Origin of the sequence: Corallococcus sp. AS-1-6 (genome assembly GCF_020037015.1) — a bacterium.
Lineage (GTDB): Bacteria > Myxococcota > Myxococcia > Myxococcales > Myxococcaceae > Corallococcus.
On record NZ_JAIQDE010000001.1, the window covers coordinates 341,726 to 687,731 of the forward strand.

Sequence of the window (346,006 nt, forward strand, 5' to 3'; positions counted from 1 at the left end):
GCGCAGGAAGCCGCCCGTCGTCTCCAGGTTCAGCGGCGCAGGCGTGGCCCGGCACGCCTCCCACAGCCGCGAGAGCAGTTCCAGGAGCGGGCGCGCCTCCGCGTCCATCGCCAGGTCGCGCGCATCCTCTTCCGACAGGGCCTCCAGGAGCGGCGTGGGCCCCAGCGCCGCGCGGGCCCGGGGGTCCATCGTGGCCAGCAGGTCCGCCACGTCCTCCGCGCGCCCGTCCCGCACGCAGCCGTCCAGCGCGTGCACCAGCACCGCGTGCACCGCCACGCAGTCATGGAGCGCCCGGTGCGGCTGCTGCGAGCCCAGCTTCGCCCACCGCATCAGCGACTCCAGCGAGTGGCTGGGCAGCTCCGGGTGCAGGTAGTGCATGAGCTCGCACGAGTCGAGCACCGGCACGCCGCCGAGCACGTCCGGCAGGAAGCCCTTCTCGAACGGGGCGTTGTGCGCCACCACCGTCCAGCCCTTGAGCCGCTCGCGCAGCAGGGCCCGCTCCGCGTCGAAGCGGGGCTGCCCGGCGAGCTGCGCGTCGGAGAGGCCGGTGAGCCGGCGGATGGTGAGGTTCAGCGGGCGCGAGGCCGAATACAACTGGGAGAAGCGGTCCACCTCCCGGCCGTGCTCGAAGAAGAGGCAGCCCACCTCGATGACCTCGTCCACGCGGGGGTCGAGCCCCGTCGTTTCGAGGTCCAGGAAGACGTGCCGGGTGAAGAGCTCCGAGCTGCCCATGCAGGCGCGTGAGCCTACCCGCCCGGGCGGACATCGCCAGTTAACGGGCGGAGGCGCTACTGCACGAAGAAGCGGCCGGTGGCCTCACCCGTCGGGCACCCGTAATGGAGCATCCCGGAGCGACGGGGCGTGAAGGCAATCTCCACCAGCGTGTTCAGCGGCAGCTTCACGTCGATGCCGTAATCCGCCATCACCAGCGAGGTGGCGCACGTCGCCTCCGTCCTGCGCGTCACCAGCAGCGTCACCGGCCTGTCCTTGCGGAGCAGGACGAGCGAGGAGGGCTCGAAGCCCTTCTCCGTGACGGACACCTCCAGCATCAGCGTCCCGTTCACCACGTGCCCCTCGTCCTGGATGGCCATGTAGCCGTGGCGTGCCTCGTGCTCGTCCGCTCCCGGCGCCTTCGCGGCGGGGGGCTCCTTCGAGCACGCGGGCTGCGTCACCCCCGCGAGGACCGCCGCCACGGTGAGCACGAGGACGCGGAACGAGGACGGGCGCATGCGGGGGGCTCCGGAAGGCGGGTGGGGCCTTCAGTCCACCACGAACGTGCCCGCGATCATCTTTCCCATCGCGCAGCCGTACTTCAGCGTCCCGGACTGGTTGGGCGTGAAGGCGATCTCCACCGGCGTGTTCAGCGGCAGCTTGGTGTCGATCTTGTACTCGTCCATCACCAGCTCGGTGGCGCACGTCAGGTCCGTCTTGCGCGTCACCACCAGCTTCACCGGCTCGCCCTTCTTGAGCTGCACCGGCGAGGGCTCATAGCCCTTCTCCGTGACGGCCAGCTCCACCACGTGCACGCCGTTCTCCCGCCGTCCCACCTCCTGCGCGGCGGGCGCGCCCGGCTCCTTCGTGGAGGACTCCTTGGAGCACGCCTGCTGTGACGCCCCCGCGAGGACCGCCGCCGCGGTGAGCGCGAGCCAGGGCTTGATGATGCGGGAGAAGAAGGGGCGCATGGACGGGGTCTCCTGGGGGAGGAAGGACACGGGCGGCCCGCCACTGAAGGCAGGGCCGCCCGGACATAACGGCGCCGCGAGCCGCTTTCAGCCCTCGGCGTCGGGCTTGGAATCCGCCGCGTCGCCGGAAGCATCCTCGGCGGGGGCGGGGGGCGCCTCGAAGCGCAGGAGCGCGTGCAGCGGGATGAACAGCTCGTGCCCGGGCTCTCCCAGCAGCACGTCGAAGCGGCCCACGCGGAGCAGCGGCGCCTCCACCGTGATGCCGTTGCGCAGCACCAGCTTCACCGTCTGCCCGATGTGCGGCAGGAACGGCCGGGGGTCCGAGTAGGGGCGCTTGTCCGGCTGCCGCGCCACCTGCGCCGGCTTCTGCGTGAGCTTCGCGTCGCGCTCCAGGTTCGGCATCAGCCGCTCCCAGTCACCCCTGCGCGCGATGAGCACCACCTGGAGCTTCTCCAGCCGGCCCGTGCGCTCGAAGGTGAAGGCGATGGCCTCCTCCGCCAGCAGCGTGTCCAGGAGCGACCGCTCCGCCAGCACCACGGACAGCTCGGTCTTCTGCTCGATGAAGGCGCCCAGGAAGTCCGCGACGAGCGCGTTGTCCACCTGGCCGCGCGCCTGCTTGATGGCCGCCTTGCGCTGGCTGCGCTCCTTGCGCGCCATGAACTCCTGCACGGTGAGGCCGCTCTGCAGGATGCCGAACGCGTCTCCCAGCGACAGGCCCGGCGTCTGGCCCATCAGCTCGTAGACCTGGTCGAAGCGCTTCGCCTCCTCGGCGTGCAGCTTGCGCCAGATGCGCGCCTTCATCTTCCCTTCCAGCTCACCCTTGGCGATGCGCGCCGGCACGTGCTCGCGCGTGGCCAGCGCCAGGATCTGCTCCGGCGTGGGCGGCGGACGCGGCGTGCTGGGGCGCGGCGCGAAGCGGCCCGGAGGCCCGCCCGCGCGCGGCGGTCCACCCATCCCCGGACCCCGGGGCGGCGGACGTGAGGCGGCCCCCGGCGTGAAGCCCGGCGCCGTCGGACCCGAGGGCCGGGGCGGCGGCGCGGAGGCCGTCGTCACCGCGCCCGCCGGACCCGCCGGGCCTGCCGCCGGACGGGGCGGGGGCGCGGACGGCGCCACGGGCGTGGACGGCCGGGGCGTGGGGGAGAGGCCGCTCGGGCGGGGCGCGGGCGCCACGCCCGGGGTGGGGCGGGGGGCCGGCGTCGCGCGCGGAGCGCCCTCCGCGCTGGGGGGGACCACCGGGGCGGAGGGCGCCACCGGCGTGGGCCGGGGCGTGGGCCTCGGCGTGGGGGAGGGGGTGGGGGCAGTCGAGGACGGAGTCACCGGGCCGCCGGGCGTGGAGCCCGGCCTGCGGATGACTTCGACTGCGGGGAGCACCCGCCGTGTCTTCCTGTCGTTCACGGTTGTACGTTACCTGATGCGCGGAGCCCGGGCATGCCCGGGCTCACGGCTGGGGGGATGCTGAAAAGTCCACCTTCCACCCGGACGGTTCCCTCACCATCCGGACCTCGCCCGACCTTCCCGCCGAGCGCACCGCCAAGGTCGCCACGTCGCCCTCCTGCCGGAGCAGCGAAACCTCCTGAACATCCGGCGGCACCGGGACATTCGCGAAGAACAGCGCGAGCGGCTCCGGCTTCACCATTCCCCCAGAGGCGTCGCTCACCTGCTGAGCCCGCGTCTTCAGGACCTGCTGGGTCTGTTGTGACAGCCCGGCGTACGCCTTGGGCAGCTCTCCGCGCTGCACGTGCCGGTGGAACGTCTGGTAGGCCCCCACGGGGGTGTCCGGCTGCAGCCGGCTGCAGCCGCCCAGGGAGAGGAGGGCGAACAGCAGCCAGGTCGTCATCGCGAGCGGGCGCATGGGGCCTCCGATTTAGGTCAAACCGTCGCCGTGGGGAAGCGGGAGGTGCGTCACGCCGCGTGCTGGTGGACGCGGTTGCGGCCCGTCCCCTTGGCGGAATAGAGGCTCGCGTCCGCCGCGCGCAGCAGCGCCTCCGTGCCCGGCAGGTCGTCCGCGGGCACCGTCGCCACGCCCAGCGACGCGGTCAGCTTCACCTCCTGCGACATGCCGTCCGGTCCCGTCCACGTCAGCTCCAGCCGCTCAATCGCCTCGCGCACCCGCTCGCACGCCCGGAGCGCGTCCTGGGGGGCCGCCTCCGGCAGCAGGGCGATGAACTCCTCGCCGCCGTAGCGGGCCAGCAGGTCCACCTCCCGCAGCGTCGCGCGCGCCGTGTGCGCCACCGCGCGCAGCACCTCGTCCCCGAAGGGGTGGCCGAAAGTGTCGTTGATGCGCTTGAAGTGGTCGATGTCCAGCATCACCAGCGACAGGGGGGAGCGGTAGCGGCGCGAGCGCATGAACTCCTCGCTCAGCCGCTCCTCGAAGTAGCGCCGGTTGAACAGGCCCGTGAGCGCGTCCGTGCGGCTGAGCGCGAGCAGCTCCTGCCGGCGGCGGTCCAGCTCGCGGTTGGCCCACTCCAGCTCGCGGTTCTTCTCCAAAAGCGCGTCCTGCAACGCCTTGAGCCGCAGCATGGACTTCACGCGCGCGCCCAGCTCCAGCATGTCGAAGGGCTTCACCAGGTAGTCGTCCGCGCCCAGCTCCAGCCCCTCCACCTTGCCCGCCGCCTGCCGGGCCGTCATCAGGATGACGGGGATGAAGCCGAAGCCGCCCTCGCCCGCGTTCGCCTTGACGATGCGGCACACCTCCACTCCGCCCAGGCCCGGCATCTCCACGTCCATCACGATGAGGTCCGGCCGGCCCGCGCGGATGGCGGACAGCGCCTGCGCTCCGTCCAGCGCTTCCTTGAAGACGTAGCCGTGCGGGGACAGGCCCTCGCGCACGTGGCGGATCTGCGCCGGATCATCGTCCACGATGAGCACGGTGCGCCCGGCGAAGTCGTTGGCGGGGCCGTTCCTGCGCACGCCCTCCGGCATCCGTTTCCTTTCGGCTTCCGGCATGAGGCGCCCACCCCCCAACAGGCTGCGGTCGTGGCCCAACGTCACGAGTGTTCCCCGGGGCGGGAACCCCGTGGGTGGATTCTCCTCCGGGTGGGGGGCGCTGCCAAGGGCCCTGCCGGGCACCCGCGGGCCCGGAGGACGCCGGGCGTCCAGGGCCTGACACGCGCCAGACGGGCTAGGGCGCGGGTTTCACCAGGCGTGCGCGGTACACGGGTTCCCCGGACGCCAGGTAGCGCCGCTCGCGGGTGGAGGGCACCTCCTCCGGGTCGTACGGGTGGAACACCCCGGCGCCCAGCGGGTTGTGGAAGCCCGCCGCCTCCAGGATTTCCAGCATGGCCACCGCGCGGTCCTGCACGTCGGTGCGCATGTCGAAGCGGCCGCCGGGCTTGAGCAGCCCCAGCATCACCTTCGCGAACTCGGGCTGCACGACGGCCCGCTTGGCGTGCGAGCGCTTCCACCACGGGTCGGGGAACTGCAGGTGGATGACGTCCAGGGACGCGGGGGCGAAGATGCGCGGCACCACGAAGCGCGCGTCGGATTCGATGACGCGCAGGTTCTTCATGCCCGCCTTCTCCGCGCGCGCCTGCGTGTCGCGCGCGTACTTCTTGCGCCACTCGAAGGCCACGAAGCGCACGCCGGGGTTTCGGCGGCAGTACTCCAGCGCGTGACCGCCCGCCCCGGAGCCGATCTCCAGCTCCAGCGGCCCCGTGAAGCCGAACTCCGCGTCCCAGTCCGGGGGCGCTTCCAGGGGGACGAACTTGAGGCCGACCGGATCAGGGAGCAGGGCAGGGCGCATGGCGGGGACGGGGCCTCTAACCATGGAGCCGCGTGGGTTGGCCAGGGCAAAAGCGCGCGGGGTGGTATAGGGAAGGGCCATGAAGGTCTTCCAGTCCGTGTCCGAGGCGGGCCGCCAGCTTCAGGGGCAGGCCCTCGCGCTGGGCAACTTCGACGGCGTGCACGTGGGCCACCAGGCCCTCTTCGCGGAAGCGCTTCGCCACGCCCCCGCGAACGCGCTCACCTTCCAGCCCCACCCGGGCAAGGTGCTCCAGCCGGACCTGGCGCCCAAGCTGATCACGCTCCTGCCGCGCAAGCTGGAGCTGCTCGCCGCGTGCGGCCTGTCCCACGTGGTGGTGCAGTCCTTCACCCGCGACTACGCGCGCTCCACGCCGCAGGACTTCGAGGCCGCCCTCTTCGACACGCTGGGCGTGGGCCACGTCGTCGTGGGCAGCGACTACACCTACGGCGCCCAGCGCGCCGGCACCGTCGCCACCCTGCGCGACGCCGCGGCGAAGCGGGGCGCCCAGGTGCACGTCGTGCAGCCGGTGAACGTGGACGGCGTCGTCGCGTCCTCGTCGCGGATCCGCGAGTACATCCTGGAGGGCAGGGTGGGCGCGGCCAGACGCCTGCTCGGCCGCCCGTTCGACCTGGATGGCACGGTGGTGTCCGGCGCGGGCCGGGGGCGCACCATCGGCTTCCCCACCGCCAACGTGGACACGCAGAACGAGCTGCGGCCCGCGCCCGGCGTGTACGCCATCCGCGTGCGGCTCCTCGCGGAGGCGGATGGGCCCTGGCGGCCGGGGGCGGCCAACATCGGCGTGAAGCCCACCTTCGGTGGCACGGAGGTCACCATCGAGGCGCACCTGCTGGACTTCACCGGCGACCTCTATGGCAAGGAGCTGCGGGTGCAGTTCCTGGAGCGGCTGCGGCCCGAGCAGCGCTTCGGCTCCGCCGCCGAGTTGGTGGGTCAAATCAAACGCGACGTGGAGGCCGCCCGCACCGTGGTGGCCCGCGGCGACGGGTAGGGGTTCCAGAGCCGAGGGGCGCGCCCTCCCGGAAGCGGGCGCCGGACAGCAAGGGAGCACGCCAGGGCGCCTTGACAGGCCGCGCATCGGTTTCCTCTAATCCGGGAGGATCCGTGCCAGGGCTTCAGGCCCCTGACGCACGGGCTCATTTCCCCCCGCGGGTCCCGCCGACAGCCGGGACCCTGGCTGTTCCCTCCTCACGCTCAAAGAGGCATCCCAGAAATGTCCGGTCGACTCGGTGAATTGCTGGTGCGCGAGAACCTCATCTCCGTCCAGCAACTCCGCAAGGCGCAGGAGGAGCAGCAGAAGAGTGGCGCGCGCATCGGCACGGCGCTCATCAAGACGGGCGCCATCGAGGAGTCGAAGCTCACCGACTTCCTGTCGAAGCAGTACGGCGTGCCGGCCATCAACCTGAAGGACTTCGACATTGATCCGGACATCATCAAGCTCGTGCCCAAGGAAGTGGCCGAGAAGCACCTGGTGATCCCGGTCAACCGCGCGGGCCCGTCCCTCATCGTGGCCATGTGCGACCCGTCCAACATCTTCGCCGTGGACGACCTGAAGTTCCTCACCGGCTACAACATCGAAGCCGTCGTCGCGTCCGAAATCTCCATCCGCGAGTCCATCGAGCGCTACTACGCGGAGAAGGGCCCCTCGCTGGAGGACATCGTCGGCGACGTGGGCGACGACATCGAGGTCGCCAAGGAGGAGCAGGAGAACGTGGATGAGATGGCCAGGGCCGCGGACGACGCGCCCGTGGTCAAGCTGGTGAACCTCATCCTCATGGACGCCATCAAGAAGCGCGCGTCCGACATCCACATCGAGCCGTACGAGAAGGACTTCCGGGTCCGCTTCCGCATCGACGGCGTGATGTACGAGGTGATGCGCCCGCCCATGAAGCTGCGCAACGCCATCACCAGCCGTCTGAAGATCATGGCGTCGCTGGACATCTCCGAGCGGCGCCTGCCGCAGGACGGCCGCATCAAGATCAAGATCGGCGGCGGCAAGGAGATGGACTTCCGCGTGAGCGTGTGCCCCACGCTCTTCGGCGAGAAGGTCGTGATGCGCTTGCTCGACAAGAGCAACCTGCAGTTGGACATGACCAAGCTGGGCTTCGACGCGCAGCCCCTGGCCTGGTTCAAGGAGGCCATCGACCGGCCCTACGGCATGGTGCTGGTGACGGGCCCCACGGGCTCCGGCAAGACGACGACGCTGTACTCCGCGCTCTCCAGCCTCAACGACGTGGGCACCAACATCTGCACCGCGGAGGACCCGGTCGAGTTCAACTTCGCCGGCATCAACCAGGTGCAGATGCATGAAGACATCGGCCTGAACTTCGCGGCCGGCCTGCGCTCCTTCCTCCGCCAGGACCCCGACATCATCATGATCGGTGAGATCCGCGACTTCGAGACGGCGGAGATCGGCGTGAAGGCGGCGCTCACGGGCCACCTGGTGCTCTCCACGCTGCACACCAACGACGCCCCGGGCACGGTGAGCCGTCTGCTCAACATGGGCATCGAGCCGTTCCTCGTGACGGCGTCGCTCAACCTCATCCTCGCCCAGCGTCTGGCGCGCCGCCTGTGCCCCGCGTGCAAGCGCCCCGCGGAGAAGGTGGACGAGCAGGCCCTCATCGACGCGGGCATCCCGCCGGACAAGATGGGCACCTTCACCATGTACGAGAAGGTCGGCTGCCGCGAGTGCAACGACCGCGGCTACCGCGGCCGCGTGGCCATCTACGAGGTCATGCCCTTCTGGGACGGCCTCAAGGAGCTGGTCATCAACGGCGCCTCCGCCGCGGAGCTCAAGCAGGAGGCCATCCGCCTGGGCATGAGCAGCCTGCGCATGAGCGCGCTCAAGAAGCTCATGGACGGCATGACGACGCTCGAAGAGGTCGTGGGCAACACCGCGCCGGACCGCTTCTAGTCACCCCACCTCCTCTCCCCACTTCTTCCTCCGACAGGACACGCATCCGTGGCCAACCTGCACCAGCTCCTCAAGGCGATGGTCGAGAAGGGCTCTTCCGACCTCCACATCACCACCGGCTCGCCGCCGCAGCTCCGCGTGGACGGTGAGCTCGTCCCGCTCAAGACGGCGCCGCTCACGCCCGTGGAGACCAAGCAGCTCTGCTACTCCATCCTCACGGACGCCCAGAAGCACAAGTTCGAGGAGGAGAACGAGCTGGACCTGTCGTTCGGCGTGAAGGGCCTGTCACGCTTCCGCGCGAACATCTTCATGCAGCGCGGCGCCGTCGCCGGTGCGTTCCGCACGATTCCCTTCAAGATCTTGACGTTCCAGGAGCTGGGCCTGCCGCCGGTGGTGGCGGAGCTGGTGAAGAAGCCGCGCGGCCTCATCCTGGTGACGGGCCCCACGGGCTCCGGCAAGTCCACCACGCTGGCCTCGATGATCGACAAGATCAACACCGAGCGTCATGAGCACATCATGACCATCGAGGACCCCATCGAGTACCTGCACCCGCACAAGAACTGCCTGGTGAACCAGCGCGAGGTGGGTGCGGACACGCGCAACTTCAAGACGGCCCTCAAGTACATCCTCCGCCAGGACCCGGACGTGGTGCTCGTCGGCGAGCTCCGCGACCTGGAGACCATCGAGGCGGCGCTCACCATCGCGGAGACGGGCCACATCTGCTACGCGACGCTGCACACCAACAGCGCGGTGCAGACCATCAACCGCATCCTGGACGTCTTCCCGCCGTACCAGCAGCCCCAGGTGCGCGCCCAGTTGTCCTTCGTGCTGGAGGGCGTGATGAGCCAGGCGCTCGTCGCCAAGCAGGGCGCTCCGGGCCGCGTGCTGGCCCTGGAGGTCATGGTGCCCAACCCCGCCATCCGGAACCTCATCCGCGAGGACAAGGTCCACCAGATCTACTCGTCCATGCAGGTGGGTCAGGCGAAGTACGGCATGCAGACGTTCAACCAGGCGCTGGCCGCCCTCCTGGCGCGCCGGCTCATCTCCCAGGATGAGGCCTTCGGCCGCTCCTCCGACCCGGAGGAGCTGCGCAACATCCTCGCGACGGGCGGTGGGCCGGGCGGAGCCCAGCGGCCGGCCGGGGGAGCGGGCGCCCGTTAGTTTTGGGGCATGAAAATCACAGGTTAGACTCCTCGCCCTCCCCGGAGGTCCCGTCATGGCAGCACCAGCAGTGCAGCAGAAGGCGACAGCGTCCAAGAAGAACACGGCCCAGTTCCTCTGGGAGGCGAAGACCAAGAGCGGGGAGAGCAAGAAGGGCGAGATGGAGGCCTCGGACATCGAGGCCGTCAACGCGCGCCTGAAGTCCCTGGGCCTCAACCCGACGAAGGTGCGCAAGAAGAGCGCGCTCGACGGGGAGATCAGCCTGCCCGGCCTGGGCGGCGTGACGGGCAAGGACATCCTCATCTTCACCCGCCAGTTCGCGACGATGATCGACGCGGGCCTGCCGCTGGTGCAGTGCTTGGACATCCTGGCCAGCCAGATGGACAACCCCGCCTTCAAGAAGGTGGTGTTCGCCATCAAGGGCAAGGTGGAGCAGGGCAGCACCTTCGCGGACGCGCTGAAGGAGCACCCCAAGGTCTTCGACGAGCTCTACGTGCAGCTCTGCGCCGCGGGCGAGGTGGGCGGTATCCTCGACACCATCCTCAACCGGCTCGCCGCCTACCGTGAGAAGAACGAGAAGCTCAAGGCGAAGGTCAAGGGCGCCATGACCTACCCGACGGTGGTCATCCTGGTGGCCATCGGCGTGACGGCACTGCTCTTGCTCAAGGTGACGCCCGTCTTCGAGAAGATGTTCTCGGACTTCGGTTCGCAGCTCCCGGGCCCCACGCAGGTGGTGGTGGACCTGTCGAAGTTCGCGCAGGCGTACTTCCTCCACACGGTCGCGGGCATCGCCGCCATCGTCTCCGCCTTCACCTGGAGCTACCGCCAGCCCCGGGGCCGCAAGTTCTGGGACAAGACCTTCCTCAAGCTGCCCCTGTTCGGCGACGTGCTCCGCAAGGTGGCGGTGGCGCGCTTCACGCGCACGCTGGGCACGATGATCTCCTCCGGCGTGCCCATCCTGGACGCGCTGGACGTGACGGCGAAGACGGCCGGCAACCGCACGGTGGAAGAGGCCATCTACTACGTGCGCGGGAAGATCGCCGAGGGCAAGAACATCGCGGGTCCGCTGCTGGAGACCAAGGTGTTCCCGTCCATGGTGGTGCAGATGATCGGCGTCGGTGAGGCGACGGGCGCCATGGACACCATGCTCAACAAGATCGCCGACTTCTACGACGACGAGGTGGACACGGCCATCGGCGCGCTGACGTCGATGATCGAACCCATCCTGATGGTGTTCCTCGGCGGCGTGGTCGGCGGCTTCCTCATCGCCATGTACCTGCCCATCTTCTCGCTTGCCGGCGCGATCAAGTAACGCGGTGCCGGGAAGCGCGGCGCGAAGCGCGGCCCCGGGGCTGCGCTCGCGCCTGGTGTGGCTGGTGTTGTTCCGCACCGTCGCCGCGAGCCTGTCGCTCGTCGTGACGGTGGTGCGGTTGATGACCCAGCCCGTGCAGGAGCCCAGCCGCGCGGACTCGCTGTCGTTCGCGGTCATCGCGGGCGCCTACCTCCTCACCGTGGTGACGGGCCTGCGGCTGCGCCGGGGCACGGCCGGGCGCCTGGACGCCACGGTGCAGGTGGTGGGCGACGTGCTCATCGCCACCGGGCTCGTCTACCTGAGCGGCGGCGCGGACTCCCCGCTCACGTTCCTCTACAGCCTGGCCGTCATCGGCGCGGCGGTGGTGCTGGACTGGCGCGGCGCGCTGGTGGCCGCTGCCGTGTCCACGTTCGCCTTCACCGCGCTCCTCCTGGTGATGCGGCTCACCACGCCCGCGGGCGGCATCATGGTGTCGCCCTCGCGGGTGCTCTTCGTGCTGGGCAGCAACGCGCTGGCGCTGGTGCTCATCGCCGTCCTGTCCGGCTACCTGTCGCGCCAGTTGTCCGCCACCGGCGGCGCGCTGTCCCAGAGCGAGGCGGACCTGCGCCGGCTGGGGCGGCTCCAGCAGCTCATCCTGTCCTCCATGCCGTCGGGGCTCGTCACCTGCGACATCCACCGGCGCGTCACCTTCCTCAACACCGCGGGCAGCGGCATCCTCCAGGAGGACGCCCTCGCGTGCGTGGGGCAGCCACTGGAGAAGCTGCTGCCGGGCGTGTCCGTGCTGGCGCCGCGCTCCATCCGCAGCGAGTTGCCGGTACAGACGCCGGGCGGCAAGCGGGTGCTGGGCCTGTCGGTGTCACCCCTGGAGGGGGAGGCGGGCGCGCTGCTCATCGTCTTCCAGGACCTCACCGACCTGCGGCGCATGGAGGAGGACCTGAAGCGCACGGACCGGCTGGCCAGCCTGGGCACGCTCTCGGCGCAGCTCGCGCACGAGCTGCGCAACCCGCTGGCCTCCATGCGCGGCTCCGCGCAACTGCTGGCGCAGGAGCAGTCGAAGGACCCGGTGGTGCAGCGGCTCACCGGCATCCTCACGCGCGAGTCGGACCGGCTGGCGCGGCTGGTGGAGGACTTCCTGCGCTTTGCCCGCCCGCCCCAGCCGCAGCGCCGCCCGGTGGCGCTGGACACGCTGGTGTCGGAGACGGTGGACATGCTGCGCGCGGACCCGCTCACGCGCGAGGTGACCCTGGAGGTGCGGGTGCCGCCCCAGCCGCTGACCGCGCCGGTGGATCCGGATCAACTGCGCCAGGTGCTCATCAACCTGGTGCGCAACGGCTGTCAGGCGGCGGGGGCGCGGGGCACGGTGCGCGTGGCCCTGGCGCGGGTGGACGAGGAAGCGCAGATTCGGGTCTGGGACTCGGCCGGCAGCATCACGGAGGAGATGATGGGACACCTGTTCGAGCCGTTCTTCACCACGCGGAGCGGTGGCACCGGGCTGGGCCTGTCCACCGCGCACTCCCTCATCCGCGCGCACGGCGGCACCATCCGCGTGAGCTCGCACCCGGCCGAAGGCACCGAGTTCCTGGTGGGGCTGCCGCTGTGAGCGCGCTCCATGAGGGGAGCCCGCGCGGCCACGTGCTGGTGGTGGACGACGAGCTGTCCATGCGCGAGTACCTCGAAATCCTGCTCGTGCGGGACGGCTACGCGGTGACGAGCGTGCCCGCGGTGGCGGCCGCCTGCGAGGTGCTGGCCCGGGACTCCGTGGACCTGGTCATCTCCGACATGAAGCTGGGCCCCGGCGGCAGCGGACTGGACGTGCTGCGGGCGGCGCGCGCGCGCAAGGAGCCGCCGGAGGTGGTGCTCATCACCGCCTTCGGCACGCCGTCCTCCGCGGTGGAGGCCATGCGCGAGGGCGCCTACGACTACATCTGCAAGCCCTTCGACAACGAGGAGCTGCGGCAACTGGTGCACAAGGCGCTGGAGAAGCGCGCGCTGCGCCAGGAGAACAGCACGCTGAAGGAGCGGCTCCTGCCGGGCCTGGGCGGGTTGATGGTGGGCTCGAGCCCCCGCATGCGCGCGCTGTGGAACCTGGTGGAGAAGGTGGCTCCGGGGCGCAGCACGGTGCTGGTGACGGGGGAGAGCGGCACCGGCAAGGAGCTGGTGGCCCGGGCCATCCACCTGCGCGGCCAGCGCGCCGCCCAGCCCTTCCTGCCCTTCAACTGCGGCGCCCTCAACGAGGGCGTGCTGGAGAGCGAGCTGTTCGGCCACATGAAGGGCTCCTTCACCGGCGCCACGCACGAGCGTCCGGGCCTGCTGGTGTCCGCGGGCGAGGGCACGGTGATGCTGGACGAGGTGGGGGAGATGCCCCTGTCCACGCAGGTGAAGCTCTTGCGCGTGCTGCAGGAGCGCAAGGTGAAGCCCGTGGGCAGCGCGGCGGAGATTCCCTTCCACGCGCGCGTCATCGCCGCCACCAACCGCCGGCTGGAGGCGGAGGTGAAGGCAGGGCGCTTCCGGGAGGACCTCTTCTACCGGCTCAACGTCATCACCTTGGAGCTGCCCGCCCTGCGCGAGCGCCCGGACGACATCGCCCCGCTGGCGACCCACTTCCTGGCGCGCCTGGCGGAGGAGCTGGGCCGCCCGGCGCTGCGGTTCGCCCCGGAGACGCTGGCCCTGATGGAGCGCTACGCGTTCCCGGGCAACGTGCGCCAGTTGCAGAACATGGTGGAGCGCGCGGCCACGCTGTCGGACTCGGACCTGTTGGGGCCCACGACGTTGCCGCCCACGGTGCGCGGCGAGGCGGAGCCCCAGGCCCGCTCCGGCGAGGCCGGCGAGCCCGCGATGGGGCCGGGCTTCAACCTGGAGCGCCACCTGGACGACAGCGAGCGGCGCCACCTGCTGGCCGCGCTCAAGCAGGCGCAAGGGGTGAAGACGCGCGCCGCGGAGCTGCTGGGGCTGTCCTTCCGCTCCTTCCGCTACCGGCTGGCCAAGCACGGCCTCACCGATGAGCTGGACGAGCCGACGCCTCGGGCCTGAAGCCCGGGGCCGCCGTGCTTCACGTCAGCGGAAGTCGCGCCGCTCGAAGATGACGGTGGCCAGGGCGATGAGCACGCCCGCCCACGCGACGCTGTAGGCGGCGCCGGACAGGAAGGTGCTGGCGTCCACCGGCAGCGCGTACGTGGCCTGCGGACGGAAGTTCACCCGCTCCAGGTTGGGCAGCGCGTAGTAGATGCTCTTGCCCAGCACCTGGATGAACGTGCTCTCCGAGCGGCTGGCGATGGCGTACAGGTCGCCCGTCAGGTGCCCGGTGAAGTACAGGCCCGTGGTGGCGATGGCCGACACCGCCGGCCCCGCGAAGCTGGAGAAGAGGATGCCCACGCTGCTGATGACGAGCAGCTCGAACCACAGCCCGGCGCTCGCCAGGAGCTGCGTGGAGGTGATGTTCGCGCCGAACATCACCAACTGAAGCAGGAAGACGAGCGTCATCGCCACCAGCAGCACGCCCAGCGTCAGCATGGTGCCCGCCAGCCGCGCCAGCAGGAACCGGGTGCGTGACACCGGCTTGCTCACCACCAGGAAGATGGTGCGCCGCTCGATTTCGCGGCTGAGCAGGCTGCTCGACAGGAACACCGACAGAAAGACGAGGATGATGCTCATCATCCCCAGGCCGAAGTCCGTCAGCACGCGGTCGAACGTGGTGACCGTGACCTCCGTCACCAGCGTGGACGAGAAGAGCACCACCGCGGCGAACACGCCCACCACCACCGTCACCCGGTTGCGGCGCGCCTCGCGAAAGCCATTCCACATCATCGCGCTGAAGGCGCTCATGTATTGATCTCCCCGCCCACGGTGGACGCGCGCCCGGACTCCTTGAGCGCGTTCATGAACAGTTGCTCCAGCGAGAACCGCGCCGGCTGCACCTGGTTCACCCGGCCCCCGGCGCCCAGCACGCCGCTCAAGAGCCGCTGGGTGTCCACGTCCGACACCTGGAGCAGCACGCGACCGTCGAGCGCCTGGAGCGACTCCAGGGGAACGCCCAGCCCCTTCACCGCGTCCGGCGCCATGCCCTCCACCACGACCTCCACGGTGGGCACCTGCGCGGACACCAGCTCCCGGACGCTGCCTTCGCGCACCAGCCGTCCGCCCACCAGCACCGCCAGCCGGTCGCACAGCGACTCGACGTCCGGGATGATGTGGCTGCAGAAGAGGACCGTGGTGCCCTTCTCCCGCTCCGCCAGGATGAGGTCGCGCATCTGTCGGCGGCCCAGCGGATCCAACCCGCTCGTCGGCTCATCCAGGATGAGCAGCTTCGGCCGGCTCACCAGCGCCTGGGCCAGCGCCACGCGCTGCACCATGCCCTTGGAGTAGCGGCGGATCTGCAGCTTCTCCGCGCCCGCCATCTCCACCGAGCCCAGGACCTCCTTGACGCGCACGTCCAGCTCCTGGCCGCTCAGGCCCGCGAGCTGTCCGGCCAGTGTCACGAACTCCCGGCCCGTGAGGTACTCGTACGGGGCGGGGTTCTCCGGCAGGAAGCCCACCAGCCGCCGGGTGGCGGCCTCATCCACCGGCTGGCCGAAGATGCGCGCGACCCCGCTGCTGGGGCGCACCAGGTTCATCAGGATCTTGATGGTGGTGGACTTGCCCGCCCCGTTGGGCCCGAGCAGGCCGTAGATCTGCCCGGCACCCACCTGGAGGTCCAGCGACTGCAGGGCTCGAACGGTGCGGTTGAACCAGAAGCCGACCTTGTAGGTCTTGGCCAGCCCCTGGGCCAGGATGGGAGGGGCGTCAGGATGGGGAGTCGTCATGGCGCTTGGGTCGTCCGGGGCTTGGGCAGGATGCGTTCGCCCGTTTCGGTCTTCTCGTCCTCGATGAGCTCCAGCCGGAACTTGGAGGCGTTGGAGTAGGCCCGGCCGTCCTCCCCCAGGAAGAACTCCCCGCCCAGCGGATCCTCGGGAATCATTCGCAGGTCGCCCGCGGTCACCAGCGCGGGCAGCGTGTCGGGCAGGCGCCCCTCGCGAGCGCGATACCGGGCGATGGCCGCGTCGATGCCCCGGAGCACGCGCTCCTGCTGGATCTCCTGGATGCGCTGCTCGTAGAAGGCGCGGGACTCCTCGTCCTCCGCGCTGTCGCGCAGCGCGAGGGTCAACGACATGCTCGCGTCGAAGTCACCGGACTGCGCGTACAGCCGTGTCGCGAGCGCGGCGTAGTAGGGCGGGGCTCCCTCCCACCGGGACATCTCCTGGATGAGGTCCGCGGCTTCCTTGTACTTCCGCTCGAAGAACATCAGGTTGTACGCGAGCTGGAAGGTCAGGGGCTGGTCGTGCGGGATGTTCGCCACGCCCTTGCGCAACAGGGCCGTGGACTCCGCTGTGTTGAGGTAGCCGCCCTTGCCCGTGTAGACGGGGATGGTGAGGCCTCCGTAGAGGTACGGCTGCCGGAACTTCGGATCCAGGTCCGTTACCAGCTCCGCGTAGTCGGAGACATGGAGGTAGTCCTCCGCCCGCACCGCGCTGCCAATGCGGTTGAGCATGAGGATCCAGAAGTAGTCCGTCACCAGGCCCTTCTGCGCGGTGAACAGCGCCTTGAGCAGGTCGGGGCGTGGGAGAAGGGGGCCGCCACCTTGCCTGCGTAGGGGGACGGGGGGCGCGGACAGGAGGGCTACCAGCAGCAGTCCCGGAACGAATCGCAGCAGGGGCAGCTTTCGCATGGCCTCACGAAACGACAACGGGACGCCCGAAATGCCCGGGCGCCCCGTTGAATTGTGCCATGCCGAGCCGCTTCGGTGAATCAAATGAAGCGGGCCCGGCAGGCTTGCACGGCGTGCAGCGAATTAGCCGCCGCAGCTCACGTCGTTGAACGCGTTGGTGGGCTCGCCCGCGACCAGGTTCAGGCCGTTCGGGGTGTCCTCGTCGATGCCGCAGGGGTTCTGCACGGTGGCCTCACCGGCGACCGTGGCGGAGGTGATGCCCCAGGTGTCGCCCTCGGGATCGTTGTCCACGTTGCCGATCGCCGTCGCGTTGAACGAGCAGTTCGGGCAGTCCTCGATGGTGGGGTTCACGCCCACCGCGTTGACGGCGTCCGCGGCGGCCGGCGCCGTGGGGAACTTCAGCGCGTCCTGGCCGATGCAGCCGGCGGTGGCGCCAGCGCGACGCGCCGTGGGGGTCGCGTCGACGGCGGCGGCGCAGCCCGTGGCCATGCCGTAGCTGTAGCGGTTGCCGGCCTCGGGATCGAACCCGATGACCGTGAAGTTCACCTGGTACTTGTCCTTCTCACCGAAGTACGCCTTCTGGGCCGTGAAGATGGCCTTCAGGTTCGTCTTCGCCTCCGACTGCTTGGACTTCGCCTGGAAGCGGATGAAGTTCGGGATGGCGATGGCGGCCAGGATGCCGATGATGGCGACCACGATCATCAGCTCGATGAGGGTGAAGCCACCCTTCTTCCGGAAGAGACGGTTCATCATGATTGGGGACTCCGCGGTGGGCAGAGGGGGGTTGGACGACGTGCGAACTCTTAGCACGAAGAGTGCCACGCCGAACAATCCGCCCAACCCCCGGGATTCCCAGGGCAGGCGAGCCGGGCAGGGGTTGGATCACTCGCGGGCCTGCCAATTTTTGTCACTGCCGCTGACGGTTTTCGTCCTTCATCGCGCAGTCGCCAGCTCCGGAAGCGGCGGGTAGGATTCCGGCTCCGTGACGTTCACCTACGCGCCGGGCTGGGCCGAGCCCCTCTTCATCCTCTTCCTGTTCATCCTCGGCCTGTGCATCGGGTCCTTCCTCAATGTCGTCATCGCGCGGGTGCCCGAGGGGCTGAGCATCGTGCGACCCGGGTCCCGCTGCCCGAAGTGCGGGCACGTGCTCTCCTGGTACGAGAACATCCCGGTCCTGTCGTGGCTGGGGCTGCGCGGGAAGTGCCGCGGCTGCGGCGCGCCCATCTCCCCGCGCTACGTCCTGGTGGAGCTGCTCACGGGGCTGCTCTTCCTCGCGTGCCTCAAGCGCTTCGACTGGACGTACGCGCTGGTGCCCGCGCTCGTGCTCGTGTTCCTGCTGGTGCCGCTCACCTTCATCGACCTGGAACATTGGATCCTCCCGTTCTCGCTGACGCTGCCGGGCATTGCCGCGGGCGTGCTGCTGGCCATCCCCCAGGGCGCGGAGGCGGTGGGGCAGGCGGCGCTGGGCGCGGCGGTGGGGTTCCTGAGCTTCCGGCTGATGGAGTACGTGGGCTGGCGCGCGTTCAAACGGGAAGCGCTGGGCGGCGGGGACAAGTTCCTCGTCGCGCTCCTCTGCGCGTTCCTGGGCTGGCAATCGCTCCTGGGCATCCTCTTCTTCGCGTCGCTCCAGGGCTCCATCGTGGGCGTGGCGCTGCTGGCCCTCACGGGAAGGGCCGGCCCGCGCGGCGCGCCGGAGGCGGAAGGCCCGGCTTCTCCGCAGGGCCCGCAGGCCGACGCGTCCGTGACGCCCTCGCCGCGGGCGGCTCCAGCACAAGAGGAGGCGGAGGAGCCCGAAGCCACCATGACCTGGGACTTCACGAAGCCCGGCCTTCCTTTATGGAAGCGCGTGGTGCTCGTCCCGGTGTGCCTGTTGGTCCAGCCCATCCCGGACGCGCCGCTGGATGACGCCGGGGAGGAGGAGGAGTGGGTCCCCGGTCCCACCAACATCCCCTTTGGCCCGTGGCTGGCGCTGGCGGGGCTGGAGCTGATGCTCCTGGGGCCGTGGCTTGCGCGCGTGCTGTCTCCGGAGGTGGCGATGATGCTCGGAGGGGCGCGGTGAAGCGCCCCGCGCCGGTGCGGGGATGAAGTGGCGCATCGCCAGCGTGGCGTTCCTCCTGGGCTCGCTGTCCACGGGGCTGTCATGGCTGACCCTGCAGCCGGTGCTGATCCGCCTGCTGGACACGGCGCGCAGGCTGGCGCTGCCGGGGTCGCTGGACATGGAGAGCCTCGCGCGGATCCGCGCCTTCCTGCCGCTGGCGCTGGGGTTGGATCTGCTGGTGCTGACGCTGCTGGCCTATGGCGTGCTGGACCTGGCGGTGGGCCGCCCGCTGCGCGCCATGGAGAAGTCCGTGGAGCAGTTGGGCCGGCTGCAGTTGGACGCGCCGCTCTCCGGCCAGGGGGGGCCGCTGCTGTCGCGCATCCGGCGCGAGCTCCAGCGCATGGCGGAGGCGCTCCGTCAGGAACAGGCCCTCACGCGCGCGCAGTTGGAGGCGCTGCGCGAGGCGAACGCCCGGCTCGCGAGGGCGCAGACGGAGCTCGTCGCCTCCGAGCGCCTGGCCACGGTGGGAAAGCTGGCCGCGGGCGTGGCGCACGAGGTGGGCAACCCGCTGGCGGGCATCCTGGGCTACCTCTCCCTGGCCCGCTCCCGGGCGCAGGGGCCGGAGCTGAAGGACTTCCTGGAGCGCATCGACCATGAGGTCCTGCGCATCGACCGCATCGTGCGGGGGCTCCTGGACCTGGGCCGCCCGGCCAGCACCCAGCCCGGGCCGGTGGACGTGGGGCAGGTGGTGGAGACGTGCGTGCGGCTGGTGCGCGCCGGGCCGGAGCTGGACCGGGTGGAGGTCACCCTGGACGTGGCGCCCGGCCTGCTGGCCCGCGCGGATCCGGGCCCCCTGTCGCAGATCCTCATCAACCTGCTGCTCAACGCGGCCCAGGCCATGGGAGGGGAGGGGCGTGTGCGCGTCTCCACCCGGCGCGAGGACGCGCAACTGCTGGTGGAGGTGGAGGACAGCGGCCCGGGCCTGTCTCCGGAGGTGCGCGCGCGCCTCTTCGAGCCGTTCTTCACCACCAAGGGCCGGCAGGGCACGGGCCTGGGACTCGCGGTTTCCCTGAACCTGGCGCAGGGCATGGGCGGCCGGCTGGACGCGCGAGACGGGGCCGGCGGCGGCGCGTGCTTCCGGTTGTCGCTGCCAGCGGCCTGACGGCGGGGCCGGACGGCATATGATGGGCATCCCCCATGCCCCTCTTCCGCACCGTCCTCGTCGCCGACGACGAGCCGTCCATCCGCCACATCCTCACCCTGGTGCTCACCGACAAGGGCTATGACGTGCGCGCCGTCTCCGACGGGGACGAGGCCCTGCGCGAGCTGTCCACGCGCGCCTACGACGTCCTGGTGACGGACGTGCGCATGCCCAAGCGCGACGGGCTGTCCGTGCTCAAGGCGGCGCTCGCGGAGCAGCCCGGCCTCACCGTGGTGGTGATGAGCGCGTACGGCTCCCAGGAGCAGGCGCTGGAGGCGGTGCAGGCGGGCGCCTACGACTACGTCCAGAAGCCCTTCAAACCGGAGGAGATCGTCCTCGTCCTGCGCAAGGCGGAGGAGCGCGAGCGGCTGCTCCGCGAGAACCGCCGGCTGCACGAGGCCCGGCTCCCCGGCGCCTCCGGGGACCACATCCTGGGGAGGAGCGCCGCGCTCCAGGCGGTGCTCAAGCAGGTGGCGCGCGTGGCGCCCGTGGACACCACGGTGCTCATCTCCGGGGAGAGCGGCACGGGCAAGGAGCTCATCGCGCGCGAGCTGCACGGAAAGAGCCGCCGCGCCGCCATGCCCTTCGTCGCCGTCAACTGCGGCGCCATCCCCCACGGCCTCCTGGAGAGCGAGCTGTTCGGCCACGCGAAGGGCGCCTTCACCGACGCGCGCACCGCCCGCCGGGGCCTGTTCTCGGAAGCCGACGGCGGCACGCTCTTCCTCGACGAGGTGGGCGAGCTGCCCCTGGGCGCGCAGGTGAAGCTGCTGCGCGTGCTGCAGGAGGGGGAGATTCGCCCGGTGGGCGAAAGCCGCGTGGAGCGCGTGGACGTGCGCGTGGTGGCCGCCACCCTGCGCGACCTGGGCAAGCTGGTGGCCCAGGGCGACTTCCGCGAGGACCTCTACTACCGCCTCAACGTGGTGAACCTCACCCTGCCGCCCCTGCGCGAGCGCCGCGAGGACATCCCGCTGCTCGCCCACGCCTTCCTCCAGCGCTTCAACCGCGACTTGAACCGGGACCCTCCGGTGGAGGGCTTCACCCCGGAGGCGGAGGCCCTGATGACCGCCTACGCCTGGCCGGGCAACGTGCGCGAGCTGGAGAACGCCATGGAGCGCGCGGTGCTGCTCGCGGAGGGCACCCACGTCGCGCCCGGCAGCCTGCCGGAAAAGCTGTGGGCGGCTTCCGCACCCGCTCCGGCCGGGACGGCTCCGCCGCTACAGGATGGCAGCGACCTGTCGCTCAAGCGCGCCATCCGGGAGCTGGAGGAGTCCTACATCCGGGCGGCGCTGCGGCGCACGAAGGGCAACCGCACCCGGGCGGCGGAGGTGCTGGACATCAGCCACCGGGCGCTCCTCTACAAGATCAAGGAGTACGGCATCGACCCGGACGCGGAGGGCTCCCGGACCTGAGGGCAGGAAAGACGCCCGGCCGGCGACCCTTGAGGAATCCTCCAGCGCCATTTGACGGAACGCCGCCGGGGCCGGAAAATCGGGCCTCCGCGATGGTGGGCCAGGGGGCGCGGTCGTGGCTGGCATTCACGGCGCTCCCCCGTCCGCAGGGCGGCCGGGCGCCAAGCACTTTTTAGGAGGGGTATCAAGCCGGTGCTACGCTGGCACCCTCTCCGATGGAGTTACGCATGGCGAAGGGCAAACTGGCACTCGGGCTGGATATCGGGTCGACGTCGATCAAGATGATCATGCTCAAGGAGCAGCGCAAGCGCGGTGAAGTCGGCTACGCGCTCCAGAGCTTCGGAATGAAGCCGCTGCCTCCCGAGGCCATCGTGGACGGCGCGTTGATGAACTCCACGGCCATCGTCCAGGCCGTCCAGGAGCTGATGTCCGAGCTGAAGGTCAAGGGCAAGGACGTCGCCATCGGCGTGTCCGGCCACTCGGTCATCATCAAGAAGATCCAGATGCCCCGCATGAGCCAGGAAGAGCTCGAGGAGAGCATCCAGTGGGAGGCGGAGCAGTACATCCCCTTCGACGTGAAGGACGTGAACATCGACACGCAGATCCTGGACGGCGGCGGCAACGACGCCACCGGCCAGATGGACGTGCTGCTCGTCGCCGCCAAGAAGGACATGATCAACGACTACACCACCGTGGTCTCCGAGGCGGGACTGGCCCCGGTGGTGGTGGACGTGGACGCGTTCGCCGTCCAGAACATGTTCTCCACGAACTACGAGCTGCCGGACAAGGAGACCGTCGTCCTCATCAACGCCGGCGCCTCCGTGGTGAACATCAACATCATCGCCAACGGCGTCACCGTCTTCACCCGTGACGTGACCATCGGCGGCAACCAGTTCACCGAGGAGATCCAGAAGCAGCTCAACGTCTCCTACGAGGAGGCGGAGGCGCTGAAGATCGGCGGCAACCGCGCGGACGCGGACGCCGTGGTGCCCCAGGACGTGGAGCGCGTGCTCTCCAGCGTGGCGGAGCAGGTGGCCGGTGAAATCCAGCGCTCGCTGGACTTCTACGCGGGCACCGCCGCGGACTCGAACTTCACCAAGGTCTACCTCTCCGGCGGCACCGCGAAGATCCCCGCCCTGTTCAAGACCATCGAGGCGCGGACCGGCGTCCCGGTGGAGATCCTCAACCCGTTCCGGAAGATCGAAGTGGACAACCGCAAGTTCGACCCCGCGTTCATCATGGACGTGGCGCCCATGGCCGCGGTGGCAGTGGGACTGGCGCTCCGGCGCCCGGGCGACAAGCTGGGCTGATACCGCTCTGGCCACGAGGAACTCACGCACATGATGATCCGAATCAACCTGCTGCCCGTCCGGGCGGTGAAGAAGCGGGAGATGGGCCGGCAGATCCTGGCCCTCTACGCCGCGGTGCTGATCGCCGCGGTGGTGGGCAATTACTTCTGGTACGCGGACCGCGACGGCGAGCTGCAGCGGGCCAACCAGGGCATCGCCCAGACGCGCGCGAAGATCGCGGAGCTGGAGAAGGTCATCGGCGAGGTGACCAACATCAACGCCCGCAAGACGGAAGTGGAGAAGAAGCTCGCGGTGCTGGACGCGCTGCGCAAGGGCCGCAACGGGCCGGTGCGCATGATGGACGCGCTGTCCTCGGCCATCCCCAAGAAGGTCTGGCTGAAGAACTTCGTGGAGTCCTCCAACAGGGTCACCATCGACGGCTCGGCCGTCAGCCACGACGAGGTCGCGGAGCTGATGCGCGGTCTGGGCAGCATGGTGTGGACGCCCAAGGGCATGGGGCGCCTGGTGGATCAGGGCCGCAATGCCAGCAAGACGTCGCGCGTGGAGCTCTTCAACACGGAGACCGCCAGCGTGGAGGAGTTCTCCGCGAGCGACATCAAGCCCTTCTTCGGCAACGTCGAACTGACCAACGCCGTGCAGAGCAAGCCCGGTGCGGCCGGCACGGCGACGTACGTCGACTTCAAGCTCACCCTCACCGCCAACTACGCCATCTGATTGGCGGCGAAGGACCCCTGTCATGGAAAAATACCTGGATCAACTGGCGAAGGCCCCCCCCGCGGCGAAGTTCGGCGGGCTCGCGGCCATCGTCGTCGTCTTGACCGTGGCCAACTTCTTCACCCTCATCCAGCCCACGGAAGAGAACATCGCCCGCCGCGCGACGGAGCGCCGCAAGCTCGACCTGGAGCTCGCGGAGAAGAGCGAGATCGCCCAGAACCTCAACGAGCGCCGCCGTGAGATGGACGTGCTCGAGCAGAAGCTGGCGGAGGCCCTCACGGAGCTGCCGGAGCGGCGCGACATGGAAGAGCTGCTCGCGCAGATCAACGACATCGGCAAGAAGTCCGGCCTGGAGATCGCCCGCGTGGAGCCCGGCAAGGAGTACGTCGAGGGCAACGAGTTCTTCGCGCGCATCCCCATCAAGATGACGGTGAGCGGCAACTACCACGAGATCGCCATGTTCCTGCAGGAGATGGCGAACATGCGCCGCATCGTGAACGTCAACAACATCAAGCTCGATGGCGCGGCCCTGAAGAACGAGAAGGTCGTTCTCCAGAGCAGCTTCCTGGCGACGACGTTCCGGTTCGTCGACACGAAGGCCGCCGGTACGAAGCCCGCCGACAAGAACAAGAAGAAGAGCAACTAGAAACTTGATCCGCCCGGCAACAAGGGCGACAAGGGATGACGCGGATGAAGACGTTCAAGTCCACGATGACCGTTGCGGTGATGGCCCTGACCCTGTCCGCTTGTGGGGACACGCCCAAGGCCAAACCCCCTGCTCCTGCCAAGGCCGCCGCCCCCGCGCCGGCCCCGGTGGCGGAGAAGACCGAGGCGTCGGCGGCGCCAATGTTCGTCTACACCTACAGTCCGGTGGGCAAGCGGGACCCGTTCCGCAGTCCGCTGGAGGAGCTCGGGCCGGTGGCGCGTGACGCACCGGAGCGGGCCTGCAATGAACCCCTGTGCGTGTTCGACCTCGACCAGCTCAAGCTGGTGGCGGTCGTCACGGGGGACGCCAGCCCGCTGGCGATGGTCGAGGACCCCCTGGGTCGCGGCCACATCGTCCGGCGCAACACCCGCGTGGGGCGCCAGGGCGGCAAGGTCACACAGATTCTCCGGGACTCGGTCACCGTCACCGAGGTCTTCACCGGCGCCAAGGGCGAGCTCATCAGCAATCCGGTGAGTCTCCAGCTCAAGGCGGATGGCGTGAAGGACCCCGCCTACAACCTGATGACGGGCAAGAACTGGGAGTAGCGCCCCACGGCGCGCCCGCGGGCAGTCGTCGCCCGCTTCCAACTTGTTGAGGGGACGCATGCTCGAGCAGAGCGCTGTGACGAGGGGCAAGTGGATCATGGCGGCCGCATGGGCGGTCGTCCTGGCAAGCGCCAAGGTGTACGGCGCGGATCTCAATACGCTGAGGGACCTGCAGGTGTCCCGGACGGGAGCCGGTGCCCAGGTCGTGGTGACCGGGACCCGGCCGCCCACCTTCACCGTCTTCCGGCTCAGCGGGCCGGAGCGGCTGGTGGTGGACCTGTCGTCCGCGGACGCCACCGGCATCAAGGGGCACCATGACGGCACCGGTCCGGTGTCCGGCGTGGTGGCCGCCCAGTTCTCCGACGCGCGCGCCAGCGTGGGCCGCGTGCTGGTGGCGCTCGATCAGGCCTCCCAGTACGACGTCCGCGCGGAAGGCAACCGCGTGGTCATCTCCGTGGACGGCTCGCCGGTGGCCCCCGCCGCCGCGACCGCCCAGGCTCCGCAGGCTCCAGCCGCGGCGAAGCCGGCGGATGCCGCGCCGGTGAAGGCCGAGCCCGCGCCGGTGGTGGAGGCGATGGTGGCGGTGGTGCCGGAGGAGGGGACCTCTTCCAAGGCCGCCCCGTCCCAGGCGCCGGGCCGTGAGAACGTCGTCGCCACGGAGGCGGATGAGCGCGAGGTGGCCCACCCGGCCCAGCGCATCACCCGGCTGTCCCTGGACGGCGAGTCGCTGCGCGTCGCCGCCGACGGCGACATCGCCCGCTACGAGGTCCTGGAGCTGGTGGACCCGCCGCGCCTGGCCGTGGACGTGTACGGCGTGGGCCTGAGCGCGAAGGCGCCCAAGGTGAAGGGCAACCTGCTCAAGGACGTGCGCGTGGGCGCCCACGAGGACAAGGTGCGCCTGGTGCTCGTGGCCAAGGGCGACATGCCCGCCTACCGCGTGGACCGCGCCGAGCGCGGCCTGGAGGTGGTGCTGGGCGGCGCGGTGGCGCGCAAGTCCAAGCCCGCCCAGCCCCGCGACGCGGTGGCGGAGACGGAGCCCCTGCGCCCGCAGCCCCTGCCCGTGCAGGAGACGGCGAAGCCGCAGCCCGCGGTGGCGCAGGCCGCGCCGCAGCCGGCGGTGGTGGAGGTCAAGGACCTGTCCTTCGACGAGAGCCCCTCGGGCGGCCGCGTGCAGCTCAAGCTGTCCGGCGCGACGGCGTGGAAGGTGGACCGGCCGGATCCGCGCAGCGCGGTGCTGACGCTGGAGAACGCGCGCCTGCCCAAGAAGCTGGAGCGCAGCCTGGACACCAGCGCGCTGGACACGCCGGTGAAGATGATCAGCGCCTTCAGCGTGCCGGGCGAGGGCCGCAAGGTGCGCCTGGTGGTCGCCGCGGACGGCGCCATCGAGGAGAACGTCACCCAGGGCGCCAACAGCCTGAGCTGGCGGCTGGACGTGCAGGGCGTGAAGACGGAGGAGGTGGCCGTCACCCAGCGCACCGCCGGCTTCACGGCGGAGGCCCCGGCGTACGCGGCGGAGGGCGCGCCCCAGCAGGCGCGCTACCGCGGCAAGCGCGTGTCCTTCGAGTTCAAGGACATCGACATCCAGAACCTGCTGCGCGTCATCGCGGAGATCTCCAAGCGCAACATCGTCGTGGCCGACGACGTGTCGGGCCGCGTGACCATCCGCCTGCGCAACGTGCCCTGGGACCAGGCGCTGGACCTCATCCTGCGCACCAAGCAGTTGGGCCAGGAGCAGGTGGGCAACATCATCCGCATCGCGCCGCTGAAGACGCTGGAAGAGGAGGCGCGGCTGCGCCAGGAGCGCAAGAAGTCGCTGCAGCAGCAGGAGGACCTGCTGGTCAGCCTGGTGCCGGTGAACTACGCGGTGGCCGGTGACATGTCGGCGCGCGTGAAGGACGTGCTCAGCGACCGCGGCTCGGTGACGGTGGACACGCGCACCAACGTGCTCATCATCAAGGACATCCGCTCCAACACGGAGAAGGCGCGCGCCCTGGTGCGCAGCCTGGACACGCAGACGCCGCAGGTCCTCATCGAGAGCCGCATCGTGGAGGCGAGCACGTCCTTCAGCCGCAACCTGGGCGTGCAGTGGGGCGGTCAGACGCGCCTGTCGGCGGCGTCCGGCAACCCGACCGGCCTCATCTTCCCCAGCACCGTGGGTGTCACGGGCGGCGCGGGCGGCACGGCGGCGGGCGTTCCGGCCCAGCCCAACTTCGCGGTGAACCTGCCGGCGGCGGTGGGTCAGGGCCTCGGTGGCGCCATGGGCTTCGCCTTCGGCTCCGCGGGCGGCGCCGTGCAGCTCAACCTGCGCCTGTCCGCGGCGGAGTCCGAGGGCACGGTGAAGACCATCTCGTCGCCCAAGGTCACCACGCTGGACAACAACACGGCCCGCATCAGCCAGGGTCTGTCCATCCCGTTCAGCCAGACGTCGGCCGGCGGCGTGAACACGACCTTCGTGGAAGCGCGCCTGTCGCTGGAAGTCACGCCGCACATCACCCAGGACGGCAGCATCCTCATGTCCATCGCGGCGCAGAACAACCAGCCGGACCCGTCCAACACGGGCGCCAACGGCCAGCCGTCCATCCAGCGCAAGGAGGCCAACACCCAGGTGCTGGTGAAGGATGGCGACACGACGGTCATCGGCGGCATCTACGTGCGCCGCGGAAGCTCCTCGTCCGACTCGGTGCCCTTCCTGTCGAAGATCCCCGTGCTCGGCTTCTTCTTCCGGAGCACCCTGGAGACGGACGTGCGGCAGGAACTGCTCATCTTCATCACGCCCCGCATCCTCAACCGGCAGACCATCGCGCAGAGCCTCTAAAGGCACCGCGCCTGATTGGGAGACACTCCAATGAAGCCCTTCTTCATCGCGGCGGCCCTGTCGCTCGGGCTCTGCTCGTGCTCTGAAAGCGCCCCCGTCGTCCAGATCCTCCAGACCATCCAGCCGGACGACAGTTGCGACTTCGGCGCCAACGATACCGGCATCGCGGCGGGTTCGCTCAACCTGGCCTACCGGAACGCCTACGTCCTGGGGCTCATCGTCAAGTCGACCTACACGGCGACGCCCATCGAAGTGAACGGCGTTCCCCTGGAGCCGGAGACCGACGTCGGTGGTTCCGCCGCCGCCTTCGTGGACACGCTCAAGCTGTCCTACTCCTCGACGCCGAGCATCAACATCCCCGACGGAGAGGTCCCCTACACGGCGGTCATCAACCCCGCGTCGGACGAGAACAAGCTGGTGGTCAACCTGATGACGGCCGAAGCCGCGACGGCCCTGCGGACCGCGCTGTCCGGGACCGCGACGGCCACGGTGCGGGTCACCGTGCAGCTCGCGGGCAAGTTCGCGTCGGGCGGCAAGACGTTCGAGTCGAACGAGATCGTCTACGGCATCGACGTCGCCAACGGGACCCCCGCGCTTCCGGCCTGCTCCGGGACCGAGACGCCCAATGTCCCCGCCGGCCCGTGTGGCTCCGGGGCCGGTCAGGACGGTCAATATCCCTCGTGCCAGCCCGCGGCGGCCCCGGGCGTTGGGGGCTAGATGGCCTTCCGCACACACCTTGAAGCGGTGGTGAACCAGGTGGACGGAGCCCTCGCGTGCAGCGTGATGGGCTTCGACGGCATCTCCGTGGAGACGTTCCAGAAGGACGAAGCCACGGAGCTGGACGTGTCCGGCACCTGGGTGGAGTACGCCAACCTGCTCACGCAGTTGAAGAACGCGGCCGAGTCCCTGAAGACGGGCACCGTCACCGAGGTGTCCGTCAACAGCGAGAAGGTCCTCACCGTGATGCGCCTGCTGACGCCGGAGTACTTCCTGGTGCTGGCGCTGCGCGCGGACGGGAACTTCGGCAAGGGGCGCTATGTGCTGCGCGTCACCGCGCCGCAGGTGAAGGCGGAGCTGTAGCCGCGCACGTCCGCCCGGGCAGGGGCTTGTCGAGCCTGCCCGGCGACGCAGCGTGCCTCCGCTTTCCTCTTTGCAGGAACCAGGGCATGGGCTAGACACCCCGGACTTTCGCCTTTACGTCTGTATGAAGGAGTCGGTCCCATGGCCGGGTTTGTCGACACGTCCGAATTCCGCAATGGTTTGAAGATCTTGTGGGAGGACAAGCCGTACGTCATCGAGTACTTCCAGCACGTCAAGCCTGGAAAGGGCTCCTCCTTCACCCGCACGAAGATCCGCAGCCTGCTGGATGGCCGCGTGCTGGAGCCCACGCTGAAGTCCGGCGACAAGGTGGGCACCCCGGACATCGAGTCCAAGGACATGCAGTTCCTGTACGTCCAGGGTGACGAGTACCACTTCATGGAGAAGAAGACCTTCGAGCAGACCTTCCTCACCAAGGAAGGCCTCGGGGAGTCGGTCAACTTCCTGAAGGAGAACCTCGACGTCGAGATCCTCTTCTGGAACGGCAAGGCCATCAACGTGACGCTGCCGAACTCCGTGGACCTCAAGGTCACCAAGTGCGACCCGGGCGTGCGCGGCGACACCGTGTCCGGCGCCATGAAGCCCGCGACGCTGGAGACCGGCTTCACCGTCAACGTGCCCCTGTTCATCAACGAGGGCGACGTGCTGAAGATCGACACGCGTGAAGGTGGCAAGTACCTCACCCGCGTCGCCACCGCGGGCTGAGCGCCGCTTCCCTTCACCTGTCGACCCGGGAGGGGTCTGAATGGCAACGAAGCGCAAGGCAACCCGGTCGGCCGAGTCCTCGGGCGCGGCCTCCGGGCGGGATTCGGGTTCCACGTCGCTGGACGTGGAGGCCCTCCGGCAGATCGTCGAAATCCTGGAGGCCTCCGACGTCACCCGGCTGGTGTGGACGAAGGGACCGGAGAAGCTCTACATCCGCCGCGGTCACGCGCCGGAGACGACCATCGTGCACCACACGGCGCCCTCGGGCCCCGGGGTGACGGTGTCGCCGCCGGTGGAGTACGCCGCTCCGGCCGCGCCTCGTGCGGCCCCCGCCGCCGCGCCCTCGGCTCCGGCCGCGGCGCCGGCGCCGGAGAAGCCCGCGGAGAAGCCGGGTCACCTGGTGACCAGCCCGTTCGTCGGGACGTTCTACCGGACCCCCGCGCCGGATCAGCCCCCGTTCGTGGACGTGGGCACGGTGGTGCGCAAGGGGCAGGTGCTCTGCATCGTGGAAGCGATGAAGTTGATGAACGAAATCGAGTCCGAGGTCTCCGGCCGCATCGCCGAGGTCCTCGTGGAGAACGGTCGCCCGGTGGAGTTCGGCCAGGCGCTGTTCCGCATCGAGCCGGCCTGAGTCTGCTGACCCGTCAGGCGCGTCCTGTCCCTTCCGGGCGGGACGCGCCCCAGGCCCTCGCGTTAGGAGCACGGCCGTGTTCAAGAAGGTACTGGTCGCCAACCGCGGGGAGATTGCCCTGCGGGTCATCCGCGCATGCCGTGAGCTGGGCATCGCCACCGTGGCGGTGCACTCCACCGCCGACGCCAACGCGCTGCACGTGCGCTTCGCGGACGAGGCCGTCTGCATCGGGCCGCCTCCGTCCAAGGAGAGCTACCTCAACGTGCCGCAGTTGCTCTCCGCGGCGGAAATCACGCGCGCGGACGCCATCCACCCGGGCTACGGCTTCCTGTCGGAGAACGCCGAGTTCGCGGAGGTCTGCGAGAACTGCAAGATCCGCTTCATTGGCCCGCGCCCGGAGATGCTGCGGCTGATGGGCAACAAGGTGCGCGCGCGCGCCGCGGCCCGCGAGGCAGGCATGCCGCTGCTGCCGGGCAGCCCCGGCACGGTGAAGGACCCGCGCGAGGCGGAGGCGTTCGCCAAGGAGATCGGCTTCCCGGTCATCCTGAAGGCGGCGGCGGGCGGCGGCGGCAAGGGCATGAAGATCGTCCGCGAGCCGGGCGTGCTCGCGCAGGCGTTCTCCACCGCGCAGGCGGAGGCGCTGGCCTCCTTCAACAACGGCGACCTCTACATCGAGCGGTACGTGGAGAAGCCGCGCCACATCGAGATTCAGATCGTCGCGGACGAGCACGGGAACATCATCCACCTCAACGAGCGTGAGTGCTCCGTGCAGCGGCGGCACCAGAAGCTCATCGAGGAGAGCCCGTCGCCCGCGCTCACGCCGGAGCTGCGCCAGCGCATGGGCGAGGTGTCCGTCGCGGCGATGAAGAAGCTCCGTTACAACAACGTGGGCACCATCGAGTACCTGCTCGACGAGCGCGGCGAGTTCTACTTCATGGAGATGAACACGCGCATCCAGGTGGAGCACCCCGTGACGGAGCTGGTCATGGGCGTGGACCTGGTCCGTGAGCAGATCCGCATGGCCTACGGGCACCCCCTGCGCTTCAAGCAGGAGGACGTGCAGATCCGCGGGCACGCCATCGAGTGCCGCGTGAACGCGGAGGACCCCGTCACCTTCGCGCCGTGGCCGGGGAAGATCACCGGCTACAGCGTGCCGGGCGGCTACGGCGTGCGCGTGGACTCCGCCGCGTACGAGAACTACACGGTGCTGCCGCACTACGACAGCCTGCTGTCCAAGCTCATCGTCCACGCGGAGGACCGCGAGACGGCCATCCGCCGCATGCAGCGCGCGCTCTCCGAGTACGTCGTGGAGGGCATCCGCACCAACATCCCGTTCCACCGGGCCGCACTGGCGGAGGAGTCCTTCCAGGAGGGCAACTACGACACCCGGTTCGTGGAGCGCCTGCTGGCGAGCGAGACGGGTTCGCGCCGGCTGAAGAAGGCCGTGGAAGAGACGCCGTAGCGCCTGGCCGTGAAGGCGTGGAAAACCCGCCGGGCGTGCGAGCGTCCAGGCGGGTGATCCATCCCTGGGGGAGGGCAGGCTGTTTCTTGACCCGCATCGGAGGATTCCGTTAGCCTCCGATGCTCCCCCCCAGAGAAGGACTGAAACCCGCGAAGTTCCTCGGGGTTTCTGCCTGCCGGAAGCGCACGCTCGATGGACAAGAACAAGATCATCGAAGCCGCCGCGAAGCTGGTCGCGAAGGGCGCGTACGACAAAGCCATCAAGGAGTATCAGAAGGTCCTGGAGGTCGACCCGAAGGACATCCGGGTCCTCCAGAAGATGGGGGAGCTGTACCAGAAGAAGAACGACAACGCGCAGGCGGCGCACTTCTTCACCAAGGTCGCGGAGAGCTACTCCTCGGATGGCTTCTTCCTCAAGGCCGTCGCCCTCTACAAGCAGGTCCTCAAGCTCAACCCGAACCTGCTGGAGGTGAACCTCAAGCTGGCGGAGCTGCACCAGCAGCTCGGGTTGATGTCGGAGGCGATGGCGTACTTCCAGATCGTCGCCAACCACTACGACAAGGCGGGCGACACCAAGTCGAGCCTCGACACGCTGAAGAAGATGGTGGATCTCGACCCCGAGAACGTGGCGTCGAAGATCAAGCTCGCGGAGCTGTACGCGCGCGAGAACATGACGAAGGAAGCGGCGCAGGAGTTCAAGCGCGCCGCGGAGTACCTCAAGCGCAACGCCCGCGCGGACGACTGGCTCCGCGTCGCGGAGCGCCTCTCCGCGCTGGAGCCGGACAACCTCCCGCTCGCGAAGGAGCTGGCCTCGTCGTACCTGCAGCGCGGCGACCAGAAGCGCGCGCTCGCCAAGCTCCAGGTGTGCTTCAAGGCGGATGGCCGCGACGTGGAGACGCTGACGCTCCTGGCCCAGGCGTTCCAGGGGCTGGGCCAGGTCTCCAAGACGGTGTCCGTCTACAAGGAACTCGCGAAGATCCACCAGGAGCGCGGCCGCACCGCCGAGTCCGATGGCGTGTGGACGCAGATCGAGCTGCTGGATCCGCAGGATCCGGATCTGCTCGCGCGCCGGGGACCCGTCGCCGAACCGGAGCCGGAGCCCGCGCCCGCCGCCGTGCATCACCACGAGGAGCCGGCCGCGCCCGCGTGGAGCGCGCCCGCCCCCTCGGCGCCCCCGTCCCGTCCCGCGCCCGCCGCGCCGCCCGCAGCCGTGGCACCGCCCGCGCCGGCGGGGATGAGCCGCGAGCAGCTCGCCAAGCTGCTGACGGAGACGGACGTCTACGTGAAGTACGGGCTCCACGACAAAGCGCTGGAGCACCTGCGCAAGGTCTTCTCCGTGGATCCGGAGAACCTGGACGCGCACGAAAAGGCGTACCACATCTACGTGGCGGCCAATAACGGCGCGCAGGCGTCCGAGCAGTTGCTCAACGTGCTGCGCCTGTGCACGCGCCGCGCGGACGTGCAGCGCGCGCAGCCGTACCTGGCGACCATCCTCCAGGAGAACCCGGCGCATCCCGAGGTGCCCGCCTTCCTGTCCGTGCTCCGCGCGGAAGGGGGCGTCGTGGCGCCGGCGATGACGCCGGGCGTGGAGTCGCTGGAGGAGGACGCCATCCTGGTGGACTCCAACGAGGACGAGATCCTCGTCGCGGATCCGCCGGAGGACGCGCTCGCGCAGCCCTCGGGTGACGAGCTGGCGCTCGCGGCGCTGAGCCACGGGTCGGACTCGGACGAAATCGTCGACGACGAGGTCGCGGAGACCACGTTGAGCGGCGAGGAAGCGGTGATGGGCGAGCCCATCAGCTCCGCCGAGAACACCGTCTACGACCTGCCGCCGCAGGACGACCTGGTGATGGGGTCCGACGAGGACTCGCTGGTGCTCGCGGACGAGCCGGGCCTGGGTGGCCTGGATGCGTCGGACGACGAGCCCCTGGTCGCCCAGGACGACGCGCTGGCGTACGCGGCGGACGCGGGCGGCGACGAGCCCATGGTGCTCGCGGACGAGCCCGGCGGCATGTCGCTGGGTGACGAGGAGGAGGCGCCGCCCACGCGCATCCTGTCCCCGTCCCGCGCGCTCCTGGAAGAGGCCGCGCCGGACACGCGCCAACTGCCGACGCTGGACGACAGCGGCGACGACGAGGCCCTGGTCGAACCCGGCATGTCGCTGGGCGAGGACGACGACGCGCCCACGCGCGTGGGGCTCGCGCCCCTGGATGCCTCCGCGCTGGACGACGCGGGCCTGGACGAAAGCTTCGCCGCGCCGGCGGAAGAGCCCGCCTACGCGGAGGGCATGTCGCTGGGCGACGAAGAGGAAGACGAGCCCACGGCCGCGCACATGGTGCTCCCGTCGGTGGAGGGGCTGTCCTACGACGAGCCCCAGGCCGACGCGTTCGAGGAGGCGCCGGAGCCGGAGCCCGAGGCCCTGGCGGACGCTCCGGAGCCCGAGCCGGAAGCGGAGCCCGAGGAGGAGCCTGCCTCCGAGGAGTGCGACGAGGCGTCGTTCTTCCTCGACCAGGGGCTGCTGGAAGAGGCGCGCGAAATCCTGGAGACGGTGGCCATCGCGTTCCCGGGCCACGTGCGCGCCGGCGAGCTGATGGCGCGGCTGGAGGAGCTGGAGGCCGGCGGTGGCGCGGCCCCCGAGGACGACGCTCCCGCCGAGCCCGTGCACGTGCCCTCCGTGCAGCCGGTGACGGAGGCCTCGCTCGACGACGGCGCCGGTGGCGGCGACGCGTTCGACCTGGCGGCGCAGTTGGCCGGCGAGCTGGACGACCTGGGCGGCGAGTCGCTGGCGGCGGTGCCCCCGGCGGACGAGGACTTCCAGTACTCGGTGGACGAGGTCTTCGCCGAGTTCAAGAAGGGCCTGGCCAAGGTGGTGAAGCCCGAGGACGTGGACACGCACTACGACCTGGGCATCGCCTACAAGGAAATGGGCTTGCTGGACGACGCCGTCCACGAGTTCGACGTGGCCCGCCAGGGCTGCGTGGGCACCCCGCGCGAGCTGGACTGCCTGACGATGATTGGCATGCTGCACACGCTGCGCGGCAAGCCGGAAGAGTCCGTGGCGGTGTTCAAGGAAGGGCTTTCCAACGTGCTCGCGACGGGCGAGGTGGCGAAGGCGCTGGGCTTCGAGCTGGCGAGCGCCTACGACGCGCTCAACGAGCAGGGCAAGGCGCTCTTCCACTTCCAGCGTGTGGCCGCCATGGACGCGAAGTACCGCGACGTGGGGTCGCAGGTGACGCGGCTGTCCGCGCTGACCGCACCGGAGGAGGACCCGCTGCCTCGCGCCGGAAAGGGCCCGGCGACGCCGGTTCCCGCCGCGGGCGCGCAGAAGGCTCGTAAAGTAGGGTACGTGTAGCGCGTCCCCACGAGGCCCGGCGAGCGATGACGACCTACCTCGATTTCTTCGAACTCACCCAGGAGCCGTTCTCCAACGCTCCGGTGAGCCGCTTCTATTACAACTCCGCGCAGCACTCGCAGGCCCTCACGCGGCTGATGCACGCCGTGGGCTACATGAAGGGCCTGTCCATCCTCATTGGCGACATCGGCGCGGGCAAGACGACGCTCGCCCGGCGCATGCTCGACTCGCTTCCGGAGTCCGAGTACGAGGCCGCGCTGCTCGTCATCATCCACTCGGGCATCACCGCCCAGTGGCTCCTGCGCCGCATCGCGCTCCAACTGGGCGTGGAGAACCCCGCGCAGGAGAAGCTGGCGCTCCTGTCGCAGCTCTACCAGCGCCTGCTGCAAATCTACGAGTCCGGCAAGAAGGCCGTCGTCCTCATCGACGAGGCGCAGATGCTGGAGACGCGCGAGCTCATGGAGGAGTTCCGGGGGCTGCTCAACCTGGAAGTGCCGGAGCGCAAGCTCATCTCCTTCGTCTTCTTCGGCCTGCCGGAGATCGAGAAGAACCTGAAGCTGGATCCGCCGCTCGCCCAGCGCGTGGCGCTCCGCTACAAGCTGGAGCCCTTCACGGCGGAGTCCACGGAGGCGTACGTGAAGCACCGGCTGCGGCTCGCCGGCTGCCCGCGGATGCCCTTCACGCCGGAGGCGCTGCTCGCCGTGCACGAGCACTCCGGCGGCACCCCGCGCGTCATCAACACCCTGTGCGACAACGCCCTCTTCGAGGCGTTCCTCGCGCGCTCGGAGACCATCGGCGCGGAGCTGGTGCACCGCATCGGCCAGAACCTGGGGCTCCAGGGGGGCTCGGCTGCCTCCCAGGCGAGCGAGCGGGCGAGCGCTCCCGCCACGTCGCTGCCCCGGACGGCGAACACCAAAATCGACCTGGCGGAGATCGACCGCTACCTCGAGGGACTCGGTAAGCTCTAGCGGCTTGTCCCTCCCCAGCCGCAACAGTGCAGCGCGCAAGGCGCTCTTGTTGGTGCTCCTCGTGGTGTCGGGGAGCATCCTGCTGTTGCGTCAGCCGTTCACCTGGGACGCCGCCTGCACCGTGGCGCGCAGGCACCTGCCGGACCTGCTGGGCGTGGACGTGGGCATCGGCCGGTGCGAGCTGGATCCGCTGGGCTCGCGCGTGGTGCTGCACGGCGTGTCGGTGTTCGCGCCGGGCAGTGACACGCCGCTGTTCGCCGCGGACGAGGCGGAGGTGGCGCTGGGCTTCCTGTCGCCCCTGTCCCGCCGCTTCATGCTGGGCCACGTGCGCGTGCGCCATCCGCGCGTGGCGTTGGACCTGTCCCGGCCCTCCACGGCCCCGCCTTCCTCCGACGGAACGTGTCCGCTCACGCCGCTGACCCGCGTGGGCGTGGGGCGCGTGGACATCACCGGCGCGGAGGTGCGGCTCGCGCTGCCGGACGGGCGGGGCGTGGAGGTGGAGAACCTGGACGTGGGGTGGGTGGAGCACTGGGGCGTGATGGAGCTGGAGGTGGGCGCGCGGCGGGGCCTGGTGCGCCTGGGCGCGGGCGGCGGCGAGCTGACGCTGGGGAAGCTGGGCTTCACCGGCGCGCTGGACCCCGACGAGGGCCTGCTGGACGTGGAGCGCGCGGAGGTGACGCTCGACGACGTCACCGCCACGGTGTCCGGCCGCGTGGAGACGCTGTGCCACCCGGTGCTCGCGCTGGACGCGCAGGTGTTCCTGCCGCTGCGCACGCTGTCGCAGGCGAAGCTGCTGCCGCGTCCGGCCACCGGGCACCTGTGGACGCGCCTGTCCGTCACGGGGAAGCCGTCCTCGCTCGCGGTGGGCGCGGACCTGTCCGCGAGCAACCTGGCCTATGAGCAGTACGGCCCGGTGAGCCTCAACGCGCGCCTGTCGTACGCGGGGGACAGCGTGCGCGTGGAGTCGCTGGAGGCCCCGCTGGGAAGCGGCAAGGTGAAGCTGTCGGGCGCGTTGAAGCTCACGCCGGAATTGCCCGTGGACGTGACACTCCAGACGGAGGACGCGTCCTTCGGGCGCATCCTGGAGCGCGCGGGCGTGGCGGGCTCGTGGGTGGACTTCCCCGCGACGGCGAACGCGCACCTCACCGGGACGCTGCTGCCCCGGCCGTCCCTGTCCGGGCCGCTGGACCTGCGCAGCGGCCGCTTCGTGCTGGCCACGCGCGCGTTCGACGCGCCGGTCAGCGCCGGCAAGACGCTGCTCACCTTCGAGCGGGGCCGCGCGCAGACGGCCGTGAAGCTGACGGGGGACCGCGTGTCCTTCAGCCGCCTCACGGTGGAGTCCGGGCGCTCGCGCGTGCACGGCGACGTGACGCTCTACTTCGACACCGTGCGCGGCCTGGACATCCAGGGCAACGGCGAGCTGGAGCTGTCGGACTTCGGCCACATCGCGGAGCTGCCGTGGTCCGGGAGGGGCTCGGCGAACTACTCCATCGTGGGGCCGTACTCGGACGTGAAGGTGGACGCGAGCCTGTCCCTGCGCGACTTCACCTTCTGGGGCTTCGGCCTGGGCGTGACGCAGGCGAAGCTGTCGTACTCGAATGGCCTGCTGTCCTTCCCGTCGCTCACCGGCCAGAAGGGGCGCACGCAGTACTTCGGCAACGCGAAGCTCACCTTCGCGCGTCTGTTGCACCTGCACCTGGACGTGACCGTGCCGCAGGGGCGCACCGAGGACCTGGTGGACCTGGTGGCGGGCCTGAGCCCGTCCATCGCCGTGGTGCAGGGCCAGTTCGCGGGCGCGGCCTCGGGCCGCGTCGAAATCGACAGTCCCCTGGAGAAGCTGGAGGGGCTGGTGGCATTCGACCTGCGCGACACCACGTACCTGGGCCGCCGGCTGGGCGCGGGCTCCGCGCGGCTGCGCTTCGTGGACGGCAAGGAGATGGTGCTGGAGCGCACCGTGCTGGACGGCAGGCTGGGGCGCACCTGGGTGGAGGGCTCCTTCGGCTTCACCGGGGGCGCGCTGGACTACCGCTTCGGCGGAGAGAACCTGTCGCTCGCGGAGGCCGTGGGGCAGGACACCGCGGAGGAGATGGGCATCCAGGGCACGCTCGCGCTCGCGGGCACCGTGGCGGGCTCGGCGGACAAGCCCGACATCCAGGCCACGCTGAAGGGCCCGCGCATCACCTTCGCGTCGCGCGACCTGGGCGCCATGGACCTCGCGCTGCACCAGGAGGGCAAGCAACTGCGCATCACCGGGCGCCCCTTCCGCGACGCGCAGGGCTACCTGAACATGACGGTGAAGGAGCCCTACCTCTTCGACTCCACCGTCGACCTGCTGCTGCCTGAAATCAGACCGCTGCTGCCGCAGACGCCGGCGCTGGCGGGCGTCACCGGCATGCTCGCGGGGCGCGTGACGGTGCAGGGCCCGCTGTTGCAGCCGGAGGGCTACTCGGTGGGGGCCACGGTGCGGGAGCTGTCGCTCGCGCGGGGCGACCTGCGCGGCCGCAACCAGGGGCCCATCGTGCTGACGTACCTCAACGGCCGGCTGGACGTGCAGCCCTTCCGCTTCAGCGGCGCGTCGGTGGACGTCACGCTGGGCGGCTGGATGAGCCGGCGCGCCATGAACATGAGCCTGCGCGAGGGGCGCATGGACGTGCGGCTGCTGGAGCCGCTGCTGCCCGGCATGGAGCGCGTGGGCGGCCAGCTCCGCGTGGACGCGGAGGCCACGGGGCCCCTGGACGCGCCGTCGGTGGTGGGCACCGCGGAGCTGTCCGACGTGCGGCTGTCCATGCGCGACCTGCCGCTCACCGTGCGCGGCATGTCCGGCCGCCTGGAGATGACGGGCCAGCGCGTGCTGCTGGAGCACCTGCAGGCCCAGGTCAACGAAGGTCAGGTGTCCGCGCGCGGCGACATCCGGCTGGAGCGCTTCGTGCCCAAGCGGCTGGCGCTGACGCTGCAACTGGACGCCGTGCCGTACCGGATGACGGAGGACCTGCCGCTCACCGTGTCCGGCCTGCTGCAGGTGGTGGGGCCGCCCACGGGGCCCACCGTCACGGGCGGGCTGGACATCATCAAGCTGCGCTACCAGAAGCCGCTCGACATCGAAGCGCTGCTCAAGACGATGCAGAAGAAGCCGAACCTCGCCGTGGGCGGCGGGGGCGAGCGCGCGAGGGACCCCTTCTTCACCTGGGACGTCAACGTGCACTTCGGCGACGTGCGCGTGGACAACAACCTGGCGAAGGCGCGGCTGTTGGGTGACGTGCGGCTCACCGGCACGGACGTGAAGCCGGGGCTCCTGGGCCGCGTGGAGGCGGCGGAGGGCAGCCAGGCGTTCTTCCGCAACAACCTCTTCACCATCGACCAGGGGCAGTTGGAGTTCCGCGACGCGTCCGGCATCGACCCGGTGTTCGAGGTGCAGGCGCAGACGTCCGTGCGCGAGTTCGTGGTGAAGCTGCACGCGTTCGGCCGGCCGGCCAACCCGCTGGTCGTGCTGTCCTCGGAGCCGGTGCTCACGGAGGGGGACATCCTGTCGCTGCTGACACTGGGGGTGACGAGCGCGGACAAGGACACGGCCGCGTCGGCGAGCTACGGTCTGGCGGCGGAGGCCCTCTTCAACGTGTCGGGACTGGACCGGCAGGTGCGCCGGTTCCTGCCCAGCAACCCCGTTCTCCGGGATTTGTCCCTGCAGATCTCCACCACCTACAACGACGCCACCCGGCAGGCGGAGCCCACCGCACAACTGGAGTCGAAGTTCCTTTCCGAGCAGCTTAAAATCGGGATGACCCAGCCAGTGAGTGGGCGAGGCACCCGGGCACGCGCTGAGTACCGCTTCGACGACCGTCTTTCCGCACAGGCCCAGTGGGACAACGAGAACAGCCAGGCGTCGTTCGGAAACCTCGGGCTCGAGCTGAAGCTGGGCTGGGAGGTCGAGTAGCCGCGCTGGCCGCGGTGCTGCTCCTCGTGTGCGCGCGGCCCGCCTTCGCCGCGCCCCCGGGCCACGACGATGACGCGCCGGAAGTCGTGGCCGTGGAGCTGCACCTCCCGGAGGGCATGGCCCCGGACGGGCTCTCGGGGCTCGTCACCGTGCGCAAGGGACAGGCGCTGACGCCGGGGGCGGTGCGCAGGTCGGTGGAGCAGTTGTTCGCCACGGGGCGCTTCGCGGACGTGGTGGCGCTCACGCAGGACGTGCCGGGTGGTGTACGGCTGGTGTTCCAGCTCTCGCCCCTGCCGCGGCTGTCGCACGTGGCGGTGCGGGGCAACCAGGTCCTCACGTCCGGAGAGCTGCTGGAGGCGAGCGGGCTGCTCCAGGGCGGGCCGTTGGACCCGGAGGAGCTGGACACCGCGGCGGACGCCGTGCGCGAGGCCTACCAGCGCAAGGGCTACGACGCCGTCGACATCCAGGTGGAGGAGCGGCCGGTGCCCGCGGGCGGCGTGGCGGTGACGCTGGTGGTGTCGGAGGGCAAGCCCACCCGCGTGCGGCAGGTGACCTTCTCCGGCAGCCCCGCGCTGCCGCTGCCGCGCCTGGTGGAGGCGCTGGGGATGAAGCCCGGAGAGGTCTTCGACCGGGCGAAGCTGGACGGCGGCCTGGAGCGGCTGCGCGTGCTGCTGCGCGAGGGCCAGCACTGGCGGGCCTGGGTGGGCACGCCCGCCGTCGTCGTGGAGGACAGCGAGGCCTCCGTGGCGGTGCCGGTGTCCGCGGGCCCCGCGTTCCACCTGCGCTTCGCGGGCAACCGCCGCTTCCCGGACTCGCTGCTGGCGCGCGTGGTGGCCTACGACGGCGAGGAGGCGATGGACGAGTCCGTGGCGGCGCGGCTCGCGCGGCGGCTGGAGGCGTTCTACCGGCGGCGCGGCTTCCACGACGCGCGCGTGCGGGCGCTGGAGGTCCTCCGGCCGGACGGGGAGGCGGCGGTGCTGGGCTTCCAGGTGGAAGAGGGCGCCCCGCTGCGCGTGACGGACGTGCGCTTCCGCGGCAACGCGGCGCTGTCCTCCGCCGTGCTGCGCTCCATGCTCACCAACCAGGTGGCGGCGCTGGAGACGTGGCCGGAGCTGGACCTGCCCATGCGCGAGGACCCGCTGGAGACGGAGGGGCGCGAGCGGCGCCAGGACCCGCGCGGGATGTCTCCGCCCGACCCGTCCACCGTCTACGTGGAGGACGCGTGGCTGGAGGCCGCGGACGCGATGACGATGGCCTACCGCGAGCAGGGCTTCGCGTCCGCGCAGGTGACCTTCCGGGGGCTCACCCTGGACGTGGCCCGTCACACGGCGGAGGCGGACTTCGACGTGGAGGAGGGGCCCCAGGCGTTGATCCGCGCGCCCATCTTCCTGGGCATCCCGCTGGAGGTGGACCCGGTCTGGGTGAACCTGCTGCTGCCCGTGGGCACGCCGCTGAGCTTCGAGAAGGTGGAGCAGGCGCAGGTCGCGCTGGAGCGGGGGCTGGGCCGCGAGGGCTACCTCTTCGCGCACGTGAGCAACTCCGTGTCGGTGGAGGAGAACGGCACCTCCGCGCAGGTGACCTTCCGCACGGACCCGGGGCCGCGCGTGCGCGTGGGGCAGGTGCTGCTCCAGGGGCTGACGCGCTCGGACCCCGACGTGGTGCTGGCGCAGTTGGATTTGAAGCCCGGACAGCCGCTGTCCGTGGAGGCCCTGGCGGAGGCGCAGCGCCGGCTGTCGCGGCTGGGGCTGTTCCGTCAGGCGGAGGTGTCGCTGGCGGACCCCAACCGCCGCGAGGCCTCCAAGGACGTGCTGGTGACGGTGCAGGAGCGCCCGCGCATCGACGGCGAGGTGTCCGGCGGCTACTTCCTGGTGGACGGTCCGCGCATCACGCTGGACACGGCGTGGCGCAACCTGGACGGCCGGGGGCTGAACCTGCTGGCGCGCGGCAAGGTGAACTACGCGGGCGCGAGCGCGGAGGCGCTGTCGTCCTCGCGGCTGCCGGCCGGGTGCTCCACGGGGGAGCTGTCCGGCGAGGCGTGTGAGTCCGACCTGGACGGCTTCAGCGGCCTGGGCGGGCGCGGCAACCTGGCGCTGTCCCAGCCCCGGCTGTCCTTCCTGGCGCCGCAGGAGATTGGCGCGCGGCTGGACCTGATTGGCGAGCGCGTGCACCGGCCGTCGTACCTGTCCACGCGGTTCGCGGCGGTGATGGGCGTGGACTGGGCGCTGGCGTCGTGGGTGAACGTGTCGCTCCAGTACGAACTGGAGAACAACCGGCTGCGCTCGCGCGGGGGCGTGCTGGAGCTCATCAACCGCGCGGACCAGGAGCGCCTGCGCTACCCGTACGGCGACTTCGCGCTGCACTCGCTGCGCCCGTCCATGACGTTGGACTTCCGCGATGATCCGGCCAACCCCCGGCGCGGCATGGTGCTCAGCAGCAGCGTGGAGTTCATGCGCGGCCTCAGCGTCCACCCCACGGACGTCGCGGGCAACCGGGTGCCGGAGTTCCCCATCGACGGCGTGAAGCTGTCCGGCAGCGTGAGCGCGTACGCGCCGCTGGGCCGCCGCGCGAGCGTGGCGGTGAGCGCGCGCGCGGGCACCATCGTGCCGCTGACGCAGGGGGCGCAGAACATCGGGTCCAAGCTGTTCTACCTGGGCGGCTCCTCCAGCCTCCGGGGCTTCCGCGAGGACGGCGTGCTGCCGCAGGACGTGCGCGAGGTGCTGCACCAGCGGCTGGCCGCGTGCCGCGCCGTCATCTCCCCCGCGGGCTGCCCGGATGACTTGAAGGCGGTGCTCGCGGGGCAGGTGCCCGCGAGCCAGGGCGGCGAGCTCTTCACCCTGGCCAAGGCGGAGCTGCGCGTGCCGGCCATCGCCGCGGTGGACCTGGGGCTCTTCTTCGAGGCGGGCAACCTGTGGCAGGACCGCACGCTGTTCGACCCGGGCGTGCTGCGCTACGCGGCGGGCGTGGGCCTGCGCTACGTGACGCCCGTGGGCCCGCTGGCCTTCGACGTGGGCTTCAACCTGGACCGGGACGAAGCGCTCAACGAAGCGCCCACGCAGTTCCACTTCAGCATCGGGACGTTCTGACCGGAGGCCTTCGTCCATGCGGACCCACCGTGCGCGGCGTGGAGTGATGGGAGGCCTGGCCCTGTGGGGCCTGTTCGCGCTCGCGTGTCAGCACGGGCCGGACGCGGCCCAGAAGGCGCCGCGGCCCGCGTGGATGCCGCCGGAGGGCAGTTGTCCTCGCGGCGCGCAGCTCCAGATGGAGCGGCTGGGGCTGAAGGTGGGCGACCGCATCCCCGTCATCGTGGACAGCATCCAGGACCACCCGGGGCCGGCCCGGTACAACTACAGCTTCGTCATCGCGCTGCCGCAGGCGGAAGGGGAGGCGAAGCTGCCAGGGGCGCGCATCGGCGGGCGGCTGTACGTGACGAAGCACCGCGTGTTCGGCCGGTACGACCGCATCTTCACCCCGGAGAGCGGCGCCACGTCCGTGCCCTTCTGCGGCGTGCTGCTGGACACGCGCTGGGACCGGGACGGCGAGGGGCTCATCGCGTACCCCAGCCCCATGAAGGGCTTCTCCGTGGTGCAGGACAACACGGGCGTCATCCAGGTGGTGGACCGCTACCCGTGAGGCCCGCGCGTCAGTCGACGTGCAGGGTGTAGAAGCGCTCGTCGGAGAAGAGCAGGTCCGCGACGCCGAGCAGGAAGGTGAAGTCGCCCGGGCTCGTGGGCTTGCCGGAGAGGATGCCGTCCTTCGTGTCCAGGAGGATGCCCGGCGGCAGCGCTCCGCTCTTCACGCTCCAGTTGCCCGTGCCGCTGGCGCGCACGTCGTAGATGTAGTCAGAGCCCACGCGGCCCTTGGGCACGGCCTTCGACATCAGCGTGACGGTGCCGGGAGCGCTCGTGAGGGTGATGGAGAGCGAGCCGGTGGCGGACTGGGGCGGCGTGTCGCTGTCCGTCACGACCACCGTGAACGTCGTCTTCCCGGCCTGGGTCGTGGTGCCGGTGATGAGGCCGTCCGCCGCGAGCGTCAGCCCCGCCGGCAGTGACTGCCCCTGCGCGAGCGCGAAGGTGTACGGCCGCTTGCCGCCGGTGGCGGAGACGCGCTCGGTGTAGTCGCGCTTGTTGATGGCGTCCGCCAGCGGCTCCGGCCCCGCGACCCGCAGCAGCGGACGCACGTGCAGGGTGAGGCTGCCGCTGGCGCGCTTCGTCGGGGTGCTCAGGTCGGTCACCTCCACCGGGAGGACCTGGTCCCCCGCCTGCTTGGGCGCGCCGGTGAGGCGGCCTTCGGTGTCGAGCAGGATGCCCGCGGGGAGCGGGCCGGTGGCGTTGAACGTGTACGGCGGGGTGCCGCCCCGGGCCTGGAGCTGGCCTGAATAGGGCATGGACTCGACCGCCTCAGGCAGGAGGGACTCCAGCGCGAGCGCGGAAGGGCCCGCGTCCGTCGCGCCGGCATCCACGTCCGTGCCCGCGTCCGTCGCGCCGGCATCCACGTCCGTGCCCGCGTCCGTCGCGCCGGCATCCGCGTCCGTGCCCGTGCCCGCGTCCACGTCCGTGCCCGCGTCCGGCGGGTCCACGGGCTCGGGGTCGTCGTCACAGGGGCCTCCCTCGCCACAGGCCGGCAGACAGCGGTTCTCCGACGGGAGGCACGACGTGCCGGAGGGGCAGCCTCCCGGCGCATCGCACGCGGCGAAGCGCGACAGGTCCGGCGCGAACGTGCACGCCCCCACCGTGAGGACGACAGCACCGGTCAGCGCGGCGAGCAGGTTCCTCATGGCAGCTCCCAGATGAAGGACACCGCGCCGCCCACGCCGAGCAGCGCGCCCACGCCCAGCAGTACATTGGAGGTCCGCGCCTGGCGGCGGCCCGCTTCGAGCCGGGACTCGAAGCAGTCCGCGAAGGACTGGCCGGCCGTGGCGCACTCGCCGCCGTTCCTCGACACCTTGGACTCCGTGCTCCGCGCGGCAAGTCCGAAGCCCACGCCCGCGAGGAGCGCCGCGCCGCCCGCGCCCCACAACACCCTGGGCAGCACGCGCGAGCGCTGGGGCTCCCGCGTCGCCTGCGCCGTCACCAGCGGCGACCACACCTGGTGGAGCGCCTGCCTCGCGCGCGCGTCCGCTTCGCCCGGCGTCGTGGCGGGGGCTTCGAACTGCGCTCGCGTCTCCGGGCCTCGCGCGTCCGTCACCGTGAGCGCCACGCTGCGCTTGCCCCCCACGCCCAGCGCCACGCCCCGCACCAGCCTGCGCACGCCCAGCGCCGACGCCTGCGCGCTCCGGCACTCCGCGTCGCCACACGCCGTCAGCGCCGCGCCCGAGCCGCGCAGCCGCGCCAGCGTGTCCTCGCGCGACTCCAGGCACGCGTCCGGCAACGCGGCCACCGCGCGCCGCGTGGCGTCCTCCAGCTCGCGCGCGTCCTCGGACGGCAGGGCCAGCCTCTCAAAGGGCATGAGCACCACGCGCGTGTTCGCGTCGCAGGGCGCGGACATGCGCAGCAGCATCAACAGCAGGGATGCGGGCAGGCTCATGGCACCAGCGCGGCGTCCGCTTCGTCCGGCGACGGCGTGATGCCGAGGCTCGCCATGTAGCCCCGGTAGAAGCGCGGTCCGAAGGGCACGGAGAAGAGCTTGTCGCGCATCGCGTCCTGCACCGCGCCCCGGGCCGCCACGCTGGCGTCGTGCCAGGGCAGGCCCCCCGCGTCCACCACCTCCGACGCGCGGGTGATGGCGAACGGCGCCTCCCGGCCGCTGCCGCGCAGGTAGTAGCCGCGCCCCACGGGCAGGGCCACCACCAGCGGACGCTCGCGCTCCTTGTGCAGCTCCACCACGCGGATGCCGCGCGCGTCCTCCACCCACAGCCGGCCCGCCAGGCCCGTGGGCACCATCAGGTAGCCCAGCGACGCGGCGTCCCCCAGGTCCGTCAGCGCGAACGCGCGGTTGAGCGCGGGCGGCTGGATGAACACGTTGGGCTGGCCCCGCACGTCGTTCGTGCCCTGGCTCGCGGCGGCCACGAAGGCCCGCAGCTCCGCGTAGTCCACCTTGCCGTCCCCGTTGACGTCGCCCGCGCCCGACAGCGCCGAGCGCACCATGTGGCTGAAGACGCCGGAGCGGATGGCGCTCCACTCCTGGCTCTCCTGCTCCGAGGCCGTGGACAGCACCACGCCCACCTGCGGGAATCGCGCCAGCTCGCGGTTTCCCAGGAGCCCCTTCACCGCGTCCACGTACGCGGGGCCCACCGGCAGCGCGCCGCGCGAGTGGACGAAGAAGTAGGAGTCACACGCGTCCACGATGAGCTGGAGGAAGGAGGCCTTGCTCGGCGAAATCACGCGCTCGTACAGCTCCGTGCGCGTCAGCGGCCCGTCCAGCAGGCTGACGGCGCCTTCGCCCGCGGCGCCGCGCTTGCCGTGGCCCACGAACACGAAGGTCAGCACCGGCACGGCGCCCTTCGCCCGGTCCTCCGCCATGCGGGCGTTCAGGCGGGAGAGCGCAGCGGACAGCGCGGGGTGCGTGGGCGGGCGCGTCTTCGCGGCGAGCCCCGGGTGCAGGGCCTGGGTCTCCGCGTCCAGCACGCTCAGCAGCACCACCTCCCGCGAGCGGGGCGCGAACAGCTCGTAGTACCGGGCGCCGTCATCGTCCGCGTAGCGCAGGGGCGCCTGGGACCGCTCCGTGCCCGTGTTGCTGGCCACGATGAGGGCGTAGTGCACCTGCTCCGGCGCGGCGCCCGTGGCGGTTCCGGCCAGCAAGAGGAGCACCCCCAGGACCAGGGGCCTGTGAGAGGGCATGGACATCAAGGGTTTGCGCGATGCGCTGTGCGAAAGAATGCCACGGGGCGCAACCGACAATCCACCGGTGGCCGCTCGCGACAACATGCGGATGACGGGACCGCGACGGACGCGGTAAGCCCTTGAGGGATGGAGTGGGATGACGACACGTTGCGCCGTTTTCGCGAAGGCACCCCGGAGGTGTTGGCGGAGGTGTATCGCGCGCACGCGGAGCCGCTCGCCCGACTGCTCAAGGCGGCCGCATGGCGGGGAGCCTTCACCCGTCTGAGGAACGCGATGGAGCTGGAGAACACGCTGCTGGAGACCTTCGCCCGCGCCTTCGAGCCGCGCACGCGCGCGGCCTACAACGGCACGCGTCCCTATGCCCACTTCCTGATGGGCATCGCGCGCAACGTGCTGCTGGAGCAGTCGCGCGAGCGCGAGCTGGTGGGGCGCGACGAGGCCTTCGAGGGGCTCACCGAGGCCTCCTCCGACGAAGGTGGGCTGGACGAGCTGCTGGAGGACCGCGAGGTGGAGGCGCTGCTCGCGGCGTTCAAGGGCGGCCTGTCACGTGAAGAACACCGGCTGTTCGAGCTGCGCTTCGGCGAGGGCCTGCCCCAGGAGGAGGCCGCCACGGCGCTGGGGCTCACGCGCATCCAGGTGCGGCGGCGCGAGTTCGGGTTGAAGTCCCGGTTGCTGGGGTTCCTCCAGTCGAAGGGGTACCTCGAGGACCTGGAGACGCAGGGCTGGAGCTTCTTCAAGCGGCGGGGTGCGCGATGAGTGGATGTGACGACCGCCGGGCGAAGCAGGCCATGGCCGCGCTCTTCGAGAAGGGCCGGGACGGGCTGGACGCGGAGGGCTTCCAGCGCCTGCGCGCGCACCTGGCCACCTGCCCGGACTGTCAGGAGACGTACACGCGGCTGTCGCGCGTGGAGTCGGTGCTGGAGCGGCGGGCGCTGCCCCAGTCCCGGAGCGCGCACCTGGAGCAGGCGCTGTTCGCCAGACTTCAACCCGCCCCCGCGCGCGCGGTGGTGACGTCCGAGCGCAGGCGGTGGTTCTCATCCCCGCTCTTCATGCCCCTGGCGCTGGGCGCCGCCGCCGCGACGGTGGCGCTGGTCGTCGTAGCGCCAACCCTGGAGCGCCAGGCACCGCGGGACGCGCCGGAGTGGCAGGCGCGCTCGTCCGCCCCGGGCGAAGGGGCCTGGGGCGTGCGCGCCTTCTGCGTCTCGCCCGAAGGCACGGTGCTGGCGGAGGCCCGGCCCGGTGGGACGCTGACGTGCGCGGAGGGCAACGCGGTGCAGTTCAGCTACACCGCGCCGGAGCGCGCGCGCCTGTCGCTGGAGGGTTTGCCCGCCGGTGGCGAGCCGCTGCGCTTCTTCCCGAGCGAGGGCCCGGCCCCGGAGGTCGCCGCGGGCGTGGACGTCACGCTGCCCTTCAGCACGCCCGTGCAGGGCGGATGGCTGACGGGCCCGGTGCCCGTGCGCGCGCGCTTCACGGACGCGCAGGGCCGCACCGTCGCGGACACGCAGGTGACGCTCCAGCCTCGCTGAGCCGCCCCCGCGAGCGAACAACCCCCCTCCCGTGCGAGCACAGGAGGGGGGCGGGGACTGCCGTGTCTTGTGGGGACCGTGAGTGACTCACGGACGCTGGACGCGGCGGTCCACTTTCCATGTCCGCGCACTTCCCAGGTGTGTCGCGAGCGCCGCCGCGTGGATCGCCGCCCGCCGGACTGTTCTGTACTGGCCGAAGCCGGAGCGCTGGCGGGGCAGGGGGTCCATGCCGCCCCTGGCGGTGACAGTGTCCGGAGCGTGGACGGGCCCGGGGTGGGGGGCCGGTATACAGTCCACGACGTGTTCTACGCGTGTGTGCGGGCGGTGGTGGCGCTGGCGCTGCGGCTCTTCTACCGGGTGAAGGTGAACGCCCCGGGCGAAGCGCCGTCCGGGCCGGTGCTCTTCGTGGGCAACCATCCGAACGGGCTCATCGACCCGGCGCTGGTGTTCATCCTCACGCGGCGCCAGGTGACGTTCATGGCCAAGGCGCCGTTGTTCAAGCTGCCCGTCATCGGCTGGCTGTTGAAGGGGCTGGACGCGCTGCCGGTGTACCGCAAGCAGGACGACCCGGCGCAGATGGGGCGCAACGAGGGCACGCTGGAGGCGGCGAAGGGCGCGCTCGTGCAGGGGCGGGCCATCACCATCTTCCCGGAGGGGAAGAGCCACTCGGAGCCGGAGCTGGCGGAGCTGAAGACGGGGGCGGCGCGCATCGCGCTCAACGCCGCGCGCGAGGGCGCCCCGGTGCGCATCGTCCCGGTGGGGCTCACCTACGCGGAGAAGAACGTCTTCCGCAGCGAGGTGCTCATCGACCAGGGCGCCCCCATCGACGTGACGGCCTTCCTGCCGGAGGACGCGGCGTCGGAGCAGGACGCGGTGCGCGCGCTGACGGAGCGGGTGGCGGAGGGCCTGCGCGCGGTGACGCTGAACCTGGAGCAGTGGGCGGACCTGCCGGTGGTGCGGGTGGCGGAGCAGCTCTACGCCTTCCGCCAGGGCGGCGCGCTGGACGCGGAGCGGCTGCGGCTGTGGGCGCGAGGGGTGCGGCTGTTCCGGACGCAGGAGCCGGAGCGCTACGCGCGCCTGCATCAGCACCTGTCCTCGTTCGGCCACCGGATGTCGCTGGTGCAGGCGTCGCGGCCGGAGGAGCTGTCCGTGGAGTACCGCCCGGGCAACGTGGTGCCGTTCGCGGTGAGGACGCTGGCGCGCCTGCTGTTCGGGCTGCCGCTGTTCGCGCTGGGGCTGGCGGTGTTCGCGCTGCCCTATCCGCTGCCCCGGATGGCGGCGCGCAGCGCGGAGCTGGACGTCCAGGCCACGGTGAAGTTCCTCACCGCGGCGGTGGTGTCCGTCGTGTGGTGGTGGGGCCTGACGGCGGTCGCGGCGGTGTGGGGCGGGTGGGCGTGGGGGTTGGGGACCTTCGTGGCCATCCCGCCGCTGGCGCTGTTCACGCTGTCGTTCGCGGAGCGCTGGGACGCCACCCGCCATGACCTGGAGCTGTTCTTCACGCTGGGCAACCGGAAGCGGCTGAAGGCCCGGCTGCTCGCGGAAGGGGAGCGGCTGGCGGTCGAGGTGGAGCGGCTGGCGGAGGAGTACCGGCCGAAGCTCGACGGCACCGTCGCGCGGTAGCAGGCGGCGTGGGCGGACCGGAAGATCCGCCGATGCCGTCGAAAGCCCCGCCCTCCTGTGGGCCCGGGTCCGGTCGTTAGGTTCCTCCTCCAAGGGAATCAACACCAGGAGCAGGGCAATGGCGGCATACGACGTGGTCATCGTGGGAGGCGGCCCGGGTGGGCTCAACGCCGCGCTGTATCTGGGGCGCGGGCGCAAGAAGGTGCTGCTCTGCGACGCGGGCCCGCCGCGCAACGCGGCGGCGGCGCACATGCACGGCTTCGGTTCGCGGGACGGCATCCCGCCCCCGGAGTTCCGGCGCATCAGCCGCGAGCAGTTGAAGGCCTACCCCAACGTGGAGGCGCTCGACACGCGCGTGGGCTCCGTGGAGAAGCACGAGGGCGGCTTCCGCGTGGCGCTGGGAGACGGCACGTCGGTGGACGCGCGGCGCCTGCTGCTGGCGATGGGCGTGGTGGACGTCATGCTGGACATCCCCGGCTACAAGGAGCTGTGGGGGCCCAGCATCTTCCAGTGTCCCTACTGTCACGGCTGGGAGGTCCAGGACCAACCGTTCGCCATGCTGGCGAAGAACCCGCAGTACCTGGACGGCGCCCCCATCATCCAGAACTGGTCGAAGGACCTCATCGTCTTCACCCACGGCGCCTTCGAGGTACCGCCGGAGCAGCGTGAAAGACTCCAGGCCCTGGGCATCCCGCTGGAGGAGCGGAGGATCCGCGCGCTGCACGGGAAGGACGGGCGCCTGGCGGAGGTGGAGCTGGAGGACGGGACGCGCATCGCCCGGAGCGTGATGTTCTCCGCGCCGCCGCAGCAGCAGCACGAGTTGGTGACGCGGCTGGGGCTCGCGCTGGATGACCTGGGCTACGTGAAGGTGGGCCCCACGGGAGAGACGTCCGTGCCCGGCGTCGTCGCGGTGGGCGACATGACGACGCCGATGCAGGCGGCCATCGCGGCGGCCAGCGCGGGCACCATCGCCGCGGCGATGATGAACCACGCCCTCATCCTGGAGGACGCGGACCGCCGCTACACGGAGGTGACGGGGAAGCCCGCACCGTCACGGCAGAAGGGGCACTGAGACGACGGGCCGTCAGTGCGCGGACGGCGCGCGGTGCTGCTTGCGCCACGCGGCGGGCGTGAGCCCCTCCGCGCGCCGGAACAGGCGGATGAAGTGCGTGGGGTCGGCGTAGCCCACGCGCTCCGCGATGATGTCCACGCGCTCGTCCGTGGACATCAGCCGCCGCCGCGCCTCCGCCATCCGCCCGGAGATGATCCACTCCACCACGCTGCGGCCCGTGGCCTGCTTCAGCGCGGTGGTGACGTGCGCGGGCGAGCGGCCCACGGCGGCGGCCACCTCGCGCAGCGAGATGGGCTCCAGGCAGTGCCGTTCGATGTACGAGAGCGCTTCCCCCGCGAGCGTCGGACGCGACTCCACGGGCGCCCACGTGCTGGAGCGGGCCACCTCCGCGAGCACCAGGGAGAAGAGGCTGCGCGTCACCTGCTCCCCCAGCGCGCGGTGCGGTGCGCGCGTCTCCGCGCGAAGCTCCGACAGCAGCCGCACCAGGTGCTCCTGCCGCCCGGACGGAATCGGCACCACGGCGGAGGCGCCCTGGCGCACGCGCTCGAAGGGCTCCAGCAGCGGCCCCACCTCCGTGTGCGTGAAGGCGGACGGATGGAACCCGAGCCCCCAGACCTCCGCCCGCTCGGACACCACCGTGCGGTGTTTCTCCCCCGCGGGGATGAGCATCACGTCGCCCGCGGACACCGTCAGCCGGGTGCGCTGGTCGATGACGGCCCGCCCGCCCGTGTAGAGCGCGAGCACGGCCTGCGGGTGAGAGGCGGCATGGGGGGAGGGCGCCTGCTGGGCATGGCCGCATGCGACGACCAGGGTGGTCGACGGCACCTCCCAGACGTGCACCGGCTGCGAATGCACGACCGCCACGAGCGCCTCGCTTCCTTCCCTGGCGGGCAGGGAACCTGCCCACGCCGTTGCCCCGGGCTCGGATGCGCTCCGGGCCCGGGCGTTTCAACTCAAACCTGCTGCGCGCGGGGCACGGCGTCCCGGAACAGCCTCGCGCCCACGAGCAGCGCCAGGCCGCCCAGCAGCACCGGCACCGCGTTGATGGCGATGGCGGTGTGGAGGCTGGACATGTCGGCGATCTGCCCGATGAGCGTGGGCGAGATGGCGTCGCCCAGCATGTGGATGCACAGCACGTTGAGGCCCATGGCGAAGGCGCGGAACGCGGGCGGCACGCAGTTGACGATGGCCGCGTTGATGGGGCCGCTGTTGAGGAAGATGAGGAACTGCGCCACGCCGATGGCCGCGAACGTCAGCGTCGTGTCCTTCAGGTTCACCGCCAGGTACATGCACGGCGCCGCGAGCATCAGGCCAATGCCGGACAGCCACAGCCCGCCGCCCGCGCGCTTGCGGTCCATCTTGTCGCCCAGCAAGCCGCCGGCCACGGTGCCGGTGAGGCCCGCCACCGCCGTGATGGCGCCGAACACCAGGCCCACGCGGCCCGGGTGCTCCAGCCACAGTTGCCGCTCACGCACCAGGTACGTGGGCATCCAGAACGCCAGGCCGCCAATGGAGAACGTCATCAGCGTGTAGCCCGCCGTCGTGGCCCAGAAGGCCATGTTGCGGCCCAGCCCCTTGAGGCCCTCCATGAAGGGCAGCTTCACCGCCGCGTCCGGCCCGTCCATGGCGCCGCGCTGGGGCTCCGGCATGAAGAAGGCCATGGCGCCCAGCACGAGCCCCGGCACGCCGCCCGCGAAGAACGCCGCGTGCCACGAATACGTCTGCGTCAGCCACCCGCCCAGGCCGTAGCCCATGGCGGAGCCCACCGGGATGGCGATGTAGAAGTACGACAGCATCCGCGTGCGCTGCTCGCGCGGATACAGGTCGGAGATGATGGACGGCGCCACCGCGCCATAGCCCGCCTCTCCAATGCCAATCACCGCGCGCGCCAGCAGGAGCGCCGTGAAGCTGGACGCCAGGCCGCTGGCCCCCGTGGCCAGGCTCCACAGGATGACGCCGCCCGCGACCAGGAGCCGGCGGGGGATGCGGTCCCCCAGGAAGCCGCCCAGGGGCGACGCCAGCATGAACACGATGATGAAGACGGTGCCCAGCAGGCCGGACTGCGCGTCGTTGATGCCGAAGTCCTTCTGAATCTCCGGCAGCGCGACGGCGATGATGTACCGGTCGAGGTAGTTGACCAGGTTGATCAGCGTGAGGATGAACAGCGCGTAGCCCGCGCGCACGGACTGCGTGGCGTGCGAGCGGGACGGAGCGACGGGGGAGGAGGCGTTCATGAGCGGGGGGCGCCGGAGCTGGAGCCGAAGCGGTACGCCAGCAGGCCCCAGCGCAGGCCGCGGTCGCTCACGCGGCACGCATCCAGGCCCAGCGCCTTCACCGCTTCGCGCAGGATGAGGGCCCCCGCGGGGATGACGTCCGCGCGCTTGGGCTGGAGGCCGGGCAGCGTCCGCCGCGCGTCCAGGGGCATGGCGCACAGTTGGTCCGTGAGCGCGTCCAGTTCGCCCCGGGACAGCGTGCCGCCGTGGACCGCCTCCGCGTCGTAGGTCGCCATCTGGTGCCGCACGGCGTACAGCGTCGTCACCGTGCCGGCCACGCCCACCAGCAACGCGCCCGGGGGCGGCGGGGGCAGGGCGGAGAAGGTGTCGCGCAGGTGCGCCTCGATGCCGCCGCGCTCATCCGGGGACAGCGGGTCGGTGCGCACGTAGCGCTCCGTGAGCCGCACGGCGCCCACGTCGAAGCTGTGGCGGAAGGCGACCGTGCCCGCGTCGCTGCCGTAGATGAACTCCGTGGACCCGCCGCCGATGTCCACCACCAGCAGCGGCCCCGCGGCCTCGGTGGCGAAGTCCTGGGCCACCGCCGCGAAGGACAACTGCGCCTCCATCTCCCCGGGGATGATCTCCACCGTCACGTCCGCGCGGGCCTTGGCCTGCGCGATGAAGTCCGCGCCGTTCTTCGCGTCGCGCGCGGCGCTGGTGGCGGACACGGCGATGGCTTCCGCGCCCAGCTCGCGGGCCTCGTTGGCGAAGGCCACCAGCACGGAGAGCGTGGCCTCCATGCCTTCGGAGGACAGCACGCGGCTCGTGTCCACGCCCCGGCCCAGGCGGGTGATCTCCGCGCGCTCCACCACGGCCTGGAAGCGCCCGTCCGGCTGGCGGTCCGCCACCAGCAGCAGCACGGAGTTGGTCCCGATATCGATGGATGCGAAGCGAGGCATGCCGCGAACACTACTCAACGCAGCAGCGCTTCCAAAGCGCGCGCCAGGGCCTCGTAGTCCGCCGGGGTGTTGTAGAGCTGCGCGGACAGCCGCAGGTGCCGCCGGGGCGCCCGGGGCCAGGCGGTGACGGGGATCTCGATGTGGTGCTCCTCGAACAGGCGCACGTGGAGGGGGTCCACGTAGAGCGGCGGCTCGGGGCGCTCCGGGAAGCCGTCCGGCAGGGCCACGCACGCCATGCTGCCCACCATGGACTCCGGGCACAGCGGCGCCGCGTTGCCCAGCTTCGCGTCCAGCCGCCGCCGGGCCGCCAGCACCTTCTCCCGGTTGGACTCCATCACCTCCGGCCACCCGCCCGGGACCAGCCCGCCCACGACGCGCAGGGCGGTGGGGATGCACAGGAAGGGCGTGGGGTCGAGCGTGCCCACCCAGTCGAACTCCAGCCGGAAGCGCGAGCGGTCCGTGCGCGGCGAGTTGTGCCCGTGGCTCACCACCAGCGGCTTGAAGCCCGGCTGCAGGTCGCGGCGCACGTACAGGAACGCGGCGCCCTTGGGCGCGCACAGCCACTTGTGGCAGTTGCCCGTGTAGTACGCCGCGCCCAGCGCCTGGAGCGCCAGCGGCACCATGCCCGGGCCGTGCGCGCCGTCCACCAGCGTCTCCACGCCCCGCTCGCGCATGCGGCGCACCAGCTCCGCCAGCGGCATGACCAGCGCCGTCTGGCTGGTGATGTGGTCCACGAGCAACAGCCGCGTGCGCGGCGTCACCTGAGCCATCACCGCGTCCACCACGGACTCCGGCGAAGTCACCGGCCAGGGCAGCTTCGCCACCACCACCTTCACGCCCTGCTCCGCGGCGGCCACGTCCAGCGCGTTCCTGGACGCGTTGTATTCGTTGTCGGTGGTGAGCAGCTCGTCGCCGGGCTGGAAGCGCAGGTTGCGCAGCACGGTGTTCACGCCCGTGGTGGCGTTGGACACGAACGCCAGGTCCTCCGCGTCCGCGCCCACGAAGGCCGCGAGCACCGCGCGCGCCTCGTCCAGGAGCGGCTCCGCCTCGCGGGCCAGGAAGCGCACGGGCTCCGCCTCCAGCCGCGCCCGCAGCTCCGACTGGTGCTGGAGCACCGCCGTGGGGCAGGCGCCGAACGAGCCGTGGTTGAGGAAGACGACCTGGGGGTCCAACCCCCAGTGGGCCTTGTGGGCGGGGAGGGGAGCGCTCATGGAGCGCGCAATGCACTCCGGCGCGTCCCCCCTGTCAACGGACGCCCGCCGTGGCGGACTACTTCGAAGCCGGGGCGGTGCCCCAGTCCGGGGTCAGCCAGTAGCCCTTCTCCATGGGCAGCGGCACCTGGTTGTTGCCGTCGGAGGTCATCACCCACAGGTGCGCGCCGCCGTTGCGGTTGGTGCTGAACATGATGAGCCGGCCGTTGGCGGAGAACGTGGGCTCCTCGTTGTTGCCCTGGTCCTGCGTGAGGCGCGTCACCTTGCCCGTGTCCACGTTGACGGTGAAGAGGTCGAAGGCGTTGCGCTCGTCGCGCGCGGTGAAGGCGATGAGGTCCCCGCGCGGCGACCAGTCCGGCGTCTGGTTGTAGTTGCCCTGGAAGGTGAGCCGCTTCACGCCGGAGCCGTCCGCGTTCATCACGTACACCTGCGGGCTGCCGCCCCGGTTGGACACGAATGCGATGCGCTTGCCGTCCGGCGACCAGGTGGGGCTGGTGTTGAGGCCGTAGGGCGTGTCCGTGACGGCCTTCGCGCCGGAGCCGTCCGCCGAGGCGACGTAGATCTGCGCGCTCTCACCCTCCGCCAGCGCGTAGGCGATGCGCTTGCCGTCCGGCGAGTACGCGATGCCCGTGGCCATCTGGCCTTCGGTCACCAGCGGCTTCGCCTCGCCGCCGGGGGACTGCACGTAGATGTCCGGCCGGTTCTTCCGGTAGGACGTGTAGGCCACCTGGCCGGACGGGCTGAGCGTGGGGAGGATGTGCGTGCCGCCCCTGGTGAGCGCCTGCGCGTTCATGCCGTCCCAGTCCGCCACGTACACGTCGCGGTTGGCGCCCGCCTTGCGCACGTAGGTGATGCGCGACAGGAAGGGGCTCGCCTCGCGGGTGAAGTGCCGGTAGAGCGCGTCCGCCAGCGCGTGCGCCAACTGCCGGGGCTCACCGGCCGGCGCGTCCTTGGCCACCTTCAGCTCCTCCTTGCCCGTGGCCACGCTGAACAGGCGCAACTCGCCGCGCAGCGCGCCGCCGTCCTGCGCGAGCGACACCTTCACCAGCGACTCCGCGCCCACGTCCGCCCAGCGGCTGAAGTTGATGCTGCCCGCCGTCATGCCCTCCTTGGCGTCCGCGGTGAAGCCCGCGCGGTCCAGCACCTGGAAGATGCCGGAGGCGGTGAGGTCGTACGTGAAGGCGGAGTCGAAGGTCTGCGCGGACTTCCTGTCCGCGCCCTCCTGCACCACGGGCGCGGGGGCCGCGAGCGGCAGCGGGCGGAAGTTCGCGCCGGAGATTTCGATGACGGGCGCCTGCGCCAGCACCAGCGCGGGGACGAGGAGGAGCGACAGCAGGAGGGCTTTCATGGGCTGAACACCAGGACGACGCCGTTCTTCTGGAGCGCGTCGCGAAGCGCGTCGGGGGGAGGAGAGAAGGGAGATGCCTTGCGCACGGCGGCCACCACCGCCGCGTCGAACAGCTCGTTGCCGCTGGCCTTGGCCAGGCTCACGTCCAGCACTTCGCCCGCGCGGCCCAGCCTCATGGCCACCTGCGCCTTGAGGTACAGGCGCTCCGCGTCGGGGATGGTGTCCGCCACGTTGTAGTGACGGCGCACCTGGGACTTCAGGAGGCCGTAGTACCGCTCGCCCTCCGCCACCGCGGAGTCACCGTCCGGGTCGCCGTCCTCGGCGCCCTCCAGCTCCTCCGGCTCCGTGGGCTTCGCGGACTTGTCGAACGCGCCGAAGAGCTTCTTGCGCCGGTCCTCCGCGCTCGCCTCCCCCTTCTGGGGCGCGGGCGCCGGGGCGGGCTTCACGCCGGGCACCGCCACGGCGGCGGGGGAGGGCGCGGGAGTCTCCGCGGGAGGCGTGGGCGTGGGCTTGGCCACGACCTCCTTGGGCGGCGGCTGCGCCACCTCCTTGCGCGGCAGGAGCTTGGGGTCGCGCGGCTTGCCCAGCCGCACCAGCGACGCGTTGATGGGCTTCTGGTCCAGGTTCACCTTCGGCGCGGACGTGAAGTTCGCGTAGAGGAGCGCCGCCGCGACCACCGCCACGTGCCCGACCACGGAGACGACGAGGAAGCGCGACAGCCGCGTGGGCCGTGAAACCAGCAGGCTGTGGGAGACCGCGGAACTCATGGGCTAGCGCTTCGCCTCCTTGGGCTTGCCCTTGGCGGGGGCCTTGCCGGAGTTGGACGCCTTGGAGCCCGTGGCGGGTTCCGTGATCATCCCCACGTTGGAGATGCCCGCGCGCTGGGCCGCGGCCATCACCTCCACCACCACGCCGTACGGCACGTCCCGGTCCGCGTGCAGATACACTTCCTTGTCCGCCTGCGCCTTGGCGTTGGCGGCGAGCTTCGTCTCCAGCTCCTCCAGCGCGACCTCCGCGTCCCCGATGTAGACCTTGCGCCCCGCGTCGATGGAGAGGACGACCTTCTTCTCCGTCGCCTCCACCGGGGCCGCCTTCGTCTCAGGGAGGTTCACCTTCACGCCCTGCTGGATGAGGGGCGCCGTCACCATGAAGATGATGAGCAGCACCAGCATCACGTCCACCATGGGCGTGACGTTGATCTCGCTCATGGTGGTGCGGCCACCGCCGCCCTTGCCTCCGCCCATGCCCATGTGACGGGTCCCCTAGCGGAAGAAGTGCCGCTTGATGATGTTGAGGAAGTCCGCGGAGAAGTTGGACATCTCCGTGTCGAAGACCTTGATGCGGCTGACGAACGAGTTGTACGCGACCACCGCCGGGATGGCCGCGAACAGCCCCGCCGCCGTGGCGAACAGCGCGTTGCCCACCGGCGCGGCCACCGTGGCCAGCGTCGCGTTGCCCTGCTCCGCGATGTTGTTGAACGCGCCCAGGATGCCAATCACCGTGCCGAACAGCCCCACGAATGGCGACGCGGCGCCCACCGTGCCCAGGAAGGACACGCGGTTCTCCAGCTCCGTGATCTGCGCCGTGGCCGCGCGGTTGAGCGCGCGCTCCACGTTCTCGATGCCGCCCAGCTTGGCGCTCATCGCGGCCTCGGCGCCGCCGTCCTGGGTCCCCGTCTGCGCCAGCTTGCTCAGCTCCTCGTAGCCCGCGCAGAACACCTTCGACAGCGGCGAGCCCTCCAGCTTCTGGGCGGACTGGTAGATGGCCTCCAACCGGGACGCCTTCCAGAACGTGTCTAGAAAGGTGAGCGACTGGGCGCGAGCACGCGACAACTGGGTGGCCTTCATGGCGATGAGGGCCCAGGAGGCGACCGACACGCCCATGAGGAGGAGGAGCACCGCGAGCTCGATGAACGACGCGTCGCGGATGATCTCCACGTAGTTCATGGCGCCAAAGGCCAGGGGCAGGTGGGGTATCATGGGGTCCAGCGCGTAACATTCCGTCCTCGGGTGGGTCAAACCCGCTTACGACGCCCGGTTGCTTTGGACGGCACTGAATAATTCCCGGGGTTGGTCGTCTGGAGGGTTGTTCCGGGCCGACGACCTCAACCATCCCGAACCACGGATGCCCATCATGAACGCGAGAACGCTCGCCGCATTCCTCTGTCTCTCCTCTGGCCTCACCGGCTGCATCGTTGAAAGCAACCACCCGCGCTACCCCGGTGACGTGCGGATGTCGTGGAGCTTCGACGGCGCCACCTGCGGCCAGATGCGGAACATCGACGGGGTGGACATCTACATCGACGGGGAGATCCTGGAGAATGGCGGCCAGTATCCCTGCTCGGCGAACGGCTTCGACGGCATCGTCCTGCACGACTTCGCGCCCGGCACGTACTCGTTCAGCGCGGAGGCGGTGGACTACGACGGCGTGGCCGTCTACTCGTACCGCGGGACCTTCACGGTGGACGGCAACGTGGCCGTGCCCATCAACTTCAACACGGGCCGCACCGGCGCCACCTCCTACGCCTATGTGAACTGGCTGTTCCCCACGGAGGCGGGCACGTCCTACCCCACCTGCGGCCAGGCCGGCGTGGCCTATGTGGATGCCCGCGTGGATGACGGCCCGTGGGGGCGCTTCAACTGCAACGAGGGCAGCCAGGGCCGCTACGTGGAGACGCCGGAGCTCGCCCCCGGGCAGCACTACCTGGAGGTCGTCGGCGTCGACGCGTACGAGCGGCCGCTCTACTACTACGGCGGCGGCTTCACCTCGCAGGCCGGCATCCCGGCGTCCATCACGGCGAACACCTGGGTCATTGGCGGCGCCGCGGTGGGCTGGCAGCTCTATGAAGGCGCCACGCGGCTGAGCTGCGGGCAGGCCGGCGTGGCGGAGGTGGGCATCAACTTCCAGGACGTGCACACCAACGAGTGGGTCTACGGCGAGGCGGGCCAGTGGTTCTCCTGCAACGAGTCCCCGGCCATCTTCGAGTTCCTGCGCCCCGGTGAGTACTTCGTGTCGCTGCAGGCGAACGGCACGGGCGGCCGGCGCTACATCTCGCCCCGGGGTGCGGACATGCTGAGCCTGCGCGTCTACGCCCACGACTTCCCCAGCGCGTCGGAGGCCGCCATCGCTCCGCTCGACCGCGTGCAGTAGTCGCTGGGGCCCACCCGGAACGGGCCGCACGAAAGGGTCGGAGGCCTTCCAGGCTTCCGGCCCTTCGTGCGTTCCAGGGGGCGTTGGCATCAAACGTGATAGGGACTCACCCCATGCGGCAAGACAGCCACGGTCCCATCGGCGTGTTCGACTCCGGCATCGGAGGCCTCACGGTCCTCAAGGCGCTCATGGCGCGGCTCCCCCACGAGCGCACGCTGTACCTGGGGGACACGGCGCGCGTGCCCTACGGCACCAAGTCCGGCGAGGTGGTGACGCGCTACTCGCTGAAGAACGCGGAGTTCCTCCTGGAGCGCGGCATCAAGCTGCTGGTGGTGGCGTGCAACACGGCCTCCGCCGCGGCGCTGCCCGCCCTCCAGGCCGCGCTGCCGGTGCCGGTGCTGGGCGTGATTGAGCCCGGGGCCCGCACGGCGCTCCAGCGCACCCGGGGCGGCGGGGTGGGCGTCATCGGGACGCCGGGCACCGTGCGCTCCGGCGCGTACCAGCGCGCGCTGGAGGCGGGAGACCCGAAGGTCTCGGTGAAGGCGAAGGCGTGCCCGCTCTTCGTGCCCCTGGCGGAAGAGGGGTGGACCCACGGCGACGTGCCGCTGCTGGTGGCCCGCGAGTACCTGGCCGGCTTCGCGCGCGACGGGGTGGACACGCTGGTGCTGGGCTGCACCCACTACCCGCTGCTCAAGGGCGTCATCGCGGAGGTCGTGGGGCCGCACGTGTCGCTGGTGGACTCGGCGGAGGCCACGGCGGAGGCGGTGGCGCGGCTCCTGGGGGAGAAGGACCTCCTGGCGCCAGCGTCCGTGGGCGCGCCCGAGCACGCCTTCTTCGTCACCGACGTGCCGGAGCGCTTCGTGGAGGTGGGGGCCCGCTTCCTGGGGCGCCCCATCCCTTCCGCGGAGCAGGTGGACCTGCGCTTCTAGGCGGCCTGGCCGCCCCTGGCCCGGCCCTCAGCGCACGGGGGGCGTGGAGACGCTCGCCGTGGGCTCCTCCGCGGAGGACTTGAGCAGCTCCTTGGCGGCCTGGAGGACGGGCAGCTCCTGGGCGCCGTCCACGGCGACGAGCGCCTGGGCGGCCTCCGTGCCGATGTCGTCCTGGCGCGGAAGCTGGCCGGTGGCCCAGGTGATGAGCCGCTCCATCAGCGGGAAGAAGTGGATCACCTTCAGCGGCCGGTTCATCCAGCCCACGGTGATGCAGTAGTACTGGTTGAAGGGCTTGGTGTGGTGGATGCGGTGGTGGTCCGGCGGCAGGATGAGGTGCACGCGCTGCAGGAAGCCGATGATCGCGGGCGGCTCATCCAGGTGCGACCACTTGTGGAACTGGTTGGTCGCCATCACCCAGAAGATCATCGCGCCCAGGAACGCGGCCAGGAACACCCAGCCCGGGCCGGCGAGCGGGATGGCCACCGCCAGCGCCGCCACCGGCAGCGACACCAGGCAGTTGTTGCCGTTGGTCTCCACGAAGTCGTGGCGGGTGATGGCCTTCTCGTCCACGTGGTGCTCGCGGAAGGGGCGGATGAACGCCTTGCCCAGGATGGGCATCTCCGTGGAGCCCCACGTGTCGCCCATCCAGTGGACCACGCCGGACACGAAGTCCGCGGCCAGGTAGCCCAGCACCACCGCCAGGGTCAGCATCCACGGCCCGGTGTGGTGGGTGCTCCAGAGCTTGTAGACGAGCGCGCTCTCCAGGCCCACGAACGCGATGATGGAGGCGATCTCCATGGCGCGGATGGCGGGCGAGTAGCCCTGCGCGAGCGCCTGGGCATCCTGCAGGCGGACCTTGTCCGCGATGGTGTCCGGCTTCTTCATCGGTGGTGTTCCGGTCCGCGGCAGGGAGGAAGGGACTGACGGCGCGATCGTCAGAGGGGTTTACGTACCCCAGGGCGTTTCGGCTTTTCAACAGAGGCGCCCATGCCCGCCAGGCTGGTGTCCCCGTGCGGATCCGTACACCGAGCGTCGCGGGAGGTGGCGGACGCACACCCCGGGAAGCGGGCAGGCACGCGTAAAAGAGGTGCGGGACGCGTGACGCTTACCTTGTGAAGCCTGGACCCCGCTGCTACGGTGCCCGACCTCGGCAATGGCGAAAACCTTCGAAAAAGCCGTCACCGGCTTCAATCACAACATCAAGCACAAGGGGAAGGTCTACCACGTCCAGACCGAGGACTCGGGCGTCAACAACCCCCACATCATCACCCACCTGTTCGTGGGCGGGAACATCCTCGCGTCCAAGAAGACGTCCTACGCGGACATCCTCAACGCGGAGAACCTGGCGGAGGTCGTGCGCGAGTTGATGGAGGAGCAGCACAAGGAGATGCTGCGCAACCTCATCAACGGCGTGTACGACAACTACGAGTCCACGGTCCGTTCGTACCAGCCGGGTCAGCTCGCCACGGACGCGGAGATGGCCGCGCAGCCGAAGCTGCCGCCGCAAGCGCCCGCGCAGCCGCGCCCCCCCACGCCGCCTCCGCCGCCCGCCGCGGCGACCGGCTCGCAGCTCCCTCCGGAAGTGGCCGCCGCGCGCGCCCTCAAGGAGAAGCCGCGCATCAACGAGGTGGGCGTGGAGACGCTCTTCGGAGAGGACCTCATCTCCGAGAAGAGCCTGGACGAGGTCATCCTCAGCTACCTGGCGAGCGAGGGCGAGCCCTCCTAAGGCCGCACCCGCGGTGCCACCCCCTGGCCACGCCCGGCCCGTTCCTGGGCGGGCTCCGGGGGCGTGGTACGCTGCCCGGAGGGCTCGCGCTTCTCCGGTCATGATCCAGTTCTTCCACGTCTACAAGGCGTATCCCGGCGATCCGCCGGTGTTGCAGGACATCAACCTGAACGTGGAGAAGGGCGAGTTCGTCTTCCTCACCGGCCCGTCCGGCGCCGGGAAGACGACGCTGCTCAAGCTCATCTTCTGCGGGGAGAAGGCCACCAAGGGGCAGATATTGGTGGGCGGCAAGAACATCGCGCGCATCCGCGAGTCGGCGGTGCCGTACCTGCGGCGCAACATCGGCGTGGTGTTCCAGGACTTCAAGCTCCTGCCCCACCGCAGCGTCGCGGACAACGTGGGCTTCACGCTGGACGTGCTGGGCGTGCCCCGCCCGGAGGCGCGGGAGAAGGTGCTCCGGATGCTCAAGCGGGTGGGGCTGGAGCACAAGGCGAACTCGCTGCCCCTGCGGCTGTCCGGTGGAGAGCAGCAGCGCGTGGTCATCGCGCGCGCGCTGGTGAACGACCCCACCATCCTCCTGGCGGACGAGCCCACGGGCAACCTGGACCCGGCGCTCACCGTTGAAATCATGGACCTGCTCACGGACATCAACATCCGGGGCACCACGGTGATGGTGGCCACGCACGACGCCACGCTCCTGTCGCGCTACCAGAAGCGCACGGTGCGCCTGGAGCGCGGGCTCATCGTCTCCGACGAGGACGGCGTCAAGGCGGCGCGGCGGATGCTGGTATGAGCGTGCTGTCGAAGGCGGCCTACTTCTGGCGCTCGGCGGCCGGGGGGCTGAAGCACTCGCCCTTCGTGCACTTCATCGCCGTGTCCACCATCGCCATCGCGCTGTTCGCGGCGGGGCTGGCGCGGGGCGCGTCGCACGTGGTGGACAACCTGCTCGCGTCGCTGGGCGGCGAGGTGGAGGTGACGCTCTACCTGGCGCCGCAACTGGGCGAGGACGAGGTGCACGGCGTCCACACGCGCGTGGTGGAGCTGAGCCACGGCGAGGTGACGGTGGTGCCGCCGGAGGCGGCGCTCAAGCGGCTCAGGAGCGAGCTGGGCGACCTGGGCGAGGCGCTGTCGGAGCTGCCGGAGAACCCGCTGCCCGCGACGCTGGAGCTGCGCGTGCCGGAGGCTCGCCGCTCCCCCGCGGCGCTGGCGGCGCTGGCGAAGGAGCTGCGCGCGCTGCCCGGCGTCACCGGCGTGGACTACGGCGAGGCCGCGGTGGAGCGGCTGTCCGCCATCGCCCGCGCGCTGAGCTTCGGGGCGCTGGTGGCGCTGGTGGTGGTGCTGGGGACGACCATCGTCATCGTCGCGGCCACGCTCCAACTGGCCATCTATTCGCGGCGCGAGGAGATTGAAATCCAGAAGCTGGTGGGCGCCACGGACCGCTTCGTGAAGGCGCCGTTCCTCCTGGAGGGGCTGCTGCAGGGGCTGCTGGGCGCGCTGCTGGCGGTGGGCGGGCTGTGGCTCTTCGGGCGGCTTCTGGGGCCCACGCTGGGCTCGCTCTTCGCGTTCCTCCTGGGGCCGGGCGTGGCCGCGCCGTGGGTGGAGACGCGCACCGCGCTGGAGCTGCTCGCGGCCGGCTGCGCGCTGGGGCTGGGCGGCAGCTTCGTCGCGGTGGGGCGCTTCCTGCGCGTATGAGACCGGGCGCGGAGGGCACCGCGGCAGGGCTGTGGTCGCGTCTCGGGGCGGCGCATCCCTGGCGTCGCGGCGGAGCGCTGTCCTCGCGCATGCGGCGCTTCACGTGGCTCTGGGCGCTGCTGTGCGCGAGCGCCGCGTTCGCCCAGCATGACGAGGAGTCGGAGCGCGCGGCCATCCGAGAGAAGCTGGCCGCGCAGCGCGCGACGCTGGCCCTGGTGGAGGCGAAGAAGCTCTCCGTGCTGGAGGGCATGGAGCTGATGGAGGACATGGCCGCCTTCTCCCGCCGCCGCGTGCGCGCGCTGGAGGGCGACCTGAACCTCTTCCGCCGCCGCGTCGCGCTCGCGGAGCGCGAGGAGGCCGTGCTGCGCGAGGCCCTGCGCGCCCAGTTGCGCCGGCTGTCCCCGCGCCTGCGCACCCTGTACCGGCTCCAGCGCCGCCGCCCGCTGGAGGTGCTCCTGTCCGCGGACGACTTCGCCGCGCTCATGTGGCGCGCCCGCGCGCTGGAGGCCAGCATGGCGGGCGACCTGGAGCTCCTGCGCACCGTGCAGCACGTGGCCACCCTCCAGCGGCAGGCGACGCTGGAGCTGAAGCGGCTGCACACGTCCCTGGCGCAGCGCGTGGCCTTCCTCCAGCAGCAGTCCAAGCAGGCCCAGGCGCAGCAGGAGGCGCTGGAGGAGGTGGTGGGGAGGCTGGCCGGCGAGGCGGAGCTGGCGAAGCGCGCCGTGCGCGAGCTGGAGGGCGCGGACGCGGAGCTCGCCCGCATGCTGGCGGACCTGCACGAGGCCCCCGCGACGAGCGGCTTCGGCGCGCTGAAGGGCAAGCTGCCCCGGCCCGTGGCCGGCATCGTGGAGGTGGGCTTCGGCCGCGTGGTGAACCCGCGCTTCAACACCGTCACCGTGCAGAAGGGCGTGGACATCCGCGCCCCGGCGGGCACCCCCGTGCACGCGGTGGCGGAAGGGACCGTCGTCTACGCGGGCTGGCTGCGCGGCTACGGCAACCTGCTCATCGTCGACCACGGCGACGACTTCCACACCCTGGTCGCCCACCTCTCCACCATCGCCGTCGCCGTGGGCGCTCGCGTGGCCCCGGGGGACGTGGTGGGGGAGGTGGGGGACACCGGCTCCCTCAAGGGCGCCTACCTGTACTTCGAGGTCCGCCGCGCCGGGCAGGCTGTCGACCCCGCCCCCTGGCTGGCCCCAGCCACCGCGGCTGCCGGGGCGCCGTGACACTGTCCGCTCTGATGCGCTGCGTCCAAGGGGCGGGCGCGTTAGAAGTGGGTGGTCATTGGTGGACGAAGGAGGCCCTCGCGTGGACCTGATGGGTGGGATGCAGGAAGCGATGCGCCGCGTGCTGGTGGCGCGGGGCGTGGCGTCGGAGATGGTGAGCGTGGGTGGGCAGGCGGTGCACCACTACGCGCTGGAGGGGCAGGGCAAGGGGCCTCCGGTGGTGCTGGTGCACGGGCTGGGCGGATCCGCCAACGGCTTCGGCCGCACGTTCTTCGGGCTGGCGAAGCGCTTCTCCCGCGTGCTCGCGCCGGACCTGCCGGGCCACGGCTTCTCCGGCGAGTACTGCGGCGGCCCCACCTGCGTGCGCAGCCAGTTCGACGTGCTGCGCGCCTACTTCGAGGACGTGGTGAAGACGCCCGCCCTCGTGGTGGGCAACTCGCTGGGCGGGGCCATGGCCGTCAACCTAGCCTCCGAGCATGCGGCCTGGGTGAAGGCGCTGGCGCTGGTGGCCCCCGCGGGCGCGGAGCTGACGCCGCAGGCGCTGTCGGCGCTGCTGGGGCACTTCGCGGTGAAGTCGAGCGCGGACGTCCGCGCCCTGACGCGCAAGCTCTTCCACCAGCCGCCCCTGGGCGCGCTGCTGCTCGCGCCGGCGCTGCGCAAGCTCTACACGACGCCCACGGTGCAGGCGCTCGCGGCGGACGCGCTCGCGACGCAGGCGAGCATCGCGCCCCAGGCGGTGCGGGACCTGAAGATGCCGGTGCTCTTCCTGTGGGGCGGCAGCGAGCGGCTCCTGCCGCCGGAGATCCTCGCCTGGTACCGGCAGCACCTGCCCGCCCAGGCGGAGGTGCACGTGGTGGAGGGCTTCGGCCACGTGCCGCAGATGGAGCGGCCGGACGCGTTCGTGTCCCACCTGGTGGGCTTCGCGGACCGGACCCGCCTCTAAGGGCGGGAATCGTCCGGCGGGCCGGGTGTAGACTCGGGGGCCTTGCGACGGCCCCTTCCACCCGACCCCCGAGGACGCGCTCCCGTGACCCGTTTCCCGAAGCCGTGGCGCGTGGGATTCGCCGCGCTCCTGTTGTGGGGCGCGCCCGTGCTCGCGCAGAAGCCGGGGGACGCGGCCGACCGGGAGGAGTCCGCGTACCGCCAACTGGAGCTGTTCGCGCGGGTGCTCTCCTACGTGGAGAACAACTACGTGGAGAGCGTGGACCGCAAGACGCTCATCCAGGGCGCCATCCAGGGGATGCTCGACACGTTGGATCCGCACACCGTCTTCATGCCTCCGGAGGTCTTCCGGGAGATGAAGATCGACACGTCCGGCGAGTTCGGCGGCCTGGGCATTGAAATCGCGCGCAAGGGCGACCGGCTGGTGGTGGTGGCGCCCATCGACGACACGCCCGCGGCGCGCGCGGGCATCAAGGCCGGGGACGAGCTGCTCGCCATCGACGGGGAGAGCACCCAGGGCATGGACCTGGGCCGCGCGCTCCAGAAGATGCGCGGGCCGGCGGGGGGCCGCGTGCTGCTCACGCTCATGCGCGCGGGCTTCAACGCGCCCCGGGAGCTGGCCATCCTGCGCGACCACATCCGCATCGTGTCCGTGGAGAGCGCGCTCTACGACGGCATCGGTCACGTGAAGGTGAAGAACTTCCAGGACCGCACGGACCAGTCACTGAAGAAGGAGCTGGACCGGCTGCGCGCGCTCAACGGCGGCAGGGAGCTGGACGGGCTGGTGCTGGACCTGCGCAACAACCCCGGTGGCCTGTTGGATCAGGCCGTGGCCATGAGCGACCGCTTCCTGCCGGGCAACCTGCCCATCGTGTCCACGCGCGGGCGGGACGGCCGCAACGCCTCCGAGGAGAGGAGCCGCGACCGCGACACGGAGAAGGACTACCCGCTGGTGGTGCTGGTCAACGCGGGCAGCGCCTCCGCGTCGGAGATCGTCGCGGGCGCGCTCCAGGACCACGGCCGCGCGGTCATCATGGGCACGCAGACCTTCGGCAAGGGCAGCGTGCAGACCATCATCGAACTGGAGGACGGCTCCGGCCTGAAGCTCACCATCGCGCGCTACTACACGCCCAAGGGCCGCAGCATCCAGGAGAAGGGCATCACCCCGGACTTCCTGGTGCCGGAGGACGCCTCCGGGAAGGCGGCGAGCGAGGCGCCCCGGGAGAAGGACCTGCGCCGCCACTTCAAGGCGGAGCCGTCCCAGACGACGTCGGAGGTCGCCACCCAGCCCCGGACCCTGCCCGCGAACCTGAAGGACTGGGCGGTGACGGCGAAGCTCGCGGATCCACAACTGAAGGTGGCGCTCAACTACCTCCATGGGTTGGCGCCAGGGCCCGCGTCCCGGGCCACCGGGAGCACCGCGGGTCGCTGAAACCCCCTTTCGAGGTGGCGTTCCGCCTCGCAGTGCGTGTAATGCGCACAGCAACGAGGGAGACCGGATGCGACGTCCTTTCAATCGCGCGCTGCACGCGACGCTCAGTGGCTGGCTGGTGGGAGTGCTGGCCGTGGGCCCCGCCGCCGCGCAGCAGCAACACGTACCGCTGCGGCTGATGCCGCGAACGCTGCCGACGGCGGCGGGCCCCCGCGTGGCGGTGGTGGCCATTCCCGTGGATGCCTCGCTGGAGGGTGAGGCGCTGGCGCTGGCGCACTGGGCGGAGCAGGCCGTGGCCCGCTCCGGCCGGCTGGAGCTGGTGCGGCTGACGGACGCGCTGGACCCCCAGGGCGCGAGCGCGCGTCAGGCGAAGGCCGTGGAGGGCAACGCCGCGTTCAAGGACGGCGCGAAGGCCTACGACGAACTGGACACCGTGAAGGCGCTCCAGAGCTTCGACAAGGCGGTGAAGGCCTACGAGCAGTCGGACCTGTCGCGCGCGTTCCCGCTGCTCAGCCGCGCGCGGGTGATGAAGGCCGCGACGCAGGTGGCCAACGGGGAGAACAAGGCCGCGGAGCTGGAGATGCGCGGCGTGCTCGCGGTGGATCCGCGCGCCACGTTCAATCCCAACTTCTTCCCGCCCGAAGAGGTCGCCTTCGTGGAGAAGGAGCGCAAGGCGCAGGTGGAGGGCGCGCAGGCCACGCTGAACGTGAGCACGCAGCCCGCCGCCGCGCAGGTGTTCGTGGACGGCACCTACCGGGGCGTGTCCCCGCTGGCGCTCACGGGCCTGACGCGCGCGGACCACTACGTGACGCTGGTGGCGCCGGGCTACACCGTGACGGAGGGCCGGGCGCGCGAGGGCGAGTCCTCCTTCTCCCTCACGAAGCTGCCGGTGCAGCAGCGCTATGCCGCGCTCGTGGAGCGCATCGCGAAGAACGCCGACGACGAGGAGCGGGACAAGGCGCTGCAGGAGCTGGGCGCGCTCGCGGACGTGCCGCAGGTGCTGGCGCTGCTGGTGCGCGGCGGTCCGGGCAACGCGCCGCTGACCGTCACCGGCCTGCGCATGGACGTGGCGGACGGCCACAACCTGTCCTACGCGCTGGGCCAGGTGCCGCGCGGCGAGGCGATGGCCACGGGCTCGGAGGCGCTGCTGACGGGGCTGGTCGGCCAGGACGCGGCGCGCGTGGACGGCAAGCCGGTGAAGCACTTCGCCAGCGGCGGAGGCGTGAGCCGCCGCACCGCGGGCTACGTGCTGCTCGCCACGGGCGTGGCGCTGCTGGCGGGCGGCATCTACTTCGGCCTGGAGGCCTCCTCCAAGGCGGACGCGTTCAAGACCGCGCCGCAGGGCAGCACGCGCGCGGAGGACCTGAAGAGCACCGGCAAGACGTACGCGCTGGTGGCGGACATCGGCGTGCTGGCGGGCCTGGTGTCCGCGGGCGCCGGCAGCTACCTGGCGTTCTACAAGAAGGGTGGGGGCTCGTCGTCCAGCGCCCCCGCGAGCCCTCCGGCCAAGGCCGCCGCGCCGGTCCGCGAGGAGAAGCCCCTGGAGCAGGCGCTGCCCATGCCGCCCCCGCCCGCCACCAAGGCGGAGCCGGCCCCCAAGGCGAACGCCACGCCCACGCCCGCCGCCGAGCCGGCTCCGGCGAACAATCCCCCGCCCCCTGTCTTCGAGCCGCCCCCGACGCCGCCGCCCGCGCCGCCCGCGAAGAAGATGACGCGCAAGGAGCGCGAGGCCGAGGCGAAGCGCCAGCGCGCGGAGGAGGCCCGCCTCAAGCGCGAGGAGGAGCAGCGCCAGAAGGAGGAGGAGGCCCGCCGCAAGCAGGAGGAAGAGGCGAAGCGCAAGGCGGACGAGGAGGCGAAGCGCAAGGCGGAGGAAGAGGCCCGGCGCAAGCGCGAGGAAGAGAAGAAGCGCCCCAAGCTCGACGAAGACGATCTCCGGAACTACTAGCCATGCGCCGCCTTTCATCGCTCATCGTTCCCTCGGCCCTCGTCCTGGGCCTGTCCGCCTGCAGCCTGCTCGTCAGCTTCGACCCCGAAGGGCAGCCCTGCGACCGCGGCCAGTGCCTGGAGGGCTACGTCTGCCGCGACCAGGTCTGCACCGCCGAGGACGCCACCCCCTCCGACGCTGGCACGTCCGACGCCGGCACCACCGACGCCGGTGGTGACCCGGACGCCGGCCTCGAGGATGGCGGGCTGCTGTCCGACGGCGGCGCCGGCGACGGGGGCTGAAGTCCCTCTTGCCGGACCCGGCCTCGCGTCCCCTGCCTCCAGGGGCGCGGGGCGCGGCGCCCTGTCAGCACTCCCGCACGTGGCCCGGGGGCCGCGCCGTGTCCCCCCGGACACGGCCGCCTGCCGCCCCGGGCCCCGGGAAACCCCCGTCATTCCAGTCACTTGAACGCGACGTCCGCGCCGGGGAGCACTTCCGGTGCGTGGCATCATCCGTGCTCTGACGCGGGCCCAAGGAGGCATCATCGACATGGGCAAGCGCGTGGGAGTGCTGATGGGCGGGTGGGGCGAGGAGCGGGAGATTTCGCTCAAGACGGGGGAGGCCGTGGTGGCGGCCCTGGAGACCCTGGGGCACACCGTCACCCGCGTCTTCGCGGGCCCGGGCCTGGACCGGGCGCTGCGCGCGGCGGACATCGACGTGGCCTTCCTCGCGCTGCACGGCCGCATGGGCGAGGACGGCCGCGTGCAGGGCCTCCTGGAGCTGCTGGAGATTCCGTACACCGGCTCCGGCGTGCTGGCCTCCGCGCTGGCCATGGACAAGCCCATGGCGAAGAAGCTCTTCCAACTGCACAACCTGGCCTCGCCGCGGGGCTACCGGGTGGCCCGCGAGGACGCGGAGCGCGCGCTGGCGCTGCACGGCGACAGCGGCTTCCCCTGCGTGGTGAAGCCCGCGAAGGGCGGCTCGTCCGTGGGCCTGTCCGTGGTGCATGACGCCGGGGCGCTGGTGCCCGCGGTGGTCCAGGCGTGCCGCTTCGGCGGCGAGGCCCTGGTGGAGCGCTTCGTCCAGGGGCAGGAGGTGACGGTGGGCATCCTCGGCGACAGCGTGCTGGGGAGCTGCGAGGTGTCCTACCCGCGCGAGGGCTTCGACTACGAGGCCAAGTACAAGGGCGGCGGCGCCCAGTACTTCCTGCCGCCCCGCCTGTCCGACACCCGCCGCGTCAACGTGGAGACCCTGGCCCTCGCCGCGTACCGCGCCCTGGGCTGCCGGGGCTACGGCCGCGTGGACCTGATGTGCTCCGACACGGAGAACGACGTGGTGCTGGAGGTGAACACCCTGCCGGGCTTCACCCCCACCAGCCTCCTGCCGAAGATCGCCGCCCGCGCGGGCCTGGACTTCCCCGCGCTGGTGCAGGGCGTGCTGGACCGCGCCACCCGCGACGAGTCCCACGTCGCGGAAGGCTTCGCTGTCGCGCCCGCCGCTCCCGTGCCCCTGCGCGCCGCGCGCTAGGTCCTCTGGCGCTCGGAGCACCTGGGACGTCGTCCCGGCATCGCCCCGACGCAGGGAAGAAGGGGGTGACAACCTGCGTCAAAACCGCCGCTGAAGGCCTCTCGAATCCGGGGAATAGTTTGACACGACCCGGGTGGCTCCCTATTGTCCGCCGGCGATCAGTAGCCGGAAGGTCAAAGCCCTGTCTTTTCGGGCACATACGGGGCGGGGCTCAGCAGACCCACAGGCGGCGGTCAGCGTGAGCGGTCGGTCGGCATGCCGCCACGTCTGGTAGGACCGCTGGCGCCAGTGCCAGCGGGAGGGGCTGAGCGTCACCGATGACCACCGTCGAGATCATCTTCCTGGCAGTCTACTTCAGCTTGCTGAGCGTGCTGGGAGTCTACGGCTCCCACCGCTACCGCATGGCGTTTTTGTACTACCGCCACAAGTTCAAGCTGCCGACGCCCAACGGCACGCTGAAGGCGCTGCCACGCGTCACCATCCAGTTGCCCATCTTCAATGAGATGTACGTGGTGGAGCGCCTGGTGGAGTCGGTGTGCCGCATCGACTACCCGCGCGAGCTGCTGGAGATCCAGGTGCTGGACGACTCCACGGATGAGACGTGCGCCATCGCGCGCGCCTGCGTGGAGCGCCACCGGCAGAAGGGCCACGACATCGTCTACATCCACCGCGTCAACCGCCAGGGCTTCAAGGCGGGCGCGCTGGAGAACGGCCTCAAGCTGGCCACGGGCGAGTACGTGGCGGTGTTCGACGCGGACTTCGTCCCCAGCCCGGACTTCCTGATGCGCACGGTGCCCTTCTTCGCGGACGCGAAGGTGGGCATGGTGCAGGTGCGCTGGGGCCACCTGAACCGTGAGTTCTCCATCCTCACGCAGGCGCAGAGCATCTTCCTGGACGGGCACTTCATCATCGAGCACACCGCGCGCAACCGCGCCGGCTGCTTCTTCAACTTCAACGGCACCGCGGGCATCTGGCGCCGCAGCACCATCTCCGACGCGGGCGGCTGGCAGCACGACACGCTCACGGAGGACCTGGACCTGTCCTACCGCGCCCAGCTCAAGGGCTGGCAGTTCATCTTCCTGCCGGAGGTCATCTCCCCCGCGGAGGTGCCGGTGGACATGAACGCCTTCAAGAGCCAGCAGCACCGCTGGGCCAAGGGCTCCATCCAGACGGCGAAGAAGCTGCTCCCCACCATCCTCAAGAGCGACCTGCCGCTGCTGGTGAAGCGCGAGGCCTTCTTCCACCTCACCAACAACATGGCCTACCTGTTGATGGTGCTCCTGTCCGTGCTGATGCCCATCAGCATGGTGGTGCGCTTCCAGCACGGCCTGTACGGCACGCTGTTCCTGGACCTGCCGTTCTTCATCACCGCGACGGCCAGCGTCTGCGTCTTCTACGTGGCCGCCCAGCGCGAGCGCGGCGTGAAGGGCTGGGAGCGCTTCAAGTACCTGCCCTTCCTGATGAGCCTGGGCATCGGCCTGGCCATCAACAACGCGAAGGCCGTGGGCGAGGCGCTGCTCAACCAGCAGTCGGGCTTCGCGCGCACGCCGAAGACGGGCGCCGAGGGCAAGAGCGTCAAGGCCGTGAAGAAGAGCTACCGGGGCAGCAAGACGCTGATGCCGGTGGTGGAGCTGCTCTTCGCCGCCTACTTCACCGGGGCGCTGTGGTTCGCCATCGACTCGCGCATCTACACGTCGGTGCCCTTCATCATCCTGTTCCTGGCGGGCTTCCTCTACGTGGGCGTGTCCAGCCTGCTGCAGGGCCTGGCGGGCCGGGCGAAGGCGCCGGACGCCGCCCCCGCCGTGGCGTCCTCGGAGGAGCAGCCGCGCCAGGCTGCCTGAGCCGTCCGCGCCTCGCTTCCCGCCGTCCCCCTCGCGCCGCCGCTTCCCTCCTGGAACTCCAGGGCGGGGAGGGCGGCGCGGTGCTTTTTCCCGCTACAGGCCCGCGTCGGGCGCGCCGCGCAGCAGCACCTGCTCCTGGCGCACCGGCGCGGGGCCGGAGGTCGCGGGGCGGCAGCCCTCGTCGATGGCGGTGCTGGAGGCGGCCCTCAGCGTGAGGCCGGCGTCCGTGCAGGCCACCGCCTCCGTGGGGAAGGCGACGGGGCAGGGCGTCCCGGAGACGCTGAAGCCGGTGGCGCGCGTCTCGCCCACGAAGCCCTCCGGCGTGCGTGTGAGGACGATGCCCACCGAGCCCGCGTCCGGGGACTCCATCCCGCCGTCCGCCCACGCGCGCACCACCGCGAGGGACAGGGTGCGGCCGTCGTCCTGGCCCAGGTAGCGGAAGGCCGGGTTCTGCGCGTGGTGGTAGTCCCCGGACAGGTCCTTCTCACAGCCGGGCGGCACGTGGATGGGCGGCGGCACGGAGGCCGTGGAGGTCTCCACCCGGGGTGGGGCCTTGCCCGGACAGGCCGCGAGCGAGAGGACACAGAGGCCAAGGGGGAGGGTGACGAGGGCGCGGTGCATGGGGGTCGGATATTCTCCCAACGCACGGCCCGGTGGGACGGTGTTTGCTTCCCCTGGGATGACTCTCTAACCTTCGGCCGACATGAGTCTTCGCCGCTTCGCCATCCTGTCGCTCGTCGCCACCCTGGCGCTGCCGTCCGCGGCGTTCGCCCAGGACATTGATGACCTCCTGGGCCCCTCGGAGACGAAGCCCACGACGCCCAAGGGCACCAGGCCCAAGACCGCGAAGCCGCCGAAGCCGACGGCCAAGCGCAAGACGCCGCCCAAGAAGGAGAAGCTGGGCACGCGCAAGGGCAAGACGGGCAAGAACGCCGCCACGGCCACCGTCGAGGACGCGGCCCCCGCGAAGGCCACGCTCGCGCTCAAGCTGGGCAGCAACGCGCGCGGCGCGAAGGTGACGGTGGACGGCCAGGAGGTGAACCCGCAGACGCCGCTGGAGCTGACGCCGGGGGAGCACACCGTCATCGCCCGCCGTCAGAACTACTCGGAGTTCAACCAGCAGGTGACGCTGTCGCCGGGCCTGACGACGGAGCTGGTCATCTCTCTGGACGCGGCCACGGGCTTCGCCACCCTGCGCGCGGACGTGCCCCGCGTGGTGGTGTTCGTGGACGGGACGCGCGTGGGCACCACCCCCATCGAGAACCACCCCCTGGCGCAGGGGCCGCACGAGATCGAGTTCCGCGGGCCGGGGCTCAAGGACGTGAAGAACATCAGCGTGCGCGCCGGCCAGCTCTACGTCGTGGAGGGGCGGCTGCGTCCGTCCTCGGACACCCCGGCGGCGGCGGTGGCGCAGGCGGAGGACGTGCCGCGCTCGACGGTGCTGGAGCCCTCGAAGCCCGCGTCGCCGGTGGAGCAGCCGGGCCTGGCGCTGGGCACCGAGCAGCCGCCGGAGGTGAAGGAGAGCACCAGCAAGGCCTGGTACCAGAAGTGGTACGTCTGGGTGGGCGTGGGCGTGGTGGCCGCCGCCGCGGGCGCTGGCGCCTACGCGGCGACCCGGGGCCCCGCGGCGCTCACCCCGAACGAGGTGTGCGGCGGGACGTGTGACGGCGACATCGGGTTCTCCGGCCTGCGCCCGGCGATGCCCGCGAACGGCGTGCGCTTCTGACGACGGGCGGGGCGGACGTGCTCGTCCGCCCCGGCTCTGGAAGTCCCGGGGCCGCTTCAGTGGCCCCGCAGGTCGTCCTCGGCGCGGCCGGCGCCGGGCTCCAGCCGCAGGAAGACGTTCGTCACTCGGCCCACGCCCCAGTAGTCCAGCGCGGTGGCGCGGAGGCGGAAGGGCTCGGACTCCGGCAGCAGGGCGGACAGGTCCACCTCGTTGGGCTCGAAGCTGAAGGCTCGCCGGCCCACGTTGTCCACCTGCTCGTTGCCAATGAAGACGCTGTCCGCGAAGCCCACGGCGGCGCGGCGCGACACCTTCCCCTTCGTGTCCAGCACCTCCAGCAGCAGGAAGTTGTCCACGGCGAAGCCCTGCGTGCAGGCCGCGTCCCCGCAGAGGCTCGCCTTGGCGCCGTCCAGCAGCAGTTGAGGCGACTCGCCGGTGGCGACGACGCGCGGCGTGCGCTCGCCCTCGCGGGTGTCCACCTCCACGTCCTCGCGCCGCTGCTCCAGGCGGGCCGTCTCACGCTCCGGCGTGGCGCTCAGCAACTGGACCGAGCGCGGTGCGGGCGGCGCGGCGGCGGTGGACGAGGGGACCTGCTTCGCGCAGGCCAGGAGGCTCAGCGCGGCGGCGGAGAGGGTCAACGTTCGCGAGTGGCGCACCCGGAGGCTTGTAGCGAGCGGCCCTGGACGGGGTCAATTAGCATGCCCCCATGCGGACCTTCCCCGGATGGTGGCTGCTGTGCGCGTTGGCCGCGGGCCCCGTGGCCGTGGCGGCACCTCCCGCCCCCGCCGCCCCCGCCGTTCCGGGGGTGGGCAGCGTGGCGCCGGAGGTGCAGTTGTGCCTCCAGCACCTGAAGCCGGAGGAGCGGGACCGGGCCGCGCGGGCGCTGGGGCCGCTGGAGTCCGTGCCGCTCTACCGCGTGCAACTGGAGGTGGAGCCGAAGGAGCGGCGCGTCTGGGGCAAGGTGCAGGTGGAGCTGGTGGCCAGGGGCCCCAGGCCGGTGACGGAGCTGTACCTGCGGCTGACGCCCAACACCCGCTCCCGCCAGGTGACGCTCTCCGGCGCGAAGCTCAACGGCAAGGCCGTGGCGCTGGAGCTGGGGCCGGAGCCCACGCTGCAGCGCGTCCCGGTCGAGCCGCCGGTGCCCCCGGGCGGCACGGTGTCGCTGGAGGTGTCGTTGAAGGGCACGGTGCCCCGGGCGGCGCCGGGCGCGGAGTCGCTGATGGGCGCGGGCGGGCTCCTGGGCGGCGGCGCGAAGGGGGGACCGGATGACCACGGGGCCTTCTCCGCCACGGCGGACGTGGTGAGCCTGGTGGGCGTGGTGCCGCAGGTGCCGCCGGTGGATGAGCAGGGGCAGCCGTGGGCCGGCCCGCAGGGCACGGGGGACCTGGCGCTGTACGAGCCCGCGCACGTGCTGGCCACGCTCACGGTGCCGTCGGGCTGGGCGGCGCACGCCACCGGGACCCCCATGGGCGCGGTGCCCGAGCGCGACGGCCGGGTGCGCTACAGCTTCGCGGCGGCGGCGGTGCGCGACTTCCCGGTGCTGGTGACGCGCGGCTACCAGTCCGCCACCGCCACGGTGAACGGCGTCACGGTGGAGAGCCACTTCGCGGCGCGGGACGAGGCGGTGGGCAAGCGCGTGCTCAAGTACGCGTCGCAGGCCCTGACGGAGTTCGAGAAGCGGCTGGGCCCGCTGCCCTACACCCACTTCCGCGTGGTGCAGGCGCCCCTGAGCGGCGGCGCGGGCGGCATGGAGTTCCCGGGGCTGGTGACGGTGGGCACGTCCCTCTACCGCGCGAAGCAGGACCCGCTGTCCCTGCTGGTGGGCATGCCCGGCATGGAGGCCTTCCAGGAGCTGCTGGACGCGCAGGGCGGCGCGGGGATGCTGGCGCAGGTGGGCTCGCAGGTGGGCGCGTCCCTGGAGCGCACGCTGGAGTTCACCGTGGCGCACGAGGTGGCGCACCAGTACTTCGCGGGGCTCGTGGGCTCGGACCCCATCCACGACCCGGTGGTGGACGAGTCCCTGGCGCAGTACGCGGCGCTCCTCTACATGGAGTGGGCCCACGGCCCGGAGGCCGCCGAGTCCCTGCGCAACGAGGCCCTGGTGATGCCCTACCAGTTCTTCCGCATGACGGGAGGCCGCGACGGCCGCGCGGACCGGCCCACGGGCGACTTCGACGGCGGCGAGCTGGAGTACGGCGCGCTCGTGTACGGCAAGGCGCCGCTGCTGCACCACGCGTCGCGCAAGCTGGTGGGGGACAGCGCCTTCTTCAAGGCCCTGCGCGCGTACGTGGACACGTACCGCTTCAAGTGGGCGTGCAAGGCGTGCTTCACGCAGGAGCTGGCGAAGGCGAGCCCCGCGAACGCGAAGGCGCTGACGCGGCTGCGCACCCGCTGGTGGGAGGAGGCCCACGGCGACGAGGACCTGGGGGCGGCGGACCTCCAGGGGCTGATGGAGGCCATGGGCGGCGGCATGGGCGGCGTGAAGCTGGACGCCCAGACACAGGAGCTGCTGGAACAGCTCCTGCCCCAGTTGATGGGGCAGTAGGACGCTTCAGTCGAACAGCGCCTGCACGAACTCGCGCGGCTCGAAGCGGCGCAGGTCGGCGATCTTCTCGCCCACGCCCACCCAGACCACGGGCAGCTTCAATTCGTCGCAGATGCCGATGATGACGCCGCCCTTGGCGGTGCCGTCCAGCTTGGTGAGCGCGATGGCGCTGACGCCCACGGCCTCGTGGAACTGCTTGGCCTGCTGGATGGCGTTCTGCCCGTTGGTGGAGTCCAGCACGAGCAGCACCTCATGGGGCGCGCCGGGCAGCGCCTTGTCCATCACGCGCTTGACCTTCTTGAGCTCCTCCATGAGCGGGGCCTTGGTGTGCAGCCGGCCCGCGGTGTCCGCGATGATGACGTCCGCGCCCTCCGCCTGGGCCTTCTTCACCGCCTCGAAGATGACGGCGCTCGGGTCGCCGTTCTCCGGGCCCTTCACCAGTTGGGCGCCCGCGCGCTCGGCCCACACGTCCAGTTGCTCCGTGGCGGCGGCGCGGAAGGTGTCACCCGCGGCGAGCACCACCTTCTTGCCCTGGCCGGTGAGCTGCGCGGCCAGCTTGCCGATGGTCGTCGTCTTCCCGGCGCCATTCACGCCCACCACCATCACCACGTGCGGCGGGCCACCGCCCTCCAGCGAGCGCGGCACGGGCAGGTCCACCATGCGTGCCACCTCGTCGCGGATGGCGCCCTTGATGCGCTCCGGGTCCTTCAGCTCCGCGCGCTTGAGCTTGTCGCGCGCCACCTCCACCAGGTGGTCCGCGGTGCGCACGCCGATGTCGGCGGTGAACAGAATCTCCTCCAGCTCCGACAGGACGGACTCGTCCATGGCGCGCTGGCCGCCGAACAGGCCGTTGAGGCGCGCCATGAAGCCCTGGTTCTTCGTGCGGTCCAGCCCCTGCGCCAGCGTGCGGCCGCCCTCGGCCTCCACCTTCGCGCGCGCGGCGGCCTCTTCGGCCTGACGGGCGGCCTCCGCCCGGGCGGCCTCCTGGGCGATGGCCTCGTCGCGCAGGCGCACCGCTTCGACCTGCTCCCGCTTGCGGCGCTCGCGCGTCTCGTCGTCGAGCGCCTTCTTGGCGCGGTACTCGACGCGCTTGGCCTCCTCCTCGCGCTCCTTGAGGGCGCGGACCTGCGCCTCCAGCCGGGCCTTCTCCGCCGGGTCCTTCGCGGCGTGGGCGGCGAACGAGGCCGTCTCGCGCTCCCGGCGCAGCTCGTCCATGCGCGCGTGGGCGTCATCCAGGTCGCGGCGCCGGGCGAGCTCCGCCTCGTTGGGCGGCAGCTCCACGCGCAGCTCGGGGCGCTCCGCGGGAAGCTGGGGCGCCTCCGCCTCGGGCTTCCTGGGGGCCTCCGGCACGCGCTTCCGGCCGAAGAGCTTGCGCGCCGCGACGAGCGCCAGGACGACGAAGACGGCCGCGCCGCCAATGCCGACAATCTCCCCGCCGGTGAGCCCGGTGTCCGGCGGGGTGCCCGTGCCCGGCTGCGTCGTCCCGCCGCCGGGAGTGGGGGCGGGGGAGGGGGCGGGGGGCACCTGCGCCAGGAGTGCGTCGAGGGGGCTAAGGGTCTTCATCGCCGCTCCGCATACACCAACACGCAGTTGGATGCAGCGCCCGTGGCCGGGTAGAACGGCCCTCCGTCATGCGCCTTCCGCCCCTGAACGTCCTGTTGACCGCCTCCGTCCTCCTGGGGACTTCCAGCGCCTGCATCGTGGAGGCCCCTGGCGGGGCCAGCGACCAGGAGCGCCGCGCGGCCACCGTCGCCCAGGTGCCCCCGCTGTCCATCCGCAGCGGCGCCAACCTGGGCGGCAAGGTGGAGGTGGTGGGCGCGTCCGTGCAGCCGGGCCGCATCCCCGCGGGGGACCAGGCCCGCGTCACCGTCTTCTTCAAGGTGCTTCAGCCGCTGGAGGAGGACTACCTCGTCTTCGTGCACGTGGAGGACGCGGACGGGCGCATGGAGCGCCTCAACGTGGACCACAAGCCCGCGGGCGGCCTGTACCCCACCACGCAGTGGAAGGTGGGGGAGACGGTGAAGGACGAGTTCGTCATCGCGCTGCCGCAAGGGGCGACGCCGCGCGCGCTGAACGTGTGGATGGGGTTCTGGGAGCCGCGCAACGACAGCCGGCTGCCCATCACCAACCCGCAGGCGGTGCGCAACGACGGCAAGGGGCGCCTGCTGCTGGCGCAGGTCCCCGTGGGCGGGTGACAGGGAAAAAAACCGGAGCGGCCCTGTAAGCCGGGTTCTGTCCCCACCCCTTTCGGGATGGGCGGCGAACATTCATCTAGGGCCCTGGTTGCCCAGGGACCTCATCAGCGAGCAACCCGAACGCATGGGACGGGCCATCCCTGTCCCCTTTCGGGGACGCGCTCCTATTGGCTCTTGCTCCAGGTGGGGTTTACCGTGCCGTCCGAGTCACCCCGGACGCGGTGCGCTCTTACCGCACCGTTTCACCCTTACCCGCCCCCTCGCGGGAACGGGCGGTCTGTTTTCTGTGGCACTTTCCTGCGAGTCGCCTCGACTGGCCGTTAGCCAGCACCCTGCCCTCTGGAGCCCGGACTTTCCTCCCGCCATCCATGCCTGCGATGGCCGGCGTTCACCCGGACCGCTCCGGCACTCCGGGGGATACAACAGCCAGCCCGGGCGGGTCCACCTTCAGGATGAGGCGGTGTCGTGCGTCCGCCTTCGCGAGAGGGGGGGCGGCATGGAAGCGGTCATCTTCACGGGCATCCAGGGGGCGGGGAAGAGCAGCTTCTACCGGGAGCGCTTCTTCGCCACGCACGTCCGCCTGAGCCTGGACATGCTCAAGACGCGGCACCGGGAGAAGGTGCTGCTGCGCGCGTGCCTGGAGGCGAAGCAGCCCTTCGTGGTGGACAACACCAACCCCACGGTGGCGGAGCGCTCCCGCTACATCGCCGCCGCGAAGCAGTTCGGCTTCCGCGTGGTGGGGCTCTACTTCCAGTCGAAGGTCGCGGACGCGCTCCTGCGGAATGATCAGCGCCCGGAGGCGCAGCGCGTGCCGCTGGTGGGCGTGCTCGGGACGTACAAGCGATTGCAGGTCCCCAATCCCGAGGAGGGCTTCGACGCGCTGTTCTTCGTCCGGCTGGGGCCGGACGGTTTCACCGTGGAGGAGTGGCAACGTGAAGTTCGATGAACTGGACGCGAAGATGCGCGTGTTCGAGACCGCGCACGACCTGTGCGTGCTGCCCGGCGTGTTCATGGTGGCGCGCATCGATGGACGCGGCTTCACGCGGCTGACGAAGGAGGTGCACGCCTTCGAGAGCCCCTTCGACGTGCGCTTCCGGGACCTGATGGTCGCGACGACCGGGCACCTGATGGACTGCGGCTTCCGGGTCGTCTACGGCTACACGCAGAGCGACGAGATCTCGCTGCTCTTCCACCCGGACGAGGACACCTTCGGGCGCAAGACGCGCAAGCTCAACTCCCTGCTCGCGGGCGAGGCGAGCGCGAAGTTCTCGCTGCTCCTGGGGGACCTGGGCGTGTTCGACTGCCGCATCTGCGAGCTGCCGAACGCGGCGCTCGTGCGCGACTACTTCCGCTGGCGCAGCGAGGACGCGGTGAGGAACGCGCTGAACGCGCACTGCTACTGGAGCCTGCGCCGCGAAGGGAAGAACGTGGCGGAGGCCACGGGCATGCTCAAGCGCCTGTCGGTGGCGGAGAAGAACGAGCTGCTCTTCCAGCGGGGCGTGAACTTCAACGACGTGCCGAGCTGGCAGAAGCGCGGGACGGGGCTCTACCGGGAGACGTACACGAAGGAGGCCCGCGACCCGAGGACGGGCGAGACGGTCCTCGCGGAGCGCCGCCGCCTCAAGGTGGACTACGAGCTGCCGATGAAGGATGCGTACGACGCCTTCATCCTGTCCCTGCTGGAGGGCGCGGGGCGATAATCCTCCGGATGACTTCGATCTCCTTCCGGGTCTGTTCGGGTGTCGTCCTCTTCGTGCTCATGGTGGGCTGTCGGAGCGCGAAAGAGGGCGGCATCCGTGTGGAGCCCGTGCCCCCGCCTGAGTCGGTGTGGCTGCCGGCCGGGCGCTTCGAGATGGGCTCACCGGCGGGCGAGCCGGACCGCGATGTGGACGAAGGGCCCCGGACGGAGATCGCGTTCGAGCGCTTCCGGATGGACGTGACGCCCGTGACGGCGCGGGCCTTCGCGGCGCGACGTGAGCAGGTGCGCGCGAAGGATCCGCAAGCGCGTTGGTGGACCGACGCGGAGACGCCGAACGGGTGGCTTGGCCGCTGCAACCTGGACTCCGCGCGCACGGAGCATCCCGTGAACTGCGTGGACTGGCGCGCCGCGCGGGCCTACTGCGAGCTCGTGGGGGGAGCGCTGCCCACGGAGGCGGAGTGGGAATACGCCGTGCGTGCCTCGACGACCTCCACCTTCTGGTGGGGAGCGTCGTTCGACGCGCAGCACGTGGTCGGCTCGGTGTCGTGCGGGGCGCGGGGTTGCCTCGGCGGCACGGCCCCGGTGGTCCAGTCCGGGCCGCGATGCAATGGCTGGGGGCTCTGCGACATGGCCGGGAACGTGTGGCAATGGACCTCCACCGGCTACCAGGAGCGGCTGGGCGAGGACGCGCCTCCGGATGCCTCTGGCATGCCGGAGAAGCCTGTCCACCGGGGAGGCGCCTGGCTCAATCACATCCCATCCCTGTTCCGGTCCGCCCACCGGGGCCTCGCCTATCCAAAGAATGGATTGACGGGAGTGGGGTTCCGCTGCGTGCACCGGCCCTGAGCGACTTGGCGTCGGTGTGCGGGGACACTCGGGGTGTCGCGGAGCCAATCATTGCCGTTGGGGCCGTATGTCCTGGATGGCAGTGGCCCCCGGGGTCGTGAGGCGCTGTCCTACCCGGGGCGGGGGATTGCGCGCGTTCGCCCGGGTGCCGCAGGATTCGCGCCCACGCGCCCGGGTGCCTTCGCGGCACGGCGCGGCGGTTTCGAGGGGGACGCACATGGTCATTTTCGGTTCGAGGCTCTACGGCAAGGTCGATGAGATTCCGGGCGTCGGCTACGTGGCGACGAAGTTCGGTCACATCAACTTCGTGCCGCTCATCCCGCTGGAGGGATGGCTCGTCGTCGCCGAGGAGGGCAATGGCTGGCGGGGAACGGCCATCTCCATGAGCGGCAAGTCCGTGCTCACGGCGTGGGCGCGCCTGCTGTTCCTGGTCGTGGGGATCATCTCGCTGCTCACCGGCATCTTCACCTTCGCCGGGAGTCATTCGGCGGATTCTGTCTTCAGCGGTCTGCTCGGCCTGGCCTGCATCGGCGGCCTCATCGCTTCGTACAGGTGGAGGTGGGTGACCCACGCGTCGCCGGAGCGCGCGATGGAGGTCGCCCGGGAGGCGGGGATCAGCGAGGAGGGATTGAGGCAGCTTCGCAACCTGTACGCCGCTCCGCAGGCCTCCACCGTCGCCGCGCCCGCGCAGCCGTGGACGCCGCCGGAGTCCTAGTCCGCCGCTCGCGGTCCTTCGCCGAAAGGCCTTGGGTTCTCCTCGCATGAGTCATGTCGTTGGCATCGATCTGGGCACCACGCACTCCCTGGTGGCCGCGCTCGACAGCGCGGGCCGTCCCAACCTCCTGACCAACCGGTTGGGGCAGCGCCTCACGCCGTCGGTGGTGGGGCTGGACGCGGAGGGCCGGCTCCACGTGGGCGAGTCCGCGCGAGCGCAGTTGCTCGTGCATCCGGAGCGCACCATCGCGGAGGTGAAGCGGCGCATGGGCCGCGACCTGCCGGTGACGCTCGGGGACCGGCGCTACAGCCCCACGGAGATCTCCGCGCTCATCCTGCGAGCGCTGCGCGAGGACGCCGAGCGGGCGCTGGGCGGCGCGGTGACGGAGGCCGTGGTCACGGTGCCCGCCTACTTCAGCGATGCGCAGCGACAGGCGACCAAGGACGCGGGGGAGCTGGCGGGGCTCAAGGTAGAGCGGCTGCTCAACGAGCCCACCGCCGCGGCGCTCGCGTACGGCGTGAACCACCTGGACGCCGAGCAGTACGTGCTGGTGTACGACCTGGGCGGCGGCACGTTCGACGTGTCGGTGCTGGAGATGTTCCAGGGCGTGCTGGACGTGAAGGCCTCCGCGGGCAACAACCAACTGGGAGGCAGTGACTTCGACCAGGCGCTGGCCGCGTGGCTGGGCGCGGAGTTCGAGCGCGCCCACGGCGTGTCGCTGGCCGGGAACCTGGCGGCGCAGGTGCGGCTCAAGGCCGCGGCGGAGGCCGCGAAGATCGCGCTCACATCCGTGGAGGCCACGCCGGTCATCGTGCCGTTCCTCGCGCCGGGCCGGGGAGGCACGCCCGCGTCGCTGGAGGTGGAGGTGACGCGCGCGAGGTTCGAGGCGCTGATCACCGGCCTGGTGCGCTCCACGCTCGATCCGATGGAGAGCGCGCTGAAGGACGCGAAGCTGGCGAAGAAGTCCATCGCGGAGGTGGTGCTGGTGGGCGGCAGCTCGCGCGTGCCGCTGGTGCGCCGGCTGGTCGCCGAATACTTCGGACGCGAGCCCCGCGACGGCGTGCACCCCGACGAGGCGGTGGCGCTGGGCGCCGCGCTGCAGGCGGGGCTGAAGACGGGCGCGGTGAGCGCCGCGCACGGCATCATGATCACCGACGTGTGTCCCTTCACGTTGGGCGTGGAGGTGCAGGCGACGGTGGGGCGCGAGCGGGTGGGCGGAGTGTTCTCGCCGCTCATCCCGCGCAACACGACGGTGCCGGTGTCGCGCACGGAGACCTTCGCCACGACGGCGGACGGGCAGCGCGCGGTGGAGATCCGCGTGTTCCAGGGCGAGGCGCGGCTGGTGAAGGACAACCTGCTGCTGGACGCGTACACGGTGGAGGGCGTACCGCCCGGTCGCGCGGGGACGGAGAAGGTCGCGGTCACGTTCACGTACGACATCAACGGCATCCTGGACGTGACGACGCGGGTGGTCTCCACGGGCAAGGAGGCCACGCTGGTGGTGGACAAGCGCTCGCAGCGCCTGGGACCGGAGCAGCGGCTGGAGGCCAAGGAGCGGCTGGCGCGTGAATGGGGCGCGGCCCCGGCGGCGCCGGTGTCCGCACCCGTGACCGCGCCTGTGTCGCCGGAGGCGGACGCGGATGCCTTGTTGAACGCGGCGACCGAACGGACCGCGACCGCGCCGGAGCATGTCCGTCCCCGGCTGGAGTCGCTGTGCAACGCCTTGCGCGAGGCCCGCGCGAAGGGCGACCGGGGTGCCGCGGCCCGTCTGGATGCCGAGCTCACGGACCTGCTGTTCGACCTGGGTTGAGCGCGCGTGCTCCTGACTGAGCTCAAGCGCGCGGTGGTGCTGCGTCCGGCCGAACCCTCGGCGCGGCTGGCATTGGCCGAAGCGCTGTTCCAGGAGCGTGACTTTCGCGGGTCCGCGGAGCACGCACGCAAGGCATTGGACCTGGGCGGAGGTGGGCCCGCGCGCCGCCTCCTGTGTGGAGCCCTGGCGCGCGACGGTAAACGGACGGAGGCGAGGACGCTGCTGGAGGCGGCCGTTCGCGAAGCGCCTCGCGATGCATCCCTGCGCGTGGAGTTGGTCACCTTCCTGGAGGAGGAACGGCCGGACGACGCGCTCGTGCATGCGTTCGAGGCCACCGAAGCCGCGCCCGGTGAGCTGGAGGCCTGGCGCGCCGTCATCCGTCTGTGCGAGCGCACGAACCGGCCTACCGAAGCCATGCCCGCGCTCAGGCGGGCCCGTCTCCTTGCACCGGAGGATCCCCGCCTCGCGGAGTCGGTGCTCGGGGCGCGAACGGCGCTCGGACTTCCGGCCAGCACCGCCATGCTGGACGCGCCTCCCCTGGAGCAGGCCTCGCAGGCGCTCAAGCTGCCCACGGCGCGTGCCGCGCTCTCCGAGGCGAAGCTCGACGCGGCCGTTGAAGCGCTCTCCCGGGGCGCGTTCGCGGAGGTGAAGCGGCAGCTCGTCATCGCACCCGCGGCGACCCGGGCCAGCGCCGCCGCGGCCCTGCTCCGCGCGGAGTTGCTGTGGCTGGAGGGACGGCCCGCCGCCCAGGTCGAAGAGGCCCGTCGCGCCGTGCTCGACATGGCGGGGGCACCGGGGGCCGCGGCGCTGCGCCTGGGGGACCTGCGGCTCGAAGCGGGTGCGCTGGACGCGGCACAAGCGCTCTACGCCCGAGCGGGTGCGAATGGAGAGTCCCTGGCGGCGGCGGGCCGCGACGCCGAAGTCGCCGAACGCCGCCGTCTGCTGGCGCGTGACCTGCCCGCGGTCGGGCGCGTGGGCGTGCTCGGCTGGCATCCCGGGGGCGGGCATGTCTCGCCGCTGGAGGCGGTGGCGGTCCCCGGGCGCGGCGTGCTGCGGTGCAGTGGCCGCGTGGGGCCCGAAGGTCAGGAGGCCGCGGACGTGGCCTTCAGCGTGGTGCGTGCGCGCGCTCCCGCGCTGAGCCTGGGGACGCTCACGACCCGTTACGACCTGCACCTGCACTACACGGACACGGAGGTCGGCAAGGACGGCCTGTCCTCCGGGCTCGCGCTCTCGCTGGCGGGCCTCTCCGCGTACACGCAGCGCCCGCTGCCCGCGCGGCTGGCCGTGACGGGCGAACTGACGCTGAACGGTGAAGTGCGACGGGTGGGCGGCGTGCACGAGAAGTTGGTGGCCGCGTACCTCGAAGGCATGCGCGTGGTGCTGCACCCGCGCCGCAACCTGGACGACGTGGCGGCGCTGCCGCCCGAAGTGTCCGGACGCCTGCGATTGATCGCGGTGGACAGCTTGGATGAGGCGTGGCGGCTCGTGAACGCGACCGCGAACACGCCAGGACTGGAGCGAAGGTGAACAACGAGCCCCGCCAGAACCCCTACGAGGTGCTGGGCGTCGAGAAGGACGCGGATGCGCGCGCCATAAAGAAGGCGTACTTCGAGCGCGTCCGGCAGAACCCGCCGGAGACGCATCCGGAGGAGTTCCGGCGCCTGCGCGAAGCGTACGAGCTGCTCTCCGACCCCGAGGCACGCCAGGCCTTCGACGCCAGCGCCGCGCAACAGGCGGACGGCCCGGAGGCGGCGAAGAACGCCGCGCTCCAGGAAGCCATCAGCCTGTTCGAGGCCGGCGACAAGGCCGGCGGCCGGAGGCTCCTCACCGAGCTGCTCAACGAGCAGCCGGACTTCCACGACGCGCGCATCCTGCTGGGCCGCCACTTCCTCTACGAGGGTGACGCCAAGGAGGCGCTGGCGGAGTTCGACGCCCTGCTCGCGCGGGCACCGGACCACTGGCAGGGGCACCTGCAACGGGGCTGGGCGCTGCTCCGGCTGGAGCAGATGAAGGAAGCCGCGGATGCCTTCTGGCGCGCGGGCAAGCACGGTCCATCGGAAGTGGGCCCTCGGGTGGCGCTGGCGGACTGCCTGGAGGCGATGGGGCAGGTGGCGGACTCGCTCAAGGTGCTCGAGCAGGCGCAGTCGCTGCCCGGCATCTCGCGGATGGACGTGCTCGCCCTCAAGGTGCGGCGCATCGCGACGATGCTGGAGTTCGGCCAGGACGCCGACGCCGCGAAGGAGCTGGAGCGGCTGGACGCCGAGCTGCCGGAGGACGCCGACCCCGAGCTGCGCCGGTGGACCGGAGGGCAGCTCTCCTCGGCCGCCGCGCACCTCTTCGCCCAGCAGAAGTCCAAGGGCGCGAACCAGTTGCTCGCGTTCGGCCGGCGGTTCAACCCGGAGAGCGCCACGGAGGTCGCGTATCCCACGCGCGTCATCCTGGACGTGGACGCCCTGCCGCCCGTCACCCGCGAATGGCTGCACGCGGAGGCCGAGCGGACCGACGGCTGGCGCGCCGTGATGACCTGGGTGATGCCGGCCATCCTCACGTTGGGCGCCGCCGCCGCCACGGCCTTCCTCCTGGCCTTCATCTCCTTCGGCATCTCCGAGCGCGATGTCTGGGATTGGGTCTGGTGCGCGGTCTTCGCGGCCGTCTTCTCCGGCGTCACCTGGGCCCTGGCGCGCAGGCTCCTGCGGGTGATGGCGAGCCCCTATGGGCGCTTCAACACCATCCATCCCCTGCACCTCATCCAGGTGGCCATCGACCGCATCACCGTGTGGCCGCTCGTGCACCTGCAGGACCTGCAGTTGGTGAACCGCCACGTCAACGGCGCCTACCAGTTCACGGCCATCGAGCTGCGCTTCAACGACAAGCGCATGACCCTGCCGGTGCACGGCCGTGAGAAGGCGGAGGCGCTGGCCCAGGAGCTGATTGCCCGGCGCCGCCGCGTCCTGGAGTTGCTGGGCCGGGGCATGCTGGACGCGGAGAGCGGGGTGGAGCACCTGCCTCCGGCGCTGCTGGCGCGCGCGGACACGAAGGGCCGCGTGCGAGCGGAGAACGCCCGCTCCGCCTGGCCCGGCGTGTTCGCCGCCGCGGGGGTGGGCGTGTTGCTGGTGGCCGGTGCCGTGTGGCCGCAGCGGCAGACCGCCTCGGCGCACGCCTGGACGCGCGTCGCGTCCCAGGGGGACCTGAGCTCCATGCTCAAGTACCTGCGCGAGCAGTCTGACTCCCGCTTCACCCCGCGGATCCAGGCCCGGGTGGACGCGGAGCTGGACAAGGCGCGCGCGCGGCTAGTGGAGCGGTTGGAGCCGGGCAGCGCCGCGGCGCCATCCCGCGAGTTCTTCGGAAGCCTGCTGGACGCCGTCCAACGCAAGCACAGCCGCCGCGTCAACGTGGAGTGGGAGGCGCCGGCCGGGACGCGGACGTCGGCTCGGGAGGACCCTTCGGACCTGCTCGTGAGCGCCTGGCAACGGACGGTGGATGAAGCGCTGGGGCAGGGCGTCCTCGTCGTGGACCAGGGGCGGGGGCTGCCGGTGAACGGACCGCCGGTGCTCACCCTGCGCGTGCGGGAGGCGCTGAGGCCCGGAGCGGGAGGCGCGTCGTCGCAGCGGGTCTGGTCGGTGGCCCAGGAAGGGCTCGGAGCGGATGCGCCGGCTCCGCCGCTGGAGTTGGTGGCCGACGCGGCGGATCCGCGTGCCCTGGAGGTCCTCTTCCGCGCGTGGGTGGACCGCTGGCACCTGCCCGGCGCGGGAAATCGCCGTCCGCTGTTGCTGACCGCTTCGACGCTCGTGCAGGAGGCCCGGCCGTGAGTGCACCTTCGACTTCTCCTCTCCGGGGCTGGTTGTTGCTGGGCGGCATCGGTGTCTGCGCGCTCGGCATCGCGGCCTCGACCCGGACTCTCAATACCGATGCGAAGGTGGTCTTCGTCAACGGGTTGGACGTGCCGGTCACGGTCACCGCGGGCCCCGCGCACTTCACGCTCGCGCCGAACGCTCACCACAGGTGGCAGTTGCCCATTGGCCCGTTGGAGGTGGACATCCAGGGGAAGCAGGGCCGGCTGGCGCAGGAGACGGTGTTCGTGACGGGCGAGGAAGGCCTCTTCGTCTACAACGTGCTGGGCGCCGCGCCGCTCTATACGACGACGGTCACCTACTCGGTGAACCAGAACTCCAAGCAGTCGGACGCCACGCCCCAGGTGCTGGCGGGCACGTCCTTCCGGCACGTGGGGCGTATCGATTACATGCTCACCGAGCCGCCAGAGCGCATCACCATGCGCAAGGAGGACGGCAGGTCCACCCTGCGCACCCATCTGGGGCGAGCGAAAGGGGGATGGAAGTCGAGCTACGGCTGGCTGATGGCCCTCCACCGCACGGCCGATGCGGCCCGCCTGGCGGAGGGGCTCTGGAAGGCCCTGCCGGAGACTCCGGAGGTGGAGTACGCGGCCAACGCCGCGAAGCTCCTGGCCGCGCGAGAGGAGGGGCTCCTCGCGTCGCTCGCCGCCGCGCGAGCCCAACGCGACGCGCATCCCGAGGACATGGACGTGCAGCGGCTGTGGATGCACGACATGCGCAGGGCCGACCGCATCGACGATGTCCGGGCCCATTACCAGGCCGCGGTGGAGCGCGAGCCCGGCTCGTTGCTCCTGGGCATCCTGCTCGCGCGCCTGGAGCCGGAGCCCTCGGGGACGGAGCGGCTGAAGGCGCTGATGCGCGAACATGCTGGGGAGCTGCTCCTCCGTCGGGCGCTGGCGGTGCGCCACACGCGTCAGCAGCGTTGGGCGGAGGCGCTCCCGTTGCTGGAGGCGATGGAGCAGGAGGACCCCGACTACGCGCGCTACCTGAGCACGCATGCGGAGACGCTGGTGGCCCTGGGCCGCCGCAAGGAGGCGGCGCGCAAGCTGTCGGAGCATCTGCTGCTGCAATCCCAGGACAAGGAGGACCGGCTGGACCTGGAGGACGTGCGGCTCTACGCGAGGGTGGTGGGGCACGCGTCACAGGAAGGTTCCGCGAACGAGGTGATGCGGCAGCTCGTCGAGAGCGCCCAGAAGGAGCGGCCGGAGGGAGTCGTGGCTGTGTGGCTCGAGGCTTCGCTCGGGCAGCAGGTGGACGCGGAGAAGCTGCGCGCGGTGCCTCCGGAGCATGGGCTCGCGGGCGCGGCGCGGGTGTTGATGGCGCTCGCCGAGGAGCCCGAGTTCGCGGCGAGGGCCGCCGCCAGCGTGGACTTCCTCGGCTTCCGCCAGCTCGACACGGAGACGGGCATCCTGTTGGCGGCGGAGTTCGAGAGGCTGGGGGACGCAGCGCTCGCGGTGAAGCTGCTGGACGTCTCCAACGCGGACCTGGGCTACGGCGAGCTGCAGGACGTGCTGAGCGGCAAGCTGCCGGTGGACGCCATCACGACGTTGGACTGGGGCGAGCGCGCCGCGCTGCACCTGGTGCTCGCGCGCCAGTTGGATGCCCGGGGCCAGGACTCCAAGGCGGCCTATGCGCTCGTGAAGAAGGAGGCGCTGTTGCCCGGCGCGGTGAGCATCGCGCTCCAGAACTGGGACCACCCCAAGCCGTCCCATACCGTGGCGGGGGACACGATGCCCTGATGCGGGCTGCATCCGCTCGTCGAAGCGTTGAGTGCTTGAACTTTTTGGGGCTACATGTGCTGGGCGCGCGCCAAGTTTGCGCGCGCCCAGCGATCGACTTGGACGGCTAGTCGTCCTTGTTCATCATGTAGTCCAGGTCGTCCTCGCACTCCTCACACCACGAGTCTTCGTGCATCACTCGACCCGAACCGCACTTCCCGCAGGGGAACAGCTCCTCTTCATCGAGCCCGCCCCTGCATCGATGGCAGTAGGTCGGAGGGCGTTCGTTGTAGGTGAGGAGCATTCCCTTCTTATCGGTCGCGTAGAGCATCGGCATGCCGCAGTCGCACCGGGCCACCTCGATGTACCTCGCATGTAACGAGGGTTGGAGATCGAGATCAGGATCAACGACGTCCGTCCAGCCGTACTTCTCCAGGAAGTCGTCGCACTCTTCGATGGACCAGCCCGTCTGTGTCGAGAGGCGAGAGAGCTGTCCAGCGTTGCGACGGAGGAGAGTGATGCACTGCTGAAAAGTCCGCTGAGTATTCCTCTGCAGACGACGTGCTCGCGTATTCAATGAGGCCATGGCCGTTTCCTTTCGGTCTCGACCGGCTGAACCCCGCACGCTCAACCGGTCACGATCGGACACGGTTGACTTCATTCTGCACCACTAACTGCTGTCACCGCGCAGGCCACACTGGCCCGCTTCTCCTCTCCCACGGTGCGGGCGAAGAAGAGCATCGAAGGGTCGGTAACGAACCCCGCCGAAATACTAACTGGGTCAAAAGGCTTCGGCAACCCGTGTGGCAGTTCCTGCCAAGTCTGCCGAATGATCCATCACGCGGCGAATTACGGCTCAGCGATGCCGTGGAATCCGTTGTGATGCGCGGTTCTTCTCGTTCGTGCCTCTATCACCGTGACGAGGAGTGACGCCCGCGCTCCGGGCTACATGCGCTCGTCGATGGCGCGGTTGCTCATCTCGTCCGCCTCCGCGTTCTGCGCGCGGGGGACGTGGGCGAGCCTCACCTTGCCGAAGGTGGCCAGCAGCTTCTGCGCCTCCTGGAACAGGGGCTTCAGCGTGGGGCTCTTCACCTGGTACTTCCCACCCAACTGACGGATGAGCAGCTCGCTGTCCGCGAAGACCTCCACCTCGCGGGCGCCCAGGCTCTTCGCGTGCTGCAGGCCGATGAGCAGGCCCATGTACTCGGCGTAGTTGTTCGTCTGGTGCCCCAGGAACTTGCCCAGGCGCGCCACCACCGCGCCCTCGGCGTTCATCAGCACCGCTCCCGCGCCGGCGGGGCCCGGGTTGCCTCGCGCCGCGCCGTCCGAATAGACGCGCACGCGGTTCAGCGTCCCTCCCGCCGCGGGCGTCACGACCTCGATGCCGGGCGTCGTGGACTCGGGCGCGGGCTCTGAAGCGGCAGCCCCGGCCTCGCGTGGACCGCCGCCCAACTGCTCGGCGGCTTCGTCCAGCAACTGGCCCAGGTGCTCGCGGGTGAGCCCGCGAAAGGCGCGCACCGTCGCCGTCAGCGGCTCCTCACGGGCGATGTGACGGAGGACGTCGACGAGCGAAGGGGTCGGCATGGGGAGGGGACCGAAAGGTGACGCGCCGCCGCTACTTCTCGGCGGCTTCCTTCGGCTCCTGCAGCGCTTCGACGGCGAAGATGATGCGGTTGCACGAGGGGCACACGTCCGTGCCCAGCGAGGTCCGCAGCATGTTGTACATCTGCGGGGGCAGGTTCATGTTGCAGCCCTGGCAGGTGCCCGCCACCACGCCCACCATCGCGGGCAGCTTCTTCTTGCGGATGACCTCATAGCGGCGAAGCAGGGTGGCATCCACGTTCGCGGCGACTTCCGCGCGGCGCCCCTCCAGCTCCTTCACCTGGGACTCGGACTCGCCCAGCTTCCCGCGCAGCTCCGTCATCCGGCCCGACAGGCCCTGCTGCTTGGTGGCGTAGTCCGCCTCCTTGCCCTTGATGGCCTCGCGCGCCTGACCCAGCTCCTTCACCTTCTCAGTCAGCGCTTCGGACTGGGTGAGGATGCCCTTCTTCGCGATGTCGATTTCGCGAGCGAGCGCCGAGTACTCACGCGTGGAGCGCTGGTCGGACAGGCGCGCTTCCCACTTCTTCACCTTGTCCTTCTCGTCCGTGATGTTCTGCTCGAGCAGGGCCTTCTGCTTCTCAAGGTCGGCGACGCGTGTCCGCTCGGCCTCGATGCCATTGCGCGCGACCCCCAGCTCCCGCTCCAGCTCGGAAATCTGGCGGGGATGCACGTCCGCCGCCTTTCGGAGCGAGGCGACCTCGAGGTCCACCTTCTGCAGCTCCGCCAAGGCCTTCAGTTTCTCCCGCAAGTTGCTGCCTCCCACACGGCCGCACCGACGCGCGGCTCGGCTCTTGTACCAACAAGGGTGCTGGGGTTCCAACGCGTAATTGGGGACGCCTCCATCCCGTGTTCCCCACCTGCCTCTGGAGCGTTTGAATCCGCTTCACGCACCCGTTAGACGGGGCACGTGTCCAGCCTCCGACTCCGCCCCCTCCTGGCCCCCGCGCTCCTCCTCGCCGCCACGGCCTGCCGCGAAGCCCCGCCCCCGCCGGCCCCCTCTGTCGCGCCCCCCGCCGCCGCCGCGCCGCGCCCCACCGGGCCGGTGAAGTGGGGCGAAATCGAGGGGCGGGTGGTGCTGACCGGGACCCCTCCCCAGGCCTCCAGCGCGCCGACCTCCGCCACCGTCGCCAGCGTGTGCGGCGACCAGGCGGAGGACCGCTCGCTCGTGGTGGGGGGGGAGGGCGCCCTGGCCCACGCCGTCGTCTCGCTCCAGGACGGCGCCGGGCTCGCCGAGCCGGAGATGCCCGCGCCGCAGCCCGTGCTGGACCAGAAGCAGTGCCACTACGAACCGCCCGCGCTCGCGGCGAAGGCCGGCGGCGAGCTGCTGCTGCGCAACTCCGACCCGCTGGTGCACAACGTGCGCGCCCAGGCGGGGACGAACCGCTCCGTCTTCAACGTGGCCATGCCCCTGGAGGGGATGACCCTGCGCCGCCCCCTGCCCGCCGAGCCCGGCACCGTCCAGGTCCGCTGCGACGTGCACCCCTGGATGCGCGCGGTGGTCCGCACCTTCAACCACCCGTACTTCACCACCACCACCCCGGACGGGCGCTTCCGGATGCGCGTCCCGGAGGGGTCCCACACGCTCGTCTTCTGGCATGAGCGGCTGCCCGAGGCGTCCCGGACCGTCACCGTCCGCGCCGGGGAGACCGTCCAGGTCGATCAGACCTGGGGCGTGGAAGCACTGCGTCAGGCCGGCTCGGGGAAATAGGGCGCCCCTGACACGGTTGTCGCGTCCGGTCCCGGCGCAACGAAGTCATCGGCCAGGGGTTCCGTCCAAGTGCCGGGAAGCACGCCCCTTGTTCAGACTTCTGTCTTGGTGGCAAAATTGCTTTGTCGGAAGCCAACACTTCCGCCCGAGGGGGAGTCGTCATGCATCAGACCAGGAAGCAAGCCACGGTGTCCGCCGAGGCGGAGCGCCTGCCCGTGGGGGCTCGCCGCAAGGGCGCCCGGCCGGCGGGCATGCAGGAGATGGGGCCCAACCTCTACGAGAAGATCCAGAGCGCGCTCACGGAGCTGTCGCTGATGTCGTCGCACGAGCGGCTGAACGGTACCTGAGCGGTGACGTCCCGGAGCGGTGTGGCCCCTGGGGAGGGGCCCCCGTCTTCCGGGGGCGCCGTTGTCGGGCCCGGTGACTGCCTCGGGGCGCGCAAACGGCAACGGGGCCCGCCCGAACCGCTCGGGGGACCCCGGATGATGCGAACCTCTGAGCGCGACCCTACAGGTCGTCGTCTTCGGCGGGCTCGGCGCCGGCCTCGGCGTCCTCGTCGTCACCGAAGGAGTCGAGGTTCTCCTCGTCCTCCTCGGCCGCGGGCGTCTCCTCGGGCTCGGGCTCGATGACCTTGGGCGCGGCGGCCAGGCGACCACGCCGGCCCTCGGCGGGCTTGGCGACCACGTTCTCCCGCTGATCCGCCCCGCACTTGGGGCAGATGGGGTCCGGCTTCTTCATGTCGTAGAACTTCGTCCCGCACTTGAAGCACGTGTGCTTGGTCCCGAGATCCTTCGCCGGCATGCGCCACCCTCGTAGAGCCTGGAGTGAAACAGAGGGCGGCTGAATAGTTGGGCCGAAGAAGAGAGTCAACCGTGTGTTTGCGCGGGAGATTTCTGGCGGTAGCATCCCCGCCGGTTTCCCCCGAGAGCCGGACGCCCCCTTTGAACTTCACCTGCGACAATTGCCAGAAGCGGTACTCCATTGCGGACGAGAAGGTCCGCGGCAAGACGGTCAAGGTCCGCTGCAAGAACTGCCAGAACGTCATCACCGTGGAAGGGCCCGCCGAGGAGGAGAGCACCCGCGTGGTGTCGCTCGCCGACGTGGAGCGCATCCGGGCCCAGGAGCGTTCGCTGGCGGGAGGCGCCGCCGCCGCGCCCGCGCCTGCCCCCGCTCCGGCACCGGTGGCCGCCGCGGCAGCTCCTGCGCCCCTGGCCAGACCTCCTGCGTCGGCTCCCCAGACCCCCTGGGACGATGAGCCCACGCGCACCGCGCCTCCCCGCCAGACGGCCGGGGCTCCGTGGTTCGTGATGGTGCGCAACAAGCAGGAGGGCCCGCTGGACGAGTCGGCCGTGGCCGAGTGGATGGCCGCGGGCACCATCAGCGCGCGCAGCTTCTTCTGGCGCCAGGGCATGCCGGACTGGAAGCGCGGTTCGGACATCCCGGAGCTGGCCGCGCTGCTCGCGCCCGCCGTGCCGCCGGAGCCGCCGCCTCCGCCCCCGGAGCCGCCGCCCGCGGTCGTCGCGCCGCCCGCGCGCGCCCCCGCCCGCCGGGAGCCGGAGCCCCAGCAGCCCTTCTACGCGGAGAACGAGCCCGCCCCGTCCGAGGACGACAACAACGACGGCGGCTTCGAGCGCGACGGCGACGAGGACGAGGGCACGCTCTACGGCGACAAGCGCGCCGCGCCCGCCCCGGTGCCCACGCCCGCCCCGCGCCGCGCGGTGGCTGCGCCCGCGGACGAGTCCCCCGCGGCGAGCGGCGCGCCCCTCAACGAGCTGTTCTCCGACCTGGACCTGCCCGGCAACCGGGGCGACGGCTCGGACGAGGAGGACCCCGGCCAGGATGAGACGCGCGAGGACCCTCGCAACGACGAGGAGGAAGAGGACGCGCGCGAGGCGCAGGACTCGAAGGCCGCGCGCAAGCGTCCGGTGGTGCCGGCCCGCCGTGGCAGCCCGCTGAAGGTGGTGGCGCTGGTGCTACTGCTGCTCATCGTCCTGCCGGCGGTGGCGCTGTTCGGCCTGTCGGCGGCGGGCATGCTGCCTCCCGCCCTCGCGGACATGGTCAACAAGGTGACCGGCAAGGCGTCCGCGCCCGCTCCGGCCCCGCGTCAGGCCACTCCCGCGCCGGGGGGCGCCGCCAAACCGGCGACGCCTCCGGCGGCCGCTGAACCCGCGACGCCTCCGCAGGGTGCCGCGGCGGGTGGCGAGGCCACGGCTCCGGCGGAAGGTTCCGCGCCGTAGCCATCCTGTGAGGCGGGCCTGCTTTCCGCGCGACGCGGCGGGCAGGCCCTCCCGCCACGTCCTGTTCCGGCCGGGAAATCCGGCACGTCGAGCAGGACGGCCCGGTTCAGAGGTCGAAGTCGCCCGCGGGCGGCTTCTTGCCGCGCATCGCCTGTTCCCTCGCGGCGCGGACTTCGGCGCGCAGGGCTTCGGTGGCTTCGGCGTCCACCGTCCCCGTCTCCAGGTCCACGACGTCCCCTTCGCGCACGCCGGAGGGCAGGGTGTCCAGCGCGCGGGTCACCTGCTGGCCGTCCACCACCAGCACGGCGACGTCGTCCTCGATGCGGTCCACCGTGGCCCTGGACCGGGGCTTCGTCTTCTTCTTCGTCACGGGTCGCAGTCTCCCGCGGGCTTGCGGCCCGACTTCAATGCCGCGTCACGCGTGCTCCACGTGAGCAGGTTCTCTTCGTTGATGAGCCGCACGCTCCGGCAGGTGGCCTTGTGGAAGATGCGCTTGTTCTTGCTCGCCATGTAGCTGCCCGTCATGGGCGTGCTGCTGGACGAGCGCACCGCCTTCGGAGGCGCCTCCTCCGTCCGCGTGCCCTTGCGCGCGACAGGCAGGTCATCCACGTCCGTCACGTTGCCGACGCGGGCCTTGCTGTCACGCGGTGCCTCGACGACACGCGCGGGCTCCGTCCGGGCGGCTGGGGCCGGCTCGGTGGGGGCCGGCTTCACCGCGGGCGCGGGCTTCACCGTCCGCACCAGCGCCGGGCGCGGATCCAACCCCGGGAAGACGCGCCGCGTGCCTCCGGGCTCCCCCGGGGTCGGACGCTGGAGCGACAGCTCGAACTGCTTGCCGTCGCTCACCGCGTGCACCTCGCCGTTCACGTCCGTGCGGAAGGCCCGCGCGTCCACGCCGCGCAGCCGCGCGAGGAGCTCCTTCACCTTCGGGCTCCTGCCCAGGCTGTCATCCCCGCTGAGCACCGCCGCCTGCGGCCGCACCTCCTCCAGGTACGCCTGCGAGTTCGCCCCCTCCACACCGGGCGAGGCGACCTTCAGCAGCGTGGCGGAGGACAGGAGCCCGCGCTCCAGCAGCCGGGCCTCCGTCTCCGCGCGCGCGCCGCCCGCGAAGACCACCGATGTGTCCGCGTACGTCAGGCGCAGCACGATGGAGTTCGCCGCGTTGCGCCCCTCCGCGTCCGGGGCCTCCTTCAGGAGCGGCTCCGCGGGCGCCCGGGGCCAGAGCACCGTGAGGTTCACCCCGTCCTCCAGCGTCAGCCGGACCAGCTCCTTGGGCGCGGACGACGGCGGCGCGGGCGAGAGGATCTGCACCCCCCGCGAGCCCACCGCCGTCAGCAGCGCGTCGTAGGCCTTGGACGTGTCCGGGAGCTGCGGCTCCATCAGCCGCCGCGCCCCCACGCGCTTGAGCACCGCCTCCAGCGCGCCGTGGTGCCTGGGGTCCGGCTGGGTGAGCACCACCAGGTCCAGCTCCCGGCGCAGCAGCTCCGGCAGCCGGTTCACCAGGTGCGACTCGGCGGACGCGGGCCCGGAGTCCACCAGCACCGTGTTGCCTCGCGGCGTGACGATGAGCGCGGCATCCCCCGCGCCCACGTCGAAGAAGTACACGTGGAGCTTCCCGTCCGGTGCGCCGCCGAAGTAGCGCGACTTCTCCGGGGGCTTCTGCGCGGCCGGCGCGGGCGGCTGCTGCTGACAGGCCAGGGAGGCGAGCAGCAGCCCCACCCCCAGCGCGATGCGGGCCTTCATGGATGACAATCCTCGGCGGGGCGGCGCTCACGCAGGGCGTCGGCGCGGCTTGTGTAGACGGTGCGCTCGTTCTTCGAGCGCTTCAGGGTCTTGCAGCTCTCGCGGTGGAACACCTTGCTGCCCTTGAGCGACACGTAGCGCTCGCCCGTGGCTTCGGACGCGCTCGCGGGCGCCGGGGGCTCCACGGGCGTGCGCGTCCGGGGCGCGCCGGGCTCCGGCTCCTTCTCCGTGGAGCGGCCGGAGCGTCCGTGCGGCGTGGGCTGGATGGGGCCGAGCGCCACCGGGCTCCCCGCCTGCTGCGTCCCGGACAGGCTCGTGGCCCCGGTGCCCTTCGTCGAGCGCAGCGTCACGGTGGTGCCGTCGCTCACCGCCAGCACCTCGCCGTCCTGGTCGGTGCGGAAGGCGCGGGCGCGCACGTCGCGCAGGCGGCCCAGGACCTCCGGGCTGGGGTGGCCGTAGTCGTTGCCCACGCCGCAGGAGATGACCGCCGCCTGCGGCTTCACGCGCTCCAGGAAGGCCGCGGTGGAGGAGTGCTTGCCGCCGTGGTGCGCCACCTTCAGCACCGTGGCGGTGAGGTCCACGGGCTTCTGGAGCAGCACCTCCTCCGTGGGCGGCTCCGAGTCCCCCGTGAAGAGGAACGCCGTCTTCCCGTAGGTGAGCTTGGTGACGATGGAGTTCGCGTTCGGGTCCGAGCGCGTGTTCGCGAGGAACGACTCCTGGGGCACGCGCGGCCAGAGCACGGTGAGCGCCACGCCTTCGCCCAGGCCCACGGTGAGCAGCGTCTGGGGCGCCTGGGGGTTGGGCTCCGGGCTCATCACCTGGCCCACCTCGTGGCCCACGAAGTCCAGCAGGTCGCGGTACGCCTCGCTCGGGTGGTCGAAGCCGGGGTCCATGAAGCGCTTCGCCCCCACCGCCTTCACCGCCGCGCGCAGCCCGCCCAGGTGGTCCAGGTGCGGGTGGGTGAGGATGACCAGGTCCAGCGGGCCCTTCACCAGCTCGCGCAGCCGCGCCGCCAGCCGCGCGCCGGCCTCTGGAGGCCCGCCGTCGATGAGCACCGTCTTGCCCGTGGGCGACACGATGAGCGCCGCGTCCCCCTGGCCCACGTTGAGGAAGTAGACCGAGAGCCGGCCCGGGGCGGGGGAGGGGAGGGCCGCGTGGCCCGGCACCGCCGCGAGGAGGAGGACAAGGAGTGCGAGCAGCCGCGCGAAGACCTTCACGGGTTGGAACTCTACAGCCCCGCTCCCCTTCGCGGCACCCCGTGCGTTGACCGGGCACCTCCTCCCCCCGCGAGCGCTTCCCCGAGGGCCGGGAGTGGGCTAAGGGGCGCGGCATGCCGTCCGACGCCGAAGCGTTCTTCACCGTCCTGGAAGAGCTGGTCGACCAGGCCCGTCATCGTCTGCACGCCTGGAAGGTCCAGCAGGAGGCCGTGCCGCCCGCGGCCGCCGCCGTCCTGAACCCGGAGGCCCCGCGCCCACCCGGCGTGAAGACCGCCACCGCGCGCGTGGACCCGGCCACCCTCGTGAAGGCCTCGGACCTGGCCCCGTACATCGACCACACGCTGCTCAAGCCGGAGGCGCGTACGGAGGACATCGTGCGCGTGGCCGAGGAGGCCCGTCAGTACGGCTTCGCCACCGTGTGCGTGAATAGCTGCCACGTGGCCACCGCCGCGCGCGTGCTGGCGGGGGCGACGGCCGTGCCCATCGCCGTGGTGGGCTTCCCCCTGGGCGCCGCGCTGTCGTCCGCGAAGGCCTTCGAGGCGCGCGAGGCCATCCGCGCGGGCGCCCGTGAAATCGACATGGTGCTCAACCTGGGCGCGCTCAAGGCGCACGACTACCAGCGCGTGCACCAGGACATCGCCGCGGTGGTGGAGGCCAGCCACCCCGTGCCCGTGAAGGTCATCCTGGAGACGGGCCACCTCACGGACGAGGAGAAGGTCGTCGCGTGCGCGCTGTCCAAGGCCGCGGGCGCCGCGTTCGTGAAGACGTCCACCGGCTTCGGGCCCGGCGGCGCCACGGTGAAGGACATCGAGCTGATGCGCGCGGTGGTGGGCGACGACGTGGGCGTGAAGGCCTCCGGCGGCGTGCGCTCCGCGGAGGACGCCGTGAAGCTCATCCGCGCGGGCGCCAACCGCCTGGGCGCCTCCGCGTCCGTGGCCATCGTCACCGGGCAGATCTCCACCGCGCAGTACTGACCCCCTCCGGAGCCGCGCACCGTGACCCCGAAGCAGCGAGAGGACTTCCTCCAGCAGTTGCTCGCGCTCCACGCGGAGCTGACCGGGAAGGCGCCCATGCGCATCGAGCCCAACCGCACCGACGAGGCGCGCGTGGGCGGCGACGAGGACGAGCAGCCCCTCAACGAGATGATGCAGGCCATCGCCTCCAGCCGGAACCGCAACACCGACGGCACGCTGGCGCGCGTGGTGAAGGCCCTGGGCAAGCTGCGCGAGGACCCGGACTCCTTCGGCGAGTGCGAGGAGTGCGGCGACGAGCTTCCCATGGGCCGCCTCAAGGCCATGCCCTACGCGGAGTTCTGCGTCGCGTGCCAGAACAACAAGGACGGCCCCAAGGGGCCGGTGCGCCGCAAGCACCTCACCGACTACAAGAGCTGAAGCACCCCCCCTTCTTCAACGACGAGGCAACGCGCGATGGACACCACCGGACTCAGGGAGCGGGCGGAGGCCTGGCGCAGGGCGGATCCGGATCCGGAGACCCAGGCGGAGCTGGCCAATGTGCTCGCGACGCAGGACTGGGCGGACCTGGCGGACCGCTTCTCGCAGGACCTGGAGTTCGGCACCGCCGGCCTGCGCGGCGTGCTGGGCGCAGGCCCCAACCGGATGAACCGCGCCGTGGTGCGCCGCACCACCGCGGGCCTGGCGCGCTACCTCAAGGCCACCGTGCCGGACGTCACCACGCGCGGCGTGGTGGTGGGCCGTGACGCGCGCCGCTTGAGCCGCGAGCTGGCGGAGGACACCGCCGCCGTGCTCGTCGCGGAGGGCATCCCCGCGCACGTCTTCCCGGAGCCGGTGCCCACGCCCGTCACCGCGTTCGCCGTGCTGCACCTCAACGCCGCCGCGGCGGTGATGGTGACCGCCAGCCACAACCCGCCCGAGTACAACGGCTACAAGGTCTACTGGGGCAACGGCGCGCAGATCGTCCCGCCGCAGGACGTGGGCATCGCGGACGCCATCGCGAAGGTGGAGCCCGCCAACGAGGTGCCCCTGCTCACGCCCGCGCAAGGCCGCGCGAAGGGCCTGTGGCGCGACCTGCCGGAGGACGAGGGCCACGCGTACCTGCGCGCCATCCTGGACCTGCGCCTGTACCGCAAGGGCAGCGACACGCTGTCCATCGTCTACACCGCCATGCACGGCGTGGGCGGCGCGTGGGCGGCGCTCGCGCTCAAGGAGGCCGGCTTCCCGCGCGTGACGCCCGTGGCCGAGCAGCAGCAGCCCGACGGCCGCTTCCCCACCGTGCGCTTCCCCAACCCCGAGGAGCCGGGCGCCATGGACCTGTCGCTCGCCACGGCGGAGCGCGTGAAGGCGGACCTGGTGCTGGCCAACGACCCGGACGCGGACCGGCTGGCGGTGATGGCGCGGGATGCCTCCGGGAAGCTGCGCCTGCTCACCGGCAATGAGGTGGGCGTGCTGCTGGGCCACTACGTCCTCACGCAGGGGACGAAGCGCGCGCGCCCGCACGTGGTCACCACCATCGTGTCCTCCACGCAGTTGGGCGAAATCGCGCGCGGCCTGGACGCCGCCTACGACGAGGTCCTCACCGGCTTCAAGTGGATCGCCAACCGCGCGCTGGAGCGCACGGCGAAGGAAGGCACCCAGTTCGTCTTCGGCTACGAGGAGGCGCTCGGCTACACCGTGGGCACCGCCACGCGCGACAAGGACGGCGTGGGCGCGGCCCTGGTGGTCGCGGACATGGCCGCGTGGTGCGAGGCGCGCGGCGTGACGGTGCTGGGCTACCTGGAGGAAATCCAGCGCCGCTTCGGCCTGCACGTGGGCGCCCAGCGCAACGTGACGCTGCCGGGCGCGGCCGGCGCGCAGACCATCCGCGCCATCATGCAGGCCTTCCGCGCGTCGCCGCCCGCGAACATCGGCGGCACCCCGGTGAGCGCCGTGCGCGACTACCAGAAGGGCGAGGGCGGCCTGCCCCCGTCCAACGTCGTCGCCTTCGCGCTGGAGGGCGGCGGCCGCGTCACCCTGCGCCCCTCCGGCACCGAGCCCAAAATCAAATACTACTTCGAGCACAAGGAGACGCCCGCCCCCGGCGAGCCGCTCCCCCAGGCCCGCCAGCGCGCGGAGGCGAAGCTGGCGGCCCTCATCGACGCCTTCCTGGCCCTGGCCCGCGAGCGCGGCCAGCCCGCCTGATGAGTCCTGAATCACCCTTCAACTCAACCCACCGGGTCGTGGCCTCCCGTGCCGCGGCCCATCGCTGAAAGGAACCTCGTGAAGCGCATCATTCCTGGTTTCCTCCTGGCCGTGCTCCTGGCCCTCCCCGGCACCGCGATGGCTCGCGGTCAGGGCTGGTCCCTGCTGGCGGCGGAGACCGTCGGCTCGGGCCGCAACATGTTCAGCGCGCAGATCGGCTTCCCGGGCCTGTCGCTGGGCCTGCTGCACGGCGGCTCGGACACCGTGGATATCGGCGGCAAGTTCAGCTTCAACTGGGGCCGCGAGGGCCTGGTGGACGCGTCCGACGCGGGCCTCAAGCTCCAGGGCTGGCTGCGGGTGATGATCGCCAAGACGGACAAGGTGGCCTTCGCCATCACGTTCCAGCCGGGGCCGTTCGTCTACTTCCCCCGGGGGAACACGATGTTCGGCATGGCGCTGCCGGTGGCGTTCGTGGTGGGCATCCCCGTGGGCAGCGCGCTGATGATCAACGCGGGCCTCGACGTGCCGTTCAACGTCTACATCGGCGAGGGCATCGGGCCGGTCATCCCCATCCTCTTCGGAGGCGGCCTGGAGTACTTCGTGAACAACAACTTCAACGTGAACTTCAACCTGCGGATGGGGCCCTCCATCGTCCCGCGCTTCGACGACAGCTACTTCACGATGGAAGCGCTGGCGGGCGTGGCCTACCGCTTCTAGCCGTACGTCACGCGGGCGGGGACGGGGTTCCCCGCCCGTGTGGTGGCTACAAGGCGGCTACCAGGAGGACGTCTGCTCGGGCAGCTCCACCGTGAAGGTGCTGCCCAGGTTGACGCGGCTCTTCACGGTCAGCTTGCCGCCCATGCTCTCCACCAGGGTGCGCGCCACCGTGAGGCCCAGGCCCACGCTCTTCTCCGGGGCCTTGGTCGTGTAGTACGGCGAGAAGATGGCCTGCAGCTCGTCCTCGAAGATGCCGATGCCGGTGTCCTTCACGAAGATCTGCGGGCCGAACTCACCGAACATGTCCGGCAGCTCCACGCCCACCTGCACCACGCGCGGACGGTCCTTCACGTCCTCCACGGCGTCCACCGCGTTGCAGACCAGCTCCGCCACCACCTGCTCCACCTGACGGCGGTTGAACACGACGGCGATGGGGTCCTCCGGCAGCACCGCGCGCACGTCCGCGCGGCCCAGACGCCCGGCGGCGCGCAGGCGCGACACCACCTCCGGCACCACCTCCCGCAGGTCGAAGCGCTGGATGTCCTTGGGGCCCGTGGGGCCCAGGGACAAGAGGTGCTGGCCGTGCAGGCGCATCTGCTCGCCCGCCACGCCCAGCTTGAGCAGCTCCTCCGTGTCCGGCGGCAGCCCCTGGGCGGCGCGGGTGCGCACGTGCTCCAGCGCCCGCTGCAGGCCCACGCCCAACTGGTCCATCTGCGTGGCCAGGTCCGCGGCCAGCGTGCCCACGCGCGCCAGGCGCTCCATGCGCACCCAGCGCGTGCGCGGGTCCTGGAGCACTTCCGGGACGCCGCCGTGCTCGCGGTGCGCCTTGAGCTCCAGCAGGGTGTGGACGCGCACCTTCAGCTCCAGCGGGTCCAGCGGTTCAGTCGTCAGCAAGTCGTCCACACCTGCCTCCATCACCTCGCGGCGCGTCTGGCGGTCCGCGGAAGGCGTGAGCATGAGGATGGGGAACTGCGGCGGGGAGAGCGCCTCTCGAAGGCGCCGGTACGCGGCCAGGCCCACCGTGCGGGCCCGCTCCACGTCCAGCAGCACCAGGTCCGCGGAGTGGCGCGACACCGCCTCCAGCGCGGCCGTCGTCCCGCTCGCGGGCAGCACGTCGTAGCCCGCCGGCGTCAGGATGGAGCGCACCCGCTCCACGCCGCCGGACTCCACGTCGACCGCGATCACTCGCGGGCGCTGGGGTGACGTCGAGCCTGTTGCCGTCGTCTGCATGTTCATGCCACCCCAGCCTGGAAACCGGACCGGCCAACGCCCGCGGGCGCTGTCCCGGCTCCGGGGGACCGCGTTCCGGAATCGCTCAGGCCCACATGCTGCGCCTGCTCGGTATCCAGTCCGCAATCCGACATGGTCGCACTCCCATGCCAGCGGCATGCCGGACGTCCACCCAACGGCAGATCAGCCCACACTGGAAAGACCGAAAACCTTGATCCAATAAGGTCAGGGGGTTGGCGGCCCGCCGGCGGATGACCTGACGCATCAGGGCAGGTGGCCGCTTCAGATTTGGCAGGTCCAACCTGACCAAAAGTGATTTCCGACCCGGGTCCTGGACTACCCGTTCCCTCTCAAAATGGTCAGCGGGATTCCTGCTCGAACGGAATGCCGAGCGCGGCGGGGGCGTGGCCCCGCTGGCCCTGGAGCGCCAGGACGAGGAGGGTCAACAGGTAGGGCAGGGCGAGCAGGAAGCCCTGGGGCACCAGGTCGAGGAGCCAGGGAGCGCTGGAGGCCAGGCCGATCCGCAGCGCGTTGCCGGCGGCGAAGAAGAGCGCGGCGGCGAAGGCGCCCAGCGGCGTCCAGCGGCCGAACACCATGGCGGCCAGGGCCATGAAGCCCAGGCCGGAGGGCGTGTGCTGTTCGAAGCGGTCCAGGACGGTGGTGGACAGCACCGCGCCCCCCAGGCCCGCCATCATCCCGCCGCCCAGCACCGCGCCCCAGCGCAGGGCGGGCACGGACAGGCCCAGCGTGGCCACCGCGTGCGGCTTGTCGCCCACGGCGCGCAGGCGCAGGCCCAGCGGCGTGCGCGACAAGAGCAGGTGGAAGAGGAATGGCAGGGTGAGCGCCAGGTACGTGGGCGCCGCGTGGCCGGACAGCGCGCCCAGCAGCGGGACCTGGGACAGGCCCGGGATGTTCCAGCGCGACAACTGGGTGATGGAGGGCGTGCCGTTGGGGCCGAAGAACGACTCCAGCAGGTAGGTGCCGCCGGCCATGGCCACTAGGTTGAGGGCCATGCCGGAGACGACCTGATCCGAGCGCCAGCGGATGCTGAGGAAGCCATGCACCGCGGCGATGCCCGCGCCCGCGGCCATGCCCACCCCCACCGCGAGCGGCGTGGGCATCACGAGCGCCGCCACGGCCGCGCAGAAGGCGCCCGTGCGCATCATGCCCTCCACGCCCACGCTCACCACGCCCGCGCGCTCGGAGAGCATGGCGCCCAGCGCGGCGAACACCAGGGCGGGGGCCGCGTCCAGCGTGGAGAAGAGGAGCGAGTGGAGCACCTCAAGCACGGGGCACCTCCACTCCCGCCTGGGCCTGGGCCTGCGCGCGCTTCTGGCGCCGCGCCAGCAGGGCGAGCCACACCATGCGGCCGGCGACGAAGAGCAGCGCGAAGCCCTGGATGAGCTCCGGGAAGCTCTTGTGCACGCCGAGCAACTGCATGCGCGTGCCGCCCGCGCGCAGCACGCCGAAGACGGCCGCCGCCAGCGCCGCGCCCAGCGGGTGGTTGTTGCCGATGAGCGCGATGGCGATGCCGTCGAAGCCGTACGGGGCGCCCAGCGAGCCCGGGTAGCGGCCCTCCGTGCCCAGCACCAGCACCGCGCCGGCCAGGCCCGCCAGCGCGCCCGCGAGCGCCATGGCCCCGCCCGCGCGCCACAGCGTGGGGATGCCCGCCGCGCGGGCCGCCTCCGGGGTGAGGCCCACGGCGCGCGTCTCGTAGCCGGAGCGCGTGCGGGTCAGCCACACCCAGACGCCCAGCGCCGCGGCGAGCGCCAGCGGGAAGCCCAGGTTGAGGCGCGAGCTGTCCCCCAGCAGCCGGGGAAGCTGCGCGGAGGGGAGGATTTCGGCGGTGCCGGTGATGGACGACGCGCCCTCCGCCACGGCGCGCAGCGGACCGATGACGAGCCAGTTGTCCACCAGGCTCACCGCCACCCAGTTGAGCATGATGGTGGAGATCACCTCGTGCACGCCGCGCTTGAGCTTCAGCACGCCCGCGATGCTCGCCCACGCCGCGCCCGCCACCGCCGCCGCCGCGAGGGCCAGCGGGACGTGCAGCGCGCCGGGCAGCGCCACGTGTGCGCCCACGAGCGCCGCGGCGAGCGCGCCCCAGATCATCTGTCCCTGCGCGCCGATGTTGAACAGGCCCACCTTGAAGGCCACCGCCACGGACAGGCCGGTGAGGGTGAGCAGCGCGGCCTTCATCGCGGCCTCGCCCAGGGGGCGCGTCACGGAGGTGGCGCTGCCGCCGTCCAGGAACGCGGGCCAGTTGCCCACGCCGCCCCAGAGCATCTGGACATAGGCGCGCGTGGCGGTGTCCGCGTCGCGCGTGATGGCGATGAGCAGCCAGCACACCGCGAGCGCCAGCAGCACGGAGAGCACCGACGGCAGCACCTGCCGCGCCCGCTCACCCATGGCTTGCCTCCGCGCCCAGCATGCGGCGGCCCAGCTCGCGCTCGTCCAGGTCCTTGCGCGGGAAGTGCCCCGTCACGCGGCCTTCGTAGAGGACGTAGACGCGGTCGGAGAGGGCCAGCACCTCCTCCAGGTCCAGCGACACCATCACCACTCCCGCACCCCGGGCCTTCGCGTCACGCAGGCGCTCATGCACCTGCGCCACCGCGCCGATGTCCAGCCCGCGCGTGGGCTGCACGACGACGAGCAGCTCCGGTCTGGCGTCCAGCTCGCGCGCCACCACGACCTTCTGCTGGTTGCCGCCAGACAGCGCCTGGAGCGCCACCGTCGGGTCGTTCGGGCGCACGTCGTAGCCGGTCAGCAGTTGCTCCGTGCGCTCGCGGCGGCCCTTGAAGTCCACCCACGGCCCGCGCGCGAACGGCGGCTGGCGGTGCCGGCCCAGGGCCACGTTCTCCTCCACCGTCATCGCCTTCACCACCGCGCGGGCCAGGCGGTCCTCGGGGACGTGGCCCACGCCGCGCGCCTTCGCCAGCGCCGGGGTCAGCCCCACCAGCGGACCGCCGAGCAGCGTGCCCTCGCCGCCGTCCAGCTTGCGCAGGCCCGTGAGGACCTCGGCCAGCTCGCGCTGTCCGTTGCCGTCCACCCCGGCGATGCCGACGATTTCGCCCGCGCGCACGGTGAGGCTCACGCCCTGGAGCGCCGGACGGCCGTTGTCACCCGTGGCCCGCAGGTCCTTCGCTTCGAGCACGACCGGGCCCGTCGAAGCCGCGGCCGGCTCAACGGGCGCGGGGGGCAGCGCCGCCGCCGCGCCGGTGGTGCCGGTGCCCGTCAGGTGGGTGGCCGTGACAGCCGTCGCGGGCACGCCGGTCATCGCGGCGCCCCTGGAGCCTTCACCCACCATCAGCGCGGCCAGCGCGGAGACGGTGGTCTCGCTGGCGCGCACCTCCGCCACGGTGCGGCCCCGGCGCATCACCGCCACGCGGTCCGCCACGCCCAACACTTCCTTCAGCTTGTGGCTGATCAGCACCACCGTGCGGCCCTGCGCCACCAGCCCGCGCATCACCTGGGACAGCTCGTCGGACTCCTGCGGCGTGAGCACGGCGGTGGGCTCGTCCAGGATGAGCACCTGCGCGCCCCGGTGCAGCGCCTTGACGATCTCGACCTTCTGCTGCGAGCCCACCGTGAGCGTGTCCACGCGGGCCCGAGGATCCAACTGGAAGCCGAAGCGCTTCGCCGTGGCCGCCACCTCGTCACAGGCGCGGTCCAGGTCCAGCAGGCCTCGCTTCGTGGGCTCGCGGCCCAGCACCACGTTCTCCGCCACCGTCAGCGTGGGCACGAGCATGAAGTGCTGGTGCACCATGCCAATGCCCTTCGCGATGGCGTCGCGCGGGCTCTTGAAGCGCACCGGCTTGCCGTCCATCAGGAACGTGCCCGCGTCCGGGTGGTACAGCCCGTAGAGCACGTTCATCAGGCTGGACTTGCCCGCGCCGTTCTCGCCCACCACGGCGAGCAGCTCCCCCGGGACGATGTCCAGCGACGCGTCCTCCAGGGACACGCACGACCCGAAGCGCTTCGCGATGTGCTGGAGGGAGATCAGGGCTGCGCGACCTGGAAGGAGGACAGCTCCGCCTGCGTGCCCGGCACGGCAATCTTCCCGGCCAGCACCTGCTGCCGCAGCGTCTCCACCTTCTGGAGCGCCTCCGCCTTGCCCGGGAACTCCACGCGCACGTCCGCCATGCCCACGCCGTTCTCCTTGAGCCCCAGCACCTGCTCACCCGCCGTGAACCGGCCCTCCACCAGGTCCTTCGCGGCCTGGTACACGGCCAGGTCGCTGTGCTTCACCATGGACGTGAGGATGGCGTCCGGCGCCAGGTGGGACTGATCCGAGTCCACGCCGATGGCGAACACCGTCTTGCCCGCCGCCCGGGCCTCCTTCACCGCCTGGATGACGCCCAGGCCGTCCGTGCCCGCCGCGTGGAAGATGACGTCCGCGCCCTTGGCGATGAGGTCCTGCGCCACCTCCTTGCCCGCGGACACGCTGTTGAAGCTGCCCGTGTAGACGGCCATCAGCGCGTCCGCCGCCTTCGCGTTCGTGGTGCGCACGCCCGCGCGGTAGCCCACGTCGAAGCGCTTGATGAGGGGGACTTCGATGCCGCCCACGAAGCCCACCTTGTTCGTCTTCGTCACGAGCCCCGCCAGCGCGCCCACGAGGAAGCTGCCCTCCTGCTCCTTGAAGAGCACCGTGCGCACGTTGGGCAGCGACTTCGCCTTGCCCTGCGCGTCCAGGAGCTGGCTGTCGATGAGCAGGAACCTGGCCTCCGGGTTCTCCGTGGCCACGTCACGCACCGCGTTGGCCAGCAGGTACCCGTTGCCGATGGTCAGCTTCGCGCCCTGCTCCACCAGCAACTGGAGGTTGGGGGCGTAGTCCTCCTGCGCCTTGCTCTGGAGCACCAGCGGCTGCACGGGCAGCGGCTTCACTTCCGGTGCGAGCGCCGACAGGTCGGAGGAGATGGACTGACGCACTTCGCCAGCGGGGGCGTCCACGTACCTGCCGCCCTCGTACTTCTTGCCGGCGGCCCACAGCTCCAGGCCGCGCAGGGACGCGTCGTTGAACGAGTGGTCACCCCGGCCGCCCACGTCGATGACGAGCCCCACGACCACGGGCTTGCCCTCGGGGGGCTTCGCGGCGGTGGAAGTCTGGGAGGGGGCCTTGGGGGCGTCCTCGGACTTCTTGGAACAGGCGCACAGGAGCGCGGCCAGGGCGAGCACGTGGAGTCGACGGAGCATCATGAGGCTGGCTATCTACCAGATGCGGCCAGGGCTTTCCTTCTGCTATGGCCTTGCCCCGTGCAACCCTACGAGCTCATCAAGGCCAAGCGCGACGGCGGCAAGCTGGACCCGTCCGACATCCAGGCGTTCATCCAGGCGTACACCGCCGGCACCGTGGCCGACTACCAGATGGCCGCCATGTGCATGGCCATCTTCTTCAAGGGGCTGGACTCCCGGGAGCTGGGGGCGTGGGCCCGCGCCATGCTCCACTCCGGAGAGGTCCTGGACCTCTCCGACACGCCGGCCATCAAGGTGGACAAGCACTCCACCGGCGGCGTGGGCGACAAGGTGTCCCTGAGCCTCGCCCCCCTGGCGGCGGCCTGCGGCGTGCCCGTGCCCATGATTTCGGGCCGCGGCCTGGGCCACACCGGCGGCACCCTGGACAAGCTGGAGTCCATCCCCGGCTTCAACGTGAACCTGTCCACCGCGGACTACCGCCGGCTGGTGCGCGAGGTGGGGTGCTGCCTCATCGGCCAGACGGCCCAGGTCGCCCCCGCGGACAAGAAGCTCTACGCGCTGCGCGACGTGACGGCGACGGTGGACTGCATCCCGCTCATCGCGTCTTCCATCATGAGCAAGAAGCTGGCGGAGGGCATCGACGCGCTGGTGCTCGACGTGAAGGTGGGCAGCGGCGCCTTCATGAAGACGGCGGACGACGCGCGCGTGCTGGCCCGCACCATGATTGGCCTGGGTGCGGAGATGAACCGCAAGGTCGTGGCCCTGCTCACGGACATGGATCAGCCCCTGGGCCGCCAGGTGGGCAACGCCCTGGAGGTCCGCGAGGCCGTGGACATGCTCCGCGGCGAGGCGCCCGACGACTACACGGAGATCACCTACGCCCTGACGGCGGAGATGCTGGTGCTGGGCAAGAAGGCCGCCAACGTGGAGGAGGCGCGCGGGATGCTGCGCCGCTCCGTGGAGGACGGCAGCGCCATCCGGAAGCTCAAGGAGATCGTCCAGTCGCAGGGCGGTGACCCGCGCTCCATCGACGACTACTCGCTCCTGCCCACGGCGAAGGCCACGACGGACGTGGTGGCGCCGCGCGACGGCTTCGTCACTGGCATCCACACGGAGGGCGTGGGGCTGGCGGCGGTGGCGCTGGGCGCGGGCCGGCAGCGGGTGGACAGCAAGATCGACCCGGCCGTGGGCTTCACGCTGCTCAAGAAGGTGGGCGACGCGGTGAAGCAGGGCGAGCCCGTGGTGCAGGTGCACTACAACGACGCCGGCCCCGTGGAGGACGTGAAGGCGCGCCTGCTCGCGGCCTACCGGTTCGGCGACCGGGCGCCCGCGGCCCGCCCGCTGGTGCTGGAGCGGCTGGAGTAGTTACGCAAGCCCCATGGCCCCCACGTTCCGCGACCTGCTGTCGGAAGTGAAGAAGGAGATCCGCGAGGTCTCCCATGAGCACGTCCACACGCTGCTGGGCTCGGGCGCGAAGGTGAAGCTCGTGGACGTGCGCGAGGCCGACGAATACGCGGGTGGCCGGCTCCCCGGGGCGGTGCACATCCCCCGGGGCTACCTGGAGCTGCGCATCGAGGAGAAGGCGGACCGCGACGAGGAGCTGGTCCTCTACTGCGCGGGCGGCACCCGGAGCGCGCTCGCGGCCCGCACGCTGCGGGAGATGGGCTACACGCGCGTGTCCTCGCTCGCGGGCGGCTACAACCGCTGGAGCGACGCGGCCCTCCCGGTGGAGAAGCCCGTCGTCCTCTCCCCCGAGCAGAAGGAGCGCTACCGCCGCCACCTCATCCTCCCGGAGGTGGGGGAGGAGGGGCAGGCGAGGCTCCTCAAGTCGAAGGTGCTGCTCCTGGGCGCGGGTGGGCTGGGCTCGCCGGCGGCGCTGTACCTGGCGGCGGCGGGCGTGGGCACGCTGGGCGTGGTGGACGCGGACGTGGTGGACCTGAGCAACCTCCAGCGCCAGGTGCTGCACACGCTGGAGCGCCGGGGACAGCCCAAGGTCCAGAGCGCGAAGGCCGCCCTGGAGGCGCTCAACCCGGACGTGAAGGTGGTGCCGTTCCAGGAGCGGCTCACCACCGCCAACGTGGAGCGCATCCTCGCGGACTTCGACCTGGTGCTGGACGGCGGGGACAACTTCCCCACGCGCTACCTGCTCAACGACGCGTGCGTGCTGCTGGGCAAGCCCAACATCCACGGCTCCGTGTTCCGCTTCGAGGGGCAGGTGACCACCTTCCTGCCCGGCCAGGGGCCCTGCTACCGCTGCCTCTACCCCGCGCCGCCCCCGCCGGAGCTGGCGCCGTCGTGCGCGGAGGCGGGCGTGCTGGGCGTGCTGCCCGGGCTCATCGGGATGCTCCAGGCCACGGAGGCCCTGAAGCTCCTGCTCGGGGTGGGGGAGCCCCTGGTGGGGCGGCTCGTCACCTTCGACGCCCTGGGCACGCGCTTCCAGGAGCTGCGGCTGCGCCGCGACCCGGAGTGTCCGGTGTGCGCGCCGGGAGCGAAGGTCCAGCTCATCGATTACGAGCAGTTCTGCTCCACCGGGGCCTGAGCGGCCAGGAAGCTGCATTTTCAGGAGCAACGGAGCGGACGGGCCCGCGTATGATGCGCGGGCCTGGACCCGGGGCGGTGGTGGAACGCGACCCGGGTCGGATACGAGAGCGGCAGCGGCAGGGAGACGACGGCGATGTCCGAGCAGAACGAGAACCAGGACACCAGGACGACGGAGGACCGGCGCGACTCGCCCCGCGTCCCCATGCGCCTGAAGGTCGGCTGGGATGGGGCGGATGGCTTCCTGGAGCGCGCGGGGGACCTGTCCCTGGGCGGCGTGGGCTGGGTGGGCGAGGCCCTGGACGAGGGCAAGGACGTGATGGTGCGCTTCACGCTGCCCTCGGCTCCCGAGGAGGCCGTGGTGAAGGGCAAGGTGCTGGGGCCCAAGCCCGGCGCGGCGGGCCTGGTGGTGCGGGTGAAGTTCGTGGACCTGCCGGTGGAGCTGGAGCTGGCCATCGCCCGGCACCTGGACGAGCAGGCCAAGGGCGGGGCCTGAGACAGGCTCCGGGTTTCAGGCGGGACGGGGGCCCATCCAGGGCCCTTCGTCCGGCGAAGGAGGGCGGCATGGCGGAGGAGATTCCCTGGGAGCGGCTGTTCGAGGAGGCCCTTCGGGTCCGCCAGCGCGCGCACGTGCCGTACTCGAAGTTCCCCGTCGGGGCCGCCGTGCTGTACGCGGACGGCTCCATCGTGGCCGGCTGCAACGTGGAGAACGCCACCTATGGCCTCACCGTCTGCGCGGAGCGCAACGCGTTCGCCGCGGGCGTGGCGCAGGGCCGCGAGAAGCCCGTGGCCGTGGCCGTCGTCGTGGACACCCCGGAGCCCTGTCCCCCGTGCGGCATGTGCCGCCAGGTGATGGCGGAGTTCGCCGGACCTGACCTTCCGGTGCGAAGCCGCACCCTCAACGGGCAGGAGGCGCGCTACCCGCTCAGCGAGCTGCTGCCGCACGCCTTCACCCGCTCCTTCCTCTAGGACCCCCCTCACGTGGACTTGCTTCTCACTGGCGCGACCGTCGTCACCATGAACCGCGACCGCGAGGTGCTGCCTCGCGCGGACGTGCTCGTGCAGGACGGGCGCATCGCGAAGGTGGGCCGGGGCCTGAAGGTGAAGGGCGCCCGCCGCGTCCTGGACCTCACCGGGCAGGTGGTGATGCCCGGCCTCATCCACGGCCACCTGCACGCCTGCCAGACCCTGTTCCGCGGCCACGCGGACAAGCGGGAGCTGCTGGACTGGCTGAAGGAGCGCATCTGGCCCATGGAGGCGGCGCACGACGCGGCGTCCCTGCGCGCCAGCGCGGACCTCACCTTCGCGGAGCTCATCCGCTCCGGCTCCACGGCGGCGCTCGACATGGGCACCGTGCACCACTACGACGCCGTCTTCGAGTCCGCGCGCGACAGCGGCTTCCGGCTGGTCGGCGGCAAGGCGATGATGGACTCCGGCGCGGAGGTGCCCGCCGGCCTGCGCGAGACGACGGCGGACTCCCTGTCGGAGAGCCTGGCGCTGATGGAGCGCTGGCACGGCACCCACGACAACCGCCTGCGCTACGCCTTCGCGCCGCGCTTCGCCCTGTCCTGCTCGCCGGAGCTGCTGCGCGAGGTGGGCCGGCTGTCGCGGGAGAAGGGCGTGCGCATCCACTCGCACGCCAGCGAGAACCGCACGGAGACGGACGTCGTCCGCCAGGTGACGGGCCAGGACAACATCGCCTTCTTCCACGGGCTGGGGCTCACGGGCCCCCAGGTCACCCTGGCCCACTGCGTGTGGGTGGAAGGGGAGGAGCAGCGGCTGCTGCGCGAGTCCGGCACGGTGGTGTGCCACTGCCCGGGCTCCAACCTGAAGCTCGCGTCGGGCTACGCGCGCATCCCGGAGCTCTTGAAGGACGGCATCCCCGTGTCGCTGGGGGCGGACGGCGCCCCGTGCAACAACACGCTGGATTTGTTCCACGAGATGCGGCTCGCGTCCGTGCTGCACAACCCGCGCGTGGGCCCGGTGGCGATGACGCCCATGCACGTCCTGGAGATGGCCACGCTGCACGGCGCGCGCGCCCTGGGCCTGGAGGACGAGGTGGGCTCCGTGGAGGCCGGCAAGCGCGCGGACCTCACCGTGGTGGACACGCGCGGCTTCCACTTCTGCCCGCTGCCGGACGACGTCACGGGGCCGCTGGTGTACTCGGCGCGCTCCACGGACGTGTCGCACGTGCTCATCGACGGCAAGCTGGTGCTGCGCGAGGGCGAGTTGACGACGCTGGACGCGAACGCGGTGCTGTCCAACGCCCGCGCGCAGGCCACGAAGCTCTTCGCCCGCGCGAAGCTGAAGGCGTCCTAGCGGCGCTGCGCGGCCGAGGGGTCCGCGGACGGCTGCGAGGCCGGCTTCGAGCGCGGCAGGCGCAGCACGAAGGACGTGGCCCAGCCCTCCGCGTCCTCCACCGCCAGCCGCCCGCCGTGGGCCTCCGCCGCCAGCCGGGAGAAGTACAGCCCCAGGCCGTAGCCCCGGCGGCCCTCCTTCTCGCGGTGGCCCTGCATGTACTTGTCGAAGAGGGACTCGCGCGCCTCCGGCGGAATGGCGATGCCGTCGTTGCGCACGGCCAGCCACTGGAAGCCCTCCGTCTCACCGGCCTCCAGGCGCACCCGCCCGCCGGACGGGGCATAGCGGAGCGCGTTGGTGGCCAGGTTCTCCACCACGCGGATGAGCAGGCCCGCGTCGCCCACCAACTGGAAGCCCGGCGGGCACGACAGCTCCAGCCTGATTTTTCGCAGCCGGGCCGCGCCGTCCAGCGAGCGGCGCACCTCGTCGAAGAGGGGCGCCACCGGGAAGGGCTGCTTGCGCGGGGACAGCCGGCCCTGCTCCAGCCGGGGCACGTCCAGGAGGTCGGAGATCATCCGGTCCAGGCGCGCGGTGACGGCCAGGCCCGTGCGCACGGACTCCACCATCGGCGTGCCGACGGGCAGCTCCTGCTCCATCCACGACAGCGACAGCGTCACGGCGGACAGCGGCGAGCGCAGGTCGTGCACCAGGAACTGCATCAACTGCTCCTGGTGGGCCTGGAGCGCCTCCAACTGGGCGTTGCGCGCGTGGGCCTCCGCCAGCATCCGCTCGATGGTGCGGTGGGCGTCCTCCACGTCGTGGGTGCGGCGGGCCTCCAGTTGCCGGGCCACCTCCGCGTGCGACAGGTCCATGGCCAACTGCCGCAGCCGCCCGGTGCCGTAGTGGCTCACCGCCGCCACCAGCACCAGCGTCACCGCGGCCACGGCCATGGCGCCCGGGCCCACGCCCGCCTGGGCCATGAGGAAGGCCTGGGCCAGCGACGCCAGCCCCGCCGCGCCGTAGACGAGCCAGGGCATCAGCTCCAGGCCGGACAGCGCCACCACCAGCGCGAACAGCCCCAGGCTGAAGCCCGCCACGCCCGCGGGGAAGGGCGACACCGGCAGGGCCAACTGCTGGAGCCCGAAGACGAGCCCCACGTCCACCAGCGACTGCACGACGCCCAACTGCTTCGTCAGGGGCCTGGCGCGCAGCGCGAACAGCAGCGCCACCACGCCGCCGTAGCAGAGCAGGAGCGGCGGGTAGTGCGCCCAGTCCCGGGCGCCCGTCAGCCACAGCCCCAGGCTGACGGCGAAGAACACGACCGTGCCCACCAGCCGCACCGCGGCCCCGGCGCCCAGCACACGCCGGCGTTGGGCGGCCACCACCCGCGCGAGCTCGTCTTCAAAGGCAACGGGAGGGGTTGGTTCCATGCGACACACTTGTTTTCCCCGCTTCCTCCCCACCCGGCAAGTTCATGGCCACACCGTCTTTCGCGACCCCGGGGGGACCCTTTAAGGGACGGGGAGTGGCCGTCCGGGAGCCGTCCGGTGGCCCTGGACCCGGCCGGGCTGGCGGGCGGCGGCCTGGCGGTGGCGGTCCGGGGGCAATCATCCGTTCCCGGCGGGCGTAGTCACGGTGACACGCGCCGGGCGGCTGGATGCTTGTGGGCGGCGGAGTTCGTGTAAGGTGACTGGGATTACGCACAGGCGGAGGTGAGAGCCGACATGTGGCAGCGATTCAAAAGAGCGATGCGGAGCTTCGCGGGCTTCTTCGTCTCCTCCATCGAGGACCCGGAGCTGATCCTCGAGCAGAACATCCGTGACCTGAACGACCAGGTCCCCAAGATGAACGAGTCCATCGCCATGGTCCGGGCGAATGTGACCCTGCTGGAGAAGGAGAACCAGAAGTACCAGCAGGACGTGCGGGAGCTGACCGCCAAGGTGAAGGCCGCCATCCAGGCGGGCCGTGACGACCTGGCCGGCACCTACGCGACCAAGCTGCAGGCGGAGAAGGAGGCGCTCGCCCGCAACGAGCAGCAACTGGACATCGCCAAGCAGGCCTACGAGAAGGCGCTGAACGTCAAGAAGGCGTTCATGCGGGAGAAGGACAAGAAGACCCACGAGGCGATGAACGCCATCCGGGACGCGCGCCGCGCCAAGTGGCAGGCGAAGGTCGCGGACACGATGGAGTCCTTCACCGTCGCGGGCGTGGACTCCACGCACGACGAGATGCTGCGCAAGGTCCAGGAGAAGACGGCCATCAACGAGGCGCGCATGCAGATGGCGCTCGACACGGTGGACCACCAGGGCGCGCTCATCGAGGAGGAGGCCGAGAAGCTCCAGGCCAACGAGCTCGTCAAGCAGATGAAGATGGAGATGGGCCTGCTGGACAGCCCCGCGCCGGTGTCGGACGTGGGCGCGGGTCCGGAAAAGACCATCGGCAAGAAGGTGGAGATCAAGTAGGTCTCCGCCCATGAAAGGGGCCGGCGCACACGGATGAAGCTGCACCGCGGACCCGGCCTCTTTCTCTTCCTCGCGCTCTGTGTCCTGGGCGCGGGGTACGTGTTCGCCTCGCGGGCGGGTTACCTCGACCGCCTGCAGGCGCGCTTCTTCCCCTCCACGCGTGAGGCGGTGCGGCTGTCCCCGGGCGACTTCCCGGCGGGCGTCGCGGCCCCGGTGGCGGACGTGGCGTCGGTGCCCTTGCGGCCCGTGCTCATCGGCTTCACCCCGCGCGGCTCGGCTGCCGCGCTGCTCGTCGCCACCGGCGGCGCCACCACCCTGGACAACCCCGCCACGCCCCCGGGCGCCGCGCAGGGGCTGCTCAAGACGGCCTACGCGCTGGACGCCCGCGCGGTGCTCTTCGCCCGCGAGGAGGAGCTGAGGCAGGCCCTGTCCGTGGGCGCGGAGAACGGCGGCGTGGACATGGCGGCCCTGTCGGTGGACCGGCTGGCGTCGTGGGCGCCCACGTTGAGGGACGCGGCGCCGCGCACGGTGCTGCTCGTGGGGCGCAGCCGGGGCCAGGAGGCCATGGCGGCGGTGGGCGTGCCGGACCTGGCCAGCCTGCGCGGCAAGCGGGTGGGCGTGTATCCGGGCGGCTCGTCGCACTACTTCGCCCTGTGGGTGCTGGCGCGGGCGGGGCTGCGCACCTCCGACGTGCGCTGGGTGGACCTGCCCTCCACGCTGGACGCGGGCCGGGCCCTGCGGGAGGGGCGGGCGGACGTGGTGGTGGGGCTGTGGGGCGACGTGGAGCTGGCGGCGAGGGACCGGGGCGGCAAGGTGCTGGCCACCACGGCGGACGCCCCGCACCTCTTGGCCACGGTGCTGGTGGCCCGGGGCGACTTCGCGGCGCGCTACCCGGACGCGGTGCGGCGGGTGCTGCGGGGGCTGCTGGACGCGGGGCAGGGCGTGCTCAAGGACCCGGCGGCCGGGGCACGGCTGCTGGGCGAGGTGGCGCCCTACCTGGGCGACCCCACGGAGGCCATCCGCAGCGCGCCGCCCGCGACACTGGCGGACAATCGGGCCTTCTTCGGACTTTCCGGCGAGGCGCCGGTTACCTATGACGAGCTGTTCCAGAGCGCCGCGGCGCTCTTCCAGAAGCTCAAGCGCGGGAACGCGCCCCCACCGGCGGAGGACACGCGGGACCTGGGCGCGCTGAAGTACGTCTCCGAGGCGCGGGGGCCCTGACAGGGGCCGGAAGAGGGAAGGGGAGTCGGACGTGGCGAAGACACCGAACTACATCAAGGCCGCGTTCCTCCTGCCGGCCAACCTGGTGGGGCTGACGACGGCGGCCATGTCCAGCGCCGTGACGCAGGAGCCGCTGCCCATGATGGTGGCCCTGGGCGTGGAGGGCGTCTACCTGGCCGTCCTGTCGTCCATGAAGCGCTTCCAGCGCGTCGTGCGGTCGCGGCAGCCGGACAACCCGGAGGCCGCGCGCGCGGCGGTGGACGCGCTGCTCGCGGACCTGGCGCCGTCCCAGCGCGACCACTACCAGCAACTGGTGGGGCTGAAGGAGAAGATCCTCGCCAACTACCGCAAGCTGCCCGGCGGGCGCGTGCTGGCGGCGGACAGCGAGCCCAAGCTGGACGCGCTGCTCACGTCCTTCCTGCGGCTCATCTCCGCGCTCAACCAGTACCGCACGTACCTGAGCGGGTCCGACCGCGAGCACCTGACCTCCGAGGTGGCGGCGCTGGAGGCGGAGGTCGCGGACGAGGCCAACCCGCGCCTCAAGGACGTGAAGGGCAAGCGCGTGGAGATTCTGCGCAAGCGCCTGATGCGCTTCGAGCAGGCGGGCGAGAGCCGCGAGGTGGTGAGCCACCAGTTGGCCGGCATCGAGGACCTGATGCGCCTGACGCACGAGCAGTCCATCGCCATCCGCGACCCGGAGAGCGTCAACCGGCAACTGGACGTGCTCTCCGCGGAGACGGAGGCCACGGACGAGACCGTGCGCCAGATGGAGCGCTTCCTCGACTTCACCGAGGAGGTCTCCGCGCCCCTGCCGCACGGCGGCACGCGGGTGCGGTAGGCCGGGCACGGGCCCGGACGGGTACCTGTTCACCGTGGCACCTTGCGACCCGGGCGGGGGCCTTTGACGGCGCACGAATAGATTGACTCTCCGGCGCAGGCATCCTGTCCTGCCGCCCATGCTCCGCCGCGTTGGATTCCTTCCGTTGCTCCTGCTGTTGGTCGTGTTCGCCGGCTGCTCGCGCTGCGGGAAGGAGGCGGCCGGGCCCGCGGATTCGCCCCGGGGCGTGTCGCGCTACCTGCCGCGCACCGCGCAGGCGGCCGTCGTCATCGACGACCTGGGCACGCTGGGCGAGAAGCTCGCGCGCTTCCAGAACCTCAAGGTGGCCTCGTTCGTCGCGCAGCTCCAGAACTTCCCCTCCGCGGAGCGCTACGTGTCCGCGGTGATGCGGCAGGTGGGCGTGGACCTGCGCAGCCGGAAGGCGCTGGAGGACGCGGGCATCGACCCGAAGCGCGGCGCGGGCGCGGCCTTCCTCGGGGGCACGCAGGCGGTGTCCGTCATCGGCGTGAAGGACGCGGACAAGCTGAAGACGACCTTCGCCACCTTCGCCCGCACGCGCCTGGGCGCCTCGGAGGAGAAGGAGACCAAGACGGACGCGGGGCGGCTGGTCACCTTCCACCGCCCGGGCTCCACGGAGCCCATGCTGGGCATGCTCTTCCTCAAGCACGACCTGGTGCTGCTGTCCGCGGGCGCGTCCGTGTCGCGCCTGTCGGAGCTGGCGGCGCTGCCGGAGGAGCAGTCGCTGGCGAAGGAGCCGGTGCTGGAGGCGTCCCTCAAGCGGCTCTCCGGCGACCGCGACTTCCACGTGTGGCTGCCGGGCGGCATGGGCCTGCTGCCCGCGGGCAGCGTGCAGGGCATCACCTTCACGGGCCACATCGAGGACCGCGCGGTGACGCTGCGCGCGGACGCGCCGTGGCCCGACTCGCAGGCGTCGCTCGCGGCGCTGGAGCCCAAGGGCGGTGAGGCGCTCTCGGGCTGGCTGCCGCAGGACAGCTTCTTCGTGGCGCGCTTCCGCGGCGACCCCGCGCATTTGGACGGCGTGTGGCCGTACCTGGCCGGCTCGCAGGTGACGCGCGCGGTGCAGGAGGCGGGCTTCAACGTGAAGACGGAGGTGCTGGACAACCTCAAGCCGGGCATGGTGCTCGCGCTGTCGCTGTCGCCCAACGTCAACCTGTCCTCGGGCATGCCGGAGCTGGACCTGCGGCGCACCAACCCCTTCCGCTTCGTCAACCTGGTGGCGCTCGCGGAGGTGAAGGACGTGGCGAAGGGGCAGGCCACGCTGGACAAGGTGCCCGGCTTCGCGGGCGGCTTCGGCGCGAAGGTGGAGCCCACGGACGTGAACGGCCAGAAGGCGTACCTCACGTCGTACCGCGCGGGCGAAGGCGCGCACTTCGCGCTGTCCAGGGACGGCAAGTTGGTGCTCGCGGCGCCCAGGGCGCGCCTGGAGTCCACCCTGGCCTCGCTCGCGCAGCCGGCCGGCACGGGCCCCGTGTCCGAGGACCTGAAGTCCGTGGGCAAGGACGCCGCGCTGGTGGTGCTGCTGGACCTGCGCCGGCTGGCGGACGCGGTGAAGGCGCTGCCGTCCGCCGCGTGGGGCATTGGCGGCTTCGCCATCAAGGCCACCACGGTGCGCTGGCTGGACGCCACGGACGACCTGCGCGCGGTGACCCTGGCCCTGTCGCGCAAGGACAAGGCGCTCCAGGCCGAAATCTCCCTGCGGCTGACGCCCGCGCCTGGCCCCACCACGACCACGACGACCCCGGCCACGCCTTGATCCACGCGCGCGATGTCGTGAAGGAGTACGAGGACGGCGAGGGCTCGCGCGTGCGCGTCCTGGACGGCGTGTCGCTGGACGTGCAGGCCGGGGACTTCGTCGCGGTGGTGGGCGCGTCCGGCAGCGGCAAGTCCACGCTGCTGCACCTGTTGGGCGGCCTGGACGTGCACTACCAGGGGCAGGTGGAGGTGGGCGGCGTGAAGCTCACCGGCCTGCGCGACCAGGAGCTGGCGCGCTTCCGCAACACGCACGTGGGCTTCGTCTTCCAGTCGTTCCACCTCATCCCCAACCTGTCCGCGCTGGAGAACGTGCTGTTGCCCTCGCACTTCGGTCCGGCCACTCCGGACGGGCGCAAGCGCGCGAGCCAGCTCCTGGAGCGCGTGGGCCTGGGCGCCAAGCAGGACCGCGCGCCGGTGCGGCTGTCCGGCGGCGAGCGCCAGCGCGTGGCCATCGCCCGCGCCCTCTTCGGCGGCCCGAAGCTGCTCCTGTGCGACGAGCCCACGGGCAACCTGGACGCGGCCACCGGCGCGGGCGTCATCCAGCTCTTCCAGGAGCTGCACAAGGAAGGGCTCACGGTGCTGACGGTCACCCACGAGGAGCGCATGAGCGCGGTGGCGCGGCGGGTGCTGCGGCTCAAGGACGCGCGGCTGGTGGAGGAATCCCCCACGTCGGCGGCCCTGGCCTCGCGAGGTGCCCCGTGAGGTTCGACGCACTGTCGCGACTGGTGAGGTTGTCCCTCGCTCGCGAGCGCAAGGGCGCGTTCTTCTCCGCCTTCGGCGTGGCCATGGGCGTGGGCGCGCTGGTGTTCTTCGTGGGCCTGGGCCTGGGCGTGGGGCGAGTCATCCGCGAGCGCATCTTCCCCACGGACTCACGGCTGGTGGACGTGGTGCCCCCGGCGGTGTCGCTGGGCCTCCTGGGCGGCGGCAAGCTGGACACGGCCGCGGTGGAGCGCCTGGCCGCGCTGCCCGGCGTGGAGACGACGTACCGGAAGATGAACGTCCGCGTGCCGGCGGTGACCCGCTACGACGGCGTCTTCTTCGGCTCGCGCCTGCGCATGGGCATGGAGGTGCTCGCGGTGGGCGTGGACCCCGGCCTGGTGCAGAAGGACGTGGGGCTGCCGGAGGCGAAGGACTTCAAGGACCCGGGGGAGGGCAAGGCCATCCCCGCGCTCATCTCCACGCGCCTGCTGGAGCTGTACAACAAGACGTTCGCGCCCGCGCGCAAGCTGCCGCAGTTGTCCGCGGAGATGCTCATCGGCTTCGGCTTCCCGGTGGAGTTCAACCGCTCCTACGTGGCCGCCACGTCCGGCGGGCCCAGCACCACGCAGCAGGCGCAGGTGGTGGGCGCGTCCGACCGGGCCATGCTCGCGGGCATCACCATCCCGCTGGACACGGCGGTGCGCATCAACCGCGCTTCCGGCGCGGACGCGGACAGCTACTCCGGCGTCACGCTGGTGGCGGCGGACCCCTCCCGCGTCCCGGAGCTGGTGGAGGCGGTGAAGGGGATGGGCTTCGAGATCGATGATCAGGAGCGCCGGCTGGCGGAGAACGCGGGCGCGGCGGTGGCGCTCACCACGTCCGCGCTGGCGCTGCTCTCCATCCTCATCTGCGTGCTGGCGGCGGTGAACATCGCCCACGCCATGTCCTCCTCCGTGCGCGCCCGGGCCAAGGAGATTGGCGTGATGCAGGCGGTGGGCGCCTCGCGCGCGGACGTGCGCGCCATCGTGCTGGCGGAGGCCGGCGTGGTGGGCGTGCTGGGCGGCGCGGCGGGCACGGCGGCGGCGCTGGTGCTGGCCTTCCTCGTGGATCGGCTCGCGAAGGGCTACCTGCCCAACTTCCCCTTCAAGCCGGAGAGCTTCTTCTCCTTCCCCGTGACCGTGGTGCTGGGGGGCGTGCTCCTGGGGCTCGTGGCCGCGCTCGCCGGGGCCTACTTCCCCAGCCGCCGCGCCGCCGCCACGGATCCGGCGAGGACGCTGGCGGGATGAGCGGCCCTTCGCGCAAGACGCTCCTGACCCACGTCCTGTGCCTGGGGGCGCTCGGGTGGATCTACGGGGGTGACCTCTCGGATGCCCTGCGCGCCCGGACCGCGGAGGTCTCCGCGCTCCTGACGCCGCCGTCCGCCGTGCGCGCCAGCGTCGTGCTGGGGCTCGCGGGCGTGGGCCTGGCCGTGTTCGTCGCCGGATGGCTGCGCAAGAAGCCGGAGGGCTTCAAGGGCTACCGGCTCGTGCCCATCCTGCTCGTGCTGGCGCTCTTCCTGGACCTGGTGCTGGCGGAGGGCCGCACGCCGCTGGACCCGCCGGAGCTGGCCTCGGTGGCGCTGCAGCGCTTCCAGAACGAGGCCCAGAAGCTGGCCACGGTGGAGGCCGTGCCCACGCGCTCCCAGGTGCTACAGCCCCTGGTGGACGCGCTGGGAACGCCGCCGTACCTGGAGCGCGGCACGCCGGTGCCGGCCTATACACTCCAGGTGCGCACGGACTGCGAGGGCCCGGTCCGTGACGCCCCAGGCGCCCGGCCCGGCACGCTGCTCTACTGCGTGGCCCGGGACGGCAAGCAGGCCTGGGTGACGCTGGTGGGGCTGCCCGCCGAGGTGCGCTTTGGTGCGCCCGCCATGCTCTCCCACCGGGGCGAGCCGCGCGTCGCCGTCGTGCGCGCCCAGCTCCCTCCAGAGCCAGATGAGACCGAAGGCGTTCCGGGCATTGACCTGGAGATCCCCACCGTGGATGGGGGCGCGGCGGCGGCGCCTTCACCCTGATTCGGGCCGATCCAGGCCCGCCTGCCGGGCAAGCGGGCGGAAATAGGTCCGCGCGCGCGGTTGACCCTTTGGAGCCGCGATCGATAGGCTCCCTGCAAGGACTCGACCCCCACTCAAAGTGACGACCTCTCAACCGAAGCGGCAACCCATCCCGTTCGGGAAGTATCTCCTCCTGGACCGCGTCAACATCGGCGGCATGGCGGAGGTCTGGCGCGGCAAACAGTTCGGCGCCAGCGGCTTCGAGCGGCTCGTCGCCATCAAGCGCATCCTGCCGAACATCGCCGAGGATGAAGAATTCATCTCGATGTTCATCGATGAGGCGAAGATCAGCGTCCAACTGACCCACGCCAACATCGCGCAGATCTACGAGCTGGGGCAGATCGCCAGCAGCTACTTCATTTCGATGGAGTACATCCCCGGCAAGGACATGCGGGCCATCTTCGACCGCTGCCGGAAGAAGGGTGAGCCCGCGCCCGTGCCGCTGGTCGCCTTCTGCGTGGCGAAGATGTGCGAGGGCCTGGACTACGCCCACCGCAAGAAGGACGGGATGGGGCGCGACCTCAACATCGTCCACCGCGACATCTCGCCGCAGAACGTGCTCGTGTCCTTCGAGGGCGAGGTCAAGGTCATCGACTTCGGCATCGCGAAGGCGGCGGGCAAGGCGACGAAGACGCAGGCCGGCATCCTCAAGGGCAAGTTCGGCTACATGAGCCCGGAGCAGATCCGCGGCCTGCCGCTGGACCGGCGCTCGGACGTGTTCGCCATTGGCGTCTGCCTCTACGAGATGCTCACCGGCGAGCGCCTCTTCGTGGGCGACAGCGACTTCAGCGTGCTGGAGAAGGTGCGCAAGGCGGAGGTGCCGTCCCCGTCCACGTACAACCGGCGCATCCCGGAGGCGCTGGAGCGCATCGTCCTCAAGTCGCTCGCGAAGGACGTGGACGAGCGCTACCAGTACGCCAGCGAGCTGGGCGATGACCTCCAGCGCTTCCTGCTGACGAACGACTCCATCTTCGGCCGCAAGGACCTCATGCAGTACATGAAGTCCACGTTCGCCGAAGAGGTGGAACGCGAGAAGCAGCGCCTGGCCGAGTACGCGGACATCCGCGCGCCGGACGGCATGCTGGCGGCCATCGAGGCGGGCTTCAGCGGCCCGTCCCCGGTGCCCACGCAGAGCATGACCAACATCCCGGCGGTGGCGCCCTCCGCGCCCGCCGTGGAGCCCGTCGCCGCGCCGCCGCCGCGCGCGTCCAACTCCGGTGGCGCCGCGCAGGGGGCTCGCCGCTCGCCCACGCTGGCGGCGCTGCCCAAGCTGACCGCCGCGCCGGCCGCGCCCTCGCCCAAGGAGGACGAGGAGCTGGCGACGCAGATGGTGGACCGCGACGCCGTCTTCAACGACGCGCCGGAGCCCACCACCCAGCCGGGCGCCGCCATTGGCCGCGCCGTCACGCCGCTGGAGTCCCCGGCCGCGCCCGCGGACGACGGGGAGGACGTGTCGGGCCGCACCGCCGTCATCCCGCCGCCCTCGACGCTGCCCCAGCCTCCGGCGCCGCCGCGCCTGTCGCAGAACAGCGCGCCGGTGCTGACCGCCGCGCCGCCGCGTCCGTCGCTGACCAACGTGCCCACGCTGATGTCCAACGACGCGCCCGCGCCCCGGCCGACGCCGAACCGGGGCAACGACGGCGCGCTGCCGCGCATCGTCCGGCCGGACTCGCCGCCGGAGCCGGCGCCGCCCGCGCCGCGTCCGCCCGCGCCCCCCGTCCTCAACAACGGGAACGCGCCGCGCCCGCCCTCGAAGGAGGCCCGCCAGAAGAACGCGCCCGAGCCGGAGGCTCCCGCCCGGGGCGGGGGCTTCAAGGGCATGGACAAGCGGCTGCTCTACGGCGCCGTGGGGCTGGCGTCGCTGTTCCTGCTGGTGGGCGTGGCCCTGGTCTTCTCCCCGAGCAAGCCCGCGCAGGGCTACGTGATGGTGGAGCTCAAGACGCAGGAGGCGAAGGACCGCGCGATGGTGTCCATCAACGCGGGGCCTCCGGAGAAGTTCCCCTCCAACGGCTTCGTCCTCAAGCCCATGTCGGTGGGCAACGTGCTGGTGGTGGTGACCGCGGACGGCTACGAGGCCTTCAACCAGTCCGTCATGGTGGCCGAGGGCACCAACGCCACGCAGGTCCCGGTCACCCTCAAGCGGCAGGCGCGCTCGGTGGTCGTCATCTTCAAGACCCAGCCGGAAGACGCGGAGGTGAAGATCGACAAGCAGGTCGCCCGGAAGCAGGGCGAGCGGGAGCAGGTGCTCCAGGACTTCTCGCTCAGCAACGACACCCCGCTCGTGGAGGTGTCCGCCCCGGGCTACCAGCCGTTCATCCGGAAGCTGACGGTGAACAAGGACGGCCTGGACGTGGTGGCGACGCTGGAGCGCGCGCCCGTGGAGGTGCGGGTCGAGTCCACGCCCCCGGGCGCGGCCATCTTCCAGGGCAACAAGGACCTGGGCGCCGTCACCCCGGCCACCCTCCGGGTGCCGTGGGGCACGCGAGAGCTGACGCTGAAGGCGAAATGCCACGCGGACGAGGACGTATCCGTGGGGACGCCGTCCCCGGCGGGCTCCACGGTCAAGGTGGAAGCGACCCTGAAGAAGCAGGCGCGCTGCCGCGATTAGCGGCGCCGCGGTCCTGATACTTAAGGTAGGCCTGGGGGTCCTCCCCCCGGATGTCCCTGGGGGGAGCGGCGCCGGAGGGATGTCCGTGACGAAGGTGCGTAAGGTGAACAAGGCGGATCCGCTGGCGGATCTGCCCCGGTGGGCGCAGCAACTGGCGCGCAAGTACTACACGAAGACGGTCAGCACCTTCCTGCTGTACGGGGCCGTGAGGGACCTGCAGCCCCTGCAGCTCGAGGACGGCGGGCGCGGCTTCGGGACGCTGAAGACCTTCCTGTCGGAGGAGCTGTTCGGCGGGCGAGACCACGTCCTCTTCTACGACCGCTCGTCGGGCATCCGCTCGGCGACGCCGGAGACGCAGAAGGACCTGTCGCGGGCCATGACCGGCTACGACGCCATGTACGGCACGGACTTCTCCAAGGTCCTGCCGCGCGACCCGGGCCGGGCGCTCCAAATCTTGGAGAACTTCCTGCGCATGCGCCTGAGCGAGGGCCGCTCGATGGCGCTCATCATCGACTTCGCGGAGACGCTCGTCCCGGGCGGGGAGATGAGCCACCTGTCCGCGGAGGACCGCTTCGTCGTGGCCACGCTGGACAAGTGGGCGCACGACCCGCAGTTCCTGGCGGGCGACGTGTCGGTGGTGCTCCTGGCGGAGAACCTGTCGGACGTGTCGCCGCGCATCAGCCGCAACCCGTACGTGGCGCCCATCGAGCTGCCGCTGCCCACGGAGGAGGAGCGCCTGGAGTACGTGCGCTCCAAGCTGGAGGGCAAGAAGCTCCAGTCCGTGTCGGAGGTGCCGCTGGCGGGCCTGGCGAAGATGACGGCGGGCCTGTCGCGCATCAACCTGGACCGCGTGCTGACGGAGGCGCTGGAGCGGGAGATCCGCATCACGCCGGAGCTGCTCAAGGAGAAGAAGAAGGAGCTCATCCAGGCGGAGTGCCACGGCCTGCTGGAGTTCATCGAGCCCGCGCACACGCTGGACGCGGTGGCGGGGCACGCGCCCGCCAAGCAGATGCTGCGGCAGGCGGCGTCCGCGCTGAAGAAGGGCCGCATCGAGGTCATGCCCATGGGCTACCTGGTGAGCGGACCGGTGGGCACGGGCAAGACGTTCATGGTGAGCTGCTTCGCCGGGGAGATTGGCATCCCGGTGGTGAAGTTCCTGAACTTCCGCAGCCAGTGGCAGGGCGTGACGGAAGCGAACCTGGAGAAGATCTTCAACCTGCTGAAGGCCCTGTGGCCGGTGGCGGTGATGGTGGACGAGGCGGACACCTTCCTCGGCAACCGCGACTCCGGCGGGGACTCCGGGACGAGCAGCCGCATCTTCGGCTCCATCGCGTCCTTCATGGGCAACACGCAGTACCGCGGCAAGATTGTCTGGTTCCTGCTGACGGCGCGGCCGGACCTGCTGCCCATCGACCTGAAGCGCCAGGGCCGCGCGGAGGAGCACCTCGCGCTCTTCTATCCGCAGACGGACGAGGAGCGGAACGAGCTGTTCCAGGCGATGAGCAGGAAGACCGGCGTGTCCGTGGAGGGCGTGGAGTCCTTCGCCGCGCTCATCCCCGGAGGCGTGCGCGCCTTCAGCGGCGCGGACATCGAGGCGGTGATGGTGCGCTCGAAGTTCCGCGCGCTGGCGGACGGGCGCGACCAGGTGACGAAGGACGACCTGGCCGCGGTGCTGGCGGACTTCGTGCCGCCCAGCTACCCGCTGGAGATTGAAATGCAGAACCTGGTGGCGGTGCAGGAGTGCACCAGCCGGGCGCTCCTGCCGGAGAACTTCCGCAAGCTGGACCGCGACTACATCAGCAAGCGCGTGCGGGAGCTGAAGATGCTCCTGGAAGAGCAGTAGGCGTCGAGCCGTAGGCCGTCAGCCCACGGTGACGGGGACGCCCAGGTGCGGGTCCTGGAGCGTCTCCACCACCGCGATGCGGTCGCCCACGGCGAGCGCGTCATGCAGCACGAGGATGTCCTCGTTCGCGTGACGGATGCAGCCGTGGGACACGTCGCCCCCGAGCAGGGCGGGGGCGCTGGTGCCGTGCAGCTCCTCGCCGCTGCGGCGGCCATCCGCCCAGGACAGGTCCAGCAGCCGGGCGCCGAACACGTGCCGGTCGTTCCACAGCCGCGCGCCCGCGTCCTCGGTGGCGACCTGATCCAGCTTCGCGCGGACGACCTTGAGGCCCGGGTGCGTGGGCGTGGCGGCGGTGCCCACCGCGTTGGGGAAGATGTCCACGAGCTTCCCCTCCGGGTCGAAGAGGAACGTGCGGTGCTCGCGCAGCGCGATGACCACGCGCACGGCCTGGCCCGCGTAGAACGAAGAGGGCAGGGCGCGCGACTGTCCCCGTGAGCCCGGAGCCGGAGCGAGCGCCTCCAGGGCCTTGAGCGTGGCGGCGTCGAGCACGCCGCTGGAGCGCAGGCCCGCGTGCACCTGGAAGTTGCGGAGCGCGCGCGCCGTGTCCGGGCCGTAGCGTCCGTCCGCGCCGCCGTACAGCGCGAACCCCATGTCCAGGAGCGCGCCCTGCACCGCGCGAAGCCCCTCGCCCTTCGCGCCCGTGCCGAGCACCGTCACACCGGACGCCACGTCCGCGAGCTGGGACGACCCGGCGAAGCGCGGATGCGCCAGGGCGCTTGCCGCTGGAATCTCCATGCCCGCGAAGTCGGCCGGAGGCTCCATGACGCCCAGGCCCCCGGCCGTCACCGCGCGCGCGACGACGGTGGCCGCCGTGCCTGTCACGGTGTCGCGGGAGCGCTCCCTGGGGACGGACACTCCGTCGGACGGCGGGGCAGGGGAAGGCCCACGCGGTGCCGGACCCACGGCCGGAGCGGGCCCGTTGAATCGCGTCAGCGAGTTGCCCCCGGTGACCGTCCTGTCCCCCGGACGTTCGACTCCACGGGGCAGGACAGGCGCGGGCCCGCGCGTGTCGGGCGTTTCAGGGGGACGAAGCGGTGACTCTCGAAGCAGTGCGGATGCGAGCATGGCGCCGGGGACTGCAAGGCCCCGGCCGCCGCGCCATGCCCTTCAAGCCGCTACGGCGCGCTCAGCGACAGCAGCTTGCCGGTGGGCACCGTGCGGTGGTCCTTGATGTGGTTCCACTTCATGATGTCCTCGACGGACACGTTGTAGCGCTGCGACACCGACCAGAGCGTCTCGCCCTCGGCCAGCGTGTGCACCTTGCCCTTGGGGCCCACGGGCGCCTGTCCCGCCACGGCGTTGGCCACCACGATGGTGCCGCCGCGCTCCTCCACCTTCGCCGGCGCCGCGCCCTTGGACTCCGGCGGCCACACGGCCAGCAGCGTGCCCAGCGACAGCGTGCGGTTGCGCTTGGGCAGGTTGTTCCACTTCTTCAGGTCGTCCACCGACACCTGGAAGCGGTTGGCGATGAGCCACAGGCTGTCGCCCTCCTGCACGCCGTAGGTGATGCGCGTCTTGCCGTCCACCTTCTCCGTCTTCACCGGGCCCGCCGCCACGGGGCCGCGGGGCGTGCCCGCCGGGACCTCGTCCTCCGGCCGCGTCGCCACCACGCCGCTGCGCCGCGCCTGCGCCACCTTCGCCGCCAGCGCGCCGGACGCCACCGCGCCACCGCCCGCGTCGCCGCTGCCACCCCGGGCGTTCGCCGGCACCGGAATCACCAGCTCCGCGCGCACCTTCAGCACCCGCGCGCTCTTCAGCCGGTTCATCTGGAGGATGGCCTCCGCCGCCGTGCCGTACTTCTGCGCAATCTGCGACAGCGTGTCGCCCCTCTTCACCGTGTGCACCCGGAACGTCAGCCGGTCCGCGGGCGACAGCTTCGCCAGGTTCTGCGCGAAGAGCGTCGTGGTGCCGCGCGGCAGCTTCAGCGTGTAGGGCTTCGCGGCCGTCGCCGGAGGCGTGCACCAGCGCTTGAGCTCCGGGTTCAGCTCCTGCACCTCCGTCACGCTCACCCCGGCCGCGCGCGCCACCACGTCCAGGTCGGTCGCGTCCGTGAGCTTCACCTCGTCGTACTCCAGCGTGGACTCGTACTGGAACTCCTCCTCGGAGAAGCCGAACGCGGTGGGGTTCTTCGCCACCAGCGCCGCGGCGATGAGCTTGGGCACGTAGTGCTTCGTCTCCTTCGCCAGCCCGCGCTCCTCCGCCAGCACCCAGAAGTCCTTCGTCCCGTAGCGCTCCACCATCTTGCGCACCCGGTACGAGCCCGTGTTGTAGCCCGCCCACGCCAGGTACCAGTGGCCCAGCTCGCCGTAGAGGTCCTTCAGGTACGCCGCCGCCGCGTGGGTGGCCTTGATGGGGTCACGCCGCTCGTCCACCCAGAAGTCCTGCTTGAGGCCGTACTGCTTGCCCGTGCTGGAGATGAACTGCCACGGCCCGGCCGCGTGCGCCCACGAGTACGCGTTCGCGGAGAAGCCGCTCTCAATCATCGCCAGGTACACCGTGTCCCGGGGCAGGCCCTTCGCCTCAAGAATGGGCTGCATCACCGGCAGGTAGCGCGTGGAGCGCGCCATCCACTTGCGGAACCACTTGCGGCCGGGGCCCTGGAAGAACTGGATGTACTCGGCCACCCGCGGCTGCATGTCCACCGGGATGTCGTAGCGGTCCTTCACCTGCGAAATATCGAAGTTCGCCAGGTCGGTGATGCGCGCCAGCGGCGGGGCGGTGTCGTCCTCGCGGAAGGTGGGCTCCTCCAGCGCGTCCAACATTCGCAGCCGCAACGGGTTGGTCAGGCCCAGCCGCCGCAGCGACTGCATCATCTCCGCGCTCGGCTTCGCCTCCGGGTCCAGCGTCGCGCCCTCCAGCGCGCGCAGCTCCTCCAGCTCCGCGGACTCGTTCTCCACCTCCTCCGTCTCCTCGCCCTCCTCCATGGGAGCGGGGGGCGTGGCCCGGCTGGCGTTCGCCGTCAGCGAGGGAGCCTGCGAGGAGGGCACCGCATGCACGCCAGGCGGCGGCACCGGTGACGGCGCCACGCCCTGCGAGGAGGGAACCGAGGCCAGGGCAAGCAGGAGCAGAGAAAGCGGCATGGGAACGCCAGGCGAGGTCGCCCAGAAGCAGGCGAAGCCCGCAGTATTCGCCAGCTTTCTTGACAGTCAAACAACAAGTCGCTCGGTACGCCCCCGGGAAGGACCCACCGTAGGAGCGAGCGACCCTATTTCGCCGGTGGCTCGCCTGCCTGCCCGCTCTTGCCGGTTCCGCCGTGGCCGGGACCGAGGATGCGGGGCAGGTAGGTGGCGAAGTCGAAGTGCGGCGAGTTCTCCGTGTTGTGGCAGGTGACGCACACGGCCTCTCCCGGCTTGCCCACGATGGTGGCCGGGCTCGGCGAGTCCACGTGCTGGGAGCCCGGGCCGTGGCAGCTTTCGCAGCCCACGTCCTCGCGGCCCGCCACCTTGTCCAGCCGGCACACGCCGCCGGGCTTCTGCCAGGCGGTGATGTGGCAGCCCACGCAGTTGAGGTGGTGCTGCTTGCCCACCTCCTCCAGCGTCTCCCACGCGTGGTGGTGCTTCGTGCGCTGCCACACGGCGGTCGCGTCCGCGTGGCAGTCCTCGCACGCCGCGCTGCCGACGAAGCCCGCCTGGCCCTTCGGGGGCGCCGGGCAGTCCTGGCCGTGCGCCTTCGCCCACGCGAGGTTCAACTGGCCCACGTTCGCGTCGTACGCCTTCACCAGCGCCTGCGCGTCCGGCGCGGTGGGCAGGTTCGACTCCAGCGGCAGGAAGCGCAGCGCGAAGCCGTTGACGCCGTCGGTGGGCGCGGGCGGCGCGGTGAGCAGGCCCTGCTTGCGCGCGGAGAGCTCGTCGCGCTTGCCCTGCTTCAGCGTCTTGAGGTTCGGGTCGATGCCGGGCCGCGAAATCTCCTTGTCCAGGAGCGCGATGCGCTGCTCCAGCGCCGTCACCTCGCGCTCCACGTCCCCCTGCGAGCGCTGCGGGACGAAGGGGCCCTTCGCCGGCGCGTACGTCAGGTCCACGCGCAACAGCGAGCGCCCCTTGCTCTGCAGCGCCACCACCGGCACGTCGGAGCGCACCAGCCGGTTCTCCTCCGCGGAGAACTCACCGGCGCTGTGCGTGGCCACCACCAGGTTCGCGGCCAGCCCCGGCAGCGCGGCGGCGACCTGCGCGGCCTCCAGCGGCTGGTCCAACAGGCCCACCACGAAGTCCGCGCCCTGCTCGCGCGCCTGCTGGCTCGCCTTCACCAGCGCCTCGCCGGACGCCGCCGCCACCACGCCCACCTTGCGCGGCCCCGCGTCCAGCACCTTCACGCCGCCCGCCGGAATCTCCGGCAGGCCCAGGCCCTGGCGGAAGGCCGCGCCGCGCGTGTCGTCCAGCTCGCCCGTGGCGCGCGCCGCGATGCCCATGGTGCGGAACGCGTCCGCGAGCGCCTTCGCCTTGAGCTCCTCCTGCGGCACCTGCTCCGCCTGGAGGTGCGTCTCCCCGAAGAGGCTGTTGCCGCCGTCGATGTAGAGCACCGGCTGGCCGCCCCTGCGCGCCTCCTGCACCTGGAACGCCGCCCGGCCGATGCCGCCGCGCATGTTCTCGCTGCAGCCGCACGGGCCCAGATAGCCGCGCGTGTCCGCGGAGAGGAGCAGCACGGCGCCCGGAGGCGCGGCGGGAGCGGGGGAGGCGGTCTGCTGCTGCCCGGGAGCGCTGTTCGCGCCGCTCTCCGGGGCGCGCGGCTCCTGGCGTCTGCAACCGGCGAGGAGCGCGCTCACGAGCACCGCGAGGACGGCCGCGCGCATCGTCATCACCAGAGGATGCTCTGCACCAGTTCGTCGATCTTCTCGCCCATCGCCTCCAGGCCGTTCACCTTGGAGAGACAGCCGTCCGCGCCCACCTGCTCGGCCAGCTTCGACAGCTCGTCGTCCGGCAGGCTGGAGAACAACACGATGGGGATGTCCTGCGTGTTGTACTCGTTCTTCAGCGTGCGGCAGATGTCCGTGCCCTTCGCCTCCGGCATGTGGATGTCCGTGAGGATGAGGTCCGGCCGCCAGCTCTGAAGCGTTTTCTCAAACTCCATGAGCGTGGAGGTGGCCACGACCTCATAGCCCCGCGCCTCCAGGACGGCCTTCTCCATGGCGAGGGTGATCTCGCTGTCGTCAATGAGGAGGATTCTTCGCTTCTCTTCGGACACGGCGACCTTCCTTGGGGGTCGGTTCTAGCCCACCACCCAGCGGCGCACCAATGCTTTCCCGTGTCGCGTTCCAGCACGGCTTTTCTGGATTCAACCCCGGGCGTCCCAGCGGCCGGGCGGGCTCGGAAACACCCACCGTCTTTCCCGGGCAACCCGCCCGAAAAAGGGTAAGGAGGCGCCCATGAAGCGCCATGCCTCCCGGGTCCTGGTGGCCCTCCTTCTCCTGGGGTGCGTCCTTGGTGGCCTCCCCGTGCTGGCCCTCGACAACGGCCTGGGGCAGGTCCCGCAGGACCTCGACCGCACGTCGCCGCGCGCCACGGTGCAGGGCTTCCTGGACGCGGTGCATCGCGGGGACTACGCCCGCGCCGCCTTCTACCTCTACCTGGACCACCTCCCGGAGGCCGAGCAGCCCCTGCGGGGCGCCCAGCTCGCGCGGAAGCTGAAGTTCGTCCTGGACCGGGAGCTGTCGGTGGACACGTCCGTCCTGCCGAAGACGCCCGAGGGCGAGTCCCCCAGCTCGCGCTTCGTGTCGCTGGGGGCCATCCCGCTCAAGGGCGAGAGCGTCCCCATCCGGCTGCAGCGCATCGCCGTGGAGGGCACGCCCACCTGGGTGGTGTCGGAGCCCACCGTGAAGATGGTGGACCCGCTCTTCGAGGAGTACGGCCCGCTGCTCACCGAGACGCTCCCGGCCTTCTTCTTCGAGCGCACGGTGCTGGGGCTGGAGCCGTGGCAGTGGCTGGGGCTCGCGGTGACGCTGCTGTGCGCGTGGATCTTCTCCTACCTCCTGGAGAAGCTCCTGCTGGCCGCGGGGCTGCGGGTGGCGCGCTGGACGCGCATCGCCTGGGACGACCAGATTGTCGGCGCGGGCCGGGGTCCCCTGCGGCTGCCCTTCTTCGCCATCCTCCTGGCGCTGGGCACCTCGTTCCTGCTGCTGCCTCCCAAGCTGAAGCTGCTGAGCGACCGGGTGAGCTACTCGCTCACCATCGTCGCGGTGGCGTGGTTCATCCTGCGCTTCCTCCGGGTGTCGGAGGCCTACGTCCAGAGCCGCGTCACCTCCGAGTCCAGCCCCCACCGCCGCGCTCGCTCGCTGCGCACGCAGTTGGCCGTGCTGCGCGCCGTCTTCGAGGTCGCCACCTACGTCATCGCCGCCGCGCTGCTGCTCATGCAGTTCGAGGTCGTGCGCAACGTGGGCGTGTCGCTCCTGGCCTCCGCCGGCATCGCCGGCCTCGCCGTCGGTCTCGCCGCGCAGAAGTCGCTCGCGTCGCTGCTCGCCGGCATCCAGTTGTCCATCACCCAGCCCGTCAGCATCGGGGACAACGTGCTGGTGGAGGGCGAGTTCGGCACGGTGGAGGAGATCACCCTCACGTACGTCGTGCTGCGCATCTGGGACCAGCGGCGCATGGTCATCCCCATCAACCAGTTCCTGGACAAGCCGTTCCAGAACTGGAGCAAGGGGTCCCCGGAGATCATGGGCACCGTCATCCTCCAGGTGGACTACATGGCGGACATCGACGCGCTGCGCGCGGAGCTGGACCGCATCCTCGCCAACGAGGGCAAGGAGCTGTGGGACGGGCGGGTGAAGACGCTGGTCGTCTTCGACGTGATGGACAAGACCCTCACCGTGCGCGCGCTGGTGAGCGCGGCGAACTCCAGCAAGCTGGGCGACCTGCGCTTCCTCGTGCGCGAGCGGCTGGTCGTCTTCCTGCGCACCCGGCCCCAGTGGCTGCCCATGGTGCGCAGCGAGTCCCGCCCCGCGCCGCAGCCCCCGGCCTCCCGGGACGAGCAGGAGGAGGCCATCCAGGGCGCCCCCGAGCCCCGTTCTTGAAGGAGGGCGCCCGTGAGAGCCCCAGGGAAAACAGGCGCTTGCACGGACGCTCACCGCGCGATGAATATCTCGACCCACGCGGCGTAAGACGCGCGTAAGAGCAATCGCACCCTCGCTGGGGAGTCCAAAGAGATGAAGCGTCCTGTCACGTTGTGCGGAGCCCTGGCGCTCCTGGCCGTCGCCGCGCCGCTCACCGCGAGCGCCCAGGAGCGGGGCCGCACCGACGGGCCCGAGGAGTCGGAGTACGGCACGGGGGGCTACGGCGACAACCGCCGGGGCGTGTCGCTCCAGTTCGACTGGGGCGCGGCCATCAACTCCCGGGAGAACCCCGCGGGCGCGCCGGAGGGCCCGCCGCTGTACGTCGGCGCCACCGTGTCCCTCTGGGGGGATGACTGGTACCGCCTGGACGTCAGCGGCGGCTACGTCTTCGACGGTGGGCGCTTCATCGGCAACGTGGGCCCCACCTTCCGAAGCTGGGGCTGGCCGGTGGCCTTCACCCTGGGCCTCAAGGCGGGCGCCATCGTCATCCCGGAGGGCGAGGGCCTCCGCTTCGCCATCTCGCCGCAGGTGGGCGCGGAGCTCTTCCTGGACCGCCGCGACCGCGTGCTCATGGGGCTGCACTACTCGCCGGACATCCCCATCGGGGGAGGAGGAGTCACGAACCGGTTGTTCATGAACGTCGGATACCGGTTCTGACGGACACGCCATGATCGCTCAACTGCTCGCCGCCGCTGTCGCGTTGACCTCGGCCCAGGCGCCTCGCGCCGCCTCGCCGTCCGTGGCGCTGCCGTTCCCGTCCGGGGACGTGCAGACCTACAACATCATCCAGTGGGACCCGAACCAGTTGCCGCGCATCTATGAGCGGTCGGATCAGCTCCCGCTCACCGACGAGGAGCTGACCAAGCTGTCGCAGGCCGGCTTCGAGCCCGCGCAGTTGGTGAAGATGATCGAAGAGCGCCGCTGCGCCTGCGACGCGAGCGCGGACGGCCTCATCCGCCTGAAGAAGGCGGGCGTGGACAAGACGGTGCTGGCGGCGGTGTCGCGCCATGGCCTGGCGCCCAACCGGCAGTTGGACATCCTGGTGACGCTGGACTTCACCGGGGAGAGCCGCACCGCGCGCGAGGCGTTCCTCTACTTCTTCGTGGACGACGGGGACATCACCCGCGTGTTCTCCGCGAACCTCCCGGAGCTGCTCCAGCGCCGCAACAGCCACGAGACGATGGTGGACCGCAGCGACATCATGGTGGCGCGCACGGTGCGCCGCATCCAGCTCGCGGGCCACGTGCCGCTCAAGACGTACGGCGCGCACCGCGTGATGGTGGCCGCCAGCGCCAGCCCCACGCTCACGCACCCCTCGCAGCTCACCCCGCAGGAGCGCGCGAAGGCGCAGACGTACACCTTCGACTATCCGCGCGCGTCCCTGCAGAGCCTCTGCCGGCTGACGGCCGGCTACCGCCGCGACGCGGTGCTTGCCTACAAGTGGAACTTCGAAGGCAGCCGCTTCGAATGCGAATGGAACTAGGAGTCGACCCCACCATGAACACCCGCCGCCTGTTGCTGTCCGCCCTCGTCGCCGTGTCGCTCGCCGGCTGTGGAGGCCCCCGCGCCTTCACGCGCGGCACCTACGAGGACCCCAACACCATCGAGATGCTGGGCGACCGCTTCAACGAGAACGACCTGCAGCTCATCGCGAAGAAGATGGCCGAGTCGCTCGCCAACTCCCCGCGCTTCGCCCAGGCCCCGCCGCAGGGCCAGGCCCTGCCCATCGTCCTCGTGGGCAAGCTGCGCAACAGCACCAGCGAGCACATCGACATGCGCTCGCTGGGGGACAAGATCCAGACGGCGCTCGCGCAGACGGGCCGCTTCGCGCTGGTGGACCAGCAGGCGCGCCAGGACATCGCGGAGGAGTACGAGTACCAGCAGTCCGGCTACGTGAACCCGAACGCCGCCAAGGCCCCGGGCCAGCAGGCGTCGGTGGACTTCCTGATGACGGGCGACCTCGCCTCCATCATCCAGGAGGTCGGCCGCGACAAGCTCGTCTATTACAAGATGACGGCGAAGCTGAACGACGTGCGCACCGGCACGATCGCCTGGACGGACGAGAAGCAGATCCGCAAGAAGTTCGAGAAGCAGGGCGTGAGCTGGTAGCCGTCCGCCGTGTCCAACCTCCCCGACATCGCCCCCCAGGCCCCGCGCGCCTCCGCCTCACCGGCGGCGCGTTGGGGCCTGCTGTTCGTCCTGGCCTCCTCCCTCCTGGGGACGGGCTGCGCCAGTGACTACGTGGCGCGCACGGCCTCCGCGCGCTCCGCGTACCAGGCCTCCGACTATCCGCGCGCCCTGCGTGCGCTGGACGACGAGCAGAAGGAGGCCCCCGAGCGCGACCAGCTCCTGCTGCTCCTGGACAAGGGCATGGTGCTGCACGCGTCCGGGCAGTGGGAGGAGAGCACGAAGGTGCTGGCCCAGGCGGACGAGCTGAGCGCGCTGCTGGACGTCACCTCCGTGAGCGAGGAGGCCGGCATCCTGCTCAGCAACGAGCGGCGCCGCGCCTACCGGGGCGAGGACTTCGAGAAGCTGATGATCTCCGTCCTCCAGGCGCTCAACTACGCGGAGCTGGGCCGGGACGAGGACGCGCTCGTGGAGGTCCGCCGCGTCAACGAGCGCCTGGAGAAGATGATCACCGAGGAGAAGAAGCCGTACGAGCAGCTCGCCATCGCGCGCTACCTGGGCGGCGTGCTCTACGAGGACCAGCACGAGTGGGACTCGGCCTTCATCGACTACATGAAGGCGTACGAGCTGGAGCCCCGGCTGGGCGGGCTGGTGGAGCCCCTCTTGCGGCTGGCGAAGAAGACGGGCCGCGACGACGCCTACGCGATGCTCTCCCAGAAGTTCCCGGACGTGGCGCACGACGCGCTCGGCCCCGGCGACGGGCAGCTCGTCGTGGTGGTGGAGGCGGGCCTGTCGCCCCAGAAGGAGCGGGCGTCGCGCGACTACGGCGACTCCGGGGACCTGATTGAAGTGCCCGTGTACCGGGACCGCGGCGGCACACCGCCGGTGCGGGTATCGGTGGAGGGCCAGGCGCAAGCGGCGGTGACGGTGACGTCGCTGTCGCGCGTGGCCCAGGTGCACCTGAACGACCGCATCGGCCGCATGCTGGCGAAGCAGCTCGCGGGCGCGGTGGCGAAGGCGGGCGTGGCCGCGGGCGTGGGCGCGCTCACGAAGAGCAAGGAGCTGGGGCTGCTCGCCTTCCTGGTGCTCAACGCGGGCAACCAGGCCGACCTGCGCTCCTGGCTTTCACTGCCGGCGGAGTTCCAGGTGGCGCGATTCCGGCTTCCTCCGGGAAAACACACCGTCCAGGTGGATGCCCCGGGCCGGCCCACCACCCACCTGGTGGAGGTGAGGCCGGGGCGGGTGGAGGTGCTGGTGGTGCGAAGCTACTGACGGCGTCGTTTTGGGAGTAGGGTGCGCGCCCCATGTCGCCGGTCGTGGCAGAAGTCGTCCTGTACTCCTTCATCGTCGTGGCGAGCGCGCTGGCCGGCGCGGGCGTGGTCATCTTCAATGACCGCTCCACGCGGCTCGTGACGTTCCTGGCCTTCGCGGCGGGCGTGATGTTCGGCGCGGCCTTCTTCCACATGCTCCCGGAGGCGTACGAGGGCGGCGGCTGGTGGGCCTTCGCGCTGGTGCCCATGGGCTTCCTCTTCGTGCTGGTGCTGGAGCGCTACCTGGTGGCCCACACCTGCGAGGAGCCGCCGGACTGCGCCGAGCACGTGCACGGCCACGCGCTGGGCCTCAGCGCGTTTTTGGGCCTGTCCACGCACACGCTCTTCGACGGCATCGCCCTGGGCTCCTCGGTGAAGGAGGGCGTGGGCGCCATGGCGCTGCTGGCCATCACCGCGCACAAGGTGCCCTCGTCGCTGTCGCTCGCGTCCATCCTCCAGGCGGAGGGCAAGAAGCGCGGCACCATCCTGGCGTACACCGCGCTGTACGGCCTGATGGTGCCGGTGGGCGCGGTGCTCTACTTCGGCTTCGACGCGGTGATGCGCTTCCAGTCGCTGGCGCCCAAGGCCCTGGCCTTCTCCGCCGGCACCTTCCTCTACATCGCCGTGTCGGACCTGCTGCCGCACGTGAACAAGCACGGCAGGGACAAGCCCGGACGCAACCTGGTGGCATTGGCAGCCGGGTTGCTGGTGATGTTCGTGCTCGCGCGCGTCCTGGGGCACACGGAGCACTGACGGCACCATGGAACGACGCAAGGACTGGTACGAGCACCCGGAGTACTACGAGGCCATCTTCGGCACGGACACCGTGCGGGAGGCGGACTTCCTCCAGGCGCTGAGCCGGCGCTTCGGCACGGGAGGCAACCAGTGGCTGGAGCCCGCGTGCGGCGCGGGCCGGCTGGTGGCGGAGGCCGCGCGCCGGGGCCTGAAGGTCGCGGGCTATGATTTGTCGGAGGCCATGCTCGCGCACGCGCGCAAGCGCCTGTCCCCGGCGGAGCGCCGCCGCGTGAAGCTGTCCCAGGCGCGCATGGAGGACTTCTTCGACCCGGCGCTGGAGGGGCGCGTGGACCTGGCCCACACGCTGGTGTCCACCTTCCGCTACCTGGACAGCGAGAAGGCCGCGGTGGAGCACCTCACCGGCACCCGCCGCCTGCTCAAGCCGGACGGCATCTACGTGCTGGGCTTCCACCTCACGGACTACGCGCGCTCCGGCCCGGAGCACGAGCGCTGGGTGGGGCAGGTGGGCGCGGACAAGGTCGTGTGCAACACGCACGAGGGCCTGCCGGAGCAGCGCCTGCGCCGCTCGCCCATGCGCAACCGCCTGCGCGTCACCGGGCCGGACAAGGACTGGCTCATCGAGACGACGTGGTACTTCCGCACGTACGACGAGGCCCAGGTGAAGCGCCTGTTCCGCAAGTCCGGCCTGCGCGTCGCGGCCACGTTCGACTTCGACTACGACCTGGACTCGCCCGTGGGGCGCGGCAGCCCGCGCCTGGACCGCGTCTTCGTGCTCAAGCCGGACACCGCCTCCAAGGCCTGACGCCGCGCGCCCCGCCGGGGTGTCGTTCGGTGGATGGAGCGCCCACGCCGGGTCGCGGGCCTCCGGTGCGCGGGTGCTAGCCTCTTGCGCCATGGAACCCTCCGTGGCGGCGGGGACAGGGGCGGCGCCGCCTGCTTCGGCTTGCGCATGGTCAGCGTCTGGCGGGGCTGGAGCCTGCCCCACTTCTCCCTGACTGGTATGGAATGACCCGGCTGCCCGCCTGGACGGAGGGCCGGGTTCGTCAGGCCTCGGGGGTCGAACGGCAGGGGTCCTGCGTCCTGTCCGGACGCGCTTGCGTTCCAGTCGGACGCAGCCTGGAGGGGGGCCTCCTCGTGACCCCTCGAAATCATTGGACTTCCATTCTGGCACGACATCCGCAATGCGTCCCGCCCATACGCTGGCAACGGCGTGTACCGCATCCGGATGCACCCGGAGCGCGGAAGGAGGGGCCGCTCCTTCCGCGCTCTCCATCTGAACCCGCACCTCCCCGTCATCTCCGATAGAGTCCGCGTCTGTTTTCTGGACGGCTTCGCCGGTCGGCGGTGGCGCGGCTTCGGCACGAGAGGCGAGGGGATGCAAGACGAGTTGGCGCAGCTCATGGCTGCGCTTCGGGATTCCAGGGACTTCGAAACCGCGGCGGCTGCGACGTTGCGCCGGATGCTGGCCGTGGCGGAAGGCGCGGTGGCGGCCAGCCGCTATGCGGGCCGGGCCCGGGTCCTGCGCGGCATCGTCCACCTCCGCCCCGGTGAAGCGTACCGCCGGCTGGCGGCGCTGGACGTGGGCGCGCGCGAGGTGACGGACGCGGGCGTCGGGACGCCGTTCTTCACCTCCGCCACGGCGTGGCGCGCGGTGGTGGAGCACCGGTGCGCGGTGTCCATCGACGTGAACATCGGCACGGTGCAGCCGCACGCGCCGGACGCGCCGGTGACGGGCGACCCGGGCCTCGCGGGCTTCCACAGCAACGAGAGCAAGCAGCGCTTCCTGGGGCGCCACGCGACGCACGTGTGCGTGCTGCCCCTGCGCACGCCCTCGGGCATGGAGGGCATGATTTCGCTGGAGGCGGACTGTCTGGCCGCCATGGGGCAGGAGTTCGTCTGGCGCGACGCCGGGGACCTGCTCCAACTGCTCACGGACATCGCCGCGCCGTACCTCACCGCGCTGCCGCAGCGGCCGGTGGCCACGCCGGAGGTGGACGAGTTCCTCCCCGTGGTGGGCCGCTCCATGGCGGAGCTGCTGCCCATCCTCCGCACCTTCGCGCTCCAGGACGAGACCATCCTGGTGAGCGGGGCCACGGGCGCGGGCAAGTCGCGCCTGGCGCGCTGGTGCCATGAGCGCTCCGGCCGCCGGGGCAAGCCCTTCGAGACGCTGGACCTGGTGACGGTGCCGGAGGACCTCCAGATGGCGGAGCTCTTCGGCTGGAAGAAGGGCGCCTTCACCGGCGCGGTGCGCGACGCGCCGGGCGTGGTGGCCCGCTCGGACGGCGGCACGCTGTTCATCGACGAAATCGACAAGCTGTCGCTGAAGGCGCAGGCGGGCCTGCTGCACCTGCTGGAGTCGCGCAGCTACCGGCCGCTGGGCGAGGGCACCGGCGAGAAGCTCGCGGACGTGCGCTTCATCATCGGCACCAACGCGGACCTGCACGCGCAGGTGCGCGCCGGCCGCTTCCGCGAGGACCTGTACTACCGCGTGAACGTGCTGCCGGTGCGCATGCCGCCGCTGCAGGACCGGCAGGACGAGATCCCCCTCTGGGCGCGGTACATGGTGAACCGCCGTCACCGCGAGCGGCTGCCGGACGGCTCCGCGCGGCTGGCGCCGGAGGCGGAGCTGCTGCTGACCACCAGCTCCTGGCCGGGCAACCTGCGGCAGCTCGACAACATCGTGCGGCGTGCGTACACGCTGGCGATGGTGGAGCACGCGGGCGGCACGGGCGACCTGGTGCTCCAGGAGAAGCACGTGGCGCGGGCGCTGGACTACGAGCAGTCCCCCGGCGGCCGGCCGCTGCCGGAGGCGCTGCGGGCCGCGGCCCAGGCCTTCGTCGGCGAGGCGCGCCGGCGCGGCACGCCGCTGGACCTGGACCACGCGGACGGCTTCCGCGGGCTGGTGCTGGGCCTGGCCATCCGCCAGGTGGGCCGCGACGAGGCCTTCCGCCTGCTGGGCCGCGAGAGCCTGGTGAAGAACCGCAACCACCACAAGGCGCTCAAGCGCGAGCTGGAGAAGGTGGACGGCCTCTACAAGGCGCTGGGCGAGGACGGCTCCCCGTTCTCCGACCTGCTGGAGAACGAGGACGCGGACTGACGAAGGGGGCGCGCCTTCAGTGGATGGCGCTGCCCAGCGGCTGGTAGTTCTCGTCGCGCAGGCCCACGAGCACGCTGGTGCCGTTGTCCGTCACCCGCAGCTCGCCGTAGCGCGCGTTCGCGTAGCGCTCCGCGTGGCCCTCCTGGAAGAAGAAGGCCTCCGCGCCCAGCCGCATCTGCGAGTTGCGGATGCGGAAGCGCAGGCGCACCTCGCCGGGCGCGAGCGTGGAGGCCGGCGGCTCGTAGCGCACGAACTCGCCCACGTTGTGCTCGTCCAGGCGCAGCACCACGTTGCCGTCCTCCTGGGGCTGCTCGCGGCCCTCGCGCCAGCCCTGGTTGATGGCGTAGTCGAGCACCATGTAGTCGCCCTGGATGAGCGAGCGAGGATCCACCGGCGCCAGCCGCAGCAGCACGGGCTGCCCCCGCGCGAGCACGGTCTCCTTCTGCACGACGAGGAAGGCGAGCGCGACGAACACCAGCGCGAGCCCACCGAAGATGACGGCGCCGCGTTTCATCGGGCCTCCGTGAGGGCGGCGGGCTGCCGCCGCAGGAAGAACTGCCGCACGCCCAGCAGCACCAGCCCGCTGCCCGTGAGCGCCAGGGCCTTGGCCAGGAGCGTGATGCGCAGGTCGTAGTAGTAGTACGCGCCGAACGTCAGCAGGAACGCCACCGCCAGCCCCAGCATCACGCGGCTGCGGCGGTGGAAGCCGAGCGTCAGCATCAGCACCGCCACCAGCACGCCCGGCGTGTTCAGCGTCATCCCCGTGAGCAGCACGAGCGCGCAGACCGCGGGAATCCAGACGCGCTGCTCCCGCGCCAGCCCCAGCTCGCGCAGCACCCGCCACCCCGTCCACAGCAGGAGGAGCGCCAGCAGGAGGGCGAGGTACGCGCTCGGCACGAACTCGCTCTCGAAGCGGAAGACGTAGCGGAAGCCCTCCTGCGAGCTCTCGAAGCTGCGGAACAGCAGCCACCCGGGGACGGCGCACGCGAGCGCGAAGGCGATGGGGCCCACGCGAGCGCCCAGGGGCCCGCGCCGCAGCAGCGGCTCGAAGAGCAGGGTGCCGGAGAGCGCGGCGGCGCACAGGAGCATCCACGCGTCCACGCCCGCGCCCCCCACGGCGTCGAGCGCGAACACGCCGACGGACACGCAGAGCCCCACCGTCGCCAGGAAGTAGAGGATGAGGTCCGGGAACACGGCGAGCAGCGCGATGGACGCTGCCGCCCCCGCGAACGCGAGGGTGAGGGTGTCTTGTTCCAACTGCCCCAGCCCCACGAGGAACGCGCCCACGCCCGCCATGCACAGGGCCAGGGCGAGCTGCTCCATGAAGGGGCCCTGGGTGCTGCGGCGCAGGAACACCGACGCCACCGTCAGCACGAGGCCCAGGCCGGTGAGCGCCACCTCCTCCTTCCACAGGCCCACGCAGGCGAAGAAGCTGAGCAGGAAGGCGGCGGACAGCCACGCGCCTCCTCCGGCCAGCGCCTTCACGAACCAGGGCGAGGCCCCCAGCGTCTTCTGACGGATCTCCAGGGCGGTGCGGGCGCGTGCGTCCACCTCCGCGTCCACATGGCCCTCGGCCTTGAGCCCCGCCAGCACGTCTTGGATGGTCGGTCGCAGGGACATGGTCAGGTCTCCTCCGAGACGCCCGTGGCCTGCGACTCGTGGCGCAGCCAGTACACCGCCAGGCCCACCTCGCCAATGAGCACCAGGGGCAGGATGAAGAGGGTCAGCTCCTCGGCGTGCATGGACTCCATGAGGAAGTAGCCCACCGCCGTGGTGACGAGCGTGATGACGCTCAGCGCGGCCACGGTGAGCAGGAACAGCTCCCCATGCAGGTGCCGGTGCAGGGCGTAGATGGCGACCAGCGCTCCCAGCACCAGCGGCAGGGACAGGGCGGACTCCAGCGAGCGGTCGTGCTTGCTCACGATGAACAGGATGCCCAGGGTCACCAGCGGCATCAGCGTCATCAGGGACAACACGCGGGGCATCCACCGCCCCTGGAGCCAGGACACCTTCCGGTGGGCGAAGTGCTCGTACGTCGCCCAGGCGAACCCGTTGAGCAGCCCCAGCACCAGCGCGAGCCGCGCCTCGTAGGAACCGAAGCGCGTCATGCGCTGGCCCCAGAAGAGGATGACGCCCGTGTTGACGAGCACGAGCTGGAGCATCCACAGCGGCGTGAAGCGCGCCAGCGCCACCCACGGCAGGATGAGCACGCCCCAGCCGATGAACAGCTCATATGGATCCGCGCCCGTCTGGTACGCCTGCCCGTACACGGCCAGCAGCGGGCCCACCAGCACCGCGGCCGCGAGCAGCGCGAACTGGCCCGCGGGCCGGTCGCCCAGCCGCCACGCACCCACCGCCGCCCCAGCGATGCCCAGGCAGATGAGGCCCAGCTTCGAGAAGCGCCCCAGCTCCGCCCAGTTGAAGGCGAAGAAGTACACCACGCCCGCCAGCACCAGCAGCGAGCCCAGGGCCATCAACGTCGTGGACAGGAACGCGCGCCACGCGGGCCGCGACGGCGAGGCGACCGCCAGATGCAGCGCTCGCCCGTACGCGTCCGGGCCCAGGATTCCGGCGTCCGCCAGCGCGTGCAAGCGCTCCGGCGTCGCCTCCAAGTCGAGAAAGTCTTTCGGCACGGCCGGGCACTGTACCCGGTTCACGTGACGCCGGGGACACCGCGCCCGCTCACGGCCCGGAGCGCTCCGCGTCCAGGAAGGCCTTCAGCTCGGGGAGCACGCGCTCGGGATGCTCCAACTGCGGACTGTGTCCGCACGCCACGCGCAGCACCCGGGCCTGGGGAAGGCGGCGCGCGGCCTCATCCGCCATCGAGACGGGCAGCGTCTCGTCGCGCTCGCCCCACATGATCAGCACGGGGACCTTCACCTCGCCCAGCCGCTCGCGGCGGTGGAACAGCGGCCCCGTCAGCGGCACCAGCGCGTTGAAGGCCTGCGCGGCTTCGGGCCTCCCGCCGGGCACGCTCAACAGCTCGTAGCCCAGCGCGCCCAGCTTCTCTCCCAGCGGCGTGGGGGGCGGCGGCAGCATCCGCGCCATCGCCCAGGGGCCCAGGTTGCGCGCCAGCCGCTCCGGCCCCGCGCGGAAGAAGAGGCGCGAGGCGCGCGGCATCTCCGGGCCCAGCCCCATCGCGTCCACCAGCACCAGCCGCTCCACCGGCACCGCGCCGCGCAGCGCGAGCTCCAGCGCCACCAGCCCGCCCAGCGAGTGGCCGACCACCGACACCGGCCCCGGCGCCACCATCCCCAGCGCCTCCTCCACCGGCGCCGTGAAGAAGCGCACCGCGTCCTCCGCGGTCTTCACGTGCACGTCGGCCGGGGTGGACTGTCCGAAGCCGGGCAGGTCCAGGGCCAGCACCCGGTGGTGCCGGGCCAGCGCCGTCAGGTACGGGAACCAGTGGGTCGCCGCGTTCCCACGCCCATGGAGGAAGACGACCGTGGAGCGCGCGCCCTCGGGGGGGCCCCCTTCGAGGATCCGCACCGCGCCACCCCCGGGCAGCCAGTGCACCTGGGGCGCCACGGCCGGGGCCAACTGGGCCAGGAGCCCCGTCTCCACCGGGCCCACGGGGGGCGTGGCGCCCGGGGCTCCGGGGCGGCCGGAGGCGTCCCAGCGAGGGGGGAGGGCGGAGCGGCGGGGCGGGGGCGGGCGGGACATGGGAGATGACCCTTTACGGCACGGGGCGGCTTGACGGAATGTCCGGCCCAAAGCGGTGTTGAGCCGGACGCCCGGGAACCCTAGGCTGCCCGCCGCCCAGGCCGACAGAGGGGACATGAACACCGACATTCGCGCGCTCACCGAACGCGTGCAGCAGGAAAGCAGCTTCGTCGAGGTCCTCAACCAGGAGACCGGCAAGGTCATCGTCGGGCAGCGGTACATGCTCGAACGCATCCTCATCGGCCTCTTGTGCAACGGCCACGTCCTCCTGGAGGGCGTGCCCGGACTCGCCAAGACGCTGACCGTGCGCACCGTGGCGGACTCGCTCAGCGCCACCTTCATGCGCGTGCAGTTCACGCCCGACCTGCTGCCGGCGGACCTCGTCGGCACCATGATCTACAACCAGCAGACGGCCGCCTTCACCGTCCGCAAGGGGCCCATCTTCGCGAACATCGTCCTCGCGGACGAAATCAACCGCGCCCCCGCCAAGGTCCAGTCCGCCCTCCTGGAGGCCATGGCCGAGCGCCAGGTCACCATCGGCGACCAGACCTTCGGCCTGCCTTCACCGTTCCTCGTGCTGGCCACCCAGAACCCCATCGAGCAGGAGGGCACCTACCCCCTCCCCGAAGCGCAGGTGGACCGCTTCATGCTCAAGGTGAAGGTGGGCTACCCGACCCGGGATGAGGAGAAGGTCATCATGGACCGCATGGCCGGCGGCTCGTCGCCCAAGGCCCAGCGGGTCATCGCGCTGGAGCACCTGGTGCGCGCGCGCGAGCTCGTCCACGCCATCTACATGGACGAGAAGGTGAAGGAGTACATCCTCAACGTGGTGTTCGCCACGCGCGAGCCCGCGCGCTACGGCCTCAAGGACCTGGCGGACTACATCCAGTTCGGGGCCTCGCCGCGCGCCACCATCGCGCTCGCGCAGGCGGCCCGCGCGCACGCCTTCCTGCGCCACCGCGGCTTCGTCACCCCGGAGGACGTGAAGGCCATCGCCTTCGACGTGCTCCGCCACCGCATCGCGATGACCTACGAGGCGGAGGCCGAGGAACTCACCCAGGAGAAGATCATCCAGCGCGTCTTCGACCGCGTGGAAGTTCCCTGACCAGGCCCCGGTAAGAGCGCGCCCGTGCTGCCCAAGGACCTCATCCGCCGCATCCGCAAGCTGGAGATCCGCACCCGCAAGGTGGTCTCCGACATGCTGGCCGGCCAGTACCACTCGGTGTTCAAGGGCCGCGGCATGGCCTTCTCCGAGGTGCGCCAGTACCAGCCCGGCGACGAGATCCGCTTCATCGACTGGAACGTCACCGCGCGCATGAACGAGGCCTTCATCAAGGTCTTCACCGAGGAGCGCGAGCTCACGGTGATGCTCCTGGTGGACGTGTCCGCCTCCAACGAGTTCGGCTCCAAGGACCGCACCAAGGCGGAGGTCGCCGCGGAGGTGGCCGCGCAGATCGCCTTCAGCGCCATCGCGAACAATGACCGCGTGGGGCTCATCCTCTTCTCGGACCGGGTGGAGAAGGTCGTCCCGCCGCGCAAGGGCCGCATGCACGTGCTGCGGCTGGTGAGCGACATCCTCACCTTCAAGCCCAAGGGCCACGGCACGGACCTGTCCGCGGGGCTCACGTACCTGACGCAGGTGTCCAAGCGGAAGGCGGTGACGTTCCTGGTGTCGGACTTCATGGCCACGGGCTACGAGAAGCCGCTGCGCCTCGTCGGCCGCCGCCACGACCTGGTGCCCGTGGTCATCGAGGATCCGCTGGAGCACCGCTTCCCCGCCCACGGCCTGGTGGAGATGGAGGACCCGGAGACGGGCGAGCGCTTCGTCGTGGACACCAGCTCCACCGCCGTGCGCGGCAGGTTCATGCGCGCCATGCAGGCCCAGCGCGACGAGCGCCGCAAGCTGTTCAAGAAGCTGGAGCTGGACCACGTGGAGCTGCGCGCCGGGGATGATCACGGCAAGGCGCTGGCGAACTTCTTCCGCGCGCGGGCCCGGAGGATGGCGGCATGAGACACGCGCTCGTCCTCGCGGCCGTCCTCCTCGTCGGCTCGCCGGCCGTGTGGGCCCAGGCCCCGGCTCCTGGCGCCCCCAAGGCCCCTGTCGCCCTGGAGACGGTGGCGCCCACGGGCGCGTCCGCGCGGGTGGAGCCGGAGTCGGTGCACATCGGCGAGCCCTTCACCTACCAGGTGACGCTCACGCACCCGAAGGACCAGCGCTATGAGCTGGTGGCGCCCACGGGGGAGGGCCCGGTGGAGCTGCTCCAGCAGACGCGCCAGCGCCAGGACCAGGCGAACGACGCGACCACGACGTTCGGCCTGCGCTTCTCCGCGTTCGAGCTGGGCGACGTGCGGCTGCCGGACCTCACCTTCGACGTGGCGACGCCGGAGGGGCCGCGCCGCTTCGTGCTCAAGGGCAAGACGGTGGAGGTGACCTCCACGCTGCCGCCGGACGCGCAGGGGCAGGGCGCGGAGCTGTTCGACTATCAGCCCCCGCAGGAAGTGCCCATCCGCTCCTGGACGCTGCTCTACGTGCTCGCGGTGGTGTTGGCGGTGGCCGTCGCGGCCTGGCTGCTGGTGCGCTGGTGGCAGCGCCGGCCCAGGAGCGAGAAGCTCGTCCCCGTGCTGCCGCTGGACGTGCGCGTGCGCCAGTCCCTGGACGCGCTCAAGCGCGAGGACCTGCCCGGCCGCGGCCACGTGAAGGACTTCTACTTCCGCCTCTCCGAAATCGTGCGCGGCTACCTGGGCGAGCGCTACGGCTTCGAGGCCCTGGAGTGCACGTCGTCCGAATTGATGGCGTCCCTGCGCCGGCTGCCCACGCCGGGTCTGCCGGAGGACGCGCTGATGCGCTTCGTCTCCGAGTCGGACATGGTGAAGTACGCCCGCGCCGACGCCTCCCCCGAGTCCTGCAATCAGGCGCTGGCCTTCGGCTACGACCTGCTCGCCAGGACGTACGTTCCTCCCGCTCCCCCCAAGCCCGATGCTGCCCCCGGACCTCGCGTTCAATAACCCGGAGGCGCTCTGGGCCCTGCTGCTGGCGCCGCTGCTGCTGGCGCTCGCGTTCTGGGAGCGCAAGCGCCGCGCCACGCTGCGCTTCTCCGCCGCGCACGTCTTCGCGAAGGGCGGGCGGGGCTTCCGCACGTACCTCCTGCCGCTCCTGCCCATCCTGCGCGTGGCGGCGGTGGTGGCGGCGGTGGTGGCCATCGCCCGGCCGCAGTCGCGCGACTCGCGCGTGCGCGACCTGTCGGTGGAGGGCATCGACATCGTGGTGGCGCTGGACCTGTCCACGTCCATGGAGGCCGGTGACTTCCGTCCGCAGAACCGCCTCAACGTGGCCAAGGAGGTGCTGACCGACTTCATCTCCGGCCGCGTGAACGACCGCCTGGGCCTGGTGGTGTTCTCCGGCGCCGCGTACACGCAGTCCCCGCTGACGCTGGACTACGGCGTGCTCAAGGAGGTGCTCAAGCAACTGCGCACCCGCGTGCTGGAGGACGGCACGGCCATTGGTGACGCCATCGCCACGTCGCTCAACCGCTTGCGCGACTCCGACGCGAAGAGCCGCGTGGTGGTGCTGATCACCGACGGCGACAACAACGCCGGCAAGATCTCCCCGCTGGACGCGGCGAACATGGCCGCGTCGCTCCACATCCCCATCTACACCATCCTCGTGGGCAAGGGCGGCAAGGTGCCCTTCCCGCAGGGCACGGACCTGTTCGGCAACACCGTGTGGCGCGAGACGGAGATCCCCATCAACCCGGAGCTGATGCAGGACATCGCGGACCGCACCGGCGGCGAGTACTACCGCGCCACCGACCCGGAGGGCCTCAAGCAGGGCCTGCAGAAGGTGCTGGACGCGCTGGAGCGCTCCAAGCTGATGGAGGGCGGCGCCAGCGCCACGTACAAGGAGAACTTCCACCCGTTCCTGCTGGTGGCCTTCGGGCTCGCCGCGCTGGAGCTGCTGCTGCGCGCCACCGTCCTGCGGGTGTTCCCATGATGCCCACGGTGGAGGCCTGGCGCTTCACGCTCCTGGGCTATCAGGTGGGCCTGGCGCAGCCGCTGTTCCTGGGGCTGCTCCTGGTGGGCCTGCTCCTGGGGCTGCTCGCGCTGCTCAAGGCGCTGGGCCGCAGGACGCGGCTGTCGGCGCTCATCGCGGAGCGCCACGTGACGGCGCTCGCGCCCGGCGTGTCCGTGTGGCGGCCGGCGGTGCAGGGCGGCCTCTACGGGCTGGGGCTGATGCTGTTCGGGCTCGCGCTCGCGCAGCCCCAGTGCGGCACGAAGAGCGAGCTGACGAAGCGCCGGGGCATCGACGTGGTGGTGGCGCTGGATGCGTCCAAGTCCATGCTCGCCAGGGACGTGCAGCCCAGCCGGCTGGACCGCGCGCGGCTGGAGCTCAACACGCTGCTGGACGAGCTGAAGGGCGACCGCGCGGGCCTGGTGGTGTTCGCGGGGGACGCGTTCGTGCAGTCGCCGCTCACGTCGGACTACTCGGCGGTGAAGCTGTTCCTGCGCGCGGTGGATCCGGACGCGATGCCCCAGGGCGGCACGAACGTGGGCGCGGCGCTGCGGCTGGCCAAGCAGGTGCTGGACAACGCGGACCGGGGCTCCAAGGAGCGCGTGGTGGTGCTGCTGTCGGACGGCGAGGACCTCACGGGCGACGTGCGCGAGGCCACGGAGGCGCTCAAGGACGCGCGCGTGCAGGTGCTCGCGGTGGGCGTGGGCTCGGACTCCGGCGAGCCCATCCCCGTCTACGACCGGCGCGGCGAGTTCGTGGACTACAAGAAGGACTCCAACGGCGACACGGTCATCACGCGCCTGGACCGCGCGGGCCTCACGGCCATCGCGGACGCCACGGGCGGCGCCTTCTTCTACCAGCCCAACGGCGTGGCCATGGGGCAGGTGGTGGAGCGCATCGACCAGTTGCAGAAGAGCGAGCTGGAGAGCCGCGTGACGGTCCGCTACGACGAGCGCTTCCAGTGGTTCGCCGTCCCCGGGCTGGTGCTGCTGGTGCTGGGCATGGCGCTCATCCCTTCGCGCCGGAGGGCCGCATGAGCACGCAACCGATGCGGCGGCGCGCGGCGCGCGCGATGGCGGTGGGGCTGGCGGGGCTGCTGGCGCTGCCGGGGCCCGCGTGGGCGGTGGGGCCGCTGGAGAAGGACCACCCGCTGGTGCAGCGCGGGCGCGAGGCCTACGCGGCCGGACGCTACGAGGACGCGCTGAAGGACTTCGAGGCCGCGAAGAAGGAGCGGCCCAATGATCCGGCGGTGGAGTTCAACCGCGCGGACGCGCTGGCGAAGCTGGGCCGCAACGCGGAGGCGCGCGAGGCCTTCAAGCAGGTGGCGGAGTCCTCGCGCCAGCCCGACCTGGCGCAGAAGAGCTGGTACAACCTGGGCAACCTGGCGGCCACGTCGGGCGACCGCGCGGAGGCGCTCAAGTCCTACCGCAAGGCGCTCACGCTGGACCCCACGGATCCGCAGGCCCGGCACAACTACGAGGTGGTGCTGCGCGACCTGCCTCCGCCGCAGAACGGCCCGGATGGCGGCACCGACGGAGGCCAGGACGGCGGCAACGACGGCGGACGTCCGGACGCGGGCGAGGATGGCGGCCAGAAGGGTGACGGCGGCACGCCGCAGGACGGAGGCCAGGACGGCGGTCCGGATGGCGGCGCGGACGGTGGGGCCGACGGAGGCGAGGACGGCGGCGGCCAGGATGGTGGTCAGGACGGCGGCGCGGACGGAGGCGGCGGCGATGCCGGCCCCGGCGACGGTGGCGCGGACGGGGGCCAGGACGGCGGCAGCGGCGACGGGGGCTCCCGCGACGGCGGCGCGGACGGTGGGGCCGACGGAGGCCAGGACGAGGGCGAGGGCGACTCGCGCGATGGCGGCGCGGACGGCGGCAGCGAGGGCGAGGAGGAGACGGAGTCGAAGCCGCGCGACGGCGGAAGTTCGCCGGGCGACGTCGACCGGCAGGAGGCCGAGCGCCTGCTGGATGCGATGAAGCAGAACGAGAAGAATCTCCAGCTCTGGCGTTTCCAGCAGAAGAAGAAGCAGAGGAAGCCCAATGAGAAGGACTGGTAGCGGGCGCATGGCGCTGCTCGCCGTGCTCGCCCTGCTGGCCACGGCGCCAGCGTGGGCGGCGGACATCGAGTTCTACCAGACGGTGGATCGCACCGAGGTGGGCACCGGCGACACCTTCAAGCTCACCGTGGTGGTGGTGGACGCGCCGTCCAACGCCCAGGTGCGCCTGCCCGAGTCCAACGACTTCGAGGTGCTCTCCTCGTCGCGCGGCAGCCAGCGCTCCATCTCGTTGTCCGGCGGCGGCCCCGCCGTCATCCAGGACATCACGCGCCACGAGTTGCTCATGCGCCCGCTGCGCGCGGGCAGGCTCACCCTGCCGCCCGCCACGCTCACCGCGGGAGGCCGCACGTACCGCACGGACGCCGTGCAGTTGACCGTGCGCGAGGGCCGCGTGGGCAACGCGCCCCAGGCGCAGCAGGGCGGCCGGCCGCAGTTGCCGGATCCGTTCCGCAACTTCCGCAACATGCCGGACCCGTTCGGGGACGACGACTCGGACCTGCGGGACGACGAACCGGTGATTCCGCGCGGGGACTCGGACCTGTTCCTGCGCGCGAGTCTGGACCGCGACGACCTCTACGTGGGCGAGCAGGCCACACTGTCGCTCTACATCTACTCGCGCGTGGACCTGTCCAGCGTGGACGCGGTGACGATGCCCAAGCTGGAGGGCTTCTGGACGGAGGAGGTGGAGAGCCCCACGCAGCTCACGGGCGAGCAGAAGGTGGTGGACGGCATCCCGTACCGCGCCTACCTGCTGCGCCGCCGCGCGCTGTTCCCGGTGAAGTCCGGCACGCTGCTCATCACCCCGGCGGAGGCGGACATCACCACGGGCTTCCTCTTCGCGGGCCACCGCGTGCACCGCGTCTCCAACGGGCTGAAGGTGAAGGTGCGGCCCCTGCCGAACGGCGCGCCGCCCGACATGTCCAACGCGAACGTGGGCTCGTGGCGCCTGTCGCTGGACGTGTCGCAGACGCGCGTGGAGCTGGGGCAGCCCATCACGGTGAAGGTCATCCTGGAGGGGCAGGGCAACGTGAAGAACGTCACCCCGCCGAAGCTCACCGGCCCGGCCGCGCTGAAGATCTACGAGCCCACGACGACGGACCGGCTCACGCCCAACCGCAACCGCATCCAGGGCCGCCGCGTGGTGGAGTACCTGGTGATGCCGCAGCGCACGGGCACCTTCACGTTGCCGGAGCTGCGCTTCCCGTACTTCGACCCGTCGCGGCGCCAGTATGAGACGGCGCGCACGGACCCCGTGACGCTCACCGTGGAGGCGGGCGCGGGCGGCGTGTCCTCGCTGCCGTCGACGATGACGCCCTCGCAGGTGGCGGACGCGGCCAACGAGCAGAAGAACGTGCTCGCCACCGGGGGGCTGCGTCCGGTGCGCGCCCGGGCCCACTTCGTGGGGCCGTCCCAGCCCGTGTGGATGCGGCCCTTCTTCGTCGCGGGCGTGCTGGCGCCGCTGGGCCTGCTGGCGGGCGTGGCGCTCGCGGGCGGCATGCGCGGCCGGCTGGCCACCCGCTCGGAGGCGGGCAAGGGCCGTCAGCAGGCGAAGGCCGCGCGCAAGCGGCTGGCGGAGGCGGAGAAGCTCAAGGCGGGCGCGGACGCGGGCGCGTTCTACGTGGAGGTGGAGCGGGCGATGGTGGGCTTCCTGGCGGCCCAACTGGGCCTCCCCGTGGGCGGGCTGACGCGCGAGGCGCTCGGGGAGAAGCTGGCGGCTGCGGGCGTGGACGCGGAGCGGCGCGCGCGCGTGCTCTTCGTGCTGGAGGCGTGCGACCTGGGCCGCTACGGCGGCGGGGTGGAGCCGGGCGAGCGGCGCAAGGTGCTGGCGACCGCGGCGGCGGTGATGGAGGGCTGGGCGTGATGAGCGACGCGGCGACGCAGGGCTACTACACCGCCGAGGAAGCGGAGGCCGTCTTCCAGCAGGCCAACGACGCGTATGGCCGCGAGGACTACGCCAGCGCGCAGGCCCAGTACGAGAAGCTGCTCGCCCACGGCTTCGGCGGGCCGGACGTGCTCTACAACCTGGGCACCACGCACCTGGCCCGGGGCGACCTGGGCCGCGCGGTGCTGGCGCTGGAGCAGGCCCGGAAGCAGGGCGGACGCGCCGAGGACCTGGAGGCCAACCTGGCCCTGGCGCGGGCGCGGCAGGTGGACAAGGTCGTGGGCGCCGCCGCCGACGAGGCCTTCCTCCCCCGGCTGGCCGCCGCGACGGACGGCGCGGCCGTGGCCTGGGTCTTCTTCGTCGCGTGGCTGGTGGGCTTCGCGCTGCTGCTCTTCCGGCGCGCCTTCCCCTCGATGCGGAGCACGGCGGTGGCGGTGGTGGCCGGCCTCTGCCTCACGGCGGCGGTGCCGGCGGCGCTGCTGTTGGGGGCGCACATCTGGGTGCACCAGAACGTGCACGAGGCCGTGGTGTTGGCGCCCACGCTGGTGGCGCGGGAGCTGCCTCGCTCGGAGGGGCGCTCGCTCTTCGAGGTGCACGCCGGCCTGAAGGTGCAGCTCCTGGAGGAGACGGGGAAGTACGTCCGCATCCGCCTGCCCAACGGCCTGGAGGGCTGGGCCGAGCGCGACGGCGTGGCCGAAATCTAGGCGGGGCCGGAGCGACCCTGCCCGGAGGGAAAACCGGCAGGGGACCGCTTTCGTACAGAGGGCTGCCGGGAGGCGTCGCTTCGCTGGACGCCGCCAGGGCAATGGCCTACGAGGGGCCCCGAGGAATCATGGCTGGCAACGCGCAAGCGCCATTCCACATCCTGCTCGTCGAGGACGAGCCCGTCATCCGCGAGCTGGTGCGCTCCATGTTGAGCGACGGCGCGGTGGACGTGGTGTGCGCGGCCAATGGCCTCGAAGGCCTGAAGCTGGCCCGCGACCGCGACTTCCACCTCATCCTGATGGACGTGGTGCTGCCGCAGTTGGACGGCGTCTCCGTGTGCCGCATCCTGAAGAGCGACCCGGTCACGGCGAAGGTGCCGCTCTACATGCTCACCGCGAAGGCGAAGAAGGCGGACGTGGAGAGCGCGACGCTGGCGGGCGCGGACGGCTACATCCACAAGCCCTTCCGCGGCGCGGAGCTGATGGACCTGGTGGAGCGGCTGCGCGCGGCCCGCTCGGCCGCGGACTGACGCGCTCCACCGGCTGCCTTACGGCAGGTGGGGGTGGAGGAAGCGGGCCAGGGCGATGAGGTCGTCCCAGTCCAGCTCGCCGAACTCCAGCGCGACGCCGTCCACCTCCCGGCGGCGGATGGTGCACATGGTGACGAACTCCCGGTCGCCCGGCAGCGGCAGGGCGATGGTGAGCGCGCGCTGCGAGTCCGCCGGGTGGGCCTGGAGGAACAGGCCGTTCATGGAGATGTCGCGCGCCTGCGCCGTCACGGTACGGCCCGACAGGAGCACCTTCACCTGGAGCCGGGCTTCGACGCGCGGGTGATAGCGCTCGCGCTCGTTCGGACGGGGACCATTGGAGGGGTTCATCATCGGGGGCTCACCTTCGGGTGCGACAGGACGCGACAACTGTGAAGCAGGTTGGCGCGGTGGCAAGTTTTCGGGTCTTCCCCAGCCGTCCCGCGCCGTGGACGTGGAGCGCGCGCACTGGAGACGCCTGACGCGAAGGTGATGGAGCGCGCCCCTGTCGTTTCAAGGGGTTGGCCCCTGGCACGGACGGTGGAAGGCAGCCCCGGCGAATCCCTGCCGGAGGCACCCCTTGGAAGACCGTCGCATCCCGTCGTTGAGCATCGCCCCGTCCATCGCGCGCCAGACGCCGAAGACGGAGTTCGGCCCCACGCTGGCGCGAGCGGCGCGCGAGGTGGTTCGCACGGGCGCGGGGCTCGTGGGCGGCATGTTGCCGTCGGGGGCCATCTCCAGCGCCGTGGTGTCCTCGCTGGCGGGCACGGTGTCCGCAGCGGTGCCGGCCGAAGCGGTGTCGTCGGTGCCGGCGGCGGGCGGCGCTTCCGCGATGTCGGCGCGCGCGAGCACGGCGGGGATGGCGGCTTCGACGGGGAGCGCGGCGGCGGGGCAGGGGGACGCGTGGGACCTGCTGGAGGCCCAGAAGCTGATGGCCGCGGACGGCCAGAAGTTCAACATGGCCTACCTGTCGCTCCAGAACGAGATGCAGAAGGAGAGCCGCGAGCACAACGCCCTCTCCAACATCATGAAGGTCCGCCACGACTCGGCGAAGGCCGCCATCAACAACATCCGCTGAGGCGCGTTCGCGATGGCCATCGACAAGTTGGGAGCCGTGGGCGGCGCGGGTCCGTCGCCCGCGGTGGAGTCCGGCAGGGAGACGTTCGGCAAGGTGCTGGAGGGTGTGCGCACGCCCCCGTCGCGCCCCGTGCCGGTGACGACGGAGGGGCCGCCGAAGCCGGTGCGCACGCCCACCGAGGCCACCGCCGGCACGTCGCGTGCGGACGGCGTGGAGCGGGCGAAGGCGGGCTGCGCGGAGGTGAAGCCGGGGGCCCGCGTGGACTCGGCCCAGGCCGCGCGCGGTCAGCAGGCGGTGGAGGTGCTGGACCGGGTGGGGCAGGCGCAGCAGCGGCTGGACCACATCCTGAAGCTCGCCGAGTCCGGCCGCACGTTCAGTCCCGCTGAGCTGCTCGCGCTCCAGGCCCACGTCTACCGCGCCAGTCAGGAGCTCGATCTCGCCGGCAAGGTCGTCGAGAAGGCCACCGGCGGCGTCAAGCAGGTCCTCCAGACCCAGGTGTGAGGAGTCCTCTCTTCCATGCGTTCCGCTCCCCTTCGTTGTCTCTGTCTCCTCCTGCTCCTGGGCGCCTCGGCGTGCCGGGAGCGCATCCAGCACGGCCTCGACGAGCGTCAGGCCAACGAGCTGCAGACGGTGCTCGTCGAGCGGGGGCTCGACGCGCGCAAGGTGCCCGAGCCGGGCAAGAAACCCACCTGGGCCATCGAGGTGACGGACGCGCAGTCCTCGGACGCGGTGCGCATCCTGGCGGAGCTGGGGCTGCCCCGGCTCGCGGCGGAGACGGGCTGTGACGTGTTTGGCGGGAGCGGGCTGGTGCGCTCGCCGCTGGAGGAGCAGGTCTGCCGCGTCCGGGGCATGGAGCGGGAGCTGGAGAAGACGCTCCAGACGGTGGACGGCGTCCTGCTGGCGCGCGTGCACCTGGTGGTCCCACCGCCGCCGAGGCCGGGACAGGCGCCCGCGCCCTCGAAGGCATCGGCCATGCTGCGCACGGCGCCCGGCGAGGCAACCCGCGTCCGCAAGTCGGCGGACACATTGCGTGAGCTCATCGCGGGAGGCGTGGAGGGGCTGTCACCGGAGGCGGTCTCGCTGCTGGTGGACGAGGTGACGACGCACGTGGAGGCGCCGTCCCCGAAGGGAGGTCCCGTCCCGCTGCGGCTGCGCGTGGTGCTCGCCCTGCTGGGCGTGCTGGTGACGGGGCTGTCCGGAGCGCTCGTCTGGACGACGCTGCGCTGGAGGCACTACCGGGCCCTGTCGGAGCAGCCGCCCGCGGCGCCGCCTGCACCGCCCACGCCCGCGAGGCCGGTGGTGACCCCGGGCTCCACGCGCAAGCTGGCCTGAGCACGCGCCATGGACGTCACACGTGTGGGACGGGTGCTGCGCCAGGCCCGGAAGCTCCTGCCCGCGAGGAAGGAAGCCCCGCGGGCCACGGTGGCGGAGGTCACGCTGCCCGCGCTGTCCCTGCCGTTGGAACGCATCGCGCTGGTCGTCTGTGTCCTGGCGCGGGACCGCGCCGCGGAGCTGCTGGGGGGACTGGTGGACGCCGAAGCGGGCAGGGCGCTGCGCCACCTGGAGCGCTTCGCCGCCATGCCCTCCGCCCAGCGGCAGGCCAAGGTGGCGCTGGAGTTCGGCGAGCGGGCGGACGGCGCGCACCGTCTGGCCCTCTTCCTGGAGGCAGCACCCGAAGCCCTGCGCCAGGAGGCCCTCCGCGGCCTTCCGCCGTACCACCGCAGCCGCTTTCCCCAGTGGGAGGGCGCCGCATCGCGAGCGGATGCTGCTCCGGCCCTGACCGCGCTGGCGGAGCGGCGCATCCGCGAAGCCCTGCGCTGAGCGTCCCCGGGCATGGAGGGCCATCCCGAAGACGGACCTCCACCCCCTGCCAACACCTTGATTCCACGAGCCGGCCCCCTGGCCACGGCCGTGCACAGGGGACGTGTGTCCCATCGCCGTCCTGGAGCTCCGGATGCAAACGAACCCAGTCAGGTCCCCCAGCGCCGCGAAGAAGCCCACGCGACCGTTCCGCCCGGGAGCGCGCCGGCTGACGCGCGCCCACCTGGTGTTGGACCAGCGGCCCCAGGTGGGGCGCTGGGGCGCGGAGCTGCTGCGCGACGTAGGCGCGGCGCTGTCGAGGGACCTGGGGGCGGCGGTCAAGGTGGAGGGGCACCTGGTGCCGGCGGCGGTCCAACCGGAGCGCGAGCTGGCGGTGGGAATGGTGTTCGCGCTGGTGGAGCTTTCGGCGGGGGGCACCGCCATCGTGGAGCTGGAGGTGCCGCTGGTCTTCGCGGCGCTGGCGAGGCTGGCGGGGACGGGGCCGCGGCCGGCTCCCGTGGCGGAGCTGACGCGGCTGGAAGAGTCCACGCTGGTGTACCTGCTGCTGTCGGCCCTGGCCGCGATGCGCGGGCAAGGCGAATGGGTGCGAAGGCTGGGACCTCGTCTGTCCGCGGTGTCGATGCGGCGCGCTGACGTGCTGACGCGGGTCGACCCGAGACAGCCCTATGTGGCGGTGTTGCTGACGGCGACGGTGGAGGGCGCGACGGTGGGCGGCCGGGTGCTCCTGCCCGCCCGTGCCGTGCAGACCGCGTTCCAGGAGCTGCCCGTGGAGTCAGCAGGCGCGGTGGCGCCCCAGGTGCTGGCGGCGTCGATCCCCGCGCGCTGCCTCATGGGGCGCAGTCCATTGCAGGCCTCGGCGGTGGATGCGCTGGCCGCGGGAGACGTCGTGCTCATCGAGGGCGTGCGTCTCCGGGACGGTCGGGTGGAGGGCCAGGGCCAGTTGATCACCCGGGGCTTCGCGCTCCGGGGTGGGTTTCTCGCGGAAGGATTTTCGACGGGGAGCGTGCACTCGCGCGCGGCCCGACAGGAGTCGGACATGGTGGCGACGAACAAGCGGAGCGAGGCGATGCCGCCGCTCCCGGTGGATGTGGAGATCGAGCTGACCCGGTTGATGTTGCCCCTGGCCGAGCTGGCGGCGCTCAAGCCGGGCACGTTGCTGCCGCTGCACGTGAACGCGAGCAGCCCGGTGCTGTTGCGCGTGGGCGACCGCGTGGTCGCGCGCGCGGAGTTGGTGGAGATCGAAGGCGAAGTGGGCGCCCGCATCCTGGCGTTGCTGCCGTGAGCGCAACCGTGAACACGCTGCTGTCCTCCTTCTCGCCCCGCGGCAGGTTGCTGTTCGCGTCGGCCCTGCTCGTGGGGCTGGCGACGCTCGCGCCCCTGGGGGGCCTGTCGCTGGTGGGCACCTCGCGCCTGCTGATGGGCTCGATGGCGCTGGCCGGACTGGGCTGGGTGCTGCTTCGCAAGGGAGGCGTGGCCAGGAGTGCCGACGCGGCCTCTCCGGCGCCCTTGAGCATCGTCTCGAGGACGGGGCTTTCCCAGCGCTGTGGCCTCGCGCTCGTGGAAGCGGAGGGACGGCGGTACCTCGTGGCCTACGGCGACACCTTCGCGCAGATCCATGAGACCCACGCCAATCCCATGCCGGCGATGAAGTCCCGGTTCGACCTGGACCTGGAGCCGACGGTGCTCTTCCCCCGTGCGCGACAGCCCAGGACGGCGTGCGGCGCGCTCCGGAAGCGGGGTGGGGGATGAAGGCCCTCGGATGGGGATGCGGCGTGCTCCTGCCCGCGAGCGCCTTCGCCGCGGAGCAGTCCCTGTCGCAGGCGTCCTATGCCGGCAGCCCGCTGGCGATGATGGGGATGCTCGCGCTCCTGTCGCTGCTGCCGTTCGCGGTGCTGATGCTGACGAGCTTCTCGAAGATCGCCGTGGTGCTCTCCCTGGCCCGCTCGGCGATGGGCACGCAGCAGGCACCGCCGACGCTGGTGCTCACGGGGCTGGCGGTGGTGCTGACGGGGCACATCATGGCGCCGGTGATGGAGCGCATGTACGACGCGGGACAGGCGGCGTACGACGAGGTGCATTCCGGAGCGCAGGTCCTCTCCGCCGCGAAGCAGGTGACGGAGCCCCTGCGCGCCTTCCTCATGAAGCACGGCGGTCCGGAGGAGCGGGCCCGCTTCGTGGACCTGGCCCGCGAGCTGCGTCCTCCGGAGGAGTCCGAGCAGGTGCAGGAGACGGACCTGTTCGTCGTCATCCCGGCCTTCGTCATCACCGAGCTGAAGGAGGCCTTCCAGATTGGCTTCATCGTCTTCCTGCCCTTCCTGGTGCTCGACATGGTCATCGCCAACGTGTTGCTCGCGTTGGGCATGCAGACGTTGTCGCCGGGCCAGGTGAGCCTGCCCTTCAAGATCCTCCTCTTCGTCGCCGTGGATGGCTGGGCCCTGCTCGCGCGGGGACTCATCCTCGGCTACCGGTGACGCCATGACCCAGGACGTCCTGCTCACCCTGGGGCGTGAAGCCCTGCTGTTGATGGTGCTCGCGTCGCTGCCGCCCATCGGCGCGAGCCTGCTGGTGGGCTTCCTGATGAGCCTCTTCCAGGCGACGACCCAGTTGCAGGAGAGCACGCTGTCGGTGGTGCCCAAGCTGTGCGCGGCGGTGCTGTCCCTGGTGCTCGCGGGGCCGTGGATCGCCGGACAGCTCACGCGCTTCACCCACCAACTCTTCATGCTCATCGCGGAGGTGGCGCTGTGAACCCGGAAGCGTTGGGCGAACAGCTCCTCGCCCTGGGGCCGCACATGGTCGCGGTGGCGCTGTGCGCGGCGAGGCTCGTGCCCATCGCGTTCCTCTGTCCATTGCTGGGAGGCCAGGCCGCGCCGACGACGGTCCGGCTGGGACTGGTGCTCGCGCTCTCGCTCTTCCTGCACGTCGAGGCGGGCGTGGAGTTCCGCGGCACGGTGGAGACGCCGGTGGTGATGGCGGCGCTCGTGGTGCGTGAGCTGGCCTACGGCGTCTCCGTGGGGCTCGTGGCCGCGCTGCCCTTCGACGCGGCGAGGATGGGCGGCCGGTTCATCGACCTGTTCCGGGGAACCTCCGCGGAGGCGAGCCTGCCGCAGGCGGGCAGCCGTGAGTCGGCCACGGGCGACGCGCTGTACCACCTGCTGGTGGCGCGGGTGGTGTCGGGCGCGCTGTTCCCCGTGGTGCTCTCCGCCCTGCTGCGAGGCTTCGGAGTGGTTCAACTGGGGGCCTTCGTGCCCACGGAGGCCTCGGCCCTGCACGTGGTGGTGATGGTGGGCGGCGCCATGGCCACGGGGCTCGCGGTGGGCGCCCCGGTGGCCGCCGCATCGCTCGCGGTGGACTGCTTCCTGGGCATGGCTTCGAGGGCCGCGGCCCAGGTGAACCTCCAGGAGCTGGGGGCTCCGCTGCGCATCCTCGGAGGCGGCGCGCTCTTGTGGCTGGGCGTGGGCCTGCTGTGTGAGCGGCTGCTCGCGGGCGTGGCCTCGACGGAGGGCGCGCTGGCGCTGCTGGGCGAGGTCTCCCGGTGAGCGGCGAGAAGACGGAGCAGCCCACCGCGAAGCGGCTGCGAGAGGCCAGGCGCAAGGGGCAGCTTCCGCGCAGCCGGATGTTGACCTCCAGCGCGACGACGCTGGGCGGGCTGCTGGGCTTCATCGCCTTCGCGCCCGAGGGCTTCGCTCGGCTGAAGGACTGGACCGCGCGGTTGATGCTGGAACAGACCGCCGCTGGCGCCTGGGAGGACGGGGCCTGGGCCGCCGCGCGATTGTGCGGCCCTGCCCTGGGCGGAGCGCTCGTGGCCTCGCTGGCGGTCTCCGTGGCCACCGTGGGCTTTGAAATGGACGCCCGCCATGCCGCGCCGAAGCTCGAGCGCATCAACCCCGCCGCGGGCCTCAAGCGCCTCTTCAGCGTCCGGCCGCTGCTCGAAATGGGCAAGGCGCTGTTCGTGGCGGCGCTGCTGGGCCTCATCGTCTGGAACGAGGTGGAGGACGTGGGCCCCGATGCCTTGCGGACCGCGTGGCTCGAGGGGACCCGGGGAATGGAGTTCCTGGTCGGCCGATTGGCGGCGCTGGTGACTCGACTGGCGTGGGTGGTGCTGGGGTGCGGCGCCGTGGACTACGCGCTCGCCCGCCGCCGTCACCTGCGCGAGCTGATGATGACCCGCGAAGAGGTCAAGCGGGAGCACAAGGAGAGCGAGGGCGACCCGCGTCACAAGGGCCAGCGGCGGGCCCTGCACCGCCAACTGGCGCAGGGCGGTCCGGCACGTGGAGTGCAGAAGGCCACCGCCGTGATCGTCAACCCCACGCACATCGCGGTCGCGCTCCGCTACGACGCGGGCGAATGCGACGCGCCCTACCTCGTGGCCAAGGGCCGCGAACAGGACGCGCTCGCGCTCAAGGAGGAGGCGCGCCAGCGGGGCATCCCCGTGGTCCGGGACGTGCCGCTGGCCCGCAGCCTCATCCACTTCGACGTCGGAGAGTCCATCCCCGAGGAGCTGTACCAGGCGGCGGCCGTCGTGTTGCGGACCGCGATGGAGCTTCGCGAGCCGGACGACCGTCCACGGAGACAGACGTGATGCCCCCATTCCTGAAGGTCTTGCTGAAGGCCCGTCAGTCCTCAGACGTCGTGCTCGCGGTGGCGATGGCGGCGGTGCTGGGGGCGCTCATCATCCCGCTGCCGGCATGGCTCCTCGACATGGGGCTCGCGGTGAACCTGGCCGCGGCGGTGGCGCTGCTGGTCGCGGCGCTGAACGCGAAGGACGCGCTGCGGGTGACGTCGTTCCCCACGCTGCTGCTCTTCACCACGCTGTTCCGGCTGTCGCTCAACGTGTCGTCCACGCGTCTGGCCCTCTCCGAGGGCCACGCGGGCGAGGTCATCCAGGCCTTCGGCGAGTTCGTGGTGCGAGGCGACTACGTGGTGGGCGCGGTGGTGTTCGCCATCCTCACGCTGGTGCAGTTGCTGGTGGTGACCAAGGGCGCCGAGCGCGTGGCGGAGGTGTCCGCCCGCTTCACGCTGGACGCCATGCCCGGCAAGCAGATGTCCATCGACGCGGACCTGCGCGCGGGCGCCATCGACCAAACGGCGGCCCGGCGCAGGCGGCGCGACCTGGAGCGCGAGTCCCAGATGTTCGGCGCCATGGACGGCGCGATGAAGTTCGTGAAGGGCGACGTCGTCGCGGGCCTGGTCATCGTCGCGGTGAACCTGCTGGGCGGCACCCTCATCGGCGTGTTGCAGAACGGCCAGTCCTTCTCCGAGGCCGCCGCCACCTTCGCCCTCATCGCCATCGGCGACGGGCTCGTGTCCCAGGTGCCCTCACTGTGCATCGCAGTGGCCGCGGGCCTCGTCGTCACGCGGGTGGCGTCGGAGAAGGAGGAGGACTCGCTCGGCACGGAGATCGGCTCGCAGTTCTTCGGTGACTTCCGCACGCTCGCCACCGTCGCGGGCCTGTGCGTCGCGCTGGCCTTGATGCCGGGCATGCCGCACCTGACCTTCCTCGCGTTGGCGGCGGGCCTCGGCGGGCTGGGGTATGCGCTGCGGCGCAAGAGCCAGTCACCGGAGAAGTCACCGACGAAAGAGGGCGCCTCCCCGGAAGCCGCGATGCCCGCTGGCGCCGCGGGCAAGCCGCCGGAGAGCGCGAAGGCACCCGTGGGGGTGACGCCGCTCACGCTGGACCTGTCCTCGCAGTTGACGCCGCTCGCGGAGGCTGACGGAGGCGCCTTCGTGCACACCGTGCTGAACGCCGTGCGCGACGAGCTGTTCTTCGAGCTGGGCGTGCGCATCCCTGGCATCCGGGTGCGGACCCACGCCGCCTACCTGGGCCCGGGCGAGTACCGCATCCTGCTGGACGAAGTGCCCGCCGGTGGCGGCGTGGTGCAGCCCGGCGCCCTGTACGCGCTCGTTCCTCCCGGCGAGCTGGCCTTCCTGGAGGTCCAGGCGGAGGCGTCGGTGGAGCCCGCCAGCGGGCGGCCCATCAGCCGCGTGGGGGAGGGGGCCCGTTCCCGGCTGGAGCTGGCCCAGGTGCCGGTGCGCAAGCCCTCGGAGCTCATCGCGGACCACCTGCGGGCCGTGCTGCGCCTGCGCGCCGCGGCGCTGCTGGGACTCCAGGAGGTGCAGGGACTGCTGGAGGGACTGGAGGCCCAGTCGCCCGTGCTGGTGAAGGAGGCGCTGCAGAAGGTGCCGCTGCCGCTGCTGGTGGACGTGCTGCGGCGGCTCGTGCAGGAGCAGGTGAGCATCCGCGACCTGCGCGCCATCCTGGAGGCGCTCGTGGCGCCCACCACCGAAGGCGACGCCACGGCCCTGGCCGAGCGCTGCCGTCAGGCCCTGCACCGCTACCTGAGCCACCAGTTCGCGCCCACGGGCCCGCTGTACGCGTACCTCGTGGACCCGGAGGTGGAGGAGGTGCTGCGCGCCAGCGGTCCCCGGGGGCCCGCGCCGGAGCCGGAGCGCATCCTGGAGATTCTGGAGGGGGTGCGGCTCATCGCCAACGGGGGCCGGGCGGTGCTGCTCGCGGCCCCGGACATCCGCCGGCCGCTGCGCAAGCTGTGCGAGGGACCGTTCCCGGACGTGGCGGTGCTCACCTACGGTGAGCTGGACGGGGACCTGCAGATTCGCCCCATCGGCCGGCTGTCGCCGGTCGCCGTGGGGCGCTGAAGCCTAGAGGGTGCCGGTGCCGCTGCTGCCCTTGAACTCGGAGGAGGGCGGCAGGTCCGACTGGGCCTGCAGCGGCGCGGGGCGGTTGACCCGGTCGCGCAGCTCCTTGCCCGTGCGGAAGAGCAGGCCGCGCTTGGGCTTCACCGGGATGACCTGGCCCGTCTTCGGGTTGCGGCCCTGGTAGCCCTGGTAGTTCTTCACGTGGAAGGCGCCAAGCCCGCGGATCTCGATGTTCTCCCCGCGGCAGAGGGCGTCCTTCATCGACTCGAAAATCGTCTCGATGGTCGCCTCCGCCTGCTTCTGGGTCACGCCTCGTTTGGCGACGAGGATGTTGATCAGATCGGACTTGAGCATCGGACGCTCCCGCAAACCCCGTGACCCCTTGGTGACAGGGCTCTCTGGCCCGTGGTCGAGTCCCGAATACATAACAGAACACCTCCTCCTTGCAAGCCGGGTAGGCTCCCAACCCTCTAAAAACGTTACGGATTTCCGCCGCTGGCCGCTGCCTTGGGGGCCTCTGGGGCGGGCGGGGCGAGCAGCCCCGGGCGCAGCGGTGTCACCAGGTCCAGCCACCGGGTGCGGCGCAGCAGGTCGACCCCGGCACAGTCGGCCGCCTGGAACAGCGGTTCGAACTGTTCGAAGCCCGGGGCCCTGGGCCCCGTCCAGGTCTCCGGGCCGCCGGAGATCATCACCCCGTGCACGGCGAGCGTGGTGTCGGCGAGGGTGATTTCGGCGGGATCCCTCGTGGGGCGCAGGCCGCCCCGCCGCGCCCGCTCCAGCAGGCGGGCCTCCACCAGACGGTCCACCACCTCGTGCACCAGCGACTCCGGCACGCGCAACCGAGTGGCCAGCTCCCGGGGCAGGGGCGGGGTGCGGCCATCCACCCAGCACAGGGTGACGTCCTGGGCGACGCGCGCGGCCACCAATTCGTGCGCGCGCGGGTGGCCGCCGAAGGCGAAGAGTGAGTCGCGGAAGGAGACGTGCTCCACCGCGTAGGACAGCCGGGCGCCGAACAGCATCACCAGCCAGCTCACGTACACCCAGGCGAGGAACAGGGGCAGGGCGCCCAGCGACGCGTAGAGGGGGTTGTAGAGGAAGCTGCGCGCGGCGAACTCGGCGTACACCTGCTTCGCCAGCATCCAGCCCAGGCCGGCCACCAGTCCGCCCGCCAGCGCCGAGCGCACGCGCACGTGGGCATACGGCGTCCAGAGGTACAGCAGCGTCAGGCTGCCCATGGCGATGAGCGTGGTGCCCACCCCGATGAACAGCGGCGCGGAGGGGGCGTAGGTCTGCAGGAGCACGCGGACCCGGCCCGTGCCGGAGAAGGAGATGGCCAGGAAGATGGGGCCCAGGAGCAGCAGGCCCGCGTAGATGGCCAGCCGCGTGAGCCACGGGCGCTGGCGCCGGATGCCCCACAGCTCGTTCACCGCGCCGTCGATGTGGCGCAGCAGCGAGCCCGCCGACAACAGCACCGCGAGGAAGCCCACGCTGCCCACCGCGATGGAGTCGCCCGGGTGCAGGAACCGGTCGAGCAGGGCGGCGGACTCCTCGCTGACCCCCGGCGCCAGCACCTCGGAGATGACGAAGCGCAGCTTCCGCTGGAACTGCTCCTGGTGCAGCGTGCGCAAGAGCACGATGCCCACGGTCAACAGCGGCACCAGCGAGAACATGCTGATGTACGTGAGCGCGGCGGCGCGCAGGCGCAGGTTCTCGCCCATGAAGCCGCGCGCCACGGTGCGCCCCGCGAGGAAGATGTCCGCCGCGAAGCGGCCCGCCGACGTGGCCCCGAGGGGCGCCCACGCGCGGGCCGCTGTCTGGACCGCCCAGGCCCGCGCGCGCACCAGCGAACGCCGCACGCCCCACGACAGCTTCCGGAGCCTCACGACGCCCTCCCGGCGCGCTTCCAGCCCGGTGCGTCCAGGTCGCGGGAGTCCAGGGGCGTGCGAAGGCGCGGAGGCGAGCGGTTCATCCCAGGCGATTCAAATGGGGCCGGGGACTCGAGTGACACCCCCCAGCGTGGAAGTGCCACCGTAGCCAAACCCCGCCCCGCTGAACCAGCCCTCCCACCCCGCCCGAACGGACGGTGTCCGCACATGCACGGACCTCGGCCGCCCGGCTGCCCACCCTGCGAGAGGCCGTGCCCCGGCTCCAATGCGAAAGGCCCGGCGGGATGCACCCACCGGGCCTTCGCGGTCACTCACGGTCCGGACTCAAGGGCCCGGTGTCGCTGATGCGCTCAGCCTTCGCTGCTCCCGCCGGACGGCTCGGACGAGCCTCCGCCGGACGCCGCGGGAGGCGCGCCGCCACCATTGCCACCATTATGGTTGCCGTTGCCCTGGCCACCGCCGGAGCCGCCGCCGCGCTCGGAGCGCTCTCCGCGTTCGCCGCCACGGTTCTCACCGCCGCCGCGCTCGCCGCCACGGCCCTCGCCGCCGCCGCCGCGACGCTCCCGGTCCCGGTCCCGGTTGCGGTCACCGCCACGCTCGCCGCGCTCGGGACGGCGGCCCTCGCGACGGTCACCGCCGCCGCGCTCGCCTCCGCGTTCCCCGCCGCGCTCACCGCCGCCGCCGCGCTCACCACCGCCGCCGCGGTTCTCACCGCCGCCGCGCTCGCCACGGTCGCGGTCCCGGCCACCGCCCCGGCGGCCCTGGTCCTGACGGCCGCCGCCGTAGTTGCTCTCCGGGCGGCGCTGCTGCATCGCCAGCTCGCCGTCACCGGAGCCCGGCGATGAGGCCACCTTGTGCTCGGGGCCCGTGGCCGACCGGCCGTAGATGTCGTACTGCTCGCGGTGGTAGTTCTGCTGCGCCTTCACCTGGATGGACTTGTTGTAGCGGTCCATCAGGTGCCGCAGCTCGTTGCGCTCCTCGCCCTGGAGCAGGCGCGCGACCTCCGCGTTGCAGTTGATGACGAGCGTGGAGTCCTTGTAGCCCGGCGCCTCGCGGCGGATCTCCCGGAAGATCTCGTACGCCACCGTGGTGGCCGTCTTCACGAAGCCCTTGCCGTCGCAGTACGGGCAGTCCTCGTGCAGCACGCGGCCAATGGACTCGCGCACGCGCTTGCGCGTCATCTCCACCAAGCCCAGCTCGGAGATGCGCAGCACGTTCGTCTTGGCCTTGTCCCGGCCCAGCGCCTCCTGCAGCGACTTGAAGACCTTGTCGCGGTTCTGCGCCTTCTCCATGTCGATGAAGTCGCAGATGATGATGCCGCCGATGTTGCGCAGCCGGAGCTGGTAGACGATCTCCTTGGCCGCCTCGACGTTGATCTTGGTGATGGTCTCCTCGAGGCTCTTCTTGCCGACGTAGCGGCCCGAGTTGACGTCGATGGCGGTGAGCGCCTCCGCCTGGTCGATGATGAGGTAGCCGCCGCTCTTCAGCCACACCTTGCGCTGGGTGGCGCGCTGCAGCTCCTGCTCGATGCCGTAGGCGTCGAAGACGGGCTCGTCCGTCTCGTGCAGCACCACGCGGTCGCGCAGCGCCGGGTCCTGCGCGGTGACGAAGCCCTGGATGCGCTCGTACTCCTCCGCGTCGTCCACGACGAGCTTCTCCACGTCGTGGGCGAACAGGTCGCGCGTGGCGCGCAGGATGAGGTCCAGGTCCGGGTGCAGCAGGCCCGGTCCGCCGCGCTTCTCGTTGCGGCGCACCACCTGGTTCCACACCTCGATGAGGAACCGGATGTCGCTCTCCAGCTTCTCCTGGGGAACGTTCTCCGCCACGGTGCGCACGATGAAGCCCGTGCCGGGCGGCCGCAGCCGGTCCACGATTTCGCGCAGCCGGCGGCGCTCCTTCTCGTTGGAGATGCGGCGGCTGATGCCCACGTGGTCCACCGTGGGCATGAACACCAGGTGACGGCCGGGGATGGAGATGTGCGAGGTGAGCCGCGCGCCCTTCGTGCCGATGGGGTCCTTGGAGATCTGGACCACCACCTCCTGGCCCACCTTCAGCAGGTCTTCAATCTTGTCCGTCTTGCGCTGCTTGGGCTTCTCCTTCTCCTCGTCGCGCTTCTCGCGGCGGGGCTGCTCCTGGCGGCGCTTGTCCTTGTCCTTCTCGCGGCCGTCCCGGTTGCGCGGCTCGCGGGCCTCGCGCGCCTCACGCGGGGTGCGGCGCTCGCCTGAGACCTCGGCGGGGCGGGCGGGCTCGGCGGCGGGGGAGGGGATGAGCTCCCCCAGGGCGGCCGCGTGCGGCGGCGGCTCGGCGGCGCTGCCCTCCGTCGCGGGCGCCACGCCGGACTCGGCGGCGGCGATGGCGCTCTCCGCGGGCGTCTCCTGCACCACCGCGGGGGCCTCCACCGCGGCGGGCGTGCCGTTCTCCGTCAGCGGCACCGCCACGGCGGCGGTGGACACCTCCACCGGGGACTCCGGCGAGGCGCCCTCGGCCGGGGTCTCCTCGATGACGGCCACGGCGTCCGGGGCGGCCTGGGCCTCCACCGGGGCCGGGGCGGCCTCCAGGGCCGGCTTCACGGCCTCGGGCGCCTCGACGTGGGACGCTTCGGGGGACTCCGGCTGGGGGACGGCCTGGGCCTGGACGTCCAGCGCCAGCGCGCCGTCATGCGCCAGCACCGGCGCCGGGGCGCCCGCGGGGGCTTGCGTGCCGGCCGGCAGCGCGTGCGTGGCGTCCGGGACCGTGGAGGCGGCGGCCTCGACGGCGTCGGCCTCGGATTCGGTGGGGACCTCCGGGGCGTCCTCGTGCTCGCCCTCGGTCAACTCGAACTGCGCGCGGGCGAAGTCCGGGTCGTAGACGACGTCGCTGACGTACAGGAAGGCGGCCTTCTCCAACCCGATGTCCACGAAGGCCGCCTGCATGCCCGGGAGCACCCGGACGACGCGACCCTTGTAGATGTTTCCGACGACGCCCTTGTCCTTCTTACGCTCGAGGTAGAACTCCGCGATATGGCCGCCCTCGACGAGGGCCACCCGGGTCTCCCGACCCGCGGCATTGATGACGAGCACACTGCTCATGGATGAATCCTGGTAGCGCGCGCGGTAGGGGGGACCTCACCGGACGGGAGGCGGCGAGACGCCACACCTCCGAGCACGCCGCGAGGGGAGAGGCGGCCAGCGGCCCCCCGGCGTGTGCACGCCTTCCGGAGGACCCGGAGGGAGAACGCATCACCTGGGTGGGGGACGAGGACATCGCCGCCTGCTCCTCCGAGTTCATGTCGCCCCGCATTGCGACCGGCACCGTGCCGGGCGGGGCTGCTTCTCTTCACGCGCTCGAGGCTCCCCCCACGCCCGTGCCGTCCGCCCCCTCTTCCGCACCCGGTCGGTGCCCGTCAGTGGGCCACCTTGGGGGGGTGTCTGGGGGCCCCGGAGCAGCAGGGGTCCGGAGGAAACCGGAAGCGCAACCCGTCGAAATTCCTGCCTGGGCGTGATGTCCCGCCAACGCGGGGCGTCACACAACCGCCCAGAAACACGGAGAGTTTTCCACGCCCCTCCAGGTGTGTAAAGGCCCGATGCGCCCGTTCATCCACTGTCGGGCAGATGGAAGGCGGGCCCGCCCGGCGGGTCCCCGGGCGCTCGGAAACGGACGTTCAGGCCTGGGCGGGGGCCTGCTTGCGCCCCTCCGGCTTGTCCAGCTTCCCGCGCGGACGCCGCACCAGCCTGAGGCCCGTCCAGGTCTCGTCGATGATGCAGATCTTGTTGTCCACCAGGCCGATGTCGAGCGCCGCCTGGCGCACGAAGTCCTCGGACAGGCGCGTCTTCACGCCCTCGCCGGCGGGCCAGCAGACCCAGATGCCGCCGTTGAGCGTGGTGGCGCGCGACAGCGCGGGCAGTCGCTGCACCAGCTCCGTGGCGTCGGAGGTGAAGAAGAGGATGACGTCCAGCCCCGTCTGGGCCGTGACGAGGAACTCCACCCCGTCCGGCAGCGGGTTGAGCTTCTGCACGAAGCCCCGCGGGGGGTTGATGACGGAAACCTTGGTGCCGGACCGGATGCCCAGCATGGCCGGCAGGGAAGCCAGCGCGTAGGGCGTCATGATGTGCGCTCCACGGTGAAGGTGCGGAACTCGCCAGAGGCCTGCCCGTCCGTGCGCGCCACGTCCGTGACGCGCGCCGTGCGGGGACCCGTGTGACACCAGCGGATGAACTCTTCCAGCGCGCCCGGTTCGCCTTCCACCGTGGCCTCCACGGAGCCGTCGCCCCGGTTGCGCACCCAGCCGGAGAGCCCAAGGCGCAGCGCCTCCTGGCGGGCGCTCTCCCGGTAGGAGACGCCCTGGACCGTGCCCTGGATGCGCAGGGTCGCCCGGCGCTGCGTGCTCATGCCTCTGGCCTCATGCTCTGACGTCCCCTTCTAGCAGCTTCAGGAACGCCTGCTCATCCAGGATTCTTACGCCCAATTCCTGCGCCTTCTTCAGCTTGCTGCCCGCGTCCTCGCCCGCGACGACGAAATCGGTCTTGCGCGAGACACTTCCAGAGACCTTACCCCCGCGCCGTTCGATTTCCTCCTTGGCCTGCTCGCGCGCAAGCCGCTCCATGGTGCCGGTGAGCACCACCGTCTTGCCCACGAAGGGGCCGCCCGTGGCGACCGCCGGGGGGGCCGGGTGGACACCCGCGTCCAGCAGGGCCTGGATGGCGGCCTGGTTCTGGGGCTCCTGGAAGAAGGTGTGGATGACCTGCGCCATCACCGGGCCCACGTCCTTCACCCGGCTGATGTCCTCCAGGCTGGCCGTGAAGAGCGCCTTCACGTCCGGGAAGGCCTCCGCCAGGGCGCGCGCCGTGGAGTCGCCCACGTGGCGGATGCCCAGCGCGTACAGGAAGCGGCGCTGGGTGGTGTTCTTGCTGCCCGCGATGGAGGCCAGCAGGTTGTCCGCGCTCTTCTCCCCCATGCGCTCCAGCTCGAGGAGCGAGTCCCGGGTCAGCGCGTACAGGTCCGCGAACGCCTTCACCTGGCCGGACGTGACGAGCTGCGTGGCCAGCTTGTCCCCCAGGCCTTCGATGTCCAGGGCGAGGCGGCTGGCGAAGTGGCGCACCTTCTCCACCAGTTGCGCGGGGCAGGACGCGCCCGTGCAGCGGATGATGGCGCCGTCCTCGTCCTTGGCCGCCACCGCGCCGCACACCGGGCAGTGGGTGGGGAAGGTGAAGGGCTGGGAGTCCTCCGGGCGCTTGGACAGCACCACGGAGACGATCTCCGGAATCACGTCGCCCGCGCGGCGCACGAAGACGGTGTCGCCCTTGCGCACGTTCTTGCGGCGCAGCTCGTCCTCGTTGTGCAGCGTGGCGCGCGACACCGTCACGCCGCCCACCTTCACCGGCTTCAGGTGCGCCACCGGCGTGAGCGCGCCCGTGCGGCCCACCTGGATGCCGATGTCCTCCACCGTGGTGGACTCCTCCTCCGGCGGGAACTTGTAGGCCACCGCCCAGCGCGGGCTCTTGGACACCTGGCCCAGGCGGCGGCGCAGGTCCTCGTCGTCCACCTTCACCACCATGCCGTCCACTTCGAAGGGCAGGGCGTGGCGGCCCTTCAGGGACTCGTCGTAGCGCTGGCGCACCCCGTCCGCCCCGTCCGCGTGCTGGTAGCGGTTGATGGGCAGGCCCAGCGTCTTCAGGTACTCCAGCTTCTGGGTGTGCGTCTTGAAGGCGGGCACGCCGTCGCCGGGCACGCACTCGTACAGGTAGACGGACAGGGGCCGGGCGGCGGTCTCCTTGGGGTCCAACTGGCGCAGGCTGCCCGCGGCGGCGTTGCGCGGGTTGGCGAAGAGGGACTCGCCCGCCTCTTCGCGCTTCTCGTTGAGCTTGCGGAAGTCCTCCTTGCGGATGAAGACCTCGCCGCGCACCTCCAGCCGCCTGGGCACCTTCACGCCGTCCTGGGGGAACAGCTCCAGGGGCAGGCTCTTGATGGTGCGCAGGTTGCCCGTGACGTCCTCGCCGGTGGTGCCGTCGCCGCGCGTGGCGCCCTGCACGAAGCGGCCGTCCTCGAAGCGCAGGGAGATGGCCAGGCCGTCCAGCTTGGGCTCGCACACGTAGCCCACCTGGGACAGGCCCGTCAGCTTGCGGATGCGCTCGTCGAACTCCGTCAGCCCGGCGTCATCGAAGATGTTCGCCAGGGACAGCATCTGCGTGGTGTGCACCACCTGCCCGAAGTCCTCCACCGCCGCGCCGCCCACGCGCTGGGTGGGCGAGTCCGGCGTCACCAACTGGGGGTACTGCTCCTCCAGCCCCTGGAGCTCCCGCATCAGCGTGTCGTATTGGGCGTCGCTGATTTCCGGCGCGTCCAGCACGTAGTAGCGGTGGTTGTGGTGGGCCAGCTCCTGACGGAGCGCTCGGGCGCGGGCTTCGGCTTTCGGGAAGGTGTCCACGGGGTGTGTCCTTACCCCAATTCAGGGGCGCGGCCAGTTGCGCACGCCCCGCGTTGGAGGAAGGGGACTCTACCGGCACCACCTGACAGGGCCGCCCGCCGCCCCCCGGGAAGGCGAACCCGGGCACGCGTGTTCACGGCAAGGAGGCGCATCCGCCCGCCCCATTAGGCCCGAATTTCAGCTACATAGCGGATTCCCTGTTGGCAAGACCCCCGCCCTCCAGTGCAACCCCCTGAAAAACGGGACAGAGCCAGGCACGGATGCCTTGACAGCTCTGGAGGCGGTCAATAGTTTCCAGCGCGGTTCCTGGCGCAGGGGTTCCCCCGGCGCCGTCTCTTCCCAACCACAGGCCCACGCGCCCTCCGGTCCGTTCCCAGGACTTGGGTGGTGCTGCCCCCTGGAAGGTGCTTCCGAGCGCCGCGCGGACGGACTCGCCGTCCCGCGTACAGCCTGCCCGAGCCTTCGGGCGATTCCCCCTCAGTCCGTTGCGCAGACCGTCATGGCCAAAGCCCGTTCCCCCCGAGAGAAGGTAGTCGAGCCGGAGTTCACCGAGGAGAAGCCCCGCCGCAAGCGCGCGGCGGCGAAGGAGGCGGAGAAGCCCGCTCCCCGGTCGCGCCGCGCGCCCGCTCGTCGTGAAGAGGCTCCCGCCGAGGAGGCCGAGGCCCCCGAGGTCGCCGCGGAGGCGCCCCGCCCGGTGCTCACGCCCATCTCCCGTCCCGTGCGCGACGACGAGCTCCAGGAGCTGCGCGGCACGGAGGAGGAGGCGCCCGCCGAGGAGGCCGCTCCGGCCGCCCCGCAGGAGTCCGCGGAGGGCCCCGCCATCACGGAGGTGCAGCGCGACGGCACCCCGATGCAGGTCATCAAGCTCAATGACCTGAAGCGGATGAAGATCGTCGACCTGGCGAAGATGGCCCACGACACGGGCATCGAGGGCTACCAGGGGCTCAAGAAGCAGGACCTCATCTTCGCGCTGCTGGGCGGCATCGCCGACAAGCGCTTCGAGGTCCACGCGGAGGGCGTGCTGGAGCTCTTGAGCGACGGCTTCGGCTTCCTGCGCAGCGCGGACAGCGACTACCAGCCGTCCCCGGACGACATCTACGTGTCGCCGTCGCAGGTGCGCCGCTTCAACCTGCGGCCCGGCGACACGGTGACGGGCCCCATCCGCCAGCCCCGCGAGGGCGAGCGCTTCTTCGCGCTGCAGAAGGTGGACAAGGTCAACTTCGCGGACCCCATGTCGGACGCGGCGCGCGAGCGCATCCTGTTCGACAACCTCACGCCGCTCTATCCGACGCGCAAGCTCAAGCTGGAGCACGAGTCGTCGGAGATGACCACGCGCATCATCGACATGTTCTGCCCCATCGGCCTGGGCCAGCGCTGCCTCATCGTGGCGCCCCCGAAGGCCGGCAAGACGGTGCTCCTGCAGAACATCGCGCACGCCATCAGCCGCAACCACCCGGACGTCTACCTCATCGTGCTGCTCGTGGACGAGCGCCCGGAGGAGGTGACGGACATGGAGCGCAGCGTGCGCGGCGAGGTGGTGTCCTCCACCTTCGACGAGCCCGCCACGCGCCACGTGCAGGTGGCGGAGATGGTCATCGACAAGGCGAAGCGCCTGGTCGAGCAGAAGTACGACGTCTGCATCCTGCTGGACTCCATCACCCGTCTGGCGCGCGCCTACAACACGGTGGTGCCCGCGTCCGGCAAGATTCTGTCCGGCGGCGTGGACGCCAACGCGCTCCACAAGCCCAAGCGCTTCTTCGGCGCGGCCCGCAACATCGAGGAGGGCGGCAGCCTCACCATCATCGGCACGGCGCTCATCGACACCGGCAGCCGCATGGATGAAGTGATTTTCGAGGAGTTCAAGGGCACGGGTAACTCCGAAATCGTCCTGGACCGGAAGTTGATGGAGAAGCGCATCTTCCCAACGCTCGACATCAACAAATCCGGCACCCGCAAGGAGGAGCTCCTCTTGTCTCCGGCGGACCTGGTGCGCATTACGGCGTTGCGCCAGGTGCTCCACCCGTTCACCCCCATCGACGCGATGGAGTTCGTGCTCAAGCACATGCGTCCGACGGCGGCGAACGCGGAGTTCCTGGGCTCGATGAACCGGTAGTTCCCTTCCGGCCCAAGGAGCCCCCATGCGTCGTGCCCGCCTCCCGCTGCTCGTCGCCCGCGCTGTCGCGGGCCTCACCCTGGGGCTGTTGGCGGGCTGCGACCTGGGGGTGGAGGACCTGCCCATTGGAGACACCCCGCCGGTGCTCTCCAGCCAGGTCTGCTACGACGACTCGGACTGCGTGGCGAACGCGTGCTGCGGTGAGGGCACCGCCATCACCCACCGCGACGTGGGGCCGGACTGCGCCGGCGTGCGGTGCGACGGGACGTGTCCCCCCAACAGCGTGGACTGCGGCCGGTGCATCCCCACGTGCCGCGAGGCGCGCTGCGCCGCCGCCTGCCAGTAGCGGCGCGGCCCCTGCCTCCCGTTCAGCTCGCGAGCCCGCCGGCCATGTCCACCGGCGGGTCCCGCAGGGGCAGCGTCACGCGGAACGTGGTGCCGCCGCCCGGCGTGTCCTCCACGTCGATGCGGCCCTGGTGCGCCTCCACCACCTGGCGTGACACCCAGAGCCCCAGGCCCAGGCCGCCGTAGTGGTGCGTGGACACGGCGCGCTCGAAGCGCTCGAAGATGCGCTCGCGGTCCTCCGGCTTGATGCCGATGCCGTGGTCCACCACGGACAGGCGCACCACCTCTCCGTCGGGCTGAAGCGACACGTCCACCGGGCGGCCCCGGCCGAACTTCAGCGCGTTGGCGACCAGGTTGTGCACCACCTGCGAGATGCGGGACGGGTCGAAGGTGCCCGTCACCGGGCCCTTCACGTCCACGGTGAGCGGCGTGCCGTCACGGCGCGCCTCCTCCTCCGCGAAGCGCGTCACCTCCACCAGCAGGTCGCCCAGGTCCACGTCCGTGCGGGTGAGCTTCAGCCGGCCGCTGGTGATTTGCGACACGTCCATCAGCACGTCCACGAGCATCGCCAGCCGGCGGATGAAGGACCGGGCATGCCGCAGGCGCTCCACGGCCTTGGGCGGCGCGTCCCGGCCCAGGCCGCGCTCCACCAGCTCCAGGTGGAGTTGGAAGGCCGCCAGGGGCGTGCGCAGCTCGTGCGCCGCCACGGAGAGGAAGTCGTCGCGGGCGCGCAGGGCCTCCGCCAGGTTCTCCGCGCGGGCGCGCTCGTTGGCCATCTCCCCGCGCATCCTCGCGAGCTTCAGGTTGGACGCGATGCGCGCCAGCAGCTCGCCCGCGGAGAAGGGCTTCACCAGGTAGTCGTCCGCGCCGGACGTCAGGCCCTGCACCGTGGCCTCCTCTCCGGCCTTCGCGGACAGGAGCAGGATGGGCAGCTCGCGCGTGGTGGGCGCGGCGCGCAGGGCCTTCAGCAGGCCCATGCCGTCCAGCTTCGGCATCATCACGTCCGACAGCACCAGGTCCGGCGGCCGGGCCAGCGCGGCCTCCAGGCCCTTCTGGCCGTCCGTCGCCACCTCCACGTCGTACTCCGGGGAGAGCACGCGCTGGATGTAGTCGCGCATGTCCCGGTTGTCATCCACCAGCAGGATGCGCGCGCGGGGCAGCGCGTGGCCGTCCGCGGACGCCGGGTGATGGTGGTGCGAGGACTGCGTGCGGTCCTTGGGCTTCGCGTTGCTCCACAGCAGCGCTTCCTCCACGTAGGCGGACGTGGCCTCGCGCGCCGCGGAGCGCGGCCGGGCGGTGGTGCGGATGCGCTCCGGCGGCAGGTGCGCGTGGCCCAGGGGCAGCTCCACGCGGAAGGTGCTGCCCTCGCCCTCCGTGCTGCTCGCGGACACGCTGCCGCCGTGCAGCCTGGCGAACTCCTGCACCAGCGCCAGTCCAATGCCGCTGCCCTCCACCGTGCGCGACGGCGAGCCCGACACGCGGTGGAAGCGCTCGAAGAGGCGGGGCAGCTCGTGCGCGGGGATGCCCGAGCCGGTGTCCTCCACCTCCAGGGACACGCGCTGCCCGTGCTCGCGCAGGCGCAGCGTGACGCCGCCCTGGAGCGTGAACTTGAACGCGTTGGAGACCAGGTTGAGGACGATCTGCTCCCACAGGTCCGGCGCCACGTAGACGGGCTGGGACAGGGGAGGGCAGTCCACCGTGAGCTTGAGCCCCGCGCGCTCCATGGCGGAGCGGAAGCTGGACGCGGCGTCCTTCGTCAGCGCGGCCAGGTCCGTGGGCGCGAAGCGCTCCTCCTTCGGGCCCGCCTCCAGCTTCGACAGGTCCAGGAGCGCGTTCACCAGCTTGAGCAGGCGCCCGGCGTTGCGGTGCACCCGCTCCATCTCCTTGCGGACCTCGTCCGACAGCGGGCCCGCGCGCCCGGCGAGCAGGTCCTCCGTGGGGCCCAGCATCAGCGTCAGCGGCGTGCGGAACTCGTGGCTGACGTTGGCGAAGAACTCCGACTTGAGCCGGTCCAGCTCCCCCAACTGCTCGTTCGCCACGCGGAGCTGCTGGTTCGCCTCTTGAATCTGCTGGGCGCGCCGGAAGATTTCGCCCTCCATCTCGTCCGCGCGGGCGCGCAGCTCGGCGTGCTGGCGGCTCTGCTCCTCGTCCAGGTGCCTCAGGCGGATGAAGTCGGTGACGTCCTCCACCCGGTGGATGACGTAGCGCACCTGCCCGTCCTCGCCGAACACCGGGGTGTTCAGCGGGCTCCAGTAGCGCGGCTCGAACCCGCCGCCGGCCTCCGCGGGCCGGGGGAGGTCGTACTTCTGGACCGCCATCGCGTCCGCGGTGCGCGCCTTCACCGTGCGCTCCAGCGACGCGCGCAGGTTGGTGACGCCGTTGGCCCGCGGGTCGTCCGGGTTGTCCGGGAAGACGTCGAAGATGACGCGGCCCAGGATGTCCTCGCGCCGCGTCCGCGTGACGCGCAGGTACGCATCCGTCACCGCGACGATGACGAACTCCGGCGTCAGCACCAGGTACGGGTTGGGCGCGGCTTCGAACAGGCTCCGGAAGTCCGGGGCCGGTGAGGGGCTGGGGGGCATCACACGTCCTCAGAGGCGGAGGCGTGCGTGGAATTAGTCACTCCCTCCCGGGATGGCCAGGGGGGAAAGTAGGACCCGGCCCCGGGTCTTTCCACCGGTGGACGCTTGGGACGCCCGCGCGTCCCGCCCCGTTGGAGAAGTTCAGGCCGCGGGGGCGGCGTCCGTGGAGGCGACCGCCTGCTGGGGCGTCGCGGCCACCAGCGGGGGCGGCTGCGCCTTGAGGCGCGCGAAGTCGAAGCAGGCCACCGCGATGGAGGCCACCGGCACCGCGAACAGCGCGCCCCAGAGGCCGAAGAGCTTCTCGCCCGCGATGAGGGAGAAGGCCACCACCACGGGGTGGATGCGCGCGGCCTCGCCCATGATCTTCGGGTTGAGGAAGTACGCCTCCAGCGCGTGGATGCCGATGATCCACAAGAGGAGCGCGACGCCTTTCTGGAAGCCGTCCGCCAGCGCGATGAGGACGATGGGCACCGAGCTGATGATGGTGCCGAAGATGGGGATGAGGCTGAAGAGCGTGGCGATGGTGGCCAGCAGGAACGCGAACTTCACGCCGAACAGCAGCAGGCCCAGCAGCGTGAGGCCGCCGTTCACCAGGCAGATGGTGACCTGTCCGCGCACCACGCCGGACAGCGACTTGTCGATGCGCGCCACCAGCGTCTTCGCGTCCGGCAGCAGCTCCGCGGGGATGAGCGTGCCGAAGTAGCGGCGGATGGCCTGCGCGTCGATGGAGAAGAACGCGGCGACCATCAGGATGAAGAACAGCATGAAGACGCCGGCCAGCACCTCCGTGACGATGCGGCGCGACACGTTGACGATGTCCGCCAGGTTCTCCTTCACGAGCGACGTCACGCGCGCCACCGCGTCGGTGAGCATCTGCTCCAGGTCCAGCGCCAGGCTGAAGCCGCCCGCGGACCCCGCCGCGCCCTCCATGGCCCGGTCCGACAGGGCCACCGGGATGCCGTACGTGTTGAGCCACCCTTCCGCGCGCTGCGCGAGCCCCTGCACGTGCTCCGGCGTGAGCGCGCTGGCGAAGCCGGCCATCTCCCGGCTGATGCGCACCACCTCCCGGTAGAGCTGCGGCACCAGCGCGACGAAGAAGAGGTACACCGCGAGGAAGAACCCCGCGTAGATGAGCAGGATGGCCACCCAGCGCGGCACGTAGCGGCCGGCCACCTCCAGCCGGGTGATGCGCGCCACCAGCGGCTGCACCAGGTACGCGATGAGCGCCGCGCCCGCGAAGGGCATCACCACCGAGCGCAGGGCGAAGAGCGTCACCGCGAGGGCCACCCACAACCCCGCGAGGAGGATCAGGCGCTTGCGGCGTTCGTCGGGGGCGGTGGCTTCCACAGGCGGCGACATGCACCCGGGCTTAAGGCAGCGGCCTCCCTCCTGACAAGCTCCCGGGACGAAAGCTTCCACGCGGCCCGGCTCCTATGCCCCCCAAGGGTCTGGAACCCCTCGGATGGAGGCAGGCGGGCGGCCGGGGGCTCACGCCTGGGGCAGCCGGAACCGGTCGCCCAGGCGGGCCTCCACGCGGTCCAGGCAGTCGCGCATCAGGGGGCGCTTGATGCGGCCCTGGGTGGCCTCTCCCAGGCCCAGCATCTGTTCGGTGAGCCAGCGGGTGAGGAAGAGCAGGGGGACGCGGTCGTCGGGGCCCAGGCCCCGCTCCAGGTAGCGCTTGTTGCGCAAGTAGTCGTCGAAGGCGTCGAACTCGCGGGCCAGGTCCCACTTCGCCAGCCGCAGGGCCTCCGTGTAGACGGCCGGGGCGGGGCGCCGGGTGGCCTCCTGGAACAGCGGGGCGAACTCGCCCAGGGTCGCGGGGTCCAGGTCCTGGACGGGCGGGGGCCAGGACTCCAGGTCCTTGGCGAGCAGCCGCGCCACCTCGTCCAGCAGGTGGTCCACGAGGGCGACGGGCTTGAGGTCGAAGAGGTGGTCCCAGCGCGAGGGCATGTGTCAGGGGCTGGCGGCGGCGGCGGGCAGGGCCACCGGAAGGGGAGGGGACGGAAGCACCGCGACGGGCGCGGCCACGGGGGCGTCAGCATAGCCCAGCGCCAGCTCCCGCTGGATGACCTCCCACACGGCCCGGCGCGTGAGCAGCTCGCCGTGGGGCACCACGCCGGACAGCTCCACGTTGAAGACGTTGGGCTGGCCCTCCACGTCCAGCACGGACGAGGGGTAGCGCGCGATGACGTCGTCGCGCGAGTAGATGGACACCAGCCGCACGTGGCGCGGGAAGGCGCCCACGTTGAGCTCCTTGATGAAGCGCGACGTCGGGGTGAGCTGCCACATGCTGCGGCTGAACCAGCCCAGCGTCGCGCAGCCCAGGTAGGCCATGCGCGTGCCCTTGTGCGGGGTGCCCAGGGTGATGAGGCTCCTGACGCGCGTGTCCCCGCCCAGCCGCTTCACGTAGTACGTGCCGATGAGGCCGCCCTTGGAGTGGCCGATGATGGTGAGCGGCCCCATGCCCGGGTGGCGCTCGTAGAGCCGGTCCACCTTGCCCTGGACCTTGCGCGCCAACTCGTCGATGCGGTGCGTGTTGAAGCGGTCCATGGTGCCGCCCAGGTGGATGGACCAGACGCAGTAGCCCTCGCGGCGCAGGCGGTGCTCCAGCACCTCCAGGACGCGGCGCGTGCTGAAGAAGCCGTGCAACAGGAGCACCGGCTTCTGGCAGCGCTTGAAGTCCGTGCGGCGCACGACCTGGTTGCCGCGTGGATCCAGATCCACGTAGCTGGCCAGGTACTTCAACTGGCACTTCAGCTTCCGGTACTGCAGCACGAACGGATTCATCCCCAGCCCCCGTCCTGGAACACGGAGCAAGCTAGGGAGCGGGTCTTCCCACGGCCTGGAGCAGCGCCCGTCCGGTCAGGTGAAGTGTTGGAGAAAATTCATCAGTACCCGGTGCGCGTGTGGCGTCGGGGTGATGCCGGACAACAGCCGGGGGACGTATTCGCCCTCGGGGACGCCCTTCTCCTGGGCGAGCGCGTCCAGCTTGTCCTCGCGGGCGAGGATGACCGCGCGCATGGCGTCCGTGGGCATCTCCGGGTGGAACTGCACGCCGCGCACGTTGTTCCGGAACGCGAGCGCCTGGTTCGCGGTGTTGGCGTTGCCCGCGAGCACCGTCGCGCCTTCGGGTAGGCGCGCGACGATGTCCTCGTGGGTGGCCTGCACCGCGAAGCGCTCCGGCAGGCCGGTGAACAGCGGATCCGCGCGGCCCTCGGGTGAGAGCGCCACCTCCACGGTGCCCGTCTCGCGGCCGTTGGGGTTGCGCGTCACCTTGCCGCCGTAGGCCTCGGCGAGGAGTTGTTGGCCAAAGCACACGCCGAGCACGGGGATGCCCTGCTCGCCCGCCTCCACCATGAAGGCGCCCGCGCGCTCCATCCACGGCTCGCGCTGCGTCACCGACAGGGGCGAGCCCGTCATCATCACCGCGTCGTAGCCCTTCGCGTCCTTCGGCAGCGGCGCCCCCCGGTGCACGGGGAGGATGTCGAAGCGCTGACCGGACAGTCCAATGGTTTGCAGAAACCACCGCTCGTAGTCGCCCACGGAGAGCTGGACGGAGGTCGCCGCGTCGCCGGCTTTCAGCAGGAGGACGTTCTTCATGGGGGCAGCTTGCCGCGTCATGTCTCCATTCCTACCGTGTCCAGCCGTCCGTGTCCGGTGCCCGCCACTTCCAGGTCGCTCGCGCGCCGTGCTCACCCGAGGCCTCGTCATGACCGACGCTCGTTCGCTTACTCCCAAGCTCCCCGTGCTCAAGCTGCTCATCGACGGGCAGCAGGTGGACCCCGTTGAAGGCGGCACCTTCGCGGTGGTGAACCCCGCCACCGGCCAGAAGATCGCGGACGTGCCCGCGGGCACCGCCGCGGACGTGGACCGCGCGGTGAAGGCCGCGCGCCGCGCCTTCGAATCCGGGCCGTGGGGGAAGATGACCGGCCGTGAGCGCGGCAAGCTCATCCGCAAGCTGGCGGACCTGCTCTACGAGCGCCGCGAGGAGTTCGCGCTCGTCGAGTCGCTGAACAACGGCAAGACCTTCAAGGACGCCATCCGGGGTGACGTGGCGCCGGCCGCCGCGACGCTCGCGAACTTCGCGGACATGGCCAGCACCATCACGGGCGAGGTGCTGCCCGTGGACGGCCCCTTCCACACCTACGCGCTCAAGGAGCCGGTGGGCGTGGTGGGCGCCATCGTGCCGTGGAACTACCCCACGTGCATGCTGGGCTGGAAGCTGGGCCCCGCGCTGGCCGCCGGCTGCACGGTGGTGGTGAAGCCCTCCGAGTACACGCCGCTCACCGCGCTGAAGCTGGGCGCGCTGGCGCTGGAGGCGGGCTTCCCGCCCGGCGTCATCAACGTCATCACCGGCCTGGGCGACCCCGCGGGCGAGGCCATCGCGCGGCACCCGGACGTGGACAAGATCTCGTTCACCGGCTCCGGCCGCACCGCGCGCCGGCTGCTCCAGGCGTCCGCCGCGAGCAACCTGAAGAAGCTGACGCTGGAGCTGGGCGGCAAGAGCCCGCAGATCATCTTCCCGGACGCGGACTTCGACCGCGCGGTGGACGCGTGCTTCTGGGGCATCTTCGGCAACAAGGGTGAGACCTGCAACGCGGGCAGCCGCGTGCTGGTGCATGAGAAGGCCTACGACGCCTTCGTCGCGAAGCTGGTGGAGAAGGCGCGCACGATGAAGGTAGGCGACCCGCTGGACGCGACCACGGAGATGGGCGCGCTGGTGAGCCAGAAGCAGATGGACGTGGTGCTGGGCTACATCGAGAGCGGCAAGCAGCAGGGCGCCAAGCTGCTCGCGGGCGGTGGCCGCGACACGGAGGGTTTCAAGGCGAAGGGCTGCTTCGTGAAGCCCACCATCTTCGGCGACGTGAAGCCGGACATGAAGATCGCCCAGGAGGAGATCTTCGGCCCGGTGCTCAGTTGCCTGCGCTTCCGCGACGACGCGGAGGCCATCGCGATGGCGAACAGCACGCAGTACGGCCTGGCCGCGTCCATCTGGACGGGGGACGTCGCGAAGGCGCACGCGCTGGCGAAGCAGGTGAAGAGCGGCGTGGTGTGGATCAACTGCTTCAACGAGTTCGACGACGCTGCTCCCTTCGGTGGCTACAAGGAATCCGGCTGGGGCAAGGACCTGGGCCACCACGCGCTGGACGGCTACCTCCAGACGAAAGCCGTGTGGACGAAGCTGCCGTCACCCTGACGCGCGCGTGCACTCCCCTCCATTCCACCGCTTCACCGCCGCATGACGAAGAAAAGGAAGGTCCGCATGGCGTCGCGTCCCAAGGCCAAGGTGCTCACCCATCCGGCGATGGCCCGCCGGGCCCGCGCGAAGGAGCGGAGCGAGGGAGGGCCGCGAGCGGTGTCCGGACAGCAGGGGGACATGGACGCCCTGCGCCGGTGGATGGACGAGAAGGGCGTCCGCAAGGTGAAGCTGGGCGCCATCGACGTGGATGGCGTCTTCCGCGGCAAGTACGTCTCGCTGGAGAAGTTCTACAGCGCCGCGAAGGGCCACATGGGCTTCTGCGACGTCGTCTTCGGCTGGGACCTGGGCGACGAGCTGCTGGACAACACGAAGGTGACGGGCTGGCACACGGGCTACCCGGACACGCCCGCGAAGGTGGACCTGTCCACCGCGCGCATCATCCCGTGGGAGCCGGACACCGCGGCGTTCCTGCTGGACTTCGTGAACCCGGACGGCACGCCCTTCGAGGCGAGCCCGCGCCAGCTCCTCCAGAAGATGGGCCAGCGCGCGCGCAAGCTGGGCTTCCTGCCCAAGTTCGGCGCGGAGTACGAGTTCTTCCTCTTCAAGGAGGGCCCGCAGAGCCTGCATGAGAAGGGCTTCAAGGACCTCACGCCGCTGACGCCGGGCATGTTCGGCTACTCGTGGCTGCGCACGTCCATGAACGCGCCGCTGGTGCACGCGCTCATCGACGGGTGCAACGCGTACGGGCTCAACATCGAGGGCTTCCACACGGAGACGGGCCCCGGCGTCTTCGAGGCCGCCATCCGCTACGACACGCTGGAGCTGGCGGCGGACCGCGCGGCGCTCTTCAAGACGGTGGTGAAGGAGATCTGCGCGAGGCACGGCGTGTCCGCGTGCTTCATGGCGAAGGTGGACCCGAAGCTGCCGGGCTGCTCCGGCCACGTGCACCAGTCGCTGTGGAACCTGAAGGACGAGGAGAACCTCTTCCACGACCCGTCGCAGAAGCACGGGATGAGCAAGCTGATGCGGCACTACATCGGCGGGCAGGTGGCGCTGATGCCGGAGCTGACGGCGCTCTACTGGCCCACCATCAACAGCTACAAGCGCAGCGTGGAGAACACCTGGGCGCCCACCACCGCGACGTGGGGCCTGGAGAACCGCACCTGCGCCATCCGCGTCATCGGTGACAGCGGCAAGTCCATGCGCATCGAGTACCGCCAACTGGGCGCGGACATGAACGCGTACATCGGCATGGCGGTGAGCCTGGCCGCGGGCCTGTGGGGCATCGAGAACGAAATCGAGCCGCCCGCGCCCGTGCTGTCCAACGCCTACGAGGCGAAGAACACCAAGCCGCTGCCCCGCAACCTGAAGGACGCGGTGGCCCTGCTCAAGAACAGCGAGCGCGCCCGCGAAATCCTGGGCGACGGCTTCGTGGACCATTTCGTGCGCACCCGCGAGTGGGAGGTGCGCCAGTACGAGCGGGCGGTCACCTCCTGGGAGCTGGAGCGCTACCTGGAGCTCATCTGATTTCGAAGGAGGACCGTTCATGAAGCCTTTCGACATTCCCTCGGAGCCGCGCGTCACGGAGATGGCGTGGCCCACGCGCATCGTGTTCGGCGCGGGCGCGCTCCAGAAGCTGCCCGCGCACGCGGCGCGGTTGAACATGAAGCGCCCGCTGCTGGTGACGGACGCGGGCGTGGTGAAGGCGGGGCTCGCCGCGCGCGTGACGGACGTGCTCAAGGGCGCGGGGCTGGACTGCGCGGTGTTCGACCGCGTGGAGCCCAACCCCACGGAGAAGGACGTGTTCGCGGGACTGGAGGCGTACCGCGCGCACAAGGCGGACGGCATCGTCGCCCTGGGCGGTGGCAGCGCGCTGGACGCGGGCAAGCTGGTGCAGTTGCTCACCACGCACGAGCCGCCGCTCAGCCGCTACGACGACGCGAAGGGCGGCGACCAGTACGTGCGCGACGACCTGCCGCCGCTCATCGCCATCCCGACGACGGCGGGCACGGGCTCCGAAGTGGGGCGCTCGGGCGTGGTGACGCTGGCGGACACGGGCCGCAAGACGGTCATCTTCAGCCCGCACCTGCTGCCGAAGGCGGCGGTCATCGACCCGGAGCTGACGCTGGGCCTGCCCCCGTCCGTCACGGCCGCCACGGGCATGGACGCGCTCACCCACTGCATCGAGGCGTATGTCGCCAATGGCTTCCACCCGCTCGCGGACGCGGTGGCCATCGACGGGGTGATGCGCGTGGGGCGCTCGCTGGTGACGGCGGTGAAGGAGGGCCGCGACCTGGCGGCGCGCACGGACATGATGGTGGCCGCGATGGAGGGCGCCATGGCCTTCCAGAAGGGCCTGGGCGCGAGCCACGCGCTGGCGCACGCGCTCACGCCCATTTCCCACGTGCCGCACGGTCTGGCGAACGCCATCGTCCTGCCCGCGGTGATGGAGTTCAACCGCGCGTCCTGCACGGCGCGGCTGGCGCGCATCGCCACGGCGCTGGGGGACACGACGAACGCGCGCGAGGAGGTGCTCGCGGCGAACGCCATCGACCGCGTGCGCAAGCTGGCGGCGGCCGTGGGGATCCCCACGCGGCTGCGCGACGCGGGCGTGCAGGAGAAGGACCTGGGGCACATCGCGCAGAAGGCGTTCCAGGACGCGTCCCACCAGGGCAATCCGCGCGCCGTGACGGAGGCGGACCTGCTGGCCATGGCCCGCGAGGCGTACTGAAAAGCGGCTTCACTCCGGCTTGATTTCAGAGTGTTTCAGCGGGGCCTTTTCCGAGGGAAACGGGAGGGGCCCCGTGCCTTTGGAGCGGTTGAATCGGGCAGGGACTCCTCCGTCAGAAGGTTCAGAACGCAGCAACAACGCGGCTCACGGAGGCAGGTCATGAAGACGATGCTCAAGAAGATGGTGGTGGCTGTGGCGCTCGTCGCGAGCTCCCCGGTGATGGCGGCGGACTTCCACGGCGCCTCTCCCTTCGTGAGCCGCCAGGACCAGGCCCGCATGGAGCGCGAGCGGCAGGAGCGGGAGCGCCTGGCGCGGCTGGAGCGGGAACGGCAGGAGCAGGCGCGGATGGAGCGCGAGCGTCAGGCCCGGCTGGAGCGCGAACGGCAGGAGCGCGAGCGTCAGGCCCGCATCGAGCGGGAGCGGCGGGAGCGCGAGCGTCAGGCCCGCATCGAGCGCGAGCGGCGGGAGCGGGAGCGCCTGGCCCGGATCGAGCGGGAGCGCAGGGAGCGGGAGCGCCTGGCGCGGCTGGAGCGCGAGCGGCAGGAGCGGGAGCGGCTGGCGCGGCGCGACTCGCACTACCGGGGCGGCTGGGTGAACTAGGCGACCATGGTGGCACCGCTTGAAGCAGCACGGAGGCCCGGGGGCGGAGATCCACCCTCGGGCCTCTTCGCGTCTGGAGCTCAGCGGGGGCCGGACTCCACGGTCCGCGTGCGGGCGCCGGCGTCGGGGTCGGTGCTTCCCGCGTCCGCGACGGCGGCGGTCTCCGGCGTGAACTCCAGCGTCTCCACGAAGATGTGCCCCGGCAGCCGCAGGTCCATGGCGGTGATGCGCTCGCGGTCGCGCAACTCGTAGAGCTGCCGAGCCACCCAGTTCGCCTGCACGGGTTCGTCGGTGAAGAAGACGTAGACGCGCACCTTCCCCTCCTGCACCGGCACGCGGAAGCGCGTGTTGGCGACGGGCTGGTTCGCGTCGCAGCGGATGGAGCGGTTCTCGCGGGTGAGCGTGAGCTGCCGGATGACGCCCTTCTCGGACATGGTGAAGAGCAGGCAGTAGGGGAGCTGTCCCTCGAAAGGGATGATCTCCATCGTCGCGGGGCCCGTGCGCTTCACCAGCGCACGCGTCACCTTCACGGGCTTCGCGTCGTCGCAGCTCACGGAGCCCGCGCCCAACGCCATCACCGTCAACAAGCCCGTCCAGCGCGTCACGTGTTCTTCCCAGGAAAGGTGGAATGCAGCGGCCGCGAGCCTACCCCTCCTGTCCGCCTACGGAGCGGCTTCACTCGGACTTGATTTCGGAGTGTTTCAGCAGGGCCATCTTCCGATGGCGAGGTTGAATCGAGCAGGCGCTCCTCCGTCCGTAGGGTCAGAACGCAGCGACAACGCGGCTCACGGAGGCAGGTCATGAAGGCGATGCTCAAGAAGATGGTGGTGGCTGTGGCGCTCGTCGCGAGCTCCCCGGTGATGGCGGCGGACATCCACGCCGCCAGCCCCCTCGTGAGCCGTCAGGACCAGGCCCGCATGGAGCGCGAGCGGCTGGAGCGCGAGCGGCAGGCCCGGCTGGAGCGCGAGCGGCAGGAACGCGAGCGGCAGGCGCGGGAGCGGCAGGCGCGCCTGGAGCGGGAACGGCAGGAGCGGGAGCGTCAGGCCCGGCTGGAGCGGGAACGGCAGGAGCGCGAGCGCCTGGCCCGGCTGGAGCGCAGCCGCTACGGCGGTGGCTGGCTGAACTAGGCGGCCACGGTGGCACGGCTTGAAGCAGCACGGAGGCCCGGGGGCGGACATCCACCCTCGGGCCTCTTCGCGTCTGGCGCTCAGTTGGCCAGCGGCTCCATGGTCAGCGCGCGGGTGCCCGCGTCCTGGGCCGTGCCTCCGTCGGAGGTCACCACGCCGCCCGCGCCCACGATGCCGCCCGTCTGCTCCGGCTCGCCCGTCTCCGGCGTGAACTCCAGCGTCTCCACGAAGACGCGCCCCGGCAGCCGCAGGTCCATGGCCGTGACGCGCTCGCGGTCGCGCAGGTCGTAGAGCTGCTGCGCCACGGAGCCCGCCGGCACGCGCTCGTCGGAGAAGAAGATGTAGATGCGCACCTTCCCCTCCTGCACCGGCACGCGGAAGCTGGTGTTGGCGACCGGCCGGCCCGGGTCGCAGCGGATGGAGCGGTTCTCGCGCGTGAGCGTGAGCTGCCGGATGACGCCCTTCTCGGACATCGTGAAGAGCATGCAGTAGGGGAGCTGCCCCTCCACGGGGATGATCTCCATCGTGGCGGGGCCCGTGCGCTTCACCTGCGCGCGCGTCACCCTCGCGGGCGGCTTCGCGTCGTCACAGCCGACGAAGCCCACGCCCAGCGCCATCACCGTCAACAAGCCCGTCCAGCGCGTCATGTGTTCCTCCCCGGGAAGGTGGAATGGCCGACAGCCACGAGCCTACCCCGGCGCCACGCCTTTCCGTCCTGTCCGCTTTTCGTGGACGCCCGGGAGGCCGCCGAGTGCACGGTCGTGCACATGGCCCCCTGCGTCATGCTGGCCCGCTGCTACTCCGGGCGCTGGTAGACGATGACCTGCGGCGTTTCGTCCAGGTACAGCCCGGTGACGGGCGTGCGCGTGCCGAAGGCCTGCCACGTGAGGAACTCGTGCTCGCGGAACTCCTGGTGGTACTGGTACGCGACGATGTCCGCGTCGAACGGGCTGTTCACCGGCCGCACGTCCGGACGCAGCATGCCGTTGCGCTGGTAGTCGCGGAACGAGAAGCCGTTCACCTCGTGCAGGTAGATGCGCGCGCCCGGCTTCGCGTGTTCGTTGATCCACGGCAGCACGCCGGTGACGTGGCTGGACCAGAACTGCCGCTGCATCCCCAGCGTCGCAGCGCCCGGCAGCCCGCCCGCCAGCTCCGAGTACGCCGCCGTGCCGTACGGGAACACCCGCACCAGCCCCAGCAGCGCGGGCACCAGGAGCAGCGCGAACACCGGCACCGTCACCCCCCACGGTGACACCGAGGGCCGCCGCGCCTTGAGCACCTCCCACAGCGCGAAGCACCCGCGCGCCACCGCCGCGCCCGCGAGGATGCCCAGGAAGGGCATGGACGGGAACCAGTGCTTCACGCCGCCGAAGTGCGGCACCTGCGGGTGGCTGATGATGAGGATGGACGTCACCGCGTTGACGCCCACCAGCGCCTCCGACGCGGTGGGCATCCGCACCCAGTCCCGCGTGCGCGCGCTCAGGCTCAGGAGCGCGCGGCCCACGAGCGCCACGAAGCCCGTCACCATGGGCGCGAAGAGGCTGGTGGGCACCGTCAGCGCCGTCTTCACCACCACGTAGCTGAGCGGGAAGGGCGGCCCGCGCATCAGCGTGCCCAGGTAGAACCAGGCGTAGTGGTTGTGCGTCGCGTGGAAGGCCAGGTACCACGCCGTGCGGTCCACCGGCGCGTGCCACAGGTAGGGCCAGTGCAGGTAGAAGAGGACCGGGCCCAGCACCGCCATGGCCGCCAGCGGCACCAGCGCCCGCGTCACCGGTGGGCTCACCCGCCCCAGGTCGCGCAGCAGCACCACGCTGCCCACCGCGAGCCCCACGAAGAACAGCGTGTGCGGGCTCAGGAGCAGGAACTTCTTCTGGAACCCGGCGGGCCCGCCCAGGAACACCACCAGCAGGCCGTACAGCACCGCCACCGCCGCGAACAGGCCCACGAAGCGGACGAGCCGCACGCGGGCCTCCGGGGCGCCCTCGCTCGCGTGCCACGCGCGCCACAGCGCGAACGGCGTCAGCACGAACGGCAGGAAGAGCGCGTTGTGCTTCGTGGCGATGGCCAGGCCGAACGCCACGCCGCACGCGATGCCCCAGCGGGTGCTCTCCAGCGCGCGCCAGAAGCAGTACACGACGAGCAGCCACATCGCGGCCACCGGCATGTCGAAGCACGCCAGCTCCGCGTTGAAGTACTGGCGCGGCACCAGCAGGAAGGAGAGGGCGGCGAACCACCCCGCGGTGCGGCCGTACAGCGCGCTGCCCAGGAGGAAGCACAGCGCGGGCACCAGCGCCGCCATCGCGAACGCGGGCAGCCGGTACGCCGTCGCGTCGCGCATCACGCCCAGCGTGTCGTGGAAGAGCAGGTGGCTCAACCCGAACAGCGTCTTCATCAGCGCCGGGTGCTCGTGGTTGTAGTCCCACAGGCGCACGATGGCGCTGTCCGTGAACGCCTGCGCGGGCGAGTGCAACAGCAGCCGGAACCACTGCGAGTAGCCCTCCGCCGCGGCGAAGTAGACGCTCTCGTCGCGCGTGAAGCCCACGGCGGCTTCCGTGCTCCACAGCGCCGCGAACGCCAGCACCCACAGCACCAGCGCCGTGAGCTTCTCCTCGCGCGTCGCGGGGCGTCCGGTGCCCAGCGCGCTCATGGCTTCACCCCCACCGCGGGCTCCAGCGCCATCACGTCCAGGCACACCTGCCGCGACTCCGCGTTGTCCGCCTGTGTCCAGACCTTCACCGTGCGCGGCGGCCCGGGCGGCAGCACCACCTCCGCCTTCTGCACGCCCTCGCGGCCCGGGGGAATGGGCACGTACATCAGCCGCTCGCCCGTGACCGCGTCATCCACGCCCACGTACGCGGTGGACAGGCGCGGGTCCTTGGGGTGCGCGAACTCGAAGATGATGCCGCCCTCCATCCGCAGCCCCATGCCGGAGGGCACGTTGGCGAACTCCGCCACGAGCCGCTGCGCGCCTTCGGGCGCGTGCATCCACAGGCAGTGCCGGGGCTCGTAGAAGATCTCGTGCCACTCCGGCGCCACGTACAGGTGCGGCGGGCCGGGGCAGCGGTGCACGCGCCCGTCGAAGGGGCAGTCCTTGCGCGAGCCGTCCGGCTGCTCCAGGTACACGCGCGCCGCGCTCGCGGACTCGCTCGCCACCCAGTGGCGCGGGCGGTAGCGGCCGTTCTCGTAGAGGCGCAGCGACAGCGGGCCCATGCGCGACCCGGGGCCCAGCGCCTTGCGGCCGGGGAGGAAGGCCGCTTCGAACGCGCCCTCGTCGGAGCGGGGCAGCTCCGGCTGGCCCAGCACCCAGATGCGCGGGTGCGCGCTCAAGTCCGCGCCGTCCGACTCCAGCCACCCGTACACGGGCACGGAGGGCGGCACGAAGAGGCGGGCGCGCTCGGTCCACCAGGGGAACAGCAGCACCGCGTCCCCGGGGCGCGCGTCGCGGGCCAGCACGTCCGCCACGGCGCGCTCATCCGCGTCCGTGGGCAGCCGGCCCGGGAGCCGCAACTGGAAGGCCAGGCACAGGAGCGCGACGAGCAGCAGGGCCCCCAGCTCCACCAGGGGCAGGGCGCGCAGGGCCTTAGGACTTGGCAAGACGGATCTTCTGCTCGCTCTTTTCGCGGCAGAAGGTGCAGAAGATGTGGTCGCCCTGGTTGAAGGACGGCGTCCAGGGTGGGTACATCGAGCAGCGCGGATCCAGGCAGTGGTGCAGCTCCCAGAGCGTGCCCAACTGGTGCAGCGCGTGCCGCGCGATGGGCTTGAAGTCCTTCTCCAGGTCCTTGAACGGCGCGATGGAGAGGATGGCGCGGTCCTTGCCGTACCTCGCGAAGCCCGACGTGGGCGCCTTGCCGCTGGGCAGGTCCCGGTCCTTCAGCTTGCGCGAGGTGAGCAGCAGCACCTTGTCGTCCTTGTAGGCCCGGATGCCCTTCACCTCATCGAGCAGCTTCTCCGCGTCCAGGGGCTCGGACATGCCCGCGGGCACTTCCGCGGAGCCGCTGTGCTCGCTGCCCACGCCGAAGGCCGTGTAGAGCGTGCGGTTGAACTTGGCGAGCTGCTTGTCGTCGAAGGGGTCCAGCGTCACGACGCGAATCACGGGGCGTCACCTCGGCGGGAAGGCCCTCGCGGCGTGCCGGGCGCGCTGGGACGCGCGCCGCGGGCGGCCGGGAGGGCCGTGGGGTTCACTCGTCCTCGGGCGGCTTCGCCTTGGGAGGACGGCCACGCTTCTTGGGCGCGGCGGGCTCCGCGGGCGCGGCGCCTTCGGGCGGCTTCGCCTTGGGCGGACGGCCGCGCTTCTTCGGGGCGGCGGGTTCGGCACCCTCCGCCACCTCCGGCTTCGGCTTGGGCGGACGGCCGCGCTTCTTCGGGGCGGCGGGCTCCGCGCCCTCGGCCGGCTTGGCCTTGGGCGGACGGCCGCGCTTCTTGGGGGCGTCCTCGGCCCCCTCCTCGCCGCCTTCCTCCTCGCCACCCTCCTCGGAGGACTCCTCCTCGGACTCGGACTGCGGCTCCTCGTCCGAGGGCAGGTCCAGCTCTCCGCCCTCCAGACCCATGAGGTCGCCGTCCAGGTCCATGTCGTCCTCGTCGCCACCGGGCCGCGCGAACTCCGCGGCGGTGCGCTTGGGACGCTCCTTCCCGGGCGGGAAGAGGACGATGTCGATGGAGTCCTCGGCGTTGGCCTCGGCGGTGCCCAGCGCGGCGGCGACCTCCGACACCAGCAGGTGCCGGGCGTTGTCGTAGAGCTCGCGCTCCTTGGTGGGCAACGGCCGCAGCTCGCTGAGGACCTGGAGGCCCTTGACGACCTCCGCCAGCCCCAGGATTCCGCCCTGGGTCATGCGGTCCAGGTTGGTGCGCGCGCGCTGCTTCCAGTCCAGGTCCGCCTTGTCGCTGTCCGAGCGGAGGAACGCGTAGATCTCCTCCACGTCAGCGGGACTGGCCACCTTGCGGACGCCAATGGAGACAATCTTTCCCTGCGGCACCATCACGACCGCGCCGTCTTCCTCCCGGCGCATGGTGACGAAGGTGAGGCTCTGGCCCGCCACCTCCTTCACGTCGATGGCGGCGACGCGGCAGACCCCCTGGTTGGGGTAGACGACCCGGTCTCCAACCTGGAGCTGGAGTGCAGCGGACCCTTCTGGCATGGCCCCCTCGTGGGCGGGTGTGATGAGCACCGAAGCGAGCGCCGGTCGTAGCACCGTGCCCCGCCGGATGCCACGAGATTACCGGGGAAGCGGTGTCGTCCGGTGGGCATTGCGCTGCGCTTCCAACAGCTTGGCCATGACCTCGTGCGCCCGCGAGTCCAGGACCGCGTCGATCTGGGCGTCGGTCGGCCCCTCGTCCACCGTGCTTCCGGGCCGCGCGTCCACGCGGGTGGAAAGTCCCACTGTCGCCATCACCGCGAACCCCAGGGCCAGCACCGCCAGCAGCTTCTTCATGAGCGTCCTCCGTGGCTGCCCAGGGTAGGGGCGGCCTCCGGATGATCAATTTTTCGGCTACAGGCTGGCGGTGCCCTGTAGCGGCCCGTCGCGCGCGCTACTGGTGCAGCGGCGCCACCGGCGTCACCTCCAGCGTGAGGCCGCCGGAGTTGTCGTGGACGTCGTCGTCCGGGAACGCGAGCCGCAGCCAGCTCGCGCCGCGCATCACCGTGGGCTGGTTGACCTCCAGCACCTCCAGCGTGCCCGGGGCCACGGCCGGGGACGGCCCCGCGCCGTGCAGCGCGAGCACGCCGTCCACCGCGCCGCCGCCGAAGCCGCGCGTGCGCGCCGGCTCCCCGGACGAGCGCACGACGACGCGGTAGGTGGTGGACGGATCCAGCTCCCGCAGGGTGAAGCCGTCATGGGGGGACAGCGAGACGGCGTGCCGGCGCGCGTCCAGGAGCAGGGTGGTGATGGCGCCGCTCGCCTGCTCGCGCACGTGCACCTGGAGCGCGCCGCGGTTGTCGTCGGGGCGGTCGTCCCAGAGGAACACGTAGAGGACGGAGGCGTCGCGCACCAGCACCTCGTCGGCGCCCACCAGGCCGAAGCTGTCGCGCGCGGCCAGCGCCGTGCCGCCCTCCAGGAAGTACACGGCCTGGGCCACCGGCAGCGGGCCGCCCACCGACACGCGGCCCTCCACGCGCAGGCCATAGGCGCGGGTGGGGTCCAACCGCAGGCGCGCCGCCTGGGACGAGGGCACGCGCAGGGCGTGCGCCGCCGGACTGAGCGCGAACGGGCCGCCGGAGGAGTAGCGGGCGATGGACGCGGGCGTCTCGGCCGGACCCGCGGGGGGCAGGGCGCGCGCCGTGGCCGCATGCTTCGGGGCGAGCCGCGCGTGGACCGCCAGCGTGGTGCCGCGCTCGGCGTGGATGCGCTGGCTGAAGGGCACCATGCCCGGCAGCAGCACCTCCAGCACGTGGTCGCGGTCCGACGGCAGTTGGGTGATGAGCGTGGGCGTCGTCTCCACCAGCGTCCGGCCGTTCACGCGGATGGTGGCGCCCGCGGGCGAGGAGCTGAGCTCCACCGCGAACGTGTTGGAGCCGCCCATCATCAGCCCCAGCCACGTGGCCACGAGCGCCGCCACCGCCACCGGCGCGCCGCGCACCGCCCAGCCTCGCAGGGAGCGGTGCCACGCGGGCGGCGGCTCGGGAGGCATCGCCTGCGGGGGCAGGGGCTGCGTCGTCAGGTCGCCCCGGGGCTCGCGGGGCTCCCCCCCGGGCTCGGAGTCGTGGCGGGGTACCTCCGGGGGCGTGGCGATGGGCGGCGGCTCGGCGACGCCGCTCCAGCGGCCCACCCGCGCGATGAACTCGCGCGGCAACTGCACCGGGCGGCCGGCCTCCACGAGCTCCGGCTCGAAGAGGTAGCCCATGAAGTGCCCCAGGTCGCTGGCGGACACGTCCGGCGCGGTGACGTGGAGCTGGCGCGCCAGCGCCTCCGCGAAGGCCTGCGCGGTGGGGTAGCGCTGCTCCGGGCTGGTGGCCATCGCGGTGAGCAGGATGCGCTCCAGCGCGGCCGGGATGTTCGGCGTCCACTCGCGCGGGCGGGCGAAGTCGCCCTGGGCAATCTTCCGCAGCACGTCCTGGAGCGAGCCCTCGAAGGGGCGCCGCCCGCAGAGCATCTCGTAGAGGACCGTGCCCGCGGCGAACACGTCCGTGCGCGCGTCCAGCGCCTCGCCGCGCGCCTGCTCCGGAGCGAAGTAGACGTACTTGCCCTTCGCCGGATCCACCTTGGTGTCGGAGCGCCCGGCGAGCCGCGCCCGCGCGATGCCGAAGTCCACCAGCTTCACCTGCCCCTCGAAGGAGAGGAGCACGTTCTGCGGGCTCACGTCCCGGTGGACGATGTGCAGCGGGCGGCCGTTGTCATCCAGCCGCGTGTGCGCGTACGCCAGCCCCCGCAGCATGTCGATGGCCACCAGCACCGCCAGCGGCGGCGGCAGCGCGGGCAGCCCCTTCTCCCTCGCGCGGCGCAGCACGCGGGAGAGCGGATGGCCGTCCACCCACTCCATCGCGAGGAAGTACTCGCCCTCCACCTCCCCGAAGTCGAAGATCTGCGCGATGTTGCCGTGCGACAGCCCCAGCGCGATGCGCGCCTCGTTGATGAACATGGACACGAACGCGCTGTCGTCCGCGTAGCCGGGGAGGATCTTCTTGATGACCACCGGCTTCGTCACGCCCGCCACCGCCGTCATCCGGGCGCGGTAGATCTCCGCCATGCCGCCCGTCGCGATGCGCTCGAGCAGCTTGTACTTGCCGAACTGGAAGCCGGCGGAAGGCGGCACGTTCGAATCGGCTCCGGTGGAGGGGAGTCCTTCGCAAAAACCGCGAGACGCTATCATGAGGCCATTCAGACGCTCCGGGTGGAATATTCTGCTACGCCCGCCAGCCCGTTCCCGTAACCCTGCATTCTTCCTCTTGGTGTGGAGCAGCCTCACATGGGGTGGTTGCCGGGAGTCTCCGCCCGCCGGACCCACACGCGCGGTGGCCCAAACGCCCTCACTCGCAGTGGATGCGGGGGCCCCTTCAACCGCTCCCGTGGACGCGGGCACCTGGGCGGACGCGACCGTCACGGCCGTGGCCGCGCCCGTCTGGGGCGAGCCCCTTCCGGACGACGTCCTGCGCCTGGAGCTGTCGGGAGAGCAGGTGCGCCTGGGCGCGGAGGCCTTCACTCCGGCCCGGGCTCCGGACTCGGCCCGGCTCGCGGAGCGGGTGCGGGGCAGGGACGTGCTCATCGCCGTAGGGGACGTGGACACGTTCCTCGCGCAGGTGTCGGACGCGCTGGCGGTGCTCCGGACGCAGGCGGACGGGGTATGGCTCCAGCACCCGGACGCGCCGGTGGCCTACCGGGTGGTGCTGCGCGACGAGCAGGGCTTCCGGGCGTGGCTGGAGGAGGTGGCGCCCGGCAAGCTGCGCGTCATCCAGCGCGCGGACGGCTTCGAGCTGACCACCAGCGTGGGCAAGCTGCCGGGGCCGGACCGCAACGGCCCGTCCGTGCCGGTGCGCGGCGGGCGCCAGGACATCGCGACGCTGCGGCGGGAGCTGGCCCGGCTGAAGACGCGCTTCACCACTTCGGATGACCTGTGCCTCGTCCCGTCGTTCGGCACGGAGGTGGTGCAGGTGGCGCGGGCGCTCGGCGGCACGTACGTCGCGCCGCGGGAGGGGCTCTTCGACACGCTCTGCCTCGTGTACCCCACGCCCCGCGCCGCTCCGGACGCGGATTCCCCGTAGGACGGGGGCCCTGAAGCCTCCCGCCTGGCGGGCGGGCACGCACCCCGGGTGGAGTCCCGGGTCGCATTGAGGCGGTGGGGCCTCGCCGCTACTACCGGTGACGTGTCGCGCGCCCTAATGTGCCGCGCGCCTTTTTCCCGAAGGCTTCGGAGGGACATGCTCCCTCCCCGGAGGTCGTCGATGGTCGCCGCAACCGAGCCCGCTTCCCGCCCCCAGGATGTCCTCGCCGGGGGCACCTTCCTCTTCCAGGAGGTGGGCTCCACCCGCATCCTCACGCCCGAGACGTTCTCCGAGGAGCAGCGGCTCTTCTTCAAGACGGCGCTCCAGTTCTGCCGCGAGCAGGTGCTGCCCCAGGCCGAGCGCATCGAGGGCAAGGACAACGCGCTCCTGCGCGACCTGCTGCGCCGCGCGGGCGAGCTGGGCCTCCTGAGCGTGGACATCGCGGAGACCTACGGCGGCACGGGCCTGGACAAGACGACGTCGCTGCTGCTGGCGGAGGCCATGAGCCTTTTGGGCTCCTGGTCGGTGACGTCCAGCGCGCACACCGGCATCGGCTCGCTGCCCATCGTGTGGTTCGGCAACGAGGCGCAGAAGGCGAAGTACCTGCCCAGGCTCGCCTCGGGTGAGTGGGTGGCGGCGTACGCGCTGACGGAGCAGGGCAGCGGCAGCGACGCGCGCGGGGCGAAGACGAAGGCGGTGAAGTCCGCGGACGGCAAGCACTACGTCCTCAACGGCTCCAAGCTCTACATCACCAACGCGGCCTTCGCGGACGTGTTCGTCGTCTTCGCGCAGGTGGACGGCGACAAGTTCACCGGCTTCATCGTGGAGAAGGACACCCCGGGCCTCACCGTGGGCCCGGAGGAGCACAAGATGGGCATCCGCGGCTCGTCCACGTGCCCGCTCTACTTCGAGGACGCGCAGGTGCCCGTGGAGAACCTGCTGGGCGAGCTGGGCAAGGGCCACCGCATCGCCTTCAACATCCTCAACTACGGCCGCCTGAAGCTGGGCGCGGGCGTCATCGGGAGCATGAAGCTGCAACTGCAGAGCGCGCTGCGCTTCGCCCAGGAGCGCAAGCAGTTCAAGGCGCCCATCGCCACCTTCCCGCTCATCCGCGAGAAGCTCGCGCGCATGGCCACGCTCGTCTACGCGGTGGAGAGCATGACGTACCGCACGGCGGGGCTGGTGGACGGGCGCCTCGCGTCCAAGGAGCGCTCGGACGCGGACTACGACGCGCACGTCATCGCCGCCATGGAGGAGTTCGCCACCGAGGCCTCCATCATGAAGGTCTTCGGCTCGGAGGCCATCGGCTTCCTGGTGGACGACGCGGTGCAGGTGCACGGCGGCGCCGGCTACATCGAGGAGTACCCGGTGGAGCGCGCCTACCGCGACGCGCGCATCAACCGCATCTTCGAGGGCACCAACGAAATCAACCGGATGCTCATCACCGGCATGCTGCTCAAGCGCGCCGTGAAGGGCGACCTGCCGCTGTTCGCGCAGGCGCGCGCCGTGGCGGAGGAGCTGGGCCGCGGCGAGCGCCCCCGCGCGGGCCGCCAGGACGCGCTGGCCAACGAGGAGATCGCCGCCGAGTGCGCCAAGCACCTGGCCATCCACGGCATGCGCCTGGCCGCGGAGACCTTCGGCACGGAGCTGGACAAGCACCAGGAGGTCATGGCCGCGCTGGCGGACGTGGTGATGGACGCGTACGCGCTGGACTCCATGGTGACGCGCACCCGTCAGGCCGCCACCGGCGGCGTGCAGGACCCCGTGCGCGTGGCGCTGGTGCGGCTGTACGCGATGGAGTCCACCGCGCGCGCCTTCGAGCGCACCCGCCGCGCGCTCTGCGCCACGCTCAAGGGGGACGCGCTCACGCTGGAGCTCAAGCGCCTGTCCGCGCTGGACGCCTTCACGCCGTATGATCCGGCGGAGCTGCGCGAGGCCGTCGTCGCGGGCCTGGAAGAGGCTGGCGGCTACCCGTACAACCCGCTGTAACCGGCGGGACCGCGCGGGTGCCCTGGAAGCAGCGTCAGGGCATCCGCGACACGGCATCCAGGCCGAAGCTGACCCGGGCCCGCCAGGGCGCGGGCGGCAGGTGCTCCAGCGCCATCAGGTCCTCCAGCCGCTGGAGCATGTCCGGCCGCAGCCGGCCGAACGTCGCGCCGAAGCCCGGCGTCACCGCCTGCGCCACGCCCTTGCGCGGCACGGACGACGTCCACGCCACCTCGCCGTGGAGCAGGAGCGGCCCCTCCGTCATCTCCATCTCCATGAAGAAGGGCGTGCCCACCTGCACCTCGCGGGGCAGGGCGGGGGCGTCCACCTCCAGGCCCACGCCGCCCCGGGAGATGTCGCGCACGTAGAAGAACGGCGCCCGGGGGTCGGCCTCCCTCGCGCGCAGGTGCAGCGGCAGGCGCGGGAAGCGGCGCAGCCCGTTCTGCTCCTCCTGGGCGAAGATGAACTGGAGCACCGCGTCCAGCGCGCTGCGATCCTCCGCGCCGTCGTAGCGCACGGTGAGCAGGAAGCGCTCGCCGGGGCGCGGCTCCACCTTGACGACCTCGCCCAGCACCTCCACCGGACGCGGCATGCCGCCCGCGTGCAGCTCGAAGGTGAAGCGGGTGCCCAGCGGAAGGGCCCTGCGCGTCTCCAGGGTGACGCCGCCCTGACCCACGCTGCGGGTGTACTCGCCGACCAGCGACTGCGGCGTCTTGTAGGCCACCTTCAGTCGAACGTTCGTGTTCACGCGCCGCCAGTCTCAGCCTGGGAGCGGAAGAACTCAAGTTTACCCCATCCTCAAAGGTAGGCCGCGCGGCGTGTGCCCTGGCGGATGTCCGGCCCCGGGCGCGCGGTGTTCCAGCCTGTTGCGCGCTTTCTTGACCCCCCTGGGGGGGGCGCGTATGTATGCCGGCCGCAGAGGGGTAAGAAGTGGGAAGGAGTGGTGGTCCGTCCCGTGTCGGGCTGAAAAGGTGGATCGTCCCGCGTGTTCCGAGGCGTCTATGAGCACCAGATCGACGCGAAGGGGCGCACCAGCCTCCCGGCGAAGCTCCGGGAGACGCTGGTGGGCGCCTACGACGAGCGGCTCATCGTCACCACGGCCCTGGACCCCTGCCTCCACGCCTACCCGGTGCGGGAGTGGGAGGCGTTGGAGACCGCGCTCGCCCGGCGCAACCCCATGGAGCCGGGGGTCAAGACGTTGATGCGGCTGTACGTGGCCAGCGCGCAGGAGTGCCCGCTGGACAAGCTGGGGCGGCTGCTGATTCCGCCGTCGCTCAGGGCGTACGCGAAGCTGGAGAAGGACGTGGTGTGGGCGGGGATGGTGAAGGTGATTGAGCTTTGGAGCCAGGAAGGCTGGGCGAAGGCGCAGGAGGACGCGCGCCAGGAAGCCACCTCCCCGGACGTGTTGCGGGTGCTGGGCGAGCTGCGCCAGCCGTAGCCAGGAAGTCGACAGCTTCAGGTTTCGCAAAGAGAAGGGTGGGCAGGCGCATGGACCAGGTGCAGGAGGTTCGTCGGAACAGGGCGGTGGTGGCGGCGTCCGAGCGCGTGGAGACGCTGATGCTGGAGGGCGAGCTGGAGGAGGCGGACCTGCTCAAGCTGTGCGAGGACCTGATGCACCGGCTGCACCGGGGCACCCGTCAGGTCGTCCTGGACTTCGCGGACGTGTCGCACCTGAACTACCGCGGCGTGCGCCCGCTGATGGCCCGCACGGACGCGTTCCGCCGCGCCGGTGGGGACGTGAAGCTGTCCGGGCTGTCGCCGTACCTGGCCGCCATCTTCCGCGCGGCCGGCGCCCACGACGCCTTCGAGCTGTACCCGCACATGAACGATGCCCGGGCCGCCTTCCAGCTCGCGCGCGCTCCCTTCGTCTGACCCCGCACCCAAGGCCCCCTCCCGTGGACTTCCAGCACCAGACCGTCCTGCTCCACGAGACGGTGGAGCTGCTGAACCCGGCGGAGGGCAAGGTCATCCTCGACGGCACGCTCGGCGGCGGGGGCCACACCCAGGCGCTGCTCGCCCGGGGCGCCACGGTGGTGGGCGTGGACCGGGACCCCGTGGCGCTCGCCGCGGCCACCGCCCGCATGGGCGGCAACCCGCGCTTCCAGGCCCGGCAGGGCAACTTCGCGGACCTGCCCCGCGTGGCGCACGACCTGCTGCCCGTGGACGGCGTGCTGGTGGACCTGGGCGTGTCCTCGCCCCAGTTGGACGTGGCCGAGCGCGGCTTCTCCTTCATGAAGGACGGCCCGCTGGACATGCGCATGGGCGACAGCGGCGTCACCGCCGCGGAGCTCATCGCGGAGACGGACGAGCGCGACCTGGCGAAGCTGCTCAAGGACTACGGCGAAGAGCCCTTCGCGCGGCCCATCGCGCGGGAGCTGAAGAAGGCGCTGCCCCAGCGCACGCTGGAGGCCGCGGAGGTGGTGAAGCGCGCCGTGCCGCGCAAGGCGTGGCCGGACCGCATCCACGTGGCCACCCGCACCTTCCAGGCGCTGCGCATGGCGGTGAACGGCGAGCTGGAGGCGCTGGACGCGCTGCTCGCCGCGCTGCCCTCGCTGCTCAAGGTGGGGGGCCGCGCCGCGGTCATCTCCTTCCACTCCCTGGAGGACCGGAAGGTGAAGGAAGCCTTCCGCGCCCTGGTGGGCGGGTGCACCTGTCCGCCGGGCTTCCCGGTGTGCGTGTGCAACAGCCAGGGTGACTTCGCCCTCGTGTCCAAGAAGGCCGTCGCGGCTTCCGAAGCGGAAGTCGAGGCCAACCCCCGCTCTCGCAGCGCGCACCTGCGCGCGGTGGAGAAAATCCGATGAGCAAGGCCCTCTCGCGTCCCTCCGTGTCCGTGGCTGGCGTGCTGATGCACCTCTTGCCCGCCGTCATGCTCTTCACCCTGTTCGCGGCCGTGGGCATCCTCCACGTCACCAGCCGCGTGCTGGTGGTGGACATGGGCTACCGCCTGTCCAACGCGGAGGGCGAGAGCCGCTCGCTCACCCGGGAGAACGACCGGCTCAAGCTGGAGCTGGCCACGCTCAAGGCCCCGACCCGCCTGGAGCGCGTGGCGCGTGAGCAGTTGGGCATGGCCATGCCCAAGGGCAGCGCGGTGGTGTCCCTCGCGGACGAGCGCGTGAAGGGCTCCAGCACCGCGCAGGCCCGCTCGGCGGCCCCGGCCGTCCGCGTGGCGGAGCGGGGGACCGGGCGGTGAGGGACCTCAAGAGCGCGCGGCTTCCGGAGTCGAACACGAAGGGGCTCAGGCTGCGGGTCCAGCTCCTGTTCGGGCTGTTCCTCGCGCTCTTGGGCACGGCGTTCGGCCGCGCGGTCTACCTCCAGGTCTTCCAGCAGGAGAAGCTGCGCGGCCTGGCGCAGGACCAGTACGTCCGGCAGATCGACATCCCCGCCCGGCGCGGAGACATCTACGACCGGCGCGGCACGCCGCTCGCGCAGAGCGTGGAGGTGGACTCCATCTGGGTGGACCCGTCCATGCTCCCCGACGTGCCGCAGGCGGCCCGCCAGCTCGCCCGCGCCGTGCACCTGGACAGCCGCGACCTGACCGCGCGCCTGTCCCGCGCCAAGCGCTTCGCGTGGGTGAAGCGCCAGGCGAAGCCCCAGGAGGTGGAGGCGGTGAAGGCGCTGGGCCTGCCGGGCCTGGGCTTCACCAAGGAGCCCAAGCGCTTCTATCCCCAGCGCGAGCTGGGCGCGCACATCGTGGGCATGGTGGGCACCGACGGGCACGGCCTGGAGGGCCTGGAGCTGGCCTTCGAGGACGAGCTGTCCGGGCAGAACTCGCGCACCTCCGGCTTCCGCGACGCCAAGGGCCGCAAGCTGATGGTCCAGGGCGCCATGGATCCGCTGGAGCGCCAGGGCGCCACCGTGACGCTCACGCTGGACCGCCACCTCCAGTACGTGGCGGAGAAGGCGCTGGCCAAGGCCGTGGACGACGCCAAGGCGACGGCGGGCATGGCGGTGGTGCTGGACCCGCGCACCGGGGAGCTCCTGGCGCTGGCCAACAACCCGCGCTTCAACCCCAACACGCCGGAGGACGGCGTGAAGAACGCCATCCGCAACCGCGCCGCGCTGGACGCCTTCGAGCCCGGCTCCACGATGAAGGCCTTCGTGGTGGCCGCCGCGCTGGAAGAGAAGGCCATCACCCCGGACCAGTTGTTCTTCTGTGAGAACGGCGCCATGCGCATCGGCCGGCACACCATCCGGGACACCCACCCGCACGGCTGGCTCAACGCCCAGGGCATCCTCCAGGTGTCCTCCAACATCTGCGCCGCGAAGGTCGCCGAGGCCCTGGGCCGCGAGAAGTTCGTCGCCGCCTACCACGCCTTCGGCTTCGCGGAGCGCACCGGCCTGGCGCTCACCGGCGAGAGCCGCGGCGTCATCCCGTTTCCGAAATCGGACATCTCCCTGGCCACCCAATCCTTCGGCCAGGGCATGACCTCCACCGCCGTCCAGCTCGCGGCGGCCTACGGCGCGCTGGCCAACGACGGCGTCCTGATGCGCCCGTACCTGGTCTCCAAGGTCGTGGACCCGGACGGCGTGGTGCTCCTGGAGAACCAGCCCACGGAGCTGCGGCGGGTCGTCTCCCAGAGGGTGGCGCGCCAGGTCGTGGGCATGCTCGAGAGCGTGGTCGTCAAGGGAGGGACCGCGCCCAAGGCCGCCATGGACGACTACCGGGTGGCCGGAAAGACGGGCACGGCGCAGAAGGCGGACCCCGTGGCACGGGGGTATTCCGACAAACGCATCGCGTCGTTCGCGGGCATGGTGCCAGCCGAGGCCCCGCGCGCCGTGATTCTCGTGGTGGTGGACGAACCCAAGACAGACGTATACGGGGGGAACGTGGCTGCCCCTGCCTTCAAGGAAATCGCTACCGCCGCCATGGCCCACCTGGCCGTGCCCCCGTCCCGGACGGTGGCACCCGCCGAGGTGGCCGCGGCCGCCGCGCCCGTGGTGCCCCCTCCGGCACCGAAGGCGCTGGCGAAGGCCGTGCCCTCACGGGCCGGCCTGGAGGATGCGGTGACCGAGACCCCGGAGCCCGGCACGGTGCGTGTGCCGGACGTCCAGGGACAGGCGGGACGGGAGGCCGTGGTGAAGCTGCTCGCCTCGGCGCTGGAGCCACAGTTGCAAGGAAGTGGACGAGTCGTATCTCAGACCCCCCCCGCCGGTGCGCTGGTGGAGAAGGGGGCCCGGGTGACGCTGGAACTGGCGACGCGGCAATGAGGCCGTGTCCTTTCCAGGCCCCGCAAGCAATGCGTGTGAAGGGGAAGAGATGAAGCTGACGGATGTCCTCGCAGGGTGTGGAGCCGAGCAGACCTCGGGCGGCCGTTCCGCGGTCGACGTCACGGGAGTGACGCAGGATTCGCGGCGCGTGAAGCCGGGGGATCTCTTCATCGCCGTGCCGGGCCTGAAGGAAGACGGGGCCCAGTTCATTGGTGAAGCCGTGTCGCGCGGCGCCGTGGCCGTGGTGTCGGAGAAGCAGGGGCAGTCCTCGCAGGTGCCGTTCTTCAAGGTGAGCAGCGCGCGCAAGGCGCTGGCCCTCATCGCGGCCAACTTCCACGGCCGCCCCGCGGACAAGCTGACGCTCCTGGGCGTCACCGGCACCAACGGGAAGACGACCACCACGTACCTGCTGGAGGCCATCCTCGCCACCGCCGCCATGTACACCGGCTCTCCGGCGCCGGGCGTCATCGGCACGCTGGGCTACAAGTTCGGCGGCAAGACGACGGAGCTGGCCAACACCACCCCGGACCCGCTGGAGCTGCACCGCATCTTCCGCGAGATGGTGGACGCGGGCGTGGAGACGGTGGTGATGGAGGTCTCCAGCCACGCGCTCGCGCAGGAGCGCGTGCACGGGCTCACCTTCAAGGCCGCGGGCTTCAGCAACCTGTCGCGCGACCACCTGGACTACCACAAGGACCTGGAGGAGTACTTCCAGGTGAAGCGCAAGCTCTTCGTGGAGAACCTGGGCGCCTCCGGCACCGCGGTCGTCAACGGCGACGACACCTTCGCCAGCCGCATCTACACGGAGCTGCGCAACCAGAAGCGCATGGCGTGGAAGTTCAGCCGCACGGGCGCGGGGGAGATCTCCGCCGCGGACGCCACCTATTCGCTCAAGGGCATCGAGGCCACCCTGAAGACGCCCGCGGGCGACATCAAGGTGAAGAGCAAGCTCCTGGGGCCCCACAACCTGGAGAACATCATGCTCGCCGCCGGCATCGCGCTGGGCGCGGGCATCAGCCGCTCGGACGTGAAGAGCGGCATCGAGCTCGTCACGGGCGTGGCCGGCCGCATGGACCGCGCGGAGAACCACCGCGGCGGCCCGGCGCCCGCCGTCCTGGTGGACTACGCGCACACGGATGACGCGCTCAAGCGCTCCATCGAGGCGGCGCGCGCGCTGGCCAAGGGCCGCGTCATCGTCGTCTTCGGCTGCGGCGGCGACCGCGACAAGGGCAAGCGCCCGCTGATGGGCACGGTGGCCGCGGAAGGCGCCGACCTGGTGATGGTGACCAGCGACAACCCGCGCACCGAGGACCCGGAGACCATCATCTCCGAGGTGACGCCGGGCCTGGAGAAGGGCGGCCTGCGCCGCATCTCCGAGGGCAAGGCGAAGAACGGGGAGAAGGGCTACCTGGTGGACGCGGACCGCCGCGCCGCCATCGAGCAGGTCATCAACCTGGCCAAGGACGACGACGTCGTCCTCATCGCCGGCAAGGGCCACGAGACCTACCAGACGGTGGGCACCGAGAAGCTCAAGTTCGACGACCGCGAGGTCGCCGCGCGCGCGCTGGCCAACCGCATCCCGGGCTGAACCGGCTCAAGGCCACACCCCCCCTCCATGGCCGCTCGATTCTCCGATGACGAGGTGGTGCAGGCGACGGGTGCGACCCGGCGCGGGGATCCCGTGGAAGCGGGCTTCCCCGCGGTCTGCACCGACACGCGGTCGCTCACCCCCGGGTGCCTCTTCGTGGCGCTGCAGGGCGAGCGCTTCGACGCCCACGACTTCGTGGACGGTGCCCAGCGCCAGGGAGCGGCCGGGGCGGTGGTGAAGCGGGGGAGGGCGCTGCCGGCCCTGCCCCCGGGCTTCGCCCTGTACGAAGTGGACGACACCCTGGCCGCGCTCGGCGGCCTGGGCGCGCTGCACCGCCGCCGCTTCCGCATCCCGGTGGCGGCGGTGGGGGGCTCCAACGGGAAGACGACCACCAAGGAGATGGTGGGCGCCATCCTGGCCACGCGCGGCCCCGCGCTGAAGACGGAGGGCAACTTCAACAACGAGGTGGGCGTCCCGCTCACGCTCTTCCGGCTGGAGCCGTCCCACGTGGCGGCCGTCATCGAAGTGGGGATGAACCAGCCGGGCGAAATCGAACGGCTCACCCGCAAGGTCCAGCCGGACGCCGGGGTCATCACCGTCGTCCAGCCGGAGCACCTGGAGGGGCTGGGCAGCCTGGAGGGCGTGGCGGAGGCGGAAGGGGAGATGTTCCGCGAGCTCCTGCCCCAGGCGACGGCCGTCGTGAACCTGGACGACGCGCTCATCGTGCGCCAGGCCGCGCGCAGCGGCGCGAAGCACCTGACGTTCGGCCGGGCGGAGGGGGCGGACGTGCGCCTCACGGCGGTCCACACGCTGGGCCGCGACGGCATGGTGGCCACCGTGCGCTACCAGGGGAAGGACTGGCCGGTGCGCCTGCACTTCGTGGGGCCGCACAACGCGCAGAACGCGACGGCGGCGTTCGCGACGGCGCTGGCCCTGGGCTACTCCCCCGAGGAGTGCGTGAGGGGCCTGGAGTCCGCGCGGCCGTACGCGCGCCGGCTCAACATCGTGGATGGCCGCAACGGCATCACGGTGGTGGACGACTGCTACAACGCCAACCCGGCCTCCATGGAGGCCGCGCTCGTCACGCTGGGCACGCTGGTGCCCGAAGGTGGCCGGGCGGTGGCGGTGCTGGGCGACATGCTGGAGCTGGGCGCGGGCGAGGCGGAGGAGCATGCCCGGCTGGGCGAACTCGTCGTGCGGCACGCGAAGCTGGTCGCGTTCTTCGGCCCCCGGTCCGCGGGCGGCCTGGGCAGCGCGGACATGGGAGATTCCGCCGCCCACTTCACCGAAGTGGAGCCGTTGGTGGCGTGGTTGACGCCCCGGCTTCAGCCCGGTGACGTGGTGCTGGTGAAGGCCAGTCGCGGCATGCGGCTGGAGCGCGTGGTGGCGGCCCTCACGGGCGCGGCCCCCCCCGGAGGGAGTCACTAGTGCTGTACCTTCTGTACGAGCTCATCCAGAACACCGAGGCCGGGCGCGTCCTCAACTTCCTGCGCTACCCGACCTTCCGCATCATCGCCGCGGGCGTCTTCGCCCTGCTCCTGGGGATGCTCATCGGTCCGCGCCTCATCGCGCGGCTGCGCCTGAAGCAGCACGGGCAGAGCAACGTGCGCGAGGACACCCCGGACAGCCACCAGAAGAAGAAGGGCACGCCCACCATGGGTGGCGCGCTCATCCTCATCTGCATCGCGGCGGGCACGCTCCTGTTCGCGGACCTGAAGTCGCGCGGCGTCTGGGTGATGATCCTCCTCACCTTCGGCTACGGCTTCATCGGGTTCCTGGACGACTGGCTGAAGCTGTCCAAGCGCAACTCCAAGGGGCTGGCCGGGCGCAAGAAGATGGCGCTGCAGACGCTCTTCTTCCTCATCGCCATCTTCGGCCTGATGTGCACGTGGACGAAGGCGGACGGCTCCTTCGGGCCCACGCTGCTCATCGACACGCGGCTGACGCTGCCCTTCGTGCCGTCCCATTGGTTCAACCCGGACCTGGGCTGGTTCTACGTCGTCTTCGCGTGGATCGTCATCGTGGGCACGTCCAACGCGGTGAACCTCACGGACGGCCTGGACGGCCTGGCCATCGTGCCCACCATCGTGTCGGCGGTGACCTTCTGCGTGCTCTGCTACGTGGCGGGCACCACGCTGCACATCGCGGACACGGAGACGGTGAACGGCGTCGCCAGGCTCACGGCCACGCCGCTGTACCGCTACCTGGGCATCCTCCAGGTGCCGGGCGGCGCGGAGCTGGCCGTCTTCTGCGCGAGCATCGTGGGCGCGGGCATCTCCTTCCTCTGGTTCAACACCTACCCGGCGTCCGTGTTCATGGGCGACATCGGCTCGCTGGCCCTGGGCGGCGCGCTGGGCGGGCTGGCCGTGTTCTCCAAGAACGAAGTGGTGTCCGCCATCATCCACGGCATCTTCTTCGCGGAGGCGCTCTCCGTGATGATCCAGGTGGCGTCCTTCAAGATGACGGGCAAGCGCGTCTTCAAGATGGCGCCCGTGCACCACCACTTCGAGCTCAAGGGACTGGCCGAGCCGAAGATCATCGTGCGTTTCTGGATTGTCGCCATCCTCTGTGGTGGCGTGGCCCTGCTGTCCCTGAAACTGCGCTAGTCGCTTTCCCGTAGAGGTCGGCCCGCCCATATGAACCCCTCGCTGTCCGGTCGGAAGGTCGCGGTGTTCGGGCTGGCCAAGAGCGGCGTCGCGGCGCTGCGGCTGCTGGTCCAGCACGGCGCGAAGGTGACGGCGCTGGACGCGCGCTCCGAGGACGCGCTCGGCGACGTCGCGAAGGAGCTGCGCGCGAAGGGCGTGGAGCTCGTCACGGGCGCCACGCCCCCGGGGCTGCTCACCCGCCAGGACCTGGTGGTGGTGAGCCCGGGCGTGCCGCTGTCCCTGCCGGAGCTGGAGGCCGCGCGCACGTCCGGCGTCCCCGTGTGGGGCGAGATCGAGCTCGCGGGCCGCTTCCTCACGGGCACGCGCCTGCTGGGCATCACCGGCACCAACGGCAAGAGCACCACCACGGCGCTCACCGGCGAGCTGTACGCGAAGGCGGGCCTGCGCACCTTCGTGGGCGGCAACCTGGGGCGCCCGCTGGCGGAGGCCGCCATGTCCCCCGGGGACTGGGACGCGCTGGTGGTGGAGCTGTCCAGCTTCCAGTTGGAGGGCATCCACCAGCTCAAGCCCACGGGCGCGGCCATCCTCAACCTCACGCCGGACCACCTGGACCGCTACGCCAACCCCGCCGAGTACGGCGCGGCCAAGGCGCGCATCTTCATGAACCAGGACCCGGGCAGCGACTTCGCCGTGGTGAACGCGGACGACGCGGCGGTGATGGGGCTGGCCACTTCCGCGCGCGCGCCCGTGTACGGCTTCAGCCTCACGGGCCGCCCGGTGGTGGCCGCGCCGAGGCTGGCGGGGCTGGCCATCGCGCGGCCCGGCGGCTTCGAGCTGGAGTTCGCGGGCGAGTCCTACACGCTCACCAACCGCTCGCTCCGGGGCGCGCACAACGCGCAGAACGCGATGGCGGCGGCGCTGCTGGCCCGGCTGGGCGGGGTGGCGAAGGACGCGGTGCAGGCGGGCCTGGACAGCTACCCGGGCCTGGCGCACCGGCTGGAGAGCGTGCGCGTGCTGGACGGCGTGGAGTGGGTGAACGACTCCAAGGCCACCAACGTGGACTCCGTGCTGGTGGCGCTCAAGGCGTTCGCCGGGGACGTGTGGCTCATCGCGGGCGGCAAGGGCAAGGGCGCGCCGTACGCGCCCATGGTGGAGGCGGGCCGGGGCAAGGTGAAGGGCGTGCTCACCATTGGCCAGGACGCGGACGCGCTGGCGCGGGCGTACGCGAACGACGCGCCGGTGCACGCGTGCGGCACGCTGGACGCGGCGGTGGCGAAGGCGCGCGAGCTGGCGAGGGCGGGGGACACGGTCCTCCTGTCCCCGGCGTGCGCGTCGTACGATCAGTTCAAGAACTTCGAGGACCGGGGCGACACGTTCAAGCGCCTCGTCGGGGCGCTCTGACCGTGATGAAGACCTCTCCTCCGGCCGCCCCCGTGCGGTTCGATCCGATCCTGCTGTGCGCGGTGCTGGCGCTGGTGGCGCTGGGCCTGGTGATGACGTACTCGGCCAGCGCGGTGCTCGCGCAGGACAAGCTGGGTGACAGCCTCTACTTCCTCAAGCGCCAGGTGTCCGCCGCGGGCCTGGGCCTCGTGGCCATGGCGGTGGCCATGAAGCTGGGGTGGCGGAAGCTGGCGCGGCTGGCGTACCCGCTCCTGCTCATCGCCATCGTGCTGCTCATCGCCGTGGCCATCCCCGGCATCGGCACCACGGCGGGCGGCGCGCGGCGGTGGATCCGCCTGCCGGGCTTCAGCCTCCAGCCGGCGGAGATCGCCAAGTTCGCGTGGCTCGTCTACCTGTCCTATTCGCTGGCGAAGAAGCGGGAGAAGGTGGCCACGTTCTCCATCGGCTTCCTGCCGCACCTGGCCCTGTGCGGCATCCTGGTGCTGCTGTGCATGCTCCAGCCGGACTTCGGCAGCAGCGTGCTCCTGGTGTTCATGCTCTTCGTGCTGCTGTTCGCGGCGGGCACGAAGCTGTCGTACCTGGTGGGCTCCGTGCTGCTCGCGCTGCCCCTGGCCTTCGTCGCCATCGCGACCAGCCCCTACCGCATGAAGCGCATCCTCGCGTTCCTGGACCCGTGGGCCCACCGGCACGACGTGGGCTACCAGGTGGCGGAGTCGCTGATGTCCATCGGCTCGGGCGGCATCACCGGCCTGGGGCTGGGGGACGGCCGGCAGAAGCTGTTCTTCCTGCCGGAGGCGCACACGGACTTCATCTTCTCCATCCTCGGTGAGGAGCTGGGGCTCATCGGCGTGGGGCTCCTGGTGGTGCTCTACGCCATCGTCCTGTGGCGCGGCATCCGCGCGGCCCTGGCGGCGGGGGAGACCTTCGGCACGTACCTGGGCCTGGGCATCAGCTCCATCATCGCGTTCCAGGCCACGGTGAACATGTGCGTGGCCATGGGCCTGTTGCCCACGAAGGGCCTGACGCTGCCGTTCGTGTCCTACGGCGGCACGTCGCTGGTGGTGCTGATGGGCTCCGCGGGCGTGCTCCTGTCGCTCAGCGCGAACACGCAGGGCGCGACGCGGCCGGTGCGCACGGGCACGACGGACCTGCGGGAGGTGACGGCGTGAAGGTGCTCATCGCGGGCGGCGGCACCGGCGGCCATCTGTTCCCGGGCATCGCGCTGGCGGAGGAGGTCGTCACGCGCCACCCGGCTAACGAAGTGGTGTTCGTGGGCACGGAGAAGGGCCTGGAGGCGCGCGTGGTGCCCAAGGAGGGCTACCCGCTGGAGCTGGTGAAGGTGCAGGGGCTCAAGGGCAAGGGGCTCCTGGGCCTCATCAAGGGGCTGCTCGCGCTGCCCCTGGCGTTCCTCGCGTCGTTCCGCATCCTGTCGCGCCAGAAGCCGGACGTGGTGGTGGGCGTGGGCGGCTACGCGAGCGGGCCGGTGGTGCTGGCCGCGTGGCTGATGGGCATCCCCACCGCCATCCAGGAGCAGAACGCGCTGCCGGGCCTCACCAACAAGGTGCTGGGCCGCATCGTGAAGGTCGTCTTCACCGCCTTCGAGGAAGCGCGCGCGTTCTTCCCCGAAGCGAAGGTGCAGATGATTGGCAACCCCATCCGCAAGAAGCTGATGGACAACTACCTGCGCAGCAGCGCCGCGCACGAGAAGTTCTCCGTCCTCATCTTCGGCGGCAGCCTGGGCGCGCGCGGCCTCAACACCCGCGTGCTGGAGGCGCTGGACTCGCTGGGCGACGTGAAGGACCAGCTCTCCATCGTGCACCAGACGGGGAAGCTGGACCTGGAGACCGTGAAGAAGGGCTACGCGGACAAGGGCTTCGCGGACGTGGCGCAGGTGGTGGAGTTCATCGACGACATGTCCTCCGCCTACGCGAAGGCGGACCTGGTCATCTGCCGCGCGGGCGCCACGTCGCTGGCGGAGCTGACGGTGTGCAAGAAGGCCAGCATCCTGGTGCCCTTCCCGCACGCCACGGACAACCACCAGGAGGTGAACGCCCGCGCGCTGGTGGACGCGGGCGCGGCCATCATGTTCCGCGAGTCGGAGCTCACCGGGCAGAAGCTGGCGGAAACGCTGCGCGGCCTGATGACGGACCCGGCGAAGCTCAAGCAGATGGCGAAGAAGGCGGGCATCCTCGGCCGCCCCGCCGCCGCGAAGGAGCTGGCGGACGTGTGCGTGGACCTCACCACCCAGGCCTGGGGCCCGGGCGGACGCGACCGCGGACAGAAGGACGTGAAGAAGGCACCCGGGAGCAAGGCATGAGCAGCAAGACCGTCAGCAACAAGCCCGGCAGCCTCTTCAAGACGCGCCACGCGGCGCACGTGCACTTCGTGGGCGTGGGCGGCATCGGCATGAGCGGCATCGCGGAGGTGCTGCTCAACCTGGGCTACCGCGTCTCCGGCTCGGACCTGCGCGAGAGCGACATCACCCGCCGCCTGGCGAAGCTGGGCGCCACGCTCTACGAGGGCCACCGCGCCTCCAACCTGGTGCACGCGGACGTGGTCGTCATCTCCTCCGCGGTGCGCAAGGACAACCCGGAGGTGGTGACGGCGCGCCAGCGCAAGATTCCCGTCATCCCCCGCGCGGAGATGCTCGCGGAGCTGATGCGCCTGAAGTACGCGGTCGCCGTCGCCGGCAGCCACGGCAAGACGACGACGACGTCCATGGTGGCCACGGTGCTGTCCGCGGCGGGCCTGGACCCCACGGCGGTGGTGGGCGGCAAGGTGAACGTGCTCGACTCCAACGCCAAGCTGGGCAAGAGCGAGCTGATGGTGGTGGAGGCGGACGAGTCCGACGGCAGCTTCCTCAAGCTGCACCCGTCCATCGCGGTCGTCACCAACATCGACCCGGAGCACATGGACCACTACGGCGACCTGGAGACGCTCCAGTCCGCCTTCGTGGAGTTCTGCAACCGCGTGCCCTTCTACGGCCTCAACGTGCTGTGCCTGGACAACCCCAACGTCCAGGCGCTCCTGCCGCGCATCGAGAAGCGCTTCGTCACCTACGGCAGCTCGCACATGGCGGACTACCGGCTGGAGGGCATCTCGCTGGACGGCTTCACCACCACCTTCCGCGCCTTCCGCCGGGATGAAGACCTGGGCGAGTTCCGCGTGCGCATGGTGGGCGCGCACAACGCCTTCAACGCGCTGGCGGTGGTGGCCATCGCGGAGGAGATGGACATCCCGCTGGAGACGGTGCGCTCCGCGCTGGCGGAGTTCGGCGGCGTGCAGCGCCGCTTCACCGTGCGCGGCGAGGTGGGCGGCGTCACCGTGGTGGACGACTACGGGCACCACCCCACGGAGGTCATGGCCACGCTGTCCGGCGCGCGCCGCGCCTTCGGCCGCCGGGTGGTGGCCGCCTTCCAGCCGCACCGCTACACGCGCACGCACGACCTGATGAAGGAGTTCGCCACCGCGTTCAACGACGCGGACGTGCTCTTCGTCACCAGCGTCTACGCGGCGGGCGAGGAGCCCATCCCCGGCGCCACCGGCGACGCGCTGGCGGAGGCCATCCGCGCGCACGGCCACCGCGACGTGACCTTCGTGGAGAAGCGCGCGGACGTGGCGAAGGCGCTCCACGAGCGCGTGCGCGAGGGCGACCTGGTGCTGACGCTGGGCGCGGGCGACATCACCCAGGTGGGCCCGGACCTGCTGAACCTGATGGGCGCGGCGAAGGGCGGGTAGGGGATGCAGCCGGGGCAGGTGACACCGCTCGCGGCGCGCGTGGCGCGGCTGCCGGGCCTGGACGTCAAGCCGGGCGAGCCCCTGGCGCCGCTCATCAGCGTGCGCGTGGGCGGCCCCGCGGAGGCGCTGGTGCGGCCGCGCTCACCGGACGCGCTGGTGGACCTGCTGCGCCTGGCCCGCGACGAGGGCATCCCCGTGACGGTGCTGGGCGGCGGGGCCAACACGCTGGTGGGGGACGGCGGCGTGCCGGGGCTCACCGTGAAGCTGCCCCCGGATTTGTTCCCGGAGGCCCTGGACGTGGGCCCGGACGACGGCCGGGTGACGCTGGGCACGGGCGCGGCCATCGCCCGGCTGGTCAACGTGATGCGCGCGCAGGGCCTGGTGGGCGCGGAGTTCCTCGCGGGCATCCCCGGCACCCTGGGCGGCGCCGTCACCATGAACGCCGGCACCAAGAACGGCGAGTGCTTCCGGGTGGTGGAGGCCATTGAAGTCGCCACCGCGGACGGCGTGGGGTGGCTGACGAAAGCGCAGGTGCCCCACACCTACCGTCACGCCACGCTGCCCGCGGGAGGTATCGTCACCCGCGTGCGCTTCCATCTTCCCAAGGGCGATGTCGCGGCCAGCAAGGCGGCCATGGACGCGGACCTGGGCTACAGGAAGCGCACGCAGCCCTTGAGTCAGCCCAACTTCGGCAGCGTGTTCACCAACCCGCCGGGCGACCACGCCGGGCGGCTCATTGAACTCGTGGGCCTGAAGGGGCACACCCTGGGGCGCGCGCAGGTGTCCCCCCTGCACGCGAACTGGATCGTCAACCTGGGCGGCGCGGCCGCTCGCGACGTGCGGGGCCTCATCACCCTGATGCAAGAGCGGGTGAGGGAAGCCTCCGGCGTCGTCATGCACCCCGAAGTCAAATTCGTCGGAGTCTTCCTGCCATGACCATCGGTCCCCGAGGCTTCACCCCCGCCGAGTTGAAGGCGAAGCGCGTCGGCGTGCTGTACGGCGGCCTCTCCAGCGAGCGAGAGGTGTCCCTGCGCACGGGCGCCGCGGTCGCCGGCGCCCTCAAGGGGCTGGGCTACGACGTGGTGGAAATCGACGTGGGCAAGGACCTGCCCGCGCGCCTCGTCGCGGAGAAGGTGGACGTGGCGTGGCTCGCGTTGCACGGCCGCTTCGGCGAGGACGGCTGCATCCAGGGCCTCCTGGAGGCCATGTTCATCCCCTACACCGGCAGCGGCGTGATGGCGTCCGCCGTGGGCATGGACAAGGTGTACGCGAAGGAGATCTTCGTCGCGCGCGGCATCCCCACGCCGCCCTACCGCGCCTTCGACTCGGCGGAAGGAGCGCTCGCGGAGGCGGACCGGCTGCCGTTCCCCTTCCCGGTGGTGGTGAAGCCCAGCCGCGAGGGCAGCAGCGTGGGCGTGCACATCTGCAAGACGCGCGAGGAGTACACCGCCGCCGTCCAGGACGCCGCGAAGTACGCGGGCACGCTCCTGGTGGAGCAGTTCATCAAGGGCCGGGAGGTCCAGGGCGGCGTGCTGGACAACGAGGCCCTGGGCGTCATCGAAGTGAAGGCCGCCCGCGAGTTCTACGACTACGAGGCCAAGTACAAGGCCGGCAGCGGTACTCAGTATCTCTTCCCCGCGCCGCTGCCCCCGGACCTGTACGCGCGCGTCAACGAGGTCTCCCTGGGCGCCCACAAGGCGCTGGGGTGCTCCGGCGGCTCGCGCTCGGACGTCATCGTCACGGACAGTGGCGACGTGTTCCTGCTGGAAATCAACACGCTGCCCGGAATGACGGCCTCCAGCCTCCTGCCCAAAATCGCGGCGGGGCGGGGCATCGACTTCCCGGCCCTCTGTGAGCGGCTGCTCCAGGGCGCTTCACTCAAGGCCTGAGCCGCTGCGCGTTCTTTCCTGGAGTTCCGGCCTCTTGTGAGGCCGGCGTGTCCCCCCGTGCCGCTACAGCGACGTGCCTGTAGCCAAAAACTGGCGTGGTTCGACGTCCGCACGCAGCATGCGCCTCCCTAGTCATGGCCTTCGGAAAATCCAAGAACCGCCGCCGCCTGGACGCCGCACCGCGCAATGACGCGGTGAAGGGCGCGGTCCGTTCGCACGGGCCGTCGGTGGCGAAGGCGCTGGGGCTGGCGGTGGCGACGGCGGGGCTCATCTGGGGTTCCATCGAGCTGCGTGCGTGGGCGGTGGTGTCGCCGCGCTTCGCGCTGGAGTCGGTGAACTTCACCGGCCTGGAGCGCGCGTCGCGCCCGGAGCTCCTGAAGCTGTCCGGCCTCACGGCGGGGCAGAACCTGTGGACGCTGGACCCGGCCGCGCTGGCCCGGGCCATGGGGCAGCACCCCTGGGTGCGCACGGTGGAGGTGACGCGGCGGTTTCCGCGCGGGGTGTCCGTGGAGGTGACGGAGCACGCACCCGCGGCGCTGGCGGTGCTGGGCGACCTCTACGTGCTGGACGAGGAGGGCGAGCCCTTCAAGCGCGTCACCCCGGGGGACGGGCTGGACCTGCCGCTCGTCACCGGCGTGGAGCGCGACGCGTACGTGGCGGACCCGGACGCGGTGCGTTCGAAGTTCCGCGAGGCGCTGGATGTAACCCGTGCTTATGCGCGGCTGTCGCCGGGGCGATCCGACCGGCTGTCCGAGGTGCGCCTGGAGAACACCGGGCTTGCGCTGGTGACGGCGACGGGGCAGGAGGTGCGCCTCGGTGCTGGCGACACGGAAGTCAAGCTCCAGCGGCTGGCGCGCGTTCGTCGCGAGCTCAGCACAAGGGGGCTTGCAGCCGCGATCATTCGCCTGGATAACCGTGCCCGACCGGGTTGGGTGGCGGTGAGGCTTTCGAGTGGGTCCGACTCCGAGAGGAGCGGGGGCTCGACGCAGTGAGGATGCTTCCTTCACGAAAGTGAGGGAGCCTGGGAGGAGTCATGGCGAAGCAGAAGTCGGGGGAGATCATCGTCGGCCTCGACATCGGCACGACGAAGATCTGCGCCATCGTCGGCGAGCTGACCGATAGCGGTATCGACATCATCGGTATCGGTACGCATCCGTCGAAGGGGTTGCGCAAGGGCGTCGTGGTCAACATCGAGGCCACGGTGTCGTCCATCCGGCGCGCCGTGGAGGAAGCCGAGCTGATGGCCGGGGCGGAGATCTCCCACGTCTACACGGGGATCGCCGGCGGCCACATCAAGGGCTTCAACTCCCAGGGCATCGTCGCGGTGAAGGACAAGGAGGTCCGCGACGCGGACATCGCGCGCGTCATCGACGCGGCGAAGGCGGTGGCCATCCCGTTGGACCGGGAGGTCATCCACGTCCTGCCGCAGGAGTTCATCATCGACGACCAGGGCGGCATCAAGGAGCCCCTGGGCATGGCCGGCGTGCGCCTGGAGGCCAAGGTGCACATCGTCACGGGCGCCGTCTCCAGCGCGCAGAACATCGTCAAGTGCGCCAACCGCACGGGCCTGAACGTCTCCGACATCGTGCTCCAGCCGCTGGCCTCCGCCGAAGCCGTGCTGAGCGAGGACGAGAAGGAGCTGGGCGTGTGCCTCGTCGACATCGGCGGCGGCACCACGGACATCGCCATCTTCTCCGGCGGCTCCATCGTCCACACGGCCGTGATTGCCCTGGGCGGCAACAACCTGACGAGCGACATCGCCATCGGCCTGCGCACCCCCGCGCACGAGGCCGAGCGCATCAAGCAGAAGTACGGCTGCGCGCTCGCGTCCATGATCAACAAGGACGAGACGATTGAAGTGCCCAGCGTGGGCGGCCGTCAGCCGCGCGTCCTGGGCCGGCAGATCCTCTCGGAGATCCTGGAGCCGCGCGTGGAGGAGATCTTCCAGCTCGTGCACCGGGAGATCCAGAAGTGCGGCTACGAGGACCTGCTCGCGTCCGGCATCGTCATCACGGGTGGCTCCACGCTGCTCGCGGGCATGCCGGAGCTGGCGGAAGAGGTGCTGGGACTGCCGGTGCGCCGGGGCATGCCGCGCGGCATCGGCGGCCTGGTGGACGTGGTGAAGAGCCCCATGTACGCCACGGGCGTGGGCCTGGTCGTCTACGGCGCCAAGCACATGGACCGCCGCATGTTCCGCATCCGCGAGGACGGCAACGTCTACAAGAAGGTGAAGGGCCGGATGCGCGAGTGGCTGGAAGAGATCTTCTAGTCCGGTTTCCGGAACCGTGACGCGCTGAGCCAAGGGCCCCTCCGGGGGCCTTTTCGCGTTTCTGGAGCCTGTGTCCGGGGACTGGATTGACGTGTCAGAGGAGGACGCTGACGCGTCTGTCCAGGACGCGGAGGGTCTTCCAGAATCCGGAATCTGGATCCGACTTCCGGACGGCCGCCTTGGGCACGGGCGACCGGCCGTGCAAGTTCCAGGATTTGGACGGATTGGGAATTCGACAGAGGATGGCGCTCCGCTTGCTAGGGGGAGCCCATCGCTCCCGGAATGGATTTCTCCGCTCCTGGTGAGCCTCTGAACTTATGACTCCACAAAAGACTTCGCGGTTGCTGACGTCCCTCACGGGACTTCGCCGCTCGGCTGCGGGCCTGTTGGCCCTGCTGTGTACCGTGCTGTTGGCGTCGCCCGCCTCCGCTGAACCCGACATCATTGGCCTGGGCGATGGCCACAGCGGTGCGCTGACGGTCAACACGCCCAACACGGTCGTCAACACGTACGCGCGGCTGACGGCGGGTGCTCCCGTTGGCCAGACGTTCGTGAACGTCACGGACACGACGGGCTTCGCCGTGGGCGACCTGGTGATGATCTACCAGTCCACCGGCTTCACGGGCGCGGTCACCTCCGGTGCGACGGGCCCGTTCGACTTCAACGCGAACGCGGTGGGCAACTGGCAGTTCGTGCGGGTGACGGCGCTGACGGGCACGCGCCTGACCTTCACGGGCACGCCGCTCACGGCGGCGTTCACGGGAGGCACGAGCGCGACGGCCATCCGCACCTCGGCGCAGGCCATCCGGGTGCCGGAGTACACGAACGTGACCATCAACGCGGGCGCGAGCATCGTCGCCCGTCCGTGGTCCAGCGCCGACATCAACGACACGGTGGGTGGCGTCGTCGCCTTCTTCGCCACGGGGACGGTGACGAACAACGGCGCCATCTCCGCCACGGGCGCGGGGTTCCGCGGCGCGGATTACTTCAACAGCAGCGGAGATAACTGCGCCGCGAACGCGTATGACCTGTCGCAACCCAATGGCGGCGCCATGAAGGGCGAGGGGCTTGTGCCTGCCCGCTACAAGCCGCCCACGGTGTTCTTGCAGACCGCGCCAATCTCGGGCCGGGGCAACATCCTCAACGCGGGGGGTGGCGGCATCTGCCACAACTCCGGTGGTGGTGGTGGTGGCAACGGCGGCGCGGGGGGGATCGGCGGTCGGACGTGGACCGGTGACACCGCTCCGGCGCGTCCGGTGGGCGGCCTCCCCGGTGGCCAGATGCTGTTCAGCCCGGCGGCTCGCGTCCTGTTCGGCGGCGGCGGTGGCTCGGGTCACGGCAATGACGATACTGGCTCCGGCGGCGGAAACGCGGGCGGTGTCGTCTTCGTGCGCGGCGCGGCGCTTGCGGGAACAGGCAGCATCACGGCGGACGGCGTCTCCGCGGCGGACTCCCAGAACGACGCGGCGGGTGGTGGTGGCGCGGGCGGTACCCTCTCCCTGCGGTTCACGGGCGCCCTGGCGTGTAGCGGTACCGGCGCGCTGTCCGCGAAGGGTGGAAACGGCGGCAACAGCACCTTCTTGGATTCGCCGCACGGCACGGGTGGTGGCGGTGGCGGTGGTTACATCCACCTGCAGGCCAGCTCCTACGCCTGCCCCGCGTCGGTCTCGGGCGGCGCGGCGGGCATCCAGCCCACGCTGACCGCTCCGGATGGTGCGACCTACGGCTCGGCGCCGGGCAACCCGGGTGTCATCACCATGGGCCCGGCTCCCACCGTGCTGACCCCTGCCAATGGTTCGTCCACGTCGAACCCCACGCCCCCCATCACGGGCACGACGCCGGGCCCGAACCAGACGGTCCGCATCTACATCGACGGTCAGCCCCAGGCCACGACGGTGACGTCCGACGCGGCGGGCAACTTCAGCTTCACGCCGACGGTGCCCCTGAGCGTGGCCGCGCACACCGTCTACGCGGTCACGGTGACCAGCGGCGTCGAGAGCGCCCCGAGCAACACCAACACCTTCACCGTCACCGCCCCCGCGACGCCGACGGTGGCCATCACCGCGCCGGCCAACGGCGCCACGGTGACCAACCCCACCAACGTGACGGTGTCGGGTACGGCGGCCAACGCCACCTCCGTCACGCTCACCGTCAACGGGACGAACTACGGCCCCATCCCGGTGACCGGCGGCGCATGGAGCCAGGTGCTCAGCCCGAGCCCGCTGCCCAACGGCACCTACAACGTGTCCGCGGTGTCCACGAACGGCACAGTCAACAGCACCACGGCGACCTCCACCTTCACGGTGGCAGCGCCGACGGTGGCGATCACCATGCCGGCGAGCGGCTCGACGGTGACGAACCCCAACGTGACGGTGACGGGCACGGCCGCGAACGCGACCAGCGTGACCGTGACCTTCCAGGGCACGAACTACCCGGCGACGGTGACGGGCGGTAACTGGAGCGTGGCCCTGCCGGGCCCGCTGGCCAACGGCAACTACACCGTGACCGCGGTCTCCACCAACGGCACGACCAACAGCACCACGGCGACCTCCGCCTTCACGGTGGCCGGGCCGACGGTGGCCATCAGCACCCCGGCCAACGGCTCCACGGTGACGAACCCGAACAGCGTGACGGTGACCGGTACGGCCGCGAACGCCACCAGCGTCACGCTCACGGTCAACGGGACGAACTACGGCCCCATCGCGGTGACCGGTGGGGCATGGAGCCAGGTGCTCTCCCCGAGCCCGCTGCCCAACGGGACGTACAACGTGTCAGCGGTGTCCACGAACGGCACGACCAACAGCACTGCTGCGACCTCCACCTTCACGGTGGCGGGCCCGACGGTCGCCATCACCACGCCGGCGAACGGCTCGACGGTGTCGAACCCGAACGTGACGGTGACCGGTACGGCCGCGAACGCGACCAACGTGACCGTGACGTTCCAGGGCACCAACTACCCGGCCACCGTGACGGGCGGTTCCTGGTCCGTGGCCCTGCCGGGCCCGCTGGCCAATGGCACGTACACCGTGACGGCCGTGTCCTCGAACGGCACGACCAACAGCACCACGGCCTCGTCCACCTTCACGGTGAACGTGCCCGCGCCGACGGTGGCCATCACCACCCCGGCCAACGGCTCGACGGCGTCGAACCCGAACGTGACGGTGACCGGTACGGCCGCGAACGCGACCACGGTGACGGTCACCTTCCAGGGCACGAACTACGGTCCCATCACGGTGACGGGTGGCAACTGGAGCCAGGCGCTGCCCGGCCCGCTGGCCAATGGCACGTACACCGTGACCGCCGTGTCCACGAACGCGTATGGCACGAACAGCACGACCGCGACCTCCACCTTCACGGTGGCGGGTCCGACGGTGGCGATCACCACCCCGGCCAACGGCTCGACGACGACCAACCCCAACGTGACGGTGACGGGCACGGCCGCGAACGCGACCAACGTGACCGTGACCTTCCAGGGCACGAACTACCCGGCCACCGTGACGGGCGGCAACTGGAGCGTGGCGCTGCCGGGCCCGCTGGCCAATGGCACGTACACCGTGACGGCCGTGTCCTCGAACGGCACGACCAACAGCACCACGGCGACCTCCACCTTCACGGTCGCGGTGCCCGCGCCGACGGTGGCCATCAGCACCCCGGCCAACGGCTCCACGGTGACCAACCCGAACGTGACGGTGACCGGTACGGCCGCGAACGCGACCACGGTGACCCTGACGTTCCAGGGCACGAACTACGGCCCCATCACGGTGACCGGTGGCAACTGGAGCCAGGCGCTGCCCGGTCCGCTGGCGGATGGCACGTACACCGTGACCGCCGTGTCCACGAACGCCCAGGGCACGAACAGCACGACCGCGACCACCACCTTCACGGTGGACCAGACGCCTCCGACGGTGGCCATCAGCACCCCGGCGGACGGCGCGATCCTCAACACCCCCAACGTGACGGTGACCGGCACGTCCGTGGGCGCATCGTTCGTGACGCTCACCTTCGACGGCGCCAGCTACGGCCCCATCACCGTGAACGGTGACGGCACCTGGAGCTACGCGCTGCCCGGCCCCCTGGCCGAGGCCACGTACACCGTGACCGCGACGGCCACGGATGCGGCGGGCAACACCAGCACGCCGGACAGCTCCACGTTCACGGTGGACCTGACCGCGCCGACGGTGGCCATCAGTTCGCCGGCCGACGGCTCCGTCATCGGCACCGACACGGTGACGGTGACCGGTACCGCCACGGGCGCGACGTCCGTGACGCTGACCTACGGCGGCACCAACTACGGCCCCATCCCCGTGGATGGCGCGGGCAACTGGACCTACGCGCTGCCCGTGACCCTGCCGGAAGGCCCGAACACCGTGACCGCGGTGTCCACGGACGCGGCCGGCAACACCAGCACGCCCGCGACCTCCACCTTCACGGTGGACCTGACCGTCCCCACGGTCGCCATCACCACGCCGGCCAACAACACCTCGGTGAACACCGGCTCGGTGACGGTCACCGGCACGACGACCAACGCGACCTCCGTGACGCTCACCTTCGATGGCGCCAGCTATGGCCCCATCACCGTGAATGGTGACGGCACCTGGAGCTACGCGCTGCCCGGCCCCCTGGCCGAGGCCACGTACACCGTGACCGCCGTGTCCACGAACGGCGCGGGCACCCCCAGCGCGACCGCGACCTCCACCTTCACGGTGGACCTGACGCCGCCGACCGTCGCCATCAGCACCCCGGCGGACGGCTCGACGACGAACACCCCCAACGTGACGGTGACGGGCACGTCCACGGGCGCGACGTCCGTGACGCTGAGCTACAACGGCACGGACTACGGTCCCATCCCCGTGGATGGCGCGGGCAACTGGACCTATGCGCTGCCGGTGACCCTGCCCGAGGGCTCCATCACCCTCACCGCGACGTCCACGGACGCGGCGGGCAACAAGAGCACGGCTGCCAACACCACCTTCACGGTGGACCTGACGGATCCGGAAGTCGAAATCACCGCGCCGGTGGACGGCTCGACGGTGGCCTCCGGCACGGTGACCGTCACCGGCACCTCCGTGGGCGCCACCTCCGTGACGCTGTCCTTCCAGGGCAATGACTACGGCCCCATCCCCGTGGATGGCTCCGGCAACTGGAGCCAGGCGCTGCCCGGTCCGCTGACGGATGGCACGTACACCGTGACCGCGGTGTCCACGGACGCGGCCGGCAACGAGAGCACGCCCGACAGCTCCACCTTCACGGTGGACACGGCCGCCCCGACGGTGGCCATCACCACCCCGGCCAACGGCTCCACGGTGGGCGCCAACGTCACGGTCACCGGTACGACCGCGGGCGGGGCGACGAGCGTGACCGTGTCCTTCCAGGGCACGGACTACGGCCCCATCCCCGTGGATGCCTCCGGCAACTGGAGCCAGGCGCTGCCCGGCCCGCTGGCCAACGGCACGTTCACGGTGACGGCGGTGGCGGTGGACGCGGTGGGCAACACCAGCACGACCGCGACCTCCACCTTCACGGTGAACACGGCCGCCCCGACGGTGGCCATCACCACGCCGGCCAACGGCTCCACGCTGACCAACCCCAACGTGACGGTCACGGGCACGTCCGCGAACGCCACGTCCGTGACGGTGACGTTCAATGGCACCAACTACGGCCCCATCGCGGTGAACGCCTCCGGCAACTGGAGCCAGGCGCTGCCCGGCCCGCTGGCGGATGGCACGTACACCGTCACGGCGGTGTCCACGAACGGCGCGGGCACGAACAGCACGACCGCGACCACCACCTTCACCGTCAACACGTCGGGCAAGGTGGACTCGGACAACGACGGTCTGCCGGACGACGAGGAGATCCTCGCGGGCACCGACCCGAACAACCCGGACACCGACGGCGACGGCATCCCCGACGGCATCGAGGTCAAGGTGGGCGGGACGGATCCGCTCGACAGCGACTCGGATGACGACGGCATCCTCGACGGCAACGAGGACAAGGACCACGACGGCGTCGTCGACGCCGACGAGACCGACCCGAAGAGCATCGACACCGACGGCGACGGCCTGACCGACGGCGTGGAGCTGGGCCTCACCGAGCCCCAGGGCACCGGCACCGACCCGTCCAAGTTCGTGGCGGACAAGGACCCGTCGACGAAGACCAACCCCCTGGACGACGACACGGACGACGACGGCCTCACCGACGGCAACGAGGACGCCAACCACGACGGCAAGGTGGACCCGACCGAGACGGACCCGAACAAGCTCGACACGGACGGTGACGGCCTGACGGACGGCCTGGAGCTGGGCCTCACCCAGCCCCAGGGCCAGGACACCGACCCGGCGACGTTCAAGGCGGACCAGGACCCCGACACCAAGACGAACCCGCTCGACCCCGACACCGACAAGGGCGGCGTGTTCGACGGCGTCGAGGACCGCAACCACAACGGCCGCGTGGACGTGCAGGAGTCCGACCCGCTCAACCCGGCGGACGACCAGGACGCGGACGGCGACGGCATCGACAACGCCAGGGAGCTGGAGCTCGGGACGGATCCGTTCGACTCCGACTCGGATGACGACGGCGTGCCGGACGGCATCGACGGGATTACCGATACGGACGGCGACGGCACCATCGACGCGCTGGACCCGGACAGCGACAACGACGGCATCAACGACGGCACGGAGCTGGGCGTCACGGCGGAGACCGCTCCGGCGGGCACCGACACGTCGTCCCCGAACTTCAAGCCGGACGCGGACCCCTCGACGAAGACGGACCCGAAGAACCCGGACACGGACGGCGACGGCCTGAAGGACGGCGAGGAGGACGCCAACCACGACGGCCGCCGTGACGCCACGGAGACGGATCCGAACATGAAGGACACCGACCAGGGCGGCATCGACGACGGCACGGAGGTGAAGGGCGGCTCGGATCCGCTCGACGCCAACGATGACTTCCTGGTGGTGGGCCACGGCTGCAGCACGGGCGGCTCCGGTTCGCTGGCGCCCTTCGCGCTGATGCTGCTGGCGCTGCCCCTGGTGGGCCGCCGCTTCCGCCGCGCCGGGGACCTCCTGGCGCGCGCGGGTGGGGCGCTGGCCGTGTTCATCACGGCGCTGTTCGCGAGCGGCTCCGCTCACGCGCAGGCCACCGCCGTGTCACAGGCCATCGACGTGCAGCAGTACAAGCCGGGCCCGGGCGTCGCGGACGTGCTCGCGGTGCACGGCGCGAAGGTGCAGCGGCACCTGGGGTGGAACGTGGGGCTGTCGGTCAACTACGCCGACAAGCCGCTCAACTTCTTCGACCCCCGCTCGGACACGTACGTCACCTCCCTGGTGAAGAGCCAGGTGGGCTTCGACCTGATGGGCGCCGTCGGCCTCTTCGACCGGTTCGAAATCGGCGTCGTGCTGCCCATCACCATCCAGGGCTCGGAGGCCTCTCCGGCCGTGGACTCCTCCTTCGCCAACGGGGTGAGCGGGGGCGGCATCGGCGACCTGCGCCTCATCCCGAAGGCGCGGCTGCTGGACGGTGACGACTACGGCGTGTCCGTGGTGCTGCCCATCTCGCTGCCCACGGGCGGTGCGTCGGACTTCCTCGGCGGGTCGGGCGTGTCCGTCAACCCGCGCGTGGTGGCGGAGTACGGCAAGCGCTTCCGCCTCCTCGCCAACGTGGGCGTGGACCTCCGCAAGGCGGAGCAGCTTCGCAACCTGAACGTCGGCAGCGCGCTGGCGTACGGGGTGGGCGCGGAGGTCCCGCTGGGGAATTCGCCGCTGGCCGCCCAGGCGTCGCTGGTGGGCGCCATGGGCTTCAAGCAGCAGAACGAGGAGGAGCGTCCCCTGGAGCTGCTCGCGGCCCTGAAGTACCGCGCGCCGACCGGCCTGTCCGCGCAGGTGGGCGCGGGCCCGGGCCTCACGCACGGCTACGGCACGCCGACCTTCCGCGTGCTCGCGTCCGTGGCCTACACCGCCCCGGAGCGCGCCGCGGAGCCGCCCCGGCCGGTGTGCCCGGAGGGCCCCGAGGACTTCGACGGCTTCCAGGACCAGGACGGCTGCGCGGACCCGGACAACGACGGCGACGGCATCCCGGACACGGAGGACAAATGCCCCAACGAGCCGGAGACGGTGAACGGCTTCGAGGACACCGACGGCTGCCCGGACACGCAGCCCGTGGCGCCGCCTCCGCCCGCGCCGGTGGACAGCGACGGCGACGGCATCCTGGACCCGGACGACAAGTGCCCCAACGCGCCCGAGGACATGGACGACTTCCAGGACCAGGACGGCTGCCCGGATCCGGACAACGACAAGGACGGCATCCCCGACACGGCGGACAAGTGCCCGCTGGAGCCGGAGACCATCAACGGCGTGGAGGACGAGGACGGCTGCCCGGACAAGGGCAAGGTGAAGGTGCTCGTCGAGGGCGAGCGCATCTTCATCCTGGAGAAGGTCTACTTCGCCACGAACAAGGACGTCATCCTGCCGCGCTCGTTCCCCATCCTGAAGCAGGTGGCCGCCGTGCTGCGCGCCAACCCGCAGGTGGAGCTGCTGCGCATCGAGGGCCACACGGACAGCCAGGGCAACGACGCCGCCAACCTGGACCTGTCCAAGCGCCGCGCCGCCAGCGTGAAGACGTTCCTCGTCAACGAGGGCATCGCCGCCGAGCGCCTGGACTCCGAGGGCTTCGGTGAGTCGAAGCCGGTGGACACCAACAAGACCGCCGCGGGCCGTGAGAACAACCGCCGCGTGGAGTTCAACATCGTGAAGCTGGGCAAGGTGGAGGTGGAGAAGCCCACCCCGTAGCGCTCCACGCCCGGAATGAAACACGCGAGGCCCGGTTCCCCCCGAGGGAGCCGGGCCTCTTCGTCATCCGCGCCCCGTCCTGTCACGTCAGGTGTGCGCGGAGGGCGCGCACAACGGGTCACGGTGAGTCACCGGACGCGAGTCAAGAGGGTGTTTACGCGCGCGCGATGTCCGCATGGCCGCTGATGCCATTCGCGTAAGTGGGCGTCAGGACTCGGTCGCGCAGCAGGGCGCTACAGGCTGGTAGCGGAATACTTGCCAAAGCGCCCGACTTCCTGATGATTGTCGAGGGTGGGTGTTTCCGCGGACGGCGCCGCGGTGCTTCCGCCACGAGGACGACATGGACCAGTTCGAGCAGAACAAGCAGGCCGCGAAGATTCGTGTCGTGGGCGCGGGCGGGGCGGGCTGCAACGCGGTCAACACGATGATTCTGTCGAAGCTGGACCGCGTCGACTTCATCGCCGCCAACACCGATGTCCAGGCGCTCGCCGCGAGCAAGGCGCCCACCCGGCTGCAGTTGGGCCAGGCGCTCACCAAGGGTCTGGGCGCCGGCGCCAACCCGGAGATGGGCCGCGAGGCCGCCCTGGAGTCGCGCGATCAGATCGCCGCGGTGCTGGAAGGCGCCGACATGGTCTTCGTCACCGCCGGTATGGGCGGTGGCACCGGCACGGGCGCCGCGCCCATCATCGCGGACATCGCCAAGAGCCTGGGCTGCCTCACGGTGGGCGTCGTCACCAAGCCCTTCCTCTTCGAAGGCAACAAGCGCCGCAAGCAGGCCGAGCAGGGCATCGTGGAGCTCAAGGCCGCGGTGGACACGCTCATCACCATCCCCAACCAGCGCCTGCTGTCGCTCTCCAATGAGCCCATGCCGCTCTTGGAGACCTTCAAGCGCGCCGACGAGGTCCTGCTCAACGCCGTGCAGGGCATCAGCGACCTCATCCAGTACCACGGCTACATCAACGTGGACTTCGCGGATGTGAAGACCATCATGAGCGACAAGGGCCTGGCGCTCATGGGCACCGGCCACGCCTGTGGCGACCGCCGCGCCATCACCGCCATGCAGCAGGCCATCTCCAGCCCGCTGCTGGAGGACGTCTCCATCGACGGCGCCACCGGCCTGCTCATCAACATCACCGGCGGCCGCGACATGACCCTGCAGGAGGTCAACGAGGCGCTGACGCTGGTGCACGACGCGGCGGACGGCGAGGCGGAGATCATCTTCGGGTCGCTCATCGACGAGCAGATCCAGGACGAGGTGAAGATCACCATCATCGCCACGGGCTTCGTGCACCGGGACGCGCCCAAGGTGCGCTCCATGCCGCAGGTGGTGCAGGTGCCGCTGGTGGGCCGTCCCTCCACGCCGCCGTCCGTGCTGTCCTCGACGCGTGAGGAGGTGGCCAGCCTGGTGCCCGCGAAGAGCACGCCGCGTCCGACCATGTCCACGGTGGAGGCGCCCAAGTCGTCCATGCAGAGCGCGCGCACGGCCGTGGTGAAGGACGCGGCGCTGCCCCTGGACGAGGATCAGTTCGACATCCCCACGTTCCTGCGCCGCCAGGGCCAGACGGAGCTGCCGTAAGCAGGCAGCGGCGGGGACGCTAGCGGGGGAGGCGGGCGACGCTCGCCGTGCCCCTGCCGGTGAGGCGGTCGCATCGGGTGAACAGTCCGTCCACCTCGTCGTAGAGCGCGTCGATGCGCTCCGACGCGCTGGGGGCGGGCAGCAGGCCGTCGCCGGACAGCTCCTCCAGGCGGGTGCCGGCGCGCTGCAGCAACTGCAGGGCCTTGAGCAGGGAGCGGCCCTGCTGCGTGCCGTCGGGCGTGAAGAGGGTGCCGCCCTCGTAGAGCGTCACCAGGTTGGCGCGGGTGTCCTGCTGCCGCTGGTTGAGCCGGTTCCGGTACAAGTCCAGACGGCGGGCGCGACGGGCACCATGCAGGTCCACGACGCTGTGCGTTCCTGTCGACGGGGGATTCACGTCGGGCAAGGTACGCCAGGGGCTCGCAAGCCCGCAAATTTACGGGACTGTACGGACCTGTTGCGCGGCTGCCCGGACGCTTGTCAGTCAAGGGGGTGGGGGTTAGTTTGGCCGCCCTTCGCAACGCCAGGGTGCCTGCCATGTTCCAGAAGCTGCTCATCGCCAACCGGGGTGAAATCGCGCGTCGCATCGGGGCGGTGGCCCGAGGCATGGGCGTGAAGACGGTGGCGGTGTACTCGGACGCGGACGTGAACCTGCCTTTCGTGAAGGAGGCGGACGAGGCCGTGAGGATCGGCCCCGCGCCCGCGAAGGACAGCTACCTGAGCATCCCCGCCATCCTGGAGGCCGCGAAGAAGACGGGCGCCCAGGCGGTGCACCCGGGCTACGGCTTCCTGTCGGAGAACGGCGAGTTCGCCCAGGCGTGCGCGGACGCGGGGCTGACGTTCGTGGGCCCGCCGCCGGAGGCCATGGCGCGGATGAAGGACAAGAGCCAGGCGCGCAAGCTGGTGTCCGCCGCGGGCGTGCCGGTGGTGCCCGGCAGCGACGGCGTGCTGCCGGACGTGCAGAGCGCCCTGGAGGCCGCGGAGCGCATCGGCTACCCGGTGCTGTGCAAGGCCGCCAGCGGCGGTGGCGGCATCGGCATGGCGGCGGCGAACAACCCCGCGGAGCTGGAGAAGGTCTACCGCCAGTGCACGGACCGCGCGAAGGCCGCCTTCGGCCGCGAGGGCGTGTACCTGGAGCGCTACTTCCCGGCGCCCCGCCACATCGAGGTGCAGATCCTGGGCGACACCCACGGCCACCTCATCCACGGCCTGGAGCGCGAGTGCTCCATCCAGCGCCGGCACCAGAAGGTGGTGGAGGAGGCCCCGTCGGTGCTGTTCGCCAACGGACGCAACGCGGGCCTGGCGGAGGAGCTCTTCACGGCGGCCGTCAAGGCGGCGAAGGCGTTCGGCTACGCCAACGCGGGCACGGTGGAGTTCCTGTACTCCGACGGGCAGGTGTACTTCATCGAGATGAACGCCCGGCTCCAGGTGGAGCACCCGGTGACGGAGCTGACCACCGGCCTGGACCTCATCGGCTGGCAGTTGCGCATCGCCGCGGGCGAGAAGCTGACGGTGAAGCAGGAGGACGTGAAGCGGAAGGGCGCGGCGCTGGAGTTCCGCATCTACGCGGAGGACCCGGTGAAGTACTTCCCGTCCCCCGGCCCGCTGAAGGTCTTCCAGCCGCCCACGGGCGAGGGCGTGCGCCTGGACTCCGGCTACGCGGAAGGGGACGTGGTGACGCCGAACTACGACCCGATGATCGCCAAGCTCATCATCAGCGGCGCCACGCGCGACGAGGCCATTGCCCGCGCGGTGAAGGCGCTGGAGTCCTTCCGCATCGAAGGCATCAAGACGAACATCCCGCTCCACCTGCGCATCCTGAAGGACCCTGCCTTCAGCGCCGGTGAGCTGGACACGCACTTCCTGGATTCTCACGCGAAGCCTTAAGTATTCCCACCCGAGGAGGGACGGTTCATGGCGGACGTTGCGGCGCACATCACGGGCACGGTGTGGAAGATCGAAGTGAAGGTGGGCGACAAGGTGGATGCCGGCACCACGCTCGTCATCCTCGAGTCCATGAAGATGGAGATGCCCGTGGAGGCCGAAGAGGGCGGCACGGTGAAGGAGATCCGCTGCAAGGAGGCGCAGCCGGTCAACGAGGGTGACGTCCTCGTGGTGCTCGAGTAGCCACGGGCGCCACCGGATGGAGCCCACGCTGGAGGTGGAGGATCGCGAGGGCGGTGTCCGGGTGCTCACCGTCTCCAACCCGTCGCGGCGCAACGCGCTGAATGACGCGTTGCTGGCCCGGCTGGACGCGGCGCTGGAGCCGGCCGCCCACGTGCGCGCGCTGCTGGTGCGCGGCCGGGGCGGGCACTTCTGCGCGGGCTACGACTTGACGCACCTGGGGCCGCCGGGCGCGGACGGGCGGCTGCCGGATGACCCGCTGGTGGCGTGCCTGCTGAAGCTGGAGCGGCACCCGGCGCCGTCGGTGGCGCTGGTGCAGGGCGGCGCGGTGGGCGCGGGCTTCGACCTGGCGGCCTCCTGCGACTTCCGCGTGGGCGCCGCCGACGCGTTCTTCCTCATGCCTCCGGCCCGGCTGGGCATCGTGTACTCGCCGGAGGGGCTGGCGCGGGCGGTGCGGCTGGTGGGGCTGTCGCGCGCCAAGCAGTTGTTCCTCACCGCGCGCCGGCTGCCGGCGGCGGAGGCGCTCGCGTGGGGCCTGCTGGATGAGTGCCCCGAGGACGCGGAAGGCCGCGCGCTGGCGCTGTGCGCGACGCTGGCCGCGGGGGCGCCCAGGGCGGTGTCGGGGATGAAGGAGGCGTTCGGGCTGCTGGCGCGCTCCGGGCTGTCCCCGGAGGACGTCGCGCACCTGCGTCAGGTGCGCGGCGAGGCGTTTGGCAGCGAGGACGCGAAGGAGGGGCGCGCGGCCTTCCTGGAGAAGCGCGCGCCCCGGTTCTCCGGCCGCTAGGTGTCGCCGAACAGCTCGCCCATGCGCAACTGCAGCGCGGAGGCGATCTTGTAGAGCGACGAGATGGACGCGGAGGACTCCGCGCGCTCAATCTGGGACAGCAGGGACACGGACAGGCCGGTGCGGCGGGCGAGCTGCTTGAGCGTGAGCTCCTGCGTCTTGCGCGCGTCGCGGATGGTGCGGCCAATGGCGCGGTGCAGGTCCGCTTCCGGGTCCTGGGACAGGCCCTTCTTCTGCAGCGCGTTGCGCACGGCGGCCGTGAACTGCTCCGGCTCCATGGGCTTCTTCACATAGTCGGACGCCTGCGCCTTCAGCGACGCGACGGCCGTGTCCACGGTGGGGTACGCCGTGGCGACGATGACCGCGATGTCCGTGTCGTACTTGCGGATCAGCTCCAGCACCTCGGTGCCGGACATCTGCGGCATCATCATGTCGAGGATGACGAGATGGAAGTCGGAGCCACGGAGGATGTCCACCGTCTGGGTGGGGTCCGTGGTGGTGACGACCTCGTAGCCTTCACGGGTCAGCACGAGCTTGAGGTAGTCGCAGTTGTCCTGCTCGTCATCAACTACCAGGATGCGAATCTGCACAGCGTCTCCTCGCTGCAGGGTTGAGGGAAGTGCTGCGGGGGGGCTACTCGCCAGTGTTGGAGGCGGGGGTTATTGAGCCTGGGACGCTGCTTGGGTGACCTTGCTCAGGGCTTTGATCACCAGGTCGCGCTTCGGATAGCCCTCGGGGGTGAGCAGGAGGAAGGTCTTGTAGGCCTGCTCACTCGCCTTGAAGTCCTTCAGCGTGGCGTGCACCACGCCCAGCATCAGGTGACACTCGGGGACCTTGGGGGCTCGCGCCGCGCAGTCCTTGGCGAGCGACAGGGCTCCGTTGGCGTCCGTCTTGGCCAGGGTGAGCACCTTGGCCTTGATGGGTTCGATGTTCGCCGCGACGTCCGCCGGCTTCATCGTCTTCAGGGTGTCCGCCGTCACGTCCTCCGCCGTCAGGGTGGCGGCGCTGGCCGGGCTGGCGGCTTCGGTGTCCTGCGGCTTCTGGGCGTCCAGGCGTTGCTTCACGCCGTCGTAGCGGGAGCTGAAGACGGTCTCCGGGGAGACCCTGGCGAAGCTGGCCGCCGCCTCCTTGAACTTGCTGGCGTCCAGGGCTTCCTGGGCGGCCTTGAGGTTCTTGTCGGCTTCCATCTCCTGGGCCAGCAGGCGCTCGCGCGCGGCCTGCGCCTTGACGGCCTGCGGGCCCCGGGCGCCTTCGCCCAGGCTCTTGAGGATCGCGCTCGCGACCTCGAAGTCGGCGGCCCTGAGCGCGGTGGCGAAGTCCTCTTCCGTCGCCTTCGGGGTCTGGGGTTCCGGGGGCGGCTTCACCGGCTCCGGAGTCCTCGGCGCGTCAGGGGCCTTCGTGTCCGGCGGCTTCGCCGCCACGGTCTCCGGGGGCTTCGTCTCCGGGGGCGGGGTCCGCGGCGGCGCCTCCGGGGGCGGCTGCTGCGGATCCGCGGCGACCACGGGCGGCGTGGTGTCCGGCGGCTTGGGCAGCAGCTCCTGGCCCTTCACCACGAAGAGCGCCGCGCCCGCGCCAATGGACAGGAACACGATGACCGCGGCCACCCACATCTTCTTGGAGCCGGCGCGGCCCTGCTGCGCGGCGATGTCGTCTTCCAGCGAGCCGGGCCCCACGAAGCGCAGCTTCACGTGGCCCATCTCGATGATGTCACCGTGGGCGAGCGTCGCCTGGGCGTAGCTCTCGCCGTTGACCGTCATCCCGTTGGCCGACTGCATGTCGATGACGCGCCACTCGCCGGTCTCCTCGCGCACGACCTTCGCGTGCGTGCGGGACAGCGAGCGGTGGTCCAGGGCCACGTCGTTCTCCGACGTGCGGCCGATCCGCAGCTCCGTGCGGTTGCAGTCGAACTCCTGGCCCTTGAACTCGGCGGGGCCGAGCACCACCAGCCGGGGCTGCTCGTCCTCCGGCACGCGCTCCACGCGCCGGGGCCGGTCCGCCTCCATCTGGTCCATGCGGATGATGGACGTGGCGTTGCGGCGGGCATCCGCGGACACGGGCGTGTGGTCGTGCTCGTCGTCCGAGTCGTCGTTGTCCTCCGCCTCGTCCTCCCCGTCCACCATGGTGTCGCGGGGGCGGGGGCCGCTGGCGACGGCGTCCTCGTCGTCGTCCTCCTCGGGCTCCGGCTCCGGCCGGCGGGAGGCGGGCACCTTGGCGGTGATGGCGCCAGTGGGGGCGCTGGCGTTGGCCGCGCCCTCGACCTGCAACGCCAGATCGTAGTCGCCAATCTGGATGAGGTCGCCCTCCTTGAGAGGGAGCTGGCCTGCGACGCGCTCGCCGTTGATCCGGGTGCCGTTGTAGCTCCCCAGGTCTTCGAGCACGACGTGGCCATTGAGGCGCACGAGCCGGGCGTGTCGACGTGACACGTTCCGCTCGGTCAGGCGGATGGTGTTCCCCTCCTGACGGCCAATGGTGATTTCGTCGCGCACGAAGGGAACAACGGTCTTGCGCCCCTCGTCGTCTTCGATGATGAGCTTCAGCACGGGTCCGGTCCGAGTACAGCTATAGCAGAATGCCCTTCACCGAGACAAGCCATGTATCCCCCGAGAACAACAGGGTTTTTCGCCCATCCCAGGGTCAGGAAGGCACTGTTGTCCATCGGTCGATTGGCCGGAAAGGGTGGTGAGGGCAGGGTACCGGCGCTCACGATAGCGCTGATCGCGGCGCAGGCCATTCTGTACGCGTTCGTGGCGTCCGGAGGGCCGCCCGGCGTGGATGCGCTGATCCACTGGGGCGCCAAGTCGGGCCCCCTGGTGACGGACGCGGGGCAGGGCTGGCGGCTGCTGTCCGCCAACCTCCTGCACCGGGACGCCCTGCACCTGGGGCTCAACCTGCTGGTGTTCGCGGGGGTGGGCACGGCGGTGGAGCGCGCGTGCCGGTGGTGGGACTACGTGGCGCTGCTCGCCGTGTCCGGGCTGGCGACGATGGCGGGCTCGCTCTGGTGGTCTCCCACGGTGAGCGTGGGCGCGTCCGGGTGGGTGTTCGGGTGCGTGGGGGCGCTGCTGGTGCTGGGGCGGCGCGGCCGGGGCGAGGCCCGGGGCGCGCGGCCCGGGTGGTTCTCCGGGGAGAACGCGCTGCCCACGGTGCTCGTCTTCCTGTGGCTCGGCTGGACGAGCGTGGGCGTGGACAACGCGGGGCACATGGGCGGGCTGATGGCGGGCCTGCTCGTGGGCGTCCTCCTGCGCTCGCGGGCGTGGGGGGCGGGGGGCGTCCGGGCGGCGGCGCTGGTGGGGCTCGCGGGGCTGGGCGCGGCGGTGGTGGTGATGGAGCGGTCCCGGTGGCGGGTGGAGCACGACGACGGCTTCGGGGTGGCGGTGTCGCTGCCGGACGGCTGGCGCCGCGAGGAGGACGGCCAGGGGCGGAGGGCCTTCTCCAACGGGCTGAAGGGCCTGGGGCGGGCCACGCTCACGGCGGAGGCCATCGAGGCGGGGGAGCCCGGGGACGGCTCGGCGCAGGCCCAGCACTTCCTGGACGCGTCGCTGGTGCCGGGGCGGGCGGGACCGGAGGGGCACACGGTGTCCGCGGGCGCCGTCGAGCCCGCGTCATTGGGAGGCCGGCCCGCGCAGCGGATCCGCGCGGAGCTGGACGGGGTGGGGGGGCGGACCCACCTGGTGGCGTGGTTCGTGCCGCGCGGGGAGTGGGTGTACCGCATCGTCTTCACCTGGCCCCAGGCCTACCCGGCCTACGCGCGGGTGGTGGAGCGGATGACGGCGGACGTGCGCTTCGAGGAGCCCGCGAGCCTGCGGGTCGCCCGGGCCCGGGCGTTGCTGGTGCCGGGCGTGGCGGGGCCGCTGCGGGAGCTGGGGCTCGCCCTGCGGCGGTGGGGGCTGCCGGCGGATGCCGTGGAGCCCCTGGCGTCGGCGGTGCGGCTGGCGCCCACCCAGGTGGACACGCGCGTGGAGCTGGCCCGCGCGTACTTCGAGTCCGGACAGGTGGAGGCGGGCTGCCACGCGGCGGCGGAGGCCCGGGTGTACGGGCCGTCCGACACGGGCGCGCTGGAGGCGGGCGTGCGCTGCGCGCTGGCGAGGGGAGACACGGCCGAGGCCTTGCTGCGCCTGGAGGAGGCCCGCCGCGTGGACCCCCGGGATGCGCGCCTGCGCGCGGCCGAGGGCGCCTTGAAGGCGGCGGTCGAGGGGCCGGAGCGCTCCCCACCGCGGCGGTGACGCCGTCTCACCTCGCGCCGAACGGGCGCACCGCGAGCCCCGCGCCCAGCATCCCCTCGTCGCGCCGGAAGAGGCCCGCGTCGCTCTTCACGCCCGTGGCCGTGAGCCGCACGACCACCGGCGCGTCGTTGACCGCGAGGAGCACGTGCTCCAGCGCGACCTCGCCCCGCGCCCGGAACCCGGCGCCGCCGTCGGAGCCGAAGCTCCAGCCGGCGAGCCCCGTCGCGCGCAGGGCCCACCTGCCATCCCGCGTCTCCCAGCCCGCGTCGATCAGCAGCGACGTGAAGGGGGACACCTCGTTGCGGGTGCCGTCCGGCGCGTGTCGCAGGGCATGGCTCGCGGCGGGGCCCACGGCCAGCCAGCCCCGCTCCGTGTTCGTGCGGAGCGGATCCAACAGCAGCCCCACGCGCCCCGTCTCCAGCGTCCAGCCCGGGCCCTCCCAGACGCGCCGCTCCAGGTGCGCCGCGCGCACGGCGAGGGCCACGTCGAACGGGAAGGGGATGCGCCGGGGCCGGCCGATGGAGACGAGCAGGGAGCCCTCCTCCACGTGCCTGCGCAGCAGGCCGTCGTACGCGGTGAAGGTCAGCCCCTGCTGCTCGCCGCCCCACGCCTCCGTCATGAGCAGCCGGTGCGAATCAATCCACAGCGAGTCCGCCTTGCTGCCGCTCGTGCGCACCCAGCGGACCAGGAACCCCGTGCGCACGGCGAGGGACTCCGCGTCGTCCTGCACGCGCAGGCCGGTGCCCAGCACCCAGCCGGTGCCGGGGTCGAAGCAGGTGGGGAACGTCTCCCCGGCCGCCGTCCGGCCCTGACAGGACAGGCCGGGCGTGGTGCCCAGGAGCAACGCCAGCGCGAGCGCCACCATCCCGGGCCTAGCCCTTCCCGGGAGGGGACGCCGGCGCGGACCTCCTGGCCGGGGCCCACAGGGAGAAGCGCAGGCCCGCCTGCGCGGACCACTCCCAGCCGGCGGGCGCGTTCGCCACGTCGTCCCGCCACGTCCCGCGCCCGTCCAGCGTCACGCTCACGGGCTGGTCGTTGATGGCCAGGACGATGAGCTCATAGCCCGCGCGCAGCCGCAGCCGCTCCGGACGCAGGGGCCGGCCCTCCACGGCTTGCGCGAGGAGCACCTTCTGGGCCTCCGCGCCGAAGCGCACGTGGTGGAAGCCGTCGCGGTCCAGGGTGAGGTCCCCCTCCAGCGCCGCCGCGGGGACGAGCGTGAAGAAGCCGTTCGTGCGGTCGCGCTCCACGGCGGGCCCGGTCCGCAGGCGCACGTAGGACACGAGGTCGCTCGAGTGCCACAGGTCCAGCGTCACCTGCGTCGTGGCCACGGAGAGGAAGTCCCCGTGCGCGTCCCCACGGCGCACCTGCTCGCCGTGGAGCAGCTCCATCCAGAAGCCCAGGTTGGCGTGGATGTCGAAGCGCCGGGGGCGGCCGTAGAAGGTCGTCACCCGGAAGAGCGGCGCGTCGTTCTGGCTGCGGAAGTCGTAGCGCAGGAGCGTGACGTCGTAGGAGGCCGCGTCGCCCAGGTACAGCTCCGTGTCCAGCAGCGTCATCCGGTGCAGCCGCTCCGAGTCCCCCGGCCACTCCAGGTCCACGCCGAAGTCCACCCGCACGCGCTCGTCCAGGCGGTCCGTCTCGCGCAGCCAGCGCGGCGCCCAGGCCCCGCCCACGTAGACGCGCCGGTGCAGGTCGAAGTTGTACTGGAGCACCCGGCCACGCTCGTCGCGGTACCAGCCCGGCGGCGCCTCCGCGATGGCGGGCACCAGGCGGTACTGGCGCACCGTCTCCATGGGCATCAGGTTCGACACGCACCTGTCCACCCGCTGCAGGGGCTGGTCCTTCTCATGGCCCTCCGAGTCCAGCTCGTTGGCGGGCGACACCAGGCACTGCTTCTTCGCGTCGTCGCAGCGGGCGCGCCAGGCCCCGGAGGGAACGGCCGGCGTGGGCGGCAGGGCGAGGCACCGCGCCTGCCCGGCGGAGGGCTGCTGGGGAGACGACGCGTCCGGAAGGGCCATCTGGAGGTCCCATGGCTCCGGCTCCTCCGGCGCCTCCACCTGCCCCAGCAGGAGGGCACATCCCAGGGTCACCGCTGAAACCAGCATCACTGCTCCTTGATGAGCGGCCCGCCGCGCTCCGGCCACGCGGTCGGGGTTCGTGATGGGGGCCCCTACAAGGCCCGTGCCCCTGGCGGGACGACGGTGTTTCGCGGACTTGCCCGTGCGGCTGTGCAGGCGCCTGCACAGCACCTGTGCACGCGGCGGCGCGTGCGCTGGCGCGAGAACGACGCACCCCCTTCCAGGTCGGTCGACCGGCGGGGGTGGGGGGGATATAAGCCCCCCGGCCCCATGGGGTTCACGGGGGCCCGTCCCGGACGACGAAGGAGCACGCGCGCGTGGCAAGCGACGGCGAAAAGAACTCGCAGGGGGAATCCACCTTCACCCAGGCCATCCTCGGTGAGGACACCCTGACGTCTTCATGGGGGCGGCGGTGGCTGGCCCTGTCCTTCAGCGCGCGCGTCGTGCTGGCGACCGCGGGCTTCGCGGCGCTGCTCTTCGTGCCCTACCTGGGCGCGGTCGGCCTGTGGGACCCCTGGGAGACCCACTACGGCGAAGTGGGCCGGCAGATGATCCAGCGCTCCGACTACGTCTATCCCTTCTGGGAGAACGCGTGGTTCTTCTCCAAGCCGCCGCTCACCATGTGGATGCAGGCGCTGGGGATGAACCTCGTCGGCGCGCTCCGGGGCGACGGCGCCATGGGGCTCTACACGGAGTGGGGCATGCGCATGCCCTTCGCGCTGCTGAGCATCACCGCCGTGGCGCTCCTGTCGCTGGCGGTGGCGCGGGTGGTGAACATGCGCGCGGGCCTGGCCACGGGCTTCGTGCTGGCCACCATGCCGCTGTACTTCCTGCTCACCCGGCAGACCGTCACCGACACGCCCTTCGTCACCACCTTCGTGTGCGCCATGGCGTGCGCCATCATCGGGCAGTTGGACGACACCACGAAGCACCGCGCCGGCTGGTGGTACGCGTTCTATGTCTTCGCGGGCCTGGCCACGCTGGCCAAGGGCCTGCTGGGCGTGGGCCTGCCCGCGGTCATCCTGGTGCTGTACGCGGTGGCCGGCGTCATCCCGTGGAGCCGCGAGAGCCTGGAGGCGCACCTGCGCTGGCTCGCCAGCGGCGAGGTCCGCGCCCAGGTGCGCGCGGGCACGCGGGCCATGCCCGTGCTGTGGGCGCAGATGTACCGGATGAAGCTGGGCACGGGCATCCTCGTGTTCGCGGCGGTGGCGGTGCCCTGGTACCTGACGCTGGTGCTCTTCAACGGCGTGGACGACGAGGGCAAGCTGTTCTGGTACCGCTTCTTCATCCACGACCACCTGAACCGCCTCACCGCGGGCGTGCACACCACCACGCCGGGCGGGTCGTTCACCTACTTCATCGAACAGGGCGGCTTCGCCATCTTCCCGTGGGTGGCGCTGGTGCCCGGCGCGTTCGCGGTCGTGTCGCGCCTCAAGCTGCGCTCGCGGGACAAGGCGGACCACCTGGCGCTCATCGCCGTGCTGTGGGTGGCGTTCGCGTTCTACCTGCTGGCCTCCAGCGCGACGAAGTTCCACCACTACGTGTTCCCCATCCTGCCGGGCCTGTCCGTCCTCATCGCGCTGTTCGTGGACCGGCTGTGGCGGGACGGCATCTCCGAGCACGCGGTGAGCCTCATCTTCGGCCTGGTGCTCTTCATCCTGGTGGGCAAGGACCTGGCGGAGAACCCCAAGGACTTCACCGACCTGTTCGTCTACAACTACGACCGGCCCTATCCGCAGGACCTGGTCTCCAAGCCCATCGCGTTCTTCTCCTCGCGCCCGCTGTGGATGGGCGACCTGGTGACGCTGGTGCTGCTGGCCTTCGGCGTGTATCTGGCCTTCGACGCGTTCTCCTCCAAGGCGAACACGGAGCGCCCGGCCGCCGGGCGGGCCGTCGCGCTGGGCCTGCTGCTCACCGGCGGGGCCACGCTGACGGCGGTGGCGTCGCAGGGGCAGGTGTCCGCGATGGGGCTGTGGGGCGTGGCGCTGGTGGCGCTCGCGGGCTTCCTCTTCTGGCAGGCGTCGCGGCCGGAGGAGGCGCCGGGGCGCACGGTGCTCCAGGTGGTGGGCTTCGGGCTGGCGCTGGTGGGCGTGGCGCTGGCGGTGCGCGGCTTCAAGGGGCCGCCCGCGTCGGACGCGCTGTTCAAGGCCCTGTCCGGCACCATCAACGTGAAGGTGGGCATGGGCTTCGCGTTCGGCGTGGCCGGCGTGCTGGCGGCGGTGGCCGCGCTGCAGCGCTCGCGCGTGCTGCTGTTCAGCACCTTCTGGGGCCTGGCCGCGGCGTTCGCGCTCTGGTTCAACTGGGGCCACTGGGTGGACCTGTCCCACCACTGGACGCAGCGCGACCTGTTCTGGCGCTACTACAACCAGCGCAAGGCGGGGGAGCCCATCGCCGCGTACATGATGAACTGGCGCGGGGAGACGTTCTACTCGCGCAACACGGTGGAGCAGTTCCGCGCCAGCGACGCCAACACGCGCATGCGCCAGTACGTGTCGCGGCCCGGCCGCGAGTGGGCGCTGGTGGAGCACAACCGCGTGAACCTGCTGCGCAACGCCGTGGGCTCCGACAAGACCGTCACCCTCATCGACCGGGACATCAACAACAAGTTCGTCCTGGTGACCATCGAGTGAGCCTCCTCGTCCCGCCCCCGCTCGCGGAGGCGCCCGCGAAGGGCGGCCTGCGCGTGCGCGGCCTGGCGAAGCGCTTCGGTGCGCGCACCGCGGTGGAGGACCTCACCTTCGACGTGCGGCCCGGCGAGGTGTTCGGCCTGCTGGGCCCCAACGGCGCGGGCAAGACGACGACGGTGCGCATGCTGACGGGGCTGCTCAAGCCCTCCAGCGGCGACGCGGAGGTGTGGGGCCACTCCGTCACGCGCGACGGCGAGTCGCTGCGCAAGGTGGTGGGGCTGCTCACCGAGCAGCCCGGGCTCTACGACAGGCTCACCGCGCGGGAGAACCTGCGCTTCTTCATGAAGCTGCATGAGATGGACGAGTCCACCGCGTGGCCCCGGGCGAAGCACTACCTGGAGCGCTTCGGGCTGGGAGGCCGCGAGGACGACCCGTGCGGCGGCTTCAGCAAGGGCATGCGCCAGAAGCTGGCCATCGTGCGCACGCTGGTGCACGACCCGCGCGTCATCTTCCTGGACGAGCCCACCAGCGGCCTGGATCCGGAGTCCGCGCGCACCGTGCGCGACGCGGTGGCGGAGCTGGCGTCCGAGGGGCGCACCATCGTGCTGTGCTCGCACAACCTGGCGGAGGTGGAGCGGCTGTGCGAGCGCGTGGCCGTGGTGCGCCGCCGCCTGCTGGCGCTGGGGCCGGTGCGCGACCTGCGCCGCGCGGGCCAGGCGCTGGACGTGCGCGTGGAGGGCGACGCGCAGGGCTTCCTCCCCCACCTTTCGGCGCTGCCCTTCCGGCCCAACGTGCTGGTGGAGGGCGGGCGCCTGCGGGTGATGCTGGCGGACGAGGCCCTGGCGCCGGACGTGGTGGCGTGCCTGGTGGGCGCGGGGGCCCGCGTGCACAGCGTGGTGCCCGCGCAGCGGCCGTTGGAAGAGGTGTACCTGGACCTGCTGCGGGAAGAGGGGACGTGAGCATGGCCTTCCGGCCGCGACGCGCGTTGGCGGTGTTCTGGAAGGACTCGCTGGACCTGCGCAAGAACGTGGGCCTGCTCGTGTCCATGGCGGTGCTGCCGCTGGTGATGGTGACGGTGCCCATCGGCGTGGTGTGGACGTACGTGCGGCAGCCGGACCACGCGGACCTGCGCACGGTGGCGCTCTTCTACGACCCCACGCTGCCCCTGGGCGCGAGCGCGGCGCGCTTCCTCATCGACAAGTCGCTCACGGACTGGTTCGGCATGTTCCTGGTGATGCCCGTCTTCATCCCCATCCTCATCGCGTCCCAGAGCGTGGCGGGGGAGAAGGAGCGCCGCACGCTGGAGCCGCTGCTCGCGTCGCCGGTGTCCGCGGCGGAGCTGGTGGCGGGCAAGTGCCTGGCCGCGCTGGTGCCCGCGGTGGTGCTGACGTGGGCCGCGTTCGCGCTGTTCTGCGTGGGCGTGGACTGGGTGGCGTGGCCGCTGGTGGGCGCGCCGCTGATGCCCAACGCGCTGTGGGGCTTCGGCGTGTTCGTGCTCGCGCCGCTGTTCGCCTTCTTCGGCAACGGCGTCGCGGTGCTCATCTCCGCCCGGGTGAGCGAGGCGCGCATGGCGCAGCAGCTCTCCGCGCTGGTGGTGCTGCCGCTGGTGGGGCTGGTGGGAGGCCAGGTGGCCGGCGTGCTCAAGGCGGGCGTGGGGTACTACGCCATCCAGGGCGCGGTGGTGCTGGTGCTGGACTTCATCCTCCTGGCGGCCAGCATCCGGCTCCTGGACCGGGAACGTCTGGTCAGCCGCTGGGGTTGAGTCACTGGCGGGTTGGAGAGTGGACTGCCAGGGGGCCGGCCGGACGGGCAGGCGCCCGTGAAGCTGTTATGTTCAGGCCAGGATGCCGGGGGAAGCGCGGTGGCGCTTTCGCGCTGGCGGCCCCGCATTTAGGGGTGGGGTTTACGAAGCTTTGAAGACCTGCCGCCCACGCGGCCACGGAGGCGCTGAAACAGACATGGGGATCTTCGACAGCATCAAGGGCGAGGCGCAGCGGAACTTCATCGCCCGCGCGGACAGCGCGAAGGGTGAGATCGTCTACAAGTATCCGGAGAAGAACGTCCGGATGAAGACGCAGCTCACCGTGGACGCGGATGAGGTGGCGCTGTTCGTCAAGGACGGCAAGGTGGAGGGCAAGCTGGGGCCCGGCCGCCACACGCTGGACACCAACAACATCCCGTTCCTGTCGCGCCTGCTGGAGAGCTTCACCGGCGGCAACATGTTCATGGCGGAGATCTTCTTCGTCTCCAACCGTGAGCACACGGGCGTGAAGTTCGGCGGCCCCATTGGTGACGTGCGCGACCCGGAGACGGGCCTGGGCATCGGCACCATGGTGTACGGCGACTTCTCCATCCGCGTGACGGAGCCGGAGAAGCTGGTGGTGGGCCTGGTCGGCATGGGCCGCGCGACCAACGAGGAGTTCCTGGGCTGGTTCAAGGGCCAGGTGCTCAAGGTGACGCGCGACCGCACCGCCGAGCTGCTGGTGAAGAAGAAGTGGCCGCTCTTGGACGTGACGAGCGGCGCCTACGTGGAGGAGATGGAGCAGGAGATCCTCGCCGGCCTGAAGCCGCACGTGGACTCCTACGGCCTCACCATCGTCCGCATGGGCAACTTCGTCGTCAGCATCAAGCCCGAGGACGAAGTCACGCTGAAGAAGCTGTCCAAGGACGTGGCGTACTCGCGGCTGGCGGGCGGCTTCCAGCAGTACGCCCAGGGCCAGGCGATGCTCGGCGCGTCCGAGGGCATGGCCAAGGGCGGTGGCGGCTCCGACGGCGCCATGCAGGGCATGGGCATGGGCATGGGGTTCGGCATGGCGCAGATGTTCGCCAACCAGCAGAACCAGCAGCAGCAGCGCCCCGCGGAGCCCGCGCAGGCGGCGCCTCCCGCGGACACGCGCAGCCCGGCGCAGCGGCTCAAGGAGATCAAGGAGCTGAAGGACGCGGGCGTGCTCTCCGACGAGGAGTACGCCGCCAAGCGCGCGGAGCTGATGAAGCTCTTGTAGTCCCGCGGCTGTCCGCGCTGACTTGAACGAGGGCCCTGTCTCCCCGTGGGGAGGCGGGGCCTTCGCGCTTCTTCAGGGGGCGGGCGTGCCCGGCACGGCGAGGCGCAGTTGTTCGTGCAGCGTCTCCGCGCGCAGGTAGAGGAACTGCACGTCGCCGAAGGCCAGCGTGGCGCCGTCGTGGAGCATCACCTGGGCCTTGAAGCCCAGGGGCGCGCCGTTGATGAAGGTGCCGTTCATGGACTGGGCGTCGCGCACGGAGAAGTCCCCGGCGCCCGCGTTCCAGCGCAGGGTGGCGTGGTGCTGGGAGACGGAGGGCTCCGGCACCACCAGGTCGCACGCGTCGGTGCGGCCCACGGTGAACTCCTCGCCGTCCTGGTTCGGCTGGAGGAAGTGCACCTCCAGGTTGTCGAAGTCGCGCAGCATCGCGAGCAGCCGCTCCTCCATGCGCGAGCGGTGCGCCATCCCCACCGTGCGCAGGCCCACCATGCCGGGGGCCACCACGGCCTTGAAGGCGGCGTCCACGGGCTGCTGGATGAGGACGACGGCGCCGGACGCGGCCCGGAAGGACTCCAGCGAGGCGCTCGCGAAGGGACGGAGCTGTTTCACGGACACCATGGCGTGGACCCTACGTGCAACCGGCGGGAACGGGAAGGGCCCGCCGGGGTGTGGAGGCGTGTGCCTACGAGGCCAGCGGCGTGGCCTGGGCCCGGGGCATCTGGAGCACCGGGGCCGGCGCGGGCGGCGGGGGCGCGGGCGTGTCGTCCAGCCGGCGCAGGTCCAGCTTCATGGGCACCTGGAGCGTGGTGCTCAGCCGCAACAGCAGCACGTCCGGCGCCAGGCCGTTCTCGCCAATCGCCTGCGTCAGCTCGCGCGCGGAGGGCGCGGTGCCCCGGGCCCAGAGCTCCTTGAGGAACGCGCCCGCCTCCGGCGCGTGCCACCACGCCGGGCCGAAGCGCGCCTTGAGCTGCCCCTGGAGCTGCCCCGCCAGGAACCACGCCCGGAAGCTGTCCGCGGACTGGTAGAAGTCCTCCTGGTCCACGAGGTAGCGCTCCACGTCGTCCTCGGTCATGGGCATGGCGCCCGTGCGCGCCATCAGGGCCCGGTAGAGCTCGCGCGGATCCACGTCCGTGCGGCGGTGCAGCTCCAACTGGTAGAGCAGCCGGCCCGCCGCGTGGCGGATGAGGTACAGCTTGTGCGCGCTGGAGGTCGCCAGGTACTGGGCGCGCTTGTCCGCGTCCCCCAGCACGCCCGCGTTCTCCTCCAGCCACACCGGGTCCTCCAGCAGGTCCTCGAAGAGCGCGGAGTACGCCTCGCCCACGGTGGGGTTGCCCAGCCGCGCCAGTTCGAAGCGGGCCTCCTGGGTGAAGGCCGTGTGCAGGAGGTGCCCCACCTCATGCAGCACGCGGCCCTGGTGCAGCACGCCCGTGCCCGGCTTGAAGGACAGCCGCACGTCGGACGGCACCTTGACCGCCATGGCCAGCGGGCGCGGGTTCTTGCGCGGCAGGTCGCGCGCGTCCACCTTCACGTTGGGCAGCGCGTTCAGGTCGATGCCCAGCCCCGCCACCGTGGCCTGCGCCTTCGCCAGCGACTCGCCCTTGGGGAACGCGTCCTCCACCTCGCGCGAGCGGAACAGGCGCGGGATGTCCGCGCGGGAAATCTGCGCGAAGGGCAGCCCCAGCTCGCGCTGCGAGAGCCGCTCCATCACCAGCCGGTACGGTTCCTGGGTGGCCTGGAGGACCTCCTCCGCCAACTGCGCCAGCCGCTCCAGGTCCGCCTGCCGCAGCTCGCTGCCGAAGGCCTCGTAGGACTCGAAGCCCATCTGCGTCACCAGCTCGCGGGTGCGCGTCTCGCGGCGCAGGAGCGTCTGGTTGAGGCGGTGGAGCGCGGGCGTGGCCGCGGCGTAGAGCGCCTTGCGCTTGAGGGCGCTCTTCTCGTTGGCGAGCAGCCGCTCCAGGTCGTGGTAGCGCACCTCGCGCCCGTCCACGCTCAGCTTGAGGGACGCCTCCAGGTTGGCGGAGGCGTCGTTGTGCTCGGCCAGCTCGCGCGACAGGAACTCCCCGGCGAAGTGGCCGTGGAGCGCGGTGAGGGCGCGCAGCTCGCGCGGGTCCTTCGTCAGGTGCCGCAGCCGGTCGATGCGCCGCAGGTTCTCCAGGCTGAAGAGCGCCTGCTTGCCGCTGTAGGTGGCGGCGATGTCCACCGCCTTGCCCTCCGTCCAGAAGTCCCAGACGAGCCGGTGCTGCTCCTCCAGGAGCAGGGCGGCCTCCGCGGACAGGGCGTTCACCTCGCCGGTCAGCAGTTCTTCCTCGCTGGGAGGGGGGACCGCGACCGGGGGCGGCGCCTTGTGACAGGCGCTCAGCAGACACACGGCGGCGGCGAGGAGGGACGGAATCCTTGGGGACATGGGCCGCCCATGTTACTTCCGACCTGCCGATGCCCAACGTAAACCCATGGCGAGCGGCCCGGGGACGCCAGGGCCTCTACTCCGCCCTGCGACAGTTCTTCGCTGGCCAGGGCTACCTGGAAGTGGAGACGCCGCTGCTCGTGCCCACGCCCGGCATGGAGCCGTACATCACCGCCTTCGAGACGCCCTTCGTCCCGGAGACGGACCTGGGCCGGGCGCGCACGCTCTACCTGCACACCAGCCCCGAGTACGCGATGAAGCGCCTGCTCGCGCAGGGCGCCGGGCCGCTGTTCCAGATCTGCAAGGTGTTCCGGAACGGCGAGGTATCCCAGACGCACAACCCGGAGTTCACGCTGCTGGAGTTCTACCGGCCGCACGCGGACTACCACGCCATCATGGACGACCTGGAGGGCGCGCTGGCGGCGGCGGGCCGGGCGGCGGCGGACGCGGAGGAGGGAGAGCCGGGCGCGGACCCCGCCTTCTTCACGCGCACGCCGTACGAGCGCGTGACGGTGCGGGACGCAGTGCTGCGCGCCACGGGCGTGGACATCCACGTGCACTCGGACGGCGCGTCGCTCAAGCGGGCCGCGGACGCGGTGGGCGTGCACACCGGGAGCTCCACGTCCTTCGACGACGTCTTCTTCCACCTCTTCCTGGAGCGGGTGGAGCGGGGGCTGGGCCACGAGCGGCCCACCTTCCTGATTGAATACCCCGCGTCCATGGCGGCCCTGTCCCGGCTGAAGCCCGGCGACGGCCGCGTGGCGGAGCGGGTGGAGCTGTACGCGAAGGGGCTGGAGCTGGCGAACGGCTTCTCCGAACTGACGGACGCGGCGGAGCAGCGCGCGCGGCTGGTGGAGGAGCAGGAGCTGCGCCGCAAGCTGGGCCGTGCCGTGTATCCCCTGGACGAGCGCTTCCTGGAGGCGGTGGGCCGCATGCCGCCGTCCGCGGGCATCGCCGTGGGGCTCGACCGCATCCTGATGCTGCTGCTCGGGGTCCAGCGCATCGAGGACGTCCTCCTGTTCCCCGCGCACGGGTTCGTCTGATGCTCAAGGTGCTCCAGACGGTGTTCGCTGGCGTGGCCACGGTGGGACTCACGGGCGTGACGTCCGCGACGGTGACGGTGCTGTCGGAGCTCAACCAGCACCCGGCGGCGGACAAGGTGCTGCGCGCGTGGGCCCTGTCGGGGCTGGCGTCCGCGGGCGTGCGGCATGAGGCCTTCGGCGTGGAGAACGTCCCGCGCGAGGGCAACGTCGTCTTCGTGAGCAACCACCAGTCGCACTTCGACGCGATGGTGAACTTCGCGCACATCGACAAGCACACGCGCTACGTCGCCAAGGCGGAGCTCTTCAAGGTGCCCGTGTTCGGCCGGGCCATGCGCGTGGCGGGCAACATCCCCGTGCAGCGCACCGGCGGCGCGGATGACCGGGCCCGGCTCCAGGAGGCCGTGACGGCGCTGCGCGAGCGCGTCAGCGTGCTGTTCTACGCCGAAGGCACCCGCAGCCCGGACGGCGAGCTGAGGCCCTTCAAGAAGGGCGCGGCCACGCTGGCCATCCAGGCCCAGGTCCCCGTCGTGCCCATGGCCGTCTCCGGCACCCGGCTCATCCTCCCCAAGGGCGGGCGGGCCATCCAGTGGGGCCAGCGGGTGGCGTTGGTGGTGGGCCCGCCGGTGCCCACCGCGGGGCTGACGTTGGATGACCGCGATACCCTGACCCGCCGCCTGGAAGAAGCGGTGGCCGGGCTGTACGCCGAGGCGCGCCAGCGCTCGGGAGACACTCCATGAAGAAGAGCACCCAGACCCCGTCGCAGGCCCACCCCTGGCACGGCATCTCGCCCGGACCGGAGGCCCCTGAAGTCGTCACCGCGTACATCGAGATCGTCCCCACGGACGCCGTGAAGTACGAGATGGACAAGGAGTCCGGCATCCTGATGCTGGACCGGCCGCAGCGCTTCAGCAGCCAGTGCCCCACGCTCTACGGCTTCATCCCGCGCACGTACTGCGGCGAGCAGGTGGCGAAGCGCTGCGCGGAGCGCACCGGCGTGAAGGAGATCCGCGGCGACGGGGACCCCATCGACATCTGCGTGCTGACGGAGAAGGTCGTCTCCAACGGCAACCTGCTGGTGCACGCGGTGCCCGTGGGCGGCTTCCGCATGGTCGACGGCAACGAGGCCGACGACAAGATCATCGCGGTGCTGGAGTCGGACCTGGTGTACGGCGAGCTCCAGTACATCGCGCAGCTTCCGCGCCCGCTGCTGGACCGCCTGAAGCACTACTTCCTCACCTACAAGCAGATTCCGGGCGAGGGGAAGCGCAGCGTGGAGATCGCGGAGGTCTACGACCGGCCGGAGGCGCTGGAGGTCATCCGCCGCAGCATGCGCGACTACGACAAGCTGTTCGTGGAGCCGGAGGCGAAGCCGGCGAAGAAGTCCGCGCCCGCCGCCCGCCGCAAGCCGTCCGTGGCGAAGGCCGCCGCCAGGGGCCCCATGGGCCGGGGCAACCGGAGCGGGAAGTAGCCGCGTCTTGAAGTGTCCCGCGCGCGGGAAGGGCAGGGCCCCGGCAAGGGCCCCGCTTCCTTTCGCGCGTGGAGCGGGCCTGTCCTACGAGCGGCGGGCGCGCTTGGGCGTGGAGGTCGCGGCGCGCTTGCCCCGGGCCGGAGCGGCGGCCTTGCGCGCTGATTTGGCCTTGGCGGCGGAGGCCGTCTTCGCCACCGCCTTGCCCGCCTTCTGGGTGGCCTTCTTCGCCGCGGTCTTCACGCGGGCGGCGGCCTTCTTGGCCACGGTCTTCACCTTGCCCACGACCTTCTTCGCGGCCTTCTTCGCCGGAGCCACGGCCCGGCGCACGGCGGCCTTCTTGCTCGCGGCGGCCTTCCTGGCCGGCTTCGCGGCGGGGCCGGGGACGGCGGTGCCCCGGGCGGGGAGCTGGTCCACGAGCTTCTTCGGCGCGATGGCGCGGTAGCTCTCGTCGATCCACGCCTTGATGACGGGCACCGGCACCTGCGAGGCCTCCTCGAAGTGGGCGGTCACCCAGCCGCTCTTCCCCAGGCCGTACTCGGTGGGCTCGGTGAAGGGCAGCGTGAGGGCGGCGTCCTTGGACTCGGGCAGCTTCGCGGAGAGGTTCAGCTTCTCGCCGTCGACGGTCATGAAGAGGAAGGTCTTGTCGTTGACCTTCATCGCGCGGTGGCCCCAGGGAAAGTCCTCGTGGGCGCCGGGGTAGCTCATCGCATGTTCGCGCAGCACGGCTTCGACCTTCTGCGTCTCGTTCTCTGCGGGCATGGGCACCTGGCTTCGTTGTGTGTCGTGACAGCTTAACCGCACCTGTCGCATCCAGCGTATTCCCCAATGTGTCGGTCGCCGGAAGACAGACGGGTGATGGAGCACCCGTGGTTTCCCGCATCCGTCGGAGCCCTTGGCCCTAGGTACGGGGTGGCGGGCACGCATAGTCTCGGGGTCAACGCTAAGGAGTCGCTGCCCGATGCCCCAGTCGCTGCTCGCCACGGATGGCTACAAGTTCAGCATGGCGGAGGCCGGCTGGCCCCTGCGGAAGGAAACGTTCTACTACTCGCACCGCAAGGGCGGGCCCCAGGTGATGCCGCTGGACCTGGAGGCGTGGGTGAAGGCACTCCTGCCGGAGCCCCGGCCGGACGACTACGCGTTCCTCGCCCGCCACGACTACGAGATGGGCGTGGGCTTCAAGGCGGCCATCCTGCGCAAGGCGCAGGTGTCCGTGCGCGCCATCCCCCGGGGCGCGGTGTTCCTGCCGCGCGAGCCCATCCTCACCCTCACGGGGCCCTCGGCGCTGGTGTCGTGGCTGGAGCCCATGCTGTTGCAGCTCAACTACCGCGTCCAGGTGGCCACGCAGGCGCTGCAGGACCGCGAGGCCCTGGCCCGGACGCTGGCCACGGTGACGTGCGAGGAGGAGAAGCGCATCGCCCTGGAGACGCTGGATCAGGTGGGCGTGCGCGCCGTGTCCATGCAGGCGGACCCGGAGGGCTACGCGCGGCGCGTGCGCGCGCAGGTGCAGGAGCTGGTGGACGTCGTCGGGGACCCCTCGCGCATCTTCGAGGTGGGCCTGCGCGCGGCGACCTGCCTGGAGCAGCACGCGCTGGCCCTGCGCGCGTGCCAGGAGGCGGGCGTGCAGCGCACGAGCAACGTGGAGGGCGCGCGCGTGCTGGGGATGATCCCCGTGGGCACCATGGGCCACGAGCACGTGCAGCGCTACGGCTCCGACGACGCGGCCTACCGCGCGATGCACGAGCGCCGGCCGCAGCGCTCCAGCTACCTGCTGGACACCTTCGACACGCTGACGTCGGGCATCCCCGCGGCGTTCAAGCTCATCTCGGAGGATCCGCAGGGTGGGGACTCCATCCGCTTCGACTCCGGGAACAAGAAGCTCCAGTACCTGTACGCGGTGACGCGCGCGCGAGACCTGGGCATCAAGCCGGTCATCATCCTGGAGGACGGGCTGGACGCGCAGATGACGCGCGAGTTCGAGGAGCTGCGCAAGCAGGTGGGCTGGGAGCCGGCGACGCAGTTCTACGGCTACGGCGGCCACATCGTGGCGCGCACCATGTTCCATGCGCTGACGCGCGACCGGGTGGCGGCCATCTACAAGCTGTCGTGCTCCGGCGCGACGCCGGTGATGAAGTTCGGCAACGAGCTGGCGGAGGGCAAGCAGAGCGTGCCGGGGACGCCGGTCCTCTTCCGCCGCCGCACGGGCACGGGGCCGCTGGGGCTGGTGGGGCAGGCGGGGGAGGCGACGCCCCAGGGCTACTTCCCGCTGATGGAGTCCGCCCCGTCCACGCCGTCGCTGGTGGGGACCGAAGGCCTGACGCTGGAGGAGCAGCGCATCGGTTACACTGCCACCACGCAGGCGCTGGTGGAGTCCATCACCCGGCGCCACTTCCCGCAGGGCCGCTGACGCCATGGACGCGGCGGCGCCGGCGGGCCTGGAGAGCACGTCATGCCGCTGCCCCCGCCCCGGTTCCACGATGACGCCCGCGTCGGCCAGCTCTACCTGGAGCGCGTGGCGGAGGTCTCCCAGGAGGCCTGGCGCTACGCCGCCGAGCACCGCGTGCGCCCGGCCCGCGAGGACAGCCAGCGCATCGCGGCGTTCGGCATCGACGCGCAGGTGGCCTTCTGCACGCCGGGCGCGAGCCTCTTCGTCCCGGGCGCGGTGGAGGACACGCAGCGCACGCTGCGCTGGCTGTACGCGCACCTGGACCGGCTGACGGGGCTGGTCTTCTCGCTGGACACGCACCGGGCCTTCCAAATCTTCCATCCGGCGTGGTGGCGGGACGCGCAAGGGCGCCCGCCCGAGCCCATGACGGTCATCACCGCGAAGGACGTGCGGGAGGGCCGCTGGCGGGCGACGCGCCACCCGGAGGAGAGCCTGGCGTACTGCGAGGGGCTGGAGGCGAGCGGCCGGTACGTGCTGACCATCTGGCCGTACCACGCGCTCCTGGGCGGACAGAGCCACGCGCTGGTGCCCGCGTTGTACGAGGCGAGCCTCTTCCACGCGCTGGTGCGGGACACGCCCACGCACTTCGAGCTGAAGGGCGAGCACCCGCTGACGGAGAACTACTCCGTGATGGCGCCGGAGGTGACGCAGGTGAAGGGCCAGCGCGTGGGCGAGTTCAACGCGCGGCTGATGGAGCATCTGCTGTCGTTCGACCGCGTGTACGTCTTCGGGCAGGCCAGCTCGCACTGCGTGCTGTCCACGCTGCGCGACCTGCAGCAGTACCTGGAGCGCACGGACAAATCGAAGCTGGGGAACATCTACATCCTGGAGGACGCGATGAGCCCCGTGCCCGCGCCTCCGCTGGAGCCGCTGCCCGCGGCGCTGGACTTCCCGCGCGTGGCGAAGGAGGCCCTGGCGGGCTTCAAGGCCGCGGGGATGCGCGTGGTGCGCACGACGGATCCGCTGGAGTAGGGCCGCGCCGCCGCTACCGGCCCAGCCGCGCGAGCGCCCACTTCGCGGTGGCGTCTCGCAGCGTCTCCCGGGCGGTGGCGCCGGGGCGGGCCTGGCCGCTCAGCTCCACCACCTCCTGGAAGAGGGACAGCTCCGGTCCGTTGTCCCGCTGCACGACGCCCGCGAAGAGCACCACGTGCGTGCCCTGCGCGCGCGCCAGCCGTGCGAGCGCCACGGGCCCCTTGCCCATGGACGTCTGCCGGTCGAAGCGCCCCTCGCCCGTGAGCACCAGGTCCGCGAGCAGCACGCGCCGCTCCATCCCCAGCGCCCGCGCCACCAGGTCATACCCGGACGTGAGCTTCCCGCCGCCGAGCGCCGCGAGCCCGTAGCCCAGGCCTCCCGCCGCGCCCGCGCCCGGGAGGTTCGCGGTGTCCTCGTCCACGATGCGGCAGAACGTGGCCAGCGCCGCCTCCAGCTCCTCCACCGCCGCCGCGTCCGCGCCCTTCTGCGGACCGAAGAGGCGCGCGGAGCCGTCCGCGCCCAGCAGCGGCGTCGTCACGTCCGTGGCGATGAGCAGCTCCACCTGCCCCAGGCGCGGGTGCCTGCCGCTGGCGTCCACGCGCGAGAGCCTGGCGAGGCTCGAGCCCCCCGGCGGCAGCGGCGCCCCGTCCGCGTCCAGGAAGCGGAAGCCCAGCGCCTCCAGCGCGCCCTTGCCGCCGTCCGTGGTGGCGCTGCCGCCCAGGCCGACGATGAGCCGCTCGCACCCCGAGTCCAGCGCCGCGCGCAAGAGCTGCCCCGTGCCGTGCGTGCACGCGGCCCGCGCGTCCCGCTGCTCCGGCGGCACCAGCGCGAGCCCCGAGGCCTGCGCCATCTCCACCACCGCCGTGCGCCCGTCGTCCAGCCGCGCCCAGCAGGCCTCCACCGGCGTGCCCATGGGGCCGCGCACGGTGAGCCTGCGGCGCTCGCCCTTGGGCATGCCCACGAGCAGCGCGTCCAGCGTGCCCGGGCCTCCGTCCGCGAGCGGCGCCACGTCCAGCACCACGTCCAGCGAGGCCTGACGCAGCCCCTCCGCCATGGCGTCCGCGGCCTCGGCCGCGCTCAAGGTGCCCTTGAACTCCTGGGGCGCAAGCAGCCAGCGTGGGGGAATCATGCTCGGGCACCTACAGGCTTGGACCGCGCGGACACGGGGGGACTCCGGTGGGCGCTCCGCCACCGCGTCTGCAGCATGGACGTCATCGTTCCTCCCGGGCCGGGGCGGTATTGACCCCGGCATACCATTCCAGGAGGGGACGTGGCCCCCGCAGTGACGGCATCACGCGTTGTGAAATCCGCTCCAACCGGAGCAGGAGCCGGGACACCTCGTCCGACGGCTGGCGGGCGGGGCCCTGGATGCGCTGACAGAAGAACGTGCGGCAGCCGAACGGCCGGTCCGCGTACACGGTGCAGCGCAGGCCCGCGGCGTCCAGGTAGGGGCAGGCGCCGTCGGCGCGGGGGGGCGGAAGGGGCTTGCTGCGCTTGAGCAGCTCCCACTCGGGGAGCCACAGCCAGGGCTGGCGCTTCGTGACGGCCAACTGGCAGCACTCCCCGCTCGCCGGGCACGAGTACGGGGCGTACGCCGCGTCCGCCTGGCGGTAGACGGTGCGCGTCTCCTGGAGGGCGCGCTCCAACGCCCGCGTCCCGGACGCGGGGGCCTCGTCGTCTGCGTCGTCCCAATCCCGGCGTGCCATGACTGAACCGTTCCCGCACGTCGGGGTCCGCTGGATGGACCCCTTGGATGGGTCCTACCCTATCTCACAGCATGCGCAGGACGAAACATTTGAGGTAGCGCGTCTCGCGCAGGTTGAGGAGGACGGGGTGGTCGCGGCCGGCGCCGCGGCGCTCGATGATCTGCACCCGGCGCTTCGCGTCCGCGGCGGCGGAGGCGAGCATCTCCTCGAAGGCCTGCTCGTCCACGTGGTACGTGCAGCTCGCGGTCACCAGGATGCCGCCGGGGCGCAGGAGCTGGAAGGCGCGCAGGTTGAGCTCCTTGTAGCCGCGCACCGCCGCCGGGATGGCGTCCTTGTTCTTCGCGAAGGAGGGCGGATCGATCACGATGGTGTCGTAGCGCTTGCCCTCGTCCACCGCGTCGCGCAGGAAGTCGAAGGCGTTGGCCGTCACGACCTCCAGGTTGGAGAGCTTGTTGGACTGGGCGTTGTCGCGAAGCTGCGCGGAGGCGGACTCTGAAATCTCCACCGCCGTGACGTGCTTCGCGCGCGTGGCCAACTGGAGCGCGAACCCGCCCACGTAGCTGAAGCAGTCCAGCGCCTCGCCGAAGGCATACTGCGCCGCCATCACGTGGTTCTCGCGCTGGTCCAGGAACGCGCCCGTCTTCTGGCCCTCCAGCAGGTCCGCGCGCATGCGCACCAGGCCCTCGTCGAAGGACACGGGGCCCGGCGGCAGCGCGCCGCGCAAGAGGCCCTTCTCCGGGAGGAGGCCCTCCAGGTGGCGCACGCTCACGTCGGAGCGGTTGACGATGCCCTTGGGGTGGAAGAGCTCCTCCAGCAGGTCCGCGATGAGCGCCTTGCGCTGCTCCATGGCGGGCACCAGGAACTGCACGCTGAGGTAGTCGCCGTAGCGGTCCACCACGAGCCCGGGCAGGCCGTCCGCCTCGCCGTGCACCAGCCGGTACGTCGCCTCGCCGGGCAGCGCCAGCTTGCGCAGCGCCTCGGCGGACTGGAGGCGCTGGCGGAAGAAGTCCGCGTCCACCGGGACGTCGTCGTTGGTGAGCCAGCGCAGGGAAATCTTCGACTGCTTCGAATAGAAGGCCTTGCCCAGGAACCAGCCGCGGCCGTCCACCACGCGGACGACTTCACCGCCCTGGAGGCCGGGGTCGCCGTTGAGGTCCGCGCGGTAGATCCACGGCGGGCCCGCGAGCCAGCGGTCGGAGCCGCGGCGCAGGAGCATCACCTGGGGCGTGCCGTCCGGGCCCAGCTCCGGCGACGTGCGGTCCGCGCGGGGCTTTTCCGGGCGCTGGCCGTGCTTCTCCGGGCGCTGGCCGGGCTTGCCGCCACGTCCGGGGGGAGGGGAGCCGGGCCGGCCGGAGCGGGGGGGAGAGGAGGGCTTCATCAAGGCGTCTCGGAGGGAAAGAGGCGGGAGCGACCGCGCGGCGTATACTCGCAACCCGCGTGAGTTACGAGTTGGTCCTTCAGGCGCGGACCCCAGGCGCCCCCTTCGACATGGCACGGGTGGACGCCCTGCTGGCGGCGCGCCCGGGGACCGGCCGCCCGGACGGCGCGCGCGAGTGGGACCTGGGCGTGGGCACCGTGGAGGTGCTGCCCCTGCGCGACGGCAAGCGGGTGGTGGGCGCGGAGCTGCGCGTGCCGCTGGTGGACGGGGAGGACCTCATCCGCGAGGCGCTGACGGAGGCCGCCGGGCTGGCCCACGAGGCCCGGCTCCGGCTGTTCGACCCGCAGTTGGGAGAGGTCCTCACGGGCGCCGCCACGGAGCGGGTGGTCGAGCAGTACCTGCGCACGGAGCACTACCGGCGCACGGCGAAGCCCATGGAGCTCACCCCCGGCCTGGCGGAGGCGATGGACCGGGCCGAGCGGGTGAACAGCCTGGGCCTGCCGTCCGAGCGCATGTCGCTGACGTCGCGGCTGGTGTTCTTCGCGGTGGGCGGCTTCGCGCTCCTCTACTTCGTGATGCGCTTCCTGATGGCGAAGCTCAACGGGGAGTGAGCCGGGGGGCGCCGGTGACCCCGGGTGGGGACACGGCGTGTGCAGCCGGCAATGAGCGCGGGAGTGAATCTGGCGTTAACGTGCCGGCGTGCTCAAGGCCCTCGTCATCGTCTGCATCCTGTTGCCCCTGGCGGAGCTGTACCTGCTGATCACCCTGGGGCATCACATCGGGTTGGGATCCACGCTCGCGCTGCTGGCGGCCTCCGCCGTGCTGGGGAGCCTCATCGCCCGGAGGCAGGGCGAGAAGGTGTTCCGCAACTGGCGCGAGGCCATGGCCGGAGGCGGCGTGCCCGAGGAGGGCCTGCTCAACGGCGTGCTGGTGCTGGTGGGCGGGGCGCTGCTCATCGCGCCGGGGTTCATCTCGGACGTGATGGGGCTCCTGCTGATGGTGCCGCCGGTGCGCCGTGTGGTGACGGCGCGGGTGCGGCGCTCGCTGGAGCAGACGCTGCGCTCGGGCACGGTGCGCTTCACGCAGGTCGGGCCGGTGCCAGGCGAGGACCCGTTCCTGGACGCCCGGCGCTTCGACCCGCAGGAGACGGCCGCGAAGGTGGAGCCCTCGGAGGAGGGCCCCGCGACCTTCCGCCGCCCCCGGAGCGAAGGGGGCGAGGTGGACGCGGAGTTCACCAGCGACGAGGAACCCCGGGGCTGACGGGCGCGCGCTGGGGCGAGCCGTTCCAGCGCGGCGTCACGGGCGCGGGCAGGGGCGCGGGCGTCTTCGCGGGAGCGCCGGGCTCGGGTTCGGGGGACATGCCCAGGGCGATGCGGGCCTCGGTGGCGTAGTGGCCGTTGGGGAACTCGCGGAGGTACTGGCGGAACTCGTCCTCCGCGTCCGCGGGCAGGTGCTGCCGGTTGAAGCAGCGGCCGCGCAGGATGCGGGCCTGTTCCCGGTGGCTCGTGCGAGGGCTGGCGGTGGCGATCTCCCCCAGGCCCACGAGGAACTGACCGCACGTGGTGCCGGCCGTCTGGACCTTGGCGTAGCCGAGGAAGCGCTCATCGGAGTCGTCCGACAGCAGTCCGCCCGGAACGAGCGCCCCCAGCGTCTTGCGCTTGCGAGGCTCCGAGGGCGTGGCCGGAGCCACGGACGGAGCCTGCACGGCGCCCGGCAGCGGCGCGGAGGACGCGAGCGAACCCGCCGAAGCGCCAGGGTAGGGCGCGAAGTCGTCGGACGGGGTGGACTCGCGCGGATGCACGGGCTGGGGAATCTCCGTGTTGGGCGCCTGCGCCAGCGCCTCTCCCGGCGCGGACATGGCAGGGGCCGCCGGAGCGTTCGGAGTGGCCTGGGCGACAACGGTGCCCGGTGCCTCGGGCATCTTCTGCGCGACGGCCTGGGAAGGCGCGGCGTTGCTCTCTGCCGAATTGGTGCCGGGAGCCGGGGCATCCGGCGTCTTCTGCTGCGCAACGGCCTGTGAATGCGCGGCATCGTTCTCTGCGGACGGAGTGCCAGGAGTCGGGGCCGCAGGCGCCTTCTGAGCAACGGCCTGAGACGTCGCAGCGTTGTTCCCCGCAGGCGGGGCGCTGACAGCCGAGGCATTGGGACTCTTCTGCGCGAAGGCCTGCGAATGCGCGGCGTTGTGCTCTGCGGACGAAGCGCCGGGAGTCGGGGCATCGGGCGTCCTTTGCGCAACGGCGCGCGAATGCGCGGCATTGTCCTCCATGGACGGAGTGCCGGGAGCCGGGGCATCCGGCGCCTTCTTGGCGACGGCCTGCGACGGCGCGGCATGATTCTCCACGGACGCAGTGCCCGGCTTCGAGACCGTGTCGCGGGTCACAACGGACGGGCTCGCATCGCCGCGTGATGGTCCCTTCATCGGGGGCACGATGCTCGCGACCGCGGCAGCGGGCTCCGCGTCCCGCAGGTCCCGGAACGCCTGCCGGTCTCCCGCCGAGAGCTCCCGAGGCTTCATTGCTTCACCCGCGCCCCCGAGCTCCACGCGCTCGCCCGCGCCCACGAAGCGCGGAGGCTGTCCCTCCGCGTCCACTCGCACGCGTCCTTCGAGCACCGCCACCGCGGCTCCGGCCGCCGTGCGCTCCACCGAGAACACCGTCCCCACGACGGACACCCGCAGGCCCGCGGACTCCACCAGGAACGCATCCCGCCGCGCATGCGAGGCCTTCACGGACAGCCGTCCCTGCTGGACGGTCAGGTGCACGGCGTTCGCCTCGGCGCGGGCGAACACCACATCCGAACCCGCCGACAGCCGCACGCGGCTCTCATCCGGAAGCCGCAGCACGGCCGAAGCCTTCGGCGGCGTCCGCACCGCCATGCCCGAGCGCAGCCGCATCCCCGCCGCCAGCGCGTGCTCCACACCCGTGGCCTCCCGCACCACCGCGCCGGTGACGCGCTCCGCCTCCGTGGTGGACGCAGCCTCCGAATGAGCCGCGACCCTCTCAGGCGCCGAAGGGGATTCCGCACCCGACGCGACCGCTCCCTCCGTAACGCCACCCTGCCCACGGGTCTTCAAGTCCACGGGCCGCTCGCCGGAAGCCCCAGCGCCCAGGCCGGTCGCGACCGGGGCCTCCGCTCCTCGCGCCGCATCCTTCCAGCGCGCCCCACCCAGCCACACCACCAGCGCGACGGCGCAGGCCCCCGCGAGCGTCAGCGCCCAGGGCGACAGGAACCGCCGCTCGGGCACCGCCATCCGCTTCGCCGCGGCCGCCTTCAGCTTCGCCCCCGTCTCCTCCCACCGCACGGACGGCTCCACCGAGCGCGCCGTGTGCAGCAGCGTCCGGGCCTCCACCACGCGCTTCCACTCCGCCGCGCACGCGGCGCACTCCGCCACGTGCGCCTCCACGCGAGCCTTGCTGGCGGCGTCCAGCTCCCCCGCGGCCAGCGCCCACAGGGCCTGCGTCTCATGACCGGCCATGGGAACCTCCCACCGGCCGGGCGACGACCAGACGCTGCATGGCTTCGGTGAACTCCAATCTCGCGTGGTGCAGGCGGCTGCGCACGGTGTTGGGAGAGCTTCCCACGGCCAGGGCAATCTCGTCCGCGCTCATGCCGCTCAGCTCGGCGTAGACGAAGACGATGCGCTTCCTGGGCGAGAGCTTCTCCAGCGCCGCCTCCACCAACCTCGCGGCCTGACGACGCTCCGCGGCGCGCTCCGGGTCCTCTCCGGGCGCCACCACCTCCGGCGGGTCCGCGAAGGGGTCCTCCGGCCGGCGCCGCTTCCACCGCAGATGGCTGAGCGCCACGTTGGCGCACACCCGGTAGAGGAACGTCCTGAACCGGGACTCCCCCCGGAAGCCCTTCACCGCCGTGAGCAGCCGCAGGTACGTCTCCTGGAGGAGGTCATCCACCTCCACGCGGTTTCCCACCAGGTGGCGCAGGGTCCGCGCCGCGTCCAGCTTCGTGGCCTCGTAGAGCTGCTCGAAGGCGGTCAGGTCCCCCTGCTGGACCCGCTGGACCAGGAGCCGCAGGCGGGCTTCGTCCGAGGACGCCGGCTCACGCGCGTCCACCGCGCCCACGCCGGACTCCGGCGGGACGGCGGACGCCCACGTGCGCGCTCCTCGGCTGAACACCAGGCCTTCTCCTTCGGGGCGACGCCGGACGTCCCCCTCCTCCAGGAACGCCCTCCAGTCTGTATCGGTGGTCCAGACGAGCACACTGCCTCCGTGCCCCTGGGTCTCCGGAGAGACGAAAAAAGATCAAAATTATTTGATCAATCCGGCCCCCTCTTGCGTCGAAGGCTCTCGAAATCGGATGACCCCCCCGGTGGCCGGTCCGGACCCATCCCATTCCTTTGGAGCCCCCACTCATGAGGAACACCACGCTTCGCGGCACATTGCTCGTGCCGTTCCTTACGCTGTTAGGCCTTTTGTCGGGTTGCATCCTCGAGACGAATGGTGGCGGCTACTGGCCTGACGACGACTACGACACCAGCTACGGCTGCTCCACCACGTCCGACTGCGGCTCCAATCAGTACTGTCGCTCGGGGAGCTGCTGGGACCTGAGTTCCGACTCCCAGAACTGCGTCTATTCGAGCGAGTGTCCCGGCACGCAGATGTGCATCAACGGCTGGTGCGCCCAGTCCTGCTACCGCGACTCGGAATGTGGCGCGGGCGGCCTCTGCAAGGACAACTTCTGCACCTCCGGCACCAAGCCGGACGCGGGCACGGACGGCGGCACCAAGACGGATGGCGGCACGAAGCCGGACGCGGGCACGGACGGCGGCACGAAGCCGGACGCGGGCACGGACGGCGGCACGAAGCCGGACGCGGGCTCCGACGCCGGCACCCCGGTCTGCCGGGTCAATTCTGACTGCGGCACGGACCACTACTGCATCAACGGCACCTGCCGTCAGCAGTGCGACGCGGATGACAAGTGCGGCCCGGGCGGCCTGTGCATCCAGGGCCTGTGCCAGAAGCCGCAGACGGACCCGAACGCGTGCACCACGGAGGCTCAGTGCCCCACGGGCCGCGACTGCGTGAACGGCCAGTGCCGCGCGCCGTGCACCTCCACGACGGAGTGCTCGGCGGACACCAAGTGCGAGGTGGGTTACTGCCTGCCCATCCCGACTGGCGGCCAGTGCCAGGCCAACTGCGAGTGCCCGGCGGGCCAGGTCTGCACCAGCGGCCAGTGCAAGTCGCCGCAGCCGGACCCGGGCCAGGCGTGCCTCGCCAACTGCGACTGCCCCTCCGGCCAGGTGTGCAACAACGGCTACTGCAAGCAGCCGGTGCCGGACGCGGGCTCGGGCAGCAACATCTCCTGCACGGTGAACTGCGAGTGCCCGTCCGGTGAGGTCTGCACCAGCGGCAAGTGCAAGCTGCCCCCGACGCAGCCCACGACGGACGCGGGGACCACCGGCACCGTGTGCCGCGCCAACTGCGAGTGCCCGGCCGGCCAGGCCTGCACCAGCGGCCAGTGCAAGCCGGTGAACCACGGCTCAGGCAAGGTCTGCCAGGCCAACTGCGAGTGCCCATCCGGCGAGCGCTGCCAGGACAACGTCTGCTGGCTGTAGCCGTCAGCGGCTGACGCTCACCGTAAGGGGGCCACCATGCGCCAGCAGCGGTGGATCTCCTTGCGGTGGAAGTCCTCGGGGATGGAGCGGGGGGTGAGCTCCTCCACCTGCGCCATGCCCCGGGTGGCGGAGTCCTTCAGCTCGAAGCCCAGGAAGTTGGTGGAGAAGTAGAGGACGCCTCCGGGGGCCATGAGCGCCCGGAGGTGTTCCAGCATCCGCACGTGGTCGCGCTGCACGTCGAAGGTGCCCGACATCTTCTTCGACGTGGAGAACGACGGCGGGTCGCAGACGATGAGGTCGTACTTGTCGTCGCCGTGCTTCGCCTGGTCCTCCAGCCACGCCTTCGCGTCCGCGCGGATGAGCACGTGGCGCGGATCCGCCAGGCCGTTGAGGACCAGGTTGTCCTCCGCCCAGTCCAGGTACGTGTTGGACAGGTCCACGCTCACGCTGCTCGCCGCGCCGCCCGCCGCCGCGTACACGGTGAACGCGCCGGTGTACGCGAAGAGGTTGAGGAAGTGCTTCCCCTTCGCCTCGCTGCGCACGCGCGCGCGGGTGTTGCGGTGGTCCATGAAGAGGCCGGTGTCCAGGTAGTCGCCCAGGTTCACCCAGAACTTGAGGCCCTGCTCCTCCACCACCAGCCGTTCGCTGCCCTGGCCCACGCGTTGGTACTGCGAGCGGCCCCAGGGCTGGGGCGTGTGCGTCTTCACGGAGATGCGCTCGGGCGCCACGCCCAGCACGGCGGTGACGGCGGCGAGCACCTCGTCGCGCTCGGCGTCCTCGGAGGCGCCCTTCGCGCGGGCCTTGCGGCGGGGGAACTCCACGACGTGGGCGTGGTCGCCGTAGAGGTCCACGGCGTAGGGGTACTCGGGGATGTCCCGGTCATAGACGCGGAAGGCGGTGAGCCCCTGCGCGCGAGCCCACTTGCGCAGGCGCTTCGCGTTCTTGCGCAGGCGGTTCTCGAACATGCCCGCGCCCTGCGTGTCCTGCTTGCCTTCATCCGACATGGTTCCCCTCATATTGCAGGCCGCCCCGGGGGCGGGGGAAAACCGGCCCCATGAGCGTGCGCGTCGAGAAGAACGGCCCCGTCACCACCGTCATCCTCCACCGGCCGGAGGTCCGCAACGCGGTGGACGCGGACACGGCCCGGGCGCTGGCGGACGCCTTCCGGGCCTTCGACGCGGACCCTGACGCGAAGGTGGGCGTGCTGTACGGCGACGCGGGCACCTTCTGCGCGGGCGCGGACCTGAAGGCCGTGTCGGAAGGGCGCCTCCTGCGATTGGAGCCGGACGGGGACGGGCCCATGGGGCCTTCGCGCATGCGCCTGTCCAAGCCGGTGGTGGCGGCCATCAGCGGCCACGCGGTGGCGGGCGGCCTGGAGCTGGCGCTGTGGTGCGACCTGCGCGTGGCGGAGGAGGACGCGGTGCTGGGCGTCTTCTGCCGCCGCTGGGGCGTGCCCCTCATCGACGGGGGCACCGTGCGCCTGCCCCGGCTGATTGGCCTGTCACGCGCGCTGGACCTCATCCTCACCGGCCGCCCCGTGTCTTCGGGTGAGGCGCTGGGCATGGGCCTGGTCAACCGCGTGGTGCCGAAGGGCGAGGCCCGGAGCGCCGCGGAGGCGCTGGCCGCTCAAATCGCCGCCTTCCCGCAAGCCTGCATGAACGCGGACCGGACCTCCGCCTACGCCCAGGGGGACCTGGCCTTCGAAGACGCGATGCGCCAGGAGTTTCAGGGCGGGGTGAAGGTGCTCCAGACGGAGTCCATCCCCGGGGCCACGCGCTTCGCGAAGGGGGCGGGGCGGCACGGCCAGTTTGACTAGGGCCCCGGGAGCGCTGCACGGCCCCTGGGACTGTGTTAGTTCGCGAAGCCATGCGCTTCGACACGCTCGCCATCCACGCCGGCCAGGAGCCGGATCCCACCACCGGCGCCATCATGACGCCCGTGTACCTGACCTCCACCTACGTCCAGGACGGACCGGGGGAGCACAAGGGCTACGAGTACAGCCGCACGCAGAACCCCACGCGCAAGGCGCTGCAGGACTGCCTGGCCGCGCTGGAGGGCGCGAAGTACGGCGCCGCGTTCGCGTCCGGCCTCGCCGGCACGGACATGCTGATGCACATGCTGGAGGCCGGTGACCACGTCATCGTCTCCGACGACGTGTACGGCGGCACCTTCCGCATCTTCGACAAGGTGTTCAAGCGCTCCGGCCTGAACTTCTCCTTCGTGGACCTCTCCAAGCCGGAGAACTTCGAGGCGGCCATCACCCCGAAGACGAAGATGGTCTGGGTGGAGACGCCGACGAACCCGATGCTCAAGCTCATCGACCTGGGCCGCATCGCTGAAGTCGCCAAGAAGCGCGGCATCCTCTCCGTCGCGGACAACACGTTCATGACGCCGTACTTCCAGAAGCCGCTGTCCCTGGGCTTCGACGTCGTGGCGCACTCCACGACGAAGTACCTGAACGGCCACAGCGACGTGGTGGGCGGCTTCGTCTGCACCAGCCGCGACGACATCGCGGAGCGGATGTACTTCCTGCAGAACGCGGTGGGCGGCGTGTCCGGCGCCTTCGACAGCTTCCTCGTGCTGCGCGGCGTGAAGACGCTGCACGTGCGCATGGACCGCCACGCGCAGAACGCGATGAAGGTGGCCCAGTACCTGTCCACGCACAAGCAGGTGAAGAAGGTCACCTACCCGGGCCTGGAGACGCACCCGCAGCACGCGCTCGCCAAGCAGCAGATGACCGGCTTCGGCGGCATGCTGACGTTCGACATCCACGGCGGCCTGGAGGCGGCGCGCACCTTCCTCAAGACGGTGAAGGTCTTCGCCTGCGCCGAGTCCCTGGGCGGCGTCGAGTCCCTCATCGAGCACCCCGCCATCATGACCCACGCCTCCATCCCCAAGGAGACGCGGGAGAAGCTGGGCATCGCGGACGGCTTCATCCGCCTGTCCGTCGGCATCGAGGACGCGCAGGACCTCATCGACGACCTCGCGCACGCGCTCGACCGCGTGAAGTAGTCCGGACGCCCGCTCGCGCTCCAGGCGGCCCGCCTGCCCTCCGGGGCAGGGGGAATGTCGGTTGGGACACAACGTTCCTGGCGCGATGCGTAACCGACTGCTTGTCTCCACCGGCCTCCTGGGCGTGTGGCTCGCGACTGGCTGCGAGTCACCGCCCGCTCCCTCCGACTCCGACTTCCCACCGGCCGCGCTGCCGGAGTCGCTCTCCGCGTCCGACTGCAACCAGCTCGTCACCCGGGCCGTGACGGCCAGCGGTGACGACGGCAACGTCCCCGCCAACACGCAGGACGACGACCTGGGCACGCGCTGGAGCGCGCAGGGCACGGGCGTCTGGCTCCAGATGGACCTGGGCTCGGCGCAGACGCTCACGGGCACCACCATCGCGTGGCACCGGGGCAACGAGCGCCAGAACCACTTCGTCGTCTCCACGTCCACGGATGGCGCCACCTTCACCCAGGCGTACGCGGGGGACAGCGCGCTCGACACGTCCGCGCAGACGGTGGCGTTCTCCTCGCGCAGCGCGCGCTACGTGCGCATCACCGTCAACGGCGACACGGTGAACGACTGGAACTCCATCGCGGAGGCCCGCGCGTGCGCGGCCAGCGCGCCTCCGTCCTCCAGTGACTCCGGTCCCGCGCTGCCGCGGCTGCCGTACCTGCAGAGCGTGAAGCAGACGTCCGCCATCGTGGCCTTCCGCACCGCCAGCGGCTGCAACCCCACGGTGCGCTACGGCGAGGGGACGAACCTCACGTCCTCCGTCAGCGCGGGCGTGTCCGGCACGCGCCACGCGGTGAAGCTGTCCAACCTGTCCGCGGGCCGCACCTACGGCTACGTGGTGGAGGCCTGCGGCACCAGGACGGGCCTGCGCAGCTTCCAGACGTCCACGACGTCCTCGGCCACGAAGGCGCACTTCACCGCGATGGGCGACTTCGGCACCGGCGGCAGCATGCAGGCGAAGGTGATGGCGGTGATGAACACGCCGCAGTGGCGCTCGGAGCTGCTCCTGGCCCTGGGGGACAACGCGTACCCGGACGGCACGGACGCGGAGTTCCAGGCGCACCTCTTCACGCCCATGGCGGGCCTGCTGCGCGAAGTGCCCATGTTCGCCACGCCCGGCAACCACGAGTACGTGACGAACCAGGCGCAGCCCTACCTGGACAACATGTACCTGCCGGCCAACAACCCGCAGGGCACCGAGCGCTACTATTCATTCGACTGGGGCCCGGTGCACTTCATCTCCCTGGACTCCAACTGCGCGGTGGGCCTGGCGTCCGCGGACCGGTGCACGCTCTCGGCGCAGAAGGCGTGGGCGGAGTCGGACCTGGCCGCCAACACGCGCCCGTGGACGGTGGCCTTCTTCCACCACCCGTCGTGGTCCAGCGGCGAGCACGGCTCGCAGCTCACCATGCGCCGCCAGTTCGGCCCGCTGTTCGAGAAGTACGGCGTGGACCTGGTCCTCACCGGCCATGACCACGACTACGAGCGCAGCAAGCCCATGTACGGCGACACCGTGGCCTCCAGCACCCAGCGCGGCATCCCGTACCTCGTGGTGGGCAGCGGCGGCGCCACGCTGCGGCCCTTCCCGTCCAGCCAGCCCGCGTGGACCGCGCTGCGGGACAACCAGGCCTACGGCTTCCTGGACGTGACGGTGGACGGCGGCACGCTGACCGCGCGGCTCATCACCTCCGGCAACACCGTGCGCGACACGCTGACCCTCAAGAAGACGCTGGCCAAGGCCGCCGCCCGCGGCGTCCAGTCCAGCGCGCTGGAGGCGGACGAGGCCGCGGCGGAGGAGGCCCGGGACACGCCGCCGGGCCCCACGGACGAGCGCGCCGAGCCGGTGCGGCGCGGCCCCGTTCCGCCCGCGGACACGCCGGAGTCCGTGGCCGACCCGGAGGAGCCGCTTCCGCAGTAGCCGCGCGGCCCGCCGGAGGGTAGGGAAGGGCTGAACCGCCGGCGGGCCCGGCACCCACAGAAGGGACACCATGCGCTACTTCGAGGACTTCCCCATCGGCGAAATCATGGAGCGGGGGCCGTACGTGGTGACGCGCGAGGAGATCATCGCGTTCGCGCGCCAGTTCGACCCGCAGCCCTTCCACATCGACGAGGACGCCGCCGGCCAGAGCATCTACGGCGGCATCATCGCCAGCGGCTGGCACACCGCCGCCATCTGCCACAAGCTCATGGTCGAGGGCCTCCTGGGCCAGGCCGCCGGCATGGGCTCGCCCGGCCTGGACGAGCTGCGCTGGAAGAGGCCGGTGCGCCCCGGTGACACGCTCCGGATCCGCATCGAGACGCTGGAGGCCAGGCCCTCCGCGAGCAAGCCGGACCGCGGCGCGCTCAAGCTGCGCCTGGAGGTCGTGAACCAGCACGGCGAGGTGGTGATGACGGAGGTGGCCAACGCCCTCTTCGCCCGCCGCCCGGCGCCGTAGAAAACGACCCCCACTTTGAGTTCCAGGGCTGACCTGGGTTACCAATACGCCCAAAGGAGAAGCCCATGTCCAACACCAATGAGGTCGTTCCTCCTCCGGCGCCCAGCCGGCTGAAGCGCCCCGTGGAAGTGGTGCGCGCGGAACTGCTCGCGGATGAAGACGTGAAGCAGCAGGCGGAGATGCTGAAGATCCCCGTCGCGCAGTACGTGGAGAAGATCCTCGACTACGCCATCCACCCGGACAAGCCGCCCCAGTTGGAGATCATCCCCGACGAGGAGCTCAAGGCGCGCGACCCGAAGATCGCCACGGTGGAGGAGATTGGCACCCACCTGCAGAAGATCATCGACGGGGAGGTCGTCATCAGCCCCGCCCAGCAGCGCGACGGCTTCAGCAGCGACAAGAGCCACGAGCAGCGCTACAGCGCCGCGCTGGGCTCCGCCAGCAAGCCCGGCCAGACCGTGGCCCCCAAGCCCGGCGCCGCCGTGGATCCCGCCGAGGCCAAGAAGGGCCCCATCCGGGGCTGAGCCGCCCCGCCAAGGCCCCGGAATCCCGGGGCTTTCCAGTGGGAGGCCCGGATAATCCCGGAACCGGAAACTTCTCCGGCGTCCCGCCGAGAATCCCACTGTCAGTCTCACTTCGAGGGCCCGCGCGGCCCTCCCCGAAAAGGATCAGACCATGGGTGGCATCGGCAAGGCTCTCGGCAAGGTGATGGACATCGTCAAGCCGTTCGTGTCGGCGGTGAACCCGCTGCTCGGCGCGGCGATGGGTTTCGCCAGCGGCCTGATGCAGGGCAAGAACCCCCTCCAGGCGCTGCTGGGCGCGGCCACCGACCTCATCCCGGGCGGCGGCGTGCTCAAGAACGCGCTGGGGACCTTCGCCAACTCCGGCCTGCTGGACGGCGCGGGCGGCAACAGCCTGCTGTCCGGCGCGCTGAACCTGGCGAAGGGCAAGAGCAAGGTCACCGACGTCCTCGGTGACCTGTTCAAGTCCACCAAGAGCAACCCGCTCACCAACCTGGGCATGAGCAACGCGACGGAGCTCGCCGCCCAGCGCATGTCGACGTTCCTCTCCTAGTCCATGAAGCCCGTCCGCTTCGACCCCAAGGTCCACCACGAGCTGCTCAACCTGTGGCGCAAGCCGTGGGATGAGACGATGACGCCGGACGCACTGCCGGAGTACGGCTTCGTGGTGCCGGACAAGGCGGCGGGCTTCCTGTACCGCACGGACAGCTCGGTGGCGTTGATTGAAGGCATCATCGCCGCGCCCGGGCTGACCAAGGAGGACCGCAACGAAGCGGTCAACGCCATCGTCGCCGCCGTCCGCGACGAGGCCCGGCGCCAGGGCTTCAAGCTGCTGTTGGGCTACTCGCAGTTGGACGCCATCAAGAACCGCGCGGAGCGCTTCGGCTTCATGCACGTGGGGCCGGGCTACCACATGGTGGCCCTGGACCTGACGAAGCCGGACCCGCCGGGGCTCTGAAGCAACAACACGCCTCACCGCCAGGAAACACGACGGGCCCGAAGGGAGGATGTCCTCCTCCTTCCGGGCCCGCGGTGTTTCAGGGCCTGACGCCCGCGGCTTTAAGCAGCGGTGCGGTGCAGGTAGTCGATGAGGTCGATCTTCGTGACGATGGCGACGACGGTCTCTCCGTCCTTCACCACGGCCACGTTGTCGCGCGCGAAGATTTCACGCAGCCGGTCGATGCTGGCCTCGGCGGACACGGCGCCCTGGAGCGGGGCGACGATGGGGTCGATGGCGTCCTGGAACTTCACCTTGTTGGCGACCAGGGCGTTGAGCAGGTCGTACTCGTGCACCATGCCCACGGCGCGCCCGTCGTCGGACACCACGGGCATCTGGCTGATGCCGTGGCTGCGCATGGTCTCCACCACGCGGTCCACGCGGTCACCGCGCTTGGCCGTCTTCAGGTCGCGGGGCTTCGCGCCGATGATGTCGCGCACGGTGCCGGCGCCCTTCTCCTGCATGAAGCCGTTGTCGCGCATCCACTCGTCGGAGTGGAACTTGCTGATGTAGCTGCTGCCGGAGTCCGGCAGGACGACCACGATGGTCTTCCCCTTGCCGACCTCCTTCGCCAACTGCACCGCCACGTGCACGGCCGCGCCGGACGAGCCACCCGCGAAGATGCCCTCCTCACGCGCCAGCCGGCGCGCGGCGTTGAAGCACATGCGGTCATCCACCTGGCGCACGTCGTCCACGACCTTGAAGTCCATGGCGCCGCAGAGCATGTCCTCGCCAATGCCCTCGACCTTGTAGACGTGCGGCTCGGTGAGCTTGCCCGTCTTGAAGTAGCCCTCGTAGACGGAGCCCTCCGGATCCACGCCGATGTTCTTCAGGCCGGGGATCTTCTCCTTGAGGTACTTGCCGGCGCCGCTCATGGTGCCGCCGGTGCCCAGGCCGGACACGAAGTAGTCGAACTTGCCCTCGGTCTGCTGGAAGATCTCCGGACCGGTCGTGTGGTAGTGCGCCTCGATGTTGTCCGGGTTGTGGTACTGGTTCAGCATGAAGGCGCCCGGCGTCTCCTTGGCCAGCCGCTTGGACGTCTCGTAGTAGCTGCGCGGGTCCTCGGCCGGGACGTTCGTCGGCGTGACGACGACCTGGGCGCCCATGGCCTTCAGGCGGTTGATCTTCTCCAGGGACATCTTGTCCGGCATGGTGAAGATGCACTTGTAGCCCTTCACCGCCGCGGCCAGCGCCACGCCCATGCCGGTGTTGCCGGACGTGTTCTCCACGATGGTGCCGCCGGGCTTGAGCTTCCCCTCCCGCTCGGCCTTTTCGATGATGTAGAGCGCCATGCGGTCCTTGATGGACGCGCCGGGGTTCATGAACTCGCACTTCACGAGCACGGTGGCGTCGTTCGGACCGACGAGCTTGTTGAGCTTCACCAGCGGCGTGTGGCCAATGGCGGTGAGGATGTTCTGTTGGATGTCCATCGTGCGTGGCTTCCCGAAAAAAGTGAGGGTCGGGGCCTTATATGTGCTCCGCCCCGTCAGGGGGAACATGCCCGAAGGCATGGCCCTTCCTGACGCAGGATGCCGCGACCGTGTGGGTGTTGCCCTGGGGTTCCTCGTCGCGTAGGCGACAGGGCAGGCGTCTGGCGGACGCGTGGCCCACGCGGGCTTTGACCCGCCGCGCCGTGCCTCCGATACTCGCGGGCGTCGTTTCCTTCCCCCTCCGGAGCACCCGCCCCCCATGGAACTTGAGGCCGCCCTTCGCGACCAGGTGGGACAGGCCATTGGCCGTCCCGTCCCCGATGCCCCCATCCAGAAGCTGAAGGGCGACGCGAGCAACCGCTCCTACTACCGCGTCGGCCGCGCCCCGGAGAGCTGGGTGCTGATGGTGATGCCGCCGGACGCGACGAAGAAGAGCGAGGAGGCCACCAAGGGCGAGCCCCCGAAGGAGCTGCCCTTCATCAACGTGCACCGCTACCTGGAGAAGCTGGGCGTGCGCGTGCCGCGCATCCTCCGCTACGACGAGCCCGCAGGCATCATGGTGCTGGAGGACCTGAGCGACATCACCTTCGAGTCCGCGCTGGAGGGAGGCCGCCACCACCAGGCGCTCTACACGCGCGCGGTGGACCTCTTGGCGAAGCTGCGCGTGCAGGCGGAGAAGCAGCGCGACCCGGAGTGCCTGGCCTTCACGCGCGCCTTCGACGAGGACCTGTACGACTGGGAGCTGCACCACTTCCGCGAGTGGGGCCTGGAGGCCTGGAGCGGCAAGACGCCCACGGACGCGGAGCGCGCGGAGCTGGACGCCACGTTCCGGGACATCGCGAAGCAGCTCGCCGCCGCGCCGCGAGGCTTCACGCACCGCGACTACCAGAGCCGCAACATCATGGTGAAGGAGGGCGAGCTGGTCGTCATCGACTTCCAGGACGCGCTCCAGGGCCCGCGCCAGTACGACCTGGTGGCGCTCCTGCGCGACAGCTACGTGGAGCTGGACCGCGACTTCGTGGACACGATGCTGGACCGCTACATCGCCACGTTCGAGCAGGAGAGCGGGGAGAAGATCGACGCGAAGGAGTTCAAGGCGTTCTTCGACCTGCTCACCATCCAGCGCAAGCTGAAGGACGCGGGCCGCTTCGAGTTCATCAACCGCGTGAAGGGCAACCCGGGCTTCCTCGTCTCCATCCCCGCGTCGCTGCGCTACGTGAAGGCCGCGTTCGCGCGCCGGCCGGAGCTGGCGGGGCTGCAGAAGCTGATTTCGAAGTACGTGCCCGAGCTGGCGGCCTGAAGCCATGAAAGCGATGGTCCTCTGCGCGGGCCTGGGCACGCGCCTGCGCCCGCTCACGGAGCGCTGGCCCAAGCCGGCCATGCCGTTTCTTGGCCAGCCGCTGCTCCGCTATCACCTGGCGGTGCTGAAGGCCGCCGGGGTGACGGAGGTGGGCATCAACACGCATCACCTGCCGGACACGATGACGGCGGCGGCCCGCGCGGAGTGCGAGCGCGCGGGGCTGCCGCTGCACGTCGTGCACGAGCCCGTCATCCAGGGCACGGGCGGAGGCATCCGCGGCCTGCGCGACTTCCTCTCCGGCGAGGACTTCCTCGTGTTCAACGGGGACATCCTCTTCCCGGTGGACCTGCGGCCCGCGGTCGCGGCGCACCGCGAGTCCGGCGCGGTGGCGACGATGGTGCTGTTGCCCATGCCGGAAGGGGAGAAGTACGCGGCGGTGGAGGCGGACGCGGGCGGGCAGGTGCGCCGCATCGCGGGGTACGGGCCGGGCGGTGAAGGCCTGCGGCCGTGGCACTTCACCGGCGTGCACGTGATGTCCCCCAGCGTGTTCGACTTCATGACGGCGGAAGGCCCCGAGGACATCAACCGCGAGGTCTACGTGCGGGTGATGCAGGCGGGGCTCCAGGTGCGTGGGCACGCGGTGGACGCGTACTGGTCCGACCTGGGCATGCCGTCGCGCTACCTGGCCACGGTGCGGGACGTGCTCGAAGGGCGCGTGCCGTTGCAGGCGCTGGGGACGGACTCGCCGCTGCACGGGCTGAAGGCCGGGGCGGACGGAGCCTGGGGGCATCCGGAGGCCCGCGTCGAGGGCACCGTTCGCGGGCCTGCGTTCGTGGGCGCGGGCGCTGTCGTGGAAGCGGGCGCCAGCGTGGGCCCGGGCGTGTCGGTGGGCCCGGGCGCGCGGGTGGGGCAGGGCGCGAAGTTGGAGCGCTGCGCAGTGTTCGAGGAGACGCAGGTGGCCCCCGGTGAGGCGCTGACTGAAGTGCTCGCGTGGGGCCCGCACCGGGTGCCCGCGCCGCTCACGGGGCGCTGAGCTCGGGGGTGAAGGACGAAGGCCCGCGCTCCCTTTCGGGGGCACGGGCCTTCTCGTTTCTCGCGACGGGGGTCGCTCAGGCGGCGTGGTAGCGCGCCAGCACGCAGGTGACGTTGTCGTTGCCGCCCGCCGCGTTGGCCAGGTCGATGAGCTGGCCGCACGCCTTCTCCAGCTCCGGCGTGCGCGACAGGATGTCCTGCATCTGCGCGTCGGTGATCATGCCGCTCAGGCCGTCCGAGCACAGCAGGAAGACGTCGTTCTCCAGCGGATCCACGCGGGTGACGTCCACCTGCACCTGCTCCTTCATCCCCAGCGCGCGGACGATGACGTTCTTGTGGGGGAAGTTCTCGATCTCCTCCGGCGTGAGCTTCTTCGCCTTGAGGTAGTCGTTGAGCAGCGAGTGGTCCTCCGTCACCTGCTGGAGGATGCCGCCGCGGAAGAAGTACACGCGGCTGTCGCCCACGTGGCCCACGTAGACGCCGTTCTCCGCGAAGTGCACGGACACGATGGTGGTGCCCATGCCCTTGTACTTGGAGTCCGTCGTGGCGCGCTCGAAGATGCGCGCGTTCGCCAGCTTGATGCCGGTGGCGAGGCGGTTCTCGTCGTAGTTGCGCTGCTTGTCCATCTTGAAGGGCCAGGTGGCGTCCTGGTCCTTGGACGTGAGGCGGAAGAACTCACCCAGCTCGTCCACCGCGATGCGGCTGGCGATCTCCCCGGACGAGTGGCCTCCCATGCCGTCCGCCACGCACACGAGGTTCTCCTCGGTGAGCACGAGGTAGTTGTCCTCGTTGTGGTTCCGCTTCATCCCGACGTGGGTGCTGCCGGCGACCTCGATACGCATGCGAAGGGACTCTTCCGGGGGAGAGGCGTGAAAATCGGGGCGCGACGTTAACAAAGCGTTCCAAAAGGGGTCAAAAAGCTCTCTCGTGTCGCAGCATTCCACCCTCCGGGTGTGGGTGGGCGGGACGGCCCCCGCCACCCCGGCTCCCCTAAACGCCCGGGGGCTCCCCCGGGGCGAAGAGCAGGCGGTCGCCCTCCTGGGTGCCGCTGGCCAGGAGGACCCCGGCGGGCAGCTCCAGGACGGAGCGGGCCTTGAAGTAGATGGACGAGGTGCGCCAGGGAGGCATGGCGGACAGTTGCTTGACGATGCGCCCTTCCGCGTCCAGGAAGGCGACGTCGATGGGGATGCGCATGAAGAAGGTGTGGATGGAGTTGCAGGGGTCGATGTGCATCCCGCCCCCCATGGGCAGCGAGGCGCGGCCCATGAGCCCCTGGAAGCGCTGGACGAAGGACTCGGCGCGTTCGGCGCGGTCCGCGAGCAGCCGCTGCCGCGTTTCGTTGGTCACCCTCCAGTGCATGTCCGGTGTTCTATCCCATGCTTGAGCCCCTGGCGTCCCCCCTGCACCTGGTCCTCGTGTCGCCCCAGATTCCGCCCAACACCGGCAACGTGGCCCGGCTGTGCGCGGTGACGGGGTGCCGGCTCATCCTGGTGGAGCCCCTGGGGTTCTCCATCGACGACCGGCACCTGAAGCGGGCGGGGCTGGACTACTGGGACAAGGTGTTCCTGAAGCTGTACCCGACCTACGACGCCTACGTGGCGGAGTACCCCCAGGCCCGGCGGTGGCTGTTCTCCGCCCGGGCGGAGACATCCCTGTACGCGGCGCGGTTCGAGCCGGGGGACCACCTGGTGTTCGGCTCGGAGGTGACGGGGCTGTTGCCGGAGGTGATGGAGGGGGGGACGGGGACGCCGGTGACCATCCCGATGCTGCCGGAGCGCCGGAGCTTGAATCTTTCGACGTCGGTGGGGATTGGCGCCTACGAGGCGCTGCGGCAGGTGCAGTTGGGGACAGCGGGCAGGCAGGCGCCGCCGTCGAATTGAGGGGCGGGCGGGACGGGCTACACTCCGTGGCCGAATGTCCGCCTCGCAGGTCGCCGAAGCGCTGTATGCCGCCCACAAGTCCCGAGCCACCGGCCGGCTGACGCTGCACGCCGGTGGACGCGAGTCCGCGCTGTGGCTGCGCGAGGGTGACCTGGTGGGGGCGAAGCTGGGCTTCGGCTACCAGACGCCGGCGCAGGCGCTCTTCCAGAACGGGCTGTTGGGGGCGGATTCCCTGGACGCGCTGTGGGCGCGGGGTGGGGCTTCGGCGCCGGACGAGGAGCTGCTGGAGGACAGCGGGCTCCAGTCCGCGGTGGTGCACGAGCAGCAGGTGCTGGCGCAGGTGCGGCGGCTGAGCGAGCTCGCGGAGCGCGCGGACTTCGAGGCGGAGGCGGTGGAGGCGGCGGGGGATTTCGCGCCCATCGCGGGCATGCGGGTGGTGCGGGCGGCGCTGGAGCCGGCGCCCCGTGAGTCCGTGCCCGCGAGGGTGTACCGCTGCCCGGACGTGGCGGCGTGCGAGCCGTGGCTGACGGAGGCGTCGGAGCGGAGCCTGCTGGAGACGCTGGGGGCGTTCCGGAGGCCGGAGGCGCTGACGGGAGCACAGCAGGCGCTGCTGCGGGTGCTGGAGCGCGAGGGCCGCATCGAGGCCCTGTCGGTGGAGGAGTGGGAGGAGCGCGAGCGGCTGCGGCGCGAGGAGGAGCTGCGGCAGGCGGAGGAGGAGGCCTGGGCCATCGAGGAGGCGCGCCGGCGCGAGGAGGCGGAGCGGCGCGCGGAGGAGGCGAGGCTCGCGGAGCTGGCGCGGCTGGAGGCGGAGCGGCTGGCCGAGGAGGCGAGGCTCGCGGAAGAGGCTCGGCTGGCGGAGCTGGCGCGGCTGGAGGCGGAGCGGCTGGCGGAGGAGGCCCGGCTGGCCGAAGAGGCGCGGCTCGCGGAAGAGGCGCGGCTCGCTGAAGAGGCACGGCTCCGGGCGATCGAGGAAGCACGTCAGGCGGAAGAGGCGCGGTTGGCGGAGCTGGCGCGGCTGGAGGCGGAGCGGCTCGCGGAAGAAGCTCGGCTGGCGGAGCTGGCGCGGCTGGAGGCGGAGCGGCTCGCGGAAGAAGCTCGGCTGGCGGAGCTTGCTCGCATCGAAGCGGAGCGACTGGCGGAAGAGGCGCGGCTGGCGGAAGAGGCGCGCATCGAAGCGGAGCGTCTCGCGGAGGAGGCCCGCCTCGCGGAGCTGGCGCGCATCGAAGCGGAGCGTCTCGCGGAGGAGGCCCGCCTCGCTGAACTTGCGCGCATCGAAGCGGAGCGGCTGGAGGCGGAGCGGCTGGCCGAGGAGGCTCGTCTCGCGGAAGAGGCGCGACTCGCGGAGTTGGCGCGGCTGGAGGCGGAGCGGCTGGCCGAGGAGGCTCGTCTCGCCGAACTGGCGCGCATTGAGGCGGAGCGGCTAGCCGAAGAGGCGCGGTTGGCGGAGCTTGCTCGCATCGAAGCAGAGCGACTCGCCGAAGAGGCCCGGCTTGCGGAGCTGGCGCGCATCGAGGCGGAGCGGCTGGCCGAGGAGGCCCGGCTCGCGGAAGAGGCTCGGCTGCGTGCGGAAGAGGAGGCCCGGCTCGCGGAGGAGGCACGCCTCGCGGAAGAAGCGCGTCTTGCCGAAGAAGCTCGCCTTCGCGCCGAGGAAGAGGCGCGTCTTGCCGAGGAGGCTCGGCTCGCTGAAGAGGCCCGCCTTGCGGAAGAGGCTCGCCTTCGCGCCGAAGAAGAGGCTCGGCTCGCCGAAGAGGCGCGGCTGGCGGAGGAGGCACGCCTTCGCGCGGAGGAAGAGGCTCGGCTCGCTGAAGAGGCGCGGCTGGCGGAAGAGGCCCGACTTCGTGCGGAGGAAGAGGTTCGGCTTCGCGCCGAAGAGGAGGCCCGGCTCGCCGAAGAGGCCCGGCTTGCGGAGGAGGCGCGCGTCGCGGAAGAGGCCCGACTCGCCGAGGAGGCCCAGCTTCGTGCCCTTGAAGAGGCGCGGCTCGCTGAACTTGCACGTATCGAAGCCGAGCGACTAGCCGAAGAGGCTCGCTTGGCCGAGGAGGCCCGTCTCGCGGAAGAGGCTCGGCTGCGTGCGGAAGAGGAGGCCCGTCTCGCGGAAGAGGAGGCCCGGCTCGCGGAAGAGGCTCGACTTCGAGCACTCGAAGAGGAGCGGCTTGCGGAGGAGGCACGTCTTCGCGCGGAGGAGGAAGCGCGGCTGGCGGAGGAGGCCCGCCTTGCCGAAGAAGCTCGTCTTCGTGCGGAGGAAGAGGCTCGTCTCGCGGAGGAAGCCCGTCTTCGCGCGAACGAGGACGCTCGACTCGCGGAAGAGGCGCGGCTGGCTGAAGAGGCCCGGCTTGCTGAAGAGGCTCGGCTGCGTGCGGAAGAGGAGGCCCGGCTCGCGGAAGAAGCGCGTCTTGCCGAAGAGGCTCGCCTTCGCGCCGAAGAAGAAGCCCGGCTCGCTGAAGAGGCTCGCCTCGCCGAAGAGGCACGGCTGGCTGAAGAGGCACGGCTGGCTGAAGAGGCTCGCCTTGCCGAAGAGGCACGGCTGGCTGAAGAGGCTCGCCTTGCCGAAGAGGCTCGCCTTGCCGAAGAGGCTCGGCTTCGTGCGGAGGAAGAGGCGCGACTCGCTGAGGAAGCACGGCTGGCTGAAGAGGCGCGACTGGCCGAAGAGGCTCGCCTCGCCGAAGAGGCACGACTCGCGGAGGAGGCCCGCCTTCGTGCCGAGGAGGAAGCGCGAGTAGCCGAAGCGGCGCGGCTCGCTGAAGAGGCCCGGCTCGCTGAAGAGGCCCGGCTCGCTGAGGAGGCCCGGCTAGCCGAAGAGGCCCGCTTGGCCGAAGAGGCCCGTCTTCGTGCGGAGGAAGAAGCGCGTCTCGCTGAAGAGGCTCGCCTCGCTGAAGAGGCCCGGCTCGCTGAAGAGGCTCGCCTCGCTGAGGAGGCCCGGCTCGCTGAGGAGGCCCGGCTCGCTGAGGAGGCCCGGCTTGCCGAAGAGGCCCGCTTGGCCGAAGAGGCCCGCTTGGCCGAAGAGGCCCGTCTTCGTGAGGAGGAGGCTCGACTCGCAGAAGAAGCACGCCTCGCGGAGGAAGCTCGGCTTCGCGCGGAAGAGGAGGCTCGTCTCGCGGAGGAGGCCCGACTCCGTGCAGAGGAAGAGGCCCGACTGGCGGAAGAGGCACGTCTGGCAGAAGAGGCCCGCCTTCGCGCCGAAGAGGATGCGCGCGTCGCTGAAGAGGCTCGCCTCGCAGAAGAGGCCCGGCTTGCGGAACTGGCGCGCATTGAAGCCGAGCGCCTTGCCGAAGAAGCGCGGCTCGCCGAAGAGGCCCGGCTTCGCGCGATCGAGGAGGCTCGACTCGCTGAGGAAGCGCGGCTGGCTGAAGAGGCGCGCCTGCGTGCGGAGGAGGAAGCCCGCCTGGCTGAAGAGGCCCGGCTTCGCGCGGAGGAAGAAGCGCGTCTCGTTGAAGAGGCTCGACTCGCCGAAGAGGCCCGGCTTCGGAAGAGGCCCGGCTTCGCGCGGAGGAAGAAGCGCGTCTCGTTGAAGAGGCTCGACTCGCCGAAGAGGCCCGGCTTCGTGCGGAGGAAGAGGCACGACTCGCTGAAGAGGCTCGTCTGGCCGAAGAGGCCCGGCTTCGTGCGGAGGAAGAGGCACGACTCGCTGAAGAGGCTCGTCTGGCCGAAGAGGCGCGCCTGCGTGCGGAGGAGGAGGCACGACTCGCCGAAGAGGCTCGACTCGCCGAAGAGGCCCGTCTTCGCGCAGAGGAAGACGCACGACTCGCCGAAGAGGCCCGGCTGGCCGAAGAGGCCCGGCTGGCCGAAGAGGCCCGGTTGGCGGAGGAGGCCCGCCTCGCGGAAGAGGCTCGCCTCGCGGAAGAGGCTCGCCTTGCCGAAGAGGCTCGCCTTCGCGCGGAAGAGGAGGCTCGGCTCGCGGAGGAAGCCCGTCTTCGTGCTGAAGAAGAGGCCCGGCTGGCCGAAGAGGCCCGCCTCGCGGAGGAAGCCCGCCTTCGCGCGATCGAAGACGCCCGACTCGCAGAGGAGGCTCGGCTGGCGGAAGAGGCTCGCCTTCGCGCGGAAGAAGAGGCACGTCTCGCGGAAGAGGCTCGACTGGCCGAAGAGGCTCGGCTCGCCGAAGCCGCACGCCTCGCGGAAGAAGCCCGCCTTGCCGAAGAGGCTCGCGTTCGCGCCGAAGCCGAAGCACTGCGCCTCGCGGAGGAAGTCCGTCTTCGCGCCGAGGAGGAAGCCCGTCAGGCCGAACTCCACCGCCTCGCCGAAGAGGCCCGTGCCGCCGAGGCCGCCCGCCTCGCGGAACAGGCCCGCGCCGCCGAAGAGGCCCGCCTCGCGGAACAGGCCCGCGCCGCCGAAGAGGCCCGCCTCGCCGAAGAGGCCCGCGCCGCCGAAGCCCAGCGCCTGTCCGAACAGGGCAAGCCCGCCCATCCGCCCTCACTCCCCCGGCGCTCCCGCCCGGCCGCGCCCTCCACGCCGCCCCCGGTCCTCGTCCCCCTCGCCGCCGCGCCCGCGGAGCCCGAACCGCTCACGCTCGGGCCCGAGGACATCATCCTCACCGCGGAGCCTGAACCCGCCGCCCCGTCGAACTCCTGGGCGGACTCCATCCCCGCGTCCCCCCGCGACGCCCTGGAGCTCCCCTCCAGCGACAACACCGCCGCCCTCACGGAGGCCCGCAAGCGCGCCCAGGCCGCCCTGCTCCAGGACATGGCCGAGGCCCTGCGCCGCTCCGCCTCCGTCCCCCTGGACCCGTGGCTCACCGAGGAGCCCTCGCGCTTCCCCGTCGCGCCCCCCCCGGAGCCCGACCTCCCCCTCCTGGAGGTCGAGCCGGAGAGCTGGGGCGACATCGTCCCCGCCGCCGCCCCCCTCCCGGACACCCAGGCCCCCGCGCCGGCCGCCCCCGTCGTCCCCGCCGAGGCGCCCCCGCAGCCGGACCTCTGGGCCGTCCAGCCCCCCAAGTTCCCCGCGTCCTCCACACCGCCCGTGCGTCCCGCCCGCGCCAGCGAGGACGACCTGTGGCGCATCGTCTCCTTCGACGAGTCCAACGACCCCGCCCAGAACCTCACCGCCTCCTTCGAGGCCGCCCTCCAGCAGGTGGACGCCCACCTGGAGGCCCTCATCCGCTCGGATGTCCGCTCGGCCGGCGACGCCAACGAATTCCTCGTCGAGGCCATCGTCGAAGCGACCTTCGAGCCGCTGCCTTCTCCCCTCGCCACCGCGTTCCCCGGTGACAACGCGGGGGCTTCTGGCCAGACTGGGGATGAGTTGTCCGGTGATCTGGACGACTGGGATTTTGACGAGGACGACGTGGCGGCCGAAGACCCCTCCAACCCCGACGAAGCCTCCAAGCTCCGGCGCCAGCGCCTCCTGCGCCGTGCCATGGAGAACATGGGCACGCTCGGCGCCCGCCCCGTTCCCCCCGCCGCCGCGAGCACCCCGGCCACGCCCGAAGGCGTCGCGCCGCCCGCCGCCGTCGCCGCGCCGGCGGAGCCCCCCAAGCCCGACGAGGGCCGGCTCGCGCAGCAGATTGAGCAGCGCTACGCCGACATCCAGACGAAGAAGGACCACTTCGTCACACTTGGGGTTCCGCAGGACGCCTCGCGCGACCAGGTGAAGGCCGCCTTCCTGAGCCTCGCCAAGGTCTTCCACCCGGACCGGCTGCCCCCGTCGCTGCCCCACCTGGCGCCGAAGATCACCGCCGTCTTCGAGTCCATCCGCGAGGCCTACGAAGTCCTCCACGACGACACCCGCCGCAAGAACTACCAGTTGGCCCAGCAGGGCGCGCAGGCCGCCCCCAAGCCCCCGGCCTCCAGCGGCGCCCGCCCCGGCAGCCCCGCCGCGGCCCGCGCGGACACCAACGCGGACGACCTGTTCCGCATGGGCGAGGTCTTCTTCCGCAAGCGCGACTTCGTCGCCGCCAGCGAGCACTACGAGCGCGCGTACGGCCTGGACCCCAAGCCCCTGTACCTCGCGGCGCGCGCCTGGGCCGTCTACATGGACCCCGGCCGCAAGGCCGACATGCCCCGCGCCAAACAGTGGATGGCGGATGCGGTGCGCACCGACCCGAACTGTGATCGCGCCCACTACCAACTGGGCGTCATCGCCCGCGTGGAAGGGGACATGGACCGCGCGGAGAAGCACTTCCGGGAAGCCGTCCGTGCGAACCCCAAGCACCTGGAGGCGAACCAGGAGCTGCGGCTCATCGACATGCGCAAGAAGAACCCGCCCAAGAAGGGTCTCTTCCGCTGACTCGCCTGTCCCCCGGGGAGGGAGCCGGCCGGTTTTCCGGACAGTCCCGCCCATTGACACACCTGGAAACCGGACCCGATGCTTGCTCCCACGGGACGCCCCCGTCGGATCCGCCGTCCCGCCCGTCTTGAAAGGCATGCCACGTGGCCAAGCAGCACCTGCTCCTCGTCGATGGTGACGCGAAGAGTCTGCGCGTGATGGAGGTCAGCCTGAAGAAGGCCGGCTTCTCCGTCACGACTGCGATCCACGGCAAGGATGCGCTGGAGAAGGTCCAGATCAGCCCGCCGGACCTCGTGCTCGCGGACACCAAGATGCCGGAGATGGACGGCTTCGAGCTCTGCAAGACGCTCAAGTCCGACGAGCGCTTCAAGTTCATCCCCTTCGTCTTCCTGACGAACCAGAAGTCGGTCGAGTTCAAGGTGCGCGGCCTGGAGCTCGGGGGCGACGACTACCTGACGAAGCCCATCTACATCAAAGAGATCGTCACCCGCGTGAAGATGATCCTTCAGAAGGCCGAGAAGGAACGCATCGAGAAGCGCGAGACGACCAAGGGCGGCTTCGCGGGAAGCCTCGCCGACATGGGCGTCGTGGACCTGGTCCAGACCTTCGAAATCGGCCGCAAGACGGGCGTCATCTCCATCCAGGGCGAGCGCACCGGCGTCGTCTACTTCAAGGAAGGCCGCGTCATCGACGCGGAGCTGGGCCGGCTCAAGGGCGAGAACGCCTTCTACCGCCTGCTCAACACGTTCGAAGGCCAGTTCGACGTGCAGTTCACCACGTTGGACCGCCCGGAGCGCATCGAGGTCTCCACGCAGGGCCTCCTCATGGAGGGCATGCGCCGGCTGGACGAGTGGGGCCGGATGCTCGAGCAGCTCCCGCCGCTGGAGACGGTCTTCGAGATTGACTACCACCAACTGGCGGACCGCCTGTCGGAGATCCCCGACGAGGTGAACGGCCTCCTGCGCCTGTTCGACGGCAAGCGCGCGCTGTCGCGCGTGGTGGAGGACTCGGACTTCGAGGACCTGGCCGCGCTGGGCATCATCAGCAAGCTGTACTTCGAGGGCCTCATCCGCGAGCTGGGCAACGCGCCGCTGGAGCCCGTGCAGAGCAGCAAGCCGGGCATCGAGCAGTGGCTGAACGCCGCGCCGCCCATCCCCGTGGACGTCGCGCCCGCGCAGGAGCCCGCGCCCCAGCCCCACGCCGCGCCGGCCCCCGTGGAGCCGCCCCCGGTGGAGGCCGCGCCCGTGGCGGAAGTCCCACCCGAGCCCGAAGCCGCGCCCGCGCAGCCCGAGCCCGTGGAGGAAGTCACGCCCGTGGCGGAGATGGCGCCCGCGCCGGTCTCCCCGCAGCCCGCGCAGGTCATCATCTTCCCGCCGCGCTCGCGTCCCGGCGAGGGCGCTCCGCCCCCGTTCGGACAGGAGGGCCAAGAGCCCGCGGTGCCGCCGCTGTCGCAGGAGGGCTCGGCGTTCCTCGTGGAGCCGCCGCCCGCGCACCGCGCGGTGGATCATGCGCGGCGCAGCCTGCTGCTCGACTGGAGCCGCGTGGACACGGAGGGCCTGAGCGCCTCCAGCACCTGGGGCCCGGGTTCGCCCTGGGGGGCCGCGGGCCGCGCGCCGGCCGCCGCGCCCAGCCCGTTCGCCTCGCAGCCCGCGCAGGCGCCCGTGGAGCCGCTGCCCTCGCGCCCGCCCATCTTCGGTGGCGCGGCCATCGCGCCCAGCCCGCTGGCGCCGGTGCCGCCGCCCACGCCGGCCCCGCCGTCCTCCGAGGTGACGCTGGTCAGCGGCACGGAGCCCTTCCACGACGAGGTGCCGGGGGAGGAGCCCGCGCCGCCGCAGCTCGCGCTGCCGCCGTATCCGGGCCACGGCATCGTGCCGCCGCAGGTGGCCCCCGTGGCGCTCAACGTCGAGTTCCCCGCGACGACGCCCTTCGACGCGCAGCCGGCCGCCATGGAGCCGGTGGACACCGCCGCGCAGGACGTGCCCGCCTCCGAGGCGTACTTCACGGAGCCCGAGCCCGCCACGCCCGTGCAGCCATCCGCGGCGAGCGCGCCGGAGCCCACCGCGAGCGCCCCGGTCAGCCCCGCGCCCACGAACAGCGCGGCCTCCACGAAGCCCGCTGCCTCCAAGCCCGCGCATGACGAGGACGACGCGGCGCTGATCGCCGCGATGAAGCCCAAGCGCACGGGCCTCTACGTCGCGGGCGGGCTGCTCCTGGTCGCGGCCGTGGCCGCGGTGGTGCTCTCCAAGGGCTCGGGCGGCGCTGAGACGCCCAAGCCGGACGCGCCCAAGGTGACGCAGCCCATGAAGCCCGAGGAGGCGCCCAGGCCGCCGGAGACGACGCCTCCGCCGGCCGTCACGCCGCCGCCCACGAAGACCGTGGACGCGGAGCCCGACGCGGGCGCGCCCCCGGCGAAGACCGTCACCGCCCCGGAGGACGCGGGCACGCCGGTGAAGACGGCCACCCCCGAGCCCGCCGCCGTCCCCGACGCGGGCGCCGTCGTCGCCGTCGCCGTCACGCCGCCGCCCGCGACGCCCCCGGAGCCCGCCGCGCCCAAGGCCACCTACGCGGACTTCATCAAGGACGGCCGCGCGGCGATGGCCCGCAAGAGCTTCAAGGCGGCCGTGACCGCCTACCGCAAGGCGCTCGCGCTCGACAACGACTCCATCGAGGCGAAGACGGGCCTGGGCATCTCGCTGGCCAACAACAGCAGCACCAGCGAGGCCGGCTACCGCGAAGCGGCCAGGCTGCTCCAGGACGTCGTCAACGCGGAGCCCAAGAACGCCAAGGCCTGGTTCTGGCTGGGCAGCTCGCGGCAGTTCTCCGGCGATCAAACCCGAGCGGCCGAGGCCTATAAGAAGTATTTGTTCCTCGAACCGACGGGAAGCTCGGCGGACGAGGTGCGTGCCCTGCTCAACGGGATGAAATGAGCAGGGGAGGCGGCCTGTCCGCCTCCTGCCCGCCCTTGTTGTCGGAGTCGTCGTGCTCGTCCTGGGACTTGAAACCTCGTGCGATGAAACCGCCGCCGCCGTCGTGGAGGACGGGCGGCGCGTCCTGTCGGACGTCGTCTCCACGCAGGTGGACATCCACCGCCGCTGGGGCGGCGTCGTACCGGAGCTGGCCAGCCGCAACCACATCGTCCAGGTGATGCCCGTCGTCCACGAGGCCCTCACCCGCGCGGACAAGGCGCTGGACGACATCGACCTCATCGCCGTCACGTCCGGCCCCGGCCTCATCGGCGCGCTGCTCGTGGGGCTCCAGGTGGCCAAGGGCTTGAGCCTCGCCACCGGCAAGCCCTTCGTGGGCGCCAACCACCTGGAGGGGCACCTGCTCGCCATCCGCCTCCTGGAGGACGCGCCCGCGCCGCCCTTCCTGGGGCTCGTCGTCTCCGGCGGCCACACCAGCCTCTACGAGGTCCGCGACTACGGGAACTACCGCCTCGTGGGCCGCACGCGCGACGACGCCGCGGGCGAGGCCTACGACAAGACGGCGCGCATCCTCGGCCTGCCGTACCCGGGCGGGCAGCCCATTGATGAACTGGCACAGAAGGGCGACCCGGAGGCCATCCGCTTCCCGCGCGCGCTGCCGGGCGACAACCTGGACGTGTCCTTCTCCGGGCTGAAGACGTCGGTGCTCCACCACGTCCAGAAGCACGGCGTGCCGCAAGGGCAGGCCCTCCACGACCTGTGCGCGTCGTTCCAGGAGGCGGTGGCGGACGTGCTGTCGAAGAAGCTCGTCGCCGCGGCGAGGAAGCTGGGGCACGACCAGTTGGTGCTGTGCGGCGGCGTGGCGGCGAACTCGCGGCTGCGGGCGCTGTGCAAGCAGCGCGCGGAGGAGCGGGGCCTGCGCATGTTCCTGCCGCCGGTGCGGTTGTGCACGGACAATGGCGCGATGATCGCCGTCGCGGGGTATGAAGCGTGGCGCCGCGGCTTGCGCGGTGATTTCCGCCTCGCGGCCGACCCCGCCTGGCGCATGGAGTAGGGGCCCGACAGTGGAATCTCCGCGCGACATCCTCAAGCGCCACGGCCTGCGGGCCAAGCATAGCTGGGGACAGAACTTCCTCGGGGACCCGGACGCGCTCCAGGAGATCGCGGACGCGCTCGCGCTGCGCGAGGGCGAACCCGTGGTGGAGCTGGGGCCGGGCCTGGGCCACCTCACGCGCTTCCTCGCCGCCACCGGCGCGCGCGTCACCGCCGTGGAGCGCGACCGCGACATGGTGGCCGTGCTGGAGAAGGAGGCCATCCCCGGCGTGCGCGTGGTGCCCGGCAACGCCGCCACGGTGGACTTCGCCCAGGTGGCCGGCGCGGACGAAATCGCGCTCGTGGGCAACCTGCCGTACCACCTCACCAGCCCCATCCTCTTCCAGGTGCTCGCGCAGCGCGCCCGCATCTCGCGCGCCGTCTTCACGCTCCAGAAGGAGGTCGTGGTGCGGCTGGCCGCGGAGCCCGGCAACCGCGACTACGGGCTGCTCACGGTGCTGCTCGGCCTGCACTTCGACGTGGAGAACGTGCTCACGCTGGAGGCCTGGCGCTTCCATCCGCCCCCGAAGGTGGACTCCGCCGTGCTGCGCCTCACGCGGCTCAAGAAGCCCCGCGCGCCGCTGGTGGACGAGGCCCGCTTCACGCGGCTGGTGAAGGCCGGCTTCGCGCAGCGCCGCAAGACGCTCATCAACTCGCTCAAGTCCGACAAGGGGCTGGCGCCGCCGGACGTGCTGCTCGCCGCGCTCCAGACGGCGGGCATCGACCCGGGCCGCCGCGCGGAGACGCTCTCCCCGGAGGAGTTCGCCGCCATCGAGCGCGCCCTGGGCCCCGTCACCGCCATGGCCCCGCCGCCCCCGGACGCGCCGGAAGAGGACGGCTCACAGGAGTAGGGGACGCGGGGTGACGTTCAGCGCTTCTGGCCCAGCGCGGCCAGGAGCCCACCCTGCTGGGCGAGGTACGCGCGGAACGCGTCCTCGTCGATGCGCAGGCGCGCGAGCACGCCGCTGAGGACCTCGTCCACGGAGCCCTCCGGCCGGCGCTTCAGCTCGAAGGCCGTCTTCAGCAGGGCCACGCCATAGAGTGGATCCACGTCCACCGGAGGTGCGGGAGGGGCCGTGACCGGACGGGCGGCGGGCGCCGCTTGCGTCGTCTCCACCAGGTCCACCACCGTCTTCACCCGCTGCCTGCCGCGCATCTGTGGCCCGTCGCTCCCGCTGCCTGCGTGTTCGCGGGCACCGTAGGGGATGGCCTCGGAGCGCGCAAGGGCGGGGTGGCCCGGCGAAAATTGCCGGATGCACGCGGGCATGGTTGTGTTATCCGCCCCCCGCGCGCGCATCTGTCTCATGCGTGGCTTTTCCGGGGGCGGAGGCCTCGGGCCGATGGACCACCGCTACATCGTCGTCGAAGGCCCCATCGGCGTGGGCAAGACGAGCCTCACCAACCTCCTCACGGAGCGACTGGGCAGCCGCCGCATCCTGGAGGTGGTGGAGGAGAATCCCTTCCTCTCCAGCTTCTACGGGGACCGGGAGAAGTTCGCGTTCCAGACGCAGGTGTTCTTCCTGCTGTCGCGCTTCCGCCAGCAGCAGGAACTCTTCCAGCAGGACCTGTTCCGCGCCGTCACCGTGAGCGACTACCTGTTCGCGAAGGACCGCATCTTCGCCAACCTCACGCTGGCCTCGGACGAGCTGGCCCTCTACGACCGCGTCTTCGAGGCGCTGGGGCCCCGCGTCCCGCAGCCCGACCTGGTCATCTACCTCCAGGCCCAACTGGACGTGCTGCTGCACCGCATCAAGAAGCGCGGCCGTGAGTTCGAGCGGAAGTTCGACGCGGGCTACCTGGAGTCGCTCACGCACGCGTACAACGACTTCTTCGCGCATTACCAGGACACGCCGCTCCTGGTGGTGAACACGTCGGACATCGACTTCGTGCACAACGAGGCGGACCGCGAGGACCTGATGAACGTCATCGCGAGCGTGAAGTCCGGCGTGCAGCACTACACCCCCAAGTCCCGCCGGGGCTGACGGCCACCGCCCGCCTGGCTGCCTGGCGCGGGTTGAACCCCCCACGCGGCCCCGAGGGCGTTAGAGTGCATCCCCGTGGAACCCCGGCCTCCGGCGATCCCCCTGGGGACGGCGAGGGGCCTGACGCTCCACGCGGCTGTCCCACCCGTCTTGCCCACAGGAGGTGAACCGTGAAGGACAAGGTCACCATCCACACGCTGAAGCGCCTGAAGCAGTCCGGTCAGAAGATCTGCATGGTCACCGCGTATGACGCGACGTTCGCGCGCATCCTCGACGAGGGCGGCGCGGACGTGCTCCTGGTCGGTGACTCGCTGGGCATGGTCATCCAGGGCCAGGAGTCCACGCTGCCCGTCACCATGGACCAGATGGTCTACCACTCGGCGGCGGTGAGCCGCGGCGCGAAGCGGGCGCACGTGGTGGGCGACCTGCCGTTCATGAGCTACCAGGTGTCGCCAGAGGAGGCGGTGCGCAACGCCGGGCGGCTGGTGTCCGAAGGCAACGTGGGCAGCGTGAAGCTGGAGGGCGGCGCCGAGTTCGCCGACACCGTGCGCGCCATCGTCCGCGCCAGCATCCCCGTCATGGGCCACCTGGGGCTGACGCCGCAGTCGGTGCACAAGATGGGCGGCTACGTGGTGCAGGGCCGCGACGAGGACGCCGCGCGCCGCATGCTGGACGACGCGCTCGCGCTGGAGGCCGCCGGCGCCTACGCGCTGGTGCTGGAGGGCGTGCCGCTGGAGCTGGCGCGCACCATCACCCAGAGCCTCAAGATTCCGACCATCGGCATCGGCGCGGGCAAGCACTGTGATGGCCAGGTGCTGGTCTGCTACGACCTGTTGGGCATGAACCCGGACTTCAAGCCGAAGTTCGTGAAGCGCTTCGCCAACCTGCACGGGAACATCACGGAGGCCGCGAACACGTACTTCTCCGAGGTGCGCGCCGGCACCTTCCCGGATGAAGAGCACAGCTTCAAGGCCACCAAGGGCATCCGGCTGGTGACGCCCACGGCCGTCGTCGCGGACGCGGAAGGCGCTGGCGAGCCCGCGGAGAAGGTCGGCGGCATCTACGGGGCCCCGGTCTAGCCATGGCGCCCCACGTCCTGCGCACCGTTCCGGAAGTGAAGGCCTGGGTCGCGTCCCTCCAGAAGGAGGGCAAGACGCTGGCGCTCGTGCCCACCATGGGCTTCCTCCATGAGGGCCATGTCTCGCTCATGCGGGAGGGCGGCCGGCGCGCGGACGTGGTGGCGGCCTCCATCTTCGTGAACCCCACGCAGTTCGGTCCCCGCGAGGACCTGGCGCGCTACCCGCGCGACTTCGAGGGGGACCTGGCGAAGTGCGCGAGCGCGGGCGTCACGGCCGTGTTCGCGCCCGAGCCCGCGGCGATGTACCCCGCGGGCTACCAGACCTACGTGGAGGTCACGGAGGTCAGCCAGGGGCTGTGCGGCGAGCGGCGTCCTGGCCACTTCCGGGGCGTCGCCACCATCGTCACGCAGCTCCTGGCGCTGTTCCGGCCGGCCGTGGCGCTGTTCGGGGAGAAGGACTACCAGCAACTCCAGGTCATCCGGGCGCTCAACCGCGACCTGCACCTGGGCGCGGACATCGTGGGCATGCCCACCATCCGCGAGCCGGACGGCCTGGCCCTGAGCAGCCGCAATGCCTACCTGTCGGCGGAGGAGCGCCAGCGGGCGCTCGCCCTGTCCAGGGGCATGCGGGCGGCCCAGGCCCTGCTCGCCTCCGGCACCCGGGACACGCGGGCGCTCGTGGAGGCCGCCCGCCGTGAATTGCAGGCGGTGGGCCTGCGCGAGGACTACGTGGAGGTGCGGGACGCGGCGACGCTCTCACCCCTGGACACGGTGGCGCCCGGGCAGACGGCGCGCATGCTGGTGGCGGCCTTCTCGGGCACCACGCGGCTCATCGACAACATGCCGCTGGCCGGTTAGGAGACCCGGGACACGTTATGGCCGCTGGAAAGTCGAAGGGTGTGGGTGCGGAGCCGGGGGTGAAGCTCATTGCCGAGAACCGGCGTGCGCGCTTCGACTACACGGTGGATGAGAAGATAGAAGCCGGGCTGGAGCTCACGGGGAGCGAGGTGAAGTCGTTGCGTGAAGGGACGGCCAACCTGTCGGACGCCTACGCGCTCCAGAAGGGCACGGAGCTGTTCCTGCTCAACGCCCACATCGGCTCCTACAAGGCGGCCAGCGTCTTCGACCACCTCCCCACCCGGGGCCGGAAGCTGCTGATGCACCGGGCGGAGATCGACCGGTGGACGGCGAAGGTGCGCGAGCGCGGTTACTCCATCATCCCGCTCGTGCTGTACTTCAGGAAGGGCCGGGCCAAGGTGGAGCTGGGCCTGTGCCGCGGCAAGACGCACGAAGATCGCCGCCACGACATCAAGGAACGGGAGACGAAGCGGGAGATGGACCGGGAAGTGCGCCGTCGTTGAGGGCGCTCCCGCAACTCCTCCGCTGGACAGGCTGGAATGGACAAGAAGGTTTCCGACAAGAAGGAGCGGCTGCTGGCCGCGCTCGACCAGGGCATGGTGATGATCCACCTGGACGCGCGCCGCCCCGGCGTGCTCGTCCCCGCCAGCCTCCGAGGCGAAGCGCACCTGCGCCTCAACCTCTCCTACCGTTTCGAGCCCCCCGACCTCACGGTGGGCGAGTGGGGCGTGCGCTGCACGCTGAGCTTCTCCGGTTCGCGCTTCACGGTGGCGGTGCCCTGGTCGGCGCTGTTCGCCATCGCCAGCCACGTGACGAAGGAGTTCTGGATGTACCCGGAGGAGATGCCGCCGGAGCTGCTCCAGCAGCCCCCGGTGGCGTCGGCCTCCGTCGCGCGTCCGCCGCAGCCCGCGCCGGTGCCCGTGGCCGCGGAGAGGCCCCGCGCCTTCCTGCGCGAGGTGCAGTCCGAGCGCGCCGACGAGCCGGAGTCACGTCCGGAGGTGGCGCCTCCGCCGCCGCCCGAGGGAGGCCCCCCGGACGAGCCGCAGCCGCCGCGCCGTGGCCACCTGCGGCTGGTGAAGTAGGGCGGGCTCGGGGCGGAGCGTCAGCGCTTGAGCTCCGCCGCCACGTCCGACTTCTTGCCGCCCATGAACGACCCCGTCCAGACGCGGTAGCCCTTGAGCTTGAGCTGCACCGGGACGGAGCGCGAGGGGTAGACGTTGTCCATCACCAGCGGCGTCACGCCCACCTCCACGCCGTCCACCAGGACGGTGGCGCCGGAGGGCTCGCTGCGGATGGACAGGACCGCCGCCGGGAGCCCGAGCGCGCGCAGCACCTGGGTTTCGTAGCGGGGCCACACGAACAGCGCGCCCCCCGCGAGCACCGCCGCGATGCCGAGCACCACCACCGCCGGTCCCCAGCGCCTGCGGGGGCGGGAAGGCGTCACGGGCTCGAACTCCGAAGGCGAGCTCTCCGCCCGGGGCGCGCGCTCCTCCAGCTCCAGGTCGCCCTGCGCCGCCTGACGGATGCTGGGCCGGTTCATCCGCGCCGGGTCGTCCACGTCCGAGAGGGACTGCGTGGCCAGCGCGGGCGCAGCCGGAGCGGCGGGGGAGGGCGCCCGCGGTCGGGCGCGCGCCGCCGGGTTCGCCTGCGCCCGGGACGCGGAGGCCACGGACACGGGCCCACTCGCGGGAGCCGCGCCCGCCTCGCTCCAGCTCGCGGAAGGTCCACGCGTGCAGGACTCACAGGGCGAGTCAGGGGACTCCAGCGCCGAGCCGCACAGGGCGCAGGTGTGGACCACGGCGCCGTTCGCGGACAGTGAGACGGCCCCGGCTGGCGGGCTCCACGGCTCCTCTTCCTCCGCCGCCACGGGGACGGACGCCGGGGGCGCCTTCCACGCGGGCGAAGCAGCGGCGCCACCGCCATACGCCACCGTGACCGAGCGGGCGCCAGACGCGGACGGGATGCGCCCCGTGTCCACGCCCTCGCGCGGCACGGCGGACATCACGAACGACGCCGACTGCGACTCCGGGGCCTCCGCGAGCGCGGCCCGGGCCACGTCTCCCACGGACATGGGCAACCGGATGCCACGCAGGAAGGTGGCCAGCGCGTGCGACGACGCGGGCTCCCCCGTCTGCGCGAGCCACCGCGCCAGCGCCTCCGACACGTCCTCCGGCTCCGGGAAGCGGGCCGCCGGGTCGCGCGACAGCATGCGCAGCACCAGCGTGGCCAGCGACGCCGGTACGTCCGGCAGCGACGCGGGCGCGCGGTTGAGGATGGAGTACGCCACCGCCATCGGCTCCGCCGCCGCGGACCCGAACGGGTGCTGCCCCGCGAGCAGCTCCGCGAGGATGGTGCCCAGCGAGAACTGGTCGCTCAGCGCCGTGGCCGGCTCGCCCCGGAGGACCTCCGGCGCCGCGTAGGGCACCTTGCCCCTGAAGGCTCCGGGCTCCGTGCGCGACAGGCCCGCCAGCCGCGCGATGCCGAAGTCCGTGACCTTCACCTCGCCTTCGCGCGACACCAGCAGGTTGGACGGGGACACGTCCCGGTGCGCCGTCACCACCGGGTGACCGTCGTGCTGGCGGCGGTACGCGTGCTGCAATCCCGCCTGGGCCTGGCTCACGATGAACACCGCCAGGTGCGGAGGAACCCGCAGCCCCTGGCGCGTCACCGCGCGGATGAGCGCGCCCAGGTCCCAGCCGTCCACCAGCTCCATCACCAGGAAGAGCCCCTCCGCGCTCTCCCCCACGTCATGCACGGTGACGATGTTCTGGTGCTGCAGCAGCATGGCCAGCCGCGCCTCGGAGACGAACATCCGGGAGATGTCCGGCTCGCGCGCCAGGTGCGGCAGCACGCGCTTGATGGCCACGGTGCGCTCGAAGCCCTCCGCGCCCTTCGCCACTCCCAGGAACAGCTCCGCCATGCCCCCCGTGGCCAGGGGTTGCAGCAGCCGGTAGCGTGACGTCACGGGGACCTCCGGAAGGACGCGGTGGGGCGCCTCACCCCTGCGACTGGGTGATGTCGCGCAGGTGCTTCCACGGATAGATGCCCGTGGCGTGCTGGTCGCTGAAGACGAACGCGAGCGCGTAGTTGCCCACCGGCTGCATCTGCAGCACGCGCAGGTTCGCGGGCACCTGCGAGGGGTCCAGCGTGCGCTTCGCCGTCCACTCGTCCACGCACGCGGCGCACGGGCACTGCTGGCGCAGCACCTGCGCGGTGGCGGTCGTCGTCACGCCGTCATCCCACGTCAGCGTCAGCGACTCGCCGTCCGCGGACAGCTTCGCATCCGTCGCGCTGACGGGCTTGGGCGCGGGCTTGATGCGATCCCAGAAATTGCTCACCGAATCCACCTTCCAAGGCTTTGGAGCAGCAGCCCCTCCCTACCATCCTTCTGGCGGAGTGGGGGACCTGCCGCGAAAGCGAAAGGGCCCGGGGAGCCAGGGCTTCAGGAAGCCAGCTTGACGGGCTGCCGGTGGCCCTCCAGCCGCACGCCCCGCTGGGCCAGCACCGCGCGCAGCGCCTGCACCACCCGGGGGTCCAACTGCGCGCCGCTCAGGTTGTCCAGGATCTCCATCGCCTTCTCCAGCGGCATGGCCTTCTGGTAGGGGCGCGTGGAGGTGCACGCGTCGAAGGTGTCCGCGCACGCCACGATGCGCGCGAGCATCGGGATGGCCTCGCCCTTGAGCTTGTCCGGGTAGCCCGTGCCGTCCCAGCGCTCGTGGTGGTGGCGCACGCACGCGCGCACCGAACCCAGGAACGTCACCGGCCCGATGATGGCGTCGCCGATGGCGGGGTGCTCGCGCATCAGGGACATCTCCTGGTCCGTGAGCCGGGACTGCTTGCAGAGGATGTTCTCCGGGATGCCAATCTTCCCGATGTCGTGGAGGATGCCGCCGTACTGCAACTGCCGCAGCTCGCGCTCGGTGAGCTTCAGCTCCTTGCCAATCTCCACCGCCACGTCGCCCACCCGCTGGCTGTGGCCGCGCGTGTACGCGTCCTTGGAGTCGATGGAGTTGGCCAGCGCGACGATGGTCTCCAGGTAGCCCTTCTCCAGGCTCTCGTAGAGGCCGCGCGTCTCCATGTCGTACGCCATGAGCTGCTTGCTCATGTAGTTGAACGTCTGGGCCAGCTCCCCCAGCTCGTTCTTCTGCTTCAGGTGCACCTCCACGCCGAACTTGCCGCGCGCCAGCTCCAGCGACGTGGCGATGAACGTCTTCAGGGGCTGCGTGAGGTTGCGGGAGAAGATGGCCGCCAGCACCAGCGCCACCAGGATGGCGCCGCCCAGGCCCAGGAGGATTCGCCGCTCCATGGTCTCCACCTGGCGGTAGGCGTGCTCCACCGGCTGCTCGGACACGATGGCCCAGCCCGCCTCCGGCAGCACCGAGTACGCGGACACCACCGCGTCGCGCCCCTCGCCGAAGTTGCCCACGTGGAACAGCTCCGTGTCGGGCGTGCCCTCGCGCTGCTTGAGCAGGTGCGCCAGGGGCAGCCGCTTCGACACGTCGTCCCCCACCGCGCCCAGGTCTCCGCCGCCGGTAATCAGGCGGCCGTGCCGGTCCGCCAGGTACGCGAACCCCGTGCTGCCCACGCGCTCCTGCGCCAGCATCTGCCTCAGGCCCGCGAGCGTGATGTCCGCGGCCATGTAGCCCTGCACCGGGTCGCCCACGGGGAACGCCAGCGTCACCACCGGCCCGCCGCCGCCTCCGCCGTGGGACGCCACCACGTCCGAGTAGCGCACCCCCGTGAGTCCCTCGTCCAGGAGGGCCCGCGCGCGCTCCTCGTGCTCCGCCACCCCGCTGGGCGCCATGTCGTGCACCGCGAAGGCCTGCAGCCCGGGCAGCCGCTGCCGGTCCGCGCCGAACACGGTGAGCGCCAGCAGCTCCGGGCGCTGGTTGAGCACCGCCGCGATGTGCAGCCGCTGCGTGTCGCGCGGCAGGCTGAAGAAGCCGCCCGGCACGCTGGACAGCCCCACCACGCGCTCCGTGGGGTCCTCCAGGAAGCTCTCCGCCTTGAGCCGCAGTTGCTTCACGCGCTCCTGCGCCAGCTCCTGCGCGTCGCGGATGAGCAGCTCGCGCGTATGGGACACGGACAGCCAGCCCACCATCAACGTGGGGATGATGCTGACCACCAGCATCAGGAGGAGGATGGCTTTGAAAAGTCGCACGGGGTGGCTCCTCGCTCGGGGCAGGCGGCTACTTCTGCCACCCGTCCTTCACCTTGACGTTGAGTTCGAGCGAATCCGCGGCCAGCTCGAATCGCCGTGTCTGGGAGGGCAGCGACCGCCCCTGCTCCGGACTCACCGCCGTCACCGTCCAGCGATAACGGCCCGCGGGCAGCGCCGGCAACGTCCATTGCCGCGCGGCCAGCACCGTGCGCACCGGCGCCGGCGCCGCTCCCTCCTCCACGCCCTCCGCGACGACCTCCACCTCGTAGCGCGTGGCGCCCGCGACGGGGTTCCACGCCAGCGTCACCGGCCCCAGCAGTCCTCCGCCCCCGGCTCCGGCCGCGGGCTTCAGCGTGAGCCGCGCCTTGTCCGCGGGCTGCGTGGGCTGCGGCGCGCCGGGCGGCTCCGGCAGCACGGTGCCCTGCTGCACGCGCACGGACTCGCCCCGGGCCAGCACGCGGGTGGCGTGCTGCGCCTCCACGGTGACGGGAGGCCCCTGCCGGTGGGTGACGGTGGTGGTGCCGCCGTCATGGTCCACCTCCACCGTGAAGTTGGAGGGCTGGGGCGGGTTGAGCAGCGCCCACGCCTCGTCCGCCTTGTGCAGCGCGTCCGCGTACCGCGCGGCCTGGAAGTGCGCCTCCGCGTCCTTCAGGCGGGACTCGGCCTCGCGGCGGCGCGCGTCGTCCGGCGCGGCCTTCACCGCCGCGCGCGACATCTCCAGCGCCTTGAGCGCCGTCTGCGGCTCCGTCCCGGGCGCCTTCCGGGGCGCCGCCGCGGCGCCGCTTCCAGCAGGGGCCGTGCCGTCCGGAGGCTCGCGCCCCACGGTGGTCGGTGCGGTTGACGGCACCACGGACAGCCCCATCCACGCGCTCAGCCAGAGGGCGGCCTTCATTGGAATTCAATCTTCCTGCCCGCTCGAACCGTGGCGGATGGGGTGGTGACGGACAGCGACTGGGTGGCCGGCTTCTCCAGCGTGGCGTCCACCCGTCCCCGCAGGACGGTGACGTCCGTTCGCAACTTGCTCTCCGCGATGCCCACCAGGGAATCGCCCCCCAGGTGCAGCGTGCTGCCATTGGCGAACACCACCTGGGCGCTGGCCCCGGCCTCGGTGCGGACCTTGTCGTTTTCGTAGAGCGGCAGCTCGTCGCGCGCGGAGCTCCACTCGTCCGCCACCGCGCGTTTGATCTGCACGTCCCCCGTCAGCCCCCGCAGGTGCGCGCGCGGCACGGGCGGAGGCAGGGGCGCCTCGGCGGGCCCTCGGGGCTTCTCATCGGCGGTGCAGCCGGGAGGAAGGGCCATGAGTGCGACCGCGAAAAGCAGGGGAGGCCAGCGTCGTGCGTTCACCAGAGGGGTCTTCCTGAAAGCCACTCTACCCGGAATCGCCGCGCCGGAAGGGCCCCCAGCCCCCTCGCGTTCACTCTTGCCCGCCTACTCCAGCCGCCTGTGCGCCAGGCACGGCAAATTCCGCCGGATGCGTGCCTGGAGCTCCGGGTCCACCGGCGCCAGCGCCAGGCCCTCGCCCTCGGAGGCCCGCGCCGTCACCAGCCCCCACGGGTCCACCACCATCGCGTGGCCGTACGTCAGCCGCTGCGCCGAGTGCCGCCCGCCCTGGGCCGGGGCCAGCACGTACGCCTGGTTTTCAATGGCCCGGGCGCGCAGCAGCACCTCCCAGTGGTCCTTGCCCGTCATCATCGTGAAGGCCGCCGGCACCGCGAGCAGCGTCGCCCCGTCCTTCGACAGCCGCCGGTACAGCTCCGGGAAGCGCAGGTCGTAGCAGACGCTCATGCCCAGCCGGCCCACCGCCGTGTCCGCCGCCACCACCTCCGTCCCCGGCGCCACCGCCGCGGACTCCTGGTAGGTGGCACCGTCCCCCACATCCACGTCGAACAGGTGCATCTTCCGGTAGACGGCCAGCCGGGCGCCGTCCGGGCCGAACAGGACGCTGGTGTTGTAGAGCCGGCCGCCGGGCGCCCCCTCCTCCAGGATGGAGCCGGCCAGGAGCGTCGTCCTCGTCCCCCGGGCCAGCTCCGCCATCCGGCTCAGGGTGGGGCCGTCCAGGGCCTCCGCGGCGGAGGGGCGCTCGGGCTCCGGGCCCATCCAGGAGAAGTTCTCCGGCAGCCCCACCAGGTGGGCGCCCAGGGAGGCAGCCTGGCGCACGAGGCGCGTGGCCACATCCAGGTTGTGGGCCTTGTCCGCGGTGGACACCATCTGTGCGGCGGCGATGAGGTGCATGGGGGCGTTATAACGCCACCGGCGTCACTCGGAACCCCTGGGAATCCTTCAGTCCCCGGGGGCGTTTGACCCGGCGCCTCGGGGTGTGTCCTTCCTTTACACCCCGAGGGGGCGTGTGTTACGGACGCCTCGACATTTTTCGAACGCATCACATCGAAAAGTGGGCCGCCGTGCCCGCTTTTCGTGTTTTTGGAGACCTGTTTCCTGGCCATGGAGTCGAAGAACATCAAACAGACGGTGGAGGAGAAGGCGGCGGCGCTGCTGGATCCCATCGTGGCGAACGAAGGCCTGGAGCTCCTGGACGTGGAGTACGTCCGCGAGCGTGAGGGCTGGGTGTTGCGGCTGTTCATCGACAAGCCCGGTGGCCGGGTGGGTCTGGACGAGTGCTCCCAGGTGTCGCGCGCCGTGGATCCGGTGCTCGACGTGGAGGACTTCATCCCCCAGGAGTACAACCTGGAGGTGTCCAGCCCCGGGGTGAACCGGCCCTTGAAGAAGCCGGCGCATTTCGAACGGGTGAAGGGACAGAAGGTCAAGGTGAAGACCTTCGGCCCGCTGGGCGATCCTCCGCGGAAGAACTTCAGCGGCACGCTCACCGAAGTGGCGGCCGACGCCATCTCCGTGGACGTGGAAGGGGGCGGCGTGTTCGCCATCCCCTTCAAGGACATCGCCAAGGCCCATCTGGAGTTCGAGTTCTAGAAGCCGACATACAGGGGACCCTGTTCGCGCCAGGGCCGCCCGTGGACCCATTTTCGGAGAAGACACAGCCATGCCCACGCCCGCCAACCCGGCCGTCAACCTCAACCTCGTCCTGGATCAGGTCGCCAAGGACAAGGGCATCGAACGGGCCGTGCTCATTGCCACCCTCGAGGACGCGATGAACACCGCGGCCAAGAAGCACTTTGGCCAGGACCGCAACCTGGAGGCCAAGTACGACCCGGAGAAGGGCGTCGTGGAGCTCTTCCAGGCCATCACCGTGGTCGCGGAGATCACCGACCCCGTCCAGGCGGTGAACCAGATCACCATGGACGAGGCCCACAAGAAGGGCATGGAAGTGGAGCCCGGCGACGAGCTCGTCTTCCAGATCTTCTACCGGGACGAGGACGCCGCCGAGGCCAAGGCCCAGGACGACCAGTACGGCGACATCCTCCGCCTGAAGACCTTCCGCCGCGGCTTCGGCCGCATCGCCGCGCAGACGGCCAAGCAGGTCATCCTGCAGCGCACCCGCGACGCCGAGCGCGAGAACGTCTTCAACGAGTACAAGGACCGCAAGAACGAGATCGTCACGGGCATCGCCCGCCGGTTCGAGCGCGGCAACATCGTGGTGGACCTGGGCCGCGCGGAGGCCGTGCTGCCCGTGCGTGAGCAGGTCCCGCGTGAGACCTACCGCCCGGGCGACCGCGTCCAGGCGTACGTGCTGGACGTGCTGCGCGAGTCCAAGGGCCCGCAGATCGTGCTGTCGCGCGCGTCCGTGAACCTGCTCACCAAGCTCTTCGAGATGGAGGTGCCGGAGATCGCGGAGGGCATCGTCGTCATCGAGGCGGCGGCCCGCGAGCCGGGTGGCCGCGCGAAGATCGCCGTGTCCAGCCGCGACTCGGACGTGGATCCGGTGGGCGCGTGCGTGGGCATGAAGGGCAGCCGCGTGCAGGCGGTGGTGCAGGAGCTGCGCGGAGAGAAGATCGACATCGTCCCCTACGACGAGGACCCGGCGCGCTTCGTGTGCTCGGCCCTGGCCCCCGCGGAGGTCAGCCGCGTCATCATCGACGAGGCCAACCACGCCATGGAGCTCATCGTCCCGGACGACCAGCTCTCGCTGGCCATCGGCCGGCGCGGGCAGAACGTGCGCCTGGCCGCCCAGCTCACCGGCTGGAAGCTGGACATCAACAGCGAGAGCCGCGTGCGGGAGATGCGCGAGTTCGCCAGCCGCTCGCTCGGCGCCCTGCCGGGCGTCAACGAGATGCTGGTGGAGACGCTCTACGCGCACGGCTTCCGTCAGGCGCGCGACGTGGCGGACGCCAACGCGGAGGTGCTGGCGCAGATCCCCGGCATCGACCCCGCCCGCATCGCCTCCATGCAGGAGGAGGCGCGCAAGCGCATGGTGGAGGACCAGCAGGAGCTGTCGCGCATGGACTACGAGCGCGAGCAGGCCCGGCTGGCCGAGGCCCGCCGCCACCCGGACGAGCTGTCGCAGCCGGAGCGCATGGCGCGCGTGCGCGGCGTCGGTGAGAAGACCATCGAGCAGCTCATCCTCGCCGGCTACCGCACGGTGGAGGACATCGCGAACGAGAAGGACCTCACCCGCCTGGGCGACGTGCCGGGCGTGGGCATCAAGAAGGCCCGCCAGTTGAAGAGCGCGGCGGAGAACTATCTGGTGGAGGAGGCCAAGCTGCGCGCGGAGCTCAACGCGGAGCGGGGCATGCTGGCATCGGCAGGCGGGTCGGAGGGCGCGGAAGCGGCCAAGGCACCGTAACGACAGGGGGTAGGAGGATGCGCCGCGCAACCAAACGGCCCGGGACACATCCCATGGAAATCACGGCGTCAGGTCCGGTCAGGACCTGCGTCGGGTGTGGTTCTCGCAAGGCACAGGCGGAACTCACCCGGTTCGTGGTAGGTCCCCAGGGCGGCGTGGTGGCGGACAGGCGGCGGAGGCTGCCAGGGCGGGGGGCGTACCTGTGCGGTGCCGGTTGTCTGACGGCAGCGCTCAAGCGTAAGGCGCTGGGCAGGGCCTTCCGGGGCAAGGCGGGGCAGGTCGACCCGTCGGCGCTCGGACAGGCTTGGGAGTGAGGGCGGGTGGGTGGAGAGGTTGCGGGGAGAGGTGGTTGTTAAGCACCACTCGCACACAATTTCGGCTTTGGACTAGGGTGCTCGGCCTCGTCGTCGGCGGAGCAGAAGGCCAATCAAGGTATGTCGAAGAAGCGCGTTCACGAAATCGCCAAGGAGCTCAAGAGCCACGGGATTGAGCTCGACAACAAGGAGGTCGTGACCGAGCTCGCCGGGCTTGGTTACGACGTCAAGAGCCACTCGTCCTCGCTGGACGATGATCAGGCCACTGCCGCGGTCCAGAAGATCCTGGACAAGCGCAAGCCCAAGCAGGCAGCCCCGCCCGTCGCCGCCAAGGGCTTCGTGGTGCGCCGCAAGGTCGGTCCTCCCGCGGGCGCGTCCGCCCCGGAGAGCCAGGACGCCTATGCGCAGGCGAACGAGCCCGCCTACGAGCCGGAGCCCGCGCAGGAACCGCAGGCCGCCGCCCCCATGGAGGCGGAGCCGCAGCAGGCGCCTGCCGCCATGGAGCCGCCGCCCACCGCCGTGGAGCAGGCCCCCGTGGCCCGCGCTCCGGAGGCCCCGGCCGTGACGGCCACGCCGCCGGAGACGACCGTCGCCTCCATCGCCGCCGCCCCGGAGGCGCCGCAGGCGCCCGAGGCCCCGGCCGCCCCGCCTGTTGCCGCAACCGCCACCCCGCCCGTGACGCCGCCTTCCACCCCGCCTCCCGCGGCCGTGGTGGAGACGCCCCGGGCCGCCGAGCCGACCCCGGCCACGGCGACACCGCGCAGTCCTACGCAGGAGAGTCCCCGCTTGCCCAACCCCCCTACGCGCTCGCCGGTCCCGCCTACCGCACGGACGCCTTCTTCCACGTCGACGTCCGCGACGGTCATCTCCCGAGGTCCCGGCTACGTGCAGCGTCCGGGTTCCACGGGCGGGCGCCCTGGTGGGCCGCCGGGCAGCCGTCCGGGTGGTCCGGGTGGTCCCGGCAGCCGTCCGGGTGGGCCTGGTGGGCCGGGCAGCCGTCCTGGCGCGCCCATGCAGGGCCGTCCGGGTGGGCCGCCCATGAACCGTCCGGGGGCGCCCATGCAGGCGCGTCCGGGCCAGACGGGGCCGGTGCGTCCGTCCTCGCCGCCCACGGCCGGTGGTACGGGGGCCCCGGTGCAGCCGACCGGCCCGACCATCATGGTCGGCGGCGTCCCGCACGCCCAGGTCGCGCCCACGCCGGGCGCCCAGGCGCGCCCCACGGCCACCCAGGCCGTGGTGATTTCGCGCCCGCTCATCCAGGTCCGCCGCGTCACGCCCACCACGACCCAGGCCAAGCAGTACCCCATGGCCCCGGGCCGCACGGCGCTGGGCACGGAGAAGCGCGAGTACAAGGTCGTCCCGGATCACCTGGGCCGCGGCCGCGAGCTGGTGGACGTCTCCAAGAACAAGGAGCGTGGCCAGCGCAAGCGCACGGGTCCTGAGACCACCAGCGTGTCCAAGCAGGAGCTGTCGGACATGGTCTGGGGCCGCATCCAGATCCCCGTCCGCGGCAAGAAGCGCAAGCCCACGAAGAAGGGCGCCAAGACGCAGATCACCCAGATGGCCGAGGAGAAGAAGGTCATCAAGCTCCAGGAGGGCATCAGCGTCTCCGACCTGGGTCAGCGCATGGGCATCCGCACCGCGGAGCTCATCAAGAAGCTGATGGGCATGCAGAAGATGGCCACGGCGAACCAGATTTTGGACGCCGACACCGCGGAGCTCATCGCCACCGACTACCACTGGAAGGTCGAGCGCGTCGGCTTCGAGGTGGAGGACTACCTGCCGGAGGTCGAGGCCCGGGCCGAGGACGAGCGTCCCCGTCCGCCGGTGGTCACCATCATGGGCCACGTCGACCACGGCAAGACGAGCCTCCTGGACGCCATCCGCCAGGCCAGCGTGGCCGCGGGCGAGGCGGGCGGCATCACCCAGCACATCGGCGCGTACAGCGTGTCCACCGCGCGCGGCGACGTCACCTTCCTGGACACCCCGGGCCACGAGGCCTTCACGTCCATGCGCGCCCGTGGCGCCAACGTGACGGACATCGTGGTGCTGGTGGTGGCCGCGGACGACGGCGTGATGCCCCAGACCATCGAGGCCATCAAGCACGCCAAGCAGGCGGAGGTGCCCATCGTCGTCGCCATCAACAAGATGGACGTCCCGGGCGCCAACCCCGACCGCGTGAAGAAGGACCTCGCGAGCCAGGAGCTGGTGCCGGAAGAGTGGGGCGGCGACACCATCATGGTGCCCGTCTCCGCGAAGACGAAGATGAACCTGGATCTCCTCCTGGAGAACCTGGCGCTGCAGGCGGAGGTGCTCGAGCTGACGGCGAACCCGTCGCGTCCGTCCGTGGGCGCCATCGTGGAAGCGAAGCTGGAGCGTGGCCGCGGTCCCGTGGCCACGGTGCTGGTGCAGGAGGGCACGCTCAAGCTGGGCGACGCCATCGTCACCGGCACGCACTACGGCCGCGTCCGCGCCATGAACAACAGCCGCGGCGAGGCGGTGAAGGAAGTGAAGCCGGGCTACTGCGCGGAGGTCGTCGGCCTGTCCGGCGTGCCCACCGCGGGTGACGCCATCAACGTCGTCTCCGACGAGAAGGCGGCCAAGCAGATCGCCGACCACCGCGGCATGAAGGAGCGGCAGGCGGAGCTCAGCAAGGTCAGCCGCGAGTCCCTGGACCAGCTCTTCGCCAAGACGAAGGCGGGCGGTGGGCCCAAGGAGCTGCGCGTCATCATCAAGGCGGACGTGCAGGGCTCCGCGGAGGCCGTGCGCCAGGCGGTCGAGAAGCTCACCACGCACAAGGTGCGGGTGGTCATCATCGACGCGGGCGTGGGCGCCATCACGGAGACCGACGTCATGCGCGCCGCCGCTTCCAAGGGCGTCGTGCTGGGCTTCAACGTGAAGCCGGAGTCGGGCTCCGAGGCCGCGGCCAAGGCGCAGCAGGTGACGCTGCAGAGCTACTCCATCATCTACGAGCTCATCGACGGGGTTCGCACGGAGATGGAGGGCCTCCTGGAGCCCATCCGCACCGAGCGCAAGCTGGGCCGTGCGGAGGTGCGCAACACCTTCAACGTGCCGAAGCTGGGCACCATCGCCGGCGCGGCCGTCCTGGACGGCGTGATGAAGCGCGGCTCGTTCGTGCGCCTCATGCGCGAGAACAAGCAGCTCTTCTCCGGGAAGATGGCGTCGCTGCGCCGCTTCAAGGACGACGTGAAGGAAGTCGCGCAGGGCTTCGAGTGCGGTATCGGCATCGAGAACTTCAACGACCTCAAGGCCGGCGACATCATCGAGGCCTACGAGATCGAGGAGACCCGGCAGAGCCTCTCGTAATCCTGAGAGGCGCACTCGACGGACCCCGGGGAAGGCCCCACCTTTCCCGGGGGATGGACGACGCGACGGCGCCTGGGCGTGGGTGACGCGCCCCGGCGGCCGTGGGCCTGGGGGACCTCTATGTTCGTGGGAGTCGCACGCCTCACCCTCCAGATTCCGGAGAGCGCCTCGCTGAAGTCCAAGCGGCAGGTGCTCCGCCGGGTGACGGACCGGGTGAAGGCCCGCTTCAACGTGGCCGTCGCGGAGGTGGACGACCAGGACCTCTGGCAGAAGGCGTCGGTGGCCCTGGCGGTGGTGGGCAACGAACGCGGTCACGTGGATGAGCAACTGGGGAAGATCATCCACTTCATCGAAGAGATGTACGTCGCGCCGCTGATGGCCCGGGAGACGGAGATCATCTCCTTCGGGGACACGCTCTACTCCGACAAGGGGCCAGTGGCTGGCGCCTTCCGCGCCCCGGCGAAGGTGCCGGAGCCGGAGGACGAGGATTCCCACCTGTCTCCCGAGGACGCGCACGCGCACTCGGAGGCGGCGATCGCCCGCTTCCTGCGCAGCGACCGCTCGCTGGCGGAGGCGGAGGGGTTGGGTTCGTGGGAGCAGCGGCACGAGGGCGCGGGCCCCGGGCCTGGGGCTCCCCGCCCCACGGGTGAAGGTGGAACGCTGACGCTGGACGACGCGCGGGCCAGGGCCCGGGCGCTGCGCAACCCGCGAGATTGGGAGAAGAAATGACGACGCATGCACGACCCGAGCGCGTGGGGCAGGAGATCCAGGCGGCCATCGGTGCCCTGCTGACGCGGGGGGAATTGCGCGACCCGCGCATCGGCTTCATCACCATCACCGGCGTGAAGGTGTCGCCGGACCTGAGGGTGGCGAAGGTCTTCTATTCGATGCTGGGCACGGACCAGGAGAAGGCGGACACGCAGAAGGGCCTGGACGCGGCCAAGGGCTTCGTGCGCCGCGAGGTGACGTCCGCCGTCAACCTGCGCGTGTCGCCGGAAATCTTCTTCGCCTTCGACGCATCCGTGGGCGAGGGCGATAAGATCGACCGGCTCCTGCGCGAGGTGCGCGGCAAGGAAGGCTGGTAGGCCCCGCTTCATGGACGGCGTTCTCGTCATCGACAAGCCCCTGGGTCCCACGTCCTTCGACGTGGTCCGTCAGGTGCGCGGCCTGCTGAAGGTGAAGAAGGCGGGCCACACGGGCACGCTGGACCCCATGGCGACCGGCGTGCTGCCGGTGTGCCTGGGAGAGGCCACCAAGGTCGCCGGCATCATCACGGAGGGCGACAAGGCCTACGACGCCGTGGTGCGGCTGGGCGTCGAGACGGACACCCAGGACGCGCAGGGCAAGCCCACGGCGGAGGCCCCGGTGCCCCCGCTGACGGCCCCGCTCCTGGAGGCGGTGCTCGCCCGGTTCCGGGGGACGTTCGACCAGGTGCCGCCCATGTACTCGGCGGTGAAGGTGGCCGGGAAGCGGCTCTATGAGCTGGCGCGCGCCGGGGAAGAGGTGGAGCGGGCGAGCCGCACCGTCACCGTGCACGAGCTGGTGCTGCGCGACTTCTCCGCGGACCGGCTGACCCTGTCCGTGCGCTGCACCAAGGGCTTCTACGTGCGCACGCTGGCGTACGACCTGGGCCGCGCGCTGGGCTGCGGGGCGCACCTGGAGGCGCTGCGGCGCACCATGAGCGGCCCCTTCACCCTGGCCCGCGCGCTGCCCCTGGCAGACCTGGCGTCCCTGTCCCGCGAGGCGGTGGCCGGGCGGCTGGTGTCGCTGGCGGACGCGCTGACGGACCTGCCGGCGGTCCGGGTGAACGCGGACGAAGCCCGGCGGGTGTTGCACGGCGTCCCCGTGGAGGTCGCCCCCGTGCCGGGCCGGGTGCGGGTGCTGGGCCCGGATGACGCGCTGCTCGCCATGGCGGAGGTGGTGGGCGGGCGGCTGCGCTACCAGCGGGTGTTCAACTGAGTGGTCACCCGCACCCATGACATCACCGTGAGCGTGGCCCCGGGCCTTCGCGGCGCCTTCGACGGGCGGCGCGAGCTGTCCCTGGGCGTGCCGGCGGCGGCGGGCATCGGCGACGTGGTGGAGGCGCTCCTGCGCTTGTACCCCCGGACCCGTCACCTGCTGGCGGGTGACGGGGGCGAGGCGGGCGGACAGTACCTGCACGTGGCCATGGACGAGGCCTCGGCCCGGGAGCTCTCCCCGGGCGGGGGTGGAATGCCGGGCGGCTGCCGGTTGTACGTCTTCGCACTGTCCCGGCCCCCGAAGGGCGGACGGACGGGCGGCGAAGGTTGACCCCCCAGGGGGTGAAGCTTATAAGCGGCCCGCTCGTTAGAAGGACCATGTGGCCGGGTCTGTACCCCTCCGCGGACCCAGGCGGCACGAGCAGTCACCCCGGAGCGGGATTCAGGAAGAAGCCCATGTCGTTGCATCAGGAGCGCAAGAGCGAGCTGGTCACGAAGTTCCGCACCCACGAGTCCGACACCGGCTCGCCCGAGGTGCAGGTGGCGCTGCTGTCCGAGCGCATCAACATGCTCACCGAGCACTTCAAGACCCACAAGAAGGACCACCACTCCCGCCGCGGTCTGCTGAAGCTGGTCGGTCAGCGCCGCCGCATGCTGGACTACCTCAAGTCCAAGGACGTGGCCCGCTACAAGAAGCTCATCGAGGGCCTCGGCATCCGCAAGTAGTCCTCGAGAAGTCCACGGGGCGCTGGCACATCACCAGCGCCCCGCGCATTTGGGCAGCACGCAGCACGGTTTCAAGAACAGCAGTGCGGACGTGGGTGAAGGAGCTGGGCAAGGGAGTTGGTGGAGGCGGGCTCTTTTGGTTTCCGTTCAGACCGGCCGACCCGGAGTCATGGGTGGGCGGGTGTGATCAGGGATCAAGAGGTCCGGTCCATCCCTCCGGCGCTCCGCAACGGAGCCCGTTTCCGCAGTACAGGCAGCGTTCGTCTGGCATGTGCCTGCTTCAGGCCCTGGCGACCGCTCATTCCCAGAGGGCCCCTTTCCGGGCGGTCCCGGCCCCACGCACGTGGGCGGGCCGCGGCTGGCAAGGGCCCTCGCACGCGAAGCAGGCACAGAGGCCACACGACATGTTGAAGAAGAGCGTCAAGATTGGTGAGAACGAGCTGAGCATCGAGACGGGCCGCCTGGCCAAGCAGGCTGACGGTTCCGTGGTGGTCCGCTACGGCGACACCATGCTGCTCGTCACCGCGGTGAGCGCGCGGGAGAAGAAGGACGTCGACTTCCTGCCCCTCACGGTGGAGTACCAGGAGAAGCTGTACTCGGCGGGCCGCATCCCCGGCAGCTACTTCAAGCGCGAGGGCCGCCTGACGGAGAAGGAGACGCTGGCCTCCCGTCTGGTGGACCGCTCCTGCCGTCCGCTGTTCCCGGAAGGCTACGCCTACGAGACGCAGGTCATCGCGTCCGTCATCTCCGCGGACCCGGAGAACGAGGGTGACATCCACGGCATCACCGGCGCCTCCGCGGCGCTGTGGGTGTCGGACATCCCGTTCAACGGCCCCATCGCGGGCATCCGCGTGGGCCGCGTGGGCGGCCAGTTCGTGGCCAACCCCACGGCCAAGCAGCGCGAGCAGAGCGACCTGGACCTCGTCATGGCGGTGAGCCGCGAGGCCATCGTGATGGTGGAGGGTGGCGCGGAGGAGGTCAGCGAGGCGGACATGGTGGCGGCGCTGGAGTTCGGCCGTCAGAACGCCCAGCCCGCGCTGGACCTGCAGGACCAGCTCCGCGCGGAGCTGAAGAAGCAGGTCCGCGCCTACGACAAGGCGCCCACCATCGACGAGGGGCTGCGCGCCCAGGTGCGTGAGCTGGCGCTGGAGGGCGTGAAGGCCGGCTACGCCATCAAGGAGAAGGCGGCCCGCTACGAGGCGCTCTCCAAGGCGAAGAAGGCGGCGGTCGCGGCGCTCAAGGAGAAGATGGGCGCGGAGTTCACCCCGCAGGTGGAGAAGCACGCCAAGCAGGTCATCGAGGACCTGAAGTACGACCACATGCGTGAGCTCACCGTGAACGGTGGCCGCATCGGCGACCGTCCGCACAACGTGGTGCGCCCCATCACCAACGAGGTGGGCGTGCTGCCCCGCACGCACGGCAGCGCGGTGTTCACCCGCGGCGAGACGCAGGCGCTCGTGGTCGTCACGCTGGGCACCAGCGAGGACGAGCAGCGGCTGGAGCTGCTCAGCGGCCAGGCCTTCAAGCGGTTCATGCTGCACTACAACTTCCCGCCGTTCAGCGTGAACGAGACCAAGCCCCTGCGCGGCCCCGGCCGTCGCGAGGTCGGTCACGGCGCCCTGGCGGAGCGCGCGCTGCGCAACATGATTCCGGCCAGCGACTCGTTCCCCTACACGGTGCGTCTGGTGTCGGAGATCCTGGAGTCCAACGGCTCGTCTTCCATGGCGTCCGTGTGCGGTGGCACGCTGGCGCTGATGGACGCGGGCGTGCCCATCAAGGCGCCGGTGGCGGGCATCGCCATGGGCCTGGTGAAGGAGGGCGACAAGATCGCCATCCTGTCCGACATCCTCGGTGACGAGGATCACCTGGGCGACATGGACTTCAAGGTCTGCGGCACGTCCAAGGGCATCACGTCCATCCAGATGGACATCAAGATCACCGGCCTCACCACGGAGATCATGAGCCGCGCGCTGGAGCAGGCGCGTCAGGGCCGCGAGCACATCCTGGCGGAGATGGCGAAGACGCTGAGCGCGCCGCGCAAGGAGATCAGCCAGTTCGCGCCGCGCATCACGACCATCCAGATCCGTCCGGAGTTCATCAAGAACGTCATCGGGCCGGGCGGCAAGGTGATCAAGGACATCATCGCCCGCACGGGTGCCGCCATCAACATCGAGGACACCGGCCGCGTGGACATCGCCAGCGCGAACGGCGAGGCGGTGAAGGCGGCCATCGCGATGATCCAGGCGCTCACGCGCGAGGCGGAGATCGGGAAGATCTACACGGGCACGGTGCGGAAGATCGCCGAGTTCGGCGCCTTCGTGGAGCTGTTCCCGGGCACCGACGGCCTCATCCACATCTCCGAGCTGTCCGACAAGCGCGTGAAGAGCGTGTCGGACGTGCTGAGCGAGGGCGACGAGGTGCTGGTGAAGGTCGTCAGCATCGACAAGACGGGCAAGATCCGTCTGTCGCGCAAGGAGGCCATGGCCGAGCGCGCCACCGCGCAGGGCACGCCTCCCGTGGCCGCCGCCCCGGCGACGACCACGCCGGACGCGAAGGCCTGAATCCGGCCCCCGTGTAGCGGCCCTCCGTGAGGAAGGCCGCGACCGGAAACGCCCCGTCTCCTCCCGCCTCCGGGCGCGAAGGGGCGGGGCGTTGTCATTCGCGGGAGCAGACGGTGTTTTCGTCCCGGCGGGGTGGAAGCTTAAAACCCCGAGAGGGCCTCCCGCGTTGATGGGGGACCGCCCCGGAGGCGCTGCATGCCGGTCCACCCATCCAGTTCCTCGGAGCCTTCGAGCAGCTTCCTCACGGACCTGTCCCGGTTCCTGGGGGCGTTCCGCTGGGCGTTCATGCCGCTGGGCCTGCTCGCGCTGGTCGCGGTGGGCGTGCACGCTGCGGCGGACACGCTGGATGACCGGCTGCTCACGGCGGTGGACCGGTTGGACTCCGCGTTCGATGCGTGGGTGGGCCAGTTCCCCGCCTTCGCGTCGATGGTGGATTGGGTCTCCCTGGAGACGCGCACCCGGCTGGCGCGGGCCCTGGCCCTGGCCTGGGAGCTGGCGGCGGACCTGCTCCTGGCGCTGCCGGCGCTCGGCTACCGCGAGACCGACGCCGCTCGCCCCGTGGAGCCCTGGCGTCCGGTGACCACGTCCCCTTCGGAGGCCTCTTCGTGGAAGGCGCTGCTGCGGCGCTGTCTGCGGCGCCCCACGCCGATGCGGTGGGTGCGGCCGCTGGCCACCGCGGGCGTGGTGCTCGCGGGCGCGTGCACGGTGGCCCGGCTCGTCCAGGGCACGGTGTACCTGTCGTGGCGGCCGCTGTTCGGCGACGTGGCCTCGGACTGGGCGGCCCGGGGCCTGGCGGTGGCGGCGCTGTGCGGCGTGAGCGTGTCGCTGGGTTGGCGCGCGGTGCTGCGCAACCTCCAGCACGCGGACGCGGCGTGTGAAGCGGTGGGCTCGCGGCGGGCGTGGACTCGCGGGCTCGTGGGGTGCCTCGTGGTGGCGCCGCTGGGCTTCGCGGCGGTCTGGGACGCGGCCCCGGTGCTGTCCTTCCTGCGCTGAGGCCCTGACGCATGTTCGCTCGACGCGCACGGGGACTCCTGGACTTCACCTTCGCGCTGCTGTGCGTGTGGTGCGCGTACCACCACACGCCCGCGGGCGCGCTCTTGCGGCGCGCGGGCGCCTGGGCCTTCCACACGCGCACCACGGCCCGGCCGCTGCTCGCGTACTACGACGGCGTGAGCGGGACGTCCGTGCCCGTGCCCGCCGCGCTGCCGGCCGCGCTGCTCACGCGCGTGCCCACGAGCGCGGAGGCGCTGGCGTGGGGGACGCACTCGGCGCTGAAGTCCCTGGACCCGAAGGCGCGCGAGCCCTCGCTCGCGCTGGCGCGTGAGCTGGGCATCGCTCCGGAGACGCTGGTGGATCCGGTGAAGGGACCCGCGGCGACGCGGCGGTTGCTGGACGCGCTCGCCTCGGACTTCCCGCTGGAGGAGGCGCGGGTGACGGCGGTGTTCGCCGGGCGGGTTCCCGCGCGCTTCGCCCTGGAGCGGGTGGGCGCGGAGGGTGGAGCGCTCAGCCTGGAGCGCCTGGCGAAGCAGTTGCCCCCCGGCTTCGAGGGCTCCTCCGTGGGCGCGGCGCAGGCGCTGGCGCTGTCCACGGCGCTGATGCTCGGGTGGCCGGTGTCGGAGAGCGCTCCGGTGACGAGCCCCTTCGGCTATCGCGTCCACCCCACGCTGCGCACGCGCCGGATGCACACGGGGGTGGACCTGGCGGTGCGCTCGGGCACGACGGTGACGGCGGTGGCCGCGGGCGTGGTGCGCCGCGCGAGCGAGGACTCCGTCAACGGCCGCGTGCTGGTGCTGGACCACGGGCGGGGCGTGACGACGGCGTACTGTCACAACTCGGAGCTGCTGGTGAAGGCGGGCACGCGGGTGGAGAAGGGGCAGGCCATCGCGCTGTCGGGCAGCACCGGCCGGTCCACCGGGCCCCACCTGCACTACCAACTGGAGCTGGCCGCGCGGCCGGTGGACCCGTTCGGGTTCCGCACCGCGCTGCGCATGGCGGACGGCGCGACCGAGCTGTGAGAGGCCGGGTCACACGACCCGTGACGTTGGCGCCAGGAAGTAGAGGGGGGCCGGGGTGCGTGTTACGGCGGGGGCATGGACCCCACGCTGACCGTCCCCGTGCGCCGGGTGCGCTCGCATCCGGACCCGCTGCCCCTGCCGCGCCATGAGACGGAGCTGGCCGCGGGGCTGGACCTGCGGGCCGACATCGACGGGGAGCGGGTGCTCCAGCCCCTGGAGCGGATGGCGGTCCCCACGGGGCTGGCCTTCGCGCTCCCGCCGGGCTTCGAGGGCCAGGTGCGGCCCCGCTCGGGGCTGGCGCTGCGGCACGGGGTGACGTGCCTCAACTCCCCTGGGACGGTGGACGCGGACTACCGGGGGGAGGTGCAGGTGCTGCTCGTCAACCTGTCCAACACCCCCTTCACGCTGCGTCGGGGGGACCGGGTGGCCCAACTGGTGGTGGCCCCCGTGACGGCCACGGCCCTGCGGGAGGTGGAGGTGCTGGAGGTGACTTCCCGGGGGGACGGAGGCTTCGGGTCCACGGGCCGCTAGGGCCCGGCGCGCAACGTCGTTCCTCAATGGCTCCGGAGCGGGCAGAATGGAGCCCCCCGGCCGCCCGCCGGGGAGGCCGCCCCCCCGCGGCCCCGTTCTGGAGTTTCACTGCTTTGCTCTGCTACCGCTGCGGCAGCCATGTCCCCGATACGAGTGAAACCTGCGCCACGTGTGGCCAGAAGTTCGACGCGGCCGCGCGTCAGTCGGCGGGGGCGGCGCGCCGCAGGGGCGCGGAGGGCGCACCGTACAAGCCGGGCGACGTCGTCGCGGACCGCTACGCCATCCAGGAGGTCGTAGGGGCGGGGCCGCTGGGCTTCGTCTTCCGCGCCCAGGACCAGGCCATCGACGTGGAGGTGGCGCTGAAGGTCATCCAGCCCCGGCTGGTGCAGCAGCCGGAGGAGCGCACGCAGTTCGCGCTGTCCATGCGGGTGGGCAAGAAGCTCAACCACCCCAACCTGGTGCGCGTGTACGAGGAGGGCGTGGACGGGGACCGGCCCTTCTTCACGATGCAGCTCCTGGAAGGGCTGTCCCTGCGCCGGATGATGGAGCAGCGCGCGGCGAAGGGGCAGTTGTTCTCGTTGAAGGAAGTGGAGCCGCTGCTTGCGCAGATGGCGGCGGCGCTGGACGGGGCGCACCGCTTCGGGCCGCACTCGGACCTGAAGCCGGAGAACGTCTTCGTCCTGCCGGACATGTTGAAGGTGTCGGACTACGGGCTGGGGCTCGCGGTGCCGCACCTGCCCTTCGTGCAGGCGCAGAAGGGGCACCGGGCGGCGGCGTACATCGCCCCTGAGTACGTGAATGGCGCGGAGCTGGACACGCGCATGGACGTGTACTCGCTGGGCGTGTTGATGGGGGAGCTGGTGACGGGGCTCCTGCCGGAGGACGGAGGAGTCCCCGAGGTGTCGGTGCGGCATCCGGACCTGCCGCCCGCGTTCGAGTCGCTCTACCGGCGCGCGCTCAACGTGAATCCGCTGGCCCGTCCGAAGTCGGGCGGTGAGCTGCACGCGGAGTTCGCGGCGCTCTTGCAGCGGCACCCGGCCGCGGCGTCCAGGCAGCGCGCGGTGCCCGCCTCGGGTGCGCTGCCGCCGGCCGCGGTGGCCGCGCGCGCGGCGAACAAGCCCCTGCCGCCCGTGCCCACGGGCATGCTGCCGGTGGCGAGCGCGCCCACGCCGGCCGCGCCCATTCCGGCGGTGGAGGACGAGCCGCCCCCGGACGCGACGCAGCCGCTGGACGCGGCGACGCTGGCGGCCATCCTGGGGTCGAACGCGAAGGCGCTGGACTACATCACGGGGCCGGAAGCGCGCTCCGTGTCCGACGCGTCGACGCAGCAGGAGATGCGCGCGGTGGCGTCGTCGGGCCGCAAGGGCGCGGAGGCGTCGTCGCAGGACCCTCGGCTGCTGGGGCAGGCCCCCGACGTGGCGACGCAGCAGGAGGCCCGTGCGGCCTCGCGCGCGGCGGATGAACCGCGCGCGGCTCCCGCCAAGGCCGCCGAGCCGGTGATGCGCATCTTCGCGAAGGCGGAGGAGCCGTCGTTCCCGGCGGATCCGCGCGGCGCCCGCTCCGCGGAGGGCGCGGCCCGCGCTGGTGATTCCTCCAGCGACGGACGCGCGGGGGGACGTGGCGAGCCGTCCTCCGGCTCGGGGCGCGGTGATGCGTCGAGCGACGGGCGCTCCGGTCGTGGTGAAGCTTCGTCCGGTGATGCGCGCTCCAATGGGCGAGGCGATGCGTCCAGCGATGGGCGCTCCAATGGTCGCGGTGAAGCCGCCCTGGGCAACGGGCGATCCGGTCGCGGCGAGTCCTCCGCGAGCGACGGGCGCTCCGGTCGCGGCGAGTCCTCCTCGGGCGACGGACGCTCTGGTCGCGGCGAGTCCTCAAGCGATGGGCGCTCCGGTCGTGGCGACGCGTCTTCCGACAGCCGGTCCAGCAACCGCAACGCGGATGCATCCGCCACGGAGTCACGGTCTGGCCGGGGCTCCGACGACGACGAGCCTTCGGAGTCCCGTTCCTCCAGCCGCGGTGGCCGCAACTCGCGGGCCTCGGGCGCGGTGGCGTCGGTGAACTCGCGTGGCTCGGAGCCGTCGGGCCCCCGGGCCCCACGCGCCTCGGCGGCCCAGGGCGCGGTCCGCGCTTCCAGCGAGCACTCCACGGGCGGCCGCTCGCGCAAGGGCGAACCGCCTCCGGAAGTATCCGGTGTCCGCTCCTCCGCGCGCCGGCTGCCGCCTTCCACCTCCGGCCTGCACACGCTCCCCACGACGCGGGCCACCCAGGCGAAGCCGGCCCGCTCCGGCCCCAGCTCGATGGTGTGGATGATCATCCTCGCGGTGGCCGGCGTCGTCTTGGGCGCGGGCGGTGGCTACCTCTACCTGCGCGTGCGCCAGGCCCAGGCCGCGAAGAACAGCCCCACCTCCGCCACGCCCGGGACCGCCGCTGCGGCGGACGGCATCCTGGCCACGGGCTCCTGTCCGGCCGGCATGCGCCTGGTGAGCGGCGGCAGCTTCAAGAAGGGCTCGTCTCCGGAGGACCTGCAGGCGTCCGGCTCCACCGACGAGATGCGCATGGACAGCGTCATGGTGGAGTCGTTCTGCGTCGACGAATACGAGTTCCCCAACCAGGCCGGCAGGAAGCCCCGCGTCTCCGCGACGTGGCTGGACGCGAAGGCCGCCTGTGAAGGGCTCGGCAAGCGGTTGTGCTCCGAGGAGGAGTGGGAGAAGGCCTGCAAGGGCCCTGGCAACGCGCGCTTCTCCTCCGGCGACGAGCAGGCCCAGACGGCCTGCAACACCGGCACGACGGCCGCGGCCCGCCCCCTGGCGCCCTCCGGGGCCTTCCCGTCCTGCCGCTCCGGCTACGGCGTGGTGGACCTGTCCGGCAACGTCGCCGAGTGGACCTCCTCCAACTTCCCCGACTCCGCGGAGATGATCATCAAGGGCGGCGCCTTCGCCACGTCCGGCGACACCGCCCGGTGCTCCGCGCGCCGCCGGGGCGCTCCTTCGCTGAAGGCCACGGACGTGGGCTTCCGCTGCTGCCAGACCGCGCCGTGAGGACGACGCTCCGGAGGCTCGCGCTCCTCACGCTCCTCCTGCCCGTCGTCGCCCTCGCGCAGGCCCCCTCGCGCGGCCCCACGCGGCCCCGCGTGGTGGCCGTGAAGTCCTCGAGCCTGGCGCCGTACGCCTCCTTCCTCGCCGGCTTCACGTCCGAGGCCCGCGCGGACGTCACCGAGCTGACCCTGGAAGAGAGCCCCACGGAGGCCGCGCGCGTCTTCAAGTCGCTGGCCGCGCAGAAGCCCGCGCTGGTGCTCGCCCTGGGGCCGCTGGCCGCCAACGCCGCGCGCCGCTCGCTGGGCGAGGACGTGCCCGTGCTCTTCGCCATGGTGCCGTACCACGAGAAGTACGGCCTGGAGGCGCCCCACGTCACCGGCATCGCGCTCACCAGCGACTTCGGGCCGGAGCTGGCCGCGCTCAAGGCCGTGGCCCCTGGCGCCAAGCGCGTGGGCATCCTGCATGACCCGCGCTCCTCGGCGGGCGCGGTGGCGCAGGCCCGCTCCGCTGGCGCGGGCCTGGGGCTGACCATCATCCCGCTGGCCGTGGAAGCGCAGGAGCGGGTGGGCGAGGTGCTGGAGGCCGCGGCGGGGAAGGTGGACGGCCTCTTGATGGTTGCGGACAAGACCGTGGGCAACGCCTCCGTCGTCCAGGCGCTCATCGCCTTCAGCGCCTCCCGCAAGGTGCCGCTGGTGGCGCTCACGGCCAGCCAGGTGAAGGAGGGCGCGACGCTGGCGCTCGCGCCGGCCCCGCTGGCGCTCGGTCAGCAGGCGGGGAGGCTGGCGAATCGCATCATCCACGAGAAGGTCGACCCCGGCGCGCTGGCGGTGGCGCGGCCCGAAGGCCTGGACCTCTCGTTCAACCTCACCGCCGCGAAGAAGTCAGGTCCGTCCTGTGACGTCGCGCTGGAAGTGCTCCGGTTCGCGGCGCGCCGGGACTTTGCCGTGAAGGTCTACGAGTGATTCCACGCTACAGCCGTCCCGAAATGGCCTCCCTCTGGTCCGACGTCGCCCGCTACCGCCGCTGGCGCGACGTGGAGCTCGCCGCCCTGGAGGGCATGGTCGCGCAAGGCCTCGCCCCCAAGGAGGCGCTGGCGGACTGCCTCGCCCGCGCCGGTGACTTCACCGAGGCGGACGCCGCGCGCATCGAGGAGATTGAGCGCACCACCAAGCACGACGTCATCGCCTTCCTCACCTTCGTGGAGGAGCGCGTGGGCCCCAGCGCCCGCTGGCTGCACCTGGGCATGACGTCCTCGGACGTGCTGGACACGTCGCTGGGCCTCACCCTGCGCGACTCCGTGGACCTGCTGCTCAAGGGCATGGACCGCGTGATGGCCGCGGTGGAGAAGCGCGCCTTCGAGCACAAGCACACGCTGCAGATGGGCCGCAGCCACGGCATCCACGCGGAGCCCATCACCTTCGGGCACAAGCTGGCCATCTGGTACGACGAGCTGCGCCGCGGCCGCACGCGCCTCCAGCACGCGCGCGACACCATCGCCGTGGGCAAGATCTCCGGCGCGGTGGGCACGTTCGCGCACCTGCCGCCGTCGGTGGAGGAGCACGTCTGCCAGAAGCTGGGCCTGAAGCCCGCGCCCGCCTCCAGCCAGGTGGTGCAGCGCGACCGGCACGCGGAGTTCTTCACCGCCATCGCCCTGGTGGGCGCGAGCCTGGAGAAGTTCGCCGTGGAGATCCGCCACCTCCAGCGCACGGAGGTGCGCGAGGCGGAGGAGCCCTTCACGCCGGGACAGAAGGGCAGCAGCGCCATGCCGCACAAGCGCAACCCCATCCTGTCGGAGAACCTCACGGGCCTGGCGCGCCTGTTGCGCGGCTACGCGGTGAGCGCCATGGAGGACGTGGCGCTGTGGCACGAGCGGGACATCTCGCACTCGTCGGTGGAGCGCGTGATTGGTCCGGACGCCACCATCCTCCTGGACTTCATGCTCCACCGCTTCGCGGGCCTGGTGGAGAACATGCGCGTCTACCCGGAGCAGATGAAGAAGAACCTGGACCTGCTGGGCGGCGTGGTGAACTCGCAGCGCCTCCTGCTGGAGCTCGCGCGCAAGGGCATGGACCGGCAGGCCGCGTACGTCGTCGTCCAGCGCAACGCGATGAAGATGTTCGAGGAGGGCGTGGACTTCCGGCAGGCCCTGCTCAACGACGCGGACCTGCTCAAGATGATGACGCCCGAGGAGGTCTCCGACTGCTTCTCCCCGGGCTACCACACGCGCCAGATGGACGCGGTGTTCCAGCGCGTCTTCGGCCGCGCGAGCTGAGAAGCGCGGCCTCGGGCGGGGGGCCTAGAGGTAGCCCTTCGCCCGCAGGTGCCCTTCGATGCGCGAGTGCACGTCCCCGGGCGTCAGCGCCAGGGACGTGCCGGTGATGCGCTCGTAGGCGGCCACGTACTTGGTGGCCAGGTCCACGCGCACGTCGTCCGGGATGGCGGGCAGCGCGCCGTGGCCGGAGAAGTTCCGCTCGCGGATGAGCCACTGGCGGATGTTCTCCTTGTCCAACATCTTCTGGTCCTCGCCCCGGGCGAAGCGCGCCTCGTACTCGTCCGCCACCCAGTAGCGGCTGGAGTCCGGGGTGTGCATCTCGTCGATGACGTAGAGCTCGTCACCGACCTTGCCGAACTCGTACTTCGTATCCACCAGGATGAGGCCGCGCGTGCGCGCCCACTTCTGGCCCTCCAGGAACAGGCCCCGGGCCGCCTCCGTGATGCGGGCCCAGTCGCGCGGCGTGGCCAGCCCGCGCGAGAGGATCTCCGCCTCGGAGATGGGCTCGTCGTGCTGGCCGTACTCGGCCTTGGTGGACGGCGTGAGGATGGGCGTTTCGAACGCGCTGTCCTTGCGCAGCCCTTCCGCGAAGGGCACGCCGTAGGCGGTGTGCGTGCCCTTCTCGTAGTCGCGCCACAGGCTGCCCGTGAGGTAGCCACGCACCACCACCTCCACGGAGAAGGGCTGGCAGGCGCGCGCCACGGTGACGTTCGGGTCCGGCACGTCCAGCACGTGGTTGGGGACGATGTGCTTCGTGCGGTCGAACCAGAAGGCCGCCAGGCGGTTCAGCACCTCGCCCTTGAAGGGGATGGTGGTGAGCACGTGGTCGAACGCGGAGAGGCGGTCGCTCGTCACGAGGATGAGCGTGTCGCCCTTGCGGTACGTGTCGCGAACCTTGCCCTTGTAGGGCGTGCCGAGCGACGGCAGGTCCGTCTGGCGAAGCGTGTGGGTGAGTTGCGCGTGGAGGGCGGAGGTGTTCACGTCGGAGGCGCCTCGCGGCCCCGGCCACTGACCGCCGGGAAGGGGCGGGAGCGGGGCCAGCTCATGAGGCGCGCGACTCTACTGGAGGCCCGCCGCCATGGAAGCAGGACCGTAGGCCGTTGCCAGATAGAGGAACGCCGGGTTGATCCGCAGGATGCCGTCCACGTAGGCGACCGCATACGGCGCGCCCGCCGCCCGGTCCACCCGCACCGCGCCCTCCGGATGGACGCCCCAGAGCGCCAGCAGCGTGCGCGCCACCAGCTCCGCGGCCTCGCGCTCCGACAGGCCCTGCAGGCTCTCCCGCCGGTCTTCCGGCCAACGGTCGCCCGTCCGCGCGTCGAAGACGAACTGGAGGCCGCTGCCCGCGTCCGGCGGCTGGAGCAGGTCCGCGCGGGGCTCGAAGCCCGGCGCCGCGACGAACTCGGTGCCCTGGATGATGGGGAAGAGCGCCACGCCCTGCGCGGACTGCCCGGCCTGGACCTCCGACTGGCGCGCGATGTCCCGGAAGAGCTCCAGGCGGACGGCCGGGGACTCGAACTCCACCACCTCCGGCGAGCTGCTCAGCGCCTGCCGCGCCGTGAGCGAGGAGCGCACGGGGGCACCCGTGCCGTCGCACGCGGTGGTGAGCAGGGACAGCGACAGGAGCAGGCCAGGGACCCAGCGACGCATCAACGGGAATATACCGATCACGCCGACGCACCACCAGCTAAACTCCGGTGCATGCGTCCAGGTGCGGAGCTGACTGTCGTCCTTCATCAGACCCGTTCACCCGACAACCTCGGTGCGGTCTGCCGGGTCATGGCGAACTTCGGTTTCGAACGTCTCATCCTCTCGGAACCCGTCGTCCAGGACTTCAGCCTGGCGGAGAAGATGGCCGTGAAGGGTGGCCACATCCTTTCGGGCATGCGCGTCACACCCACCCTCCAGGAGGCCCTGGAGGACTGCGTGTACGTGGTGGGCACCACGTCGCGCACCCAGGTGGAGAAGCGCACCGCGCTGACGCCCGAGGACGCGGCGCGGCGGCTGGCGGAGGAGAGCACGCGGGGGCGGGTGGCGCTGCTGTTCGGCGGCGAGCAGCGCGGGCTGTCCGACGAGGACCTCACCCACTGCCAGGACCTGCTCGTCATCCCCACGTCGGACGTGCAGCCGTCCATGAACCTGGCGCAGTCCTCCGCGGTGCTGCTGTACCTCTGCCACCGGCAGGGGCTCACGTCCGCGCCCGCGCTGCCCCCGGAGGAGGAGGCCGGCGCGCGGCTGGGGACGCTCAACGCGCTGAGCGGGCGCATGCGCGCGGCGATGCTGGCGGCGGACTTCCTCAACCCGCAGGCGCCGGAGCATGTGCTGCACGAGCTGGAGCGGACGTTGATGCGTGCGAGGCTGACCCAGCGCGAGGCGGAGCTGTGGCTCAACGCCTTCAAGCACCTGGGCCGCGCGGTGGCGCCGGGGACCTCCCGCGGTTGAGGCGGGGGGCCGGCGCCACGCGAACAGCCGGGGCGACTTAAGCCGCCGCTTCCTTCTTGTAGGTCTCGGCGAAGTGCTTCTCGCACAGACCGGCCTTGGGGCCGACCTTGGCGCGGCACTCCGGCTTGGAGCACACGCGGTAGCGCGAGTGGGGCAGGTCGCCCTGGCGCCACTTCTTGAAGTGGAAGAAGCAGTAGTTCTTGGCGCGGTAGGGGCGCTTGCAGCCCTCCACGGTGCACGCCTTCTTGCCGCCGCCCTTGGCGGTGCGCGGCCAATGGGTGGGCTTCGTCGTCTGGGTGGCCTCGGCCATGGTACGGACTCTCCTGCGAAACGATGCTTGAAGACCCGTGACGCCACCTGTGGGTGGATCCGCCACGATGTGAAGGCGGACGGTGTATCGCCGGGTTTCGCGGAACGCAAGGAGCCTGGAGGCCCGCCAGGGCCCTGGAGGCCCCAGCCGTCAGGGGGCAGCCAGGCCGTCCTCGGCCTTGGGAATGCCTCCGGAGCGGCTTGACGGGGTGCGCGGCACCGGGGAGAGCAGCTCCTCCAGCACGGAGCGGGCTCCGGCGGCACGCTCGCCCGGCGTGCCTCCCGAGGCCAGCGTGGACGGCGGCGCCTCCACCAGGGGCAGGTCCTCCAGCTTCACCTTCACCGTCATGGGGCGGCCCAGCCGGCGCAGGTGGAGCCGGATGTGCTGGCCCACGCCGCGCGCGGCCACCTGCCAGCGCAGCGTGTGGGCCCGCTCCACGGACAGCCGGTCCATGTTCAGGATGACGTCGCCGGTGCGCAGGCCCGCGCGGGCCGCGGGGCCGTCCTCCACCACGTCCGTCACCACCACGCCCCGGCCGCGGGGGTTCAGGTTGAAGGCCTGCGCCACCTCCGGGGAGAAGTCCTGCACGCTGATGCCCATCCACCCGCGGCGCATGCGCCCGTGGGCCTTGAGCTGCGGAATCACCGTCTTCGCGATGTCGATGGGGATGGCGAACCCGATGCCCTGGCCGGACACGTTCACGGCGTTGGCCACCGCCACCACGTCGCCGTGCAGGTCCAACACCGGCCCGCCGGAGTTGCCCGGGTTGATGGAGGCGTCCATCTGCAGGTAGTCGAAGTCGCCGTCGCGGCCGTTGGGCGTCACGTCCGTGCGGCCCACGTAGCTCACCACGCCCACCGTCACGGAGTGCGCCAGCCCGAACGGGTTGCCGATGACGACCACCCAGTCCGCGATGCCCACGTGGGACGCGGACGCCAGCTTCAGCACCGGCAGCTTCCGGGGCGCGTCCACCTTGAGGAGCGCGCAGTCCGTGCGCTCGTCCTCGCCCACCACCGTGGCGGGGAACTCCTCCACGTAGCCGTTGGCGCTGCGGATGGAGATGGTGACCTCCGAGGCCCCGTCCACCACGTGCGCGCTGGTGAGGATGTAGCCGTCCGGGTGGATGATGAACCCGGAGCCGATGCCGCGCTGGGGCTCCTCGCCCGGGGCCACGTCCGCCAGGTCCTGGCGCGTGGTGATGGACACCACGGCCGGCATGGCCTTGCGGGCCACTTCACTGATGTTGGAGTGCTGCCGGGAGACGGCGCGGTTGCGCGACTCCAGCCACAGCTTCCCGGGCGGGCGGGTCCCGGCGCTCGCCGCCGTCCCCAGCGCGCACGCCAGCACCGCCAGTGTGATGCCGCCCCCGAACCGCGTCCAACCCATGGGCCCCGCCTTCCCACCACCGTCCAACCCAATGCCCCGGCGCAACCTAGGCACGGGGTGGGGCGGGGGGAAGGGGCAGGCCGGCGATCAGCAACCGGCCCCGCGGGGACCCATGGCCGCCGCGGCGCCGGCTCCGGCGCCTACTTCGGCGCCTACTTCTTCTTGGCGATGATGTCGTTGATGGCCGCCCGGTCCTCGGCGGTGATGCGCTCGCGCGGGCCCGCCGCGTTGGCGGACTTCTGCGACACGGCGCCCTTCGCGTCCTCCAGCGCGTCCCCCACGCTGCCCTTCACCTTGTCCAGGGTGGAAGGGTTCACGGTGCGCTTCCAGGTGCGCTCCATGTGCTCCAGGGGGGAACGGCCATCCACGTTGCCCCGCGCCAGGAAGACGCCCAGACCCACCGCGCAGGTCGTCCAGACCAGGAACTTCAACACGCCCATGATTCACATCCTCCTACGTCGTCTTACATTGGCCCGGGGCACATGGCGAGTTTCCTGACCTGTCGCTCGGGAGTCGCTGACAGGGGCCCTGGGGGCCCTTAAGGTCCAGGCGCTTGCAGCCCGAAGAACTCATCAGGGCCGCCCAGACGCGGGCGGCGGGATTGGACGTGGGGCGGGGGGACGCGGCGCTGGAGCGCGTGCGGGCCCAGGCCTCGGCGTTGTTCGCGAAACTGCCGGAGCCCCCGGTGTACCGGCGCGCGGAGGACCCGTCGCGCAAGGCGGCGCAGGCGCTCTTGCCGGAGATGGAGCGGGTGCTGGCGGAGGCCTTCGCGGTGGCGCGCGAGCCGGCGGTGTCGCCGCTGGTGGACCGGCTGGTGGCGGCCCTCCGCGCGCACGCGGAGGCGCTGGTGCACACCGCGGACGGCCGGCTGGAGGCGGCGGAGCTGGCGTGGCGCAAGGCGCAGGAGCTGGAGCGCGCCGCGCACCCCACGCGTCAGATGGTGGGCCAGCCGTCCCGGCCGCCGCCGGTGTTCGACAAGGGGACGGGCCTGTCGCGCTACGACCCGCGCAACGCGGCCCAGGCGACCGTGAAGCTGGTGTGCCCCAACACGGGCTGCAAGCGCATGGGGGACTACGCCTTCGTCCCGACGCACGCCTACCACCGCTTCGTCTGCCCGGCGTGCCGGGTGCCCTTCCTGGCCTACTTCGGGGAACTGAAGGGCCTGGAGGTGGAGCACCGGCGCAGCTCCAGGCGCTACCGCTTCACGGTGGACGAGGTGGGCAGCACCGTCACCACGCGCATCGACTTCGAGGAGGCGGGCGGGCAGGAGTTCCCGGCCGCGCGGCGCGACCTTCTGGCCTTCCTCTACACGGAGCAGCGGGAGCTGAAGGTCGTGGTGAACCTCACCAACGGCAAGCTGATGTGGGTGAGCCCCGCGTCGTCGTGCTTCGTGGTGACGGCGGCCTTTGGCGAGGGCGCGCCGGAGCTCACGGCCTTCCGCGCCTTCCGCGACGACGTGCTCAGGAAGAGCCGGCTCGGCCAGGGGTTCATCGACGGTTACTATCACTGGGGCCCTCCGCTGGCGGCGTGGGTGGTGCGCAGGCCCCGGGTGCGGGCGGGGGTGCGCTGGGCCCTGACGCGGGTGCACGGCCGCCTGACACGGAAGGAACGCGGATGACACAGCAGGCTGGGACGGAAGGGACGCCGCCGCCGGGCGCGCGCGGGGACAAGGCCAAGACGGCGCTGTCCGTGGTGGCGGTGCTGGGGCTGGCGGCGCTGGCGTTCCTGGGCGTGCGCGAGGCGCAGCGGGCGCGGCTGGTGCCGGACGGGGTGTCGCCGCCGGCCTTCCAGTTGACGAAGCACGAGGGCGGCTCGCTCGCGCTGTCGGACCTGAAGGGGCGGGTGGTGATGCTCGACTTCTGGGCCACCTGGTGTCCGCCGTGCCGCGAGGAGATGCCGTCCCTGGTGAAGCTGGCCAAGGAGTACGAGTCCCAGGGGCTCGTCTTCGTGGCGGCCAGCCGGGACGAGGGCTCCACGGCGTCCCAGGAGGTGGACTACTTCCTCCAGCGCTTCCAGCCGGACCTGCGGCCGTACGTCGTCTACGCGGACGACAACATGGCGCGGGCCTTCCAGGTGAACGCGCTGCCCACGCTCTACTTCCTGGACCGGGACGGCAAGGTCATCGACGCGCAGCGCGGCATGCTGTCCGAGGACGGCCTGCGCCGCCGCATCGAGCGCGCGCTCAAGCGCTAGAGTGGAGGGCATGACCCTCTACGACGCGGACACGGTCGACACGTGCACCTGGCCGCAGACGCCTCAAGCGCGTCTGGCGCGTGACTACTTCGTCCCGCTGATGAAGCGCGGCAGCACCGCCTTCCTCTCCGACCGCACCACCCTGCGGCTGCTGGCGATGGATGACCTGCGCATCCCGCTGGCCATCAACGAGGCGGAGTACGGCAACTCCCCGCTGCACTCGCTGTGGGTGCGCTACATCGGCCTGCCGGTGCAGGCGGTGACGGCGCGGACGTACGGCGCGGCGCGCGCGGTGGTGATGCGCGGGGCCATGCGGACGCTGGGCGGGATGTTGAAGGCGGCGCGCATCGACAAGTGCGTCTACGTGGACCACTGGCTGGTGCTGCGCAACCTGAGCGTGGAGCTCGACGAGGCCCGGCTGGAGCGCCTCACCGCCTTCCTCGTCGAGCGGTTCCCCGGCCACGCCATCGTGTTCCCCGCCATCAACCCGGCGAACGCGTCGCCGCTGCTCAACACGCTGGCCGCGCGGGACTACGGCTTCGTCTACGGGTCGCACACGCGCATGACGCTGCCCACGCACGAGGTCAGCCGGCAGGTGCGCGAGAACCGGCGCCGCGACGGGCGGCTGCTGGAGGCCGCGGGCTACCGCGTCGTGGACGGGCGGGAGCTGCCGGAGTGCGCGCCCCGGCTGCGGGAGCTGTACCGGTCGCTCAACGCGGACAAGTACCACTCCACGCTCGACTTCACGGAGGAGTGGTTCGCGTGGACGCTGCGCGAGGGCATCTTCCAGTACTGGCTCGCGGTGAAGGACGGGCGCGTGGACGGTTTCTACGCCACGCACGTCAGCGACGACACGGTCTGGTCCCCGCTGTTCGGCTATGACCTGTCGCTGCCGCAGGAGCTGGGTCTGTACCGGGGGCTCGTGCACCGGCTGATGCAGGACGCGCTGGAGGTGGGGCTCACCATCGAGCTGGGGCCGGGCGCGGATCCGTTCAAGAGCCTGCGCGGCTCGCAGCCGGTGCCCCGCTGGACGGCGTATTACGTGAAGCACCTGTCGGGCTTCCGCCAGTACGCGTGGCGCACGCTGCAGCGCTACGTCAACGGAGGCGTGCGGCCCGCGGCGAACGCGATGCTGCGCAAGATTGATGGTGACGGCATCGTCGGCTTCGGACCGCTGACGCTGCCCTTCACACCGCCCACGGGACAGACGCCGCGCGAAGCGGCCCGGGCGCTGCGCGAGCAGGTGGACGCGCTGGAGGACTCCCTGGAGTCCGCCGCCCGCCTGGAGGGCGAGGCCCGGCTGCGCGCGCTCTCGCCGCTGTCGCAGACCCTGCACAACTGGCCGCAGCCCATGCGCCGGGTGGTGGCCCTGCGCGAGCGGCTGACGCGGCTGGAGCAGGAGGCGCGCCGCAAGCCCGCGCAGGCCGCGGCGCCCACGAGCGTGGCTCCCGCGGACCAGGCCCGGCAGCTCCTCCAGGACGCGACTCGCTGGGGGGACACGGCGCTCGTCGCCGCGCACCTGGGCGAGGTCCCGGCCCCGCACCTCAAGGCGCTGGTGGAGGCGCTGCGGCAGGCGGCGGGCAGCGTGGGCGTGGTGCTCACCGCCACGCGCGGCGGCAAGGTGGTGCTGGTAACGGCCGCGAGCGACGCGCTCCGAGGCCAGGGCGTGGACGCGGGCCAGCTCATGGCCCAGGCGGCGCCCTGCGTGGAGGGCAAGGGCGGCGGCTCGCCGGAGGTGGCGTGGGGTGGCGGCTCGCGCGCGGACGGCATCGAGGCGGCGCTCAGCGCGACCCGGCGCTTCGTGGAGTCGCGGCTCGCGGGCCCGGTGCCGTCCGGCGGCGTGGGCTGAGCGTCAGAGCACCTGACGCACGGCCTCCTCCAGCTTCGCCCTGGGCACGGCGCCCACCACCTGCTTCACCACCTTCCCCCCCTTGAAGAACAGCAGGGTGGGCATGGCGCGGATGCCGTACTGCTCGGGCGTCCGCGGGTGGTCGTCCACGTTGAGCTTGGCCATCTTCATCCGGCCCTTGTACTCGGCGGCCAGTGAGTCGATGACCGGCGCGAGGACCCGGCAGGGCGGGCACCAGGTGGCGGTGAAGTCCACCAGCACCGGCTCGTTCGACTCCAGCACCTCCCGTTGGAACTCCGCGTCTCCCAGCTCAATGACGTCGCCAGCCATGGGGCCCATCCTTCGCGTGAAGGGCGCGGGCCTCACGTGGGGCCGCGCCTCGTGTCCACGGGATGTAATCGCGGCCGGCAGCCGCGACGAGCGCCCCTGGCGGGACGCATTGTTCCGCCAGGAGCCCTCTACTCCTCCTGCCACGGCAGCGCGGCGCCGCGCGCGGACAGCAGCTTGAGGAAGGCGCGCACCTTGAGGGGCAACTGCCGGCTGCTCGGGTAGACGGCGAAGATGGGCAGGCCCGGAGGCGTGTCCGCCTCCAGCACGGGGACGAGCAGCCCCGCGCGCACGTCGTCCGCCACCAGCGACGCCGCGAGCCGCACGATGCCCAGTCCCGCTCGCGCCGCCGCCTGGCCCGCGCGCTCGCTCGGCACGCGCAGGCGGCCCGTCACCGGCACGGTGCGCGCGCTCCGGCCCTCTCCGAAGAACCACACCTCGTCGGTGCCGGACTCGGCCAGGAGGATGCACTCGTGGGCCGTCAGCGCCTCGGGCGTCCGGGGCGTGCCGTGGCGGCCGAGGTAATGCGGGCTGGCGTAGTAGCCTGTGCGCAGACGCCCGAGCCTGCGCGCCATCAGCGACGAGTCCGCGAGCGGCCCGGTGCGCAGCGCCAGGTCGTACTCCTCCGCGATGAGGTCCACGTGCGTCTGCGCGAGCGACACCTCCACGCGCAGCCGGGGGTGGTGCAGGAGCAGCTCCGCGATGACGGGCGTGAGCAGCTCGCCCAGCAGCGACAGCGTGGCGATGCGCAGCGTGCCCTGGGGCGTGCCGCGTGACTCGCTCACCGCCGCGTTCACCTCGCGGGCCTCGGCGACGAGCCGCGCGCAGTGCGCGTGGTACTCGCGGCCCGCCTCCGTGAGGCGGAGCCTGCGCGTGTTGCGCTCGAGCAGCCGGATGCCCAGGCGCTCCTCCAGGGCGGCCAGCCGGCGGCTCACCGTGGACTTGCGCAGGCCCAGGCGCTCCGCCGCGGAGGTGATGCTGGCCGCCGCCACCACCTCCGCGAAGAGGACCATGTCGTCCAGCAGGGGCGGGTTCGCGGCCACGACCGCCAGCCTATGTCCCGGGTGGAACCGGCGCGAGCCCGCCGTGCGTCAGTCGTTGGCCGCGCCCGCGAGGATCCACGAGCGGACCAGGACGTTGAGGCCGGGGTGCTGGTCGAAGTACTCGGGCTTGCCCGTGGGCATGCGGTCTCCGCACTCCGTGCCCTCCATCTTCCGGATGAGCGCCGAGTTGTCCGGGTCGCCGGGCGTGACGCGCCGGAGGTTGCCGCAGGCCCTGGCGGTGACGTTGACCAGGTTCGCGTGGCTGCTGGCCGCCGCGAGGCTCAGGTTTCCGGCCTTGCCGTGGCAGGTCGTGCACTCCCCGGTGCTCCACAGCGCCTGGACGTCCGCGCCGTAGCGGGGCACCGACACGGGCAGGGTGACGGTCCGCACCACGGGCGGGCTCACGCCATCCGAGACGCTCACGGAGAAGGTGAACGCGGTCTGCGTGGCCACGACGGGCGAATACCACTGCGCGCTCGGGCCCTGGGTGCCGCCCACCCAGGTGCCAGGGGTGCTGGGGGCGACCTGCGCCCACGTGTAGGTCAGCGGGTCGCCGTCCGGGTCGCTCGCGGTGACGGAGAGGGTGCCGGTCGCTCCGGCCACCAGCGACGTGGGCGCCAGGGTGTCGCTCACGGTGGGCGCCTGGTTGCTCTTGCGCACGGAGACCTCGATGGAGCCCTCGGTGGTGCCACCCTTGCCGTCGCTCACGGTGACCTTCAGCCGGAAGCTCCGGGCGCTGTCCACGTCGGGCGCGGTCCAGGAGGGCTGGGGCGCGGAGGGGTTGTCGAAGGTGCCCGCTGGGGAGGCAGGCTCCTGCGTCCAGGAGTAGGTGAGCGAATCTCCGTCAGCATCCGACGCCTCCAACGTCGTCTCGACCGGCGTGCCAGACGTCACGCTCGCGGCCTGCACGGTGGGGCCGGTGAGGGTGGGCGGCGTGTTGGGCGCGGGGGAGGCATCATCACCGCAGGAGATTCCTCCCGACCCGATGACCAGCAGGGGCAACAGGAGCCGTAGGGAAAGGTGCATGGGGGTCCTCGGAACGCGAGTGCCCGGCAAGCTGGTACGCGGTGGTGATTTCAACCCAGTGTCCGCGAGGGTTGGACAAAATCAGGCTGAAGCACGTTCAGGATGTTCTTGAAGGCAGTCCGGTCAGAGCACGCCATGTTCCGAATCGAGTCAGAGAAAGAGTTGCTGCGCGCGTTCCGCTCCAGGGATCGCAAGCACGTTGAACTGCCCAAGGGCACCCAGCTCCCGCTCTTCGTCCGGGACTACCTCTCGTGGGTGGATCCGTACGGGGTGCGCGTCTTCCTGGTGTTCGTCGCCCCCGGGGGCAATCGGCCCACGGGCATCGCCTTCCGCAGGGATCAACAGGGGGACCCGACCCTGTCGCCCAAGATGTGTGAGTGGTGCCGGACGGCCACCGATGCGGAGATCGGCCTGCTCACCACGGATGTGGATTCGAAGCGCCGGGTGGGTGTGAACGTCTGCCTGGACCTGCGCTGCGGTGAGCGGCTGGAGGCCATGTCGGACCGGACCGGCCGCAGCGACCTGGACGACAAGGCGCGGCTGGTGGAGCGCATGGCGCGCTTCGCGAGCGAAGCGCTGGGGCTGGAGCCCGGCTCGGACGCGTGAGGCGGCGGGCCCGCGCGTCCGGGCCCGCGCCCCTTTCCGCTACGGCAGCGTCCGGAGGTGCTGGAGCAGCGGCTCCGCCACGGTGGTGGCGTGGGGCGCGCTCAGCATCGAGTAGTGCTCTGCCTGCACGTCGTACGACGTGACGGGCCCCGTGAGCCAGGCGCTCCAGTCCGTCTCCTCGGAAGCCGGCGGTCCCACGGTGGCCCGGAAGAGGACCGTGGGCCCCGGGTAGCCGCCCACGGGCACGTAGGTGCGCAGGGCCTCGTAGAACCGCGCGTGCAGGGCGAAGAGGCGCTCAGCGCCTTCCAGGTCCAGGCCCAGGTTGTTCGCGGGCGAGGCGCGGACCTGCTCCAGGACGTACGCGAGCCTCTCGCGTGCCTCCATGCGCCGCAGGCGTTCCAGGTCCAGGGCCAGGTCCTGCCAACGCAGGCCGAGCGTCCGTCCGAAGAGCGCGAGCAGCCCGAGCGGATCGGCTTCTGGACGCGGCTGGGGCGTGGGCACGGCGGAGTCGATGAGCGTCAGCAGCTCCACCGCTTCACCCACGGCCTGGAGCTGACGCGCCATCTCCAGCGCGACGAGCCCGCCGAAGGACCACCCCCCCAGCAGGTACGGTCCCCGCGGCTGCACGGCGCGGACCTGGGCGAGGTAGTCGCGCGCCAGCGCTTCGATGGATGCCGGAGGAAGCGCGCCGCCCTCCAGGCCTGACGCGGCCACCCCGTAGACCGGCCGGTCGTGGCCCAACTGGCGCACGAGTTCGGCATAGCCCAGCACGCCGCCACCGCCGCCGTGGATGAGGAAGAGGGGACGCTTCCCCTCGGCGCCGGCTTCCAGCCGCACCAGGTTGGTGGGACGCGGAGGGGCTTCCTCCTGGAGCCGCCGCGCCAGCGCCTCGACGGTGCCGTGCTGGAAGAGGGCCGCCATGGGGAGCGCGTGCCCGGTGTGCACCCGGATGGAGGCGATCAACTTCAGGGCCAGCAGCGAGTGGCCGCCCAGCTCGAAGAAGTTGTCGGTGATGCTGACGCGAGGCACGCGCAGCACCTCCGCGAAGCACCCGGCGAGCTGTTCTTCCAGCGGCGTGCGGGGCGCGACGTGGCTTCCGGACGCGGAGGAGCCCGCGGCGTCAGGGACGGGGAGGGCCTTGCGGTCCACCTTGCCGTTGGAGTTGAGGGGCAGGGCGTCCAGTCGCCCCATGGCGGAGGGCAGCATGTAGTCCGGCAGCCGCTGCTTGAGGAACGCGCGCAGCTCGGCCACGTCCACGGCTTCGGACGCGACGTAGGCGACGAGGCGCTTGTCGCCGGGCACGTCCTCGCGGACCACGACGACCGCGCTCCGTACCGAGGGATGGGCGCGCAGGGCGGCTTCGATTTCAGGCAGCTCGATGCGGAAGCCGCGCACCTTCACCTGCGAGTCCGCGCGGCCCAGGAACTCCAGCACGCCGTCCTCGCGCCAGCGGCCGAGGTCGCCGGTGCGGTAGAGGCGTGCGCCGGGCGTGGAGGAGAACGGGTCGGGGCGGAAGCGCTCGGCGGTGAGCGCGGGCTGGCCCACGTAGCCGCGCGCGAGCCCGTCACCGCCGATGAACAGCTCGCCCTGGATGCCCGGGGGGACAGGCTGGCCAGAGGCATCCAGCACGTAGACCCGCATGTTGCTGTGCGGGCGGCCCAGCGGGACGGAGGCGCCCACCTGGGAGGCGTGCGTGAAGCGGTGACTGGTGGCGAAGACCGTGGTCTCCGTGGGGCCATAGAACGCGGAGACGGGGACGCCCAACTGCTCCAGCACGCGGCGCACATGGGACGCGGAGATGACGTCGCCGCCGGTGAGCACCCGGCGCACGGAGCGCATCGCGGGCAGGTGCGTGTCCACCAACTGGGTGAAGAAGCCAATGGTTATCCACAGCGTCGTCACGCCGTGGTGCACCAGCACCCGCTCCAGCTCGTGCGGATCCGTCGGAGGGTGGGCGGGGAAGACGGCCAGCTTCGCGCCATGAAGCAGCGCGCCCCAGACCTCGAAGGTGGAGGCGTCGAAGGCGAGGGGCGCCATCATCAGCAGCGTCTCGTCAGGTCCGAGAGGGGTGTAGTCGACGCCAAAGAGGGTGCGGAGCACGGCGGCGTGAGGCGTGCCGACCCCCTTGGGCCTGCCGGTGGAGCCGGAGGTGAAGTCGATGTACGCGAGGCTCTGGGGCAGAGCGCTGCGCGGAAGTGCATGCGAGGGCAGCGCGTCGAGGGACACCTCCTCCAGCACCACGGGCAACAGGGCCTCATGAGGCAGGTTCGGCAGCAACGCCCGCGACGTGAGGAGGACATGGGGCCGTGCGTCCTCGACCATCGCGGCCAGACGCGCGCGCGGATAGGCCGGGTCCAGCGGCACGTAGGCCGCCCCCGCCTTGAGGATGGCGACGAGCGAGACGACGAGCTCCAGCGAGCGCTCCAGGGCCACGGCCACGCGCGAGTCGGTGTCCACGCCCAGCGAGCGCAGGTGCCAGGCGAGCCGGTTGGCGCGCTCATCCAACTGCCGGTAGGTGAGGCGCGTATCCCCGAACTCGACGGCGACCTTCTCCGGGAAGCGGGCCACCACCTGCTCGAACACCTCCGGCAGGGTGGAGTCGCGCGGGTACTCAGCGGCCGTCGCGTTCCACTCCACCAACACCCGCTGGCGCTCCGCGTCCGTCAGCAGCGACACGGAGTCGAGCAGTGCCTCGGGCCGGGCCACGAGGGCCTCCGCCAACGTGCGGAAGTGCTCCGCCATGCGCGCGGCCGTGCGCGGCTCGAACAGGGCGGTGTTGTAGAGCAGCCCTCCCGAGATGCCCTCGGGTGACTCCACCAGGCTCAGCTCCAGGTCGACCTTGGCCGCGGTCTCCTCCACGCCCAGCGGGCGCGGCGTCAGCGCCTCACCCTCCGGCGCGGGCGGGGCCCCCTCTCGCGTGCTGAAGAGCACCTGGAACAGCGGCGCGCGGCTCGGATCCCGCGCGGGCCTCAACGCCTCCACCAGACGTTCGAAGGGCAGATCCTGGTGGGCATAGGCCCCCAGCGCGCCCTCCTTCACCCGGCGCAGCAACTGGCGGAACGAGCCCCGGCGGTCCACCCGGGCCCGCAGCGCCAGCGTGTTGACGAAGAAGCCGATGAGCCCCTCCAGCTCTTCCGGCCCGCGGCCCGCGATGGGCGAGCCGACGACGAAGTCCTCCTGACCCGAATAGACGGCCAGCAGGACCTGCCAGAGCGCGAGCAGGGCCATGAACGGCGTGACGACCTCCTGCTGGCAGAGCGCCTTGAGGCCCCGCGCGCTCGTCCGCGACAGGCTCACGGGGACCTGCGCGCCACGGTAGGTCTGCACGGCCGGACGCGGCTTGTCCGTGGGCAGCTCCAGCGCGTGGGGCACGCCGTCGAGCTGCTGCTTCCACCACCCCAGTTGCTGCTCCAGCACCTCGCCCTGGAGCCAGCGCCGCTGCCACGTCGCGTAGTCCGCGTACTGGAGCGTCAGCGGCGGCAGGGGCGAAGGCTGGCCGTTCGAGAACGCCGCGTGGAGCGCGGTCAACTCCGCGACGAGGACGCGGTTGGACCAGCCATCCGAGACGATGTGGTGCAGCGTGACGAGCAGCACGTGCCGCCGCGCGGACAGGCGCAGCAGGGTGGCGCGCATCAACGGCGCGCGGGTCAGGTCGAACGGGATGCGCGCTTCCTCCAGGGCCCGCCGCCGCGCCTCCTCCTCCTGCTCCGCCTCCGGCAGGTGGCTCAGGTCCACCTGGGCCAGGGGCAGCTCGGCGTGCGGGTGCGGCTGCTGGAAGGGCTCGCCGTCCTCGCGGGCGTGGAACGTGGTGCGCAGGGCCTCATGGCGGTGGACGAGCTCCTGAAGACCTCGCGCCAGCGCCCCGGCGTCCAGCGGACCGTCGAGCCGCAAGGCCGCGGGGACGTTGTAGTGGACGCTCCCCGGTTCCAGCCGGTCGAGGAACCACAGCCGCTGCTGCGCGAACGACAGCGGCAGCGGCCCGCCGCGCGGCACGGGCACCAGCGGAGGACGCCCGGCGCCCCCCGGACCCCGCGAGCCGGCCTCGATGCGCGAGGCCAGCGCCTCCACGGTGGAGGCTTCGAACAGCGCGCGCAGCGGCAGCTCCGCGCCCGTCTCCGCGCGCACCCTCGACACCACCTGCGTCGCGAGCAACGAGTGGCCGCCCAACGCGAAGAAGTCGTCCTTCACGCCCACGCGCGGCAGGCGCAGCACCTGGGCCCAGATGGCCGCCAGCTTCGCCTCCAGCTCCGTTCGCGGCGCTTCGTACGCGGCGCTGGAGGTCCGCGCCTCCGGCTCCGGCAACGCCTTGCGGTCGACCTTCCCATTGACGTTGAGCGGCAGCGCCTCCAGCACCACCCACACGGTGGGCACCATGGCCTCCGTCAACCGCTGGCGCAGGTGGGCCTTCAACGCGTCCGGCTCCAGCGTCGCGCCGGCCTTCGGCGCCACGTACGCGACCAGCCGCTTCTCCGTGCCCTCTCCCTTCGCCACGACGACGGCTTCCTTCACCGTCTCCACCTGGCGCAGCGCGGCCTCGACTTCACCCAGCTCGATGCGGAAGCCGCGCACCTTCACCTGGAAGTCGAAGCGGCCCAGGAAGTCGAGCGTGCCGTCCTCCAACCAGCGGGCCTTGTCGCCCGTGCGGTAGAGGCGCTCGCCCGGCGTGGAGGCGAAGGGATGCGGGACGAAGCGCTCCGCGGTCAGCTCGGGGCGGTTCAGGTAGCCCCAGGCCAGGCCCTTGCCGCCGACGAACACCTCGCCCGCGACGCCCACCGGCACCGGTTGCAGGTGCGCGTCGAGGACGTAGGTGGTGGCGTTCGGGATGGGCCGGCCAATGGACACCGGGCCCTCCACGCGAGAGTTCCGCTCCAGCGGCAGTGTGGTGGAGAAGGTCGTGTTCTCCGTGGGGCCGTAGGCGTGGATGACCGTCGCGCCTTCGGGGAGGCGGGCGAGGTGGTCGCGCATGCGTGGCCAGGGCATCACCTCACCGCCCGCCAGGACCTGGCTCACGCCCGCGAGCGCCTCGCCCTGGTGCAGGACCATCTGCTCGAAGAGCGCGGTCGTCATGAACAGCGCCGTCACGCGGTGGCGCACCAGTTGTGCGGCCAGCTCCTCCAGCGACAGGGCCTGCGGCGGCGTGAGGACGACCTTCGCGCCGTGCAGCAGCGCCCCCCAGATTTCGAGCGTCGACGCGTCGAAGGCGATGGGGGCGAACTGCAGCCAGACCTGCTCCGGTCCGAAGCGCATGAAGGTGCTGCCCAGCACCAGGCGCGTGATGCCCCGGTGGGGCACGCAGACGCCCTTGGGACGGCCGGTGCTGCCGGAGGTGAACATGATGTAGGCCAGGGCTTCGCCGTCCACGCGGACCTCCGGCGCGTGCGTGGGCCTGGTCGCGATGGCGTCCCACCCGGCATCCAGCCAGACGCGGGCGCCGGAGGCGGGCAGCAGCGGCGCGAAGGCCTGATGCGTCAGCGTCACGCTGACCTCGGCATCGGCGAGCAGCGCGGCGGTGCGCTCCACCGGAGCGTTGCGGTCCACGGGGACGTAGGCGGCGCCCAGCTTGAGGATGGCGAGCAGCGCCGTCACCAGCTCGAAGGACCGGTCGAGGGCGAGCCCGACGCGCGCGCCCGGGACGACGCCCAGCGCGCGCAGGTGATGGGCCAGTTGGTTCGCGCGGGACTCCAGCCGCGCATACGTCAGCGAGTCCTCCCCCTGCACCAGGGCCACGGCGTCCGGCGTGCGCCGGGCCTGCTCGGTGAAGTGGACGTGGACGGGGACGTCCGTCGGGCTGGCGACGGCGGTGTCGTTCCAGTCCACGAGGAGCCGCTGGCGTTCGTCGCGGGAGAGCAGCGGCAGCCGGGCCACGGACTGGCCGGGGTTCGCGACCGCGGCCTCCAGCAGCGTGCGCAGGTGGTCCATCATCCGGAGCGCGGTCGAGGGGTTGAACAGGTCCGCGCGGTAGCTCAGCGCGCCCCGCAGCCCCTGCGGCGTCCGCACCAGCGAGAGCGTGAGGTCGAACGGGGTCGTCTGCTCCGACTGCTCCATCGGCAGAAGCCGGAGCGTGGAGCCGTCGCGGCCCGCCGGCAGCGACTGGGGCTGCGGCGGCGCGTCCCGCAGCGCGAGCACGGCCTGGAAGAGGGGCGAGTGGCTCAGGCTGCGCTGGGGATGCAGCTCCTCCACCAGCTTCTCGAAGGGCGCGTCCTGGTGCTCATAGGCCGCGAGGGTGGTGGCGCGCACCTGGCCCAGCAGCTCGCGGAAGGAGGCCTTCGGGTCCACGCGCGCGCGCAGCACCAGCGTGTTCACGAAGAAGCCGATGAGCCCTTCTGTCTCCTCGCGCGTGCGCCCGGCGATGGGCGAGCCGACGGGGATGTCCTCCTGGCCCGCGTAGCGCGAGAGCAGCGCCTGCCAGGCCGCCATCAGGCCCATGAAGAGCGTGGCGCCCTCGCGCTGGCACAGCGCCTGGAGCGCCTGCGACAGCGCCTCCGGCAACTGCACGGGCACCTGGGCGCCCACCGGGGACAGGATGCGGGGACGCGGCCGGTCCGTGGGCAGCTCCAGGAGCGGCGGCACGCCAGCGAGCTGCCGGCGCCAGTAGGCCAGGTGGTGTTCCAGCACCTCGTCCTTCAGCCACTCGCGCTGCCACGTCGCGAAGTCGGCGTATTGCACGGGCAGCGGAGGCAGCGGGACGGGCTGCCCCGCGACGTGGGCACCGTAGAGCGCGGTCAGCTCCCGCACGAGCACGCCCATGGACCACCCGTCGGAGACGATGTGGTGCATGTTCAGCCACAGCACGTGCGTGGTGGCGTCCAGGCGCAGCAGCGCCGTGCGCAAGAGGGGCCCGCGCTCCAGGTCGAACGGGCGAAGGGCCTCTTCCCGCAACCGCCGGGCGACGGCCTCCTCCGGGACCGCGCCCAGTTCCACCGTCTCCAGCGCGAAGGGCACCGTGGGAAGGATGACCTGGACGGGCTGCCCCTCCTGCGAGACGAAGACGGTGCGCAGGGCCTCGTGGCGGGCGATGAGCGAGGCGAAGGCCTTCTCCAGCGCGGGCACGTCTAGCGCGCCTTCCACGCGCAGGGCCAGGAAGAGGTTGTAGGTGGCGCTGCCCGGCTCGAGCTGATCCACGAGCCACAGCCGCTGCTGCGCGAAGGACAGGGGCAGCGGGCCCGTGCGGGAGACCGGGACGAGGGGGGGCGGAGGCGGCAGCGCCACCACGCCGCGTCCGCGCAGTGCTCGCAGGACTTCCCGCGCCCGGCGGTGCGCTTCCGCCCAGCTCAGCGTGTGGCCCTCGTGCTCGAAGGCGGCGGTGCCGGGGTTGCGCCGGGCCTGTGCCTCCAGCAGTCCGTGCAGGGACGCGTCCTCCGCCGTGGCCGCGCCGGGCTCGCTCCAGGAGTGGAGCAGCAGCCCGCGCTCCTCGAGCGTGAGCATGGGCAGCGCGGAGAGGCGGCGCTCCGGTGCGTTCAGCGCCCCGGCCAGCAGCGCGCGCAGGTGGCCCACCATGCGGCTGGCGGTCGAGGCGTCGAAGAGGTCGGTGTTGTATTCGAGCAGGCCCTTCAGCCCGTCGGCGGTGTCGTTCAGCGCCAGGGTGAGGTCGAACTTCGCCGTGCCGCCCCGGGGCTCCAGCGGCTGGAGCTTGAGGCCCGTGCCCAGCGTCTCCGGCATGGGCGCGTTCTGGTACGCGAGCATCACCTGGAAGAGCGGCGTGCGGCGCGGGTCCCGCTCCGGCCGGAGCGCCTCCACCAGCTTCTCGAAGGGCACGTCCTGATGCGCGTACGCCCCCAGGGCCACGTCGCGCACGCGGGCGAGCAGCTCACGGAAGCTCGGGTCCCCGTCCAGCTTCGTGCGCAGCACCAGCGTGTTGACGAAGAAGCCGATGAGCCCCTCCAGCTCCGCGTGGTGACGGCCCGCGATGGGCGAGCCCACGGAGATGTCCTCCTGGCCGCTGTAGCGCGAGAGCAGCACCTGGAACGCGGCCAGCACCACCATGGAGGGCGTGACGCCCTCGCCGCGGCAGAGCGCCTGCATCGCGTCCGACAGCTCGCGAGGGAACTGGAAGGGCACCACCGCGCCACGGAAGGTCTGGGCCGCGGGCCGAGGCCGATCCGTGGGCAGCTCCAGGGCCTTCGGTGCGCCGTGGAGCTGCTGGCGCCACCAGCCGAGCTGGGCCTCCAATGCGTCGTCGCGCAGCCAGCCGCGCTGCCAGACGGAGTAGTCCGCGTATTGCACGGGCAGCGGCTTGAGCCTCGGGGCCCGGCCTTCTGCGTGGGCGGCGTACAGCGTGGTCAACTCCTGGAGGAGCACGCCCATGGACCAGGCGTCGGAGATGACGTGGTGCATGGTCAGCAGCAGCAGGTGGTGCTGCTCGCTCATGCGCACCAGCAGGACGCGCCAGAGCGGACCGGCTTCCAGGTCGAAGACCTGCCGTGCCTCGTCGTCGAGGATGGCGCCGAGCGCGTGCTCGGCATCCGGCAGCGTGCTCAGGTCCATCCAGCCGGCGGGCAGCGTGGGGGACGCGCTGATGACCTGGACGGGGCCGGACGCCTCTTCACGGAAGGTGGTGCGCAGGGATTCGTGACGCTGGGACAGGTCGCGCAGGCCCCGTGCGAGCGCGGGCACGTCGAGCGGGCCTTCGAGCCGCATGACGAAGGGGAGGTTGTACGCGGTGCTGTCGGGCTCCAGCTTCGCGAGGAACCACAGCCGCTGCTGGGCGAAGGACAGGGGCAGGCCGCCGTCGCGAGGCACCGGCTTGAGCGCGGGCGCGGCGAGGGCGGGGCGCACCGGGCCCTGGGACTCCAGCCGCTGGGCGATGGCTTCCACGGTGGGGGCCGCGAAGAAGTTCGCGATGGACAGCTCCGCCTGGAAGGCACGGCGGATGCGCGAGAGGATCTGCGTGGCGCTGAGTGAATTGCCGCCCAGGTCGAAGAAGTTGTCCTCGGCGCCGACCGTGCCCGTCTGGAGGACCTCTTCCCAGAGCGTGGCGAGCAGCCGCTCGGTGTCCGTGCGCGGAGGGCGCGTCCGTGCGCGGGTCTGGAAGGTGGAGGGCGCGGGGAGGGCCTTGCGGTCCACCTTGCCGTTGGAGTTGAGAGGCAGGGCGTCCAGTCGCCCCATGGCGGAGGGCAGCATGTAGTCCGGCAGCCGCTGCTTGAGGAACGCGCGCAGCTCGGCCACGTCCAGGGACTCGGGCGCGACGACGTAGGCGACGAGGCGCTTGTCGCCGGGCACGTCCTCGCGGGCCATGACGACGGCCTCGCGCACTTCAGGATGGGCGCGCAGGGCGGCTTCGATTTCGGGCAGCTCGATGCGGAAGCCGCGCACCTTCACCTGCGAGTCCGCGCGGCCCATGAACTCCAGCACACCGTCCTCGCGCCAGCGGCCGAGGTCGCCGGTGCGGTAGAGGCGTGCGCCGGGAGTGGAGGAGAACGGGTCGGGCAGAAAGCGCTCCGCGGTGAGCGCGGGCTGGCCCACGTAGCCACGCGCGAGCCCGTCACCGCCGATGAACAGCTCGCCCTGGATGCCCGGGGGGACAGGCTGGCCGGAAGCATCCAGCACGTACACCCGCATGTTGCTGTGCGGGCGGCCCAGCGGGACGGAGGCGCCGACCTGGGAGGCCTGCGTGAAGCGGTGGCTGGTGGCGAAGACCGTGGTCTCCGTGGGGCCATAGAGCGCGGAGACGGGGACGCCCAACTGCTCCAGCACGCGGCGCACGTGGGATGCGGAGATGACGTCGCCGCCGGTGAGCACCCGGCGCAGGGAACGCAGCGCGGGCAGGTGTGAATCCACCAACTGGGTGAAGAAGCCGATGGTTATCCACAGCGTCGTCACGCCGTGATGCACCAGCACCCGCTCCAACTCGTGCGGATCCGTCGGAGGGTGGGCGGGGAAGACGGCCAGCTTCGCGCCATGAAGCAGCGCGCCCCAGACCTCGAAGGTGGAGGCGTCGAAGGCGAGGGGCGCCATCATCAGCAGCGTCTCGTCAGGTCCGAGAGGGGTGTAGTCGACGCCAAAGAGGGTGCGGAGCACGGCGGCGTGAGGCGTGCCGACCCCCTTGGGCCTGCCGGTGGAGCCGGAGGTGAAGTCGATGTACGCGAGGCTCTGGGGCAGAGCGCTGCGCGGAAGCGCATGCGAGGGCTGCGAGTCGAGGGACACCTCCTCTAGCACCACGGGCAACAGGGCCTCATGAGGCAGGTTCGGCAGCAACGCCCGCGACGTGAGGAGGACATGGGGTCGTGCGTCCTCGACCATCGCGGCCAGACGCGCGCGCGGGTAGGCCGGGTCCAGGGGCACGTAGGCCGCCCCCGCCTTGAGGATGGCGACGAGCGAGACGACGAGCTCCAGCGAGCGCTCCAGGGCCACGGCCACGCGCGAGTCGGTGTCCACGCCCAGCGAGCGCAGGTGCCAGGCGAGCCGATTGGCGCGCTCATCCAACTGCCGGTAGGTGAGGCGCGTGTCCCCGAACTCGACGGCGACCTTCTCCGGGAAGCGGGCCACCACCTGCTCGAACACCTCCGGCAGCGTGGAGTCGCGCGGGTACTCGACCGCGGTCGCGTTCCACTCCACCAGCACCCGCTGGCGCAGCTCGGTCGTCAGAGGGGCACGTGGCCGCGCATCGGCGCGGGCCTGCGAGTCTTCGGCTTCCGCCGCGTTCGACTCCGTCACCACCGGCTGACGCAGTTCGGTCGTCAGGGGGGCACGTGGCCGCGCATCGGCGCGGGCCTGCGAGTCTTTGGCTTCCGCCGCGTTCGACTCCGCCACCACCGGCTGACGCAGCTCGGTCGTCAGGGTGGCACGTGGCTGCGCGGCGGCGCGGGCCTCCCATTCGCGCGCGACATCCTCCAGCGGAACCATGGGCACGGGCCGCGAACGGGCTTCCCGTGCCTTGCGCGGCGCGGGGAGCGGCTGTGCCTTGCCCGCGAGCGCCTCGTCGATGAGACGTGCCACGGCGTCCAGCGTGGGGGTTTCAAACAAGCGCCGGAGGGGCAGCTCCACCGAGAAGGCCTGACGGATCCGGCTGAGCGCCTGCGTGGCCAGCAGCGAATGCCCGCCCAGGTCGAAGAAGTGATCCTTCGCCCCGACGCGCGTCACGCCGAGCAGCTCCTGCCACAGGCCCGCCAGTCGCTGCTCGGTGGGCGTGCGAGGCGCGACGTACTCCCGAGGGTCACTCCCCGCCAGGTCCGGAGCCGGCAGCGCCTTGCGGTCCACCTTGCCGTTGGTCGTGAGCGGGAGCGCGGGCAGCACCACCACGGCCGACGGCACCATGTACTCAGGCAGCGCGTCCTTGAGCGCCGCCCGCAGCCCGCTGCCGTTGGCGTCAACGCCGTCGCGAAGCACGACGTAGCCCACCAGCCGCTTGCCGCCGGGCCCGTCCTCGCGCGCCACCACCACCGCGTCCCGCACCGGGGGCAGCTTCGCCAGCGAGGACTCCACCTCACCCAGCTCGATGCGGAAGCCACGCACCTTCACCTGCGCGTCCGCCCGGCCCACGAACTCCAGCGTGCCGTCCTCGCGCCAGCGCACCACGTCGCCCGTGCGGTACAGCCGCGCTCCCGCCTCGCCGGAGAAGGCATCCGGCACGAAGCGCTCGGCCGTCAGCGCGGGCCGGCCCGAATAGCCTCGCGCCACGCCCACGCCGCCCAGGTGCAGCTCGCCCTTCACGCCCACGGGCACGAGCCCGCCCCGCGCATCCAGCACGTACGCGCGCACGTTGGCCAGCGGCCGGCCAATGGACGGCACGCGCCCGTCCGCCGTGCACTCGGTGAGCGTGGCCATGACGGTGGCCTCCGTGGGGCCGTAGGTGTTGAGGAACACGCGGCCCGGAGCCCACCGCGCCACCACCTCCGGGGGCAGCGCTTCACCGCCCGAGATGACGGTCCGCAGCGCGGGCAGTCCTTCCGGAGCCGTGGCCGCGAGCGTCGCTGGCGTGAGGCTGATGACCGTCAGGGCCTCGTCGCGCAGCAGCTTGCGCAGCGGCTCACCGGGCATCAGGTCCTCCAGCGGCGCCAGCACCAGCGTGGCCCCGCTGCACAGCGTGGTGAAGATCTCCTCCACCGACAGGTCGAACGAGAGGCTGGCGAACTGGAGGACGCGGCTGCCCGGCCCGATGCCATAGGCCGTGGCCTCATGCGCGACCAGGTTGCAGACGCCACGGTGCTCGATGGCGGTCCCCTTGGGCATGCCCGTGCTGCCAGAGGTGTAGAGCACGTAGGCGAGGTTCCGAGCTCCCACGCCGGAGTCCGGAGCCAGCACGCTCTCCCACGCGAGCGCATCCCGCTCCACGTCCAGGCACAGCGCTCGGGAGCGCAGCGCCTCCGGGAAGCGCTCCAGAAGCGGGCCCTGCGTCACCAGCACGGAGGCGCCGCTGTCCTCCAGCATGAAGGCCAGCCGCTCCCGAGGCAGCAGCGGATCCACCGGCACCCACGCACCGCCCGCCTTGAGGATGCCGAGCAATCCCACGGCGACGTCCAGCGAGCGCTCCACGCTCAAGGCCACCCGGGCCTCCGGCCCCACGCCCCGGCGGCGCAGCGCCTGCGCGAGCTGGTTCGCGCGGGCATCCAACTGCGCGTACGTGAGCGTCTGTCCCTGGAACCTCACGGCCACGGTGTCGGGCGTCCGCCGCGCCTGCGCTTCGAAGAGCGTGTGCAGGCAGCAGTCCTCCGGGAAGGGCGCGGCGCTGCCAGCCCACTCGCGCTGGACCCGCATGGCCTCGGCCGCGTCCATCAAGGGCAGCTCGGAGACGCGCCGGCCCGGGTCCGCGACCGCCCCTTCCAGCAGCGTGCGCAGGTGCGCGAGCAGCCGCTGGATGGAGCCGGGGTCGAAGAGGTCCGTGTTGTACTCCGCCGTGAGGCGCATGCCCTGCGGCACCTCCATGGCGATGAGCGACAGGTCCGTCTTGCTGGTGCGGTTGTCCACCGGCTGCGCGTCCAGGACGAGCCCCGGCAGTCGCAGCGGCGGCAGCGGCGCGTTCTGCAGCGTCAGCGCCACCTGGAAGAGGGGATTGACGCTCAACTGGCGCTCCGGCTTCAGCGCGTCCACCAGCTTCTCGAAGGGCACGTCCTGGTGCGCGTAGGCCTCCAGCGTGGACTCGCGCACGCGGCCGAGCAGCTCGCGGAAGGACGGCTGGCCGGACAGGTCCGTGCGCAGGGCCAGGTAGTTGGTGAACAGGCCGATGAGCCCTTCCAGCTCCGCGCGGCCACGGCCGGCCACGGACGTGCCCACCACCACGTCCTGCTGGCCGCTGTAGCGCGACAGCAGCACCTGGAAGCCCGCGAGCAGCACGCCGAAGAGGGTGTTGCCCTCCGCGAGCGCGAGCGCCTTCAGCTCCTCCACGAGCGCCGCAGGCAGCACCGCGTTGATGCGCGCACCGCGTCCGGAGAGGACCGCGGCGCGGGGCCTGTCGGTGGGCAGCTCCAGCACCGCGTCCGGATCCAACCGCTGGCGCCAGAAGCCCAGGTGCGACTCCAGCACCTCGCCCTTCAGGAACTCGCGTTGCCAGGCCGCGTAGTCGGCGTACTGCATGGGCAGCGCGGCCAGCGGTGACGGCTTGCCCTCCGCGAGCGCCGGATACAGCGCGCTCAGCTCGCGCACCAGCACCCCCATGGACCAGCCGTCCGTGATGATGTGGTGCAGCTTGAGCAGCAGCACGTGCTCCAGCGCATCCAGCCGGTACAGCACCGTGCGCAGCAGCGGCCCCTTCTCCAGGTCGAACGGCTGGCGCGCCTCGTCGGTGATCAGCCGCGAGGCCTCCGCCTCACGCTCCGGCGCGGGCAGCGATTGGAGGTCCACCAGCGGCAGCGCCAGGTCCAACACGGGCGCGATGTGTTGCAGCGGCCGGCCGTCCTGTTCGACGAAGGTGGTGCGCAGCGGCGCGTGACGCCGCACCAGCGCCTGGAGGCTGGCGTGCAGCACGGCCACGTCCAGCACCCCGGAGAAGCGCACGCGGACCGGGATGTTGAAGGCGGCGCTGCCCGGGCTCAGCCGGTCCTGGAACCACATGCGCTCCTGGCTGAAGGACACCGGCGCCTGCGTGGGGCGGACCTTGCCGCGCAGCAGCTCCGCCAGCCGCGCGCGCTTCTGCTCCGGCGTCAGCCCCGCGCCGTTACCTTCTGTTTCAAATGTCCTCATGTTTCGAGAATAACCGGTCAGAGGAGGGCACTGGGTGAAAGCGACCCTCGACGATATTCCCGATGATTTCGACGCAGCGCGCACGGCAGGACGCGTCGTGCGCGAGGGGAAGACGAGGCCCGAAGCGGGGCATTTTGCCCCGTGCCTCCAGTCATCCCGCAAAAGAACAATCGCAGTGATTTGGGACGGCCCGTGTGCCGGGCCGTCCCGTGGACCGCGTTACTTCTTGCCGGCTGGCGCGCCGGTTCCAGGCGCAGGAGGCGCGCCCGGTCCGGGCACCGGCTCGGTGCCGGGGGGCGGCGGCTGGCCGTGGGGGACGAGGGTCTCCTTCGGGCCGGATTCGATCTCCGACTTGACGAGCTTGAAGTCCACGCGCCGGTTCTTCGCGCGGCCGAGCGCCGTGTCGTTGGTGGCGATGGGCCGGTCGAACCCGAAGCCCTGCGACGTGAGGCGCTTGCGGTCGATGCCCTTCTTCGTCAGGTACTCGAGCACCGACTTCGCGCGCCGGTTGGACAGGTCCATGTTGAGCGCGCGCGAACCCTTGTTGTCCGTGTGCCCTTCAATCTGCACGGGGCCCAGCGTCGGGTTCTTGGTGAGCACCGTCGCCACCTCGTCCAGCAGCGGGTACGACTGCTTCTGGATGACCGCGGAGCCCGTCTCGAACAGGATGTTGCCCTTGATGCGGATGCGGTCCGACTCCACCACCACGTAGGGCGGCGCGTCGTACGGGCAGCCGTTGTTCTCCGGCGGGCCGGCCACGTCGGGGCAGTCGTCCTCGCCGTCCGGGATCTCGTCGAAGTCCGTGTCCGGGCAGCCGTCGAAGTCCTTCAGGCCGGGCACCGTGGGGCACTTGTCCAGCGGGTCGATGACGCCGTCGCCGTCGGTGTCCTTCTCATCCACCGGGCAGCCCTTGTTCTCCTTCGGGCCGGGCTTGCCGGGGCACATGTCGTCGCCGTCCGCCACGCCGTCGCCGTCGTTGTCCGGATCCGGGCAGCCGTCGAAGTCCTCGAAGTCGTCCTTGTCCTCGGGCTGCGTGGGGCAGCGGTCGCGCACGTCGGGCACGCCGTCGCCGTCGGAGTCCGGGCCCTCGTCCTTGAAGGTCTTGTCGTAGCGCACGGCCAGCATGACCCGCAGGGCCTCACGGCCGTAGCCGGTGGTGACGTTGAGGCCGCGGCCCACGTCCAGCTCCACGCCCCAGTCACCCCACACCTTCGCGCGGGCGCCCACCAGCAGCTCCCACGGCGACTTGAGCGAGTCCGCCTGGTCGAAGTTGAAGGGGCGCGCCAGCGGCGTGCGCAGGTGCATCTCCGCGGTGGCCTTCACCTCGCGCAGCCGGCGGATGTCCGGCAGGTCCACGATGCCGCCCGCGCCCAGCGTCAGCTCGTCGTCCACGCGCAGGTTGAGGTACTGCGCCGCGGGGCGCACCAGCACGCCCGCGTTGCCCAGCACGCGCACGGGCCCCAGCCGCTTCTCCACGGCCAGGCGCGGGGCGAACACCACGCCGCGCTCACCCGTGAAGCTCTGCGCGCTGCCGGTGGGCAGCCGCACCTCCGCCACCAGCGCGAGCCCCAGCGGGAAGCGGTCCGGATTCAAGAGGCTCACGCGCGGCAGCACGCGGATGTCCCCCAGCGTGGTGCTGCTGACGCCCGCGGCGCCGGGGAAGCCCGGCGCGTTCAGCGCGTTCCCCAGCAGCGCGAAGTTGTCGCCCTGCAGCAGGGTGACGGGCAGGTCCACGCCCAGCTCCAACCGCTCCAGCAACTGGTAGGAGAACAGCAGGTGCGCGTCCAGCCGGTACGGCAGCAGGTTCCCCAGCTTCTGGTTACCCAGCTTCAGCGCCAGGATGCGCCAGTTGAAGTCCAGGAGCAGCGCGCCCCGGTAGCTGCCCACCGGCTCCACCGTGGCGCCTTCCAGGCCAATGCCGCTGGACTGCGCGGCCGTGGGCTTCACCGGGACGGCGTCGAAGCCTCGGGAGAAGGGGTCGGGCTGAGCATGGGCCGCTGCCGTGGTGAGCAGCAGGCCCAGGACCGCGAGTCGCAGGGCCGCGCCGCACGCGGACCGGCTCCACGTAGGTTCGGAGTCGGGGCATTGCATCCTGAGGCTCTTAGCACCCACCTCCCCTCCCTGGAAGAAAACCAACCCCTCCGAATGTGAGCTACAGCCTCATGCCATTTCTACAAATCCCGAGCCCTTCGGAGCCGCCGCGTCTGTTGTTGCTTACGACACATTTCGCGCAAGCCCTCCGGGTTCCCGGTGCGGGTGGCGCGTGCGAGAAGGGAGCCATGAGACGGTGGCTCTTGTGGGGATGTGTCCTGGTGGCGGGCTGTGGCGCCCGCGAGTCGAACGTGCGGCGCGACGCGCTGCCCGCCGCGCCCGCGACCCAGGTCATCTTCGAAGGCAGTTGTGACGCGTCCGGCGCGGTGGAGCTGGGCCACGGCCTGTTCGTGGTGGCGGACGACGAGGACAACATCCTGCGCGTCTACGATGCGCGCAAGGGAGGCAGCCCGCTGCGCACGGTGGACCTGTCCGCGTCGCTCGAGTTGCCGGTGAAGAAGAAGCCGCCGGAGACGGACATCGAAGCGGGCTCGCGGCTGGGCAACCTGGCCTTCTGGCTCACGTCGCACGGCCGCAACAGCGCCGGCAAGAAGCAGCCCGCGCGCCTGCGCTTCTTCGCCACCGGCGTGGAGGACCCGGAGCACGTGCGACTCGTCGGGCAGCCGTACACGCGGCTGCTGGAGGACCTGCTCGCGGACGCCCGGCTCGCGCCGTACGGGCTCGCGCAGGCGGAGCCGCTGCCGCCCAAGGAGCCGGGAGGGCTCAACATCGAGGGCATGACGGCGATGCTGGACGCGCCCGGGATGCTGATTGGCTTCCGGAGCCCGCTGACGCAAGGCCAGGCGCTGGTGGTGCCGCTGTTGAACCCGGAGGCGGTGGTGCGCGACGGCGCGACCGCGCGCTTCGGTGAGCCCCGGCTGCTGGCGCTGGGAGGGCTGGGCATCCGCTCGCTGTCGTCGTGGCGGGGGCGCTACCTCATCATGGCGGGGGCCACCGGCTCCGAGGCGAAGTCGCGCCTCTTCACCTGGAAGGGCGGCGACGACGCACCGGTGCCGGTGACGTCCGTGGACCTGTCCGGCGTGAACCCGGAGGCGTTCTTCACGCCCGACACGTCGGAGGACATCCTGCTGCTCAGCGACGACGGCTCCGTCCAGGTGGACGGCGTGGAGTGCAAGCGCCAGAAGGAGCCGGCGCTCAAGCGCTTCCGCGGCGTGTGGACGGCGTTGCCGCGAAGCCCCTGAGCGCCGGAGGCGGGCGCGGACGTCAGCGCTCCATGAACTCCGCCGCCGGGACCACCTGGATGGCGTCCGGGCGCACCGGCAGCTTCTGCTGGATGATGCGCTCATCCAGCTTGAGCAGCTCCGGCGGCTTGGGTGACGCGTAGGTGATGGGCGAGGGCGCGCCGGACTTCAGTTGCCGCGCCAGCCCCTGCGCGTCCTCCGTGACGTACACGAACGCCAGCTTCTCCGGGGAGAGCTGGCGGCGCACGGCGGCCTGCACGGACTCCGGCGTCATCGTCGCCAGCGCGGCGCGGTAGGCCTCCAGGAAGTCCGGCGTGCCGTAGTAGAGCGAGTCGATGGCATATCCCAGCCGCCGCTGGTCGGTCTGCTCCCACAGGCGCGTGTAGCCCTGGAGGAAGCCGAGCACCAACTCGAAGCGCTCCGGGGTGAGCGGCTCCTTCGACATGCGCTCCAGGAAGAACACCGCGCCGCGCGTGGCGAACACGCCGTTGGCGGGCACCACGGGGCGCAGCCAGAGGGACACGTCCTGCTGGGTGCGCACCAGGTTGGTGCGGTTGAAGGTGCCGTTGCCCCGGTCCTCGATGAAGTGCTCGGCGTAGGCGTAGTCGCCGTAGTTGAGGCCGCGCTGCTCGCGAAGCTCGTTGAAGAGCACGCCGATGAACTGGCGGTGCTCGCCCAGGTTGGACAGCGCGAACGACACCGGGAAGAAGTCCGGGTCGCCCCGGCGCATCGGCGTGACGAAGCCCATGCTCACGGCGGTGGAGAGCGTGGGCTTCTGGAGGATGAGCGCGCGCCCCGCGGAGGACTTCACGGTGGGCAGCTCCACCCGGGGCGCGCCCGTGACGGGCAGCGCGCCCAGGCGCGAGGTGAGGGCCTGCTGGAGGTTCGCGTCCACCGGGCCCGCGAGCCCGATGACCAGCCGGTCCTGCGTGAAGACGCGGCGCGCGTGCGCCTTCACGTCCTCCAGCGTGAGGGACTGGAGCCCCTGCACGGTGCCGCCCGTGTAGTGGGCGTAGGGGTGGCCCGCGTAGAGGAGCGCGTCCAGGCCCACCTTGCCCAGGGTCTCGTCATCCTCGCTGCGCAGGCCGTTGCGCACGGCATTGAGCGCGTTGGCGCGCAGGCGCTCGAACTCCGCGGGGTCGAAGCGCGGCTCCAGCAGCGTGTCCGTGAAGAGCTGCAGGAACGACGGCAGGAAGTCCTGGTGGACGCGGCCGGAGAGGGTGGTCATCTCCTTGTCGGTGACGACCTTGAGCTCGGCGGCCATGGGGTAGAGCGCTTCCAGGAGCTGCGCGGCGGTGAGCTTCCGCGTGCCGCCCTCCGCCATCAGCTTCGCGGTGAGGGCGGTGAGGCCCTCCTTGCCCTTCGGGTCGTCAATGGAGCCCGTGTGGAAGACGAGCCGCAGGCTGACGATGGGCGTGTCCGCCCGGGCCTGCACCACGAGCTGCATCGGCTGCGGCTGCTTCAGCGGCACCGCGGGCACGGAGCCCTGCTCGGGAGGCGGCGTGGGGGCCGGGGCCGGGGGCGGCTCCTCCGGCGGGGGCTTGGGGGCGTGGGTGCAGCCGGCGAGCGACAGCGCGGCGGCCAGGACGAGCGACACGGTAGCGCGGGTCTTCATCACGGCGTCCCTCCGGCGGCGGCCGTCTTGGGGGTGAGGGTGAGGACGGTGAGGTTGCGGTCCTCGAGGTACTTCCTCGCGAACAGGGTGAGCTGCTGGGGCGTCACGCTGCCCAGTTGCTTCAGGTAGCTGGCGAGCGCGTCCGGACGTCCCATCACGCCCGCGTAGAGCGCCAGGTCGATGGCCACGTCGCGCGGCGTCTCCATGTCCATCAGGAGGCCGTAGCGCAGGTGGTCCTGGATGGCCTTCAGGCGCGCGGCGTCCACCGGGCCGCCGGACAGGGCCTTCACCTCGCGGCGCAGCACGGCGTCCACGTCGGCGCGGTACTTCTCGTCCTGGAGGGTGGCGTCGATGGGGAAGAGGTACGGGTCGCGGTGGGGCGTGGTGTAGACGTTCAGCGACTCCACGTACTGCTTCTCCAGCACCAGCTCCTTGTACGCGGGGCTGGTGTCGCCCACGAGGTACTCCGCGAGGAGGGTCTGGATGGCGGCGTCGGGCGTGTCCGCGCGGGCGGCGGGCGTGTGCCACGCGAGCACGTGGCGCGGCTGCGTGGGCTGCGGCCAGTCCACGTGGACGGAGCGCGGCTTCGTCTGCGCGGGCTCGGTGGGGATGGTGACGCTGGTGGGCTGGCGCTGCCATCCACCGTAGGCCTTCGTCACCTGGGAGACGACCTGCGCGTCGTTGAAGTCACCGACGATGAAGAGGGTGGTGTTGGCGGGCGTGTACCAGCGCTCGAAGAACGAGCGGCTGTACGCGTACGCCTGGGGCATGGCCTGGATGTCTTCGTAGAAGCCCAGCGTGGTGTGCTGGTACGTGTGGCGGGTGAAGGCCGTCTTCGCCAGCGCCTCCTCCAGCTTGAGGTCGGGGCCCGCGGCGTTCTTGTGGTACTCGCCCAGCACGGCGAGCGCCTCCGTCTGGAAGGCCGGCTCGGAGTACTCCAGGTTCTGGAAGCGGTCCGCCTCCAGCGCGATGAGCTTCTCCAGGCCGGCGGTGGGGCCGTACACCTGGTACACGGTGATGTCGTCGGTGGTGAACGCGTTGTCGTCGAAGCCGTAGCCGCCGAGGATGCGCTCGCGCTGGCCCTCCGGGTTCGCCTTCGTCCCCTTGAACATCATGTGTTCGAAGAAGTGGGCGAAGCCGGTGCGGCCGGGCTCCACCTCGTTGCGCGAGCCCACGCGCACGGCGGTGACGTACGCGACGATGCCGGGCGAGTTGAACGGCACGCGCACCACGGTGAGCCCGTTGGGCAGGCGCGTGGTGTTCAGCGTGTAGGGGAAGAAGCGGGAGGCGTCTGGAGGCTGCTGCGCGGACGCCGGCAGCGCCGGCATCAGGAGCAGCAGCAGGAGGGGCAACAGGCGGCGCATGCGCGGACCCTTTCGGTGCTGGGAAAGCGCGGGACGTTACGCCGGAGGGAGGCCAGGGGTGGGCGGCTTTCTGACGGCGCATGTCACCTGCGCGCCAGAGCCACGCCTCACACGGTGATGACGATCTTCCCGAAGTGGCCGCCGGACTCCATGTACTGGAGCGCCTCGCGAGCCTGGGCGAAGGGGAAGACGCGGTCGATGACGGGCCGGAGCTTCGCCTGCGTCATGGCCTGGAGCATGTCCTCGAACATCTCGCGGCTGCCCACGTAGGTGCTGACGACGCGCAGGCGCCTGGAGGCGGTGGCGGTGGTGTCCGGCTTGCCGGGAGCGCCGGTGAGCAGGCCGATGAGCGCGATGTGGCCGCCCTCCCGGGTGGCGCGGATGGAGCGGGGCAGCGTGCCCGCGCCGCCGACCTCCAGCACGTGGTCCACGCCCTGGTTGCCGGTGAGGGTGAGCACGGCCTCCTCCCAGTCCGGCGTCTGGCGGTAGTTGATGAGCCCCTGTGCGCCCAACTGCTTCGCGCGCTGGAGCTTGTCGTCCTGGCTGGAGGTGATGAGGACGCGGGCCCCCAGGAGGTGGGCGAACTGGAGGGCGAAGATGGACACGCCGCCGGTGCCCTGCGCGAGCACGGACTGCCCGCGCTTGAGTCCGCCCTGGGGCACGAGCGCGTTCCACGCGGTGACGGCGGCGCAGGGGAGGGTGGCGCCCTCCTCGTAGGAGAGCCAGTCGGGCAGGAGCACCAGCCCTTCGGCGTCCAGGCGGACGTACTCCGCGAGGACGCCGGGGACGCCGCCGCCGAGCGCGTGGGCGACCTTCTCCGGGGTGCGTTCGCCGTCGGTCCAGACCTGGAAGAAGGTGGGGGCGACGCGGTCGCCGGGCTTCACGCGGGTGACGCCGGGGCCCACGGCGACGACCTGGCCGGCGCCGTCCGAGCAGGGGACGAGGGGGAGCTTGAGGCCGGGGTAGGTGCCGCGGGCGATGATGAGGTCGCGGTAGTTGAGGGAGACCGCGTGGATGCGGACGAGCGCCTGGCCGGGGCCCGGCTGGGGCTGGGGCGTCTCCACGAGGGTCCAACTGGAGGAGCCGGTGGGGTGCTGGAGCTCGTACGCCTGCATGCAGGGGACTCCGGGAGGAGGGGCTGCCTGGAGGGCAGGCAGGGGAGGGGATGTTGCAGGAGCGACCTCCGTGGCTTCAGGAGGATTGACGGAGGGCGTTCAGCGGTTAATGTAGGACGGGTGCGGAGCTGTTGGGGCCGCATGACGTACATCGAACCGGGGGCGACCTGGCTTCGACGGGGGCAATGACGTTCGAGACGCGTGCCGAGCTTGTTGGGTGCTCGTAAAACTTCCGACAACAACACAAAAGCCAACGACAACGTTGAGCTCGCGCTGGCTGCCTAACTAGCAGTCTCTAGTGCGCGGTCCCCCTGCTCTCGGTCCGTGGGGTAGGGATGGGCCGTCATAATGCGGACTGGTCGCCAAGGGTGCCTGGGCCCGAGGTGACGAGATCTTTCCAGGACCGGCATCGGGTATCCCGTCCGTGGGAGCCCCGGTGACGTAGCAAATCGCGGACTACGCACGTAGGGTCGAAGAGCCGACGGCTTTCGGACGAGGGTTCGATTCCCTCCGCCTCCACAGTGAAAGAGCCTGGCAATCCAGTACGGGTTGCCAGGCTTTTTCTTTGGGCCCGTCAGTCGAGGTCCTCCAGGGACAGCTCCACCTGCTCGCGGTAGAGCGGCACCCGTTCCACGGCGAGCAGGTCCTCCAGCAGCTTCCGTGCTCCAACCTTGTCTCCCGCGCGCACGAGGTCCCGCGCCCTCATCTCCGTGATGTTCAAGCGGATGGAGCCGTCACGAATCTGCCTGTGCGCCTCGCGCAGCAGGGCGGTTGCCGTGCCCGCTTCCTGGACGGCGACCTGCGCGTCGGACTCAAGAATGCCCACCTGCCGGGCCGTGCGCAGGAGGAACTCGCGCATGTGCGGGGTCAGCACCAGCGCTTCGCCCGCCTCCACACGCGAGGCCAGCTCCCGCACGGGGTCCCAGTCGATGTCCTCGGACATGCTCATCGCCCGCCCTTCCGCTTCCGGCACTTGTCGCGGGGCCAGTCGCCCTGCTGCCCCTCGCAGTACCGGAAGCAGTCGTAGCAGGAGCCCGACCAGTGGTCCTCCTGGCATTGCACGTACGTCTCCAGGCAGGCGCGCTTCCACTCCGGAAGGTCGCGGGAGAGCTCCTCTGCAGCCCGGGCGAAGAGGAGGATGTCCTCGGCCTCCAGGTCCGTGGCGCCGCACCGCGTGGGATTGCCCGGGTGGGTCTTCACACAGCAACTGATGGTGGAGTCCTGGGGACCACATTGCGCCTGGGCCAGGTGCACTGCGGTGGCGCTGGGCATGGCGGCGCTCGCACGGGCATGGGCCCCGCCACCGCAGCCCGCGCCCACCAGTGCGAGTGTCGCCACGAGCACGGCTACGAAGCGAGTGTTTCGGTTGTGCATGCATTGCCGCTTGGGATTGTTTTTGGTCGAGATTCAATCCCTAGCGCCTCCGACTTTGATAGCGCGCTCTTTCGACGCCCGTACACCTACCACTGCAACGTGCTCAGTCGCACGCCGTGCGCCAACGCGAACTCCTGCTGCATCTGCCCGCTGGCCTCGAACGCTCCTGCAATCCGCGTCCACTCCGGCTTCTCCACCTGCTTCGTTATGGCCGGGAGCGTCCGCCGCAGCCTGATGCCCCGGCAATGGCCCGCAGCACATCGTTAGCCGGACGGTTAGTGCGCCGGGATAAACCGGCATGGAGTTGCGAATGAAAGAGTCGTACATCGAAGGGCTAACCACCCGCGATGACCCCAAGTGAGGTCGTGTCAATTGGAGTGGAAACGTGTCAGGCGGCGCGACGAGTTCCCTGCGGTAGCATGACGAGGTTGCCGTCCTCGTAGGTGCGGCCAGCGAGTACGTCT

290 protein-coding genes, 2 other RNA genes and 1 pseudogene (1 of these 293 only partly in view) are annotated in these 346,006 nt (G+C 71.3%); 185 read left to right on the plus strand and 108 right to left on the minus strand.

What is annotated here, in order from left to right; all coding sequences use genetic code 11:
* From K8612_RS01380 to K8612_RS01410, 7 genes are all read right to left on the minus strand, one after another.
* A protein-coding gene (locus K8612_RS01380; protein WP_223761004.1) for a helicase C-terminal domain-containing protein crosses the window boundary here: on the minus strand, positions 1-732 show its 5' portion. It extends 2,199 nt beyond the left edge of the window; only the first 732 of its 2,931 coding nucleotides appear in the window; the start codon lies at positions 730-732; the stop codon falls past the left edge of the window.
* A gap of 56 nt (positions 733-788) precedes the next feature.
* Complete coding sequence (locus K8612_RS01385; RefSeq protein WP_223761005.1) at positions 789-1,229, minus strand: copper transporter; 441 nt, start codon at positions 1,227-1,229, stop codon at positions 789-791.
* Between the two features lie 30 nt (positions 1,230-1,259).
* Positions 1,260-1,682, minus strand: a complete 423-nt coding sequence (locus K8612_RS01390; protein WP_223761006.1) for a cupredoxin domain-containing protein — start codon at positions 1,680-1,682, stop codon at positions 1,260-1,262.
* An 87-nt stretch (positions 1,683-1,769) separates the two neighbouring features.
* A complete protein-coding gene (locus tag K8612_RS01395; protein WP_304503954.1) occupies positions 1,770-3,053 on the minus strand; it encodes a hypothetical protein in 1,284 nt (427 codons plus the stop codon).
* Between the two features lie 67 nt (positions 3,054-3,120).
* Positions 3,121-3,534 (minus strand): hypothetical protein, encoded by a 414-nt coding sequence (locus K8612_RS01400; RefSeq protein WP_223740014.1) that lies wholly within the window; start codon positions 3,532-3,534, stop codon positions 3,121-3,123.
* Between the two features lie 50 nt (positions 3,535-3,584).
* Complete coding sequence (locus K8612_RS01405) at positions 3,585-4,628, minus strand: diguanylate cyclase (protein ID WP_223740013.1); 1,044 nt, start codon at positions 4,626-4,628, stop codon at positions 3,585-3,587.
* A 175-nt stretch (positions 4,629-4,803) separates the two neighbouring features.
* Positions 4,804-5,424 (minus strand): tRNA (guanosine(46)-N(7))-methyltransferase TrmB, encoded by a 621-nt coding sequence (locus K8612_RS01410; RefSeq protein WP_223761007.1) that lies wholly within the window; start codon positions 5,422-5,424, stop codon positions 4,804-4,806.
* Between the two features lie 79 nt (positions 5,425-5,503).
* Here K8612_RS01410 and K8612_RS01415 point away from each other — a divergent pair, with 79 nt between their 5' ends.
* The 6 genes from K8612_RS01415 (at position 5,504) to K8612_RS01440 (ending at position 13,856) form a co-directional block, all read left to right on the plus strand.
* A complete protein-coding gene (locus tag K8612_RS01415; protein ID WP_223761008.1) occupies positions 5,504-6,430 on the plus strand; it encodes a bifunctional riboflavin kinase/FAD synthetase in 927 nt (308 codons plus the stop codon).
* Positions 6,431-6,652: 222 nt separating this feature from the next.
* Positions 6,653-8,353 carry a type IV-A pilus assembly ATPase PilB gene (pilB, locus tag K8612_RS01420; RefSeq protein ID WP_014399076.1) on the plus strand — a complete coding sequence of 567 codons (1,701 nt, stop codon included), beginning with the start codon at positions 6,653-6,655 and terminating at the stop codon, positions 8,351-8,353.
* Positions 8,354-8,401: 48 nt separating this feature from the next.
* Positions 8,402-9,514 carry a PilT/PilU family type 4a pilus ATPase gene (locus K8612_RS01425; protein ID WP_223740010.1) on the plus strand — a complete coding sequence of 371 codons (1,113 nt, stop codon included), beginning with the start codon at positions 8,402-8,404 and terminating at the stop codon, positions 9,512-9,514.
* Between the two features lie 55 nt (positions 9,515-9,569).
* Positions 9,570-10,826: a type II secretion system F family protein gene (locus K8612_RS01430; protein WP_223761009.1), complete on the plus strand. Its 1,257-nt coding sequence runs from the start codon at positions 9,570-9,572 to the stop codon at positions 10,824-10,826.
* Positions 10,827-10,947: 121 nt separating this feature from the next.
* Positions 10,948-12,426 carry a nitrogen regulation protein NR(II) gene (locus K8612_RS01435; protein ID WP_255671315.1) on the plus strand — a complete coding sequence of 493 codons (1,479 nt, stop codon included), beginning with the start codon at positions 10,948-10,950 and terminating at the stop codon, positions 12,424-12,426.
* Positions 12,423-13,856 carry a sigma-54 dependent transcriptional regulator gene (locus tag K8612_RS01440; RefSeq protein WP_223740008.1) on the plus strand — a complete coding sequence of 478 codons (1,434 nt, stop codon included), beginning with the start codon at positions 12,423-12,425 and terminating at the stop codon, positions 13,854-13,856. Before K8612_RS01435 ends, K8612_RS01440 begins: the two co-directional genes overlap by 4 nt.
* Positions 13,857-13,880: 24 nt before the next feature.
* Here the strand turns inward: K8612_RS01440 and K8612_RS01445 are convergent, their stop codons facing one another.
* The 4 genes from K8612_RS01445 to K8612_RS01460 form a co-directional block, all read right to left on the minus strand.
* Positions 13,881-14,648, minus strand: a complete 768-nt coding sequence (locus tag K8612_RS01445; RefSeq protein WP_223761010.1) for an ABC transporter permease — start codon at positions 14,646-14,648, stop codon at positions 13,881-13,883.
* Positions 14,645-15,625: an ABC transporter ATP-binding protein gene (locus tag K8612_RS01450; protein WP_223740006.1), complete on the minus strand. Its 981-nt coding sequence runs from the start codon at positions 15,623-15,625 to the stop codon at positions 14,645-14,647. The genes K8612_RS01445 and K8612_RS01450 overlap by 4 nt, the downstream gene beginning before the upstream one ends.
* Positions 15,622-16,527 carry a pilus assembly protein PilG gene (locus K8612_RS01455; protein ID WP_223761011.1) on the minus strand — a complete coding sequence of 302 codons (906 nt, stop codon included), beginning with the start codon at positions 16,525-16,527 and terminating at the stop codon, positions 15,622-15,624. Before K8612_RS01455 ends, K8612_RS01450 begins: the two co-directional genes overlap by 4 nt.
* Positions 16,528-16,650: 123 nt before the next feature.
* Positions 16,651-17,283 carry a type IV pilin protein gene (locus tag K8612_RS01460; RefSeq protein ID WP_373692074.1) on the minus strand — a complete coding sequence of 211 codons (633 nt, stop codon included), beginning with the start codon at positions 17,281-17,283 and terminating at the stop codon, positions 16,651-16,653.
* Between the two features lie 226 nt (positions 17,284-17,509).
* On the opposite strand from K8612_RS01460, the gene K8612_RS01465 reads away from it, so the two are divergent.
* From K8612_RS01465 to K8612_RS01550, 18 genes are all read left to right on the plus strand, one after another.
* Entirely contained in the window at positions 17,510-18,586 is a 1,077-nt protein-coding gene (locus K8612_RS01465) for an A24 family peptidase (protein ID WP_223761012.1), read from the plus strand.
* A gap of 22 nt (positions 18,587-18,608) precedes the next feature.
* A complete protein-coding gene (locus K8612_RS01470) occupies positions 18,609-19,727 on the plus strand; it encodes a sensor histidine kinase (protein ID WP_223740003.1) in 1,119 nt (372 codons plus the stop codon).
* Positions 19,728-19,762: 35 nt separating this feature from the next.
* Entirely contained in the window at positions 19,763-21,175 is a 1,413-nt protein-coding gene (locus K8612_RS01475; RefSeq protein ID WP_223761013.1) for a sigma-54 dependent transcriptional regulator, read from the plus strand.
* A 227-nt stretch (positions 21,176-21,402) separates the two neighbouring features.
* Positions 21,403-22,485, plus strand: a complete 1,083-nt coding sequence (gene pilM / locus K8612_RS01480) for a type IV pilus assembly protein PilM (RefSeq protein ID WP_014399064.1) — start codon at positions 21,403-21,405, stop codon at positions 22,483-22,485.
* Positions 22,486-22,515: 30 nt separating this feature from the next.
* Entirely contained in the window at positions 22,516-23,199 is a 684-nt protein-coding gene (locus K8612_RS01485; RefSeq protein ID WP_223740001.1) for a PilN domain-containing protein, read from the plus strand.
* 22 nt (positions 23,200-23,221) lie between these two features.
* Positions 23,222-23,845, plus strand: coding sequence for a type 4a pilus biogenesis protein PilO (locus K8612_RS01490; protein WP_223740000.1), 624 nt, complete (start codon positions 23,222-23,224; stop codon positions 23,843-23,845).
* A 44-nt stretch (positions 23,846-23,889) separates the two neighbouring features.
* The gene (locus tag K8612_RS01495) at positions 23,890-24,450 is read left to right on the plus strand and encodes a pilus assembly protein PilP (RefSeq protein WP_223739999.1); all 561 of its coding nucleotides are present in this window, start codon (positions 23,890-23,892) and stop codon (positions 24,448-24,450) included.
* Between the two features lie 58 nt (positions 24,451-24,508).
* A complete protein-coding gene (gene pilQ, locus K8612_RS01500; RefSeq protein WP_223761014.1) occupies positions 24,509-27,265 on the plus strand; it encodes a type IV pilus secretin PilQ in 2,757 nt (918 codons plus the stop codon).
* A 30-nt stretch (positions 27,266-27,295) separates the two neighbouring features.
* Positions 27,296-27,982 carry a hypothetical protein gene (locus K8612_RS01505; protein WP_223739997.1) on the plus strand — a complete coding sequence of 229 codons (687 nt, stop codon included), beginning with the start codon at positions 27,296-27,298 and terminating at the stop codon, positions 27,980-27,982.
* Complete coding sequence (locus K8612_RS01510; RefSeq protein WP_014399058.1) at positions 27,983-28,345, plus strand: hypothetical protein; 363 nt, start codon at positions 27,983-27,985, stop codon at positions 28,343-28,345.
* A 141-nt stretch (positions 28,346-28,486) separates the two neighbouring features.
* Positions 28,487-29,068, plus strand: coding sequence for an elongation factor P (efp, locus tag K8612_RS01515; RefSeq protein WP_223739996.1), 582 nt, complete (start codon positions 28,487-28,489; stop codon positions 29,066-29,068).
* A 40-nt stretch (positions 29,069-29,108) separates the two neighbouring features.
* Positions 29,109-29,699, plus strand: a complete 591-nt coding sequence (accB, locus tag K8612_RS01520) for an acetyl-CoA carboxylase biotin carboxyl carrier protein (RefSeq protein WP_223739995.1) — start codon at positions 29,109-29,111, stop codon at positions 29,697-29,699.
* Between the two features lie 76 nt (positions 29,700-29,775).
* Positions 29,776-31,161, plus strand: coding sequence for an acetyl-CoA carboxylase biotin carboxylase subunit (gene accC / locus K8612_RS01525; RefSeq protein ID WP_223739994.1), 1,386 nt, complete (start codon positions 29,776-29,778; stop codon positions 31,159-31,161).
* Positions 31,162-31,353: 192 nt separating this feature from the next.
* Entirely contained in the window at positions 31,354-34,512 is a 3,159-nt protein-coding gene (locus tag K8612_RS01530; protein WP_223761015.1) for a tetratricopeptide repeat protein, read from the plus strand.
* A gap of 26 nt (positions 34,513-34,538) precedes the next feature.
* Complete coding sequence (locus tag K8612_RS01535; protein ID WP_223739992.1) at positions 34,539-35,480, plus strand: ExeA family protein; 942 nt, start codon at positions 34,539-34,541, stop codon at positions 35,478-35,480.
* Positions 35,481-35,484: 4 nt separating this feature from the next.
* Positions 35,485-39,411 (plus strand): translocation/assembly module TamB domain-containing protein, encoded by a 3,927-nt coding sequence (locus K8612_RS01540; protein ID WP_223761016.1) that lies wholly within the window; start codon positions 35,485-35,487, stop codon positions 39,409-39,411.
* A 14-nt stretch (positions 39,412-39,425) separates the two neighbouring features.
* Positions 39,426-42,494, plus strand: a complete 3,069-nt coding sequence (locus K8612_RS01545) for a POTRA domain-containing protein (RefSeq protein WP_223761017.1) — start codon at positions 39,426-39,428, stop codon at positions 42,492-42,494.
* A 16-nt stretch (positions 42,495-42,510) separates the two neighbouring features.
* Positions 42,511-43,041 carry a hypothetical protein gene (locus K8612_RS01550; protein ID WP_223739989.1) on the plus strand — a complete coding sequence of 177 codons (531 nt, stop codon included), beginning with the start codon at positions 42,511-42,513 and terminating at the stop codon, positions 43,039-43,041.
* A gap of 10 nt (positions 43,042-43,051) precedes the next feature.
* Here K8612_RS01550 and K8612_RS01555 read toward each other — a convergent pair whose 3' ends face one another.
* Genes K8612_RS01555 through K8612_RS01565 form a run of 3 tightly spaced genes read right to left on the minus strand, consistent with a single transcriptional unit; the run spans position 43,052 to position 46,187 of the window.
* A complete protein-coding gene (locus K8612_RS01555; RefSeq protein ID WP_223761018.1) occupies positions 43,052-44,185 on the minus strand; it encodes a putative Ig domain-containing protein in 1,134 nt (377 codons plus the stop codon).
* Positions 44,182-44,934, minus strand: a complete 753-nt coding sequence (locus K8612_RS01560; RefSeq protein WP_223739987.1) for a hypothetical protein — start codon at positions 44,932-44,934, stop codon at positions 44,182-44,184. Before K8612_RS01560 ends, K8612_RS01555 begins: the two co-directional genes overlap by 4 nt.
* On the minus strand, positions 44,931-46,187 hold the full coding sequence (locus K8612_RS01565) for a hypothetical protein (RefSeq protein ID WP_223761019.1): 1,257 nt from the start codon (positions 46,185-46,187) through the stop codon (positions 44,931-44,933). Before K8612_RS01565 ends, K8612_RS01560 begins: the two co-directional genes overlap by 4 nt.
* A 150-nt stretch (positions 46,188-46,337) precedes the next feature.
* Between K8612_RS01565 and K8612_RS01570 the strand changes: the two genes are divergently transcribed.
* The 4 genes from K8612_RS01570 to K8612_RS01585 all read left to right on the plus strand — a co-directional run bounded on the left by K8612_RS01570 (position 46,338) and on the right by K8612_RS01585 (position 50,408).
* Complete coding sequence (locus tag K8612_RS01570) at positions 46,338-46,946, plus strand: RNA polymerase sigma factor (RefSeq protein WP_223761020.1); 609 nt, start codon at positions 46,338-46,340, stop codon at positions 46,944-46,946.
* Entirely contained in the window at positions 46,943-47,716 is a 774-nt protein-coding gene (locus K8612_RS01575) for an anti-sigma factor (protein ID WP_223761021.1), read from the plus strand. Before K8612_RS01570 ends, K8612_RS01575 begins: the two co-directional genes overlap by 4 nt.
* A 300-nt stretch (positions 47,717-48,016) precedes the next feature.
* The gene (locus K8612_RS01580; protein ID WP_223761022.1) at positions 48,017-49,336 is read left to right on the plus strand and encodes a lysophospholipid acyltransferase family protein; all 1,320 of its coding nucleotides are present in this window, start codon (positions 48,017-48,019) and stop codon (positions 49,334-49,336) included.
* A gap of 118 nt (positions 49,337-49,454) precedes the next feature.
* Positions 49,455-50,408 (plus strand): NAD(P)/FAD-dependent oxidoreductase, encoded by a 954-nt coding sequence (locus K8612_RS01585; RefSeq protein ID WP_223761023.1) that lies wholly within the window; start codon positions 49,455-49,457, stop codon positions 50,406-50,408.
* 12 nt (positions 50,409-50,420) lie between these two features.
* On the opposite strand, the gene K8612_RS01590 is transcribed toward K8612_RS01585, so the two are convergent.
* The 8 genes from K8612_RS01590 to K8612_RS01625 all read right to left on the minus strand — a co-directional run bounded on the left by K8612_RS01590 (position 50,421) and on the right by K8612_RS01625 (position 58,118).
* A complete protein-coding gene (locus tag K8612_RS01590) occupies positions 50,421-51,272 on the minus strand; it encodes an AraC family transcriptional regulator (RefSeq protein WP_223761024.1) in 852 nt (283 codons plus the stop codon).
* An 89-nt stretch (positions 51,273-51,361) separates the two neighbouring features.
* Entirely contained in the window at positions 51,362-52,642 is a 1,281-nt protein-coding gene (locus K8612_RS01595; protein ID WP_223761025.1) for an MFS transporter, read from the minus strand.
* Positions 52,639-53,580: a Ppx/GppA phosphatase family protein gene (locus K8612_RS01600; protein WP_223761026.1), complete on the minus strand. Its 942-nt coding sequence runs from the start codon at positions 53,578-53,580 to the stop codon at positions 52,639-52,641. Before K8612_RS01600 ends, K8612_RS01595 begins: the two co-directional genes overlap by 4 nt.
* Positions 53,581-53,594: 14 nt before the next feature.
* Positions 53,595-54,791, minus strand: a complete 1,197-nt coding sequence (locus K8612_RS01605; protein WP_223739978.1) for an aminotransferase class V-fold PLP-dependent enzyme — start codon at positions 54,789-54,791, stop codon at positions 53,595-53,597.
* 58 nt (positions 54,792-54,849) lie between these two features.
* Positions 54,850-56,139, minus strand: coding sequence for an LpqB family beta-propeller domain-containing protein (locus K8612_RS01610; protein WP_223761027.1), 1,290 nt, complete (start codon positions 56,137-56,139; stop codon positions 54,850-54,852).
* Positions 56,136-56,906, minus strand: a complete 771-nt coding sequence (locus tag K8612_RS01615) for a cell envelope integrity protein TolA (RefSeq protein ID WP_223739976.1) — start codon at positions 56,904-56,906, stop codon at positions 56,136-56,138. Before K8612_RS01615 ends, K8612_RS01610 begins: the two co-directional genes overlap by 4 nt.
* A 3-nt stretch (positions 56,907-56,909) precedes the next feature.
* Complete coding sequence (gene tolR, locus K8612_RS01620) at positions 56,910-57,389, minus strand: protein TolR (protein ID WP_223739975.1); 480 nt, start codon at positions 57,387-57,389, stop codon at positions 56,910-56,912.
* Positions 57,390-57,401: 12 nt separating this feature from the next.
* On the minus strand, positions 57,402-58,118 hold the full coding sequence (locus K8612_RS01625) for a MotA/TolQ/ExbB proton channel family protein (RefSeq protein ID WP_120622972.1): 717 nt from the start codon (positions 58,116-58,118) through the stop codon (positions 57,402-57,404).
* Positions 58,119-58,272: 154 nt separating this feature from the next.
* Here K8612_RS01625 and K8612_RS01630 point away from each other — a divergent pair, with 154 nt between their 5' ends.
* Together K8612_RS01630 and murI are read left to right on the plus strand one after the other, a co-directional pair.
* Positions 58,273-59,289, plus strand: coding sequence for a hypothetical protein (locus tag K8612_RS01630; RefSeq protein ID WP_223761028.1), 1,017 nt, complete (start codon positions 58,273-58,275; stop codon positions 59,287-59,289).
* Positions 59,290-59,402: 113 nt separating this feature from the next.
* Positions 59,403-60,218, plus strand: coding sequence for a glutamate racemase (gene murI / locus K8612_RS01635; RefSeq protein WP_223739973.1), 816 nt, complete (start codon positions 59,403-59,405; stop codon positions 60,216-60,218).
* Between the two features lie 27 nt (positions 60,219-60,245).
* On the opposite strand, the gene carF is transcribed toward murI, so the two are convergent.
* The gene (gene carF, locus K8612_RS01640; RefSeq protein WP_223761029.1) at positions 60,246-61,103 is read right to left on the minus strand and encodes a plasmanylethanolamine desaturase; all 858 of its coding nucleotides are present in this window, start codon (positions 61,101-61,103) and stop codon (positions 60,246-60,248) included.
* 268 nt (positions 61,104-61,371) lie between these two features.
* Here carF and K8612_RS01645 point away from each other — a divergent pair, with 268 nt between their 5' ends.
* The 10 genes from K8612_RS01645 (at position 61,372) to K8612_RS01690 (ending at position 72,528) form a co-directional block, all read left to right on the plus strand.
* Positions 61,372-61,944, plus strand: a complete 573-nt coding sequence (locus K8612_RS01645) for a hypothetical protein (protein WP_223761030.1) — start codon at positions 61,372-61,374, stop codon at positions 61,942-61,944.
* Positions 61,945-62,044: 100 nt separating this feature from the next.
* On the plus strand, positions 62,045-62,737 hold the full coding sequence (gene ftsE, locus K8612_RS01650; RefSeq protein ID WP_206876490.1) for a cell division ATP-binding protein FtsE: 693 nt from the start codon (positions 62,045-62,047) through the stop codon (positions 62,735-62,737).
* On the plus strand, positions 62,734-63,636 hold the full coding sequence (locus K8612_RS01655) for an ABC transporter permease (protein ID WP_223739970.1): 903 nt from the start codon (positions 62,734-62,736) through the stop codon (positions 63,634-63,636). Before ftsE ends, K8612_RS01655 begins: the two co-directional genes overlap by 4 nt.
* Positions 63,637-63,725: 89 nt before the next feature.
* Positions 63,726-64,862 carry a peptidoglycan DD-metalloendopeptidase family protein gene (locus tag K8612_RS01660; protein WP_223761031.1) on the plus strand — a complete coding sequence of 379 codons (1,137 nt, stop codon included), beginning with the start codon at positions 63,726-63,728 and terminating at the stop codon, positions 64,860-64,862.
* An 82-nt stretch (positions 64,863-64,944) separates the two neighbouring features.
* Entirely contained in the window at positions 64,945-65,805 is an 861-nt protein-coding gene (locus K8612_RS01665) for an alpha/beta fold hydrolase (RefSeq protein WP_223761032.1), read from the plus strand.
* Between the two features lie 84 nt (positions 65,806-65,889).
* Complete coding sequence (locus K8612_RS01670; protein ID WP_373692070.1) at positions 65,890-67,236, plus strand: S41 family peptidase; 1,347 nt, start codon at positions 65,890-65,892, stop codon at positions 67,234-67,236.
* A 67-nt stretch (positions 67,237-67,303) separates the two neighbouring features.
* Positions 67,304-69,181, plus strand: a complete 1,878-nt coding sequence (locus K8612_RS01675; RefSeq protein ID WP_223761033.1) for a PEGA domain-containing protein — start codon at positions 67,304-67,306, stop codon at positions 69,179-69,181.
* A gap of 2 nt (positions 69,182-69,183) precedes the next feature.
* Positions 69,184-69,462, plus strand: a complete 279-nt coding sequence (locus K8612_RS01680) for a hypothetical protein (protein ID WP_223761034.1) — start codon at positions 69,184-69,186, stop codon at positions 69,460-69,462.
* A gap of 247 nt (positions 69,463-69,709) precedes the next feature.
* On the plus strand, positions 69,710-70,687 hold the full coding sequence (locus tag K8612_RS01685) for a D-alanine--D-alanine ligase (RefSeq protein WP_223761035.1): 978 nt from the start codon (positions 69,710-69,712) through the stop codon (positions 70,685-70,687).
* 317 nt (positions 70,688-71,004) lie between these two features.
* Positions 71,005-72,528, plus strand: a complete 1,524-nt coding sequence (locus K8612_RS01690) for a cellulose synthase family protein (RefSeq protein WP_223739963.1) — start codon at positions 71,005-71,007, stop codon at positions 72,526-72,528.
* 93 nt (positions 72,529-72,621) lie between these two features.
* Here the strand turns inward: K8612_RS01690 and K8612_RS01695 are convergent, their stop codons facing one another.
* Positions 72,622-73,149 (minus strand): hypothetical protein, encoded by a 528-nt coding sequence (locus K8612_RS01695; protein ID WP_223761036.1) that lies wholly within the window; start codon positions 73,147-73,149, stop codon positions 72,622-72,624.
* Between the two features lie 82 nt (positions 73,150-73,231).
* Here K8612_RS01695 and K8612_RS01700 point away from each other — a divergent pair, with 82 nt between their 5' ends.
* Positions 73,232-74,254: a PEGA domain-containing protein gene (locus K8612_RS01700; protein WP_223761037.1), complete on the plus strand. Its 1,023-nt coding sequence runs from the start codon at positions 73,232-73,234 to the stop codon at positions 74,252-74,254.
* Between the two features lie 56 nt (positions 74,255-74,310).
* On the opposite strand, the gene K8612_RS01705 is transcribed toward K8612_RS01700, so the two are convergent.
* Complete coding sequence (locus K8612_RS01705) at positions 74,311-74,907, minus strand: hypothetical protein (RefSeq protein ID WP_223739960.1); 597 nt, start codon at positions 74,905-74,907, stop codon at positions 74,311-74,313.
* A 50-nt stretch (positions 74,908-74,957) separates the two neighbouring features.
* On the opposite strand from K8612_RS01705, the gene K8612_RS01710 reads away from it, so the two are divergent.
* Positions 74,958-76,796: a M1 family aminopeptidase gene (locus K8612_RS01710; protein ID WP_223761038.1), complete on the plus strand. Its 1,839-nt coding sequence runs from the start codon at positions 74,958-74,960 to the stop codon at positions 76,794-76,796.
* A gap of 6 nt (positions 76,797-76,802) precedes the next feature.
* Here the strand turns inward: K8612_RS01710 and ftsY are convergent, their stop codons facing one another.
* Complete coding sequence (gene ftsY, locus K8612_RS01715) at positions 76,803-78,359, minus strand: signal recognition particle-docking protein FtsY (RefSeq protein WP_223761039.1); 1,557 nt, start codon at positions 78,357-78,359, stop codon at positions 76,803-76,805.
* Positions 78,360-78,427: 68 nt separating this feature from the next.
* Here ftsY and K8612_RS01720 point away from each other — a divergent pair, with 68 nt between their 5' ends.
* Positions 78,428-78,991, plus strand: coding sequence for a hypothetical protein (locus K8612_RS01720; RefSeq protein ID WP_223739957.1), 564 nt, complete (start codon positions 78,428-78,430; stop codon positions 78,989-78,991).
* Positions 78,992-79,001: 10 nt separating this feature from the next.
* Here the strand turns inward: K8612_RS01720 and rnpB are convergent.
* Positions 79,002-79,395: RNase P RNA component class A (rnpB, locus tag K8612_RS01725), an RNA gene on the minus strand.
* Between the two features lie 92 nt (positions 79,396-79,487).
* Here rnpB and K8612_RS01730 point away from each other — a divergent pair.
* The 8 genes from K8612_RS01730 (at position 79,488) to K8612_RS01765 (ending at position 89,651) form a co-directional block, all read left to right on the plus strand.
* Positions 79,488-79,937: an AAA family ATPase gene (locus K8612_RS01730; protein ID WP_223761040.1), complete on the plus strand. Its 450-nt coding sequence runs from the start codon at positions 79,488-79,490 to the stop codon at positions 79,935-79,937.
* Positions 79,924-80,691, plus strand: a complete 768-nt coding sequence (locus K8612_RS01735) for a tRNA(His) guanylyltransferase Thg1 family protein (RefSeq protein ID WP_223761041.1) — start codon at positions 79,924-79,926, stop codon at positions 80,689-80,691. Before K8612_RS01730 ends, K8612_RS01735 begins: the two co-directional genes overlap by 14 nt.
* Positions 80,692-80,699: 8 nt before the next feature.
* Positions 80,700-81,536 carry a formylglycine-generating enzyme family protein gene (locus K8612_RS01740; RefSeq protein WP_223761042.1) on the plus strand — a complete coding sequence of 279 codons (837 nt, stop codon included), beginning with the start codon at positions 80,700-80,702 and terminating at the stop codon, positions 81,534-81,536.
* Positions 81,537-81,753: 217 nt separating this feature from the next.
* Positions 81,754-82,251 carry a hypothetical protein gene (locus K8612_RS01745; RefSeq protein ID WP_223739953.1) on the plus strand — a complete coding sequence of 166 codons (498 nt, stop codon included), beginning with the start codon at positions 81,754-81,756 and terminating at the stop codon, positions 82,249-82,251.
* A gap of 46 nt (positions 82,252-82,297) precedes the next feature.
* Positions 82,298-84,061, plus strand: a complete 1,764-nt coding sequence (locus K8612_RS01750) for an Hsp70 family protein (RefSeq protein ID WP_223761043.1) — start codon at positions 82,298-82,300, stop codon at positions 84,059-84,061.
* Positions 84,062-84,067: 6 nt separating this feature from the next.
* Positions 84,068-85,588: a S16 family serine protease gene (locus tag K8612_RS01755; protein ID WP_223761044.1), complete on the plus strand. Its 1,521-nt coding sequence runs from the start codon at positions 84,068-84,070 to the stop codon at positions 85,586-85,588.
* Entirely contained in the window at positions 85,537-87,870 is a 2,334-nt protein-coding gene (locus K8612_RS01760; protein ID WP_223761045.1) for a DnaJ domain-containing protein, read from the plus strand. The genes K8612_RS01755 and K8612_RS01760 overlap by 52 nt, the downstream gene beginning before the upstream one ends.
* Positions 87,867-89,651 (plus strand): hypothetical protein, encoded by a 1,785-nt coding sequence (locus K8612_RS01765; protein ID WP_223761046.1) that lies wholly within the window; start codon positions 87,867-87,869, stop codon positions 89,649-89,651. Before K8612_RS01760 ends, K8612_RS01765 begins: the two co-directional genes overlap by 4 nt.
* Positions 89,652-89,757: 106 nt before the next feature.
* Here K8612_RS01765 and K8612_RS01770 read toward each other — a convergent pair whose 3' ends face one another.
* The 3 genes from K8612_RS01770 to K8612_RS01780 form a co-directional block, all read right to left on the minus strand.
* Positions 89,758-90,216 (minus strand): hypothetical protein, encoded by a 459-nt coding sequence (locus K8612_RS01770; protein ID WP_223761047.1) that lies wholly within the window; start codon positions 90,214-90,216, stop codon positions 89,758-89,760.
* A gap of 359 nt (positions 90,217-90,575) precedes the next feature.
* Positions 90,576-91,214, minus strand: coding sequence for a ribonuclease HI family protein (locus K8612_RS01775; RefSeq protein ID WP_223761048.1), 639 nt, complete (start codon positions 91,212-91,214; stop codon positions 90,576-90,578).
* A gap of 31 nt (positions 91,215-91,245) precedes the next feature.
* Entirely contained in the window at positions 91,246-91,980 is a 735-nt protein-coding gene (locus K8612_RS01780; RefSeq protein ID WP_223739945.1) for a zinc ribbon domain-containing protein, read from the minus strand.
* A gap of 159 nt (positions 91,981-92,139) precedes the next feature.
* Here K8612_RS01780 and K8612_RS01785 point away from each other — a divergent pair, with 159 nt between their 5' ends.
* Entirely contained in the window at positions 92,140-92,940 is an 801-nt protein-coding gene (locus K8612_RS01785; RefSeq protein ID WP_223761049.1) for a carboxypeptidase regulatory-like domain-containing protein, read from the plus strand.
* Positions 92,941-93,101: 161 nt separating this feature from the next.
* Positions 93,102-93,287, plus strand: coding sequence for a hypothetical protein (locus K8612_RS01790; RefSeq protein ID WP_223739943.1), 186 nt, complete (start codon positions 93,102-93,104; stop codon positions 93,285-93,287).
* 160 nt (positions 93,288-93,447) lie between these two features.
* Here the strand turns inward: K8612_RS01790 and K8612_RS01795 are convergent, their stop codons facing one another.
* Positions 93,448-93,741, minus strand: a complete 294-nt coding sequence (locus K8612_RS01795; RefSeq protein ID WP_223739942.1) for a TIGR02300 family protein — start codon at positions 93,739-93,741, stop codon at positions 93,448-93,450.
* Between the two features lie 140 nt (positions 93,742-93,881).
* Here K8612_RS01795 and K8612_RS01800 point away from each other — a divergent pair, with 140 nt between their 5' ends.
* Positions 93,882-95,177: a GYF domain-containing protein gene (locus tag K8612_RS01800; protein ID WP_223761050.1), complete on the plus strand. Its 1,296-nt coding sequence runs from the start codon at positions 93,882-93,884 to the stop codon at positions 95,175-95,177.
* Between the two features lie 106 nt (positions 95,178-95,283).
* On the opposite strand, the gene K8612_RS01805 is transcribed toward K8612_RS01800, so the two are convergent.
* The 3 genes from K8612_RS01805 to K8612_RS01815 are packed head-to-tail and all read right to left on the minus strand — an operon-like array spanning position 95,284 to position 98,137.
* Positions 95,284-95,547 (minus strand): DUF3006 domain-containing protein, encoded by a 264-nt coding sequence (locus K8612_RS01805; RefSeq protein WP_223761051.1) that lies wholly within the window; start codon positions 95,545-95,547, stop codon positions 95,284-95,286.
* A complete protein-coding gene (locus K8612_RS01810) occupies positions 95,544-96,920 on the minus strand; it encodes a ComEC/Rec2 family competence protein (protein WP_223761052.1) in 1,377 nt (458 codons plus the stop codon). The genes K8612_RS01805 and K8612_RS01810 overlap by 4 nt, the downstream gene beginning before the upstream one ends.
* On the minus strand, positions 96,917-98,137 hold the full coding sequence (locus tag K8612_RS01815) for a ComEC/Rec2 family competence protein (protein WP_223761053.1): 1,221 nt from the start codon (positions 98,135-98,137) through the stop codon (positions 96,917-96,919). The genes K8612_RS01810 and K8612_RS01815 overlap by 4 nt, the downstream gene beginning before the upstream one ends.
* Positions 98,138-98,250: 113 nt before the next feature.
* On the opposite strand from K8612_RS01815, the gene deoC reads away from it, so the two are divergent.
* From deoC to K8612_RS01835, 4 genes are all read left to right on the plus strand, one after another.
* Positions 98,251-99,111 (plus strand): deoxyribose-phosphate aldolase, encoded by an 861-nt coding sequence (gene deoC, locus K8612_RS01820; RefSeq protein ID WP_223761054.1) that lies wholly within the window; start codon positions 98,251-98,253, stop codon positions 99,109-99,111.
* Between the two features lie 21 nt (positions 99,112-99,132).
* A complete protein-coding gene (locus K8612_RS01825; RefSeq protein ID WP_223761055.1) occupies positions 99,133-99,528 on the plus strand; it encodes a TraR/DksA family transcriptional regulator in 396 nt (131 codons plus the stop codon).
* A 36-nt stretch (positions 99,529-99,564) separates the two neighbouring features.
* Positions 99,565-101,292, plus strand: coding sequence for a phospho-sugar mutase (locus K8612_RS01830; RefSeq protein ID WP_223761056.1), 1,728 nt, complete (start codon positions 99,565-99,567; stop codon positions 101,290-101,292).
* 78 nt (positions 101,293-101,370) lie between these two features.
* Positions 101,371-102,009 (plus strand): hypothetical protein, encoded by a 639-nt coding sequence (locus K8612_RS01835; RefSeq protein WP_223739934.1) that lies wholly within the window; start codon positions 101,371-101,373, stop codon positions 102,007-102,009.
* 57 nt (positions 102,010-102,066) lie between these two features.
* Here the strand turns inward: K8612_RS01835 and K8612_RS01840 are convergent, their stop codons facing one another.
* The 5 genes from K8612_RS01840 to K8612_RS01860 form a co-directional block, all read right to left on the minus strand.
* Positions 102,067-103,245 carry a sensor histidine kinase gene (locus tag K8612_RS01840; RefSeq protein ID WP_223761057.1) on the minus strand — a complete coding sequence of 393 codons (1,179 nt, stop codon included), beginning with the start codon at positions 103,243-103,245 and terminating at the stop codon, positions 102,067-102,069.
* Between the two features lie 353 nt (positions 103,246-103,598).
* Complete coding sequence (locus tag K8612_RS01845; protein WP_223761058.1) at positions 103,599-104,528, minus strand: ABC transporter permease; 930 nt, start codon at positions 104,526-104,528, stop codon at positions 103,599-103,601.
* On the minus strand, positions 104,521-105,648 hold the full coding sequence (locus tag K8612_RS01850; protein ID WP_223761059.1) for an ABC transporter permease: 1,128 nt from the start codon (positions 105,646-105,648) through the stop codon (positions 104,521-104,523). Before K8612_RS01850 ends, K8612_RS01845 begins: the two co-directional genes overlap by 8 nt.
* Positions 105,641-107,200, minus strand: coding sequence for an ABC transporter ATP-binding protein (locus K8612_RS01855; protein ID WP_223761060.1), 1,560 nt, complete (start codon positions 107,198-107,200; stop codon positions 105,641-105,643). Before K8612_RS01855 ends, K8612_RS01850 begins: the two co-directional genes overlap by 8 nt.
* A 38-nt stretch (positions 107,201-107,238) precedes the next feature.
* Positions 107,239-108,432, minus strand: a complete 1,194-nt coding sequence (locus tag K8612_RS01860) for a BMP family protein (protein ID WP_223761174.1) — start codon at positions 108,430-108,432, stop codon at positions 107,239-107,241.
* Positions 108,433-108,492: 60 nt separating this feature from the next.
* Between K8612_RS01860 and K8612_RS01865 the strand changes: the two genes are divergently transcribed.
* The 5 genes from K8612_RS01865 (at position 108,493) to K8612_RS01885 (ending at position 113,289) form a co-directional block, all read left to right on the plus strand.
* Positions 108,493-109,797: a thymidine phosphorylase gene (locus K8612_RS01865; RefSeq protein WP_223739929.1), complete on the plus strand. Its 1,305-nt coding sequence runs from the start codon at positions 108,493-108,495 to the stop codon at positions 109,795-109,797.
* A gap of 13 nt (positions 109,798-109,810) precedes the next feature.
* Complete coding sequence (gene moeB / locus K8612_RS01870) at positions 109,811-110,971, plus strand: molybdopterin-synthase adenylyltransferase MoeB (RefSeq protein WP_223761061.1); 1,161 nt, start codon at positions 109,811-109,813, stop codon at positions 110,969-110,971.
* A 135-nt stretch (positions 110,972-111,106) separates the two neighbouring features.
* Positions 111,107-111,466, plus strand: a complete 360-nt coding sequence (locus tag K8612_RS01875) for a PilZ domain-containing protein (RefSeq protein ID WP_223739927.1) — start codon at positions 111,107-111,109, stop codon at positions 111,464-111,466.
* 68 nt (positions 111,467-111,534) lie between these two features.
* The gene (locus K8612_RS01880) at positions 111,535-111,939 is read left to right on the plus strand and encodes a cytidine deaminase (protein WP_120566738.1); all 405 of its coding nucleotides are present in this window, start codon (positions 111,535-111,537) and stop codon (positions 111,937-111,939) included.
* A gap of 12 nt (positions 111,940-111,951) precedes the next feature.
* Entirely contained in the window at positions 111,952-113,289 is a 1,338-nt protein-coding gene (locus K8612_RS01885) for a 5'-deoxyadenosine deaminase (RefSeq protein ID WP_223739926.1), read from the plus strand.
* Here the strand turns inward: K8612_RS01885 and K8612_RS01890 are convergent.
* Positions 113,286-114,698, minus strand: coding sequence for a sensor histidine kinase KdpD (locus tag K8612_RS01890; protein WP_223761062.1), 1,413 nt, complete (start codon positions 114,696-114,698; stop codon positions 113,286-113,288). The two genes, K8612_RS01885 and K8612_RS01890, sit on opposite strands and share 4 nt — an antisense overlap.
* Positions 114,699-114,992: 294 nt before the next feature.
* Between K8612_RS01890 and K8612_RS01895 the strand changes: the two genes are divergently transcribed.
* The 9 genes from K8612_RS01895 (at position 114,993) to K8612_RS01935 (ending at position 126,804) form a co-directional block, all read left to right on the plus strand.
* Positions 114,993-115,730, plus strand: coding sequence for a PspA/IM30 family protein (locus K8612_RS01895; protein WP_223739924.1), 738 nt, complete (start codon positions 114,993-114,995; stop codon positions 115,728-115,730).
* Positions 115,731-115,763: 33 nt separating this feature from the next.
* Complete coding sequence (locus K8612_RS01900; protein ID WP_223739923.1) at positions 115,764-116,951, plus strand: ABC transporter substrate-binding protein; 1,188 nt, start codon at positions 115,764-115,766, stop codon at positions 116,949-116,951.
* Positions 116,952-116,982: 31 nt separating this feature from the next.
* Complete coding sequence (locus tag K8612_RS01905) at positions 116,983-117,789, plus strand: hypothetical protein (protein ID WP_223739922.1); 807 nt, start codon at positions 116,983-116,985, stop codon at positions 117,787-117,789.
* A gap of 118 nt (positions 117,790-117,907) precedes the next feature.
* A complete protein-coding gene (locus K8612_RS01910) occupies positions 117,908-119,563 on the plus strand; it encodes a hypothetical protein (protein ID WP_223761063.1) in 1,656 nt (551 codons plus the stop codon).
* A complete protein-coding gene (locus tag K8612_RS01915; protein WP_223761064.1) occupies positions 119,560-120,264 on the plus strand; it encodes an ABC transporter ATP-binding protein in 705 nt (234 codons plus the stop codon). Before K8612_RS01910 ends, K8612_RS01915 begins: the two co-directional genes overlap by 4 nt.
* Positions 120,261-121,547 carry an ABC transporter permease gene (locus K8612_RS01920; RefSeq protein WP_223761065.1) on the plus strand — a complete coding sequence of 429 codons (1,287 nt, stop codon included), beginning with the start codon at positions 120,261-120,263 and terminating at the stop codon, positions 121,545-121,547. Before K8612_RS01915 ends, K8612_RS01920 begins: the two co-directional genes overlap by 4 nt.
* Positions 121,544-122,314 carry a hypothetical protein gene (locus K8612_RS01925; RefSeq protein WP_223761066.1) on the plus strand — a complete coding sequence of 257 codons (771 nt, stop codon included), beginning with the start codon at positions 121,544-121,546 and terminating at the stop codon, positions 122,312-122,314. Before K8612_RS01920 ends, K8612_RS01925 begins: the two co-directional genes overlap by 4 nt.
* Before the next feature lie 118 nt (positions 122,315-122,432).
* On the plus strand, positions 122,433-124,961 hold the full coding sequence (locus tag K8612_RS01930) for a serine/threonine-protein kinase (RefSeq protein WP_223761067.1): 2,529 nt from the start codon (positions 122,433-122,435) through the stop codon (positions 124,959-124,961).
* A gap of 85 nt (positions 124,962-125,046) precedes the next feature.
* Positions 125,047-126,804 carry an AAA family ATPase gene (locus tag K8612_RS01935; RefSeq protein ID WP_223739916.1) on the plus strand — a complete coding sequence of 586 codons (1,758 nt, stop codon included), beginning with the start codon at positions 125,047-125,049 and terminating at the stop codon, positions 126,802-126,804.
* 18 nt (positions 126,805-126,822) lie between these two features.
* Here the strand turns inward: K8612_RS01935 and K8612_RS01940 are convergent, their stop codons facing one another.
* The 4 genes from K8612_RS01940 to K8612_RS01955 all read right to left on the minus strand — a co-directional run bounded on the left by K8612_RS01940 (position 126,823) and on the right by K8612_RS01955 (position 132,042).
* Positions 126,823-127,686 (minus strand): L,D-transpeptidase family protein, encoded by an 864-nt coding sequence (locus tag K8612_RS01940; protein WP_373692071.1) that lies wholly within the window; start codon positions 127,684-127,686, stop codon positions 126,823-126,825.
* 293 nt (positions 127,687-127,979) lie between these two features.
* A complete protein-coding gene (locus K8612_RS01945) occupies positions 127,980-129,944 on the minus strand; it encodes a LysM peptidoglycan-binding domain-containing protein (RefSeq protein ID WP_223739915.1) in 1,965 nt (654 codons plus the stop codon).
* A gap of 125 nt (positions 129,945-130,069) precedes the next feature.
* The gene (locus K8612_RS01950) at positions 130,070-131,656 is read right to left on the minus strand and encodes a multiheme c-type cytochrome (RefSeq protein WP_373692072.1); all 1,587 of its coding nucleotides are present in this window, start codon (positions 131,654-131,656) and stop codon (positions 130,070-130,072) included.
* Positions 131,656-132,042, minus strand: a complete 387-nt coding sequence (locus tag K8612_RS01955; protein ID WP_206790174.1) for a PleD family two-component system response regulator — start codon at positions 132,040-132,042, stop codon at positions 131,656-131,658. Before K8612_RS01955 ends, K8612_RS01950 begins: the two co-directional genes overlap by 1 nt.
* 181 nt (positions 132,043-132,223) lie before the next feature.
* Between K8612_RS01955 and K8612_RS01960 the strand changes: the two genes are divergently transcribed.
* The 8 genes from K8612_RS01960 (at position 132,224) to K8612_RS01995 (ending at position 141,196) form a co-directional block, all read left to right on the plus strand.
* Complete coding sequence (locus K8612_RS01960) at positions 132,224-133,867, plus strand: mechanosensitive ion channel family protein (RefSeq protein ID WP_223761069.1); 1,644 nt, start codon at positions 132,224-132,226, stop codon at positions 133,865-133,867.
* A gap of 132 nt (positions 133,868-133,999) precedes the next feature.
* Positions 134,000-134,563, plus strand: coding sequence for a hypothetical protein (locus K8612_RS01965; RefSeq protein ID WP_223739913.1), 564 nt, complete (start codon positions 134,000-134,002; stop codon positions 134,561-134,563).
* Positions 134,564-134,573: 10 nt separating this feature from the next.
* Positions 134,574-135,389, plus strand: a complete 816-nt coding sequence (locus K8612_RS01970) for a hypothetical protein (RefSeq protein WP_223761070.1) — start codon at positions 134,574-134,576, stop codon at positions 135,387-135,389.
* A 14-nt stretch (positions 135,390-135,403) separates the two neighbouring features.
* On the plus strand, positions 135,404-136,015 hold the full coding sequence (lpoB, locus tag K8612_RS01975; RefSeq protein ID WP_223739911.1) for a penicillin-binding protein activator LpoB: 612 nt from the start codon (positions 135,404-135,406) through the stop codon (positions 136,013-136,015).
* Between the two features lie 9 nt (positions 136,016-136,024).
* A complete protein-coding gene (locus tag K8612_RS01980; protein WP_223761071.1) occupies positions 136,025-137,305 on the plus strand; it encodes a hypothetical protein in 1,281 nt (426 codons plus the stop codon).
* A gap of 32 nt (positions 137,306-137,337) precedes the next feature.
* Positions 137,338-138,096, plus strand: a complete 759-nt coding sequence (locus tag K8612_RS01985) for a ZIP family metal transporter (RefSeq protein ID WP_223761072.1) — start codon at positions 137,338-137,340, stop codon at positions 138,094-138,096.
* A 7-nt stretch (positions 138,097-138,103) separates the two neighbouring features.
* On the plus strand, positions 138,104-138,901 hold the full coding sequence (locus tag K8612_RS01990; protein WP_223761073.1) for a bifunctional 2-polyprenyl-6-hydroxyphenol methylase/3-demethylubiquinol 3-O-methyltransferase UbiG: 798 nt from the start codon (positions 138,104-138,106) through the stop codon (positions 138,899-138,901).
* 597 nt (positions 138,902-139,498) lie between these two features.
* A complete protein-coding gene (locus K8612_RS01995; protein ID WP_370639909.1) occupies positions 139,499-141,196 on the plus strand; it encodes a sigma-54-dependent transcriptional regulator in 1,698 nt (565 codons plus the stop codon).
* 16 nt (positions 141,197-141,212) lie between these two features.
* Here K8612_RS01995 and K8612_RS02000 read toward each other — a convergent pair whose 3' ends face one another.
* From K8612_RS02000 to K8612_RS02015, 4 genes are read right to left on the minus strand one after another with little or no spacing between them, the layout of a single operon-like run.
* Positions 141,213-141,710 carry a GDYXXLXY domain-containing protein gene (locus K8612_RS02000; RefSeq protein ID WP_223739906.1) on the minus strand — a complete coding sequence of 166 codons (498 nt, stop codon included), beginning with the start codon at positions 141,708-141,710 and terminating at the stop codon, positions 141,213-141,215.
* Positions 141,707-142,816 carry a DUF4401 domain-containing protein gene (locus K8612_RS02005; RefSeq protein WP_223739905.1) on the minus strand — a complete coding sequence of 370 codons (1,110 nt, stop codon included), beginning with the start codon at positions 142,814-142,816 and terminating at the stop codon, positions 141,707-141,709. Before K8612_RS02005 ends, K8612_RS02000 begins: the two co-directional genes overlap by 4 nt.
* 2 nt (positions 142,817-142,818) lie before the next feature.
* Positions 142,819-143,829: a DUF2157 domain-containing protein gene (locus tag K8612_RS02010; RefSeq protein WP_223761074.1), complete on the minus strand. Its 1,011-nt coding sequence runs from the start codon at positions 143,827-143,829 to the stop codon at positions 142,819-142,821.
* A 49-nt stretch (positions 143,830-143,878) separates the two neighbouring features.
* A complete protein-coding gene (locus K8612_RS02015) occupies positions 143,879-144,859 on the minus strand; it encodes an alpha/beta fold hydrolase (RefSeq protein WP_223761075.1) in 981 nt (326 codons plus the stop codon).
* A gap of 115 nt (positions 144,860-144,974) precedes the next feature.
* Here K8612_RS02015 and K8612_RS02020 point away from each other — a divergent pair, with 115 nt between their 5' ends.
* The 9 genes from K8612_RS02020 (at position 144,975) to K8612_RS02060 (ending at position 154,046) form a co-directional block, all read left to right on the plus strand.
* Positions 144,975-145,964: a MoxR family ATPase gene (locus K8612_RS02020; protein WP_223761076.1), complete on the plus strand. Its 990-nt coding sequence runs from the start codon at positions 144,975-144,977 to the stop codon at positions 145,962-145,964.
* Between the two features lie 24 nt (positions 145,965-145,988).
* Positions 145,989-146,870 carry a DUF58 domain-containing protein gene (locus K8612_RS02025; protein ID WP_223761077.1) on the plus strand — a complete coding sequence of 294 codons (882 nt, stop codon included), beginning with the start codon at positions 145,989-145,991 and terminating at the stop codon, positions 146,868-146,870.
* The gene (locus K8612_RS02030) at positions 146,867-147,865 is read left to right on the plus strand and encodes a hypothetical protein (protein WP_223761078.1); all 999 of its coding nucleotides are present in this window, start codon (positions 146,867-146,869) and stop codon (positions 147,863-147,865) included. The genes K8612_RS02025 and K8612_RS02030 overlap by 4 nt, the downstream gene beginning before the upstream one ends.
* Positions 147,837-148,850 carry a VWA domain-containing protein gene (locus tag K8612_RS02035; protein ID WP_223739899.1) on the plus strand — a complete coding sequence of 338 codons (1,014 nt, stop codon included), beginning with the start codon at positions 147,837-147,839 and terminating at the stop codon, positions 148,848-148,850. The genes K8612_RS02030 and K8612_RS02035 overlap by 29 nt, the downstream gene beginning before the upstream one ends.
* Positions 148,850-149,905 carry a VWA domain-containing protein gene (locus K8612_RS02040; protein WP_223740136.1) on the plus strand — a complete coding sequence of 352 codons (1,056 nt, stop codon included), beginning with the start codon at positions 148,850-148,852 and terminating at the stop codon, positions 149,903-149,905. Before K8612_RS02035 ends, K8612_RS02040 begins: the two co-directional genes overlap by 1 nt.
* Complete coding sequence (locus tag K8612_RS02045) at positions 149,902-150,930, plus strand: tetratricopeptide repeat protein (protein WP_223761079.1); 1,029 nt, start codon at positions 149,902-149,904, stop codon at positions 150,928-150,930. The genes K8612_RS02040 and K8612_RS02045 overlap by 4 nt, the downstream gene beginning before the upstream one ends.
* Positions 150,914-152,791, plus strand: coding sequence for a BatD family protein (locus K8612_RS02050; protein WP_223761080.1), 1,878 nt, complete (start codon positions 150,914-150,916; stop codon positions 152,789-152,791). Before K8612_RS02045 ends, K8612_RS02050 begins: the two co-directional genes overlap by 17 nt.
* Complete coding sequence (locus tag K8612_RS02055; RefSeq protein WP_223761081.1) at positions 152,791-153,516, plus strand: SH3 domain-containing protein; 726 nt, start codon at positions 152,791-152,793, stop codon at positions 153,514-153,516. The genes K8612_RS02050 and K8612_RS02055 overlap by 1 nt, the downstream gene beginning before the upstream one ends.
* 128 nt (positions 153,517-153,644) lie before the next feature.
* The gene (locus K8612_RS02060) at positions 153,645-154,046 is read left to right on the plus strand and encodes a response regulator (protein WP_223761082.1); all 402 of its coding nucleotides are present in this window, start codon (positions 153,645-153,647) and stop codon (positions 154,044-154,046) included.
* Between the two features lie 18 nt (positions 154,047-154,064).
* On the opposite strand, the gene K8612_RS02065 is transcribed toward K8612_RS02060, so the two are convergent.
* The gene (locus tag K8612_RS02065; RefSeq protein WP_373692073.1) at positions 154,065-154,397 is read right to left on the minus strand and encodes a PilZ domain-containing protein; all 333 of its coding nucleotides are present in this window, start codon (positions 154,395-154,397) and stop codon (positions 154,065-154,067) included.
* Between the two features lie 226 nt (positions 154,398-154,623).
* Here K8612_RS02065 and K8612_RS02070 point away from each other — a divergent pair, with 226 nt between their 5' ends.
* The 11 genes from K8612_RS02070 to K8612_RS02120 all read left to right on the plus strand — a co-directional run bounded on the left by K8612_RS02070 (position 154,624) and on the right by K8612_RS02120 (position 163,596).
* Positions 154,624-155,121 carry a hypothetical protein gene (locus tag K8612_RS02070; protein ID WP_223739894.1) on the plus strand — a complete coding sequence of 166 codons (498 nt, stop codon included), beginning with the start codon at positions 154,624-154,626 and terminating at the stop codon, positions 155,119-155,121.
* Positions 155,122-155,133: 12 nt separating this feature from the next.
* Positions 155,134-155,622 carry an ATP-dependent helicase HrpB gene (locus K8612_RS02075; protein WP_223739893.1) on the plus strand — a complete coding sequence of 163 codons (489 nt, stop codon included), beginning with the start codon at positions 155,134-155,136 and terminating at the stop codon, positions 155,620-155,622.
* Positions 155,623-155,637: 15 nt separating this feature from the next.
* Positions 155,638-156,453 (plus strand): flagellar M-ring protein FliF, encoded by an 816-nt coding sequence (locus tag K8612_RS02080; RefSeq protein ID WP_223739892.1) that lies wholly within the window; start codon positions 155,638-155,640, stop codon positions 156,451-156,453.
* A gap of 9 nt (positions 156,454-156,462) precedes the next feature.
* Positions 156,463-156,942 (plus strand): hypothetical protein, encoded by a 480-nt coding sequence (locus tag K8612_RS02085; RefSeq protein ID WP_223761083.1) that lies wholly within the window; start codon positions 156,463-156,465, stop codon positions 156,940-156,942.
* Positions 156,943-157,075: 133 nt separating this feature from the next.
* Positions 157,076-158,224: a type III secretion system cytoplasmic ring protein SctQ gene (sctQ, locus tag K8612_RS02090; RefSeq protein ID WP_223761084.1), complete on the plus strand. Its 1,149-nt coding sequence runs from the start codon at positions 157,076-157,078 to the stop codon at positions 158,222-158,224.
* The gene (locus tag K8612_RS02095; RefSeq protein ID WP_223761085.1) at positions 158,221-158,691 is read left to right on the plus strand and encodes a flagellar biosynthetic protein FliO; all 471 of its coding nucleotides are present in this window, start codon (positions 158,221-158,223) and stop codon (positions 158,689-158,691) included. Before sctQ ends, K8612_RS02095 begins: the two co-directional genes overlap by 4 nt.
* A complete protein-coding gene (gene sctR, locus K8612_RS02100; protein WP_223761086.1) occupies positions 158,688-159,413 on the plus strand; it encodes a type III secretion system export apparatus subunit SctR in 726 nt (241 codons plus the stop codon). The genes K8612_RS02095 and sctR overlap by 4 nt, the downstream gene beginning before the upstream one ends.
* 4 nt (positions 159,414-159,417) lie before the next feature.
* Positions 159,418-159,687, plus strand: a complete 270-nt coding sequence (locus K8612_RS02105) for a flagellar biosynthetic protein FliQ (RefSeq protein WP_223761087.1) — start codon at positions 159,418-159,420, stop codon at positions 159,685-159,687.
* Positions 159,684-160,478 (plus strand): flagellar biosynthetic protein FliR, encoded by a 795-nt coding sequence (locus K8612_RS02110; RefSeq protein WP_223739886.1) that lies wholly within the window; start codon positions 159,684-159,686, stop codon positions 160,476-160,478. Before K8612_RS02105 ends, K8612_RS02110 begins: the two co-directional genes overlap by 4 nt.
* A complete protein-coding gene (locus K8612_RS02115) occupies positions 160,475-161,521 on the plus strand; it encodes an EscU/YscU/HrcU family type III secretion system export apparatus switch protein (RefSeq protein WP_223761088.1) in 1,047 nt (348 codons plus the stop codon). Before K8612_RS02110 ends, K8612_RS02115 begins: the two co-directional genes overlap by 4 nt.
* Positions 161,521-163,596, plus strand: coding sequence for a flagellar biosynthesis protein FlhA (locus tag K8612_RS02120; RefSeq protein ID WP_223761178.1), 2,076 nt, complete (start codon positions 161,521-161,523; stop codon positions 163,594-163,596). The genes K8612_RS02115 and K8612_RS02120 overlap by 1 nt, the downstream gene beginning before the upstream one ends.
* Positions 163,597-163,599: 3 nt before the next feature.
* Here the strand turns inward: K8612_RS02120 and K8612_RS02125 are convergent, their stop codons facing one another.
* From K8612_RS02125 to ligA, 6 genes are all read right to left on the minus strand, one after another.
* Complete coding sequence (locus tag K8612_RS02125) at positions 163,600-163,950, minus strand: HU family DNA-binding protein (protein WP_043321998.1); 351 nt, start codon at positions 163,948-163,950, stop codon at positions 163,600-163,602.
* A gap of 125 nt (positions 163,951-164,075) precedes the next feature.
* On the minus strand, positions 164,076-165,479 hold the full coding sequence (locus tag K8612_RS02130) for a YhjD/YihY/BrkB family envelope integrity protein (protein WP_370639908.1): 1,404 nt from the start codon (positions 165,477-165,479) through the stop codon (positions 164,076-164,078).
* Positions 165,480-165,832: 353 nt separating this feature from the next.
* A complete protein-coding gene (locus K8612_RS02135) occupies positions 165,833-168,550 on the minus strand; it encodes an Rne/Rng family ribonuclease (RefSeq protein ID WP_223761089.1) in 2,718 nt (905 codons plus the stop codon).
* 572 nt (positions 168,551-169,122) lie between these two features.
* Entirely contained in the window at positions 169,123-169,566 is a 444-nt protein-coding gene (locus tag K8612_RS02140; RefSeq protein ID WP_014398919.1) for a DUF3052 family protein, read from the minus strand.
* A complete protein-coding gene (locus K8612_RS02145; protein ID WP_223739882.1) occupies positions 169,563-169,850 on the minus strand; it encodes an acylphosphatase in 288 nt (95 codons plus the stop codon). Before K8612_RS02145 ends, K8612_RS02140 begins: the two co-directional genes overlap by 4 nt.
* 10 nt (positions 169,851-169,860) lie before the next feature.
* The gene (gene ligA, locus K8612_RS02150) at positions 169,861-171,885 is read right to left on the minus strand and encodes an NAD-dependent DNA ligase LigA (RefSeq protein WP_223739881.1); all 2,025 of its coding nucleotides are present in this window, start codon (positions 171,883-171,885) and stop codon (positions 169,861-169,863) included.
* Between the two features lie 499 nt (positions 171,886-172,384).
* Here ligA and rho point away from each other — a divergent pair, with 499 nt between their 5' ends.
* Positions 172,385-173,998: a transcription termination factor Rho gene (rho, locus tag K8612_RS02155; RefSeq protein WP_223739880.1), complete on the plus strand. Its 1,614-nt coding sequence runs from the start codon at positions 172,385-172,387 to the stop codon at positions 173,996-173,998.
* A 25-nt stretch (positions 173,999-174,023) separates the two neighbouring features.
* The gene (locus tag K8612_RS02160; RefSeq protein WP_223739879.1) at positions 174,024-174,344 is read left to right on the plus strand and encodes a hypothetical protein; all 321 of its coding nucleotides are present in this window, start codon (positions 174,024-174,026) and stop codon (positions 174,342-174,344) included.
* A 22-nt stretch (positions 174,345-174,366) separates the two neighbouring features.
* Here the strand turns inward: K8612_RS02160 and K8612_RS02165 are convergent, their stop codons facing one another.
* The 5 genes from K8612_RS02165 to K8612_RS02185 form a co-directional block, all read right to left on the minus strand.
* A complete protein-coding gene (locus tag K8612_RS02165) occupies positions 174,367-176,925 on the minus strand; it encodes an ATP-binding protein (RefSeq protein ID WP_223761090.1) in 2,559 nt (852 codons plus the stop codon).
* A 141-nt stretch (positions 176,926-177,066) separates the two neighbouring features.
* Positions 177,067-178,284 (minus strand): AI-2E family transporter, encoded by a 1,218-nt coding sequence (locus K8612_RS02170; protein ID WP_223761091.1) that lies wholly within the window; start codon positions 178,282-178,284, stop codon positions 177,067-177,069.
* 129 nt (positions 178,285-178,413) lie between these two features.
* Entirely contained in the window at positions 178,414-178,875 is a 462-nt protein-coding gene (locus K8612_RS02175; protein ID WP_223761092.1) for a hypothetical protein, read from the minus strand.
* 3 nt (positions 178,876-178,878) lie between these two features.
* On the minus strand, positions 178,879-179,712 hold the full coding sequence (locus tag K8612_RS02180) for a triacylglycerol lipase (protein WP_223739875.1): 834 nt from the start codon (positions 179,710-179,712) through the stop codon (positions 178,879-178,881).
* Positions 179,713-179,787: 75 nt separating this feature from the next.
* Positions 179,788-180,525, minus strand: coding sequence for a glutamine amidotransferase (locus K8612_RS02185; RefSeq protein WP_223739874.1), 738 nt, complete (start codon positions 180,523-180,525; stop codon positions 179,788-179,790).
* Between the two features lie 109 nt (positions 180,526-180,634).
* Between K8612_RS02185 and K8612_RS02190 the strand changes: the two genes are divergently transcribed.
* From K8612_RS02190 to K8612_RS02205, 4 genes are all read left to right on the plus strand, one after another.
* Positions 180,635-182,122 (plus strand): aldehyde dehydrogenase family protein, encoded by a 1,488-nt coding sequence (locus tag K8612_RS02190; protein ID WP_223761093.1) that lies wholly within the window; start codon positions 180,635-180,637, stop codon positions 182,120-182,122.
* Positions 182,123-182,188: 66 nt separating this feature from the next.
* Entirely contained in the window at positions 182,189-183,652 is a 1,464-nt protein-coding gene (locus tag K8612_RS02195) for a glutamine synthetase family protein (protein WP_223761094.1), read from the plus strand.
* Between the two features lie 19 nt (positions 183,653-183,671).
* On the plus strand, positions 183,672-184,856 hold the full coding sequence (locus K8612_RS02200) for an iron-containing alcohol dehydrogenase (protein ID WP_223761095.1): 1,185 nt from the start codon (positions 183,672-183,674) through the stop codon (positions 184,854-184,856).
* Positions 184,857-185,015: 159 nt separating this feature from the next.
* Positions 185,016-185,456, plus strand: a complete 441-nt coding sequence (locus K8612_RS02205) for an ATP-dependent DNA helicase (protein WP_223739870.1) — start codon at positions 185,016-185,018, stop codon at positions 185,454-185,456.
* 80 nt (positions 185,457-185,536) lie between these two features.
* On the opposite strand, the gene K8612_RS02210 is transcribed toward K8612_RS02205, so the two are convergent.
* On the minus strand, positions 185,537-186,061 hold the full coding sequence (locus K8612_RS02210; protein WP_223761096.1) for a hypothetical protein: 525 nt from the start codon (positions 186,059-186,061) through the stop codon (positions 185,537-185,539).
* A gap of 195 nt (positions 186,062-186,256) precedes the next feature.
* On the opposite strand from K8612_RS02210, the gene K8612_RS02215 reads away from it, so the two are divergent.
* A complete protein-coding gene (locus K8612_RS02215; protein WP_223761097.1) occupies positions 186,257-186,583 on the plus strand; it encodes an ATP-dependent DNA helicase in 327 nt (108 codons plus the stop codon).
* A gap of 80 nt (positions 186,584-186,663) precedes the next feature.
* Here the strand turns inward: K8612_RS02215 and K8612_RS02220 are convergent, their stop codons facing one another.
* From K8612_RS02220 to K8612_RS02250, 7 genes are all read right to left on the minus strand, one after another.
* On the minus strand, positions 186,664-187,230 hold the full coding sequence (locus K8612_RS02220; RefSeq protein ID WP_223739867.1) for a hypothetical protein: 567 nt from the start codon (positions 187,228-187,230) through the stop codon (positions 186,664-186,666).
* 149 nt (positions 187,231-187,379) lie between these two features.
* On the minus strand, positions 187,380-189,230 hold the full coding sequence (locus K8612_RS02225) for a glycosyltransferase family 39 protein (RefSeq protein WP_223761098.1): 1,851 nt from the start codon (positions 189,228-189,230) through the stop codon (positions 187,380-187,382).
* Complete coding sequence (locus K8612_RS02230; RefSeq protein ID WP_223761099.1) at positions 189,227-190,177, minus strand: hypothetical protein; 951 nt, start codon at positions 190,175-190,177, stop codon at positions 189,227-189,229. Before K8612_RS02230 ends, K8612_RS02225 begins: the two co-directional genes overlap by 4 nt.
* Positions 190,164-190,676 carry a hypothetical protein gene (locus K8612_RS02235; RefSeq protein ID WP_121752279.1) on the minus strand — a complete coding sequence of 171 codons (513 nt, stop codon included), beginning with the start codon at positions 190,674-190,676 and terminating at the stop codon, positions 190,164-190,166. The genes K8612_RS02230 and K8612_RS02235 overlap by 14 nt, the downstream gene beginning before the upstream one ends.
* 85 nt (positions 190,677-190,761) lie before the next feature.
* Positions 190,762-191,718 (minus strand): CarD family transcriptional regulator, encoded by a 957-nt coding sequence (locus K8612_RS02240; RefSeq protein WP_223739864.1) that lies wholly within the window; start codon positions 191,716-191,718, stop codon positions 190,762-190,764.
* 78 nt (positions 191,719-191,796) lie between these two features.
* Positions 191,797-192,012, minus strand: coding sequence for a hypothetical protein (locus tag K8612_RS02245; protein ID WP_223739863.1), 216 nt, complete (start codon positions 192,010-192,012; stop codon positions 191,797-191,799).
* 97 nt (positions 192,013-192,109) lie between these two features.
* Complete coding sequence (locus K8612_RS02250; protein WP_223761100.1) at positions 192,110-194,329, minus strand: serine/threonine-protein kinase; 2,220 nt, start codon at positions 194,327-194,329, stop codon at positions 192,110-192,112.
* Between the two features lie 253 nt (positions 194,330-194,582).
* Here K8612_RS02250 and K8612_RS02255 point away from each other — a divergent pair, with 253 nt between their 5' ends.
* Together K8612_RS02255 and K8612_RS02260 are read left to right on the plus strand one after the other, a co-directional pair.
* Positions 194,583-195,275, plus strand: a complete 693-nt coding sequence (locus K8612_RS02255; protein ID WP_223761101.1) for a hypothetical protein — start codon at positions 194,583-194,585, stop codon at positions 195,273-195,275.
* A 180-nt stretch (positions 195,276-195,455) separates the two neighbouring features.
* Positions 195,456-197,264, plus strand: a complete 1,809-nt coding sequence (locus K8612_RS02260; RefSeq protein ID WP_223761102.1) for an acyl-CoA dehydrogenase family protein — start codon at positions 195,456-195,458, stop codon at positions 197,262-197,264.
* Positions 197,265-197,298: 34 nt separating this feature from the next.
* On the opposite strand, the gene K8612_RS02265 is transcribed toward K8612_RS02260, so the two are convergent.
* Positions 197,299-198,009 carry a PilZ domain-containing protein gene (locus tag K8612_RS02265; RefSeq protein ID WP_223739859.1) on the minus strand — a complete coding sequence of 237 codons (711 nt, stop codon included), beginning with the start codon at positions 198,007-198,009 and terminating at the stop codon, positions 197,299-197,301.
* 237 nt (positions 198,010-198,246) lie between these two features.
* On the opposite strand from K8612_RS02265, the gene mraZ reads away from it, so the two are divergent.
* From mraZ to ftsZ, 18 genes are all read left to right on the plus strand, one after another.
* On the plus strand, positions 198,247-198,699 hold the full coding sequence (gene mraZ / locus K8612_RS02270) for a division/cell wall cluster transcriptional repressor MraZ (RefSeq protein WP_120548791.1): 453 nt from the start codon (positions 198,247-198,249) through the stop codon (positions 198,697-198,699).
* Positions 198,700-198,749: 50 nt separating this feature from the next.
* Positions 198,750-199,133 (plus strand): STAS domain-containing protein, encoded by a 384-nt coding sequence (locus K8612_RS02275; RefSeq protein ID WP_014398892.1) that lies wholly within the window; start codon positions 198,750-198,752, stop codon positions 199,131-199,133.
* A 23-nt stretch (positions 199,134-199,156) separates the two neighbouring features.
* Positions 199,157-200,062: a 16S rRNA (cytosine(1402)-N(4))-methyltransferase RsmH gene (gene rsmH, locus K8612_RS02280; RefSeq protein WP_223739858.1), complete on the plus strand. Its 906-nt coding sequence runs from the start codon at positions 199,157-199,159 to the stop codon at positions 200,060-200,062.
* On the plus strand, positions 200,059-200,451 hold the full coding sequence (gene ftsL / locus K8612_RS02285; RefSeq protein WP_223739857.1) for a cell division protein FtsL: 393 nt from the start codon (positions 200,059-200,061) through the stop codon (positions 200,449-200,451). The genes rsmH and ftsL overlap by 4 nt, the downstream gene beginning before the upstream one ends.
* Positions 200,448-202,469 carry a penicillin-binding protein gene (locus K8612_RS02290; protein WP_223761103.1) on the plus strand — a complete coding sequence of 674 codons (2,022 nt, stop codon included), beginning with the start codon at positions 200,448-200,450 and terminating at the stop codon, positions 202,467-202,469. Before ftsL ends, K8612_RS02290 begins: the two co-directional genes overlap by 4 nt.
* 49 nt (positions 202,470-202,518) lie before the next feature.
* On the plus strand, positions 202,519-204,057 hold the full coding sequence (locus tag K8612_RS02295) for a UDP-N-acetylmuramoyl-L-alanyl-D-glutamate--2,6-diaminopimelate ligase (protein WP_223739855.1): 1,539 nt from the start codon (positions 202,519-202,521) through the stop codon (positions 204,055-204,057).
* Positions 204,058-204,084: 27 nt separating this feature from the next.
* A complete protein-coding gene (gene murF, locus K8612_RS02300; RefSeq protein WP_223761104.1) occupies positions 204,085-205,485 on the plus strand; it encodes a UDP-N-acetylmuramoyl-tripeptide--D-alanyl-D-alanine ligase in 1,401 nt (466 codons plus the stop codon).
* Complete coding sequence (gene mraY, locus K8612_RS02305; protein WP_223739853.1) at positions 205,485-206,663, plus strand: phospho-N-acetylmuramoyl-pentapeptide-transferase; 1,179 nt, start codon at positions 205,485-205,487, stop codon at positions 206,661-206,663. Before murF ends, mraY begins: the two co-directional genes overlap by 1 nt.
* Before the next feature lie 30 nt (positions 206,664-206,693).
* Positions 206,694-208,064 (plus strand): UDP-N-acetylmuramoyl-L-alanine--D-glutamate ligase, encoded by a 1,371-nt coding sequence (gene murD, locus K8612_RS02310; RefSeq protein WP_223761105.1) that lies wholly within the window; start codon positions 206,694-206,696, stop codon positions 208,062-208,064.
* A gap of 5 nt (positions 208,065-208,069) precedes the next feature.
* Positions 208,070-209,233, plus strand: coding sequence for a putative lipid II flippase FtsW (gene ftsW, locus K8612_RS02315; protein ID WP_223739851.1), 1,164 nt, complete (start codon positions 208,070-208,072; stop codon positions 209,231-209,233).
* Positions 209,230-210,381 (plus strand): undecaprenyldiphospho-muramoylpentapeptide beta-N-acetylglucosaminyltransferase, encoded by a 1,152-nt coding sequence (murG, locus tag K8612_RS02320; RefSeq protein WP_223739850.1) that lies wholly within the window; start codon positions 209,230-209,232, stop codon positions 210,379-210,381. Before ftsW ends, murG begins: the two co-directional genes overlap by 4 nt.
* Positions 210,378-211,802 carry a UDP-N-acetylmuramate--L-alanine ligase gene (gene murC, locus K8612_RS02325; RefSeq protein WP_223761106.1) on the plus strand — a complete coding sequence of 475 codons (1,425 nt, stop codon included), beginning with the start codon at positions 210,378-210,380 and terminating at the stop codon, positions 211,800-211,802. Before murG ends, murC begins: the two co-directional genes overlap by 4 nt.
* Positions 211,803-211,805: 3 nt before the next feature.
* Positions 211,806-212,738 carry a UDP-N-acetylmuramate dehydrogenase gene (gene murB / locus K8612_RS02330; RefSeq protein WP_223739848.1) on the plus strand — a complete coding sequence of 311 codons (933 nt, stop codon included), beginning with the start codon at positions 211,806-211,808 and terminating at the stop codon, positions 212,736-212,738.
* On the plus strand, positions 212,735-213,691 hold the full coding sequence (locus K8612_RS02335; protein WP_223739847.1) for a D-alanine--D-alanine ligase: 957 nt from the start codon (positions 212,735-212,737) through the stop codon (positions 213,689-213,691). Before murB ends, K8612_RS02335 begins: the two co-directional genes overlap by 4 nt.
* Positions 213,692-213,825: 134 nt before the next feature.
* Positions 213,826-214,683, plus strand: coding sequence for a cell division protein FtsQ/DivIB (locus tag K8612_RS02340; RefSeq protein ID WP_223739846.1), 858 nt, complete (start codon positions 213,826-213,828; stop codon positions 214,681-214,683).
* Between the two features lie 41 nt (positions 214,684-214,724).
* Positions 214,725-215,960 (plus strand): cell division protein FtsA, encoded by a 1,236-nt coding sequence (ftsA, locus tag K8612_RS02345; protein ID WP_014398878.1) that lies wholly within the window; start codon positions 214,725-214,727, stop codon positions 215,958-215,960.
* A 341-nt stretch (positions 215,961-216,301) separates the two neighbouring features.
* Positions 216,302-224,743, plus strand: coding sequence for an Ig-like domain-containing protein (locus K8612_RS02350; protein WP_223761107.1), 8,442 nt, complete (start codon positions 216,302-216,304; stop codon positions 224,741-224,743).
* A gap of 340 nt (positions 224,744-225,083) precedes the next feature.
* Positions 225,084-226,319: a cell division protein FtsZ gene (ftsZ, locus tag K8612_RS02355; protein ID WP_223739844.1), complete on the plus strand. Its 1,236-nt coding sequence runs from the start codon at positions 225,084-225,086 to the stop codon at positions 226,317-226,319.
* 19 nt (positions 226,320-226,338) lie between these two features.
* On the opposite strand, the gene K8612_RS02360 is transcribed toward ftsZ, so the two are convergent.
* Positions 226,339-226,680 (minus strand): hypothetical protein, encoded by a 342-nt coding sequence (locus K8612_RS02360; RefSeq protein WP_223739843.1) that lies wholly within the window; start codon positions 226,678-226,680, stop codon positions 226,339-226,341.
* A 173-nt stretch (positions 226,681-226,853) separates the two neighbouring features.
* On the opposite strand from K8612_RS02360, the gene K8612_RS02365 reads away from it, so the two are divergent.
* The 3 genes from K8612_RS02365 to K8612_RS02375 are packed head-to-tail and all read left to right on the plus strand — an operon-like array spanning position 226,854 to position 229,224.
* Positions 226,854-228,203, plus strand: coding sequence for an acetyl/propionyl/methylcrotonyl-CoA carboxylase subunit alpha (locus K8612_RS02365; RefSeq protein ID WP_223739842.1), 1,350 nt, complete (start codon positions 226,854-226,856; stop codon positions 228,201-228,203).
* 27 nt (positions 228,204-228,230) lie between these two features.
* Entirely contained in the window at positions 228,231-228,443 is a 213-nt protein-coding gene (locus tag K8612_RS02370) for a biotin/lipoyl-binding carrier protein (protein WP_223739841.1), read from the plus strand.
* A 16-nt stretch (positions 228,444-228,459) separates the two neighbouring features.
* Entirely contained in the window at positions 228,460-229,224 is a 765-nt protein-coding gene (locus tag K8612_RS02375) for an enoyl-CoA hydratase/isomerase family protein (RefSeq protein WP_223761108.1), read from the plus strand.
* On the opposite strand, the gene K8612_RS02380 is transcribed toward K8612_RS02375, so the two are convergent.
* A complete protein-coding gene (locus K8612_RS02380; protein WP_014398871.1) occupies positions 229,221-229,814 on the minus strand; it encodes a response regulator in 594 nt (197 codons plus the stop codon). The two genes, K8612_RS02375 and K8612_RS02380, sit on opposite strands and share 4 nt — an antisense overlap.
* Before the next feature lie 69 nt (positions 229,815-229,883).
* Positions 229,884-231,764, minus strand: coding sequence for an FHA domain-containing protein (locus K8612_RS02385; RefSeq protein ID WP_223761109.1), 1,881 nt, complete (start codon positions 231,762-231,764; stop codon positions 229,884-229,886).
* 108 nt (positions 231,765-231,872) lie between these two features.
* Here K8612_RS02385 and K8612_RS02390 point away from each other — a divergent pair, with 108 nt between their 5' ends.
* Positions 231,873-233,444: a rhomboid family intramembrane serine protease gene (locus tag K8612_RS02390; protein WP_306799592.1), complete on the plus strand. Its 1,572-nt coding sequence runs from the start codon at positions 231,873-231,875 to the stop codon at positions 233,442-233,444.
* 7 nt (positions 233,445-233,451) lie between these two features.
* Here the strand turns inward: K8612_RS02390 and K8612_RS02395 are convergent, their stop codons facing one another.
* Both K8612_RS02395 and K8612_RS02400 read right to left on the minus strand, forming a co-directional pair.
* On the minus strand, positions 233,452-234,309 hold the full coding sequence (locus tag K8612_RS02395; RefSeq protein WP_223761111.1) for a hypothetical protein: 858 nt from the start codon (positions 234,307-234,309) through the stop codon (positions 233,452-233,454).
* A 7-nt stretch (positions 234,310-234,316) separates the two neighbouring features.
* A complete protein-coding gene (locus K8612_RS02400) occupies positions 234,317-235,531 on the minus strand; it encodes a hypothetical protein (protein WP_223761112.1) in 1,215 nt (404 codons plus the stop codon).
* A 305-nt stretch (positions 235,532-235,836) separates the two neighbouring features.
* Here K8612_RS02400 and K8612_RS02405 point away from each other — a divergent pair, with 305 nt between their 5' ends.
* The 4 genes from K8612_RS02405 (at position 235,837) to K8612_RS02420 (ending at position 241,148) form a co-directional block, all read left to right on the plus strand.
* Complete coding sequence (locus K8612_RS02405; RefSeq protein WP_223761113.1) at positions 235,837-238,149, plus strand: glycosyltransferase family 39 protein; 2,313 nt, start codon at positions 235,837-235,839, stop codon at positions 238,147-238,149.
* Positions 238,146-239,105, plus strand: a complete 960-nt coding sequence (locus tag K8612_RS02410) for an ABC transporter ATP-binding protein (protein ID WP_223739834.1) — start codon at positions 238,146-238,148, stop codon at positions 239,103-239,105. Before K8612_RS02405 ends, K8612_RS02410 begins: the two co-directional genes overlap by 4 nt.
* A 2-nt stretch (positions 239,106-239,107) precedes the next feature.
* Positions 239,108-239,908, plus strand: coding sequence for an ABC transporter permease subunit (locus K8612_RS02415; RefSeq protein WP_223740134.1), 801 nt, complete (start codon positions 239,108-239,110; stop codon positions 239,906-239,908).
* Positions 239,909-240,104: 196 nt separating this feature from the next.
* Positions 240,105-241,148, plus strand: coding sequence for an SPFH domain-containing protein (locus K8612_RS02420; RefSeq protein ID WP_223739833.1), 1,044 nt, complete (start codon positions 240,105-240,107; stop codon positions 241,146-241,148).
* Positions 241,149-241,220: 72 nt separating this feature from the next.
* Here K8612_RS02420 and K8612_RS02425 read toward each other — a convergent pair whose 3' ends face one another.
* Positions 241,221-241,763, minus strand: coding sequence for an FHA domain-containing protein (locus K8612_RS02425; protein WP_223739832.1), 543 nt, complete (start codon positions 241,761-241,763; stop codon positions 241,221-241,223).
* Between the two features lie 64 nt (positions 241,764-241,827).
* Complete coding sequence (locus K8612_RS02430) at positions 241,828-243,549, minus strand: chromosome segregation protein SMC (protein WP_223761114.1); 1,722 nt, start codon at positions 243,547-243,549, stop codon at positions 241,828-241,830.
* 29 nt (positions 243,550-243,578) lie between these two features.
* On the opposite strand from K8612_RS02430, the gene epmA reads away from it, so the two are divergent.
* From epmA to K8612_RS02445, 3 genes are read left to right on the plus strand one after another with little or no spacing between them, the layout of a single operon-like run.
* Positions 243,579-244,592, plus strand: coding sequence for an EF-P lysine aminoacylase EpmA (gene epmA, locus K8612_RS02435; protein ID WP_223761115.1), 1,014 nt, complete (start codon positions 243,579-243,581; stop codon positions 244,590-244,592).
* Positions 244,592-245,329 (plus strand): 1-acyl-sn-glycerol-3-phosphate acyltransferase, encoded by a 738-nt coding sequence (locus K8612_RS02440; RefSeq protein WP_223739829.1) that lies wholly within the window; start codon positions 244,592-244,594, stop codon positions 245,327-245,329. The genes epmA and K8612_RS02440 overlap by 1 nt, the downstream gene beginning before the upstream one ends.
* Positions 245,326-246,060 carry an inorganic pyrophosphatase gene (locus tag K8612_RS02445; protein ID WP_223761116.1) on the plus strand — a complete coding sequence of 245 codons (735 nt, stop codon included), beginning with the start codon at positions 245,326-245,328 and terminating at the stop codon, positions 246,058-246,060. Before K8612_RS02440 ends, K8612_RS02445 begins: the two co-directional genes overlap by 4 nt.
* 84 nt (positions 246,061-246,144) lie before the next feature.
* Here K8612_RS02445 and K8612_RS02450 read toward each other — a convergent pair whose 3' ends face one another.
* Positions 246,145-246,819 (minus strand): MmcQ/YjbR family DNA-binding protein, encoded by a 675-nt coding sequence (locus tag K8612_RS02450; RefSeq protein WP_223761117.1) that lies wholly within the window; start codon positions 246,817-246,819, stop codon positions 246,145-246,147.
* A gap of 199 nt (positions 246,820-247,018) precedes the next feature.
* On the opposite strand from K8612_RS02450, the gene K8612_RS02455 reads away from it, so the two are divergent.
* Positions 247,019-248,464, plus strand: a complete 1,446-nt coding sequence (locus K8612_RS02455) for a nicotinate phosphoribosyltransferase (protein WP_223761118.1) — start codon at positions 247,019-247,021, stop codon at positions 248,462-248,464.
* Positions 248,465-248,506: 42 nt separating this feature from the next.
* Positions 248,507-249,475 carry a nicotinamidase gene (locus K8612_RS02460; protein ID WP_223761119.1) on the plus strand — a complete coding sequence of 323 codons (969 nt, stop codon included), beginning with the start codon at positions 248,507-248,509 and terminating at the stop codon, positions 249,473-249,475.
* A 13-nt stretch (positions 249,476-249,488) separates the two neighbouring features.
* Here the strand turns inward: K8612_RS02460 and K8612_RS02465 are convergent, their stop codons facing one another.
* From K8612_RS02465 to K8612_RS02475, 3 genes are all read right to left on the minus strand, one after another.
* Positions 249,489-250,604: a glycerate kinase gene (locus K8612_RS02465; protein WP_223761120.1), complete on the minus strand. Its 1,116-nt coding sequence runs from the start codon at positions 250,602-250,604 to the stop codon at positions 249,489-249,491.
* An 82-nt stretch (positions 250,605-250,686) separates the two neighbouring features.
* Positions 250,687-251,181 carry a YkgJ family cysteine cluster protein gene (locus tag K8612_RS02470; RefSeq protein WP_223739823.1) on the minus strand — a complete coding sequence of 165 codons (495 nt, stop codon included), beginning with the start codon at positions 251,179-251,181 and terminating at the stop codon, positions 250,687-250,689.
* A 64-nt stretch (positions 251,182-251,245) separates the two neighbouring features.
* Positions 251,246-252,559: a class I SAM-dependent rRNA methyltransferase gene (locus K8612_RS02475; RefSeq protein WP_223761121.1), complete on the minus strand. Its 1,314-nt coding sequence runs from the start codon at positions 252,557-252,559 to the stop codon at positions 251,246-251,248.
* 110 nt (positions 252,560-252,669) lie between these two features.
* Between K8612_RS02475 and K8612_RS02480 the strand changes: the two genes are divergently transcribed.
* Together K8612_RS02480 and K8612_RS02485 are read left to right on the plus strand one after the other, a co-directional pair.
* Positions 252,670-253,170 (plus strand): hypothetical protein, encoded by a 501-nt coding sequence (locus K8612_RS02480; RefSeq protein ID WP_223761122.1) that lies wholly within the window; start codon positions 252,670-252,672, stop codon positions 253,168-253,170.
* An 88-nt stretch (positions 253,171-253,258) separates the two neighbouring features.
* Complete coding sequence (locus K8612_RS02485; RefSeq protein WP_223761123.1) at positions 253,259-253,819, plus strand: FxsA family protein; 561 nt, start codon at positions 253,259-253,261, stop codon at positions 253,817-253,819.
* On the opposite strand, the gene K8612_RS02490 is transcribed toward K8612_RS02485, so the two are convergent.
* Both K8612_RS02490 and K8612_RS02495 read right to left on the minus strand, forming a co-directional pair.
* A complete protein-coding gene (locus tag K8612_RS02490; protein ID WP_223761124.1) occupies positions 253,791-256,034 on the minus strand; it encodes a FecR family protein in 2,244 nt (747 codons plus the stop codon). The genes K8612_RS02485 and K8612_RS02490 overlap by 29 nt on opposite strands.
* Positions 256,021-256,689: an RNA polymerase sigma factor gene (locus tag K8612_RS02495; RefSeq protein ID WP_223761125.1), complete on the minus strand. Its 669-nt coding sequence runs from the start codon at positions 256,687-256,689 to the stop codon at positions 256,021-256,023. The genes K8612_RS02490 and K8612_RS02495 overlap by 14 nt, the downstream gene beginning before the upstream one ends.
* 236 nt (positions 256,690-256,925) lie before the next feature.
* Here K8612_RS02495 and K8612_RS02500 point away from each other — a divergent pair, with 236 nt between their 5' ends.
* On the plus strand, positions 256,926-258,128 hold the full coding sequence (locus tag K8612_RS02500; RefSeq protein ID WP_223739817.1) for a hypothetical protein: 1,203 nt from the start codon (positions 256,926-256,928) through the stop codon (positions 258,126-258,128).
* A 17-nt stretch (positions 258,129-258,145) separates the two neighbouring features.
* Here K8612_RS02500 and K8612_RS02505 read toward each other — a convergent pair whose 3' ends face one another.
* The gene (locus K8612_RS02505; RefSeq protein WP_223761126.1) at positions 258,146-259,132 is read right to left on the minus strand and encodes a class I SAM-dependent methyltransferase; all 987 of its coding nucleotides are present in this window, start codon (positions 259,130-259,132) and stop codon (positions 258,146-258,148) included.
* 50 nt (positions 259,133-259,182) lie between these two features.
* Here K8612_RS02505 and K8612_RS02510 point away from each other — a divergent pair, with 50 nt between their 5' ends.
* From K8612_RS02510 to K8612_RS02540, 7 genes are all read left to right on the plus strand, one after another.
* Positions 259,183-259,944, plus strand: coding sequence for a crotonase/enoyl-CoA hydratase family protein (locus K8612_RS02510; RefSeq protein WP_223739815.1), 762 nt, complete (start codon positions 259,183-259,185; stop codon positions 259,942-259,944).
* 50 nt (positions 259,945-259,994) lie between these two features.
* Positions 259,995-261,140, plus strand: coding sequence for a cystathionine gamma-synthase (locus K8612_RS02515; protein WP_223761127.1), 1,146 nt, complete (start codon positions 259,995-259,997; stop codon positions 261,138-261,140).
* Positions 261,141-261,225: 85 nt separating this feature from the next.
* Positions 261,226-263,055 (plus strand): discoidin domain-containing protein, encoded by a 1,830-nt coding sequence (locus K8612_RS02520; RefSeq protein ID WP_223761128.1) that lies wholly within the window; start codon positions 261,226-261,228, stop codon positions 263,053-263,055.
* A gap of 70 nt (positions 263,056-263,125) precedes the next feature.
* Positions 263,126-263,572 (plus strand): MaoC family dehydratase, encoded by a 447-nt coding sequence (locus K8612_RS02525; RefSeq protein WP_223739812.1) that lies wholly within the window; start codon positions 263,126-263,128, stop codon positions 263,570-263,572.
* A 65-nt stretch (positions 263,573-263,637) separates the two neighbouring features.
* A complete protein-coding gene (locus K8612_RS02530; protein WP_223739811.1) occupies positions 263,638-264,096 on the plus strand; it encodes a hypothetical protein in 459 nt (152 codons plus the stop codon).
* A gap of 151 nt (positions 264,097-264,247) precedes the next feature.
* Positions 264,248-264,646 (plus strand): hypothetical protein, encoded by a 399-nt coding sequence (locus K8612_RS02535; RefSeq protein WP_223739810.1) that lies wholly within the window; start codon positions 264,248-264,250, stop codon positions 264,644-264,646.
* Between the two features lie 3 nt (positions 264,647-264,649).
* Entirely contained in the window at positions 264,650-265,051 is a 402-nt protein-coding gene (locus tag K8612_RS02540; protein WP_120551736.1) for a hypothetical protein, read from the plus strand.
* Positions 265,052-265,152: 101 nt separating this feature from the next.
* Here K8612_RS02540 and K8612_RS02545 read toward each other — a convergent pair whose 3' ends face one another.
* Positions 265,153-266,520 carry a pyridoxal-phosphate dependent enzyme gene (locus K8612_RS02545; protein WP_120551737.1) on the minus strand — a complete coding sequence of 456 codons (1,368 nt, stop codon included), beginning with the start codon at positions 266,518-266,520 and terminating at the stop codon, positions 265,153-265,155.
* Between the two features lie 259 nt (positions 266,521-266,779).
* Here K8612_RS02545 and K8612_RS02550 point away from each other — a divergent pair, with 259 nt between their 5' ends.
* The gene (locus tag K8612_RS02550) at positions 266,780-267,820 is read left to right on the plus strand and encodes an aminoglycoside phosphotransferase family protein (protein WP_223739809.1); all 1,041 of its coding nucleotides are present in this window, start codon (positions 266,780-266,782) and stop codon (positions 267,818-267,820) included.
* Between the two features lie 4 nt (positions 267,821-267,824).
* A complete protein-coding gene (locus tag K8612_RS02555; RefSeq protein WP_223761129.1) occupies positions 267,825-268,853 on the plus strand; it encodes an NDP-sugar synthase in 1,029 nt (342 codons plus the stop codon).
* A 76-nt stretch (positions 268,854-268,929) separates the two neighbouring features.
* On the opposite strand, the gene K8612_RS02560 is transcribed toward K8612_RS02555, so the two are convergent.
* Together K8612_RS02560 and K8612_RS02565 are read right to left on the minus strand one after the other, a co-directional pair.
* The gene (locus tag K8612_RS02560; RefSeq protein ID WP_223739807.1) at positions 268,930-269,694 is read right to left on the minus strand and encodes a Stp1/IreP family PP2C-type Ser/Thr phosphatase; all 765 of its coding nucleotides are present in this window, start codon (positions 269,692-269,694) and stop codon (positions 268,930-268,932) included.
* Positions 269,695-269,842: 148 nt separating this feature from the next.
* Positions 269,843-270,211, minus strand: coding sequence for a DUF192 domain-containing protein (locus K8612_RS02565; RefSeq protein ID WP_223761130.1), 369 nt, complete (start codon positions 270,209-270,211; stop codon positions 269,843-269,845).
* A gap of 17 nt (positions 270,212-270,228) precedes the next feature.
* Between K8612_RS02565 and K8612_RS02570 the strand changes: the two genes are divergently transcribed.
* The 5 genes and pseudogenes from K8612_RS02570 (at position 270,229) to rsmA (ending at position 281,818) form a co-directional block, all read left to right on the plus strand.
* Complete coding sequence (locus K8612_RS02570; RefSeq protein ID WP_223739805.1) at positions 270,229-270,732, plus strand: tRNA (cytidine(34)-2'-O)-methyltransferase; 504 nt, start codon at positions 270,229-270,231, stop codon at positions 270,730-270,732.
* A gap of 34 nt (positions 270,733-270,766) precedes the next feature.
* Positions 270,767-276,951 (plus strand): annotated as a pseudogene (locus tag K8612_RS39130) (DnaJ domain-containing protein).
* 143 nt (positions 276,952-277,094) lie between these two features.
* A complete protein-coding gene (locus K8612_RS02600; protein ID WP_223761134.1) occupies positions 277,095-279,878 on the plus strand; it encodes a response regulator in 2,784 nt (927 codons plus the stop codon).
* A 52-nt stretch (positions 279,879-279,930) separates the two neighbouring features.
* The gene (tsaD, locus tag K8612_RS02605) at positions 279,931-280,929 is read left to right on the plus strand and encodes a tRNA (adenosine(37)-N6)-threonylcarbamoyltransferase complex transferase subunit TsaD (RefSeq protein ID WP_223739802.1); all 999 of its coding nucleotides are present in this window, start codon (positions 279,931-279,933) and stop codon (positions 280,927-280,929) included.
* A gap of 10 nt (positions 280,930-280,939) precedes the next feature.
* Entirely contained in the window at positions 280,940-281,818 is an 879-nt protein-coding gene (gene rsmA, locus K8612_RS02610) for a 16S rRNA (adenine(1518)-N(6)/adenine(1519)-N(6))-dimethyltransferase RsmA (protein ID WP_223761135.1), read from the plus strand.
* Between the two features lie 17 nt (positions 281,819-281,835).
* Here the strand turns inward: rsmA and K8612_RS02615 are convergent, their stop codons facing one another.
* Positions 281,836-282,123 carry a hypothetical protein gene (locus K8612_RS02615; protein WP_223739800.1) on the minus strand — a complete coding sequence of 96 codons (288 nt, stop codon included), beginning with the start codon at positions 282,121-282,123 and terminating at the stop codon, positions 281,836-281,838.
* A 184-nt stretch (positions 282,124-282,307) separates the two neighbouring features.
* Here K8612_RS02615 and K8612_RS02620 point away from each other — a divergent pair, with 184 nt between their 5' ends.
* The 5 genes from K8612_RS02620 to K8612_RS02640 all read left to right on the plus strand — a co-directional run bounded on the left by K8612_RS02620 (position 282,308) and on the right by K8612_RS02640 (position 285,967).
* On the plus strand, positions 282,308-282,949 hold the full coding sequence (locus tag K8612_RS02620) for a deoxynucleoside kinase (RefSeq protein WP_223739799.1): 642 nt from the start codon (positions 282,308-282,310) through the stop codon (positions 282,947-282,949).
* Between the two features lie 170 nt (positions 282,950-283,119).
* The gene (gene panB / locus K8612_RS02625; RefSeq protein WP_223739798.1) at positions 283,120-284,028 is read left to right on the plus strand and encodes a 3-methyl-2-oxobutanoate hydroxymethyltransferase; all 909 of its coding nucleotides are present in this window, start codon (positions 283,120-283,122) and stop codon (positions 284,026-284,028) included.
* A 2-nt stretch (positions 284,029-284,030) separates the two neighbouring features.
* The gene (gene panC, locus K8612_RS02630) at positions 284,031-284,885 is read left to right on the plus strand and encodes a pantoate--beta-alanine ligase (protein ID WP_223761136.1); all 855 of its coding nucleotides are present in this window, start codon (positions 284,031-284,033) and stop codon (positions 284,883-284,885) included.
* A 17-nt stretch (positions 284,886-284,902) separates the two neighbouring features.
* On the plus strand, positions 284,903-285,388 hold the full coding sequence (gene smpB, locus K8612_RS02635; protein WP_014398822.1) for an SsrA-binding protein SmpB: 486 nt from the start codon (positions 284,903-284,905) through the stop codon (positions 285,386-285,388).
* A gap of 36 nt (positions 285,389-285,424) precedes the next feature.
* A complete protein-coding gene (locus tag K8612_RS02640; protein ID WP_223739796.1) occupies positions 285,425-285,967 on the plus strand; it encodes a ClpXP protease specificity-enhancing factor SspB in 543 nt (180 codons plus the stop codon).
* 20 nt (positions 285,968-285,987) lie between these two features.
* On the opposite strand, the gene K8612_RS02645 is transcribed toward K8612_RS02640, so the two are convergent.
* The 6 genes from K8612_RS02645 to K8612_RS02670 form a co-directional block, all read right to left on the minus strand.
* Complete coding sequence (locus K8612_RS02645) at positions 285,988-287,850, minus strand: serine/threonine-protein kinase (RefSeq protein WP_223761137.1); 1,863 nt, start codon at positions 287,848-287,850, stop codon at positions 285,988-285,990.
* A gap of 31 nt (positions 287,851-287,881) precedes the next feature.
* A complete protein-coding gene (locus K8612_RS02650) occupies positions 287,882-288,223 on the minus strand; it encodes a DUF971 domain-containing protein (RefSeq protein WP_223739794.1) in 342 nt (113 codons plus the stop codon).
* Positions 288,224-288,327: 104 nt separating this feature from the next.
* Entirely contained in the window at positions 288,328-290,046 is a 1,719-nt protein-coding gene (locus K8612_RS02655; protein ID WP_223761138.1) for an HD domain-containing phosphohydrolase, read from the minus strand.
* Between the two features lie 28 nt (positions 290,047-290,074).
* Positions 290,075-290,938, minus strand: coding sequence for a peptidoglycan-binding protein LysM (locus K8612_RS02660; protein ID WP_223761139.1), 864 nt, complete (start codon positions 290,936-290,938; stop codon positions 290,075-290,077).
* A complete protein-coding gene (locus K8612_RS02665; protein ID WP_223739791.1) occupies positions 290,935-291,345 on the minus strand; it encodes a FecR family protein in 411 nt (136 codons plus the stop codon). The genes K8612_RS02660 and K8612_RS02665 overlap by 4 nt, the downstream gene beginning before the upstream one ends.
* A 129-nt stretch (positions 291,346-291,474) precedes the next feature.
* Positions 291,475-292,278: a carbon-nitrogen hydrolase family protein gene (locus K8612_RS02670; RefSeq protein ID WP_223761140.1), complete on the minus strand. Its 804-nt coding sequence runs from the start codon at positions 292,276-292,278 to the stop codon at positions 291,475-291,477.
* A 210-nt stretch (positions 292,279-292,488) separates the two neighbouring features.
* Here K8612_RS02670 and rimP point away from each other — a divergent pair, with 210 nt between their 5' ends.
* The 16 genes from rimP to purB all read left to right on the plus strand — a co-directional run bounded on the left by rimP (position 292,489) and on the right by purB (position 311,484).
* Positions 292,489-292,974, plus strand: a complete 486-nt coding sequence (gene rimP, locus K8612_RS02675; protein WP_223761141.1) for a ribosome maturation factor RimP — start codon at positions 292,489-292,491, stop codon at positions 292,972-292,974.
* 70 nt (positions 292,975-293,044) lie between these two features.
* Positions 293,045-294,745 (plus strand): transcription termination factor NusA, encoded by a 1,701-nt coding sequence (gene nusA, locus K8612_RS02680; RefSeq protein ID WP_223739788.1) that lies wholly within the window; start codon positions 293,045-293,047, stop codon positions 294,743-294,745.
* A gap of 53 nt (positions 294,746-294,798) precedes the next feature.
* Complete coding sequence (locus tag K8612_RS02685) at positions 294,799-295,059, plus strand: YlxR family RNase P modulator (protein ID WP_223761142.1); 261 nt, start codon at positions 294,799-294,801, stop codon at positions 295,057-295,059.
* 120 nt (positions 295,060-295,179) lie between these two features.
* The gene (gene infB, locus K8612_RS02690; RefSeq protein ID WP_223761143.1) at positions 295,180-298,386 is read left to right on the plus strand and encodes a translation initiation factor IF-2; all 3,207 of its coding nucleotides are present in this window, start codon (positions 295,180-295,182) and stop codon (positions 298,384-298,386) included.
* A gap of 120 nt (positions 298,387-298,506) precedes the next feature.
* The gene (locus K8612_RS02695; RefSeq protein ID WP_223739785.1) at positions 298,507-299,115 is read left to right on the plus strand and encodes a DUF503 domain-containing protein; all 609 of its coding nucleotides are present in this window, start codon (positions 298,507-298,509) and stop codon (positions 299,113-299,115) included.
* On the plus strand, positions 299,112-299,471 hold the full coding sequence (rbfA, locus tag K8612_RS02700) for a 30S ribosome-binding factor RbfA (protein ID WP_014398810.1): 360 nt from the start codon (positions 299,112-299,114) through the stop codon (positions 299,469-299,471). Before K8612_RS02695 ends, rbfA begins: the two co-directional genes overlap by 4 nt.
* 10 nt (positions 299,472-299,481) lie before the next feature.
* Positions 299,482-300,345: a tRNA pseudouridine(55) synthase TruB gene (gene truB / locus K8612_RS02705; RefSeq protein ID WP_223739784.1), complete on the plus strand. Its 864-nt coding sequence runs from the start codon at positions 299,482-299,484 to the stop codon at positions 300,343-300,345.
* Positions 300,346-300,675: a hypothetical protein gene (locus tag K8612_RS02710; RefSeq protein ID WP_223761144.1), complete on the plus strand. Its 330-nt coding sequence runs from the start codon at positions 300,346-300,348 to the stop codon at positions 300,673-300,675.
* A gap of 125 nt (positions 300,676-300,800) precedes the next feature.
* On the plus strand, positions 300,801-301,070 hold the full coding sequence (gene rpsO / locus K8612_RS02715) for a 30S ribosomal protein S15 (protein WP_014398807.1): 270 nt from the start codon (positions 300,801-300,803) through the stop codon (positions 301,068-301,070).
* Positions 301,071-301,474: 404 nt separating this feature from the next.
* The gene (pnp, locus tag K8612_RS02720; RefSeq protein WP_223739782.1) at positions 301,475-303,631 is read left to right on the plus strand and encodes a polyribonucleotide nucleotidyltransferase; all 2,157 of its coding nucleotides are present in this window, start codon (positions 301,475-301,477) and stop codon (positions 303,629-303,631) included.
* Positions 303,632-303,826: 195 nt separating this feature from the next.
* Positions 303,827-304,624: a hypothetical protein gene (locus tag K8612_RS02725; RefSeq protein ID WP_223761145.1), complete on the plus strand. Its 798-nt coding sequence runs from the start codon at positions 303,827-303,829 to the stop codon at positions 304,622-304,624.
* An 11-nt stretch (positions 304,625-304,635) separates the two neighbouring features.
* Positions 304,636-305,646, plus strand: a complete 1,011-nt coding sequence (locus K8612_RS02730; RefSeq protein ID WP_223761146.1) for a M23 family metallopeptidase — start codon at positions 304,636-304,638, stop codon at positions 305,644-305,646.
* Positions 305,647-305,721: 75 nt separating this feature from the next.
* Positions 305,722-306,177, plus strand: a complete 456-nt coding sequence (dut, locus tag K8612_RS02735; protein WP_120568213.1) for a dUTP diphosphatase — start codon at positions 305,722-305,724, stop codon at positions 306,175-306,177.
* 113 nt (positions 306,178-306,290) lie between these two features.
* Positions 306,291-309,215 carry an SUMF1/EgtB/PvdO family nonheme iron enzyme gene (locus tag K8612_RS02740; RefSeq protein ID WP_223761147.1) on the plus strand — a complete coding sequence of 975 codons (2,925 nt, stop codon included), beginning with the start codon at positions 306,291-306,293 and terminating at the stop codon, positions 309,213-309,215.
* Positions 309,212-310,174 (plus strand): ABC transporter substrate binding protein, encoded by a 963-nt coding sequence (locus K8612_RS02745; protein WP_223761148.1) that lies wholly within the window; start codon positions 309,212-309,214, stop codon positions 310,172-310,174. Before K8612_RS02740 ends, K8612_RS02745 begins: the two co-directional genes overlap by 4 nt.
* Positions 310,171-311,484, plus strand: coding sequence for an adenylosuccinate lyase (gene purB, locus K8612_RS02750; RefSeq protein WP_223739777.1), 1,314 nt, complete (start codon positions 310,171-310,173; stop codon positions 311,482-311,484). Before K8612_RS02745 ends, purB begins: the two co-directional genes overlap by 4 nt.
* A gap of 24 nt (positions 311,485-311,508) precedes the next feature.
* On the opposite strand, the gene K8612_RS02755 is transcribed toward purB, so the two are convergent.
* A complete protein-coding gene (locus tag K8612_RS02755; protein ID WP_223739776.1) occupies positions 311,509-312,465 on the minus strand; it encodes a phosphoribosylaminoimidazolesuccinocarboxamide synthase in 957 nt (318 codons plus the stop codon).
* Positions 312,466-312,543: 78 nt separating this feature from the next.
* Positions 312,544-313,134 (minus strand): hypothetical protein, encoded by a 591-nt coding sequence (locus K8612_RS02760; RefSeq protein WP_223739775.1) that lies wholly within the window; start codon positions 313,132-313,134, stop codon positions 312,544-312,546.
* Between the two features lie 51 nt (positions 313,135-313,185).
* Here K8612_RS02760 and K8612_RS02765 point away from each other — a divergent pair, with 51 nt between their 5' ends.
* Complete coding sequence (locus tag K8612_RS02765; protein WP_223761149.1) at positions 313,186-313,926, plus strand: RNA methyltransferase; 741 nt, start codon at positions 313,186-313,188, stop codon at positions 313,924-313,926.
* Between the two features lie 37 nt (positions 313,927-313,963).
* Here the strand turns inward: K8612_RS02765 and K8612_RS02770 are convergent, their stop codons facing one another.
* The 3 genes from K8612_RS02770 to K8612_RS02780 all read right to left on the minus strand — a co-directional run bounded on the left by K8612_RS02770 (position 313,964) and on the right by K8612_RS02780 (position 316,062).
* Positions 313,964-314,236, minus strand: coding sequence for a vegetative protein (locus K8612_RS02770; protein ID WP_223739773.1), 273 nt, complete (start codon positions 314,234-314,236; stop codon positions 313,964-313,966).
* A gap of 150 nt (positions 314,237-314,386) precedes the next feature.
* On the minus strand, positions 314,387-315,622 hold the full coding sequence (locus tag K8612_RS02775) for a S1C family serine protease (RefSeq protein ID WP_223761150.1): 1,236 nt from the start codon (positions 315,620-315,622) through the stop codon (positions 314,387-314,389).
* A gap of 152 nt (positions 315,623-315,774) precedes the next feature.
* Positions 315,775-316,062, minus strand: coding sequence for a hypothetical protein (locus K8612_RS02780; RefSeq protein WP_120568221.1), 288 nt, complete (start codon positions 316,060-316,062; stop codon positions 315,775-315,777).
* A gap of 113 nt (positions 316,063-316,175) precedes the next feature.
* On the opposite strand from K8612_RS02780, the gene K8612_RS02785 reads away from it, so the two are divergent.
* From K8612_RS02785 to K8612_RS02795, 3 genes are read left to right on the plus strand one after another with little or no spacing between them, the layout of a single operon-like run.
* Complete coding sequence (locus K8612_RS02785; RefSeq protein WP_223739771.1) at positions 316,176-317,240, plus strand: CFI-box-CTERM domain-containing protein; 1,065 nt, start codon at positions 316,176-316,178, stop codon at positions 317,238-317,240.
* Positions 317,237-317,815 carry a TlpA disulfide reductase family protein gene (locus tag K8612_RS02790; protein ID WP_223739770.1) on the plus strand — a complete coding sequence of 193 codons (579 nt, stop codon included), beginning with the start codon at positions 317,237-317,239 and terminating at the stop codon, positions 317,813-317,815. Before K8612_RS02785 ends, K8612_RS02790 begins: the two co-directional genes overlap by 4 nt.
* A gap of 10 nt (positions 317,816-317,825) precedes the next feature.
* Complete coding sequence (locus tag K8612_RS02795; protein WP_223761151.1) at positions 317,826-319,664, plus strand: GNAT family N-acetyltransferase; 1,839 nt, start codon at positions 317,826-317,828, stop codon at positions 319,662-319,664.
* A gap of 3 nt (positions 319,665-319,667) precedes the next feature.
* Here the strand turns inward: K8612_RS02795 and trxA are convergent, their stop codons facing one another.
* From trxA to K8612_RS02810, 3 genes are all read right to left on the minus strand, one after another.
* Entirely contained in the window at positions 319,668-319,994 is a 327-nt protein-coding gene (trxA, locus tag K8612_RS02800; protein WP_014398791.1) for a thioredoxin, read from the minus strand.
* 128 nt (positions 319,995-320,122) lie between these two features.
* Positions 320,123-321,034: a LysR family transcriptional regulator gene (locus K8612_RS02805; RefSeq protein WP_223739768.1), complete on the minus strand. Its 912-nt coding sequence runs from the start codon at positions 321,032-321,034 to the stop codon at positions 320,123-320,125.
* A gap of 48 nt (positions 321,035-321,082) precedes the next feature.
* Entirely contained in the window at positions 321,083-322,060 is a 978-nt protein-coding gene (locus tag K8612_RS02810) for an Ig-like domain-containing protein (RefSeq protein WP_223761152.1), read from the minus strand.
* A 135-nt stretch (positions 322,061-322,195) separates the two neighbouring features.
* On the opposite strand from K8612_RS02810, the gene K8612_RS02815 reads away from it, so the two are divergent.
* The gene (locus K8612_RS02815; protein WP_223761153.1) at positions 322,196-322,666 is read left to right on the plus strand and encodes an FBP domain-containing protein; all 471 of its coding nucleotides are present in this window, start codon (positions 322,196-322,198) and stop codon (positions 322,664-322,666) included.
* 39 nt (positions 322,667-322,705) lie between these two features.
* On the opposite strand, the gene K8612_RS02820 is transcribed toward K8612_RS02815, so the two are convergent.
* Together K8612_RS02820 and K8612_RS02825 are read right to left on the minus strand one after the other, a co-directional pair.
* Positions 322,706-336,781 carry an amino acid adenylation domain-containing protein gene (locus tag K8612_RS02820; RefSeq protein WP_223761154.1) on the minus strand — a complete coding sequence of 4,692 codons (14,076 nt, stop codon included), beginning with the start codon at positions 336,779-336,781 and terminating at the stop codon, positions 322,706-322,708.
* Positions 336,782-337,000: 219 nt separating this feature from the next.
* On the minus strand, positions 337,001-338,872 hold the full coding sequence (locus K8612_RS02825; RefSeq protein WP_223761155.1) for an OmpA family protein: 1,872 nt from the start codon (positions 338,870-338,872) through the stop codon (positions 337,001-337,003).
* A gap of 188 nt (positions 338,873-339,060) precedes the next feature.
* On the opposite strand from K8612_RS02825, the gene K8612_RS02830 reads away from it, so the two are divergent.
* Complete coding sequence (locus K8612_RS02830; RefSeq protein ID WP_223761156.1) at positions 339,061-340,074, plus strand: DUF3616 domain-containing protein; 1,014 nt, start codon at positions 339,061-339,063, stop codon at positions 340,072-340,074.
* Between the two features lie 22 nt (positions 340,075-340,096).
* Here the strand turns inward: K8612_RS02830 and K8612_RS02835 are convergent, their stop codons facing one another.
* From K8612_RS02835 to K8612_RS02845, 3 genes are all read right to left on the minus strand, one after another.
* Positions 340,097-341,689 (minus strand): pitrilysin family protein, encoded by a 1,593-nt coding sequence (locus K8612_RS02835; protein ID WP_223761157.1) that lies wholly within the window; start codon positions 341,687-341,689, stop codon positions 340,097-340,099.
* On the minus strand, positions 341,689-343,053 hold the full coding sequence (locus tag K8612_RS02840) for a pitrilysin family protein (protein WP_223761158.1): 1,365 nt from the start codon (positions 343,051-343,053) through the stop codon (positions 341,689-341,691). Before K8612_RS02840 ends, K8612_RS02835 begins: the two co-directional genes overlap by 1 nt.
* Before the next feature lie 107 nt (positions 343,054-343,160).
* Positions 343,161-344,168 (minus strand): NAD(P)-dependent alcohol dehydrogenase, encoded by a 1,008-nt coding sequence (locus tag K8612_RS02845; RefSeq protein ID WP_223761159.1) that lies wholly within the window; start codon positions 344,166-344,168, stop codon positions 343,161-343,163.
* 158 nt (positions 344,169-344,326) lie between these two features.
* On the opposite strand from K8612_RS02845, the gene ssrA reads away from it, so the two are divergent.
* Positions 344,327-344,690, plus strand: a transfer-messenger RNA (tmRNA) gene (gene ssrA, locus K8612_RS02850).
* Between the two features lie 52 nt (positions 344,691-344,742).
* Here ssrA and K8612_RS02855 read toward each other — a convergent pair.
* The gene (locus K8612_RS02855; RefSeq protein ID WP_223761160.1) at positions 344,743-345,117 is read right to left on the minus strand and encodes a DUSAM domain-containing protein; all 375 of its coding nucleotides are present in this window, start codon (positions 345,115-345,117) and stop codon (positions 344,743-344,745) included.
* A complete protein-coding gene (locus K8612_RS02860) occupies positions 345,114-345,506 on the minus strand; it encodes a hypothetical protein (protein WP_223761161.1) in 393 nt (130 codons plus the stop codon). Before K8612_RS02860 ends, K8612_RS02855 begins: the two co-directional genes overlap by 4 nt.
* Positions 345,507-346,006: the final 500 nt, after the last annotated feature.

Excerpts from the sequence above, each read along its gene's own strand:
- K8612_RS01385 (WP_223761005.1), bottom strand. The coding sequence starts at position 1,229 with ATGCGCCCGTCCTCGTTCCGCGTCCTCGTGCTCACCGTGGCGGCGGTC.
- K8612_RS01390 (WP_223761006.1), bottom strand. The coding sequence starts at position 1,682 with ATGCGCCCCTTCTTCTCCCGCATCATCAAGCCCTGGCTCGCGCTCACC.
- K8612_RS01400 (WP_223740014.1), bottom strand. The coding sequence starts at position 3,534 with ATGCGCCCGCTCGCGATGACGACCTGGCTGCTGTTCGCCCTCCTCTCC.
- K8612_RS01405 (WP_223740013.1), bottom strand. The coding sequence starts at position 4,628 with ATGCCGGAAGCCGAAAGGAAACGGATGCCGGAGGGCGTGCGCAGGAAC.
- K8612_RS01410 (WP_223761007.1), bottom strand. The coding sequence starts at position 5,424 with ATGCGCCCTGCCCTGCTCCCTGATCCGGTCGGCCTCAAGTTCGTCCCC.
- K8612_RS01415 (WP_223761008.1), top strand. The coding sequence starts at position 5,504 with ATGAAGGTCTTCCAGTCCGTGTCCGAGGCGGGCCGCCAGCTTCAGGGG.
- pilB (WP_014399076.1), top strand. The coding sequence starts at position 6,653 with ATGTCCGGTCGACTCGGTGAATTGCTGGTGCGCGAGAACCTCATCTCC.
- K8612_RS01430 (WP_223761009.1), top strand. The coding sequence starts at position 9,570 with ATGGCAGCACCAGCAGTGCAGCAGAAGGCGACAGCGTCCAAGAAGAAC.
- K8612_RS01435 (WP_255671315.1), top strand. The coding sequence starts at position 10,948 with ATGACCCAGCCCGTGCAGGAGCCCAGCCGCGCGGACTCGCTGTCGTTC.
- K8612_RS01445 (WP_223761010.1), bottom strand. The coding sequence starts at position 14,648 with ATGAGCGCCTTCAGCGCGATGATGTGGAATGGCTTTCGCGAGGCGCGC.
- K8612_RS01450 (WP_223740006.1), bottom strand. The coding sequence starts at position 15,625 with ATGACGACTCCCCATCCTGACGCCCCTCCCATCCTGGCCCAGGGGCTG.
- K8612_RS01455 (WP_223761011.1), bottom strand. The coding sequence starts at position 16,527 with ATGCGAAAGCTGCCCCTGCTGCGATTCGTTCCGGGACTGCTGCTGGTA.
- K8612_RS01470 (WP_223740003.1), top strand. The coding sequence starts at position 18,609 with ATGAAGTGGCGCATCGCCAGCGTGGCGTTCCTCCTGGGCTCGCTGTCC.
- K8612_RS01475 (WP_223761013.1), top strand. The coding sequence starts at position 19,763 with ATGCCCCTCTTCCGCACCGTCCTCGTCGCCGACGACGAGCCGTCCATC.
- pilM (WP_014399064.1), top strand. The coding sequence starts at position 21,403 with ATGGCGAAGGGCAAACTGGCACTCGGGCTGGATATCGGGTCGACGTCG.
- K8612_RS01485 (WP_223740001.1), top strand. The coding sequence starts at position 22,516 with ATGATGATCCGAATCAACCTGCTGCCCGTCCGGGCGGTGAAGAAGCGG.
- K8612_RS01490 (WP_223740000.1), top strand. The coding sequence starts at position 23,222 with ATGGAAAAATACCTGGATCAACTGGCGAAGGCCCCCCCCGCGGCGAAG.
- K8612_RS01495 (WP_223739999.1), top strand. The coding sequence starts at position 23,890 with ATGAAGACGTTCAAGTCCACGATGACCGTTGCGGTGATGGCCCTGACC.
- pilQ (WP_223761014.1), top strand. The coding sequence starts at position 24,509 with ATGCTCGAGCAGAGCGCTGTGACGAGGGGCAAGTGGATCATGGCGGCC.
- K8612_RS01505 (WP_223739997.1), top strand. The coding sequence starts at position 27,296 with ATGAAGCCCTTCTTCATCGCGGCGGCCCTGTCGCTCGGGCTCTGCTCG.
- K8612_RS01510 (WP_014399058.1), top strand. The coding sequence starts at position 27,983 with ATGGCCTTCCGCACACACCTTGAAGCGGTGGTGAACCAGGTGGACGGA.
- efp (WP_223739996.1), top strand. The coding sequence starts at position 28,487 with ATGGCCGGGTTTGTCGACACGTCCGAATTCCGCAATGGTTTGAAGATC.
- accB (WP_223739995.1), top strand. The coding sequence starts at position 29,109 with ATGGCAACGAAGCGCAAGGCAACCCGGTCGGCCGAGTCCTCGGGCGCG.
- K8612_RS01530 (WP_223761015.1), top strand. The coding sequence starts at position 31,354 with ATGGACAAGAACAAGATCATCGAAGCCGCCGCGAAGCTGGTCGCGAAG.
- K8612_RS01535 (WP_223739992.1), top strand. The coding sequence starts at position 34,539 with ATGACGACCTACCTCGATTTCTTCGAACTCACCCAGGAGCCGTTCTCC.
- K8612_RS01550 (WP_223739989.1), top strand. The coding sequence starts at position 42,511 with ATGCGGACCCACCGTGCGCGGCGTGGAGTGATGGGAGGCCTGGCCCTG.
- K8612_RS01555 (WP_223761018.1), bottom strand. The coding sequence starts at position 44,185 with ATGAGGAACCTGCTCGCCGCGCTGACCGGTGCTGTCGTCCTCACGGTG.
- K8612_RS01560 (WP_223739987.1), bottom strand. The coding sequence starts at position 44,934 with ATGAGCCTGCCCGCATCCCTGCTGTTGATGCTGCTGCGCATGTCCGCG.
- K8612_RS01565 (WP_223761019.1), bottom strand. The coding sequence starts at position 46,187 with ATGCCCTCTCACAGGCCCCTGGTCCTGGGGGTGCTCCTCTTGCTGGCC.
- K8612_RS01575 (WP_223761021.1), top strand. The coding sequence starts at position 46,943 with ATGAGTGGATGTGACGACCGCCGGGCGAAGCAGGCCATGGCCGCGCTC.
- K8612_RS01585 (WP_223761023.1), top strand. The coding sequence starts at position 49,455 with ATGGCGGCATACGACGTGGTCATCGTGGGAGGCGGCCCGGGTGGGCTC.
- K8612_RS01595 (WP_223761025.1), bottom strand. The coding sequence starts at position 52,642 with ATGAACGCCTCCTCCCCCGTCGCTCCGTCCCGCTCGCACGCCACGCAG.
- K8612_RS01600 (WP_223761026.1), bottom strand. The coding sequence starts at position 53,580 with ATGCCTCGCTTCGCATCCATCGATATCGGGACCAACTCCGTGCTGCTG.
- K8612_RS01605 (WP_223739978.1), bottom strand. The coding sequence starts at position 54,791 with ATGAGCGCTCCCCTCCCCGCCCACAAGGCCCACTGGGGGTTGGACCCC.
- K8612_RS01610 (WP_223761027.1), bottom strand. The coding sequence starts at position 56,139 with ATGAAAGCCCTCCTGCTGTCGCTCCTCCTCGTCCCCGCGCTGGTGCTG.
- K8612_RS01615 (WP_223739976.1), bottom strand. The coding sequence starts at position 56,906 with ATGAGTTCCGCGGTCTCCCACAGCCTGCTGGTTTCACGGCCCACGCGG.
- tolR (WP_223739975.1), bottom strand. The coding sequence starts at position 57,389 with ATGGGCATGGGCGGAGGCAAGGGCGGCGGTGGCCGCACCACCATGAGC.
- K8612_RS01625 (WP_120622972.1), bottom strand. The coding sequence starts at position 58,118 with ATGATACCCCACCTGCCCCTGGCCTTTGGCGCCATGAACTACGTGGAG.
- K8612_RS01630 (WP_223761028.1), top strand. The coding sequence starts at position 58,273 with ATGAACGCGAGAACGCTCGCCGCATTCCTCTGTCTCTCCTCTGGCCTC.
- murI (WP_223739973.1), top strand. The coding sequence starts at position 59,403 with ATGCGGCAAGACAGCCACGGTCCCATCGGCGTGTTCGACTCCGGCATC.
- carF (WP_223761029.1), bottom strand. The coding sequence starts at position 61,103 with ATGAAGAAGCCGGACACCATCGCGGACAAGGTCCGCCTGCAGGATGCC.
- K8612_RS01645 (WP_223761030.1), top strand. The coding sequence starts at position 61,372 with ATGGCGAAAACCTTCGAAAAAGCCGTCACCGGCTTCAATCACAACATC.
- ftsE (WP_206876490.1), top strand. The coding sequence starts at position 62,045 with ATGATCCAGTTCTTCCACGTCTACAAGGCGTATCCCGGCGATCCGCCG.
- K8612_RS01655 (WP_223739970.1), top strand. The coding sequence starts at position 62,734 with ATGAGCGTGCTGTCGAAGGCGGCCTACTTCTGGCGCTCGGCGGCCGGG.
- K8612_RS01660 (WP_223761031.1), top strand. The coding sequence starts at position 63,726 with ATGCGGCGCTTCACGTGGCTCTGGGCGCTGCTGTGCGCGAGCGCCGCG.
- K8612_RS01675 (WP_223761033.1), top strand. The coding sequence starts at position 67,304 with ATGCGACGTCCTTTCAATCGCGCGCTGCACGCGACGCTCAGTGGCTGG.
- K8612_RS01680 (WP_223761034.1), top strand. The coding sequence starts at position 69,184 with ATGCGCCGCCTTTCATCGCTCATCGTTCCCTCGGCCCTCGTCCTGGGC.
- K8612_RS01685 (WP_223761035.1), top strand. The coding sequence starts at position 69,710 with ATGGGCAAGCGCGTGGGAGTGCTGATGGGCGGGTGGGGCGAGGAGCGG.
- K8612_RS01690 (WP_223739963.1), top strand. The coding sequence starts at position 71,005 with ATGACCACCGTCGAGATCATCTTCCTGGCAGTCTACTTCAGCTTGCTG.
- K8612_RS01695 (WP_223761036.1), bottom strand. The coding sequence starts at position 73,149 with ATGCACCGCGCCCTCGTCACCCTCCCCCTTGGCCTCTGTGTCCTCTCG.
- K8612_RS01700 (WP_223761037.1), top strand. The coding sequence starts at position 73,232 with ATGAGTCTTCGCCGCTTCGCCATCCTGTCGCTCGTCGCCACCCTGGCG.
- K8612_RS01710 (WP_223761038.1), top strand. The coding sequence starts at position 74,958 with ATGCGGACCTTCCCCGGATGGTGGCTGCTGTGCGCGTTGGCCGCGGGC.
- ftsY (WP_223761039.1), bottom strand. The coding sequence starts at position 78,359 with ATGAAGACCCTTAGCCCCCTCGACGCACTCCTGGCGCAGGTGCCCCCC.
- K8612_RS01720 (WP_223739957.1), top strand. The coding sequence starts at position 78,428 with ATGCGCCTTCCGCCCCTGAACGTCCTGTTGACCGCCTCCGTCCTCCTG.
- K8612_RS01730 (WP_223761040.1), top strand. The coding sequence starts at position 79,488 with ATGGAAGCGGTCATCTTCACGGGCATCCAGGGGGCGGGGAAGAGCAGC.
- K8612_RS01740 (WP_223761042.1), top strand. The coding sequence starts at position 80,700 with ATGACTTCGATCTCCTTCCGGGTCTGTTCGGGTGTCGTCCTCTTCGTG.
- K8612_RS01745 (WP_223739953.1), top strand. The coding sequence starts at position 81,754 with ATGGTCATTTTCGGTTCGAGGCTCTACGGCAAGGTCGATGAGATTCCG.
- K8612_RS01750 (WP_223761043.1), top strand. The coding sequence starts at position 82,298 with ATGAGTCATGTCGTTGGCATCGATCTGGGCACCACGCACTCCCTGGTG.
- K8612_RS01770 (WP_223761047.1), bottom strand. The coding sequence starts at position 90,216 with ATGGCCTCATTGAATACGCGAGCACGTCGTCTGCAGAGGAATACTCAG.
- K8612_RS01775 (WP_223761048.1), bottom strand. The coding sequence starts at position 91,214 with ATGCCGACCCCTTCGCTCGTCGACGTCCTCCGTCACATCGCCCGTGAG.
- K8612_RS01790 (WP_223739943.1), top strand. The coding sequence starts at position 93,102 with ATGCATCAGACCAGGAAGCAAGCCACGGTGTCCGCCGAGGCGGAGCGC.
- K8612_RS01795 (WP_223739942.1), bottom strand. The coding sequence starts at position 93,741 with ATGCCGGCGAAGGATCTCGGGACCAAGCACACGTGCTTCAAGTGCGGG.
- K8612_RS01810 (WP_223761052.1), bottom strand. The coding sequence starts at position 96,920 with ATGAAGGCCCGCATCGCGCTGGGGGTGGGGCTGCTGCTCGCCTCCCTG.
- deoC (WP_223761054.1), top strand. The coding sequence starts at position 98,251 with ATGCCGTCCGACGCCGAAGCGTTCTTCACCGTCCTGGAAGAGCTGGTC.
- K8612_RS01830 (WP_223761056.1), top strand. The coding sequence starts at position 99,565 with ATGGACACCACCGGACTCAGGGAGCGGGCGGAGGCCTGGCGCAGGGCG.
- K8612_RS01840 (WP_223761057.1), bottom strand. The coding sequence starts at position 103,245 with ATGAACATGCAGACGACGGCAACAGGCTCGACGTCACCCCAGCGCCCG.
- K8612_RS01850 (WP_223761059.1), bottom strand. The coding sequence starts at position 105,648 with ATGGGTGAGCGGGCGCGGCAGGTGCTGCCGTCGGTGCTCTCCGTGCTG.
- K8612_RS01860 (WP_223761174.1), bottom strand. The coding sequence starts at position 108,432 with ATGCTCCGTCGACTCCACGTGCTCGCCCTGGCCGCGCTCCTGTGCGCC.
- moeB (WP_223761061.1), top strand. The coding sequence starts at position 109,811 with ATGGCCCCCACGTTCCGCGACCTGCTGTCGGAAGTGAAGAAGGAGATC.
- K8612_RS01875 (WP_223739927.1), top strand. The coding sequence starts at position 111,107 with ATGTCCGAGCAGAACGAGAACCAGGACACCAGGACGACGGAGGACCGG.
- K8612_RS01880 (WP_120566738.1), top strand. The coding sequence starts at position 111,535 with ATGGCGGAGGAGATTCCCTGGGAGCGGCTGTTCGAGGAGGCCCTTCGG.
- K8612_RS01890 (WP_223761062.1), bottom strand. The coding sequence starts at position 114,698 with ATGGAACCAACCCCTCCCGTTGCCTTTGAAGACGAGCTCGCGCGGGTG.
- K8612_RS01895 (WP_223739924.1), top strand. The coding sequence starts at position 114,993 with ATGTGGCAGCGATTCAAAAGAGCGATGCGGAGCTTCGCGGGCTTCTTC.
- K8612_RS01900 (WP_223739923.1), top strand. The coding sequence starts at position 115,764 with ATGAAGCTGCACCGCGGACCCGGCCTCTTTCTCTTCCTCGCGCTCTGT.
- K8612_RS01910 (WP_223761063.1), top strand. The coding sequence starts at position 117,908 with ATGCTCCGCCGCGTTGGATTCCTTCCGTTGCTCCTGCTGTTGGTCGTG.
- K8612_RS01925 (WP_223761066.1), top strand. The coding sequence starts at position 121,544 with ATGAGCGGCCCTTCGCGCAAGACGCTCCTGACCCACGTCCTGTGCCTG.
- K8612_RS01945 (WP_223739915.1), bottom strand. The coding sequence starts at position 129,944 with ATGCCGCTTTCTCTGCTCCTGCTTGCCCTGGCCTCGGTTCCCTCCTCG.
- K8612_RS01950 (WP_373692072.1), bottom strand. The coding sequence starts at position 131,656 with ATGACGATGCGCGCGGCCGTCCTCGCGGTGCTCGTGAGCGCGCTCCTC.
- K8612_RS01960 (WP_223761069.1), top strand. The coding sequence starts at position 132,224 with ATGAAGCGCCATGCCTCCCGGGTCCTGGTGGCCCTCCTTCTCCTGGGG.
- K8612_RS01965 (WP_223739913.1), top strand. The coding sequence starts at position 134,000 with ATGAAGCGTCCTGTCACGTTGTGCGGAGCCCTGGCGCTCCTGGCCGTC.
- K8612_RS01970 (WP_223761070.1), top strand. The coding sequence starts at position 134,574 with ATGATCGCTCAACTGCTCGCCGCCGCTGTCGCGTTGACCTCGGCCCAG.
- lpoB (WP_223739911.1), top strand. The coding sequence starts at position 135,404 with ATGAACACCCGCCGCCTGTTGCTGTCCGCCCTCGTCGCCGTGTCGCTC.
- K8612_RS01985 (WP_223761072.1), top strand. The coding sequence starts at position 137,338 with ATGTCGCCGGTCGTGGCAGAAGTCGTCCTGTACTCCTTCATCGTCGTG.
- K8612_RS01990 (WP_223761073.1), top strand. The coding sequence starts at position 138,104 with ATGGAACGACGCAAGGACTGGTACGAGCACCCGGAGTACTACGAGGCC.
- K8612_RS01995 (WP_370639909.1), top strand. The coding sequence starts at position 139,499 with ATGGCTGCGCTTCGGGATTCCAGGGACTTCGAAACCGCGGCGGCTGCG.
- K8612_RS02000 (WP_223739906.1), bottom strand. The coding sequence starts at position 141,710 with ATGAAACGCGGCGCCGTCATCTTCGGTGGGCTCGCGCTGGTGTTCGTC.
- K8612_RS02005 (WP_223739905.1), bottom strand. The coding sequence starts at position 142,816 with ATGTCCCTGCGACCGACCATCCAAGACGTGCTGGCGGGGCTCAAGGCC.
- K8612_RS02015 (WP_223761075.1), bottom strand. The coding sequence starts at position 144,859 with ATGTCCCGCCCGCCCCCGCCCCGCCGCTCCGCCCTCCCCCCTCGCTGG.
- K8612_RS02020 (WP_223761076.1), top strand. The coding sequence starts at position 144,975 with ATGAACACCGACATTCGCGCGCTCACCGAACGCGTGCAGCAGGAAAGC.
- K8612_RS02030 (WP_223761078.1), top strand. The coding sequence starts at position 146,867 with ATGAGACACGCGCTCGTCCTCGCGGCCGTCCTCCTCGTCGGCTCGCCG.
- K8612_RS02035 (WP_223739899.1), top strand. The coding sequence starts at position 147,837 with ATGCTGCCCCCGGACCTCGCGTTCAATAACCCGGAGGCGCTCTGGGCC.
- K8612_RS02040 (WP_223740136.1), top strand. The coding sequence starts at position 148,850 with ATGCCCACGGTGGAGGCCTGGCGCTTCACGCTCCTGGGCTATCAGGTG.
- K8612_RS02045 (WP_223761079.1), top strand. The coding sequence starts at position 149,902 with ATGAGCACGCAACCGATGCGGCGGCGCGCGGCGCGCGCGATGGCGGTG.
- K8612_RS02050 (WP_223761080.1), top strand. The coding sequence starts at position 150,914 with ATGAGAAGGACTGGTAGCGGGCGCATGGCGCTGCTCGCCGTGCTCGCC.
- K8612_RS02055 (WP_223761081.1), top strand. The coding sequence starts at position 152,791 with ATGAGCGACGCGGCGACGCAGGGCTACTACACCGCCGAGGAAGCGGAG.
- K8612_RS02060 (WP_223761082.1), top strand. The coding sequence starts at position 153,645 with ATGGCTGGCAACGCGCAAGCGCCATTCCACATCCTGCTCGTCGAGGAC.
- K8612_RS02065 (WP_373692073.1), bottom strand. The coding sequence starts at position 154,397 with ATGATGAACCCCTCCAATGGTCCCCGTCCGAACGAGCGCGAGCGCTAT.
- K8612_RS02075 (WP_223739893.1), top strand. The coding sequence starts at position 155,134 with ATGGCCATCGACAAGTTGGGAGCCGTGGGCGGCGCGGGTCCGTCGCCC.
- K8612_RS02080 (WP_223739892.1), top strand. The coding sequence starts at position 155,638 with ATGCGTTCCGCTCCCCTTCGTTGTCTCTGTCTCCTCCTGCTCCTGGGC.
- K8612_RS02085 (WP_223761083.1), top strand. The coding sequence starts at position 156,463 with ATGGACGTCACACGTGTGGGACGGGTGCTGCGCCAGGCCCGGAAGCTC.
- sctQ (WP_223761084.1), top strand. The coding sequence starts at position 157,076 with ATGCAAACGAACCCAGTCAGGTCCCCCAGCGCCGCGAAGAAGCCCACG.
- sctR (WP_223761086.1), top strand. The coding sequence starts at position 158,688 with ATGAAGGCCCTCGGATGGGGATGCGGCGTGCTCCTGCCCGCGAGCGCC.
- K8612_RS02105 (WP_223761087.1), top strand. The coding sequence starts at position 159,418 with ATGACCCAGGACGTCCTGCTCACCCTGGGGCGTGAAGCCCTGCTGTTG.
- K8612_RS02120 (WP_223761178.1), top strand. The coding sequence starts at position 161,521 with ATGCCCCCATTCCTGAAGGTCTTGCTGAAGGCCCGTCAGTCCTCAGAC.
- K8612_RS02125 (WP_043321998.1), bottom strand. The coding sequence starts at position 163,950 with ATGCTCAAGTCCGATCTGATCAACATCCTCGTCGCCAAACGAGGCGTG.
- K8612_RS02135 (WP_223761089.1), bottom strand. The coding sequence starts at position 168,550 with ATGAGCAGTGTGCTCGTCATCAATGCCGCGGGTCGGGAGACCCGGGTG.
- K8612_RS02140 (WP_014398919.1), bottom strand. The coding sequence starts at position 169,566 with ATGACGCCCTACGCGCTGGCTTCCCTGCCGGCCATGCTGGGCATCCGG.
- K8612_RS02145 (WP_223739882.1), bottom strand. The coding sequence starts at position 169,850 with ATGAGCACGCAGCGCCGGGCGACCCTGCGCATCCAGGGCACGGTCCAG.
- rho (WP_223739880.1), top strand. The coding sequence starts at position 172,385 with ATGGCCAAAGCCCGTTCCCCCCGAGAGAAGGTAGTCGAGCCGGAGTTC.
- K8612_RS02160 (WP_223739879.1), top strand. The coding sequence starts at position 174,024 with ATGCGTCGTGCCCGCCTCCCGCTGCTCGTCGCCCGCGCTGTCGCGGGC.
- K8612_RS02165 (WP_223761090.1), bottom strand. The coding sequence starts at position 176,925 with ATGCCCCCCAGCCCCTCACCGGCCCCGGACTTCCGGAGCCTGTTCGAA.
- K8612_RS02170 (WP_223761091.1), bottom strand. The coding sequence starts at position 178,284 with ATGTCGCCGCCTGTGGAAGCCACCGCCCCCGACGAACGCCGCAAGCGC.
- K8612_RS02175 (WP_223761092.1), bottom strand. The coding sequence starts at position 178,875 with ATGCCCTCGCGCTGGGACCACCTCTTCGACCTCAAGCCCGTCGCCCTC.
- K8612_RS02180 (WP_223739875.1), bottom strand. The coding sequence starts at position 179,712 with ATGAATCCGTTCGTGCTGCAGTACCGGAAGCTGAAGTGCCAGTTGAAG.
- K8612_RS02185 (WP_223739874.1), bottom strand. The coding sequence starts at position 180,525 with ATGAAGAACGTCCTCCTGCTGAAAGCCGGCGACGCGGCGACCTCCGTC.
- K8612_RS02190 (WP_223761093.1), top strand. The coding sequence starts at position 180,635 with ATGACCGACGCTCGTTCGCTTACTCCCAAGCTCCCCGTGCTCAAGCTG.
- K8612_RS02195 (WP_223761094.1), top strand. The coding sequence starts at position 182,189 with ATGGCGTCGCGTCCCAAGGCCAAGGTGCTCACCCATCCGGCGATGGCC.
- K8612_RS02200 (WP_223761095.1), top strand. The coding sequence starts at position 183,672 with ATGAAGCCTTTCGACATTCCCTCGGAGCCGCGCGTCACGGAGATGGCG.
- K8612_RS02205 (WP_223739870.1), top strand. The coding sequence starts at position 185,016 with ATGAAGACGATGCTCAAGAAGATGGTGGTGGCTGTGGCGCTCGTCGCG.
- K8612_RS02215 (WP_223761097.1), top strand. The coding sequence starts at position 186,257 with ATGAAGGCGATGCTCAAGAAGATGGTGGTGGCTGTGGCGCTCGTCGCG.
- K8612_RS02220 (WP_223739867.1), bottom strand. The coding sequence starts at position 187,230 with ATGACGCGCTGGACGGGCTTGTTGACGGTGATGGCGCTGGGCGTGGGC.
- K8612_RS02225 (WP_223761098.1), bottom strand. The coding sequence starts at position 189,230 with ATGAGCGCGCTGGGCACCGGACGCCCCGCGACGCGCGAGGAGAAGCTC.
- K8612_RS02240 (WP_223739864.1), bottom strand. The coding sequence starts at position 191,718 with ATGCCAGAAGGGTCCGCTGCACTCCAGCTCCAGGTTGGAGACCGGGTC.
- K8612_RS02245 (WP_223739863.1), bottom strand. The coding sequence starts at position 192,012 with ATGAAGAAGCTGCTGGCGGTGCTGGCCCTGGGGTTCGCGGTGATGGCG.
- K8612_RS02260 (WP_223761102.1), top strand. The coding sequence starts at position 195,456 with ATGGTCGCCGCAACCGAGCCCGCTTCCCGCCCCCAGGATGTCCTCGCC.
- K8612_RS02275 (WP_014398892.1), top strand. The coding sequence starts at position 198,750 with ATGGACCAGGTGCAGGAGGTTCGTCGGAACAGGGCGGTGGTGGCGGCG.
- ftsL (WP_223739857.1), top strand. The coding sequence starts at position 200,059 with ATGAGCAAGGCCCTCTCGCGTCCCTCCGTGTCCGTGGCTGGCGTGCTG.
- K8612_RS02295 (WP_223739855.1), top strand. The coding sequence starts at position 202,519 with ATGAAGCTGACGGATGTCCTCGCAGGGTGTGGAGCCGAGCAGACCTCG.
- murF (WP_223761104.1), top strand. The coding sequence starts at position 204,085 with ATGGCCGCTCGATTCTCCGATGACGAGGTGGTGCAGGCGACGGGTGCG.
- murD (WP_223761105.1), top strand. The coding sequence starts at position 206,694 with ATGAACCCCTCGCTGTCCGGTCGGAAGGTCGCGGTGTTCGGGCTGGCC.
- ftsW (WP_223739851.1), top strand. The coding sequence starts at position 208,070 with ATGAAGACCTCTCCTCCGGCCGCCCCCGTGCGGTTCGATCCGATCCTG.
- murC (WP_223761106.1), top strand. The coding sequence starts at position 210,378 with ATGAGCAGCAAGACCGTCAGCAACAAGCCCGGCAGCCTCTTCAAGACG.
- murB (WP_223739848.1), top strand. The coding sequence starts at position 211,806 with ATGCAGCCGGGGCAGGTGACACCGCTCGCGGCGCGCGTGGCGCGGCTG.
- K8612_RS02335 (WP_223739847.1), top strand. The coding sequence starts at position 212,735 with ATGACCATCGGTCCCCGAGGCTTCACCCCCGCCGAGTTGAAGGCGAAG.
- K8612_RS02340 (WP_223739846.1), top strand. The coding sequence starts at position 213,826 with ATGGCCTTCGGAAAATCCAAGAACCGCCGCCGCCTGGACGCCGCACCG.
- ftsA (WP_014398878.1), top strand. The coding sequence starts at position 214,725 with ATGGCGAAGCAGAAGTCGGGGGAGATCATCGTCGGCCTCGACATCGGC.
- ftsZ (WP_223739844.1), top strand. The coding sequence starts at position 225,084 with ATGGACCAGTTCGAGCAGAACAAGCAGGCCGCGAAGATTCGTGTCGTG.
- K8612_RS02365 (WP_223739842.1), top strand. The coding sequence starts at position 226,854 with ATGTTCCAGAAGCTGCTCATCGCCAACCGGGGTGAAATCGCGCGTCGC.
- K8612_RS02370 (WP_223739841.1), top strand. The coding sequence starts at position 228,231 with ATGGCGGACGTTGCGGCGCACATCACGGGCACGGTGTGGAAGATCGAA.
- K8612_RS02375 (WP_223761108.1), top strand. The coding sequence starts at position 228,460 with ATGGAGCCCACGCTGGAGGTGGAGGATCGCGAGGGCGGTGTCCGGGTG.
- K8612_RS02395 (WP_223761111.1), bottom strand. The coding sequence starts at position 234,309 with ATGGTGGCGCTCGCGCTGGCGTTGCTCCTGGGCACCACGCCCGGCCTG.
- K8612_RS02415 (WP_223740134.1), top strand. The coding sequence starts at position 239,108 with ATGGCCTTCCGGCCGCGACGCGCGTTGGCGGTGTTCTGGAAGGACTCG.
- K8612_RS02420 (WP_223739833.1), top strand. The coding sequence starts at position 240,105 with ATGGGGATCTTCGACAGCATCAAGGGCGAGGCGCAGCGGAACTTCATC.
- K8612_RS02425 (WP_223739832.1), bottom strand. The coding sequence starts at position 241,763 with ATGGTGTCCGTGAAACAGCTCCGTCCCTTCGCGAGCGCCTCGCTGGAG.
- K8612_RS02430 (WP_223761114.1), bottom strand. The coding sequence starts at position 243,549 with ATGTCCCCAAGGATTCCGTCCCTCCTCGCCGCCGCCGTGTGTCTGCTG.
- epmA (WP_223761115.1), top strand. The coding sequence starts at position 243,579 with ATGCCCAACGTAAACCCATGGCGAGCGGCCCGGGGACGCCAGGGCCTC.
- K8612_RS02440 (WP_223739829.1), top strand. The coding sequence starts at position 244,592 with ATGCTCAAGGTGCTCCAGACGGTGTTCGCTGGCGTGGCCACGGTGGGA.
- K8612_RS02445 (WP_223761116.1), top strand. The coding sequence starts at position 245,326 with ATGAAGAAGAGCACCCAGACCCCGTCGCAGGCCCACCCCTGGCACGGC.
- K8612_RS02450 (WP_223761117.1), bottom strand. The coding sequence starts at position 246,819 with ATGCCCGCAGAGAACGAGACGCAGAAGGTCGAAGCCGTGCTGCGCGAA.
- K8612_RS02455 (WP_223761118.1), top strand. The coding sequence starts at position 247,019 with ATGCCCCAGTCGCTGCTCGCCACGGATGGCTACAAGTTCAGCATGGCG.
- K8612_RS02460 (WP_223761119.1), top strand. The coding sequence starts at position 248,507 with ATGCCGCTGCCCCCGCCCCGGTTCCACGATGACGCCCGCGTCGGCCAG.
- K8612_RS02465 (WP_223761120.1), bottom strand. The coding sequence starts at position 250,604 with ATGATTCCCCCACGCTGGCTGCTTGCGCCCCAGGAGTTCAAGGGCACC.
- K8612_RS02470 (WP_223739823.1), bottom strand. The coding sequence starts at position 251,181 with ATGGCACGCCGGGATTGGGACGACGCAGACGACGAGGCCCCCGCGTCC.
- K8612_RS02475 (WP_223761121.1), bottom strand. The coding sequence starts at position 252,559 with ATGAAGCCCTCCTCTCCCCCCCGCTCCGGCCGGCCCGGCTCCCCTCCC.
- K8612_RS02480 (WP_223761122.1), top strand. The coding sequence starts at position 252,670 with ATGGCACGGGTGGACGCCCTGCTGGCGGCGCGCCCGGGGACCGGCCGC.
- K8612_RS02490 (WP_223761124.1), bottom strand. The coding sequence starts at position 256,034 with ATGGCCGGTCATGAGACGCAGGCCCTGTGGGCGCTGGCCGCGGGGGAG.
- K8612_RS02500 (WP_223739817.1), top strand. The coding sequence starts at position 256,926 with ATGAGGAACACCACGCTTCGCGGCACATTGCTCGTGCCGTTCCTTACG.
- K8612_RS02505 (WP_223761126.1), bottom strand. The coding sequence starts at position 259,132 with ATGTCGGATGAAGGCAAGCAGGACACGCAGGGCGCGGGCATGTTCGAG.
- K8612_RS02510 (WP_223739815.1), top strand. The coding sequence starts at position 259,183 with ATGAGCGTGCGCGTCGAGAAGAACGGCCCCGTCACCACCGTCATCCTC.
- K8612_RS02515 (WP_223761127.1), top strand. The coding sequence starts at position 259,995 with ATGCGCTTCGACACGCTCGCCATCCACGCCGGCCAGGAGCCGGATCCC.
- K8612_RS02520 (WP_223761128.1), top strand. The coding sequence starts at position 261,226 with ATGCGTAACCGACTGCTTGTCTCCACCGGCCTCCTGGGCGTGTGGCTC.
- K8612_RS02525 (WP_223739812.1), top strand. The coding sequence starts at position 263,126 with ATGCGCTACTTCGAGGACTTCCCCATCGGCGAAATCATGGAGCGGGGG.
- K8612_RS02530 (WP_223739811.1), top strand. The coding sequence starts at position 263,638 with ATGTCCAACACCAATGAGGTCGTTCCTCCTCCGGCGCCCAGCCGGCTG.
- K8612_RS02535 (WP_223739810.1), top strand. The coding sequence starts at position 264,248 with ATGGGTGGCATCGGCAAGGCTCTCGGCAAGGTGATGGACATCGTCAAG.
- K8612_RS02540 (WP_120551736.1), top strand. The coding sequence starts at position 264,650 with ATGAAGCCCGTCCGCTTCGACCCCAAGGTCCACCACGAGCTGCTCAAC.
- K8612_RS02545 (WP_120551737.1), bottom strand. The coding sequence starts at position 266,520 with ATGGACATCCAACAGAACATCCTCACCGCCATTGGCCACACGCCGCTG.
- K8612_RS02550 (WP_223739809.1), top strand. The coding sequence starts at position 266,780 with ATGGAACTTGAGGCCGCCCTTCGCGACCAGGTGGGACAGGCCATTGGC.
- K8612_RS02555 (WP_223761129.1), top strand. The coding sequence starts at position 267,825 with ATGAAAGCGATGGTCCTCTGCGCGGGCCTGGGCACGCGCCTGCGCCCG.
- K8612_RS02560 (WP_223739807.1), bottom strand. The coding sequence starts at position 269,694 with ATGCGTATCGAGGTCGCCGGCAGCACCCACGTCGGGATGAAGCGGAAC.
- K8612_RS02565 (WP_223761130.1), bottom strand. The coding sequence starts at position 270,211 with ATGCACTGGAGGGTGACCAACGAAACGCGGCAGCGGCTGCTCGCGGAC.
- K8612_RS02570 (WP_223739805.1), top strand. The coding sequence starts at position 270,229 with ATGCTTGAGCCCCTGGCGTCCCCCCTGCACCTGGTCCTCGTGTCGCCC.
- K8612_RS02615 (WP_223739800.1), bottom strand. The coding sequence starts at position 282,123 with ATGCGCGGCAGGCAGCGGGTGAAGACGGTGGTGGACCTGGTGGAGACG.
- K8612_RS02620 (WP_223739799.1), top strand. The coding sequence starts at position 282,308 with ATGGACCACCGCTACATCGTCGTCGAAGGCCCCATCGGCGTGGGCAAG.
- panC (WP_223761136.1), top strand. The coding sequence starts at position 284,031 with ATGGCGCCCCACGTCCTGCGCACCGTTCCGGAAGTGAAGGCCTGGGTC.
- smpB (WP_014398822.1), top strand. The coding sequence starts at position 284,903 with ATGGCCGCTGGAAAGTCGAAGGGTGTGGGTGCGGAGCCGGGGGTGAAG.
- K8612_RS02640 (WP_223739796.1), top strand. The coding sequence starts at position 285,425 with ATGGACAAGAAGGTTTCCGACAAGAAGGAGCGGCTGCTGGCCGCGCTC.
- K8612_RS02660 (WP_223761139.1), bottom strand. The coding sequence starts at position 290,938 with ATGAAGGCCGCCCTCTGGCTGAGCGCGTGGATGGGGCTGTCCGTGGTG.
- K8612_RS02665 (WP_223739791.1), bottom strand. The coding sequence starts at position 291,345 with ATGGCCCTTCCTCCCGGCTGCACCGCCGATGAGAAGCCCCGAGGGCCC.
- K8612_RS02670 (WP_223761140.1), bottom strand. The coding sequence starts at position 292,278 with ATGCACCTCATCGCCGCCGCACAGATGGTGTCCACCGCGGACAAGGCC.
- rimP (WP_223761141.1), top strand. The coding sequence starts at position 292,489 with ATGGAGTCGAAGAACATCAAACAGACGGTGGAGGAGAAGGCGGCGGCG.
- nusA (WP_223739788.1), top strand. The coding sequence starts at position 293,045 with ATGCCCACGCCCGCCAACCCGGCCGTCAACCTCAACCTCGTCCTGGAT.
- K8612_RS02685 (WP_223761142.1), top strand. The coding sequence starts at position 294,799 with ATGGAAATCACGGCGTCAGGTCCGGTCAGGACCTGCGTCGGGTGTGGT.
- infB (WP_223761143.1), top strand. The coding sequence starts at position 295,180 with ATGTCGAAGAAGCGCGTTCACGAAATCGCCAAGGAGCTCAAGAGCCAC.
- K8612_RS02695 (WP_223739785.1), top strand. The coding sequence starts at position 298,507 with ATGTTCGTGGGAGTCGCACGCCTCACCCTCCAGATTCCGGAGAGCGCC.
- rbfA (WP_014398810.1), top strand. The coding sequence starts at position 299,112 with ATGACGACGCATGCACGACCCGAGCGCGTGGGGCAGGAGATCCAGGCG.
- truB (WP_223739784.1), top strand. The coding sequence starts at position 299,482 with ATGGACGGCGTTCTCGTCATCGACAAGCCCCTGGGTCCCACGTCCTTC.
- rpsO (WP_014398807.1), top strand. The coding sequence starts at position 300,801 with ATGTCGTTGCATCAGGAGCGCAAGAGCGAGCTGGTCACGAAGTTCCGC.
- pnp (WP_223739782.1), top strand. The coding sequence starts at position 301,475 with ATGTTGAAGAAGAGCGTCAAGATTGGTGAGAACGAGCTGAGCATCGAG.
- K8612_RS02725 (WP_223761145.1), top strand. The coding sequence starts at position 303,827 with ATGCCGGTCCACCCATCCAGTTCCTCGGAGCCTTCGAGCAGCTTCCTC.
- K8612_RS02730 (WP_223761146.1), top strand. The coding sequence starts at position 304,636 with ATGTTCGCTCGACGCGCACGGGGACTCCTGGACTTCACCTTCGCGCTG.
- dut (WP_120568213.1), top strand. The coding sequence starts at position 305,722 with ATGGACCCCACGCTGACCGTCCCCGTGCGCCGGGTGCGCTCGCATCCG.
- K8612_RS02760 (WP_223739775.1), bottom strand. The coding sequence starts at position 313,134 with ATGCGTCGCTGGGTCCCTGGCCTGCTCCTGTCGCTGTCCCTGCTCACC.
- K8612_RS02765 (WP_223761149.1), top strand. The coding sequence starts at position 313,186 with ATGCGTCCAGGTGCGGAGCTGACTGTCGTCCTTCATCAGACCCGTTCA.
- K8612_RS02770 (WP_223739773.1), bottom strand. The coding sequence starts at position 314,236 with ATGGCCGAGGCCACCCAGACGACGAAGCCCACCCATTGGCCGCGCACC.
- K8612_RS02775 (WP_223761150.1), bottom strand. The coding sequence starts at position 315,622 with ATGGGTTGGACGCGGTTCGGGGGCGGCATCACACTGGCGGTGCTGGCG.
- K8612_RS02780 (WP_120568221.1), bottom strand. The coding sequence starts at position 316,062 with ATGGGCGTGTTGAAGTTCCTGGTCTGGACGACCTGCGCGGTGGGTCTG.
- K8612_RS02790 (WP_223739770.1), top strand. The coding sequence starts at position 317,237 with ATGACACAGCAGGCTGGGACGGAAGGGACGCCGCCGCCGGGCGCGCGC.
- K8612_RS02795 (WP_223761151.1), top strand. The coding sequence starts at position 317,826 with ATGACCCTCTACGACGCGGACACGGTCGACACGTGCACCTGGCCGCAG.
- trxA (WP_014398791.1), bottom strand. The coding sequence starts at position 319,994 with ATGGCTGGCGACGTCATTGAGCTGGGAGACGCGGAGTTCCAACGGGAG.
- K8612_RS02810 (WP_223761152.1), bottom strand. The coding sequence starts at position 322,060 with ATGCACCTTTCCCTACGGCTCCTGTTGCCCCTGCTGGTCATCGGGTCG.
- K8612_RS02815 (WP_223761153.1), top strand. The coding sequence starts at position 322,196 with ATGTTCCGAATCGAGTCAGAGAAAGAGTTGCTGCGCGCGTTCCGCTCC.
- K8612_RS02820 (WP_223761154.1), bottom strand. The coding sequence starts at position 336,781 with ATGAGGACATTTGAAACAGAAGGTAACGGCGCGGGGCTGACGCCGGAG.
- K8612_RS02825 (WP_223761155.1), bottom strand. The coding sequence starts at position 338,872 with ATGCAATGCCCCGACTCCGAACCTACGTGGAGCCGGTCCGCGTGCGGC.
- K8612_RS02830 (WP_223761156.1), top strand. The coding sequence starts at position 339,061 with ATGAGACGGTGGCTCTTGTGGGGATGTGTCCTGGTGGCGGGCTGTGGC.
- K8612_RS02835 (WP_223761157.1), bottom strand. The coding sequence starts at position 341,689 with ATGAAGACCCGCGCTACCGTGTCGCTCGTCCTGGCCGCCGCGCTGTCG.
- K8612_RS02840 (WP_223761158.1), bottom strand. The coding sequence starts at position 343,053 with ATGCGCCGCCTGTTGCCCCTCCTGCTGCTGCTCCTGATGCCGGCGCTG.
- K8612_RS02845 (WP_223761159.1), bottom strand. The coding sequence starts at position 344,168 with ATGCAGGCGTACGAGCTCCAGCACCCCACCGGCTCCTCCAGTTGGACC.
- K8612_RS02855 (WP_223761160.1), bottom strand. The coding sequence starts at position 345,117 with ATGAGCATGTCCGAGGACATCGACTGGGACCCCGTGCGGGAGCTGGCC.